A 461,373-nucleotide genomic window follows, 5' to 3' on the forward strand; every position below is an offset into this window, starting at 1 on the left:
TCCGGCTGTCCCCCAATGGCGATCTGGCGCTCAAAGGCGATGATTGGATGACGACTCCGTTCAATGTCGAATGTCTGCGTCCTCCGGGCATGGAAGCCATTTATGTCGATGGTCAGCCTTACACAGCATAATCGTGAAAGGCAGGGACGATGGCCAATCTGAGAGACATTGTTGTCAAAACTGAGACTGTCACGGTGGGCGATGCTGAGTTCAGCGTCGGTCCCCTGACAGCGGCGGACATTCTTGGGATTTATGGCGTTCATCGTGACGCCATCTCGGTAGTGTTCGAGCGCAACCAGGACGGATTGGAAGAGAGCGATCTTTTCCTTGATGTGATCGCCACTTTTCCTGAGATCGTGGCCGAGGTTATTGCTCGTGCTTCGGGTGATCTTAGCGAAGAGGCTATCAGCGTTGCGCGCCGTCTTGATGTCGGCGTTCAGCTTATGGCGCTTGAGAAGATCGGCAACCTCACCGTTGAGTCCGCAGGTGGTTTGGGAAACCTGGTGGCCCTGGTCCAACGCCTGATGGCAGGGTTGGGGCAAAAAACGGTCGAAGCAAAATCACACCTGAGCGCTTCATCCGCCGCATCCGAGAACAATGCTCCCTCCTAATTGAAGCCGGTCACGCCGGGGCGTGGGATTACCCTTTGTGGCTGGTTTACGAGGAAGCTGAAATCGTGGCGAACAGGAAGAACAGCCAAATCGCAAGTGAAGCACTGCTGTTGCAGTCTGCCGTCGCAACCCTCTTTTCAAAAGAGGGGTTTGACGACTTCAAGAAACTCGTGACCGGGTTGATGGGAGACCAGTAAACATGGCGAGGCGTGATGTCACACTAGCCATTAAAGCGCGTAATGAGGCAGATAGAGCGATTGACTCTATCTCGTCCTCGTTGCGGGCGCTCGCTGGCATACAGGATCAGGTTGGGGACACCGGGGAACGGACAGGTGATACCCTTGGTCGTTTGGGCCAGTTGTTTGCCACGCTTGATTCTGCCTACTCCCGGCTCGATCAATCGGTCAACGCCACGCAGGCCAGCATGTCGTCGCAAGAGGCGACTTTGGCCGAAAATGAAGCGCGCTACTCTGCATTGCGTCGGGAAATCGAAGCTGCTGAACAAGCCATCGTCACAACCCGTATCGCAATACAGAACGATGGTTCCGAGCAACTGGTTGGCCGTTTGGCGGGCGCGCAACAAGCCTATCGCCGGTTGGTCGGTGAAGCCGGTCGATTGGAAGCAAAGATTGAAGGTCAGCGATCCGATCTGGCTGCCACGGGCGTTGAATATGACGGCCTGAAAAACGCCGCGACCGCCGCGCAGATCGCTATGGGCGACATGGGTAACGCCGGTGAGCGTGAAGCAATGCGCGTTGCCGCAGCTTCTCGTGACGCGGCGGCAGCATTGCGCGACCAGGCACAAGCGGCGCGTGAAGAAGTCAACGCCAGAAACGCCCAATCAGCGATCAACGCCCAACTTGGTGTCAGGGATTTTGACTCCGGCGCTGCCCGGTCGTCGGCTGCTGTATTTGAAGAAGACGCCAGAGCCAAGCGAGAGGCGGCGGACGCCACTCGTGAACTTGAAACCGCTGCCGCCGCTCTCAGACAGCGCGCCCGCCCGCTTGCCGTCGAGCAGGAACGCATCAATCAAGAGATGACCCAGGCCCGTGACCTTTACAAAGCGGGCAAGATCAACATTCGTGATCTCACAGCAGAGTTGGACCGGCTTGAGCATGAGTTGAAGCAGGTCGATACGGCACAGAAAAGCGTCAATAGAAACGGCTCTGCTGAAATCCGGGGTGTTCTCGGCTTGCGTCCTTATGAGATGCAGAATCTCGCCTATCAGATCAATGACGTGTTCACTCAGATTGCGTCAGGTACACCAGTTTCGCAGACCTTTGCGCAACAAGGTGGCCAAATCATTCAGATTTTTCCCAAGCTGTTGACCGGCTTTTTGCGCTATGCGCGGGTACTAGGTCTTGCTGGTGTTGCGCTTGCCCCTGTCGTCATAGCCATGGGCCGCTTGAACGAGCAGGCGCAAATGCAGAGGCAGTTTGCCGCCTCCCTTGCATTGACCGGCCAAAACGCTCGCCAGAGTGCAGACGACCTGATGGAGCATGTAGCGGCTGTCGAGGCTTTGGGTGAAAGCAGCGAAGATGCGGCATCTGTTGTCGAAACCTTCATGCAGAACTCCATCAACCCTGAGATGATGGACGCCATGGCCGCCGCTGCCCAAAACGTCGCGGAAATCAGACGCCAAGACCTCACCGAAGCCGCCGAGGATGTCGCAAAAGCGTTCAGTGGCGGCTACAAGGAAATTGCTAAGTATGACGATGAGTTGAATTTCCTCACCTTGTCGGAACGCGAACAAATCCGCGCCATGTTTGAAAGTGGCCAGGAGAGCGATGCGCGTGATCTGGCTTTCCAGCGCTTCTTTCGGAACTCACAACAAAGGGCCGCTGAACTCGAAACATCGTGGGATCGCATGGTTGATGCCATGTCTGGTGCCTGGTTGGACTTCAAAAACTGGTTGGCTGATCTCGATGTATTTGGAACTCTCCGTGAGGAACTAGACAGCGCATGGGTCGGTGCAACATATCTCATAAACCGTATTCGCGGGATGAGTCATGAAGCAGCGGGTAATGCGGCGGTTGGAAATACGCAGGCATCACAAACCCCTTCCGGTGACACGCTAGATACTGACGACCCAAGAGTCCTAAAGCGAGAGAGCGATAAACGGCGCGAAGAAGAACTTGCCGAGCAACGGCGCCGTGGTCGTCGGCGTCGGCGCAGGGGCGGCAAGTCTCTGGCCCAAATGCAGGCAGAGTTTAACCGTGAGATTGCGCGGGAGAACGAAGAGCGGGAAATTCAAGCCGGTTTTGTCGAACGTACCAATGTTCTCGCCGGTGAAAACCTGATCCTTGAACAGCGCCGCCAAGCTATCGCAACGGCCATTCGGAAAGCCGAAGAACGCGCCAGCCGTGACAGCAAAAAACGGCTTACCCTAAGCGCCCAACAGCGCGAAGAAATTGCACGAACTGTTGGCCTGGAGTTTGATGCCAACAATCGACGTGCGATAGCCAATGCTCGACGTGAAGAGCATGAGCGGCGAGTAAACGAACTGCTCGGCCAACGCCAAAGCCTTGCGCAATCGCTTGAGTTCACATCACCGGACACATCTGAGTTTGATGCGATCCAAACTCGCTTGTTCAGAGTAACCAGCACTCTTGCTCAAGCACGGCAGGATTCCATCGCCGAATGGGAAAAGGTGTTGGGTGATCCGCAGCAATTGGCATTGTTGGAAATGACCGCCGCTGAGGTCAAGAACATCATCGGCGATCTGCGCAACGCAAGCAATGCCGAGCGCCGCGAAATGCTTGATGCGATGGTCCAAGCGAACGACCAGACTGTCAATGATCTGACCGCAATGCGCGACCTGTTGCAAGAGCAGATTTTCTTTGCTCAGGTACAGGGTCAACCGGGTCGAGTGGGCGAACTCGAAACACAATTGGCCCAGGTGAACGAAAGGCTGATTGACGCTTCGGTAAACGCCATCGAAATGTGGCGCTCGCTGAGAGGTTCGCCGGAAGACCTTGCGACCATGGGCCTCACAGCAGCCGAGGTCGATAACATCATTCTCGGTCTTGAAAACACCATTGCGGCAACAAAAGAACTACGGACTCAGTTTCTCCGGGCAGGGCAGGCGCTCAATCAGGAACTTTCTCAAGGCGGCGCAAACGCCATGGAAGAGTTCGCTCGATCTATCGTGGACGGCGAAAACGCCTTGCTCTCATTCGGGCGAGCCTTCCTACAATTTGCGTCCGACTTCCTTTTGAATATCGCTAGGATGATAGCGCAACAGGCGATCTTTAACGCACTGTCGAACGGCAGTCCGGGTGGTGTTGGTTCGGGTGGCGTCGGTGGCGCGATCTCTACTGCTATTGGCAGCTTGTTCCACGGCGGCGGTGTTGTTTCAAACGGCGGTCGGTCGCGGCGCGTTGCTGCCTCGGTGTTTGCCAATGCCGCTCGTTACCACAATGGCGGCATCGCCGGTCTTCAACCCGATGAAGTGCCCGCGATACTAAAACGTGGCGAAGAAACCATAACCCGCGATGATCCGCGCCACCGATTCAATCAAGGTGAAGGCGGCAAACAGGTTAGCCAAATTCTTGCTATTGGCGAAGAGCAAATCGCCCAAGCGATGAACAGCGCAGCGGGACGCGAAATGCTGCTTACGTTCATTCGCACCGAGCGCGCTACCGTCAGACAGGAACTCAACATATGATCGCCGATCATTTGCTTCCTGTATGGGGCTTGAATCCCAATTGGGCGCAGCCGGTGCTTGAGCGGCTGGAATGGCTCACAGACGTTCTTGTGTCCGTGTCGGGTGCTGAGCAGCGCATAGCGCATCGCCTAGCGCCCAGGCGCACTATAGAGGCGCGTTTCAACCCACTGGACAACGAAAGAACCTTTGTTGACCTTGCGCTACACCGCCTCGGCACGAGCGAATGGATGGTGCCGCTCTGGTTCGACATCGCACCCCTGACACAGCCGGCGGTAGCCGGTACGACGAGAATTGACTGTGAGACCGAGTTCCACGAGTTCTCGGCCGGCGGGATGGCATGGCTCGTGGGCGATGGGCAATTCTCCGGTGAAAGTGTCCGAATTGCGGCTGTCGATGCAAACGGTCTCGACCTGGTTGAGCCTCTGAACAACACATGGTCGGCGGGTAACGCCGTTCAACCTATGCGACGTGGGCGGTTTGACGATCCAAACTTGTCCGCGATTACCAGCCGGGTTGGCGAATTAGAAATCCGCTTCGAGATTATTCAAGGCAATGACCTGCAAAGCATCGGTAATTGGGAGCGCACCCATGAAGGTCTGCCGGTGTTTACGCGGGAGCCGGAGTGGAGCAACGAAAGCAGCATTGACCCCTCATGGCTGTCATCTCAGTTTGACCCAGGCTTCGGGTTGAAGTCTGTTGTCGATTCCGCAGGGCGGGCTTACCGAAATCAGGAACTCAACTTCATCCTGATAGGTGCTGCTGACCGTTATGCCTATCGTCAGATGCTTTATCGGCTGAACGGCCAGCAGACCGCAGTGTGGTTGCCGTCTTTCTCCGACGACATCACAGTCGCGACTGACGCGGCGAGCGGAGCAACCTCAATGTTAGCGGAACAATTCGGCCTCGCTTATGTGGGTGGCCCGACAAGCGGTAAAGAGCATGTCATTTTACCGGACGGTCAGATCACCCGCATTTCAAACGCGACCCTTGAGTCCGATGGGAATGAAAATCTCGCCCTGGTTGGCCCGATAACTGGTCCAGTTTCTTCGGGTGATCGTATCAGCTTCATTGAGCGTACACGCTTGGCACAAGATGCGGTTGAGATCGAACATTTGGGCGACAATGAGGGCGTGGCTCGGTCGGCACTCACCTTCAAAGGTGTTTCTGAAATTCGCACCGCAACAACCGCCGTGCAACCAATCCCCCAAGCTGAAATCGGTTTTGCAGAGTGCGGTTCACCGGAGGAAGGGAATCAGTGCGCGGTCTATGTTCCCCCGCCCGTTTTCACCGGCTGGTATGCGCGTGGAATCTTCCAAATCTTCAATGAAACAACACCGATCAATCAAGTGTTTATTCGCGTCAGAGGACCGCAGGTAACGACGAACGAACTGGATTTCGGCATAGTGCCTGGCTCAGACCAGAACTACCCGGATGGCACACCGAAGGTCCGCTACACACCAACGCGGGTTGAATTGTATTTCAATGACCCAAGGGCATTGAATCTCTCAGAGATCGAATTGCAAGTGCAGTTCCCATTTGGGTCTGTCGGTGTGGGCATGGTCGGTACGTTCAGTTGGCAACCCTGGAACGTCCAATTCGCGTCCGACCTGTTGCCACGAGTATCGCAGGTCATAAATCCCGGCCAGCAAAGCGAGGCGTATGGCAGCCCGTTCGAGCTGCGATCCCTCTTTCCAAACGACTTTTTCTTCGGGGTGTAAATCATGTCTTTTGACAGCCAGGAAATCTCCAATGCGTCCGGTCGCCCGATCTTTTTCTATGAGTTCTATTGGGGTCAATCTCGCTGGTTCTATAATTCCAGCGACCGCAATCTCCAACTCGACGGGATAAGTGACGAGTACGTTGCAGCACCGATAACCAACGACACTTTCACCTTTGGCGGTCAGGAGCAGGAAGACTTCAAGATTGACATGCAGGCCGATCTCCCTGTCCCGGCACTTTTTCGTGGCACACCACCAAGCGAGCCGGTGCGCGTGGTCGTGCTGCGAAAACATGCGGATGATCTTGAAACGACCGTTTTCTTCGCTGGCCGGGTCAACAACGTCAAGCGGGACGATGAAGGTAAAGCTACACTATTTTGCTCGGCTGGCCGTTCCGGTCGAGGTGGTTTGCGTCTCACCTGGTCACGAACCTGCCCGCATATGCTCTACGACTCCCAATGCAAAGTTGATCGGGAAGCCTTTGCTGTTCAAACAACCATAACGGCTCTGAGCGGAAACAGCTTCACCATTGCCGCCGAAGCCAATGCTGACATCACCTATTTCAACGGTGGGATCATTGCATGGGACGCGGACGGTAACGGAACGCTTGAGCAGCGCACCATTGAGCGCGGCATCTCGACCACCGAGTTTTTGATCTTCGGACGTTCCGATGGGCTGAGTGTCGGTCAAGCGATCACACTTTACCCCGGCTGCAACCGAAGGCCGGAAACCTGCAACGACAAATTCAACAACATGGCCAACTATGGCGGGATTGCCCAAATGCCCGGTGAATCTCCCTACGGTGTCAATCTGTTCTGAGGCGTAATATGGCACTTCCTTTTCTCACCAGTTTCGCACTATTCCTCGCACATTACGCGATCTCGTCACTGCTGACTCCGACGCAGCGAAATCGACCGGCCACGCTCGAAGAGTTCGATTTCCCGCAGGTTGAAGAGGGCACCGAACAAGCTGTGTTCTTCGGGGATTGTTGGACCGAAGATTGGCAAGTCCTTTGGTATGGGAATCTGCGCACCAAAAAGATCAAACAGGGAGGTAAAAAGTGACCGATCCTGTTGTTCGTGTTCGCCATATCCGGGCCGCTCGGCTTTGCACCGGGGGCGCTCGCCGCTGGTTCGCTTCTCGTGGGCTGGATTGGTCCGCATTTCTCTCGCAAGGGATACCTGCCTCCACACTAGGCCAGTTCGGCGATCCGTTAGCGGCTCGTGCGATCAAAGAAGCCGAGGAGGAGATGACCAATGGCCGGTAAGGGCGGACAGACAGTTGGCTACCATTATCTGATGACGATTGTGGCGGGCATCGGACGCGGGCCGGTGGACGAGCTGCACGAAATCGCTGTCGGCGAGAAGACGGTCATCAAAGACCATTTCTGCGACACCGGGCCATTCGTCATAAACGAGCCGGAGTTGTTCGGCGGTGAGGGGAAAGAGGGCGGTATTCAGGGTGGCTTTTACGTCAATATGGGCGCAGCCGAGCAGGTACTTCCACCGGCCCAAAATGTCGTCATCGGGTCGAAACCTGTTCGTTCTGTGACCGTTCCCGACATTAAGCAGGACATGGGGGGCCTCGTGTCCGAGTTCCGTGGGTTTGTATCAGTGGTTTTTGATGGCCTAGTCGCCTCAATGAATCCCTATCTCAAGGAATGGAAGTTCCGCGTTCGGCGCCATCGGGCAGGTTGGTTCAACAATAATTGCTGGTATGAAGCCAAAGCACCGATCTATCTGGCCAATGGTGAAATCCACGCCATGAATCCGGCCCATATCGTGTATGAGTGCCTGACAAATCCCGAATGGGGTAAGGGGGAAGACCCTGCATCGATCGATGAAAACAGTTTCATTTACGCCGCCAATCTGTTCTGCTCAGAGAGTTTTGGTCTTTGCATCAAATGGAACAGGCAAGGCGACGTTGACGACTTCATTGAGACTATCTGCGACCATGTTGGCGCGCTGGTTTATATGGATCGCGTTACTGGGAAATACGTGTTGAAGGTCTTGCGCGGCGACTATGACCCTCAGACAATACCGCACTTTGACCTTGATAGCGGCCTGCTTTCGATAGTCGAAGATGACTCAGGGTCATCGGAACAGGTCAACGAAATCATCGTCAAAGGGTTTGATCCGCGCACCCGTCAACAGTTTGAAGTCCGCGCTCAGAACATTGCTGCATGGCAGGCTCACGGTGGGCCGATTTCCCGCACAATTGAACACCCTGGGCTTTCAACTACGGACCTCGGTGGGAGGGTTGCCCAACGCGAATTGCTTGCACAATCCCCCGGTCTCAAAAAATTCCGCTTGGAGTTTGATCGGCGAGCGTGGCAACTCACTCCCGGCGCGGTTATTCGCATCTCGTCGTCACGCAACAATATCAGCAACTTGGTCGTTCGCCTCGGAAAGATAACCGAAGGCGCGACCGGCTCAGGTAAAATCATGGCCGGAGCGCTCGAAGATGTTTTCGCAATGCCGGAAACCAGTTTCAACGAAGTTGCAACCTCGACATGGACTCCTCCGATCACAGACCCATCGGTCGCGCCGGCCGAGCGACTGATCGAACTCGGTTATCGTGACCTTTATCGGATATTGGGGCCGGGTGATCTCGCTGCGGCTAACCCGGATGATACCAGCATTGGCGCGCTTGCGGTTTCTCCGGGGTCAGGCTCATTCCTTTATGATCTCGCCTCACAGGCCGATGGCGAAACCGATTTCGAGATCAACCAGAGTCTCGACTATACCGGGTCAGCAACTCTCGTCGATCCGGTTGGTGCGCTTGATACGGTTTTGAATCTCAACAACCTCTTTGCGATTGATGAAGAGAGTGTTGACCAGATGGTCATGGTCGATGACGAATTGATGTGGCTCTCAGCCTTCGATACTGTGACAGGGCTTGCGACGGTCGTGAGAGGCTGCGGTGATACAATACCCGCCCCTCATGCCGCATTATCGCGGCTTTGGGTTGTTGATGACGATATAGGCACTGACGGGCGCACCTATCTGAACGGAGAACGGGTGAACGCCAGAGTCCTACCGCGCACATCATCGCGTGTCCTACCACTGGCCGACGCAGCGCTTTTGACCGCCGATATGATTGGCCGACAAGCCCGACCATATCCGCCTGCTGATGTTCGAGTATCGGGCACCAGCATTTACACTCTCACCGGAGAGCATGTTGAGCCGGTCCTAAGCTGGTCGCACCGTGATCGTATAATTCAGGAAGACCAACCAGTCGGTCATCTCGACGCATCCATTGGACCAGAGCAGGGGGTCTCTTACACAGTGCGCGTGTTCGATCTCAGCGGAAACCTAGTCCGCCAAGAGACCGATATATTGGGAACAAGTTGGACCTACACCAACGCTATGCAGACGACCGACAGCCCGCCATCGGTCGTTCGGATGGAACTTGATGCGGCCCGTGACGGTATTTCTTCCTGGCAACGCTACTCTTTCCCCGTTTTCCTGCGTTCTGGCTACGGTTTTGGCTACGGCCTGAACTATGGCGGGGCTTGATCGGGAGCGTTCCGGCAGATATTATTCAAGAAAACTTGAATAGGATTTTTCCTCATGCCTGCCCGCACTCTCCCCAATCTCGGTCTCAATGGATTCTTCGATCTAGGAGAGGACAATTGGAACGACGAGATGGACACCAATTTGCTCAAGCTGTCGGTGCTATCGCAGGGTAACGTCCTGTCAAAACTATCTGCTGAGCCGGGGACACCTGCTGATGGTGATGTCCATATTCTTGACGAGACGAACGCCACAAATCCGAACGCGGTGATAATCCGCGATAACGGCGCTTGGGTCTATGTGACGCCGCAACCGGGCTGGTTGCTTTTCAACCGGGCGCAAGGTTATCACGAACGCTTCAACGGCACTGTATGGGCCGAACTGCTTACTGGTGGCGGTGGTGGAGCGAACTTTCCTCCTTTCGCTGGTCATGCCGGAAGGCCGCTTGTGGTCAATCAGGGTGAAAATGGCGTGGAATGGTCAAATCAACCGCCACTACCCCGCTCTCTTGCTCTGTTGAGGCAATCCACATCTCAAAATTTTCCAGCAAACACCAGTGGCGTCATTACTTTTGGTGCTTCTGACTCTGTGCAGGATCAGGGTGGATTTTGGGATTCCGCCAATCCATCGCTGTTTACAGTTCCGGCAGGCGTCACGACTGTATTGGTGACAGCCTCATTCCAGGTTGCCGCATCATCAGGAAACAGCAATTATGAGTTCTTCATTCGCAAAAATGGGGCGATAACACATCTTCAACGGACGGAAGTTTCGGGTTGGGGTGGGCAAACCATATCAACCATTCTTGACGTGAACCAAGGCGATCTTATCGACTGTGTATTGTGGTCTGAGGACGCTTTTGACACGTTCCCTGAACGCACAACTTTGGCCATCGCGGACATAGGCAGCCTGGGTGTATCACCTGCCCAAATGGAAGGTGTTTTTTGCAGAGTTGAACAAAACGCATCCCAAATTCTCCCTCATAATACCACAACGAGAATTGAATTTCAGAACGTGGTTGAGGACAACCATAATGGGTGGGATTCTGTGAATGATGAGTTCATTGTTCCCCAAGAAGCCGATAACCAAATTGCGGTTATCACGGTAAGTTTCGGCAGAAACAGCGAAGAGGGAACGGATTCCGGTTTCTTGCGACACTCCACCGATGGGGGTGCAAATTTCAGTGTTATCGGGAATACGAGAACGGAAGAAAACTTCTTCGGGAACAATTCTATAACTGCAATTGTTAGAGTCCGAGCGGGAGATATAATACACTTCAACAGTTTCTTCTTTGACAATGTTGGTTCATCTAACAGTTCGACGTTGGGCAATGAACGTGTCAGCTTTTCGTTCATGACCTTCGGCACCACATTGCCGCAAAACACACCATTAGCTTCTGTGAATACCCAAATTGGGACGATCTATACGCCTGTCATTAGCGACGCGAATGGAGTGATTGAAATGGACCAGGCATCCGCAAACACAGTATCACTGCCGTTGAACTCATCTGTCCCGTTTGCCGTTGGTACGACCCTCACAATGACCCAATTGGGCGCGGGACAAACAACCGTTGATGCTCCGGCTGGTGTAATACTCAATGGTGTTGATGGCGGGAATGTGAACCTTAATGGCCAATATGGTATGGCTACCGCCTACAAAAGAGACCTCGATGAGTGGGTCATATCGGGCGCTCTGGTGTGATTGTCCCCGGCCTGATCGCGGCATCTGCAACAACCATTGCGCCGCCTACCCGTCTTCTTCCGGGCCTCAACAGTCGATTCATGGCGGCGTATAACAGCAACCGCGATCATTTGCTGTACAACAACAGGGCGGACGAAAGTTGGGACTTTCCGGCTAGTGTCATCAAAATGGTCACAGTCCTGCTTATTGAGGAATTGAAAGCTGGTGTGATTGATTCTGAAACAATCACCTGGTTGACCCAGGATGAGGAAGACGAGGGGCCGTTCAATTCGAGCGATCTCCCTTTCCAAAGCGGCGATGTCGTCACATGGCGCAACGCTCTCAAAGCTATCATCCTGGATTCGGCTGGTGACGGAACACGCATGGTCGGGCGTATTATCGGTAACGAAGCCTTGGGGCAGCCGATAGAGTCGACTCTTGGTTTGCCGCATTTTGTCACACTGATGAACCAGCGGTGCCGATCCATTCCCGGCTATGGGCGAAGCGTATTTACCGAGACACAAGGCACGGCAAAATATGGGCCGTTGACCGACAACAATCCAAATATGACTGCGCGTGATCTGGCTCTGATCGGGGCTGAGGTATTCCGCAACCCGATTGCGCGAGCCATTGGTTCAATTGCGAGTGACTCCGTTGTAATAGCAGGCCCCAACGCCCGAACCATCTCAACCAGCAACCCCCATGCTGGTGTTGGTATTAGTGGTTTTGCTGGTGGTAAGAACGGCGGCTTCAACTTCAACGGTAATCCACCAGAAGGGCCGACCACGCGGTCACAGATTATGCTGTGGTTGGCACCAAATGGGGATCAGATTTCAATAGCGACCATGGACTGTGCCAGTTCGGCGGAACGATCCGCAGATGTCACCGCCATTTTGAACGCCCTACCAAGCGATTTTCCGTACCTAGCGGCATAGTCGATTCACCCTATGGCGGGGGGTAATATTGCGGTATTATTCAAGAGAACTTGAATAACGATATATTGGTCTCCCCCATGAAGCGAATTGCCCAATTCCTTGAGCAAACACTTGCGCCTTATTGGTACTACTGGTTGCATTGGTGGTCACACCATTTTGGTCTTGTGGTCCGCTTTCTTGATGAAAAGCTGGTCCCCGACTGGCGTGACTGGTGGCAGTGGTGGTCATACCGCTTCGGTGTAATCGCAGGTTTCTTCATGCAATTCGTTCTCTGGCCGCCAGAAGCAACGCTCGTCTTTTGGAATATGGTTCCAACGGACGTTCAATATTTGCTCCCCGGCAACCTTCATCTCTACTTGGGCATGGCTTTCAGCGCGGCGGCATTGCTTGCCCGCCTCGTAAAACAACATCCGAAGAAAGGGCAAGCAGATGAGCAATGATAAGAAACCTGGTATATCGCGTGGCCGCAAAGCGGCGGCTGGATCACTAGCTGCAATTGTGGGTTTCAGCGCGGCAGCTTCCTTGTTTGTGCTGGTCCCCAAGGACGAGAGCGGGCGCACGGTTGAGGTCGAGTTGGCCGATGACGGCAAACCTACCGTAACACACATTCGCGGCAAACAGTATCTCAAAGCCTATCTTGATGTCGCCGGGATTCCGACCGCATGTGACGGGATCATCAAAAATATAAAGATGGGTCAGACGTTCACCGAAGAGCAGTGCGCCGCCAAACTCGAACGAGAACTGGTCATTCATGCCCGTGGCGTCATGCGCTGCACACCTGCTTTCCGAAACCACCCTGACAAGGAAGCCATCGGCGACACCATCGCAGCCACGGTTTCTTTGACCTATAACATCGGCATCGGCGGCTATTGTGGTTCCTCGGCAGCACGGGCCTTCAACCGTGGTGATTGGCGTCATGCCTGTGACCGTTTCCTGCCATGGAACAAAGCTAGGGTGAGAGGTCGCCTGCGGGTGGTTCGTGGCCTCAAACTGCGCCGTGAACGCGAACGCAAACTTTGTCTCAAGAGCATCGCCTGATGTTCGACTTCTCCGACAAGTTCGCAACCATCGGCCTCGCTGCCGCTCTGGCCGTCGCGGTGATCGGCAATGTCGGCCAATGGCTTCATACCCAACGTCTGAACAGCCAGATCGCAACGCTCGACCGGCAGATTAACGATCCGAATACAGGCTTTGTCGCCAAGCTGACCACCTGCAAGGCCAATACCCAGGAACTACAGAGCGCAATCGACACGCAGAACGCCTCGACCGCCATTAACGCGGCCAAAGAAGCGGCTACGCTCGCCGAAGCGACCGCTACCGTGGCCGAGGCCAATACGGCCAGTGATAAGGCTCAGGAACGAGCAGAGGGCATCATGGCACCGATTGGGGAGGGTGATGTCTGTTCACAAATCCTCACGCTTGATGAGCGATTGATGGAGAGTGTTCAATGACCCGTATAGCCATCCTTGCCGCACCGTTGCTTTTGACCGGCTGTTTCTTTGGGGCCACCCCTGAGCCGGAGATCAGAACGCAGACGGTTTATGTTGATCGGCTGATGTCCTGCGTACCAGAGAATCTAAGAGCAGCGCCCGAATACCCCGACACAGACGAGCAGATCGCGGCCAGCGACGGACCAGCAGATCGCTATGCGCGTGTTGTGGCCGGTCGCCTGCTGCGTATTGCACGGTTGAACGAGATCGAGCCTGTAATTGAGGCTTGCCGCGAGGTCAAACAATGACCGAAGAAAAGGCGACGATCCAATTACTCGAAAACATAAACAAGAACCTAACCCAACTCAACGAACGGATGCAGTCGTTCGAGGATCGTCAGGCTGATTCCCTGCAACGCCTGGTCGTTCTCGAAGAGCGTAGTTCCAATACGTCGCGGCTCGAAGACAGGATCGACAAGGTTGAAGAAGCCCTGACAAATCGGGCCAACAATCACAGCGACCGCCTCACAAAAGTCGAGGCTCTAGGGCATCGCTTGGACGGCGCGACCAGCGTGGTCGAATGGGCCAACAAACTCTGGCCTCTCTTCGCTGCTGTGATCGGTCTGGTGGGCGTTTACATGGGTTTTATGGCCAAGTGAGGACAGTTTATGCCAGCCTCCCAACACTCACAAGATGAGTTCCTATCCGTATGGAATGACGCTGAGCAGTTTCCGTCAGTTCAAGATGTGGCCGACAAACTCGGCGTGACAATCAGCACAGTGCGACAGCGGGCATCCCGAATCCGGAGAAACGAAATTGGCGTCACCGTCCTCGATCGAGGAAAGCACTATCGCTCGAAGTCCAATGCGGAAGCCCGCAGCCGCAGTTCACGAACTCACGGGGGCAATATACGCCCCGTGGTCGAAGCACCGAGCCAGGTGAGACGTTGGTTGGTCACAGCCGCTCAAGACGATACCCCGGTCTCAGAGCCATTCTGGTCGAACCTCATGGCCTATAGCCGCCATCTCGGTGCCGAGGTTAAGGTTGGTGGCTTCACCTATCAGAAAGGTCTCTTTGAGGACCACGCCAGCCGGAGTGCTGTGTTTGCTGAGAAGGTTCGGCCATACCTTATCCACGAGAATGAAATGCTCGGCCCCCTGCTGTTCGCGGCTAAGATGAACATTCTGCCGACCGCCGTGCGGCCACTGTCAGGGCTTGAGACGTATAGCCGAGGCGCGTGGTGCATTTTTCCTCACGCCAAAACGCAGCTCGCAAGCGTTCCGGCTATCGCAGGTCAACACCCGGCCATGGTGATGACGAGCGGGGCTTGCACTGTTCCCAACTACATTGAGAAAAAGGCCGGCCTGAAAGCTGAATTTCATCACAGCATCGGCGCGGTGATCGTCGAAGTTGACGACGCCGGCCGATGCTTTACGCGACAGATCGGCACGAGCCGAGACGGCTCATTCCAAGACCTCGACATTATCGTTCGCAACGGCCAGATTCTCACTGGTCAGCGTGTTGAACAGATCACCTGGGGCGACATTCACCGCGAGAAGCTGGACCCAACTGTCGCTATGGCGTGTTGGGGTTTTGATATGGAGTCCGGTGAGATCGTCGATCCGGCCAACTCCATGTTCCATACTCTACGCCCGCGCCACCAGGCTTTTCATGACCTGCTCGACTTTCAGGCGCGCAATCATCACCGTAAGGGCGATCACCACTTCATGTTTCAGATGATCGCCGGTGGCACTGATCGCGTGGAAGACGGTCTCAAGGCATGTGCCCAATTTCTCCGGGCGACCGAGGCTGAATGGTGCAAGAGCGTCAATGTCGCATCGAACCATAACGACGCCCTTAGACGCTGGTTGCGGGAAGCTGACCCACGGGCCGACCCAACCAATCTGCCGATCTGGTGCCATCTCAATGACCAGCTATACAGCGCCATAGCGCGTGGTGAAGACGACTTTGACATCTTCCGCTACGCGCTCTCACGCTATGACGAGCAAGGGCTTGAGGACATCGCCTTTGTGCCGCGCAACGGGTCATATGTCATTTGTCAGGAGCATGGCGGTATCGAGATCGGGATGCACGGCGATCAGGGGCCGAACGGGGCACGAGGCACGGCCAACAATCTCATCAAAGTCGCCACCCGAATGAACATCGGCCACTCGCACAGCGCGGCTATCATCGATGGGGTTTATGTTGCGGGCCTTTGTGGGCTTCTCGACCAGGGATACAATGAAGGGCCGAGCGGCTGGTCTCATACGCAGATCGTCACCAACGCCGATGGTAAACGGACACTGGTGACGATCATTGATGGTAAATGGCGGGCCTAGATTGCGATATTGTCGGCGATCCGCTTGATAAAGCCCTTCTCGACATGGCCGAAACGACCGGAAGCAAACTGCTGCCCGACTATCCAACTTAAGGTATTACCGATCTCATCCTCTTCGACATTGGCAAGGAAATGCTCTGCATAACTCTTGCCGGTCCTGAGATCGGTTTCTCTGTCGCCGGTGCGCTCAGGGCACCAATAGTCTTTGTACTCTTCACCGTTGCGCTCGACGACCTGAACGAACGGGGGATTTTTCGTGAAATAGGTCAATGCGGTTTCCTTGGTCTCTACAGTAAATCGTCAATCGAAATGTGTTGCCTCTCCCCGATGGCCACCACGCTAAATCGCTGCTCCATGTCGCGCACATAGTCTTCGTCGCGCTCTATCAGGATGCACTCATGACCCTCCTGTTTTGCAGCCTCACCCGTAGTCCCACTGCCACCGAAGGGATCGAGAATGACTCCCCCCGGTGGCACATATTGGCGGACCAGGTAACGCAGCAAAGCTACAGGTTTGACTGATGGATGTGCGGACCCGGCACGGTCGGTTTTGGTGGCTTTGGGGTTAAGAATCAGTGTTGATGATGGCTTAATTTCAAACGAATGGAAGAACTTGGAGGCATCACCCAATTCGTTCATTACACTATCGGAACCATCATGAACGAGATTGGCCGGGTGGTAGGTCTTCCCGTCTGACCCAATGACACGATTGTTGCCAATGTTGATTGCCCCGGTACTGTGCAACCGGACATTCTCAACGCCGTTCTTCTCTGAGAACGGTTTTTGGGCAACATAAATTGGTTCAAGCGCCGGTTTTTCTGTTTGGGCACCATAGGCCCATCCTTCCCATTTGGCCGCTTCTTCCTCGCTACCACCGGCGCGCATGATTGCCTTATCCATTGGGTGCTGCTTAGGCATCCCGGTCGTATAGGCCCAACCCTTGAACGGATGGATGACAAAACCCGCATCTTCAATGGCCGTTGCCTGCCGGTGGCCGGTGCGCGGGCTGGCGAAAGCCAGCAAATAGGCTCCGGGCTTCATGATCTCGAAGACCAAGCGCCAAAACTCAGGATCAAAACTGATCCGTTTGCCGTCCGCGTCCGCCTGGTCCCATGTCTTGCCAACGAAGCGGCTTCCGGCGCGCCGGAAAGCCCCGTCCGTGCCAAACTTGGCCGGGGCGGCACCAGCTTTGCCGAAACGCTTACCGATGGACTCCAGAAAATATGGAGGATCACAAATCACGCAATGCACCTTTACTCCCTTATCGATCAGCGACCGCAGAACGCGGTACGAACAGCCTTCATGGAGTGTTATGGGAAGCATGACTCAAGACAAACAAGCGAACGAGCAAAAAAATTTCACAGCTTCCCGATCAACCACCGGGCGGCTTGTACTGCTTTTCTTGCGTGTAGGAAAACGAACAGAGAACAAAGCTATAGTTCTCCAATTGTATCAAGACCTTGCTCAACATCGTCTTTGAGCGTGTCAAGAACGCGAGCCGCATAGTCGAAAGGCTCGGAGTCGGCGACTCGCTTGCTATGCTTACGTAGCGTTTGGGCTTTGGCGTCGATCAATCCCATGATTGATTTGCGCTCGTCCGAGATAGCGGGGCCGCTCATAGGTCAACCGCCATGGACATACCAAGGGCCTCTTTATAGACCTCCAAAACGGCTTCCATTTCCTTACGATCATTGGACTCCATCTTGCGCAGGCGAATGACCTGACGCATGATTTTCGGATCATACCCCGACGCCTTGGCCTCAGAGTAAACGTCACGAATATCGTCCGCGATTCCCTTCTTCTCTTCCTCTAGGCGCTCAATGCGCTCCACGAAGAGACGCAAACCGTCGCGTTCTGAATCCTGTTCCATTGAAGTGTCTCCTGAATTGTGTCCGATCATGGGTTTGTCTCCTGTTTGGCTCTTCGACTGCGCCAAGCGTAACCGAACTGCTTGTCGAGGACATGCAGCAACACGCTCCCGACTTCCTCGACCGGCCCCTTGTTCATAATGATGATGCAGCCTGCGTCCTTTTCTCTTGGGAAGACGTAGTTGCGGCTGTCCTTCGACCAGTCGCACCCCTCACGTTCGAGCTGCACAACGATAACCCGCTCCGGGTCAGTCCGGCTTTGCAGATATTCGAGTTCGACCGGGAAACCGAGATCGGTGAAAATCACGATCTGGTTGTCGGCAAGATCACCAAGGGCGTGATATGCTGCCTTGGGCCAGACATCATCGCCAAATTTGGGCTTCATGAACTGTTCTGAGAAGTCGATCATGAACTGCCGCAAGGTGGTATGCCATTCAGGCAAAAACTCGTCCTTGCGGGCCTCATAATCTTCTGGCTGTATGCCAAGAATATAGAGCGCAACATGGCGGATATGCTCTTTGAACTCGGCAATTATCGGATCAGCACCAGTGCGTAGCAGATAACCGAATAATTGGTGCCCTAGTGTGTCTTTACCGGAGCGGGGTGGGCCGTTGAAGAGGATGAAGTACGGCTTTTTGGATTCATCGGTCACAGTAAATCTCCTGTTTCTCCGGTTTCCCCGGCAGCCTTTCGGAACTGAAAAAATAGCGCCCAACAACCAGGCGACACATCGACACCACTGGCCGTTATTGCCCGCTCAAGGGCGTCGAAGCGCATTAGTGCTTTGGTCGTGGCGAGTACGATTTCCTTGAGGGGTTTTGTGAGGTCGTTGGTGTAGGTCCAGGCAATGCAGACCCAATCATCAACAGGTGTGTGGAACCAGCGGAAGAACAGCCGGTGCTTGACCTGCATGGCTACAAAGAACGCACTCCATCCGGGAAGCACAACAAGATCGCGGTTATCGGTCATTGAAAGGCACCAAGCCTCCCGCAAGCAGCGCGACCGGCTGGCGTCATCACGAAGAAGGAATGACCCAACCATTCGTTTTTCAGGCGTATCAGGCGCAGCAATCGCAAGGCCCGCACATCGGCTCCCCGCAGGTGTTGGCTAGGGTACATCGTGTGACCCTCGGCGATAGCGAGCAGCGCCTTTCGAGCGCCGGGTTTCATACCCAAACACAAGGTTATCTCGGTTTCCGTTGGCACCTGGCCATCGAGCCGAACGGAGCCAAAGCGGGGCAGTAACGGAAGTGCAGACGAGCCGCACGGCTGGCTCAGCATTTCTTACCGCCTGCCTTTCTGCGGTTTTCCAGCTTGTGATCTTCCCGCTTGCGATTGAAGGCCCGCTTCTCATCCATGATAGCGAAAAGCGGAATCTCCCATTCGTTTGCGACCGCGATTGTCCGCATAAGGGTCACGGTGAGCCAGTACCGGGCGAGGCGGTGTTTGCCTTTACGGAATCCCTCATCGAACGCCTTGAGGATCGGAGATGCGATAAACGGCAGGCATTGGATTTTGTCGGTGACAGGTACGTGATCCTGCTCACGCATTACGGACGTATGGCCGTGGGTCAGATGGAAGGTGATGAGCGGCTGTTGGCCGCCGATGCGCTGCTCAGCGCCAATAAGGTCGAGCAGACGAATGGTGAAGTCGGCAAGTTCGACATCAAAGCCTGCCCGATCAATCAGTTTGTCGTCGAACTCTTTGTCTTCCGAGGCTTCCTGCAACTCGGTAAGGCAAAGGGATACCATCTCGCCCCGGTTGCGTTCGTGCAGCAGGTCTTTGGGTGGATCGTCCAATGATGACCACCAACCCGCTTTCACGTTTTCTTCGTGAATATCGACCGCCAAACGGTCGAGACCTTTGACCAGATCAACAGGGTTTTTAACGACATCGGCAGTCACGATCTCGCCATCAAACTGCGTCGGCCCTTCATAGATAAGATTGCTCATTGTTCACCTATTCAAGTTTTCTTGAATTAATACTCTAATTTGAAGTGGCCGGAGCGCGGTATTTTGTACCGACGCGGAATTGCATAGAGATAAAATCTCCCGTTCTCACGGCGAGTCGCCATCTCTATTATGCCTTTTTCGTAATCTTTGCGGGCCTTTGCGATGGCTACGGCCTCTTGTCCGCTGCACGGCCATCCGCCTTGGGTTGGACGGCTGGCAACGACATATTGGGGAAGGTGGTTCGTCATAGTTATTCAAGAATACTTGAATAAGTCAAACCGAGCAACCGGGCTGACAGACTTTTTTGCAGTTAATGTTCCGCAATTGTTCTGCATGTGCTAATGCACACAAAATGCCAATCCGACTCTCACCAGATCAGCTTCAATTGCTTGTTCACACAGCGCTCGGCAAAGTGCCGATCAGCTTGCGCCAGGAGTATCATGAGGGTGACCGGGAAGCCGCCGAAGAGAAGATCGCCGCTTTTGTGGTCAGCGAGTTAGACGAATGTGAGTTCTATCACCGAGGATTTCGCAGTGGCCTAGAGCGGGAGTTGCGGCCGGCCTATTTGGAAAAATGACGAATTACCGACAACACTGAATTAGGCTGATTGGTCTCATCTAAATTGACATTCAATTGATGACATGCTTTGCGTGAGTCATCGCACTCCAACACAGTTTTTGCGATCTCGTAATCTCTGTCTTCGTCGGCTGGTAGTCCGTACTTCTCCATCAATAGCGAAACGCCCACGGACGCCCGACCGGCGCGATATTCAATGGATGGGTTTTTCATTTGCCTTTCCTGTCAGCCAGATCGAACAAAATCTCGGTCAACTGCTTACGGTCGCCGGTCCTATCGAACGCCTGTATCTTAGCGATCAATCGCTCATGCAAGATTTCAGCCTTGGCGTCTTGCAAGCCTATTCCCTTATGTTCACGCCGGTCGCGTATCTCTTTGGTCGTCATTGGAGGGATGTTCGGAAACACGGCTGTATTTCCCCGGACACCTGCTGCGCGCATAGGTGGATTATAGGGGTCAAACCGAGTGTCGTTGCCGCTAAGGGTAATAAGACCTCCTTGGGGCCTAAACCACCGAGCGAACGTATTTTTGATGGACTTGAGCATCTGGCTTTCCCTCACCTTAATCTAAGAGTATCGGCGTCTGGTCCACCGACTCCTTGGTTCAACGCCACATTATCAGCGGCAGCTACACCGCGTCCATAGTCAGGCTCATAGTCGCGACTGGATCGGGCCGAGCCTTGTTTGATATTCAACCCTTCATCCTCCATTGCCGCTTCGATCAGGCTGTCACGCAGCACCACGAGTCCCTTGCCGGTTGGTTGTTTCGGTTTCAGATCACGGATGCGCCGACGCAATCTGTCAGCCATGCCGTCGAGAAAGGCATGTGTTTTGCGCCGACGCAGGGAAGGGCGCATCAACCTCAGTTCGTGTGCCAGTTGGTCGCTATAGTGCAGCATCGCAGCGCGGCAGATGTCGAGCATGTAACCAGCAATCTCAACCTCATGGTCAAAACCGAAGAACGATACAGACGGCTTCTCGCCTGGCCGCGATGACCAGTATTTGACGCCGATCATATAGGCGATGCCATCGGCCACCTTCCACAACCGCTCGCCGACAGGATCGTCGAACACCTGCTCGCTCCGGCTGAACTCGTTTTCTCTGAGATCACATTCCTCGACCGACAGATTATACTTAGCGAGCAGATCGGCCACCATAACGGCGGCGGTCGCGGCCTCTTCTTCGGTGCACCCGTTCTCGACGGTCTTCTGCCGGAGCGCCCGGATGCGGGCTGCTATCTTGCTCTTATCGGTCATCGGCTTTGTTCCGGCACCAGACGATGCTTCATGTATTTCTCTTCAAGTGTTGTCGGTCGATAACAACCGCCGTTAAGCCACTTTGCGATTTCCTTTTTTGATTTCCCTCTGGTGTAAATCTGACCATCCGCCATGGAGATAATGCAAAACCTAGTGTCGCTCTCATTATCCCATTTTTCGGATTGTTCTGGTGATAGGTCGCGTGGCTGAAACCCTTTTCTGTCGGCCTCACAGTAACCGATCAGAGCCTCACCGTTGCTGGCCATTGAAGCGCACCAAACTCGACGCCCCGGTCGAATATCATGAATTTCCCATGTGAACTGCATAGTGTTACCGCCTTATCAACCTTTCTAACGCCAACCTCGACCGTTCGTATTCTCGATCGATGCGCTCATGTTCCTCAATGGCTTCATCTGAATCCCAAGGAACAGTGCCTTCAAACGCTTTGTCTTCGACCGCCCGCTCGAAACGGTTGATCGTCCGGGTAATCACGGCGTCGGTTTTGCGTGGATGGCTCATCGCGCCTGCCGATGTTTCGTGTAGGCCGTAAATGCCAGCATGAAGGCGACCGAGCCGAAGGTGATCTCAATGCCGAGCAGCCAAAGTGCGGCCAAGATGAACATGACCATTACCCAACCGTCGATCAGTTGAAGAAAGACCTCAAAAGCCAAGGATTTGATGCGGTCAATCATCGCGGGCTTCTCCCCATTGCTGACACACCTTGACGATTTCGTCGTAATCCTCGGCTTTGGCCATTTCTTCGATCTCGCACATTTGTTGCAACACAACCGAGCGCGAGTGCTGAATATGCCGCTCAACTTCTTCTATGCGGCGTTCGAGCATGGCCGATTTAAGGTCGTCACTACGGCTCTCCTTATTCCAAAGAGCGAGGTCTTCCATACGGATCAGGCGATACCGATTGGGCTGCGTGGGCCGACTGTTGAAGCGTCCGTTCTCCTCCATTGCTTTTATGAAATGTTCAAGAGCGCCTTCGTAATTATGGCGAGCTTCTTGATATTGCTCGTCAACCACGGGAACGCAGTCGTGATGCTCTTTGGCCTTAATCAAAGCAGTAAGGGCATCAAACTCGGCATTTTGCAAATGAAGTTTGCCCAATATTTCCGAAACCTGACTCATCCTAGAAACCCTCCTAAGTTTCGACAAACCCGTATAAATCGTCAAGTTCTGCAACAATCTCGCACATCTGTTGTAAGACGACTGAGCGAGAATGTTGGATATAGCGCTCAAGTTCTTCGATGCGGCGTTCGAGCATGGCCGATTTAAGACTGTCATTACGGTATGCTCCTCATCTCGGCCTCGGCGACTTCATCGACGTTCCGTTCGGCGATGACAAAGCCGAGCAATTCGTCGGGTGTTGCCTCAATCTCGTATGTGGTGAATCGGTGGCCGCAGTTTTCGCACTGGCGGCGTCGCCAAACATGACTGATCGGATCATTTCTCAACCGGACATCAAGCGTCTTGGACTTCTTGTGCCCGCACTGTTTGCAAACGCAGGCCGACATTACGCTATCTCCGCTGTTTCGATGGTTGCGACAAACTGATCCCGGTCAGCTTCTTTGCAGAAGATGAAGGTGCGGCATCCGCGATCCGTGACAGCCGAGACGCACCGACCTATCTGATGCCCGCTCATGGGCGCGACAGAAGTGCAGGAGACAGCTTTGAACGGATAAGTGTCCGCCTGTGCCGCCAGTTGCGCACGGGCCTTGTTATAGCGGCTCATGCCGTGTTCTCCTGCTCACCGCAGCCGCGACCGACGCTATCCTTGTTGCCGGGGTCACAGAACATCTGCCACGGCACCCAACCGTCATGGCAGGCAAAGCCCCATTCGCGAACCTTCTGCCCGGTGGTGAACAGGGAGATGCACGGCTCCCCGTTCACCAGTTCGAGCCGGTGCAACGCCTCTGCCGGACGCTCAACATAGTCACCTGCGACCCGAAGGAACTGGCCCTGCGGAGTGTGTTCGATTAGCCGACCGGCAATGATGTAGCTGGCGTTCGGCCATGGGTGATCGTGCATTGCTCGTTCGTCATCGCTCTTGCGAATCTCATGGAGATAGACGTTGCAAAACCTGTTGCGCGGCACCACGAACCAACGTCGAAGGTAATCATCCCCGATGACGAAATCAGGCTCATTCAGCATTATCATGCCAGCCCATCCGATCATATCGCTGAGCGTGGCGTATTCCGGGTTGACGTTCATTGGCCATCCTCCTGCGGCACCTTGATCGGCTTGCATGAGATGATCGGTGTCGGCAGCATGACAACCTCCTCCGGCACCTTGACGGTGGCGTGAATGAAGTTGTCCTGAAAGGCGCTCTCAGGGAAATCGAAGTGCAACTCTAGCGGTATTTCTCCGGGGCGAACTTCCGGCTGGCGCTTGGTAGTTTTGACCAGGCCGTGCTTGTTGAATACGGCAAAGAATGAAAATGGCTCACGGTCCCTCATGCGACCTTCTCCTGTTTCTTTGGGGTGTTTCGCTTGCTGTCGGCCCAAGTGCGCCCGTCAGCCCGTTTAAGGGGCCAAGCGGCATCGCTGCTTTGGCGGGTCGTCTTGCCGGTCGGCGCGATCTGAGCGACGTTCATGACACAGCCTCGTTGATATGCTTCACGGCTTCGAGAGTGGAGAAGTTGCGTTCGACAAGGACACCTTGCGCGTAACCAAGCCAGCGGTGGGCCTTACGGCCTGTCACTCGGCCGGCGGCGATCTCGGCGAGCATCCACATGGCATGTTTCGTTCCACGCCCTTCTTTGCTGCGCTCAATCCGACATCTTGGGTGCCATCTGCGTACTCGGTCGAAGGTTAGTGCGGCGGCTCTTCGGACGTTCATGACGCTTCCCCCGCTTGATCGCCCATCTGGCGACGTGGTTTGTCGATGTAAGCGATATGCTCAATCGCCTCGAACGTGACCGGGAATTGCAGTTTGAGAAGGGCATAGATTGCCGCTGCGATCCGGTAGTGTTCGAGCTGCGCCCATGGCCGGTTGTCCTTCGGATTCAATCTCAACCGCTCCGCGAGATAGTGAATCCACGACCGCAGAGTGCCGTTCATGTACATCCGGGTTGGGGTGTAGCCTTCGGGTAAGATCGACCGGGCGCACTCAGGTGCAACACCGGCATGGATCAGGCGATCATAGTTTTGGAAGGCGCGTATCACCGCTTCGGCCATCGTCACTTCGAGCATCTGGTCACGCTCACCACCGGAGCCTTGGCGGTTGGACTTACTGCCCTTCAATCGCATTTCCCTGTGAGGGGCGCTCTGATGCGCTGACACCGTGGCATAACGCTGCGAGAACTCCTGAAATGAGAACGAGCGGTGGCGAAGAATCTGCCGCCCGATGTCGCGGGTCGTATTGACCTCAATGCAAGCGCCGACCATCTCGAAAGGCGACCAATGGCCTTGCTTGATGAGCCATGAGATCAGGCCGGGATCAGTGTTTTCCTGGTTGCTGGAAACGCGGGCGATATAGAGGATGTGGTCTTCATCGCTGCAATGGACTAGTTGTGCGGGGATCATTGGGTGGCCTCCGATCCCGCTTCCTCTTTAGCGACGAGCAACTTCATCACCGCTTTTGCACTGACCTCATCCTCGGCGTAAGCCATGACTTCGGCACCCCGAAATACGGCCCATGAAGAGCCTGACTCATTGCTGTGGATGGACCAGGTTTCCCTGTCGGGTGCGCCAATGTTCCGCGCTTCGCTGTTCATCCGGCGCTGAGCGTTTATGAGTTCGTAATAGTCGCCTATCACTTCGTCATCGCGCATCACGCGGAAATTCACACCCACCTTCTTGATATAGAAGAGTGGGGATGGACCGGGATGCTCGGTCAACGGTTTGCCGTCTAGTTTACGAACGGCGCTACGGGGAGGGGTAGAATCCACCCCCGGCCCCCTGTCCATTTCACCCCCGGCCCCCTCGGAAATTTCGGGCTTTTGGTCCTCTTTGTTGTATTGTCTCAGGTCGTAATCGGCTGGTAGTCCGAGACCTGCCAGGAGGGTTGCTTGCGTTCTGCGCTGTGCGGTAATTTGGGTGGATACGTCGAACAACCCAAGCGGATAACTGGTCAAGCCCGCACTCTCTAACGTCGAGTGATGGCCTGCCTCAGCGGCAACATCAAAATCGAAGTTCCGCAGCACCTTACGCACTTCGGCTGGTGTCAACTTGTCGCCGTCATCCTGTTCGATTTTACCGTTCCGGGTCGTCTGTCCCGGTACAATCGTCAAGCGGTCATATGTCCGAACGACCCCTCCGGCCCCAATCTCTTTAGCAACCACATCGACAACCTCATTGGATGACGTGATACCGGGCAAGCCGTCCAATAGCTGATCCAGCCATCTTTGGCGGAGAAGGCCGTTAGAGCCGTTGACAGTGACTTCGACGTGCATTGAGTGATCCTTCCTCACTTTTCAAAACTTGAATAGAAACTTTCACAGTCTCCCCAACACGTCAAGCTAAACTTGAATTTGTCTATTTCTCTGGACCTCTAATTTCCCTGAGCCTCTAATTTCTCCGGGGCACTTATTTCTCCGGGGCACTTATTTCTCTGAGGCAACTAAAACTAATAAAAACAGTGTTATATAGCGCATAAAGGCGGCGGATCGGTGGCAATTTTGTGGATAGGCGGACGGTGATTCTTGACCAGGTGAGGCGCATCATAAAACTTGAATAATTATTGCTTTTTTAACGAATCACGGGCATTTTCCGAATCAACAAAACTTGAATAAGGAATCGGAAATGCACAATTTTGAATATATGAAAGGCGCAAGCGCGATTGTGAATCGCTTCACTGAATCAGAGCGCGGCAACGCCAGCCGCTCTTATGTGTGGCATCGCGCTAACGGCGAATTGCCATGCGATGCGATTATGCGCGCCATGCAAGACACAATGAATGGCAAGCGCCGCTATCCTGAATTGCGCGGCGCTCTTATCGGTGGCGATGCGTCAAATGAAACGCGATGGATCGAATACCCTGAGCGCGGCGGATTCCGCTTTGTCGGTTTTGCCGATGAAGTGATTGAGGGCAGGGCAATAGATCATTTCGGCTGGTACACAGACGAATTTGACGGCGAAACATTGCGCGGCGCTGTCTATCAGTTACCAGCTAATAATGGGCAGCCGCGATTCATTGCTGCTTATCGCCACGGCTCCTATTCCCGGCAAAAGAAGCGGTGGACAGACGTTAGCGGCAATCCAGCCGCGCTGTTGGATGTTAGGGGCATTTATGAAACTGCCCGTGATGCCGCATTTCCGGCAAATTCACTGGCAGAACATGCAGCGGAAAAAGAGCGCGAATATCAGGCAGCATGGCAGGCGGGAGGCCGTTATCGTGAATTGCTCGACAGTGCAAAAGCCATGCACAATCTGGCGCGGGAACTGATTGGCGAATTGCGTGATTATGCGAGCCATAATGAGGGCATCGCTTACCCCAAAATCTGCAAAATGATCCGCGCCAATATCCGCAAATCTCTTGAACAATGGCGTGACGATAACCGGGCAGCCGGTGACTTGCGGGACGAATGGGAAGCGCCAGCACCTAAAGCAGCATCTAACCAATGGCAGGCCCGTAAGCGCCAACTTTGGGAAGCATTTGCCGATGGTGCGGACATAACGACATGACCAGGCTCGAAACGATAGCAGAGCGCCGGGAGCGCCTAATGCGGGAACACGCAAGAGCCAATGCGACCCGCCAACGTCATGAATTTTGGAAACAGAAACAGGCCGATGAACGGCTGGAAACACAAGGAATCTGAACAATGCCCGCATATTTGCGTTATTACCAATCGACAGGAACGGGCGCCCCATTCATGGATAAGCTGATAGACGGCCATCTCGCATCGCAGGCAGCCGAATGGGCGCGCCAGTATCCACAAAGGCAACCTTTGCCCGATTGCGCCATGGGCGATGAAGATGATGAGTTTACCCAGGAAGCGCAAGAATGGGAAGACGCGGCCCTAGATGATGAAGCGATCTATGCCACAATCGACATTTACCATTCACAAGGGACGGTGACTATCGAGGCGTCTTTTACCGATGAAATCAATACGCTGGTTAGCGCCGAATATCACCGGGATATTGAGGCGCAGGAATTTGCCGCGATGACCGACAAGGCGCTGGACTCGCTAATAGAGGAAGTCGCCGAAGCGCCCTATAAAGAGATCGAAAGCGAGGTAGCGTGATGCGCGTTTTGCTTCCCCTTTTCGCGATCATCCTAGTCATGCTGTTGCCTTACAAATGGCTGGCATGGGCGCGTTACGTCATCGCCGCCTATCTGTTGTCGGTATGGTTCAAAATATCGCCCTGGATCATCTGATTTTTACCCTAATTTAATCGTTCAATTATACTTGAATAACATAGCAAAAAGAAAAAGGAATCGAACATGACTTACATTGTATTTTTGACCATCTCAATTCTTGCGATCCGCGCTATTGCTGGGTTGCGCTCCATTCAGAAAATGCCGGAAAACATGGATAAAAGTCCCGCAATCTCGGTTTATCGCGGCCCGTTTTACAACGCCCATGGTCGCGAAATTACCACCAGCCGTGCCGCGCTTTCTTGCGCATAAGTTTTCTTGAATAAGGAGTCGAAAAGATGGACAATCAGTTTGATAAACTACGCGACAAACTACGTGAAGCCGGTGGCAAGAATCTGTCGTGCATTTCCCAGGTCAAAGACGAATACGGGAACACTGTCGAAAGGTGGCAAATCACCAGACCCGACTACTTTGGGGTTATCTTCATTGTGGTGATTTTTCCTGATGGTGGATATGATCTGTTTACCCATAACAAAGGCATCACATTTGACAGGGATATTGAAGCAATTCTTGGCGACAGCCGGGAGTCGGTTCAATGACTAACCGATATTTTGCGCAACCCTACAGCGATCATGAGGGATTCTATTTCAGCGACCTAGAAGAGTATCGCGAAAAGGCAGCCCAATTACTGAAAAGCCACGGCGTCGAGGAATACGAAATTCAGTATATCGACGGCGATAAAGCCGAACTGTTTGAGGCGGTGAGACCGACGCAAGGGGACTTGTCAAAATGGTTCGAGACGTTTGAGCCGATGGACGAGGATGACACTATTAAAGCGGTCTATATGGCTGAATATGGCGGTTGGAAAATGGCCGATATTCCTGACGAACTGGAGAATGTGAGTCTCTTTGAAGGGACCAAATTGGACTATGCTTATTCGCTGGTCGATGATTGCGGGATGCTATCAGATGTGCCGGATACCGTTGCGCGCTATTTCGACTATGACTCCTACGCCCGCGATCTGGTGCTTGGCGGTGACATTTCCGAATACCGATATGGAGAGCAAGATTATGTCATCTCCTAAATTCCAATATGTGCTTTGGGCTGCAACTTCATGGACAAAGCCTAGTATTGGTCTTGTAATGAAGGTTCGGTCAGATGGTTCACTGGTTATACATTTTCCGCGCCCAGTGCCGACGCTATTGGGGCCGTTAAGTGCTGTTAGGCTCGCTCCTGACTGGCCTGTTGCCGATTGGCCAAACATTGTACCACTCTTAACCTATGATGGACAGGAGTCAGTCCAATGACCGTTGATCTAACCCCATGGGAAAGAGGCAAGTTGCACCACCACGCAGCTATCAGCGCTCTAACGTATATCCAGCATCACGCTAATGGGTCTTTGCGACCCGACGAAATAGAGGAAATGAATCGCTGGAAAATGCTTGCTGATAAACTAGACGGTAAAGAGCCGTCACCGATAATGGAGAATGGATGATGCCGGGAAGCCGTAAAGTAAGTGTTAGTCGTAAAGCTGCCAAATACAAAAGACTCGCTTATGAATTGGAATATGATGCGGCAGCTTTGCGTGAGTCCGGTTATATGGATCAGGCACATTCCGTTAGCGATATAGCAAGCAATCTAGGCAAGCTGTCTCGGCATCTCGAACAAACGAAATAAACGGCCATCCTAAAGCCCAATACAAAAGGGCCGCTGTCCTTTTACACGGATAACGGCCCTTTTGCGTTTCCTGGCCATTCTCAGGCCGTGTAGGGACCATTCACCCTATGATTGCCTTACCGTCTGTCCAGGCAGGCAGACCGAACGCCAGAGCGGAACATGCCAGCGCCAGCGTCTTAGGCGCGCCATCTATCAGATACTTGTCCAGGCTGGCGCGTGTAATGCCCAATTCACGGGCCGTCTTTGCTTTGGTCCAGCGCATATGTGCCATGAAGGCTGCCATATCCTTACCAGTCATTGCACTTTAACCCTTTCGCTATTATAGGGGAAGCGAGACGACCATAAGGTCGCCTCGCCGTCTTGGTTAGCGTCTCTTGCCTATAGTGAACACCAGTGCTGTCACACTGACTATCAGGCTTGAGACGCCAACAAGAGCAAAAAGCAATTCCACATTGGTCATTGCCTATTCCCCTTGCTTGCTAGGGCCGCACCATTGCGCCCCTTTCAGCCATTTGGTTATGGCCGTTAGGCGTTAAGATTCTCTTACTTTCTGTCTATATTTGAACATGCCCGCAATTGCCCGCGCTGGTGGCATCATGGCCGGCCGATTGTGGGTGGTTGGCGCATTGCGCTCGCTAGTGTGTTGCGTGACTCAATCACCGAACTATCGGGCCACGCTCGCTGCATCCTAAGTGTGCGGTATCCGTATTAATCGCTTTTTTCGATTAATGGGCATCCGCGCCGATCCTGGGTGCAGCTCGCAATTTGGGCATCCGATTCGCTTGGGCATTTGGACGTTTGAAAGTCTGTAAGTCTCAATGCGTCTCATGAAGTTGCATATTTTCTCATTTTGTTAGTCAGGGGGTCAGGGTCCTTCCGGCGTTTGGGCGGGGTTGCGGGGGTGGCGCTGAGCGCGGATTCCGACTATTTTCAAAGTGTCCCATATAGACACAGGTTTAATCGGTTTTTTCGATAAGTGACCCCATCAATCACAGGGCTACTCGGAGATCGTTCATTGCTAATGTCCCAAAATGGCACAAAAGCAGAGGTTGTCCCGGCTGGTCAATACGCTGTCCCGGTGTTTTTCCTTTGTTTTCATAGCTTTGGACAAGTGTAACAGGTGGGACAGCGTTTACTATAAGGAGTCGTAAAAGAGAAAAGGGGTATACCCTAAAAACAGTGGAAGTAAGAAAACACGAGAGAAATAAAAAAGGGCAAATACGAGAGCGATATAGGGTTTTGGCTGACCTAGCTGTCCACCTGTCCAAAGCGTTGATCTATAAGGGTTTTTTCGGGACAGGTCCAAAATAGGCTGTCCCGGCCTTTGTTTTCAATGACTTAGGTGCATTTGATACCTTATGAGACGAACCGAAAAATCAAAGCCGAAAGGCCCCGGACCAAATGGGTGAAACGTGAGACGATCTGAGACACCAAAAAACGAGAAACCGAAAATCCGAAAGTCGGAAATTTGGATGGGTATTTTTTCCGTCCTGTTTTTGTGTCTCATAATTTTCGGATATTGGGTCATTTTGATTTCCTAATCCGAGCGACATTTTTGCGTTTTCGGTTACACTTCATTAGCGAATTGCCTATAGACCAATCATCACTGAGCGCGTTTTTCGATTCCTTGCGTTCAGGTTATACTAGGGCGGCCTTGCGATCATTGATTGCGGCTGCCCTTTTTTCTATGTGAGGTTATATGCTTTTTCTCACCGCAGCCGTTGCAGCAGGACAGTTGTTCACCTGTACACCAACTCACGTTTGGGACGGGGACGGGCCTATCTGGTGCGAGGAAGGGCCGCGAGTTCGTCTGTCGGGCATCGCAGCTCGTGAGATCGACAATCACTGTCGTCCCGGCCACCCGTGCCCTGACATGAACGGAGAACAGGCCAGAGACGTGCTGGTTTCGCTCATCGGTGAGCCTGTCGGAACAGGGCGTCACGGTCATGTTCTTGTGAGGGCCGCGCCGCTGCGTTGCATATCGACTGGATCGGCTGGCGGGAAGCGGACAGGTGCATGGTGCCTAACGCAGCAAGGCGTTGACGTGAGTTGCGCTATGGTGAGCGCCGGTGCTGCCGCAATATGGCAAAAATACTGGCGCGGACATCAATGCCGACCGAGATCAAGGTAGGTTGTCAAGGTAAAGCTGAGAGGCATGATAACCCTCTCGTGTGTATGCGCGCTGCCGACCGTATTTTTCAAATGGCACTCGCCCTGTTGAACGATTGGACCACCCTTTGACGCTATTCATCGCTCGTCCGACCAGTTGGGCGGATTGTGAGTTATAGGAGCGGGGATCATTACCTAGCGCTTCGATCCATAGTTGTTTTAGGCATGTCACGTTGCGCTTTTTCGGCTCACCCTTCTCAAACCCGTCACCTGGAATGAAAGGGGTGTCCAACCAGGCAATCAATTGACCAGCCATTGCATCTTCGGCGGTTTCGATACGACGCGATTCCTGCAACTCTGCGGCTAGATATGCGGCGTTGCTGTCGGACAGGTATAGCGGAAGGATGCCGTGAGGTTTTGCTTCGCGCATTTTCCGATAGGCTCGCACCGCTTCGGCCCATAGTTGGTCAACTTCTCGGCCTAACGCTTCGGTGTCGATAGTGTCCCCTTCGGGTAGCAAACACTCGACAGGCCAGAAGCGTCGGCCACCTGTTTCGTCACGCAGGTACTTGCGGTCGTTGGTCGAGCCGATGAAGATGCACTGGCGCGGGAAATCTTGGACTCTTCGGGCATACGCCAATCTCGTATGGTCAACTCGCCGGGAAATGAACGCTTTGATTTGCTGGTTGTCGTGCCGTGAGAAGCCGGAGAGTTCGGGTATCTCCATCAACCAGGCGTTTTGCATCGACTCTACCATCTTGTTCGTGTTGTCGAAGTCTGATGCCAGTTCTCCGAACCAGCCTTTTGATAGCGTTTCGATGAATGTGGACTTGCGGCGACCTTGCATACCTTCAAGGATGACAGCATAGTCGAACTTGTGACCAGGCTCGTAAATCCGGGTTACGGCAGCGATCATCATATTGCGGGCTACGCCGCGAGAATATGCGTTGTCTGGTGCGTTGAAGTATCGAACGAACAGGGTTTCGATCCGATCCTCGCCGTCCCATTCTAGTTTCTCAAGATATTCGCGTACAGGGTGAAAGCCGTTTGCCTCTGCTACGTTGGTGATTGCGTCGTTTAGGTCTTGCTTGGGCACTTTGAAGCCGTATCCGCCCTGTGTCGTTGGCGTTTCAATCAGATCGCGCACCGTGCTGTCGTGAACGTCGCGCCATAGGTCGCCGTTGACCAAATCCTTGCGATCCCAAATTTTCCCGGTGAGTTGTTTGACACCCTTTGGCCCTTCTCGAAATTTCACCAGCTTTGCCGGTTTGCCAATGCGCACTATCATGTCCGAGAACTCATTATAGGCAACGATACCTTTGATCCGAATGTCGTTCGCAATGATGAGTCCGACATTGGGCAGAGTGGGCCTGATCGCCCCTTTGTCATTGAGATGGAACTTGCTCATCCACTCAGCTTTGCCTGGTTGGGTCGGCAGTTTCTCACCGAGATCGTCAAGTGCTGCGAACGCATCTGATTTGGTGCCCAAAAGGTCGTCGATAGACTGATTTCCTTCGTTTTCGGCGCCGTCTGAAAATCCATCATGGCCGTCGATTATAGCGTCGAATTTTTGCTCGAACCTAGCCAGTTTCGCGGCCTGGATAATTGTCGCCATCCGAATGTTTCTGGTTTTATTGTCCTTGAAGCTAAGCCACACTCGGCGCGCATCGTTGATGTCGAACTTCTCAGATTGGCCTGAGAAATCGCACCATAGCGCGAAAGCATCACCCTCAAGGCCACGGCCCGCAAACTCATGGTGGAGCGCCATACCGACCTGAAACCAACCGTCCCGATCTTCGCACCATTCATCAACAGGTAGTGCAAAAACATGCCCCTTGGCCTCTGCGATGGAGAGACCGAGGGGAGGTCGGTCGTCCGCATCGCCATCAATTGCGCCTGAAACACCTGGTAAGCCGGAAACAATAGCGGCTGCTATTGATGGTGCTATGCCGAGTGCGAGTTCGTCGAAGTCGAACGGTCGTTCCCATGTGTATTCTGCGCCGGTGTCGGGATGGACTGATGGTGGCATGGCCACTTGTTTGCCGGTGCCGAACAATTCGATCTCCCAATCGAACTTCTTGACCGGGCGCTGCTTCTGCGGGTCCATGACCATTGAGAAGCCTTCTGATCGTGCAATTTTCTTCGAGCGGAACGCCTCGCTTGTGATGAAGTAATAGTGCCTTGATTCACCACCTGAGCCGGACAGTACGACCGGGAGAGCCTTATACCCTGGTATCAGGCCGCCGAGTATCTCGTGTGCCTCGTCCGCAAGTTCCTCATTCCTTATGTCGAGATCAATGACGTGCAGAAATCCACCGGCGACTTTTGACGGATCGCCGAGCCGAACGCCAACATTGTAACCGTCCCGATAGAGTGCTGCCAATTCATCGCGGGTTTTGCGCGGCACACTGCTCCAAGAACGCTCAACAGGAGCCTTGGACTGTTCGTGTAACCAATGAATTGAGAAGCCACTGTCAATGAACGGCCCCAATATATTGAGGAGTGACATAAGACCTCGCTTGAATAAGAGCAGCGCTGGTAGCGCGTCAGATGAACAGGTTGAGTTCGCTCTTTGTCAGCGGGTTGGTGCCACCGGCCTCTAGCAGATCGAGATTATCCTTCGTTGCAGCGACCTTGAGAAGAGTATCGCGACCCTTGGTTGACAGCTTGTTTTTGCGCAACCAGCGATAGATGTTTTCATAGCTGTAACCCGCCAATTCCGCCAGTTTTACGATGTTCAAGGCACCGCGATCATTGTGCGCAATTGGGAACTTTTCAGTCAGCAGATTTAGCAGCGGCCCCTGCACGTTGGGGGACCGTTTTTTCCTCGGAACCATTAGAACCTCCATATTCACTTTCAGCATACCCGAAAAGATTTTCTGCTCAACCAAAACTTGAATAAGGAATTTTCTTGAGGCATATAGACAATCGTTCGGCGCGTTTCTCTGACGCCGATGGATTGTGAAAGGGACGACGAAATGACGTTAGAATCTGCGCTGGCGGAAAACACCGCCGCACTCAAGGAAGTTGCTGAATTACTTAAGCAAAGTAATGAAGCTCGGGCGAAAATTATGGCTGATGCGAACATCGGCGGCATGAAAACCCCGACCCCATCTTCGGCTGGTTCTGACACCGATATGTCGGTTGCAGACATAAAAACAAACTTGAATAACGCTGATTTGGCGACCATGAAGGCAATGCTTGAGGCCGAGGAAAACGGCAAGAAGCGTTCAACGGCCATCAAGGCCATCACCGAAGCGATTGCGGCAGCCGAGGGAAACGCTGGCCCTACTGCGGATGCGACCCCGACCCCGGCAGAAACAACCACGTCTGCCCCGGAACAGCAGACGGCCCAGGCTGCATCCCCTTCTGACAAGAACGCCGAGCCGGTGCCAGCCGGTGTAACCGGCGAGTTGGCCGCCAAGACCTTTGGTGCCTATTTTGCTGAGACCGACGACGAGCAGGAACGCGCCAATCGTCGCGAGTTCACCAAGAATGTGATCGAAACACTTGGTTCCAAGATTGGCGAACTGTCCGGCGATGATGCGCGTAAGGCTGTGTTCTTCCTGCGCCGTCAGCGCGGCGGTCTGCCTGTTGATTTCAGTGCCGCATATGACTTCGACGGCTCGCCGATGCAGGAGTTGGGGGCGGCTCCTGCTGCCTCCGTTGAGGACGAACTTCTGTAATCCGGCTGCGGTCGGTAGTCGGTGCCTGCTCGGCGTGTTCCCCTTGCGTCGAGCAGGTTTCAGACGAGCGGCGGTGTCCGGTCATGAGCGCCGCTGCTCATCTGAAACCTGAATAGGAGACCACCAATGGACCATACCCATAAGACCCATCGCAAGCTGAATGAAGCTGAGGTCAATGCGATCAATTACTTCAAGGATTGTGCCAATCAGATGATCGAATATGCCGATAAAATCATCGCCAACAACCCGGACTGTGACGCTCTCACCCGGCCAATGAACGAGGCGAAAACGCGCTTCGAGGAAGGCGTAATGTTTGCCACCAAAGCGATCTCCTCTCCTGAATGAGTCAACACGCTCGCCTTTCCCCCTCGGCTGCTGAAAGTTGGATGACCTGCGCTGGTTATCCAAATGCTGTCGCTGGTCTGCCTAACCTGTCGTCTGAGTACGCAGCGGAAGGTACGGCGGCGCATGAGGTAGCCGACGATTGCCTGTCTCTCGGCATGGATGCGTATGACTTTATTGGGTCGCGCATCAAGGTTGAGGATACGGACGCCGAGGGAGAGGTTGTTCAGCCTTGGGAGTTTGATTGGACCTATGAGGATGCGGTCGCCCTGCAACCAGGCATTGACGAAATCCGGTCATTTGGTGGTGTCTTTTTCGGTGAGCATCGGGTCGATCTGTCCGAAGTGATGAAGGTCGATAATCAGTTCGGTACGCTCGACCGAGGGGTTGTGCTTGATGACCTGATTATTGTCGGCGATCTGAAATGGGGCAGGGGGATTCCTGTTTCCCCGATCCGCAACAAGCAGTTGATGATCTACGCGCTCGGCTTCTGGCAAAATGTCGCTCGTCACCACACCAATGCGACCGATTTTCTCTTCATCATCGACCAACCGCGCTGCCAAGGTGGCGGCGGTCATTGGCGTTGCACCCTTGATGAACTTCTGGCCTTTCGAGACGAGGTTCGGGTCGCGGCGCGCAATACGCTTGATGCCGACGCCCCAAGGAAGGCGTCAGCGAAAGGATGCTATTGGTGTGACCGCCGCAAGCAGCCGCCGACCGAGGACGGGGCAGTATCAGGCTGCAAGACTTATGACGATTTTGCCCTTGATGTGATCGGCACATCATTCGACGGGATAGACAGTGGTGAGGATCATGAGTTGCCTCAGATTACCGCTCTGTCGGCCCAACGCCGAAGCTGGATCGTAAGGCATAAAAGTGTGATCGAGAAGTGGCTTGAGAGCATCCATACCCAGGTTATCCAAGACGGTCTGAACGGCCTTCCTACACCTGGCCATAAGGTCGTCGATGGGCGCCGAGGTCGCAAGGCTTGGGTTGATGAGGATATGGCCGAAATTTGGCTCGCTTACAAACTCGATGCGCTTCCTTACGAACAAAAGATGCTGTCTCCGGCAAAGGCCCTCGAAGCGTTGCACAAAGCTGAGCGCGAGGCACTGGCCAATTTGGACCTGTTCAAAGAGGGCCAACCGAAACCCATCCTAGTCGATGAGAATGACGAGCGACCGGCTCGTGCATCCGTCGATGACAAGTTTTCCGAAGTGGAAAGTTCCGAAGTTCAAGTTACCGAAGAGGAGTTGTAAAAATGGCTGCTAATATTGAGTTGACGTTGAAAGATGTAATGCTTTCATTCCCCTCTCTTTTTTCTCCCAAGAAGAGTGAATTTAAGGATGCCCAGGGTAATGTCACACACACCTTTAGCTATGAATGTAACCTTATCATTGATCGCGATGACCCGCAGGTTGAAACTGTAAAAAAGGCGATCCGAACTGTACTTTCAGAAGAATGGCCAAACAGTCCACCAACCATTCCGGCTGATCGCCGTTGCTTGCGGTCGGGCATGGTCGAAGACCCTGATACCGGAGAGCAGAAAGCGCGTTGGGACGGTTACGACGGCAAGGTCTTCGTTTCTTGCCGTCGTAAAGTACAATCTCCGCACGAGCCTAATCCTGTGCAGATTATTGACGGTATTCGTGGTCCGGTCGATCCCGAAACAGGCAAGCGCCCATATCCGCGATTGAAGGAGTCTGACGGCAAAATCTACGCCGGTGCCAAGGTGAACGCCATTATCCGCATTTATGCCTATAACGGCGCGAAAGACGGCAACCCACACCGCATCAATGCTTCGATTGAGGCTGTGCAATTTGCCGGTCACGGGGAGAAGTTCGGCGCCAAACCTGTCGATGTTGATAGTGCTTTCGACGAGGTTGAAGGTCTCATGGAAGACGGTTTCTCCGATGGCTCTGGCGCGCAGCAGGGCCAGTCCAATTCAGCAATTGACGACGAGTTGCTGTAACGGAGAGGGTCGCGCTGTGCTTGGGATTTGAAGGTTTCCTTCAAGTACGGCGCGGCCCATTGGTCTTATGAAGCGCCAAGTCGCAAACGACATTGAAATCTATGAGAACTATCTTCTGATTGCCTTCCAGGATGTAGCGGACGGCGAGATAGTGACGTTCGAGAAGCGCGTCTGTCCGCAGACAAGCGACGTTACCGGTAATTTCGATGATGAGCGGATTCATCGGATCATTTCGTCATGCCAGATCATCACCTTCAACGGCATGGCCTTCGACGTTCCTCTGATCTATTACGCGCTAGGCGGCGCGACCGTTGGTAGCATCAAACGGGCGGCTAATCGGATCATCCACGAAGGTCTCAAGTGGTGGAATGTTGCCAAAGAACTCAACATCTATATTCCGCAGATAGACCATATTGACCTGATCGAACCAAACCCTGCGGTGATGCAAGGTCTCAAGGTTCTCAACGGTCGGCTGCATGGCCCGAAGATGCAGGATTTACCTTATCCACCTGATGCCGTCTTGACGGACGAGCAGATGGATAAGGTTCGAGACTATTGCGGCAATGATCTCGACGCCACGGTCAGGCTTTTCCGAGCGCTCGAAGAGCCGATCAAAATGCGCGAAGAGATCGCAGCTCGTTACGGTTTGCCGGACATGCGCTCGAAGAGTGATGCGCAGATGGGCGAGGCGATCATCAAGAACAGGGTTGAAGATACCCTCGGTCGTCGGGTGCAGAAAGATGCTGTCACGTCGGGAACGACTTTCAGCTATCAGGTGCCGGACTTCATTCGATTTGAAACACCCCTGATGCAGAAGTTGTTGGACGATGTTCGGCACACTGTTTTTAGAGTGAACGCTAATGGCCGCGTTATAATGCCGAAGTCGCTTGACGGTCGATACATCGAACTTGGGGCCAGTACCTATAAGATGGGCATAGGTGGGCTTCATTCGACGGAGGCCAATCGGGCAGTTCATTCCACCGAAGATCATGTCCTGATCGACGCCGATGTGGCCAGTCAGTATCCTTCGATCATCCTTAAGCTAGGCTTGGCACCCAAGGCGCTCGGAAACGCCTTCCTCGACGCCTATAAAGCCATTTATGACGAACGCCGTGCCGCTAAGAAGGCGGGTGATAAGGTTCGCGACAAAGGCGGCAAGATCGCGCTCAATGGCTGCTATGGTAAACTCGGCTCCAAATACTCTGTGCTTCATGCGCCCCATTTGATGATTGCTGTCACCCTCACGGGTCAGTTGTCGCTACTCATGTTGATCGAAAAGGCCGAGCAGGCCGGTATTACGGTCGTTTCAGGCAATACAGACGGTGTTGTGTTCAGGCTGGCGCGGTCGGATCACGAAGGGTTGGATCACGACCGGCTGATCGGCGGTAAGCTGAAAGAGATAACCGACTGGTGGGAGAATCTGACCGGCTTTGATCTTGAGTTTGCCGAATACAAAGCGATCTATAACCTGTCGGTCAACACCTATTTTGCGATCAAAGCCGATGGCGGTGTCAAACGCAAAGGGACGCTCTCTAACCCATGGGAAGAGGGTGATCTGCGCGCTCAGATGATGAAGAATCCGAACATGACGATCTGTTCGGACGCAGCTCTTAAATTCATCACCGATGGGGTTGATCCGGCTGAGACCATAAGAACGTCAGATGACGTGCGTGGCTTCGTCACGGTGGTCAACGTCAAAGGGGGCGGCAAATGGCGCGAAGAGCCGATAGGGAAGGTCGTTAGGTATGCCTGGTGCCTTGACGGCGACCCCATCTATTATTGCGACCCGCACCCAACAACAGGCAATTTCAAGAAAGTCAGCCGGACGGATAGCAGCCGCCCGTTAATGAATCTCCCCGACCGGGTGCCGGATGACATCGATTATGAGCGCTATATCGCCGAGGCTTGGGATATTCTTGAATCCGTTGGTGCCGTTCACCGTTTTGGTCAGACTATGCCGCAACTCGGCTTTTTGCTTGCTGGTTGGGATTTACCATGAGCGCCGAACTCGAAGCAGAAATCGAGGACGATGTAACGATCTTCGCAACCAACCGAGGGTGGTTGGTCCGCAAGATGGTCTATCCCGGCCGGCGCGGTTGCCCTGATCGATGGTTTTTCAAACGCGGTCGATTGGTAATCATAGAGTTTAAGCGTCCGGGGGAGCCGCCCACCGGAAACCAAGAGCGCGAGCATGTGCGTTTCTTTGAGCAGGGCTTTCATGTCCATGTGCTGAGTGACCGCGACAAAGCCTGCCTGCTTCTCGAAGGCACACCATATGTCAAAGACTGAATTGCGCCCACGTTCCGCTCTCCGCGTTCAGCAGCGCATGATCTCGAACATCATCAAGACCACACCATATGTGATGATAATATCACATATGGCCTCTGGTAAGACCGGCGCAACGCTCGACGGCACACGCGACTTGCTCGACTATCAGGTCGTTGATCGCGTACTTGTCGTTGGCCCCAAACTGGTCGCAGAGCAGGGGTGGAAAGATGAGATCAAGACATGGGAGCATACCGCCTGTCTGTCGGTCGCCGTCTGCGTCGGCACCCCGAAGCAACGCCGCGCAGCTCTTGAGAGTGATGCTGAGATCACCTGTATTAATAAAGAGAACCTTCCCTGGCTTTGGCGCGAGATCGGCGGCCTAGAGGGCTGGAAATGGCCAATGGTCGTCATTGACGAGTCCAGTATGTTTAAAGCTGGCAAGAAGCGCATAGCCCGGACGAGGGTGCGCGATAAGAAGAGCGGGGTGATGCGGGTACGAAAAGGCGGTCGTATGACGCGCTTTGGCGTTCTTGCGCAGGCGCGGTCAAAGATTGAACGGATAGTCGAGTTGACCGGCACCCCCGGCCAGTTGATCGACCTATGGGGGCAGATTTATCTGCTCGATCAGGGTGAACGGCTAGGGCACGACAAAGAGGCGTTTGAGGGCCGCTGGTTTTCAAAGAACAAATATACCCACAAGATCACACCACACCCGCACTCCGAAAAAGAGATTATGAGTCGCGCAAGTGATCTTATGATCTCCATGCCGAAGCTAGATGTGGTTCCGCCACCAGTGTATTCACAAATAAAACTTGAATTGCCACCGGACATATTGAAAGAATATCACCGTTTTCGACGTTCTTTGGTGTCAGAGTTATACGATGTGGAGGCGGTCAATTCAGGTGTTCTCGCTGGTAAATTACTGCAATTCGCTAACGGCTCAATGTATAACGAGGACGGTGAGGTAGTACACGTTCACGACGAGAAGCTGAAAGCGCTTGATGAGTTCATTGATCGAGCGAACGGCGAGAACGTCATGATCTTCTATGGTTTCCGTTTCGACCTGGCGGCCATTCGCAAGCGATACCCCGATGCGGTCGTTCTCAATGAGTGCGATGACGCTGTATCTTTATGGAATCAAGGGAAAATCAACAAACTACTTGCGCACCCGGCATCCTGCGCCCACGGCCTAAATCTGCAATATGGCGGACATCTTGCGGTATGGTATGGGCTGACCCGAAGCCGTGAATTATGGCTCCAAGCTAACATGCGATTACCGCGCCCTGGTCAAGATAAACTGGTCGGGATTTATTCGATATTGTCGCAAGGCACATTAGACGAGCGGATTATCCAAGACCTCGACGACCAGATACGATCTGAGCAACGGATCATCGATTCCGTTCGTGCCGAAATCCTCGCTTAATCTCCGTATTGGATAATTTTTGCCATTCAAGTTTTATTGAATAGTAACCTCTTTCCCGGTAACTGTGCCTCTCGTTAAGCATTAATAGGCGGTAAAGAGGAGTGACCAGAGAGCATGGGGAAACGTCATGACGGGGATAAGGCCGAGTTCGCAAAGCGGCTTGATAAACTGCTGTTAGGGCATCCTGACGCTCCAATAGGCAGAGGTCGATTTAAGTGGTTGCAGGAACAACTCGCTGAGCGAGGCATCAACGTAACCATAGAAGCTATATCCGGTTGGGTTGATGGGCGCTATATGCCTTATTATCGCAGAATGGTGGTTATTGCCGATGTGTTCGATGTTTCGGTCGAAGAACTGGCCGAGGGTAACGATGTGCCCAAGCGCGATGTAAGTCTTCGTGGGTATCAGAAGCGTCAGATGTTCCTGGTCAGAGCCATTGAGAAGATGATCGAAGAATCGAACGAGAGTTCGGTCAAAGATATAGGCAAAGACGCCTTGGGGCGCTTGTGATTTGTTGGCTCTTTTGTTGGCTTATTTCTTTGCCATGCAACCTAAGCTATTCATATAGAGATATTAATTAGAATATCTGAATCCAGCCCTGTCCACCAGATTTTGTCTGGTTCTTACAATTTTTGTCTCTCTTAAGCGCTATGGTGCGCCTTCTGGACCAAATCCGGGGAGGGCAGAGTGAAATTCCGTCATTGTATCGCCGCGTTGGTGCTGACTGCCATGGTTGTGCCAAGCACAGCCGAAGCGAAGATCAAATCGTCCGACGTCCGCAAGGCCTATCTCAAGGGCAAGAAGAACAGCCATTATGGCCGATCAGATATTAACAGCGACATTCGCTGCATGATTCTCTACACCGTCTGGGCGACCATGAATTCAGGCAGCTATGATATCAATCTGGCCTATGCCCATGGCGAGTTGGGATATGGCTATACCCAATATCAGTTCCACCATTATGGCAACAAGTTCGTCACCGACTATGCCAACGGCAATGCATGGCGGCAGATATTTTTGTCGGTTTCCCAAGATTATGCCAGCCGCGACATGGAAAAGGACCGGGAAGTCAAAAACATGGTTGAGGAAATTGGCAAATGCGCGGTGCCGCATGGCAAGGTCGTGATGCACCCGGGAGGACTGGTCCGTGCCGAGCATTTTCTCAATGCGATCAGCAGCCAACCTTATGAGCAGAGCTATCCTGAATGGGCCAAAGACCGCAAAGCCTGGGACAGTTATGCGACTGCGATGATGAACGGCCAGTTTGTCCGTGCGGTGGATATTGTATCGCGCTCGCTTGATGGTGGCGACAGCTCTACCTTTGACGATCAGGAATATATGGTCGCTATTGATGCAGCGGTGACGACAGGGAAGGCCAACCAGATACCGCAAGCACAATTTGTGCGCGCCGCGGGCCGTGTGCCCGAGCGCTATGCCGGTTATGCCGGACAGAATGCCGCAGATTATCGTCCACAGGTAGAATTGATCAAGGCATCGGCAACATCGGGTCTGATGCCCAGTGCATCCGCGGCCAGCAATCAGGCGCGCGGTAGTGCGGAGAGAATTGCGCGTGACCGCTGCCGCGATGCGGGCGGCAAGGTATTGCGGGTCAACAGCGTCCCAACCAATTCGCGCAAGGCGACTGACACCACCTGGCGCTCAACCTATCAGGCGACGGCGCAATGCCAGTTTCCAGCGAGGCGGTGAGATAAGAAGAGCGGTTATAGGGCTCGAAAAAGACCTGTTTGTCTCAGGATTATGAGTGTCCGGTTAGGCACCAAACTGAAAATCGGGCAGGGCATCGAACGCCAGTTTCAGCGCCTCGCCCCAGCCGCTGGAGATTTGCGCGAAATAGGGGTCGTCTTTTTCGATGCGTTTCTCCTGGCCGATTTTCAGGCTGTCGGCATCATAGGCCATGATATCGAAGGGCAGGTCGACGGCAACATTGGCGCGGATGGTAGAGTCGAAGGAGACCAGCAACAGCTTGATCGCATTCTCGAACGACATTTCCTTGTCATAGGCGCGCAGCAATATCGGGCGGCCATATTTGGCCTCGCCAATCTGAAAAAAGGGATTGTCGGCGCTGGCTTCGATAAAATTGCCTTCCGGGTAGATCAGGAAAAGCTTGGGTTCGCTGCCCTTGATTTGGCCGCCGAGAATAAGCGTCGCGCCGAAGGTGGAAGCAGATTCCTGCCCCTCATCGCTATGGGTGCGGACCACTTCGCGCAAGGTTGCGCCGACGCGGCGGGCGACCTCGAACATGCTGGGGTCGCTGAGGATCGATGGATCACGTTCCTGCGGTGCCTTGGATCGCTCATCGAGTAGGCTGACCACCGATTGCGTCGTGCCGAGATTACCTGCGGAAAGCAGGGTTATCACCCGCTCGCCCGGCTCTTCCCAGATCTTCATCTTGCGCACCTGGGAGATATTGTCGACGCCGGCATTGGTCCGCGTGTCGGAGATAAACACCAGCCCGCGATCAAGCTTCATACCCACGCAATATGTCATATATTTGAGACCCTTAGCGGCAATGATTCGTGCTATCGCCGAAGACGATAACAGAAAATCCAATTGAGAGCGCTATTGCTGGACCTGCAATTCCACCGATAATGTTTCCATGCCATGGCCATAGCGCATGCCCGATATAGGGGCCGCTTCGCGATAGTCGAGTCCGGTGGCGACACGAACATAGCGTTCGTCGGGGGAGTAGCCGTTGGAGATATCAAAACCGACCCAGCCCAGCCCGTCAATATGCGCCTCGGCCCAGCCATGGGTGGCATCCTGCTCCACCCGGTCATCCATCATCAAATAGCCCGAAACATAACGCGCCGGAAAGCCGAGCAGACGGGCGGCGCTGACAAAGATGTGACTATGGTCCTGACACACACCTTCGCCGAGCTTCAGTGCTTCCTCGGCGCTGGTCTCGGCATGGGTTTCGCCGGTGGAATAGGTAACGGCATCGCGGATCATTTGTGAGAGCGTATGCGCCTGCTCCAGCGCGGGCAATTCCTGTTTGCGTAATTCACTGACCAGCCTGCGGATTTCGCGGCCCGGGCGTGTAAGCTCGGTGGCATTCTGGAAATACCATAAGGGGGCATGGCCACCATGCTTTCCGATCACACCACTGCTATCGGTAAGCTCAACCTCGCCGGTGCAGGTGATGATGATCTCATGCTCGCCGCGGCCAATGCTGATCAGGTCAACACTGTTGCTGTGCTGATCCTCAAAGCGCAGCTCTTTCTTGCCGCCTTCCACCGCTATCGACCAGGTAATGACATTCTGCCCCTTGCGCCGCTTCGGCGTCAGGCGCAATTGCTGCAAAGCATAATGGACCGGCGTGTCATAATGGTAGCGGCTGACATGGTTGATATGGAGGTGCATGGTCTGGCCGGTCCTTCAACTCTGCTGAAAGCGATAATCCTGCTCAATCTGCATCGCCAGCCGGTTATTGGCGGCGAGAAATTCGAGCAGATATTCATGCAGGCCATTGTCGAAAATGGTTTCGATGGGCTGGCTCATATATTCTTCGCAGATATCGTCGGCCATCTGACTGGCGGTCGTGCGCTCGCCATAATTGCCTTCCAGATGGCCAAGATTATCGTCGATCTTGTTGTAGCAAAAGGCGAGGGCACGCGGCATTTGCCGGTTGATGATAAGATATTCGGCGACCTGCACCGGATTTGTGTCCGGCCCGTTCAGCCAGCGATAGCTGCGTTGCGCCGAAACGGAGCGCAGGATTGTTTCCCATTGGACGTTGTCGAGTGAGGAGCCGACATTGGCGATAGTTGGCAGCAGCAAATAGTACTTCACATCGAGGATACGCGCGGTGTTGTCGGCGCGCTCGATAAAGGTACCCAGTCGCGAAAAGTTGAACCCGTCATTGCGGATCATCGTGCCCATCACCGCGCCGCGCACCAGGGCGCTTTGCTGGCGGATGGTGTTGAGCACATCGGGCAGATCCTGCTCGCGCACCTTGCGGCGGAACAGGTCTTTCAATGTCATCCAGCTTTCATTGGTCGCTTCCCAGACCTCGCGGGTGATGGCAGTGCGCACCAAACGCGCATTGTCGCGCGCCAATTTGGTAATCGACAGAACGCTGCCCGGATTGCTGGTATCGCGCAGCAGAAAGTCGATCACCTGGGTTGAGCTGAAATCGTCATATTTTTCGCAATAGGCGGTGCGCGCTCCGACAGTGGTCAGCACCGACTCCCATTCATCAGCGGCGGATTTGGAGCGGGTAAGGGCGATGCGGAAACCGGCATCGATAAGGCGTGCGCTGTTTTCGCTGCGCTCTAGATAACGCGACATCCAGAACAGGCCGCCTGCGGTTTTGCCCAGCATCGCCTATTCCTCCAAGACCCAGGTATCTTTGGTGCCGCCACCCTGGCTGGAATTGACCACCAGTGAGCCCTTTTTCATCGCCACCCGTGTCAGGCCGCCGGGTGTAATGCTGATGCCTTTGGGCGAGACCAGAACAAAGGGGCGCAGATCAACATGCCGCGGCGCCAGTTCGGCGTTGGTGAAGATCGGGACGGTGGAGAGCGCCAGCGTTGGCTGGGCGATATAATTGCCCGGATTATTCTCCAGCTTCTTGCGAAACTCCTCAATGTCCTTCTTGGTCGCCGCCGGGCCGACCAGCATGCCATAACCGCCTGAGCCATGCACCTCCTTAACCACCAGCTCGGGCAGATTGTCGAGGACATAGGCGAGTTGATCCTTCTCGCTGCAGCGCCAGGTCGGCACATTTTCCAGCATTGGTTTCTCGCCGGTATAGAATTCGACGATCTGCGGCATGTAGGAATAGAGTGCCTTGTCATCGGCGATGCCGGTGCCGGGCGCATTGGCGATTGTAATGCCGCCGGCGCGATAGACATCCATTATTCCGGGGACACCGAGCATGGATTCCGGTTTGAAGTTCAGCGGATCAAGATAATCATCATCAATGCGGCGGTAGAGCACATCAATCGGCTGATAACCGCGCGTTGTCCGCATCGCGATACGGCCACCCTGTACGCTGAGGTCATGGCCTTCGACCAGCTCTGCGCCCATCTGATCCGCAAGAAAACTATGCTCAAAATAGGCGCTGTTATGAATACCCGGTGTTAGCACCGCTACGGTAGGCTTGCCGCTGCATGCTGGCGGTGCGCATGCGGCGAGTGAGCGGCGCAAATCTTGCGGATAGCGCCCGACTTCCTGCACCGCGATTTGCGAGAACAGTTCGGGGAACATCTGGATCATCGTTTCGCGATTTTCCAGCATGTAGGAGACGCCTGAGGGTGTGCGGGCATTGTCCTCCAGCACATAAAACTGGTCATCGCCGGTGCGGACAATATCGGTGCCGATAATATGGGTGTAGATGCCGCCGGGCGGATTCACCCCGATCATCTGCGGCAGAAACGCCTCATTCTGCGCGATCAGCTCAACCGGAACGCGCCCGGCGCGCAATATCTCCTGGCGGTGATAGATATCGTAGAGAAACGCATTGATTGCACGCACGCGCTGCTCAATGCCGCGCGACAGCTTGCGCCATTCGCGCGCGGTGATGATGCGCGGCACAATATCAAACGGGATCAGCCGTTCATCGGCTTCCTCCTCGCCATAAACATTGAAGGTGATCCCGGTTTTGCGGAAAAAGGCCTCGGCCTCACGGGTTTTGCGCTTCAGGCGGTCGGCCTTTTCACCGTCCAGCCATTTCTGATAGGCAGCATAGGGTGCGCGTAGCGTATCGTCCGTTCCGAACATTTCGTCATACACGCCGCAATCCCCCCTGCCAGTGCCGGGTAATTTTATTCCCGGAATGGATGATATATTGGAATTTGGCTATTACTACAGGCTGATGACAGGCTGTAAAGGTTTCAATTATTGCGGTGCAATATGATACAGATGTGATGGTGGTTTACGTTCCGCTACACATTCCTATGCGGCAATACGGCTGAGCATTCCCATCGGCACCATGCAATTCCCTTTGACACCCGCCGTGCGTCCGATGCAGGGATAGGTTATGACTGACAATTTCCTGTTTCAAACCGTTCCGCATTGTGTTTTTGGTGAGGGTGCTGTCGCTGAACTGGCGGCGCATCTAAAAGGTGAGGGGCTAACGCGCATCGCCGTGGTTACCGATAAAGGGCTGGTGGCCACTGGTGTTGTCGCGACAGTAGGGGCTGCGCTTCGTAGCGCGGGGCTTGAGCCATTGGTATTTGACAGCATAGTCGCTGATCCGCCGGAAGAGATTGTCATCACCATGGCCGAAGCCGTGCGCGATTTTGGTGCTGATGCGGTTGTCGGGCTAGGCGGCGGCAGCCCGATGGACAGCGCCAAGGTGATTGCGGTGCTGGCTGGACCCAAGCCGCAGCCGCTCGCGGAAATGTATGGTGTTGGCAATGTGACCGCGCCGCGCCTGCCACTGTATATGGTGCCGACCACGGCGGGTACCGGATCAGAGGTAACGCCGATTGCCATCCTGACCACGGGCGAAACCACCAAGGCAGGGATTGTGTCACCCCGGCTCTACGCAGATGGTGCGTTTCTTGATCCGGCACTCACAATTGGCTTGCCTGCCCATATCACCGCGTCGACCGGGCTTGATGCCATGGTGCATGCGATTGAGTCCTATACCGGCCGTCTGAAGAAAAATCCGATGTCCGACATGCTGGCGAAAGAGGCGCTGCGGTTGCTCACCGGCAATCTGGTGCGCGCCTGTCATCATGGCGATGACATGGTTGCCCGTGAGGCGATGCTGCGCGGATCGATGATTGCCGGACAGGCCTTTGCCAATTCGCCGGTCGGTGCGGTGCATGCGCTGGCCTATCCGCTGGGCGGGATTTTTCATGTCCCTCATGGTCTTTCCAATGCCTTGGTGATGCCGCATGTGCTGCGCTTCAATCTCGATGCTGCTGCGCCATTATATGCTGAACTGGCCGACGCATTGCATCTGAATGCACCCGATGGGGAGATTGCTAAGGCGGAGGCGTTTATTGGCTATCTGGAACAGCTCTCCATCGATAGCGGCGCGCCGCAGCGGTTGCGCGATATTGATATTCCCGAGGACTCTCTCGACAGGCTGGCCGATGATGCGATGCTGCAGGAGCGGCTGCTGATCAACAATCCGCGCGAGATGACCCGCGATGCAGCGCGGGAGGTGTATGATGCCGCCTGGTAAGGCCGAAAAATCAAAAGACCGCCCACAACCGCCGCAGCGCAGAGATTATGCCGAATTTGTTGCGATCACCTCGCGCTGGTCAGACAATGATATTTATGGCCATATCAATAACGCCATATCCTATTTCTATTTTGACACCGCCGTGAACGAGTTGCTGATCAGCCATGATGTCCTCGATATTCATGGCGGCGAGACCATCGGGCTGGTTGTGGAAACGCGCTGTTCCTATCACAAGCCCATGGCCTTTCCCGATCGCATCCATGCCGGGGTTCGGGTTGAGCATATCGGCAACAGCGCGGTGCGCTATGGCGTGGCGTTATTCACCAATGAAGATGACAGCGCCTCGGCAAATGGCGTGTTCACCCATGTCTATGTTGACCGCGAGAACCGTCGCCCGGTGCCGCTGCCGACCGACTTGCGCGGGGTTTTGGAGAAGCTGCAAATCAGAGGTGATGCATGAGCGATATGGTATTGATCGAGAATAACGGCGGCGTTCTGACACTTACGCTGAATCGCCCCGATGCACTCAATGCCTTTCGTCCCGAAATGCTCGAAGCCATGCGCGATGCCATTGCTGGCGCTGGACCTGATGTGCGCGTAGCCGTGATTGCCGGCTCGGGCAGGGCGTTTTCGGCAGGTGTCGATCTGAAGGTCTTGCAGGGCATTGAGCCCAAGGCAGGCAAAATTGGTGATGTATTCGATAAACCCAGCGCCGAATTTGGTGCAGCGGTGAGGGCTGCGCCTTTTCCTGTCATCGCTAAAGTGCATGGTTTTTGCTTCACCGGCGCGCTGGAGATCGCGCTGCATTGCGATATGATCTTTACCACCGTCAAAACCAAATTCGGCGATACACATGTCAAATTCGGCATTCGCCCGACCTGGGGCATGACCCAAAACTTACCACGTGCGATCGGCATCAGACGCTCCCGCGAACTATCGTTTACCGCACGTACTTTATTGGGCGAAGAAGCCGCCGCGATTGGTCTCGCCAATGCAGCGGTTGAAGATGAAGCGGCTCTTAATGCGCTGGTAACAGAGCGTTGCGAGCAAATTGTCGCCAATTCTCAGACGGCTATTGCCGCGATGAAAGACCTTTATCGGCTTGCTGAAGAGGGCCAGGGTATAGAGCCATCACTGACCGCGGAATTAGCCCGCGAATATCCCGATATTGACGATACAGTGGAGCGGCTGGCGGGCTTTTGAAGCCCCGGCATAGAGCCATTTGTTGCAGTTTATCCGCACATGACAGTTTTTCGTCGGAAACGTAAAATTTGTTCTTGATATGGTATATCATTAACAATAGACGCAGCGGTCAACTCAACAACAGATAATAAACGTAAAGGCTCTTCGCTATGCGCCGCAAATATGCTGCACTTTTCACCGCGCTTCTGACCACCACAATGGCAACCCCGGCTCTGGCTGATGACCAGAGTGCTTCTGCCACTGCTCCGGCTGACGACCAGTTGCAGCAGGACCGTGAACGCAACATCAATACCGAGGATTATCACACCTTGCCCGGTATTGTTGTCACGGCAGACTATGTTGATGATCTCAACCTCGTCGCCAACAAGTCGATCCTGGAAGGCGATGAACTTACCCAGGAACTTGAACCGCAAATAGGCGAAATGCTGACCAAGCTGCCCGGTGTTTCTGCAACCAGCTTTACTCCAGGCGCTTCGCGTCCGGTTCTGCGTGGTTTCCAGGGTCGCCGTATTCTTGTTTTGAACGACGGCTTGGGTACCATTGATGTTTCGACCAGCTCTGCGGACCATGCTGTGACGGTCGAGCCGCTGCTGCTTGAGCGCATTGAGGTTCTGCAGGGGCCGACGACACTGCTGTTTGGCGGTAATGCTTTGGGCGGTGCGGTGAACAGCATCGACAAACGTATTCCGCGCAATCGACTGGAAGACGAACCTTTCCACCTCGACGTATTGGGCAGCTTCGCCTCGGCGGCCAATGAACGCAGCGTTGGTGCCAGCCTTGATTTCGCGCTGGGCGACAATCTCGTTTTCCATGTCGATGGCAATTATCGCAATACCGATGACCTTGAGGTTGGCGGATTTGTTCTGTCGCCGGAATTGCGCGCGGAACAGCTTGAGATTGCGGCTGAGGAAACCGAAGAAGGCAATTTTGAAGAAGCGGAAGAGGCTCAAGAATTGGCCGAACTGCGCAACCGCATTCCCAATACCGCGACCGAGACCTACAGCTTTGGCGGCGGCCTGAGCTGGTTCGGTGATGGCGGCATGTTCGGTGTCTCTGTCAGCTACTTTGATAGCGATTATGGTGTGCCCGCTCGTCCGGGTGCCGAGCATGCTCATGGCGATGAAGACCATGATGACGATCACGATCATGATGACGACCATGATCACGACGATCACGATGATGATCACGATCATGACCATGAGAATGTCACGATTGGCCTGGAACAGGTCAAGGTGGATTTCCGTGGCGAGATTGATCTGCAGGGTTTCTTCCAGAAACTGACCCTGCGCGGCTCCTATGCCGATTTCGAGCAAATCGAATTCGAGGGCGACGAGGTCGGAACGGTATTTACCAATCAGGGTATTGAAGCCCGCGCCGAGTTGGTACAGGCGGATCGTGGAGGCTGGCGCGGTGCTTCGGGTATCCAGTACAGCTTCAGCGATTTCTCCGCTGTCGGTGCAGAGGCCTTTGTACCGCCTAACGAAACCAGCCAGTTCGGTATCTTCACGGTGCAGGAATATACCACCGGCAATTTCGATATTGAAGGCGCGCTGCGCGTCGACTTCGTAAATAGCGATGTTCAGGACCGTGGCGATGATCCCCGTTTCGCCAATTTTGTCGACGTTTTGGGTATCAACCGCGACTTCACGAGTGTCTCTGGAGCTCTGGGCTTTGGCTATTTCTTTGATGAAGGAGCCAAGATTGGTATCAATTTAAGCCGTTCAGAACGTGCCCCGGCACCAGAAGAGCTATTCTCCAACGGTCCGCATATCGCGACCCAGGCATTTGAAGTCGGTAACCCTGATTTTGATACCGAGCGCAGCATGGGCGGTGAAATCTATCTGCAGATTGAGCGCCCAACCTGGCAGTTTGGCGTTACCGCTTACTATAATGACTTTGAGAACTTCCTGATCGACGTGCCAACAGGCGAAGAGGAAGATGGTCTGCCGGTATTCCAGTTCATTCAGAACGATGCCGAATTCTATGGCTTTGAAGCGCAGGGCTCGGTGCTGTTGGCGCGGGCAGGGGACTTCAATTTTACCGCTGATACTGTGGTTGACTATACCCGCGCCTCACTGGATGGCCTCGGTCCGGTGCCACGTATCCCGCCCCTGCGCGTTCTTGGAGGTCTGGAAGCTCAGAGCGACTCGATCACCGGCCGCGTTGAGGTTGAGTGGTTTGACGATCAGGAGCGCAACGCCAATTTCGAGACCGAAACCGAGGGCTTTACGTTGGTCAATGCACAGGTCGCCTGGAAGCCGATGGGGCCCAATGGCAATGTGACACTGCTGGCTTCTGCCAACAATATCTTTGATGTCGTGGGTCGCCGTGCGGCAAGCTTTACCAAAGACTTTGCGCCGCTGGCCGGTCGCGATTTCCGGGTATCGGCACGAATGAGCTTCTAAAACCATTGCCTTGACGGCCCTTTCCGTCCCGCAGCATTGGTGGCGGGAAGGGCCGATCTGCTTCGGGTGGTGGGTTTATCCAATCGACTGAGAGGCGGCGAAGGCGATGGACTATGATAATGACCTTGCATTTGCGGTTGAGTGCTATCGTAAGATGCAAAAGGCGTTACCAGGAGCGGATGCGCTCTATAGACTTGTGCTCGCGCAGCTTGAGCACTCTCTTGATGCACAAGCGCATATTCTCGTCGCCGGTGCAGGTGGCGGTCGAGAAATAGAGACACTCGGAGCGAGCAGCAGAGCATTTACAATCACTGGCTTTGATCCTTCCGAGGAAATGCTGCGCATTGCCCGACACTACCGGGAACTCAGCTCAGCGAAGAACCGTACCGGCCTGGTCAAGGGCACCATATCTGATCTTGAAGCGCCCGGGGCCGGGTTTGATGCGGCCACATCTCTCTTGGTGATGCACTTCTTCCCGGACGAACCTGGACCAGATGGCAAGCTGGCCTATCTGCGCGCCATTAGGCAGCGCATTAGGCCTGGTGCGGTTTTTCTGCTCGCCGATGTCAGTTATGAAGACGAAGCGGCTTTTGATGCGATGGAGCCGGTTTTCCTGCGTCATGCTGAACTTGCCGGGCTGCATCATGATGTTGTGGCCTCTGCTCCGGCGACAATAAAGGCTATGCCAACTATCTCAGGATCGCGAACAGCGGAGTTGTTTGGAGAGACAGGGTTCAGCCCGCCTAAACTGTTCTTCCAGACTCTATGGTATCGTGGATGGACGGCGACGGCGGTTTAGCGCCGCCAGTAATGCGTTGGGATTAGCGCTCCAGGGCGACTGACAGAAAATCCGGGACCGGCCCGTTCCAGCCGCCATCATCGCCATCCAGTTCCGGCCTTTCTGGATTAAGCGTTTGTTTGCGTGGCTTGCCGGTTTTCTTTTCCTTTTCGAGCTTGTCTTCTGCTGGCCGCTCGGTTTTGCCTTTGCCCTTGGGGTTGTCGCCGGGCGCGCGCATTGCGTTCTTCAGCGGATTGGCGATTTCCTCAATCGCTTGACCGGTTAGCGCCTCAATATTGGCAATGTTCTCGCTGTCATCTTCGGTAAAGAATGTGAATGCCTTTCCGGTGGCGCCAGCGCGGCCTGTTCGCCCGATGCGATGGACATAGTCATCCGGATGCCAGGGTGCGTCAAAGTTGAACACATGGCTGACGCCTTTGATATCAAGTCCGCGCGCCGCAACATCTGACGCCACCAAAATGTTGATGGTATCTGCTTTGAACCGGTCAAGCTCCGCCAGTCGGTTTGACTGATCCATATCGCCATGAATCTCGCCGGAATCAAAGCCATGGCGCTTGAGGCTTTTGTTGAGCTCACGCACCGTGGTCTTGCGATTGCAGAAGATGATTGCGGTGCGCATGTCATCGGCATCGAGCAAGTGCCGCAGCAATGCGCGCTTGCCGCGGGTTGTCACCGGAATCTTGGTCTGGCTGATCGCGGTATTGGCTGTTGCTGGACGCGCTACCTCTATATTCTTCGGGTTGCTGAGAAACTTGTCCGCCAGCTTCTTGATCGGCGGCGGCATGGTGGCCGAGAACAACATGGTCTGACGGGTCGTCGGCAGCTTGGAACAGATATGCTCAATATCGGGAATAAAGCCCATATCGAGCATTCTGTCGGCCTCATCGATCACCAGCAACTCACAGCCTGTGAGCAATATGTTACCGCGTTCAAACAGATCCATCAGGCGGCCGGGTGTGGCGATCAAAACGTCAACGCCTTTTTCCAGCGCCTTGACCTGATCGCCCATGGATACCCCGCCAATCAGCAGCGCCATGGAGAGTTTGTGATATTTGCCGTATTTCTCGAAATTCTCGGCAACCTGCGCCGCTAGCTCACGGGTCGGTTCCAGGATCAGCGAGCGCGGCATACGCGCACGCGCACGGCCCTGCGCCAATATGTCGATCATCGGCAGGACAAAGGACGCGGTCTTGCCGGTACCCGTCTGCGCGATGCCGATCAGATCGCGCATCATCAATACCGATGGGATGGCCTGCGCCTGGATCGGGGTCGGCTCGCTATAGCCGGCATCGTCCACGGCTTTTAACAATTCAGAAGAAAGGCCGAGATCGGCAAAATTCATAGTCTATCCGAGAAAAATGGCGCTGAGCGCCGGTTGTTGTTCAATCAGGGAACACAAAGCCGCGCTTTGCGGGCAAAATGCGCAAAAGTCAATCTATGCAAGAGGTTTGAGCGTGTCAGTCCTTTGGTACAAGCTGGCGGATGCGTTTCAACTCGCATTTATTACCAGACCGCGCATGCAAGACGTCGCGCTCGACGCACAGGCGCCCGTCATTGCTCTGTTCGAGATAGAAACCGGAATAAAAGTCGCGGGCACGACAAGCCTTTTCCAGTTGCGCGCGGATGATCCGGCGGTCACGCAGATAGAGCAGCATTTGGTCATTGCTGGCGATCTGAACCCCGGCGATGCTGTTCATCGTCAGGCATTTACCAATTTTGCGCTCTTCCCAGTTGCGGCTGAGCTGTCCGGTCCGGATATCGCTGAGCGGTTGCCTGCGGCTGGTGGTACGCGGGATGCGGATGACGACACGGCGCTGGATACGCATCTGCATGACGGTGTCATGGCCATTATGGTCGGCCATCCATTGCATCCAGGGATGATTGTCCGGCAATAATTGTTGTTCTTGCGCAGATACTGTTTCTGTCGGCGTTTGCGACACGCGGGCCAGCGGCTCGGCGTGGTCCACAGATTCGGTCTGCGGAACGACATCCGGTGCGGCATCCAGTGCAATAAAAAGCAGCAATGCTGCTGAAAACGCCATCTTGATGATCTACCTCAGCGCGAGTCCATGCCCCTGTGGTTTTGACCCCAACGCTCAAACCCAATATCGGGTTGCTTTACTATCGTGATTTGAACATGTCATTAACCCGAAAAGCCATAACCGTTTGCCAACTGTTGCAACGACGCAACTGTTCATCGCTACTGAATGGCCCAAGAGATTGTCCGGACAGGGATTACCGCCATGACTGACGAAAAACTGCATCGCTTTGTTGATCAACTGCGCAGCAGTGATCTGTCGCCACATATTGTCACCGATCAGGATGCAATCGCGCCATGGTTGACCGATTGGCGTGGCCGTTTTCATGGTCGTTCGCCCGTCATGGTTGAACCTCGCTCCACCGAAGAAACGGCGTTTCTGGTTAGGACCGTTGCAGAGCACAAGGTTGCGATCGTGCCTCAGGGTGGCAATAGCGGCATGGTTGGCGGGGCAACACCGGATCAGGCGGGCGATGCTGTGCTGCTTTCCATGCGTCGGATGAATGCCATTCGACAAGATTTGCCGGAAGAACACGCCATAATTGCCGAGGCGGGAGTCATTCTGCAAAATCTGCATGAGCACCTGGAAGGGGCAGGGCTGCGCTTCCCGCTCACTCTGGGTGGAAAAGGTTCTGCGACCATTGGCGGACTGGTCTCCACCAATGCGGGCGGCACCCAGGTGCTGCGCCATGGGACGATGCGGGCGCTGGTTGCAGGAGTGGAAGCCGTCTTGCCCAATGGTTCGGTATTTGATGGCCTGGCGGCGTTGAAGAAAGACAATCGTGGCTACGATCTCAACCAGTTGCTGGTCGGGGCGGAGGGTACCTTGGGCATCGTCACCGCCGCTCGTCTGCGCCTTTGCCCGGCCGTGGTCGATCGTTGCGTAATCTGGGCCGGGGTGGAAACGCCAAGTGCGGCCCGCAAATTGCTGCTGTTTCTCGAGCGTGAGGCTGGCTCTGCAATGGAGGGCTTTGAAATCATGCCGCAGCATTGCATCGATAATGTTCTGCAGCACATTCCAGGCACTCGCGCGCCGCTAGCGGGGAACCATGACTGGCATTGCCTTGTCGAGATCGTCCGCGATGATGCTGGAGATATGGGGTCTGCGCAGCGGGCGGAATCCATCATGGCGCGCGCTATGGAACGGGGTCTTATCAATGACGCCGCCATGTCCGCGAGCGAGGCCCAGGCAGAGGCATTTTGGAAGATTCGCGATTCCATAGCAGAGGCTGAACGTGCGGAAGGTCCTGCGGTTCAGCATGATATCAGTGTGCCGGTGGCGGATATGGCCCGGTTTATTGAAACAGTCGCCCCTGAGACCGAGAAACGCTTTCCCGGGAGCCGCGCCGTCGCCTTCGGCCATATGGGGGATGGCAATGTCCATTATCATGTGACGGCTCCTACAAATAGTGATGCCGATCAATGGTATGCGGGTGCCGCCAAAGACATCAGCCAATGGGTCTATGATCAGGTCGCCGCCTGGAATGGATCGCTGTCGGCGGAGCATGGCATTGGCCAACTTAAGCGTGATGAGTTGGAGCGTCTGGGCGATCCAGCACGCCTATTTGCTTTACGCGCGGTTAAAAAAGCCTTTGATCCGGATCAGATTATGAACCCCGGAAAACTCATTAACCTTGCGTCACCGGGCGACAGCACCTAAGGCGCGGGCAATAATTTTGTTACTTGTATTGAATTTCGGAGACTGACCAATGGCGAGCCAGCCACAAACCACTAACTTGCCGCTCTTCTTCAAAGAGCTTGTTCCACTGAACAGCAATGACCACGCCAAGTGGAAAGTGCGCGGCCTTGATAATGCCGAGTTCCTTAAAGACGTCCATGCTATCCCGCTGACCGTTGAGGAATTCCCTCAGGCGCAGCGTAACTATCCGATCATCTTCACGGTTGGCGACAATCCCGTTCCGTTGGCGCTGATGGGCCTGAATGAAGGCGTTAACGTCTATATGAACGATGACGGCAAGATGAAGAATCCAGTCTATGTTCCGGCTTACATTCGTCGCTATCCGTTCCTGCTCGCCAAACTGCGTCCAGACTCACAGGAACTCTCGCTGTGCTTTGATCCATCAAGCGGTGCTGTTGGCGACTTCAAGGACGGTGATGATCTGTTCGACAAGGACGGCAAGGTAACCGAGACCACCCAGAATATCCTGAAATTCTGTGAGCAGTTTGAGGAAGCCGGTGCGCGTACCGGGGCCTTTATGACGGAACTGAAGAAGCTTGATCTTCTTATGGACGGCGAAGTGTCGATCACTCAGTCGGGTAATGACAAGCCGTTTCTGTATCGCGGTTTCCAGATGGTCAATGAAGAGAAGCTGCGCGATCTGCGCGGCGATGAACTGCGTAAGCTGGCCCAGAATGGCATGCTGCCGCTGATCCATGCGCACCTCTTCTCGCTTCAGGTTATGCGCGAAGTCTTCGCCCAGCAGGTTGCCGAGGGCAAGGTACCGCAGGTAACCAATGCACCGACGGTCGACAATGCAGCGGCTCCGGCCCCCGCATCTGCACCTTCCAAGGAGAAGGCCAAGCCGGCAGCGAAGAAAAGCCCGGCCAAAAAGGCTTCCGGCAAGGACGCGCAGATCAGCTAATCCGCGCTGACAATCAGATTGAAAAGGCGTTGCTACCATAGTAGCAGCGCCTTTTTTGTATCCAGACTACAAAACGGACTGCAGCGCAGCAAAGCCGGTGGCGCGGGTAACCCACCAGAAGTCGGTTATCTCTTGCCGTGTAAACATCGGGTGCAGCGTTTGATTGAAAGCCGCACGATCATTGGCCATGGCGCTACGCAACATATCCGCCACCAGCTTTTCATCTGGCGTCATCCGCTGGCAGCAGGGCGGGGAGATCATAAATGGCCCCTCCCAGCGCTCCGCCAGCCGTTTGACCATGCGGCTGAGCTGCACTGCGGTCTCAAGCGACCCGGTTCGGGTGCGCAGCGCGCTGACGACATCCTGATTGCGCTTGCCCGCCATTACGCTGAACCGGAAGGCCAGCATGATCCGACGCTCCAATGGTGAGAGGGCACCGAGCATCAGCCCCTTTGTATAATAATCCAGATGAGTCGCATTGCTGATGGTGTGTTGGTGTACGCTCTTGTCTGTATTTTGCGCGTTATCCGTTTCTTGGCCCGCCATTATGCAATCTCCTCATGATCTCAATAGTCACGGGATTGCATAAATGATAATGATTATCAATAGTAAAATATTATTCGGCAGCTTCAATCCGTCGCATTCCATAAGCATAGTCCGCTGCGACATTGGCGAGCGCAGCAATGAGCCTGCGGACAGCCTCTATTGCGCGTCCTGGAACGCCCTGGCGATCAAGATATAATGCCCTGTCAACCTCGACCTGTACCGCATAGATCGGCCCGTCAGGCCGGTTGTGCCGATCCAGAATATAGCCGCCAGCATAAGGCCGATTGCGCCCGGTGCGGAAGCCATGGTCTCGGGTCAGGCGCTCCATCTGGCTGATCAGTCCGTCCGGCGCGCTGGCACCAAAGCGGTCGCCAAACAGGATCTGCACCGGGGTCTCAGGCTTGCCCGCTTCGTTGGGCAGGCTTGGCATGGAGTGGATGTCGAGCAAAATCGCGCAACCAAAGAGCGACAGCCTTTGGTCCAGCCTCTCAGCTATTGCCTGATGATAGGGCGCATGGACTTGCTCAATGCGCTGCGCAATGTCGGCCATGGCCCAACGGTCACGCCATAGGTCGCCATAGCTGTTAAGCCGAGTGGGAACTAAGCCAAGGCCAACACTCGCACGATAGGGGCTGCCTTTTTGCCCGGCGCGTTCATGCCATTTGACTTTTGGCAGGGGTTGCAGGGCAGAGCTTGCCGCAATCCCGGTTATCGCGCACCGATCAAGGTCATCCAAATGGCGGTTAAGATCAATCCATGCACGCGGTGCCAAGGCGGACAGCGCTTCATGATTATCCTTAACCGCTTCGCTGATCAGCAGATCAGCATAGCGATCTTCGAGCTTCTGCAAAGCGTGTGATGGAACGCGCAAATTGTTGAGCAAGGCATCGGGATAGTTGCGCCCGGAATGCGGCACCGAGAGCAAGACGGGGGTTTGACCAATAGCGAATCCAGCATCGCCTGATCGCCAAAAGCTGTTATCGCCAGTAAGATCCAACGCCATGACCGACGACATGGCCCAGTTATCAGGCTTTGTCAAAACGCATCTGGCGCGATTGAGCTGGTCAGGATGCCGTGAAAAATTCTACCATAGAAAAAATCAATCAGTATTGACGTGCAATGTGTAGTAGCCTGACTTTGGCACGATAAATTAACCAGTTGCTGATAATCAATAATAATGAGCGGTGAGCCGCTCGGGTTGCGAAAGAGTCTGGGATTGCCATGGAAAGAATTCTTCTTGCCGAAGATGAAGATGCCATGCGTGCTTATCTGAAGCGCGCATTGGAAAAGGCCGATTATGAAGTCGTAGATGTTGATCGTGGTACATCAGCAGCCCCATTGTTGGAGGAAGAAGAGTTCCATCTGCTGCTGACGGATATCGTCATGCCGGAGATGGATGGCATCGAACTGGCCCAGCATTGCGCCAAAGTGTCCCCGAAAACCAAGGTCATGTTCATTACCGGCTTTGCTGCCGTCAGCCTCAAGGCAGGGCAGGCGGCCCCCAGTGCACGGGTGCTTTCCAAACCATTTCACCTCAAGGATTTGGTGCTCGAGGTCGACCGCGTATTGGATAAGGTTGACCCCAGCGGGCTTTGATACCTTCCAGCGAAGCGGAACAAAAAGACGCTTGCAAAGCGCACAGGCGATAGCTAGATGATCGCCCCTGCCTCGGCGCATAGTTGTCCCGAGTGCAAATGATGATCCAAGTGGGCGTATAGCTCAGTGGTAGAGCACTGTGTTGACATCGCAGGGGTCGGAAGTTCAACTCTTCCTACGCCCACCATCATCTTTCCTGATCCCCTGATGAATCCAAGCGCGGACTAGTAACGCACAATAGCGCGTCCGGCGGTTTTGTCAGGATAGTTTGCCAGATCATATAAGCGATCCTTGGCGTCGAAATAGGCGCGCGGGAATGCCAGCAGCGGATGATCTGCAGGAATACCGGCATGTTTCGCAATGCCCAGCAGGCTGGATGTTTTGCCGTTTGAGGCAAGATGTCCTTCGGGCCATTCTACAATCTGTATGAATATCGATCGCGCCGCATCTTCAATGCCGGTTGTGCCGGTCGCTTCTGTAAGCGCCTTGAAGATTGCCTGATGGCATTGGGACTTGCGCTCCTGATCCATCGAGCCTTCGGGCACGTTTAATTCAACCAGGAATTTGCCTGCTGCGCCTTCAAAGGCGGTGCCATTATCGCCGCCGATGTACCAGTCATGGCTCTCAATCTCGTTGAACTTCACCCATGCGATTGAGCGGCCTTCGGGTGTATCCGCTCCGCCTTCAATCTGCAGGATGATCCGGGTCATAGCCTCGGCGAGCTCGTCGCGTTGTTCTGGCGAAAATTTTCCGTTGGGATAGTCGACAGTGATTAGGGGCATAGTGAGTCTCCTTCAGTTTAGTATCTTTAACATACTTATATTTTAGGTAGTGTAAAGATACTAAATTGAAGGGGTGAGTTTCCAATGCTGCGCGATTACTATTATAAATCGGCGCTTGAAAATGAGAGTTGATGTGATAAATTGGTATCTTAGAAAAACAATATTTTGAAAGAGGCCGTATGACCCGCACATCCCTGGAGCACTTTAACTGCTCATTGGCGCGCACCGCCGACATTATCGGCGACAAATGGATGCTGTTGATCATTCGCGACGCCTTTTACGGCGTTCAGTCCTTCTCCGAATTTCAGGAGCGGTTGGGACTTGCAAAAACCGTTCTGTCATCGCGGCTGCAGGCGCTGGTTGATGGTGATATTCTGGACAAATTACAGACCAGACCTGGGGTTGATCGCCATATCTACAAATTGACGCCGCGCGGTCGTGATCTGTTTCCGGTGATTGTTTCCTTGGTGCAATGGGGCGACAAATGGATATTCGGCGCTGGTAAGGAGCCGGTGAGTATCATGGATAAGGACCAGAAGGCGCCGATTCAGGCCGTTGGCGTGCAGGCGCGTAATGGCAATTTCCTGCAGCCAGGGGATATTGCATTTGCCCCCGGGGCAGGCGCGGATGACAGCACGCATGCGCTCTTTGCGTCCTATCATGCCAAACGCGCAGCCGGTGAAGAGAGCTGACGTTACGGCCTGCTAGGATCGTCAAAATGCGTTTAAAAAGCCATGGCCAAAGCCGCAAAACTGCGCTTTAACGGCGGGCATGCAACTCTCCGATCTTCTCGCGTCTGTTAATGTCAGCGATGGCAGCGCGACCATATCCATCCCCTCGACATGGAGGCAGGGGCGCACCACCTATGGCGGGCTGTCTTCGGCGCTGGCGCACCATGTTGCGCAAAAGGCTTTCCCTGATGTGCCGCCGCTGCGCTCTGGCCAGATCGCCTTTGTCGGGCCGATAGCGGGGGAATGTACGGTCAGCGTCGAACTGCTGCGCCGGGGCAAAAACACCGCATTTGTCAGCGCGCGGACCACCTCCGAGGCCGGGGTCGGCCTGATGTGCACCTTCATCTTTATGAACCCGCGCGACAGCCATGTAACCGAGCATGGGCTTGATCGCAACGAAGCGCCGCCAATTCCCGGCGAGGGCGAGACCCGCAACGGCCCGCCCGAATTCTTTACCTATCATTTTGACTATCCGGAAAAGCGGCTGGACCTCAGCCAGCGCAACAACAGGCTTGAGGCGTGGCACCGGCTGCGCGATGATGGCGAACATGATGTGATGACCGAATTGCTGTGCATCGGCGATGCGCTGCCGCCATCGGCTATGGGTCTGATGAGCGAGTCTGGCCCGGTCAGCTCGATGAACTGGCAGGTCAATATGCTTACCGACAAGCCCGAGACCGAAGGCGGCTGGTGGCTGTTAAGCTCGGAAACCCATCACGCCGAGAATGGCGCGAGCAGCCAATATATGACCGTGCGCAACAGCCGGTTGGAGCCGGTCATGACCGCCATGCAATCGGTGGCATTATTTGTTTAGAATAGAAGAGCGACAAGAGAGGAAAGCCCCATGAAAACACGTATTACCGAGATGTTCGGCATCCAGCATCCCATCATTCAGGGCGGCATGCACTATGTCGGTTTCGCCGAAATGGCGGCCGCTGTGTCTAATGCCGGTGGCCTGGGCATCATCACCGGCCTGACCCAGAAATCGGCGGCTGATCTCGCCAATGAGATCGCCAAATGCAGGGACATGACCGACAAGCCGTTCGGCGTGAACCTGACCTTCCTGCCGGTGGTCAATGCGCCTGATTATGAAGGCATGGTCCGTGCGATTATCGAAGGCGGCGTCAAGGTGGTCGAGACCGCCGGTAATAACCCTTCTCAGGTGCTGCCGCCGCTGCAAGGCGCGGGCATCAAGGTCATCCACAAATGCACCAGCGTGCGCCATGCGCTCAAGGCGCAGAATATCGGCTGTGATGCGGTGAGCGTTGATGGCTTTGAGTGTGGCGGTCACCCCGGCGAGGATGATGTGCCCAATATGATCCTGCTGCCGCGCGCGGCGGATGAGCTGGAAATCCCGTTCGTCTCCTCCGGCGGTCAGGCCGATGGCCGCAGCCTTGTCGCCTCGCTCGCCATGGGTGCCGACGGTATGAATATGGGCACGCGTTTCATTGCCACCAAGGAAGCGCCGGTGCACCAGAATGTGAAGGATGCGATTGTTGCTGCTTCCGAGCTTGATACCCGCCTTGTCATGCGCCCGCTGCGCAACACCGAGCGCGTGCTCAACAATGCCGCTGTCGAGCAGCTGTTGGAGATCGAGAAAGAGAAGGGCAGTGACCTGCAATTCACCGATATTATTGAGCAGGTGGCGGGGGTTTACCCCTCGATCATGCTGGAAGGCGAGATGGACAAGGGCGCCTGGTCCTGCGGCATGGTCGCCGGCCTGATCAACGATATCCCGACCTGTCAGGAGCTGATCGACCGGATCATGTCCGAGGCGGAAGAGATCATCAACCAGCGTCTCGGCGGCTTCCAGAACGCGGCGTGAGCCTCGACAAAAGAGAGAGCATCCGCCCATGACCATGACCGTCCACCATCTGCAATATTCGCAGTCCTTCCGCCTGATATGGCTGATGGAGGCGCTGGGTGCGGACTATGATCTAAAAATCTATGCCCGCGACTCGGAGACCAATTTGGCCCCGGCTGAATATAAGGCACTGTCGCCGCTGGGCACCGCGCCGGTACTTGTGGATGGCGATACGGTGGTGGCGGAGAGCAATGCCAGCATCGACTATGTGCTCGACCGCCACCCGGAAAGTCCGTTGCGCCCCGGCCCTGGCGATCCCACGCGTGAGCGCTATCTCTTCTGGTACCATTCGGCTCAGGGCAGCATGATGCCGATGCTGTTCGTCAACACCATCTTCGGCATGGTGCAGAAGAACGCGCCCTTCTTCCTGCGCCCATTGCTGCGATCCGTGGCGGCCAATGTCGGCGAGCGGTTGATCAAGCCGCGCATGACCGCGATCCTGAAGGTCGCGGAAGAGCATCTGGCCGAGCATAAATGGCTGGCGGGCGAAGAGCTGACCGCCGCTGACATTACCATGAGCTATGCCATGGCGGGTGCTCGCAAGGCCGGTCTGGTGACAGAGGCGCATCCGGGCTGCCTGCGCTGGCTGAAACAGATGGAAGCAGACCCCGCCTTTCAGCGCGCCAAGGCCAAGGATGACGGCCGCGATATGCTGTTCAGTTTCTAGAGTCGATTTCGTTTACATTGATCGTCATTGCGAGGAGCGAAGCGACGCGGCAATCCAGAGCCGCACGAGACGCTCTGGATTGCGTCGCTGCGCTCGCAATGACGATTATTGAAGACCTCGCTGTTGGAAACTGTCAACCTGACTTGACGAAGGTTACGAAAGTTGCGCTCACACGCCGCAGTTTTGCGTGACAGCCCCCTGCGTCTCCGCGTCACTCATAGTCACAATAATTGCGCCAATCACCCGGGTCGTTGCGATAGGCTTCGGGGTCATAGTCGGCTTCCGGGTCGGGCAATTTGTCACCATAGGTGTAATATTCGGCCTTATCATCGGGCTGGATCGGAATCAGCCGGTCCAGCGCTTCGGCAATATCCAGTCCGCCGCGCTCATCGGCAGGCGTCACCGCATGGCGGTCGCCATAGACTTGCGGGTGATGCGCTTTGAGCAGGAACATCAGCAGCCGGTCACTGGGCTTGTATTTGGTGTAGATATGCACACCATCCTTTCTGATGATGCGGTCCTCCGCACCCAAAATCGCACGGTCCATGGCAATATCGGTCAGCTTGCGCATCGCATGGCCAATCGCCGCATCCCAGGCGGCGGCAAATTGCTTGCCGCGCGGTTCGCGGCGCAGGCGATAGGCGCTTTGCGTCGTCATATGGACCATCCGCGCCGCATCGGTGACCGATCCGCTATCGGCGAGATATTCGATAAATTCCCGCTGCCGCTCGGGCGACCAGCCATCATGCCGCGCTGAAGGACGGGAAATGGGTATCCAGAAATACTCATCCGGATCATGCCCATGCGCATCCAGCGCACGGCTGTCATCCGGGGACGCCACCAGAGACTGGCGCGCCTCGGCAATCTCTGAATGGATATCGAGAGGATTTGCGCTGTCGGTTGAGGTTTCAGAGGGCGGGGTGTTGGGTTTGTGGGTTTTGCTCATACTCTGGTATAGCGTAGATGATGTTGTGTAGGACAGGGGGTGGTTCATTGGTAAGGAGTTACAGTCTGGATACCTGCTTGCGACCCAATTGGAGACATTGGGGATTGGCTAATACTTCTTGTGATAATGGCGTAACGAACTAATCATATCAAAGTGCCTGAATTTCCATTAACACCGCGACTTGCAGCCAAGCTCTCTGAAGTGTTCGCCGCTAGTGATCAGCAATTCGCCCATGAGTGGTTAGTGACTGAGTGTGGTCCAAACATTCCTGGCGGCCACCAGGATCTACATGGGATCGAGCGAGTTCGTGCTGCCGCGCTCAAGGTCAGTGATGGGTCGCTCGAACAACTCGCTAGGGCAACCGCGCTTGGCCAGATAGATTGGCGCGACCTTCTTATGGCAGCCGGCTTCGGCAGCCTGGATGCCCATGAAACTTGGTTAGACAAAAGAATCTCGGACTAAAGCTCTATCGGCGATGGAAATCGTTTTCTTCGCATCCAATGATCATGTCCACCTCCACTCCCAATCTCTGAAATAGAGCAACGGCTCGGAAAGACCATATGTCACCCCTTCGCGCCCTCCGTTGCCATCGGGTGCCGTTGGACCAGCGACGCCAACCGAAGCATAGGCTTCCTATGCCACTCGCGCGGAGATTGACCTGCAGAGGATAACCCGTTTATTCCCGGGCGCAAAACTTCATTATTCGGCAACAAGCTCACGATTTCGCTTGTTTCTCCGAGCACGTCGGCGCACCCATTCCTCATTATCAGTGATGAGCACATCAAGCGTTTGCGTTGGAGTTTTGGGGTTCATGGCGACACTCCAGCGCACTGATTCCTCTTCATCAAGCGCTAGCTTTTGCAGAAGCTCCACGGGCGAATTTTCATTCCTAGCCACACCCATTCGCACATCCGCCTCTGTGTCTTTTGCGAACATCTCCAAAATTGATAAGACGGCCATGCTTGGGTTACCAGCAACGCCGCCCCGCACCCAACTATTTTCGTCATACGCGAGTTGCGCCAGAACACCTGGTGGTGTCTTGGTATGTATCGCAACTTTCCATCTCACTCCATAATTCCCATCAGTAGCGAGATAGGTAAGACATTTAACTGGAATAGAAGGGCTACGCGCAGCGCTTGCTCTTACAATAGCATCCCCATCCTCTGACATTTTGGCGAGCAGTTCGATGGGAGTGTTTGGATTTGCTGCTACGGCGGACCTTACATAAGCGCTTTCTTCTTTGGCCAAAGCACGTAGTTTATGTTCAGGAGTGTTGCGGTTTCTTGCTCCGCCCGCCCTTACTTGAGGCGCTTTGTCTTCCAGCAGCTGCATCAGTGTTTCGACAGGGGTCTTAGGATTGCGCGCAACTTTTTCTCTCACATAGGGATCTTCGTGTCTCGCGAGCTCTTCAAGACGCATGGCTGACGTAGAAAAAGAGCTAGCCTCCTTTTCCGCGTCATCAGACATTATGCGAACGTTCATCATTCCTTCATTGGTTTGAGAAACAAATTTCGATGTCCCGTTGCAATAACTCTCCACACCCGCCGGCTCAGTATTTGCGGCGAGCGCCATGGCCAATACTAGTCCGCTCAGCATCTCTGGTCTCCGCTATAATAGCTGTTTTGTCGCGCTGTGATTAATACGTTTGTTGGACTGAATCAACGGAACGTCGGCTCTCCCCCATATTGGCAACTCAGACAAAGGCATCATCTAAGGACACCAGCATTCCCCCAAACAACAGAGCCTGCACGTTTTGTAACGGTGTCCCTAAACATACCCCTGCGACGTAATATAGGACTGCATTGTCGCGATGCGGCTTTGGTCTGAGGGGTGGGTGGACATAAATTCCATCGGTTTCTGGCTTGAGCGCTGGGTCATGCCGTCCCAGAAGCGCACCGCTTCATTGGCGCGGTAATTGGCGTCGACCATGAAGTCCGCGCCCAGCCTGTCGGCTTCATATTCATGCTTGCGCGAATAGGGCAGGATGACGCCAAAGGTCACGCCCGCGCCCAATATTCCGGCGATCAGGCCGCGATTCTCATTGTCGGCCAGCGCCACATTGGCGAGCGCCAGGCCGCTGCTCGCGGCCATTTGCTGCGAATAGCGCTCGGCGGCGTGACGGCCGACGACATGGCCGACCTCATGCCCCATCACCGTCGCGATCTGATCGTCATTCTGCGTCACGTCGAGCAGCCCGGTGTGAAACCCGACCTTGCCGCCGGGCATCACCCATGCGTTGACCGTCGGGTCGTCAAAAACGGCAAACTCCCAGTTTCTTTGGGTCAGGCCGAAGTCGGGCAGACGCTGATCGGCGCCGCGCACGATACGATCGCCAACCGCAGCCACCTGGCGTCGCAGCGCGGGATCATTGGTCTGGCGATTCTGGGTCAGCAACTGGTTCCAAGAGGCGGCGGAGAGCTGTTCTAGCTCGGCATCGGACACCAGCAGAAACTGCTTGCGCCCAAGCGCCGAGTTGGTGACGCATCCGGAAAGCGCCGCGCCGCTAAAGGCCACGACCGTGCCCGTTGCCAGCCCGGAGATTATCTCACGCCGTGACATTGTGACCGTCGGGCGGTTGTCAAAATCCTCTACGGTGATGTTGCCATTCTCGCTCATGCTACACTCTCCATCTTGTAGGTTTTGCTGTCGGCACTTTGTGATAAAGTTACATCATGGGCGATGTTTCAGCAAGCGTTACCCCACGCACTTATGCGGCGGATTATCAGTGGTTGGTCCGGCGATTTTGCCAAGCCTGTCTCAATAGCGCAGCAAGCCAAATTCCAGCGCCCGGATCACCGCGCTGACCTTGTCGGTGACTTCCAGCTTGGCGAATATCCGGCGGATATAGGTGCCGACCGTGGCTTCGCTGACCTTGACGATTTTTGCGATATAGGGCGCGGAGAAGCCGCGGGCGATCAGGCCCAGTACTTCGCTTTCGCGTGCCGAGAGGGTTACCTTGTTCTCCAGCGGTTCTTCCAGAATATTGCACACCTGCAAATGCGCCAGCGGTGCCACCGCCATCAAATGGGCCATAAGCTGCTCATCTTCCAATGGGGCGGCATCGGTAAAGCCGAACGATACATAGGCATTGCGTAAGTTGCGCCCGAATAGGGGGATGCCGACAGCGTGCATCAGCCCGGCCTTCTCCATCCCCTCGACAAAGGCATATTCCTCTGGCGTGAGTTTGCGAACATTGATCGCATCGCGAAAGGTCATGGGTTGCCCATGCTGCATCACGATATCGGGAATCGGGTCGTTTTTGCGAAATTCGGGATCCTTGTATCGCTCAATCATATCGTGCGGAAAGCCAAAGCTCAAAAGCTGGACATCGGCCGATATGGGCGAACGAATTTTCCCCGCCAGATGATAGGTCGCACGCACAATGCCCATTTCAAGATAACAGTCCTTGGCCCGGTCCAGAACCTCCTGAGTGTGCGTCGTTGATCTGATGATCAGCAGGTGTTTTTGGAGGTCAAATCCGGGTTGTATGGCCATATCTCTGTTCCTGATAACTATAGTTACATTCGTTTACATAGTGTCCTTATTTCGTGTGACAATAAAGAAGGGCATTGTTTGCTAAGAGTATTTCCATTGATCGAGATACAAATGGAATTTGGCTATGGCGTATATAGATACCCTTTCATCCAATGACTCACCGTTGTTCGAGCAACTGGGCAGAGCAACTCTTTTTGGCTGCTTGGACGATATTGATATCGCCAGCTATATTCGCTTTTTGCGCCGCAAACGCGACGAGTCTTTTGCCGAGGGCTATTTCTCTGATCCCTGTTGGGATATCCTCCTCGAGCTTTATATCAGCCATGCGTCAGGCCAGGAACTGTCGACAAGCTATATCGGCTATCCCGCAAAAATACCGCTGACCACCGGGCTGCGCCAATTGGACATACTACAATCTGATGAACTTATCTATCGCCGAAAAGACAGCGAGGATGCGCGACGCACCATTGTCGGACTGACCGCGAAGGGCATGTCGAAGTTGCGGGCCCTGTTTGAAAGCTATCGCGTGGCGCTGATGCACTTGCAGCAGTCGCGCGTTATCACGATGCTCAACCAGCCACAGGATGAACGTCAACCGGAGAATTCGGCTTTATAGTCAGGCAATTGCTATCGCCCCATATGCGAACGGTCGATTACTTCCCCTGCCAATTGGGCTTGCGCTTTTCGGCAAAGGCCAGGCTGCCTTCCTTGGCGTCCTGAGAGGTGAAGACCGGCGCAGTGATTTCAGCCTGTTTCTTCCACGCCTCTTCCTCGGCCCAGTCATAGCTTTCATTGATGATCCGCTTGGTGGCTTTGAGCGCCAGCGGGCCATTGGCGGCGACTGTAGCGGCGAGTTCCATCGCGGCATCAAGCGCCGGGCCATCGGTGACACGGTTGACAAAACCCATCTCATAGGCGCGCTGGGCGGTGTAGAAATCGCCGGTCAGCGCCATTTCCATGGCGAGACGCTTGCCGACAACATGCTGCAGCTTGAGCACACCACCGGCTGCCGCCACGAGCGAACGCTTGACTTCGGGGATGCCGAATTTGGCCTTGTCATTGGCGACGCACAGGTCACAGGCCAGGGCCAGTTCTAGGCCGCCAGCAAGGGCATAGCCTTCAACAGCAGCGATCAGCGGCTTTTCCGGTCCCTTCTCGGTGATGCCGCCAAAGCCATAGCCGGGGACCATCGGAGATTCGCCGCGCAGAAAGCCTTTAAGGTCCATGCCCGAACAGAAAGTGCCGCCTGCGCCGGTGAGGATGCCGGCATTGAGGCTGTTGTCATTATCAAGCTGCTCCATCGCCGCGCGGATGCCTTCGGCGGCTGCCTTGGTCATCGCGTTCTTGGCATCGGGTCGGTTGATGGTGACGACGATAAAACCGTCCTGAATATCGGTAAGTACTTCAGACATTGGGGGTCTCCTTTTTATGTTCCCCTCCCCTTTAGGGGAGGGGCTAGGGGAGGGGGCTGTCATTCAGCCGAAGCGCCTGTGGAACGCCCCCTCTCCCAACCCTCTCCCCTGAAGGGGAGAGGGCTATTTTAGAACAACAAATCCGCCAGCTTGGCGCGGTGCCAGGCGCCGTCGCCATGTTGCGAGGCGTGCCAGATGGCTGCACGGCGATAGAGCTGGGCATCGCAATCATGGGTGAAGCCAAAGCCGCCATGGAACTGGATCGCCCGGTCGGCGGCAAAGCCATAGACCTTGTCGCATGCCGCCTTGGCCATGCGGGTGGCAATCTCGCCCATGCCCTGATCGTTGAAGCAATGCGCCGCCGAATAGACATGGCTGCGCGCCTTTTCGTAATCGACATAGGCATTGGTGATGGGGTGTTTCAGCGCCTGATATTCGCCAATGATCTTGCCGAACTGTTTGCGGGTTTTGAGATAATCCAAGGTGTAATCAATCACCGCCTGGGTACCGCCGGCCATCTCTGCCGCTTGCAGCAGCACGGCGGTAAGGTGGATATGCTCAAATGCGGCCTTGGTCTTGGCCTCATCAAGCAGAGCAGAAGCGGGCAGGGTGATACCGTCCAGCTTTAGCGCATAGGTGCGGCGTGTCTCATCGATAATCTGCTCGCGGCGCAGCGCGCTATCGCCAAAGGCATCGCGCGGGATGATCACCAGACGCGGCGCGCCATCCAGCGAGACAGAAGCAATAATGATCTCAGCCTGTTCGGCATAGGGCACCAGCAGCTTTTCGCCGTTGAGGGTAATGTTGTCCCCGTCCGCTTTGGCGGTGGCGGTGATATTGTGCAGGTCCCAATCGCCATGCGCTTCGGCCAGCGCCAATGTCGCCACCGCGCCCTCGGCGATTTTGGGCAGATACTCTTCCTGCTGCGCCTCAGTGCCGCCTGCGACCAGGGCCTGTGCCGCCAAGGTGGTATCGGCAAAGGGCGTGGTCATCAACCGGCGGCCCATTTGCTCGACAATCGGCACTACTTCGCCCAGCGACAGGCCCACGCCGCCCTGCGCTTCGGGGATGGCGATGGCGAGCCAGCCCAGCTCGGCAATCTCTTTCCACACATCCGCATCATAGCCCTGCGCATCCTCCAACAGGGTACGCACTTTTTCGATCGGGGATTTCTCGGCGCAGAAACTGGCTGCGACATTCATCAGCTCGATCTGTTCTTCGGAATATCCGATAGACCCTAGATTTTCCATGATTAAACCTTATCAAAATACCGTTAGCACTGAGCTTGTCGAAGTGCGTTTCTCAGCATCGCACATTCTTGATAGGCGTCCTTCGACAGGCTCAGGACTAACGGTTGTTGTCCTTGTTCTTACCGCCCTTTGGGCAGGCCCAGCACATGCTCAGCGACAATATTGCGCTGAATCTCCGAGGTGCCGCCGCCAATGGTTGCGGAGAAGCTGTTCAAATAGCTGCGATGCCAATAGCCGTCATCGACAGCATTCTCGTCTCCGACATAATAACCGGCTCTTGTCCCCTGAAAGGCAAGCGAAAATTCGGTGAGATCACGGATCATCTCGGTGCGTGCCAGCTTGTTCATCATCGCCAGACCCATGGGCCGGTCCTGATTGAGCGGGGCCATGCGGCGGCGTTGGTTGTTGAGGTTGAGCGCCTGAATTTCCATCATCTGCTCGACCATCTTGTCGCGCATCACCGGGTCATCGAGCAGCTTCTTGCCACCGCGTTCTGAGTTGCGCGCAAGGTCGACAACCCCCATCGCGTCAAGCTCTTTGATATAATAGCCGCCGGCCGGATTGACCTTGGCGCCGCGCTCATATTCGAGCGTCTTCATCGCCACCATCCAGCCATCGCCTTCCTTACCGACCAGTCCCTCAGCGGGCACACGGGCATCGGTAAAGAAGGTCTGGACAAAGCCATATTCGCCGGTGAGCTTCTTGATCCGCCGGGTTTCAATGCCTGGAATTTTCATCGGGATCAGGAAGAAGCTGAGGCCGGCATATTTATTCGGGCCGTCATTGCTGGTGCGCGCCAGCAGGATCATATATTTGGCGCGGTCGCCCAGCGAGGTCCAGATTTTCGAGCCGTTGAGGACATATTCATCCCCATCGCGCACCGCTTTCAACTGCGCGCTACCAAGGTCAGAGCCATGTTCGGGCTCAGAGAAACCCTGACACCAAATATCCTCTGCGCTCAGCATCCCTTTGATATATTTCTTTTTGTCTTCCTCACTGCCGATGTCCATAAGCAGCGGTCCGGCCCAGCCAATGCCGATGGCGTTAAGGATGATCGGGCCGTCATATTTCTTCATCGCTCGCGTGGCGACGCGCTGAAATTCCGGGTGCATGCCATGGCCGCCATATTCAGATGGCCAGCTGGTGCCGAGATAACCCGCCTCATAGACCTTGCGCTGCCAGTCGCAGAGAAAGTCAAACTGCTCATCGGTGCTGACCTCCATAAAGGTCAGCGGCAGCATGAAACCGGGATCGGTGACGGTGTTTTCCTTGAACCAGGCATCGGCCTGGGCTTCAAAGTCCTTGAGTTCTGCCTCGCTCGGCTTGGACATCCTCATCTCCTGCATGATTCTTTTTTAATCGTTCGATTAAACTGAGAATGCGGGAGCCAAGTGGCAATGTCCAGTGGGGATTTTGTTTACAGCTTTCGCAATCCCCAAAAGCCCCGCGCAAGCGGAATGAATGATTTGGCTCGCGCAAAGGCGCAAAGACGCGAAGAGGCTGCACCAAGGATAAATCTCTTTGTGCCTTTGCGCCTTTGCGCGAGAATAAACCATAGCAACGGTTCCGCTTGCGCGGGGGCCAGTGGGATAGGCTTAGCCGTTGATCCACCAGCGGATAAGATAGGCGACAATGCCGATCACGCCAACGCTCGCGCCCCAGATCAGCGCCATCCAGCCGAGGCGTTTGCATAGCGGCGTATCGGCAGCAGGGTCCGGGGGCAGGGGACGGTTAGTCTCGGCCATTAATGGTAGCCCGCATCGCTCACCTTGCCTCGGAAGACCCAATAGGCCCAGCCGGTATAGCCAAGGATCACCGGCGCGATGATCACTGTACCGACCAGCATGAAAAGCTGGCTGCTGGGATCTGTGGCGGCGTCCCAGATGGTGATGCTTTCCGGCACGATATATGGGAACATCGAGATGCCCAGCCCGATCATGCCCATCAGGAACAGTGCGAGTGTGAGCAGGAAGGGCGCATATTCCTGGCGTTTTTTCAGTCCGCGGAACAACAGCACCGTGATAATCAGCGTCAGCAATGGCACTTGGGCGGTGAAGATGATGTTCGGGAAATCAAACCAGTGCCGCCAATACTCCGCATCGAGAAATGGCGTTGCAAGGCTGACCAGTCCGAGCAATATCAGCGTCGCCGGGAACAGCCGCCAGCTCAGCCAATAGGCGCGTTCCTGTATCGGGCCGTCGGTCTTCATGATCAGCCAGGTGCTGCCGAGCAGGGCATAGCCGACCGTCGTGCCGACACCTGTAAGAATGCTATAGGGTGAGAGCCAGTCAAGCCAGCCACCGGCATAGTTGCGGCCTTCGACCTCAATGCCCTGGAGCAGCGCGCCCAGCGTAATGCCCTGACACAGCGCTGCCACCAGCGATCCGGCGGTAAAGGCAAAGTCCCAGAATTTCTCATGCCCCGGATCGCGCCAGCGGCCTTCAAAGGCGACCCCGCGTAGCACCAGCCCAAGCAGCATCGCAGTAATCGGCGGATAAACGGCGGGCAGGATCACCGCATAGGCCAGCGGAAAGGCAGCAAACAGCCCGCCAGCGCCCAGCACCAGCCATGTCTCATTGCCATCCCATACCGGCGCGACCGAGTTCATCGCCTTGTCGCGCTGGGCCTTGTCCTTCAGCGTCGGGAATATGATACCGATGCCGAGGTCAAAACCGTCCAGCACGACATAGAGGAACACCGCAAAGGCGATAATAAACGCCCATATTAGCGAGAGATCAGCACTCATGCCGGTTGCCCCGTCAGGTTGTTGCCGGGGCGCATACCAGCGGTGCGGATCGGGCCGTTTTCAGCCACTTCTTCCTTACCCGTCACCGGCTTGTGCATGAGGCGTAATATATACCAGGTGCCCGCGCCGAACATGATGAAATAGGTCACCACGAAAGCCAGCAGCGAGGCACCGACAGCGGGTGCATCCAGCGGCGAGACGCTTTCCGCCGTGGTGAGCGCACCGTAGATGGTATAAGGCTGGCGACCGACCTCGGTGGTCACCCATCCGGCAATCACCGCGACAAAACCGCTTGGCCCCATCAGCAGTGCCCATTTGTGCAGCCATGGCCAGTCATAGAGCTTTTTGCGCCAGCGCGCGAACAGGCTGACCGCGCCGATCAGCATCATCAGCATGCCGATACCGACCATGATACGGAACGACCAGAAGACAATCCCCACTGGCGGCTGCTCGTCATCTGCTATGGTGTCGAGACCATCCAGCGGTGCGTTGAGATCATGCTTGAGGATCAGCGAGGACAGTTTGGGGATGCCCAAGGCCCAGTCGAGCTTTTGCTCTTTATCATTAGGGATGCCGAACAGATAAAGCGGCGCGCCTTCGGGATGGCTTTCATAATGGCCTTCCATCGCCATCACCTTTTGCGGTTGATGCTCCAGCGTGTTGAGGCCGTGCATATCGCCCGCGAAAATCTGGACCGGGGCGACGAGGGCCGCCATCCACATCGCCATGGAGAACATTTTGCGCGCATGCGGTTCGGTCTTGTCGCGCAGCAAATGCCAGGCACCAACCGCGCCGACAACAAAAGCGGTGGTGAGATAGGCAGCGAGCACTGTATGCACCAGCCGATAAGGGAAGCTAGGGCTGAAGATGATCGCCCACCAGCTTTCACCGGGCACGAACTGGCCGTTCTCGGCGATTTCATAGCCTACTGGTGTCTGCATCCAGCTATTGACCGAGAGAATCCAGAAGGCGGAGATACAGGTGCCGATGGCGACCATCAGCGTCGCGGTGAAGTGCAGCTTGCGCCCGACCTTGTCCATACCGAACAGCATGACGCCGAGAAAACCCGCCTCAAGGAAGAAAGCGGTGAGCACCTCATAGGCCATAAGTGGGCCGATCACCGGTCCAGCCTTGTCCGAGAACACCGACCAGTTGGTGCCGAACTGGTACGACATGACGATGCCCGAGACCACGCCCATGGCAAAGGCGATGGCGAAAATCTTGCGCCAATATTTGAACAGGTCGAGATAAAGCGTCTTGCCGGTTTTCAGCCAAAGCCCCTCCAGCACCGCCAAAAAGCTGGCGAGGCCAATCGAGAAGGCTGGGAAAATAAAATGGAAACTGACGGTAAAAGCGAACTGTATCCGCGCGAGCAACAGGGCGTCGAGAGTGTCGAACATGCAGTATCTCCGTTGCACGCCTATATGGCGCGGCATTACGGCAATTACGAGGCAGAGCTGTCTTGGTTCCCTTGCTAAAGGGATAGACTGAGTTGCATGATGTGCAACTCAGTCTATCCCTCATTGGACGCGATTGTCTTCGCATATTTCGTCATTGCGAGCGTAGCGAAGCAATCCAGGGCAACACGCACCTGCTCTGGATTGCCGCGTCGCCTCGCTGCTCGCAATGACGTGTTTCAACCGAGCTAAAACCGATGGGATTATTTAGCCTCATACCCGGCAATAATCGCGCTGCGCTGCTCATCGACAATGGAACGCGCGGCGTCATCGGGGATGCCGATGCTGTTCAGCACCAGCTCGCACAGCTCCAAACTGGCCTCTACCGTTTCCGGCACCGCGCTGATTGCGCCGGTATCGATCAGATGCCGCGCATGTTCTGCATCGCGGGCGCGCGACATGATCGGCACATGCGGCCAGGTTTCCTTCACCGCCTTGATCAGCGGCGCGACCGCGCCCGGCTGGTCCATAGTGGTGGCAAAGGCGGCGGCATTCTCAATACCGAGATGCACCAGCAATTCCGGCTGGCTGGCATCGCCATAATAGACATTGGCACCCTGATTGCGCTCACGCTCCACCAGCGCCGGGTCGCTGTCAATCGCGATATAGGGGATGCGCTGGGCGTCGAGCAATTGCGCCAGCATTTTCCCGACTCGGCCAAAGCCGCCAATGACCACCGGGTTTTCGTCATCGAGTGACTCTCCGGTATCGGGCGTATCGGCGCTGCGCTTGCGGATCGTCTCGCCCAACTGCCGCGCCGCAATGGCAAGGAACGGGGTGAGGAACATGGTGACGACTACCACCAACAGGACAAATTGCGCCGTTGCCGGTTCCAGCAGCGCCAGTGACAGCGCGGCGGTGATGACGACAAAGGCAAACTCACCGCCCTGACACATCAGCACCGCTGTCTCTGCGGATACGTCCTTGGGCAGACGGAAAGCGCGGGCAAGGGCATAGAGAATGGTGCCTTTAAGGACCATCAGGCCGAGCACCGACATCAGCACCAGCCCGATATCGGCCCATAGCGCGACGACATCGAGGCTCATGCCGACCGAGATAAAGAACAGCCCGAGCAACAGGCCCTTAAACGGTTCAATATCGGCGGCGATCTGGTGGCGATATTCTGTACCCGCGAACAGCAACCCGGCGAGAAATGCGCCCAAGGCCATGGAGAGCCCGGCCTGTGCAGTGACAGCAGAGGTGCCTAACACCAGCAGGACAACGGCGGCCATAAACACCTCGCGGCTGCCGGTGCTGCCGACAAAGCGCAGGAATGGCCGCACGATAATGCGCCCGGCGAGGAAGATCGCGGCGATGACCAGCACCGCCTGACCAATGGCCCAACTCGCGGCCAGCGCCATTGAGCCTTCGACCTTGGCCCCTGCAACACCGACAAAGAACAGGATCGGCACCACGGCCAAATCCTGCAAGAGCAAGACGCCAAAACTGGAGCGGCCCGCTGGTGTGCTGAGACGGCGACTTTCGGTGAGTAACTGCATCACCAGCGCAGTTGAGGAGAGGGCGAGGCACAGGCCGAATGTGGTGGCGGAGACAAGGTCATTGCCGAACCAGTAAGCAATCGCGCCGATGGCGATGGCACTGACCACCACCTGCGCGCCGCCAAAGCCGAAGACCAGCCGCCGCATGCCCCATAGCTGCGCCACGGAAAGTTCAAGTCCGATGGTGAACAGCAGGAATACCACGCCCAGCTCGGCAAAAGCGCGCACGCCTTCGAGATCGCTGAACACGATATATTGCAGGAATGAGGTGTCGTCTGCCAGCCGCCCGACACCAAAAGGCCCGATTACCAGCCCGACAAACAGAAAGCCCAGAACCGGGCTGACACCAAAGCGCCGCACCAGCGGCACGACAAGACCGGCAGCGACCAGAAAAACAATGATTTCCCGAAGATAGGGAATTTCGGGATGCACGGGGGGCCTTCCTTTTCTTAAGTGATAAACCTGCAATTCGTCATTCCGGAAGCCGGTTTTCTCCAAATCATTGATTTGGTAAGAAAAGCGAGCTGTCCGGAATCCAGAGCCACAAGCATCATCTCTTGCGGCTCTAGATTCCGGATCAAGCATTGCCAACGGAAAACTATTGTTTTCCGGGCAAAGCTAAGTCCGGAATAACGAAGTACTAACTGAATCATCTGCCAAATACGTCATTGCGAGCGCAGCGAAGCAATCCAGAGCATCTTGCGCTTGCTCTGGATTGCCGCGTCGCTTCGCTCCTCGCAATGACGTAGTCACCCCTCTATCGTCCGCATCAGATAGCACAGGCAATCCTGGCGTATCGCATCGAGGCTGAAGGTGATCATCGAAGGCGTGCTGTCGCAATTCAGCGCAATCACGCCGTCATCATAGCGGAAAAACTCGCCGGTCAAATCCCGGCCATGTTCGTCGAGAACCTGCAACGGCGAATGCGCACGCTGGCTCCGGCCCCAGATATGCCCCTCGTGCATCGGTATGAAATTGCTTGTCGCCAGTTCCGGCGTCAGGCTGAGCTCGGCGGCGCTTCCATCAAAGGAGATCGCGCATTCCGGGTCGATAACCACCCGGCCAATGGTTTCGAACAAACGCACCGGCTCTTCCGGCGGCTTGGTGGTGAACGCATCCAGCGCCAGCACCTTCTCGATCAGTGCGATTGCCGCATCGCGCCCGTCAATGTCGCCGCTCTGGCCACATTCCAGCGTGATCGCCGGACACAGCTCGGCGAAGGCGATGGACTGGGTGGTGCTGGGATTGCGGTAGAAGACGCTTAGCGGGCCGAACAGCGAAGCCAGCTGCAGATCTGCCGGGCGCAGCGTGTTGACGCAGCCATAATGCGGGTTGTTGCCGGTGTTGTTGTGAATATCGATGCTGGCAAAGAGGTTGCTATGCCGCGCAATCTCGATCACCGATTGCGCCAAAGCATGATACTCGCTGGCATCGTGCGGCCCCGTATGTGCCCAGATGCGGTTGAAATCCTGCTGGTGCGGCAGATAGCGCTTGCCTGCTGCGGTGGCATCAACATTGCCGATAAAGATCATCAGATTGCGGCTGGGTGTGGCATCGCGATAGCGTTGTTCGAGATATTGCAGCACCTCAAAGCTGGTGGTCTCATTGCCGTGGAGCAGGGTGGAGATAAACAGCGTCTCATCGCGCTCGCCTTCAAGCACCACCAGAGTCGGATTCGGGAAAAGACTCTTAATCTCCTGCGGCGCGATGTTGGCGAGTTCGGCAGGGAGGTAATTAACGAGATCAGGCTGCATATAGGGCTTTACGGCTGGCGGGTCAGATAGTCCATTCATGCACCGGCTTGCCCGTCCGCTGCATCTCGACATAGCGCTGCGTCAGTGCCTGATAATTGGTGCCATGGCAATTGACAAAACTGCGCTGCCACGCCGCGCCAGTCTGGCCATTGCGAAGCCGGTCCTCCAGGATGTCGTTGAAATAGATATTGAGGTCACCCGCATCGACCCCGGCTTTTTTCAGCGCATCGCAGGCCATGGGAATAAGCTTCTCGAGCAACAGCACCTGCACATTGACTGTCTTCCCCGCCCAACGGACATCGGCATGCAGACCATGACGGGCACAGGCATAGAAATTCGCGCGGGCATCCTCAAATGGCGTCTCGCTTTCGGGCGGCGTTTCGGCATCAGCCAGAGCCAGCATAAGTCCGTGACACAGCGCCAGATTGGCGACGGTATCGACCATACTCGGGCCAGCGGGCATCACCCGGTGTTCGATGCGTAGATGCGGTGAAAGATTGCCATCAAAGCCCAATATCGGCCTCACCCAGCGCCATATCGTGCCGTTCTGTAGCCTGAGATGCGGCAGCTTGCGGCCATCATCAGAAAGGGCGGGGAGCAGATCACCATAATGCATATTGAGCAGGAAAAGCTCGAGGAAGGACTCTTTCAGATAACCCGTCCCCAGCGTTACCCGCTGCGCATTGCGACCGCTGGGCTCGCGGAAGTTGTCCATGCTGGTTGCCTGTTCAAAGGCCGGAATGCGGGTCTCATCCCAGAGCGACTTGCTGAACAGAAAGGGCGAATTGGCGGTGGCGGCGACCAAGGGGGCGGAAGCGATAACACCGGCATTATACAGCCGCACCGCATCATCCTGATTGACCTTGAGATGCGATTGCAGCGAGGTGCATGCCGCCTCCAGCATCAGGTCCTCGGCGATATAGTCGAGCTTGTCATAGCCCTCGATGGAAATATGCAGCGGCTGGTGATCGCGGCGTCGGAAGACCTCACGGTTGAGCGCACGATAGCGTTCTGAATCCGACATCCAGTCAGGCTTGAGCATTTCATTCCGGACGGTCGGCAATATCCCGATCATCACCGGCGACAGATCATGCGGCCGCCCGGCACGTTCGCATTTCTGCCAGCTTAGCGTGAGGTCATTTTGCGTCTGGAACAGCACGTCCTTGTTCAGGGTACGGATCGGCGCATTCAACTCAAAATTGAACTTGGAAAGCTCGGTAACAATGTCGGGATCATCGGCGGTCTCGATAAACTCGGCATTTTGTGGCGCAGGCAGGCAATCGGTATCGGTCAGCCAGCCTTCCAGCTCCAGCCCGACCGTAGGCACGTCATCCTCATCAAAGGCGCGCTCATCAAACCATTGTTTGAGCGTCGCCGTCTCGCGCCGCAGCCGATTGCGAAATTCCTCGCGATCCTCCGCGCTGAAATCACCACCCTCAATTTCCTGCCCCATAGGCACTCCCCGTACTTTTATTGCGGTAAGTGAAGCCGATTTAAGACAATGTTGCAATGGGGAAGGCGGTGGGGAGACGGTTGGACACACAAGATACAGGCTTTTGACTTCACCTCGTTCAGGAAAACCGTGCGCTTGTAATGGAAATACACTCTATCAAACATGATAATACGAGTGTAAAGAAATGCGACGTTCTCTGTGACCAACCGACACAGTACAACACGGAATGAAAAACGGGAGAAAGCTTCATGAAAAGACTATCATTGACCATAGCGACGGTCGCCGCTTTGAGTGTGTCGGCCTGTGCCCCGGCAGGCGAGTCAGGGGACGCGGAAGCCGATTCAGATACCGAAACCGCTGCAGATGATGATATGGAGCGCCCTGACGAGACTCCGGCGATTACGGCTTCCGACGATACTATGGCGCTGACCTGCGCCGATTTTCTCGAGACCGCGGCCATTGCCACCGCCGAGGAGCAGGATGAGGCTGCTATCGCGGCCCAGGATGAGCTTTCCAATGGCCTGATCTGGCTGCACGGCTATCTCTACGCCGCCAATGACGGCGAAGTCGGTGTCCTCAGCCAGGAGTGGATGGAGACCAATGTGAAGCGGGTTTATGAAACCTGTAATGCCGCTGAAGACCCGGCCAAGGTCAATCTGTTTGAGGTGGCAAAATCATGAAGCTGTTGCACCTGATGACCGCCGCTGCTGTTGCAGCTGTTAGCCTCACCGTCGTCGCTGATGTCGCTGAGGCGCGCAAACGCCACCATCACCACCATCACCATGACTGGGACAATCGCCGCGATGCCCGCCGTGCCGGGATCATCGCCGGAACAGCCGCTGCCGGAATCTCGCGCGCCGTAGCAAATGACAATGCCCGCGATCATTATCGCGAATGCATGGATTATTACGGTTTCAACAATCGCTATGAGCGCTATTGCCGCGAGGAATATTATCGCGACCAATATCGCGGCCGCCGCGCCGCCAGACGCGCGGGCGTGGTTGTTGGCCTTGGTGTTCGGGAAATCGTCCGCGATTGATCGCGGGTTTGGAGAATAGCGAAATTGGATATGGTGGACGCACTAGGGTTCGAACCTAGGACCCGCTGATTAAGAGTCAGCTGCTCTACCAACTGAGCTATGCGTCCATGCCGGGGTAACCGGGCTGCCGATTCGTGAGGCAGAGCGGGGTAAATAGGGATTTTTGCGCGGATGAAAAGGGTTTTCTTCTGCACTTGCGCTGATTTAGGCCAATATTCCGCTGCTCAGGCTGGTTTGGGGTTGTCTTCGTGTCTGGCGGTCTATGGCCATCAGCATGCCGACACAGATCATCACCGTCAGCATAGATGAGCCGCCATGGCTTAAAAAGGGCAGGGGGATGCCGACCACCGGGGCGAGGCCCATGACCATCATCATGTTGATCGCGGCATAGAGGAAGATGGTCATGGTAAGGCCGCCCGCGAGCAGCTTGGAAAAGCGGCTGGGTGCATCGATGGAAAGCCGCCAGCCCCAGCGGAGCAGCAGGAAATAGGCGATGATGACGGCGATGCCGCCGATCAGCCCCCATTCCTCGGCCATGGTGGCAAAGACGAAATCGGTATGGCCTTCGGGCAGATAGTCGAGATGGCTTTGTGAGCCATTGAGAAAGCCCTTGCCGTCAATGCCGCCCGAACCGATAGCGATTTTTGACTGGGTGATATGATAGCCCGAGCCCAGCGGGTCATTTTCCGGATTGAGGAAGGTTGCGACCCTGCGCTGTTGATAAGGCTCGAGCAGGAACAGATAGGCAAGCGGAATCGCGATGGCCGCGACGACGCCTGCGCCGACAAACAGGCGCATTGGGAGACCGGCGAGAAAGGCGACGGTGACTGCGCCGACGCAGATGGTGATGGTGGTGCCAAGATCAGGCTGCAGCAGCACCAATGCCGCTGGCAGCCCCATCATGATCAGCAGCGGCCAGATCGCGCTCCAGCTGCGGATCATGGTGGGCGGCAAGGCGCTGTAGAAACGGGCGACCATCAGCACGATGGCGGGTTTCATCAGTTCTGACGGCTGGATCCGCATAAAGCCCAGTTCCAGCCAACGCTGGCTGCCGCCTCTGACCTGGCCGAGAATTTCGACGCCAAGCAGCATCAGCAGGATGATCACAAACACCGGCAAGGCCGCGAATTTGAACAGCTCTTCGGGCATATAGCTGATCACCAGCGCCATCACGAGAAACACCATGAAACGCGCCGCATGCAGCCCGGCCCAGGGGCTGAACGAACCACCGGCGGCGGAATAGAGAATGGCGACGCCAAAACCGGTAAACACCAGCAGCAGCAGGATTATCCCCCATGGCTGGTTGCGAAGGGGTTGAGGGACGAGCGCAATCTGCATTGATCAGCCCGCCTCGGCCTCATCATCGGCGCTGTCGTCGCTTTCATTACCAGCAGAAGCGGCGGCCTTATTGGCCTGAAACGCGGCGAATTTGGTTGCGGCGCGCTCTTCTATGGTGCCGCCCCATCCTGCTTCGAGCGCGGCGATGTCATTAAGGGCGCGGTCACGGTCAAACAGGAAGGTCAGCACATCACGCGCCACCGGATAGGCGGCGCCCGATCCGCCGCCATGTTCAATCACCACCGAGCAGGCATAGCGCGGATTGTCATAGGGCGCGAAACAGACGAACAGGCCATGGTCACGGAAACGCCAGGGCACATTGCGGCCATCGCCGCGCGACAGGCTAACCACTTGCGCAGTGCCGGTCTTGCCCGCAACCTCGACATTCTCGACCGGCAGGCGCGCGCGGCGGGCGGTGCCGGCACCATGGACCACATGCAGCATGCCCTTGCGAATGGTCTCCAGATGCTCCGGGCTGATCTGCATTGCCGGATGTTTGGTCTTGCGCGTCTTGACCAGCAGATTGGGCTCCAGCTTCTGACCGCTCGCCATGCGCGCGGTCATCACCGCCAGTTGCAGCGGGTTGGTCAGCACATAGCCCTGGCCGATAGAGGAGTTGGCGGTGTCCGCGCCGGTCCACCGCCGATCATATTTGCGCTCGAGCCACACCGGGTCAGGCACGGTGCCATAAAACTGGTTCTGCACCGGCAGGTCATATTCCTCGCCCAGACCATGCCGTCGCATCATCGCAGCCACCGGGTCCATGCCAATGCGCTGCGCCATCTTGTAGAAATAGGTGTCACAGCTCTGGGCGATGGCCTTGTCCATATTCACCGTGCCATGGTTGCTGTGGCAGCGGAAAAAGCGGTTGCCGACACGGGTGCCGCCGCCGCAGGTCACCGTTTCTTCCGGGTCGATCCCGGCTTCGAGAAAGGCGAGGCAATTCATCGGCTTGATGGTGGAGCCCGGCGGGTAAAGACCAACCAGCGACTTGTTGCGCAGCGGCACATGGTCGTCCTCGCGCAGCATGGCATATTCGTCGAAGCCAATGCCGTCGGAAAAGCTGTTGGGGTCAAAGCTGGGCATCGAGGCGAGGCACAATATGTCGCCATTTTTGCAGTCCATGACGATGACCGAGCCCGATTCTTCGCCGAGGCGGCGCGCGGCATAGCGTTGCAGCTCGGCATCGATGGTCAGCTTGACCGGATCGCCGGGAACATCATCGCGCTTTTCCAGATCGCGCACCACGCGCCCGCGCGCGGTGACTTCCACCCGACGCGCACCCGGCTCACCGCGCAGTTCCTGCTCAAACTTCTTTTCCAGTCCGTCCTTGCCGATCTTGAAGCCCGGCGTGATCAGCAGCGGATTGGGTTCGGCATCATATTCCTCGGCATTGGCAACGCCGACATAGCCGACCAGATGGCCAACTGCTGCACCAGCGGGATATTGCCTGCTAAAGCCCTGTATAGGCGCGACGCCGGGCAGATCGGGCAGGCGGACGCTGACTGCAGCATAATCCTCCCAGCGCAGGCCGGAGGCGACCTGTACCGGCTGAAACCCGCGTGATTGATCGAGATCGCGACGGATGCGCTCTATTTCATCATCGGGCAGGTTGAGCAGCAGCGCCAGCTCATCGAGCGTCTGTTCCGGGTTCACCAGGCGGTCCGGGATGATATCGACACGAAAATCGGCGCGGTTGCTGGCAATCGGTTTGCCATTGCGGTCAATGATCCAGCCCCGGCGCGGCGGCACCAGCGTCAGATTGACGCGGTTGCTTTCCGAGAGCATCTCATAGCGCTCATTTTCAGCGACAGCGATATAGGTCATGCGCCCGGCGAGCAGCAGCCCGACGCCTGCCTGCGCGCCGCCGATCAACAGTGAGCGACGGTTAAAGGTGATGTTTTGAGATGCTGCAGAGATGATCTTCTTTTTGCCCTTGCCCAATATGCTCATGGCCGCAGTCTCCGCGCATCAATCCAGGCGGTAAAGCGCAAGATGAGGGGAAAGAGAACCATGGACAGCGCTATCTGTGGCAAAAGAGCTAAAGGTACGATCGAAGCATCATGGGCAATATTTATAGCATATCCCGCAACAATCGCGAACAGGATGAATAGGCTGGCCACCACCCATTCCTGTCGAAAGCCGCGAAACGCAAAGCGTTGATCCGCCAGATCGAGCAAAATCAGTGTCACCGACCAGATGAGCATAGCAGAACCCAATGGCTGACCGCTGAACAGATCATCCACCAGGCCCAGCGGCGCGCCGACCCAGATCGGCCAGAATTGCGGCCGCAAAAGCCGCCATGCCAGCAGCACCATAAAGCCCAAAGGTGGCAACAAGGGCATGGTGGCGATGATCGGCAGCAACAGCGGCAGGGCGCTGGCAATAACCACCGAGACTATGGGATAGAGCCGCAGCTTCAGCCCCGATTTTTGTTGATTGATACGCGGTTGATAACGGCGCGCCATTATTCGGCTCCATCGCCGCTATCGGCCTCTTCACCGCTTTCCGCTGCTTGATCGCCTGCATTTGGCCGACTGCCTTCTCCTCCCGACTCTTGGGAAACAAGGTCGGGCTGATAGACTTTTTGCACCATGACAAAATCGGTAGCGGCGGGATCGCTCAGCAAGGTCGCCAATGCACCATCGCTGGTGATCTCGCGGATGACCGCCACCGGGATATTGGGGCGATATAGCCCGCCACTGCCCGATGTGACCATGATATCGCCTTCCTTGAACGGATTGACGCCGACATTGATCAGCCGGATGGCCACATCACCATTGCCCAGCCCTTCGGTAAAGGCGACCACGCCATCGCTTGCGCGCTTGACTGGAATGACATTACGCGGGTCAGTGAGCAGCAGCACGCGCGCGGTGTTGGGCGTGGTTTCAACCACACGTCCGATCAGGCCCTTTGGCGCGCGGACCGGTTGGCCACGCTCCACCCCTTGGCGCGAGCCCGCACCCATGGTGGCAAAACGTCGGGTGCTGGATGCCGAGGAGCTGATCAGCCGGGCAATGGTTACCGGGTCGGCCTCGGTCTGGCGCAGCTCCAGCAATCGCCGCAATCGCTGGTTCTCTTGTTTCAGCGCGCGGGCTTCCACCAATTGAGTACGGCTGTCATCGAGCTCGCGCTGCAATTCGGCGTTTTTGGAACCGGCGTCGAAATAGGCTGCGATCTCCTGCCAGCCATTTTGTGCACCGGAGCGGGCGCGGGCCAGTGTGCCGGACACTGGTGCCGCCGCTTCAGAAGCGGCACCGCGCAAAACCGAGAATCCGGCGGGATCAATCCAGGACAGAGCAAGCAGGAACAGCCCGACAAAGCCGCCCAGTATGGCGAGCACATAGCCGGTAAAGGCACGGTAATGGGCCTTGCGACTGAAGCCGAGACGCCGTTTGTCTGGCGTCGCCATCCTGCTTTCCTTTCTAAACGAATGCGTCGGCGATTATGCCGTCTGCAAAATCGTCCGATAGACCGGTTCTTCCATGGCGCGGCCGGTGCCGATGGCAACACAGCTTAGCGGGTCTTCGGCGACGGTGACGGGCAGGCCGGTCTCATCGCGCATATGGGCGTCCAGCCCTTCAACCATGGCGCCGCCGCCTGTAAGCACAATGCCCTGATCGACAATGTCAGCCGCGAGTTCCGGCGCGGTGTTTTCCAGAGCGATGCGGACGCCTTCGACGATGGTGCTGATTGGTTCGGCCATCGCCTCGGCAATCTGCGCCTGATTGATCGAGATTTCCTTGGGCACGCCGTTCACAAGGTCACGGCCCTTGATCTGTATCGTCTGGCCGACGCCGTCCGCGGGCGGGCGGGCGACACCAAAGTCTTTCTTGATGCGCTCTGCCGTGGTTTCCCCGATCAGCAGATTATGGTGACGGCGGACATAGGAGACCAGAGCCTCGTCCATCTTGTCGCCGCCGGTGCGCACCGAAGTGGTATAGGCGAGACCGCGCAGCGACAGCACCGCAACCTCGGTTGTGCCACCACCAATATCAACCACCATCGAGCCAATAGGCTCGGTCACCGGCATACCTGCGCCGATCGCTGCGGCCATCGGCTCGACGATCAGATACACCTGGCTGGCACCGGCATTGGAGGCGGCATCACGAATGGCGCGGCGCTCGACCGATGTTGCGCCAGAGGGCACACAGATGGTGATCTCGGGCGGGTTGAACATGCTCTTCTTGCCGTTCACCTTGGTGATGAAATATTTGATCATCTGCTCGGCGACTTCGATATCAGCAATCACGCCATCACGCAGCGGGCGGATAGCCTCGATACTGTCGGGCGTTTTACCCATCATCATCTTGGCATCATCGCCAACCGCCTTGACCTTTTTAACGCCGTTAATGGTCTCGATCGCGACAACCGATGGCTCATTCAGCACCACGCCCTGACCCTCGACATAGACGAGCGTATTGGCGGTACCGAGATCAATGGCGATGTTTTGCGAACCAAATTTGAACAGGCTGGAAAAAAGCGACATGAGTAAAGATGTTCCGTTAGCTAGATTCGGATAAGAGAAAACACACGGCCAAAGCGCATGGCTTGCCGATGGTTGAAATGCCCATAGACGGATTACAATATAATGCCAAAGAAAACTGGTGGATGAAAGGCTTTTTGACCCTCGTCACTGGCGCTTCACCGTCTTAAATAGGCTGTCATGCCCATTCGCAAACTTCCTGATGCCCTGATCAATCGTATCGCCGCTGGTGAGGTGGTCGAGCGTCCGGCGAGCGCGCTTAAGGAAATTATCGAAAATGCGATTGATGCAGGCGCGCAGAATATAGCGATTCGCTTGTCGGGCGGCGGGCTGGAGAGCTTTGCCGTGCGTGATGATGGTTGCGGTATGGAGCGTGACGAGATGGTGCTGGCACTGGAACGACATGCCACCTCAAAGCTTCCCGATGACGCGATTGAGCAGGTAGCCACGCTGGGCTTTCGCGGTGAAGCGCTGCCCTCCATTGCCAGTGTCGCCCGAATGCAGCTCACCAGCCGGACAACAGAGGGTGATGGCTGGTCGATGACCTTGGACCATGGCCAGAAGATTGCCGATGGGCCGGCTGCAACGATGAAGGGCACCGAGATTATCGTGTCGGATATGTTCGCCAAGGTCCCGGCACGGCGCAAATTCCTGCGCACGCCGCGCAGCGAATATGCTGCGTGCACCGATGTGGTGAAGCGGCTGGCGATGGCGCGGCCCGATATCGGCTTCCGGTTGGAGCATGATGGCCGCACCGCGATCAATGTGCAGCCAGGACAGGACAAGCTGGCGCGGGTCGCGGCGCTGACCGCGCGCGGACTGGCGGAAAACAGCATTGCCATCCATCTCGAGCGCGAAGGCGTCACGCTGAGCGGTGTCGCAGGTCTGCCGACGTTTAACCGGGGTGTCGCCGATCATCAGTTCCTGTTCGTCAATGATCGTCCGGTAAAGGACCGGATGCTCACCGGCGCGGTGCGCGCGGCCTATGCCGAGATGTTGGCGCGTGACCGCCATCCAGTGGTGGCGCTCTATCTCAGCGTTCCGGCGAGCGAGGTGGATGTGAATGTCCACCCGGCCAAGACTGAGGTGCGCTTTCGCAATGCGGCGATGATCCGTGGGATGATTGTTTCCGGCTTGCGGCGGGCATTGGATGAAAATGGCTTCCGCGCGGTGCAACGGCCATCGGAAAGTGCGCTGGAGCGGTGGCAGGCGGAGCCGGTCAAGGGCGATCCGTCCTTCTTCTCCCCCGCCCCTTTAGGGAAGGGGGCCGGGGGGTGGGGGCGTCTCGCAGGCGCGGCGCTGATGGATAACCCCCACCCCAACCCCTCCCCTGAGCCGGAGGCCACCGGAGGTGAACGGGAGGGGCTAAGCTTGCGCGAAACTCCCGACAGTTATGTCTACGCCGAACCACTAGGCCGCGCCGAGCCTGCCATCGAATCCGTTCCCGATCCCGTGCAGCATCCGCTCGGCGTAGCGCGTGGGCAGGTGGACAAGACCTATATTGTCGCCGAGGCCGAGGACGGACTGGTGATTGTCGATCAGCACGCAGCGCATGAGCGGCTGGTGCTGGAGCGGATGCGCGCGGCGAAACAGGGGGGGACCATCCCGTCACAAGGGTTGCTGGTGCCGGAGATCGTCGAACTGGAAGAAACCGCCTGCGACCGGCTCGAAGCGCGTCTTGAAGACATGGCGGCGCTGGGGCTGGAGGCTGAGCGTTTTGGTCCCACCGCTATGGCGGTGCGCTCCGTCCCGGCGATGCTCAAGAAAGTCGATATTGCTAAGCTTATGCAGGATCTGGCGGATGAGCTGGCGGGTCTAGGCGATATGCTCAGCCTTAATGAACGCATCGAGCATGTCGCCGCAACCATGGCCTGTCACGGCTCGGTGCGCGCAGGGCGGGTGCTTAATGTTGCGGAAATGAATGCGCTCTTGCGCGAGATGGAGCAGACCCCACATTCAGGCCAGTGCAATCATGGCCGACCAACATGGGTCAAGCTGGCGCATGAGGACATAGAAAAACTGTTCGGGAGAAAGTGAATATGCGGAAATCTGTTATCGCTCTGGCGCTGTGTGGCACAATATTGGCCAGTGGCTGCGCACGGCAGGAGCCGATCACCGAGGAAGAACTGCAACGCACTCCCGAAACACCGGTTGTCGCCGATGACACTGCTGTTGTTGAGGAAACAGAGGTCGCCTCTGAAACAGAAGAGACCGGTGCCGAAGCTGGCCCGGCGCTGCAAGCCATGGCCTTTACGGAAGCCGAAGGCGTGGTTGAATCGGGTCTGGGCTGTGCCTTTATCAGCGCCGATGATGAAGCTTTGTTCTTTGTCGATGACACCGCCAATGCCGCGGTCAAGCTGAATGATACTGTGGTCGCACTCAAGACCGAGGGCGAGGCCAATTACGAAGCGGTAGAGCAGGGCGGCACCTATGCCACCGAAGCGCTCAGCATCACCATTGATCGTGCCGAGGGCGAGGGTGAAACATCAGCGCTGGAAACCATCGAATGGTCAGCAACGCTGAACGTGACTCAGGATGAAGGCGGCAGCCGCAGCTATGAAGGCGGCCGCTATAGCTGCGGGGCTTAAGCTTCTGGTTCAACCTGTTGGTAGCACGTCATTGCGAGCGTAGCGAAGCAATCCATGGCAACACGCACCTGCTCTGGAATGCCGCGTCGCTTCGCTCCTCGCAATGACGAAATCAAAAGAACTGAGCAGCCCCTATTCGCTATCCCCAATCGGTGCATCCGGGTCGCGTACCGAAATCAGACCGATGGATTTCATCCGCATCACCGGCTCGTCATTCTGATTAAATACCGTCAGTTCGCCCTGCATGCTGCCCATTTCCGGGCGGCTGCGCGAGCGGCGCTTGGATAAGGTGGTGCTTTCACAGCGCAGCGTATCGCCGGGATAGACCGGTTTTAGCCAGCGTATCTCGTCAACCCCTGGGGACCCGAGCCCCGCCTGCCGATTGACCTTCATATTCTCCACCATCATCCGCATCGCCATCGAGCAAGTGTGCCAGCCACTGGCGGAAACCCGGCCGAAATGCGTTTTTGCCGCCGCATCATCGTCGAGATGAAAGGGCTGAGGATCATATTTCCCGGCAAATTCGAGGACTTCCTCGCGCGTGACCTCATAATGGCCAAAGCTATGTTTCGCGCCAACTTCTATGTCCTCAAAATAGAGCATGCGTGTCCCTCTCGATCCTAGACGTTAAACTTGAACAGCATCACATCGCCGTCCTGCACCACATAGTCCTTGCCTTCCTGGCGCAGTTTTCCGGCCTCGCGGGCGCCGCTTTCACCGCTGAGCGCGATATAGTCGTCAAAGGCGATGGTTTCGGCGCGGATAAAGCCGCGTTCGAAATCGGTGTGGATTTTGCCTGCTGCCTGCGGGGCTTTGGCGTCGCGTTCGACGGTCCAGGCGCGGGCCTCATTGGGGCCGGCGGTGAAGAAGGTCTGCAGGTTGAGCAGGTCATATCCGGCGCGGATGACCCGCGCGAGGCCGGTTTCATTAAGGCCCATTTCCTCGAGGAACATCTGCTTTTCGTCGGGCTCCATGCCAACCAGTTCGGATTCGATTGCGGCTGAGACGACGACGGCTTCGGCGCCTTCGGCCTTGGCCTTTTCAAACACTTTGGCGCTGTAATCATTGCCGTTGGCGGCGCTTTCTTCCTCGACATTACAGACATAGAGCACCGGCTTGGAGGTCAGCAGCTGCGCTTGTGCCAGATGCCGGGCTTCCTCATCATCGCCCGGTTCGGTCAGCCGTGCGGGTTTGCCTTCGCGCAGCAGGTCGAGCGCCTTGCCCAGTACCGATGCGGCGATCTTGGCTTCCTTGTCCTGCCCAGTGGCGCGCTTCTGCAGATTGGGGACGCGCTTTTCGAGGCTCTCCAGATCGGCCAGCAGCAGCTCGGTTTCCACCACTTCGGCATCGGCGAGCGGATCGACATGATTGGAGACATGCTGGATATCGTCATCCTCAAAGCAGCGCAGCACATGGACAATGGCGTCCACCTCGCGGATATTGCCGAGAAACTGATTGCCCAGACCTTCGCCCTTGCTCGCGCCTTTGACCAGCCCGGCAATATCAACAAAGGTCAGCTGCGTCGCGATTACCTTGGCGCTTTCAGCGATAGTGGCGATCCTGTCGAGGCGGTCATCGGGCACCGCGACCACGCCTTCATTCGGCTCAATGGTGCAGAAAGGATAGTTGGCTGCCTGCGCCGCCTGTGTCTCGGTCAGTGCATTGAACAGCGTCGACTTGCCGACATTGGGCAGGCCGACAATACCGCATTTGAAACCCATAATAACTCCTGATGGCAATCCTCTCTGCCATGAGAGAGGAGGGCTATGGAGCGCGCTCTAGACGCTGTTGGGGGAAGTTTCAATCACTGGCGCGCAGCATGTAATTGGCAACCGCCGCTGCCGAACCATCGCCGGTCATCGCGGCGCTGACGATGCGCTGGCGCTTGATGTCATAGCCGACCCAGGCATTGACCCCTGGGGCATCGCCGCCATGACCGAGCATGACCAGGCGCCCGCCGGCAATCGGTGTATCGACCAGCATAACACCGAGACCATAATAGGTGGTGATATCGGCCATCGGCACCATGGTATTGAACATCGCGTCACGCATGCTGCTGCTGACCAGCCGGTCGCTGAGCAAGGCGGCCCAGAACCGCGCCATATCACCTGCGCTGGCTGCTACCGGCCCGGCGGCGCCCGGTCCGGTGATATCCAGCACCGCTTCATCGCCATCGGTTTCCAGCGGCACGACGCGGCTGACATTTTCAGGCGTAACGACAATCGTTTCCTTAAGACCCAGCTTGTCGATCACCCGCGCCTGCAGAACATCTGCAAAGGGCTTGCCTTCGACCCGCTCAATTATGCGACCAAGCAGGGTGTAGCCAGAGTTGGAATAGCGCCAGAACTGGCCGGGACAGAACATTGCGCCGCGTTTTTTCAGGATATCGTCATGCTGTTTGGGTGTCATCTGGCGACGGCCTTTTTCGCGCCAGTCCGGGTCTTCATTGGCGCTGAACAGACCGCTGGTATGCGCCAGAAGATCACGGATAGTGATGTGATCAGCATTGGGCAGGCTGGGTTCCCAGCGAGAGAGCCGGTCGGCGAGTGACAGCTTGCCTTCGTCAACCAGCTGCAGCACGGCTACTGCAGTATAGGTCTTGGTCGCGCTGGCCCAATAGAAGAGTTGGCCTTTCTGGGCGCTGCTTTCTTCCCATAATGTCCCGCCGGGATAGGCCAGTGCGACGTTGAGATTCTTCGCCTTCGATATGTCTTTGGCTTCGGCAAAGGCCTTGGACAATGGCGCACTGTTAGCGAGCCGATTGCTGAACATCGGATCAAACTGTGCCTTTGAGCTGAATGGCAGCGAATAGGCCGGGCGACCCTGATAGACTTTGCGTTCATCACATTTGACAGGGCGGTAAAGCTGTGGAGGGTTAGCTGCGCCAAGGCGCGATTGGGTCGGCGATTGCGCCACTGCGCTGGTTGTAGGGAGCGATAGGCCAACAGCCATCAGGCCTGCCAGCAGGGTTTTTATAGTCATTTGATGCATAGGGGAATTACGCCTTGTGTACTGCCTTGATCCATGGGCCATAGGGGGTATTGCCCAGCCAATCCACCTGAGTCTTGGCGGATATTTCGTTGATTGCCAGTTGTGGTTTGTTGCCGGGATGGACGGCGCGGCGGGCGGGCCGTTCAGAAACCGGCATCTCGATAATCTCGGCCATGGCGCGGGGGATATCCATCGGGTCAGCGGTTCGGCCCGACCCATCCTCATTGCCCATGCGCGCCACCAGAGCGGGATAACCCGCCTTGCGTTCCTCAGAGACACGATCGCGCAGCGCCTTGGTATAGACATTGCGCTTCTTCCAGATATCGGTGGGGTAACCGCCGGGCTGAATCACGGTAACGCCGATATTGTGCGGCACCAGCTCATACGCCATTTGCTCGGCCATCGCCTCGACCGCGAATTTGGTCGGCGAGTAGTGGCCCGCACCCGGCACAATCACCCGGCCCAACTGCGATGATATTGCGAAGATATGCCCCGATTTCTGCGCCCGCATTCCGGGCAAGACTGCGCGTGCAAGACGGTGATAGCCATAGACATTGGTGTCAAATATCAGCTTGGTTGCTGCCATATCCTGCAGCTCAATCGGCCCGGTAATGCCAATGCCGGCATTGTTGATCAGAATATCGATCGGCCCGCCGGTCAGGCGTTCGGCTTCGGCAACGCCCTTGGTAACCGAGTCATCGGAAAGCACATCAATTTCGACGATATCCACCTTAAGCTTGCCGGCCTGCGCTTCCTCGGCGAGGCTTTCGGCCTCAGGTCGGGGCAGATTGCGCATGGTGGCGATCACATGCGCACCGAGAGATGCGAAGTGCATTGCGCTCAGCCGACCAAATCCCGAGGAACAGCCGGTAATCAATACCGACTTGCCAGCCAGAGCAGGGGGCATTCTGTCCGTCGATTGCGCGGTGGCAGCAGCCAGCCCATAGCCACCGGCAGCCAGCGCACCGACAGTAGCGGTTCCGGAAAGCAATGTTCTGCGGCTTATTGCGCTATCATCATCGGCCATACTGCTCTCCTCTATCGCTGTCAGCGACGGCTATATTGTGTTGCGCTTTTGCGCGCATCGCTCAGCCCGCGTGACGGCGGGATGCGCCAGCTATGGCTGAACCGATACACGCCGGTTATGGGGCGTTTCTCGTCATCAAGCGCGGGTTTGAACCTGGCTCTGCGCACCAGCAATTTGCACGTCTTGCTGTCGAGCAGCGCATCGCCCGAACTGCTGATGATCACGCACTCACTGACGCGGCCATCTTCCGCCACCGTCAATTCGGTTTCGACATCCGCTTCCAGCCCGTCCAGCGCGGCGTGCATTGGATAATCGGTGACGGTAATCCACAATTCCGGCGCGATAAGCGGTACCGGCTCACGCCGCTCATCCGGCACTTTGCGCGGCATAGCGCCATAGGTTGCGGCAACCAGCGGATTGCCAATGCTCTGATGGGCGGGCTCGCTCGCCTGGCCGGGGGCACTTAATAATATCGCCAGCGCGCACAACGGCATCATGCACTGTCCTGAGGACATAGTTTCTCTCCTGCAGGTCAGCTTTATTGTTTTTGAGATTAATCGGTGCTGACCCTTATCAGCAGCTTATCACTCCTGCATCCGCAAGGCCACATTGCTCATAAAGCGGGCGTCATCATCCTCAGCCAGCCAATGCGCTTCTGCGGCTATGGCGCCGAGCATATCGGTGAGGCTGTCCATCTCGGCCTTGGCATAGTTACCAAGCACATGGCCATGCACCCGAGCCTTGCTGCCGGGATGGCCAATGCCGATGCGCACGCGGCGGAAATCCGGGCCGATATGCTGGTCGGTGGAGCGCAGGCCATTATGCCCGGCGGTGCCGCCGCCGCGCTTTACCTTGATCTTGAACGGCACGAGATCCAGCTCGTCATGGAAGATGGTCACATCGTCAGGCGTCAGCTTGTAAAAACGCATCGCCTCGCCAATCGACTGGCCCGACTTGTTCATAAAAGTTGCTGGCTTGAGCAGCAGCAGCTTTTCCGAGCCACCATGTGAAAGGCTGAGCCGCCCTTCGGCGACCCAGCCTTGAAATTTCACTTTTGGCGCGGAGAAATCATGCACTTCGGCCAAAGCGTCCAGCACCATGAAGCCGACATTATGCCGGTTCAGGGCATATTCCGGCCCCGGATTGCCAAGGCCGACCCAAAGTTGCACGACCGTTAGGCGTTACTGCTGTTGCTGGCCAGAGATAGCCTGCGCTGCTTGCGCGCGGGCTTCTGTCATGCTCTGGCGCACATTCAGGTAAAAGTTGGTGCAGCGCTGCATCTCTGCATCAAGCGCGGCTTGTTCCATCGCCAACAACTGCCGGGTGGTGCCTTGCAACGCACTGCTAACCTGATTGGCATTATATTGGCTTGACCGGCCGTTATAAAATGCAGTCAGAACATTCAGCTCAATCAAGCGTCCGGCTTTTTGCTCGGCATCAACATCGGTGCGATTAAGCAGAAGGTCGCGTTGCGCGCCCATCAAGGCGAAGCAGCGAAAATCATTGGCGGCAAGTTCTGATAGACCCTGCTGCTGTTGCTGTGCGATGGCGGGCGCAGTGCCCAATGCCATCGACAATGCGATAATGATGCTGCTTAACCTTGTGGACATAATACGCTCCCTTGGAATTTAGCTTTCCTCAGAATCCGCCTCTTCACCCGAAGCTTCTTCTGCATCTGCGCCTTCACCTTCGCTCTCGGCTTCTGCTTCACTGTCCGAACGCTTGAGCGCGGACGGTGCGACAACAGTTGCCACTGTGAAGTCACGATCGGTGATTGCCGATTCGCTGCCTTCTGGCAGATTGACGGCGGAGATATGGACCGAGTCGCCGACTTCGAGGCCGGTAACATCGATTTCGATCTGGTCCGGAATACGCGCCGCATCACAGACAAGGTCGAGCTCGTGGCGAACAACATTGAGAACGCCACCGCGTTTCAGGCCAGGCGAATCTTCTTCATTGATGAAGAGAACCGGAACAGCCACTTCAACCGTGGCATCCTTGGCAAGACGCAAAAAGTCTACGTGAATCGGGCGGTCAGTAACCGGATGAAAAGCAACATCTTTTGGCAGGGTGCGGACGGCGTTGCCGCCAACTTCGACCATGACCAAAGAGTTCATGAAGTGACCGGTGCCCAGCATCTTGTTGAGCGCACGCTCTTCGAGATGGATCGGGGTCGGGTCTTCATTATTGCCATAAATAACGGCGGGAACGCGGCCTTCACGACGCAGCGCACGAGAGGCTCCCTTGCCTGCTTTTTCGCGCTGTTCGGCCGACAGGGTTAGCTGATCGCTCATATTCTGTCTCCAATTGGTGTTTGCAAAACCCCGCTATTCATCTCGCCTCCAGGGATGACCAAGATGACGGGGATGCGCGCGCTTAGGCGAAAAGCCGCAGCAATGCAAGCATTCGTCGTTCGTTGTTTCGCCATGTCACTAAACCGCAATGGCTGTGCGAGCGACCTTATTTGCCTCCGATATGGAGTTAAGGGCACCGCAGCCCGTCGCGTTGGGTTAGCGATGCGTCGCCATCTGATTGCTGACCATCAGCAATTGCCCATCAGCCGACCATGCTTCGACCCGCTGATCATATTGGCTGTTGGCAATGCTGGCGCTGTCAGCGCGGAGCAATATCGGGTCCGATCCGCAAGCCGCAATCTGCTCTGCGGTGGCGGTCACATGGTTCTGCATTTGGATGGTCGAGCCCATCAGCAGTTCATTCGCGACAAAGAATGTCCGCGGCATGGGCGCATCGACCATAGCGACCAGCCCAAGGATATCGAGAGGACGGTCGTCACTTTCGGCAATCCACAGCCAGCTTTCCGGTGACGGGTTAACACTGAATGGCTGTCCCTTGGCGAGGGCCTGGCGATATTGCCCCAGCCATAAAGGTGTCAGCGGCGGGGCAGGGACGAGTGGTTGTGAGTCTTCAATCGGCGGGGCATCAGGCTTTTCGATCTGGATGGTAAGATCGCTGTCGCGCGGCAGGCCACTGACCAGATTGACGGTGACCATCACCGCACCCTCTTGCACCATATCCACCCGCCAGAAATCGGTGCGTGCGCGCTTTGCCAAATGGCTGACGGTCAGGACGACATCGCCTTCCGCCACGCCGCCCATAAAGCTGGTCTGCATGGTCTGTAGAGTGCCGCGAAAATCGGCGTGTTGCATCACGGCATGTACCGCCAGTGCGTTGATCCAGCCACCAAAGGCCGCTTTGGGCGTGTTGCAATAATCTGTGGTAACCCGGGCGCGCCATGTTGGACTATCGCCATCGCTCATTGGCTCCAGCGCCAGAGCCTTGTCCAGCGCATAGCCGGTTTTGTCTTGGGTCATTATTGCAGCCGCTCCACGGTAAAGCCCTGTTCCGCCAGCATCGCTTGCACACTGTCTTCACCGGCAACATGCGCGGCCCCGACAGCGACAAAGGGGCGCTTATTGCTGTCGATTAGCTCGGCTATCGGCTCGGTCCAGGCCCGGTTGCGCGCCACCAGCAGGGCCTCGCGCACGGGTCCGGTGGCGAGCATGCCTGATTGAGCGGTTTCGGCCAAAGCCGCAACATCACCCGTCAGCCAATGGGCCAGCAATTCGCGATAGCTTTCCTTGGCCTCATCAGCATCGGCAATCACCGCCTCCAGCATCAGGGTCTGATGCTTTTCAGACAGATTATCAAAATAGCTGAACTGCTCTTCCGCGCTCTCCAGCGCTACGATGGGCAGGTTGCGTTCGCGCGCTTCTGCGGTCAGTATCGCCTCGACGCCATTGTCCTTGCTCACACCCAAGCCTGTTGTTGCAAGCCCAGCGAGCGACAAGGCGGTTGCCCAGCTTTCCTGCGCGGTGAAGGCATTGTCCGGTAAATCCGCCTCTTCGGCGATCTCTTCATATTCATCATGCAGCTGCGCCGAAATACGATCCGGCACCTTGGGCAGGCCAGGCGTATAGCCCATATCGCGGAAGGTGTCGGGGATGGGCTGATCTTCTTGCCGCGCATCAATCTCCAAAACCAGCGTCGCACTGTCCTGCAGCGATCCCGGAACCGCATTGTCATACCATTGCAGGCCATCGGGAAGCGCATGCACGCCGCCGAACAGATAGCCATAACGGCCATTGCGGCTGACTTTCCATAGAGCGGGCTGATGCTCTTTCGGCATCGCGGCCCATTCATCGGTGATATCCGGCTCCTGCTGGCAGGCGGAGATCAAAAGGGCAATCAGTAGGACGAACAAGGAGGCGGGGAACCTGAGCATGGTCATGCCATAAGCGCCCCGCCTCTCTCAGGCAATCGCGATTACGCGATCAATATTCGATACGGGTGGTTACAATTTCGCGTTCAGCAAGCTTCGCCTGCACGCTGGTTTCTCCAGCAAGATGACCCGCACCAACGGCTATAAACACTGTACCTGGTTGCTCCATACGGGCGTCAATCCACGCAGCCCAGTTTGCGTTTCTCTTGGTCAGCAGCGTATCGTACAAGACCTTATCGGTGAAACCTGCGTTCATCATCTCACCAAGCTGTTCGATGTCCGCGTCTCCCCAACTGGTGACCATAGAGTCGATTTGTTCGGGTATTTCATCGATGGACTGCGCGGTGACCAACAGATAGTTGATCTGGCTTTCCTTGGGCAGAGTATCAAAGAATGACAGTTGCTGTTCCGGCGTTTCTAGCTGAATGACGGTTTTTTCTGCGGCTGTTGCTTCTTCCGCCAGCACTTTTTCGGCGCCGCTATTCACATCATAACCGGCTTGCAGCAGCGGCAGCAGGCCCAGGTTAATAGCAGCAAACCACGGCTCGAACTGATCAAAAGCTGCGACCGGCAGCCCGATTGATTTCATCGCCGTGTCATAGGTTGCCTTTTGTTCTTCACTAAGCTGATCGCGCAACGGATTGCCAGGATCGACTGCCTTGGTCATCACCAAAGTCTGCATAGAGGCCGGATCGGGCTCGATGATTTCCAATACCAATTCATCCGATGCATTAAAGGCGTCCTTCACCGCTTCATCAAACCAGCTTAGGCCCGGTTTAAGAATATGGATGGTGCCAAAGAGATAAATAGTGGTGTCTTCGTCCTTCACGACCCACAGGGCGGGATCGACATCCACAGTTTCCGCCATTGCTTCGGGCGCTGCGGCTTCTTCCTGCGCCTGCGCCGGGACAGCGGCGGTTATCGCCAGCGAAAGGGCCATGAGAGAGGCGGCGATAAGGGAGTTCTTCATTACAATCCTTCAGTCATGATACTTTTCGCAAATTGCACTCGTGTTTGATTTGTCTATTGAAGTTTAGAGATTAGCGTATCCGCTCGGTTTTCAAGCCGCGCTTATCCAGCATCACCTGAACTGAATCTGGACCGGCCAAATGCCCCGCGCCGACCGCTACCAAAACCGTGCCCGGCTTATCCATGCGATCGTCCAGCCATTCGGCCCAGGCGCGGTTTCTGTCAGCGAGCAGGACATTGTAAAAGGCATCGCCCAGTTCCTCGCGGGTAAGGCCTGCCTCCATCGCGCTGGTATCGCCTTTGGCCCAGCCATGATCATCGGCATAATAAGCTGCCGGATCGCGTATCTGTTCAGCCTCGCCAAATAACGGGCCGCGCCCGCTCCATTTGCTGAGCGCGGTGTTCAGTTCGGCGATCATCTCGGTTTCGTCGAGCGAGTTCATCGCCGCCATCACCGCCTCGCCATCCTCTATCGCGCTGATCGGCTTGCCCGCCCGTTTGAACAAGCGGGTCAGCACCGTCTCGACGCCATATTCGTTGACCGAACCGAAATCCTCGGCGGTCTCGTAAAAGGTGAAAAAGGTCAGCAGCCATACCGGCATATGCTCGACCACCGGGACCGGCAGGCCGATCTGCCCCGCCAGCTTGGCCAGCTTTGGCCGGTTGTCCTTGTCGAGCTTCGCGCTCAATACACCGCGCTCGGCAGTGGCCTCAAACATGCTGGTGAACAGATCGACGTTGAGCATCTCTTGTTCTTGTTCCTCGGTGGTTTCCAGCACCAGGGAATCGGCCTCGGCGATGACCGCATCCACCGCATCGGAACGCCATTTGAAATCGCGGTGCAGCACATGCACCGTGCCGAACAGATAGATGGTGGTGTCCTCATCAGCCATTCGCCAGATCGCCGGATTGGGCTCATAATCCTGCCGCAGAGCCGCAATAATGCGCGCGCGCTCAATCGGCGCTGTCAGCTTGGGATAGGGCTTGTTCTTCTCGCTTTTGGCTGCCTGGCCCTTGGGTGCGGACCTCTGGGCATAGTCAGTGCTTTGCGCGCTATCGGCTTGCGCAAGCGGCACCAGCAACAGCGCCGACATGGCGACAAGGCCTGTCATTGCTGAACGTAGCTGATGCACCCTAAACATGCGGTTGCGACCTTTACCTTTCGCGTTCAAACAGCGCGGATAGTTTAGAAAACAGCGCTTTGGGGCCTAAGGTCAAGCAATTTTCTTAAAAAACCGGGTGCAACCCGGCTCTGGCCGTCTTGACCCTGTGCCGCGCATCCGCCAAAGCCCCATAGCTTTTTTGATATTACCGCAAGTCAGTTGAAGGACATAAAGTGGCCGATCCTACGCCGCTCAGTTTTCAGGAAATCATCCTCACCCTCCACGCCTATTGGGCCAAGCAGGGCTGTGTCATCCTGCAGCCCTATGATATGGAGATGGGCGCAGGGACGTTCCACCCGGCAACGACTTTGCGCGCGCTGGGGCCGGAGCCCTGGAATGCCGCTTTTGTGCAACCCTGTCGCCGCCCGACCGATGGCCGCTATGGCGAGAACCCCAACCGGTTGCAGCATTATTATCAATATCAGGTGATATTGAAGCCGTCGCCTTCGGACATCCAGCAGCTTTATCTCGATAGCCTCACCGCCATCGGTATTGATCCGCTGCTGCACGATATCCGCTTTGTCGAGGATGACTGGGAAAGTCCGACACTCGGTGCGTGGGGGCTGGGCTGGGAGGTCTGGTGCGACGGCATGGAGGTGACGCAATTCACCTATTTCCAGCAAATGGGCGGCTATGATTGCAAGCCGGTTGCAGGCGAGCTGACTTACGGCCTGGAGCGGCTGGCGATGTATATTCAGGGCGTCGACAGCGTTTATGACCTGACCTTCAACGACGCCACCGCCGAGCATAAACCGACCAGCTATGGCGATGTCTTCCTCGAAAACGAACGCCAGATGAGCACCTGGAATTTTGAGGTGGCGGAGACCGAGGCGCTGTTTGACCTGTTCAAGAAAGCCACCGCTGAATGCGAGAATTGTCTGGAGAAACAACTGCCACTTCCGGCTTATGAGCAAGCGATCAAGGCCAGCCACATCTTCAACCTGTTGCAGGCGCGTGGGGTGATTTCGGTCGCTGAACGCCAAGCCTATATGGGCCGCGTCCGCGATCTCGCCCGCGGTTCGTGCGAGGCGCATATGGCCAAGGAGAAGGACCGCTGGGCCGAGCAATATCCGGGGTGGTCGGTGTGATGATACTCAGCGCAGCCTCTAAAAATTGTGTCACCCCCGCGCAAGCCGGGGTCCAGAGCGGAAAAGCACGGTCTTTGCGTGTTGCTCTGGATTCCCGCCTTCGCGGGAATGACAAGGTAAGAGAGCAAAACACGTGACCGATTTCCTCCTCGAACTGCTCTCCGAAGAAATCCCGGCGCGGATGCAGGCCAAGGCGCGGGCGGATCTTGAGCGGCTGTTCACCGCGCAACTCGCCGAGGCCGGGCTTAAGTCCGAGAGCATCACCACCTATTCGACACCGCGACGGCTGGCATTGATAGCGCATGGCCTGCCTGATCAAACCCAAGCGGTGCATGATGAGGTGAAGGGCCCACCCGAAGGTGCGCCGGATCAGGCGGTGGATGGTTTTTGCCGCAAGAACGGCGTTTCCCGCGATCAGTTGGAAGTACGCGAGGTAAAGGGGCGTGCGACCTATTTCGCCGTCATCAACACCCCGGGCCGTGCCACCAGCGATGTGCTGGCCGAGGCGATCCCGGCGATCATCCACGCTTTCCCATGGCCGAAATCGATGCGCTGGGGCAAGGCCAGCATCAGCACCGAAAGCCTGCGCTGGGTGCGGCCATTGCAGGGCATTATCGCACTGTTCGGCAGCGATGTGGTCGCGTGTGAAGTCGATGGCATCAAGGCAGACCGTGTGACCGTCGGCCACCGCTTCCATTATGGCGCGTCCCCGGCAAGCCTTGTCGAGGGTTTGGCCGATATGATCCCGCTGGAGCGCATCGCGGCGAGCAGTTCGACGCATAGCGATATCCCGCTGATCACCATCAACAGCGCCGATGATTATGCCGAAAGCCTGCGCGGCGGGCATGTGATTGTCGATCATGAAGAGCGGCAGAATATCATCCGCGACGGCGCGGCCAAAGCGGCGGCGGATGCCGGTCTGGTGCTGGTCGAGGATGAGGGGCTGGTGATCGAGAATGCCGGCCTCACCGAATGGCCGGTGCCGCTGCTCGGGCGCTATGATGAGGCGTTCCTCGATGTGCCCGAAGAGGTGATCCAGCTGACGGCGCGGGTGAACCAGAAATATTTTATCTGCCGCTATACTCCCCGGAACGGGGCGGGGGACCATGCGCAGCATGGTGGAGGGGCACAGGCCGCAAACACAGCGCCTGAAAACAATCCTTCCCCTAACCCCTCCCGCAAGCGGGAGGGCAAGCTGGCCCCGGCCTTTGTCTGCACCGCCAATATCGACGCCAGCGATGGCGGCAAGGCGGTGGTCGCGGGCAATGAAAAGGTGCTTGCGGCGCGGCTCGCCGATGCGAAATTCTTCTGGGAACTCGACCAGAAAACGCCGCTGGCGGTTCATGCCGAGAAGCTGAAAGATATCGTCTTCCACGAAAAGCTGGGCACCGTCGCCGACAAGGTGGAACGCGTCGCCAAGCTGGCGCGCTGGTTGTGTGAGGAGGGTATCGTATCTTCACCCCTCCCCTTCAGGGGAGGGGCCGGGGGTGGGGGCGTTCCACAAGCGCAGCGCCCAGAAGACAGCCCCCACCCCAACCCCTCCCCTGAAGGGGAGGGGCTAAGTAGCGCGCAACTCGCCACCCTCGCCGAACAGGCGGCCAGGCTGTGCAAGGCCGATCTGGTTACCGAGATGGTCGGCGAATTCCCGGAATTACAGGGCCTTATGGGCGGTTATTATGCCGAGAAGGAAGGTCTCGACCCGCAAGTCGCCGCCGCCATCCGCGATCATTACAAGCCGGTCGGGCAGGGTGATGACGTGCCGACTGCACCGGTGACGGTGGCGGTGAGTTTGGCGGATAAGTTGGATACGCTTGTTACGTTCTTCGCCATTGATGAGAAGCCAACAGGATCAAAGGATCCGTTCGCGCTTCGACGAGCATCGCTAGGGGTATTGCGACTGCTGGAATCAGGCGGACTTAGAATTTCTTTGTCTCCTCTAATTGAACGAGTCTTTGGCGGCCTTTGCGAATGGCCAGACAACTATCGTGAGCTATCATATACAACCTTTGATGTTGACGATGGAAGCGTCACTAACTTCTCATCGAAATCAATTACTCTTGAACAGCTCCCGGAGCATAAGTCTGTTATATTAGAGTTGCGCTATGGGGCGGAGGAGACCGGACGCAGGGCTATGGAAGGACTATCCACTAGCCAGCGCGCAAAAATTTTACCTTTGATAACCGTGCAAAGCGAAACCGTGGAGTTCCTCGCCGATCGCCTCAAAGTCCAGCAACGCGAGGCCGGTGTTCGTCATGATCTGATCGACGCCGTGTTTGCGCTTGGCCAAGAAACTAATGAACGCGAGGATGATCTGGTCCGCCTGCTCGCTCGGGTGAAGGCATTGCAGGGCTTTGTCGAAACCGAAGACGGGGCCAATTTGCTCGCTGGCTATAAGCGCGCGGCGAATATTTTGAAGAAAGAAACCCCCAATGATGTCACCCCCGCGAAGGCGGGGGTCCAGGGCGACAAAGAACCAGTGGCGCAAGATGCTCTGGATTCCCGCCTTCGCGGGAATGACAGTGATATGGGTTTGGATGCTCTGTCCTACACCCCCGAACCCGCCGAAGCCGCGCTTATCTCCGCACTCACCGAAGCCAAGCCCGCTGCGGCTAAGGCCGTCGAAGAAGAACGCTTTGAAGACGCCATGACCGCACTGGCATCGCTCCGCGCGCCGATCGACGCATTTTTCGATACCGTTACCGTCAATGACGAGAATGCGGATAAACGCGCTGCACGGCTGGCTTTGCTGGCGGATATTCGCAATACCATTCACACTGTTGCCGATTTCTCGAAGATTGAAGGATAAAAGTGGCCAGTTATCCCATCGTCATTGCGAGCATAGCGAAGCAATCCAGAGCATCTTGCGCGGCTCTGGATTGCTTCGTCGCTTCGCTCCTCGCAATGACGGGGTAAAGTCTATGGAAACCAACTCATGACCCAATATGTTTACAAATTTGGCGGCGGCGTGGCCGAGGGGAGTGCGGATGATCGCAATCTGCTTGGTGGCAAGGGCGCGAATCTCGCGGAAATGGCGGCGATTGGCCTGCCGGTGCCGCCGGGCTTCACCATCTCGACCGAGATGTGCACCCGCTATTATGATGATGGCGAGCGCTTCCCCGAAAGCCTGAAGGCCGATGTCGCCGCGGGCGTCAAACATATCGAGGCGATTACCGGCAAAAGCTTTGGCGGCGCCGATGATCCGCTGCTGGTCTCGGTGCGCTCGGGCGCGCGGGTGTCGATGCCGGGGATGATGGACACGGTGCTCAATCTTGGCCTGAATGACGCCACCGTTGCCGGGCTGGCGAGCATTTCTGGCGATGAGCGTTTCGCCTGGGACAGCTATCGCCGCTTCATCCAGATGTATTCCGATGTGGTGCTCGGTCTGGAGCATGACCTGTTTGAGGAAGCGCTGGAAATCATCAAGGAAGACAATGGCTTCTTCCTCGATACCGAGATGGAATCGAGCCACTGGCAGGCGCTGGTCGGCGAGTATAAAGAGATTGTCGAGCGCGAATGGGGCAAGCCTTTCCCGCAGGATGCCGAGGAACAGCTTTGGGGGGCGATCTCGGCGGTGTTCGGGTCATGGCAGTCGGAGCGGGCCAAGGTCTATCGCCGGTTGAATGATATTCCCGCCGACTGGGGCACCGCGGTTAATGTGCAGGCGATGGTGTTCGGCAATATGGGCGAAACCTCGGCCACCGGCGTGGCCTTTACCCGCAACCCGTCTGATGGCACGCATGCCTATTATGGCGAATGGCTAGTCAATGCGCAGGGCGAGGATGTCGTCGCCGGTATCCGCACGCCGCAATATCTGACCAAAGCCGCGCGCGAAGAGGCGGGGGCCAAGCCGCTCTCCATGGAAGAGGCGATGCCCGAAACCTATGCCGAGCTTGCGCGGGTGTTTGATCTGCTTGAAGCGCATTATCGCGATATGCAGGATATTGAGTTCACCGTGGAGCGCGGCCAGCTATGGATGCTGCAGACCCGCAGCGGCAAGCGCACCGCCAAGGCAGCGCTGAAGATCGCGGTCGATATGGCAGGCGAGGGCCTGATCAGCGAGCAGGAAGCCGTGCTGCGCGTCGATCCGATGGCGCTCGATCAGCTGCTGCACCCGACGCTCGACCCGGATGCCGCGCGCGATGTACTGACCAACGGCCTGCCGGCATCGCCCGGCGCGGCGTCTGGTGTGATCGTGTTCGATGCCGATACCGCCGAGCGCCGCAACGAGATGGGCGACAGCGTGATATTGGTGCGCGTTGAGACATCGCCGGAAGATATTCACGGCATGCATGCGGCCAAGGGCATTTTGACTGCGCGCGGCGGCATGACCAGCCACGCCGCCGTGGTAGCGCGCGGCATGGGGCGGCCCTGTGTCTCGGGTGCGGGTGGTCTCACCATCGATGCCAAGGCGGGGACGCTGACGATTACAGGGCGTGAATTCCGCGAGGGCGATGTGCTGACCATTGACGGCTCGACCGGCGAAGTGATGGCGGGCGAAGTGCCGACGATCCAACCCGAGCTGGTCGGCGATTTTGGCACGTTGATGGGCTGGGCCGACAAGGTGCGCCGTCTCGCGGTGCGCACCAATGCCGAGACGCCGCTCGATTGCCAGACCGCGCGCGATTTCGGTGCGGAGGGCATTGGCCTGTGCCGCACCGAGCATATGTTCTTTGACAGTGCCCGGATTACCGCAGTGCGCCAGATGATCCTGGCCGAGAATGAAGAGGGCCGCCGCGCGGCGCTGGCGAAATTGCTGCCCGAACAGCGCGCCGATTTTGCCCGGATTTTCGAGATCATGGTCGGCCTGCCGGTGACGATCCGCCTGCTCGATCCGCCGCTGCATGAATTCCTGCCGCATGGTGAGGCGGAATTCGCCGAAGTGGCCGAAGCGGCTGACGTGGGCGTCGAAACACTCAAGCGCCGGGTTGCCGAGTTGCATGAATTCAACCCGATGCTTGGCCATCGCGGCTGTCGTCTCGGCGTGACCTATCCGGAAATATACGAGATGCAGGCGCGGGCGATCTTTGAAGCGGCGTGCGATGTTGCCGAGGCCAGCGGCGAAGCGCCGATCCCCGAGGTGATGATCCCGCTGGTCGCCACCCGCAAGGAACTGGCGCTGATGCGCGATGTTGTCGACAGCACCGCCAAGGCCGTCTTCGCCGAAAAGGGCCGTGAGATTGCCTATCTGGTCGGCACCATGATCGAACTGCCACGCGCCGCGCTGATGGCCGACCATATCGCCAATGAGGGCGAGTTTTTCAGCTTTGGAACCAATGACTTGACGCAGACAGCTCTGGGCGTTTCCCGCGATGATGCGGCGCGTTTCCTCGGCCAATATGTCGATAAAGGCATTTATCCGCGTGATCCGTTTGTCAGCCTGGATATTGAGGGTGTCGGCCAGTTGATCGAGATTGCGGTTGAGAAAGGCCGCGCCACCCGGCCCGATATCAAGCTCGGCATTTGCGGCGAGCATGGCGGCGATCCGGCGAGTATCGCGTTCTGCGATCATGTCGGCCTCGACTATGTCAGCGCCTCGCCCTATCGTGTGCCGATTGCGCGGCTGGCGGCGGCGCAGGCAGCGCTCAAAAGCTAATCGCCAGCAGGAGCATTGATGCTGCGTTTTCTCGGCTATCTGTTGTGCATCCTTCTCGGCCTTGGTGCCGGTGGTGGTCTGGCGGCATGGCAGTTGCGCAATGACAGTACGACAATGGGCATCGCCAACGGCCCATGGAAAACCGCGGAGAATATCGGCAGCCGCTATGCCGATATGCGCACCCGTGCGGTTGTTGCGCTGCGTGGGCTGCTGGCGCTGCCCGATAGCGAGGCGGTCTATTACAATGCGGCGGTCGATAGCGAAGGCGAGGCGCTGAGCGGCAATTGTCACTATCGCGTCAGCGGCGGCGCGCTGCCCGCGCGCTGGTGGAGCGTCACCGCCTATGATCTTGACGGCTATCTGCTTCCCAATGATAGCGGTCATTACTCGGTGGGCAGCGGCGCATTGCCAGCGGAGGAGCAAGGGAATTGGTCGTTCGTCGTTGGCCCTGACAACACGGTCGCATCGGGTGGCAAGTGGATAGAAGTCGTGGCGGATGCACCGTTTGAATTGACGCTGCGCACCTATCACCCGTCAAAAACGTTGCTTGAGGGCAAGGACAGCGTAACCTTGCCGACCGTCACCCGGCTGGCATGCGCCCAATGAGGCCGCAAAGCATAGTCTTCGGCGTCATGCTGCTGCTGGCTTCGGGCATCGGCGGCTATTTTGGCGTATTCAGCCAGGCACCAAGCTACATCATGGGCCGAGCCTGGGACAGCATTACCGAACGCGTGGGCGAGCCCAATGTCATGTCGCATGTGCCGCTGGTTGATGCCTCATCACGTGATGTCGTGCGGCCCAGTCCCGATCTGCTCTATTCCATCTGCCCCTTTGATCTGCACAAGGCGCCTTTGCGGGTTCATGCCGAGGCTGTGCCCGATCATTATTGGTCACTGACGGTGTTCGATGAGGAAACCAATGCCGTCTATGTCCGCAGCGACCGCGATACGGGCGGCGAATCGATAGATGTTGTCGTTGGCCGCTTTGATCAGCTGGTCAACAAGACCGGCGAGAAGGTGCAGGTGCCCGGCAATAAGGGCATCGCGCTGGTGCGGGTGCTGATGAAGGATCGCAGCGAATTTGATGCGATTGACCCGATCCGCAGCAAATCGACGTGCGAGCCGATTGTGCTGCGCTAAAGGTTCCGTTCGCCTCGAGCGAAGTCGAGAGGCTATTGCAAGCAGAGAACGGTGTCTCGACTTCGCTCGACACGAACGGGTAGAGGTTACAGGGCGATCTGCCTGCCACCCTTGAATAGCGCGGTTACCCGGCCCTGAACCGGCATCTTGTCAAATGGCGTATTCCCCGCCGCTGCTTCCATTTTTGCTGAATCGACGACCCATGGCCGGTCCATGTCGAACACCATGATATCGGCTTCCATGCCCTCGGCGAGTTGCCCGGCATCGACGCTAAGAATAGCAGCAGGATTTGAAGTCAGCTTGGCGATAGCATCAGAGAGGCTCAGCACCTTGTCGCGCACCAGATTCAGGGTGAGGGCGAGCAATGTCTCCGCGCCCGCCATACCTGGTTCGGCATCGGCAAAGGGCAGGCGTTTATCTTCAGGGCCGCGCGGATCATGGCCGGAGGCGATGACATCAATCGTGCCATCGGCCAGCGCCTCGAGACAGGCCTGACGGTCATCCTCACTGCGCAACGGTGGCGACAGGCGGGTAAAGGTGCGGAAACCGCCAAGCGCCACATCCGAGAGCATAAAATGCGCCGGGGTAATGCCGCAGGTGACGGATAGCCCCTCGGCCTTGGCAGCGCGGATCAGGTCGAGACCGGCGCGCGTCGTCACTTGCCGGAAATGCAGATGCGCGCCGCTCAGGCGCACCAGCGCGATATCGCGGGCGATGGATATCGCTTCGGCTTCGGCCGGGGCGGATGGAAGACCAAGGCGCAGTGCCATTTCGCCATCGGTCGCAACCGCTTTCCCGGTCAGCCCTTCGTCTTCGCTATGGACAAACAGCGGTAGATCGAGCGCGGCGCAATATTGCATCAGCCGCAACATCGTGCCGCTATCGGCGATCCAGCCGCGTCCGGTTGCGACACCGCGCGCCCCGGCATCCTGCATCAGCGCCAGTTCGGCCATTTCGCTGCCCGCCAGTTCGCGTGTGGCGCCGCCCAGTGGATGCACCCAGAAATCCGGCTTTCCCGATTGTGCGACAAAGCGCACCCGCGCTGGATGGTCGAGCGGCGGGTTCTGGTCGGGCATCACCGCAGCCCGGGTGATGCCGCCGAAGTGAAAGGCGGGTTTATCGACCGCGAACACGCCGAGATCGATAATGCCGGGCGCGACATATTGGCCTTTTGCGTCCAGAGCATCGCTTGGGGCAGTGTCGGGATTGATCGCGCTGATCTCGTCACCCGCCATGCTGAGTGAGCCGTTTTCGGATATGCTACCATCGGGCAGGATCAGACGGCCATTGGTGATGCTGGTGGAATTGCTCATGACCAGCCCTCCACCTTGCGCGCTCTGCGGGTCAGCACATCGAGACAGGCCATGCGCATCGCTACGCCCATCTCCACCTGTTCGGTGACGCTGGAGCGGCTGGGGTCATCGGCGACATTACTGTCAATCTCGACGCCGCGATTCATCGGGCCGGGGTGCATCACCAGCGCATCAGGAGCGGCGCGCGTCAGGCGTTCTTCGGTAAGGCCATAAAGCCGCCGATATTCGCGGGTGGAGGGGATAAACTGCCCCTGCATCCGCTCATTTTGCAGCCGCAGCATCATCACCACATCGACGCCGTCCAGCGCTGCATCAAAATCGGTAAAGGCGGTGACCTGCATCGCCTCAATCGCGTTCGGCATTAACGAGGGCGGGCCGACCACGCGCACCTCCGCGCCCAATGTGGTGAGACAGATGATATTCGATCTTGCCACACGGCTGTGCAAAATGTCGCCGCAAATGGCGATTTTGAGGCCACCAATCTCACCCTTGCGGCGGCGGATGGTGAGCGCATCGAGCAGCGCCTGAGTCGGATGCTCATGGCTGCCATCGCCGGCATTGAGCACCGGGCAATCAACCTTGTCGGCAATCAGCTGGACTGCACCCGAACTGCCATGGCGAATGACAATCGCATCAGCGCGCATGGCGTTGAGCGTCATCGCGGTGTCGATCAGCGTTTCGCCCTTTTTGATGCTCGACTGCGCTGCATGCATATTCACCACGTCGGCACCGAGGCGTTTACCGGCAATCTCGAACGACAGCAGCGTACGGGTGGAATTCTCGAAAAAGGCGTTGATAACGGTGAGGCCAGCGAGCCGGTCATCATGTTTGGACGATTGCTGATTGAGCGCGACCCATTGCTCGGCCTCGGCCAGAAGATACTGGATTTCCCAGGGCTGCAAGCCAGCTATGCCCAGCAAATTGCGGTGCGGAAAGGCATCCGAACCTTCAGGGAAGGACGGATAGGCGGGAGAATCTGTCGCTGTCATTAAAATGGGAGCATTAGGCTCAGTGGCCTCTAACCGCAAGGGCTAACGCGGCTCGCTTTGTCCCGCTGTTGTTGTGAAGGCGGCAGCAAGAAAAAGCAGCGCACCCGCCCCCATGACGACAACGGGTATCCATTCATTGAGTAATAGCGCCAGAGCGCCACAGCTGAATACGGCAACTGACAGGATCAAACAGATCGGCTTTCGCATGGCGGGCATGGCAAGGGCCAACATGCCGAAAATAGCCAGAGCGCACAGGTATAGGCTCGGCATGATGTAGAGGATCGGGAACATGTCCTTCAGAAAATCAGAAGCATTGCTCGCATTCATCTGGCTGGTGAACTCTCCAAATCCTGAAATATGCAAGGCGGCTATGGCGAGGACGAAGACTATTCCGAGCGCACAGGAAATTGCAGACATATCAATCCTCTTGATTCGGTGAGTCCGGAATCACGCTTTGCACCAGCGCATCAATCGCGCCTTGCAGGATATATTCCGCTGCCTTGGCATCGACCTGCGCGGCGCGTTTGGCGCGGCTGACATCGGCGGCGATCATCGCGCGTTCAACTGCCATGGTGGACCATCGCTCATCCCATAGCAGTATCGGCAACTCCAATATGGCAAGGTTGCGGGCAAAGGCGCGGGTGGACTGCGTTTGCGGCGTATCGCGGCCATCGAGCGAGAGCGGCAGGCCGATGACCAAGCCGACAATATTCTGCTCAGCTATAATCACACGTAGCTTGTCCGCATCCTTGCTGAACTTGCCCCGTGGTAGGGTTTTGTCAGCCGAGGCAATGCTCCACCCGGCATCACAAAAGGCAACACCGATGGTCTTGCTGCCCACATCCAGCCCCATCAACCGCCCGCCTTCTGGCAGAGCCTCGCGAAATTGGGCGGGATCGGTCGTGAGCATTAAATCCTCCCCGGCACGGGGAGGGGGACCAGCGAAGCTGGTGGAGGGGCACCTGCCGCTTGTACTATATGTGGTCCACGCGGAGGCGCGGAGACGCGGAGTAAATACTGGCCAATATCTCCGCGTCTCCGCGCCTCCGCGTGAGAATAAGAGGATCTGGAAATTGCCTCGATCACTCGCTGTCATCTCCAGTGCTATCCTCGCCCAGAAATGCCGCCACCCTCCGTTCTGCATCAGCACGGATATTGGCCCAGAACAGCGGATAGTCATAGACATGGTAATTATTGCCCGGCAGCACATAATTGCCCAGCTCGGGCGGATCACCGATTTTCAGAAACCCGCGTTCATCGCAGCGTGCCGGGACTTCTCCGGCGACAATCTCGCCATCGGTCAGCTTTTCATTCGGAACCAGCGTGCCGATATTCTCTTCTTTCGTCGTCTCGTCATTGACCACACCGCTCACCGGATTGACGCAGAGCGCAGGCTGTCCCGCGCGTGATTGGCCATCAAAGCCGGTGGTTGAATCATAGGCGGAGAGAATCAGATCAGTTTCCGCCGGTTCGGCAAAGCTCTGCCAGCTAAGGATACAGCCGGTCTGATCCGGCGCTTCGCATCCGGCCATGCCCATGGCGGGCAGGTCATTCACCACCGATATCGGCCAGCCGACAATATAGGCCGCGACGATACGATCCGCGACCGGCTTTCCGGCAATCCGGTTCTGCAGCAAATAGGTGAGGTGCAGCGCCCCCTGGCTATGCCCGCCAAGAATGATCGGCGCGTCTTCGGGAATATCGCGGAGAAACTCTGCAAAGGCGGTATCGACATCCTTATAGGCCGCATCCAGCGCTTTGCCCGCTTCAGGCTTGTCGGTCATAAAGGCACCTATTGCGGCCTGACGATAGCGCGGTGCCCAGATATGGCTGATGCCGTTGAACACGCTCGCCTGACTGCGCAGGAAAATTCGTGCGCGGTCCTGGGATTCCTTGTCATCCAGCGGCGCATTCCAGTTATCGGCGGCAAGATAGGACGTGGGATGCACATAAAAGGTATGGACCTTCGGGTCTTTTGCAGCCTCATAACCCTCGGGCGTCCACAGCACCTGATTATTCTCGCTAATCTCCGGCCGCGAGAACCACATATCGACCGGCGCATAAGCGGTTTCCGCCATCAGCTCCTGCTCGACATATTCTACGGTCGGAACAAAATAGAATTGCGACAGCTCTTTCGGAAACAGGCGCAACACGGTGAGCCCGGCGATCACCAGAACGATCATAAAGGCAAAGACATAGAGAAATTTACGAGCCAAATGCTTGCTCCGACAAAAGGTTATGACCGATAGGTGGGTCGCGACAGGATTGTGCTTCCCTGCCATATAGTCAGGGTCTTTCAGGCACGCAAAGGGTGAAACGCAATGAACACAGCGGATAGCATGTCCGGCACAGCCGCAAGCAGTGCGGTTGCAGACACTGGCGATGGCGGCTGGCCGTTGCGGCCTTGGCTGCTCTCACTATTGCTCGGAATTTGCGGATTGCTGGTCCATATCTTTTGGCAGCAGGACATGCGCGCCTATGACGATCCCTTGCCGCAATGGCGCGCTGCCGGGGCAGCATTTTTCTTCTTTGGCGGCCTGGGTGCAGCCTTTGCACTGGAACAGCGTCGCATTTTGTGGAGCGTGATCTTTGCACTTATAGCGGGCGCGATCATTGCGGCGATTGCATGGTGGGTCAGCGGCTATTGGGAATATGGCTATTATTGGAACTGGAGCTTTGCCGCTGGTGTTGCCGCATTGCTGATTTCTGTACCGCTGTTTCAGACGATACGAGATAATCCTGAAGATACGCCGCGTGCACTGCCTTATGATCGGCTGCATTTCTATAGCTGGTCCGATGTGGTTGTCGGTGCCGCCTCCATGGCGTTTCTCGGCGCAAGCTGGCTGTTGCTGACCCTTATCAGTGTGCTGTTTCAGCTGATCAATATCGATTTCATTCAAGAGTTGATGCGCGAGGACTGGTTCGGCTGGGTGTTTAGCGGGCTAAGCTTTGGCGCAGCTTTGGGCGTATTGCGCGAAAATGCCGGGCTGCTTGGCGTGTTGCAGCGGGTGGCGTTGATTGTGCTTTCCATCCTCGCGCCATTTTTGGCGGCTGCGCTGGCGCTGTTCCTGATCTCACTGCTGTTTACCGGCCTTGATGAACTATGGGCCGCGACCAAGAATACGACGCCAATTCTGATAAGCTGCGCCGTTGCTGCGGTTATTCTCGCCAACGCAGTGATCCGCAACAGCCCCGAAGAGGCGAGCCAGTCGCGCCTTCTGAAGATAAGCGCCATGATATTGGCGCTAACCATATTGCCGCTGGCCGTAATTTCCGCGGTGTCCATTGGCCTGCGCATTGATCAGCATGGCTTTACGCCCGAGCGCTTTTGGGTGCTGCTGATTGTTGCCATCGCCAGCGCTTATGGTCTGGCCTATCTCGCCTGTGTCGCTTTGGGGCGGAGCGGATGGAGCGAGCGCCTGCGCCCGGCCAATGTGCGGCTGTCGGTCGCGCTGTGCGTGATTGCGCTGTTGCTGGCTATGCCGTTTGTCGACTTTGGCGCATGGTCGGCGCGCGATCAGCTGGCGCGGCTGGAAAGCGGCGCGGTTAGCGAAGAGGATTTCGACTATTATGCGCTGGCACGGCAATTTGGCCCCACTGGCCGCGCAAAGGCGGAAGAGATGGCCAAAGGTGAGGGCGAGCGCGCAAAGCAGGCGCAATTGGCGCTCGATGCGGACAATCGTTGGGAATATGACGACGACATCAAGCTGGAGCAGGAACGCGAAATCTACCTGGTCCAGCCGGACCGGCCGCTGCCAGAGGCATTACGCGAAAAACTGTTGGGATCACAGCAATGCAAGTTCAGCGCCTGTAAGGTCATCTGGGACGGCGAAAGCCGGGTCTTTGTGGTTGGGCAACAATGCGATGGATGCCCGGTCTCGCGGCGCTCTTTTGCGCTGGAAGACGGTCAATGGCGCTCCATACATACGGCTTACACCAATAGCGACAAAGTCGAGACGGTGACCGAAGAGACCAAAGTTGAAATCCGCACGATTGAGCGGCGTCAGGTCTTTGTGGATGGCAAAGCGGTCGGCGACAGCTTCGAATAATGACTTTTCCGCAGCGCAGTTTCGCAAAGCGCTTGAAGCGGTGAATAGGCGGTGCTAGCGGCAAAATCATGTCTGTAAACGAAGATGATGTCCGCAAAATGGCTGTGTTGGCGCGGATTGCCATGCCCGACGAGGAAATCGCCGGGCTGGTGCCGGAGCTCAATAATATTCTCCACTGGGTCGAGCAGCTGGGCGAAGTTGATGTCACTGGCGTCGAGCCAATGGCCTCTGTGATTCACAATAAGCAACGTCTGCGTGACGATGTGATCAATGCTGATCCGCAAACTGCAGGCGGCGTGCGCGACAAGGTGCTGGCCAACGCACCGATGGCCGAGCATGGCTTCTTTGGTGTGCCAAAGGTGATTGAATAGTGTGTTTTGTTAAAGACACCGTCAGGGCTGAGCTTGTCGAAGCCCGTTTCTCAGCATGGCACCAAGTCGATAAGCGCCCTTCGACAGGCTCAGGGCTAACGGAATGTATAAATGAGCAATTTAACTGATCTTGGTATTAAGGAAATCCGCGACGGCGTGCGCGCCGGAAGCTTCAGCGCGCGCGAAGTGGCCGAGGCGCATATTGAGCAGGTGTCCAAGGCCAAGGCGCTCAATGCGTTTCTGATCGAGACGCCGGATCACGCGCTCGCTGCAGCCGATGCTGCCGACAAAGCGAAAGCCGCAGGCGAAGAGCTGGCACCTTTGGCTGGCGTGCCCATCGGCATGAAAGACCTGTTCTGCACCGAGGGCGTGGAGGCACGGGCTGCCAGCGCGATTCTTGATGGCTTTACGCCAACCTATGAATCCACTGTTTCGGGCAAGCTGTTCGCCGCGGGCGCGGGGATGCTGGGCAAGCTGAACATGGACCAGTTTGCCATGGGTTCGTCGAATGAGACCAGCGCCTTTGGCAACGTCGTTTCGCCCTGGCGGCGCAATGATGGTGGCAATACCGATATGTCACCTGGAGGCTCTTCGGGCGGTTCGTCCGCAGCGGTTGCGGCGCGGCTGTGTCCGGGCGCGACCGGCACCGATACCGGCGGCTCGATCCGACAGCCTGCGGCGTTTACCGGCATTAGCGGCATCAAGCCGACCTATGGCCGCTGCTCACGCTGGGGCATTATTGCCTTTGCCAGCTCGCTCGATCAGGCGGGCTCGATGGCGCGCGATGTCACCGATTGCGCGATCATGCTCGAGGCTATGGCGGGCTATGACCCGAAAGATTCCACCTCGCTCAATGCGCCGGTGCCTAACTGGGAAGCGGGTCTCAATGCCGATCTGAAAGGCAAGCGTGTCGGCATCCCGAAAGAGTACCGCATTGACGGCACGCCAGCCGAAATCAATGCGCTTTGGGATCAGGGCGCGGCATGGCTCAAAGATGCGGGCGCGGAGATTGTCGAGGTCTCGCTGCCGCACACCAAATATGCGCTGCCCGCCTATTATATCATCGCGCCGGCCGAGGCGTCATCCAATCTCGCGCGCTATGATGGCGTGCGTTATGGTCATCGCGAGCTGCCTGATGGTGCAGGCCTGCAGGATATGTATGCCGAGACACGCGAGGCGGGGTTTGGCGCAGAGGTGAAGCGCCGCATCATGATCGGCACCTATGTGCTGTCAGCGGGCTTTTATGATGCCTATTACACCCAGGCGCAAAAGGTTCGCACGTTGATTGCACGCGATTTTGAGCAGGTATGGCAGCAATGCGATGTGCTGCTGACCCCGACTGCACCGAGTGCGTCCTTCGGCCTGGGCGAGAAAAGCAACGATCCGATTGCGATGTATCTCAACGACGTTTTTGCTGTGCCGGCTTCTATGGCGGGGCTTCCGGCCATGTCCGTACCCGGCGGGCTGGACAGTCAGGGTCTGCCCTTGGGCTTGCAGATTATCGGCAAAGAGCTCGACGAGCAGGGCGTTCTCAACGCGGGCCTCGCCATTGAACAGCGTGCAGGCTTTGCCGCCCGTCCAGAGGCGTGGTGGTGATAGCCTTTCGCTTAGCCTCGGTCGCTCTGGCAGCGGTTGCTCTGACCAGTTGCTCATTGGTTGAACCGCCCATCCACCGCGGCACCATGGCAGGAAGCGCGGAGACCGAGCAATATTATGGCCCGGTGCTGACCGTTGCTGAGGATACCCCCGCAGAATCGGCCACCGCTTTGCAGCAGATCGCCGATGAGACGCTGCAGGTGATGACCTCGAACCGGTTTCTGGAAAATGCTATCGCGATGAGCGGGCAATATCCGGAACTCTTCATCAACGGCAAACTCGGCTATCGCTCCGCTGCATGGACCGCGAGCAATTTTCAGGATCCGGTCGGCGATTATCGCTTTAATGCAACGCCGATCACACTGGGCGAGAAGCGCGCCTTTACCGGCTATGATCGGCTCGGCTGGCGGATGCAGGTGCCGCAGGAAACGCTGACACTCTGGGCATCGGAAGATGTGGTTGAGCGCAGCTGCGCAATACGGATTATCGCGCATGAGACGGCGCACACGCTGGTTGATATGGATGGCAGCATTGTGATGGTCGATGATGGCGCCGATGCCTTCAACTCGCGCCGCACCGGCACCACCGGCAGCTATGTCATGGCCGGTCTGGCGCAATGCACCTGGCTGCAAAATCAGGGCCGTATCGGCGAGAAGGAAGTCCCGGCCTGTGTCGCGGAATTCTATAAGGCCCCGGTTTTCCCATGGGAACGCGGCCAGTTTGCGGACAATAAATGCGATGAATTTCCGGGCGATACGCCGATTGGTAAGGTAGGACCTTAGAGGACTGAATAATACACTATCGTCACCCTGAACTTGTTTCAGGGTCTCAGGCCAAAAGCGCTTCGCTTGCCAGCCAGATGCTGAAACAAGTTCAGCATGACGAATTTGGGAATGAGATATGACAGAATCAACCTATAGAGTGCAGGGCGCAACCGGTGAGTGGGAGGTCGTGATCGGCCTTGAGGTGCATGCCCAGATCACCAGCCAGTCCAAGCTGTTCTCCGGCGCGGCGACCGAATTTGGCGCTGAGCCCAATACCCAGGTGTCGCTGGTCGATGCCGCGATGCCCGGCATGCTCCCAGTACCGAACAAGGAGTGCATCCGCCAGGCGGTACGCACCGGTATGGCGCTGAATGCGCAGATCAATCCCTGGTCGCGGTTCGACCGGAAGAATTATTTCTATGCCGATCTGCCGCAGGGCTATCAGATCAGCCAGCTCTTCCACCCGATTGTGGGTGAGGGCGAGATTGAGGTTTCGCTCGACGAGAAGAACCCCGATGCACCGGGCAAATCGATCGGCATTGAGCGCATCCATGTCGAGCAGGATGCCGGCAAGCTGATGCATGATCAGCATCCGACCATGTCCTATGTTGACCTCAATCGCTCTGGCGTGGCGCTGATGGAAATCGTCTCGCGCCCCGATATGCGCAGCCCGCAAGAAGCCGGTGCCTATGTCCGCAAGCTGCGTTCGATCCTGCGCTATGTCGGCTCGTGCGACGGCAATATGGAACAGGGTTCGATGCGCGCCGATGTCAATGTTTCGGTGCGCAAGCCGGGTGAGGAATTCGGCACTCGAACCGAGACCAAAAACGTCAATTCGGTCCGCTTCCTGCAGCAGGTTATTGAATTTGAAGCCAATCGTCAGGTCGATGTTCTGGAAAGCGGCGGTCGCGTGGTACAGGAAACCCGCCTGTTCGATCCGGATAAGGGCGAAACCCGTTCTATGCGCTCCAAAGAGGACGCGCATGACTATCGCTATTTCCCCGATCCCGATCTGCTGCCGGTCGAGCTGGATGATGAGTTTCTCGAGGAATGCAAAGCTTCGCTCCCCGAACTGCCCGACGCCAAGCGGGCGCGTTATGAAGGCGAGCTGGGCCTTACCGCTTATAACGCCGCTGTCCTGACCGCCGAAGTAGAAACGGCGCAGCGTTTCGAGGAACTGCTCGCGGAAGCCGCCACCGCTATCGGCAAGCCCGAACCCAAGGTCGCCACACAGGTCGCCAACTGGATCCTCTCGGTCGCGCCCGGCGTGATCAAATCGCTGGGCGAAGAGGCTAATCTCGAGCACAATAGCGCCAGCGCCAATGCCGCCATTCTGGCGATGGTCGACAAGGGCAGCAGCTCAGGCGGGCAGGCGAAGGAAATCTACGAAATCCTGCTCAAAACCGGCCGCGACCCTGCCGAAATCGCCGAGACCGAAGGGCTGCAACAAACCTCTGATACCGGCGCAATCGAAGCCGCGATCAGCGACATCCTCGCCAATAATGCCGACAAGGTCGAACAATATAAGGGCGGCAAGGACAAGCTGTTCGGTTTCTTTGTCGGCCAGACGATGAAAGCGATGCAGGGCAAGGCCAATCCGCAGATTGTCAATGAGCTGCTGAAAAAGGCTTTGAACAGCTAGGTCGACCCTGAGCGTCACATATTGCATTACCTCTGTAATTTCTCGTATAGCGCTCCAGATTGATTTGACTCAACCTGAATATTTGATGAATCTTCCCTGTTAGTTGGTTGTTTGTCTGGCAGGGGGTGAGACATGAAAGAGGTTGCGCTTAAAGTTACAGCGATATTACTGTTGCTATTTGCCCATACGGCTCATGCGCAAGAAAAATCCGCTGTAAAAGAAGACTTTGCGTTTCCATCTGATGGCAGCGCAATAATTTTGGTGTTTCGGCCGGACATCTCGGTAGGGCGCCAATCTACAGGCGGGGTCAATGAGCCGAGTGTTGAGTGGACAGAAACAGCACGCCGATTGCTGACAAATGAGCTGATCAATGCTGATGTTACCAAGCAGCATCAATTTGTCTTTCTGCCTGAGTATCAGGGGGCGGAAGGGGAACTGATCAATGATTACCAGAATCTGTTCCAGGCGGTCACATTTTCGGTCGTTCAGCACAAATTGTTCTCGGGTAACAGGCTGCCTACTAAGAAGCGGATGAGCTCACTTGACTGGAGCCTGGGCGAGGGAACCCAGCAACTCGCCGATCTAGGCGGCGGCGATTATGCTCTCTTCTTCTATACCTATGACAGCTATGGTTCTGCAGGCCGCAAGGCCGCCCAGGCTGTTGGCATGTTGGGCTGCATCATCGGTGTGTGCGTCCCCATCAGCGCGGGCGTGCATACTGGCTATGCCGGTTTGGTCGATCTGAAGACCGGAGACCTTGTCTGGGTCAATGCCGACCTTGAAATGGGTGGTGATGTTCGTGAGCTGGAAGGTGCGCAAAAACGCGTTGCGCAGTTGCTTGAGGACTTTCCGCTTCCGGCTCCCGGCACGGAAGGCGACGTAACGGTTATTGACCCGATTACCGGACAGCGCGTCCCCTATGATCCTGCGGTGCATGATTCCATGATTGGTATTGACCCTGTCAAGGGAGGTGATTCGGTGGGCTCCGAAGATGCGACTGAGAAGCTGGAAGATGCAACCGTGTCAGATATCGAGGAGCCGATTGCGACTCCTGCGCCTGAAAGTGCAGCGGAGCCGGCAGGTGAGATCGGTAGCGATGGGACCAATGACAACTGAGCTGCCTTCCCGTTTCGGCATGATTGTCGCACGCTGCTGCATGCTTGCGGCCAGCGCTGCGCTTGCATGTGCTGTACCGGTGCAGTCAGCCTATGCGCTCGGCAACAATGACAAGGTGGATTTCTCCAACTCCATTGGCCCTGGCTACCAGCCGATAGACGATGACGAAAAAGGGCTTTGGATGCGGGTGAATGAGGTTGAACGCGACTTCAAACACTCGAAGTTCATAATCAAAGACCCTGCGCTGAATGAATATGTCCGCAATGTTCTGTGCCGCACAGTGGGCGAAGCGGAATGCGCGGATATCCGACTCTACATCATGCGTACGCCACATTTTAACGCCAGCATGGCCCCCAATGGTATGATGCAGATATGGTCCGGCTTGCTGCTCCGGGTCCAAAATGAGGCTCAATTGGCGGCGATTCTGGCGCATGAATATGCCCATTACACCCGCAGGCATTCCTTGCAGTCCTTTCGCAATATTCGCCGCAATACCGGGCGTGGATTGTTCTTTTCCATGATCATCCCATTTGCTGGTCTGTTGACGGTTGATTCTATCTTCTCATTCAGCAGGGAAATGGAGCGCGAAGCGGATCGCCTCTCTCTTGGATATCTTGAGCGTGCCGGATATTCAGCGATAGAGGCATCTCGCATATGGGAGCAATTGCGCGCCGAACAGGATGCGACCGCAGCCGAACGACAGATCAAAAGCCGCAAAGACAAAACCGGTGGTCTGTTTGCAACCCATCCGAATAGCCGCGAGCGTATGGAGATTCTAAGGGATCTGGTCGAGCAGGCCCCCGAAGCCGGGCAGGGAGACATTAACCGGTCGGAATATCTTGCTGCTGTGGCGGACTGGTGGCCGCGCTTCATTGATGACCAGATCAAGCGCAATGATTTTGGTGGAACCGAGTTCTTGCTCAACCAGCTTGCAGAAACTGAGAATACCCCTCAGCTGCACTATGCCAAGGCCGAGCTCTACCGGGCGCGCGGTGCGGAGGGGGACTTCGCGATAGCTGTTTCAGAGTATGAGTTGGCCTTGCAGAGCGAACCCGGTTTCGCAGCAGCGATGCGGGGCATGGGCCTGGCGTTGTTGCGCATGGGCCAGCGCGGTGATGGGCAGGCCTTTTTGCGACAATATATTGAAGCCGCGCCCGATGCGCCGGATATTGCAATGATGAAGATGATGGGAGGAATGTAATGCGTCCTGTTCTTTCAACCTTGGCGGCAACATTGTTGCTGACATCCTTTCCGACTGCACCGGCATTTGCTGGCTGGAAGCTAATCGAATCTGGTTCGGAGAATATGCTCAAGAAGGGCGGCATGACGGTAACGGCCAACGGTGACTGGAACCGTCAGACCAGCCGCCCCGGCAAGAAAGCGGAAGAGTGGACCATGGATGGTTTCTCTCTCAATCGCGTTGCCTTTTATGGTGAGATCGTCACCGGTGACACGCTGTACAAGGACCGGAATAAGAAAGAGCGGCCTTTGCCGACCTTCGACTCCAGTATGTTGCCGCCCGATATTATCAACTGGTTTGAGGCGACAATACGCATCGTTCGGGAAACCGCCATTTTTGAAGTTGACAATGTCCAACCCTTTGAGTTCAGCGGCAATCCGGGCTTCCGGTTTACCTATAGCTATGTCGATGGAGACGAATTGAAGCGCCGTGGTGATGCGGCCGGAGCGATGATTGACGGTAAATTCTATATGATGGATTATTCTGCCGCCGATATTCACTATTTCGACAAGGATCATGACAAGTTTGAAGCGATGCTCCAGTCCTTGCGTGTCACAAGCTGAGCGTTGGTACTTTGCTGATCAAAACCGAGGGTATGGAAATAGTCCACCGCCCCCTTGCCCTTTGGCGCGGCTTTGTATAGACGCACGCGCTTGACCGGCAGTGTGCGGGCGTGGCGGAACTGGTAGACGCGCCAGATTTAGGTTCTGGTATCGAAAGGTGTGGGGGTTCGAGTCCCTTCGCCCGCACCAATTGCCCCAGGCAATGACACTGTCGCACCCTTATATTCTGGCATGCAGGGCTCCGATGTGCGGGCCGTGCTCGCCAAAGTGCGGATTGAACACAGAAAGCGTAACGAGAAACCCATGCAGATTGTTGAAAAGACCAATGAGGGCCTGAAGCGCGCCTATAGCATCACCATCACCGCCAAGGACATTGACAAGCGCGTTGACAGCGAAGTCAAAAAGCTGGCGCCGCAGGTGAAAATGCCGGGTTTCCGCCCGGGCAAGGTGCCGCCCAATCTGATCCGCAAAATGCATGGTGAGGCGCTGATGCAGGACGCGCTGAGCAATGCTGTTCGTGAGAGCGTGGATGCTGCGATTGCCGAGAACAAGCTGCGCCCGGCAATCCAGCCTGCGGTCAATCTCAATGAGGATTATGAGCCCGGCAAAGATGCCGAAGTTTCGGTTGAGCTGGAAGTGTTGCCGGAAATCACCGTGCCTGCGCTTGATGATCTGAAACTGGAGCGTCTGGTGGTGGAGCCGGGCGATGCCGCGATTGATGAGTCGCTGTCAAAGCTGGCCGAGAGCCAGAAGCGTTATGATACCGCCGCGAAGACCTATAAGGCCAAAGACGGCGACCAGATCATCATCGATTTTGAAGGCAAGATTGACGGCGTGCCATTTGATGGCGGCAAGGGTGAGGCGATGGCTGTGGTCATCGGTTCAGGTCAGTTGATCCCGGGCTTTGAGGACCAGCTGATTGGCCTGAAAGCCAATGACGAGACGGTTATCAACGTAACCTTCCCGGAAGATTACAATGCCGAGAATCTCAAGGGCAAAGACGCGACCTTCGACATTGTTGTCGGCGAGGTGAAGAAGCCCGGCGAGAGCAAGATTGATGACGAGTTCGCCCAGTCCCTCGGTCTGGAAGACCTGGACAAGCTGCGCGAGCTGATGAAGGGTCAGTTGGAGCAGGAGCTGAACGGCCTGACCCGCACCCATATGAAGCGCAAGCTGCTCGACCAGCTGGCCGAAGCGCATGACTTCGAGGTTCCTGAAACCATGGTTGAAGCCGAGTTTAACCAGATCTGGCAGCAGCTAGAGCAGGAAGCGGCCAAGGAAGAAGACGCTGAAGCAGCCAAGGCCGAGATGGAAAAGGATCGCGACGAATATCGCGACATCGCCGTCCGCCGCGTGCGTCTGGGGCTGTTGCTGTCCGAGATCGGTCAGGTCAATGGCGTCGAGGTCAGTCAGCAGGAAATGCAGATGCTGATGAGCCAGGCGGCGCAGCAATATCGCCCGGAAGACCGCGAAAAGTTCATCCAGTATATCCAGCAGGACCAGATGGCTGCCGCACAGCTGCGCGCGCCGCTTTATGAGGACAAGGTTGTCGACTTCCTGTTCGACAAGGCGGACATTGCCGAGAAGACAGTAACCCGCGAGGAGCTGGAAGCGGCGATCGAAGCGGACGAAGAGGCGGAAGAAGCCAAAGCGGCGGCCAAGAAGAAACCCGCAGCGAAAAAGACTGCGGCGAAGAAACCAGCGGCTAAAAAGGCTCCGGCGAAGAAGCCTGCTGCTGCCAAGACGACGGCTGCGGCGAAAAAGGCACCAGCCAAAAAAGCGCCTGCGAAAAAGCCAGCCGCCAAGACCACGGCTGCAAAAACAACAACGGCTGCGAAAAAGGCTCCGGCCAAGAAACCTGCAGCCCGCAAGGCTCCAGCGAAAAAGCCTGCTGCTAAATCCAGCTAAGGCTAGCCAGTAAGAGCATTAAAAAAGGGGGCTTCGCGGCCCCCTTTTTTATATTCGTCATCCCGGACTTGATCCGGGACCTCAGGCCACATGTTCAGTGCTTGTAGCTCTAGAGTAGATTTCATTCACATTGAATCGTCATTGCGAGGAGCGAAGCGACGCGGCAATCCAGAGCAAGAGCGTGTTGCCCTGGATTGCTTCGCTACGCTCGCAATGACGTGTTTCAGGCTAAGTGAAAAGCAGCTTAGATGCTGAAACGAGTTCAGCATGACGACTTTTGTGGAGGCGCTACTTAAACTTCACTTCCTTCGCGCTCGAAATCACCGTGCCGAGAATACCATATTCCTCGGCTTCCTCGGTCGACATCCAATAGTCGCGGTCGATATCCTTGATCACCCGGTCATAGGGCTGACCCGTTGCATCGGCGATCTTGTGCGCAATACGCTCGCGCATTTTCACGATTTCCTGCGCCTGAATCGCGATATCGGAAGCACGACCACCGGCACCACCAGAGGGCTGGTGGATCAAAAAGCGCGTATTGGGCAGACAGAAGCGGCGCTCCTTTGGCACGGAAAGGAAAATATGCGTGCCGATGCTGGCTACCCAGCCAGTGCCGATCACCGCGACGGGCGAGCTGATAAACGCCACCAGATCGTGGATCGTATCGCCCGATTCGACATGACCGCCGGGCGAATTGATGATCAGCCGGATCGGGTCATTATTGACATGGTCGAGATAGAGCAGTTGCGAGGAAACACGCTCGGCCAGCTTCTGATCAACCCCGCCGAAAATCATCACGGTGCGGGTGTCGAGGAATTTGGTCATCATAGCGCCGGGCAGGCTGGTGTCCTTTTCCTCTTCTTCTTCGGCGCGGAAGTGGGGCGGGGATGACGGCAATTCGGTCATAAAGGAAATGTCCTTGTGCAAAAATGGTTTCCCTTCATCTATGCGTCGCATCGGGCCGGGGCAATAGCTCGTCTAATGAGAATCCTTTTTTTGCACGTCATTGCGAGCGAAGCGAAGCAATCCAGGGCGGCTTGCGCGGCTCTGGATTGCCGCGTCGCTGCGCTCCTCGCAATGACGATTTATTCAGTCTCAAACCAAGGATTTATGCACGCAACGCAATCAGGTCTTGATACCATCGGCGATACACCAGATATAAGCAGCCAAAGACAAAAAGGACCTTCTATGAATCCCTTCGATAATGGCGACTTTATGGACCCGATCCGCGATGCTCTGGTGCCGATGGTTGTCGAGCAGTCCAATCGTGGCGAACGCTCGTTCGACATTTTCTCACGCCTTCTGCGCGAGCGTATCATCTTCGTCACCGGCGGTGTTGAGGACAATATGGCCTCGCTGGTGGTGGCGCAGTTGTTGTTCCTCGAGTCGGAAAACCCGAAGAAGGACATCTTCATGTATATCAACTCGCCCGGCGGCGTGGTGACGGCGGGCATGGCGATTCATGATACCATGCAATATATCCGTCCGCGCGTCGGCACCGTCTGTGTCGGCCAGGCGGCGAGCATGGGCAGCTTCCTGCTGGCAGCGGGTGAGCCGGGCATGCGCGTGGCGCTCTCCAATGCCCGCATCATGGTGCACCAGCCTTCGGGCGGCGCGCGCGGCATGGCCTCGGATATCGAGATTCAAGCGCAGGAAATATTGCGTATTCGCAAGCGGATGAACGATCTGTACGCGCAATATACCGGCAAGCCGCTCAAAGAGATCGAAGAGGCAATGGACCGCGATACTTTCCTTGAGGCGGATGAAGCCAAGGCCTTTGGTATTGTCGATGAGGTCTTCGACAAGCGGCCAAAGCCGGCAGATGATGATAGCTGATCATCATTGCGTTTGGTTCGGTTGCGGAAATGCTATGGCATTTGATCATCTGCGATTAAGATTGTTTTGCTAGGCCTGTGTCTGGCGTGAGGGAACACTTAATCCTGTTGAATTATCCTGACAGTGTTTTACGGTATCCAATGGCGTTCCAGTCTATCGGGACTTTAGGAAGACTATAAATGACCAAATTAAGCGGATCGGACTCCAAGAGTACCTTATATTGCTCCTTCTGCGGCAAGTCGCAGCATGAAGTCCGTAAATTGATTGCCGGCCCGACCGTATTCATCTGTGATGAATGCGTTGAGCTGTGCAACGATATTATCCGCGAAGAAACCAAGGCGGGTGCTGTAGGCCGCAAAGATGGCGGCGTGCCCAGCCCGCAGGAGATCTGCGATACGCTCGACAATTATGTCATTGGTCAGGACCGCGCCAAGCGCGTGCTCTCGGTCGCGGTGCATAACCATTATAAGCGCCTTAACCATGCCGCCAAAGCGGATGATGTGGAACTGGCCAAGTCGAACATCCTGCTGGTCGGCCCCACCGGGTGCGGCAAGACGCTTCTCGCGCAGACTTTGGCGCGCACCTTTGATGTGCCCTTCACCATGGCCGATGCCACTACATTGACCGAGGCGGGCTATGTCGGTGAGGATGTCGAGAATATCATCCTCAAGCTTCTGCAGGCGTCCGACTATAATGTCGAAAAAGCGCAGCGCGGCATTGTCTATATTGACGAGATCGACAAGATCACCCGCAAGGCGGAAAACCCGTCGATCACCCGCGATGTCTCTGGCGAGGGCGTGCAGCAGGCACTGCTCAAGCTGATGGAAGGCACCACCGCCAGCGTTCCGCCCCAGGGTGGCCGCAAGCATCCGCAGCAGGAATTCCTGCAGGTCGACACCACCAACATATTGTTCATCTGTGGAGGTGCTTTTGCCGGTCTGGAAAAGATCATTGCTGATCGCCTCGAAGGCAAGTCCATCGGCTTTGGCGCGCATGTCGCCTCGCCGGACGAGCGCAAGGTTGGCGAGCTTCTGAAAGAAGGCGAGCCGGAAGACCTGCTCAAATTCGGCCTGATCCCGGAATTTGTCGGCCGTCTGCCAGTCATCGCGACTCTGGAAGACCTGGATATCGACGCATTGGTCAAGATTCTGCGTGATCCGAAAAACGCACTGGTCAAGCAATATGCCAAGCTGTTCGATCTGGAGAATATCGCACTGACCTTTACCGAGGATGCGCTCGAAGCGATTGCCAAAAAGGCCATCGAGCGCAAAACCGGCGCGCGTGGGCTGCGCTCCATTGTTGAAGGCATTTTGCTCGACACGATGTTCGACCTGCCAGAGATGGAAAGCGTGGACGAAATTGTTATCGACAAGGATGTCGTCGAAGGCCGCAAGGCGCCGGTGCAGGTGTTCGCCGCCAAGGACAAGGTTGAAGCCGGCGACGCGGCCTGAGCCGCGCATCGGTCGACTAGCCCAACAGCCTTACTGATGCTCGCTTAGTCGCTAGCGCGACTTGGCTTTGCCTTATCAGTTACAGCATAATTGCGCTGTGATGCACTCTAAACCCCGTTATTCGGGGCTGAGATCTGCGCCAGTCCCGATACGTGATATTTATGTCACGCAGCACAGCAAAAACTTGCTGCAGTGCAAAAAAGAGCTCAGTTCAAGTGACAATATTACATCCATATTGCGCTATAAAACTCCTATAATATAGGGTTTTAGCGGCTTTTCACACAACTGGCTTCTGTGTGTCACAATTCATCTCGCAACTGCAATAAAACTGTCATGTAATCGCATCACTTTTGTCTTTTTCCATCCCTAGGAGCGCTCTGACTCAAAGATGAGTGGGTTTCATTGTGCCGGTGCGGTGGGCAGCGGCCAATCATGGGGAAACAACAATGCAATTACGCTATTATCTGGCGGCCAGTGCCGCTTCGCTGTCCTTGGCCTGCGGCCTTGCGACTCCTGCTGCGGCGCAGCAAATTGTGTCGGGTATAGAAGGCTCTGTCACGGATGCTGACGGCAATGCTCTTCCGGGTGCTACCGTTGTTGTCACCGACACACGTACCAATACAGAGCGTACGACCAACGCAGGTAATAATGGTACCTTCCGTATCGGCCAACTCCCTCCAGGCGGCCCCTATACGGTTACCGTCACGGCACCTGGCTATGCGGGTCAGTCAGTTGAAAGCGTTTTTACCAACATCTCGGGTAACACCTCGTTCAACTTTAGGCTAGATGCGGCTGCTGCTGACGTCGTTACTGATGTGATTGTGGTGACCGCTGCACGCGCAGGCGTGACTCAAGTTGCTGTTGGTCCGGGCACCGCATTTGGTACAGACGTGCTGGAAAACTTCCCGTCGGTCACACGTGATATTCGCGACATCATCCGTATCGATCCGCGTGTTAGCCTCGAGCAGAACAACGATGTTGACCGTATCTCCTGCCTTGGCGGTAATGACCGCTCTAACACCTTTACGGTTGACGGGATCGTCCAATCGGACGTTTTTGGCCTTAACGGCACGCCGTTCGCTGCCCGTAACGCGCAGCCCATTCCCTTCGACGTGATCGAACAGACCTCAGTCGAATTTGCTCCGTTCGACGTGGAATATACTGACTTCACTGGCTGTCTCGTCAATGTCGTAACCAAGGCTGGCCAGAACGACTTTCACGGCTCGGCTTTCATCACCTATTTTGACGAAGGCTTGCAGAATGACACTGTGATCGATGCAGAAGGTGATGCGGAAGGTGTCAATGCGGGCCGCGAGCTGCGTTGGGGCGCGACGCTGTCTGGTCCCATCATCAAAGACACTCTGTTTTTCTCGTTTGGCTATGAAGAAGTCGACATTGACGATGGTTTTAACCGTGGTCCGTTTGGTTCAAGCTCTCCAGATCCTGAGGACTTTGTAACCCAGCAACAGTTTGATGAATTCGCACGTATCGCGCGCGATGTTTATGGTCAGGACATCGGTGGCCTGCCGGGCCAGCTTCCTGAAGGAAACACCCGTTATTTCGGACGTCTTGACTGGAATATTGCTCCGGGGCACCGCGCGGAAGCGACATATCAGCGTCTCGAAGAGACAAATGTTGAGTTTGACGGCGGCGGCAATACTTTCACTGGCTTTAATTCGTTCGAGGATGAAGGTACGGTTTCCGACAAATACTCGCTCCGTCTCTATTCGGAATGGAGCGATAGAGTTTCGACAGAACTTCGTATTAGCCGTGCAGAAGTCGGCGATGTCCAGGGACCGGTGGGTTTTGGCGAAGCGCAATCGGCCAACCCGACCCCCCGTCTCGTGGTTGGCTTACCTAATGACGATAATGCGGATATTATTGCCGGCCTGGGTGGAGCAGACAATGGTGGTCTTGCAACTGGTCCAGGTATTTTCCGCTCGGCAAACCAGCTTGACACCAAGATTGACCAGGCACGCTTCATCCTCAACTATGATGCGGGCAACGGTCACTTCCTGAAATTTGGTGCCGAACTCAACGACCTAGAGGTTTTCAACCTGTTTGCCATTAACGCAACTGGTACCTTGTTCTTCAACGGCCTTGACGATTTCGAGCAGGGCCTTCTGGCGCTCGGAGACAGTTCCTCATTCGATGGACCTGAAGATTTGTTCGAACGTGATGATATGGATCAGTTGGTTCGTTCCGATGTTGGTGGCGCCGTTATCCGCACAGGTATTAATGGCGATATCAACAACGCTGCTGCAGAGTTTAGCCGCCGGATTTACTCCTTCTTCGTGCAGGATGATTGGCAAGCTACCGATCAGCTCAGCATTACGGCGGGTATTCGCGCGCAGCTTTATGATGGCGATGCACCGCGTTTTAACCAAACCTATCTGGACCGCTTCGGTATTAACAATGCCGTCTCTTTTAGTCAGATTGATCCCATCTTCCTCCCGCGCCTCTCAGCGACCTATGAGTTCTTCAATGAGGGCTTCTTGTCGAACAGCCGATTGACTGGTGGTGTAGGTATTTTCTCTGGCGGTGATCCGGTTGTGTTCTTCTCCAACGCATTCTCAAATGACGGTTTTGCTTCGGCAGAAGCGAGTACAGGAGATTGCGCGGCTGGCGATCTGAATATCGATCCGGCGACCGGACAAATCTCGGTTCTAAACAACGGACAGTTTACTGGCATGCCGCAATGTGCGGTTGATGCTGCGGCGCAGCTTGCGGAAACGGGACAGGCCGGTGTTCAAACAATCGCGCCTGATCTTGAGATTCCAACGGCACTTCGCGCCAATATCGGTTTCAACACTGATATCGGAACGGATTCGGGTTTCTTCTCGAACTGGAACCTCCAGCTTGATTATATCTACACCCGTTTCAACAATACGCTGAATGTGACTGACCTATCGCAAGCCGTGAACCCTGATCTCGGCAATAACGGATTTACGGTGGATGGCCGTGAAATCCGTCGCGCAGTCAACACGCTGCTGCCTGGTTGTAATGCGACACTCGTAAATACCACGCCGCCAACATATGAAAATCTGACTGCAGCTTGCTTTGACGGATCAAACGGCCGTAATGAGTTTATTCAGCTCAACAATGGCCCGGACCTTGAAAGCCACAATTTCTCGTTCATTTTGAGCAAGCAATTTGACCGTGGTGTGTTTACCGAAGGTGGACGTGTTAATGTCAACTTCGGTTATGCCTTCAGTGATGCCGAGCAAACGAACAATTTCCGTTCCTCGACAGCAACATCCACGATTGACAATTTCCCGGCATTCAATCGTCAGGATCCTGCAGTTTCACAGTCAGGCTTTGAAACGCGGCACAACTTTACGTTTACGGTAAACTGGGCTGAGCAGTTCTTTGATGACTATGATACGCGTTTCGGCTTGTTCTTCCGCGCTTCGGAAGGCCGTCCGTATAGCCTTGTCTTCGACGATGGTCGTCCCTTCTTCGATGATGGCAGCACTCGCGAACAGAATGCTCTGCTCTATGTGCCAACCGGTTTGGATGACCCCAACCTGTCACCGCTTAGCGATCCGGATGCTGTGACTGCGTTGCTTGGTGCGCTGAACAACGGTGATGGCGTAGTAAGTGATCTGAATTGTAACTTCACGCCAGGACAGACAGTACGGCGTAACCAGTGTCGGAACGAATGGTTCTTCGATATGGATATTCGGATTAGTCAGGAAATTCCTGGCCCAGGAAGTCTTTTCGGTGTTGATGACCGGATCGAAGTCTTTGCCGACTTCTTCAACTTCCTGAACCTGATTGACAGCGACTGGAATGCGCGCCGCCAACTTGGTGGTTTCCAGGGTCGTGTCGATCTGGTCGACGGGGCGTTTGATGACGACGGTCGCTATATAATTCGCAACTTCAATCCGGCTGCTGGCCGTGCAGACACCCTTATCAACAACAGCATCTGGCGTATCCAGTTTGGCGCGCGCTACGAATTCTGATCTTTGTAACCGAACCTAGCCAATATAAAAGGCGCGGAAGGGAAACCTTCCGCGCCTTTTCTTATCTCGGTTTCACGGCTATACGTAGCGGTTTATGCAAGCATAGAAAAAGGCGCCGCCCCACAGGGAGCAGCGCCTTTTCTGGAGTATTGCTTTGTTTTGCTAGGGGCTTAACCCGCTGTCAGCGTCGCCATATTGCGTTCGCTGGTGATGCGCAGCATCGCTTTTTGCAGCTTTTCAAAGGCGCGCACCTCAATCTGGCGGACGCGTTCGCGGCTGACATTATAGACCTGGCTGAGCTCTTCCAGCGTCTTGGGATTATCGCTCAGCCGGCGCTCGGTCAGGATGTGCTTTTCCCGGTCATTGAGCGATTCCATCGCCTCGCCCAGCATTTCATGGCGCACATCGGCTTCCTGTGCATCGGCGACGACCTCATCCTGAAGCGGGCCTTCATCGGTGAGCCAGTCCATCCACTGGCCTTCGCCATCTTCGCGCATTGGCACGTTGAGCGAGGCGTCTCCACCCATGGACATGCGGCGGTTCATATTGACCACTTCGGTCTCTGACACGCCCAGCTTGGTGGCAATGGCATCGACATCATCAGGATGCAGATCGCCTTCCTCAAAGGCCTGAAGCTGGTTTTTCATCCGGCGCAGGTTGAAGAACAGCTTCTTCTGCGCTGCAGTGGTGCCCATTTTCACAAGGCTCCAGCTGCGCAGGATATATTCCTGTATCGAAGCCTTGATCCACCACATGGCATAGGTGGCGAGGCGGAAACCGCGATCGGGCTCAAATTTCTTCACGCCTTGCATCAGGCCAATATTGCCTTCCGAAATCAGCTCGGAAACAGGCAGGCCATAGCCGCGATAGCCCATGGCGATTTTCGACACGAGACGCAGATGCGAAGTGACCAATTGCGCCGCCGCTTCGGGGTCTTCATGCTCGGAATAGCGCTTGGCCAGCATATATTCCTGTTCTGCGGTGAGAACCGGGAATTTGCGGATTTCCGATAGATATCGGTTCAGGCTGTTTTCCCCGCCCAGAGCAGGGATGGTTGCAGGTACGTTTGTCATATTCATCCTCTTTTGTCAGGCGCTCGGGCGAACCTCATCAAGCATTCGGCTAAGAGTGCCTACGTTTCGATCAATTATCTATTTAACGGATAATTGCGTCAAAAGTTCCTTAAAATCGGCGGGATATTCGCTCGAAAACTGCGCGGATTTTTGACTTACGGGGTGTATAAAACCCAGCGTTTCCGCGTGCAATGCCTGTCGGGTAAAGTTTATGTTTTTCAGCAGCGTGTTTATCTTTCCGCCAATGCGGCCATAAACAGGATCGCCGAGCAGAGGGTGGCCTTTCGAGGCCATATGCACGCGAATTTGGTGCGTGCGGCCGGTATCAAGCGTGCAGCGGAGCAGCGATGCGCCCTTTAACGGGCGTAAAAGTTCATAATGCGTGACCGCGTGTTTGCCTTTTCCCTCACCGACAATCGCCATTTTCTTGCGGTCATGCGGCGAGCGGCCGATATTGCCGGTGACGGTTCCTTTTGGCGGTATGGGCTGGCCGACAACGATAGCGGCATAGTTGCGGCTGATCGAATGATCGGCAAATTGCTCGGCAAGTGCCTGATGCGCCGCATCGGTTTTCGCGATGACCAACAGCCCTGAGGTATCCTTATCAATCCGGTGGACAATACCCGGCCGCGCTACGCCGCCAATGCCGGAAAGCGAGCCTTTGCAATGGTGCAGCAGCGCATTGACCAATGTGCCGCTTTCATGCCCGGCCGCCGGGTGAACGACCATACCGGCGGGCTTGTCTATGACGATCAGCGCATCATCTTCATGGACAATAGTGAGCGGGATATCTTCGGGTGCAACGTTGAGGGGAGCGGCCTCGGGGATGGTGAGGGCGTAATCCTGCTCGCTGCGGATGACATGCGATACCTGTGTCACCGGTTTGCCCGCCACCAGCAAATGCCCGGCCTGGATTAGCTTTTGAGCGCGTGCGCGTGACAGTTCCGGGTGCAGCAATGGCAGCAACTGGTCAACGCGCTGGCCAAAATGCGCCTCGGTAAATCTTCCGTGATGCTTGGATTGCTCTTGCTCCATCGCTAGGCTCATGGCCGATGGCTGTGGCAATAACAAGCACACTATGCGCCGAGATGGTACGCGCAGCGGAAGAGGCGGCGCCGCTGGAATGTTGTGGGCTGCTGCTGGGGCAGGGCGATACCGTGACCGCCATTCTGCCCGCAGCCAATATCAGCGATACGCCAGACAACGCCTTTCTGATTGATCCGGTAGTGCTGGTACAGGCGCAACGTGCGGCAAGGCAGGGTGGCCCGGATATTCTCGGCCATTATCATTCGCACCCCAATGGTCGGAGCGAACCGTCAGAGCGAGATCAGGCGCAAGCGCTTCCCGATGGCCGGCTATGGGCGATCATTGCGTCGGGTAAGGTGCGGTTCTGGCGCGCGCTACCGGATCAAAGCGGTAAGGGCGGGGCTGTTTTTGTCCCAGAGGAGCGGGTGGCACCATAAGGCCCCTTGCTTCCATCCTCAGAAATGGCCAATGACCGACATAGCGCAATAATATCTCCGTTTCGGACTGGATGTCAGGAAGCCGCTTATGAGTGTTTCGCAAACCCATCTCGCCAGCCTGTTATGCTCGCGCCTTTGCCATGACCTTTTGAGTCCGGTGGGGGCGATGAACAATGGGTTGGAGCTGCTGGCAGAAGAAACCGATCCCGAGATGCGACGCCGCTGCCTCGATCTGTTGAGCGACAGCGCCCGTGCAACGGCGCAAAAGTTGAAATATTACCGCCTCGCCTTTGGTGCGGCAGGCGGATTTGACGATGCGGTTGATGTGACCGAGGCAAAGACGCTGGTGCAGGGGCTGATGGGAGACAAGGCGAGTAATGATCTGCAATGGTCGGTCGATGCGGCCACATTGCCCAAGGCGGCGGTCAAGCTTCTGCTCAATCTGGCATTGATCGGGCAGGAAGCACTGGTGCGCGGCGGGACCCTGGCTGTGGCGGCGGAGGAACGCGCTGGACAGGTTGAAATCGCGGTGAGCGCAACGGGCCCGAAAATTGCCATGGATGCTGCGATCCTCGATATGCTGGCTGGCAAAGGCGGTGACCTTCTGGAGAACCTGACCGCCAGAACCGCCGCTGCCTATCTGGCGCATGCCATTGCCCTTGAAGGCGAAGGGGCTATTCAAGTTGCGGCTTCGGCGGAGCAATTGGTTCTCGGGGCTACTGTCAACGCAGCCGCCTAGAGCGCATCCTGCGGTCTGAAGCGGCTCTCTAATCACTGCGATTTAGCGAAATATTAACCATGGCCTGAGCAAATGGCGCGAAGCCAATTGCCGGACAGGACCATGGACGATCTGCAGCAGGAATTTATCGCGGAGACCCACGAGACGCTGGAAGCGTTGAGCGGCGAGTTGGTGGCTTGGGAAGCCGAGCCCGATCATGGCGAGCATCTCGACTCGATTTTTCGCTTTTTCCATACGGTTAAGGGTAGCGCGGGTTTCCTGTCTTTGCCGCGCTTTGAAAAACTGGCGCATGAAGCAGAGGATGTGCTGGCCCGATTGCGCGAGAGCGAACGGCCGATCACCTCGCAGCTGGTTTCGGCGATCCTGGCACTGGTGGACCATATTGCGGAGCTGACGGCGGCGCTGGAAAGTGGTGCCGGGGTGGATCATGCCCAAGACGGCCTGTTGATTGAAGCGCTGACCAAGGCCTGGGAGGCAACTTTGGAGCTGACTGATGATGCGGCAATGGACAAGGTTGCGAGCGCCTATGGTGCTCCTGCCGATGATCAGAATCGCGATCAACCGACGCTTCCAGAGTCCGGCTCTGACCAGAAGGCGCGTACTGTACGCTTGCCGCTCGCATTGCTCGACCAGATGATGAACAGCGTGTCGGATATGGTGCTGGCGCGCAATGAGGTGGCGCGGCAACTTCGGGAGCTGCAGGGTACTGGCGAACTGGATGCGGCGTTTGAGCGGCTTTCAACCTGTGTCGGTGATCTGCGCGACAGCATCGGCCGGACCCGGATGCAGCGCATGGAGGGCGTGTTCGCGCCATTGCCGCGTATCGTGCGTGATCTGGCCGCTGATCTTGGCAAGAAGGTAGACATCGTCTGCACCGGGCAGGATGTCGAGCTTGACCGTGAGATGATCGAGATGATCCGCGATCCGCTGGTGCACATCATCCGCAATGCGCTCGATCATGGGATTGAAACCCCGAGCGAGCGCGAAAGAGCTGGGAAAGTTGCAACCGGCAAGCTGGAGATCAACGCCTCTCAATCGGGCAATCAAATCTTGATCACCATAGAGGATGACGGTGCCGGTATCGATACCGCCCATCTTGGTGAAAAGGCGGTTGCGGCGCGGATCCATAGCCGTTCGCAAATCCATGCGATGAGCGAGGCGGCGTTGGTCAATCTGATCTTTGCGCCGGGCATCAGCACCGCCGATCAGGTCACGGCCATTTCCGGGCGCGGTGTCGGTATGGATGTGGTGCGCGCCAATATTGAACGCGTCGGTGGCGCGATTGATCTGCATAATTCGCCGGGCAAGGGCCTGAAGATTGTTATCCGGGTGCCACTGACGCTGACAATCATTGCCTGCCTGATACTCCAATGTGGTGGTCACCAATTTGCCCTGCCGCAATCCGCTGTGCGGGAAATCACCTCTGCAGCCAATGACCAGATACGCATCGACCCTATTGGCGATGGCTGTATTGCGGCTCTGCGTGACGACTATCTGCCTGTAGTTAGGCTGGGCGACGTTCTCCATATCGAAGCCTCAGGGGCGCAATCCGGGGCAGGCGATGATCTTGGCAACAAGGTAATCATCGTCATTGATGTTCATGGCGGCGCGCGCTTTGCGCTGATGGTTGACGGCGTCACCGATCATGAAGATCTGGTCATCCGCCCCGGCGCACCTGCATTGATAGCGAGCGGGCTTTATGCCGGGACAACACTGCCCGACAATGGCCGTCCGATGCTGCTCATTGATCCTGCTGGTGTGGCGAGGAGTGCAGGCATAGAGGCCTTGACCAAGCCTATAAAGGCTCCAATTGCTGAAGCAACTGAGCAGTCTGAACAGCGCAACGCCGTTGAGACGCCCATATCACTGCTCGTCTTCCATGATTGCGAGCAACGCAAACGTGCGCTGGTGCTTGACTGTATTGAGCGGGTTGAGGATTTTCCGGTTGATGCGCTGGCCTTTTCTGCCGGCCAATTGCGTCTCACAAGGGGCGACAGGACCTATCCCGTCTTGGGCATTGACCGGCCGCCCGAGGGGCAACAGATCAAGCTCTTGCAGCTCACTGATGGCAGCGCAACACTGTTCTACGCCATCGGTGACATTGCCGATATCCATCATACCACCAAAGAAGCGTTGTCGGCTGGCGCTCTGCCGCAAGATAGCCAAAATCCGGTTTCGGCCATCAGTATCGCGGGCGGTGCACAAGTCGAAGTCTTGGATAGCCACTGGCTGTTCAGCGAAGTCAGCGATTATGCCATGCCAATCAATGAGGGTGCACGACCGCTTTGCTTGCTGGCCGATGCGGATGATGGCTGGTCGCGGCGCATGCTTGAACCCTTGCTTACAAGCGCAGGCTATGCGGTCAGCTATGATGCGCAGGCGGCAGATAGGGCCGATGTCATCATCAGCAATGTTGGCGGCCCGGCCTTTGGTGATGCGCGCAATGTCATTCACCTGCGCCAGAACCCGGAAGCCGAACCGGGCCGTGACAGCATCTATCGCTATGATCGGGTCGGTCTGATCGGTGCGCTACAGGCAAAACGCCAGGAGAGACGACATGGCTAGCCTCTATCTTCTGGCACGTCTTGCCGGGCGTGATATTGCCATTCCGGCCGAGCATGTCGAGAGCGTGGTTCGGGTAAGTCATGTGGTGCCGGTTCCAGCGGTATCGCCGCATATCAGCGGTCTGTTCGCATTACGCAGCCGCGTGCTGACCTTGGTGGATTGCCATTGGCTTGTTGAGGGCAGAAAGCGGCAGATCGAGTCTGAACAGCTTGCCATTGTCGTCACCATTGATGGGCATCTTTACGGCCTGTTGGTGGATGCCGTGCAGGATATTATTGCTATTGAGGACAAACCCTTGCCGGTTACCGGCAATATTGGCTCTGGTTGGGACGCCATCGGAAATCAAATGGTCTCTATTGCTGACACCCAGCTGACGCTGGTGCTGGATGCGGCCAGAGTGGTCAACCCGGCGCTCGCCAATGCTGCGTAACCGAACAGTCTGATTTGTTAAGGCGATCCTTACACTTGTTGATTATCGCTGAGTGAAAATCGCTTGGTCGCAGCAACAAGGAACCCGTTATGAAAAACTGTCTGGTGGTCGATGACAGCAAGGTCATCCGCAAGGTTGCGCGGCACATATTGGAAACGCTCGACTATCAGGTTGCAGAAGCCGAAGATGGCCAGGTTGCGCTTGATCACTGTCAAAAGACCATGCCCGATGTGATCCTGCTCGACTGGAACATGCCAGTCATGTCTGGCATGGATTTCCTCCGCGCGCTGCGCCGTTCTGAAGGTGGAGACGTGCCGAAAGTTGTATTCTGCACCACCGAAAATGGCCGCAGCCATATTGAGGCGGCTTTGGGGGCGGGGGCCGACGAATATGTGATGAAGCCCTTTGACCGGGAAACACTTGAGTCCAAACTGCAACTGGCAAGTTACGCCGGTTAGGGCGAACAGCGTGAAGCACCAACCGATTGAAGCGCGGGCGGGGCAGGGCAATGGTGCGCCTGACCAGGGCTGTTCGCCAGCTACGCCAATCCGGGTGATGCTGGTTGATGACAGCATGGTGGTGCGTTCCATTGTTGAGCGGCTGGTATCTGCGCACCCGCAATTTGAGGTGGTGGCCTCGCTTTCCGGAGCGCAGTTGGCGCTGGAGGTTTTGAAAACACAATCGGTGGATATCATCATTCTCGATATCGAGATGCCCTGCGGCAATGGTCTGGATGCCATGCCAGAGATGTTGGCCCTGTCCGATGCACGGATATTGGTGTTGTCGTCAATTGCTGAACCCGGTGGCGAGGCGGCTGTTCGCGCGCTTGGCATGGGGGCCTGTGATACTTTGGCCAAGCCGGGCCGCAGCAGTTTTGCCGGTCAATTTGGTGATATTTTGCTGGACAAGCTGACGGCACTTGGTCGCTCACATGCGGGCGAAGCGGTGCTGGCCAAACCTCTGGTTACGCGCGCGCATTGCGATGGCGTTTCCTCACCGGAATGTATCGCCATTGGCTCGTCCACCGGTGGCATCCCGGCCATGCTGGAGTTTGTGCAGGCGCTGGATGACAATATTCGTGCACCGATCTTCTTAACCCAGCATTTGCCGGGTGCATTTTTGCCATATCTTGTGCGCCAGCTTGCGGAAAAGACCGACCGCAAGGTGCAGCTAGCAGAAACGGGAGAGCGGGTCGCACCCAAAACCATCTACATAGCACCCGGTCACGGGCATATCATGTTGGTGCCGGCAGGAGAGGGGAGGTGCATTGCCGTCGATACCGCTGGCGGCGAGCGCTATGTGCCGGCCGTTGACCCGATGCTGGATGCCGTTGCCGAGCATTATGGTGATAGAGCGGTGGCTATCATATTGAGCGGAATGGGACGCGATGGCTTTTTAGGCGCAAAAAAAGTCGCCGATGCCGGTGGCCGCGTTTATGCGCAAGACCCGGCAACCAGCACTGTTTGGGGTATGCCGGGTGCAGTGGCACGCGAAGGCATAGCCTCGGCGATACTGCCCCCGGCACAGATTGCCGCTGATATAGCCCGCAGCTACCGCGCCGACTGGCCAGAAGGCGCGCGTCATGATTGACAGGCTCCATGGTGTTGAACCGCATCCGATTGCGCGGATTCTGGCGGCGCTGCTCGAAGCGCGCACCGGGCAGATCATGGCCCCCAATCGCTTCTGGCGTATCGAAACCTCGCTAAAGCCGGTCTTGCGCCACCATAACATTCCTGATCTTGATGCGCTCGCCGCCGTGATCAGCAAAGTTGAATGTGAGCCATTGGTACAGGATGTGGTTGAAGCGATGCTCAACAATGAAAGCAGCTTCTTCCGAGATGCCGCGCTGTTTGTTACCCTGCAAAGAGAGGTCATTGACCATATTGCCAAACAGAAGGCAAAAACGCGCCACCTGCGTATCTGGTCTGCCGGTTGTGCGACAGGGCAGGAGCCCTATTCGCTGGCGATGCTGTTCGCCGAGGAACCCGAGCGATGGCATGGCTGGACGATCGAGATCGTGGCGAGCGACATCTCGCAAAGCGCGATAGGGAAGGCCGAGAGCGGTGTTTACAGCCAGTTCGAGATACAACGCGGGCTCTCGGCCCAACGGATGCTGCGCCATTTTCAGCAAACGGGCAGCGATTGGGAATTGCGGCCAGATATCCGCGAGCGTGTAGCCTTTTCGCGATCCAATCTTTTGAAGCATGCGCCGCATCGCGCACCTTTCGATCTGCTTCTTTGTCGCAATGTGCTGATGTATTTCTCACCCGAAGCACGTCATCGCGCCTATGCCCGGTTGGCATCGAGCATCAGCGATGACGGGGTGCTGGTATTGGGCGCAGCCGAGACGGTTATTGGTCATGACACGCAATTTCGCGTCAGCGCGCGGTTTCGCGGTTGCTATCGTCGCTTGCCCAGGGAAAAGCGCGATCATAATCAGCCGCTTGCCATGCTGGGCTGATCACCATAGAGCATAGGCTTGTTTTGTTTACCAGGGTAGCCGACTGCAGTGACCAGTCTGAAAGCAATAGACACGCCATCGCCCAATTTCGATGAGCGCACGCTGCCGATCTCGATGATTGTGCTGCACTATACCGGTATGGAAGATGGTCCGTCAGCGATTAACTGGCTGGCCAATCCAGAGTCCAAGGTTTCCTCGCACTATGTTGTGGAAGAAGATGGTCAGCTAATAGCTATGGTTGATGAGGACAACCGTGCCTGGCATGCGGGCAGGGCGTTATGGCGTGGCATCACCAATGTGAACAGCGCCAGTATCGGCATTGAGATCGTCAATCCCGGTCATGAATTTGGCTATCGCCCATTCCCCGAAGCGCAGATGCAGACGGTGACCGAGCTGGTCGCCGATATTGTGCGGCGGCATCATATCAAGCCGATCAATGTCGTCGGCCATAGCGATGTCGCGCCCGAGCGTAAGGAAGATCCCGGCGAACTGTTCGATTGGGACCGGCTGGCGCGATTGAAACTGGCGGTGGCCAAGCCCGGCGCTCGGCTGGTCGATCCCTATTGGAGTGACGGCGCGTTTCTGTTGGCGCTTGAGCGGTTTGGCTATTCCATTTCAGACGGTCCGGCAGCCGTGCGCGCCTTTCAACGGCGGTTCCGGCAGGATAGTGTTGACGGCGTGATCGACGGCGAATGCCGCGCCCTGCTGTTTGCGCTTCTGATTGAGGAGTATTGAGGACGGGAATATGCGAACGGCATTCTATGCGCGTTCTGCCGCGTGCTCGGCTATCCACGCATTGATCCGCTGCTTTCTTTCAGCTGTCGCTGTTTCCGCCGCACCGGCAACAATGTCAGTGAGCGGAACCGACGCCAATATCTGCCGATAGCCCTGTTCCGCTTTTTGAAAAGCCGCCGCGATTTCGCAGGGGCGGGGGCATTCGGCTGGCGATGCGCCGCAAGGGCCATTGCGGCGGACTTCTGTGCAGCGGAAGCTGGGTGCGGTGCCTTCCAAAGCGGCGGTGATATCCCATAATGATATGGCACCCGGCTCTTTGGCCAGCCGATATCCGCCCGCCGCGCCCCTTTGCGCCTTGACTATCCCCGCCCGGCTCAGCGCCTGGAGCTGCTTGGCGAGATAGGGTTGCGGCACGTCAAGAAAATCGGCCAGCGCCTCTCCGGGCAGCGCTGCGTCCGGAGGCAGCAGCGCAAGGATGGCACAGACATGGGCGCCCCATTCGACGCCCTTGCCAATCTTCACTGCGCCGCTCCCAGAGCTTCCAGTGTCGCTCTGATCTCGTCCACGCGCGCTTTGTTGACGCCCATATCCGAATGGCCGACGCGGGATGCGGAGCGGATGTGCACTGCATCGCCGTCCAGTCGGAACTCAACATCATCCACAAAGCGGAAGATGCTCTCGGTGAACTCTGCCGCAACATAGCTGTCATTCTGCTCGGTAATGGTTCCGCCCATATCGGTGATCGCGGTTGGCAGTTTCTCCCAACTGCCCATTGGCAGCGTATCGACCGCTTTTTCCTGCGCTGTGCCCTGTTCACTGGAAACGCAATTTGGCGAGTCGGGACAGGGGGAAAGTTGTCCGGCAACCAGCCCCGGTGCATCGCCATCCTGCGACGCATGTCCCAGATAAAAGAACCCTGCCACACCGACCAAAACCAGCGCGACAAGCACATAAAAACCATATTTCAGGATCGCCATATCTTTCCTCTTTCCATTTTCCCTAATTACGGATATAAAATATCCATAATATGTTTCCCGGTAAAGCCCTTTGGTTCGCAACACAGGAAAAAACCATGCTGACAGAAGATCGTCTCCCGCGTCATAACAGCCTCACCATATGTGCACGCCTGCTTTTCACGTCGCTGTTCTTTCTGTCAGGCATAACGCATTTTACCAACATTCCCTATTATGTCTCGCTTATGCCTGATTGGGCGCCGTTTCCGGTTTTCTGGATCCTGATCTCGGGTGTCGTCGAACTTGCTGGCGCGGCTATGATCCTGTTTAACTGGAGGCCAAGGCTGGGTGGCTGGCTGCTTATCCTGTTTCTGCTGCCAGTGACGATTGTGGTGCATGGCTCGGAGATGGTCACCGCGACCGACGAGGTTATCCGCGCGTTGCAGCAGGCGCATTTCTTCAAAGGCTTTGCGCTTATTGGTGCCGCGCTTTTGATCACGCAATTGGGCGTTAGTCAGAGGTCGGCTCAGCCAGTAACCTAAAGCCCGAACGGTCAAGAAAGCTCAGGGCAAGACCGCGCTTTTCGCCGGGTCGCCGGAGCGGAATATCAGTGTGTTGACGTCGGTGCCTGCGCCCAGATTGACCCGGTTTTCCTGCCGCGACCATATGTCCGAGAGAATTTGCGAGCGCACCAGCAGCTCCGTGCCGGGGCCGGGCGAGGGAGCCTCTTGCAACACAATCAGATTACCGCCTTCAATCTCTGTGCCCAATAGCGTGAGGGCAATCACTTCGCCTTTGGCGCTGATCGAAAAATTCTCGCCGACATAATTCGCAAAGGCGCGGCGACTTTCTATGTCCGTCACCACATCGGGCGCTCTGATTCCTTGTGCTTTCAATGCATGTTCCGCGTCGTGCAGCGGCACGCGATGCACCACCTCAAGCATCTCCGTACGCGGATTATGCGATACCGTTGAAATGGTAATCTTCTGCTTATGCGCGACCGCGGGCACAGCCAGCAGCAGCGCAGAAAGGACAATAAGAAATCGCGTCATTTTTTCGAGCTCTTTTTCGATCCCTGCGCCTCGCCCATCAGGTCACGGCCGGTGCGCGATTTGGGATCGGGCGACTTGAAGGCTTCCACCCGGCTTGGGATGATCCGGCGCGGATAGTGGTTGTTTTCAATATTCGCGTCTGCCGTTTCCCAATTGGGATCGACAACGACCTGCGACAGCTCCTTCCCTTTGGGGAAGACCAGCAGCTTCTTGACGCGCCGCGAATTGCGCCGCCAGATTTCTGCCGGGATCATCATCTTCTCGGTGCTGCCATCATCAAAGGTCAGGCCTAGAATGATCGGCATCACCAGCCCGCCTTTGTTGGAAAAGCTCAGCACATAATAATTGGCATCTTCCTCGACCGCGCGGTCAAAGGCGGTGCGCATCCACTCTTCGTCGAGCGATTCCAGAAACTCGGTATAGCTTTTGCGATCCTTGGGGGTGACGGTGAACTGGTCATTATCGTCATAGAAATCGGTCACGCCGGGATTTTCCAGCACCCAGATCGGCAGGCGCTGTTCGCGGTTCTGGCGGACGCCGACTTTCTCCGGCTCGTCCGCCAACTCCTGACGACGGCGCGGCAGGTCGATATCCGGGTCTTCGGTGTCGATGCGCAGCTTGTGGATGGTATCGAGCGAAATATCGACATGATCGGTGGTGTAGAACCAGCCGCGCCAGAACCAGTCGAGATCAGTGCCCGAGGCTTCTTCCATGGTGCGGAAGAAATCGGCGGGCGTAGGTCGCTTATGTTTCCAGCGGCGGGCATATTCGCGCAGCGCAAAATCAAACCGCTCGCGCCCGATGATCGTGTCGCGCAATATGTGATAGGCAGCCGATGGCTTGCCATAGGCATTGGGGCCAAGGTTCAGCACGCTGTCCGATTGAGTCATGATCGGCACCTGCTGGCTTGAGGTCATATAAGGGATCAGGTCGCGCGCAATGCTGCGGCCCCAGGGCATGTCCGGGTCCCATTCATAGCCGGCGACGGAATCGAGGAAGGAGTTCAAGCCTTCATCCATCCATGTCCATTGCCGCTCGTCCGAATTGACCGTCATCGGGAAATAGATATGGCCAATCTCGTGGATCACCACGCCGACCAGAAAGACCTTTTCTGACAGCGAATAGGTGCGGGTACCGTCCTTGTTCAACGTCGTGCGCGGGCCGTTAAAGGTGATCATCGGATATTCCATGCCGCCAACCGGGCCATTCACCGATTGCGCCGTGGGATAGGGATAATCAAAGCTGAAACGCGAATAGACCTTCATCGTATGGACCACGGCGGCGGTCGAATATTTGCGCCATAGCTCGCCACCTTCTTTGGGCCAGAAGGACATCGCCATCACGGTTTCATTCTCCGCGCCGGGCTGTTGATGGCCCTGTGCGTCCCACATGAATTTGCGGCTCGAGGCCCAGGCAAAATCGCGGACATTCTCGGCAGAGAAACGCCATGTCTTGGTGCCGGATGGGCCGGTGCGTTCATTGGCGGCGGCTTCCTGCGGCGTGACGATAAACATCGGTTCGTCAGCGCTGCGGGCAGCTGCAAGCCGCTGGCGCTGGGTAGCGGTTAGAACCTCTTCGGGATTGCTCAACATACCGGTCGATGCGACGATATGATCGTCAGGGACGGTCATCGTCACATCATAATTGCCAAATTCCAGGGTAAACTCGCCGCGGCCAAGAAACTCCTTATTGTGCCAGCCTTCATAGTCGGAATAGGCGACCAGACGCGGGAACCATTGGGCGAGCAGGAAGATATCATTGCCGCCGGGGCGCGGATCATCGGGGAAATGCTCATAGCCTGAACGGGCCGAAACCGCATTTTCCTCAACGATATTATACGCCCATTCAATCTCGAACTCGACGCTTTGTTCAGGCGCGAGCACAGTCGGCAGGTCAATGCGCATCAGCGTGCCGACAATGGTGTGATCGAGCGCGGTTCCATCGAGCAGGCGCACGGCACCAATATCATAGCCGAAATCATTATCGGCCATGGATTGCTGGCGGCGCAGTTCGCCGATGGAGAGCTTTGCAGGCTTGTCGCCGCTGGCTGCCGAAACGCTGGGGCCGCGGCGACCGGGGCCGCCAAAAGTGTTGGTCAACTCCGCCATGGAATCCTTGCGGAAAATATTCTGGTCGAGCTGCATCCAGATCCAGGGCAGGGCATCGGGAGAGTTGTTGGTGTAACGAATGGTCGCTCTTGCGGTCAGGCGGCGCTTCTTCTCATCCAGCTCGGCGGTGATGCGATAATCGGCCTGTTGCTGCCAATATTCATGGCCCGGAGCACCCGAAGCATTGCGATAGACATTGGGGTCGGGAAGAACCTCGTCAAGCTGACGAAACTTGTCCTCAAAGCTGCCCTTGGTCTGTTCAATCCCCTGCGCCAGCGCGGGCGTGGCGATGATCAATGCGGCGATAAAGGCGATAAACCTCAAAATGCTCTCCCAATGTCAGCAGAAAGTTTGGTGCGAATGTGATTTTGTATCTTGGCCGCATTGCTTAGTCGGATTTGCTGCCAATCGCAAATGCTCTGAAGCGTGCATTATCAGTGCGGTGTCGTCCGGTGATACACGGCTTATACAATTGTCACGAGATATGGTTGTGTGTTCGGATGCAATCGTTATACGCTCTGCCCCATGACAGACACACATATCGAAACCCCAATCGTCGCCGTTGCTCCGGGCGATGGAATCGGCCCTGAAATCACTGATGCAGCATTGCGCGTTATAGAGGCTGCAGGCGCTCGTTTTGAAACGCTGCCGATCAAGCTGGGTGAGGAGCTTTACAAGAGCGGACACACTTCGGGCATTGGCCCCGATACGTGGAACGACTTGGCGCGCAGCCATGCGCTGTTCAAGGGGCCGATCACCACGCCGCTCGGCTCTGGCTATAAAAGTCTCAACGTTACCTTGCGCAAGACGCTGGGCCTGTTCGCCAATGTCCGGCCCTGCCGCTCGCTGCACCCTGCGGTCGCCACGCTGCATCCCGAGCTCGATATCGTCATCGTGCGCGAGAATGAGGAAGATCTCTATGCCGGCATCGAGCACCGCCAGACGCATGAAGTGTTCCAGACGCTGAAACTGGTCAGCCGTCCGGGAACCGAACGCATCATCCGCTACGCCTTTGACTATTGCCGCGCCAATGGCCGCAAAAAGCTGACATGCTTCACCAAATCGAACATCATGAAGCTGACCGATGGGTTGATGCAGAGCGTGTTTGAGGAGATCGGCAAAGACTATCCCGATATCGAGCAGGATCACATGATCATCGACATCGCCTCGGCGCGCCTTGCCGCGCGGCCGCAGGATTTCGACGTGATTGTCACCAGCAACCTGTATGGCGATATCGTCTCCGACATTGCCGCCGAATTGACCGGCTCAGTTGGCCTTGGCGCATCGGCGAATATCGGCGCAACACTCTCCATGTTCGAGGCGATCCATGGCTCTGCGCCGGATATTGCCGGGCAGAAGATCGCCAATCCTTCAGGCCTGATTCTGGCAGGGGTGATGATGATGAACCATCTCGGCCAGGGCGATGTTGCGAGCAAGGTGCATAATGCCTGGCTGCGCACTATCGAGGATGGACTGCACACCGGCGACATCTACAAGGAAGAAACCTCCAAGGCTCGTCTCGGCACACAGGAATTTGCCGATGCGGTGATTGAACGGCTGGGTTCTGCGCCGGAGCATTTTGCTGCGGTCGCCTATGGCGATGACAGCGCGGTGCAGATCACACCCTATGAGCGCCCCGCAGCGGAAGCGCTTGCCGAGCGCAAGCTGATCGGCGTTGATGTCTTTGTGATGAGCACGCAAATCCCGGAAGACCTGGCAGGCATGCTGCGCGGCGCGATCACCGGAGCGGAAACGCTGACCATGTTGACCAATCGCGGTATCAAGGTCTGGCCGGCGCACAATCCGGCAACCTTCTGCACCGATCACTGGCGCTGCCGTTTTCAGTTTGCCGGCGATGCTCCGGTGACCCTGCGCGCTATTGTTGATCTGCTCAGCCGCCTGGTCGACCATGGCGTTGAAGTGATCAAGACCGAGAATCTCTACGAATTTGATGGTGAGCCGGGCTATTCGCTGGGTCAAGGTCAGTAAGATATCCGGCCCGTTCAGCGATCGCTGGACGCGCATGGCCATGATCTGCTAGAGCGCGCTCAGCCAGAGGGCTGGACAGTCGCGTCAGGTGAAAATCTGCCGAGGAAAGTCCGGGCTCCACGAAACAAAGATGCCGGATAACGTCCGGCGGTCGTGCTTATGTGCGATCAGGGACAGTGCAACAGAAAGCAGGTCGCGCAGGCTTCGGTCCCGTGACAGTGAAAGGGTGCGGTAAGAGCGCACCGCGCGCGCCAGCAATGGCCGCGGCACGGTAAACCCCATCTGGAGCAAGACCAAATAGGGATGGCGCAGGCAGCGCATGCTGCCGGACGGTTTCGGGTCCATGCCATCCGGGTTGGTTGCTGGAGCGTATCAGCAATGATGCGCCAAGAGGAATGGCTGTCGAACCTGGTAACAGGGGAACAGAACCCGGCTTACAGGCCCTCTGGCTTTATTCATCGTCATTGCGAGGAGCGAAGCGACGCGGCAATCCAGTGCAGCAAGCGCAAGTGGCTCTGGATTGGTTGACCTTCGGTCGCCTGCGGCCCGCTTCGCTCGCAATGACGCTGCTTTTTCAATATCCGGAAGTGACGGAGATCAAGGAACCGCCGCCGCCGGAAGCCGCCAGCGCGCCGGGTGCGGGCTCTTGTGCAAGCACAAAGCCCAGCATCATCAGGCTGGAAAGCACCACAGAAAGGGTCAATTGGCGGCTCATTGGGTCACATATTCCTTATTGCTGCACTGCAATATATGTGTGCTGGTGCGGCAAACAATGGGTGTTCGACCAAGAACGCTGGCTGGCGACAAACGGCATTTGCAGTTTGATCCGCTTCTTGGGGTGGATATTCGCATCATCAGGGCTTAAATTGGGGCGATGGCAAGAACAGGCAGATCGGTTGACTGGGGCTTTCCCCGCTGGCGCGGCTATGGCGCTGCGCGCGAGGCAGAGTCCGTGCGGATCTGCGATCGCCATGGCTGTGAAGAGCCCGGAACATGCCCCGCGCCGAAATCGCCCAACAGCCCCGACCGCTGGTATTTCTGTGAGAAACATGCGGCGGAGTATAATCGCGGCTGGAACTATTTTGAGGGGCTGAACAAGGAAGAGGCCGCTGCCCGCGCCAAGGATGAGGCGCGTGATGCGGGCGGTTATTCGCAAGCCTCGCATTATGGCTGGGCCGGGTCAGGCGATGGCAGCCGCTCCGCCGATGAAATGCGCGCGCTGGAAGTGTTGGGCCTTGACCCGGACGCGGATTTTGCGGCGGTAAAGAAAGCCTATCGCCTGCTCGCCAAACAGAACCATCCCGACACCAATCCCGATGACAAGCAAGCGGCCGAGCGGTTTCAGGCGATCCAGCTGAGCTATCAGGTGTTGAAGTCCGCTGAAGAAAGGCGCGAATGGAAGCCGGAGTAGAGCGCCTAGGTTCCTCTCCCCGGCGGGGAGAGGTTAGGTGAGGGGGAGCGAGGCGAAGTCGAGCGTCCAAGCTATCAACATCGTGCACCCCCATCCAACCTTCCCCCTCAAGGGGGAAGGCTATGAAGCTTAACTTTTCGAAAACGTTCTAGCTCTAAACTCGAACCGGATTTACCCTGTCCTACAGGGTGCACTATTGGTATGATGGCTGCGATGCTTTTGTATTAGCATGAGATAGCATCGCTGCCTTTTCCAACATGATATCCAACAGCATCACGCATTTCTGCGCCTCGCGAGCGGAACTTTCGTAACCTTCGTCAAGCAAGGCTGACACTTTCCAACAGCGGTTGCGATCAAGTCCAACCCGCAATGGCGGGTATCAGGATCACTAGCACCAGCGCATTGCCCACGCCATGGATGACAATGCCGATCCAGATATTGCGATAGCGCTGTACCAGAAAGGGTATGATCAGGCTGACCGGCATCAGCGTCAGGACATTCCAGCGCATAAAGGCATGGACCAACAGGTTCCAGCACAGGCCATTGACCAGCCAGGCCCATTTGCCGAGATAGCGCTCTTGCAAGGGCAGGGCATAGCCTCTCCAAAGCAGCTCCTCGCCGCCGATATTGACCAGCAGCCAGCCCAGCCAGAACAGCACCAGCCACCAATTGCCCCGCACAGGGATGCCGAAAAAGGTGCTTAATCCTGTTTCGGGGGTGAAGCTGGGGTCAAACAGTTCGGGAATGATTTCGGGTGGCGCGAAAAGCGGGAATTGGGTCAAATAGGCACCTGTCGGCGAGAGCAGTATCTCGCTGGATTGGACGATGAACAGGCCAATGATGATCGCTATCCAATGCTTGCCTTCTATCGAATTCAGCCAGAACCGGTCACGAAAGGACTGCCTTAGCCCCTCGCGCTGGTGCCGCCAGACCGTCCAACCGAGCATCGCGACTATTGGCAGCCATAATGCGGCGCTCCAACTTACGATCAGGGTAATGCCACGAGCGCTTGCTGCGGGAACCCCGAACCATATTCCCAAGAGTATCGCGAGGCCCGGAATACCGAAGAACAGCAATGAGCGTGTAAGGCTCATTTATCCGGAGACATTCGCCAGAGAGGTAAAAGGCCGCAGGGAAGTGCGGGGCTCAAGGCTCAGCTTTCGTGGTAGCGCTGCGCCGTTTCGCGGATCAGTGCGATCATATTGGGGATGCCCTGGGTGCGGTTGGAGGAGAGCTGGTTTTTGAGATCAAACGGCTCGAGCGCCGCCGGAATATCGGTGTCGAGTATCTGTTGCGGCGAACCATCCTGCACCGTGGTCAGCACCAGCGCGATAATGCCCTTGGTGATCGCGGCGTTGCTGTCGGCCAGGAAGTGCAGATCGCCAGCATCGGTTCGGGTGGGATAGACCCAGACTGAGGCCGAACAGCCGCGCACCAGCGTCGCATCGGTTTTGAGCGCATCGGGCATAGGCTCGAGCGCGCGGCCCAGTTCGATCAACAGGCGATAGCGTTCATCACCATCGAGAAACGCATATTCTTCGACAATATCATCAAGGCTTGGCATAGCCGCGCGCTTAGCAATGTCTGAGAGTGTGGGGAAGGGGGTTAAAACATCCTCCCCATACATGGGGAGGGGGACCAGCCGGAGTCTTGGCGGAGGCTGGTGGAGGGGGCTATCAATCCGGCACTGCGCAAGTGGAAATCCCCCTCCGTCAGCGCTATGCGCTGCCACCTCCCCGTGAACGGGGAGGATTTTATGATCTACAGCTCCACGCCCGCCGCAATCGCTTCCAGCTTGCGCAGCCGCTCGCGCAGGTCGGCCAGTTCGATCCGGGCATTGGTATTGTGCGGGTCAAACTCCTCTGTCTCCTGCACTGGGCCTTGGCGCAATTCCATGCGCTTAAGCGCAATCCAGTCATTCCAGGCGCGCAGCGCGGAGGCCGCGAGAATGGTGATACCCAGCAGCGCGGCTGCGGTGACAATCAAGATGGTGTTAGGGTCCTGCATGGCGTTAATCCTTGGCGTTGCCTCTCATCAGTCCTTGCGTAAATCTTCAATTTCGCGCGCAAGCTCGCGCGATCCGCGGTCATCGGTAATCACCCGTTCGAGCACGGCGATGCGCTCTTTCAACTGCTTCACTTCCGTCTGCAGGGCTTTCGCCTCGCCACTGTCGGCGCGAAACTGATTGCCGTCCTCGTCTTCCAAAATGCCGTTCTGGGCGCGATAGCGTGCGCGCAATACCCCGGCGATCGAGACGATCAGAACAATACCAATCACCATTTCAAACGGATTCATCTGTCTTCCCTCATTCCTGTTATTCTTGCTTCGGCGATGCCGTTTAGTTCGGCGTCTGATCGCGCAACGCTTCGATATCCTGAGTCAGCCGGTGGCTGCTGTCGGTGACGATGCGCTCGACATTGGCGAGACGATCCTTGACCGAACCCAGCTCGGCGCGCAGTTCGGCATGTTCCTGAGTCAGCAGTTTGACGCGCTCGGCGGCTTGCTGGTCATTTTTCGGATAGACCGCCTGTCCCCAGGCACCATCCAGAGGATAGCCATTCTTAATCCGCAGCCACGTGGTAGCCACCCAACCGGCGACGCCAACGCTGACGAATATCGCGATAAAGGGGAAAATAGTCTGAATAACTTCGAGTTTATCGGCTTCCATGATTGGTTCTCCTCAGCGCAACTTGTCGATTTCATCGGACAGGCGGGCGGCACTGCTTTCCTTGTCAGTAGCAATACGTTCGAGGACGGAAATGCGCTCCTCCAACCGCGAGATTTTGCCGGTGAGCTGCTCATTTTCAGAAGTCAGCAATTCAACTTTGCGTTGAGAATCTAGGTCGGCCTTTTCGCTCTTGCCACCCCATTCATCCTCCAGCGGATAGCCATGGCGTGCGCGGATCCAGTTATTGACCAGCCAGCCAACGGTCATCACCGCTATAATTAACACAACAAATGATGGTCCACCCCATGACATGCTTGCTGTTCTCCCTTCTGATATTTTGCGTGCTCTACGGCCTTAGCGTAGCTGTTCGATTTCTTCTGAAAGGCGCCCGGTAGTGCCTTCGCGCTCGGTCGAGATACGCTCGACAACGCTGATCCGTTCTTCCAGGCGCATCATCGCCGAGAGCATCTTGTCCTGTTGGTTGATCAGATATGTGCGCTCCTGCTTTTCCGGAGCGCCGCCATTTTCCTCAACTGCGGCTCGCGCTTTTCTGCGGCCATAGAATTGGATGGCCAATGTGCCGAGAGTACCGATAAACGCACCCATGATCATGCCTACCAATACAAAGGGTTCGGGGTCCATTATAGTTATCCTTCTGCGATGCAGTTATTAACGTAGCCGCTCTATTTCTTCGGAGAGCTGGCGGTTATTGCTGGTGTAATACATTTCGACATCGGCGAGCCGACGGTCGATTTCGCGAAAGCGCGAGCGGACATCGCGGGCGGTGCGGGCCGGTGACTGGCGCACGCCCTGCCAGAATTTCTGTTCTTCATGGTCGACATAGAGCGCGCTCGGCTTTTTCTCGGTCACCATCGCCGCGACGATGTAAGCGACGATCAATGGCTGGAAAACGAACAGGGTGATACAGACAGCCGCGATACGAACCCAGGCCACGTCGATCCCGGTATAGTCGGCGATCCCGGCGCAAACGCCCGCCAGCTTGCCATTTTGCTTGTCGCGATAGAATTTCGTGCGGCGGCTCATTTGCGTGCCCTTTCCTCAAGGATTTGTTCAATACGACTGACGGAAGAATCTGCGTCCCGGCCTTTGGTCAGGTCTTCGAGGCGCTCATCCGGTCCGGTCAGGCGTTCCGGCTTCCAGTTAGGATTGTCGGCGCTGATGATACGCTCGACTGTGTCCATCCGATCATCAAGGCGGCGGGCCATGATGTGCAGTTCATCAAGCAGACCTTCATCCTCATTGGTGAGCGTCGCTGCGGTCTTCCACTTGGTAATATAATGGAAGATGATCCAGGGCAGGCCGATAAACAGCATGCCCACGACCATGATTGGTACCAAAATGTCTTCCATTATTTATTCCCCTTTGTCTTCAATTTCTCCGGCTGGTTTGCCCAGCGCCTTTTTCATCGCTTCAAGTTCCTCATCGACCTTGTCGCTTGATTCCAGTGCGGTGATCTGATCTTCCAGTGTTGGCGGTCCGCCATGGCCAAGAGCCAGTGCATCGGCTTCACCTTCGGCAACATCGGCGCGGCGCTCGAGCAGGTCGAAGCGTGAGAAGGCTTCCTGCACCTTGTCACCATTATACATGGTCTTCAGCTTGATGCGGTTCTCTGCACTTTCCAGACGCGACATGATCGTGGTCTGGCGGCTGCGGGCTTCGCGCAGCTTGTTCTGCAGATTGGCGATATCCTGTTCCGAAGCGCGCAGCGCGTCATCCAGAACCTTGATCTCGTGGCTCAGCTGTTCGGACATATCGCTGGCTTTCTTCTTCTCGACCAGCGCCGCACGGGCCAGATCCTCACGTCCCTTTGACAGTGCAAGCTGTGCTTTGTCGGCCCAATCGGCCTGCAACCTTTCCAGCTTGTCGATATGCCGGCGCATTTCCTTCTGGTCGGCAATGGTGCGCGCGGCTGACGCGCGGACTTCCACCAGTGTCTCCTCCATTTCGAGGATGATCATGCGGATCATCTTCGCCGGGTCTTCGGCGCGGTCCAGCATGTCGGTGACATTGGCGGCGATAATGTCGCGGGTTCGTGAAAAAATTCCCATATGTGCTACCTCCTGGGGTATAGAACAATTAAGCGGCCGGGACGGGGCAAGGGGTTAAACGTCCCGGCCGCCCTATTTCGTCAGGAAAAATACCTGACAGAAAAGACCTGACTGACATTAGTGCCAGTATCGGCGGCATCGTCAACCACAACCATCGGGCCGACGCTGCTGAGATACAGAGTGGCGAACAACAAAGCGGGTGCGACCATCCAACCCAATACAGTTGCCTTATTGGCGGGCTGGCTATCATCCATCTGGAAGTTCTGATCCTGTGCCATGTTCGTGTCTCCGTTCCCTCAAATTCTGTGTATCGAATTTGTGTTTCATTAAGCAGACAGCGTGCCAGTTTTTCTAAACTACTGATTTATATAGGATAAAGGAAATATCCGCGCATTCCCCATTGAAGAAGATGCGGTATATTGGCAAAATACACTAGAAGTTAGGAAAATATGCTGTATTACTAATATGCATCACATTGTCTGAGGGTAAAACATGGAGCGCGCAAACCAGTTTATCGGCGAGTCCGGAGCGTTTCTCGACGCGGTCGAGCGAGCGAGCCGTGCGGCTGCGCTCGATCGGCCGGTGCTTGTTATTGGCGAGCGTGGTACTGGTAAGGAGCTTATCGCCGAGCGTCTGCATCGCTTGAGTATGCGTTGGGACGGGCCGCTGGTGACGATGAACTGCGCGGCATTGCCTGAGACCCTTATTGAAGCAGAGCTGTTCGGCCATGAGGCAGGCGCGTTTACCGGCGCAACCAAGGCTAGGGTAGGGCGGTTTGAAGAGGCGGACAGCGGTACGCTGTTTCTTGATGAGCTCGGTACGCTCTCCATGGGCGCGCAGGAGCGGTTGTTGCGTGCGGTGGAATATGGCGAGGTGACGCGTATTGGTTCGTCTCGCCCGGTGACGGTCGATGTGCGTATTGTCGCGGCGACTAATGAAAACCTGCCCAAGCTGGTCGAAGAGCATCGTTTCCGTGCTGACTTGTTAGACCGGCTGTCTTTTGAAGTTGTGACCTTGCCACCGCTACGCGCGCGGGAAGGCGATATTCCCATTCTCGCCGATTATTTTGGCCGCCGCATGGGAACAGAGCTGGGCTGGGATATGTGGCCCGGCTTTGGCGATTTAGCATTGGAAGCAATGCAACGTTATGGCTGGCCCGGCAATGTGCGTGAGCTGCGCAATGTCGTCGAGCGCGCGGTCTATCGCTGGGACGATGCGACGCGGCCGGTCGACCATATTGTCTTCGATCCGTTTGAATCGCCATGGAAGCCACGAGGCGAGGCGGCGGCATCGCAAAATGGCGACCCGATTGTTTCCCCAGCGCCCACGCCCGCCCCGGCACCGCAGCCGCAAAGCGAAGCACTACCGGCACCCAATGGCGAGGCGCAGGCAATGCAGCCGGTGTTGCAGATGGACAATGTCGGTAATCTCAAAACCGCCGTGGAAGATTATGAGCGGACGATACTCCAGCATGCGCTGGCGCGTCACCGCTATAACCAGCGCCAGACGGCCAAAGCGCTGGACCTGAGTTACGACCAACTGCGCCATGCGCTGAAAAAGCATGATTTATTGGGGTGATGTCGCTTATCGTCATTGCGAGGAGCGCAGCGACGCGGCAATCCAGAGCAGGTGCGTGTGGCCCTGGATTGCTTCGCTGCGCTCGCAATGACGAAGGAAGAGTATTTCGAGATACCCCATTGTCAGACCGCACCATAGCGTCTATATACTAGGCAATTCCGACATCGTAAGCGATTGGGACGTTGGCGCCGCAAGGGGCCGACCTTCATCGCTTATGGGCATATATTTGAGGGTATTTTGGCGCAGCAGATCGCTGACATTGCAGAGCTGACAAAGCTGATCGAGCCGGAGGTGCAAGCCTTGGGTTTCGAGCTGGTGCGCATCAAATTCATCGGCGCGGATGAGGAATTCAGCCTGCAGATCATGGCCGAGCGCCCCGAAACCGGGCAGCTGGTTATTGAGGATTGCGCTGATCTCTCCCGCCGCATCTCGGACAAGTTTGATGCGCTGGAAGAGGCAGGCGAAGACCCGATTGGCGTGCCCTATCGGCTGGAAATCAGCTCTCCGGGTATTGATCGCCCGCTAACGCGCCTTGCCGATTTTGACAAATGGGCCGGGCATGAAGCGCGCGTCCGCGTGATCGATCCGGTACAGGGCCGCAAACAGATGAAGGGCGTGCTTGTCGGGCTGATCGATGACGAGATTGCCGTCAATGATCACAAATTCGGACGGCTCAGCACGCCGTTTGAAAATGTGGACAACGCAAAATTGCTGTTGACCGATGCGCTTATTGCGGCCACCGCGCCGCTGGACATCAGTGACGCAGAAATTGAAACCGAAGCTTACACCGAAACTGAAACTGACACAGAAGAACAGGAAGACTGATCATGGCTGATGCCATTTCCGCCAACAAGGCCGAGCTGCTTGCGATTGCCAATTCCGTTTCATCGGAGAAGATGATCGACAAGACCATCGTCATCGAGGCGATTGAGGAAGCGATCCAGCGCGCGGCACGTGCCCGCTATGGTGCCGAGAATGACATTCGCGCCAAGCTCGACCCCAATACCGGCGATCTGCGCCTATGGCGTGTCGTCGAGGTGGTCGAAGAGGTTGATGACTATTTCAAGCAGGTCGACCTGAAAGGCGCACAGAAGCTTGAAAAGGACGCCAAGCTGGGCGACTTTATTGTCGATCCGCTGCCCGCCGTTGATCTCGGCCGTATCGATGCGCAGCAGGCCAAGCAGGTGATCTTCCAGAAGGTCCGCGATGCCGAGCGCGAGCGTCAGTTTGAGGAATTCAAGGATCGCGCAGGTGAGATTATCACCGGCGTCGTCAAGTCGGTCGAATTTGGCCATGTCATCGTTAATCTGGGCCGTGCCGATGGTGTGATCCGCCGTGACCAGCAAATCCCGCGCGAAGTTGTCCGCGTTGGCGACCGGGTTCGCGCGCTGATTATGAAAGTGGTGCGCGAAAATCGTGGCCATCAGATTTATCTCAGCCGCTCGCACCCCGATTTCATGCGCCGCCTGTTCGCGCAGGAAGTGCCGGAGATTTATGACGGCATCATCGAGATCAAGGCCGCTGCACGTGACCCGGGTAGCCGCGCCAAGATCGGCGTGATCAGCCATGACGGTTCGATTGATCCGGTCGGTGCCTGTGTCGGCATGAAGGGCAGCCGGGTGCAGGCGGTTGTGCAGGAGATGCAGGGCGAAAAGATCGACATCATCCCCTGGTCTGAAGATACCGCAACCTTCATCGTCAACGCCTTGCAGCCGGCGACCGTCAGCCGTGTGGTGATTGACGAAGAAGAGGGCCGCATCGAGGTGGTTGTTCCCGATGATCAGCTGTCGCTCGCCATTGGCCGTCGCGGTCAGAATGTGCGTCTCGCCTCGCAGCTCACCGATGCCGCGATCGACATTATGACCGAGGAAGAGTCGAGCGAGAAGCGCCAGAAGGAATTCACCGAGCGCTCTGCCATGTTCGAAGCCGAACTCGACGTTGATGAAACGCTGTCACAACTGCTGGTGGCCGAAGGCTTTAGCGAGCTGGAAGAAGTCGCCTATGTTGCACCGGAAGAGCTTTCGGGCATTGAAGGGTTTGACGAGGAACTGGCCGCCGAATTGCAGAGCCGCGCCGCCGAGGCGCTGGAGCGCAAGGAAGCAGCAGCCCGCGACAAGCGGCGCGAATTGGGCGTTGAAGATGCGCTCGCCGAGATCGTCCATCTCAACGAGCAGATGCTGGTGACGCTGGGCGAAGGTGGCATCAAGACGCTCGATGATCTGGCTGATCTCGCCACCGATGAACTCATCGCCAAGAAGCGCGCGGACAATCGCCGCCGCGACAATCGTCGCGGTGAAGAGGTTGTCGGTGTTCTCGGCGAATATGGCCTGACTGAAGAGCAGGGCAATGAGATCATCATGGCCGCACGTGCGCACTGGTTCGATGACGAAGACGCACCGGCTGCTGAATCGGCTCAGGCCGAAGGGGAGGTCGCTGATGCGGAAACTCCCCAATGAGACGGCGCAAGCTCCTGTAAGGCGGTGCATTTTAACGGGTGAGCGTGCTGAAAACAGCGCGCTGATCCGTCTTGCTCTCGGCCCGGACAACCAGGTTGCTCCGGATGTCCATGCCCGTGCCCCCGGTCGCGGTGCCTGGGTGATGCCTTCTGCCACGCTGATTGACAACGCGGTGCAGGGCAATCGGCTGGTTCCGGCTCTGAAGCGTGCCTATAAGGTCGGCGAGGTCGATATCGGCGACAATCTGGTGCAGCGCATCGACGATGCCTTGAGCCGCGCTTTGCTCGACCGGTTGGGTCTGGAAGCGCGCGGTGGCAGCCTGCTCACCGGCGCGCAAAAGGTCGAAACCGCAGCGCGCAGTGGCGAGGTTGTCCTGCTGCTCCATGCCAGCGATGCGCGCGACAATGGCCGCGCTTCGCTCGATCAGGCATGGCGCGTAGGCACGGGACAGGAAGGCAGCGGAAAAGCGGGCATTATCTTGCCACTGGACCGCGACGCCTTATCTGTGGCATTGGGGCGCGAAAATGTGGTGCATATCGCGCTGACCGATGATCGTGCCGCGGATCGGGTGCGCACCATAGTTTTCCGTCTGTTGCAGTTTCGCGGAATGGCCGTTCCGGCAGAAGGAACTGCTTCCGGCGGCGATGCTTCCCATGACCGGAAGCATGAAGACATAGTGATGAAGGGTTAAGTCTGTTCCATGAGTGATAATCAAGAAAACAAGCCAAAGCTGGGCCGCAAACCGCTGGGACTGAAGCGGTCGGTCGAGTCTGGCGAAGTGAAGCAGACGTTCAGCCATGGCCGCACCAACAAGGTTGTGGTTGAGGTCAAGCGCAAGAAGCTGGTCGGCAAGCCGGGTGCCAAGCCCGAGCCTGCGCCCGCACCCGCGCCTGCACCGGCTGAAGCCGAGAAACCTGCGCCCAAGCCAGCGCCTGCGAAAAAGGCCAAGCCTGCCGCCGATGAGGTGATGAGCCGCAAGGAAAAGCAGGAAAAACTGCTGCGTGAGGCGGAAGAAGCGCGTCTGGCAGCGCTCGAAGATGCGCGCCGTCGTGAAGCAGATGAAAAGGCCAAACAGGCCGAAGACGAAAAGCAGCGTGCCGAGCAGAACCGCAAGGCCGAAGCCGAGGCTGCCAAAGCCAAGCAGGCCGAAGCTGAGGCTGCGGCACAAGAAAGTGCTGAACCTGCCGCCGAAGAGGCTGCGCCAACCGAGGCGAAATCTTCCGGTCCTGCACCGCGCAAATTCACTCCGGTGACGCCCGCCAAGCGGCCTGAGCCGAAAAAGCCTGCGCCCAAACCGAGCCGTGACCGTAAGGAACGGCGCCAGTCGGGCAAGCTCACCGTCAATCGCGCATTGAGCGATGGCGATGGCGGCGCGCGTGCGCGTTCGCTGGCTGCGCTGAAACGTGCGCGTGAAAAAGAAAAGCGTGCGCAAATGTCGGGCCAGCCGCGCGAGGCACAGCCAAAACAGTCGCGCGAAGTGGTGGTTCCTGAAGCCATCACGGTGCAGGAACTGGCCAACCGTATGGCCGAAAAAGGCGCGGATCTGGTCAAGTCGCTGTTCAAAATGGGCTCTATGGTCACGGTCAACCAGACCATCGATCAAGACACCGCCGAATTGCTGGTCGAGGAATTCGGCCACAAGATCAAACGCGTCAGCGAGTCCGATGTCGAGATCGACACCGAGGCTGATGTCGATCCCGATGAGTCGCTGAAGCCCCGTGCGCCGGTGGTCACCATTATGGGGCATGTCGATCACGGCAAGACCTCGCTGCTCGACGCGCTGCGCGGCACCGATGTCGTGGCCGGAGAGGCTGGCGGCATTACCCAGCATATCGGCGCCTATCAGGTGAAGGTGAAGTCGGGTGAGAAAATCACCTTCCTCGACACGCCGGGCCACGCCGCCTTCTCGGAAATGCGGGCGCGTGGTGCCAATGTCACCGATATTGTGATCATCGTGGTCGCCGCCGATGACGGCCTGATGCCGCAGACGATCGAGGCGATCAACCACACCAAGGCATCGGGCGCGCCGATGATCATTGCGATCAACAAGATCGACAAAAATGGCGCAGAGCCAGACAATGTCCGCAACCGCCTGCTTGAGCATGAGGTGATTGTCGAGAAGCTTTCCGGCGATGTGCAGGATATCGAGGTTTCGGCGCTTAAAGGCACCAATCTCGACAAGCTGATCGAGGCGATCAACCTGCAGGCGGAACTGCTGGAACTCAAAGCCAACCCCGATCGCGCCGCTGAAGGCGTGGTAATCGAAGCGAAACTCGACAAGGGCCGTGGTCCGGTTGCGACGGTTTTGGTTGAGCGTGGTACGCTGAAGCGTGGCGATACCTTTGTGGTCGGCGAGCATGCGGGCAAGGTCCGCGCGCTGATCGACGATAAGGGCAAGCAGGTGAAAGAAGCTGGTCCGTCACTGCCGGTTGAGGTTCTCGGCCTGTCCGGCGTTCCGGGTGCGGGTGACAAGCTCACCGTGGTCGAAAATGACGCACGTGCGCGCGAAGTCGCCGAATATCGTAAGCAAAAAGCGCTGGAACAACGCACCGCCATGGCGCCGGCCTCGCTCGACAATATGTTCTCCGCAATGAGCGACAAGGCGGTGGAATATCCGGTTGTTGTCAAAGCCGATGTGCAGGGCTCTGTCGAAGCGATTATCGGCAGCCTCAACAATATCTCGACCGATGACATCAAGGCACGGGTGCTGCACTCGGGCGTCGGTGGTATCACTGAGTCTGATGTGACGCTGGCCAAGGCTTCGAACGCGCCGATTATCGGTTTCAATGTCCGCGCCAATGCCAAGGCGCGCGAAATCGCGCAGCGTGATGGCGTACGCTTCAAATATTTCGATGTGATCTATGATCTGATCGAGGATATCAAAGGCGAGATGGCCGGCGAGCTTGGCCCCGAGCGGATCGAGACGATTGTCGGTCAGGCAGAAGTCAAAGAGGTCTTCCCTGCAGGCAAGAAGGACAAGGCCGCCGGTCTTTTGGTCCTCGATGGCGTTATCAAAAAGGGCCATCACGCCCGTCTTACCCGCGACGATGTTATCGTCTCGGCCACCACCATCGCCTCGCTGCGTCGCTTCAAGGACAATGTCGACGAGGTCCGTTCGGGTCTCGAATGCGGTGTGGTTCTGGAAGACACCAACGATATCAAGCCGGGCGACACGCTGGAGGTATTCGACGTCGAGATGAAGGAACGGGTGCTCTGATAGGGGGCGGTAATGGCTGAACAGCGGATACTGACTTCGCCCTCATCAGAGTTGATGGGGGTGCAGTCGACCAAGTTTGACCGCGAGAGCGGCGTTGCGACCATGCATTTCGATGTGCCGCAAGTCTTTGCCAGCCCGCGTGGCTTTGTCCAGGGCGGCCTGATTGGCGGCTTTCTCGACGAGGTGATGGGCGCGGCGGTGTTCGGTGAGAGCGAGGGCAAGCGGCTGCCGCTCAATCTCGATATGAATATGAGCTATCTGAAACCTGTTCCTATCGGCCCGCTGGTGGCCAAGGGGAAAGTGGTCAAAATGGGCCGCAATGTCGCGTTTATCGAGGGCGAATTGCTCGATGCAGAAGGCAACAAACTCACCCGCGCGACGACCACGGCGATGCTGACGGAAATACCCGATGGCCAAATTTAACGACAGCTCGCCTGAAGGCCGTTCAGTCCGTGTTTTGCGCGTCGGCGAGCAGGTGCGGCATGTGCTGTCCGAATTGCTGATGTGTGGTGAGGTGCATGATGAACTGCTCACGGCGACACATATCGCGATTACCGAAGTGCGGATGACGCCCGACCTGCGCAACGCCACAGTCTATGTCAAACCGCTGCTCGGCAAGGATGAGGACGCGATCCTCAAAGCCTTGCGCACCAATACTGCCTTTTTCCAGCGCGAGGTCGCATCGCGGGTGCGAACCAAATATGCGGCGAAGCTGAAATTCGTTGCTGATGACAGCTTTGATGAAGCGAGCCGGGTTGAGGAATTGCTCAATGATCCCAAGGTTGCGCGGGATTTGGGTGGGGAAGACTGAGGCCCAAGGCTGGAAAGCGGGCATTTATTGTCTATCGTCATGCTGAACTTGTTTCAGTATCTCAGGCAACAGGCTCCGCATTTTGTGGCATAAGACCCTGAAACTAGTTCAGGGTGACGAACATTCAGGGTCCAGTCCATGGCCAAACTCTACTTCTACTATTCCTCAATGAATGCCGGCAAGTCGACCACTTTGTTGCAGGCGGCGTTCAACTATGAGGAGCGCGGCATGGAGACGATGTTGTGGACCGCCGGGCTGGATAATCGCAGCGGCAAAGGGATTATCGGCTCGCGCATCGGCCTTGAACGCGAAGCGCACTGTTTTGAGGACGATACCGATTTGCTCGCCGCCATTGGTGACGAACACGCCGACCGTCCGCTGAACTGTGTGCTGATCGATGAAGCGCAATTTCTTTCCAAGGCGCAGGTGTTTCAACTGGCGCGGGTTTGTGATGAGCTGAAAATCCCGGTTCTCGCCTATGGCCTGCGCACCGATTTTCAGGCCGAGCTGTTCCCGGGCAGCGCGCAATTGCTTGCGATTGCGGATGCGTTGGTGGAATTGAAGGCCATCTGCTTTTGCGGTGCCAAGGCGACGATGAACATGCGGGTTGATGCCGACGGCAACCCGGTGCGCGCAGGCGCGCAGACAGAGATAGGCGGCAATGACCGCTATATCGCGCTGTGCCGCAAGCATTATATGGAGTTTATGGCTGATGGCTGAAGCCAGTCCGCATGGCTGGATCATCCTCGACAAGCCGCTGGAACTGGGCTCGACCCAGGCGGTGGGTGCGGTGAAGCGCAATTTTCGCGAGGCCGGGATCAAGGTCTCCGGCAAGGGCGGCGGCGTCACCAAGGTGGGGCATGGCGGCACACTCGACCCGCTGGCCACCGGGGTCTTGCCGATTGCGCTGGGCGAGGCGACCAAGCTCAGCGGGCGGATGCTCGATGCGGCGAAGATGTATGACTTTACCATTTGCTTTGGTACCGAGACCGATACACTGGATGCGGAAGGTGCGGTGGTGGCGGAGAGTGATGTCCGTCCGACCTTGGCAGACGTTGAGGCGGTGCTGCAGCGCTTTACCGGGCCGATAGAGCAGGTGCCGCCCACCTATTCGGCGCTCAAAGTCGATGGCCAGCGGGCCTATGATCGTGCACGGGCTGGCGAGCAGGTCCAGATGAAGGCGCGGGCCGTGACTATTCATGCCTTAACTCCCCTCCCCTTCAGGGGAGGGGAGTTGGCCGGTGAGGTTGGGTCGAAACACCCCCCGGGTGTTTCTAAATCATCCTGGGAGGATGATTTACCCAACAGCACTGGCCAACTGGGTGGGGGCGTTCCACAAGCGCTGCATCCGATTGATAGCCCCCACCCCAACCCCTCCCCTGAAGGGGAGGGGCTTAATGAAATCACCCTTACCGCCCATGTGTCCAAGGGCACTTATATCCGCTCGCTTGCCCGCGATATTGCGCGCGCCGTGAACACCGTAGGCCATGTCACCATGCTCAGACGGACAAAGGCAGGGCCTTTTACGCTGGAACATGCGATTTCGCTGGACAAGCTCAATGAAATCGGTAAAGGCGCGCCACTTGAAGACATAATCTTGCCATTTGAGGCAGGGCTGGACGGCATCCCGGCTCTTTCCCTCACCCCCGATCAGGCAAGGCGGGTCCAGCAGGGCCAGGTCGTGACCGGGATTGCCAGTGATGACGGCGAATATTGGGTGCATGGCGGCGATTTGGTCCCGCTGGCGCTGGTTTCGCTGGAAGCCTCAGAGCTTCGTGTCATCCGTGGCTTTAATATCAATGCATGATGCTCGAGGAATGAAACATGTCGATTACTGCGGAACGCAAACAGGAACTGATCAAGGAACATGCCCGTGAAGACGGCGATACCGGTTCTCCCGAAGTCCAGATCGCAATCCTGACCGAGCGTATCAACACGCTCACCGAACATTTCAAATCGCACCATAAGGATAATCACTCGCGTCGCGGCCTGCTGATGATGGTCAACAAGCGTCGCTCGCTGCTCGATTATCTGCGCGGCAAGGATGCGCAACGCTATACCGACCTGATTGGGAAATTGGGTCTTCGTAAATGACGCAAATGTTCGGCCCGCCACTGGCGGGCCGATTTATATTTGCGTCATCCCTGCGAAAGCAGGGATCCAGAGCCACAAGCACAGTTCTTTGTAGCTCTGGGCTCCTGCCTTCGCAGGAGCACATGAAATAAGGACCAGTCCCGCAATTCGGTGGGGTGGTCAGGGGTAATCAGAAACACACCCCAAACCGCGCGGTGCCGGACAGCATCGCAACCAAAGAGGCCCCGCCGACATTAGGGTCGCGCGGGTTTAGAAGGAAAATCTATGTTTGATGTGAAAACTGTATCTCTGGAATGGGGCGGAAAAACCCTCACTCTGGAAACGGGCCGTATTGCCCGTCAGGCCGATGGTGCCGTGCTGGCGACCTATGGCGAAACCGTTGTTCTGTGTGCAGTAACGGCTGCACAATCGGTCAAGGAAGGGCAGGACTTCTTCCCGCTGACCGTCCACTATCAGGAAAAATTCTCTGCTGCCGGCCGTATCCCCGGTGGCTTTTTCAAGCGTGAGCGCGGTGCGACCGAGAAGGAAACGCTGACCAGCCGGTTGATCGACCGTCCGATCCGTCCGCTCTTCCCTGAAGGTTTCTACAACGAAATCAACTGTATCTGCCAGGTGCTCAGCTTCGACGGTGAGACCGAGGCCGATATCGTGGCGATGATCGCAGCGTCTGCGGCGCTGACCATTTCCGGTGTGCCGTTTATGGGCCCGATCGGTGCAGCGCGTGTTGGCTTTATCGATGGCGAATATGTCCTCAATCCGAAGCAGGAAACCGCTCTGGAAGACGGTCGTCTCGATCTGGTTGTTGCCGCTACGCAAGACGCGGTGATGATGGTCGAGTCCGAAGCCAAGGAACTGACCGAAGACGAGATGCTCGGCGCGGTTCTGTTTGCGCATAACGAAATCAAGACCGTTGTCGGCGCGATCATCGATCTGGCTGAACAGGCTGCCAAAGAGCCTTGGGAACTGGATCAGGTTGAAGATAAGGCCGCTCGCATGGACGAGCTGCGTGGTCTGATCGGCGATGATCTGGCTGCGGCTTACAAGATCACCGACAAGCAGGCGCGTCAGGATGCGATCAACGTCGCGCGTGAGAAAGCGCGTGAGCATTTTGAAGCGCTGAAGGAAGAAGACCCGGCGGAATATCTCGGTGTCCTCAAGCTGGTGAAGAAGCTCGAAGCCAGCATCGTTCGCGGCGCTATCCTGAAAGACGGTCAGCGTATTGATGGTCGTAAGACCAACGAAGTGCGTCCGATTGATTCCATGGTCGGCTTCCTGCCGCGTACCCATGGTTCCGCGCTGTTCACCCGTGGCGAGACGCAGGCAATCTGCACCACGACTTTGGGCACCAAGGATGCCGAGCAGATGATCGACGGTCTCGATGGTCTCACCTATAGCAATTTCATGCTGCACTATAACTTCCCGCCTTACTCGGTCGGTGAAGTCGGTCGCTTCGGCGCGCCGGGCCGTCGTGAGATCGGTCATGGCAAGCTGGCATGGCGGGCGCTGCATCCGGTTCTGCCCGATGCTGAGGAATTCCCGTACACCATCCGCATCTTGTCAGACATTACCGAGTCCAACGGTTCGTCCTCGATGGCAACCATTTGTGGCGGCTGTCTGTCGATGATGGATGCCGGTGTTCCGATCGAGCGTCCGGTTTCCGGCATCGCCATGGGTCTGATCCTTGAAGGCGATGAATTTGCGGTTCTTTCCGATATTCTCGGTGATGAAGATCATCTCGGCGATATGGACTTCAAGGTGGCCGGTACCGAAAACGGCATCACCACCATGCAGATGGATATCAAGATTGCCGGTATCACCGAGGAAATCTTCAAGACCGCGCTCAACCAGGCCAAGGAAGGCCGGGCGCACATTCTGGGTGAGATGACCAAAGCTCTTGGCGCCTCGCGCACCGAAATGTCGCAGCACGCACCGCGTATCGAAACGATGCAGATCGACAAATCGAAGATCCGCGACGTTATCGGCACCGGCGGCAAGGTGATCCGCGAGATCGTCGCCGAAACCGGCGCCAAGGTCGATATCGACGATGAAGGTCTGATCAAGATTTCCTCGTCCGACGGCGCACAGATCGATGCTGCCAAGGCATGGATTGAAGGCATTGTCGAGGAAGCCGAAGTCGGCAAAATCTACACCGGCAAGGTCGTCAATCTGGTTGATTTCGGCGCGTTCGTGAACTTCATGGGCGGCAAGGACGGGCTGGTGCACGTTTCCGAAATCAAGAATGAGCGTGTCGAGAAGGTCTCTGACGAGCTGTCCGAGGGGCAGGAAGTCAAGGTCAAGGTTCTCGAGATCGACCAGCGCGGCAAGGTCCGCCTGTCGATGCGCGTTGTTGATCAGGAAACCGGTGAAGAGCTGGAAGACACCCGCCCGCCCCGCGAAAACAAGCGCGGTGGTCGTGGCCCACGTCGCGACGGTGACGGCGGTGGTCGCGGACGTGGCCGAGGCCGTGGACGTGGTCGCGGCGGTGATAATGAAGGCGGTGACAAGGACGGCAGCGATGCGCCGCTGCCCGACTTCATCAAGGGTGATGAGGACTGATCCTCAAGGCCTTATAGAATATGCGAAAGGCCGCTGGAGCAATCCGGCGGCCTTTTTTATTTTGGCGCGATGCCGAAATATATTCAGCTTTGACTCATCCCGAAATTGCGACACTATGGCCATCGTCAGGGGGTGAGATGATGCATCGGATTCTTCGCAAAGGCACGGCTTTAACTTCGGCAATTCTGGCGCTTGCGGGTTTTGTGGCATCGCTCAGCGTGGAGGCGGTTTATCAACCGGCAAAAGCCAGTTCCGACAGCAGCTGCTATCCCGATTGGAGCCTGGCCAATCCCGGTCAGATATGTGCCAATAATGCGATTATCGCGCCGGGCAATGATACCCGGGTGAACCTTTTCCTGCTTTTGTCTGATCGCAACATCGCTGACGATGATCTCAGCAGCTATCCAGAGCCGCTCTGGTATCAGGAATTTGGCGAGGTCTATTTCAACTGGCGACAGATCAGGCGCATGGGAAAGCAGGATAGCCCGCAGCCGGATAACCCCTTTTGGGGCAGTCGCTGCGCCAGCTTTGTTGGCGGCACCGCCGATTTTCAGGCGGCGCTTGAGCAAGCGAAAAAGGTGAGCGCAGCGGATCGCGCGACGCTTTCAGAAGCACGCTTGTCCCTCTACGCGTTGTGCGAATTGCAAACCGGGTCCAGCCGACGCCGCTGGAATGATGCCAGCGGCCAGCCAAGCCCTGTTTTTGAGCCGATTGGTGCCAAACTATCCGGGCGCAGGGCCGGGGAGTATCTTGCCTATCTCAATGGTGCCGGGGCCTTTTACAGTGGCGCTTTTGACGAAGCGAAGCGGAGTTTTTCGCGGCTGGCGTCCGCCAAAGACCCGTGGGTGAAAGAGGCGTCGCGCTATATGCTGGGGCGTGTGCCGGTGAACAGCGCCCAGGCTAATGCGCTCGATAAATGGGGCTATTTCAATCCTGAAGCTGCCAATGTTGCCGATGCCCGTGCATCGGTGACAGCATTTCAATCCTATCTGCGCGATTATCCGCAAGGGCGCTATGCCGCATCGGCCAAAGGTCTGATCCGGCGCGGTTTCTGGCTCGCCGGTGATTTTGATGCGTTGGCGGGCCTTTATGGCGAATGGCTGCTGACCGCGCCCAATATGGACGAGCGCAGACGCGCGATTGAGGAGACTGATAATATGTTGCTGGCGCTGGATTATCGCGAAACCGAGGCACGCGGTGGCGATGGCTATTCACCGCTGCTGCAGGCCATCCATTTGCTGCGGCTGATGCGCTATCGCGAAGAGCGGCTGGAGCGCTCGGCGATTACCGGTAAGCGCGATGCATTTGAAGGCGCGCAGCCACTCTATGAATTTGTCCTCGCCAATTATGACTTTTATGTCGCCAGGGATTATCGCTCGGTGCTGGAGCTTATCCCCGATGCGGCGCGGCAACCGGATTTCTCTTATCTCGAATTCTCGCGCCAGGCCTTGCGCGGGCAGGCGCTGGCGATGCTCAAAGATCCCAATGAAGGTGGTTTCTGGCGCGATATGCTGGGTGGGAGCAAGGCCCGCTATCAGCGCGCTGCGGTCGAGCTGGGGCTGGCCAGTTTTTATGAACGTAATGGCCAACTGGACGCTGTGTTTGCCGCGGACTCGCCAATAACGAAGCCGCTGATCCGCAAGCGCTTGCTGGCCATGGTCGCAGGTGCGGATACATTGCGTGCCATTGCCGATAATGGCGAGCGTCCAAAAAATGAACGCGATCTGGCCTTGTTCACCTTGCTCTACAAGCAGTTAAGCCGTGGCTATTATGCTGCCTTTGCCCGCGATGTCGGCCGGGTTGGTGAGGATGCGGATAAGGAGATTTATGGTTTATGGGGTATGACCTATAGCGAAACCATCCCTGTCGGATTGTTTACCAAGGGCCGTAGCTCTGAAAATATTGACTGCCCGCAGCTGAAGCAGATCGCACAGACACTGGCCAATCGCCCGCGCGATTATCGGGCGCGGCTTTGCTTGGGTGATTTCTTCCGGCGCAATGGCTTTGATGATTTCTCGCTGTCGGGACCAAGCCATTGGCGCGCGCATAAGGATGCGGCTGACTATCCGGCTTTGGGGCAGTCCGCCAATCTGTTCCCGGGTGAGGCGAAAGGGCGGCAGGCGATCTATCAGGACATTATCGCCGACCGCGCCGCCCCGGCGCAGTGGCGCAGCTATGCGCTATATCGCGCCATTCGCTGCTACGCCCCGGCCAACAGCAACAGTTGCGGCGGGCAAGCCGTTCCCGAGAGCCAGCGCAAATCCTGGTTTCAGGAATTGAAACGCCGATATCCGCGCAGCAAATGGGCCAAAGATCTGCAATATTATTGGTGATGCGACGGTGGGCTGCGTCTTTAGTGCTGGCTATGGCCAGCGCGCTGCTATTACTGTCCTGCGAACAAGCTCCGCAGATAAATGTTGCGCCCCAAACAGTCGAAGCCGCAGACCATAAAGCCTTTTGGCTTTGGGCAGGCGTTGAGCCGCAACCGGTGCTGGATCAGGCGGAGACCGTCTACATTCTCGACAGCGAATTGCGTCGAGGCGACACCGCTCTGACGCAGTTACGCCCGGCGGTGCCTTCGATCCATGACGCCGATATCTGGATGGTGGTTCGGGTCGAGACGCTGGCTTGGAGTGAAGCGACGCATCAACAGCTACAACAACGTCTCAGCTTATGGGCGCGGCAGAATCGGCTGATTGGTTTGCAGATCGACTTTGATGCGGCGACTGATGGACTGGAAAACTATGCCCGTTTTCTAGCGGATTTGCGACAGCGCCTCCCCAATAATCTGCAACTCAGTATCACCGGGCTGATGGACTGGAGCGCACAGGGCGACCCGGCGGCATTGGCGGCTTTGGGCGAGAGCGTCGATGATATCGTGATCCAGACGTATCAGGGCCGTGAAACCATTGACGGCTATGAAAACTATCTCGCGCGGTTGGCCCGGCTCGATATGCCCTATCGCATCGGGCTGGTGCAGAATGGCGAGTGGCGCGAGCCAGCAGACTTGCGCGATGATCCCTTTTTTCAGGGTTATGTCGTGTTTCTGGTCAATCCAGAGCCATAGCCACAAATTCAGCCCCGGTTTAGCTGCGCTGCGCTAAGGCGCACCGATAATGGCCGCAATGCATCTGCCAAAGCACAATAAATTCTTGGCGGAGCGGCGATGAAGGGATATGGCGAGCTCATGAAGACGATGACAAAGATACTGGCCTCTGCCGCGCTGATTTCGGTTCTTTCGGCATGTGGCGGCGGCGGTGGTGGCCGTGATATTGATACCAGCTATGTCGCGCGCGATGTAAACACCCTGTACCTCGCGGCCAAAAACCGCATGGACCGCAACCAGTATCAGCTCTCTGCCGCTTTGTTTGACGAAGTGGAGCGCCAGCATCCCTATTCGCCATGGGCACGCCGCGCCAAGTTAATGGGGGCCTATGGCTATTATCTGGCGCAGGATTACAACAAGGCGATCCAGTCATCGCAAAGCTTCTTGTCGATCCATCCGGGTAACAAGGACGCGCCTTACGCCTATTATCTGATCGCCATGAGCTATTATGAGCAGATCAGCGACGTCACCCGTGACCAGCGAATCACCGAATTGGCGCTGGCGTCTTTGGGTGAGGTTATCCGCCGCTACCCCGACAGCAAATATGCCGCCGACGCGGTGCTCAAGGTCGATCTGGTGAATGACCATCTGGCCGGCAAGGAAATGGAAATCGGCCGCTTCTACCAACGCGACTCGCGCTGGCTGGCGGCGACATTGCGCTTCCAGACCGTGGTGGAGCGCTATCAGACTACCAGCCATACGCCCGAAGCGCTCTATCGCCTGACAGAGAGCTATTATGCGCTTGGTATTCCCGATGAGGCGAAGAAGTCTGCCGCCGTTTTGGGCGCCAATTATCCCGGCTCAAAATGGTATGAAAAAGCCTATAAAATGATCGACAAATATGGCGATGCCCGCAAGGATAAGAGCTAACGCCGTCAACCTGATTTTCGGAGTCTAGAGTCGATCTCATTTACATTGAGTCGTCATTGCGAGGAGCGAAGCGACGCGGCAATCCAGAGCAAGTGCGTGTTGCCCTGGATTGCTTCGCTACGCTCGCAATGACGTATTTCAAACTAAGTGAGAAACAGGCTAACCCGCGCAAGCGGAACCAAATCTCTTTCATTTAATCACGCAAAGACGCGAAGCCGCAAAGAAGGTTTGTCTTTGTGCAACCTCTTCGCGTCTTTGCGTGAGACCATTGCAATTTCTCCGCTTGCGCGGAGTTTCCGATTTACCTTTTATACGTTCAATAGCATCCGCAGACCGACTTGATATTTCTCCTTAGCAAGTGGCGCCTGACGCGCTAAGGCAGGGCCATGCTGGCAAGTCTGTCGATCCGTGATCTGGTGATTATCGAGGCACTGGAACTCAATTTCGCATCCGGTCTGGGTGTGCTCACCGGTGAGACGGGCGCGGGCAAATCGATATTGCTGGACGCATTGGGGCTGGTCCTCGGCGCGCGTGCCGATAGCGGGCTGGTGCGTGCGGGATCAGAAAAGGCAAGGGTAACAGCGGGTTTTGAGATCGCGCTCGATAAAGGCCCGTTGGCTGATCTGCTGGCCGATAATGATATCGAGGTGGAACCGGGCGAGCCGCTGATTATCCGCCGTCAGGTCAAGGCCGATGGCGGCAGCCGCGCGCATATCAATGATCAGCCGGTGTCCGCCGCACTGCTGCGCGAAGTGGCGGCACATTTGGTGGAAATCCATGGCCAGCATGATGATCGCGGCCTGATCAATCCCGCCGGGCATCGGCAGTTGCTCGACAGCTTTGCCAAAGCCGATACCGCATCGGTTGCGGCGGCCTATGCCGATTGGCGTGCAGCCGCGGCGGCTTTGAAACAGGCGCGTGCAGAGATGGCCGAGGCCGAACGCGACCGCGATTTTCTGCAGCATAGCCTCGAGGAATTGCGCCAGTTCGCGCCCGAAGCTGGCGAAGAGGAAGCGCTGGCGCTGGAACGCGCGACGATGCAGAAGGGCGAGAAGCTCTCAGAAAGCCTGTCCGAAATCACCGCCATGCTGGAAGGCTCGGACAGCCCTTTGGCGGCGTTGCGCAGCCTGACCCGCAAGCTCGACCGTATTGCGCCTGACCACGAAATGCTGGCCGAGGCGCTGTCCGCACTCGACCGCGCCTTAATTGAGGCAGTGGAAGGTGAGGAGAAGCTGGCAGCGGCACAGGATGCGTTACTATTCGATCCGGAGCGGCTCGACGATATCGAAACACGGCTGTTTGCACTGCGGGCACTGGCGCGTAAGCATGACGTTGCTGGTGATGATCTGCCCGCACTAATGCAAAAGATGGAAGCGCAATGGGCGGCGCTGGAAAGCGGCAGCGGCAATCTGGCAGTGCTGGAATCGGAATGCGCCAAGGCGCGTGAGGCCTATGTCACTGCAGCCAAGGCGCTGCATCAGGCGCGGATTGATGCGGGAGAAAGCCTCGACAGCGCCGTAGCCAATGAGCTTAAGCCCTTGAAGCTGGACGCTGCGCGCTTCCAAACCGCGATCAGCGAATTGCCCGAAGAACGCTGGGGGCCCAATGGCATCAGCGCGGTCGAGTTTCTGATCTCGACCAATCCCGGCAGCGATTTTGCGCCGCTGATGAAAATCGCCAGCGGCGGCGAGTTGTCACGCTTCATACTCGCGCTGAAAGTGGCGCTGGCCGAGCAGGGCGGCGCGGCGACGATGATCTTCGACGAAATAGACCGCGGCGTCGGCGGCGCGGTGGCCTCTGCGATTGGCGAGCGCCTGTCGCGTCTGTCGCGCCAGACACAATTGCTGGTCGTCACCCACAGTCCGCAAGTCGCCGCCAAGGGCGACCATCATCTGCTGATCAGTAAATCCTCTGACGGCACCGTGGCGCGCACCAATGTCCAGGCGCTGGATGCGGCGACCAGGCAGGAAGAGATAGCGCGCATGCTGTCCGGGGCTGAGGTCACTCAAGAGGCCAGGGCGCAGGCGGATCGGTTATTGGAGCGGGTGTGACATAATAAAGCCCCTCCTCTTCAGAGGAGGGGTTGGGGTGGTGGCGAGGCGAAGCTGAGCTCGCGCCAGCGAATTCTTGACTTGTGGCAACACCACCCCGCTGCGACTAAAGCTCGCTGCGCTCGCTAAGTCTCACTGCCCCTCCTCTAAAGAGGAGGGGAGTATGGAACGAGATAATGATTGACCGCAAAACCCTACTCAAACGCGCCAAGGAAATGCGGAATAACCCGACGGAGCCGGAAAAGCGGCTTTGGCGCAATCTTTCAAACTCTCAACTGAACGGCCATAAGTTTCGCAGACAGGCAATAATCGAAAACTCTATCGTTGATTTTCTCTGTCCATCCAAGAAGCTGGTGATTGAAGTCGATGGTGATACGCATGATCCAGCTAACGATGCGAAAAGAGATGCGCATCTAGCGACTATGGATTATCGCGTTGTCCGGTTCACCAATGCCGAGGTTATGCAGAATATGGATGGTGTGTTGGAAGATATTGTGTGCGTCTTGAGAGAGTCTCCTGATCGCTGGGGACTCCACCACCCCAACCCCTCCTCTAAAGAGGGGGGGCGATAATGACCGAACTTTCAACCCTCTCCGAAGCCGATGCCGCCAATGAACTGATGCGGCTGGCCAAGGCGATTGCGCATCACAACAAACTCTACCATGCTGAGGACTCACCGGAAATATCCGACGCTGAATATGATGCGCTGGTGAAGCGCAACACCGCGCTGGAAGAGGCATTTCCGCATCTGGTGCGTGAGGATAGCCCGAGCAAACAGGTCGGCGCTGCGGTGGCGACGTCGCCGCTGTCCAAAGTCACCCATGCCAAGCGCTTGTACAGTCTCGATAATGGCTTTTCCGATGAGGATATCGCCGACTGGCTGGCCCGGGTGCGGCGTTATCTCAATCTCGCCGAGGATGCGCCGGTAGCGGTGACGGCGGAGGACAAGATTGACGGCCTGTCCTGCTCGTTGCGCTATGAAAAGGGCGAGCTGGTGCTGGCGGCAACGCGTGGTGATGGCCTGGTGGGGGAGGATGTAACCGCCAATGTGCGGACGATAGCGGAGATACCGCAAACTCTCTCTCCCCTCCCCTTTAGGGGAGGGGTCGGGGGTGGGGGTGTTCAACAAGCGCCAGGCCAAGACGATAGCCCCCACCCCAACCCCTCCCCTAAAGGGGAGGGGCTTTATGAAATTCCCGACATCTTCGAGATCCGTGGTGAAATCTATATGGCGAAAGAGGATTTCACCGCGCTCAACGAGCGGCAGGAAGCGGCGGGCGAGAAGGTCTTTGCCAATCCTCGCAATGCTGCTGCTGGTTCATTACGCCAGAAAGACCCAAGCGTCACCGCATCGCGTCCGCTAAAATTCTGGGCCCATGGTTGGGGTGAGGCGAGCACCGTTCCCGGCGAGACCCAGATGCAGGTGATACAGGCAATCCAGAGCTGGGGCGTGCCGGTCTCGCCTTTGCTTAAACGCTTCGAAACCCTGAAAGACCTACTCGCGCATTATCGCAGCATTGAGACGCAACGCGCTGAATTGCCTTATGATATTGACGGTGTGGTCTACAAAGTGGACCGGCTCGACTGGCAGGAGCGGCTGGGTTTTGTCGCCAAGGCACCGCGCTGGGCGCTGGCGCATAAATTCCCTGCCGAGCGCGCCGAGACAACGCTGGAAGCCATCGATATTCAGGTCGGTCGCACCGGCAAGCTGACGCCGGTCGGGCGACTGACGCCGGTCACGGTCGGCGGTGTGGTCGTCTCCAATGTCACGCTGCATAATCGCGATGAGATTGCGCGGCTGGATCTCCGCCCCGGTGATCGCGTGGTGGTCCAACGCGCTGGCGATGTGATCCCGCAGGTGGTAGAGAACGCCACGCTAAGGGACGTGGATAGCAGTCAGAAGGACATGAATGGCAACCGAAAGGACGCCACTGACAGCTATATATTCCCCGATCGCTGCCCCGAATGTGGCTCGGAAGCGGTGGCTGAAGAAGGTGAAGTCGATGTTCGCTGCACCGGTGGTCTGATCTGCCCGGCCCAGCGTTTCCAGCGACTGGTGCATTTTGTGTCACGCGGCGCGCTCGATATTGATGGACTGGGCGAGAAGAGCATTGAGGAATTTATCGGCTATGGCTGGCTCGCCAGCCCGGCGGATATTTTTCGGCTGAAAACCCATCGCGAGGCGCTGCTGGCGAAAGATGGCTGGCAGGACAAGTCTGTGGATAATCTGTTGGCAGCGGTGGAAAACAAACGCGCGCCCGATGCGGCGCGGCTGCTGTTCGGCCTTGGCATCCGCCATATCGGCGCGACAACATCGCGTGACTTAATCCGTAATTTCAGAAACATGGGCGCGATAGCCGATATTGGTCATAAGATCGCTGAAGGCGATGAAGAGGCGATTGCCGAGGTTATGGCGATTGACGGCATCGGCCCGACAGTAGCGCGCGCCCTGGGCGATTTCTTCCATGAACCGCATAATGTTGCCGCCTGGGATGATCTGATGGATGAGGTGTCACCGCCCGACTTTGTCGATGATCGCAAGCAGACCGAATGGACCGGCAAAACGATCGTCTTTACCGGCAAGCTGGAAACCATGAGCCGCGATGAAGCCAAGGCCCAGGCCGAGCGTCTCGGCGCCAAGGCGGCGGGCAGTGTCTCGGCTAAGACCGATCTGCTGGTAGCGGGGCCGGGCGCCGGTTCCAAGCTCAAAAAAGCGCAGGAACTGGGAATAAAGACCACGGATGAAGCCGGCTGGGCGGAGATTGTTGCGGCGGCGGATTAAATAGCCCTCTCCCCTTCAGGGGAGAGGGAAGAGCCGCGCAGCGGCGAAGGAAGAGGGGGTGTTCCATCGGCGCAGTGCAAGCTGACAGTCCCCTCCCTTAATCCCTCCCCTGAAGGGGAGGGAGACTGGCGTTGGAAGTATCCAACTGATTACCCAACAAACTCAGCATTCCCTATGGCTCATAGGTGTGAACTTCGTGAACTTTGGCTACTCGCCTTCCTCAGGAAACCAGCGCATCACGCCGTTTTCCATTGGGGTCCATAGCCCCGCTGTAACACCGATCTTTGAGAGCGTGTCGCTGGTCCAGTTGTTGCAGCTATAGAGCAACGAGTAGCTGCCCATTGCCGGATAGAACAGGTCGGTCTGGCCATATCCCGCGATTGGCTCTGGCCGCTCGCTATCGATCAGGGCGAACTTGGCTTTCAGGAGCTCTATCAACTGCGCATATTGTTCCTCGGAGATGATCACGCTGCGGCTAAAGGGGCCGTCGCTGATCCGCTGATAATGATAGATATGCATCAGGGTCTCATCGCTGCCAAAGGCTGCGCCGAGCAGCGGGCCAAGCTTTACATCCTCCCAGCGTTCGGTCTCCAGATAGAAAGTCCGCTCGCCCCAACTGAACGAGAGATAGCGCCCCTGTCGCGATGGATCGGATAGGTCTGAAGGGGGCAGGAAATCGGCCCAGTCATGCGCTTCATGGACACGCGGCACGATGATCGCGGTGTGCACGCCATTGGTCTCGACGAAGATTTCGACGCCGCTTTCCGGCTCGCGCCATTGGGAGTTGGTACCGATCAGCCCGCCCATGGTCGCGGCGGCATAGAAGAGTCCACAGGCCAGCAGGAGCCAGGCAAGTGTCTTGGCCATTAGTCGGCCAAAGGTTGCAATCAGGCTCAGACCACCGGCCTTTTGCGCAGCCATAAGATGCTCCACTCGCCATCGACAATCTTGTGCGCCAGCCGCAGGCCCTGTCGGCGATAGGCGCGCAGCACGTCCTCTGCCTGATGGTTCATCAATCCGGCCAGGACCAGATTGCCTTGGGGCGACAGGCCTGCGGCAATATCTTCAGACAGCGCGATCAAGGGCGCGGCGAGGATATTGGCGACGATCAGTTGATAGGGCGCTCGCGCCTGAATCAGCAGATCATCCATGCCATCTGCGGCGATGGCGGCAATCTCGCCCTGCCGCATCCCGCTTTTCAGACCATTGGCGATGATATTCTCGCCCATCACCTCGACCGAAACCGGATCAATGTCCGTCGCAGTGATATAGGCGCGCGGCCAGAGATGTTCGGCGGCAAAGGCGAGCAGGCCGGTGCCGCTGCCGAGATCGAGAATGGTGTCGGCCCGCGCGCCGCTGCGGCGGATATGGTCGAGCATGGCGAGGCACCCGGCGGTGGTCTCATGATGGCCGGTGCCAAAGGCCTGACCGGCACCGATGCGGATATTGTAGACGCCCGGCTCGCTCGATGACGCATGATCGGGGGTATGCACATGAAAGCGACCGGCGCGTATTGGCTCAAGCCCCTGCTGGCTCACCGTCACCCAGTCTTCTTCGGGCAGCTCTTCCAGCTCTGGTTCCCCGTCGCTCTTCGGCACAAGCGTTGCGACCTGTTTCAGCATTGCCTTATCGGGCTTGTCATCGCAGTAAATCTCGATCAGCCATTGAGTATCATCATCACCATCGGCGCGGCGCGTCACCAGTGTCGGCGCGATGTCCTGTGCGCCGGGCAGGAAGTCTTCCATATCCAGCGCTTCGGCTTCGGCGCGGGTGCAGGGCAGGGTGATTTTCCAGCTATTGCTCATCATCCAATTCCAAATATACGTTGGGCATTGCCGCCGAGAAACAGCGCTTTTGCTTCATCATCCAGCCCCAGCGTATCCAGTCCGGCCAGCGCTTTTGCTGCGGTCATCATCGGATAGTTGGTGCCGAACATGATTTTATGCCGCCCATGGCCCTGCATATAACGCACCAACTCAGGCGGATAGCGGCTGGCGGTATAGGCTGAGGTGTCGATAAACACATTCTCATGCTTGGTGGCCACGGCAATGGCCTCTTCGGTCCACGGATAGCCGATATGCCCGGCGACGATCTTCAATTCGGGGAAATCCAGCGCCACCTGATCGAGATAAAGCGGTCGTCCCGGCTCTGACGGCATAAGCGGACCCGTATGCCCGATCTGGGTACAAAAGGGCACGCCCAGCTCGCAGCACAGCGCATAGATGGGATAGAAGCGCCGGTCGGTCGGCGGGACTTCCCAAAGCCAGGGGATGATACGCACGCCCTTAAAGCCCAGCTCGGTAACAGCGCGACTGATTTCGCGGATCGCGTCCATCGGCTTGGCATAGTCGCCTCCTGCAATGCCGAGCAGCTTGCCATTGGAAGCGGTGACAAATTCCGCGACCTCGTCATTGGAGATCAACACATTGTGCGGCGCATACCAGGCGTTGGTGAGCATCACATCGACTCCGGCCTGATCCAGACTGGCGAGGGTTGTTTCTATCGGAATTGCCTTTTCCGGCGCTGGCTCCTTAGTCCAGCGGCGCAGGGAATCAAAGACCGGATCCTGCGAGTGGCGCAGTGTCGGATGTTGGCCCCAGGCATCGATAATCATGCGGCTTTCCCTAGTTGAGTGGGAGCTCGGTACTTTTTGATATGCTCACCCTCTCCGTTCGTCTCGAGCGTAGTCGAGAGACCTCGCGGTTCGCTGGCCTGTGTCTCGACTTCGCTCGACACGAACGGGGTTTTTGGGACCTTCTCACTTTCCAAGAAGATCGTGTTGGCCTGAAGGGAATGACTAGCGCACATAGCTCGCTCCATTGGCATCAAGCACCGCGCCGGTCATGGAAGCTGGCGCGTCCAACGCGCAGAAAGTGGCGATCTTGGCAATCTCTTCGGGCTGGGCAACACGGCCGAGCGGGATATCATTAAGCAGCTTGTCGCCGCCGCGGCTGGCGAGATAATCCTCGGCCATGCCGGTCATGGTGAAGCCGGGGCAGATGGCGAAGGCGAGGATATCCTCGGCGGCATAGGCACGGGCAATGGTCTTGGTCATCGCCACCATGCCGCCCTTGGACGCGGCATAGTGCCAGTGCGCTGGGCTGTCGCCGCGATAGGCGGCGCGGCTGGCGATGTTGACGATGCGGCCGCCCCGTCGCTGTTCCTGCCAATGGCGCACAGCCAGGCGGCAGAGCTCGGCCGAGGCGGTGAGATTGATGGTCATGGTCTGCTGCCATTCGGCGAGCCAGTCCTGATGATCCTGATCGATTGGGCTGGCGGAGAACAATCCGGCATTGTTGATCAATACATCAACATGACCGTCTAGCCGTTGCAGCGCTTCCTGCCAAAGTGCTGGTGCGGCACCGGCTTGGGAAAAGTCAGCAGCAATCTGGTCTTCATCGGCGGACGTTGCTTGACCAATCATCTTATGCCCTGATTCGCGCAGTTGCGCAGCAATGGCAGCGCCAATGCCTCGGCTGCTGCCAGTTAGCAGGACATGCTTTCCCTCGCTCATGACTCAAGCTTATGCGCTTGAACTCACAAAGGAAAGTGGAGATACCTTTTAGGCCTCAGCCAATGCTGTCGGCAAAGCGGTCTGAGCGGGTGCGTAGCTGGTTCAGCTGACCATCCAGACGGGTAAAGCCGTCGCCAACCCGATCCATCTCTGCCGCCATATTCTCGGTATCGGTTCGGATGGTGGCAATGGTTCCAGACATAGAGTCGGCGGCCAATGCGGTCTCGTCCACGGCAGCGGTAATCATTGTCACGGTCTGTGCCTGCACCTCCATGGCTTCGCGGATGCGGTCGGCAGATTTCTGAACATCGCCGACGGTATCGCGGATCGCTGCGTTGGACTCCACTGTATCTTGCGTCGCCTCCTGAATGGCCGAAATTTTCGCGGCTATATCGTCGGTGGCGCGCGCCGTCTGATTGGCGAGTGTCTTCACCTCTTGCGCGACAACTGCAAATCCGCGACCGGCTTCTCCTGCGCGGGCAGCTTCAATCGTAGCGTTAAGCGCCAACAGGTTGGTCTGTCCGGCGACTTCGCGGATCAGTCCCAATATGGACTCAATCGATTGCGCATGGGTGGAGAGCTTTTCCGTGCTCGCCACCGCATCACTGGCACCATCTGCGGCGCGATTGGCGATATCGGCAGCGGTTTCCACTTCGAGCCGGGCATCCTCAATGGCCCGGATCAAGCCAGCAGCGGTCTGCGCCGCCTCGCGCATAGCGATGGCGGACTGCTCTGCTGCGGCCGCGACTTCAGATGACTTACTCAACATGCCACGCGCCGCATTGGAGGCATCGCTGACCTGACCATGCAAGCTTTCCCCCAATTGAGTCGTTGCCTGGATTTCGGCATCGACTTGCAGTTTGAACTCGTCCGAATGGCGCGCAATGCGGGTTCCGGCATCGCGTTTTTCCAGCATTGCGATGGCCGAGGACATAATTTCGGTTTCGATGATCTGGACCTTGTGCATTGCTCGGCTCAACCTCAGAAAGCGCTCAACGTCCTCGCGGATTTCTTCATGCAAAATGGCCTGTGCCTTGTCATAGGTTTCGGCGATGGAGGCGATCAACTGCCAGTGCGCAATGCCCATATCTTTGGCGACGACCGCGTTGTGAAACGCGGTGTGTACCCATTTCTGTGATTCCAGTGCGCCGAACTTCTCACGGGTAAAGATGCGGATATCTTCAACTCCCCGGCTGCGCGCCTGCGGATTATGGCCAAATCGCCGACCGAAAACGGTGGTTCGGCAATAATGGTCCCAAAATGTTTCTGCGACTTCCTGCTCGCGAGCGGTCAGCGTTTCCATAATCTCGTCGCTCAGTTCTGGAAGGCGCTGCTCGGGGTCAAAATGCCGTAAACGCTCCGCAACGGAAAGCTCACGGTCAATGGCTGCTCGGGAGATATGCCTGGAGGCGGACCGATTGGTGGAGTTATCTGATAACGGCATAATACCCTCAATGGCTTGGTGAGACTTCCATTTACAAGGCCATGGTTAACAGCCGGTTATTGGCAAGCGATGTGACCTATTATCGAGGCTTGATTGTCTGATTGCGGGGAAAACGTAGCTGCAGTGCACAAAAGCCGGGATGTGTGGCCAAAGTTCATTTGCAACTCGCCGTCAAATCGTTACATGAGGCGCAAATGCTTATCTGACAGGAAATGATGGAGCCATGACCCAGAAAGCCCCAAGACCCTTATCGCCGCATCTTTCCATATGGAAATGGGGTCCTGCCATGGCGGTGTCGATCCTGCACCGCATTACCGGCGACGGCATGGCGATTGTTGGCGGCGTGTTGTTCAGCTGGTGGCTCTTTGCCGCCGCCAGTGGTCCAGAATATTACGCCGTGTTTCAGACCGTGATGGGCAGCTGGTTCGGCTATGTCGTTCTGATCGGCCTTAGCTGGGCCTTCTTCCAGCATCTGCTCTCCGGCCTGCGCCACTTCGTGCTGGATATCGGTGCGGGCTATGAAGTGGACAGCAACAATATGTGGTCGAGCGTAATACCGCTGCTGGCATTGGTATTGACCGCCGGTTTCTGGGCATTGATCCTGCTCTAGGGCAGGCGAAGACAGGTCTGAAAGACAGGGAATTTCTTTATGAGTAGCGGAACGCAATTGGGCAAAGTGCGCGGACTGGGATCTGCGCGGCATGGCGGGCAGCATTGGATATTCCACCGCATTACCGCGATCAGCAATGTGCTGTTATTCGCCTGGTTTATCGGCTCGCTGCTGCAGCTTGAGAGCTATGATTATGTGACCGTGACCGCTTGGCTGTCTTCGCCGCTGGCTGCGGTAGCTATGATGCTTCTTGCTGTCTCGGTATTCTGGCATTTGCGGCTCGGCCTGCAGGTGTTGATCGAAGACTATATCCATAATCACGGAACCAAATTCGCGCTGCTAATGTTATTGAATATCTATGCCATTGGCGGCGCAGCGCTTGCCATTTTCTCGGTTGCCAAAATTGCCTTTACAGGAGCTCTCTGAGCATGACGGAACAGTCGACCCAGCCTGCTTACAAGATTATTGATCATACATATGACAGCGTTGTCGTTGGCGCTGGCGGTTCAGGCCTGCGCGCCACCATGGGCAGCGCCGAGGCGGGGCTGAAAACTGCTTGTATTACCAAGGTTTTCCCGACTCGCAGCCACACCGTGGCAGCGCAAGGCGGTATTGCGGCGTCGCTGGGCAACAACACGCCGGATCACTGGTCTTGGCATATGTATGACACGGTCAAGGGTTCGGACTGGTTGGGCGACCAGGACGCGATTGAATATCTCTGCCGTGAGGCACCAGCGGCTGTTTATGAGCTGGAACATGCCGGTGTGCCGTTCTCGCGCAATGATGATGGCACCATCTATCAGCGGCCCTTTGGCGGGCATATGCAGAATATGGGTGAAGGCCCGCCGGTACAGCGCACCTGTGCCGCTGCCGACCGGACCGGCCATGCGATGCTGCACGCGCTGTATCAGCAGAGCCTGAAATATGACGCGGATTTCTTTGTTGAGTATTTCGCCATCGATCTGATCATGGAAGATTCACCCGAAGGCAAAGTCTGCCGGGGCGTTATCGCCATCTGCCTGGAAGATGGCTCTATCCATCGTTTCCGCAGCCATGCGGTGACGCTGGCCACCGGCGGCTATGGTCGATGCTATTTCTCCGCCACCTCTGCGCATAGCTGTACTGGTGATGGCGGTGGCATGGTGCTGCGCGCCGGCCTGCCGCTGCAGGATATGGAATTTGTCCAATTCCATCCAACCGGCATTTATGGCGCGGGCGTGCTGATTACCGAAGGCGCGCGCGGTGAGGGTGGTTACCTCACCAATTCCGAAGGCGAGCGCTTTATGGAGCGTTATGCGCCATCGGCGAAAGACCTTGCCAGCCGCGACGTTGTCTCGCGCTGCATGGCAACGGAGATCCGTGAAGGCCGCGGCGTCGGCAAGGAAGGCGATCATATCTTCCTGCACCTTGATCATATAGATTCCAATGTGCTGGCGCAGCGCCTGCCGGGCATTACCGAAACCGGCAAGATATTCGCTGGTGTCGACCTGACCCGCGAGCCGCTGCCAGTGGTGCCGACCGTGCATTACAATATGGGTGGCATCCCGTGTAACTATCATGGTGAGGTAATCAATCCGACCAAGGATGATCCTGATGCGATTGTGCAGGGCCTCTTTGCCGTGGGTGAAGCGGCCTGTGTCTCTGTCCATGGCGCTAACCGCCTTGGCTCTAACTCATTGATTGACCTTGTCGTCTTTGGCCGTGCTACCGGTCATCGTCTGGCCGAAACCGTCACCGCGGGCAGCGCGCACAAGCCGCTTCCGGGCGGTTCGGAAGAGCAGTCGCTCAGCCGTCTCGACCATTTCCGCCACGCCAGCGGCGGTTCGCCGACAGCGGAAATCCGCACCGAGATGCAGAAGACGATGCAAAAGCACTGCGCCGTATTCCGCGACAATCAGCTGCTCGCCGAAGGTCAGGAAGCCATGGCCAAGGTCTGTCAGCGTATGGAAGATGTGCATGTCACCGACCGCTCACTGATCTGGAACACTGATCTCATCGAAACGCTCGAACTCGACAATCTGATGGCTCAAGCCGTCTGCACTATGGAAAGCGCCGCCAACCGCAAGGAAAGCCGCGGCGCGCATATGCATGAGGATTATAGCGAGCGTGATGACAAGAACTGGATGAAGCACAGCGTCATCACCTTTGAAGGCTGGGGCGGCAATGGCGGCAAGACCGAAATCGGCTATCGCCCGGTGCATGAATATACGCTGTCGGATGAGGCGACGTATATTGAGCCTAAGGCTAGGGTGTATTGATCTGGAGTTATTCAGCTAAGTTCTCGATTAATATCCATTCGCTCGTGAAGAATTCGAGAGACGAGCATTTCGTTACCAGACAAGCGATAATAGATGCGATGGGAACCGACTGACAATTTCCGATAGCTATATCGGAGGCCTTTTATCGGCGATCCTATTCCAGGAGCGTTTGAGGCATTTTCGATTTTTTCTATGATCAGTGTGACATAGTGATCAGCTTGTTCGATCCCCCAGCGGTCTGCTGTATAGGCCCAGATGCTTGACAAGTCTTTTCGTGCCGCAGGACGAAGCTGATATTTCACGTAGCGTTTTTGCTATAGTTTGCCCGCATCTCGGCGAGAAACGAATCCAGATCAAAATCTACCGCTGGTCCACTCTCTTCGCCCTCCATCAAAGCAGCGTCTAATGCCTTGATCCGCGCAGCGCGTTCTTCAGCTAGCCGCAATGCGTCGCGGACGACTTCGCTGGCTGAGCCATAACGACCGGAATCGACCATTTCCTGAATGAACTTCTGGTGATGTTCGCTTAAAGCGACCGAAGTGCTTCTCTTGGCCATGGTTGCTACCTACCAAATTTTGGTAATGGCAGCAACAAGACGTAAAATACTCATCACTCTCCACAGCTTAACCTCCAATTCAGAATCCCATCCATAGACGAAGCGTTTCATATGAGCGATGAATCGTTGGGAGTGAGAGACCATGGCAGAAGCCCATAATCGAGATGAGATAGAGGAAAAACCGGTACGCAAGGAACGCAGTCCGGGGTTTAAGCTGGCGGTGGCGGTGTTTATTGGCGCGTTGCTGATGGTGCCATTATTGCTGGTTTATGCGTTGGTCTATGACCGGCAGAGCCAGTCGGAGACGGCGCGCAATGCTATTGCCGAGGGTTGGGGCGATGCGCAGATCGTTGCCGCGCCGGTGATGGTTATTCCGTATGAGACGGAAAATATTGAGACATATGAAGAAGATGGGGTGAAGAAATCGCGCACCGTCCGGGTTTCGCGGACGCTGTATCTGTCGCCGCAAAGCAATGATATTGCTGTGGATGTCGCCGAAGAAGTGCGGCAGAAATCCATTTATCAGTCGGTGGTTTATGAAGCGGGGGTCAAGGGGCAAGCGCGTTTTTCTATCCCTGAAGATCTGGCGCGCTATGGCGTTGATCCCGAGACGCTGAAGCTCAATCAGGCCGAAGTCCGCTTTGCGATTGCCGATCCGCGCGGATTGGGATCGGGCAACACGCTGACGGTCAATGGCACCGCTGCTGACCTGCGTCCCGGCAAGGGCTTGGCAGTAAGCAATGGCGCGGGCTTCTTTGCCTTTCACGACTGGAGCGAAGGCGAACCGCTGGCGCTGGATTACAGCTATGGCATGCGCGGCAATGGCCGTTTGACTCTGGTACCGCGCGGCGGGACAAGCAATTTTGCGGTGAAGTCGAGCTGGCCACACCCCAGTTTTGGCGGCGATTTCCTGCCCGAGGACCGCGAGATCAGCGACGAAGGCTTTACCGCCAAATACAGCATCGACAATCTGGCGCTGGGTCAGTCGTTGGTGCAACTGGAGGATATCGCGCCGGAGCGTGACTATGAGTATGGCATGTTCGGTGGCCAGACGGCGGAAACGCTGCAGAACAGCCCGCTTATCTCGCTGGTCGAGCCGGTGAATATCTACAGCCAGGTCGACCGGGCGGTGAAATATGGTTTTCTGTTTATCGGCTTTACCTTCCTCACCTTTCTGCTGTTCGATATTATTGCAGGCGCCCGGGTCGCGGCGGCGGAGTATCTGCTCACCGGCTTCGGGTTGATCCTGTTCTTCGTGTTGCTGCTCGCCTTTGCCGAAGTGATTGGCTTTGCCTTTGCGTATTTCGGTGCATCGGCTGCGATGATCGGCCTGTTGAGCGCCTATAGTGCCGCTGTTCTGGGCGGGGTCAAGCGGGCGCTGTTTGTCGGCGGGATACTCACCGGCCTGTATGCGCTGCTTTATGTGCTGCTCAACATGGAAGCCTATGCACTGCTGGTTGGCTCGCTGCTGCTGTTCGTGGCACTGGCACTGGTGATGTACGTCACCCGCAAGGTCGACTGGTCGGGGCTTGGTCACAAGGCCGGGACACCGCCGGAGCAGAGCCAAGAGGCAGACGCTACGGCATAATTCGCCGCTGCATGATGGACAGCTAAAGCCGGGCAGGATAGTCTCTTAAGTGACAGACAGTTTCTCAGGAGAAAGGCCGAAAATGGCCACTATTCTGCCCGGCGACGGGTCCAGCAACAGGCAAAGCCCCCGCCAAAAGCCGAAGCGGATGAAGGGCGGGCATCTGCCGGTGATCGAATTCCGCTCGTCAACCGCTGCCTGGTTATTCAAATCAGGCAGCGGTTGGCAGATTCTCGCCGCCGCCGCGATCGGCTTCGGCATCGCTGCTTATTTTGAATATGCCGCCTATGCCGCGATCGTCATTGCAGCGCTGGCCATTCCTTATCTGGCATATAAATTTCTGCGCAATCGGACATCGATCTACTGGTTGGATGGCGATCGCCTGTTTATGCGCCGCGGCATTTTGATGCGCGCCGAGGAAGAGGTGGAGCTTTATCGCATCAAGGATGTGAAGGTCACTTTTTCGATCATTCAGCAGATGTTCGACAATGGCGATCTGGTGATGTCTTCCAGTGATCGCTCGAGCCTTTCCACCGATGGTCGCAATGCGATCATTGTGCGCAATGTGCCTGACGCGCGCTCTATCCGTGGTGAAATTCGTGACCGGGTGGAGATGGTCCGCCAGCAACGCGGTGTGCGGGAACTGGATATTGGCTAATATCATCCTCCCTGAGCTTGCTCGGGGAGGGGGACCGTCGAAGACGGTGGAGGGGGGCGAAGCCGAAGGCGAGCTTTGCGACGGTTACAGCCGATGTATCCTCGCCCTTCGGGCTGCGGCCCCTCCGTCAGCGCTTCGCGCTGCCACCTCCCCAAGACAAGCTTGGGGAGGACAAATGTTATCGCCAGCGCAGATTAGCTTCGCTGAGCTGATCAATGCGGGTCTTACCCATCAGCTTCATACCGCGTGCGATCTCTGCCTGCAGATTGCCCAGACTGCGCTCCACGCCTGCTTGTCCGGCGGCGGCCAGCGCATAGAGATAAAGGCGCCCGCCCGAACAGGCGGTAGCGCCGGCGCTTAGCGCTTTGAGCACATGGGTGCCACGCCGTATTCCGCCATCGCAGATAATCTCTATCTCGCCGCCCACGGTATCGACAATCTCGCGCAGCTGGTCAAAGGGCGAGCGGCTGCCGTCGAGTTGTCGTCCGCCATGGTTGCTGACCATTATCGCATCGGCACCTATTTCGACGGCGCGGCGGGCATCGGCTGCCGACATTATCCCCTTAAGACAAAAGGTTCCGCCCCATTGCTCACGGATGTTTGCAGCATCGGACCAGTTCATCGACTGGTCGAGCATGGTATTGAAATAGTCGGCGACCGAAATTGCGACATTGCTGCCCTCGGCGACATGGGTGTCGAGATTGGGAAGGTGAAACTTCTCGCGCAACAGATAGTTGAGCGTCCAGCCCGGATGTGAAGCAAAGCTGATGGCCGAACGCGGAGTCAGGCGCGGCGGCGAGGTAAAGCCGGTGCGCAGGCAACGCTCGCGATTACCCGCAACGATAGTGTCGACCGTCAGCGCCAGCGCATCGAATTTCGCCGCCTGACAGCGCTCAATCATCATCCGGTTCAGCCCCTTGTCCTTATGAATGTAGAGCTGAAACAGTTTCGGCGTAGTGATGCTCTCACCGATTTCCTCAATGCTGACCGTCGCCAGCGAGGAGATACCGAACCAGGTGTTGAACTTCTGTGCCGCCGCGGCGACTGCACGTTCGCCTTGCCAATGGAACAGCCGCTGCAAAGCCGTTGGTGATAGAAACAGGGGTAGGGCGATATCGTGCCCCATGACGCGGGTGGTGAGATCAATCTCTTCCACCCCTGCTAATACATCGGGGACAAGGTCGCATTGGTCATAGGCGCTGGTGTTGCGGTCCTTCGTCACCTCATCATCAGCGGCACCATCAATATAGTGAAACACCGGATAGGGCAGACGCGTTTTCGCCATGCGGCGGAAATCCGCGATATTGTGACAGTCTTGGAGTCGCATATTGGATAATCGCGTTAGCTCTTGGGAGAAGCGGGGAAGCGGCATCCGCGCTGCTTGCCAATGCCTTTGAGGAAGCTTCGCCGAACCACACCGGCATAGACCGCCTGATTATAGCGCCGCTCCTGTCCGGCAGCCCCGGTGATCTCGCGCACTAACCCGCGAAACGGGATCAAACCGCCGACCAGCGATTTGCCGAGTGAACCAGCAGTCTTGCGGCGTTTGTCAGCAGCGCTGTCTTCCTCGACAACATCCAGATCATCGCCCAGAACCTTATCGAGCCTTTTGACGGCATTTTGGATACTGCGGCAGTTGCTAATACCCTCCATGGAATAGGGTGCTTCTTCAATCTCCTGAAGTTCGTCGGGAATCTTGTGCTTTTTCAGGTTGAGGTCTTCCGCCGGTTGCGTTGCAACATCGACAGCAGTCTCTGTGTCGGTTTTTTCAGGGTCAGCAGTCTGCGCATAGGCAAAAGGGCTGATACTCAAGACTAGTGAGGCTGCTATAGAAAGGCTAACGGGTTTGAAAATGATCATCATGCGATTCCCTTTTTGCGAGTCCGCGCACAGACATTAGGTGATCGCGTGTAAAACGCCAAATATGGGTTAGGCAGCAACGGATTATGGCCACACAAGCAGCAAAATCGCCCAAGACCGTCGATGACCTTTTGGTCAAGAAACGCCGGGAGGTCCGCGAGAAAAAGCCCAAGGATCAAGCAATACCGCTGCCGGAGACAGTAGCTCTGGTGCTACAAGGAGGTGGTGCGCTCGGCTCCTATCAGGCCGGTGTCTATGAGGCGATGGTGGCGCAGGATATTCGTATCGACTGGGTCGCAGGAATATCCATCGGCGCGATTAACAGCGCGATTATTGCGGGTAATCCCTTTGCCAGCGCCTGGGAAAGACTGCGCGAGTTCTGGGAGCAGATTACCAGCGGCAGCCCAAATATGGTTTTTGCTGATAATCCCTTTTGGCGGCAGACCAACCATAGGCTTGGTGCCTTTGCTGCTGCGACAAGTGGCGTTCCGGGCTTCTATCGGCCGCATATGTCGGTACCCGGCTTCTCCATGCCCGGAACCGATAATGCTCTCAGCCTCTACAACACGGCTCCGCTGGAAGAGACTTTGAACAAATATGTCGACTGGGATCGGCTCAATGATGGCCCGATGCGGCTTTCGGTTGGCGCGGTTGATATTGAAAGCGGCAATTTCCAATATTTTGATACCCGCGATCCGGTCAATCCGACGCGCATTGATGCGCGGCATATTATGGCTTCGGGCGCGCTGCCGCCGGGCTTTCCGCCGATTGAGATTGACGGACGTTACTATTGGGATGGCGGTATTGTCAGCAATACGCCGCTGGCGCATGTGCTGGAAAACCAGACCACCGATATGCTGGTGTTTCAGGTCGATCTTTTCCCGGCACGCGGCAAGATGCCGCAGGATTTTGATGATGTTCTGAGCCGGATGAAAGATATCCGCTTTTCCAGCCGGACCCGCGCGGTGACCGACCAGTATCTCAGGATCCGCCGCGAGCATGAGGCAATCCGGTCGGTCTTGAACAAACTCCCACCCGAAGTCTGCGCCGATGAGGATGTAGAGCGGTTGCGTGCCATGGTTGATGAGAATGCGGTGAATATCGTGCATCTCATTTGTCAGGTCGAAGAGTGGGAAAGCGGCGCGCGCGATTTTGAATTCTCTCGTGCAACAATGGAACGGCATTGGGCACAGGGCCTTGATGCGGTACTCTCGGTTATCAAGAAACGCGGCTTGTTGGCGCAGAATATAATCGATGGCCGCACTGCGGCTATCGACATCGATTAAACCAAATCCCGTCTCAATTATCCTTATAGTAAAAAGGCATAAGGCATGTTTCTCAAAGGCAAGACAGCTTTGATTACCGGTTCTACATCGGGCATAGGCCTGAGCTGCGCCAAGGCACTCGCTGCTGAAGGTGCGAATATCATTATCAACGGCTTTGGCGATGTCGATGCGATTGAGCAGGAACGGATAGCGCTGGAGGAGCTGAGCGGTGCCAAGGCCGCCTATAGCGGTGCTGACCTCACCAACCCGCAAGCGATTGCCGAGATGTTCGCCATGGCCGAAGCCGACTTTGGCGGCGTCGATATATTGGTCAACAATGCCGGCACCCAATATGTATCCAAGATTGAGGAATTCCCGCCCGAGAAATGGGATTTGATCATGGCACTAAACCTCACCTCCAGCTTTCATACATCTCGTCTGGCGGTGCCGGGAATGAAGCACAAGGGGTGGGGCCGGATCATTGCTACGGCATCGGCGCACTCCAAAGTCGCCAGCCCCGGCAAATGCGCCTATGTCGCTGCCAAGCACGGTATTGACGGTTTTACCAAGACATTGGCGCTGGAAACCGCCGAGCATGGTATCACCGTCAACGCTATCAGCCCCGGCTATGTCTGGACACCGCTGGTGGAAGAGCAGATTCCGGATACGATGAAGACCCGCGGTCTGACCCGTGACGAAGTGATCAACGATGTGCTGCTAAAGGCGCAGCCGACCAAGGAATTTGTCACCAAGGAACAGGTGGCATCCTTTCTGGTCTATCTCTGCAGCGATGCCGCAAGCGCCATCACCGGGGCTAATCTCAGCATGGATGGTGGCTGGACGGTGCAATAGCCCATATCAATTAATCGCTGACAGTTGCGCTTTCAGGCGCTAGCTTTGGGTTCTGAGCAAAAAATTGCTGGGGAGCGCCTGAAAATGTCTATCAAAAATCTTCTCTCATACGCTGCAGCGCCGGTTGCGATGCTGGCGCTGGCCATGGCTACACCAGCTCAAGCCGATGATCTGCGCGATGCGGTGACGGCCGATATGCCATCGCTGCTGGAAATCTATCGCTACCTGCACGCCAATCCCGAACTGAGCTTTCAGGAATTCCGTACCGCCGCGAAACTGGCTGAAGAAGCGCGACGCCTAGGTTTTACCGTGACCGAGAAAGTGGGCCAGACGGGTGTTGTCGCCGTCATGGAAAATGGCCCCGGCCCGGTGGTGATGCTGCGCGCCGATATGGATGGCCTGCCAGTTGAGGAGCAGACAGGGCTGCCCTTCGCGTCCAAGGCAATCGCGACCACCTCCAAAGGGATTGAAAGCCCGGTGATGCATGCCTGTGGCCATGATACGCATATGACGGCATGGGTCGGCACGGCGCGGCAGTTGGTCGCGCGTAAGGATGAGTGGTCAGGTACGCTGGTAATGATTCTGCAACCGGCAGAAGAAATTGGATCGGGCGCCAAGGCGATGCTGGAAGATGGCTTGTATGAGCGTTTTCCCAAGCCGGAATATGTCATGGGGTTTCATGATGCGGCGCAGATTCCAGCAGGCATGATTGGCTATAAACCCGGCTATGCTTTGGCCAATGTCGATAGTGTCAGCATCAAGGTGAAAGGCATTGGCGGCCATGGTGCCTATCCCAGTACGGCGAAAGACCCGGTGGTTTTGGGTAGCCAGATAGTCATGGCTTTGCAGACACTGGTGAGCCGCGAGATCGATCCGCAGGACCCCGCTGTTGTAACGGTTGGCAGCTTTCGTGCTGGCGCGAAGCATAATATCATTTCCGATGAGGCCAGTCTGCTGATTACTGTGCGCAGCTATAGCGATGAAACGCGCCAGACGCTGATCGACGGTATAGCGCGCATCGCACGGGGGCAAGCGATTGCCGCCGGTTTGCCCGAAGAGCTTATGCCCGAAGTCACCATGGATGATGATTTTACCCCATCGGTTTATAACAGCCCGGAGTTTACCGAAGAGATGGCCACTCTCTTCAAAACACGCTTTGGCGATCAGCATGTACTGGAAACACCGGCGGTCATGGGCGGTGAGGATTTCAGTCGTTTTCGCCGTGCTGATCCGGACAATATCAAGAGCATGATCTTCTGGGTGGGCGGTGTACCTTTAGAGAAGTTTGATGCTGCTAATGGCGATGCCAGCAAACTTCCCTCGTTACACAGCCCCTTCTGGACTCCTGATGCGGAGAAAGTTGTGGCCACCGCGACCGAGGCGATGACGGCTGCTACACTTAAGCTGATGGCGAAATAGGCAAAGAGCTGAATATGAAGCTCAGCCTTTAGTGATTGATCTCGCTCTTTAGCGGAGGGGGAGATTCCCGCACAATTCTAGGCCGTGCAGCGCCTTTACTTGGGAGCGCGCTGCTTTCGGCTATTGCCTGATCGCTCTCGATGTCATGGTCAACGCTGTTTTCTTGGATGGAGGGGGTGGGGTCGACATCGACACTGTCATTGCCAAAGCTATCAATTGGCGCTGCACTGAACGGGTTGATATCATATTCGTCGGCAAAACCGGCCTCGTCATCCTGTTCTGAATCCGCTCCCGTGCCCTCTATATCTGTATCAACGGCGGGACTGGTAAATGGCTTGGGCTCTGGCTTAATGTCGGGCTCTGCGCTGTCTGCTGCCTCAGGTGCAGGGCTGTTATCGACCGGCAATTCGCTGGCCATCATCGCCACAATCAAGAGGAAGATAGCCGCGACAGCAGCAACCGGTTTCAGCATCGAACTTCTGTCCCAAATAGAAAGCTATGGCGATGAGCGTAATGCAGGACGGTAAAACAATGCTTAAAGCATGAATCAAAACCGCCGGAGCATCGCTGCTCCGGCGGGTGGGGCCAAGGTTAGAAACCTGAATCCCCGGACTTTCCTCCCCAGGAAAGTTGGTCAGGCGGTCCGGCCAAAGCAGCCGGGCGCCAATCTGGTTATGCGTGTTTAGGCAGCGTCTTTCTTGAACTGGTCTGCCTCGGTGCTTTCTGCCAATGCGGTGGTCGAGCTCTGGCCACCACCGATTGCGGTCGCAACCGCGTCGAAATAGCCGGTGCCCACTTCGCGCTGGTGGCGGGTGGCGGTGTAGCCATTTTCCTCGGCACCGAATTCGGCCTGTTGCAGCTCGGAATAGGCGGCCATGCCGCGATCCTTGTAGCCACGGGCCAGCTCGAACATGCCGTAATTGAGCTGGTGGAAGCCAGCCAGGGTAACGAACTGGAACTTATAGCCCATGGCACCCAGCTCACGCTGATATTTGGCGATGGTGTCCTTGTCGAGATTGGCTTCCCAGTTAAAGCTGGGTGAGCAATTATAGGCCATCATCTTGCCCGGATGCGCTTTTTGGATCGCTTCGGCAAAGCGCTTGGCGTCATCGAGGTTAGGCTTAGAGGTTTCCCACCACAGCAGGTCTGCATGTTCTGCAAAGGCGATGCCGCGCTTGATGCAATGCTCAACCCCGGTGCCTTCCTTGAGGCGGAAGAAGCCTTCCGGCGTACGCTCGCCGGTGAGGAACTCATGATCGCGCTCGTCCACGTCCGAGGTGATCAGCTTCGCGCTCTCAGCATCGGTACGGGCACAGATAACCGTCGGTACGCCGGAAATATCTGCCGCCATGCGTGCTGCATTAAGGTTGCGGATATGCGACTGGGTCGGGATCAAAACCTTGCCGCCCAGATGGCCGCATTTCTTTTCAGACGCGAGCTGGTCTTCAAAGTGAACGCCAGCCGCGCCCGCCGCGATATAGGCCTTCATAATCTCAAAGCAGTTGAGCGGGCCACCAAAGCCAGCCTCGGCATCAGCGACGATGGGCGCAAACCAGTCGCGGCTGACATTGCCTTCGCTATATTCAATCTGGTCAGCACGCTGTAGTGCGTTGTTGATCTTCTTGGCCAGTTCCGGGCCAGCATTGGCCGGATAGAGCGACTGGTCGGGATACATCGCGCCAGCGGTATTGGCATCGGCTGCCACCTGCCAGCCAGAGAGGTAAATTGCTTTCAGGCCAGCGCGCACCATCTGCATCGCCTGATTGCCCGAAAGCGCGCCGAGCGCGTTGACATAGTCTTCAGTCTTCAGAAGCTCCCAAAGTTTCTCCGCACCACGGCGGGCAAGTGTATGCTCTACCTGTACCGAGCCGCGCAGCTTGGCGACATCATCTGCGGTGTAATTGCGGTTAATGCCATCAAAGCGGCCCGGCGCTGCGGGGACGAGATCGTTAAAGTCGGTCATAATATATGCCTTTCTGCAGGGAGGTAGTCGCCCTCGCGGCGACGTCTTGGGAAGGCTATTAGGGGATAGAGGCAGTGCGAGTCTCAAAAATTGACACAAATTTTCTGTCACAATGGTGCCGAGGGCAGAGTTTGCTTGTAATTTTGTAAATATCGTTACAAAGAGCTTTGGCGCAGTTGCCTTATTCTCCATCGTCATTGCGAGGAGCCGAAGGCGACGCGGCAATCCAGAGCCACATGTAACTGCCCTGGATTGCTTCGCTGCGCTCGCAATGACGCTTAAGTAATGGTGCTCTTATGTCTCAGGATAAAGTCTTTGCCGGTGCTGCGCTGCGGCGATTGCGGGTCTCGCGCAAACTTAGTCAGGTAGCCATGGCGGAAGCGCTCAGCATTTCTGCGAGCTATCTTAATCTGCTCGAACGCAACCAGCGGCCATTAACGGCGCGGCTGATGTTGGCGCTGAGCGAGCGCTTTGACTTTGATCCGCGTCTGCTGCTTGCTGACGAACCAGGCGGTGGCGTCGAGGCAATGATGCGCCGGTTTAATGATCCGCAATTTGCTGATCTGAGCGTTGACCGCCAGCGACTTGCCGAATGGGCGGTGAGCGCTCCAGAACTGATGCAGGCCTTTGCCAGATTGCATGACAATTGGGCAGGGCAGGGCAGCGAACAGGTAGCAGCGACGGCGGTGCATCCGGCTATAGGTCTGGTCCGGCGCGAGATTGAGAAATGGCGTAACTATTTTGGCGACCTGGATGTTGCGGCCGAAGAAATGGCGGATGAGTTACGGCTTGCCAATAGTGATCTCTATGCGGCGCTGACAGAGAGGCTGCGCAGCAAGCATCAAATCATGGTGCGGGTTCTCCCTGTCGAGATATTGCCGGACCATCTTTACCGCCTCGATATGCATGCAAGGCAGCTGCAGATGTCGGAAATGCTTGATACGTCCTCGCGTACCTTCCGCACCGCTTATATGATTGCGCAACTGGAAATGCGCGAACAGGTGCAGGCATTGGCAGCGGGTGCAGCCTTCGATAATCGCGGTGCCGAAAGGCTGTTTCAGCGGCATCTCTATGGCTATATCGCGGCGGCGATCATCATGCCTTATGGTCGGTTCCTCAGGGCTTGCGAGCAGACGGGCTATGATATCGCTATTCTGCAGCGGCGCTTTGGAGCCGGGCTGGAGGAGATTGCGCATCGGCTGACAACACTGCAACGCGTTGGCGAGCGCGGCTTACCTTTCTTCATGGTGCGGGTGGATCGGGCCGGGCAGTTTTCCAAACGCTATAGCGGTGCCAGTGGCGCCGGATTTGTCGAGAGCGGGAGTGGCTGCCCCTTATGGTCGCTGCATCACAGCTTTGCGCAACCTTCAATCATGCAGGTGCAACTGGTCGAGAGCGAAGATGGTAAGCAATGGCTTACATTGTCGCGCACAGTCAAAGGCAATAGCAGCCCATCCGGCGCTGATGCACCTGCGATGGCGGGCGAGGGTCCTGCCTATGCTATCGGTATAGGCGTCGCAGCGGAACACGCTCCGCGATTATGCGCCCATTATGCCGATGTCGCGCAGAATAGCCGTGCCATGCGGATCGGGCCGGGGTGCCGCTCCTGTCACCGCACAGATTGTACCCAAAGAGCAACGCCGCCCGCAGGCAAGACGCTCACCTTTGACGATCGTGCGCGGCGGGCGGCACCATTCTCCTTTCAGGCGGGGTAAAGTCGCTCAAACCGCTGTAAATTTAGCCTAAGGGCGTAAAAACACCGAAAATGGATGGTGACTAATCCATTATGGATGTTCTAGGTGTTGGTGTGTAAACTTAACCGACACTTTACCTCTGTTCGCTATGCGTAGTGACAGTGAGATTGTCTGCGATGACACCATAAGAGACCCGCCCGCCCCATGTTTCGACTCTTCAAACATTATGTGCCGCATGCCGTGGTTCTTATGGGTCTTATCGATTTCGTTTTGCTGTGCATTGCGGCGGAGACAGCTTGGCAGCTCAGGGTCATGCAGATCGGCAGTGATGATGGTCCTTTTGCAGATCGTATCGTTGCGGTCTTGAGCTTTGCAATATTGCTGCAAATCGCGATGATCGCGGTCGGTGTTTACGGCACTGATGCCTTGTTGCGCTTGCGTTTTGCCATCGCGCGGCTTGCGGTTGCGGTATCGCTCGGGATTATCTTTCTTTCGCTGATGTTCTTTCTGCTGCCGGGCAGCACATTATGGCGGTCGATCTTGCTCTACGCCATGTTCCTTTCGATCGCGATGCTGATTGGCAATCGGATCATATTGGGCGGGATATTGGGAACGGGGGCGTTTCGCCGCCGTTTGTTGGTTCTGGGAGCAGGGCGCAGGGCGCAACGTATTCAGGAACTGGGGGAACGCCCGGATAGCGGGTTTGTCGTTGTCGGCTTTATTGGCATGGGCGATGGCCAGCATGTGATAGACGAGGCGATTAACCGCTCCGCCATCCGCAATCTCTCCAACTATGTCGAGAAATTGAATGTCAGCGAGGTGGTGCTGGCCTTGGAAGAACGGCGCAACGCGCTGCCGCTGCAAGACCTGTTGCGGATCAAGACCACAGGCGTGCATGTCAACGATATATCCAGCTTCTTTGAGCGCGAGACAGGACGTGTTGATCTCGATTCGGTTAACCCTAGCTGGTTGATCTTCTCTGATGGTTTTTCCTCAGGGCGCTGGCTGTCCAGCATTGCCAAAAGACTGTTTGATGTCCTTGCTAGCCTATCGCTGCTGATCATTTTCCTGCCGATAATCCTGCTCTTTGCTTTGCTGGTGAAGCTTGACAGCAAGGGCCCGGCCTTTTTCCGCCAGCAACGCGTCGGGCTTTTCGGTCAGCCATTCAGCATCATCAAATTACGCTCGATGAAGAGCGATGCCGAGGGTGATGGCAAGGCTGTCTGGGCCGAGGAGAATGACCCGCGTATCACTCGCATTGGTCGCTTCATTCGGCGCACAAGGATTGATGAGCTGCCCCAAGCATGGAGCGTGTTGAAAGGCGAGATGAGCTTTGTCGGCCCGCGGCCTGAGCGGCCGGAATTTGTCGCCGATCTGGAGACCAAGATGCGCTTTTATGCCGAGCGCCATATGGTGAAACCGGGTATTACCGGCTGGGCACAGATCAACTATCCCTATGGCGCATCAACTGAAGATGCCCGGCACAAGCTGGAATATGATCTCTATTATGCCAAAAACTATACTCCATTTCTCGACATATTGATCCTGTTGCAGACGCTGCGTGTGGTGCTCTGGGCGGACGGGGCGCGCTGATGGATTTGGCGTCATTTCTCGGACTTGCCGGCTTTCTGGGGCATCTGCTAGCGGCGCTGCTGCACGGCGGACTGGCCATCTGGTTGAGCCGGAACTTGCGGATACAACGCTCGGCGCAAGTGCCGCTGATTATTGCGCTGGGACTTTTGAGCTTCTGGGCTCTGGCCGTAGCCTGGGAAGGGCCGCAAGCATCGATATCGTTGTTCGTTGAGACTGTGCGTAATGGCGCTTTGCTGTTCCTGATGTTTCAACTGCTGCGCTCTGATGACAGTCTGCGCCAGCCGCCGACTGTGCATGCATTATACGCGGTGTTGGCCGGTGTTCTGGCATTGCAACCAGTTTTTGATGGCATTGTTCTCAGCTTTGGAGCCGAGCTTGCTCCACCTTTGCTGTTCTATGCATCCACCATATTGCGGATGATCTTTGCCGTTGGCGCGCTGGTGTTGGTACATAATCTCTATTCGATTTCCGCACCGCAAACGCGTTTTGCCATCCGTCTACCCATGGCTGGGCTGGCGGTGCTGTGGTTCTTTGATCTTAACCTCTATGCCGTTGCTTATCTGCTCTATGAATTGCCGGTCGAGCTGCTGGCGCTGCGAGGGGTCATTGTTGCCTGCCTGATGCCGGTTTTCGCGCTTGCGGCCAAGCGCAATGGCGAATGGAAGATTCAGCTTTCTCGCACAGTTGCCTTCCACTCCTTCTCGCTGATCGCAATCGGCCTCTACTTGCTGGCTATGGCGTTGGTGGTGCAGCTACTTTCCTATTTCGTCGCTGATTATGCGCGTCTTACCCAGGTCGGTCTGGTTTTCGGGGCATCGCTGGCGGCTTTGGTGCTGTTGCCGTCAAACAGCTTCCGTGCCTGGTTCAAGGTCAAGATCGCCAAGCACTTCTTCCAGCATCGCTATGATTATCGCTCCGAATGGATGCGCTTTGCCGACACCATGAGCGCGCGCGAACAGGACGCCTCCTCGCTGCATAGCCGTATCATCCAGGCTGTTGCCGATATCACCGACAGTAATGCCGGCCTGTTGCTTACGCCTGATGAGAGCGGACGCTTCATGCTGCAAGAACGCTGGAACTGGCCGATGCTGGAGGTTCCGGCCCCGGCCTGCACCGGCACCACGGCCAATTTCTTCGCGACATCCGGCTTTATCGTTGAATTGGACAATGTACGCGGTGACGACGCGGATGACGTACAAAAGGCGGCGATTGCCGACTGGATGGTCGAGGACAAGCGCATCTGGGTCATCGTTCCGCTTATTCACTTTGAGAAACTTGAAGGCCTGGTCATTCTTGGGCGGCCAACACTGAACCGCACCTTGGACTGGGAAGATCTCGATATGCTGCGCGTTGTTGGGCGACAGGCGGCAAGCTATGTCGCTGAGCAGCGCGGCCAGAATGCGTTGCTGGAATCGCGTCAGTTTGAGGATTTCAACCGTCGCTTTGCCTTTGTTGTGCACGACATCAAGAATATCGTCAGCCAGCTCGCATTGCTATCTCGCAATGCCGAGAAGCACGCCGATAAGCCGGAATTCCGCGAAGATATGGTCGAGACATTGCAGGGTACCGTCGCAAAGCTCAACGCGACCCTGACGCGGCTGACCAATTATCGCAAATCGCAGGACACCATCATTGCACCGTTTGATGTCAAGGCATTGGTGAAAAGCGTCGCGAAACAAAAATCGGCACCGGGACATAAGGTGCAGGTGCTTATGGGCGATGTGATGACCATATCCGGTGACAAAGCCGCGCTGGAGCAGGTGTTGTTGCATCTGGTGCAAAATGCGCTCGACGCAAGTCGCGACAATGCGCAGCCAGTCATGCTCAAATGGTCGCCCAGCGGGATTTATGGCTATATCGAGATTGTCGACCACGGCACCGGCATGAGCGCCGAGTTTATCCGCACCAGCCTCTTCAAACCCTTTGTTTCCACCAAAGATGGCGGCTTTGGCATTGGCGCCTTTGAGGCGAAATCCCTGATTGAAGCCATGGGCGGCCATCTCAATGTCGAAAGCCGTGAGGGCATGGGCACGCGCATGATCATCCGTCTGCCATTGGCGCTGGATCAGCATGATGACCTGATCAAGGTCGACAATAGCCGCAAATCCAAAACCAAAGACCATAACCCGGATCGCAAGAAAATAGGAGCAGGTCGATGAGCCAAGCCGCCCGTCAGCCAGAACAGCTAATCCGTCCCAAATTGCTTATCGTCGAGGATGACGAGGGTCTGCAGACCCAGCTCAAATGGGCTTATGATGATTATGAGGTGCTGCAAGCCTTTAACCGCGAGGAAGCGATCACCCTGCTCCGTGCGGAGGAACCTGCAGTGGTCACGCTTGACCTTGGCCTGCCGCCTGATCCCGATGGCACAAGTGAAGGCTTTGCCACGCTGGAAGAGATTATCGCACTCAAGCCGGATACCAAGGTGATCGTTGCATCTGGCCATGGCGCTCGCCAAAGCGCGCTGGATGCCATAGCCAAGGGGGCTTATGATTTTTACCAGAAGCCGGTCGATATTGACGAGTTGGGACATATTGTCAGCCGCGCCTTCCATCTGCATGAAATCGAGCAAGAAAATGCACGCCTCGCCGATGCTCGCGGTGGCAGCGAGAAGGTGCTTGGACGCATCATCACGGCTGCGCCGGAAATGCTCAAAGTCGCCCGCACTGTTGAGCGCGTTGCGCCGACCAATGCCTCGGTAATGCTATTGGGTGCCAGCGGTACCGGCAAGGAATTGCTGGCGCGAGGCCTCCATGACCATAGCGATCGCAAGGCCAATGCCTTCATCGCTATCAACTGCGCTGCCATTCCGGAAAACCTGCTCGAAGCGGAACTGTTTGGCCATGAAAAGGGTGCCTTTACCGGCGCGATCAAGACCACAGAGGGCAAGATTGAGCAGGCACATGGCGGCACGCTGTTTCTTGATGAGGTGGGCGATATCCCGCTGCCGCTTCAGGTCAAGCTGCTGCGCTTTTTGCAGGAGCGGGTGATTGAACGCATTGGCGGACGCAAACCGATTGCGGTGGATACCCGCATCGTCTGTGCCACGCATCAGGATGTCGATCAGATGCAGCGAGATGGCACCTTCCGTGAGGATCTTTATTATCGTCTGGCCGAGATTGTTGTCACCATCCCGACATTGGCGCAAAGGCCCGGCGATACGGTCCTGCTCGCCAAACATTTCCTCAACCGCATGGCTGAGGAGTTTAATCCCAAAGTCAAAGGCTTTGCCGCCGATGCACTTCGCCGGATCGATGAATGGCCTTGGCCGGGCAATGTCCGCGAGCTGGAAAATCGCGTGAAACGTGCGGTCATTATGGCCGATGGCAAGTTGGTCCACGCCGAGGATCTTGACCTTGGCGGCGATGATGAGGCTGAGGCGGACAGCGACAGCTTGCTCAACATCAAGGCGGCGCGGGAAGAATCGGATCGCAAGGTGATCCGCCGGGCGCTGGCGCGCAGTGAAGGCAATATATCCAATACCGCGCGGTTGCTGGGGATCAGCCGTCCGACGCTTTACGATCTGCTCAAGCAATATGATCTGCAGCCCGGCGCGACGACGGTGTCGGCCAAGGACTGACCCTGCCATGCCGCGCCTTTCCCGGTTCAACGCTGCCTGCAAGCGGCATTGGCGCGCGGCCATGCTGTCCATCGCCATAGGCACGATGCTGAGCATCGGCCCGGTAGCGGGGCAGAGCGATGCCGCGCGCGATGCGGCAGCGCGAGCGGAACAGAGCATTGGCAAGGGCGATTATCGCGCCGCGCGGATCGAGATGCTCAATGCCATATCTGAGGCACCGGATTGGGCCGAAGCGCGGTTGCTTCAGGCAGAGATTTATCTGCGGCTGCGCGACCCGCTGGCGGCAGAGGCAGAGCTGCGCCGCGCCCGCGAATTCGGCACGCCGGACGAGCAATTGCGCCACTTAATGGGCCATGCGTTGCAGTTACAGGGCCAGCTGGATCGTGCCCGCAAATGGCTGACCGAGGGACCGGTAGCGCGCAAGCATCTTGCCTATGCACAGCGGATATTGGCCGAGGTATACCTTGCCGATGGCGATCGAGACCGTGCTCGTGCCGCCTATGATGCAGCCATTGCTGCGGATGGTAGCGACCCGATGCTCTGGGTCTCGATTGCGCGTTATCGCTATCTCGATGGCGATCAGAAAGGCGCGATAGATGCCGCCGACTTTGCCGTACAACTGGCTCCCCAGAGCATTGATGCGCTGCTTTATCGTGGCGAGCTGGCGCGCAGCCAATTTGGTTTGATCCCGGCGCTACCATGGTTTGAGCGCGCGCTGGAAATTAACCCCGACCATATCCCGACGCTGATCGCCTATGGTGAGACGCTTGGTGATGCCGGGCGCATGACCGATATGCTGGCAGTCGCGAGGAAGATCATCGCGCTGGAACCGGGCAATGACCGCGGCCTGTTCCTGCAAGCGGTGCTGGCGGCGCGGGCGCGGCAGTTTGATCTCGCCCGGTCCATCATGCTGAAGACCCAAAACCGGCTTGATGATCAGGCTGCACCGGCACTTTTGCGCTGTGCTCTCGAACTGGAGGTGGACAATCTGGCGCAGGCTGAGGAGCATTGCGCTACGGTGCTGCGGCGGCAACCGCATAATCTCTTTGCGGGCAATCTTGCTATGCGCGGCATGGCAGGTGGCAGTGATCGGGAGATGTTCTTTGCTCTGGTTGCTGAGCATGGGCTGCTGACCACGCCCAACAGCTTTCGCCTGTTGCTTGCCGCGCGTGCTTATGAGGCTGATGGAAATCGGCCTATGGCTGCCGACTTTATCAACCGCGCATCACGTGCGCCGCACAGGCCCTATATTCTGGTGCCAGAGCCTTCGGGGCTGAGCGAGTTGGAGGCTGCAATACAGGCATCCCCCGGCGATGCCGGCGCCGAGGTGCGGCTGATCCGTAAATTGCTGACATTGGACCGCTACGTCGAGGCATTGCGGCGCGCCAAATCGTTGCAGCGGCGTTTCCCCGGTGTCGCCGATGCCCATTTGCTGGTGGGCGATGTGCATATGCTGTCCAATCGGCCGGAAGAGGGGTTTTCGGCGTATCAGGAGGCAGGCAAGTTGCGCTTTACCTTTGATGTCATGGTGCGGCTGCATGATGCATTGGCGGATCTGGGGCGCGATGAGGACAAGGCGGCAACATTGCGCAGTTTTCTTGCCAATAACCCGGCGCACCTCAGGGCGAAACATATGCTTGGGACCGCCTATCTCGATGCTGAACGTTGGGAATTGGCGCGGGTCACGCTGAGCGAAGTAAGCGCCCGGCTTGGCGGTAATGTACCGTTATTGCTGGCGGACCTGGCTTGGGCTGAGCTGAATGCAGGTGCACCGGAAAAGGCACAACGCACCGCGGCGCAAGCCTATCGCACATTGCCGATGAACCCGGTGGTTACGTATGTCTATGGTCAGGTGCTGGCAGAAGACGACACGCGACTGCGCGATGCGATTGATCTGTTTGAAAAGGCGGTTCAGCTGGCACCGCAGGATCAGCGTTTTCGGGCAAGCTTGCGCGATGCCAAGCGGCGTTATGCTGCGCTCGACAAAGCATGATCTTAGGATTAGGACAGTGCTGGTTAAAAGTCTGAACTCCATCGGCACTGAGGGAAACGGGCGCAACCTATAAAGTTATGCTCACCATCTCGAGTCGTGTAAGTTGTCGTAGAACTACCGCAACTCGGGCAGGTACGTTTGCCAGGCGGTGGTGGTGGAGGAGACGGATTCAAAAGCTCATCCTCAGCTAATCTAGCACAATTTATACAAAGACTGGTTCCGTTCTGGGCGCTTAGGCGAGGCAGTATTATCGGTTCGCCACATTCCTGGCAGCCAATATTTACGCTTGGGTCAAAAAGTAGGGCACCGGTATCATCCCAGACTTCTGTTTTCTTTGCCCCGCACTTACTACATTTTAACCTAGGATAAATTGCGCCAACATTTTCAAGAGTTGGTTGTTCGTCAAGATTCGACTGCATTTTTTGTGCATCTAACCGCCCTTTATGACCGCAAACACAAGAGCATATGATAAATTTCAGTACACGCGTCATGATTCAGTGTTCGCTAAGTCGTAACGATAATTATGTCTAATTTCTGATTTTTTATTAAGTCAAGTAAAAATTGCTGATCATATCAGACCAGCTTCCCGTCACGTTTGGACGTATTGTGAGTAATTTCTGAAAGTCATGTATGTCGGTAATACTGGTGAAATGTTCTTTACCGATCCAAAGATAGGCATCTTTCCGCTTATCAGTGTTAAGTGCCTTCCCTTTGTCAATTGCTATATCCGAGTTAAGAAAATTCCAGTTTTTGCCATCATCTGTATCTTTATCCATAACGGCAAACCATAAATGGATGCCGAATAGTCGCTCAAACTCTGCTGCTTTTGCAATTTCCTCTACAATGTTAAGATTGAAGCCTGAGTAACTATCGGAAAGGTTCTTAACATCTACAGCAATGATACCAAAATATGGTATTAATAAGAAGAAATCTGGTCGCTTGGCCTTACCTTTAAGCTGCTTGGAAAATGTCTCTTTCTCCTGATCGATAGCGACATAGATAAAGTCGTTGTCATCGAGCCAATTACGAAACAGTCGTTCTCCTCTGTTACCCTGCTTCTTTTTTCCTGATATTCTCTGTGAGACCATTAGTGAGCGTTGAACCTAGTCATCGACCTTTTCGAGCAATTCACCCGGCGTAATCCCGATGCGCTTCATCTGCTCGACAACCGGTGGCCAGACATTTTCAAAGAAGTTCTTGCGCTCATCGGAACGCAGCCGGGAAATGGCACCTTCGGCAACAAACATGCCGACACCGCGTTGCACCTCGACCAGACCGCTATTCTGGAACCCCTGATACGCCTTGGCGACGGTCAGCGGATTGGCCCCTTCCTTTGCCGCGAGTGCGCGGACAGAGGGGAGCATCTCGCCTTCCTTATAGGTACCATCAAGAATAGCCGCCGCGATCACGTCGCGCAGCTTGAGATATACGGGTCTTGTCTCTGCCATAGTGCATCACTGGCATAACACAGCGGGTCAGGTCAAGGGCTAATGGGCAAATGGCGTCTAGTTTTCGTCCGGCGTCCATTGGCTGAACACTGCATCGGCATCGGGGCGGGGCCGTTCTTCGAGCGGTTTTGCCGGGCTGCCGATATAGACAAATCCGGCGATTTTTTCATGGTTCTGGCCGAACAGGTTGCGCACATTGTTGTTAAAAGCTGGCCAGCCGGTAATCCAGCCGCCGACAAATCCTTCGGCGTGAATGGCGTGGAGCAGGTTCATGGTGAAGGCACCCACAGAAAGCTGCTGCTCCCAATCGGGGATTTTGCTAGACTCTTTAGGGCTGTAGAGCACCACCAGCATTTCCGGCGCATGCGCGGCAAACAGGTCCATTGCCTCCAGCTCCAGCCGACCAGCCTCGGGTTTCTCCTGACGATAGGCTTCACGCAATTTCGCTGCCAATAGATCGCGCTGATCCGCGGCAATATGTACCACACGCCAGGGCGAGAGCTTGCCATGATCGGGCGTGCGCATCGCGGTTGCAACAATGGCTTTCAGCCTAGCCGCATCAGGGCCGGGCGCAACCATATCACGCGGCCGACAGGACCGGCGCGAGGCGAGATAGGCGGGGAGGGAGGAAGTGTTATTGAGCATAAAGCCCATATTGCGGCGCAGCGGGCCAATTGCAATGCGCCTGTGAGGATTTACGTCATTCCCCTTCACAGCATGACATTTTTGTTTAAGGTGCGGCGCAAAATTGCATGACCCCGGCTTTTTCGGGCGCGGCGATAATCATAATCTGGAGGTGGGCTTTGGCCGGAACTTACGAGCAAGACGGCGATGCAGCCGGAACATTTTTAGGACATCCCAAGGGGCTGTTTATATTGTTTTTTGTCGAGATGTGGGAGCGTTTCTCTTATTACGGTATGAGAGGGCTTCTGATTTTCTATCTGACCAAGCACTTCCTTTTTGACAGAGAGTTTGCGCTGGGGATTTTGGGCGCTTATGTCACGTTGGTTTACATTACGCCCATCATCGGAGGGGCGCTTGCTGATCGGTATATGGGCGCGAGACGGGCCGTACTTCTGGGCGGAATACTGCTGGTTATAGGACATGCCGGAATGGCGATCGAAGGCTCACCTGTTCAGCAAGGCGAGCAGGCCGACCCGCTTATTCTGAATATCTTCTACCTTTCCTTAGCCTTCATTATTGCTGGAGTTGGTTTTCTTAAGGCCAACATATCAACAATGGTCGGGTTTCTTTATCCGAAAACCGATGGCCGACGCGATAGTGCCTTCACTATTTTCTACATGGGTATCAATCTGGGGGCTTTTCTGGGTTCGCTTCTTTGTGGTTTTCTGGGAGAGACTTTTGGATGGGCTTATGGTTTTGGCGCCGCAGGAGTAGGTATGCTTCTGGGCCTCGTTGTGTTTGTTCTTGGTAGGCCGCAATTGCGAGGCGCAGGCGAAGCACCCGATGAGGTCAAACTGACCTCACCGGCTTTTATGGGTTTGAGCCCACAGATTCTTATCTATCTCGGCACCGCTCTAATGATCCTGATCGCTTGGCAGCTTGTGCGATATCAGGACACCGTAAACATTCTTCTCGCGATTACGGGCGGCGTAGCTCTCACTTTCATCATTGCGAAGTCAGTTATCCAACTCGATCCGCATGAAAGAGACCGCATCTTTGCGGCTATTCTTCTCATCTTGTTCCAGATTATGTTTTGGGCGTTGTTTGAACAAGCTTCATCTTCTCTCAACCTCTTCACTGATGAGCATGTAAATCGCGACCTCTTTGGCTGGGAGGTTCCCGCATCGATGTTCCAGTCACTGAATGCGGGTTTTATCATCCTGTTTGCGCCGGTACTGGCAGCTTTGTGGGTTCGACTTAGCAACAAAGGTCGCGACCCATCTGCTGGGATGAAGTTTGGATTGGGTCTTGTCCAACTAGGATTGGGCTACGTTGTTTTGGCTTGGGGAGCGGAGTTAGACAATGGCCTCGTCCCGATGATCTTCATCGTATTGATCTACTTGCTCCACACAACCGGCGAGCTTTGCTTGTCTCCGGTCGGCTTATCCGCGATGACCAGGCTATCTGTTCCATCGATGGTTGGCTTGATGATGGGCACATGGTTTCTCGGCTCGGCAGGAGGCAATGCCCTCTCGGCAATTATCGCGCAGGAAGCGGCTGCTGATGGAGCCAAAGGCGGATATGTAAGCGCGTATTGGGATATGGGCTATTATGCGGTTGGCTTTGGGTTGTTCGTCATGGTCATATCACCCCTGATCACTAAGCTAATGCACCTTGATACTCTCAAGGATGACAATGTAGGTGACGACCTTGTCGGCCAGAGAGGCGTTGGCGAGCCACAAGCAGGTGGTATGCATCCGGAGACGCGTCTGGCCGAATAGTCCTTTTCTCATCGAATTGATTGATTGTCGTTGCAGCAAGGATCGGTTAACAGGCGGAGCATAATAATATCCACGGCGAACAGGGAGAGGGTCGCATGGATTATGGGTTGCAGCTGATTATCGGTTCGGTGGGCTTTGTTGCGACGCATCTGCTGCTTTCGCATCTGCTGAGAGAGCGATTGCTTGGGATGCTGGGGGCGATTGGCTATCAGATCGTCTATTCCATCATCGCTTTTGCCACGCTCGGGCTTGCGATTTATGCCTATCGCGCCTTGCCAGCCACATCGAACCTCTGGCCGGTGGCACCATGGATGCAGGTGGTTACGGCTTTCCTGATGTTCTGTGCCAGCGTGCTGTTTGTCGGCTCGGTGCAGAAGAACCCGGCCATGCCCGCACCACAGGCGGGTGAATATGCCGAATTGCCGCCGCATGGTGTGTTCAAGATCACCCGTCACCCGATGATGTGGGCCTTTGCGCTATGGGCCGTGGCGCATATCCTGGCACGCCCGACCGAGGCCAATTTATGGCTGATGGGCAGCGTCGGGGTTTTGGCGCTGGTCGGTGCCGCCGGGCAGGACAAGCGCAAGGCGAAGGAGATGGGCCTGCACTGGCAGCATTGGCAGGCCAAAACCAGCTTCCTGCCCTTCGGCAAGGGCCTCGCAACGCCGGGCTCGGGGATCATTCTGCTCGGTATCGTGGTCTGGCTGCTCGCCAGCTGGGCGCATCATGGCCTTGGCTATTCCATGGTGTCACCCTGGACCAACATATGGGGCGTCGCTGCACCCTGACTGTTTGCCAGCCAATGCTGCGCCTGTGTTGGAAAGTGTCAAGCGGAATTGACGAAGGTTACGAAAGTTGCGCTTGCGCGGCGCGGAAAAGCTGATCTTTGTTGGAAATCACATTCTTCACAGAATGTCTAAGGCGAAGACTATTCAATCCGTGAATGCGCATTCCCATTATAGTCCCTTTTATCTCGTCGGCCCCGCGCAAACGGGGCCAGAGCTATAGTTTCACGCAAAGACGCAAAGACACGAAGAGATCGTGCAGAAATGAGCCTTCTTTGTGCCTTAGCGTCTTTGCGTGAGTCAATAAAAGCCTAGGCCCCGCCTGCGCGGGGCCGACGAAAAAAGATCGAACAATGTAATAGGAGATTGTAGCATCTGCAGTATGTGTAGGACAGGCGGCTCTGGCAAATCTATGTCATTCGACATCGAAGAAATGAAAAGGCGGGCAGGGACGGTTGGTAACCCGTCTTTCCTCCCCGTTCCGGGGAGGGGAACCGCCAAAGGCGGTGGAGGGGCACCCTCGACATGATGCAGACTTTAAGAAACGCGCTGCTGGCCTATGATTGTGGGCGCGAGGTCACTCAAAAAATATCGCACTCAGCGGCCTGTGCCCCTCCACCAGCTTTCGCCAAGGCTACAGCTGGTCCCCCTCCCCGTTCCGGGGAGGATTTACAACCGCGTCATCTTCAGCATGGCCTCGCCATAGCGTGGGCCTGCTGTACCGCCTATCGGTGCGGCTGCGTCCAGGCGTTCCATATCGTCTCCGGTCAATACCAGATCCGCCGCTGCCATGCTGTCTTCCAGTGTCGCGCGGCGTTTGCTTCCCGGTATGGGAACAATATCCTCGCCTTTGTGCAGCAGCCACGCCAGTGCCACTTGCGCAGCGGAGCGGTTGTGGGTGTTGGCGATGTCTTTGACGACATCAACCAGTTTGAGGTTCTGGTCGAAATTCTCTTCCGAATAGCGCGGGTCGCGGCGGCGATAATCGTCTTCGGGCAGGTCATCGCGCGAGGTGATCTGGCCGGTCAGGAAACCACGCCCCAATGGGCTATACGGGACAAAGCCAATGCCGAGCTCGCGGCAGAGAGGCAGAATTTCCTCCTCCACTTCGCGCTCCCACAATGAATACTCTGACTGCAGCGCGGCAATCGGATGAGTGTCGTGCGCGCGGCGTATGGTGTCGGGACCGGCTTCGGACAGGCCGACAAAGCGGACCTTGCCTTCTTCCACCAGCCGCGCCATTTCGCCGACGGTGTCCTCAATTGGCACATCGGGGTCTACACGGTGCTGATAAAATAGATCAATCTCGTCAATGCCGAGGCGTTGTAGCGAACCTTCACAGGCGCGGCGGACATTGGCGGGGGTAGAGTCAACACCCTGAAAACCATCTTCATTGAATTTGAAGCCAAATTTGGTGGCGATCACCAGCCGGTCGCGCCGCCCGGCTATGCCGCGCCCGACCAGCTCTTCGTTAAGATGCGGCCCATAAACCTCGGCGGTATCAAACAGCGTGACTCCCAGTTCAATCGCGCGGTCTATCGTTGCGAGGGACTCGGTAACATCCGCTTCACCGTACATATTCTGGCCGACACCCGCCATCGGCATACAGCCAAGACCCAGCGCCGAGACGGTGAGTTCATTACCCAGTTTGCGTTGCTGCATCCTTGCTCTCCTCTACCCTGTTTTCTGCGCGGGTGCGGTCGATAAAGCCCCAAATGTCGCGGCGCAGTTCCGGTGCGAAGAGATACAGTATCAGAACATTGGGCAAAGCCATCAGGAAAAATGCGCTGTCGACCAGATTGATCACCGCATCAATGCTGAGCAGCGCGCCTAGTGGCAGGATGAAGATATAAATTAGCTTGAACGTCAATTCGCGGCGGCGACCGCGCCCGAACAGATATTGAAACGCTTGCAGTCCATAAAAGCCCCAGGCGCATAGGGTGCTATAGCCGAAGAGAATAACCGCAGCCGTGAGCAACCAGGGGAACCAATAGCTGATTTGGCCAAAGGCTTCGGCAGTGATGCGGATATCCTGATGCTCGCCCGCCCATGTGCCCGCCAAAACAATGGCGACAGCGCCGAGCGAACAGACCACAACCGTGTCGAGAAAAGGCTCCAGCAGGGCCACCAGTCCTTCAGAGGCAGGTTCGTTGGTGCGAGCTTGGGCATGCGCAATGACCGCCGAACCGACCCCGGCCTCTGAGGAATAGACCGCCCGCTGCATCCCGACGATAAACGCGCCGATCATGCCGCCAGCAACCGCATCGCCGGAAAAGGCATCGGAGATAATCAGGCTGATCGCGGCGGGAAGGTCGGCGAGGTTAACGACGATAATCGTCAGCACACCAAGGATATAGACCCCGGCCATGATCGGCACCAGAATGGCTGTAACGCGGCCCAGCCATGTCACGCCGCCAATCACCACAAGCCCAACAAAAAAGGCCATAGTGAGACCATAGAGAAAGGCAAAGCTCTTGGGCTCGCCTGAGGCTGAAAAGGCTTGGAAACCCGTAACCTCGGAGAGGGTGGCAAGGCTCTGGTTGACCTGCACCAGCGGGATGGCGCCGATAAAGGCCATCACCGCATAAAACGCCCCCAGCGCGAAACCCAGACGCGGCAGTCCCTTCAGGGCAAAGCCGTTTTTAAGGTTGTACATCGGCCCGCCGCGCACGGTGCCGTCGCTGTCGACCTCGCGATATTTAAGGCCCATGGTGACCTCGACGCATTTCAGCGTCATCGCGAAGAAGCCGATGACAAACATCCAGAAGGCAGCACCCGGTCCGCCTGTTGCAATGGCAATGGCGACGCCAGCGATATTGCCAAGGCCAATGGTGCCTGAAAGAGCGGTGGTGAGCGCAGAGAATTGCGAGATCTGCCCCGGTGCATTGGGCTCGTCATAGTCCCCGCGCAATATCCTGAGCGAAAGCGGCAGGACGCGCAGGTTGAGAAAACCGAAATAGACGGTGAAGATCAGCATCGGCAGCGCCAGCCACAACACGATCCACGGTATCTCCGCGCCGAAAAACGGGATGCGTGAAAATACCGCAGCATTCAGACCATCAATGGCCCAGGTCAGGAAACTCAGAAATGGGTTGGCCATGAAAATCCGATTGTGACGAAAGAAGCTGTTACCCGCGGGACAGGTGAAAGAGCTTTATCCTAGGGCAGAAGCGGGCTAATCGGCAATGAGGTAAATGTATCAGGCTATAAGGGTAGCTGCAGTGAGTAGAGCGTTTTTCGGGACTGATGGCATTAGAGGCCGCACCAATGCGGGAGTGATGACCGCCGATACGGCAATGCGCATCGGCATGGCCGCAGGCAAGCATTTTCAGCGCGGCGACCATCGCCATCGGGTGATTATCGGCAAGGATACGAGGCTTTCGGGCTATATGATGGAGTCTGCGCTGGTCGCTGGTTTCACTAGCGTTGGCATGGATGTGATCCAGGTCGGCCCCTTGCCAACACCTGCTATTGCCTTGTTAACCCGGGAGATGCGGGCTGATCTAGGCGTAATGATTTCAGCGAGCCATAACCCTTATGAGGATAATGGGATCAAGCTATTTGGCCCGGACGGCTTCAAACTCTCTGATGATGATGAGGCGCGTATCGAGGCGTTGATGCTCGAAACACCGAAGCTGGCTGATGCGCCGGATATTGGCCGCGCCAGACGTATCGAGGATGCACGGGGGCGCTATATCCATGCGGTCAAGAAATCACTGCCCGATACCGTCCGGCTTGATGGCCTGAAGATTGTTGTCGATTGCGCCCATGGCGCGGCCTATCAGGTTGCACCTTCGGCCTTTTGGGAGCTGGGCGCGGATGTGATCGCGATGGGCGTTTCGCCCAATGGCACCAATATCAATGATCAGGTCGGTTCTACCCATATCGGCGCGTTGCAGGAGCGCGTGGTGGCGGAAAAGGCCGATATCGGCATCGCGCTGGATGGCGATGCGGACCGGCTGATCGTGGTCGATGAAAAGGGCGAGCAGGTTGATGGCGACCAGATCATGGCGCTGATCGCCACCGGCTGGGCGCGTGATGGCCGGTTAAAGAACAGTACGGTTGTTGCAACAGTCATGTCCAATCTTGGTCTCGAGCGCTATCTCGCCGAACAGGGTCTGCGCTTGAAACGCACCAAGGTGGGCGACCGTTATGTGCTGGAAGAAATGCGCCGTGGCGATTTCAATATTGGCGGCGAGCAATCGGGGCATATGATCCTGCTCGACCATGGCACTACCGGCGATGGCACAGCGGCGGCGCTACAGGTGCTGGCCGAGCTGGTGCAATCGGGCAAACCGGCGAGCGAATTGCTGCATGTTTTTGATCGCGTGCCGCAACTGCTCAAAAACGTCCGCTTTAGTGGTGGCAAACCGTTGGAAGATGCACGCGTAAAATCCGCTATCGTTCAGGCCGAAGCGGAGATGGGTGATAATGGCCGCTTCGTTATCCGCGCATCGGGCACCGAGCCGGTGATCCGGGTGATGGCTGAGGGCGATGATGCAGCCCAGGTGGAAAGCCTCGTCAATCGGCTGTGCGATGTGATTGCCGAGGTGGCCGCTTGATGCAGCCTGTGCGCGTGCTCAGCATCGCCGGATCAGATAGCGGCGGCGGTGCGGGGATACAGGCGGACATCAAAACCATCACCATGATGGGTGGACATGCGATGACCGCGATCACCGCATTGACGGCACAGAACTCTCAAGGTGTAGCCGCTGTGACATCGACCGATCCCGATATGGTCGCGGCGCAGATTGACGCGGTGGTTAACGACTTTGGTGTTGATGCAATCAAGATCGGCATGCTGGGCAGCGCGGCTATTGCTGAGGTTGTTGCGGATCGGCTGGAGAAGCTACCAAAAGTGCCGGTTGTGTTTGACCCGGTGATGGTAGCGACCAGTGGCGGCGCGCTGGCCGATGACGCTACCATCGCGGCTTTCGGACAATTAATGGCGCTGGCATCGCTGACCACGCCCAACCTGCCAGAACTGGACGCGCTTGGCGGCGAGGCGGAATTGGTGAAGCGCGACCTAACACTTTTGATCAAAGGCGGGCACGACGGAGCCGAAGAAGTCACGGATAGACTGGTCAACCGCGAGGGCGAGATTGCCCGCTGGTCCGATCCTCGCATTGATACACTGCATAGCCATGGTACCGGTTGCACCCTTTCCAGTGCAATAGCGGTCGGGCTGGGGCAGGGGCTTGATCTGCAGGCGGCGATCACACAGGCGCGCGATTTTGTTCGCTTGGCGCTGCGCAGTGCTCCTGATCTGGTCCCCAGCAACGGGCCTATGGGCCACCCTATGATGCGCAATGACGCGGTGATGCCCGGGCCGCTATTCAATCAGGTAACACTTGATTGCACCGATTTTGACGCCTCCATCGCCTTCTATACCCGGCTTGGCCTGACTCTTATCGTCTATGATCCCGATGAAGCGCCGCTTTATGCCCGGTTTGAGGCAAGCAATGGCGCGACACTGTCGCTGCATGAGGCCGATAGCGTCACCTCTTCGGCATCGATCTACTTCGAGTTTCCCGATGTGGACAAGGCTGTGGATAAGCTGCGCAATAACGGGTGGATATTCGATGGAAGCCCTGAGGATAAGTCATGGAATTGGTGCGAAGCTTGGACCACCGACCCGTCGGGTCATCGCATCTGTATATATCATGCCGGCGAAGATCGCCGCTATCCGCCGTGGAGGATATAGGGGGGCGGTAAAACTGGCGTCATTGCGAGCGTAGCGAAGCAATCCAGTGCAACACGCGCGTCTCTGGATTGCTTCGCTACGCTCGCAATGACGAATAAGGCAGGGTGTACCAATCAAAACCAAGACAATAGGGTTGGAGAGTTCCAATCTGCCGCTATATAGAGCGCATCAAGATTACCCCCCAAAGAAGATGGAGAAGAGAGATGGCCTTTACCCTACCTGACCTGCCGTTTGACAAGAACGCCTTTGGTGATGACGTAATGTCGGCCAAGACATTCGATTTCCACCATGGCAAGCATCATAATGCCTATATCGGCAAGACCAATGATGCGATTGCCGGCACCGATCATGACGGCAAGAAGCTGTCAGAGGTCATCATCGCCGCCAAGGAAAGCGGTAATCAGGGCCTGTTCAACAACAGCGCCCAGATCTGGAACCACACTTTCTTCTGGCACTGTCTGAGCCCGGAAAATGTTGCGATGCCGGCATCGCTGGCTGACCGTATTACCGCCGATTTCGGTTCGGTTGACGGTTTCAAGCAGGCGTTCAAGGCGGAAGCTGCTGGCCATTTCGGTTCCGGCTGGGGCTGGCTGGTGCTGAATGGCGACAAGCTGGAAATCACCTCGCTGCACGATGCCGATAGTCCGGTAGCGCATGAAGGCATGAAGCCGCTGCTGACCCTCGATGTGTGGGAGCATGCCTATTATATCGATTACCAGAATGCGCGCCCCAACTATCTCGACACGGTGATGGACAAGGCGATCAACTGGGAATTCGTTGCCCAGAACCTTGACGGCGAAGGCGTTTCTCGCGCTGATCAAGGCTGAGCGTAATTGCGATAGATTAGGAAAGGGCGGGGCCGCGAGGCTCCGCCTTTTTTGTGTGAGCGGCCAGACACTTCACAAGGAAAGAGCGTCCATGCCTGTTGAAATCTGCACCGCCGAAGCGCGGCATAAGGACTGGCTGATCGCCCATGACAATACGGTCGATCAGGCCTGGGTCGAGCGCTGTATCGCATTGGGCGAGTATCTTATCGCCGAGCGCGAGCACCAGCCTGTGGGGTTTTTGCGATGGAGCCGGTTCTGGGGCAAGATACCCTATATGGACATGATCCGTGTAGAGCCTTCACAGCAACGATGCGGCATTGGAATGCTGCTTCTTGGCGAATTGCAAAACATAGCGGTTTTGCATGGTGCGGAGATTGTGATGACATCGTGTGAAACCGGCGAGCAGGAGCCGCTTGCTTGGCATCTGAGACAAGGCTTTGCGAGGACTGGGGAGGTGAACTTCCCCACAGTGCAAGACGCGAGCGAAGTGTTTTTGGTAAAGCGGTTATAGTATCTACTGAAGCGCGAGGGATTTGTGCGAAGATATAAGCAAGAACAAATTGAGAGCTATGAGCGCGGCAGACTCGAATGGCTCAATCGTAGCGAGAAACTAAGAGACATTGTCTTATCCCGGTCATTCAACAGTGATCGTGCGGAACAGTTTTCACGGGAAGGTTTTGCCCGTCGGCTTGGCTATCTTGAGCATGCTATGCACCGTCTTGATGAGCTTTATCCACCAAATAGCATCGGAGCTTCGCGAGACACGGTGCGAGATGTTGAGTTGTTAATCCAAGCATTCGTAATGAATGTATTTGGTGCTCTCGACAATCTTGCCTGGATTTGGGCGCTGGAAAACAATGTCAAGCGACCTGATGGAAAAGATCTGCGTCGAACCGAAGTTGTATTCGATGGTCCGAAGGCCAAGACATTGGTTAAATCTCTTACCCCCGCGCTCTGTAATGTAATCGCCGATATGAAAGACTGGTTCGCGGCTCTTAGAATCTACCGGGATGGTGTCGCACACCAAATTCCTATCTATATTCCGTTTCTTTTCAATGAGAGTGAAGACATTGAGTCAAAGCGACTTAACGATGCAATTAGAGATGCAATTGCGGATGGAGATCATGGCTTGGTAGTTGAACTCTATAGCAAACGTAATGAACTTGGCGACTACGGAGCCTTAATGGCGCTAAGTGTCGAGCATTCAACAATGATGCTTCATCCACAAATGGTTTGTGATTTAGCAACTGTTGTAAACTTAGGAGAGCAGATGTTTACTGAGTTGGAACGCTTGTGATCTTAGTCTGCTTGCAACAAATAGAGACAGTCATCATCCCTATGTTTTTTGCTTCTCGATTGCCAACCCAAGCCACAAAGAAAGCCGAAACCTAAAACGCAGCTTACAGTTGCCTATACCAGCTCCATAACTCTAAAGAGAGTGCATCTTAGCGATGTAGCGCGATATTTGCGCCATCCACTATGGAGAAACACATATGAGCATGACGCTCCCGCAACTGACAGTCACCGGCACCGCCGAGGAGATGGGACGCCAATATGGTGCGCATTGGCGCGATATGATCCATGATTTTGTCGCCAATCGCGTGTCGGCGGTTGAGACCTATCTCGCTGAGCTTGGGTACGATACCAGCCGTTTGTTCGATGCCGGGGCGGCGTGTCTGGAGCAGCTGCGCGGTTTTGATGCGGATGGCCATGCCGAGCATCTGGGTATCGCCGCGGGCGCAGAGATCGACCCGGTGCTGCTCTACACCACCGCCAATATGACCGATGTCCGCGATATTATCGCCTTGCCTGTCGTCGACGATGAAGGCTGCACCGCGGCGCTGTTGCCGCCGGAAATCAGCGCCAATGGTCATAGCCTGCAGGGCCAGACCTGGGATCTGAACGGCCCGGACGTCAAATATGTTATCGCGCTACACCGGATGCCCGATGAAGGGCCGGAAACCTGGACCGTGACCTGCGCCGGATGCCAGACGCTGATGGGCATGAACCAGCATGGCGTTACTGTCGGTACAACAAACCTGAAAACCAAAGGGGCCAAAGTTGGTATTCCCTATCTCTCCTTGCTGCATCTTGCGTTGAAGCAGGAGACGCTGGAGGCTGCGAGCAAGATTGTCGAGCAGGCGCCGGTCGCGGGCAGCCATTCCTATTGGATTGGCGACAAGGACCGCGCGGTGGAGTGGGAACGCACGCCGCAAAAATCGACCTATCGCACCACAGAGAATGGCGCCTTTGTGCGCTCCAACCACTGTCTCGACCCGGAAAACATTGCGTTGGAATCAGGCCTGTCGGAGAGCACCCATGACCGCTTTGCGCGGATGCAGAAGCTGCTCGATCAATCCGATGCGCATACGGTGGAATCCTTGTCGATGCTGTTTGCCGATCGCTCGGATGGGCGGCTCAGCATCAACCGTTTTGAAGAGGATAACTCCGGCGCGACCACCAATGCGGTGATTGCCTGCAATCCGGCTGATCTGGAGTTTCTCGCTTGTCGCGGCCCCGCGGATCAGGGCGAATGGACAAAGCTGGAATTTGAACGCGCGCCGGTGGTAGCCTCGGCTTAGAGTCCTTTATGGCTCTGGCTGATCCACCTTTGCCGTTCGCCTCGAGCGAAGTCGAGAGGCCCCTTCAAGTGGAGAAATGTGTCTCGACTGCGCTCGACACGAACGGGGAATTTTATCGGATTCATTCAAAATTAGAACTGCTCTGAATCATGATCGCTTATTCCACGCTCGGCACCAACGATATGGACCGATCCATTCGGTTCTATGATGCCGTTTTCGGCGCCATAGGCGGGGTGCGCGAAGTTACCGGGGAAACATGGACACGCTATGGCCGCGAAGGCGAACGCGCCAAGGTCTGCCTGACCCCGCCCTATGATGGTCAGGCGGCGCAAAGCGGCAATGGCCCTATGCTAGCTTTTGAAACAACAGACCGCGCTTCGGTTGATGCCTTTCATGCCGCTGCCTTGGCGCAGGGCGGTGCCGATGCGGGGGAGCCGGGGATAAGAGAAGGCACGCACTATGTCGCCTATGTCCGCGATCCGGATGGCAATAAACTCTGCGTATTCGCGCCGAAATAGCGCTGGCCTTATCTGGCAGGGCAAGACCAGCTTGCGAGTGGGCACCATGGTTTGCGATTTCGCTTTGCCCTAGACTCTTTTTCATTTAGATTGAAGCATATCCTGAGTTTCTGAGATAGTTGGCGCATTCTTGCGGAGAGAAGGTATCGAGCAGTTTCCCGATGCGCTGCCATGTTGCTTCGACGGATCGCTCTTTGGCTTTACGCAACAGGGTTTTCAGCTTGGCAAAGGCCTGTTCGATAGGGTTGAGGTCTGGACTGTAGGGTGGGAGGAAGAACAGTCTGGCACCTACACTGCGGATTGCCCTGCGCACGGCCTGTCCCTTGTGGCTACCCAGATTGTCCATGATGACGATGTCACCAGGTGAGAGTGTAGGCACAAGGAACTGCTCGACATAAGCAGTAAAGAGTTGGCCGTTAATTGGCCCGTCAATGACGCATGGCGCATCGATGCGATCATGGCGCAGAGCGGCAAGGAATGTCAGTGTACGCCAACTGCCGAAGGGCGCACGAGGGATCAGCTTGCTGCCGCGCGGTGCCCAGCCGCGTAGCGGTGTCATGTTGGTCTTGGTCCAGGTCTCGTCGATGAAGACGAGGCGCTTGGGATCAAGTCGGCCTTGATATTTCTTCCATTGTGCCCGCCGCCGCGCCACTTTTGGCCGCAGTTGCTCGATGGCGAAGAGACTTTTTTTTGAAGCTGAGACCGGCCGAACGAACCATCCGCCAAACCGAAGCCGGGCTGGTGACGATGCCGCGCTCGGACAGTTCTGCCGTCAGTTGGTAAAGGGTCAGATCAGGCTGAGCCTGCAACCGCTCGATGATAAACGACCGGTGCGGCTCAAGCTGACGCTTGCGATAACCACCCATGCGCCGGGCAGCAGCGCTACCCTCCCGGCGACGGCGCTGTGACCACTTCACCACACTGGCCACACTCACACCAAACAAATCAGCAACCTCTCGGCAGCTGCGTCCCGAAACCACCGCAGCAGCTGCGCGCTCTCGTAGATCGTCAGAATAAGCTCGTGCCATAACTGCTGGCCTCCTTGCCCAGCCAGCAGCTTGAATCACAAATATCGAAAAAAGGGAATCCCCAGATTCAATCTAAATGAAAAAGACTCTAAAAGGCCGCGATGACCATTGCTCAACTCGATATCGCGATTCGCGCAGGCGCTATATCTTCGCTCCTGCTGCTCGCATGGCTGATGCTGGGTCGAAGGCGGGAGATTGGATTGCCTGCCTTATTGTTTCCACCATTGGCAGTGTGTGGCGCCAGTTTTGTAATGGGCAATACCCCTATAACGTCTTTGCGCCCAAGCGGTGTTATCGGCGATATTGCGCAGGCATTGAGTGGCTTTGCAGTCGTCTTCCTCTGGTGGTTTTGTCTTTCCTGCTTCGACAGGCGTTTCAGACCGCATGGCCTCGTTTTGGCTGGTGGTCTGACATGGGCGGTCCTGGCCGCCTGTGATCGCGGCCTGTTGGGCGAGGCGTTTGCAGACAAGGGCCTTTCGCGGCTTCTCGTCCTGTTGGGCTTTGTGATTATCGGGCATCTCGTCTGGCGCCTTATCGCCGAGCGACAGAGTGACATGATTCAACAACGCCATGATGCGCGGATGATGGTGGCAATCCTGCTCGGCGGCATATTGTTCATTGATCTGACGGCCGATGCGATTTTCGGGTTTTCTTGGCGTCCACTTGCCTTTGCCATCATTCAAAACGCAATGATGCTGGTCTTCGCACTATGGCTCGCGAACAAGCTGTTAGTCGTGAACCCGAGGGTACTCACTTTTCTCGGCGCGGACAGGAGTGGTGAGGGCCAGGCACCATTGCCCGTGAATGATGAACAGGAAGATCATCTGAAGCGCCGACTGACTGTGCTGATGGAGGAGGAGCAAGTCTTTCTCGATCCCGAACTCACCTTCACGGCATTTGTGGCCAGCATGAATGCCTCGGAACGCACTGTGCGCAGACTGATTAATCATGAACTGGGTTACGATCATTTCCGTGCATTCCTGAATCACTATCGGGTTGCAGAGGCGCGCAGGTTGCTGCGCGATCAGGGCGAGACCCGCAAGCTTGTCGCGGTTGCCCATGACAGCGGCTTTGCCTCGCTTGCCAGCTTCAATCGGGCTTTTCGTGCGATTGAGGGATGCACGCCAAGCGAATATCGCGCCGCTGGTCATCAGGGCGGCCGCAATAGCAAAGACTTGGCAAAAGCCGGGTTTTGAGGAACGAAATGCCGTGATCTGAGGAGACGGAAATCCTCCCATGCGTTAGCGCGCCGTCACAAATGTACCAAGGAGGCGGTTAGGTGAACGGAATGATTGGTTTGGCAGGGACGCTGGCGCTTCTCGTCATCCTGGGAACACTATTGGGCTTGTTTGATCGTCAGCACTTCTCGATGCGCTGGCTGCTGGTGGCGGTCGTGCTGGTTATGATCAACGATGCTGCCCTGACGCGCGTCTATGGCCTGTTGCCGGATATGATTGGCGGCGAGTGGAATTGGCAAGGTAAGCTGCTCGCGCTTGCCGCCACTCTGGCGATTGCGGCATTGCCAGTATTTGGCTGGCGCCGGATGGGCCTGACCCTGTTGCAGGAACCGGGCAGCCTCAAGGCCGCAATACCCGTCGCAGCTCTCTACTGCGCCTTCTTCGTTGTTCTCGCGTTGGTTTTCTCCGGAGGTCAGCCCAGCGGTGAAGAAATCGCTTTCCAGTTGACCATGCCGGGCCTGGAAGAGGAGCTGTTTTATCGCGGCACGCTGTTGTTTGCACTTGATCAGGCATTTACCGGCAGCAAGCGGTTCCTCGGTGTCGATTGGGGCTGGGGTGCGATACTGTCCTGCTTCCTTTTCGGCATGGGGCATGCGTTCGGTTTTGCGGATGGCAGCTTTTTTTTCGATCCTGTCATAATGGCACTGACCGCGATCCCGTCATTGATTGCCGTCTGGCTTCGTCTGCGCACAGGAAGTGTTTTGCTACCCGTGTTGCTGCACAACTTCGGTAACTCGTTTTCGCTATTGATCTAGGGGCCTGACCCTAGCTGCACTATCCCTTATTCTGCTGCCTGGGTTAGTGCGATCCGGTTGCCTTCGCTGTCTTCTATCTCTGCGACAAACCCGGCTTCGCCAAGATCCTTTTTCGGATAAAGGATGGCCGCGCCTTTTTTCGTGGCACGCACCAGAACTGCGTCGATATCGGGCACGTCAAAGTAGACAATCGCCCCGTTTTTTGACGGTATATAGACATCCCCCATTGCCAGCGCGCCGCTTGCTCCTGGTGCGTCGTCTGCACGCGGGAAGAAAGCCATTTCGTAGCCGTCCACTTGCTCTCGGCTGAGACTATATCCGAATATACTCTCGTAAAAGGCAATGGCGCGGTCCATATCTGTCACTGCTATCTCAAAATAGAGAACGGGGTTATGCACCGCTATCGTCTCCTGCTCGGTGCAATCAACTTTCGCTCTCAGCCTCGCCATCCTCAACAGAGAGCCCATGCCGCATCAGCATCGGCAATTGGGTGAAGGTGAAGACAAAGGACAGCGCGGTGACGCCCCAGACTTTCAGTGTCAGCCAGGTTTCAAAGTTGAGGCTGGCGCGCATTACCTCGTTGAGCACCGCCAGAAAAGTGAAGAACAGTGCCCAGTTGCGTGACAATTTGCGCCAGCCTTCATCGGACAGCCCTTCAAACGCGGCGTGGAGCAGATATTTGAGCAGCGCCTTGCCGCGCCACAGGCCGATAAACAATATCGCCGCCAGTGAGGCGTAGATGATGGTCGGTTTGACCTGAATAAAGGTCTCATCCTGAAAATAGATGGTGAGCGCGCCAAAGCCGAGGATCAGGATCGTCGAGAGCCAGAGCATCGGCGAGATTTTGCCGGTTTTCCATTGCGATATGCCAAGTGCCACCAGCACTGCGGCCATGAAGGCGCCGGTGCTGTAGGTGATTGCGGCAATCGTTCCTGTGACGGTGTTGGGCGCATCATCGGCGGGGGCGAAATAGCGATAGGTGAGGAAGAAGATCAGCAACGGGCCAAAATCGATGGCCAAGCTCAGCCAGCCGGGGGCCTTTTTTGCAGTCGCGGCTTTGGCGGCGTCGAGCTCGACCGTACCTTCGGCCTGTTCCACCGTTTCGGTATCGGGCGCATCGGCTTTGTGCTGGCTGTCCATCAGATTGTTCCTGCAAGTATCTTGGCGAGAAAGCCCGGATCAAAGGGCCGCAAATCGTCCATCTGCTCGCCAACGCCAATGGCATGGATGGGCAGTTGAAACTTTTCCGCCGCTGCCACCAATACCCCGCCGCGCGCGGTGCCGTCCAGCTTGGTCATGATCAGGCCGGAAACGCCCGCGACTTCCTTGAAGGTCTCGATCTGCGACAAGGCATTCTGGCCGTTGGTGGCATCGAGCACCAGCACCACATCATGCGGTGCCGCCGGGTTGAGACGGCCAAGCACGCGGCGCACCTTGGCGAGTTCGTCCATCAGTTCGCGCTTGTTTTGCAACCTGCCCGCAGTATCGACGATCAGCACATCAATGCCGGTTTCGGTCGCCTGTTTCACCGCATCAAAGACAATGCTTGCGGCATCGCCGCCCTCTGGCCCAGTGACAATCGGCACATTGAGACGCTCGGCCCAGATTTTGAGCTGACCGATAGCGGCTGCGCGGAAGGTATCGCCCGCTGCCAGCATCACGCCATAATCCTCTTCCTGAAACAGATGCGCCAGCTTGGCGATGGTGGTGGTCTTGCCCGAGCCATTGACGCCGATCACCAGGATCACCTGTGGCCGGGGGAAGGCGTCAATCTCCAGCGGTTCGGCCACTTCGCCGAGGATCGCGGCAATCTCGCGCTCGACCACGGCGCGGATATCCTCTTCGGTCACGTCGCGATCGAATTTCTCGGTCGCCAGCTTCTCGCGGATGCGCGCGGCGGTGCTGGGGCCGAGATCGGAGACGATCAGCGCGTCCTCAATATCGTCCAGCGCCGCATCGGTCAGCCGACCCGCGCCCAATATTCCGGCCAGATTGCCGGTCAGCCTGCTGCTGGTCTTGCTGAACCCGAGACGGAGCTTGTCGCTCCAGCTATTCGCACTCATAGAGGTGCCTGTCTTTCTTCTGTTGTTTCAAACAACCCCATAACCGCTAGCCCTGAGCCTGTCGAAGGGCGTTTCTCGGCCGGGTGCCATGCTGAGAAGCGGGCTTCGACAAGCTCAGCCCTAACGGTGTGTGGTTTGCTCTATTTCATCACTCTCAATTATCTTTGCATCCAACCGGCCATTGCTGATACCGGTGATTGTCACCCTCCTGATCTGGCCCGACGGGGCCGGGGTTGCAAGGCGTATCGGCGCGAAATTGGCGATATGGCCGGAGACACCATCCTTTTCGACCAGCAGACTGGCGGTGTTGCCGATCTGCGATTCCAGCCATTTGCTGCGCTGTGCAGCCGTTAACTCGCACAATTCTTTGGCGCGGGCTTTAATCGTGGCGCGGTCCACTTGCGGCATGCGGGCGGCGGGGGTGCCTTCACGCGGCGAATAGGGGAAGATATGGCCATGGACGATCTGGCATTCGCTGATGATCGTGCAATTATTAGTGTGCATCGCCTCGGTCTCGGTCGGAAAACCGGCGATAATGTCCGCGCCGATAGCAATTTCCGGACGGCGTGCTTTCAATCGCTGGACCAGATCAATCGCCTGTGCGCGGCTATGGCGGCGCTTCATGCGTTTGAGGATCATATCATCGCCTGATTGCAGCGAGATATGGACATGCGGCATCACGCGCTCGTTATTAGTGATCAGATCGAACAGCCGGTCATCGACCTCGACCCCATCGAGCGAGGACAGGCGCAAACGCGGCAGGGTAGGGACGTGTTTCAGGATGCGCTCGACCAGCATGCCGAGATTTGGCTTGCCCGGCAGATCATGGCCGTAGCTGGTGACATCGACGCCGGTGAGCACGACTTCCTGATAGCCCTTGTCGACCAGCTCTTGCACATGCTCGACCAGGCGACCTGCGGGCACTGAGCGGCTGTTGCCGCGACCATAGGGGATGATGCAGAAGGTGCAGCGATGGTCACAGCCATTTTGCACCTCGACAAAGGCGCGCGCATGGTCGGCAAAGGCGCTGGCCATGTGCGGCGCAGTTTCGCGCACCTGCATGATATCCTGCACCAGTGTCTCTGATTTTGGCGCGTCAAAAGACAACGCATCGGGTTGCATCTTCTCGATATTGCCCAGCACCCGGTCCACTTCGGGCATGGCGGCGAAACTGTCCGGATCAATTTGCGCGGCGCAGCCGGTGACGACCACCTTGGCATCCGGGTTGGCGCGCCGGGCTTTGCGGATCGCCTGCCGCGTCTGACGCACGGCTTCATTGGTGACAGCGCAGCTGTTTATCACCACCAACTGTTCGTCAATGTCTGGCATCTGCTCGCGCATCGTCTCGGTCTCGGCGATATTCAGCCGACAACCCATGGTGATAAAGGTCGCTTTTTCCTTTGTCTTTACCGCGCTCATAGCTCGACCTCGCCGGTAAAAGCAGAGGCGAAGGGACCGGTCATGCTGATGGTGCCGCCGGGTTGCCAGTCTATGGTCAACTTGCCGCCGGGCAGATGCACCGCAACCGGCCCGCTGACCAGTTTGCGCCGGATCGCAGCAACAGCAGTAGCACAGGCCCCGGTGCCGCAAGCCTCGGTCAGGCCCGCACCGCGTTCCCAGACGCGCAGGGTAATGGCGTTATCACTGACGCTGGCGACATTGACATTTACACCTTCGGGGAACAGCGGATCGGTCTCAATCTGCGGACCAAGCCGCGCCATATCGACGGCATAGGGATCATCAACAAAGGCAATCACATGCGGATTGCCGATATTGACCGCCATCGGTCTTTCCAGCATCTCCCAGCCGACCGGCATATCCATAGTGTCCATGGGCTGGGCCAGCGGGATCGCGTCCCAGTCGAAACGGGGTTCGCCCATATCAATCCGCACAGTATCGTCGAGCAGCTCGCCCTTGAGCAGACCCGCCCTGGTCTCAATCACCGCATCCTTGCCCAGCAGCGCAATGACACAGCGGGTCGCATTGCCACAGGCTTCGACTTCGCCGCCATTGGCATTGAAGATACGCATATGCACATCGGCTTTGTCGCTCTGTCCAAGCAGGATCAGCTGATCAAAGCCAATACCGCGTTGCCTGTCTGCCAACGCGCGGACTTGTGCTTCATGCAGGTGCACGGGCGCAACACGCGCATCAAAGATGGCGAAATCATTGCCCAGGCCATGCATTTTAGTGAAGGCGGTTGCAGTCATGGCCCGCGCTTTACGGCGCAGTGCGGTAGCTGTCCATATGCAACGCGTGAGAAACCGCCTAGCGGCTGGCGCTCTCTGCGGCTGGCTGCTGTTCTGCGCTATCGGATGCGCTGCCGCTATTCAAAGCGCCCTTTTCGTTGGGTAGCAAATTGGCGCGCGCGAGCATCCAGCGCGTCTGCTCGACAGAAAGCGGTTGGCCATAATGATAGCCCTGCACCTTGCCGCATCCTAAAGCACGCAGTCTGTTGACCACTTCGACACTCTCCGCGCCTTCTGCGGTGATCGGCAGACGTAGATTCTGACCCAATTGCGCAATTGCTTCAACAATCGCAGCGCTCTCGCTGTTCTCGTCCATGGTGGTAACAAAGCTGCGGTCAATCTTGATACGGTCAAAGGGCAGGGCGCGCAGATGCGACAAGGAACTATAGCCGGTGCCAAAGTCATCCAGCGCAATTTTGACGCCCTGGTTTTTCAGGCTGCCGATTATCGACTGCGCCAATGCGATATTCTCGAAAAGGGCGCTCTCGGTGATCTCAAGCTCCAGACGTTCTGCCGGATAGCCTGTCTCTGTCAGCAGCTTCAGGATTTTCTGTGACAGCCATGGGTCGCGCAGCTGGATCGGCGAGATGTTCACCGAAAGGATAAGCTCGCTGTCCCAATCCAGCGCATCGGTAAGCGCGCGGCGCATAATGCTTTCAGACAGGTCGCTGATCAGGCCACATTCCTCGGCAATCGGGATAAAGATATCTGGCGATACCAGACCAAGAGCAGAGGAATTCCAGCGCGCCAGGACTTCAAAGCCCACCAGCTTGCCGCTCTCCAGATCAATCTGCTGCTCATAATAGGGAATGAACTCGCCTGCAGGGATGCCGGTCCGCAGACCCTTTTCAATCATATTCTGTGTCTGGATTTCGGTCTGCATCGAGCTTTCAAACCATGCGAACTGGTTACGGCCCTGCTTCTTGCTGTGATACATGGCCATATCGGCACGACGCATCAGGCTTTCCGCAGTTTCTTCATAATGATTGGCGGCCGATATGCCTATGGACGTGCTGATCGCCAGCTCGCCAGCAGGGCCGTCAATCGGTTTGGCGACTTCCTCGATCACATCCTCGGCGACGCGTTCAACCGCGCTGCGGTTTTTGCCGTCAAAAATAAAGGCAATGGCGAATTCATCACCGCCCAGACGCGAGAGCAGGGCACGCGGCGGAATGACGGCACCCAGGCGGTTAGCCACGGTCTGAAGTACGAGATCGCCCGCCTGATGCCCGTGAATATCATTGATGGTTTTGAAATGGTCGAGATCGAGCATCAGGAAGGCAACAGCCATATCGCGTTTGTCCGCTTCGGCAATCAGATCGGCTGTGCGTTCATTGATGCTGCGTCGGTTGAGGCAGTTGGTCAGCGGATCGGTAATCGCCAGCGCCTTGGCTTCGGCTTCGGCTTTGCGATGCTCCAATATCTCTTTGCGCAGATCATTATAGCGCCGCCAGCCCAGCAGTATAATGGCGATATTGAGCAGGGTGGCGCTTGCGAGGATATTGTCCGGTCCATCGCCAATGCCATTAAGTGCCCGCGCCCAAGCCGACATGGCGGAACCGCCAGTGCCAACGAATTGCAAAATAGCTGCGGTTATGACTCCAGCCGCGACAAAATCAACATAAGCCCCTTTAAACAAGGATTTATGTACCCATTCACTCGCTGATTTTGTCCAGTTTCTGACCATTTTCACCATTTTCCCGATGGCTGATGCGGCGCATGGCGCGCCTCGTTCATCTGGTTTAGCGGGGGCATGTAAATAATCGGTTTACGATAAACCCGGTTTGGGGTGGTCGCAGAATACTGACTTTGGTTCTCGCTTAAGGGCTTGCCTTTTGCGCGCAATTGCGCCAATGGGCTGCCACAGCGTCAGGCGGAGTATCCGCGAAAAGCCGGTCAGCGAGGTTTCGCCCACCGGCTCTTTTTGCGTATATTGTGCCTGTGAGCGCGTTTTAACCACGGAAAGGCATGGCATGTTTGACAGCTTATCAGATCGCCTTGGCGGCATATTTGATCGCCTTAAAGGCCGTGGTGCGCTTAATGAGGACGATGTCCGCGCAGCGATGCGCGAGGTGCGGATTGCGCTGCTCGAAGCCGATGTTGCGCTGCCGGTAGTCCGCGGCTTTATCGACAAAGTGACCGACAAGGCGATCGGTCAGGAAGTGCTGAAATCGGTCACGCCAGGCCAGCAGGTGATCAAGATCGTCAATGACGCGCTGGTCGAGATGCTGGGCAGCGATGTCAGCGAGATTGATCTGGCGACCACGCCACCCGCCATCATCATGATGGTCGGCCTGCAGGGTTCGGGTAAAACCACCACCACCGCCAAAATCGCCAAGATGCTGACCGAGAAGGAACGTAAAAAGGTGATGATGGCGTCACTCGACGTCAATCGCCCGGCAGCGCAGGAGCAGTTGGCGACATTGGGTGAACAGACGTCGGTCGCGACGTTACCGATCATTGCCGGGCAGCAGCCGGTGGAAATCGCCAAGCGCGCTATTCAGGCGGCGAAGCTGCAAGCCTTTGACGTGCTGCTGCTCGATACCGCAGGCCGTCTGCATGTCGATCAGCAGTTGATGGACGAGATGCGCGCCGTCTCCGCCGAGGCGCAACCGAAAGAGACCCTGCTGGTGGTGGACTCGCTGACCGGTCAGGATGCGGTCAATGTGGCGCAGAATTTCTCCGAGCAGGTTGATCTCACCGGCGTTGTGCTCACCCGTATGGATGGTGATGCCCGTGGCGGTGCGGCGCTTTCGATGCGTGCGGTCACCGGTCGTCCGATCAAATTTGTCGGCACTGGCGAGAAGATGGACGCGCTCGAGCTGTTCCATCCTGATCGTGTCGCCAATCGTATTCTCGGTATGGGCGATGTCGTCAGCCTGGTTGAGCGCGCGGCGGAAACGGTCAAGGCCGAAGATGCCGAGAAGCTTGCCGAGCGCATGTCCAAGGGGCAGTTCGATATGAACGATCTGCGCACCCAGTTGCAGCAGATGACCAAGATGGGCGGTCTCGGCGTGCTGGCGGGCATGATGCCCGGCATGAAAAAGGCCAAGGCGGCGATGGAAGCCAGCGGCATGGACGACAAGGTGCTGGTCCATATGGATGCGATCATCGGCTCGATGACCATAGAGGAACGCGCCAAACCGGCTCTGCTCAACGCCAAGCGCAAGCGTCGCGTCGCCATGGGCTCGGGCACCACGGTGCAGGACGTCAACAAACTCATCAAAATGCACAAGGAAATGGCCGGAGCGATGAAGAAGATCCGCAAAATGGGCGGGCTTAAAGGTCTGGCCGCGATGTTTGGTGGTGGCGGTGCTGATCCTGCGGATTTACTCGGCGGGCCGGGCGGTCCGGGTGCGGGGCAATTGCCACCGGGCCTGCCCGGATTACCGGGCGGCATGCCGCCGGGGCCGTTCAAGAAATAGACTGAAATTTTATTATAAACCAATACTTTAAGATGATTTAGAAGGAAAAACTTATGCCAGTAGCAATGCGTCTTTCGCGCGGCGGTTCAAAGAAGCGCCCTTATTACCGTATCGTGGTGGCCGATGGCCGCGCACCGCGTGACGGCAAATATCTTGAGCAGATCGGCAGCTATAACCCGCTGCTCGCCAAGGATGACCCTGAGCGCGTCAAGCTCAACGAAGAGCGCGCCAAGCATTGGCTGTCCGTCGGCGCACAGCCTTCGGACCGCGTGATGCGCTTCCTTGATGCGGCTGGCCTGAAAGAACGCAAGGCGCGCAACAACCCGCAAAAGGCGGAGCCGGGCGAGAAGGCCAAGGAACGTCTGGAAGAAAAGGCCGCCAAGGAAGCCGAAGCCGCTGAAGCTGCCAAGGCTGCGGAAGAAGAAGCCAAGGCTGCAGAAGCTGCTGCAGAGGAAACTCCGGCAGAAGAGCCTGCTGCAGAAGAAGCACCTGCCGAGGAAGCGGCTGCTGAAGAAGCTCCAGCCGAAGAGGCCAAAGCCGAAGAAGCACCTGCTGAAGACGCAGCCGAAGAAAAGGCTGAAGGCTGATCATGAAAAGCCCCTCCTCTTCAGAGGAGGGGTTGGGGTGGTGGCGAGGCGAAGCCGAGCAATGCAAAAGTCTAAAAGGGCATCGAGCCCTTTCAGACTTATCCCACCCCAACCCCTCCCTTAAAAGGGAGGGGCTTTTGTTATGAATATCTCCGAAAAACCCGTCACTCTCGCCGTCATTATCGGCGCGCATGGAGTGGCGGGCGAAGTCCGCCTGAAGCTGTTTAGCGACAGCGTGGACAGCCTGAAGCAGCACAAAGCCTATAATCAGGGCGCTTTGACCCTGGAAGCGGTCCGCCCCAATAAGGCAGGCGCGATTGCCCGCTTCGCCGAAGTCACCGACCGCAACGCCGCCGAAGCCGCACGCGGCACCGAACTGACCGTGCCCCGCTCCGCCCTGCCACCGCTGGAAGAGGGCGAATATTATTATGCAGATCTGATCGACCTGCCGGTGGTTACCGACGCGGGCGAGGCCGTGGGCCATGTGATCGCGGTGGAGAATTTCGGTGCCGGCGATGTGGTCGAGATCAAAAAGCCCAATGGCAAAGCGTTTATGGTGCCGATTGGGGTCTGTGATATAACAGATACATCACTTTCACTGCCGGTAGATTTTGTTGGATGATTGGCTCGGTTGTAATCATTCTTTTAAGTTTCATAGTCGCATACAGCGGATGCGTTTTGGCACGATGGATGAATTGGGCGCCATGGACATTGGCCTTCATTCCATTTGGCGGACTGCCATTACTTTGGGGGCTAGGCTCGGGCTACATATTCTCGCCCCTATGCCCAGACGTCGATACGTGTGATTCTGGTGGCTGGTTTGCCTTTTCTGCGGGCATGTTTGTGATCTGGGTACTGGCCTGTATTGGGAACGGGATTGGCATATGGCTATTTTTGAATCGCGAATATGACTGATATTGGATTTTGGATTGTCATTGGGATCAGCGTTTGGGTTCCACTACTAATGACGACAATGCTGATCGCTGTAATTCTGCTATTTGCTTGCGAGAAAAATGCTCTCAATAACTTCGTTATTCCCATCTCTGGTATTTTCCCTTTTTTATTTCTTATCCTTCTGTTTTTCATCGATTCTATGTTCGAAAATGGTATTCTTTACGACAGAAATAAGTTTGAATATCCGTCCTACGTAATCATCTACTGCAATATATTTGCGTGGGTTCCGAATTACTTCATCATCCGGCGTATTTTAATCGACAGGAAATCGCTGTGACCTTCCACGCACAAATCTTGACGCTGTACCCAGAGATGTTCCCCGGACTGCTTGGGGCTTCGCTCGCAGGCAAAGCACTGGAGCAGGGCCTATGGTCGTGTGAGGCGATCAACATGCGCGACTTTGCCACCGACAGGCATCGCAGCGTTGATGATACGCCCGCCGGTGGTGGCGCGGGCATGGTGTTGCGCGCGGATATATTGGGCAAGGCGGTCGATTTTGCGAGCGCGCGGATGGCGGAAAAACTCCCCTCCCCTTCAGGGGAGGGGCTGGGGGTGGGGGCGTTCAACAAGCGCGGCACCGAGACGACAGCCCCCACCCCAACCCCTCCCCTGAAGGGGAGGGGCTATAAGGCCCCCGTCATCGCTCTCACCCCCAGAGGCACACCACTCACCCAAGCCCGCGTCCGTGAAATCGCATCCGGTCCCGGCGTCACGCTGCTGTGCGGCCGTTTTGAAGGCTTTGACGAGCGTATCTTCGAGGCGCGCGATATCGAGGAAGTCTCTATCGGCGACTATATCCTCTCCGGCGGCGAAGTCGCAGCGACGGTGCTTCTTGATGCTTGCATTCGCCTGCTTCCCGGTGTAATGGGCGCGTCTTGCAGTGGCGATGATGAGTCTTTCGAGACCGGATTGCTGGAATATCCACATTATACCCGGCCCGTTGAGTGGGAAGGGCGCACGATCCCTGAAGTGCTGCGATCGGGGGATCATGCGAAAATCGCTGCCTGGCGAGAAGAACAGGCGGAAGCGATTACACGGCTAAGGCGGCCGGATCTTTGGGAGCGCCACGGGGGTGCTTCGGGTCAGTCGCCCTCTGGTGCGCAGCGACAAAAGAAGGAAAATGGGAAATGAATCTCATTCAGACACTCGAAGCGGAAGCGATCGAGGAATTTAACAGCAAGAAAACCGTCCCCGATTTCAAGGCCGGCGATACATTGCGTGTCGGCGTCCGCGTGGTCGAGGGTGAACGTACCCGTGTCCAGAATTTTGAAGGCGTGTGCATTGCCCGGTCAAACCGCGGCCTCGGCTCCAACTTCACCGTGCGCAAAATTTCGTTCGGTGAGGGCGTTGAGCGTGTATTCCCGCTTTATTCGCCGAATATCGACAGCATCACCGTGGTCCGCCGCGGCGTTGTGCGTCGTGCGAAGCTCTACTATCTGCGCGGCCGCACCGGTAAGCGTGCACGCATCGCGGAACGTCGCGACACCAAGGTTGCAGCCCAGGGCTGATAACCGGCGACAGGCTATAATGGAAAGGGCGGTCCCAAGGGCCGCCCTTTTTGTTTCAGGATACCGTCATTGCGAGGAGCGAAGCGACGTGGCAATCCAGAGCGGCACGAGACGCCCTGGATTGCTTCGCTACGCTCGCAATGACGAGTTAGATTGATCCGCTGAAAGCCGCCTCAAGCCCGCTGAGCATCCGGCAGATCCTCGCGCATGATGGTGCGCGTATAGAGATGCCATGTGGCATAGCCCAATGTCGGCAGCACAATTGCCAGACCCAGGAACAGCGGAGCGGCACCAATGGCCAGCAGAACCGCAACGGTAATGCCCCAGCGCAGCACTACAGCCCGGTTCTTGTTGAACGCCTTTACCGAAGTGCGAATGGCGCGGCCTGCGCCGACATTCTTGTCGACCAGCATCGGCAGCGAGACAAAGCTGACAGCCAGCACCGCAACGGCGAAGGCCAGCCCGACCAGATTGCCGACAATGATCATGGCCCAGCCTTCGCCAGTGGTGAAGACGCTGGTGAGGAATTCGCCCGGCGATTGCGGTACCATAGGGCCCATAAACACACTGTAGATAATAAAGGCTGACAACATCCAAAGCGCAAACACGGCGAGTAGGATCGAACCGACAAACATGATGTTGGAGAAGTTGCTGCTGGCGAACACATCGAAAAAATGCATCCAGCCGGAATCTTCCCCGGCCTCGCGGCGGCGGGCGAGTTCATAGAAACCGGCAGAGACCAATGGACCCATGAGCGACAGCCCGGCAGCCAATGGGAAGAGCAAAGGCAGGCTGGCGCCGCCCAGCACAAAAGTTGCCGCTACCAGCCCGATCAGCGGATAGAGCGCGCCGATAAAGATAAGATCGCCGCGTTTGGAGAGAAAATCCTGATAGCCCTTTTGCAACGCTGTGCTGATGTCATCACTGCTAATGCTGTTGATACGAACCGGGGGAAATTTCGCGGCCAATTCTGCCGCAATATCCTGTGCCATGCTTCTCTCTCCTTCTGTGTCGTAAAAACCTGTCCTGTTGTCTTTTGCTTTTGGGGTTTTGCCGGTGTGAACGTATATGACGTTACGTTTCCCTAGTCTTTAACCCTATCATGAACAAAGCGCGCTGCGAGCAAACGGTTCCAACTCAGGCGTAATTCGCATCTTTGTGAGACGCCTACGCAAGCACTGAAAAGGCCAGCGCACAGAAATTACGCGAACCCGAAAGTTTGCCTTTGCTCCCGGCAGCAATTGCTTTGCCCAGCCGCAGCGATATGGGCTTGTGCGATGCCACAGACTGCGCCATGGAACCCGGCGCGGGCGGCATGCCCGCTGATTGATTTTTGGAGACTGTTCTTGGCTTATCGCGTTGCTGTTGTCGGAGCGACCGGAAATGTTGGTCGCGAAATGCTTACGGTGTTGTCGGAGCGTGAATTTCCTGTCGCGGAAATCGCTGCCGTTGCATCGCCGCGCTCCACCGGGAGCGAGGTGGAATTTGGTGAAACCGGCACAATGCTCAAGGTAAAGAATATCGAGCATTTTGACTTTACCGGCTGGGATATCGCGCTGTTTGCCGCGGGTTCCGCTGTGGCCAAGGACTATGCGCTCAAGGCGGCAGCAGCGGGTTGTGTGGTGATCGATAACAGTTCGCTGTTCCGCATGGACCCGGATGTGCCGCTGATCGTGCCTGAGGTGAACCCGGATGCCATCACGGATTACACCAAGAAAAACATCATCGCCAATCCCAACTGTTCCACAGCGCAGCTGGTGGTAGCGCTTAAGCCGCTGCATGATGCGGCGACGATCAAGCGGGTGGTTGTTGCGACCTACCAATCGGTGTCCGGTGCGGGCAAGGGCGGCATGGACGAGCTGTTTGAACAGTCGCGCGCCATCTTTGTTGGCGACCCGGTCGAACCCAAGGGCTTTACCAAGCAGATCGCGTTTAACGTCATTCCGCATATCGATGTGTTTCTTGATGATGGCTCGACCAAGGAAGAGTGGAAAATGGTCGCCGAGACCAAGAAGATCCTCGACCCCAAGGTGAAAATGTCTGCGACCTGCGTCCGTGTTCCGGTGTTTGTCGGCCATAGCGAGGCGGTGAATATCGAGTTTGCGGATGAACTGTCTGCCGAAAAGGCTCAGGAAATCCTGCGCGAGGCACCGGGCATCATGCTGGTCGATAAGCGCGAGGATGGCGGCTATGTGACGCCGGTGGAGAGCGCAGGCGACAGCGCCACCTATATCAGCCGCGTCCGCGAAGACCCGACGGTGGATAGCGGCATTGCGCTATGGTGCGTCTCGGATAATCTACGCAAAGGCGCGGCGCTGAATGCGGTGCAGATTGCCGAACTGCTTGGGCGGAAGCATTTGCAGAAAGCGTAGCTTGCAGCGCTAGTCATTGGCGACCTATAGCGCTGTCATGTCGTCCTCTTTGATGCAGACCTACGAGCCGCTAAACCAGCTGAAGCCGCTGGCCGATAATCTGTGGATGGTCGATGGTCCGATCATCAGGATGGACTTCCCGCTGGGCTTCAAAATGCCGTTCCCGACGCGGATGGTGATTGTGCGTTTGCCCAATGGCGATTTGTGGGTGCATTCGCCGACGGAGCCGACCGATGAGCTGTTTGCCGAGATTGATGCGCTTGGCCGGGTGCGGCATCTGGTTGCGCCCAACAGTATCCATTACTGGTATTTGCCCCATTGGACCGAGCGTTATCCTGAGGCTCGCACCTACGGTGTTGCGGGACTGACCGACACTGCAAAGCGCGAAATCCGCATTGATGAAACCCTGTCCGAAAGCACTCCTGCGGATTGGCAGGATATGTTTGAGACAATCATTTTCAGCGGCAGCGTGATTTCTGAGGCGGTGTTCTTCCATCGGCCATCACGCACGCTCATCGTGACCGATCTGATCGAGAATTTTGAACCAGGCAAAATCCGCAGCGGTTGGTTGCGCTGGTTTCTCGGGCTGGTCGGGATCGTCGACCCCGATGGCAAAATGCCGCTCGACCTTAGAATGACCTTCTGGCGCAAGGGTGAGACGCTGAGGCGGCAGGTGCATCAAATGATCGGCTGGAAGCCGGACAGGGTGATCATGGCGCATGGCCGACCTTATCTCGAGAATGGCACTGCGGAGTTGCGGCGCGCCTTTCGATGGGTAAAAGGGGTGTCATGACACTTTCAGCAGACCTGTTTTTCAGCTTTCGTTCGCCCTATTCCTATCTTGCGGTCGGCCGATACCGTGCCATGACCGAGGAATATGATCTCGACATTACGCTCCGCACCGTATTGCCGATTGCCATTCGCGATCCTGATATCCTGTTTACCGGCAATCCGGCGGCACCGCGCTACATTGTCATGGACTCGATGCGGTCCGCGGCCTTTCTGGGCATACCGATAGCCTGGCCGCGGCCTGATCCTGTGGTGCAGAACCTGATGACGCGCGAGATCGCTGAGGAACAGCCCCATATTCATCGCATTGTCCGGTTGGGGCAGGCCGCCACGCGGCGGGGCAAGGGCCTTGCCTTTGCGCATGAGGCAGCGCAGCTGATCTGGGATGGCTCAATTGATGGATGGAATGAAGGTGATCATCTGGCAAAAGCGGCTGAACGTGCCGGTCTCGATTTTGCCGAGCTTGAAGCCGAAGCGGTAAGCGATGCCGAGGCGCTCGATGCCGAAGTCGCTGGTAATCAGGCGGCATTGGAAGAGGCAGGCCATTGGGGCGTTCCGACGCTGGTGTTCGATGGCGAACCGTTTTTCGGACAAGACCGGATTGATGTTGCGCTGTGGCGCATGGAACAGGCTGGGCTGAAAAAGCGGTGAGCGACGCAGTCGTGACGCACATTGCCATGCCTGATGGGGTGAAGCTGGCGGTGCATCAGATGGGGCCAGAAGATGGCGCGCCTGTGTTGATGCTGCATGGCCTGTTTTCCAATGCCGAGACCAATTGGATCAAATATGGTCATGCCGGACGGCTGGCCGAGGCCGGTTTTCGTGTTATCATGCCGGAGTTCCGGGTGCATGGGCAAAGTGATGCGCCGCATGATCCGGCGGCTTATCCCACCGATATCTTGGCCGATGATATTCTGCATCTGATCGAAATGCTGGCGCTTGAGAGTTTTGATCTTGTCGGCTTTTCACTCGGCGCCCGCACATCGGCCAAGCTGCTTACCATGGGTCTGCGTCCACGACGTACGGCGCTGTGCGGCATGGGTTGGCAGGGACTGCAGGAGTGGGACCGGCGACGGCAGTTCTTTATCGATGCGATAGACAAGCGCGAGACGGTAAAGCGCGGAGATGAGCATTTTTTCGCCGTCGCCTTTATGAAGACGCAGGGCATTGATCCGGTTGCGGCGCGGCTGTTGCTGAACAGCTTTGGCGATATTGATGTCGAGGCGCTGACCGATATCGACACGCCGATCATGGTTCTGTGCGGCAGCGAGGATCAGGATAATGGCTCCGCTCCAATGCTGGCCCAAAACCTGGCGCAGGCGCATTATGTCGAGATACCCGGCACCCATATGTCCAGCGTGACCGAAAAGGCGCTGGGCGCGGCGCTTGTCGCGTTTCTGGGAGAATAAACCCCTTGCTGCCATCGGCGACCAAGAAGAATTTCCTGATTTTCTGGCTTTCCGGCTGGGCGCTGTTTTGCTGCATAGTGGCGTTGGAACCGCCTCAACCTCCAGGGATTACCGGCTTTGATATGGAAGCGCATCGCATGGCGGGCAGCGCCGAGACGGTCAATACGATCCATGCCTATTGGCAGGGTGAGGGGGTCTATAATCGTGCGCTCTGGTCTCTTGTCGTCGATATGCTGTTTATCACCGCGATCTCCATTGGCGGCATATTGGGTGGGCGGCTGTTACAGCAAAATGAGGCGAAAACTGTGCGCTTCATCGGGTTGGTCGCCATTGCCGCGCATGCGGTTTTCTGGCTGGTGGATTATGGCGAAACGCTCAGTCAGCTGGTGCAGATGGTGCACGGGCAGGGCTATGATATACTGGCGGGGATCGCGGCCTTTATGCGGCCGATCAAACTGCTGGTTTTCCTGATCGGTTTTCTCGCTCTGGTCATCGGCTATGGCGCATCGCGCATTCTGTCCACTACAGGCCAGTCCAAGCCTTGACGCCATCGCCGCTGGGCCGCATCCTGCGCGCAATATTGAATATATAATTGGGGGACTTTTCGTGAAACGCCAAATGCTTACCATTTCCGCCTGTGCGCTGGCCATGGCCATGCCGCAAATGGTTCTCGCCGAGGAAACCGCGCCCCGAGAGGACGCGGGTACTGGCAGCGATCTGGAGCAGGCACGGGCGTTCTTGGAAGAGACCGAGCAGGAATTGCTGGCCTTCTCCAATGAGGCGAGCAAGATATACTGGATCAATTCGACCTATCTCACCCATGACACCAATGCACTGGCGGCTGCCGCAGGCGCAAAGGGCACCGAAATGTCGGTGCGTTTCGCGTTGGAAGCGGCCAAATTTGCCGATGTTGAGGGGCTGACCGCCGAAGAGAGGCGCAAGCTTGACAAGCTGCGCGGCGGCATCGTTTTGCCCGCGCCCACCCGCGAAGGCGCAGCAACGGAGCTTAGCACCATCGCCACCCGCTTGCAGTCGCAATATGGCCAGGGCCGCGGCACCAAGGGCGGCGAGGAGATTAACGGCTCGGATATAGAAGCCGCCATGGGCACCACACGCGATCCTGAGCTGCTCAAGGAAATGTGGTCAAGCTGGCACGACAATGTCGGCGCGCCGATGAAAGATGATTATGTCCGCATGGTTGATATCGCCAATCAGGGTGCGCGTGAGCTCGGTTTCAAGGATGTCGGCGCGATGTGGCGTTCCAACTATGACATGCCCGCCGATGAGTTCGGCAAGCTGACCGAAACTCTGTGGCAGCAGGTCAAGCCGCTCTATGATGAGTTGCATTGCTACACGCGTGGCAAATTGAACGAGGAATATGGCGATGACGTCCAGCCCGACAGCGGCCCTATCCGCGCCGATCTGCTGGGCAATATGTGGGCGCAGGAATGGGGCAATATCTACCCCATCGTTGCCCCTGAAGGCGCAGGCGATATTGGCTATGATGTCACCGAATTGCTCAAGTCCGAAGATTATGATGCGCTGAAAATGGTGCAGACCGGGGAGGCGTTTTTCTCCTCGCTTGGCTTTGAGCCGCTGCCCGAAACCTTTTATGAGCGCTCGCAATTTGTGAAACCCGCCGACCGCGAAGTGGTGTGCCATGCCAGTGCTTGGGACCTGGATAACAAGGACGATATCCGCATCAAAATGTGCATCAAGGTCAATGGCGATGACTTTGTCACCATCCACCATGAGCTGGGGCATAATTATTATCAGCGCGCCTATAAGGAGCAGAGCTATCTGCACCTTGACGGCGCCAATGATGGTTTTCATGAAGCGATTGGCGACATGATCGCGCTCGCGATTACGCCCGATTATCTGGTCGAGATCGGCCTGCTCCCCGCCGAGCAGGTACCAAGCGCCGATAAGGACCTGGGCCTGTTGCTGCGTCAGGCGATGGACAAGGTGGCGTTTCTGCCCTTTGGCCTGTTGGTTGACCGTTGGCGCTGGGGTGTGTTTGGCGGCACCATCAAGCCCGATGGTTATAACCCCGCATGGAATGCACTGCGCCTGCAATATCAGGGGATTACGCCACCAGTGGAGCGCCCCGACGAGGCTTTTGATCCGGGCGCGAAATATCACATTCCCGGCAACACGCCCTATACCCGCTATTTCCTGGCGCGGATTTTGCAGTTCCAGTTCTTCAAGGCCGCTTGCGACACGGCCGGATGGGAAGGGCCGCTGCACCGCTGTTCTTTTTATGGCAATGAAGAGGTTGGCGCGCGGCTGAACGCGATGCTGGAAATGGGCGCATCCAAGCCCTGGCCCGATGCGCTGGAGGCCTTTACCGGCACCCGCGAAATGGATGGCACAGCAATGGTCGAATATTTCGCGCCATTACAGGATTGGCTCAAAGAGCAGAATGCAGACAAACAATGCGGCTGGTAAATGGCAGCGCGTAACCAAAGGAATTGGATAATGAAAACAGCGATAAAAGCGGCATTGCTGGCCAGTGGTCTGGCATTGGCGACGTCTGCACAGGCGCAAATGGTGACTGCCGCCAATCCGCAAAGCATTGCCAGCGCGATGCAGGAGGCTGGCTATAAGGCGGAACTGACTACCGATGATGTCGGCGATCCGTTGATCAAATCTCGCATGGATGGCTGGAATGTCTCGGTGCTGTTCTATGATTGCACCAACAATGCCAATTGCAAGTCGCTGCAATTTTTCACTATCTTTGATCGACCGCAGCCGATGCCGGCTGAAATGGCTATAGCCTGGTCAACCCGCAACCGCTTTGGGGCGGTTGGGCTTGATAATGAAGGCGATCCATCACTGACTTGGGACGTGTTGACCGGAGAAGCCGGGATACCGCAATCGGTGTTTATTGACGCGCTGAACAGCTATGACACAACAATTGCACGGTTCAGCAATTACGTTTTTGAGTGATATGGTTAGGTTGAGGCCTGACCAAGCGCACATTTAATTGTCATTGCGAGGAGCGAAGCGACGCGGCAATCCAGAGCAGCATGAGACGCTCTGGATTGGTTGACCTTCGGTCGCCTTCGGCCCGCTACGCTCGCAATGACGAGTGTTATTGGCTTATTCTGACGACTCAGTTGACCGTTCGGCAATCTCTTCGTTGCTGACCGCGTCTTCCGCTTCATCTTCGCTCTCATCTTTACGCTTTTGCGAGGCGACAATGCCGACCGTTGCAGCGGTTGCCGCAATGCCGCCGATAATCGCGGCGGCTTTGCCCGGATGGCGCTTGGCGGCATCTACTGTTGCACGCGAGGCATCACCGGCCGCCTGAGCCGCCTTCTTGCCCGCATCGCTCGCCATATGCGCGGCGGCGGTCGCGCCTTTGCTCAGTTGCTCTCCCGCCTTTTGCGCGGTTTCGCGGGCGGTTTCTTTCATTGCCGGAAGATTCTCGACAAATTTGTCCTTGGCGTCGAGCGCCTGTTCCATCGCCTTTTCAGACAGAACCTTAGCCTGTTCCTTGGCGGTTTCTGCGGCGCTGCTGGCTTTTTCGGCCAACACCTTGCCGGTCTCGCTGGCTTTTTGGCCCAGCACTTCAGATGCGGCCTTGGCGGCTTCGCCTGCCTTGGCTTTCAAGTCGTCGGTGGATGCTGTTTCGGTTTCGGGTTTCTTCGCCATGATTCCTCCTCTTTGGCGCATGCATAGGCTATGCCCATGAACATAGGCTTGCGCGCCTGTAGTGCCACCCATTGTCTCACAGGCTTACAAGGTTTTGCGTTTAGCCCTCCAACGCTTGTAGCAGATCGGCGACAAGATCGGCAGGATTTTCCAGTCCGACCGAGAGGCGTAACAAACCGAGCGGCGAAGTAACATGCGGCTCCTCGACCGAAGCGCGATGTTCGATCAGGCTTTCGACCCCGCCCAGGCTGGTGGCGTTGGTGAAAAGTCTGACCTTGCTGGCCATGGCAATCGCTGCATCGCGCCCATCAGCCAGTTCGATGGAGACCATCCCGCCAAAGTCGTGCATCTGGCTGGCGGCGATGCTGTGTCCCGGATGGTCAGCAAGGCCGGGATAATGGACGTTAGATAGGCGCGGATGCCCTTCCAGCGCTTTGGCAACCGCATGGGCATGGGCGCAGTGCGTAGCGACACGACAATGCAGCGTCTGCAATCCGCGAGCGGCGAGCCAGGCGTTAAATGGCGAAAGCACCGCGCCCGAGAGCGAGCGACCGAGCGACAGTTCCTCTTGCAAAGCATCATTGGCTGCAATCAGTGCGCCACCCATAACATCACTATGACCGCCAATATATTTGGTCAGAGAATGGATGACATAATCCGCGCCCAGCGAAATCGGTTGCTGCAGGGCAGGGGTGGCAAAGGTGCCGTCGACAGCGAGTTTTGCACCGACGGCATGCGCCTTATCGGCAATGGCGGCGATATCGAGTATCTCAAGCGTCGGATTAGTCGGGCTTTCGAGCCACACCAAGGCAGGCTTTTGCGCCAGTTCCTTTTCCAGCGCCTCGCCATCATTCAGGTCGATAAATACCGGAACGATCCGGCCTTTGCTTTCCAGCAACCCCGCTAGCGCGCGAAAGCCATGATAGAGGCTGTTATGAAACACCACGCGTGCTCCGACCGGCAGCGTGTCGAGTAATGCCGCACCCGCCGCCATTCCCGAGGCGTAAGCCAGCCCAAAGCTGCCCCTTTCTAATGCGGTTAGTCTCGCTTCCAGATCGGCGACATTGGGATTGCTCGACCGGCTATAGTCAAAGCCGTGCAACGTCTCATAGGCCGGGCCATGCTCAAAGGTGGTGGCCATATGGATAGGCGGCGCCATAGCCCCGTCGCGCCGCACATGCGGCACATGAATGGCCGCGGTTTCGGGTTTCAGGGCTTTGGGATCATCCGCCATGGCTTAGCGGAAAGGCGGTTCGTTAAAGGCGCGCAGCTTGCGGCTGTGTAAACGGTCGCCTTGCTCGCGCAGCAATTCGCAGGTCAGCGTACCGATCTGCATATGCGCCGAAACCGCTTCATTGTAGAAACGATTGGCCTGGCCCGGTAGCTTCAACTCGCCATGCAAAGGCTTGTCCGAGACGCAAAGCATGGTGCCATAAGGGACGCGGAAGCGATAACCCTGCGCTGCAATGGTGGCTGATTCCATATCAATGCCAACCGCACGCGATTGCGAGAAGCGCAGCGCGCTGGCGCTGTAGCGCAGTTCCCAATTGCGATCATCGGTGGTGACCACGGTGCCTGTGCGCATCCGGCGCTTAAGGTCAGCGCCACTCGAGCCGGAGATTGTCTCCGCCGCTTCAGCCAGTGCCTGCTGCACTTCGGCAATGGGTGGGATGGGTATTTCCGGCGGCAGCACCGTATCGAGAATATGGTCATCGCGCAGATAGGCATGCGCGAGCACATAATCGCCAATGCGCTGCGTCGGACGCAGGCCGCCGCAATGGCCGACCATCAGGAACACTTCCGGACGCAGCACCGCGAGATGGTCGGTGATCGTTTTTGCATTGGACGGACCGACACCGATATTGACCAGCGTGATCCCGCTGCCATCGGGCGCCATCAGATGATAGGCGGGCATCTGGATACGCCGCCAGGCGCTGTCGGCGATAAGCTGGGTGTGATCATCGGTCGGCTCATCAATATACAGGCCGCCTGCACCGGAGAGCGCGGTATATCGGCCCTGGCCGACCTGCTTACAGGCCCAGCTCACAAATTCGTCGACATAGCGGTGATAGTTGGTGAACAGGATAAAGCGCTGTGTGTGCTCCGCAGGCGTACCGGTATAGTGCTTCAGCCGTGCCAGCGAGAAATCGGTCCGCAGCCCGTCAAATAGCGAGAGCGGTGCTGCGCCATCTTCGGTGCTGTGGATATTGCCATCGGCAATCTCGTCGCCAATGTCGGCCAGTTCGGTAGTCGGGAAATAGCGCGAAAGTTCCTGTGGCGTGATCTCGCCGAGGTCGAGGCCCTCGATACCGTCCAGCACATAAGGGAAGGGGATTTCCTGATTGCTGGTCGAGACCTCCATCTCGATATCATATTGTTCGGCGAGGATTTGCAGCTGTTCGCGCAGATAATCGGCGAAAATCTCCGGCCGGGTCACGGTTCCGGAATAGATACCCGGCGTCTCCAACCGACCAAAGGAAAGGCTCGGCTTGGCGCTGCGCTCATCGCCGGAATAGCGGATAGTGAGCTTGGGATAGGTAAAGGCACCATTGGTGCGCATTGCCGGGTCGGGCGTGGTTTTGTCTTCGCAATAGGCAAGAATGGCGCTTTGCAGCGCGCCGATGGCCGCGTCATAATGAGCGCGGAGCTGGTCAATAACCGTATCAATATTTTGCATGGGGGCGATGTATCGGGAAATGCCGATTCTGTCATCCGGCAAATGCCCTTTCGTCACCTCGGTTATGGTGTCTGTGCTGCGGCAATCAGGGTTAACCTATCCAAAACGGATATTGTTGCGATGGCGCTGCATAATGTGCCCCAGCTATTCTTTGTCTTTCCATGCAATTGAGGACAGGAAAATGAGGAGCTTCCTTACCGGCGCAGCCACAATATGTGCCATCGCTGTGTTGGCCGCCAATGGTGCCATGGCACAACAACAGGCCCGGTCGGATTCGTTCCAGCAAATGCGTTTCTTTGACGAGACCGCAATTCGCTTGGCGCTGGAGCCTCAAGGGGCGGAGGTAGAGACGCGCAGGACCGAGTCAGGGATGCCCTTCTTCTTCATCACTTTTAACAATATGAAGCTGGTCGCCGTGCCGCAAAGCTGCAATCAGCAGCGGGCCAATTGCGTCGGCCTGGTCATCTCTGCGCGCTATCGCCCACCGCAAAATGTCTCGCCGCAACAATTGCGTGACAGGGTGGATGCCTTCAACCGTAGCTATGACTATGCCAAGGCGGTGATCAGCTCGGAAGGCGTGCCCACAGTTTCGCGCTATGTCATCGCCGATTATGGCACCTCACTCGGCAATTTGCGCAGCGAATTTACCAACACGGCCAATCTGGCGCAGATATTTAACCGACAGGTATTGGGGAACTGACCGCTTTTGGCGCGTGACCAACGTCAGTTATCCATCCACATGCGTGACAGGTTGAACTGCACCGCCTGGATGCGGGTATAGTTTTCATCGCTCATGCCAAGGCCTTCCAGCGCAGCCACTTCATTGAGCTCGTAAAGCAGATTGCGCTTGGCGGTATCCGGGATACGGCTCTGGATAAAGCACAGGCCAACCAGCCGCTCGCCTTCTGTGACTTCCTCTACCTCGTGCAGGGTGGTGGACGGATAGACGACCGCCGAGCCCGCAGCGCCCTTGAAGCGCATCTGTGAGTCCCCCAGCAATATGCGCAGCGCGCCACCTTCATAACTGTCCGGATCATTGAGGAAGATGGTGCAGCTCAGGTCGCTGCGAAACGCTTTGCCTTCAACCATCATCATCGGGCTGTCGGGGTGCAAGCCATAGCGCATGCCGGCATCATATTTTGTGATCAGTGGCTTGGTGATACCTGATGGAAAGGCAAAATTACGGAAATCCTCATGCCGCATCAATGCAGTCTCCAGCATCGACGAGGATTTCTCCCATGCCTTTTCATCGTGCAGATGCAGATTGTTTTTGACCTTGGAATGGGGGTTACTGATCCGTCCATCGACAAAATTAGCCTTGGCTGCCAAGGCCTTGAGTGTCTTGACTTCTCGGCCACTCAGAAGGTCGGGTATCTGCTTGATCATTGGTTTATCCTAACCGGTTCTATATTTCCCATGCCTATGCCAGCCGCTCAAGTGCATTTGCGATAGGCGGATGCTCTTTCGCAGCCGCCTCAAGCCAGGCCGTGCCCTTGGCAATCTCTTCTGCCCAATTGTGCTCGGCCTGTGCGATGACATCGCGGCGCAGCTGGGGCGAATAGCCATGTTCGGGGGCCTTGGAATATTGCTGCATTATCGGACCGTTGAGCGTCTCATGCAGCGCCTGATCCTCAAAATGCAGGTCAAACACCGCCGCGATCTCTTCGAACTTGGCATGAGGCGCATCGAGAAACACATCAAAATCGCACCATAGGCTGTCGCCATCTTCACTATCTGCTCTGCTCAGCGCGACCATTTCACAGGCCCAACTCATCGCCACTTTCTCGCCGGGCGACATCTGCCACAGCGTCCAAGGCGTTGCGTCCAACATGCGGTGCAACCGGTTTAGTCGCGCTGCTGCCAGAGACAGTGTTTCCGCGCGGCCAGCATCCCCGGCAAAAATCGTTGCGAGATAGATATGCGGCTTTGTGGTCAGCAGCAGGGCGGGGCCGGTTGCAGCCATAATCTCCGGCGCAATCTCGGAGACAAAGCTGGAGGCTTTGATGATGGTGTTTTGTTCATCAGGGGCTCTGCCCAACCATAGAAGCAGCTGCTGGAGCCTTTGCTGCCACAGCTTTGGCTCCCAGGGCATATCCGGCGCGGCAACCTTGCCGCCCAGCTCTGCCATAGGTCGCAGAGCAAATGGCTCGCGCAGGGCATGCACCTGATCATGCGTGCCCAGCAGCCGCGACATCAGGGTTGAGCCGACATGGCCGATATGAAAAATGAAGCGTGGCTTGCGCGTCAGTGAAGCGCCTGCCTCGGCCAGTTGCTGCCATTCCAGCCATCCTTGCGGAGTATTGGCCTGCAGCACCCGTTGATCAAGGAAACTTGCCGACGCGATGGCATCCAGTGAAAGCCGTGCGATGTGCACCCGCTCACCGGTGACATCTATGTTAAAGGGGAAAAAGCCGGGATCGCTGAGAAACGTCGTTTGCAGGTCTTGAGACATGCCCGGAGCATTAGGCCGGGAAAGCGTTTGACGCAATCATACAAAAACGGGCCGGAAAATCCGGCCCGTTTTCATACATTTGGTCTTTGCCGAAAGACAGATAGGATCAAGCGGTTGCTTCGCTATCTTCCTCCGCCGGGGCTTCATCGGCTGCTGCTTCAGCGTCTTCGCTTGGTGCTTCCTCTGCGGTTGCTTCTTCAGCTTCCTCGGCATCTTCACCAGCAATCTCGCCAGGCTCCAGTGTGCGGTCGATTTTCTCGACAAAGCCGGTGGCTTCTTCGGTGTCGAACATCTGCGCCATCACGTCGACGCCGTCCTTCTGAAGCTCGGCTTCGTCTTCAGAACGCGCGACATTGACCTGAATCGTCACGGAAACTTCCGGGTGCAGCGCGATGCGGACATCGAACAGGCCGAGCGTCTTGATCGGACGCTCCAGGATGACCATCGACTTGTCGACGTCAGCACCGGTCTTGTTGAGCTCTTCAACAATGTCACGCACGGCGACCGAACCATAGAGCTGGCCGCTATTGGACGAAGCGCGGATCAGGACGATCTGGGTGCCGTCAACATTCTCGCCATGCTTGGCCGCGGCGGTGGCGCGTTCCTTGTTCTCGGCTTCAATACGCTCACGATTGGCCTCGAAAACCTTCTTATTGGTCTCATTGGCGCGCAGCGCTTTCTTGTTCGGCAGCAGGAAGTTACGGGCATAGCCGTCCTTCACGGTGACAACATCACCGATGGTGCCGAGCTTCTCGATCCGTTCGAGCAAAATGATATCCATGTCTCTTGCTCCTTACTTCACGATAAACGGCAACAGGCCGATCTGGCGCGAACGCTTGATCGCCTTGGACAGCTCGCGCTGCTTCTTGGCGGAAACCGCGGTGATGCGGCTGGGGACGATCTTGCCACGCTCGGACATAAAGCCCTGCAGCAAGCGAACGTCTTTATAGTCAATCTTTGGTGCATCCTTGCCGGAAAACGGGCAGGACTTGCGACGACGGAAAAATGGGCGTGCCATGGGTCTTGTCTCCTTCTAGTCCGGCTTATTCGCTGCGATCACGACGGCCGCGGCGATCGCGGTCGTTCTTGCGCATCATCACCGACGGGCCATTTTCATGCTCGTCAACGCGGATGGTCATATAGCGAACCACATCTTCGTTGATCGCGGTCTGGCGCTCCAGCTCGGCGACGACATTGGTCGGCGCGTCAATGTTGAGCAGCACATAATGCGCTTTGCGGTTCTTCTGAATTTTGTAGGCGAGGGTTCTGAGGCCCCAGGTTTCGGTCTTGGTGACCTTGCCTTCATTCTGTTCGACGATGTCCGTCGCGGTCTGGGCGAGTGCATCAACCTGAGCCTGGCTCAAGTCCTGACGCGCCAGAAAAACATGCTCATAAAGTGGCATGGGCGTTTCCTTCATTGTTGCCGATCGCTGACGCAGCACCATGCATACGCCCCTCCGGCTTTCGTAATTCCCGTTTTTTGCGAGAAGCGGGAGCTTAACGGGGTTTTGCCGGTTTGGCAAGGGGGATTAAAGGGGCCGATATCGCAATAGGGCTATGTTTATATTATCGCGACCTAATTGTGCGGAGGTGCGAAATCGGGTCGCTTCGTCGCTCCTAAAGAACGGCTTGTCGTGGCTAACTCTCTGATATACTCTCGCGTTCTATTGAAGAAGCGGAGTGCAATATGAGAGTATGTCTCGCGGCGGTATTGGGCGTAATCTGCATGCTTGCTTTGCTTCCCGTTGGCACCTTTGCACAGATGTCGCAATTGCAGCATGACTGTTCCAATCTGCCCCGTATCCCAGCCAACAGTGTTCGCTCTGCGAGAGACTTGCAGTTCGTTTCTGACATGTTCGGCAACAAGATGGTCGCGCTGCATAACCTTAGACTATTTGGTGAGGACCTTTCAGGGCTGAATCTGGCAAATCTGTGCTTTGAGGGCGGTGACTTCGAAAAAACGGTCTGGTCAAATACGCATGCGAGCAACCTCATCTTTCATGATGCCGACCTGAACCGTAGTCGGTGGAATGGGTTCAAAGGGGAAAACCTGTTCTTTCACGGATCACAGCTTGAGTGGGCAGATTTCTCCCATGGCCAGTTCCGAAGAGCACATTTTAGATACACAACCATTGAGGGATTAGATGCGCGGTATGCTGATCTTTCGTCAGGTAGCTTTGCAGGCAATTGGTTGAGCTCTCTTTCTCACGCGCGGTTTGATCATGCAGATTTATCAGGTTTTCACTTTGAGTGCGGGATGACAGGTGAAGACATCTGCGGCCAGTACAGTGAAAATATATCTTTTAGAGACACAAACCTGACCGGGGCCGTCTTGGATATGGCTTCAATGGCAGACCGCGATTTCGCAAGCGCTAGATTAAACTCAACATCAATGCCTCTATATGTGATCTCGGAAATGCGGCGAGCAGTGGTCGAAGGCCCTATAAACCTCATATCTCCTCCTTGGAGCGCGATTGATCGTCAAGGTGACTTGGCAAGCGTCAATCCAGACCAATTTGACCATCTACGAACCTATCTAAATCCACAATATGTCCACGAGACCGCCCCCTCATTCGACTGCTTGCTGGCCAAAACTGTCGCAGAATACTTTATCTGCAAACCGGATTACTCGGGATTTCCGCAGCTCGCTTATGAGGATGTCGAACTTGCTCGAGCTTATAAAGCCGCCAGTTATCGAAATCCTGCGATCTTAGGCACGCAAAAAGCTTGGCTAAAACTGCGCGATGAATGTCTTATACTATATACTCACGAGTCGGAGAGGCTTGGGTGCTTCAGAGAGCGCTATGAGGCCAGGACAGATCAGCTATGGCTTTCAGTTAAGGGTGAGCTGAACTTGCCGGTTGGCGAAAAGATGCTGTTTGTTGGTGTCGCAGAGGACTTTAACGACTCATTCCTTGAGAGGGATCTGTTCTCCAGCCTTGCCGTGATGATAGCACGAAACTCGGAAAGCTATGTGGTATTGGAAGCACTTCCCAATGGGAGGTTGATTGCCAGGGGTCTTACTGTTGGGGGCAACGCTCATATGGGTAGCATTAGCTCGCCGGAAGAAGGTTTGATGTATCATAGCGAAAGCGGGTGCTATGTCGCACAGACCGGCCATTCTGGAGGCAAAGGTCAAACTCTCTATCCTATTATTCGCATAACTGGGGACGCACTCACTCCACAACCACGGTGTGAAGGCATCTCGAAGCCTGAACATAATGATTGGATCATGACTGGCGCGCGCGCCAGTTTTCGCCGCATGCGGCAATTGCCCCTCTCAACGCAGCAGATTGATGATTTATTGGATGGGCAATTTCCGGGCTAGCTAGAGGTATATCCTTAAAACAGAAAATGCAGGTCCAGTATCGGCGCATGGCCGACAGTGTCCGTTTCGCGCTGTTCCAGCCTGTCGGCAGCAGCCCAATTGCTCTGCGACACCATCCGCGCCGCACGCCAGCATAACCGGCTTCATACGGTACCGCCCGAAGTGTAGGCAGCGCGGTCGCTTTCGAGACCGCGCCGTCCTGTATTATGCGATGTTTGCGAGGTTATTCGGCTTTTTTGGCTACTGCATCCAGGCCTTCGACATATTCGGCACCGGCCAGGATTTCTGCCGAACTGCCCTCGAAGCTGTCCCCGATAGGCTGTACCCGACCGCCGAGACAGGTGCCCAGGAAACCTTCCATCGCGGCGAAGAAGCTCATGCGGTTTTCCGGCTTCTGGAAGCCATGGCCTTCATCCGGATAGTTGATGTAGGTAACGGGAAGCCCCTTGTCCTGCATCGCCTTGACCAGATTATCAGCCTCTTGCTTGGTCACGCGCGGATCATTCCCGCCCTGACCAACCAGCAGAGGCACCTTGATATCATCGATCCGGCTGATAGCTGAACGTGAGAGCAGGTCTTCGCGCTGCTCTGGATCGGCAGGGTCCCCTGCATAGCGGTACCATGTGCCGGCGAGGAACGGTTTCCAATAAGGCGGGAAGCTCTCAATCAGCGTAACCAGACTTGAAGGCCCGACAATATCAACGCCGCAGGCGAAGGTGTCGGGGGTAAAGGTGACTCCGGTAAGGGTTGCATAGCCGCCATAGCTGCCGCCACCTATTGCGACCTTGTCCTCTATCGCGATGCCTTCCTTGACCGCCCAGCCGACGGCGTCGATCAGGTCATCATGCATTTTGCCGGAAAACTCGCCGACCGCAGCATTAGTGAACTCCTTGCCAAAACCGGTAGAACCGCGATAATTGACGCTCAGTACGGCATAGCCGCGATTGGCCATCCACTGATGGATGGTGTTATAGCCATAACTGTCGCGTGACCATGGGCCACCATGCACCCATAACAGCATTGGCAGCGCCTTTTCGGGGCGGCCATCGCCATCGGCATCGCTGCCCGGCGGCAATGTCAGATAGGAGACCATAGTCAGCCCGTCAGAAGATTTAAGCTCCAACGGGTGCATCTTCTGCAGTGGGGCCTCGGCCAGATCAGGACGGGTTGAGAACCATGGGGTTAGCGTGTCAGCATCACGATCATAGACATAATATTGGCCGGGTGCCTTTGCTGAGCCATCATAGACGATCCATGTTTTGTCATCATGCGTTCGTGAAGTAACCGAAAACTCGCCTGCGAGATTTTCCCTTAGAAACTTCAATTCCGCTGCTGCCTCTTCATTCAAGGCAAACCATTCATCCTTCAGGTAATTAACCGAATAGGCAATTGGCTCATAGGTTTCATTGTCTCTCAGAACGCCACCCAGATCCGCTTTTTCGGGCTCGACAATGACGCTGCGTTCGCCGGTTTCAAGGTTGACTTCGATACCTGCTGCGAGGTTGCGTTCGCGGCTGTCGATGAAAAACGCCTTCTTGTTGTCGCGCGAGAAGCCAGCAATGTTGGTGCTGAGCATGTCCTCACTCGGAATATCCGCGAACGTCTCCCCAGGGGTGAAATCGTCATTGAGATAGACGGCTTTCATGCCACCGGTAGGTTGAGGTATCATCGCCATGCGCGGCTTGTAAGCATTGTCGGTAATCCAGGATGCGTAACCCGGGTTTTCGGCTATCAGAGTGCGCTCAGCCGTTTCGATATTGACCTCGTAGAGGTCCGTGAGCTGTGGATTGCGTTCGTTGAAGCCGACCAGGATAACGCCCGGACGGTCGCGGCTGACACCGAGGATCTGCGCCCGTGCCCCATCGGCAACCGGGGTTAGGTCGCGGGTGGATGCGTCGCTTGGGTTTGTCGCATAAACGTGGAAGTTCTCGTCTCCGTCATTGTCTTTCACGAACATCACATATTTGCTGTCCGTCGACCAGAAATGGTTCGAGATACCGCGATGACGATCATCAGTAATGACCTTGCCCGCGCTTGGATCGGAAGCTGGCGCAACCCAAACATTCATCACGCCCTCATCGGGTGCGATCCAGCTGACCCATTGCCCATCCGGGCTGATGCGGCCCTGAGAGGCCACGGGGTTGCCAAAAAGGTCGTCGCGATCAATCAACTCATAGTTTGCAAGCGTTTCCGGTTGCGCGTGCGCCACGCCTGTCATCAGCGCCGATCCTGCTAATGCGGCCGCAATGATCGAAAGTCGTTTCATAGCATCTATCTCCTGGTCACTTAAGCTCGGCGAAGTCTCTATAGACTGCTGGCCTGCCTTGCAATGATCCTATGGAACTATGTTACATGACCCTCTCAGGGCATGCCCGTGAGTAATGACAAAGCCTTGGTAACGATCAGGCCTCCAGCTTGATCATAAGCGCTCTGGCAAAGCCGCTAAGCGTGTCGTCACGTGCGCCCATGATAAGGATGCTGTCGCCTGATTGTGCCAATCCGACAATATGCTCGCCACATTTGGTGCGGTCCGGGATATGGGTGGCGGTTGGACCGCTGTTTATCGCGGCGATGATATCCGCGCTACCTACGGAGCGATCCACGGTACCGCCGAAATAGACCGGGTCGCAGAAGATGAGATGGTCGTCTGCGCCCAGTTCCTCCATGAACATCTGCGCCAATTCTTGCCCCATGACCCTTAACGGACCGAACCCGTGCGGTTGGAAAAAGGCGATGACGCGGCCGGGAAAGGCTTTGACTGTGCGCAGAGTGGCGGCGATTTTTTCCGGATTGTGGCCGAAATCGTCGATCACGGTAATGCCATTGGCGGTGCCGACAATGTCGAAGCGGCGGCCCAGGCCGGAAAATGTCGTTATGGCCTGCACGGCGGTTTCCAGATCCACACCCGCGCAATGTGCTGCTGCGATGGCGGCGAGGGCATTGGCGATATTGTGGCGGCCCGGGACTTGTAGGGTGATGGGTAGGGTGGTGTCTGTAGTTTTCAGGGTAAAGCGTGCGGAGAGCGGTTCTTCAACAACATCGACCGCCTGAAAACCTGCACCATCTTCAAAGCCGAAACTGACCGCGCCCTTATGGTCGCGGCTGGCCATCAGCGCACGACTTTCGGTATCATCATGGTTCCACACCACATGGCTAGCCTTGTCGGCAAAATCACCGAATAGTGCGTGCAGTTCATCCAGCGTCTTATGGTCGAGACTGATATTGGTCAGCACCGCAATATCGGGCTCGAACAGCGCAATGGAGCCGTCGCTTTCATCCACCTCGCTGACAAAAGGCGCGCCTTTGCCGACGCGGGCGCTGGCGAACAGCGCATCATCGCTGGCAAAATTCTTCATCACCGCGCCGTTCATAATCGTCGGATCGGTGCCTGCCTGTTGCATGATCCAGCCGGCCATGCCGGTGACGGTGGATTTGCCGCTGGTGCCGCCAATGGCGATGCGTTGGCCCGCGGCGTTGAACAACTCCGCCAGCAATTCGGCGCGGGTGATGCGGCGACAACCCAGCGCATTGGCGGCTTTGACGTCGGGCACGGTATCTTCCACTGCGGCAGAGGCGACCAGTATCTGTTCGCCGCTATGCAAGCCGCTGCCATCCTGAGGAAACAGTTCCATGCCCTGTTGCTCCAGCCAGGCGAATTTCGCTTTGCTGCGGCCCTGATCGCGGGCGCGGTCTGATCCGGCGACAGTGCCGCCATGCGCGGCGATAATGCTGGCCAGCGGCAACATGCCCGATCCGCCAATGCCACAGAAAAAATAGGATTTGGTGTTCGTCACTTTGCTGTTCATGATGGCGGCGCTATTGCCTTTGCGGTAAGTTGGCAATGGGGAAGCGGGGGACGCTGTGGAGAAGATGACAATCGGCATATGCGCGCCGTCGCGTGCTATTGACCGCTCAACTGCCGATCATGTGCTGGCGATTTCCGGAACGAGCCATCCCGAGGCGGAGCTGGTGTTTCATGAACAGTGCTTTGCTGGCCATGGCCATTTTGCCGGTCCCGACATCCAGCGCCGTGATGCGTTCGTCGAACTGGCCAATGATCCCGAGGTTGACGCCATCTGGTTTGCCCGTGGCGGCTATGGCGCCTGCCGCATTGCCGGAGAGTCGGTTGCCATGCTCGGGGACGCGGCGTGCAGCAAAAGCTATATGGGCTATAGCGATGGCGGCAATATGCTCGCGGCGCTCTATCGCGCGGGGATAGGGCAGGTGGCGCATGGGCCGATGGTCGCAGATATTGGTCGCACTGGCGGCGATACGGCGATTGCGCGGGCATTGGATTGGCTATTGGACCGTGATCCACAGTCGCTCGCGGCAGGACTGGAGCCAGACACCCCCTACGCCGCGTTTAATCTGATGACCTTTGCGATGCTGGTCGGTAGCGATTTGCTGCCCGATCTGGCGGGCCATGTTCTGGTACTCGAAGAGGTTGACGAGCATCTCTACGCGATTGATCGCGCATTTTTTGCCGTTACCAATGCGCTTGCAGGGAAGGGCCTCAAGGGCATCGCACTCGGACGGGTCAGCGGTGTTCCAGAGAATGATATCGATTTCGTCATGACCGCAGAAGAGATAGCGCAAAGCTGGTGCGCCCGGTCAGGCATAGCCTATGCCGGACGCATGGATATCGGCCATGATGCCGACAATAAGGTGGTGCCTTTCGGCAGCCGATAATCCGGCTGATTATTCTGACTGCGGTTGTGCCATCCAGGCCGCAATAGCGACGAAAAGCGTTGCAATGGTCCCGGCTGCGCCTGCGGGGAAGACCAGTGCCATTCCTTGCGGTAAGGCCAGAATGTTGACCGCAGCGGCAGCGATACCGGTTATTATGGCAAGCAGCCCGACAGCTTTTGCCGCACCGCCTTTGCTCCACAGGGACAGTCCCAAGCCAATACCGGCCATGCCGATCAATGCTTTTGCTACAAAGAAGAACAGAAAGGCTCCGACCAAAACGGTCTGCATCAATGGCCCAAACTCCGGTCCCGCTTCGGTGGCAGGCAAGAACATTGAGAGGCCAATGCCGGCTTGAAGGGTATTGAAAAGGGCTGAGACCGCCAGCGCTGCCCAGATGATGCGACGTGCAGAATCCTGCACCATGGCGCCGAGCGCCGCGACAGCCATGACCGTGAAAGCCACCGTTTCAATCGTCCAGATGGTTGAGCGCAATGGCCAACCTTCGACAATGCCAACTTCGGTCAATGTGGCGACATATAGCAGCTGGGTCGCAACTGTGATGAACAGTGTAAGCGCCACTATGCGGTTGTTTGAAATAAGCGTATTCAACGGAGTTCCCCTGATCTTTTGGCTGCATTTTGTGCGAAGGTTCGCATAGTTGCACATCGCATTTGAGGATGCGTATGACATACTGGGTTCGAGGGGCAGGCGTGTCTGGTTACAGTAATGTAATGGTCAGAGGTTTAATTGGTTAAATCTTTGATTACCTTACGCGCTGTCTGCGCATAGATACCACGATAAAAGCGATGGGTTCCAACAAAATGGAGCAGTTGCGCATTGGCCGGATTGATATCCGGGTCATAATTGGCATAGGCCGGATGCGGCAGGATCAAAGGGTCTGTAGTATTGGCGATCAACATGTTGGAAGATATCTGCTCTGATCCCCATTCATGCCAGACAGAGCCGATTTTTGTCTCAACCTGTTCGGAAAACGTAATTAGCGTTTCCGGCTTGATGCTGTTTTGCGCGAAACCGGCAAAACCGGAGCAACCGCGCACATAATAGCGCTGGTCTGCATGGGGAAGCTCCTTGAAGATTCGCTCTGATAGAGTTTGCACATGCTTGCTGTTTAGCACCGAAGCGTGCTTTGATGTTGTAGTAAATGTTTCAATGCTCTGCCCCATGCGGCTGCCTAGAGTGAAGCACCGATCAGACTGATAAGCAGCAACGGTTTCCGGCATTGGTCCTAGGCCGATCAGATCGGCGTCAACCTGAATGACATAGGCTATGCGAGACATTTCCATAATCGCCCATAGCCGCTCCCAAGTGCCGCCACGCGGGCAGCCATGGGTATCTACCTCGGCAATCGGTCTAATGACGACTTCGGGGATATGCTCTGCCAATATCGCCTTGTCCTCATCGGTCAGACTGCCGTCGTCCATGATGATGACACGGCCTTGCTTGAAAGCGCGATGGATGGATTTGAGAGCCACCAGATATGCCAGAACATCGCGATGGCAGAGCTGGGAGAGGAAGATTAGCGGGTCATTGGTGACGGGAATGGGCGGTGTTTGCAAAATCCCCTTAGCAGCGGCATTCAGCTTTTTCAGGCCCAGCGATGCTTTTAAACGGTAGAACATGCTTGCTCCCGGTCGCGCTGTTCCGCGTCTAGCCGATACAGGTTGCAAACATGTTAACCAGCCTTGCCGATAAACCCAAACATATGCCCAGCCACCTTGCGCATCTGGATTTCTTCTGAGCCCTCGGTGATGCGATAGCGGCGATGGTGGCGGTAGATATGCTCAAACGGCTTGTGGCGCGAATAGCCGATGCCGCCATGGACCTGCATCGCGCGGTCAGCCGCGTCGCAGCACAGGCGGTTGGCGCGGTAGTTACACATGGAAATGCGGTCGGAGAGGCGCTTGGCGACTTCCGTTTTGGGCATGGTGTCCATCGCCGCCGCCGTCTGGTGGATCAGTGCGCGGAGCATCGCGGCTTCGCTGTGCAGTTCGACCAGCGGGAACTGGATCGCCTGATTGGCCGCGAGTGGTTTGCCAAATGGTGTCCGCTCCCGTGCATAAGCCACTGACTGATCGATACAATATTGCGCTGCACCGAGCGATGATGCGGCCTGGCGGATACGGTTTTCGTGCACGAAATGCTGGGCGCAGGCGAGGCCCATATCGAGATCACCCAGCACCGCATCGCCCGGAATCCAGACATCGGTGAATTTCACCTTGGGGTGATCGGTAGGCATGTTGAAGGTCCAGAGATACTCGCCAATCTCCACCCCCGGCGTATCATAAGGCACCAGAAAACAGCCAATACCGCGCGCGTCGCCATCCTTGCCGCCATGCCGGGCAAAGACCATGCAATGGGTGGCGATATGGCTGCCCGTGGTCCACATTTTGTTACCGTTGATCAGCCAGCCATCCACACCATCGCGTGTCTGCGGCACCGCTTTGGTATCCATCCAGGTCGCGTCTGAGCCATGATGTTCTTCGGTCAGACCAAAGGTCCACAGCATCCGGCCCTCGAGCATCGCGGGGATGAATTCTTGCCTTTGCTGGTCGGTGCCAAAATCGCGCACCATGAGCGGCTGAACCAGATTGCCGACGATAGAGCTTTCATTTTGCAGGTCATTGTGCAGGCCCAGGCCCTTGGCGGCGAGATGCTCGCGGATGCAGGCCATGGCGAGATGCGAGCCGTTTTTGCCGCCAAATTCTTCCGGCAGGGCAAAGCGATAATGCCCGGCCGCATCGGCGCGACGTCGCATTTCACCAAGCAGCGCCTCCCATTCCTCCCGCGGCAGGCCGTTATTGTCCCAATCGGTGCGCGCATGTTCGCGGCGATGATCGAAAAAGCGGATATTGTCGTCCGCCTGCTCCAGCGGCTTGATTTCGGCCTCGATAAATGCATCGAGTTCTGCAAGATAATCGGTGATGTCCTGGGGAATGGTGAAGCTCATGTCCTGCTCCATGTTTTAAGGGCGCTCTCCCGGCCCGGATATTTGGGTTGGTCAATGGTCAGCCTCTCCAGTGCCGAGAGACGCAAATGGGTGAGTATTTTGGGTTGGTTGAGGGCAATTGTACCGTCGCTCAGTCCTGCGCGAAGCGCCTCAAAAGACAGGTCGAGCGTGTCGAACCTTTGCTGCTGGCTTTCGGCAAAGCGCGCGCCGTACAATGCATCGCGCTTGAGGATGCCCAGTGCATTGCGCGCAACGCGGGCCTCGAACAGCGCGCGGCCTTTCGCTGTGTCAATAACACCCTCGCTGGCCCATCCGACAAGCGCTTCCAGCAGTTCCGCATTGTCGGTTTCGCCTGCAAAATCAGGCGTTTCCGGTTCCTGCCACTCAAACTGCGTCTTGGCGACATCGCCCAAGAGCGGATCAAAAAGCAGCAACAGATCAATCTCGACCTCGCTGGTGCGCCGACCGATGACTGTGCGCTCAAGGCTGCGATCCATGCCGGAGCGCCAGATATCAGTCATATTCAGGCAGACATTGCCCCACCACAGCGTCGAATAGATCAGCCAGTAATCAAAGCGCGCAAGATCAACCGGCGCGCTGCTCGCGGCTTCATAGGCGCTGATCAGATCGTCAATCGCGCCAAATCCCCCTGCGCCGCGATCATGGCGGGTGAAGCGCCAGCTCGGAGTGCAGAGATAGGCGAGGTCCTGCACCGGATCGCCGATATGCGCCAACTCCCAGTCAAGGATGGCAGTGATGCCCTTCCTGTCGATCAACAGATTGCCCATGCGGAAATCGCCATGGAGAAGGCATGGATCGGCTGTTGCCGGGAGATTATCCTGCAGCCAGCGAAAGGCATAATCAAACACCGGAATAGCCGCGCCATAATCCTTGTAGCGCTGGTGCATTTCGCTGAGCAAAGTGGCTGCATCGGCCTTGGGCATATCATCGGGCAGGGTATCGAGCGGGATCGTATGTATTCGCGCCAGTTCCTCGGCGCACTGCCGGGGTAAGGCCTTCTCAGCTTCGGCAAATGCAGGATTACCAAGAATTTTGTGCGGCAGCGCTTCGCCTTCAATACGCTGCATCAAAAAGCCTTCGCCCAAGCCATCTTCGGGCTGCAGCACGCCGAGCATGGGCGGCGCGGTTACGCCATGGCTCTCGGCGAGTGCAATCAGCTTGGCCTCGCTGGCAATGGAGAGGCGGGGGACAGTGTCGTCACTCTCGCCATTACCCGGCATCCGGCGCAGCACCAGCGGCAGATCGCCATAGTCAAAGCCCCAGCTTTCCATATTGGCGCCGCCGGACAGGCGCTGCAAATTGGCGATGCTCGCCTCGCCACCAAAATGGCGGGCGCATAGTCTGCCCAATGCCTCTCCCAATGCGTTTTTATCCATTTCGGGCGAGGTTAAGCGATCGATTAAATCAGGGCAAGCGAAACAGCAGGCAAAGCAAAAGCCGGGGTATCAATCGCCATTCTATATTGCCTAATCCCGACAGTGCCGTTACCCCGCCGCCAGTTTTTGAGAAGAGGGTCATTTATGAAGCGGGCATTTCTTTTCCCCGGGCAGGGCAGCCAGAAAGTCGGCATGGGTGTCGAACTGGCGGCGGCACATCCGATTGCGACACAGGTTTTCGACGAGGTTGACGATGCCTTGGGCATGAAGCTGTCTGAGATTATGGCAGAGGGGCCGCAAGATGCGCTGACCCTGACAGAAAATGCCCAGCCTGCGATTATGGCCAATGCCATTGCAACGCTGCGTATCTGGCTCGATCAGCAGGGTGGGGTACTGGCCGATCATGCGGCCTGTGTCGCCGGGCATAGTCTGGGCGAATACAGTGCGCTTTGTGCCGCTGGGTCATTTGATCTGGCCACCACGGCAAAACTGCTCAAGCTTCGCGGCGCGGCGATGCAAGCGGCGGTGCCGGTGGGTGAGGGCGCAATGGCGGCCTTGCTGGGTATCGGCTTTGATGAAGCGGATGCGGTGACCAAACAGGCCAGCACGAATGACGAAATCTGTGTTGCCGCCAACCATAATGCGCCGGGACAGGTGGTGATTTCCGGGCACAAGGGTGCGGTTGAACGCGCCTTGCCATTGGCGAAAGAGGCCGGCGCGCGCAAGGCTATGGCGTTGCCGGTATCCGCGCCGTTTCACTGCCCTTTGATGCAACCTGCCGCAGAAAAAATGGCTGAGGCTCTGGCTGATGTTGCCATCAGCGCGCCAAGCGTTCCGCTCTACGCCAATGTCACCGCCACGCTGGTCGAAGAAGGCGACATCATTCGCAAACTGCTGGTGGAACAGGTGACCGGTATGGTGCGCTGGCGTGAGTCTGTTACCGTGATGCATGAGTCGGGCATTGGCCATTTTGTGGAGTTTGGCAGCAAGGTGCTGACACCTATGGTCAAACGCATTTCGCCCGAGGCTGAGACGACCAGCCTGGTATCGGTGGATGATATTGCCGGTTTCACTGCCACGCAATAAACACGACTGTTATTCAATCATATTCTCACGCGGAGGCGCGGAGACGCGGAGATAATTGGAGTAAAATGCAGGACTTGGATGCCATTTCGGGCGATGTTGTTGATGCGGCGTTAAAAATCCACAGGGATTTGGGGCCGGGTCTGCTCGAGAGCGTCTATGAAATGTTGTTGGCAGCAGAACTTGAACGGCGCGGGCACAGCGTCTCGCGACAACAGGCAATCGATGTAGATTATGATGGATTGCATTTTCCTGCCGCTTTCAGAATAGACCTGATTGTAGATAACTGTCTGTTGGTAGAGATAAAGTTGGTTGAGAAGCTGAGCCAAGCTCATGCCAAGCAGTTACTCACCTATCTGAAACTGACCCAGCAGCCCGTTGGGCTGCTGATAAATTTTGGTGGCGCTACGCTCAAGGAAGGCCTTAAGCGTATAGTCAATGACCTTAACCCCTCCGCGTCTTCGCGTCTCCGCGTGAATCAAAACACTCCTAAACATTGAGGCATATATGTTCGATCTTACAGGAAAAACCGCACTGGTAACCGGCGCATCGGGTGGCATTGGCAGCGCCATCAGCAAAGCCTTGGCGGCGCAGGGCGCGCGGTTGGCGCTCTCGGGTTCCAATGCGGAAAAGCTCAATGCGTTTCGCGACGAGCTGGGCGGCGATCATATCGCGCTGCCGTGCAATCTCTCTGATTCGGAAGCCGTGGACGCCCTGGTGCCGAGCGCGGCGGAGGCGCTCGGCGGGTTGTCCATTCTCGTCAACAACGCCGGTATCACCCGCGATAATCTGGCGATGCGGATGAAGGACGAGGAATGGGCTGATGTCATCCGCGTCAATCTGGAAGCCGCGTTCCGCCTGATGCGCGCTGCGGCCAAGCCGATGATGAAGGCGCGGCATGGCCGGATTATCTCGATCAGCTCGGTTGTTGGCGCCACCGGCAATCCGGGACAAGCCAATTATGCCGCGTCCAAGGCGGGGCTGGTCGGCATGTCCAAGGCCTTGGCGCAGGAGCTGGCTTCGCGCGGTGTCACGGTAAATTGTATTGCACCGGGTTTTATCCGGTCAGCGATGACCGATGCACTCCCTGATGCACAGAAAGAGGCGCTGATGCAGAAAATCCCTGCCGGAAAACTCGGTGCGGGTAATGATATCGGTGCCGCCACCGCCTTCCTCGCCAGCGATGAGGCAGGCTATATCACCGGCGAAACGCTGCACATAAACGGCGGCATGGCGATGCTTTGAGCCATTCTATAGCTTGACTTAGAACTACTAATCTCCGCGCAAGCGGAAACATCTCGCACATATATTTTCGCGCAAAGGCGCAAAGGCACAAAGAAGGATATTCTTGATCACCAACCTCTTCGTGCCTTTGCGCCTTTGCGCGAGTCAATACTCTAACCCGCTTGCGCGGGCATGTGCGCCAACGTGCTAACGGTTAAAAGAAAGCACCTCTATTATCCCGAGAACACTCGCCAATAGTATTTGATCATAAAGCCGGGACTTGCCAGAGGCCGCGCATGGCTTTAGGGCAGCATGTAAATCAACAAAGCCAGAAGGAACCCCGATGAGTGATACAGCTGATCGCGTAAAGAAAATTGTTGTCGAGCATCTCGGCGTAGAAGCGGACAAGGTATCAACCGATGCCAGCTTCATTGATGATCTGGGCGCAGACAGCCTCGACATTGTCGAGCTGGTCATGGCGTTTGAAGAAGAATTCGGCGTTGAAATCCCCGACGATGCTGCTGAGAAAATCAGCACCGTCAACGACGCTATCGAATATATCGATAATAATCAGGGCTGATCGCCATAGCCGGTCGCCCGGAATAGCGGGGACACTGGGCTAAGCGAAAAGACATGAGATATTTTACGGGTCTTCCGTTTCGGTCTATGGCATCGGGCGGAAGGCCCTTTTTTATCGGCTCATCACGTAAATGTGATGCACCTATCTGAAGTGGCAGGAACGAAAAAGCCGAAGCGTTTTTGGAGAATATGCAATGCGTCGTGTGGTGGTAACCGGATTGGGTTTGGTGACGCCTTTGGGCGGTGACGTTGAAACCAGCTGGGCAAATCTGATCGCCGGGAAATCCGGTGCCGGGCCGATTACGCGTTTTGATCCGGCGGACCAGAAGTGCAAAATCGCCTGTGAGGTAAAACCTGCCGATCATGACTGGGGTTTTGACCCGGACAAGCGGGTTGATGGCAAGATCCAGCGTCAGGTGGATCCGTTTATCGTCTATGGTATTGATGCGGCCGGGCAGGCTCTAGAAGATGCCGGTCTGACCGAGATGAGCGATGAAGAAAAGCGCCGCACCGGCTGTTCTATCGGCGCGGGTATTGGCGGTCTGCCTGGCATTGAGAAGGAATCGATCGTTCTGCATGAGCGCGGCCCCGGACGGGTCAGCCCGCATTTTGTCCATGGCCGTTTGATCAATCTGGTCACCGGCCAGGTGCAGATCAAATATGGCTTTATGGGCCCCAATCATGCGGTGGTGACCGCCTGCTCCACCGGTGCGCACTCCATTGGTGATGCAGCGCGGATGATTGCGCTGGATGACGCTGATGTGATGCTTGCTGGCGGTGCGGAAAGCACCATCAATCCGCTGGGTGTTGCCGGATTTGCGCAGGCGCGGGCGCTTAACACCAGCTACAACGACCGCCCTGAGCAGGCAAGCCGCCCTTATGACAAGGACCGCGAGGGCTTCGTTATGGGCGAGGGCGCCGGTATCGTGGTGCTGGAAGAATATGAGCGGGCCAAGGTGCGCGGCGCGACCATCTATGCCGAGGTCGTCGGCTATGGCCTGTCGGGCGATGCCTATCACGTCACCGCGCCGCATCCTGATGGTGCCGGTGCGCAGCTGGCGATGGAAATGGCGCTGACAAAGGCGGGTCTCAGTGCGGGCGATATCGATTATGTCAACGCTCACGGCACCTCGACCATGGCTGACACCATCGAACTGGCGGCGGTTAAGCGGGTGCTTGGCAATGATCTCGGCGGTGCCTCCATGAGCAGCACCAAGTCCGCCATTGGCCATCTGCTCGGCGGCGCGGGCGCGGTGGAAGCGATTTTCTGTATCCTCGCCATGCGCGATCAGATTGTCCCGCCAACGCTCAATCTGGATAACCCTGATGAGGGCACCGAGGGCGTCGATCTGGTGCCACATGCGGCCAAGAAACGCGAAGTCCGCGCAGTGCTGAATAACAGCTTCGGCTTTGGCGGCACCAATGCGTCGCTGATTATGAAGGCACTCTAACCACCATGGCGCGGCGTCTCGGCTGTGCGATCCTGTTGATCGCCTTTCTCGGTGTCGCTATTTTGGGTGGCAATTTTATCTGGGGCTGGACCGGCGAAGGGCCTGCTGAAGAGGAAATCAGCTTCATCCTGCCCGAGGGCAGCAGCCTCGCCAAAGCGGCGGAATTGCTCGAAGAAGCAGGTGCGGTGCGTTCTGCCGACGCTTTTCTCAATCGCGCAAAACTGTTGGGCAGCAACGACCCTATCAAAGCGGGGGAATTTGTTATTCCCGCCGGGGCGAGCAACTCTGACATATTGGCGATTTTGCAGGGCAATGATTTTGTCCTGCGGCTGGTGGCCATCCCGGAAGGTATGCCGAGCATAGTGGTGCATGAGACGCTGATGGCGGAACCGTTGCTGACGGGCGAGATAGAGGTGCCCGAAGAGGGTTCGGTGCTGCCTGAAAGCTATAGCTTTGAACGTGGTGAGAGCCGCGCCGCTGTTTTGAAGCGGATGCAGGATGCGATGGACAAGACGCTGGCCGATCTGTGGAAGGAGCGCGCGAGCAATATCGCCGTTTCTACACCGCAGGAAGCGATCATATTGGCATCCATTGTCGAGAAGGAAACGGGTGTGCCTAAAGAGCGGCGCACGGTGGCAGGTCTGTATTCCAACCGGCTGAAGCGCGATATGATGCTGCAGGCTGACCCGACCGTGATCTATCCGGTGACCAAGGGCAAACCGCTGGGCCGCCGCATATTGCGCTCTGAACTCAATGCGGTGAATGATTACAACACCTATACCAGCTTGGGCCTGCCGATTGGCCCGATCACCAATCCGGGGCAGGCGAGCATCGCCGCGGTGCTCAACCCGGCCAATACCAGCGCCATCTATATGGTCGCCGATGGCAGCGGTGGACATGTTTTCGCGGATACGCTGGAAGAGCATAACCGCAATGTCGAGCGCTGGTTCGCGATCCGTCGGCAGCGTGGTGAGATGTAGCATTATGGTCCTCCCCGTTTACGGGGAGGGGACCAGCGAAGCTGGTGGAGGGGGCTGGCCATCCGGACCAGCGCAAGTGGAAATCCCCCTCCGTCTCACCTCCGCTAAAGCTACGGTGAGCCACCTCCCCGTAAACGGGGAGGACCAATAAATCTCTGGAAAAGCCGAAGCTTAGGCTTGATAGCGCACTGCACAATAATCATATGTGCGCCGCAACATTATTCCGCCAACGTATCAAATAAGAAAGGACGATCATGCTTGGTCGCAATGTACCCAATGTCTGTCTGAAAACCCGTGTCCGCGATGAGAGCATCGGCGGCGACAACCCCTTCCGCTGGGAAGATGTGATGAGCGGCGACTTGTTCTCTGGTAAGCGCGTCGTCCTGTTCTCGCTGCCCGGCGCTTTCACTCCGACCTGTAGCACCTTCCAGCTGCCGAATTTCGAAAAGCTCTACCCTGAATTTCAGGCCGAGGGTGTTGATGACATTTATTGCATGTCGGTCAATGATGCCTTTGTGATGTACCAATGGGGCAAGCAACAGGGCGTTGATAAGGTCAAGCTGCTGCCGGATGGCTCGGGCTATTTCACCCGGCATATGGGCATGCTGATCCGCAAGGACCATGTCGGCTTTGGTGAGCGTAGCTGGCGCTATGCCATGATTGTCGATAACGGCGTTATCACTCACTGGTTTGAAGAACCGGGCATCAATGATGATGGTTCGGATGAAGACCCTTATGGCGAAACCGCTCCAGAGCATATTCTGGACACGCTGCGCGCAGGCGATGTCGCCAAAGCGGCCTAAAATCTAGCTTTGCAGTAAGGAAGGGCGCGATGTGCATGGGAGCACGTCGCGCCCTTTTGGCTTTAGCGCATCCAACCTTTCGCCGAAGCCCGGCGGCACATCCATATCCCGACAATGATCGAGACAAGGATAGTTAGCTGTAATCCGGGAAAGGCAGGCGGCAACAATGACCGTGTCGTCTCGCTGCCGAAAAACCAGATATTCTGGGTCAAAAAGCCGAGCAGCGAGATGCCAAAAAAGAGAACCGCCAGCTTATTGCGCGCCAACATCATGAGACAGGCGAGTACGCCGGCGATGACAGATGATGCCGATCCTATCAGCGCCCATATGGGGCGGATATCCAGCAGTTTCTGTTGTTCCGGTTCAACCTGGCCATAGCCCAGCAGTTGCGGGTCGCCGAATACGGCAAACAGGCCGAAGCCGTTCCAAAGTGTCAGGATGACGGCCACGACCCAATATGTGATTGATGGTTTTTGCATTTTCTTCTCCCCCAGCCAAGCTATAGCAATGCAATATGTCGTTTATCAAATTCACGGCCAGCAGAACGCTATGATTGATCGCCGCCCGATCATCATGACGGCGCGCATGGGACTCGACGATTTTGCCTGGGCGAATGGCCTCAGACGGCGATATTTCCCCCCCGAGCGCAATCATATCGCGGCGCATATTACTTTGTTTCATCATCTGCCGGGGCATTATGCCGATCAGGTTGTGCAATGCGCTAAAGCGATGGCGGGTCAATATGCCGCACCGTCGGCGATTCTCAGCGACCTCATGAAGCTCGGCGGTGGTGTAGCCTATCGTATTGAAAGTCCAGCATTACAGACGATGCGTGCCGAGATTGCCGAGCAATTTCACGGGCTCTTAACGGCGCAGGATCAGGGTCGGCCAAGATTGCACATCACAGTCCAGAACAAAGTGGCTGCCGCGATTGCCAAAGAGACCTATGCCGAACTGGCAACGCATTTTATGCCGCGCCCGCTGAGCATTACTGGCCTTGCGCTCCATCGCTATGACGGCGGGCCATGGGAGGATATGGGTGAATATGGCTTTCGTGGGAAGACGGTCGCCGCGGGTTAAGCCCGACCTACCTCTTTCAGCGGTATTTCGGTATCGGCAAGCTGGGCCTTGTCCAGTTCCTGACCATCCTCAACCGCCGCTTCCACCAGCGCGCGGCCTTGGACATAGTCTTTGGTCTTGTTGACACAATCAAGCGCGACCACCTTGTCGTCGCGCAAATAGATCACGGAAAAACTGCCGCTTTCCGGATCACCGCGCAAAATCTCTTCATCATGGCCCAGCGTCATGCCCACGGTCTGCAGCCGGGCATCATATTGGTTAGACCAGAACCATGGCACCACGCGGTAGGGCTTACCTTTGCCGATAATATCCTGCGCCACTGTCTTTGCCTGATCATTGGCATTTTGCACCGATTCCAGCCGGATGTGCGCGCCATGGGCATAGGCATTGGCATGATTGGCGCAATCGCCAATGGCGTAGATATCGCTGAGGCTGGTGCGGCACAGGCCATCGACATCGACACCATTGCCGCCCATTGCGCCATCTGCCACCAGCGGTCCTGTCTCCGGTATGATTCCGATGCCAAACACCACCAGATCGCAGGGCAGGGCAGAGCCATCATCGAGGAGGATCGAGGTTGCCTTGCCCTCATCATTGGTGACGAATTTCTCTGCCTTGGTATGGAGGCGTATATGGACGCCGTGAGAGACATGTAGCTTGTGATAATAGTCGGCGATGATCTGCCCGCTGACCCGCGACAGCAATCGATCCTGAACCTCAATAATCGTCACTTTTTTGCCCGCTTTGGCGGCGACAGCAGCGACCTCCAGTCCGATAAAGCCGCCGCCGATAATCACCACATTGGTCGCATCGGGCAGGGCTGTGCGGATGGCATCACTGTCGCTCTTGCGCCGCACGCCAAACACATTGCGGCTATGGCTGCCCGGGCAATCGAGCATGCGCGGTGCGCCGCCTGCGGCCCAGACCAGCTTGCCGTAGCGCAGCACTGTATCATCCGATAGCGTGATCTCCTGCAGGCCGGAGCTAACCTGTGACACCCGTTTGCCGAGGAACAGGGTGATGGCCTTTTCCTGCCAGAACGCTTCCGGCCGCAGTGCCATGCGGGCAAATTCCTTGTCGCCGCTCAAATACTCTTTGGAAAGCGGCGGGCGCTCATAGGGCAGATCGGGCTCATCGCCGACCAGCGCAACGCTGCCTTCAAAGCCATGCTGGCGCAGCGCAATCGCGGTCTGCGCCCCGGCATGACCCGCCCCGACAATGATCACATCATAGCTTTCCATGCTGTCTCGCCCCGTTTGCACCGTTGTTGCTTAATTAATGAGTGTTTTTCTGCACACCAGTTACCGCCAAGCGTCAAGCAAGAAAAAATCGTGCCGGAGCCTTGTGCCATATTGACCATGATGGTCATGGCAACTATAGCCCGCGCTCTGCGATCCCGCTATGCCGGGATACAGCCGGTTCGGCGGAGTAGCTCAGGTGGTTAGAGCAGCGGAATCATAATCCGCGTGTCGGGGGTTCAAGTCCCTCCTCCGCTACCATTTTTACACCAAAAGTCATTTTCGAGATCAGACGCGCTTCGCCATCAACGATTGAGAACGAAGGTGATTGAGATATCGGTTGTCGCAGTGTCATTGGCGTAGTTGGCCGGGAGTGGGTCTAGCTGGGTCACTGTCTCTGCAACGCGTTCAATCTCGCGATCAAGATTGCGGTGGCCTGTTGATGTGATGAGCTGCGCGTTGAGTACCTTGCCTGATCGGGCAATGGTCACCTGCAAAACGCCCTTGCCCTCCTCACCGATTCGTCTTGACGCGGTGGGATAGCGTATCCGATTGCGATATTGCGCATGGGAGATACGGACGAAATCGGTCGGCAGCTCGGTAACCTTGGGTGGAGGTTCCGGGGGCGGCGGTGGCAGCGGTTTTGGCGGCGCAGGTTTTGCGCCGGTTCCCGATGCCATTGATCCGTCGAGCGATGATGCAGCGACGGCGCGCGGCTCTTCCGGTGCTGCCGGTGGCGGCGCATCTTCGGCGCGCTCTGTGGGTATTTCCGGCTCGTCTGTGGTCTCGACCCCGGGCGGTGGCGGTTCCAGACGGCGGGCAGGGGCGCCAAGCGTTACTACCATTTCGTCGATCATTTCCCCCGTCTCAGGGATGGCATTGCGTGAATATTGCCATACACCCGTCCCCAGGATCATCACCGAGACCAGCGCACCGAGCGACCAGTGCCAGCCACGCGGAACCGGCGGGCGTTCCGGGCTTAAGGCGCTGGTCCATTGATCGGCATAGACCATCGGCTATCCTCCACCCGGTCGCTGGACCGTCAGCAGCGTTATCTTGGCCCTTTTGCACAGGATGCTCATGTGACAGCGCTCGGCATTTTTGCATCTTGCGGTCGGTTTTCCGGCTCGTTTTCATAAAGCGGGATGGTGAACACCTGTGTGGCGGCATCTTCCATATGCTGTGCTTCGACATCGACCGAACGCTGCAGCCAGGTGAACAGCACCGCTGCGGGAATGGCGACCGCAAGGCCCGCCGCCGTGGTCAGCAGCGCCTCCCATATCCCGCCAGCGAGAACTGCAGGCTCGATGCTGTCGCCTACGGTCTCCATCTGCTGGAACGCCTCGATCATACCCAGAACCGTGCCGAGCAGGCCGAGCAGCGGGGCTATGGTGGCAATCAGACTGATCACCGCCAGCCCGCGCTCCAGCCCGTCAAGCTGGGCCTGGGCGATGCGGGTGGTTTCCTCGCGCACTATGGTGTCATCCATCTGCGGGTCGGCATTGCCGCGCACCGCCGCCATCATCACCCGCGCCACCGGGCTTTTGCGCGGCTCCAGATCAGCCAGCGCATCGGCATGACGCCCCTCGCGGATAGCGGTGACGACATCACCGACAAAGTTGGACCGACCGACGCTCAGCAGATAGAATTGCACAAATTTGACCAGAGCCACCGCCAGCGCCAGTACCGCCAGCACAGCCAGGATGACTATGATCGGCCCGCCAGCGTCAAACAGCTGCTCAACCGGTGACATGGTGGACGGGGCTTCCGCTGCGGATGCAGCAGAGAGCGGCAACAGCATCGCAACGCAAAGGCCAGCCTTTACAGATAGTTTGCGACAGATACTCGGTTGCTCTGACATAGTGCCCATCCATCCTTTCCCCACAAAGGATTGCATTCAGGGGGCTTGCTCAATGTCTTCATTACCATTTTATGACGCGGATGGAAACATGATCTACATATTTCTGTCATTGTGGCGTCATAAATGCTTTTCGGCAGCTTTGACGCTATGGGCTATCAACGCATAGCGAGCGCGCTATAGCCAGTTCGCCGTCGCTAACCGAGCCAGAGGAACTATACCCCTATGAAGAACCGATTTTTGCTTCCCCAAATCTTGCTCACCATCTCGGCCTTCGAGTTTTTCGGCCCCGCCATTCGCGACAGCGGCACATCGCATCTGCTCAATGCAGAATGGGTCGGCCATGCGCGGGTGCATCTGGTCTGGGCGCTGGGCTTTATGGTCACATCGGGGTTGGTCAACCTCTATCTGATCTGGCGCCGCCATGAGAACAAGTTGCGCGATCTCTATCTGTCCTGTGTCTGGCAGGGCTGCAATATTATCGGCTTCTGGATTTCGGTGCTGTTCGTCGACCATTATCACGGTGCGATCATCGATCCGAAACAGCATATGCTGATCCTCGGCATTGATGAGAATATTGTCGCCTTTGCGTTTCTGACCGTGGTGCTGGTTTCGGCGCTGCTGGTGCTGAAGTTCCGGGTAGAGACCGAGATAGGCAAGACCGGCATTTGACCGCCGCCGATCCGGGCGCAACAGAATTTCCAACAAAAGGTGACACAGGGTGACACAGTGTCACCTTGGTGTTTTGGGTATGTTTACTCTGCTATCACATTGCAAAATAGAGATTTATGATACTATGCTTCGCGATAAAGACTGGGTGACAGTCTCTATGGGATTGCGAGAAAATGCCCGTGCAGGTTCAGCAAATGAGAAAGAGCCGCAGCCAGTTTAGCAGCGATGCAGGGTGTAGGACATAAACGCTGCTGCCTCATTCCGACGTATGAAAGAGGTAATTCCTTGCCCCTTTCAAAACGAAAAGCCTGATGTTGGGATATCATGGGCTTTGCACAGATTTTCCACCTTTGACAGCGCTCGGGCGTCGTCGGCAAATGTTTCGCCTATCAGTGCAAGAGCGAACAAACCAAGTTTGTCTTTGGGAATGGTGAGGGAGCGCTCATAATCACGGTTGCCCCATGTATTCTCGGCCGTTTTGCCTATGTCATGGAAGAAGATTTCTATGGCCCCGTCTTCTTTCAAAGTCGCATCGACAATCAAAGTGCCTTCTTGGTTGGTTTTTCGGAATAGCTCGATGCGTTTTGCATCCATAATATGCTCCTGCATGTGGTCGCTTTGAGCGTTTCTGGGACTACGGTTCACGCGGCTGTGTCGGCATTAGGTGCTCTATTGCAAGAATTCAGAGAGTGTGCGCGCCGCCTTGCATCCCTTCACTGTTCCCGATCTTTGTCAATAAAGCGCACGAAATCATGTGTTCGATCTGCATCATCATCATCAACTATTCGGTGAACCAGATTTTGCGAATAGCAGTGCGTTAATGCCTCGGATAGCAGATTACGGCTTTTCTCACGGGTGCTGATAAAGGTGATCCATATCCCCTTTGCCGTCTTGTCAATTTGGATATCGACCTGGTTTGATGCCATGTCGTCATCATGCGTGATGTATATCGGGCCTTCAGAGCTGTCGCCTATATTGGAAGCTGGCATCAGATAATGCGCTAGCCCGATCCAGGCCTTGTCTGGATAATCGCTCTCTATCCGATATTCGAAGCCCACAAATACATACTCTTGCTGCGGTCAGATGATGGCGAAATTGCTAAGCATGTTTGAATTACGTAATTAGGCATACTGACCCTAGAGCTCGTCACACTCCAATTCTTTCCATTCAGGGTCTTCCAAGTGCTTTGTCGTTCTCATATCGCCGGTTTCACTTTTCGCCTTGAGCTCGATTAGTCGGCACTTGCGCTGCGCATTGCGCTTCTGAGTTCGCTCCCGCCGCAATTTTTGCCCTGCTTGAAAAGCATTAACGCAATCCTGATCGTAATCATTGTACGATAATGGCCCGGTTTGGCACTCAGCAACTTTCGCTTCTCTGGCCTCTTTGTTCTCCGCATAGAAATCCACAGTTTCGGCCTGTTCACAACCAGCCAGCGCCACAAGTGCAATGGCAAGTAAACCGTTACGTATCATGCTGAATCTCTCCATCGATCGATCATCCCAGCAATAGTGCCGGCCAATTATCGCTCTGGAGCTATCACATATCGGGTTCGGGCCTTTGTAAACTCTGCGCAGCCAAAACGAAAACGCCGTGGGGCCATCAGGGTCGCCATGGCTGAAAACGCCACTGCCCGTAACATGGTGACAGGATAAGAGAGATTGAGATAGAGCAGAACAACCAGAGAAATTGGTAAACTGCGACCTTAATTCCGCTCTAGCCCGTCAGTGCTCGCCTCACGGCTTCCGGCTCTTTGGCAATCACCTTCAGCAGCGCGGCGGCCGGGCCGCTGACGGCGCGGCGGCCCTGTTCCCATTTGCGATAACCGGAAAGGCTCATGCCAAGCAGAGGGGCCATTTGTGCCTGTGTCAGTTTGATCTGCTTGCGCACCTTGGCCGGTTCTATGGGTTCGTGCACAAGGGCAGGGCCTTCGCCTTTGGCATGGGCAAGGGCCTCGCCCAGAGACTGAATAAGATCATCGCCCAACTCTGTCATTTTCTGTCCTTCCATGCCGCCTTTAAGGCTGTGGTTAGTTGTTTGACGGTGCGTTTTTCGCCGACTGTCATATCTGCCTTTGCGGCCTTTGCATAAGCCAGCAGGGCATAGAGAGGCATCCTATCATCAAGGTAATAATAGATGATCCGCGCACCGCCTCGCTTTCCCCTTCCCGATGCCGCAAACCGCACTTTGCGGACACCGCCTGTGCCCGGTATTTCATCACCTGCCAGAGGGTTTTCGGCCAAGAAGGTCATAAGCTCGTCTTTCTCATCTTCGCTAAACAGTTTTTCACTCTGGCGGATAAAAGTTGGCGTCTCGGCAACTGTTTGCATATGGCATGCATAACCCAATGGGTTACTTAAAGCAAGAGGTATGATAGGGTAATCTGAGGTTATGATGACAATTCACTGAATCCGTAAATTCGAGCCATAATGAAGTGCAATTAGTAAACCGTCACCGTATTTCCTGTCACCGTATTTCCGGCTAACTGTAGCAATGTCACAAAGAGTTGCGCGGCATATTCATAACAGTTATGAATATATATGAAGGAGCGCATGATGAACAGACTGACAATTTCGGTGCCGGAGCAGATGAACGCCTATGTTGAAGCCCAGATCAATGGTGGGCGCTATGGCAATGTGAGCGAGTATTTCCGCGATCTTGTCCGCCGCGATCAGGAGCGCCGGGAAAGCGCCATTCAGGAGTTGCGCGCCATGCTCGATAAGGCAGAGGCGAGCGGTGTAAGTTCGCGCAGCTTGCCGGAAATCATGAAAGCCGCTCGTGAGGAAGCCCGCGCTCAGGGCTTGCTGGATGACTGAACGGCTCAGGCTTACCGAAGAAGCCGACCGTGATCTGATCGATATTTACCTTTACAGCCTGAAAGAATTTGGTGTGCAGCAGGCAGATCGCTACTCTGACACCCTGATGCAAAAGCTTGAAACTGTTGCTGAAAATCCGAGTTTTGGCAGCGATTACAGCTATATCCGAGCCGGATTGCGGCGCTATACAAGCGTATCTCATGCAATTTACTACCAATCTCTAGATAGTGGTATTTTGGTGCTGCGCATCCTGCATGGCAGCATGGACCCGGCACGACATTTATAGTGCCCAAGTTAGGCTTTGGGCATTGGGCCGCCCGCAATACCCTCTCGCATTCTTTATCTGGGTGAGGATTGTTTTGGCTGATTATGCAGGCGCTTGGGCGGACTATAATGGCAATTGACTGAATCGGTAAATTCCACTCACAATTAAGTGCAATCAGTAAACTGCCGCCGTAATTCAACCGTAGTACTGGATATCTGAGACGGTGATGGCAATTCGGGTTAATTCGGGGACAGTTTTTGGTAGCCTCGGTCACGCTTGAGCGCATTGTCCATGAAACTGTCCCCGAATTACCCCTGCGCCTTGCTTTCGATGATTTAGGGATTTAGTAAACTGTCACCGTAATTCCAACGCCAGAGGAAGAAGAAGCCTATAGCCGCACGGTGCAGAATGTCATCGGCGGCCTGGCAGCCCTTGTCGGGACCGATGGATCAGAACTCGCCAATGTTTTCGCATCGGCTCAGGCCGAGGTGGAGAATAATCAGCTGGTGACAGATCAGGCCAGATATAGTGAAGAAAGTCCTCCAGGAGCGTTAAGTCTCAAAGATGCTTTACGAGACCCAGAATTTGCCGCTTTGGTAGAAAAAGACGGCGTTGAAGCCTTTAAGGCATTGCTGAGAACCTGCGTTCAGACCAGCAATGATAGTTGCGCTTCTGCGGGCACACAGCAGCAACTGGATGCACTGGATCGTTATGCCGCGCTGAACCAACAATATGAGGCTGAGCAGCTAGAGTTTTTCAGAACGGAAATTTTTAGCCTGATAGCCGTTGGTTCCGGTGGTTTGTCGAATGAAGACTTTATTCGACTTGCCACAGCAACCAGTCAGGAAGAGATAGCGGCCATCGCTTGGGATTATACGCAGGCCAATAATCCGCCTGCGACCTATGCCAGCGAGGCAGCAACCGGATTTGAAGGCTGGTGGGCGCAAATCTATGGAACAGCGCTTTATCGTGGTGGAGAAGCGGGAGATAGAGCGCAATCCGATATTCTCAATACTCTGTTGACAGGCGGTCCGTCTGGTGCGGGTGCTGCTGTAGTTGGCGGAGCATTGGATATCTTCGGAAGCTTCGCAGCAGGCGGCGTTGAAGGCCAGATTGACCAGATATTCCCGTCACAGAGCGATATGTTCGCCGATGCCCAGCGACAGGAAAACAATGCAGAACTCCCATTCTATCAGCAGGTCTGGTCACAGGAAGAATTGAATGAGCTGGCCAGTGAAGAAATCATAAGCAGCCTTAGTCTCAGGCCTGGCACTGGTCTTTTGAGACGGGCTGGTTTGCTACGACCCGCACCGAGATTACAGGATCTGAGTCCTGATGAACTGTCATATCAGCGTTTAATTGACGGATTAAATGACCTTGATGTTTCTACGGGTCCTAACCAAGCTGTTTTTTATTCAGGACGTGGTGCGCGAGATGCTGCCGAAGACTTTGCATCCTCAAATGGTCTTAATACTTTGGAACAGACAACTGGGGGGCGCTATTTGGATGACCTTCAACTTTACGAAAATACTGTTAATAACGTGCGTCAAAGTCAGGCAGATACAATATGGGGTCGTATTTCACAGACATATGCCTCGTTAGCATCAGGGAAGGTGAATGCAATTATTAGTAACCCGCGCAGCAACAGTGTTTTTCTCACGCAGGAATTACCAACATTGCTCCAAAATCGTAATGTGACACAAGTTACTGTGCGTTCGCTCAACGGCAAACAAGTTACAATACCGGGTGGGACACCAATAGATGAAGCGCTTAAAATGTTGAAAGGATTCTAATTTGGAGAAGTGGGTTATATCGAGACCACATAGACATACCGTCAAGTACGAATGCAATGAATCTGTGGTTCTTTATGAAGTAGAGTCCCTGATAGACGGCGCAATTGCACTTTATTCTGACTCCCCTAAAGTTACTTCAGGGACGCTTGCGCCCGGAATCACAGAATTAGAGAGGGTGAAAGCCTGGCTGCAAAGTAAGGGTTACATAGTAGAGGTTGACGACACCCCTTTACCATAGGGATATAGCGGTGTCTCCTCCAATATTCTGCTGGAGATTGGCGGCGAGCGTGTTGCTGCGGATGACGAGCGCTATATTGACACTGCCAATGCCACCAATGGCCTGACCCGGGAATTTGATCAGGACCAGCAGGATGATTTTAATCGCGGGGTTGCTGCGACCCGGTCGCTGTTTAGCGAGGGTGGTACTACACTCAACATTCTGGCGGAAAACGCTGAAGAGAAGGAGGGTGAAGACGGCACCCGTTCCTGGGGTCCGGGCTCGCTGGAGCGGCAGATCTTTACCGGGCTGCGGGCGGCGGCCTCGGGTGATCTGAGTGGTTCGCTCACCGATATGCTGCAGGATGCTGTGGTCAATGTGGCACAGCAGAATCTCGCTGAGCTGGTGGGCCGCGAGGTGCATGATCCTGATGGCGCGATTAATGAGGGCTCGGTTGAGCAGGTGCTGCTGCACACGCTGATCGGCTGTGCCGCCGGGGAAGCTTCGTCCTCCGGCTCATGCGGCAGCGGTGCAGCAGGACAGGGCGGCTCTGCGGCGCTGACCTCGCTGTTCAGCCTGCCCGAAGATGCAGCGCCAGAGGAAGAAGAAGCCTATAGCCGCACGGTGCAGAATGTCATCGGCGGCCTGGCAGCGCTTGTTGGCACCGATGGATCAGAACTCGCCAATGTTTTTGCATCCGCGCAGGCCGAGGTGGAGAATAATGCGACTGCTTCTGGCAGCCATTTTGCAGACTGCACGCCAGGTGCGGATGGTTGCCTGTCGTGGGACGATTATCTAAAATCGGAAAAGGGTCAGTATGACCTCAGCGTTCATGGCAGCAGGGAGCGAGTCGAAGAGTGCTTGCAAACAAATTCCTCAGCATGCCAGCTGGAGCAAAAAGGGGTTAAGACAACCAATCTTACCGATGCTGAAGTAGAGCAAGGCCTTGCCCAGATTGAGGAATCGGAAACGACACTTAACACGCTCTATGGCGACGACGAGGCGGCAAAAGCCGAAGCAAGGCAAGCGATAGCCGAAGGCCGGTTGAGCCCATCTGCGCTTGCGCAGCAGGCAGAGACCAAATACCAGGAAGATGTTGCCTATTTGCAAAGTCTTGGCATTGAAGTGGGCAGTGACAATGGCGGGGAGGAGATGACGCCCGAGGAGGTTTCCGCTTTGGCTGACGCGAGGCGATCAGATGCCGCTCGCTTTAAGGCGGCGCTGGATTATGCCGCCGAGCAAAAGGAAGAAAGGCGCCAGGCCTATGATGCTATTCATGGCGCAGGTGCCTATGATGCCTTGCAACTGGAAAGAGCATTGGCCAGCGAGGCGCGCAGGCGGGAAATTGACGCGAAGGTGGATGCCGAGACATATAAACTGGTCTGTTATTTATATTGTACAGCCATAGGGAGTGCCGGGATTGCGGTCGCAGCGCCGGCTGTGGGAGCGGGTTTGGCCGGGGGCACCGCGCTGGAAGGCACGGTGACCTTCATTGCTGGTGGCCTGTTCTCGACTGGGCTAAACGAGGTGCAAACGGGCATTAACAAGTCAAAGGTTGAAAATGGCGAGATCGTGTGGGGCACACCAACAACCGGCGAGCGCGTTGATAGCGCCTTGACTGGCGGTCTGGGCGTGACACGCTTTGGTGTACTGAGAGACTGGAGCCCTGCTGCACGAGGCGCTGCGACTGGGTTTGTGTCTGGCGCAACCGGGAATACGGCAGGGCAATTAGTTGACATCGTAAACCCCCGCGAAAAGAAGACTGGCTTCGATTTTGGCGACTTGGGCCGAGATACGTTGTACGGCACTGTAACCGGGGCGGGCGTCGGCAGATTTACCCCGACGGCCCCGGTGCGGACGCAATATTTTTATCCCAACTATCGCGGGCAGAGCGATGGCACTGTTATTGGTCCGCGCGGCGGGCTCTATACGCCCCTCTATCCTGTCGGCAGCCGACCACAACAAATCTATACCAATAGCGGGAACTACGTTATTTTTGGTGGCAATAATGGTGATGTTCGTATCCGCATTCCCTCGCCAAACCGGCCACCGCAGCAACCGGGTAATAACGGTAACAACACGAACACTTCTGGCCAGAGCAGCACTGCTGATCAGGCAGATTCTGAATAACCATGGAGAGGCATAGCTTGAACCTGAGGCTCACTCCACCCTTTGGTGAGAGCCGCTGGCTGTCTTTTCGTATGCATCCGGTCAATTGGATAACTATTATTGTCGGCGCTTTTGTTATAGGCTTAGCTCTATATGCACTCTTGTACGTTGATCTGCATCCACAAGATTACACGAATATTCCTATGGCAATACTCGTTGTAGCCTTTGCCAATTTCATCGCAGTTTATCCCTATTGCGTTTATCGCATCGGCTACGATGACGATGCGATCTATATGCGCCCGCCGCAAGTGAACTGGAAGCTACGACCTCTACCTTTTGTCCGTCTGCCCTTTGATCATATCGGCTTGGTGACCGGAGAGCGTGCGCCGATTAATCAACTATTGCATGGCAGCAATCGCTTCACCCCCTTCCAATACGCCGCCGTCTATCCCCATATCTGCGATTACGGTGACAGTTTATTAATTACACTTAATTATCGCCCGAATTTGGGGATTCAGTAAACTGTCACCGTAATTCCAACAATGTTTAATCGAGACAAAAGTTGGCCAATGCAATGAACTTGCCATCACGTTTATACTTTCAGATTTTTGAGTCCAACGTGCTTGATGCCGCTGATCTTGTGGACACTTTGCTCGGGACGTCTTCTGGGCGGGCAAGAGGATCATCTCATGGAGGATGGTACGCTAGCTATTCTGGATACGATTATTCCTTTAAGATTTGGAAGAATGCCCATGATACGGGAGCAGGTCATGGTACCGAGTACCATCGGCCAGAGTATCCTGACTACGATATTATGCTGTGGTTGACGTCGAAAACAGAAGCTAATTTTAATTGGCTTCAAAATAAGCTAGAGCATCGGAAGGTAAAACTGTTTTTGACCGGCTTCGAGAAGAACTGGCCTAGCTCGTTTTGGGGAGTTGATTGCTCCAATCACGATCCAGGTCTGATTGAATAGTAAGTTACTGTAACAGATATCATGACTGAAGACTTTTGCGGACGAGCGTCCTCAGGCGTCCGGGGCATAATTAGCATACGAGGATTACGGTGACAGTTTACTAATTACACTTAATTATCGCCCGAATTTGAGGCTTCAGCAAGCTGTCACGGAAAACCTGAAGGCGGACAGACCCCCGAAAACCAGAAAACCCCGACCTCAGCCCGCGGCTTTGCCAGCTTTAACAGCTCCAGCAGCAGCTATGACAGCGAGGATATCAGCAACATAGAAACCGTGGTGCGCGCTGGCGGCACGGCGACAGTCAGCACGCAAGAGGCGTTTACCATGGACGGGGCACGGGTTGAGGCCGATCGCGTGGTTGTCGATGCAAAAACGCTGGAGATTACCAGCCCGCAGGACTCCTCCACCTTTACCAGCGATGCCCGTTCAACCGGTGTGAATGTCGGTTATGACTTTGCCGACAAGACGCTGAGCGTCGGCGGCAGCTACTCGAAGACCGATATTGATGGTGACTTTGTCTCGGTCAACGAACAGTCGGGCATCTTCGCCGGAGAGGGCGGCTTTGATATCAATATCGAGGAAAAGGCGACGCTGAACGGCGCGGTTGTCGCCTCTGAAGCCTCGCCCGATCTCAACAGCTTCCGGTCTGCCGAGCTGGAGATGAACGACCTTGCCAATCGGGAGACGTTCGATGCCAGCCAGATGAACGTCTCGGCCAGCCTGTCGGGCGGGATCAACAGTCTTGGCAAAGCCACCACCGGGCAGGACCGGCTGCCGGGCACCCAGCGCCCGGGCCTCAATGCCGGTCTGCCGACCTTCTTCACCGCCGGGGATGAACAAAGCGGCACAACCTACAGCGCCATTGCCAATGGCACGATCATTATCGGCGGTGAGGACCGCTCCGATGATCCGGGCATCAATAACGATACCGATGGGGCCAATGATGGCGCTCTGGATCAGCAGTTTACCGACGAGACCAGAACGGAGATCAACGACAGCTTCGCCGCGGCAAGGATATTGGCGGCGGAAGGCAATACCGCCTTTCAAAATATTGCGAGTAAGGAGAAGGAAAAGGACGCCGAGGCGAAACGGAAAGAAGATGAGGCCGAGAGGAATCGCAAAGAGGCTGAAAACCCTGAGAACTCGGCTGAAGACCGAGAGAAGTATCGCAAGGCGGCTGCAGAGGCGACTGCGCAAGCCAAGAAACTGCGCGGCGAAGCGCAGGACTTGCGCGATACCTTTGGCCCGGGCAGTCTGACGCGTCTGGTCTTTACCGCGATCAACGGCGCGGCGGGTGGTGATGTGACCAATGGCCTTTCGGGTATGGGTCAGTCGGCTGTGGTCAATGTGCTGCAGGGCCTGGGGGCACAGCAGATCAAGGCACTGGCCGATGGTCTGGGTAAGGAGACCATCACCGAAAACGAAGACGGCACCACCACCACAACCTTCACCCCGACCACCGAGAGCGAGCTGCTGCGCTCTGCATTGCAGGGCATTGCCGGCTGTGCGGCAGGGGCTGCGGGTGGCTCAGGCGATTGTGGCTCTGCCGCCATGGGTGCAGCAGGCAGTGTCGCGGTCAACCTGCTGATCAACAGCCTGACCGATGAGCAGGACGAAGCAACCTTCGACAAGGATGACAACCAGACCGATGCCGATACCGAAGGCGACCTGCAACGCAGCAAGAACGTCACCGCGCTGATCGGTCTCATCGCAGAGGGCCTTGGCCTCGATGCCAATGCCGCCAGCACAGCGGGGCAGATTGAGACCGAGAATAATCAGTTAGGACAAGAAAATAAGGGCAACCTGATTCAAACCAGTCTATGTCCACCAGGGCAAGAAGCTGTTTGCAACACCAATAATGTTATATTTCTCACCACAACGACATTGGGGCAACTCGCACTACAGGCGGCCGGTGGCGATAAGGAACTCGCTATAAAATGTGCTGGAGCGGATACTAGCTCTGAATGTGGCGTTGTGCGCCAGCGATACAATGAGCTGAGTGCGGCCTTAGGTGCTGGCTGGCAGCAGTTAGACGCAGATACTATTGTTCAGCGCATTGCGCAAATTGATGCAGCCGAAAGCACATTGGATCAGCTTTTTGGCGATGATGAAGTCCGTAAACAACTGACAAGGGAGTTCCTTGCCGATGGCAGTATAACCTCGGCAGGTCTGGAGGCAAAGCTAGCGGAACTTAAACAGCGAGAATGGGATGAGAGCACTATAGGCCAGCTCTATAACTCAGTTGTCAGCCTGTTCTCGTCGGGTGATGAAGTTCAACCTGACTTTGAAACCGAAACAACGCCATCAGGCGACCCCAATGATCCAAAGGATAAACAGAACGCCATAATTATGGGGATGGTTCTCGCCGTTTATGCTGCGGCACAGGGCGCAGATGTTGATCTGGGCAATCCGCCTCCGTTTATGCCTGATCAGGTAGGGTACACTGCCGATGACCAACCGCTGTTCCAGGACCCGGGAACGGACGAGTATTATGTCTTGGATGAACAAGGCAATCGTCAGGATGTTCCGTTACAAAGCAATGTTGTTAAAGACTATTTGGCCGCGAAAGCTCGACTAGAGCAAAGCCCGACGCCCGAGAAAGAAATCGGTATTACGCGTGACGGAAAAACGATTTATAGAGATCAATCGGGTAATGAATATGTCAAGAACGAAGATGGTCGGCAGATTTCGCTCCAGGAGTATCAAGGAGAAGGATTAGCGAATGGAAAGCCTACATTTAAGATTGGTGAGTCCGATGGCGGACCAGGCGCTTGGGTGCCTGCAAACGAAAACATGTCTAATGCTCAAAGATTATATCAACAGAAGGTAACTGGCGCTCCCCAGGGAACAGCTTACAATGTACCTGATCCGAATGTTCCATCTGGCCGCACAAGTTTCGATGGCTTTGATCCAGCAACGAACACATTGATTGATGCAAAGTGCTGGACCTGTTGGCCAAGAAATGATCTTAGTTTCTCGAACCAGTCAGTTGTGAATCAGGCTTTCAGGCAGCAAAGGATTGCACAGCAAACTGGGAGAACGGTGGAATGGCACGTCCCAGACGAAGCAGCAGCAACCCGTGTGCGAAACGCTTTCACCACTGCACCAGATGAACTACGTATTGATCCAAAGGTTGTTCGCATTGTCGTTACGCCTAAGTAGGAATCCAGAGTATGCAAGATAACTTGGTTTTTAGTGCCGTTTGGAAAGGCAAGCCGATGACGGCCCAAGAGGTGGTCAACGTTATGCGCGAGTTTCTGATCGGGCTTGAGCGCATTTCTCCATGGGAGGTTCCCTTCGATGTTTCAGGGAATTCGAAGAAGCAAGCTCATATGCCAATAGCTGAAGATTTGTCAGATTTTGAAGATGTTGTACTTAAAGCCATGGATGACAAAGAGGTTCGGTTCTTTAGTGAAACCGAGCCAAAAACGATGCGCATCCGGCATGATTCGAAATCAGTTTTTGGTATGCGCGCAATGTTTAGCGACTACCCACTTAAGAAAGTGAAGAAGTCTATAGTTACTGTGAATATGGGCATGGGATCTTCCGATGGATCTTGCAACAGCGGGGTAAATATCCGGGTTCCATTTTACACACCATATGTAGAAGAAAATGGGATTTGGGCAATGTCGAAGGAACTTGAGCAGCCTGAAGCTGTCTTCGACTACCTGATCGAGTTTTTTGATCCCTATTTTTGCTCAGTGTATTCGTCGGCCTTCACTTCTGAGGTGACTGAATGGGGAGTGGATATCAATAGCCCAATTGGTTGGCGTTCGTATGTACGCAGCCCGAAAGTTATCGAAGCTTTAGCAGGCGATTCTCGGGTATCTGACTATTGCAAAGGCGCATTGATCCAGATTGGCGACACGCCACTAGTGTTTAAGGATAATCAAGCCCGGAACAAGTCATTGTCATCGGCTATTGAAGTGCGCGATAAATTAAGAGCCGCTGGGGCTACCGACTGGATGGAGTAGATTACGGTGCCAGTTTACCCAATCCCCAAACGCAGCCCACGCACAACAGCCATGTCCTACAAGCAGAGCAGTTGCTATAATCGCGGCAGGCTGATCCAAACCACCGCAACCACCCAGCGCCAATGCCTGTTGGGCATCTCCTACGCAAACGCGCATTTCTGCGGCTTGCGAGCGGAACCTTCATAACCTTCGTCAAGCGCGCTTGACACTCGGGCGGCACGGCCACGGTCAGCACGCAAGAGGCGTTTACCATGGACGGGGCACGGGTTGAGGCCGATCGCGTGGTTGTCGATGCAAAAACGCTGGAGATTACCAGCCCGCAGGACTCCTCCACCTTTACCAGCGATGCCCGTTCGACCGGTGTGAATGTCGGTTATGACTTTGCCGACAAGACGCTGAGCGTCGGCGGCAGCTACTCGAAGACCGATATTGATGGTGACTTTGTCTCGGTGAACGAGCAGTCGGGCATCTTTGCCGGAGAGGGCGGTTTTGATATCAATATCGAGGAAAAGGCGACGCTGAACGGCGCGGTTGTCGCCTCTGAAGCCTCGCCCGATCTCAACAGCTTCCGGTCTGCCGAGCTGGAGATGAACGACCTTGCCAATCGGGAGACGTTCGATGCCAGCCAGATGAACGTCTCGGCCAGCCTGTCGGGCGGGATCAACAGTCTCGGCAAAGCCACCACCGGGCAGGACCAGCTGCCGGGCACCCAGCGCCCGGGCCTCAATGCCGGCCTGCCGACCTTCTTCACCGCCGGGGACGAACAAAGCGGCACAACCTACAGCGCCATTGCCAATGGCACGATCATTATCGGCGGAGTGGACCGCTCCGATGATCCAGCCTCAATCCCCGCTCCCCGCATCATCATCCATCAACCGCTGCATCAGATACACATATTGCAGCGCCTGCAGTTTCGCGCGTTGTTCATTGTCTACGCCGCCGGAATGGCCGCCGACGGTATCCTCGAAATAATAATAGGGCTGGCCGAGTTCTTTCAGCTTGGCCGCGCCTTTGCGGGCGTGGGCCGGGTGGGTGCGGTCATCGGCGGTGGAGGCCCAGAGGAAGGGGGTGGGATAGTCGACGCCCTTAACAATCTTCTGATAGGGCGAATAGCCTTCAATCCAGGCGCGCTGTTCGGGGATGCGCGGATCGCCATATTCGCCGATCCATGATGCGCCGCGGCCGATCAGGTGGAAACGCAGCATATCGAACAGCGGTATCTGCACAATCGCCGCGCCGAACAGGTCAGGGCGCTGGGTGAAGGCGGTGCCGACCAGCAATCCGCCTTGGCTGCCGCCCTGAATGCCGAGATGCTCGGGGCTGGTAAAGCCCTTGTCCACCAGGTCCTGGCCGACGGCGATAAAGTCATCCCAGGTGCGTTGCTTGTTCTCGCGGATCGCGCTCTGGTGCCAGCCCGGGCCAAATTCGCCGCCGCCGCGCAGATTGGCGAGCACATAGGCGCCGCCTTTTTCCAGCCACATCTTGCCGGTGGTGGCGAGATAGGCGGGCAGGCGCGGCACCTGAAAACCGCCATAGCCAGTCATCAGCGTCGCGGTCTCGCCGTTCATTTCCATGCCCTTGGGCTTGACGATGAAATAGGGAATTTTTGTCCCGTCCTTGCTGGTCGCTTCATGCTGTTCGACGTCCATCCCGGCAGGGTCAAAACGGCTGGGCGAGGTCTTGATGATCTCAGGCTCGCCGCTGCCATCGCTATAGTAAAGCGTTGTCGGATTGAGGAAATCGGTGACCGTGAACATGATCTGATCGGTCTCGTCCGAGCTGGTGGCGATGCCGACGGTGGCATTGTCGGGCAGGGCGACTTCCTCGCTCACCCATGCACCATCCTTGAAATTGAACTGCAGGATTTTGCCGACGACATTGTCGAGCATGGCGACGAACAGCGCATTGCCGGTGATCGCGCCGCCGCGCTTGGTCTGGCGCTCTGCCGGAGCCCAGACCAGCGTCTTTTTGGCGCCATTGGGATCGGCTTTCCATTCTTCCAGATTGACAGCAATCAGGCTGTCCGCCGGGAATGTCTGGCCATCCACTTCCCAATCGACGTCGGTGGAATAGAGCAAATGCTCATCGACAATGCCATAAGGCGAGGCTTTTTTCGGGATGTCGAGCTTTACCCATTCATAGTTTTCAGGGTTGAGCCAGAAATACTCGCTCTCATGAAAGCTGACGCCGCGAAAGGCCGTGGTGGCGTGGATGGTACCTTCATTATCGCGCAACAGGCTGGCGCCGGCCCAGACATCATTGGACTCGCCGCGGAAGATTTCTTTTGCATCGGCAATATCGGTGCCGCGTTTCCATACGCGGGTGGTGAAGGGATATTCGCTGTCGGTCAGCGTGCCTTCGCCAAAATCGCGGCCCACCATTAATGTGTCTTCATCGACCCATTGAATACCGCCCTGGCTCTTTTCAGGCAGCTCAAAACCGCCTTCGACAAAGCTTTTGGTTGTCATGTCGAATTCGCGCATGATGGTCGCATCCTCGCCGCCATCGGAAAGCGCGATCATGCATTTTTGCAGCGCCGGGGGCAGGCAGGTTGAGCCTTTATAGACCCATTCCTTGCCTTCTTCCTTGGCCAGCGCATCGACATCGAGAATGGTCTCCCATTCGGGATTTTCGGTCTTGTAGCTTTCAATCGTTGTGCGCCGTAACAGGCCCTTTGGATTCTGCTTGTCCTGCCAGAAATTATACAGACCATCGGGGCGGAAGCTGACATAAGGGATGCGGTCCTCGCTATCGAAAATGGCAAGCGCTTCGTTCTTCAGCGCTTCAAAACGCGGATCAGCTTCGAGCACGGCCAATGTGCGCGTGTTCTCTGCCTCGACCCATTCCAGCGCCTTTTCGCTACGCGCTTCCTCGAGCCAGATATAGGGGTCCTGTTCTGGTCCGGGTATGCCGTCATCGGCCTGTGCTTCTGCCTGTGCAGCGGCGGTGTTGTCATCGTTCATGGTTTCAGTGGCAGTGGCCATAGGGGATATACTCATCAGGGCGATAGCGATTGCTGTGGTGGAAATGGTTTTCAACGGTCCATCCTCTCGAAATGGGGGTTGATGGTCTGTCTTTTGTAGCTGTTATGCACAAGACGATGCAGGATTTTCGCCCGTGCTGCAATTGATAAAACCGTGTTCGATTTCGGCTATATGCCAGGCGAATAAAGCGCTCCCGATCCGGCGAAAAAAGGCTTAATATGGGTGCCTCGATCCCGAGACTATCCGGCAAGAGGTGAGGACAAGATCATGACAATCCAATATGAGACACGGGACACTATTGCGGTGGTAACGATCGACCGTCCCGAGCGACGCAATGCGGTCGATATGCCGACTTCGCAGGCATTGTACGATGCGTTCAAGCAATTTGACGCGGATGAGGCGCTATCGGTTGCGGTGTTGACCGGGGCGGGGGATGCCTTTTGTGCGGGCGCTGATCTGCGTGCCATTTCCGAAGGTGAGAAGAAGCCTGTGCGCGAGGAAGGCGATTTTGCGCCGATGGGGCCGACGCGCTTGCGATTGTCCAAACCGGTGATTGCGGCGGTGGAAGGGCCTGCGGTTGCGGGTGGGTTGGAGCTGGCGTTATGGGCTGACTTGAGGGTTGCGGCGCAATCTTCGGTTTTTGGTGTTTATTGTCGTCGCTTTGGCGTGCCTTTGATTGATCTTGGCACCATCCGCCTGCCGAGACTGATCGGCCAATCGCGCGCCAGCGACATGATCTTGACCGGCCGCGGTGTCGGCGCAGAGGAGGCGCATGCCATGGGGCTGGCTAACCGCGTGGTTGCTGACGGAGAGGCACTGGATGCGGCGATAAAGCTGGCATCCGAGATTGCCGCCTTTCCGCAGCTTTGCATGCGCAATGACAGGCTGTCGATGTTTGAGCAGTGGGATATGCGCGAAGAGGAAGCGCTCAAGAACGAGATACGCCGCGGTCTCGAAACGATTGAATCAGGCGAAACACTGTCCGGCGCTACCGCCTTTGCCGGTGGCAAGGGACGCCATGGGGAATTCGGCTAATCGCTATTCCTGATTCTCGTTTTCATCCGGCCCTTGCCCAGCATTCTCACCGGCCACCGTATTCGCGGGCGGTTCCTCGAAAGTGCCATCGCCAAAATCGATTACGAAGTTGATCGGAATATCAGCAATCGCCTTGCTTCCTGAATAGTTGGCGGGTAGCGGTTCGAGTTGCTTCACCATCTTGGCGACGCGGCGGATTTCAAAGTCGAGGCGGCGATGGCCGGTGGATTTGACAATCTCGGCACTCAGCACCTTGCCCGACCGCGCCACGGTGACGCGCAATATCCCGGTGCCCTGGCGCTTATTGGCGATGGCGCTCGGCGGATAGCGCAGATTGCGCATATATTGCTGTTGTGAGATGCGGATAAAGCTCTGGTTGAGGCGAGTGACCTTTTTCGGCTTGGCAGGCGGCGGTGGCGGCGGTTTTGGCGCTGGTGGGGGCGGCGCGACCGTAGCACCGGTGCCCGATGAAAAGGAACCACCATCTGTAGAGGATGCTGCCACAGCGCGGGGCTGTTCCGGCGGTGCAGGCGGCGGTGCATCATCGGCACGCTCGGTGGGGACAACCGGCTCGTCAGTGGTTTCAACGCCCGGTGGCGGCGGTTCCAGCCGCCGTGCCGGTGCGCCCAGTGCAACCACGGTTTCATCAAGCATCTCGCCAATTTCCGGGATCGCATTGCGCGAATATTGCCAGATAGCGACCGAGAGCATCACGGCTGCACAGGCCATGCCAACACCCCAGTGCCAGTTGCGCGGCACCGGCGGGCGTTCGGGGCTGATCGCACTGGTCCATTGATCGGCATACATGATGCTGTCCCCCGGTTTCTCTGCCTATTCCTCGCGCGGCCTGCCCACTGTGAGCAGCACGATATATTCCGCGCCTGCGAGGCGGATATCTTCCATGATCGAGATGACTTCGGCGGCCTCTGCCTCGGAATCCGGTTTAAGCTGGATCAGGCCATCGGGCTTTTCCGTCAGTGCCTGACGCATGCGTGCGGTCAACTGGTCGCGCTCCAGACGCTCATCGCCAAGGGCAATTTGACCATCCTCGCCGACAAGGACGACAAAGTCCTTTACGTCACCGCGTTTGTCGATCGCCGATGCGGCAGGGGACACGGCAAAGGCGTCCTCTTTTTCAATCGTTCCGGCGAGCATGAAGAACACCAGCAGGATGAACACCACATCGATCAGCGGCGTAATGTTGATCAATTCCTTTTTGGGGCGATAGCGTTCTATTCTCATTGCGCCGCCTCATCTTCCGGTGGCGAGAAGGTGACGGCAAAGGCACCCGAGTCACGGGTTAGCTGATAAATGTCTATTGCTTCCTGCATGGTGACATCGGGCATTGGGCGGACAAGGAAGGTGCGCCCCGGATCAGCTTCGGTCAGCACCGCGACTTCTTCGGCCATTTCCTCGCGGCTCATCGGGTCGCCATCATATTCCAGCTTGCCATCCTCCTTAACACGGATGACGATGGCAGCGGTCGGGTCTTGCGTGACCTCCAGATCCTGCGGCGTATCAATGCCAATCAGCCGGAAACGCGCAAAGTTGGTGGTCAGCATGAAAAAGACCAGCAGAATGAAGACGACGTCGATCAACGGCGTCACATTCAGCAACGTAATGTCGCGCCGTCTGCGGCGAAGGTTCATGCGGCTGCGCTCGCGGCCACTTTGTCGGCGCTTTTGGCGCTGTTCGGCGAGCCAGTGACGACATTTTGCGGCGCCGCTTCATAAAGCGGGATGGTGAAAACCTGAGTCGCGGCATCCTCCATATGCTGTGCCTCGACATCGACCGAGCGTTGCAGCCAGGTAAACAGCACCGCCGCAGGGATGGCGACGGCAAGGCCGGCAGCAGTGGTCAGCAGTGCCTCCCAGATACCGCCAGCAAGAACCGCAGGCTCAATACTATCGCCTACGGTTTCCATCTGCTGAAACGCTTCAATCATGCCGAGTACTGTACCTAACAGACCAAGCAGCGGGGCGATAGTGGCGATCAGGCTGATCACCGCCAGACCACGCTCCAGCCCGTCTAGCTGGGCCTGGGCAATGCGGGTGGTTTCCTCGCGCACGACAGTATCATTCATATCGGGATTGGCATTGCCGCGCACCGCCGCCGCCATCACCTTGGCCACCGGGCTTTTGCGCGGTTCCAGATCGGCCAGCGCGTCGGCATGTTTGCCCTGCCGAATGATGCTGACAATATCCGCGACAAAGCCCGAACGGCCGACGCTCAAGCGGGCAAATTGCACAAATTTGACCAGCGAAACGCCGAGCGCAATCAGTGCCAATATCGCCAATATGACAATGATCGGGCCGCCAGCGTCAAAAAGCTGCGCTACGGGGGAGAGTTCCGCTTCGGCCGTTGCCGCGCTGGCTTGCGCAGGCGCAATTAGCAATAAAGGCAGAATAGCCGCCGGACAGAAGGGGTGCTTCCTGATTCGTGCATATGGCATTTGCAGCGGACTCCCTGAATTATTGCTAATGATATGGATTAGTAAGTGACGATAACGCTCCTGATTTGCGGTAACCCTAGGCCCGCATTGAGACGCTTTTGTTACATAATGAAAAGAGTTTTGCATCGCACAAAACTTCATATTTCTGTCATGTGATCGTGAGAACAGTCTAGTGCATGACTGTCCAATCGCCCTCGCAAAATGTCCATCAGGGTTCGGCTCCGCTGAGCAACTCGCGTTTTGTGATGATTTTAGGGGTGACGGCAGTACTCTTCTTTCTGGGTCTTGTGCCGTTTGAGGCGATTCCGGAAATCCCCGTCGATATTGATAGCAAGCCTTTTTTCATCCCGCTGGTGCTGACTGCACTGCTCCCCGCAGGGCGTCCCGGTATCGCAGTGGCACTTGGGACTGCGCTGGGCGAAGGTCTGCGCGATATGATGGAGGGCTATGAGCTCGACGATCCCATTGGTTTTATTGGCTATGCGGTGGGCTTTGCCATTGCCAGCTATGTCATTGGCGAACGCGCACGCAGCCCGTTCTTTCTGGTGCTGGGCGCGATTGTCGCGGCATTTGTACAAGCGGCGTTTGAGGCGTCGTCCTTCTTGTTCTTTGGCACCGAGAGCATGGGTATTGTCATCCAGAGCACCATTGGCAACACCATTACGCACGGCGTGATCTGGGGCGCGATACCGATAGTGTTTCTGGTTCCTGCGCTGCATGGACGGTTTGAGCGTTTTCTCGGCTTTGCGCCCAAGGGGGTGGCAGACCAGAAGACGCCGCTGGCGCCATTATTCTCGGATGAGCCTGCCAATCCTGATGCTCTGTTGAGCGCAAGGGCGCTGCAATTTCGCTATCCGGCGCAGGATGACAGCGTGCTGGCCGGCGCTGATATTGATTTGCTGCCGTTCAAGGTCACCGGGCTGATCGGCCATAGCGAAGCGGGTAAATCGACCTTGTGCAAGGTTCTCGCAGGGTTGGCGCCCAAGGTTACCGGTGGCGAGCTGACCGGCGAGATCATACAACCGGCAACCGGGCCGGATGCGCTGCGTATTGGCTATGTCGCCGATGATGCCGCAGCGATGATGACCCAGACCCGCGCCTATATGGAAGTTGCATCGGCTTTGGGCGGATCATCTTTGTCGGCGGAAGAAATGGAGAAACGGGCTCTCGATGCTCTAGCGGCAGTCGGAGTGAATGCGAAAGAAGCGCGCAAATATATCTGGGAATTGCCGGCACAGAAACAGTCGCTGGTGTCGCTGGTCGCGGCGACGGTAAATAATCCGAATATCCTGATCCTTGATGAGTTACCCGCGCAACTCGACAAGACGGGCAAGATGTTGCTCCGCAAACAGATCAGCCGCATTACCGGCAAAGGCGGTGCAGTGCTGCTGGTCGATAATGATGTCGACCGGCAATTGGCGATTTGCGATTATCTGGCGATCTTGGACCAGGGCAAGATTGTCGCGACGGGCCATGCGGCGGAGATATTGTCCGATGCGGACGGGCTCTCCGAATTTGGCATCGCGTCGCCACTGCAACTTACAGAACCGGACAAAACAACCAGCGCTGCCGCGCCAGTGCAAAACAGCATGGGCACAGGGCGCAAACCCATGCTGGAATTACAGCAGATACATCTGGATGATGAGGATGGAAATCCGGTGCTGCGCGATGCCAGTCTGGTGGTGCGTAGCGGCAGCATTGCCGGTATTGCGGGCGCTTATAACTCAGGCAAATCTGAACTGGCACGGATGATCGCCGGACTGGCGCAGCCTGAGAGCGGTCAGATCAAAGTAGCAGGCGACAGCCTTACCGACTGGTCGGTGGTCGACAGGTTGGATCACGTTGCAACGGTTATCCATTCACCCTTTGCCTTTTTCAGCGAGCCGACGGTGAAGCAGGAGATCGGTCGATCCTTGCGGGGTGGCAAGATGGATGAGGCCTATATCGCCTCGCATGTCGCCGAATATGCCGCGATGCTGGGGCTTGGCGAGGTTCTGACGCAAGACCCGCTGACCTTGCCATTTGGCACCGCCAAGCGGGTCCAGATTGCTGCCATGCTGCCGCGCCAGGCGCCGCTGCTGGTTCTCGACAAGGCATTGGGCAATCTCGACAGCGAGGGACTGGCGCTGATGCACAAGGCGCTGCGCAGCTTTATCGATAATGGCGGCACTGTGCTGCTGCTCGACCATGATATGGACATATTGAGCGAATGGACGGATCAGCTGGTTTTCCTGTCCGATGGCGTTTTACATACCGCAGAAGAGGATTATGAGGCGCGCCTGAGCCAGATATCGCGGTTCGGGCTGGATTGGCCTCACGCCGCCGATATCGCCATGCAACGCGGGCAACAGGCGATGACGCGTGCTGAACTGTTGGGCGCATCATCATGAAGGTGCCGACGCTGCATACGGGCAAGGACAATTTCTGGCGCCGTCGTGATCCGCGCGTCAAATGGGCGCTGTTCTTTATCTTCATTCTGCTGATTTATCTCGCGCCCGACTGGCGCTGGATGGCGGCGGCCTCGCTGGCCGGTTTCTTTATCGCGCTGACGGCGCAGGCCCCGGTGGGCTGGCTGCTGCTGATGCTGATGATCCAGATACCGAATGTCACCGGGCTGGTGATTATACCGATGCTGGGGAGTGAATTCACCTTTAACGACGAATTCCGTTTCGGCCTGCATATGGGCTTTGGCTGGATCGCGGCGATACTGATAGGGATCAGCCTGTTCTCTACCATGGATGTCGATGAACTGGTCTCCGGCCTTCGCGGCATTGGCCTGCCAAAGCAACTGGCCTTTGTCGTCGGCTATGCCTTTGTGCTGGTCTATTTAAGCTTCACCGATTTGAGCCGCATCTATGATTCCATGCGGCTTAAGGGGCTGGAGCTCAGCTGGCGGCAACCGATAGTGTCGGGGCGCAATCTGCTCACCATGTTCATCCCGGCGCTGATCACCATAGTCCGCCGCGGCGGCACCATGGCGACCGCGCTGGAGGCGCGCGGGTCAAGCGCGCAGAACAGCATTCAGCGCCCGGCAAAAAGGCTCGATATTGCCGATATCTTGGTCCTTGGCTGCGGCTTGGCCAGCCTGATCGCCGCGATCATCCTGTGACCGCTGCGTTTCGGCCAGCCTATCGCGGCCGGGTCAGGGTGAGAATATAGGAGCCGCCATCGCCGCCCACCGCACCAGCCTTGATGCGCAGTCGGTTGAGCATTTCCGGGTCTTCGGCCAGACCTGAAAGATCGGTCTCGATGCGCGAATTAACGCCTTCACCGCCATCATCATCGGCCTCAATAACCGCAAAGCCTGTGCCATAATCAAAGCCCAGTTCCAGCTTGGGATCGATAGAGCTGTCGGAGCTGGCCTTGTTCATGGTGATGGTTATTCTACCCGGATTGCGCCGCAGCTCGTTTATCGTCGCGTCTGACAAGCGATAGACAACGGGCATATTGGCGCTGACCAGGCGACCTTGGACAGCATCGCCAAAGTTCAGCAACACCGGCTTGGGAAGAGCTTCGCGGCCCTGCTTATTGGCGTCCAGCCGATAGGCACCATTGCTGCTGCTATGCCCTTTGGCGAGCAGTGTATAGGTACCTGAGCTTGGCGCGATAAATTCCAGCAACGCATTGCGTCCCTCGCCGCTGTCATCGTCTTGAGCAAGTGGATCGCCTGATACAGCGGTGCCGCGATAGATAGCGGCAATCGGGTCCAGACTGCTATTTCGTGGTGCCATCAATGAAAACACCCAGCGGTCGCCGCGCTCGGCGATGAAGCGGAATTCATGGCCTTCCTTGGACAGAACTTCGCCGGTAAAGCTGCCGCCATTGCCGATATTGCGCGGCGGTTGTGGGCGGTATCGGCTGGGGCGCAGGGCGACCTCAAAGGCGGGTTTACCCGAATAGGATGACGCTGCAGAAACCAGCAGCAGCAGATTTTGGCCCTGTTCTGAATAGATATGGACCTCCGCCGCCAAACCTTCGCCGCTGTCATCATCCTGTTTGAGCAAACGGTTGGTGTCGCGGTCATAGACTTTGAGAACCGGGTCCATACGGGTGCCGGGCTCGGCGCTGACTGTGATGCGCACCGCTTCGCCGGCATTGAGGCGCACGGCAAAGCGCTCGCGTTCGCTTTGCAAGGTTCCACGATAGACGCGCACATCAGCCGGAGCGCCATCGAGATTGCGCACCGGACCCTGAACAGGCCGCATGCTGCTGTCGCCGGTGTCCACGCGCTCGCGCACAGGCGGTGCCATTGGCGTTGGTCTTTGCGGACTTTCTGCACGCTCCACATCCAGTTGTGGCTCAGGCTGAGCAGCCAAGGGTGACAGACCCGTCGCGGCCAATGCCAGTGTCAGGACGGTGCAGAGATGGCGGTGACTGGTCATGAATTTCCCCTTTGGATGCTGTGTTACAGCCCTAGGGCAAATTGTCGGTGAACAAAGTAAATTGGTGTAATGGCTTTGGCTTAGCCCGCTTGTCGCTCGGTCAATATGTCGGCCTCAATGCGGATGCGGACGAACAGGATCGCGGCGTTGAGCAGCGAGAAGATCACACTGATCCAGACATGGCCGAAAATCAGCGGGATGGTGGCGATTTCGAGCGTGACAACGAGGTAATTGGGATGCGGGATAAAACGAAACGGGCCGCTGCTGATCCGCGGGAAATCGGGCGATGAGATAATCCGCGTCGTCCAATATGGGCCGAGCGTAGCAAGCACCCAGAGCCGCATTGCCTGTAGCACCAAAAACAGGATCGCCAATGGCCAGATAATCGGCCAATTTGGTAGGGTTTCGTAGACCAAAGCCGCGAGGAAAGCGGTGTGGATCGCCACCATTAGCGGATAATGCGAGCGGCCATATTCCTGTGCCCCGCGTGCCAGCAGGGCCTTGGTATTGCGCTTGGCATAGACGAGCTCGCCAAGCCGCTGCGCGATGAGCAGGCCGATGATAATAGCGGCGACGGGCCATTGTGGTTCCCAGATCAGCGATGGCGGCATCGCGTCAATAAGGTTGTACTGCATCATGGATGCACCAGCCCGACCGCACCGGTAAATCCCGGACCCAAAGCGGTCAGCAATATCGGGCGGTTATCGCGTTCGTTTTCGAGCAACTGTTTGAGCACGAAATGCACTGTCGGCGAGGACATATTGCCATAACCGCGCAGCACTTCCCGAGTGGCGGGTAAGCCTTCGGGTAAATGATCGAAATACCGCTCCAGCGCCTCGATCACCTTGCGTCCGCCGGGATGACAGGCAGGCTGGCGCAGCGCGGACTTTTCCAAACCCTCACGTTCCAGAAAACCATCCAGTACCGGCGCAAATTCGCGGGTGACAAAGGAGGGAATATCGCGCGCCAGAATGAGGCCAAGGCCTGCCTCGTCAATATCCCAGCCCATCATATCGCGGGTATCCGGCCAGGTCTTCTGAGCCGAGGCACCGATTCGCGGGCCATCTCCCTTGGCGCTGATCACCATCGCACTGCCGCCATCGGCAAACAGCGCGGTGGAGACAATGCCCTTTTTGGTGAAATCGCCCATGCGGAAGGTGAGTGAACACAATTCTACGCAGAACAGCAAGATGGTCGCCTCGGGCCGCGCACAGGCCAGATCGCGCGCCACTTGAAGTCCCAAGACACCACCCGCACAGCCATAACCGAATAGCGGCACCGTCTCGACATCCTCGCGAAAGCCCTGGCTTTTCAGCATCTGCGTCGGGATGGAAGGCGTGGCAATGCCGGTGGACGAAATGCAGACGATGATATCCACGGTATCGGCGTTATGGCCAGAAGCGGCGAGAGCATCCTCGGCCAACCGCGCCATCAAGCGCTCGGCTTCCTCCAGATAAATCGCATTGCGCTCCGGCCATTGCGCAGGTTCCATGTAGCTATCGGCAGGCTGGGCTATATGGCGGTTGTCAATTCCGGCGCTGGCATAAACCCCGGCCAGTTTGTCCGGCATTCCATTTGGCATCCGCGCCGAAAGCCGCGACACCACCTCATCCTGAGAAATCCGATATTCCGGCACTGCTGTGGCGATCGAATGGATATACGCGGACACCGACATTATGAGTAGATGCGTTGTGCACTGCGCAAAAACAAGGAGTGTTACGCATAAAGCCGCTCATGACGTGCTGAAAGAATATGTTGAAGGGCATCGGCTTGCACCTTGCCCATGCCATCGCCACTCTTTACCCAAAGCACAAATCTCAAAATATGGAACAGGCAATGAGCACAGTTCATAAAACACGCATGCTGATATTGGGATCGGGTCCGGCTGGCCTCTCTGCCGCCATTTATGGCGCGCGCGCCGGTCTGGAGCCGATTGTGGTGCAGGGCTTGCAGCCTGGTGGTCAGCTGACCATCACCACCGATGTCGAGAATTATCCAGGTTTCCGCGATGTCATTCAGGGGCCTTGGCTGATGGAAGAGATGACCGCCCAAGCCGAACATGTCGGCACCCGCACCATTTTTGACACGATTGTCGATGTCGATCTGTCGCGCCGCCCCTTCCGCATGACCGGAGATAGTGGCGATATCTATGAAGGCGATACGCTGGTCATCGCCACCGGCGCGCAGGCCAAATGGCTGGGCGTTGAGGGCGAGGAAGCGCTGGGCGGCAAGGGCGTTTCTGCCTGCGCCACCTGTGACGGCTTTTTCTATCGCGGCAAAAAGGTTGTCGTCATCGGCGGCGGCAATACCGCGGTCGAGGAAGCGCTATATATGACCAATCATAGCGACGATGTGACCCTGATCCACCGCCGCGATTCCCTGCGTGCTGAAAAGATTTTGCAGGATAGGCTGTTCGCCAATCCTAAGATTACAGTGCTGTGGAACAAGACCGTTGAACGCTTTGTCGGCGGGGGTGATCCAGAAGGGCTGGTCGGCGTGGATCTGAAAGACACCGTAACGGGCGCAACCTCTCATGAGCCAGCAGATGGCGCTTTTGTCGCTATCGGCCATGCCCCGGCGACCGAGCTGTTCAAAGGTCATCTGGAGCTTGACGGCGGCGGTTATATTCCGGTCGAGGCAGGTACGCCGAAAACGGTTATTCCGGGCGTCTTTGCCTGTGGCGATGTGATGGATCATGTCTATCGCCAAGCGGTCACCGCAGCCGGCACCGGCTGTATGGCGGCGCTGGATGCCGAGCGGTTCCTGGCGGAAGAGGATTTTGCCAAAGCGGCGGCTTGAGGCAAACCGCCGCAGTTTAATCGTCATTGCGAGGAGCGAAGCGACGCGGCAATCCAGAGCCAGCGCAAGACGCACTGGATTGCTTCGCTACGCTCGCAATGACGAGTGGAGGGGAATTGCGCTCAGGAAACTGCGCGCAAACACTCAAGAATGCGTCGTTCCAGCCAAGCCTTCGCAGCCACATCTGCAAAGCTATGCGACCCACTGGCCAGCCCCTCCATACAAATATCCGGATGATCGTGACAGGCCGCAAAAGCCGCGCCCTGCCATTCGGCGATAAATTGCTGTGCTGTGCGATCCTGTTCGGCCAGCAAGATCGTAACCGGGATAGCGCTGGCGGCGAGCGCTGCGCCTAGACGTTGCGCAAAGGGCGCGGGCAGGTTCGGGTCGCCTTTGCTGGCGCGTTTCAGGCCTTTGGCGAGTTTGCCGAGGTCAACATCGCCCGTTACCAGCCGCTTAAGCGCTTTCGGGTCTTTCAGCCGATCAAGATAGCGCGACCGGATCGCCTGTGGCGGTGGCAGATCATCCTCGGCTTGCTCATTTTCAAAAGTCCACGGATTGGCAAGGATCAGGGCATCCAATCCCAATCGCTGATGGAACAGCGTTAGCGCCGTGGCGGCATCGCAATTGCCAAAGCCTGCGATCTTGGCCAGTGAGGGCACCTGTTCGCGAAAGCAGTGCAACGCGGCGGCCATATCGGGTTCGCTCGATAAAAAACCCTGATTATCGCCACTGCTGTCACCTACGCCGCGCCGATCATAGCGGAACACCGCATAGCCTGCCTTGGTCAATGCTGCCGCGAGTTGCGCTTGTCCGGCATGGGCGCCGCTGCGGATTTCATTGCCGCCGCTGACCAGCAACAAGCCGGTCGTTGCCTCTCCGCTATCGGGCAGGTCCAGCGTTGCGTAGAGCGTTGCGCCTTTGCAGGGAAAGGAAAGCTGGCGGCGCATTATCCGGCCATCCAGCGGGCAATATCATCGGCGATAGCGACCGCCAGTTCAGGATCATCGCCCGGTTCGGCACGCAGCCAGAGCGGCGGGCCTTGCAGCACTGCATCAGCGTCACCATCGTCTTCGGAAAGACTGATGGTGCGGTCCGCATGAGCTAAGTCGCTATGGTCCATCGGTGCCGCGACCATATCCGCCGACAGTGCATAACCGGCCAGCATCACGCCATCTTTGCGTGCTGTCTCCAACATCTCTGTAAGTGCAGGCACAGCTTCGCCCTTCTCGCGCAAGGCAGCGATTTCGGTGCGTGCCAGCATCCGCAGTTGTTTCGCGGCAGGGATGGGCGATAGCCGCCAGCTTGTTACATGGGGCAGGGTGCTATCCAGCACTGCACCGGCACGAAAAGCGGCGCTATGGCTGATCGGACCGTGCTGCTGACAAGCAGCGGTCAGCGCCTGTTGCCAATCGGTTAGGGTCGTTTCCGTTAAAGGGGCCTCACTCTCAAGAGTCCCCGGCAAATCGGGCATAATCGATGCAATGCCGTGTGACGTTGCCAGATGCCGCATCACCGACACCAGCGTCCGCCGCATCCGGTTGGCCTCGGCAAAAAACGGTGGGATTAGACAGAGCTTTTGCGCGCTATCCGCCCCATGCGCAGGCTGCATCGCAAGGCACGGCTCCTGCCTGCCCTGATAGTCATAACTCGCAATATGTGGATCAGCGGCCATAGGACCGCCGTTCAGCCTGCGACTTTCTGAACCGAAAAATCGAGCAGATTGCCGTAAATCTCAAAGACTTCGCCATCGACATCCTCATCCTCTATGACGATATCAAAACGGTCTTCCATCTCGGTTAACAGGCCAGCAACCGCCATGGAATCAAGCTCAGGCAGCGCGCCGAACAGCTCGGTATCACGGTCAAACGCGTTAACGCGATCCTGCTCCAGCCCCAAAATATCGCGCAAAATGGCGCGCAGAACCTTGTCGGTTTCTGCCTCGGGCTGGCTGGAAACTGTTTCGGCGACACTGGCCATATAATCCCCCGAAATTGCGAGTTCGCGCTCGTCCGGCGCTGGCTAGGGGCCTCTCCCTAGTCTTTCCGGCGCTTGGCGGCAAGATCGGAAATGGTGCGCTTTCCGGCGCGGGCGATCAGATCGGGCCAGGATAAGGGCGAATGCGGCCAATAGAAATCCTGCGCATAGCGCGGGCGCTGTTGTTCCATCCAGTCCGCCTTATAGCGATCATCGCCGGTGCCGAAGTCGATGGTCACCACTTTGTCGATATCTATCACATGCTGGAACATCGCGGCGCTCAAAACCGTTCCCGGCGACGCTTTTTCCGCCTCTTTGACATAAGCCAGCTTGTGGATCAGCGCGATGCCATGATCTACCGTCCACAGCTGCGCCGCCACCGGCGCGCCGTCCATAAAGGCAAAACCCAGCCGCAACGCGCCATGGGCTGCCTCGCTCTCGGCGAGATGACGGATAAAGGCGGGGCTGCCTTCCTCGGGCTTCCAGCTTTTGGCGTATATAGCCTCATAATCGGCCCAGTTATCCGGGGTAACGTCATGGTCTATCCGCACCGATATCGCATGGCTTTTGGCCTTGCGCTTGACGGTAGAACGCATTTGACCGGGGCGGGATTGCCAATATGCATCAAAGCTGCGGCCATTGATGTGAAGATAATGGTTCATATCGCATGGTGCGCTGCTGGCCAGCCAGCCCTCTTGCTGGAATGCGCGGCGCAGTGATGTCGCTTCGCCTCGATCATCGGGTATCTGCGTCAGCGATATCTTGTGGGCCTTGCGCCGCGCCATGCGCGCAATGCTACGCAGCAGCGACATGCGCGTGACTTCATCATAATGCTCCCCGAAAATCGGTCCACCGGTAAAGCTGTACCAGTTGGTGAGGCCTTTCAATCGCCAGGGCAGGGTATTTTGCATCAGGAAAAGCCAGGCAAAGGCTGGATTATCCGGGTCATCATTGCTGGCACGGAATATCGCCGGGCGCTGATCAGCCAGACAATGGCTGTGCAGAGCCTCCAGCCATTCCAGCCGATTGAACAGGTTTGCCATGGCGTCACGCGACAGCTCGCGGCGGGCCAAATCTTGAACAGCAGCAAAACTATCGTGATATTCACCTTTTATCGGCATATCATGGGCATAACCTGCCGAGAGATCATCAGAAAGGCCTTTGCTGCGCAGCATGGAAATCCCTGACTCTAAACCCATTGATCATTTGGCCTTTTGCGGCGCGGGAGAGGTTCCGGCGCTGGTGGTTCGTAAACAGGCTATTAGTTATGAAGCGTTAAATTGGCGTATCGCTGCTCTGGCGGAATGGTTGCGCGGTCAGGATTTGGTGCCGGGCGACCGGGTGGCGACATGGCTGGGCAAGACGGATATTGCCTGCATTATGCCCTTGGCGGCGGCGCGGGCCGAGTTGGTGCATGTACCGATCAATCCACTGCTCAAGGCGCCTCAGGCGCAGCATATCATGGCCGATAGCGGCGCAAAACTGCTGATCGCCAATCGCCAGCGGCTGGGTCTGCTGAATGATGTGACGACGGATTTTGTTCGCCATGAGGACAAGGCGCTGGCTGCAATTTGGGAGGAGGGCGGCGATATCGCTGCCGATTGGCTTACCGGTTCAGACCAATCGCCAGATGCCCTTGCAGCCATTCTTTATACCAGCGGTTCCACCGGGCGGCCGAAGGGTGTGATGCTGAGCCATGCCAATTTGTGGCTCGGCGCGGTTTCGGTGGCGCGCTATCTGGGTCTGTGGCCCGATGACCGCACCCTGTGCGTCCTGCCGCTCAGCTTTGATTATGGCCAGAATCAGCTGTTTTCTACCTGGTATGCCGGGGGATGCTGCTATCCGCTCGACTATCTGATGCCGCGCGATGTTCTCAAAGCCATGGCACGGGACGAGATAACCACGCTGGCTGCTGTGCCGCCGCTCTGGTTGCAACTGGCCGAATTGGACTGGCCGGAGCAGGCGACGGCGCATCTGCGGCGGATGACCAATAGCGGCGGCGCGCTTACCGAGCCTTTGGTGCGCCGATTGCGCGGCCTTGCTGCCAATGCCGATCTGGTTGCGATGTATGGTTTGACCGAAGCCTTCCGCTCGACTTTTCTTGATCCGGCGTTGATTGATAGTCACCCGACCTCCATGGGCCGCGCCATCCCTTTTGCCGAGATTTTGCTGGTGGATCAGGATGATGCGGTGATCAGCGGAGAAGGCGAGGGCGAACTGGTGCATTGCGGTCCGCTGGTGGCACAAGGCTATTGGCAGGATGCAGTACCCACCGCAAAGCGCTTCCGCCCAGCGCCGAAAGGGTCGCATTACGGCGGAATGGCGGTCTGGTCAGGCGATACGGTGCGGCGCGAGAGTGACGGGCTACTCTATTTTGTCGGCCGTGATGATGCGATGATCAAAACCAGCGGCAATCGGGTTTCTCCCAATGAGATTGAGGAGGCGGTAATAGCCACCGGTTTGGTCGCCGAAGCTGTGGCCTTTGGCGTCGCGGATGACGCTTTGGGGCAGGCGATTATCGTGATTGCGCGACCCTCTGATGATGCCGATAGCGAAACGATTCTCCATATGATGAAACCGTTGGTGCCGAACTATATGCTGCCACAGCAGATCGTGTTGCACGACGCATTACCGCGCAATGCCAATGGCAAGATTGATCGGGTGCGGCTAAAGGCTGAGTTTGTTGCCGCCGGAGAACCCGTATCATGACCCGCAAAGCCAAGCCCTTTGGACTGATTCCTGAAGGTTTCGCCAATGGCGGCGAGGATGTCCTTATCGGTGGCCAGACTGTTCAAGATTGGGCCGAAGAAATCGGCACGACACCGTTCTTCCTCTACAGCGCCGATCTGCTGCGCCAACGCATGGCGGATCTGCGCGCGGCGATGCCCAACCGGTTGGCGATTCACTATGCGATGAAGGCCAATCCTTTTGCGCCTCTGCTCAAATTGATGACCGAGATCAGCGATGGCATCGATATCGCCTCGGCGGGCGAATTGGCGATGGCGATGGCGGCGGGGGCAACCACGGACCGTATCAGCTTTGCTGGCCCTGCCAAGCGCAATGCCGATCTGGAAGCGGCGATTTCTCAAGGTGTTACGCTAAACCTCGAGTCTGAAGGTGAGGCGGAACGCGCACTCACGATCGCCGAAAGGCTGGGCAAAACCCCGCGTCTCGCTGTTCGCGTGAATCCCGATTTTGAACTTAAAGGCTCGGGCATGCGCATGGGTGGCGGCGCAAAGGCATTCGGTGTTGATCAGGCGCGAGTACCTGCCTTGATCCGCCGCATAATTGATGCCGGAGCCGAGTATCGCGGCCTGCATATCTATGCCGGATCGCAGGCGCTGGATGCGCAAGCCCTGATTGACGCGCAGGCGAATACGTTAAGGCTGGCAGCCGAACTGTCCGATGCTGTCGGGATTGCACTGCCGCATTGCAATCTCGGTGGCGGCTTTGGAATTCCCTATTTCCCCAAAGAGATACCACTCGATATTCAGTCCATTGGTGAAGCCTTGGACGAGCAATTTGCCAAGCTGCCTGACAGTCTGAAGACATGCGATTTCGCCATCGAACTAGGCCGCTATCTGGTGGGAGAGGCGGGGATTTATGTCACCCGCATTATCGATCGCAAGGAAAGCCATGGCGAGATATTCCTGACCTGTGATGGCGGCCTGCACCACCAGCTCGCCGCGAGCGGCAATTTCGGCACGGTCGTCCGCCGCAACTATCCGGTCGCTATGGCGGCCAATCGGGATCGGGGGGAAGAGATTGTCTCGGTCGTTGGGTGCCTGTGCACACCCCTGGACCGACTAGCTGATTCTGTCTCGCTGCCGCGCGCAGAATCGGGTGATCTGGTCGTGATTTTCTGCGCTGGAGCCTATGGTGCGAGTGCGAGTCCTGTAAATTTTCTCGGCCATGGCGCTGCACAAGAACGGTTGGTCTGATCCTGTTTTACACAAGAATAATCGCAGTATTGCGAATTAACCGTCACATTTAACACAATATTTCTCTCTGCAAACGCATATTGCGGCAATGCAAAATCATCGTTTCTGAACTGTAAAGACTCGCGACACCTGCAACTCTTCTGCTAATCAGCCCATATGCGATGTAATATGGCCCATTATGGCACAATCATTGGTTAGCCGGGCTTTTCAACGCAATCCTAACGCTATGTTCACCCTTTTCGAGCATAGGTAGCATGATCCGCATTGGACCGTTTCTGACCATTGGTCGAGATTGTCATAGCGCGTGATGACCAGAGTGAGAGTAATGTTTGATGCAGAAAAATGTGATGGCGAGGGTTTCTCAGGCGGCCAATGCCTTGGTGCGCGCGTTCCTTTTGGGCTTTGCGGCATTAGCGGTGGCGAGCTGTGGCGGTGGTGCCCTTGATGGCGAACTGCCAACCGCATCATCGGTTGCCGTGACCGAGGGACCGGGTGAAGATTATGTTATCGGCCCGCTGGATGAACTGACGATCTTTGTCTGGCGTAACCCGGAGCTGGGCGCGACGGTCCAGGTCCGCCCTGATGGCCGCATCACCACTCCACTGATCACCGATATGGCGGCCGTTGGCAAAACACCGACCATGTTGTCGCAGGATATTCGCCTCGCTTTGTCCGAATATATTCAAGATCCGATTGTCTCGGTCACAGTCAATAATTTCTCCGGCACCTTCTCTCAGCAGGTGCGGATTGTCGGTGCGATCGAGAAGCCGGCCTCCATTCCCTACCGTGCCAATATGACGCTGCTTGACGCTATGATCGCAGTGGGCGGGCTGTCCGAATTCGCTGCGGGCAACCGTGCCAAATTGCTGCGCGTCGATCCAGAAACGGGTCTTCAGAAGGAATATGGTGTGCGTCTCGGGGACTTGCTGAAACGCGGCGACAGCCGGGCCAATGCTTTGTTGCAGCCGGGTGATGTCATCATCATTCCGCAAAGCGCATTTTGACCGGCCGAGATTAAAGGGACACCATGAACGGCTTATATGACGAGTTCAGGATAGCAGTGCACAGCGTCTGGCAAAGGCGCTGGCTGGCGCTGGCTGTCGCCTGGGTCTTGTGTGTTCTCGGCTGGCTGGCGGTGGCGATGATCCCCAACAGCTATCAATCGCGTGCGCGGGTTCTTGTGCAGATGAAATCGATTTTGCCCGACCAGTCGCAAAACGATGCACTGGAGCGCCAGCGCCAGATTGATCAGGTCGAGCAGACGCTGACATCTGCGGTCAATCTGGAAAAGGTCATCCGCGCCACCGATCTTGGGCAGAATATTTCCAGCTCGCGTCAGATGGAAGGCATGGTCGGTTCGCTGCGCGGCAAGATTCAGGTGGTGTCCGAGGAGGACAGCTTTTTCGAGATTACCGCTACCTCATCCGATTCGAGCCGCTCGGATGGTGAAAATGCCAAACTTGCGCATGATATTGTGCAGAAGCTGATTGATATCTTTATCGAGGAAAATCTTGCCGGTGGTCGCGGCGAGACACGCAAATCGCTGCAATTCTATGATGATCAACTGGCACTGCGGCAGAAAGAGCTAGAGCAGGCAGAAGCGCGCCGGGTTGCTTTTGAGACGGAGAATCTTGGTTTGCTGCCCGGTGTTGGTTCGGTTAGCCAGAGGCTGGAAAATGCGCGTTCCGAACTCAAAGAGATCGATATTCAACTGTCCTCGGCGCAAAGCGCATTGGCGGCCATCAATGCGCAATTGGGTGGTACGCCGGCCACGATCGCAGCGCCGGGCGTGCCGGGATCGGGTGGCACACGCGGCCTGCTGGCACAGGCACAAAGCCAGCTCACGGCCTTGCGTTCACGGGGGCTCACCGACTCTCATCCGGACATTGTCGCATTAAAGCGTCGTATATCGGATTTGGAAACCCGCGCCGCAAGTGAACCTGCCGGGTCCAGCGGCGTTCAAACGCCCAATCCTGCCTATAGCTCGTTGCAAAGCATTCAGGCTGAGCGGCAGGCTAATGTTCAGGCGCTGACTGCACGCAAACGCTCGCTGGAAGCCGATTTGACGGCGATGCGCTCAAAACAGGCCTCTGAACCGGGTGTCGCGGCGGAACAAGCGCGGATCAATCGCGATTATGAAGTGCTGAAGGCGCAATATGACCGCCTGTTGGAGGAGCGCGAGGAATTGCGGCTGCGCGGTCAGGTGGAGACCGAGACTGACGCGCTGCGCTTCAGCGTCCCCGACCCGCCAACCAACCCGACATCGCCGGTGGCCCCCAACAGGCCGCTATTGCTGTTGATGGTGCTTGCTGCCGGACTGGCAGGGGGTGTTGGCGTTGCCTTTGCCCATGCACAAATCAATGCCAGCTTCTCGACAGTTGGCAAGCTGGAAAAGATATCCGGCTTGCCGGTCCTGGGATCGATTTCACAAACACTGACCAACAAGCAACGGGTTTTGCGCAAGCGCAAGATGCGCTGGTTCTATGGCGCGACAGCGGGCCTTGGGATGATCTTTGGCGTGTTGCTGATTGTTGAATTCATTCAGCGCGGTTCAGTGGTTTGAGGGGTAAGCAGATGACCAGATACTCACCTCTACCATCGACCTCAAAAGACAGCGAGTCGCTGCTCGAACGGGCGTCGAAAAAATATGATCTGGGCGATATCCGCCGTACCAGTGCGGTCAAGGCGGCGTCCAAGGATGGCAATCAGCACACCGCATCGGGCTCTGATCCAATGCAAGCCCTGCCGTCTGATACGCCAGAGTCCCATGCAGCGGTACAGCAATCGCATCGCCCTGATCTCGGCGACGCGCCAACGCAAGCTGCGCGTAAGCTGCGTCATATTGATCGCACCGCGCTGCGCGAGGCGAACTTCATTATTCCTGATGGTCCGGTTAGTGGGCTCTCCGAAGAGTTTCGCATCGTCAAGCGGCAGCTATTGCAAAATGCCGAGGAAGATACCGGCCCTGATGGTGGTTTGGCGCGGCGGATATTGATTTGTTCGGCCAAATCGGGCGATGGCAAGACATTCTGCGCCGTCAATCTGGCGTTGTCGATTGCTGCCGAGCGCGATTATCGCGTGATCCTTGTCGATGCCGACTTCGCCAAGCCCGGCGTTAGCCGGATATTCGGCCTGGATCGCGAACAGGGCCTGATGGATGCGCTGAGCAACCCGGATATAGCTATAAATAATTGCATCGTAGATACCGATATACCCGGTTTCTCTGTGTTACCGGCAGGAAAGCAGACCAATAATGACACTGAGTATCTGGCGTCCTCTCGCACCAGCGCATTGCTGGCGCAACTGGCGCTGGATGATCCGCACCGGATACTGATTTTCGATTCTCCGCCTGCCTTGTCGGCGTCCCCAGCATCAGAACTGGCCAATCATGTCGGCCAGGCATTGATGGTGGTCCGCGCCGACAAAACCAGCGAATCCGCGTTGAGCGATGCGCTTACGCTGGTGGCGCGATGCCCGAATATTCAGCTTTTGCTCAACGGTGCCAAATTCTCCCCAACGGGCCGCAGCTTCGGCTCCTATTATGGATATGGAGAGCAATAATGTCTGTTTTCTCCCCAGAAAGACGCTTTAAACCGCGCCTTGCAGCAGCCATCGCCACTGTTTCCGCAACTTTGGCCATCACAATCACTCCCGCCGCCGCGCAGCAATTGCCCGCTGGTGGAGGTGGTATCGGCCTTGGCGATGATGGCGTTACCACTGCTGAAGGCCGACGCACCCAGGTCACCCCCTATATAGAGGTGGGACAGGTGCTGCTGGCGGACCTTAATAACGATAATGTCGTGACCTTCAGCGTTGTTGCCGCTGGTGTTGATGCCGGGATCCGTGGGCAGCGCGCCGAAGGGCAGGTCAGCGTGCGCTATGAGCGCCGTATTGAATGGGGCGATGAGATCGGCGATCAGGATATATTGAGCGGTATTGCCCGTGGCAGTGTCCAGCTGATCCCCAACGCGCTTAGTTTTGAAGCTGGTGGCCTGGCTACCCGCAGCAGCATCGATGTTCGCGGTGCACAGCCGACCAATGTTGTCGGCGATAATGACAATATCGCGCAGCTCTACTCGGTATTTGCTGGCCCGTCGGTCAACACAAACATTGGAAGCGCCTTCCTCAATGCCAATTACCGCTTTGGCTATGCCTCGCTCGAAACAGATAACAACATCGCGATTGCGCCGGGCCAGCCGCAGCTTGACGTGTTTGATGAAAGCACCAGTCATTTTGCCAATGCGACTATTGGCCAATTGGCGACCAATAGCATCTTGCCATTTGGCTGGACGATAAGCGGCGGCTATCGCCGTGAGGACACTACGCAGTTGGATCAGCGTTTCGAGGACGCCTTTGTCCGTGGTGACATCACTGTTCCCCTGTCACCGACTTTCGCGCTTGTCGGCGGCGCTGGCTATGAAGATGTAGAGGTTAGCGAGCGCGATGCCTTACGTGACGATGATGGAACGCCGCTTGTCGGCGCCGATGGACGCATCATCACCGATCCGGACTCGCCGCGTCTGCTTTCCTTTGATGCGTCCGGCCTTATCTGGGATGTCGGCGTATTGTGGCGCCCCAGCAGCAGAACCTCGCTCGAGGCGCGCTATGGCCGTCGTTACCAGAGCGAGACCTATTATGGCAATTTCAACTGGCAGGCCAATCGGAACACCGTTTTCAGCGTAAATGTGTTTGATACGGTCGCCGGTTTCGGCGCACGGATTATTGACAATGTTGCGTTGCTGCCGACGCAATTTACCAGTTTCCGCAATCCCATTTCGGGTGACCTTAATGGCTGTGTCATTGGCGGCGAGAATAACCTCTGTCTCAATGACGGCTTGCAATCGGCGGCCTCGTCGCTGTTCCGTTTGCGCGGCGTGAATGCGGTTGTTTCAACCCAATTGAACGGATGGCAGACTGGCCTTGCGCTTGGTTATAACCGCCGCCGCTTCCTCAACTCCGATATTGGGGTATTGGCGGATATTGCGGGCGGGTTGGACGAGAACTATTTCGCCAATTTCTTCGCTACCACCCAGATTGATGCGTCTTCAGCCTTTAGCGCCAATGTCTATGCCAACTATTTTGACAGCGCTTTTGAAGGGGCAGACGATGTTTTTGCGGTCGGTGCCAATGCCGCCTATTTGCGCAACCTGACACGACGATTACGCGCGACTGCTGCGGTGGGCCTCGATACTTTTGATGTGGATGGCATTGAGAACCCGCTTACTGCCTCGGCTTTGCTCGGCCTTCGCTATTCATTCTGACACCGGTACGACCGGCACTGGAGGAGACAGGAAATGTATGAGAGCTATTATGGACTGGACGCGCGTCCGTTCCAGCTAACGCCTGATCCACAATATTATTTTGACAGCCGCACCCATCGCAAAGCCTTGTCCTATCTTGGCTATGGTCTGGCGCAAGGTGAGGGTTTTATCGTCATCACTGGCGAAGTCGGTGCAGGCAAGACGACTTTGGTCGGCCATTTGATGGAAACCATTGACCGCGACCGGTTGCACGCAGCGCAGATTGTCACCAGCCAACTTTCGAGCGAAGATCTGCTGCGTCTGACGGCGGAACAGTTTGGTGTGCCGAGCCAGGGTATTGAGAAAGCCGCTTTGCTGCGCGCGCTGGAGAGCCATTTTCAGGCTGAGGCGCGTGCTGGCCGACGCTGTCTGTTGATCGTTGATGAAGCGCAAAATTTGGACCGGACCGCGCTTGAGCAATTGCGGATGCTGTCTAATTTTCAGCTTGGTAGTCAGGCTCTGTTGCAGATTTTTCTGCTCGGCCAGCCCGAGTTTCGCGATATGTTGCGTAGCGACCCTTCCGTCGAACAGCTGCGCCAGAGGATCATTGCCACGCATCATTTAGAAGGCATGCATGCCGATGAAGTGCGGCCCTATATCGCACACCGTCTCGCACGTGCCGGTGGAGACGGTCGCCCGACATTCAGCGATGCCGCGATAGCCGAGATTGCCAAAGCCACTGAGGGTATTCCGCGTTCACTTAACCGGCTTATGAGCCGCATATTGCTTATGGGAGCCATTGAGCAGGTGGATCATATTGATGCGGCGCTGGTCGAGCAGGTGTTGGCCGACCTGGCCGAGGATCTGCCGGTGACTATGACCGAACCGATCGAAGCGCTGCAGCAGCCTGAGGTGAGCGAAGCCGATGCCGATGAGCAGGCGGAGCCGATGCAGGTTGCCCAGTCAGTGCTTCAGGCAGCATCCTATGCGCCGGAGGAGGCGCTGGCTGCCAATGATGCTACAGATGCGGACACCGCAACATTGGAGCAACAAGAGGTAGAAGCCGAGTCAGAATTGGAGCAACAACAGATAGAAGCCGAGTCAGAGCCGGAACAAGAAGCGCCCGAGCCGGTGATTGATCCCGCTCAGTATCGCGCGGCGCTTGATCGTGTGGCAGCCTTGGAGGCGCGTATGGTGGAGCAGGAACGATCACTGCGCGATCTGCTTATCCGTCTTGTCCGCTGGGTTGAGAGCGAACAGCCAGATAATCGCCGCGACGCCGCCTGATCAGGAAAGACCTTTATGCTCCACCAACCGGAAATTGTGCCCAAGCCGAAGGACAGGGGCCATATTCCCAATGGCCTGTCCGTCGATATTGAGGACTGGTTTCAGGTCGGTGCGTTTGAGAATGTGATTGATCCGGCCGATTGGGATAGTTTTCAGCATCGGGTTGAGGGCAATACCGATGCGGTGATCGCGCTGTTTGCCGAGGCTGATGTCAAGGCGACATTCTTCATTCTCGGTTGGGTGGCCGAGCGCTATCCTGCGCTGATCCGGCGTATCGCCGATGCCGGGCATGAAGTGGCCAGCCATGGCTGGGCGCATGGCCGGGTGTTCAACATGGATGCCAAGGCTTTTGCTGCCGATATCAGTAAGACCCGCGCGGTTTTGCAGGATGCCAGCGGTCAGCAAGTCACCGGCTATCGCGCGCCGAGCTTTTCTATCGATCAGCGCACACCCTTTGCGCATCAGATACTTGCCGAGCATGGCTATGACTATTCCTCAAGCGTGGCTCCGGTGGTGCATGACCATTATGGCTGGGCCGAAGCGCCGCGCTTTGCCTATCGCCCGATTGCGGACTCGCCGTTGATCGAGCTGCCGGTGACCACAGTCCGGCTCAATGGCCGCAACTTTGCTGCTGGCGGTGGCGGGTTTTTCCGGGTGTTCCCTTATGCGCTGTCGCGCTGGGCGATTAATCGTGTGAATAGTGTCGATCAGGAACCGGCGATCTTCTACTTTCACCCCTGGGAAATTGACCCCGATCAGCCACGGGTCAAGGCCGCGCCGCTGAAGTCACGCTTGCGGCACTATAGCCGCCTAGAGGCGATGGCGGGCAAACTGCGCCGTTTGACAAATGACTTTAGCTGGGACCGTATCGATACATTGGCCGCACTGCGTGTGCCGCAATGAATATGGCCTTTGACCACAGCCTGAATGCGACCTCGCCTTGCTCCGTGGAAACGGTGCGCGCTGATGATGCAAAGGCCCGCGAACCATGGGTGGACTATGTCAACCGCCATGATGCTGCCACGGCATTTCACCGGCTTGAATGGATTGACGCGATTAGCGAAGCCACCGGCCATGAAAGTGTTTTGCTGATAGCGCGCGATACGGCAGGTGCTGCTGTCCGCGGTATATTGCCTTGCCATCTTATCCATTCCTCACTTTTTGGCCGCGCTCTGGTGTCTTGCGGTTTTGCAGTGGATGGCGGCGTTTTGGCGGATGATGCCATTGCTGGGGAGGCGTTGACCGATGCCATGTGGCAGATCGCGGAACAACGCAGTTGCCCCACGGTGGAGTTGCGCGGTGGAATGATGCCTGTGCAGCCGGAGTGGCATTGCAATAGTGAGAGCTATCTTGGCTTTGCCCGCGATCTTGCCGCTGATGATGAAGCTGAACTGCTCGCCATTCCGCGTAAACAACGTGCCGAAGTGCGCAAGGCGCTCAAACTGCAAGAGACAGGCGATCTAAGCGTCGAAACCGGCTCTTCCGAACGTGACCGTGACTGGCATTATCGTGTCTATAGCGAGAGTGTACGCAATCTCGGCACGCCGGTATTCCCGCGCGCGCTGTTTTCCTGGGTGCTCGATCATTTTGGTGAAGATGCCGATATCCTCACGGTGCTGCACCAGGGCGAACCGGTTGCTTCGGTGCTCAGCCTTTATCATCGCGGCACGGTCATGCCCTATTGGGGCGGCGGGGTATGGCAGGCGCGGCAACTGCGCGCCAATGATCTGATGTATTATGCGTTGATGAACCATGCGCGGGAGCGGGGTTGCAGCCGTTTCGACTTTGGCCGTTCCAAGACTGGAACCGGCGCTGCTGCATTCAAAAAGAATTGGGGCTTTGAAGGCCAGCCGCTGCATTATGCAACCCGCACCGCCGATGGCGCGGCGCCTCGCGATGTCAATCCGCTAAGCCCGAAATATCAGGCGCGGATCGGGCTGTGGCAGAAGCTGCCGCTCTCTGTCGCCAATCGGCTCGGTCCGTTGATCGCCAAGGGTCTGGGGTAGGGCAAGACATGGCGGCCATTCTCTATCTTGCCCATCGCATCCCCTTTCCGCCGGATCGCGGTGACAAAATTCGTTCCTTCCATATGCTGCAAGCCCTGGCGCGGCTTGCTCCGGTGCATGTCGCCTGTTTTGCCGATAATCTTGATGAGTTGGCGCATCAGAACGAACTCGCCGCCTTGGCACAAACGCATTGCGTGGTGCAGCGGACCAAGTCGATGGCGCTGGCGGGTGTAGAAGCGATACTAAAGGGTAAGCCCGTTTCGCTCACCGCCTTCCATCATCAGGCACTGGCCGACTATGTCGCGCGCACAATCGATGCGCAGGATATCAGCACAATCTTCTGTTTCTCCGGCCAGATGGGGCAATATATCCCGGCAGACTTTCAGGGCCGTATCGTTCTCGATCTGGTCGATGTCGATTCGATGAAATTTGAAAGCTATGCCGAAACCAGCAGTAGCGCGATGGCCTATATTTATCGCCGAGAAGGGCGCATGCTATCGCAGTTTGAACACCGTATGGCGGACCGCGCCGATGTGGTTTCTCTGGTTAGCGAGAATGAGGCCAATCTATTCCGCCGGCGTATGGCGGCGGATGGCCATGCCGCGGCTGATCATATCCGCAGCATTGCCAATGGTATTGATTGCGTCCGCTATGACCCGCACCATGATGACCTGACCAAAGCTGTCAGTGCGACCGTTGCGGAGCATGATATCATCTTCACCGGGCAAATGGATTATCCACCCAATGTCGACGCGGTGACGCATTTTGCCGCGCATGTGATGCCTGCTGTTGTTACCGCCGTTCCTGGCGCGCGCTTTATCATCGCCGGACGCAGCCCGACCGATGCGGTGCGGGCCTTGCATAATGCAAAAAATATCATCGTCACTGGCGAGGTGGAAGATATCCGCACCTGGCTCAATCAGGCGGCGATAGCGGTGGCACCGCTGATGATCGCGCGCGGTGTACAGAATAAGGTGCTGGAAGCGATGGCGATGGAAAAGTCGGTTGTTGTTTCGCCCGAAGCAGCCACCGGAATTGATGCTGTCAATGGCACGCATTTTGTCGTTGCCGAGGATAATGCCAGCTTTGTTGCCGTGTGCGTTGATCTGTTGAGAGACAAAGGCAAAGCCAGAGCTATGGGCACTGCCGCACGCCGCTATGTGCAGGATACGATGAGTTGGCAGGCGCAGTTGGAGGGGCTGGACACAATCGTCTTTGGCGAAGACGTCAGCATAAGTGATGCCGCATGAGTGCGCTCTCTCATCCTGATAGTGGCTCTGCGGCAAAGGGCCGAGCCGATCCATCCGAAGCTGATGCAAAGGCGGCAAGTTGGTCGCCACCATGGCGGATCGCCTTTCAGCAGCTTGGCCTGTTAGCGCTGTTGCTGGTGGTGCTGTTCTGGCGCGACCTGAGCGATATGGCGCTGATCTGGTGGGATGTTTCGACCTATAACCATATCCTGTTGATCCCGCTCATTCTCGGCTGGCTGGTGTGGCAGCGCTCGGATGCCTTGCGCCAGACAGCACCCGGTTATGCACCGCTGGCTTTGCTTTGGGTCGGGCTGAGCGCGCTGGTCTGGCTGCTTGGCGAGGCATCAGGCACCGCGCTGCTGCGCCATGGCGCGCTGGTGGTGATGGTACAGGGCGCAGTCGTCGCGCTGCTCGGCTGGCGCGCGGGCAAGATATTGTGGTTCCCGCTCTTCTACGGCTTCTTTCTCGTGCCGGTTGGCGAAGAAATTGTCCCGTTTTTGCAGACGATTACTGCCGATATGTCGATGGTGCTGTTAAGCTGGGTCGGAATCCCGGCTTTCCGCGAAGGCGTGTTTATCTCCACACCCACCGGCTATTTTGAGGTCGCCGAAGCCTGCTCCGGCGTCAAATTCCTGATCGCGATGATCGCTTATGGGGTTTTGGTCGCGCATCTGTGCTTTGAACGCTGGAGCCGCCGCATCATCTTCCTCGCCGCCTGTGTCATCCTGCCGATCATCGCCAATGGCATCCGCGCCTGGGGCACGATTGCCATCGCGCATTATTATGGCCTGGATTTCGCGGTCGGCTTTGACCATGTGTTCTATGGCTGGTTCTTCTTCGCGCTGGTGATGATCATCATCATGGGCGTGGCATGGCCGTTTTTCGATCGCGCCATCGATGCGCCTTTTGTGACTGGTCAGGACAAGGCTGCTACGGCTGATACTGCGCGCCGTTGGATGGCTCCCGCCGTTTTGATACTGACCGTATTGCTGGTCGCGCCTGTGGGCTGGTCTCTGGTGATGGCTAATGCCCGAGCAGAGATTGCCGAAAGCATTACCCTGCCGAAAATCCCAGAATGGCAGCAGGTTGAATATGCCCCGCGCGCTGATTGGTCGCCGCAGCAAAAGGGTGCAGCGCACATATTGCTGGGCAGCTATAGTGATACCGAAGGCACCAAGGTTGATCTGTTCTTCGCGCTCTATGACCGCCAGGCCGAGGGCGAAGAACTGATCGGCTATGGCCAGGGCGCGCATGATCCGGCGAGTGACTGGGCCTGGACCGCCAACGGCGAAACGACACAAGGCCTTGCCAGCCAGCGACTGGTTGCGCCCGGCCCGATGGTGCGCGATGCGGTGACGCTCTATGTCTATGGCGATCTGACAACGCAAAGCGCCAGCGGCATCAAGCTGGCCATGCTGGGAGACCGCCTGCTCGGCAGCCAGAAGCGAGCCGGGGTACTGATTGTTTCAGCAGAAGCGGTGGAAGAAGCCGATGCTGCCCAAGCGGTGGAGCGCTTTATAACCGAGGCGGGCCCGCTTGACAGTCTGGCACTCACCATTGCATCGGGCGAATAATCTTTTGCTCCGAGATCCCTTAGCCCAGAGACCTTTATCATGTGCGGCATAGCCGGTCTGTTCTATCCCGAAACGCCCAAGCCGGTTGATCCTGGGCGGGTCCAGCGGATGAGCGACGCCCTGGCGCATCGCGGGCCGGATGGCAGTGGCGTCTGGGTGGATCGCGGCATCGGGCTGGGGCACCGGCGGCTGGCGATTATCGATCTGGAGGGCGGCGCGCAGCCCATGGCGACGCCCGAGGGGCGCTATCATATCAGCTTCAATGGCGAGATTTATAACTTTGCCGAGGTCCGCAAAGAGCTGGAAGCGGCGGGCGATGTTTTTGAGACTGACAGCGATACCGAGGTCATTTTGCTGGCTTGGCGGCGCTGGGGTAGGGCGGCGATTGATCGGCTCAACGGCATGTTCGCCTTCGCCCTTTATGACCGCGAGGAACACAGCCTGACGCTGGTGCGCGACCGACTGGGGGTCAAGCCGCTCTTCTACACGCGCCTACCAGATGGCGCGATTGCCTTTGCCTCGGAGCTGAAAGGTCTGCTCGCCAATCCGGCGCTGCGGCGCGTGCCCGATGAGCAAGTGATCGAATCCTATATGACCTGGGGCTATGTCCCCGACGACCAGTGCATTGTGCGTGGGGTACAGAAGCTTCCCGCCGGGCACAGCATCCGCTTTTCCGCGAGCCAGCCCGATGGTGCGCTGCACCGCTATTGGGATGTCAGCTTTGCCGAGCGCAGCAGCGCCAAACCCGCCGTGCTTGAGGAGGAACTGCTCGAATTGATGCGCGATGCGGTGCGGTTGCGCATGATCTCTGACGTGCCGCTCGGCGCGTTTCTCTCCGGCGGTGTCGACAGCTCCAGCGTCGTCGCGCTGATGGCCGAGCGTTCCAAAAGCGCCGTCACCAGTTGCAGCATCGGTTTTGATGAAGCCTCGCTCGACGAGACCAGCCATGCCCGTGCGGTCGCCAAACGCTTCGCCACCGATCACCATGAGGAAATCGTCACCGCTGGCGACTTCGCGCTGATCGACAGGCTGGTGGATCAGTTTGACGAACCCTTTGCCGATGGCTCGGCGCTGCCCACGGCGCAGGTCTGCGCGCTGGCACGGCGGCACGTCACCGTGGCGCTGTCGGGCGATGGCGCGGATGAAGCCCTGGCCGGTTACCGTCGCCATGTATTCCACCATGGCGAGGAGAGGGTGCGCAGCCTGTTGCCATTGGGTTTCCGGCAGAGTGTATTCGGCACGCTAGGGCGACTGTATCCCAAGGCCGATTGGGCACCGCGTCCCTTGCGCGCCAAGACGACCTTGCTCGCGCTCGCCAATGACGGTGATGCGGCCTATGCCGATGCGCTCTCGGTAACAGGCGCGGCGCATCGGCAGGCGCTTTACAGTCCAGAGCTGGGCAGGGCATTGCAGGGCCATCGCGCCGAGCAGGATATGATCAGCCTGATGCGCCAAGCCCCAGCGCGATCCGGTCTTGATAGGGCGCAATATGCCGATCTGAAAGTCTGGCTTCCCGGCGATATCCTGACCAAGGTTGACCGCAGCAGCATGGCCGTCAGCCTTGAGGCGCGCGAGCCGCTGTTGGATTATCGCCTGATTGAATTCGCGGCGCGCTTGCCGGAGAAATACCGCATCCAGAGCGGGCAAGGGAAATGGCTGCTGAAGAAAAGCATGGAGCGTTATCTGCCCGAGGATATTCTCTATCGCCCGAAAATGGGCTTTGTAACGCCGATCAGCCAATGGTTTCGCGGGCCTCTGGCCGATACGGCCCGCGGCATTGCCGATGGCGATGGACTGGCGCGGACTGGATGGTTTAACGGCAAAGCAATGACCGATATGGCCGAAGCGCATATATCTGGCCGCAGCGATTATGGCCGCACTTTATGGCAATTGGTGATGCTCGATAAAGCAATGAAAAAGCTGTTTGCGCTTTAAAACACCTAACCCCGCGCAAGCGGGAGTATTTTTTGTTCACACAAAGCCACAAAGACACAAAGCAGGCATAGAGAGAACACCTTCCTTTGTGCCTTCGTGTCTTTGTGTGAGAATGAAAATAGTCTGGCTTCGCCAAACCCTGATTAAGAGTTATGGATAGACCGCCTCGACAAAATATAGCCCATCGGGCGGTGCATTGAGGCCCAATGCCTGCCGGTCCTTGGCCTCCAGCGCCGCCTGCAGATCATCCGCACTCCATTGCCCGCGCCCGACCAGCGACAAGCAACCGACCATCGAGCGTACCTGATGATGCAGGAAAGAGCGGGCTGCGACATGCACTGAAATTCGTTCACTTTGGCGCACAACATCAATGCGATCCAGCGTCTTGACTGGACTCTGCGCTTGACAATGCGCGGACCGGAACGTGGTGAAATCATGCTGGCCAACTAGGTATTCCGCCGCTTCGTGCATCGCCTCGGCATCCAGTTCTACCGCCACTCGCCAGGCCAGCCCCTTTTGCCAGGTCAGCGGCGCACGGCGGTTGATAATGTCATAGCGATAGCGTCGACCGATACAGGAAAAGCGGGCATGCCATTCCTCATCGACCGCGTTACACTGGCTGACCGCAATCGGGGCAGGACGCAGATGGGCATTGACCGCTTCCATCAGGCGAAAGGCATCAAAATCGCGCTCTACATCGACATGCACCCGCATCGCCTCGGCATGGACGCCGGCATCGGTGCGCCCGGCGGCATAGAGTGTCACGGGCAGGCCAATCGTGGCCTCAACCGCTTCCTCCACTGCCTGTTGCACGCTGGGGCCATGTTTCTGCCGCTGCAGCCCCATAAAGGGCCGCCCATCATATTCCAGCGTCATGGCAAAGCGGGTCATGCGATCTGTGCGCCTTTGGGCAGGCTGTTGCCGCGCAGAAAATCATCCAGCGCCATGGCCGGCTTGCCAGCTTTTTGAATTATAGTCGGACAAATTGCGCTCTGATCAGCGCATGCAATGGTAATCCGGTCATCCAGGATCGTTCCGGGTTCAGCTTGCTCTGCATCAAGAATGATATCCGCCTGATGCACCCGATAACGCTGTCCCTCAAATTCAAAAAACGCGCCGGGCCAGGGGGTAAAAGCACGTATCTGCCGCTCGACCTGAATCGCAATCTGCGTGAAATCCAGCCGCCCTTCAGCCTTCTCAATCTTGTGCGCATAGGTCACGCCATTATCGGGCTGCACTTCGGGCGGATAGCTGTCGAGATCGGCCAGCACTTCGACCATCAACTCCGCGCCCATAGTGGCTATCTCGTCAGTCAGTTCCCCGGCATTCTTGCCAGCAACCGGCGTTTCCGCTTTCGCCAGCATCGGGCCCGTGTCGAGGCCTGCCTCCATCTGCATGATGGTCACCCCGGTCATGGCATCGCCCGCCAATATCGCCCGTTGCACAGGCGCCGCGCCGCGCCAGCGGGGGAGCAGCGAGCCATGGACATTGAGGCAGCCATGCGCGGGCGCATCGAGGATCGCCTGTGGCAGGATCAGGCCATAGGCCGCAACCACTGCAATATCGGCGTTAAACGCTGCAAATTCCGCTTGCGCCACGTCCTTTTTCAGCGACACTGGCGTCCGCACCTCCAGACCCAGTTCCTCAGCGCGCTTCTGCACCACCGAGGGACGCGGTTTCTTGCCGCGTCCGGCGGGGCGGGGTGGCTGGCAATAGACCGCGACAATCTCATGCCCTGCGTCATACAGCGCATTCAGCGTCGGCACCGCAAAATCGGGTGTGCCCATATAGATGATGCGCATATCTGTCCCCATTTCCTGTTCTGCGGTTGCGATTGGCTTGCCTTGTTGCCGCCAATCCCCCTAATGATGCGGCCATGGCATCGCAAGAGATAGAGGAATTGGCCGGGCAACTGGCCAAGCTGCCGGGGCTGGGCCCGCGTTCGGCACGGCGGGCGGTGTTGCACCTGATCAAGAAGCGCGAAAGCGCGCTGGCACCGCTGATTGCCTCGATGGAGGAGGTGCGCGAAAAGCTCTCGGTCTGCAGCATTTGCGGCAATATCGATACCACCAACCCTTGCGGCGTCTGCACCGATCCGCGCCGTGACTCCAAGTCCATCTGCGTCGTCGAGGAGGTCGCCGATCTCTGGGCGCTGGACCGGGCGCGATTATTTGCCGGGCGCTATCATGTGCTGGGCGGCACGCTGTCGGCGCTCGATGGCATCGGGCCGGATGATCTCAGCATTGACAAGCTGGTCAGCCGCATATCCGATGGCGGCGTGGATGAGGTGGTGCTGGGCCTGAATGCGACCTTGGAGGGGCAGACCACGGCGCATTATATCGCCGAGCGTCTTGAAGGCATGCCGGTGCGGATTACCCAGTTGGCGCACGGCCTGCCGGTGGGCGGGGAGTTGGATTATCTTGATGAGGGTACATTGGCGCAGGCCCTCAGAGCGCGACGGCCTTTGGGGTAGAGCGCCAAAAAATGACCGTTAGCCCTGAGCTTGTCGAAGGGCGTTTCTCAACTTGAGACGCGGGCTTCGACAGGCTCAGCCCTGACGGTGATTGTTTGCGAAGGCTTGAACAATTCCCCCACCACAGCTATTTTGCACCCATGGCCATAAGACCGATTGTAGAAGTGCCCGACGCGCGGCTCAAAACTGTATCGAAGCCGGTTGAGGTTTTCGATGATGAGCTGAAAACGCTAGTCGAGGATATGTTTGACACCATGTATGACGCGCCCGGCATCGGTCTGGCGGCGATACAGGTGGGTGTGCCGTTGCGCGTGCTCGTTATCGATCTGCAGGAGCCGGATGAGAATGATGAGCCGGTGAAAGACCCGCGCATCTTTATCAATCCGGAAATTCTCGATCCGTCCGAAGACGTGTCGACCTATCAGGAAGGCTGCCTCTCGGTTCCTGATCAATATGCCGATGTCGATCGCCCAGCGACCTGCACCGCGCGCTGGCAGGATTTGGATGGCAATGTGCATGAAGAGCGCATGGAGGGCCTGCTCGCCACCTGTCTGCAGCATGAGATGGACCATCTTGAGGGTATTCTCTTTATCGACCATCTCTCGCGCCTGAAGCGGCAGATGGTGCTGCGCAAGCTGAGCAAGGCGCGCAAAGCCGCAGCCTGATTATCCGCGGGATAAGTTTCTGATACGCTTGCCAGAGTGCTTTTGGCGTTCTATGTTCCCTGTATGTTTCGCGATATGCGAAGGCTAATTGGGCAGGACTATAGGTTTGAGCGAGCAACTGCTTCCGGTCATCATTGGCATCGTTACGCTGATTATCGGTGTGATTCTGGGTTGGTTTTTCGGTGGGCGTCCGGCTGCGGCAGCTAGGGCCGAGAAAGAGGCTTTGGATGCCGAACTGAAAGCGCTGAACGAGAAGTTTCAGAGCGCGATCAGTGATCTGGCAACAGAATCAGAAAAAGCGCGAAAGGCGGAAGAGCTCTCCCGCCAATGTGATACGCTGCGTTCCGAGCGCGAGGGGCTGAGCACCGAGAATGCCCGCTTGAAAGCCGATGCCGCCAATCATGATCGACAGCTGAAACAGCTGCGCGAGGCGCGCGAGGAATTGAGCAGTCAATTTGGCGAGGTGGGCAACAAGCTGCTCGGCGAGGCGCAAAAACAGTTTCTCGAACGCGCCGATCAGCGCTTCGCCCAATCGGAAGAAAAGAATGAGGCCCGGATCAAGGCGTTGCTCAACCCGGTGGGTGAGAAGTTGCACTCCTATGAGCAGCAGATTGAACGCATCGAGAAGCAGCGCAGCGAGGCCTATGGTGATCTCAAAGGCCTGATGGACCAGATGCGCTCCGGCCAGCAGCAGGTACGCGATGAGACCGCGCGGCTGGTCAATTCGCTGCGTAATGCGCCCAAGGCGCGCGGGCGCTGGGGCGAGCAGCAGCTGAAGAACGTGCTCGAAAGCTGCGGGTTGGCTGAGTATACCGATTTCGTCATGGAGCACAGCATCGAGACCGAAGAAGGGCGGTTGCGCCCTGACGCGGTGGTGCGGGTCCCGGGCGGGCGTTCCTTAGTGATCGATGCCAAGGTTTCGCTCAACGCCTATCAGGATGCGTTTGAAGCCGACGACGATGAGGCGCGCAGTGTTGCCCTGGCGGCGCATGGCCAGTCGATGCGCACCCATATCGATGGCCTGTCGCGCAAAGCTTATTGGGATCAGTTTGAGGACGCACCCGATTATGTCATCATGTTTGTACCCGGCGAGCATTTCCTCTCCGCCGCGCTGGAGCATGATGCTGGCCTTTGGGACTTTGCCTTTGAGAAGAAGGTCTTGCTGGCGACGCCGACCAATCTGGTCGCGATAGCGCGCACTGTAGCCGGGGTCTGGCGGCAGGAAGGATTGGCGCGCGAGGCCAAGCAGATCGGGGCTTTGGGCAAGGAAATGTACGACCGGCTTGCGGTATCCGCTGAGCATCTGAAACGCGTAGGGGCGGGGCTCAACAGTGCGGTGGGTAATTACAACAAGTTCGTTGGCAGTTTTGAACGCAATGTGCTCTCCACCGGGCGCAAATTCCAGCAGCTCAATATCGAGACCGGCAAGCGCGATCTGGAGGAATTGCCCGAGATTGAGGCGCTGCCGCGTTACGGCAATGATGAGCAAGATGAGGCGGCTGAGTAGTTTGTCTCACGCGGAGGCGCGGAGCCGCGGAGACTAACTCTCCCCCTCCACCTTCAGGGGAGGGGCAGTGAGACTTAGTGAGCGCAGCGAGCTTAGTCGCAGCGGGGTGGGGATTCTTCACGTGCGCTGTGCCTGTGGACCGCCCGCTCTCCCCTAGACTGTTTTCCACTTAGCTTGAAACACGTCATTGCGAGCGTAGCGAAGCAATCTAGGGCAACACGCACCTGCTCTGGATTGCCGCGTCGCTTCGCTCCTCGCAATGACGATTCAATGTAAATGAAATCAACTCTAAAGGCAGAGGACATAAACTCCGCGTCACCGCGCCTCCGCGTGAACTGATTACCCCTTACGCCGCAACACCGCCTTATGCTCGGCGCCGGTCAGAACCAGCTGACCCTGTCCATCCATGCTGACCGATAGCGGACCGCTGAACATTTCCATCATCGTCCGTTCTTGCTGATCAACCGCGCCCATACAGGCCATGCGCGTGAGGGCGAGGGGTTGGTTGGCGGTCAGTTGGCCATCTGACAGACTATAACTGCCGCTAAAGCGGTTGCAGCCGGTTGATCCGGCAATGCGATCGCCTTCAAACACCAGTTCGCTGCGCTCTGCCTGGACTGCGGGTTGGCCGTTCAGGCTGACAAACTGCCATTGGCTGTTTTGGAGACTGTCCATAGGGCTGGTGGAAGAGACGCTTTCGGTGGGTTGGCAAGCGCCGAGCGCTATGGCGAGAAACGGGATGGCGAGGGCGGTAAGGCGCATAAGACTCACTCCTGTGATGATGCGCTATTTCTGCCTTATGCCCGGCGCTGGTTCAACACCTCATAGGCCATAACCGCCGTGGCCACCGCAGCGTTGAGGCTGTCTGCCTTGCCCATCATCGGCATTTTTACCAGCACATCACATTCCGCTTCATAATCGGCGGGCAGGCCCTGCGCTTCATTGCCGGTGAGCAGAAAAGTCGGGGCGGTATAGCGCTCTGCCTGATAGTCGGTATCGGTGTTGAGACTGGTGCCGACCAATTGCCCCGGCCCGGAGCGCAGCCATTGCAGGAAATCGCCCCAAGGGGCCTGCACCACCTTCTGGGTGAAAACCGCGCCCATGCTGGCGCGCACCGCTTCTACCGAAAAGGGATCAACACAGTGATCAATCAGGATCAGTCCGCCAGCACCGACCGCATCGCCGGTGCGCAACATGGTGCCCAGATTGCCGGGATCGCGCATATCCTGTGCCACCAGCCAGATATCGCTTGTGGTGCGGTCAAGCTGGGCGAGCGGCACATCGAAATCGCGAAAGACGCCGACAATGGATTGCGGATTATCCTTTCCGGATATCTTGGAGAGGATGTCCTTACTGGTAGTGATGATGTCGCCGCCCTGGCTCTCTACGGCTGCTTCCAGCGTATCAATCAGCGGATGTGAGTCGCGCCCCTCGGCGACCACCATCATCTGCGGGATATGACCGGCCTCGCGCGCTTCTGTGACCAGCCTTAGCCCTTCGGCGAGAAACATTCCTTCGCGTTTGCGGTGCTTTTTCTCGCGCAGCGAGCGCAGATATTTGACTGTAGGATTGGAAAATCCGGTGATGTGTTTGCGCGGCATGCCGTGCGTCTAATCTTCGCCAAAGCCGTCTGCAACCAGCCCTACCAGTTTGGAAAGCGCCTTGTCGGCGGCATCCGCGTCGCAACCTTCAACACTGATATCGATACTGTGTCCCTTGGCCGCGCCCAGCATCATCAGGCCCATAATGCTCTCGCCATTGGCGGAGTTACTGTCCTTGGAAACGCTGACGGTCAGGCCTTCGGGCAGTGCAGCAACCGTATTGACGAATTTCGCGCTCGCCCGGGCGTGCAGGCCCTTGCGGTTGATAATCGTCACTTGTTCCTGCGGCATTATCCCGCGCTTCCCGATTGGCGGCGCTCGTCATCGTCAAGCAATTCCGAGGCGACCGAAATATATTTCTGTCCCGCTTCTCGCGCAGCCGCAACAGCATCCGCCACCGACATGGCTTTGCGTGCACCCTCAAGACGAATAAGCATCGGCAGGTTAACCCCGGCAATGACCTCAATCCGGCCGCGCTCCATAAGAGAAATGGCAAGGTTAGACGGCGTGCCACCAAACAGATCGGTGAGGATAATCACACCTTTACCGGTATCTGTCTCGCTGACCGCCTTGGCAATATCCTCGCGCCGCGCTTCCATATCGTCATGCGGGCCAATGCAGACTGTGGCGATATTCTTCTGGCGACCGACAACATGTTCCATCGCCGAAACAAACTCTTCGGCGAGTTTGCCGTGCGTTACGAGAACCATGCCTATCATTTTGGTAAACAATCACTTTTTGGGATGGTGTAGAGCGTTACCATAGCGTTACCCCGTATTTTTCTCCAGCGCATCAATGGGCCTTGATGTCAGGTTGCGATGCGCGACACTGGGGGAAAAACCTGCCTCGTGCAAGCCCTTGGCAATGCGCTCGGCAGTATAGACCGAGCGGTGCCTCCCCCCAGTACAGCCAAAGGCGATATGGACATAGGCTTTACCCTGCGCAACATAGCGCGGCAGCAGCATCAGCAGCAGGTCCAATATACGGTCATAGGCTTCGGCAAAATGCGGGTCCTGGCTGATATAGTCGCCCACTGGGGCGTCCTGTCCGGTTTGTTCGCGCAGCCCCTCTATCCAGTGCGGGTTGTTGAGGAAACGCATATCGAACACCAGATCAGCCACCGGCGGCATTCCGCGGGCAAAACCGAAACTTGATATGGTGATAACGCTGCCGGAGATAACCTCATTGGGGAAGCGTTCGCGCATATGGTTGCTGAGCGCATTGGCGTTGAGCGACGAGGTATCGATAATTTGATCGGCCCAGCGCTTCAGTGGCGCGAGCAATTCACGTTCTTCCTGTATCCCGCTGATCGCTGGCCTATCGAGCGCCAAAGGATGCGGCCGGCGCGTCTCATTATAGCGTCGTTCCAGCTCATGATCGGTGCAGTCCAGAAACAGCGTGGTGACGATGTAATTGTCGCCGTCGATGAGTTTCTTGATCGACTTTATAACCGAAGCCGGGTTGAAACCTCGCGTGCGGGTGTCAAAACCAATGGCAATACGGTCAGATCCGGCTTCCTGTCCTGCGCCAGAAGGGGTCGCCAAAAGGCGTTCGAGCAGGCGGATGGGGAAGTTGTCGATCATCTCCCAGCCCATATCCTCCAGCGTTTTCAACGCGGTCGTCTTGCCGGCACCGGACATACCTGTGATCAGCATGATCTGCACTGGCGGGCGCGTGATTTCCGAGGGAGCTGTTTGATCCATTACCGCTGTGATTAATCCCTTTTGCCATGGAGTCGCAACGCATATTCTACCTTGATCGGTGCGGTTGCCATATCGGGCCAGATGGCAATGCTGGGGACGTCATGGCCGAGCAGGGTTTTCTGATATGGCTGCTCGATAAAGCGCGGGGCATCAGGATCGAGTCTGATATACAGCGCGATGGGTATATCTGTCGCACAAGCAGGCGACTCGACAATGCCAAGATTGCGTATCTCGATCAGGCCTGCAATGTTCGGTGCGGGGATCGCCTCAAGGCGGTTGTGCCTGATTTGCAACTGTGTCTGATCATCGCTGACAAGCTTGAAACCACGATCCATCAGCAACAGGCATAGTGAGGATTTACCGGCGCCCGATGGCCCTGATATCAGAACGCCATGGCCGTCAGGGCTGGCGACGCAACTGGCGGGGTAGACTATATTGTCATCGTTCATCCTTTAGCCCCGAGCCGATTATCGGTTTAGGCGCCAGCATGGCGGGCAGGCTGATGCAGAAATGTGCGCCGCGCGCGCCATCGGGGCGGTCGGTGGCGATTAGCTGGCCTTCATGCGCCTCGATGATTGACCGCGCAATGGCCAAGCCGAGGCCGCTATGCTGGCCAAATTCCTCTTGTTCATCGCGATAGCTGTGAAAGCGATGGAAAATCGCTTCGCGTTGCGACTCAGGAACCCCGGGGCCATTGTCCATGATGCGGATCAGAACCTGATTGCGGTCGCGGGTCGCGACAATCTCGACCAGGCCTTTTTCTGGTGAAAAGGAAACCGCATTGTCGAGCAGATTGTCGATCACCCGCGCCAGACGCGTCCCTTCTCCCATGACAACAGCAACGCCTTTGCGCGGGCGGGCGAAAGCGATTTCGCGGCCATGGTTGAGATCACGTTCTTCGCGCGTTTTGAGCAACTGATCGATCACCTCGCCCATATCGATCGGCTCAAAACGGGTGCGGGCGAGTTGCGCGTCGACTCGGGACGCTTCTGAGATATCGGTGATCAGCCGGTCCAGCCGCAGGACATCGGAGCAGGCAATATCGTGCAGTTGTTTGCGCAGCTTGGGGTCTTCGACGCGTTCCAATCCTTCAAGTGCTGATCGCAAAGAGGCGAGGGGGTTTTTGATCTCGTGGCTGACATCGGCGGCAAAGCTCTCGGTGGCATCGATCCGTTTGCGCAGAGCCTCGGTCATATCTGAAAGCGCGCGTGCCAACTGGCCGATCTCATCGCCACGTTCAGGCAAGCGAGGGACCTCGACATCGCGCTCGCGACCCAGCCGCACGCGATTGGCTGCGCCGGCGAGCAGGGCCAGCGGTTTGACGATGGTGCGGGCAAGGAAGAGCGACAGCAACACTGAAACGATCAATACACAGGCGATAATGATGCCCAGAGCCAGCCTCTGATCGCGCACAATTGCGGTAATGGTACGCGCATTGCGGGTAATCAGCATAACATGACCGCTTTGCGGCGCTTTCGCGGCGGCGCTCAACATAAAGGTGCGATCAGGGGCATAACGTGCGCGGGTGACGGGTTCGCCAGTCTCTGCAGCGATGACCACTTCGTCCCAAGCGGATAGACGATCATTATCCGGCTCGACAAAGCGTTCACGGCGTGGCGCACGCACGATGGTATCAATACTGCGGTCAAGGAAACGCGCGACATGGCGTTTCAATGGCTCTTTGTCCGGGTCTCGTAGCTCGTAGGTTGGCTCGTTAAACGAGAAGGTGTCGATCAGTTTGATGCCGTTTTCGGCATAGACCCGCACCCGGAAATTGTTGAGCTGCGCTACTTCCGTCATCAAATCGGCGCGCATCGGTTCAGGTACCAAATCATAGGCGCGCACTGCTGCCGCCACCTGCCGCTCATCATCGGCCTGACGCGATATCAGTAGCGTGTTGCGATAATTGTCGAGGTAGAAAAAGCTGCCTGCCAGAACCGCGATGGCAAAGACATTGACCGCAAGAATGCGGGCACGCAGAGATATGCGCGCCGTCCAGAACAGCTCTGCCTCTTCTGCAGCGAGAGGCAGGCCATCGCCCTGAGCTATCTGGCTCTCAGGCGTCTTCGAAGAAACGGTATCCAGCACCGTATAGGGTATCTATCGCCGCGAAGCTGTCGTCAACCTCACGGAACTTGCGCCGCAGTCTTTTGATATGGCTGTCAATCGTCCGGTCATCGACATAAACATCGTCCTGATAGGCCGCATCCATCAACTGATTACGGCTTTTGACCACGCCGGGGCGATTGGCGAGTGTCTCCAATATCAGAAACTCGGTAACGGTGAGTGTGACCCGCTCGCCTTTCCAGCGCACACTGTGCCGTGCCGGATCAAGCTCAAGATTGCCGCGCACAATAGGTTCGGCTGTAACCGCCTCATCGCCATTGTCAGCACTGGCAGCGATAAGCTCGGTGCGCCGCAATATCGCTTTGATGCGGGCGATCAGCAGCCGCTGCGAAAACGGTTTGGCGATATAATCATCGGCACCCATGGCCAAGCCCAGCGCTTCATCGAGCTCATCATCCTTTGAGGTCAGGAAAATCACCGGCATTGTCAGCTTCTCACGCACCCGTCGCAGCAGTTCCAGGCCATCCATTTGCGGCATTTTGATATCGAATATGCCAAGATCAGCCGGGTTCTCAAGCAATGCGTCGAGCGCTGCCTGGCCGCTATTATAGAGTCGCGTGGTATAACCCTCTGCCTGGAGCGCGATGGACACGGACGTCAGAATATTGCGGTCATCATCGACCAGGGCAATGGTAGTCATCAAAATTTCCGCTTCGCCTCGGGCTTCGCAATGCTGCGCAGCAAATCGCACGGACTCAAAGGCTTGTAAAGTTCAACTGGCTCCATTTAGCCTATAAGCCTTGCAGGACAGGCACAATTGTCTCGCACTCTTCTTTGACCTTATCGGCCAGAGCATCTATGCGAAAGACCTGCATTGGCCGAACCGTGTTCGGCATCATCATTACATCATTTACGCAAGGGATGCTTCATGACCCAGAATGCTGATATTACCGTTTCAAACCAGGCTATTAATACGAATGCACAACTGCATTGGAATTATGAAACGGCGGCTCTGGTGGAAGAATCACTTCAGCGTGAAGAAGGGCAGCTGACTCGCCACGGGGCGCTTCTGGTGGAGACGGGCGCGCATACAGGGCGATCGGCAAAGGACAAATTTATCGTTCGCGATGCGGAGACCGAGAACACCGTGTGGTGGGGCAAAACCAATGCTGCGATGACGCCCGAGCACTTCGCTGCACTCAAGGAAGACTTCTTCGCCGCGCTTGGCGAGAAGGATACGCTGTTTGTGCAACAGCTCTATGGCGGTTCACAGCCAGAGCATCGCGTCAATGTGCAAGTGATCAACGAGCTTGCCTGGCATAACCTTTTTATCCGCACCATGCTGGTGCGTCCGACCCGCGATGAACTGAGCGGGTTCACTGCTGATTACACAATTATTGATCTGCCGAGCTTCCGCGCTGACCCGGAGCGTCATGGTACGCGCAGCGAGACGGTGATCGCCGTCAATCTGTCGGAAAAACTGATCCTGATTGGCGGCACCAAATATGCCGGCGAGATGAAGAAATCGGTTTTTGGCCTGCTCAACTATCTGCTGCCCAAAGATGGCATTATGCCGATGCATTGCTCGGCCAATATCGGCGCGGAGGGCGATACCGCGATCTTCTTTGGCCTGTCTGGCACGGGCAAGACGACGCTGAGCGCTGATGCCAGCCGCACCTTGATTGGCGATGACGAGCATGGCTGGTCTGACACGGCGGTCTTCAATTTTGAGGGCGGCTGCTACGCCAAGATGATCCGTCTCGATCCCGAGGCTGAGCCGGAAATCTATGCCACCACACGGCGTTTTGGCACGGTGTTGGAAAATGTCGTGATGGACCCGGAAACCCGCGAACTGGATTTTGACGATAACAGCAAGGCAGAAAATACCCGCGGTGCCTATCCGATCGACTTTATCCCCAATACCTCGGAAAAGAATATGGGTCCGGTGCCGAAGAATATCATCATGCTGACCGCTGATGCCTTTGGTGTCCTTCCTCCGATCGCGCGGCTCACGCCCGATCAGGCAATGTATCACTTCCTTTCTGGCTATACCGCCAAGGTTGCTGGCACCGAGATTGGTGTGACCGAGCCGGAAGCCACTTTCTCTACTTGCTTCGGTGCGCCGTTTATGCCGCGCCATCCTTCGGTTTATGGCAATTTGCTGAAAGAGCGTATCGCCAAGGGCGGCGTGACCTGCTGGCTGGTCAATACTGGCTGGACCGGTGGCAAATATGGTGAAGGGCATCGCATGCCGATCAAGGCAACCCGAGCGCTCCTCAACGCGGCACTGGATGGTAGTCTGAATGACGCCGAATTCCGCACCGATCCGAATTTCGGTTTTGCGGTTCCGGTGGCCGTGCCGGGCGTCGATACGGCAATCCTTGACCCGCGCACAACTTGGTCTGATCCGGAAGCATATGATGCTATGGCGCAGCAGCTAGTGAGCCTGTTTGTTGACAATTTCGCGCAATTTGAAAGCGATGTCGATGAAGGTGTGCGTCAGGCTGCCCCCAAAGCGGCTTGATCCGTTACGGTTCAGCAAACAGCTTTTACATATATCTGTCGCCAATCGCTGTTATGCGGAACGCCCAGGATTCGTAATCAATAGGAGAGTGTAATGAGTGGTTTGGACAGCATTTTGAACAGCATCCCTGTGGGTGCCAATAGCATCGGCGAAATCGCCGAGAAACTGGGCATCGATTCTGCTCTGGTGGAAAAAGGTGTTGCCGCTCTCGGCAAATCTCACCCGGAAACCGGTGACACGGTAACGCTGGCATCGCAGCAAACCAGCCTCGACACCAGCACCCTCTCCAGCATCGTCAGCCAGCTCGGCGGCGAGGGCGGTCTTGGTCAGATTTCCGAGCTGCTGAACAGCGATGAAGGCATGATGGGCAAGATCACCAGCTTCCTCGATCAGGATGGTGATGGCAATCCGCTCGACGACATCGCCGGAATGGCGAGCAAGCTGTTCGGCAAGAAGTAACTATCGACCGACAGAGAAAACAAAAAAGCCCGCCATTTTGGCGGGCTTTTCTTTTGTGCGATTGTGCTCGGCTTTAGAGCAGGTCAGCCGGAACCTTGCCGCCATTGGCAGACAGTTCCTGCAGCACTTTCTTGTGCAGCCAGATATTGTCTTCAGCCGAACCGCCATAGTCAGCGCGGCCCATCTCGCCGGCCAGCTCCTTGCGGTTGTCAAAGCTGGGGTCGAGGCCGACCAGCTTCATCAGATCAACAATCGATGTGCGCCAGTTCAGTGCGTCGGCGCCGGGCTTGGCGTCGAGCACAGCTTCAACATCAACCGAACTTTGTGCTGCAGCACCAGCGGCTGCAGCAGCAGCGGCCACTGCAGCGGTGACCGCGCCTTCCTGTGGCTTTTCTGGTGTCTTTTCTTCTTCAGAACCCCAGATTGCGTTTTTGATGGATGAGAAAATCCCCATATTGTCCTCCCTGAAATGATAAAAATGATAGCAAAATTGCGTCTAGCTTAGAATAGAGCCGAAAAAGGTAAACTCCATGACCGCGATGTAAAATCTGCCTCCACCCTGCATTTCAATAGTCTGCACCAGACAAATGGCGCTAATGTCCGTTTACAAATTCGTAGATGGAGACTCGAAATGAACTTCGCACATATTCTGCAGCAGAGCGGCGCGATTGACAACATTGCTGGCCAGCTCGGTATCGACAAAACCATTGCCCATGCAGGCGCAAGTGCTTTGCTCCCCGCAATCCTTGGTGGCTTTAAGAAAACCACAGAGCAAGGCGGTGGTGTTGATGGTCTGGGTGGCATCCTGTCGCAATTGGGTGGCAGCGGCCTGCTGGAGTCAGTCCTCGGTCCCCAGGAAACGCCGATTGAGCAGGGCAATAATGTTCTCGGCCAGATATTTGGCTCCAAGGACGTCAGTCGCTCGGTTGCCGGTCATGCCTCACAGCAGACCGGTGTCGATTCCTCGATCCTGAAGAAAATGCTGCCAATGCTAGCCATGGTTGTTGGCGGTTATATGGCGAACCAGCAGGGTGGGGCGCAGGCGCAACAGCAAAGTGGCGGTGGTCTTGGCGGTCTGCTCGGCGGCTTGCTTGGCGGCAGTGGCGGCTCATCGGCTTCGGGTATTGCCTCGATGCTTGACCTTGATGGCGATGGCAACCCGCTGGATGACATTATCGGCATTGCCAGCAAATTTGCCCGCTAAGCGACGCGGCTAATCCTGTATCTGATGATCGGCCCGGATTGAACGGGGCCGATCATCAAGCGTCGCGCAAGCACGCGCTTGCAAAAGTCCCTAAATCTTGTCAGCACGCTCTGCATGAAGTTATATGCAATATGGACCGTTCCAGCAGCTTTGGGCCTTTTGCAGTGCCCTGTAGTTGCGCAAAATACGCCTGTTGACCTCGAGCCAACGACCGAAGCCGATGTGCGCGAGCATATCGCCATATTGGCCAGCGATGACTTTGCCGGACGCGATCCCGGCACCATTGGCGAGATCAAGACGCTCACCTATTTGTCGCAACAATGGGCGACAGCGGGCATGGTCTCTGGGACCAATGACGCGGACAAACCATGGTTTCAGCCAGTGCCTTTGGTGCAAAGCAAGCCTGTCAGCAGCTCCGTCCGAATCCTGCAAGACGGCAAATCGCTGAAGCTGAATGAAAACGATATTCTGATTATCGGCACCGCCCCTGATGCAGCCGTTGAGGGACCAATTGTCTTCGTCGGCTATGGCACCGATGGCGAAGGCAAGGTTCTGGGCGATGTCGCTGGCAAGATCACCCTCATGCTATACGCCACGCCGGAAGGGACGGAGAAATATCCTTCACGCGATGAACGGCGTGCGGCTCTGGCCGATGCCGGTGCCGCTGCCGTCCTGACAGTTGTTCCCGACAGCTTCCCATGGCGCGCGGTAAAACGCAGCATCAAGCGCGGCTCCTATGAGCGCGCCAGCGATGACCGCCAGCCGATGATTACCGGCGCAGTCCGCTATGACTTTGCCGAAGACCTTCTGCGCCTTGGCGACAGTAGCCTCAAAGCAGAGAGCGAGGCTGCGCAGAATGCGGTCGTCTATGTCGGCTATGATACCGGCCTTACTGCGGACCTCTCCGCAACTACCGCTATACGCCGCTTCACCAGTCATAATGTGATCGGCAAGTTTCCCGGTAATAGGCCCGGCTCGGGCGCGGTGATGCTGATGGGCCATTGGGACCATTTTGGCAGCGAATGTCGCCCACCCGAGGCAGAGGATCGCATTTGCAATGGCGCGGTGGATAATGCCTCTGGCATGGCCGTACTTACCGAAGTTGCCGAAGAGCTGGGCCGGTTGGGTCCATTTGATCGCGATATCTATTTTATGGGCACCACTGCCGAAGAGCGTGGGCTTTTGGGTGCATATCATTATGCCGATTATCCGGCTTTCCCACTCGATGATATCGTTGCGGCGTTCAACCTGGACACCACGGCTATTGCTCCACGCGGGACACCTGTGGCGACTATCGGACGCGGTGAGACCGATCTGGATGACGAGATTGATGCCATCAGCCGCAGCCTTGGTCGAGAGGTGGATGAGTCATTGGACGCAAATGAATTCATCAAGCGACAGGATGGCTGGGCTTTCGCCGCCAAAGGTGTCCCAGCCTTTATGATCGGCGGTTCCTTTGCTGATGATGCTTTGCTGCAGAAATTTCTGCGCGGCAATTACCATAGTCCCGATGACGAGACCGAGAATATCCTCGATTTAGGCGGTGCGGCAGAAGATGCTGATCTGCATATCGCTTTGGTGCGCTATTTCGCCGATACGGAGAAATATTCCAAAGAATAGTCCAAAGGCAGCGCCGCCCACTGGTCATACGGGCAATCAAAAGCTAGAGGGTTGCCGCAACCGATTCACTTATCGGCCGTTTCCACATCGGAGGCGGCCTTTTTGCTAAGGCTGCAATAACAGCTGAGGGACAGGCACCATGGACATACCTTTGGCACTCACTTTCGACGATGTTCTGCTGCAACCGGCGGCCTCAACGGTTTTGCCAAGCACCGCAGACAGCCGCACCCGGCTGACGCGCGATATTGATCTCAATATTCCGGTGCTGTCCTCGGCGATGGATACCGTCACCGAAGCCGATATGGCCATCGTCATGGCGCAACTGGGCGGCATTGGTGTGCTGCACCGCAATCTGACGATTGAGGAACAGGTTGCTGCGGTGCGTCAGGTCAAGCGCTTTGAATCGGGCATGGTCGTCAATCCGATCACCATTGCCCCTGATGCGACTTTGTCCGAGGCGCAGGACATCATGGCGCGCAACCGTATCTCCGGCATTCCGGTTGTTGAAGCGTCGGGCCGCTTGGTCGGCATCCTCACCAATCGCGATGTGCGCTTTGCCGAGAATCCTGCCCAGCCTGTGCGCGAACTTATGACCAGCGAAGACCTTGCGACGGTCAAAGCTGGTGTAAGCCAGGACGAGGCCATGCGCCTACTGCACCAGCGCCGGATCGAGAAGCTGCTGGTGGTCGATGACGAATATCATTGCGTTGGCCTGATCACGGTAAAGGATATCGAAAAGGCGGTCACCTATCCCGATGCCACCAAGGATGCCGCAGGCAGGCTCCGCGTCGCGGCGGCTTCCACGGTCGGTGAAAAAGGCATGGAGCGCGCACTGGCTCTGTTTGATGCCGAATGCGATGTGGTGGTTGTCGATACCGCCCATGGCCATAGCAAGATGGTCGCCGACAGTGTTGCAGCGCTGAAAAATGCACATCCTGACGGCCAGGTGATTGCCGGCAATGTTGCTACCGCCGAAGCGACGCGCGCACTGATCGATGCCGGTGCCGATGCGGTTAAGGTCGGTATAGGCCCCGGCTCCATCTGCACCACGCGCGTCGTTGCAGGCGTCGGCGTGCCGCAGCTGACAGCGGTGATGGATTCTGCAGAAGAAGCGAATAAGTCCAATGTTCCGGTGATTGCCGATGGTGGCTTGAGAACCTCAGGCGATGCAGCCAAGGCACTGGCGGCGGGCGCGTCGACAGTGATGATCGGCTCCATGCTGGCGGGAACAGCCGAAGCACCGGGCGAGACATTTCTCTATCAGGGCCGCTCATACAAAAGCTATCGCGGCATGGGATCAGTCGGTGCCATGGCGCGCGGTTCGGCGGACCGCTATTTCCAGCAGGACATCAAGGACCAGATGAAACTGGTGCCCGAGGGTATTGAGGGTCAGGTGCCGTTCAAAGGCCCGGCGAGCGATGTCATTCATCAGCTCGTTGGCGGCATCAAGGCAGCGATGGGGTACACTGGCTCTGCGACGATCGAGGATCTGCGCACGCAAGCAAAGTTCGTCCGCATCACCAATGCCGGCCTTGCTGAAAGCCATGTCCATGATGTCGCGATTACGCGTGAAGCGCCCAATTATCCGACGCGGTAAAAACCGGACTTAATAGGAAACCGATATGGTCGAAGCAAAATTTATTCTGCTGATGTTTATCTGGTTCCCGTCTCCTGTGCCAAAAAGCCTGCCGATCTGGACAAGTGAGCCGCATATCAGCCTGAACGCATGTGAAAAGGCTGCAAGAGAAATGACGGCGCGAATAAAACAACAGAATGGCCGGGATGTTCGGGTGGAGCATCAGTGCGTCAACAAGGATGACTTTACCCCTCCCAATGATCCGCTGTTGCAATGACACCATCGGCGCGGGTGCAAGCCGCGATTGAATTGCTGGATGCGGTTATTGTTGCAGCCCGCGATGGCGGAGCAAGTGCCGATGTCGTCACCGCGCGTTTCCTGAAAGAACGCCGCTATATGGGCAGCAAGGACCGGCGCGCAGTGCGTGATCTTGTCTATGATGCTATCCGGCTGATCGGTGAGCGTCCAGACAATGGTCGTGCCGCCATGGCGATGCTGGCGGCGCATAATCCTGAAATGCAGGTGCTTTTCGATGGCTCGAAATACGGGCCTGAGCCACTAGAACCTGCTGAACTCGCTATTGATAAGCCGGGACCGATACCGCAATGGCTTATGCCATTATTACCTGATTACATCGATGTTGATGAGATAGCGGCATTGCTGTCTCGTGCGCCGTTGGATCTGGGCATAAAGCCCGGCGCGCAGGCTGATGTGCAACAGGCCTTTCCCGATATCACTGTGTCTGAGCATCTGCCTCAAGCGGGCAGGCTGCCTGCAGGGACACAGGTAAAGAACAGCGCTGTCTGGCGTGAAGGGCTGATCGATATTCAGGACTGGGGCAGTCAGGCGATCTGTGCGCTATGCGATGCTGCGCAGCATAAAGCCATCATCGATCTATGCGCCGGGGCAGGGGGCAAGACACTGGCTCTGGCGCAACAGGCTGATGATGATGCCGTGATATTGGCAACGGATACCTCGCGTGCCCGGCTGGCCGAGCTAGCACCGCGCGCCGAGCGTCTGGGCATTCCCAATATAGCGACCCGCTTGCTCAACCCGGCCCAGGAAAGCGCTATGCTCTCCGATTGGAAAAGACGCGCCGATTGCGTGCTGGTCGATGCGCCATGCAGTGGCACCGGCGTATGGCGGCGCAATCCGGAAGCGCGTTGGCGGCTGGATGCGAAACGTCTGGATCGACTATGCGAAACCCAGTCACGCCTGCTCGACATCGCGGCGGATATGGTGCGGCCCGGTGGCATATTGGTCTATGCGGTATGCTCCATCCTGCCGCGTGAAGGCGTTATGCAACTGGCGGCCTTTCTTGACCGGAAACCGGAACTTTCCGTCCAGTTGCCCGATTATCCATTAGGACGGTGTGTCGGCAGTAAAGGCGTTCAGCATCGCGAAAGCGCATTGGGAATAGCCCTGACACCGGCCCATGACGAGACAGACGGATTTTTTCTGACACGTCTTGTGAAATCATGATAGGCTGATTGGTAATGCCACTATTGGAGCTCATAATGCGTTTTTCCCCGCCCGTAATGGCCATTGCCGCCATTTTTGCCCTGTCATCCAGCGCGACGTTTAGCCAGGAGGAGGAGTATCAGCCTGATCCGCGTTCGGTGGTTCTGGTGGATGATGCCAAGGCGGCGTTGAATATCGGGGAGACCGAAAAAGCGATTGATCTGTTCGAGGCGGCTCTGGCCATCGACCCCGCCAATCGCGCTGCCTATCTCGGCCTTGCCGAGACTGCGCGTGCCAATGGATTGCCGGGCAAGGCTATCGGTCTGTATCGCCGGATTTTGGAACTGGAGCCCAATAATATCGCAGCACTGTCCGGTCAGGGTCGTGCCTTTGTGCAACGCGGCGCGATGGAAAAGGCCAAGATCAATCTCACGCGTCTGAAAGACCTGTGCGAAGGTGATTGTATCGAAACCACCTTGCTGTCGGCTGCAGTTGAAGAGGGCGCACCTGAAGAAGTGCTTTCTGCAGAAGCGGTTACCCCTGCGCCTACCGTCAGCGATGAAGGCGAAACGCAGGAGCCTTAAGCCCCCGCTTATCTATACCGCCGTTCGCCTCGAGCGAAGTCGAGCGGCATATGCCTGATGCAATGTGTGTCGACAGCGCTCGACACGAACGGTGCGTGAGCCGGTTCTTCGTTCTTTGTCTGTTGGTCAAGATGATTGAACTTAGAAGCCGTAAATCAGCGTGAAACGCGTCAGCGTGTCGGTCGCGACCGATCCGACTGGCGGGTCGGTCTCATGTTCGACAGTATAGGAAACCCGGGCCGTAAGGGCTGAGCTCAGCGCGGCCTCAAGACCGGTGATTGAACGCAGCGTAGAGTTGCCCGAGGCGATGTAAGCCTCTGCATCCTGAGTCAGTTTGATATTGTCGACGACCTGCCAATCAAAATCGAGCGCCGCCAATGCAGCCAATTGGCTGTTGGAGCCACCACCGACAAGTTCGACCTGGCGATAGGCCGGGCCGCCTTTGACATCCAGCGTCATTCGTTCGCCAGTCAGGAAGCGATAGCCCAGACCGCCGGAAAGCGTATAACGTGCGGAAAAGCCCTGAAAACGGTCACGCTCATATTGCGCCAGTCCATAGCCATAAAGCCGGTCGGTAAACTGGACATTGGGCTCATAGGCGAACAGGAATTGCTCGCGCGTGCTGACGCCCTCGGTGCGTTGGAAGTCGACCAGAGCGGTAAGGTTATGCCGCCAGCGCTTGCCTTGCTTCTGTAGCTTCAAACTGCCGGTGATACCGGTGTTGCTGGTGTTGCCGGTCGAGCGGAAACCACCAATTTCACCCTGACCGCTCCAATTGTCGAACAGGCCGTTATTGGCGAGGCGTTCGGCCTCAGCAGCGGCTTCTTCGGCTTCTTTCTCGGCGAGACGGACAGACTGATATTCACTCAACATGGCGTCAAGCGCGGCGCTGTCTTCAGGATTGGTCTTCTTGGCCAGGCCAATAACGGTCTCAACCGCGCTGTCATCCTTGTCAGCAATTGCCTGATCAATCAGTGCTTTAACCGATTCCGGTACCTCGGCATAGGCCATTTGCGGCGTTACAAGAGCCGTGGACGCGATGAGCGCTGCGCAAAGCGCACCTTTTGAACTTTTCTGAAACATGCGGGCCTGTAACAGATTGTCTAAAGGTGTGACGTAAATTCTTTCAACACATCGCGGTAAAGCTGGCGTTTAAAGGGTACGATCATATCGGGAAGCTGCATCGGGTCCGCCCATTTCCAGCGCGAGAATTCGGCATGGTCGGTCGCGATGTTGATGTCGCTGTCCTGACCCAGAAAGCGCATGAGAAACCATATCTGACGCTGCCCGCGCCATTTGCCTTTCCAGATTTTGCCAATCAATTCATCAGGAAGGTCATAAAACAGCTCGTCGCGTGTACGTGTGACAATGTCCACCTTGTCAGAGGATATGCCGGTTTCTTCGCCCAATTCGCGCAACGCTGCGCTTTCGGGGTCTTCACCCTTGTCTATGCCGCCCTGCGGCATTTGCCATGCCGGGCTGCCTGGATTGTCGAGCCTCTGGCCGGCGAATACCAGACCCTTGGCGTTCAGCAGCATAATGCCTGCACAAGGACGATAGGGCAGGGTATCGACATCTATGCCGTTGACAATTCGTCCGCTCATTCGGCCGGGACTCCGCTATTCGGCAAACCTTCAAGGCCCTTCAAGATACCGTTCAACCGCCCGATCATCGCATTGCAGTCATGCACCGAGCTGGGGATCAGTTTTCTGAGCGCGATAAAGTCATGCACATTGCCCTCGGCTTCATAAAAACTTGTGGTAATACCCGCCTGCAACAACGCCGCGCCATAGGCCCGGCCTTGGTCGCGCAGCGGGTCGAGACTTGTGGTTATCAATACCGTTGGCGGGGTCTGGCTATGGTCCTGATCCAGCACATTATAATGCGCGCTCTCGCTATCGGGCTGATAGGCCGCGTCAAACCATTCCATCGCCTCTTTGGTCAGCACATAGCCATCGGCAAAATCCTGCATTGACGGCCAGTCGCGATCGGTGCTGACCACCGGATAGATGGGCATTTGCGCAGTCACTGGCACTTCGGCAGGCGATTGGGTGAGCGCCTGGGTGATAACGATCGCCAAATTGCCACCGGCACTATCGCCGACGGGAATAAGCCCGGTAACATCCAACCCCAACGCCTCGGGTGATCCGGCAATCCAGCGCGCCGCGGCAATCGCGTCTTCGGCAGCCGCAGGGAACGGATTTTCCGGTGCCAGGCGATAGTCGACAGCAATCAGCGGCAGATCGAGTTGATCTGCCAATAGGGTGCAAAAGCTGTGATGCGTCGCAAGATCACCAATCACAAACCCGCCGCCATGGACAAAAACAATCGCCGGACCAGCCTTATCGCGCTCGGCTTGCTTGTCGTAAAATCGAAGCGGAATATCGCCTACAGGTCCCGGGCAGGTGAGGTCGCGCGTAACCGCCAGTTCGATCGGCTCTGCATCGGCCAGCATATGCATGGCAAGATAGGCCTGACGTGCGTCTTCCGGTGTCATCTCGTTCATCGCTGGCCCCTCCATCGCCGCCATCATTGTCAGGCAAGCCTGCACATCGGGGCGGACAAAGGGGGTGTTCTGATCAGTTGTGTCGGGTTGGGTGGCCATATCTCTCTCCTGCTTTTGCTATTTTGCTAATTGCTCGCATGGTTTCGGTCCATAGACAACGACAGATATTGTCCATTCGGATATAGATGACTCTCGCGCAAAGGCGCTAAGAGCCTGATCCGAAAGTTATTGAACAATACCAGCCATTTGTGATTCACACCTGCTTTGCGAAGAGTAGGAGTGAAGCATGGCATGGACTGGTATTGCCCGGGCTGAGCATAGCCGGGAAGGTTTGCGATATCCATCGGATATGACGGATAGGGAGTGGATGTTGCTGGAGCCGTTCATTCCCCCGGCGAGGCGTGGTGGTCGGCCGCGGACGGCGGATATGCGCGAGGTGGTCAATGCGCTGCTCTATATTGCCTCTGCCGGATGTGCATGGAGGTTGCTGCCCAAGTGTTTTCCGCCAGTGTCGACGGTACGGCGCTATTTCTACGCATGGCGGGACACTGGCCTGTTCGATACGCTCAACATGGTGCTGGTGATGAACCTGCGCGAGATCGAGGGGCGCGAAGCCTCGCCCAGTGCTGGCGTGATCGACAGCCAGAGCGTGAAAACCACCGAGAGCGGTGGAATATCGGGTTATGACGCGGGCAAGAAGGTGAAAGGCAGGAAGCGGCACATCATAACCGACACATGCGGGTTCCTGATCTTCGTCCTCGTCCACAGTGCCGATATTCAAGACCGTGACGGGGCTGTCGATGTGCTGGCGGCAACTCGCCACCGCTTCCCCTGGTTGCGACACGTCTTTGCTGACGGAGGATATGCAGGGCAAAAACTGGGGGTTACGTTGGCTGGCATGGGGGCGTGGACCATGGAAATCATCAAGCGCTCCGATCACACCAAGGGCTTTCAAGCCCTGCCACGCCGATGGGTCGTCGAACGCACCTTCGCATGGCTAGGGCGATGCCGACGCCTCGCCAAAGACTGGGAAACATCCATCGAAAGCTCAACCGCATGGGCGCTCATCGCTTCCATCCGTATGATTATACGAAGAACCGCAAAATACTGTTATGCTTGAGATACTTTCGAATCAGGCTCTAAGGCACAAAGAAAGCGTTTCGGGGGGCTTGCTTTGGAAAACGATCTCGAAGATTTAGCTCGTATTGCAGTTGATTGCGGTTTCAAATTGCACCGAGAGACCGGGCCGGGGCTGTTAGAACATGTGTATGAAGTATTGCTTTTTGAATCGCTTAAAGAACAGGGCCTTTTTGTCGAAAGACAAAAAGCAATACCAATCCGCTTCAAAGGACGCACATTGGAAGAAGGCTTTCGTGCCGATCTGCTTGTTGAAGGCCAACTTTTAATAGAACTCAAGTCAACAGAGAAATATAGCCCGCTTCATGCCAAGCAAGTGCTGACCTACCTCCGATTGATGGACCTACCATTGGGATTGCTGATGAATTTCGGCATGGAAACCTTCAGAGATGGCATTAAAAGACTGGTCAACAATTACCGTGGTTAGCGTAATACCCTGACTTCTTTGTGCCTTAGCGCCTTTGCGCGAGAAAAATATGACGAAATCCCAAATTCTCTGGCTCCGTCGCGATTTGCGGCTTGCTGATCAGGCGGCCTTGATCGCTGCGGCTAAGGCAGGCCCGGTTATCCCGGTCTATGTGCTCGACGATGAAATGCCAAAGCACCGCAAGATGGGCGGGGCTTCGCGCTGGTGGCTGCATCATTCTCTGACCAGTCTTGGCACGGCATTGGCGGATAAGGGATCACGGTTGATCCTGCGGCGCGGTAATAGCGCTGAGATTATTGCCGATATTGCCAAGGAAGCGGGTGCTGCGGCGGTGCACGCGCTGCATCATTATGAGCCATGGTGGCGCAATGCGGAAAAGGCGTTGCGCAAGGCTTTGCCGGGAGACGTTGCGCTGGACCTGCATCACGGCAATTATCTGATGCCGCCCGGCAGCGTGACCGCGGGCAGCGGCGGGCCGTACAAGATTTACACCCCGTTCTGGCGCGCGCTCGATCAGCATATGCCGCCTGCCGTGCCACAGCCTGCGCCTGACAGCATCGATGCACCTGATAGCTGGCCCGCCAGCGATCATCTGGATGACTGGCAATTGCTGCCCGCCCGACCCAATTGGGCAACGGGCTTTGCCGAGATGTGGACGCCGGGTGAAGCAGGAGCCGAGGCTAATCTCGAAGCCTTTGCCAGCAAAGCTGTGCGTTATGATGAGCGGCGCAATTTTCCGTCAGAAGTCGGCACATCATTGCTCAGCCCGCATCTGCATTTTGGCGAGATTTCGCCCGCCACCGTTTGGCATCGCATCATTGCCGAGCATGGTGCTGAAGCAGCGGAAACCTATCTCAAGGAACTAGTCTGGCGCGATTATTCGCAAAATGTGATCTGCCAATATCCGGTTTATGGCAGTGAAAATGCGCGTGACCGGTTCGATGCATTTCCATGGCGCGATATGTCTGATCCCACAGTGCAGGCAGATTATCGGGCATGGACAAAAGGCCGGACTGGCTATCCGATTGTCGATGCCGGGATGCGCGAGCTTTGGGCCACCGGCTGGATGCACAATCGGGTGCGGATGATCACCGCGTCCTTTCTGATCAAGCACCTGCTGATCGACTGGCGCGAGGGAGAGAAATGGTTTTGGGATACACTGGTGGATGCTGATTATGGCTCGAACAGCACCAACTGGCAGTGGACCGCTGGCACCGGTGTTGACAGCAATATGTTCGTGCGGATCATGGCGCCGCTGACTCAATCAGAGAAATTCGATACGGCGGGCTATATCCGCCAATGGGTGCCAGAGCTGGCTGATCTTGACGCACCCTATATCCATGACCCGGAAGAACATGGCTTTCGGCCCAAAAATTATCCCCGCAAGATCATCGCGCACAAGCAAGCGCGTCAGCGGGCGCTTGATGCCTATGCTGCGATCAAGGAATGATCTATAGCGGCACGGGTTTGCCAAGAAAGTATTGAATATGAAGAGATTACAAGGAAAGACTTGCCTCATTACCGGGGCAGCGCGCGGTATTGGTGCGGGTATCGCCAAGGCTTTTTCTGATGAAGGTGCCAAAGTTATCGTTACCGATATCAATGATGACGAAGGCCGCGAGACAGCATCGCAAATCGGCGCTGGCTATCACCATCTTGATGTTGCCGAGGAGGGCGATTGGGCTGCCATTGCGGAGGCGGTGCCAGCGATTGATGTGCTGGTGAATAATGCCGGGATAACCGGCTTTGAAGATAGTCCGGCACCGCAGGACCCGGAAAATGCTTCGCTCGATGATTGGCATCGGGTGCATCGGGTGAACACCGACGGCACATTTCTTGGCTGTCGCTATGCCATTGGCGCGATGAAGCAGAAGGGTGAAGGCGCGATCATCAATATCTCGTCACGCTCCGGGCTGGTCGGTATCCCCGGTGCCGCGGCCTATGCCGCATCCAAGGCTGCGATCCGCAACCATACCAAAAGCGTCGCGCTTTACTGCGCGCAGCAGGGCTGGAATATCCGCTGCAACTCGATCCATCCGGCGGCGATATTGACGCCGATGTGGGAGCCGATGTTGGGTGAGGGCGAAGAACGCGAGGCCAATATGGCGGCAATGGTCAGCGATACACCCATGCGGCGCTTTGGCACGGTGGATGAGGTGGCTGCCCTGGCACTGCTGCTGGCTAGTGATGAGGCGGCCTATATCACCGGCAGCGAGTTGAACATCGATGGCGGCTTGTTGGCGGGTAGCGCGGCGAGTCCGGGGTAAGTAATCAAGCATTCACCAGCCTGAGCACCTACTCTCGTCGGCCCCGCGCAGGCGGGGCCAGGGCTTTCTTATTGACTCACGCAAAGACGCGAAGGCGCAAAGAGGGTTCCTATTTGCACGATCTCTTCGTGTCTTTGCGTCTTTGCGTGAAAATAAGCCTGGGCCCCGCCTGCGCGGGGCCGACGACAGTGGATAGCTTTGTCACTAAATCGCCAATTGAATGGATGATCATATTTCAGTCGAAGACCATTAGGGCGTTGCTTGACGATTTGAGTTTCGGCATAAGCGCCAGCGATGAATGCGCCACAGCAACAGTTTGAACCTGCCGGGGAGGGTTCTGATCGCGGTCGCCATCTGACAGCCGCTGACAGGAGCTTTGTCACCGGCTGGGGACCGTTTAGCGGCCTGATCGAGGGCCTGATCGGCAAAGGCTTGCGAAAGGCTCTCGACCGGATTGATGCGGGGTTGGAGGCGGGTTCCCTTGAAGCGCATTTGCCTGATGGCACACATCGTGTTCTGGGGAGACGCGGTGAAGGGCCGAAAGCGGAGATTGCCCTCACAAGCTGGCGCGCTTTGCTGCGGTTGGGGCAGAGCGGTTCGGTTGGCTGGTACAAAGCGTGGGAACTGGGCGAATGGCACAGCCCCGATCCGGTACCGATCTTTGATCTGTTTACCCGAAATCGAGTAGCGCTGGGCAACGCAGCGCGCGCTTCCGGACTGGCGCATCTGGCCAATCGTATTGCCCATCTGTTCCGCAGCAACAGCAAGAGCGGCGCGCAGAAGAACATCGCTTTCCATTATGATCTCGGCAATGATTTCTATGCCGCCTGGCTCGATGACAGCATGACCTATTCGAGTGCGCTGTTTGCCGAGAGTATCGCCGATACCGAGCCGCTGGAACAAGCGCAGCAACGCAAGATCCAGGCGATAAGTGATCGCTTGCAGGTTGGTGCTGGCGACAAAGTCTGGGAGATTGGATGCGGTTGGGGTGCCTTGTCGCGGCATATCGCAGCGGAAACCCGAGCGCAGGTCACCGGTATCACCCTGTCTCAGCAGCAGCTGGAAGCGGCGAGGGTAGCCGCCAGCATCAGCGCGGATAACGATCGTCTCGACTACCAGCTAATCGACTATCGCGATGTGGAAGGTCAATTTGATGCCATCGCCAGTGTTGAAATGGTCGAAGCGGTCGGCATGGAATATTGGCCTGCCTTTCTCGACCAGATCGTCGCACGTCTGAAACCCGGCGGTCGCGCAGCTTTGCAATACATCACCATTGCAGACGACATATTCGAGAAATATGCTTCCAGCGCGGACTTCATTCAGACCTATATCTTTCCCGGCGGGCATTTGCTGTCGGAAAACCGCTTCCGAGCGCTGGCGGAAGAACGCGGCCTGATATGGACCGACCAGCACAATTTCGGACTTCACTATGCCGAGACGCTACGGCGCTGGCGTCTGCGCTTTGACAGCGCCTTTGCCGAAGGGCGATTGCCCTCGGGATTTGACAAGCGCTTCATCAACTTATGGCGCTATTATCTGATGTATTGTGAAGGCGGTTTTCGCGGTGGCGGCATTGATGTCGCGCAGGTTACGCTGGTCAAGCCAGGATAAATCGGCCACAAGGCCGCGATAAAAAATCGGAGGATGCAATATGAAAAAACTCGGGTTGCTCTTGGGGGCAGTGGCGATGCTGGGCGGGTTGTCCGCATGCGAACAGGTGCAAAAGGTGGCGGCGGACGCTGCCGGTCTGCCGACGGATGAAAATGTCCTGTTCTGGACGCAGGACCAGCGCGATAATGCTTTTCGCCAGATGGAAGTGCTGACCGAAACGCGAACCATTTCCGCTGGTGAAGATAGTTTTGATATGGCCGCCGGTGATCCGCTGAAGCTGGACAAATGGGCTGGCGAGAATGACAAGGAATGGACGCTGACCCAATATATGCAGGATCAGCGCGCCGCCGGTATATTGGTGCTGCACAAGGGCAAAATCCGGCTTGAGGAGTACACGCTCGACCATAGCGCGGATGCACGTTGGACCAGCTTTTCTGTTGCAAAATCCTTTGTCTCGACCCTTGTGGGCGCGGCGATCAAGGATGGCTATATCAAGTCGCTTGATGACCCGCTGACGCAATATATCCCGGAGCTGAAAGGCAGCGGCTATGATGGCGTGAGCGTCGAGCAGCTGCTGACCATGACCTCGGGTGTGCAATGGAATGAGGACTATACAGACGCCGAGTCTGATGTTGCCAAGTTCAACCAGACCAAATCGAAGGATGGTGACAACCCGATCCTGACCTATATGGCCACGCTTAAGCGCGAGGCTGAACCGGGCACGCGCTGGCAGTATAATACCGGTGAAACCAATCTGATTGGCGTGCTGGTGTCCAAGGCGACCGGCAAGACACTGGCCGAATATCTCTCGGAGAAAGTCTGGGGCCCCTTTGGCATGCAGATGGATGCCGAGTGGATATTGAATGATGGCGGATTTGAGATTGGCGGATGCTGCATCTCCGCTTCGCTGCGCGACTATGCGTTGATCGGGCATTTCGCCGCGACGGGCGGTGTTGTTGACGGTAAGTCTGTCGTACCAGAAGGCTGGTTTGACAGCGCGGGCACGAAACAGGCCGATATCGGAATTCCGGGCCAAGGCTATGGCTATCAATGGTGGACCTATGATGACGGTGCCTATGCTGCACGCGGCATTTTTGGCCAGAGCATCTTTATCGACCCCAAGCGCGAACTGGTGATCGCCACCAGCGGCAATTGGCCGACGGCACAGGATCAACGCCTGTCGCTCGAGCGCAACAATTTCTTCCGTGCGGTGCAAAAGTCCATTGATCGCGAAAGCATGATGGACAATGCGATTATGGAAGAGGAATAAATCCTCCCCGTTCACGGGGAGGGGCCCCATCCGGAGGATGGGGGAGGGGCAACCTCCACAGGTCATTCACGTTGCGGTGGTACGCAACCTTTGATTGCAGATATTGACTATTATTGCGCTGTCGCAACAGGTGGCATGTGCCCCTCCACCACCTTCGGTGGTTCCCCTCCCCCTAGGGGGAGGATTTAATCAATCTCGAGCCGGTGGTTGGTGTCGAAATCCGTCACCAGCATATCGGCAATCTTTCCCGCAACCACATCAGCGGTTTTCAGCGTCATCGGGTCTTCCCCCGGATAGGCCTCGGCGCGCATCTTGGTCCGGGTGCGGCCCGGATCGACGATAGCGGTGCGCACATTGCTGAGGTTGCGCATTTCCTCGCCATAGCTGGCGATCATGGTTTCCAGCGCCGCCTTGGTCGCGCCATAGCCGCCCCAAAACGGGCGGGGCTTGCGGCCGACCGAGCTGGTAAGGGCAACAACACGTCCGGCCTCGCTCTTGCGCAGCAACGGATCAAACGCCGCGATCAGCGCATGCTGGGCCAGCACATTGAGGGTGAATAGCTGGTTGAGCTCCTTGCCCTGTAGGGTCGGCACTGGCCCCAATGAGCCAAGCATGGCGGCATTGAGCACCAGATAATCCAGCGCTTCCCAGCGCCCGCCGACTGCGGTCGCAAGCCGCGCCACGGAATCTCCGTCACTGAGGTCCAGCGGCGCTATTGTCGCCTGACCGCCGGCATCGAAAATCTCCGCCTCGACATCTTCGAGATCCTTGGCATTGCGCGCGGTGAGGATGATATGCGCACCGCGTTTCGCCAGTTCCTTGGCGATTTCCGCGCCAATGCCACGGCTGGCGCCGGTCACAAGGGCCAGTTTGCCGTCCAGCGGCTTATCGTTCGTCTCGCTCATGGGGGTCTTTCTATGCTTTATGTCATCCGACGCGCTCGGCCAACAGGCTGAACTGGTCAGGGCTTTCGCGTTCTTCCAGATCGGTCAGCCGCGTCGGGTAGCAGCCGGTGAAGCAGGCATCGCAATAGCTGGGATTGCTGTCATCGCGCTCGGCCTCGCCAACGGCGCGATACAGGCCTTCAATCGACAGGAAGGCGAGGCTGTCAGCGCGGATATATTGCCGCATTTCCTCAACACTACGCTGCGCTGCGAGCAGTTTTTCCCGCTCCGGCGTATCAACACCGTAGAAACAGCTATGCATAGTCGGCGGGCTGGCAATGCGCATATGCACTTCGGCAGCGCCGGCCTCGCGCATCATCTCGACGATTTTCGAGCTGGTGGTACCGCGCACGATTGAGTCATCGATAAGGACCACTTTTTTGCCATCGACGAGCGGCTTATTGGCATTGTGCTTCAGCTTGACGCCCAGATGGCGGACACCATCGCTCGGCTGAATGAAGGTGCGCCCAACATAGTGCGAGCGGATTATACCAAGCTCAAAGGGCAGGCCCGATGCTTGGGCATAGCCGATCGCCGCCGGTGTGCCGCTATCGGGCACCGGGATCACCAGATCGGCTTCGACCGGATTTTCCGATGCCAGTTCCGCGCCAATCGCCTTCCGCACGGTATAGACCGAAGAGCCATCGACGATGGAGTCAGGCCGCGAGAAATAGACATGTTCAAAGATGCAGGGACGCGGGGCCATTTTGACGAAAGGATGGTGTGAGCGCAGAACCCCGCCGGTAACCACCACCAGCTCCCCCGGCTCGACACTGCGAATATATTCCGCGCCGACAACATCGAGAGCCACGGTTTCTGACGCAAAAATATAGCTGTCGCCCAGACGCCCGATCACCAATGGCCGGATACCCAGCGGGTCACGACAGGCTATCATGCCTTCGCTGGTCATGCAGATCAGCGAATAAGCACCTTCGACCTTTTTCAGTGCGTCAATAAAGCGGTCGATCAGGCTGCGATATTGTGAGGTTGCCACCAGATGGATGATCGTCTCGGTATCCGATGTCGACTGGAAGATGGAGCCTTCACGCACCAATTCTCGGCGCAGTTTTACCGCATTGGAAATGTTGCCATTATGCGCCACCGAAAAGCCGCCCGACGCCAGATCGGCATAGAGCGGCTGAACATTGCGCAAAGCGGTTTCGCCTGTGGTGGAGTATCGCACATGGCCGATGGCCATGCTGCCCTTGAGCGGTTCCATGGTCTGCGGATTATCGAAATTCCCGGCAACCCGGCCCAGCGCTCTATGGGTATGAAAATGCTCGCCATCAAAGCTGGTGATGCCAGCCGCTTCCTGCCCGCGATGCTGCAGCGCGTGCAGGCCCAGCGCCGTCATCGCGGCGGCATCTTCTGCGCCTGCAACGCCGAAAATCCCGCACTCCTCGCGCAGCTTGTCATCATCAAATGGGTGTGTAGTGAGCATGGCCGCCGAATCCTTCTGCCCGTGTTGGCTGTCTTATAGAAAGCTGCGCGCTCTTTGTCTCGCACAGTTTGTCATCAAACTGTCAATTACGCTGATAGTCTCTTTCAATTTATGGTACTCGGCTTTAAATCTCGCGCGGCTACAGGATTGCTGTCTGCAAAAGCTGCGATCCATGTTATATTATCACCTTTGTTTTGCTCTGTTTGCAGCAAACCAGGCAAGGATGAGGCATCTATAGATGAACCAAGGCTGCAACTGTACGGCCCAGGACCGCGAGCAGGGCACGGCATTTATGCCCAAATTTGATGCCAACGGATTGGTGTCTGCGGTTGTTACCGATGCCGATAACGGCATGGTGCTGGTCATCGCTTATATGAACGAAGAGGCGATTACCAAGACACGTGAAACTGGCCGTGCGCATTTCTGGTCGCGTTCACGGCAGAAACTGTGGCTGAAAGGCGAGACTTCTGGCCATTTCCTCAATGTCGAAGAAATGCGGATCGATTGCGATCAGGATGCGATCTGGATGATAGCAAAGCCTGATGGCCCCACCTGTCATACCGGTGTGCCTTCCTGTTTCTATCGCCGCTTTACCGATGACGGCAGCCTTGAGCGTGTATGAGACTGGCACGAATATCGGCTCTTAGTCTGACAGTGGTTCTAATTGTCAGCGCGTGCGGGGTTGAGTTTAACAGCGATGAAGGCGGCGCAGCCGATAGTGGCAAAAGCCTTGACGAAGCCGCCATCGCTGCAGGGATTATCGTGGATCCTGAGGCGCTTGATCTGCAAGGGCTCTATGAGCGCGACAGCGGCTATGGCAAAGACCGCTTCTGCGCTATTCGTCAGGAGTCCGGCCGCTATGATGTGGGTGTGCTCGCGGTTTTCGGCGAGAGCATTCAATGCGAAGGGCGCGGTGTCGCGAGCCTTGATGCAGGCAATGTGAGAATGACATTGCGCCGCGATAAAGAAGAGACCTGCGAGCTAACCGCAACTTTCGACGGTGCCATGCTCAAGATTGCAGGCGAAGTTGCTGACAGCTGCGCAGCCTTATGCTCGCCACGCGCCAGTCTGGCCGGGGTGGAGATACCGCTGATCGATAATAGCAAGGATGCCGCAACAAAAGCCAAAGGGCGCGACATAGATCGGCTTTGTGAGGACGAGAGCGACCAATAACCGTGACAGGTTTCGCGCGAATAAATCCCATTTGAGTTGACTCACAAACTTGACGCTTACGTTAAGGTAATGTATGGGAGTCGTTATGTCAGCCAACGATCATGCCCGCATCGAGACGCCCGATATTCACAATCGGGATCATTTTTCCATTTCCGATCTGTCAGCAGAATTTGGCGTCACCGCCAGAGCGCTGCGCTTCTATGAAGATGAAGGCCTGATCGCGCCGGAGCGTAACGGTCTGACCCGCGTCTATGACAAGCGCGACAGGGCACGTCTGGCCTGGATCATGCGCGCGAAGAATGTTGGTTTTAGCCTGGCTGAAATTCGCGAGATGATCGACCTTTACGATCTGGACGACGGCCGCACGGTGCAGCGCCGGGTGACCATTGAGAAATGCCAGGAGCGGATTGATCTGCTGAAGAAGCAGAAAAAGGATATTGAGAGCTCGATCAAGGAACTTGCTTCGTTTGTGGAGATGGTCAGGGCCGTCGACCGCGAACAGGAAACAGCCGAGGCCAGCGCCTGAACCGGAACACGTTCAGGCAATATCCGTTTTGTGATACAGAACAACATATTCGGCGAAGCCATCGCCACTCATCAGTAAACAGACAGCAAACACGCAGGACTTGAGAAACTATGCCAACATATAATGCCCCCGTTCGTGACACCAAGTTCATCCTCGACGAAGTGCTTGGTCTGGAGAAATATTCAAACCTGCCCGGTTTTGAGAGCGCTGCGCCAGACATGGTTGAGGCGGTGCTGACCGAGGGCGGCAAGTTCGTTGAGGAAGTGATCTTCCCGATCAACCAGATTGGCGACCAGCAGGGCTGCACCCGGCATGATGATGGTTCGGTGACCACACCGGAAGGCTTCAAAGCCGCTTATGACCAATATTGTGAAGCAGGCTGGGGTACATTGACGTCGCCGGAAGAATTTGGCGGGCAAGGTATGCCGCATGTTATCGGTTTTGCTTTTGAGGAATATATGACCTCGGCCAATATGGCGTTCGGCATGTATCCGGGTCTGACTCATGGTGCGGTGTCTGCTATCCTCGCCAAAGGCTCTGAAGAGCAGAAGCAGAAATACACGCCGAATATGATTTCGGGTAAATGGGGCGGCACGATGAACCTGACCGAGCCGCATTGCGGCACCGATCTCGGTCTTATTCGCACCAAAGCTGAACCGCAGGCGGATGGCAGCCACAAAATCACCGGCACCAAGATTTTTATCTCTTCCGGTGAGCATGACCTGACCGAGAACATCATCCATCTGGTGCTGGCCAAGACGCCTGATGCGCCCGACAGCGTAAAGGGTATTTCGCTGTTCATCGTGCCCAAGTTCATGGTCAATGATGACGGCTCGCTGGGTGAGCGCAATGCGGTTGGCTGCGGCTCGATCGAGCACAAAATGGGCATTCACGGCAACTCGACCTGCGTCATGAACTATGACGGTGCTACCGGCTATATGGTCGGTGAAGAGAATAAGGGCCTTGCTGCCATGTTCATCATGATGAACGCGGCGCGTCTCGGCGTTGGCCTTCAAGGTCTCGGCGTGGGCGAAGTCTCCTATCAGAACGCGGTGCAATATGCCGGTGATCGCCGTCAGGGCCGCGCGCTCGATGGTGCCAAGGACAAGGACGAGAAAGCCGATACGCTGTTCGTTCACCCGGATGTCCGCCGCATGCTGATGGAAGCCAAATCGATTAACGAAGGCCTGCGCGCCCTTATCCTCTGGGGCGGCCTGCAGGTTGACCTTACGCACAAGGCGCAGACCGAGGAAGAGCGTCAGATTGCAGACGATCTGATCAGCCTGCTGACCCCGGTTATCAAAGGCTATGGCACCGATAAGGGCTATGAAATCGCAACCAATATGCAGCAGGTTTATGGCGGACATGGCTACATCGCCGAATGGGGCATGGAACAATATGTTCGCGATGCGCGGATTGCGATGATCTATGAAGGCACCAATGGCGTGCAGGCAATGGACCTTGTCGGTCGTAAGCTGGCGCAAAATGGTGGTCGCGCAATCCAGGCGTTCTTCAAGATTGTTGATGAGGAATGTGAAGCGGCGAAGAGCGACGAAAAGCTTGCCGATTTTGCTACTCGCCTTGAAAAAGCCTGTGGCGAACTCAAAGCCGCGACCATGTGGTTTATGCAGAACGGCATGCAAAACCCCAACCATGTTGGCGCGGGTGCGCACAGCTATATGCATATCATGGGCATCGTCTCGCTCGGTCTGATGTGGCTGCGCATGAGCCAGGCGGCTCAGGCAGCTTTGGCGGTCGGCACTGACAACCCGACCTACTATGAGACCAAGCTGGCAACGGCGCGCTATTTTGCCGAACGGATCATGCCCGATGCTGGCGCGCTGCGTCGCAAGGTTGAGGCTGGCGGCGATGCGATCATGGCGCTGGAGCCGGAGATGTTCGTCGCGGCCTGATCGGCTTGTGTTAAGGCTCATATAAACTGGAATGCATTGGGATTGGCGCATTGCTCGTCAATTCCGGTGCATATTATTAAGTATATTCACCCCGGCTTTTTTAATTTCTTTCGCTTATCGCACTCCCATGGCCTTGTTCTAGGTCCTATATTTTCGCGGTCGCGCGAGCGGCCATTTGATGGGAGTATGATATGCGTAAATTGATTGCAGCAAGCGCGCTGGTTCTCGCCGGATCACTGGCAGCAACCCCCGCAATGGCTGATGAACAAGGGCCAACAATCGATACCAATGGCGACGGCGTAGCCGATGCGTGGGACCGTAATAATGACGGCGTTGCCGATGCTTGGGATACAGATGGCGACGGTGTCGCTGATCTGTTTGCCGACAGTGTTTCGGAAGGCGATGACGATTAATCGTTGACGTAAAGCCGCCTAGATTTGACGGTAAAGGGCCGGAGGCGAAAGCCTTCGGCCCTTTGTCTGCGCGCTTAGAGACCAAACAACTCAGTCGTTGTGTTTCCCTCAGCGTTGATAACATTTCTGCTGATCATCTCGCCAATGACGGAGCTGTTGCCGAGAAGAATATCCCGGAATTGAGAGCCTGTCATGTCGCCTGAATAGGTGCCGAAATTATCAATAACGCCAATATCATGGCGCATAAGAATGCGCTCTTCAGGCTTTAGCAGTTGGGTCTGATACACAAAGCTGGCGCCGGTGTCGCTATACGGTGCAACGAGGGTGGCACCGGGTCTATCCTCCATACGATAGACAGCATAGCCAAATCCCTCAATTTCATAACGGTCAGCTACACACCATTGGTCAAATGTGGGCCGAAGACGCCGGGTATTCTTTGCCTGGGTCTTACCATCTGGATTGTCCCGCGCTTCATCAACGATCTCTTCAAGCGATGCAAGGCCAAGCGCCATACCGATAATGGATGCCTGCATCCGCTGGTCATCATCCATTTCTATGCGCTTTGCCTTGCTTTTTAGTTTGGTTTGACACGTTTGCGGTAAATCAAGAGATAGCGCCTGCGGTGTTGTTTCAGGGCTAAGCCGCACCGCAGCCATGCCTTCTTGCAGCGCCGCCATGACTTCTTCGGCCCGTTTCTCCGGTCCACTCGTACGCATTTTGAGTATCCAATCGCCGATTTTTGCAAAACCGGCCGCAGTCGCCATGCCATTGGCTGTGCTGTTATAACCGTAAATGATGGCTGATCGTTCTTGCCCGCCTAAGGCAACCAGCGAGCGCATATCATGTGCTCCAGACGGCCGGAACCGACTCTTGATCGCGGAGTCGGTCAGGACAGCGTTCATAGCCGCATCCGCCAGAGCAGGTTTGTAAATGTAGAAGGTGGCGAAGATTTTGCCGTCTTCGCTGGTATATTGAATGAAATTGTCGAGCCCTTCATTGCGGCTTCCGGCGGGCTCTTTGTCATTATAGCGCACAGTGGCAAAGGCCATCGGCACATGGATGCCGCTATGGTGCACGGACAGGCCATGGTCGCTGGAGAACCAGCCGGTCTCAATTTCTTCCTGTTCGACCACTGCCGGGTTTTCTGCTGTCTCAGCCTGCTCTTGTGCAGTGGCGGAAGGTGCCAATATCAGCGCTAAAGCCGTGGCTGAGAACAATAAGCTTGGGCCTTGGAACATGCGCATAACTATCTCCTCAACCTGTGAGCCTACGCCTTACTCATCGGGGCGGCAATGACGATGTCGGTAAATTGTCGTGCAAATGCACATCTGTCAGCCGCATCCGCGAATTATGATCTCAATATAGCCAACACATAGGAATACTATTATAGCGCCGTTTCAGTTTCCATGGAGAGAAGCATGGCATCAAGCCTTCACGTCACCGCAAAGCCCGGATTTGCAACCGTCTGGACAGAGGCAGGTCCCCGAAAATCTGCTTATGACCATCTGATGACTATCGGCACGTATTTTTCGGATCGCGGGGCATCGGTTCCCGACGACACTGACTATCTGACCTTGGGATCAGACACCATTCCGATCACCCGAGAGAACATAGTGCATGTAGAGGATATCCGTCCCTTTCTCGGCAAGTTCTTGCTCAGCGTAAAGGATAGAGAGGTTTTTCCAACGCACACTATCTTCATTCTCTATGACCATGCAGTAACAGGTGAAGACCTGTCTGATGATATAGTCAATTATATCGGCGTGTTTCCGTATGAATGGTGAGCGGTTTTAGCAATTCACCGACGCTCAACTTAGGTCCAGACGAAGGCCTCTCTTGTCTCGCCAAACGGTTTTCCAGATTTGTCGTAACGCCTTTCAATGATCTTGCCCTCGCCATGGGCGTTGACCATGACCACGGTGCTGCAGCGCGTGCCATAGGCGGGGTTCAGGATGAAGATAGGGCTTTGCTCTGCCCGGTCCGGCGTGACTTGCGGACTGTCATCGCTGCGCAGATCATCAAGCAATGCGCCGGGATCATGAGCTGGTGACCCGAGCCAGTCGGCAAGGCGCTGTTTGATCCGCAGAGTTTTGGGCCATGGCTCGTCCAGATCACCATTGGCGAGGCCGTATAGCCCCGGGTCAAGGGCCAGTTTGCGTGCTTTGGGCTGATTCACGGTAAGCCAGGCGCTGTCCTGATCAACGGAGAGCAGACTGAAACCATTATAGTTTTTGGTAAGTGCCGGTTCGGTTTTTAAGGATGATATGCCCTTCGTCAGCGCATCGGTGACAATTGCCCCGCGTGACAGCTTGTCGGGATCAGGGCCATTGGGGTTACGCCGGTTGGTGATGACCGCAAGGCGGCGGCGCTCGGTAACGCCAAGCCAAGTACCGCCGGATTGCTCGTCACGTCCGGCGATGATGCCGCTACCATCAGGCCAAACGGCTAAAGGCGTAGACGGGCGCGCATGAAACTCATCGCGATTCCCGATTAACACCAATGGCCAATCAGCATGCGCCTTCCATGCAAGAGCGACGACACACATATTATGCTGTCAGCAGTCTTATCGTATCACTCAGGCAGAAAGTCCGGCACGGAGAGATACCGCTCGCCGGTATCATAATTAAAACCGAGTACTTTGGCGCTTGCACCCAGATCAGGCAGCTTCTGGGCAATTGCGGCGAGCGTCGCGCCGGATGACAGGCCGACAAGCATACCTTCCTCACGTGCGGCGCGGCGGGCCATCTCCTTGGCATCGTCAGGCGCGACCTGAATCGCGCCGTCAATGGTGTCGGTATGAAGATTGCCCGGGATAAAGCCAGCGCCGATGCCCTGAAGCGGGTGAGGGCCCGGCTGACCGCCGCTGATCACCGGAGAAAGCGTTGGCTCGACCGCATAGACCTTGAGGTCGGGCCAATGGTCTTTCAGCACTTTGGCGGTGCCGGTGATGTGGCCACCAGTGCCGACACCGGTGATGACTGCATCGAGCGGTGCGTCCTTGAAGTCGGCGAGGATTTCCTCGGCTGTTGTGCGCACATGCACATCGACATTGGCCGGGTTCTCAAATTGCTGTGGCATCCACGCGCCGGGGGTCTGATCAACCAGCTCCTGCGCGCGCTCAATCGCGCCTTTCATGCCCTTTTCCTTGGGCGTCAGGTCAAAGGTTGCGCCATAGGCCAGCATCAGGCGTCGCCGTTCAATCGACATGGATTCGGGCATGACCAGCACCAGCGTATAGCCCTTGACCGCCGCCACCATGGCAAGGCCGACACCGGTATTGCCCGAGGTAGGTTCGATTATCGTGCCGCCGGGCTTGAGCGCGCCGGACTTCTCCGCATCCTCGATCATCGCCAGCGCGATGCGATCCTTGATCGACCCGCCGGGATTGGCCCGCTCCGACTTGATCCAGACTTCCGTCCCTTTTGGCGCGTCGCGGAACAGGCGGTTCATTTTGATATGCGGGGTATTGCCGATGGTTTCGAGGATATTGGCGGCTATCATATGGGGTTCTCCTGTAATCAATTGCAGTGTCAATCGCCGGCAGCGACTGCAGTGTTTTCTTGTGTTGCCTGCTTATTTCGCGATTCTGCCTCGGCTTGCAAGACTTCTCTCGGCGGATCGAAAGTTCGGGCGGCGCCAAGCTGCGGAAACAGGCGGGACCATAGCGCGGTAATTGCGATCGCGCCCGCGCCACCGCCGACAATTGCCGCGACCGGTCCGACCAGAAAGGCCAATCCACCGGTAAAGGCATCACCCAACTCATTCGACGCGCTGATCGTCATCTGACTCACCGCGCTCACTCGGCCGCGCTTGTCATCAGGCGTATGGATCTGGATCAGCGAACTGCGGACGTAGACGCCAAACATATCTGCTGCACCGCATATCGCCAGACAGAGGACAGAGAACGGCAACGAGGTGCTTAGACCAAAGCCGATAGTGGCGAGGCCGAAAACGACCATCGCAATCATCATCACATTGCCGACATTGCGCTTCAAAGGAACGAAGGAGAAGATACCCGCGACGATCACCGCGCCTATGGCCGGGGCAGGGGCGAGCAGCGACAGCGCGACTTCCTCCGATCCCAATATGTCCTTGGCATAGACCGGGATCATCGCCTGCGCGCCAGCAAGAAACATCACCATCAGATCGAGCGTGATTGCGCCGAGCACGAGCTTGTTGGTGCCGACATAGCTCAGCCCATCGAGCAACTGGCGCAACGGCCCGCGGGTGCGGTCCATGGCGGGACGCGCCACCGATCCGATGAGGAACATCGCCATTGTCGACAATGCATACAGTCCGGCACAGACGAAATAGGGCAGGGAGGGTGAGACTTGATAGAGAGGCCCCGCCATGCTGGGCCCGGCGATGACACCGACCTGCCAGGCGATGGTGGAAAGCGCGATCGCTTGTGGCAGGGACTGTTTGGGCACCAGATTGGGAGCCAATGCGCTGATGGCAGGGCCAAGAAAGGCCCGGCAGATACCGAGCAACACCGAGATGCCATAAATCCAGGCAATGCTGATCGCTTCGCCATAAGTGAGCAGCGCCAGCAGCAGCGCGATGCCGGCCTGAACTGCCAATACCGCGCGGACAATCCAGCGCCGGTCCATCCGGTCGGCGACCCAGCCGACAATCGGCGTCAGGATAAACAGTGGCACAAATTGCAGCAGGCCCAATATACCCAATATGCCGGCTGAAGCAGCGATACCCAAATCCTCACGTGCCAGATTATAGGCCTGCCAGCCCAGAATTAGCATCATCGCATACAGCGCAAACATCGCCGCCAGCCGCGAGAACCAGAGATAGCGATAATTTGCGATCCGAAACGGATGCACGGGCTTTGTATCGGCTATCTGGTCAGTCATGCGGCCTAGCTAGGGCTAAGCAGACTGATGCGCAATGGCTGTCGGCTTTGTTGCCCTAAAGCACCGTTATTTTTCTGTCATAAAACTAGTTTGCAACTGTCACATTAGCTTCACCCGGCTGCCATCTGCCGCTGTTAGGGCCTGCGACAAAGCGGGGGTGCTACGTCAGCAATTCCTTTTTTCCTCCGGTTTTTCGTAATGTTAGGCGCATGCCGCGCCAGCAGGGAGTGCATGAAAACAATGGCTTATTTTCCTAAAACTTCGACAGAATTGCCCTCTTACGGAGACAATCTCCAAACTCTGAAAACAGCAGCGAGCGCTTTTGCGTTGGCCACCGGCTGCCTCTTGGCGGTCCCTGCGGCAGCACAGACCACAGTTGATGGAGAAGAAGAAGAGACGGTTGTTGTCGCTGCAGGCGAGACACTGACCGTCACTGACACTGGGAGTATCAACGTCGCTGACGATGACGGCGTGGATGTAGACGGCGATGGTGTCACGATCAACAATGCCGGAACGATCCGTTCCGATGATGACGAAGCGATCGAAGGGTCAAACCGCAACAATCTGACCGTCAACAACACCGGCACCATTATCGCCGACGAAAACGGCGACAAAGGTATTGAAGCAGAAGAAAACCTGACGGTCATCAATTCAGGCCGCATCGAATCCGTCACCAGTGAAGCGATTGAAGCTGACGGTGCAGGCCTGGTTCTTGAGAATAGTGGGGAAATCATCTCTACTGTTGATGATGCGGTTGATGGCTCTGCCAATGTAATGATCACTAACTCCGGACTGATTCAGGGCGGAGAAAACGATGCCATCGAACTGGACAGCGGCACGATTGTTAACTCCGGCACCATCATTTCATTGTCGAGTGATCCCGAAGGTACACCTGCCTTCCCTGGTGGTCCGCCGGAGCTGGATGCAGCAATCGACTTTGACGCTGGCGACGGCAGCGAAGACGGTGGCACTATCACCAATATGGAAGGTGGCTTGATCGAGGGCGATATTGGCATTGTTGCCAGCCCCGGCAATGTCGAGGCGACCGAGATCAATATGGGAGCACAGACCATTGTCAACTTCGGCACGATTACCGGCCGCGAAGGCGATGCCGTGTTGCTTGGCGCGGGTGATGATACCTTTCAGCAATGGCAAAGCGGTGTCACCAATGGCCGCGTAGATGGCGGCGACGGTGAAGACACGCTCATTTTTGGTAACAACTCGGGTGAGAACGCCAATCGCGATCTGGCGAATGTCTCGAATGAAGACCTTTACTCAGGCTTTGAAACCATAGGGTTTCTGGCCCAAGATGGCAGCCTGACCCTGACCGGCGAAAGCGATCTGGAACTGACGGCGCTTGGCGGCGATGTGATTCTTGATGGCACCGTCACCAATACATTCACTGTCGCAGAAAACGGGATGCTGACGGTTACAGAAAATGGCAGCATCAATGTCGAGGATGCCGATGGCATTGATATTGATGGCGATGGTGTGACCATCACCAATGCCGGCCTTATCCGCTCCAATGATGATGAAGCGATTGAAGGCTCTGGCCGCAACAACCTGACCGTTAACAACACCGGCACCATCATTGCCGATGAAGGCGGCGACAAAGGCATTGAGGCCGAAGAAAACCTCACCATCGTCAACAGCGGTCGGATTGAATCGGTCACCAGCGAGGCAATCGAAGCCGATGGTGCAGGCCTGAATCTCACCAATAGTGGCGAGATCATCTCGACCGTCGATGATGGCGTTGACGGTGATGACAATGTTACGATCGTTAATAGCGGCCTGATCCAGGGCGGTGAGAATGACGCGATTGAACTCAATAGCGGCACTATCACAAATTCGGGCACCATCATCTCACTGAGCAGTGACCCGGAGGGTGCGCTGACCGGCATCGGCGGCGACCCTGAGCTGGACGCGGCGATTGATTTTGATGCCGGTACGCCCGGCAATGAAGATGGTACCGTCATCAATGAAGCCGGTGGCCTGATCGAGGGCGATATCGGTATTGTCGCCAGCCCCGGCAATGTTGAGAACTCGATACCAAATCAGGGTTCTCAGACAGTCATCAATAACGGCACCATTCGCGGTCGTGAAGGCACCGCCGTATCTCTGGGCGTTGGCGATGACGTATTTGAGCTGCAATCGCAGGGCGTTGTCGATGGCATTGTCGATGGTGGCGCAGGTAATGACATTGCCCGTATTGGCGGCGTCTATAACTCGGACTTCCTGTTCGGCTTTGAACAGATTGTCCTCAATGGCGCGATCATGCAGGGCAATCGTACATTGAACGGTGATGTCACCGTAGACGGTCCGCTGACGCTGAACCTCACCACCGACTTCCTGTTCATCAATGGCGACCTGACATTGGAAGATACCGCCGTAGTCAATATCACCACCGACTTTGATATCACGACGGTTGTTACCGGGCAGCCCATTACGGTGGTCGATGAAAGCGGCACCTTTACCGACAATGGCGCCACGGTGACAGTAATCGATGATGACTTGCTTCTCGATTATGAAGTGGCGGTTGGTTCAATCGTTGTGACACCGACTGCGGCGAATCCGGGTGCTGGGTCCAGCGACGGCAATGTGCTGTTGCTCGGCAATACCCTGCAGGCGGCATTGGTTCTACAGTCACTCGATCCGGCCTTTGCTAACCAGATCAACGATCTGGGCAGCACCGAGGCCTTTGAAGTTGCCGCCAATGGCCTGTTGCCATCGCTCAGCACCGGTATCTCGCGCGAGATTTTCGAAAGCTCTAACATGGCCAGCCGTTTCCTAGAGCGGCGTTTCTCCGAAGGGGGCAATGGCGTTTGGGCACAGGCCGGTTATCGCGCATCTGATCGCGATACCCGTTCAGCAACAGTTTCCGGCTATGACGCGGACAACATCACCTTCGCCGCCGGTATCGATACCCATATTGGCGATGATGTGCTGATCGGCTTCTCGGGCAGCTATAGCAGCATCGAGATTGATGAAACCAATGGCAGCGGCGAGAATATCGACATTGATAGCTACACCCTGTCGCTTTACGGCAGCGTCCATTCTGACCAGTTCTTCCTGAACGGTGAGATTGGCTATAGCTTCAGCGATATTCAGACAGACCGTAATGCCATTACCGGGCAGGTGCTCGGTGACTTCAACGCCGACGGCTTCCTCGGACGGGTAACCGCAGGCTATGTCATCGAAGCTTCGGAGACCTTCAACCTGATCCCGACCCTCGGCATCAATTACATGCAGCTGGACTTTGACGAGTACACCGAATTTGGTGGCCTTGGTCTTGGCGTAACCCGCGATGAAGTGACCTTCTTTGAAGGCCGCGCAGGCTTGACTGCGAACGCCAATTTCAGCGGATTGGACCTGATGCTGCGCGGTACCTATGCCTATGACTTTGATGCCGATGCGCGGGTGGTTCAACTCACCTTCTTCAACGCGCCGTCCATGGTCGCATCTTCGGATGAACCCGCTGAAGGCCGTTTCGAGGTCGATCTTGGTCTCGGCTATGATCTGTCCGAAACCGCTCGTCTTGATGTCGCCTATAATGGTGAATTTGCCGATGAATACACCTCGCATGGCGGCTTCATCCGCTTCCGGGTCAACTTCTAAAAGCATTCTGCCCAAGGCAAAACTCGGGGAAGGGGCCGCACATGGTGTGGCCCTTTTCTTTTGGGGTAACGATGGTCGCCGAAAACCGGAGGACGTGACTGGGCTTTACATCTGCGCACCTGCCAGCATCTATCCAGCTGAGCTGTTCATATGTTAGACGTGGCCTGATTGAGGAGACGCGTGTGAAAGTTCATGTAAAGGATTTCTTTGAGGCGGCGCGGAATAGAAGTCCGCGCATTGTCGAGAATCGCATCAAGCTTGGTGTCGATGTAAATCAGGTGGACCGCATGGGTCATACCGCGATGACCATGGCGCTTTATGGCAAGAATACGCCTGTAGTCGAACTGCTTCTCAAAAATGGTTATGATCTGGCTCAAGATGGTAAGTCGCTTCGACAGGCTGTGTTTGGCGGGCAAACAGCAGCCGTCAAATTGCTGCTGCAACATGGCGCTGATCCCAATTTCTATACCGCCGATATGGTGTTCCCCTACAATCCCAGCCCGTTGGCAGAGGCGGTAGAGAAGGGGCAAATGGCCGTAGTCGATCTGCTGCTTGCGCATGGGGCCGATGCTACAAAAGCGGATGGCTATGGCAAGCGCCCTTGGCAGAGAGCCCACAAAGAGGGCCATCAGGAACTTGCAGAAAAGCTGCGCTTGCTGGAACCTGACGAGTGGCATGATGAGCGCTGGTTGCGTCAGCGTTTGGAGCAGCTGGGCGTTCCCGAGGAGCTTCTTCAGATCATGGCCAGCGATGATCGCAAGCTGATGCTACCTGACTGCAAAGAGGTGGGGTATATAATGTTCAATTCGCTTGCAGATGCCAGCATTATCGAGAATTCAGAATATTTTCCCGGTAAGACGCTGGTTGACCTTCTATTTGATATTGATGGCCATGAAGAACTTGTCATGATCCTGTGGTATCCGAAGCGCAAATGCCTGGCATATTATGATGTTGATCATGACCACTTCAATACATTGGGTTCAGCCGAGACGTTTCTTAAAAGCCCGGGCAAAGTGATAGACTCGATCTGGCAGTAGGGTGTAAGCTCTTGGACAGAGCGTATAGCGCTGCGTCTGGGGGGCGGAGGCGGACCCTAGGTGTTGATTACAACCCGATCACCCAGCTTGGCGATTTTGAATAGCTGTGCAGCAAATTCATCCGGCACGCCAATACAGCCATGGGTGGCATAGCCAAATTCCACCTGGCTGCCATGGATCGCAATACCATCATTGGTCAGCCGCAGCATATAAGGCATCGGCGCGAAATAGAGATTAGAGACGTGGTCAATGTCTTTCTGGGTAATCTTGAACTTGCCCGTCGGCGTTGGTTTCTCATCCGCACCGTAGAGGATGACGGCGGTACCAATCTCATAGCCATCGCGAAATACTGACAGGACCTGATCTTCCAGATTGACGGTAATTAGCAACTCGCCCTTTTTGGGCGCGGCGCTTTCATCCCATACCCAGTCACCATGCTCAAACGGTCCTTTGACTTCCAGCATATGGCGGATCGGATAAGCGCCGACCATTGCGATATTTTCGCTGTTGGGACGAGCAATCTCTGTGCTGGGGCTACTATCGGCAACCACGCCATTGTCGCGGCTTATCTCGGCTGTGGCCGCAGCGGCAGTGGCCTGGCCCGCGCCGTCCATATCGCTGACGGGCGCGAGGCTATGCCGGGCATCCTCACCCTTGTCAGCGCCATTAATGATTGGTTCTCCGGCATCATCAAATACCGCCGGATCGACAAAAAGCTCAAACTCTTCAGCATTTTGCTGTGTCGGCTGTTCGGGCAATTCTGCAGCATCAGATGGGCCCAATATAGCGAGCACAGGCAGCACAAGGCCTGAGGCCAGCATGCAGCCCATGCCGATCCTTTTCGCCAAAGCATTCTGGTTTTTGCGCCTTTTCCTTGCCATCCGGGCCTTCGTCCATCGTCAATGGACTGAATATATATCCAAAATGGATATTTGCCAATGGCACTGGCTAGACTGTGTCAGGATAAGACGGTGTGAGCGGGAATTCTTACCAATCAGCCCAAGCTTACAAAGCTGTCGAGCACCCGTTTGCGGCCGGATGTCTCGAAATCGATCTCCAGTTTGTTGCCTTCCTTCTCGGCGACAGTGCCATAGCCGAACTTCTGATGGAAAACGCGGGCGCCGATCTGGATATCATCGCGGCCCTTATTGCCCAGACTGACCGCGCTGCGGCGGTTTTCCTTTACCCGGTTCGGCGTGCTGTCAAACCCGCCTTTAAGGTGCGCCGCGCGTTGCCAGCCGGGGCCGCGGCGTGAGGCACGATCGGGGTCTTTTGCGAGATGCGCGAACGGGTCTTCACGCTCCGACCAGTTGGCGCGCCACAGGCTTTCGCCGCCAGTCATGCTGTCTTCGCTCTCTACTGCATCGGCAGGAATTTCGCCGATAAAGCGCGACGGGATTGAGCTGGTCCACTGGCCATAGATGCGGCGATTGGCGGCGTGCAAAATGCTGCAACGAGTGCGTGCGCGGGTGATAGCGACATAGCCAAGGCGGCGCTCTTCTTCGAGTGAGGCTGTGCCGCCTTCATCAAGTGCGCGTTGTGATGGAAACACGCCTTCCTCCCAGCCGACCAGAAACACATTGTGAAATTCCAGCCCTTTGGCCGCGTGGATGGTCATGATCGTCGCGGTGTCGCCCTGATCGGCAGCATCATTGTCCATCACCAGACTGACATGCTCGAGAAAATCGCCCAGCGTTTCATATTCTTCCATGGCACGGGCCAGCTCGGAGAGGTTCTCCAACCGACCTGATGCTTCAACGCTTTTTTCTGCCTGCAAAGCCGCCGTATAGCCGCTTTCATCGAGCACCTGCCGCACCAGATCGGCCGGGGTCATATTGTTCATCTCATCGCGCCAGCGGGCGACATATTTCATCAATCCAGCCAAGGCATTACGCGCTCTTGGTGGCAGTTCATCACTGTCGAGAATATCAAAAGCCGCGCGGGATAACGGCGTGCCCGAAGCGCGCGCCAGCCGGTGGATTTTCTCGACCGACTTGTCTCCAAGCCCGCGCTTAGGCGTGTTGACGATGCGCTCAAACGCCAGATCGTCGGCAGGCTGGTTGATTACCCGCAAATAGGCGAGGGCATCGCGGATTTCGGCGCGTTCATAAAAGCGGAAGCCGCCGATAATGCGGTAAGGCATGCCGATGGCGATAAACCGGTCCTCAAACTCGCGCGTCTGAAACTGCGCGCGCACCAATATCGCGCAATCGTTGAGAGATACCCCACCGCGTTGCAGCGCTTCCAGTTCCTCACCGACACGCCGTGCTTCTTCCGGGCCATCCCAGACGCCGAGGACGCGGACTTTGTCGCCGGGGTCCAACTCGGTCCACAGCGTTTTACCCAGCCGCCCACTATTCGCCTGAATCAGCCCCGATGCCGCTGCCAATATCTGCGGCGTAGAACGATAATTCTGTTCCAGCCGCACGATAGTGGCTTCGGGAAAATCCTTTTCAAAGCGCAATATGTTGCCGACCTCGGCCCCGCGCCAGCTATAGATCGACTGGTCATCATCGCCGACACAACAGATATTGTGATGCGATTGGGCGAGCAGTCGCAGCCACAGATACTGGCTAGCATTGGTGTCCTGATACTCGTCGACCAATATATATTTGAACCGCTGCTGATATTGCTCCAGCACTGCGCGATCGGTTTTGAGCAGGGTCAGCATATGCAGCAACAGATCGCCGAAATCGCAGGCATTGAGCGCCTTTAAGCGATCCTGATAAAGCTGATAGATTTCCTGCCCGCGCCCCTGGGCATAGGCCTCGCTATCCGCGGCGCTCAGGTCTTTGGGGTTAAGCCCGCGATTTTTCCAGCCGTCAATCTGCGCCGCCAATTGCCGTGCCGGAAAGCGCTTGTCGTCAATATCATTGGCTTGGATGAGTTGCTTGAGCAGGCGAAGCTGGTCATCAGTGTCGATGATGGTGAAATTGCTCTGCAGCCCCACCAGTTCGGCATGACGCCGCAGCATCTTGGCGCCGATGGAATGGAAAGTGCCAAGCCATGGCATGCCTTCCACCGCCTCGCCGACATGGCCACCGACCCGCTCACGCATCTCGCGCGCGGCTTTATTGGTGAAGGTGACAGCGAGAATTTCCGAGGGCCATGCGCGGCGGGTAGCGAGAATATGCGCCAATCGCGCCGTCAGCGCTGCCGTCTTGCCGGTGCCCGCACCCGCCAGCATCAGCACCGGGCCGTCCAGCGCGGTGACGGCTTTGTGCTGCTCCGGGTTTAACCCGCGCAGATAAGCAGGCTCAGCCCGGGGCACGGGCGGCGCATCATCGAAACCGCTATCATCAGGGAAGGTACTGGTCATGCCCTGAACACTTAGGGAACGATGAGATTCCCGACAAGGGTTGGAATAGGGTTAGGAACAGGGCTGATGATTTTGTTTTACGCGACTTAACATCACCGCGTCGGCCCCGCGCAGGCGGGGCCAAGGCTTTGAATAGAATCACGCAAAGACGCGAAGGCGCAAAGAGGGAGCTTCTTGACGCTATCTCTTCGTGTCTTTGCGTCTTTGCGCAAAAATAAGCCTAGGCCCCGCCTGCGCGGGGCCGACACTATATGTGAGCATTTGCTAAAAGTTGTTTATGCACCGCTCTCCGGTCGCATAAGGTGCAGGCTGGCACGTCCCACTTTGCGTGGGTCTTCCTGATCAAAACCCTTTATGATCAATTCTTCACCATGGCCGGTTTCTGCTGCGATCAGTGTAGACGGCGCAAACCAGCCCAAGCGGTTCAGCTTGTCAATGGCGACAGCAGCCGCATTCTGGGCATAAGGCGGGTCGAGCAGCACCAGATCAAAACTGCGCCGTGCCGGGCCGAGATCAAAGACCGAGCTACTCTGCACCTGGCAGCGATCCTCGGCATCGAGCATCGCAATATTGCTTTTCAGCGCGTTGAGCGCGTCGCGGTCCTGTTCGACAAACAGGCATGACGCTGCGCCGCGTGACAGCGCCTCCAGTCCGAGCGCGCCCGATCCGGCAAACAGATCGAGCACCGCCAGATCCTCAAAATTGCCCAAGCGGCTCATCAGCATGGAAAACAGCGTATCGCGGGTGCGATCAGCACTGGGCCGCGTGGTCATGCCTTTGGGTGCCTTCAGATTGCGCCCGCGCCATTGTCCGGCGATGATCCTCATGCCTTTAGCCCCTCCTCTTCAGAGGAGGGGTTGGGGTGGTGGCGAGCGCTATAGCGCGAGCAAAAGCACAAAAGGGCATCGAACCCTTTTGTGCTTATCCCACCCAGTTGGCCAATGCTGCAGGGTAAATCATCCCCCCGGGATGATTTAGAAATACTCGGGGAGTGTTTCGACCCAGCAGCCTTGACCAACTCCCCTCCCTTGAAAGGGAGGGGTTTAATATTGGCCAAGCAGGTCATCTATTCAGCTTTTCCAGAGTCTGGCGAAACTTCACCAGCTCGACCTTGCGCACTGCCGACACATCGCCCGGTTGCAGATCGCCGATGGTGAAGGGGCCATAGGAGGTGCGGATCAGACGCGAGACTTCTAGTCCCAAGTGCTTGAGCACGTTGCGCACCTCGCGGTTTTTGCCTTCGCGCAGGGTGATTTCGATCCACTGATTGCGCCCGGTGCGGCGTTCCAGATTGGCGTCAATCCGACCATAGCGCATGCCATCGACGACCACGCCGTCGATCAGTTCTTCCAGCTGGTCCTGGCTGACATCGCCAAAAGTGCGGGCGCGATAGGTGCGTTTGACGCCGGTGGCGGGCAATTCCATTTCGCGCTTAAAGCCACCATCATTGGTGAGCAGCAACAGCCCCTCAGTGTTGAGGTCCAGCCTGCCAATCGGCACGACCCGTGGCAGATCGGGCGCAGTTTCTTTCAGCGTATCGTAAATCGTCTTGCGCCCGGAAAAATCGCGCTCGGCGGTCAGTGTGCCGACCGGCTTGTGAAAGCACCACAGCTTTGTCGGTTCGGGCTGTTTGATCGCTTTTCCATCCACGGTGACGCCATGCAGGCTGGTGAGCAGCGTGGCCGGCGTCGTCACTATTTCACCATGCAGGGCGATGCGGTTATCGGCAATCATCCGCTCAATCTCACGCCGTGAGGCGACACCCGCGCGCGCCAGCAGCTTGGCGATACGGTCACCCTTTTTCTCACCGCTATCCGTTTTTGCCCGAGGAGCAGCGGGCTTTTTCGGACGCGGCTTTGATTTTTTTGGCGCTTCGGAGGGCTCCTCCGCCGGGCCGTCATCAAAGGGCGACCAGCCGGTTTCGCGCGGAATATGTCCGGCATCACGCGCTTGTGGCTTGGCGCTTTTGCGGCGCTTATCGGGTGTGCGCGAAGAGGGGCGTCGGGATGTCATGCTCGCGCTATAGCTATTCACCTGGCGATTGACAGCGACAATTTATTGCCCACATGGTTGCCGAGGGAAGGGCAAAGGACCGCATCATGGCTTTTTTCAAGCGATTCAAACGCTCTATCAACACCGTCCTGATCGTCGAGGACGAGCCTCTGGTGGCGTTCGACAATGAACTGCATCTGGGTGATGCGGGCTATAGCGTTGTCGCCACGGTGGATAGCGCTGCCGAAGCGCTGGCCTCTATTGCGCGTGACAAGCCCGATATGGTGGTCACCGATGTGCGACTGAGCGGCGAGGGCGATGGCGTCGATGTTGCCCGCGCTGCGCATGATGCGCATATCCCGGTCATTTTCGTCACCGGTGCATGTCCGCTGGAAGCACAGAAACTTGCCGCCGGGTGTCTGGTCAAGCCCTATGGCCCGCGCGATCTGGTGCGCGCGGTGGAGACCGTGGACCGCATCATTCGCGGTGAAACTCCGGCAAAAATCCCGCAGACGCTGACGCTGTATCATCCGCATTAAGTTCAGAACGACTAGTGTTTCTAAAGAGGCAAGTTCTGTTTACGTCGGCCCCGCGCAGGCGGGGCCAGGGCTTTCTTATTGACTCACGCAAAGACGCGAAGGCGCAAAGAGGATTCGTATCTGCACGATCCCTTCGCGTCTTTGCGTCTTTGCGTGAAAATAAGCCTAGGCCCCGCCTGCGCGGGGCCGACGAGGTGGGGCGTTGAGTCCAATAGATATGTAACCGCACACGCCATTCCCACGAAAAGTAGAGTGAAACACGGTCACGCCGCTATCGGCAAAAGGTCATATATGATGCGATTATTGGGTTTTTCTTTATTGGCCACGGCCACCATGGTCGCGGGTGTCGCTGGCCTGCAGGTCATGGACAGCAAGGCCGATGTCGGCGACATGGATATGGAGCGCACGGTGGTGGCGGAGCTGTTCACCAGCCAGGGGTGTTCCTCTTGCCCGCCGGCGGATGCTGTCGCCGCTGATCTTGCGAAAAATGACGATATTGTCGTGATCAGTCGCCCGGTAACCTATTGGGACAGGCTGGGCTGGAAAGACACGCTGGCGAAAGAAAGCAACACTGAACTGCAACGCGCCTATGCTGCACGCGGCTTTGCCCGCGCCGGGGTCTATACGCCGCAAATGGTGATCAATGGTCGCTCCGCCGCCATCGGCTCACGCGGCTATGCTGTGCGCGACCTGATCATGGCTGAACAGAAGCGCAAAGCCCCGGCGAGCCTGACCAGCATTGCCGAGGATAATGGCGATATCCGTGTGACCGTCAGCGGCAAAAGCGATGCCACTGCCCATGTGACCCTGTTGGCGCTGGACAGCAGCGAGACCGTATCGGTCGGTCGCGGCGAAAATGGCGGGCGGAGGCTGACCTATACCAATGTGCTGGTCGATGAAGAGACCATCGGCAAATGGCGCGGCGGCAGCAAAAGCTTCCTTATCGATGCGGATGCGCTGAGGGTTTCCGGCGCGGATCGCTATGCCGTGATGGTGCAACAGCCGCATGGCGGCGAGATATTGGCGGCAAGCTATATCGGTTGAACTCGTAAACTATGAGTGTGGCTATTCGGTTTATCCCCATATCTTAACAAGATAATATTGCGCTGATCTCTTACGGCTGTCATCACGACCGCCCATGAGAGATACATTATGACGCAAACACTGATATTTTTCGGCATTGTTCTGGCTGTTCTGGCTGTCGCGTTCGCGGTCCCGGCCTTCAGACCATATCTACGGCCAATGCCTTTCGTGGCATTCCTTTTGGGCATCTCGTCAGGGTTTCCATTGACGCTGTTGCTGGCGACCATGACTTTCTGGCTGGCGCGGGTGGGAATTGACAAGTCGACTATCGGTTTCGCTATCGGTCTCACTACCCCGTATACGCTCAAATTTCTCTGGGCACCGCTTATCGACAAGCTTCCTCTGCCCATATTGACGCGGGTTTTCGGGCAAAGGCGTGGCTGGCTTTTCTTTATTCAGGCATTGCTGTTTGCTGCTTTATGGCAATTGGGAGGGAGCGACCCGGCCAATAATCTCGGATTGTTTGCAATCTGGGCTCTGGCAGTCGCTTTTCTTTCCGCGACACAGGACATCGTTATTGATGCCTATCGCATTGAAATCCTCTCTGATGAGGAATTGCCGCATGGCACCGCGATGAACCAGTTTGGCTATCGTACCGGCAATCTGATTGCCGGGGCAGGCACGATTTATCTGGCGTCTGTGGAAGGTGCTGGTCTTGGTTGGGCTGCCGCTTATGGCTTTACCGGTTTTTGTGTTCTGCCGGCAGTGCTTGGCGCGCTTTATGCCGGGCCTGGGCAGTTTGTGGAACATTCTGCACGTGCTGCCGGACAGTCCTTTGCGACATGGTTGCAGGAAACGGTCATCAATCCATTCATTGAGTTTTTCAGCAGGCAGGGTGCGGTGCTGATCCTGCTTTTTGTTCTGATTTACAAAATTGGTGACGCCATGGGGCAAGTCATGCTGGCGCCGATGATCGTTGATCTTGGCTTCTCTGACACAGAATATGTGACCGTGAACAAGTTTGTCGGTTTTGCCGCTTTGATTGTTGGGTCTGCATTAGGGGCACCTTTTATTGCTTGGTTAGGAATGGCACGTGCCTTGGTCTTCTCAGGCTTGCTTATGATGTTCTCTAACTTCCTGTTCGCTTTGCTCGCCATTAGCGGCGATTCAAACATCATGCTGGCCATTGCTGTTGGGACCGAGAACCTGACAAGTGGCATAGGGCTTACGGTCTTTGTGACCTATCTTTCCGGCCTCACCAGCCTGGCATATACCGCAACCCAGTTTGCGCTTTTGTCTTCCTTTGCGGCAGTTGGCCGGACATGGCTATCGACACCTTCCGGCTTTCTTGCAGAAGCGCTTGGCTGGGTTGGTTTCTGGTTCAGCACTGTGGCCATTGCCGCACCGGGTATGTTGCTGTTGTGGATGCTGTGGCGAAAGGGTTTTGTTGTTGAGACAGTACGTCAGCCCAGCACTGAAGACGACTAGAGAACTGCATCAATGCTCTGGGCAATCCTCCCCATCATTCTGCAGATACTCTGCGTGATTCATCTGTTTCGCGGCAGTGCCAACCGCTTATGGCTGCTGGCGATTATCGCATTGCCCATGGTGGGATGCCTTGCCTATTTCCTGTTGGAAGTTCTTCCTGACCTCCAAGGCAACAAGCATGTGCGCAAGGCGCGCAGGCAGGCGGCGCGGAAGATAAATCCTGAAGGTGCTGTGCGTGAGGCACGGGAACGTTTGGCGATTACTGACTCCGCCGCAAACAGGCTGGTGCTTGCTGATGCTCTGGCAGAAGCGGGCCGACCCGACGAAGCGGTGTCGGCCTATCGTGATGCTATGGCGGCGATGCCATTCGCAGACAGAGAAACACAATATAAGCTGGTTGATGCCTTGCTGCTCAGCAATGAGGCATCAGAAGCAGAGCAGGCCTTGAATGCCGTTGATGAGCCTTCCTCTGACAGGGACAGCATGACGCATTATCTGTTGCAGGGCCGGATAGCCGAAGCGCGAGGGGATCAGCAGGCGGCTATTGCAGCTTTCTCCAATGCGCAGCAAATCAGGGAAAGTGACGAGGCGGGTTGTCGACTGGCGGCGCTGTATATTGCCGCAGGTCAAGCGGATCGCGCGCTTCCGTTATTGCGCGATGTTAAGCAGAATTATGATCTGCGTGACAAGGCGCTGATCGATACCGAGCAGCAAATGTATGATTGGGCTCTGACGGAGTTGGCGCGGCTCGAAAAAGCATGATCGCAGCGGTCAGGCAGGCACTTCCTCATTCTGCTTCAGAACTTTCCCCGCAAGATAGAGCGACCCGGCGATAAGCACCAATTGCTGGCCAACGCCTTCCAACGCCTCGGTAACGTCCTGCGCAGCGCCTGCTTTGCCAATGTGAGCATCCTCAGCCATCGCTACCAGCGCGTCGGGTGCGTGACATTCATGTCCCTGTACCGGTATTGCAGTGAAACGGTCGATATGCGGCGCCAGGCTCTCGACCATCACTGTCGCGTCCTTATTGGCCAGCATGCCGAGGATAAGATGGATTTCCCGGTCCGGTGCCTTTTCGCGCTGTTGCTTTAGCCAGACGGCCAATTGCTGCGCCGCCAGCGGGTTGTGGCCGCCGTCGATCCAGATTTCCGCTTGCACAGCATTGCGGGTGAGAGGACCATTGCCGAGGCGGTGCAGGCGCGCCGGCCAATGGGCCCAGTCCATCGCTGCTGCCAATGCGGGCTCGGAAATGGTGAGTGCTTTTTGATGGCGCAATATCGCCACGGCCAGCGCGGCGTTTTCCTGTTGGTGCGCGCCGGTCAGCTTGGGGAGGGGCAGGGTGAGTTTGCCCGCCGCATCGCGATAATGCAGCTGGCCATCATAGCTGGTGGCGCCCCAATCCTTGCCGCGCGCCAGCAGCGATGCACCCGCGCGCTCCGCCTGCGCTGTGACTGCGCCGTCAGCGGGTTCGCCAAAGGCCTGCACCACCAGCGGAACGCCTTGCTTGGCGATGCCTGCTTTCTCGAACCCGATGCGTGCCATGGGTTCGGTTGGAACATTGTCCTCCGGCGCAAGCAAAAACGCCTCATGATCCAGTCCCAAATGGGTGATCGCGGTTATCAGCGGCGCGGTGAGGACATTGGTGGCGTCGAGCCGTCCGCCGAGACCGACCTCGATAATTGCAGCATCGGCCGGATGGCGGGCAAAGGCGAGAAAGGCGACGGCGGTCGTTACCTCAAAAAAGCTGGCATCCAGTCCCTCGGCAATATCAATCACCTCTTCGAGCAGCGCCGCGAGCAGATCATCCTCGATCAGCCGTCCGGCAATGCGGATGCGTTCGTTGAAGCGCACCAGATGCGGGCTGGTATAGACATGGGTGGTCAGCCCCGCCGCCTCAATCGCGGCGCGCAAAAAGGCGCAGGTTGAGCCTTTGCCATTGGTCCCGGCAATATGCAGCGCGGGCGGCAACTGCTTCTGCGGATTGTCGAGGCGATCGAGCAACTGGCTGATCCGCCCCAGCCCCAACACATCGCGGCCCGGTGAGAGCAGGCTCAGCCGGTCAAGCTGGCGCTGGACGGCGGGATCATCGGATATCGCGTGGTCGGGCATCAGTTCCCCTCCCGCTTAGGGGAGGGGCCGGGGGTGGGGGTGTTCAACAGGTGCATCACCTTGACGATAGCCCCCACCCCAACCCATCCCCTAAAGGGGAGGGGCTCTTCATCGTCCATCACGCCGCCTCATTCGCGGTCATATAGCCGATCAGCCTGGACAGCGTGTCGCGCATCTGGTGGCGGTGGACAACCATGTCGATCATGCCATGGTCGAGCAGATATTCCGCGCGTTGAAAGCCTTCGGGCAGCTTCTCGCGGATGGTGTTTTCGATCACCCGCTGCCCGGCAAAACCGATCAGCGCGCCGGGCTCGGCAATTTGAATATCACCGAGCATGGCATAGCTGGCGGTGACGCCGCCGGTGGTCGGGTCGGTAAGCACAACAATATAGGGCAGGCCCTCGCTCTTCAGCCGGTCAATCGCCAACGTCGCGCGCGGCATCTGCATCAATGAGAGTATCCCCTCCTGCATCCGTGCGCCGCCGGCAGCGGTGAAGATGATATAGGGCGCATGCGCCTGAATCGCGGCGTTGATCCCGGCGAGAAACGCGCTGCCCACGGCCATGCCCATAGAGCCGCCCATAAAGGCGAAATCCTGCACGCCGACAACCGCGCGCTGGCCGTCAATATCGCCCTTGGCATTGGTCAGTGCGTCGGCGAACTCGCTATTGGCGCGGGCGGTTTTCAGGCGCTCTGTATATTTCTTGCTATCACGGAATTTGAGTGGGTCTTCGGCCACTTCGGGGCTTTCCAGCACATCATAAAGCCCCTCATCAAACAGCGCATCAAAGCGCGCCCGCGCGCCGATCCGCCCATGATGGCCGCAATGCGGGCAGATATGCTCATTCTCTTCATATTCCTTGCTGAAGACCATCTCGCCGCAATTCTTGCATTTGTGCCAGAGATTATCGGGAGTATCGCGCTTGGCGCCGAAAGGCAGATTATTGCGGACGCGGCTGAACCAGCTCATATTTTACCAAACCTTATTCTGTCCGTTCGCCTCGAGCGAAGTCGAGAGGCATATATGCGAGGCTCTGTGTCTCGACTGCGCTCGACACGAACGGGGTGGGTTATGTGTTTCTCGCTGCCCGGATAGCATCGGAAAGCGATTTAACATAGTCCCGGACATGCGGCGCAGCATTAGCGCCATGTTCGCCGACCAGTTCAACAATCGCCGAACCGACAACCACGCCATCTGCAAGCTGCGCCACAGCAGCGGCCTGTTCCGGCGTGCGGATGCCGAAACCGACGGCGACCGGCAGGTCTGTCTGGCTTTTGATGCGCTCCATAGCCGCAGCGATGGAGGCGGTTGCGGCCTGTTGCTTGCCGGTGATCCCGGCGACCGAGACATAATAGAGAAAGCCCGATGCCTGATCGAGAACGGCGGGGAGACGAGCATCATCGGTGGTCGGGGTTGCAAGGCAGATATTGGCAACGGCCTTCTCCGCCAGCGCTGGAGTGAGCGCATCCTGCTCCTCGGCGGGGATATCGACGCAGATAACACCATCCACGCCTGCCTCGGCGCATTGCCCGGCAAACCACTCCGCCCCGCGCCGGAGCATCGGGTTGGCATAGCCCATCAGTACCAGAGGAACCTGCGGGTGACGCTGGCGGAAGTCTTTGGCGATCTGGAAGATATGGGCGGTTTTGGTGCCTGCTTCTAGGCTGCGGATATTGGCAAGCTGGATCGAAGGCCCATCAGCCATCGGGTCGGTAAACGGCATGCCCAGCTCGATAATATCCGCGCCGCCCTCGACCAGCGCATCGAGAATGGCAGGGGTGGCTTCGGGGGTTGGATCGCCAGCGGTGACAAAGGCAACCAGCGCCGCGCGGTTGGCGGGGAAGGATGAGGAGAGGCGTGTAGAGCTAATTCTCATTTGTTGCTTCTTAAAAGTGTTGAAAAATGGGTAGCAGTTTTGAGAGCTGCTAACATGAAAAGGATTAGTATGGGCCAAATGACCAAATACTCTATCCCATAACCGGATATTGGATCGCAAAGTGTGTAGAATTGTGTTCCGTCTGGTAGGGGTTCGGAAGGCCCCGCGTCACGACATTGATACAACGCGGTAACGCCAGAAACAACTATGACAGAACCGATTAAGGCAATTATTGTTACGCTAATGAAGGCACTATAAGACACTAGGAAAGCTAAAATAGAGAACTGTGTTTTTATATTCTCGAAGTGATCAACTAAATGCCACCAAAGCGACGGGGCAAGGAATAGAACCGCCAGCAAAATCTGATCTAAAAATATGCCGTATTTTATATCAGCAAGGACCTCGTCACTTAAGTGATTTCCAAGGGGAGTGAAAGCGTCTTGGGTTAGTATCACCAAAGCTATCCCCACTGAGAATATCGCCATGGTACAAAAGAATCTTGATCGCGATGTCATATTGTAACCGATCAAGACTTCAAATCTCCACTCCCAGCGCCTCAGCCACGGTAAAAATATCCTTGTCGCCGCGACCGCAAAGATTGGCGAGAATAATCTTTTCCTGATCCATCGCCCTGGCACGCTCGACCACCTTGGCGATGGCGTGGCTCGGCTCAAGCGCCGGGATAATCCCCTCGGTGCGGCACAATAGCTGGAAACCCTGCAGCGCCTCATCATCGGTGCAGCTGTCATATTCGACGCGGCCATTTTCCTTCAGCCAGGCATGTTCCGGGCCGATGCCGGGATAGTCGAGGCCGGCGCTGATCGAATGGCCTTCGGTGATTTGGCCGTCCTCATCCTGCAGCAAATAGGTCTTGTTGCCATGCAAGATACCCGGCGCGCCGCCGGTCAGGCTGGCGGCATGGTCATCGCCGTCGAGCCCGAGACCCGCCGCCTCAACGCCAAGCATCTTTACGTCGGGGTCATCGAGGAACGGATGGAACAGGCCAAGCGCATTGGAGCCGCCGCCGATACAGGCGACCAGCAGGTCGGGCAGGCGATTGACCCGCTCGAGCATCTGCGCCCGTGCCTCATGGCCGATCACGCTCTGAAAATCGCGCACCAGTTCGGGATAGGGATGCGGCCCGGCGGCGGTGCCGATAATGTAGAATGTGTCATGCACATTGGCGACCCAGTCGCGCAGGCCCTCATTCATTGCGTCTTTCAGCGTCGCGCCGCCGCTGGTGACCGGCACCACCTCGGCACCGAGCAGCTTCATGCGGAAGACATTGGGTTGCTGCCGTTCAACATCCTTGGCCCCCATATAGATGACGCAGGGCAGGCCGAAACGCGCGCAGACAGTAGCGGTGGCAACGCCATGCTGACCCGCGCCGGTCTCGGCGATGATCCGTGTCTTGCCCATGCGCTTGGCGAGCAGGATCTGGCCGATGCAATTATTGATCTTGTGCGCGCCGGTATGGTTGAGCTCATCGCGCTTGAACCAGATTTGCGCGCCGCGTTTCTCTCCTTTTGGCCCTTCCGGCGCGTCCTTGCGGACTTCCTCAGTCAGCCGCTCGGCATAGTAAAGCGGGCTGGGCCGGCCGACATAATGTTCGAGCAGATCGTCAAACTCTTCGGCAAAGGCGGGATCATCCTGCGCCGCGCGATATTCCTTTTCCAGATCAAGGATCAGCGGCATCAGCGTCTCGGCGACATAGCGACCGCCATAATCGCCAAAATGCCCGCGATCATCGGGCTGGTTGGTAAAGCTGTTCGGGGCAGGGGTTTTGTTCATCATTTTCTCTTAAGGGTCAGATTTCGTTAAACCGGCTATAGTGCCCCAGACTATACTTTTTCCACGTCAGCCCCGCGTAGGCGGGGCTAAGGCTACTGTTTCACACTAAGCCACAAAGTCACGAAGCAATTAAGGCAAAAGAATAATGCTTTGTGCCTTAGTGGCTTTGTGTGCACTAAAAAACGCCCTGGCCCCGCCTGCGCGGGGCCGACGAAATTTTGAACCAGGGGCTAATGGCGATCAAACTCCCGCACCGCTTGGCAAAAGGCGCGGATTTTGTCCATATCTTTCACGCCCGGCGCGCTTTCAACGCCGGAGGAGACATCCACCAGAGACGCATTGGTCGCGGCCAATGCTTCGCCTACTGTGTCAGGCGTCAGACCACCGGCCAGCCCCCAATCCACCTTATGCTGATGATCGGCCAGCAGTGACCAGTCAAAGCTGGCGCCGGTGCCACCGGGCAGGGCCTTTGCGGGCGCATCGAACAGCAACAGGTCCGCCGCATCATGATAGCGCGCCGAGCGCTCCAATGTCCCGGCATCGCGCAGCCCCACCGCTTTCCAGACGCCGAGCCGCGTCTTGTCTCTTATGGCGCGCAGCCATGCGGGCGTCTCGCTGCCATGAAACTGGATGATATCGGGCTTCACCTTGGTGATGGCTAGTCCAGTCAAATGTGCATCGGCATTGACCAGCAAAAGCACGGTCTTGATCCGGTCGGCAGCATAGCGCCGTAATTCCGCCGCGCGTTCGAGCGAGACATGGCGCGGGCTTTTGGGGAAATGGACCAGGCCAATATGGGTTGCGCCTGCGTCTATCGCGGTGTCGATAGCAGCCTCGGTGGAAAGGCCGCAGATTTTGATATTCTTCATCAAGCACTTCGATTCTGATGACTAAGGCTACCTTGAGCTTGGTTCTATGTAGTATTGTGATTTAAGACTTTTCTATCGCCTTGCTACCGCAAGGGCGTAAGCAGCGACCACGCAGAGCATCCAAATGACCTGGAAAACAACTAGGAACTCAACGGCAATTATATAGAGCGGGAAACACCCTTCATTGTAGGTATCGGATGAAGAGCAACCGTTCTTTATGTAGCTCAAAAGAAGCAGTATGGAGGGAAGGAAAGCCAGAAGTGAGAGAGTTACACCAACCACCCACGGGTTCTTTATTCGTGGCACAAACTTAAAATACAATAGCAACATCAGTGCCATGCCGGTAAGAAATGCTATCTGCGCCATACAAGCTGCAACCTACCTAACTAAAGCGTCCCCTCAATCGCCCGTGCCGCCGCTGCCGGGTCGTCGGCGCGGCTGATCGGGCGGCCTATCACCAGCACCGATGCGCCGTCATCGCGGGCTTGTCGCGGGGTTACGGCGCGTTTCTGGTCGCCCATTTCGCTGCCTGCCGGGCGCAGGCCGGGGACGACGAAAAAGCCGCGTTTCCATTGCTGGTGCACCGCTTTTACTTCCTGGCCGGAGCAGACAATGCCATCGACCCCGGCGCGTTCGGCGAGTTCGGCAAGTCGCATCACCTGATCATGCGCCTGCCCCTGATAGCCGATCTGGCCAAGATCATTATCGTCGAGACTGGTGAGCACCGTGACCGCGACAACCTTGGTATTGGCGCCCGCAGCGGCCTTGGCATCTTCCAGCATAGCGCGACCGCCCGAGGCATGGACGGTGACAATCGCGGGTTCGAGCACATGGATCGCCTGCATCGCCGAGGCGACGGTGTTGGGAATATCGTGCAGTTTCAGGTCGAGAAAAATCGGCAGGCCGATATGCGCCAGCTCATGCACGCCATGATGGCCATGGGCGCAGAAGAATTCGAGGCCCAGCTTGATCCCGCCAATATGCCCCTTGACCGCATTGGCCAGCGCTACCGCGCGGTCCAGCTCGGGGACATCCATGGCGAGATAAATCGGGTTGCTCATAAATATCGACTTTAGCTGGAAGGATCGGATTGCAGAGGGGAGGCGGGTTCGGCATCGCTGCTGGCTGGCGTGCTGACTACCGATTGCTGCGAGGTCAGACGGCTTTCCAGCGAGGCAATACGGCGCTTGTTACGCCATACCGAACCGCGATAGAGCAACCACATCGGCAGAAAGCCGAGAATGAACGAGCCGATAATCAGCATCGGCAATTTGGTATCGAGCAGCGTGTCACTCCAAATGGTGATCGACACATCATTCCAGTTATTGATCGAGAAAACGGCCAGCAATAGCACCAGCAATACCCAGAATAACGTCTTGATAAATTGCATGTTGTTTCGTCCTTTATGACCCTTGTGAGCGGTCATGCACCACAATACCCCGTGCCGCAACAATTGGCGAGTCCATGCTGGGCACTATTGTAGGGGCTTTGCATAATTATCTCGTCGGCCCCGCGAAGGCGGGGCCAGGGCTTATTTCACACTAAGCCACAAAGTCACGAAGCCGCTATGCCAAGCAGAATCCACGTTTTGTGTCTTCGTGTCTTTGTGTGAAACTTAAGAAAAGCCTTAGCCCCGCCTGCGCGGGGCTGACGAAAGTGGATTCACCCAAAAACCCGCGCAAAAATCGTGTCGACATACTTGAAATGATATTCGAGCGTGAATTTCTCGCGCAGATCGTCTTCGCTGATTTTTGCCGTGACATCCTCATCCCCCAGCAGCAGATCGAGCAACGAGAGCTGGCCATCGCTCTCCCATACCTGCATCGCATTGCGCTGGACGATGCGATAGGCGTCCTCACGGCTGATTCCCGCTTGCGTCAATGCCAACAGGACTCGCTGCGAGTGGACCAGCCCGCCCATGCGGTCGAGATTCTTCTGCATCCGTTCGGGATAGATAAGCAGCTTGTCGACTACGCCGGTCAGGCGGCGCAGGGCGAAGTCCAGCGTGATGGTTGCATCGGGGCCGATAAAGCGTTCAACCGAGCTGTGCGAGATATCGCGCTCATGCCATAGCGCGACATTCTCCATTGCGGGCAGGGCATGGCTGCGCACCATGCGGGCGAGGCCGGTGAGATTCTCGGTCAGCACCGGATTGCGCTTGTGCGGCATCGCGCTGGAGCCTTTCTGGCCGGGGGAGAAATATTCCTCGGCTTCCAAGACCTCGGTGCGCTGTAAATGGCGGATTTCGGTAGCCAGCCGCTCGATGGACGAGGCAATCACCGCGAGAGTGGCGAAATATTGCGCATGGCGGTCGCGCGGGATGACCTGTGTCGAAACCGGCTCCAGCTCGAGCCCCATTTTCTCGGCGACATGCGCTTCGACTTTCGGGTCGATATTAGCAAAGGTTCCGACCGCGCCGCTGATCGCACAGGTGGCAATCTCCTTGCGCGCGGCCACCAGCCGCTCCCGACCGCGATCAAATTCGGCATAGGCTTGCGCGAGTTTCAGGCCGAAGGTGGTCGGTTCGGCATGAATGCCATGGCTGCGACCGATTGTGGCGGTATAGCGATGCTCCTCGGCGCGGCGTTTCAGCGCGGCGAGCAGCGCGTCCATATCGGCAAGCAAGATATCACTGGCGCGGGCCAGCTGCACCGAAAGACAGGTGTCGAGCACGTCCGAACTGGTCATGCCCTGATGCATAAACCGCGCTTCATCGCCGACATTTTCCGCAACATTGGTGAGGAAGGCGATGACGTCATGCTTGACCTCGGCCTCAATCGCATCGATCCGCGCGACATCAAAGGCACCGCGCTCCCATATCGCCTTGGCCGCCTCTTTCGGCACCACACCTAGCTCTGCCAGCGCATCGGTGGCATGTGCCTCAATCTCGAACCAGATGCGGAATTTCGCTTCCGGCTCCCAGATGGCGGTCATATCGGGATGGGCATAGCGTGGAACCATGGCGGGTGACTTTCTGGCTTGATGATGAGATTCGGGCAGTTGGCCGCTGGCTAGCAGCATGGCGTATCCATCGCAATTGAAGCTTCAGATAAGTCCCTCGGCTTTCATGCTGAAATGCCCGTCGCGGCCAATGATGATATGGTCATGCACCGAGATATTCAGCCGCCGTCCGGCCTCGGATATATCGCGGGTAATGGCAATATCCTGACGACTGGGTGATGGATTGCCGCTGGGGTGGTTATGCACCATGATTAGCGATACCGCGCCGAGCTCCAACGCGCGCTGGATCACTTGCCGGGTGTAGATCGCAGCCTCATCCACCGAGCCATCGCTCATTTTTTCATCGCTGATCACCATATTGCGGCTGTTAAGATAGAGTATCCGCACCCGCTCTACGGTAAGATGCGCCATATCGGCGCGAAGATAGTCGAGAAGTGCCTGCCAGCTACCTATGACCGGCAGATTGACAACCGGTTCGCGCAACAGGCGCAATGCCGAAACTTGCGCGATTTTGAGTGCCGCAACGCTTGTTTCACCAAGGCCGGGAACCTGCATCAAAGTGCGGCTGTCGGCGGTCAGAACCGCGGCCAATGTACCGAAACGGGCGATAAGCGCTTTGGCCAGCGGTTTGGTGTCGCGCCGGGGGATTGCCAACGCCAGCAGATATTCGATCACCTCATGATCGAGCAGCGCGGTATCATCCTGATCGAGCAGCCTTTGTCGCAACCGGGCGCGATGGCCTGCGCCATCTGTGGCTTTATCTTGCTTGTCATCAGGAAAAAGCGGTGTGGAAGCTGTCGCCTTGTCCGTCATGATCGCTCCCTCCACCGATGCTGTACCGTAACTATAGCCGATATTCGGCCCCGGTTCATTGTCGATTGCACATGATTGGCTTTTTGCGCAATAGGGTGAGCATGACAGCGAGCGAACAGGAAGCGGATATGCCATCGTCCCGTGCCGCGTCGCTTGTGCCCGAATCATTATGGGTTCGGCTGTTATTGGCGGGCATTTTTATAGTGTTTGCGGGCGGCTTTCTGGCCTGGACGCAGCGGGTAGAGCTGGCCGACAGCTATGCCGCCGATTATCTCGCGACACAGGGCATAGAAGCGCATTATGACGTCGTCGATGTCGGTGTCCGGCGGCAACATCTGCGTAATGTCATCATAGGATCACCCAAAGCACCTGATCTGGTGATCGAAGAGGTGATCGCGACAACCCGCCCCGGTTTCGGGACGCTGGTGCTTGAAGATGTCCGCGTCAGAGGTATGCGGCTGTTTGGGCGTTATGATGATAGCAATACGGACAGGCCATTAAGCTTCGGCGCGCTGGACAAGCTGATTTTCACCGATAGCGATGCGCCATTTGAGCTGCCTGATTTTACCGTGGATGTCGATGATGCCCGCATTCGCATGGATACGCCCTATGGTGATGTCGGTGTGGCGCTGAGTGGCTATGGCCATCTGAAAGACGGCTTTGAGGGCGAATTGGCAGCGACGGCGGAAGCTCTCGACTTCGGCAGTTGCACTATCGACCAACCGAGCCTGTTCGGAACCATCCGGGTTGCATCGCTCGAACCGATTTTCTCCGGGCCCTTGCGGGGCACAAATCTGAATTGTCCGGATGCTGCCGCCAAACTGGAATCCTTTGCCTTTACCGCCGATGCCCGCGCCAATCGCACGCTGGAAGAGCTGCATCTCGGTCTGAGCGGTGCCGCAGAGTCGCCGGTCTATGCCGGGCTGGATCAGGGGCAGATCGTCGCGGAAACACTGCTGGTCGATATGGAAGCGGGCATAGATGCGAAAGTGCTTGATATGCAGGGTGAGGTGTCGCTCGCAGACATGCGCTCGCCCTGGCTTGATGGCGAAGAGGTTGCGTTCAGTGTGAATAGCGAGCCTCTGGCTTTCGCCGATATGGCGCAAAGCGGTGCAATACTGGAAAGGCTGGAGGCCAGCGCCGCACTCAATGCCAAGGGGTTAACCGTTGATGACGCCTGGAATAGTGTCGCGACGGAGGCGGTGGCAGAGACGCCGCTGGAGCCTTTATGGCGCCATATCGCGCCATTGCTCAATGCGCATATGAGCAATGCCGGTTTCGCGCTTAGTGGTTCTGTCGCCGATGGTGTGCTTGCACTCGATCCCTCGGTGATCAAACGCGACAATGGCGCAGCACTAGCGCGCTTTTCCGGCGCTGATATTGCTCTCAACGGCACCGGAGCGGCTGACGATATCCCATTCAGCGCGCGCATTGTTGACCGCAGCCTGCCGCAACTCTCAGCCGATATTCTCTGGGGCGGAGGTCTGGCTAATGGCGGTTTGAAACAGATTGACCTCTCCTTGCGGCGCTATGCCGCCAATGGTGCCGCACTGGCGATTGAGGATTTACGCATACGCCAGCAGGGCAGGGCGGATTATGCGCTGGCGGGCACCATTGGGCTGACCGGACCTTTGCCCGATGGCCGTGTTGATAATCTGGTGCTGCCGCTCAATGGCCAGTTGCGCGATGGTAGCAGCTATTATGCACGCGGCGGTTGTCAGAAAGTCGCGTTTAACAGCCTGAAAATGGCGACGACCAGCATCGCCAGGAACGGTCTGTCTTTATGCCCGGTAGATGGCAAGCCGCTGCTTGCCTTTGATGATCAGGGTGTTCGTTTCAACGCCAATAGTGGCGCGGTATCGCTGAAGGGCGATCTGTCGGGCACGTCATGGGCGGTCGCTTCAGAGCAGCTGATATTGCGTTACCCCGGCATGACCGAATTGCGCGACATAACCGCGCAAATCGGGGAGGCAGAGAGTGCAACGCGCATTGCCGCGCAGTCGCTCACGCTGGACAGCAATGGCGGCGAACTGGGCGGGGAATTTTCCGAGGCGGTTGCGACCATCGGCGAAATCCCGTTGCTTATTGATGAAGGGCAGGGGCAATGGTCCTGGGGTGATGAAGGGCTGTTGCTCGCTTCGGATCATATCCGCGTCAGCGATCGTGAACCGGAATATCGCTTCAACCCGCTTTTTGGCCGCGATGTCACACTGAAGCTGGTCGATGGACGCGTTACGGCTGACGGTTATCTGCACGAGAGGGAAACCGAAACCCGGGTCAGCACTGTCAATATTGTCCATGATCTGGAAAGCGCAACGGGCAATGCTGTTCTGAAAGTCGATGCGCTGCGCTTTGGTCCTGAATTCCAGCCGGAACTGATTACGCCACTCACCTTGGGACTGGTCGCGAATGTTAATGGCCAAGTCGACGGCGCGGGAGAGATTCGCTGGAATCCTGACGGGATAGAAAGCGATGGCCGTTTCTATACCGAATATGCCGATCTCGCCGCCGCTTTCGGTCCGGTTAAGGGCATAGCCGGCGAGATTGTCTTTTCCGATCTGCTCGCCATTGAAACACCGCCGGGGCAGGTGGTGCGGCTGGGTGAGGTCAATCCCGGTGTCGCCGCTTATGACGGCGTGATCCGCTACCAGCTCCTGCCGAATCAACGGATTGCACTGGAAGGTGGGGAATGGCCCTTTGCCAATGGCCGCCTGATCATGGAGCCCGCAGTCTTTGATATGGCGGGCGAAGAGGACCGCAGGCTGGGCTTTGAGGTCATCGGCATGGATGCGGCGCTTTTTCTGGCGCAATATGATTTTGAGAATATCACCGCCACCGGAGTTTTTGATGGCAAGCTACCGATTATCTTCAATCAGGATGGTGGCCGGATTGAGGGTGGTCATTTGACCGTGCGCGAAGGTGGCGGCACCGTCGCCTATGTCGGCCAGCTTACCTATGAGGATATGGGCACGGTTGCCAATTTCGCGTTTAACAGCCTGCGCTCGCTCAAATACCAGTCGTTGGAAATCGATATGAACGGCCCGCTGGATGGCGAGATGGTGACACAGATCAACTTCGCCGGCCTCAGCCAGGGCGATGAAGCCTCGCGCAATTTTATCACCAAGCAAATCGCCAAACTGCCGATCCAGTTCAATGTCACCGTGCGCGCGCCATTTTTTCAGCTGATCACATCGGCACGGTCATTTTACGACACGCAATATTTGCCTGATATCCGATCGGTCACTATTCCGTCGCAAGAACCAGAAGCGGCAGGAGCCAATACAGGTGACTGAAAACCGAATTTACAATGCTATTCAGCCATCTGAAAGCGAGCATATGCCATGAAACATGATAATAAGATGGCTGGACAATATGTTAGCGCGTCCTGGCTTATCGCCCTGTTTGCCGTGTTGCCGGTGAGTGGCTGCATCAGTCTGGAAGCGCCGAATGAGCCGATTGTCATCGAATTGAATATTAATATCAGTCAGGAAGTGGTGTATCGTCTGGATAATGATGCCAAAGCCCTGATTGACGAGAATGAGGATATTTTCTGATGGTTGATCTGAGTACCAAAGTTTCAGCCGCCCTGGTCCCCGTTGCCGCCGTGGCGCTGTTTTTCTCGCCTGCGGTCGTATCAGCGCAGAGCATGACCTATAAATCTGCGAAAGCCTCCGGTGTTATCGGCGAAAAGCCCGATGGCTATCTCGCTGTGGTCAATGGCGGCAATGCTGAGGCTCGTCGCGTGGTCGACAGCGTCAATATCAAGCGCAAGGCAAAATATACCGAACTGGCATCGCAAAAAGGTGTGACGGTGCAGGAAGTGGCACTGTCCACCGGCTGCAACCTGATCACCAAATTGCAGCCGGGCCAAAAATATATGACTCCATCGGGCCAGTGGAAAACCCGCGATGGTTCTCCGCCCGAGCGCGATGCTCGCTGTCCGTAAACCTTAATTTCCCCCCTCCACCTTTAGGGGAGTGGCAGTGAGACTTAGTGAACCGAAGGTGAGCTTAGTCGCAGCGGGGCGGGGGATATCCACTTGCGCTGCGCTAGTTGAACGCCCCCACCCCAACCCCTCCCCTGAAGGGGAGGGGCTTTGTTTCTGATATATTTTCCCACTTTCCGTTTACGGAAATGTGTGCATTGCCGCTATGGCCATTGACTTGCGCCAAACGGCTCACTAAACGGGCCGCGCCTAGGCGGGTTGCCTCGTTCTTCGGCGCTTTACCGGGTGGTTTTGACAATCTGGACAAGCGATGGCGGACGAACGACCTCAAAAGAAACCTGATACGCAAAACAACCGGCTGGATTCGCTTGATGACAGGCTCGACCGGCTCGAAGCGGAGCGTAGCAACAGGAACGGCAAAAAGTCTGTCGAAGCCGATCCCAATTATCGGATGGGCACGCGGGTTTTGGCCGATCTGATTGCAGGGGTTGCCGGGGGTCTTTTATTTGGCTGGCTGTTCGACAGCTGGCTGGGGACTTCGCCTTGGTTGATGCTGGTGTTCCTGTTCCTCGGGATCATCGTGGCATTCAGGAATATAATGCGGCTGACCGGCACCAGTTCGGGCGGCCCGCAAGACGAAGAATAGGGTAAAAGCGTGGCCGGCGAATCATCAGGTAAAATCGACCCGATGCACCAGTTCCAGATTGAAAGTTTTTTCGATCTGTTCAGCATTGGTGGTCAGCAGATTGCCTTTACCAATAGCGCGCTGTGGATGATCCTCACCGTTGTCGCCCTTTGGGTGTTTATGCAGGGCGGTATGAAACGCGAGCTGGTCCCCGGTCGCTGGCAGGTGATGGTTGAGGGCTTTACCGGCTTTATCGACAATATGATGCTCGCCAATATCGGCGAAGAGGGCAAGAAATATACGCCCTATGTCTTCTCGCTGTTCATGTTCATTCTGTTCGCTAATATCCTCGGCCTGATGCCGATCGGACTGGTGGGCGGCCATCCTTTCACCGTGACCAGCCACCTGACCGTGACCGGCATTCTCGCCATTGTCAGCTTCTCGATCGTCCTGATCGTGGGCTTCTGGCGTCATGGCTTCCACTTTTTCTCGCTGTTCGTTCCGCATGGCACGCCGCTGCCGATGATTCCGTTCATCTTCCTGGTTGAGCTGCTGTCCTTCCTGGTGCGCCCGTTCAGCCTCGGCCTGCGTCTCTTCGTCGCCATGACCGCAGGACACATCCTGCTCAAGGTTCTGGCGGGCTTCGTCATTAACTCGACCAAGGCCGGTGTCGGCTATGGCCTGATGGTCGGCATCCCAAGCCTCACGCTGATGGTCGGCATCAGCGCGCTGGAGATATTGGTGGCCGTGGTTCAGGCCTATGTTTTCGCTCTGTTGACCTCGCTCTACATCAACGATGCGGTCAACCTTCACTGATTTAACCCTTTCATTCACAACCGTTTTCAACACGATTTTTTCCAAGGAGTAATATAATGGACGCAGAAGCAGCAAAGCTGGTCGGTGCAGGTCTGGCAGCTATCGGTGCCGGCATGGCCGCTATCGGTGTGGGTAATGTTTTCGGCTCGTTTCTGGAAAGCGCGCTGCGCAATCCTGCCGCTGCGGATGGCCAGCAGGGCCGTCTGTTCATCGGTTTCGCCGCTGCCGAGCTTCTCGGCCTGCTGGCTTTCGTTGTCGCGATGATCCTGATCTTCGTCGCCTAAACGAACATGCTATACCCCTCCGGCGCCTTGGTGCCGGAGGACTTTCTTTCCGGTTATCTGACTGACGGACACCCGAAATGCCACAAATAGACCAGCTTATGACAACCTATGGATCCCAGTTCTTCTGGCTGGTGATCACCTTTGGCATTGTCTATCTGGTGATTGGTCGTGGCATGCTGCCCAAAATTCAGGGCACGGTGGAAATGCGCGAAAAGCGTATCTCTGACGATGTCGAGGCCGCGCGTCTGGCGCATAAAAAGGCGGATGAGCTGGAAGAGGAATATAAGACAAAACAGGCGGATGCGCGTTCCGAAGCGCAGGCCGTGATCGCGGCGGCCAAGGACAAGGCCGCCAAGAACGCCGAAAAGCGGCTGCGTGACGCTGACAAGCGGGTCGCCAGCAAGCTGGAAGAAGCCGAAAAAGACATAGAAGAGCAGCGCGTTGCCGCCATGGCCGAGCTGCAGGATGTTGCGGCGGAAGCCACCCAGTCGATTTTCGCCAAGCTGACCGGCTCCAAGGTCACCAAGGCCGAAGCCCGCAGCGCGGTGAAGGGAGCGATGACCGATGCTTGATCTGTTGCTGATTGCTGCCGAAGGCGCGCATGGCGAGGAATATGTCGAGCTCTCCGTATTCGGCATTACCGCGACCGCCTGGGTTTCCATCGCCATGGCGATCCTGATCGGGATCATATTGTGGCGCAAAGTGCCGGCGATGATCGCGTCGTCGCTCGACAAGCAGATTGAGGACATCAAGCGGCACCTCGACGAAGCCAAGTCGCTGCGTGAAGAAGCCGAGGCACTGCGCTCGGAATATGAATCGAAGATCGCGAGCGCGGTCACCGAAGCTGAAGATATGAAAGAGCGCGCGGAGCAGGAATCCGAGCTTATCATCGCCGAAGCCAAGGAAAATGCCACCGCCTTGATTGCACGCCGCAAAAATCTGGCCGAGCAGAAGATCGCCGCCGCCGAACGCGCGGCGATCACGGAAATCCGTGAGAAGGTAACCACGGTTTCGGCACAGGCCTCGCAGGCACTGGTGCAGAAAAAGCATGATGCCGAAGCGGATGCTGCTCTGGTGGATTCGACAATCGCGACACTGCGCAAGGCGATTCACTAGGTGATCCTCCCCGGAACGGGGAGGGGACCCATCCAACGGATGGGGGAGGGGCACCTTCGGCTCTGTCCCTAGTTCAAAGCTTCCAAGACCTTTCTTATATCCTTATTGCACCTTGGGTGCACTTGATCCTTATTGGCTATGCGGCCTGTGCCCCTCCACCATGCTGCGCATGGTCCCCCTCCCCGTTCCGGAGAGGATTTATAGGACCAACTTTAAAATCCCCATAAAAACGCCCATAACATGGGCATGACCAGCAGCGGCGATAGTCCTTCCGATCACAGCCTTCCCGATGCGCCCGACCGGTTCCGCGAGGAAAAGGCGACCTATGCGGTGCGCGGTGCGGAGACACCTGATCTGGATCGCGGCGTTGAAGCCATTCGCGCGACGCTGAAAACGCTCAAGGCGGAACCCGGTGTCTATCGCATGCTCGATGCCCGCGGCGATGTGCTCTATGTTGGCAAGGCAAGGGCGCTGCGCAATCGGGTAACCAACTATACTCAGGTGACTCGCCTGCCGCGTCGATTACAGCGCATGGTGGCGCAGACCCGCAGCATGACCATCGTCACCACCAATAGCGAGGCCGAAGCGCTGTTGATGGAGGCGCAGTTTATCAAGCGCTATCGCCCGCCCTATAATGTGCTGCTGCGCGACGATAAGAGCTTTCCCTATATCCTGTTGCGCGAGGATCATGATTTTCCGCGCATGTATAAATATCGCGGTGCGCGCAAATATAAGGGCGAATATTTCGGCCCCTTTGCCAGCGCCGGATCAGTGACCGCAACGCTCAATGCGTTGCAGAAGATGTTCCTGCTGCGCTCCTGCAGCGACAGCTTTTACGCCAATCGCTCGCGGCCCTGTCTGCTCTATCAAATCAAGCGCTGTTCCGCCCCCTGTGTCGATCGGATCAGCAAGGAGGATTATGCCGGGCTGGTCGATGATGCGCGTAACTTCCTGCATGGCAAATCCACCGATGTGCAGCAGCGACTTGCCGCATCGATGGAAGAGGCCGCCGAGCAGCTCGATTTCGAGACCGCCGCACGTTACCGCGACCGTCTGCGCGCGCTGACCTTTATTCAGGGTAGCCAAGCGGTGCAGGCCAAGGGCGTCGCCGATGCCGATGTCTTCGCTATGGCGCAACAGGGCGGCACCGTCTGCATACAAGCGTTCTTTATCCGCGCTAGCCAGAATTGGGGGCACCGCAGTTTCTTCCCGGCGCATGTCTCGGGCGTAGAGCCGGAAGAGATTTTGGCCAGCTTTCTGGCGCAATTCTATCAGGAAGTACCGCCGCCCAAGCTGGTGCTGCTCGACCGCGAGCCACAAGAGGCGGAATTGCTCGCCGAGGCGCTGCAGGTGCGGATGAACACCAAGCTCGATATGGCAGTGCCGCAGCGTGGCGAGCGCCGCAAGCTGGTGCAACAGGCCGAACGCAACGCCAAGGAAGCACTGCTGCGCCGCGTCGCCGAGTCGAGCAGTCAGGCGAAGAACCTCGATGCTCTGGGCGAATTTGCCGCGCTCGACAGCCGCCCCGAGCGTATCGAAGTCTACGACAACAGCCATATTCAGGGCAGCCATGCGCTTGGCGCAATGATTGTTGCCGGGCCTGAGGGCTTCCGCAAAAACGCTTATCGCAAATTCAATATCAAGGATGAGGAAACCGTCCCCGGTGATGATTTTGCGATGATGCGCGAGATGATCCGGCGTCGCTTTGCCCGGGCGCAACAGGAAGACCCTGACCGGACATCGGGTGACTGGCCCGATCTGTTGCTAATCGATGGCGGCAAGGGGCAGGTGTCTTCGGTGCAGGAGGTTTTGGAAGAGCTGGGCATTGATGATGTGCCGTTTTTCGGCGTCGCCAAAGGGCCGGACCGCAATGCCGGTCGCGAGGTTTTCTACTTCCCCGATGGCAGCGACAAGACGCTGCCGGTGAATGACCCGCTGATGTTCTTCATCCAACGCCTGCGTGATGAGTCGCACCGTTTTGCTATCGGTGCACACCGCAAGAAGCGAGCTGCGGCGATTGGTGTCAGTCCGCTGGACGAGGTGCCGGGTATCGGCCCGGTGCGCAAAAAGGCGCTGCTGATGCACTTCGGCACCGCCAAGGCAGTGCGCAACGCCTCCCGCGAAGACCTCGCCCGCGCGCCCGGTGTCTCACAAGCCATGGCCGATGCGGTCTATGATTATTTTCACGGCTAGGCACAATGGCGACGCTCGACTTCGACCGCGCGATATTGTGCATCAACCGCCGTCATGGCGAGTATGGTGCGGTGGTGCGGGTTTTGACGCCCGATAACGGCCTGCTCGCAGGCTATGTGCAGGGTGCCAAGTCACGCGAGCGGCGGCCTTTGCTGCAGCCGGGCAATGTGGTTTCAGGGCAGATACGGGGGAGGGTGGCGACCCAGCTTCCGGCGATGACGCTTGAACTGGTGCACTCCCGCGCGCCGCATTATGCCGAGCCGCTCAGCGCTGCCGGGATCGAATGGGCCTGTCTGGCGGTGGGCACGCTGTTGCCCGAAGGACAGAGCTATCCCGCCATCTATAACGGCTTTGATGCGCTGCTGAACGCCATTACCGGGGCACCATCGGCGCGGGGTTGGGCCGAGGCGCTGATCCGCTTTGAGCTGCTGCTGCTGTCCGAATTGGGGTTCGGGCTTGATCTGGAAACATGCGCTGTCACCGGCGGTCATGAGAATCTCACCTATGTCAGCCCGCGCACCGGGCGGGCTGTCAGTGATGAAGGCGCTGTTGGCTATCGCAAGCAATTGCTAACCTTGCCGCCTTTTCTCATCAGCGCCATCTCAGCCGATAGACAGGGCTTACGCGATGGTCTGGCGCTGACCGGCCATTTTCTCGAACGGTATTTTTTTGCCGATGCGCGAAAAACTCCTATGCAAAGCCGCGAACGTCTGGTGGAACGTCTTGAAGCGGCGTTCGCCTAAACAGATACAGGACAGAATATGCATATAGCGGTGCTTGCCGGGGACGGCATCGGTCAGGAAATCATGGTGGAGGCGGTGCGGGTGCTGGAGGCGCTCGATCTGCCGGGTCTCAGGCTCGATCATGCCGATGTTGGTGGCGTGGCCTATCGTAAGCATGGCCATCCTTTGCCACCGGAGACGCTGGACCTCGCCAAGACCGCCGATGCGGTGCTGTTCGGTGCGGTCGGCGACCCCGAACTGGACGGCCTTCGCCGCGAGTTGCGCGTCGAAAGCGCGATTCTGGGTCTGCGCAAGGAACTACAGCTTTTCGCCAATTTGCGGCCTGCCAATGCTTTTGCCGGGCTGGAAAATCTCTCCGGCCTGAAACCCGAAATCGCTAGCGCCATTGATCTGCTGATCGTGCGCGAGCTGACCGGTGATGTCTATTTCGGCGAGAAAGGCCAGCGTCAGACGGAGGATGGCCTGCGTCAGGGTTATGACGTGATGGCCTATGACGAGAGCGAGATCGCCCGCATTGCCCATGTTGCCTTCAAGGCTGCACAGGGGCGCAAGGGCAAGCTTTGCTCGGTCGACAAGGCCAATGTGCTGCAGACATCGGTGCTGTGGCGCGCTGTGGTCGAAGAGGTCGCGGCGGAGTATCCCGATGTCGAGCTCAGCCATATGTATGTCGACAATGCGGCGATGCAGCTGGTGCGGAATCCGGGGCAGTTTGATGTGATTGTCACCGGCAATCTCTTCGGTGATATCCTCTCCGATCAGGCGAGCATGTGCGTCGGCTCAATCGGCCTGCTGGCCTCCGCATCGCTGGGTGAGGGAACGAAAGGCCAGTATGAACCCATCCATGGCAGCGCCCCCGATATTGCCGGGCAGGGCATTGCCAACCCCATGGCGATGATCCTGTCGGCGGCGATGATGCTGCGCCACAGCTTTGCTGACGAGACCAATGCACAGCGGATCGAGAAAGCGGTATCGACCGTGCTTGCAGACGGGGTTTTGGGCCATGATCTTGGCGGCTCGGCCTCGACAAGCGCTATCGGCGATGCGGTCGTAGCGGCAGTGCAGAAGTAGGAAGACTAAGCGGCATGAAACGCAATAGCGGGCAAGACCCCGAAATTACCAAGAACTGGCGCCCGGCCACGCAAGCTATCCGGGGCGGCACGGCGCGTAGCGAATATGGCGAGACCTCTGAAGCGCTGTTTCTGACCTCGGGCTATGCCTATGACTGTGCCGAGGATGCAGCGGCACGCTTTGCCGGTGAGCAGCAGGGCATGACCTATAGCCGGCTGCAGAACCCGACGGTCGAGATGCTCGAGCAGCGGATTGCGCTGATGGAAGGCGCAGAAGCGGCCCGCTGCACCGCCAGTGGCATGGCGGCGATGACGGCCTCGCTGCTCTGTCAGTTGCAGGCCGGTGATCATGTTGTGGCAAGCCGGGCGCTATTCGGCTCCTGCCGCTGGCTCACCGATAACCTGCTGCCCAAATTCGGCATCGAAACCACAGTGATTGATGGTCGCGATATCGCCAATTGGGAGGCGGCGACCCGTCCTGAAACCAAGGTGTTCTTCTTTGAGACGCCAGCCAATCCGACGATGGATATCATTGATCTAAAAGCGGTGTGCGATCTGGCCAAGCAGCACGGTATAACAACCGTGGTTGATAACGCCTTCGCCACCAATGTGCTGCAGCGGCCGATGGAATTTGGTGCCGATGTTGTTGCCTATAGCGCTACCAAGATGATGGACGGGCAGGGCCGTGTACTCGCCGGGGCGATCTGTGGCACGCGCGAATTTGTCGATGACACGCTATTGCCGTTTCTGCGCAACACAGGGCCGACGCTGAGCGCTTTTAATGCCTGGGTTGTTCTCAAGGGACTGGAAACGCTGTCATTGCGTATTCACAAGCAGAGCGAAAATGCTGTGAAAGTCGCCAAGTTTCTCGAAAGCCGGGTAGAACGGGTCAATTATCCTGGTCTTGAAGGTCATCCACAGCACAATCTGGCGATGGCGCAAATGGACGCGGTCGGGCCGATTTTCTCGCTTTATGTCGGCGGTGGGCGTGAGCGTGCGCATGGTGTGCTCAACGCGCTTAATCTTATCGATATTTCCAACAATATCGGCGACAGTAGGTCCTTAATGACCCATCCGGCATCGACCACACATAGCAGCATGGGCGAGGATGCCCGGCTCGAGGTCGGCATTAGCGAGGACATGCTGCGGATCAATGTCGGGCTGGAAGATGTTGAGGATATTCTTGAAGATTTGGATCAGGCCCTTTCCAGCGCCGGACTTTAGCGCCATATTGATGGGCGAACCGAGTCTGTTGGAGCCAAAATGCTGAATCTGTTTGATCATGAAGCTGAAACCGAAGGTGTGGTTGTCCGCGTCGCCGTCAGCTTTTTGCCCGAACAGTCACGTAGCGAGGCCTCACGCTGGTTCTGGGCCTATCATATCCGTATCGAGAATCATGGCAGCCAACCGGTGAAATTGCTGACTCGCCACTGGCTGATTACCGATGGTCGTGGCGGCCAGCATCATGTCGATGGCGAGGGTGTTGTCGGCGAGCAACCCTATCTTAAACCCGGTGAGTCGCATGATTATGTCTCGGGCTGTCCGCTCAATACACCGACCGGGCGGATGGAAGGCGTTTTCCGCATGATCCGCGACGATCAAACGATCATCAATGCGGAAATCCCGCGTTTTCCTCTGGTGGCTCCTGCGGTTGCGCGATGAAACGGACGCATTTGCCGCTCAACGGCCTGCGCGTTTTTGACGCGGCTGCCCGTCATCTCAGCTTTACCCGCGCCGCCGATGAACTGGCGGTAACCCCTGCCGCTGTCGGCCAGCAGATCCGTGCGCTTGAGGATATGCTGGGCGTTGTGCTGTTCCGCCGCACGCCCAAGGGCCTCGAACTCACCAATGAGGCGGAAGCCGGTCTGGATTCGCTGCGCGGCGGCTTTCTACAGTTCGAGGAATCAGTCCGCGCCATGCAGGCGGGCCAGTCCAGCTATCGCCTGACCATCGCTGTACCTCGTGATTTTGCCGAGAAATGGCTACAGGAGAGGCTTGTGGCGTTTGCCCAGGCTAATCCTGATATCCGCTATGCGCTGGTCTCGGAGGAGCAGGGGGCGGATTTCACAGAGGCCAATCTCGATGTCGCTATCCGGCTTTGCGATGGTCCGGGTGAGCATGAGGGCGTGCAATTGGGCGATGCGCAGTTCGTCTGCGTTGCTGCGCCGGATTATAAGGGCGATGCCAAGATAAGCTGGCCTGGCGCGCAGCGCGAAGGCAGCCAAACCAAGGCAGATGAGGAGGGAGAGAATATCCCGTTCCTCAAAGTCGCTGATGCCGGTCTTGCGCTGGAAATGGCGGCGGCGGGGCTGGGTTACGCCACCGTGCCGGTGTTGCTGGCAGATAAGGATCTCGCGGCCGGACGTATCGAGGTTTACGCCAAAGCCCGCCCATCACGCCGTGCCTATTGGCTGATCGCGCCCCTGCCACAATGGCGGCAGAAGAAGGTGAAAGCGCTGGTAAAGGCGCTGACGGCCAATTCTTAACCCCTCCTCTGAAGAGGAGGGGCTTTACTAGCGCTCGGCCAGAAGATTGATCAATCGTGTCATCAGCGCGATAAATTCGCCTTCATTGACCGGGGTGTTTTTGTCATTCCAGTGTGCTGCCACCGCATAGTGCTCGCCTGATCGGGACGTCAGAAGGAAGTTCATTGACATGATCCCGGTCTGCGAACCACCCTTATAGCCAAGATAGCGCCAGTTCGCGGCATTCTCCTTACCGATACCCGGATTAAGTGCGAGGATTGTCTTGGTCTCATCGCTGGCCTCACGGCGTAGATAATCCAGCAGCCGCGCAATATCGGCGGCGCTGGCAAACCAGCCAATGCTGTCGATAGAATAGGGCCTTGCCGTCAGCGCGGCAAAATCGATCCGCTCCAGTGCCAGCGCATCTTTGTTCAGCTTCAAAAGGCGTTCGCGCCTTGCTGGGTCGCCTGCCAGATATTTTGCCAACAAGGCGGCATTGGCGGGTGTTTTTAGAGCCGAAACTTCACGCGTCATCAGAAAGGGTCGCAGCACATATGGATTGCGATGGCCGGTGCGCTGAACCATCGCTGCCAGTCGCTCCTGTCCGATCACCCTGACAAGCGTATCCGTGGCCGTATTGTCGCTGATAGCGATCATTTGTGTCGCCAGCGTGTGCAAGGTGACCGGGCTGTTTTCAGGCCAATCCTGCATCACGCCTGATGGATGCGATTTCGGTCCAAGCGTTACAACATCGCTCCAGCGGCGCTCCCCGGCGCGAATAGCGCGGTCAAGTTCGGCGAGGATATAGAGCTTCGCGGTTGAGGCGATGGAATAGAGCCCATCCGGATCAATAGCTGCCAGCGGAGCGGCGTTGCGTTGATCAAGCCGCTGGATGATCAGGCCCTGCTTCCCGGGCAGCGCATCTATCGCAGCTATGACCTCATTTATGCTCCCAGCGGCGGCCTCAAATCCGGTGATCCGCAGACCAGAGATGCGATAGGGGTAGTTGTCCTCAATATTCAATATGCCGGTCGCGGTAGTCTCGGAATAGGCAATTTTCAGCGTCGCCGTGGTGCGATTGAGTGTGGTTATCGATAGGATTTGCTGCGGCGGCCCATATTGATCGGTCATTTGTTTGGTAAAGGCGCGAAACTGCACCGGCGGGATAGCATTGAGGAAATTGGCGTTGAATACCTGCTCCTCAATCGGTTCGCCGCGCAGCAGACGCAGCACATCATTGGCGCGCTGGGTCAGGGCATTGACAGAGGCCGCATCCTGCCCCCTTTGCTGCGCCAGAGCCGGGGAAGTGAATGATAGGGCGAATGTGGCCATCAGCACCAGGCCGATGCGCCATAAATGTGTGACGCGATCAGGCGTCGATGGTATCACGGTCCACCTGCGCCGCATGGTCCTGAATAAACTGAAAGCGGTGTTCCGGATTGCGGCCCATCAGCCGGTCAATCAGGTCTTTGGTGCTGGCACGATCCTCATATTCGCGCGGCAGTTCGATGCGCAACAGGGTGCGCGTCGCCGGGTCCATGGTGGTTTCGCGCAGCTGCGCCGGGTTCATCTCGCCCAGACCTTTGAAGCGGCTGACCTCGACCTTTTTGCCTTTGAACAATGTTGCTTCCAGCTCCTCACGCTGCGCCTCATCCTTGGCATAGGCGCTGGTGCTGCCCGATGAGAGCCGGAAGAGCGGCGGTTGTGCGAGAAACACATGGCCGTTCTTCACCACGTCGGTCATTTCCTGGAAGAACAGCGTCATCAGCAAGGTCGCGATATGCGCGCCGTCGACATCGGCATCGGTCATGATGATGATCCGGTCATAACGCAGATCAGCAGCGTTGCAGTCCTTGCCGGTGCCACATCCCAGTGCCTGTATAAGGTCTGCAATCTCCTGATTGGCAAGGATTTTCGCCTTGGTCGCCGAGGCGACGTTGAGGATCTTGCCGCGGATCGGCAGGATCGCCTGCGTATCGCGATTGCGGGCCTGTTTGCCCGAGCCGCTGGCGCTGTCGCCCTCGACGATAAACAATTCGGTCGGCTCGTCGCCCTTGCCGGTGCAGTCGATCAGCTTGCCCGGCAGGCGCAGCTTGCGTGAGGAAGTTGCGGTTTTGCGCTTGATATCGCGTTCCGCCTTGCGCTTGAGCCGCTCCTCCATCCGCTCCATGACCAGACCGAGCAGCGCCTTGCCGCGGTCCATATTGTCGGAAAGGAAATGGTCAAAATGGTCGCGCACGGCGTTCTCGACCAGCTTGGCCGCATTGGCTGAGGTCAGCCGGTCCTTGGTCTGGCTCTGAAACTGCGGATCGCGGATAAATACAGAGAGCATCAGCTCCGCGCCCGACATCATATCATCGGCGACCAGTCCGCTGGCCTTTTTGATGCCCACCAGCTCGCCAAAACTGCGCATGCCTTTGAGCAGAGCCGCACGCAGGCCATTTTCATGCGTGCCGCCATCGGGCGTCGGGATGGTGTTGCAATACCAGCTATGGCTGCCATCGCTGTAGAGCGGCCAGCCCACCGCCCATTCAACCCGACCTTCGCCATCGGGAAAGTCCTGTCGGCCATGGAAAAACTCTGCCGTGGCACATTCGCGGCTGCCCAGTTGCTCGCGCAGATGATCAGCCAGACCACCGGGGAAGCGGAATGTCGCTTCTTCGGGCACATCCTCGCCAGCCAGCGCAGATGCGCATTTCCAACGAATTTCGACACCAGCAAAGAGATAGGCCTTGGACCGGGCCAGTTTGAACAGTCGCCTTGGCTTGAACAGCGCCTTTTCGCCAAAAATCTCGGTATCGGGCACAAAGCTGATAGTCGTGCCGCGACGGTTGGGCGCGCCGCCGGCTTTTGCCAGAGCGTTTACCGGTTTCCCGCGCGAATAGTCCTGCGCATGCAGCACCTTGTCGCGCGCGACCTCGACCCGCATTTCGGACGACAGAGCATTCACCACCGACACGCCGACGCCATGCAAGCCGCCGCTCGTAGCATAGGCCTTGTCGCTGAATTTGCCGCCCGAGTGCAGCGTAGTCAGGATAACCTCCAGCGCTGACTTGTCGGGGAATTTCGGGTGCGGATCGACCGGGATACCGCGACCATTATCGGCGATGGTCAGCTTATTGCCTTCATCCAGCGTAATCTCGATGCGGGTAGCATGGCCGGCCACCGCCTCGTCCATGCTGTTGTCGATAACCTCGGCGGCAAGATGGTGAAGCGCGCGCTCGTCAATGCCGCCAATATACATGCCGGGCCGCTTGCGCACGGGCTCCAGCCCCTCCAGCACCTCAATCGCGGAAGCATCATAATCGCTGGACTTGGATTGCGGCGGTTCTGCGCCTTCAAAGAGATCATCGCTCATGCGATAATCCTTACCCTGCATAGCGCGCTAGGCAAGGCAATAGGCTGGTATTCTCCACAGCTAGCCCGGCTATTGCCACCGTCATCCCCGCGAAGGCGGGGATAGGGCTTTTGTTTTTGACTCACGCGGAGACGCGGAGGCGCGGAGTTAGGGGCGCTTGACGCAATATCTCCGCGCCTCCGCGTGAAATAGTATGAAGTTAAGCCCTGTCCCCGCCTTCGCGGGGACGACAATGAAATAGCTTACCGTACCCGTGGGCCACCAAAAGGCAGTGGCGGTGGCGGGCGGCGGGTGCCGCGCGGTAGCTGTGCCTGATAGGCGCGACCGCAATGCTCGACGCAATAGGGGAAGCCGGGATTGACCGGGGCACCGCAGAAGTGGAAATCCGGCTCGCCCGGGTGCCCGATCGGCCAACGGCAAATCTTGTCGCTCAGGTCGAGCAGGCTGGTCTTGTCGGCAATTTCCGGGCTCGGCTTAGCCGGAACCAGACGGCGAGGCGGTGCAGGGGGGATCGGCGCCTGCTGGTCACCCGGACCCTGACGCAAAAATCCGCCGGGGCCGACCGATACGATTTTCGGTGTGCTGGGTACAGCTTCAGAAGGTAGCGGTTGCGATGGCGTTGCTTGGGATGGCGCAGGCGGCTGCTGTGCTGCGGCCACTGTTTTAGGGGCTGCTGGCTTCGCTGTGGCTGCCTTTGCGGGTTTTGGCGCCTTTGCCTTGGCAGCTGCCGGTTTCGCTGCGGTCTTGGTTTTCGGTTTGGCAGCTTTTTTCTTGCCCGACTTCACCGGAGACGGTCGCGATTTCAGCCCGAGACGATGCGCCTTGCCGATAACCGCGTTGCGGCTGACACCGCCAAGCTCTTCGGCAATCTGGCTGGCCGTATTGCCCTTTTCCCAAAGCGCCTTGAGCTTATCAATCCGTTCGTCCGTCCACGCCATAAACAAATATGCTTTCTAACTATAAACTCTTGCACCTGTGCCGCGCCGCCGATAGGCGATGCGGACATGGCGCATCAACAAGAAATATTATCCGATCGTCCGGCAGGAGAAGGTCCGCCCCCGTCCGATGCCGGTTCCATCCGCATCGCACCGCCGGGAGAGGCGCGTATCCGTTCGGTTAACTGGCAAGGATTGTCAGCCCTTTATATGAAGGAGGTGCGGCGCTTCTTCAAGGTCAAGTTGCAGACGATCTGGGCACCGGCGATCACAACCCTGCTTTTTCTGGTAATCTTCACCGTTGCGCTGGGCCGGGAAGGGCGAATGGTGCTGGGCGTGCCTTTTGCCAGCTTTATAGCGCCGGGCCTGATTGTGATGGCGATGATGCAAAATGCGTTCGCCAATGCCAGCTTTTCGCTACTCGGAGGCAAGTTGCAGGGCACGATTATAGATTATCTGATGCCGCCGCTCTCGGTTGGCGAGGTGTTGGCCGCTTTGGTCGGCGGGGCGATGACCCGCGCTGTGTTGGTGGGTTCTACTGTATGGCTGGCGATGTTCCTGTGGCCGACGGTTACGGTCTCGGTACAGCATCCCTGGGCCTTGCTGTTTTTCGGCCTGATGGGGGCGCTGATGCTCTCGTTTATGGGGGTGATGACCTCGATCTGGGCCGAGAAATTTGACCATAGCGCGGCGATCACCAATTTCGTCGTTGCGCCGCTATCGCTGCTTTCGGGCACCTTCTACGTCATCGACAATCTTGCCCCCGCGTTTCAGGCAGTGAGCAAAGCCAATCCGTTCTTCTACGTGATTTCCGGCTTCCGCTATAGCTTTATCGGCGAAAGCGATGCCTCGGTGACTGGAGGTATATTTTTGCTATTGGCGGTCAATATCGCGCTCGGCAGTATATGTTATATGCTGTTGCGTTCAGGCTGGAAAATCAAAAGCTGACAGCGTATCAGTGGCGCGTTCGCAGCGTGTAGCGGCCATTTTCCAGTTTTGAGAACAATGCGGCAATCTCCGGATGATCAACCGGTTCGTCATCGTCATCGGCTAGCAGATTTTGCTGGCTCACATAGGCAGTATAGCTGCCTTCCTGATTTTCGGCAAACAGATGGTAAAAGGGTTGGTCCTTGGCCGGGCGGATTTCCTGCGGGATCGCTTGATACCATTCTTCGCTATTGGCGAAGACCGGATCGACATCAAAAATTACACCGCGAAAATCAAATACGCGATGGCGCACCACATCGCCAATGGCGAATTTGGCCGAGCGAACAGCAGGCATCGCGATGATAGTATCGCGATTAAGGTGAGTCTCGTTTTCTGTGGACATAAACCTAATTTAGGCCTTTTGCGCCTGGGTGCAAGTATTGGCGCTAAGGCATAAACAGTGATTTCAGCGTTGAGAGTTTATCGGGCGTCGTGGCTTTGGCCCCTTGGCAAGCCGGGATGTATCGGCTAATGCGCCGCTTCGCCGGGCCAAATGACCACAGTTTAGCGGCCCGAAAGCGATATGCGGAGAGGTGCCGGAGTGGTCGAACGGGGCGGTCTCGAAAACCGTTGTGGGCGCAAGCCTACCCAGGGTTCGAATCCCTGTCTCTCCGCCACTTCATGCTAGCTACTCAGACGCTTGATTACTGCGAACCTGCCACGCCTTCCAGCCGGTCGACCAATGTTTCAAGGCGATCTAAAAATGCGTCGCTATTGGCAATGGTCTGCGGTGGTTCTGCGTTCAGTGCCCGATGCCTTTGCTCGATTACCATTATCAGATTTTCTACCACCAGTTTCGCGGAGCGTTCAGGGTGAAACTTGATGGTGCGAGCGGAATACTCCAAGGTGCCGAAGAAGATATCGCGTACAAGCCATAAGGGCGTTTCACTCTCGAAGATGCATCTGTCGACGCCTCTGCGCCAGATATCATCAAACACTTGCACATAGGTCCGCATATATTCGCGGTTTTGCTGCGATGTTTTGGGGTGCACTGGCTCGGACTGTGTGAGTTGAACAATATCAAAGCGCTCAATCAGCGTCTCGATATGAAACGTCGCCAGCGCCGACAAAGCCGCGAGCGGCGCATCAATCCCTTCAACGGCTATTATGGCATGCTCGGTCAGATCGGCCCAGAAACCCGCAATAAATGCGCGCATAAGATCATTCTTGGTCCGAAAATAGAGATAGACTGTGCCTTCGGCAATACCGGCACGGCGGGCAATATCGGCCATGCGCGTACCGTCATAGCCATTTTCCAAGAAGGCATCGCGCGCTGCCTCCATGATGGCCTGTTCCTTCAATTCTACTTTTTGACGCCTTGTAGGCGCGGCTTCAGCCAGTTTCATTTTGCCTCCAATCTCGCCTTACAAACCCGCTCGCGATGGCCGGTCAATCGCCAAAAATGAGCTTGACTTATATATTCTGAGTATCAATCATTCAAGCATAAGGAAAGCGGAGTCGGCAAGACTTTTTGCGCGAATGTCAGAAACAGGTTTGAGGGAAGCGCATTGACAGGCAAAACCATCCGGATCGGCGGTGCTAGTGGCTTCTGGGGCGAGTCTGATATGGCTCTGCCGCAATTTCTGGCGGCTGGCGGGCTTGATTATATTGTGTTCGATTATCTCGCCGAGGTGACGCTCTCTATTATGGCGCGTGCGCGCGCCAGTGATCCGCAAAAAGGTTATGCCACCGATTTTGTCTCTGCGGTGATGAAGCCCAATCTTGCCGAAATCGCGCGGCAGGGGGTGAAGATTGTTGCCAATGCCGGCGGTATGAACCCGCTTGCTTGTGCCGCAGCGATTGAGGCGCTGATCAGCGAAGCAGGTCTTGATCTCAAGGTTGCGGTAATCACTGGCGATGACCTGATTGATCGCGCGGATGAATTTTCTGGGGCAGAGCATGGCGATATGTTCTCCGGCGAGGCTTTCCCGGATGTCGAGAAGGTGGCCTCGATCAATGCCTATCTCGGTGCCGCGCCGGTTGCCGAGGCGCTTCGGCAAGGTGCCGATATTGTCATTACCGGGCGCGGTGTTGATAGCGCGGTAACCTTGGGTGCCTGCATGCATGCTTTTGACTGGGCGCTGGATGATTGGGACAAGCTCGCTACTGCCAGTCTGGCCGGGCATATTATCGAATGTGGTCCACAGGCGACGGGCGGCAATTTCACCGACTGGGAAGATGTTGCCGATACCCTGGATGTGATCGGTTACCCCATTGCAGAAATTGCGTCGGACGGTGGTTGCACCATTACCAAGCCGGACGGCACGGGTGGTCAGGTGACGACGGCTACGGTCGGTGAGCAGATGCTTTATGAGATTGGCGATCCGAAAAGCTATATCCTTCCCGACGTGGTGTGCGACTTTTCTGGAGTCAAACTTACACAAATTGCGTCGGATAAGGTGGCTATTGCTGGAGCGGTCGGTCGCTCGGCTCCGGATACGCTTAAGGTCAGCGTGACCTATGCCGATGGCTGGCGGGCGGGCACCAGTTTTTTCTTTATCGGTCAGGATGCGCCGAAAAAGGCGCAGACCTTTGCCGAGATGTCGCTCAAGCGCGCGCGGCGCAAACTGAAGCGGATGAATGCGCCCGACTTTACCGTGACACTGATCGAGATGGTTGGCGATGGCAGTGCCTTTGGTGACGATCAGCGCGACAGTGCGGCGCGCGATGTCACGGTAAAGCTGGCAGTAAAACACGAAGACCCACGCGCTGCCGGTTTGATCCTTAAGGAAGCCACCGGACTGGCGCTGGCCTCGCCGCCGGGCCTGACGCTATTTGGCGGCAACCGCGCCAAGCCGTCACCGGTTGTGCGGCTATTCTCGCTATTGCTGCCGCGTGAGCAGGTTACGCCAATGCTGCATTATCAGGGAAGCGAAACGGAAGTCCCCATGAATCCGGGTCAGCCTGTGGGGCCATCCGATCAGCCCGCTCCATCGGTCCCTGAAGGCGATGCCGATAGCAGAGTTCCGTTGCGTACTCTCGCTTGGGCGCGGTCGGGAGATAAGGGCGATAAGGCCAATATCGGCGTACTGCCGCGCGATCCGGCCTTTGCGCCATGGATATGGGCGGCGCTGGATGAGGACACCATCCGCCAGCGTTTCGAGCATTTCCTCAATGGCGATGTCGAGCGCTTCTATCTACCCGGCACCGGCGCCATGAACATATTGTTGCATGAAGTGCTGGGCGGCGGTGGCATGGCCAGCTTGCGCAATGACCCGCAGGGCAAGGCCTATGCCCAGATATTGCTCGAAACACCGATTGCTATTCCCACCAACCTTGCCCGGAGCCTGACATGAGCATCATTCAGTCCCGCATTTCCAAGTCATCTCAGGCGTTCCAACAAAACCGCGCCGATATGATGGCGCTGATTGAAAAGCTCAACGAACTCAACGCTCGTGCCGGTCTGATTTCGGAAAAGCGCAAACCACGTTTTGAAGAGCGAGGACAGCTTACCCCGAGAGAGCGGCTTTCGCGGATATTGGACCCCGGCATGCCATGGTTCTCGCTGGGCAATGTCACTGGCTATCTCTCCGATACCAAGGATGAGGCGAAATCGCTTCCGGGGTCGACACAGATTTCCGGTATCGGATTTGTGCGCGGCGTCCGTTCGATGGTGGTTGTCGATGATAGCGGCATCAAGGGCGGCGCCCTGACCGACGCGACCGCCTATAAGTTACAGCGTGCCGAGCATATTGCGCTCGAACAGAAGCTACCCTTTATCCATCTCGTCGAGAGCGGCGGTGCTGATCTTTATAACTATACCGTCGGCGGATTTGTAGAAGGCGGTGGTCTTTTCGCGCGGCAGGCCAAGCTCTCGAAGGCCGGTATTCCGGTGATCACCATCTTGCATGGCTCCTCCACCGCGGGCGGTGCCTATATGCCGGGCATGAGCGACTATGTCGTCGCGGTAAAGGATAATGGAAAAGCGTTTCTTGCCGGGCCGCCCTTGCTCAAAGCCGCAACCGGTGAGATTGCCAAAGCCTCAGAATTGGGCGGCGCGGAAATGCATGCCACCGTATCGGGGCTGGTCGAATATCTCGCCGATGATGATGGCGATGCCATGCTGATGGCGCGCGATGTTGTCGAGCGGCTGCAATGGAACCGGCGCTGTCCTGCGCCGCCGCCCTATGCTTCGCGATTGCCGCTTTATGATCCGGATGAGATTGCCGGTGTTGTTCCTGTCGATTACCGCATTCCCTATGACGTGCGCGAGGTGATTGCGCGCACCGTGGATGGTTCTGACTTTGTCGATTTCAAACCCGGCTATGGCGTTTCGACAGTATGCGGTCAGGCTGAAGTGATGGGCTTTGGTTGCGGCTTTATCGGCAATAATGGCCCGATTGACCCCGATGGCGCGACCAAGGCGGCGCAATTTATGCAGCTGATGGATCAGTCCGATCTGCCGGTTATCTTCCTCTCCAATACCACTGGCTATATGGTCGGCACCCAATATGAGCAGGCGGGTATGATCAAGCATGGATCGAAGATGATCCAGGCGGTCACCAATATCGAGGTTCCGCGCCTGACCTTACAGATTGGCGCGAGCTATGGCGCCGGTAATTATGGCATGTGCGGCCGCGCTTTTGAACCGGATTTCCTGTATCTCTGGCCCAATGCTGCGACCGGCGTGATGGGTGGCGAACAGGCGGCGACGGTGATGGCGATTGTCGCCGAAGGGCAGGCCAAAGCGGCGGGTAAAGAGCCTGACCGGGATGCTCTGGAAAAGCAGTCAGCGGGCTTGAAAGCGCTGTTCGATGGCCAATCGAGCGCCTTCTATACTTCTGGCCACCATCTTGACGATGGCATTATTGATCCGCGTGACACCCGCAAGGCGTTGGGCTTTCTGCTCGCCACCGTATGGGAGGCGCGGCACCGCGATGTGCGCAAAAACTCCTTTGGCATTGCACGGATGTGAGGCGGCATATGACGGAACTTCCCAAGACCGAGGCACTGGAGCTGGAGCAGGATGGCGGCTGGCTGACAATCTGGTTTAATCAGCCAGAAAAGCGCAATCCACTGACGGGCGAAATGACCCGCGAACTGCAGACTGTGCTTGATGCAGTGCGCGATGATCGGAATGTTCGCGGTATTACCCTCAGGGGGCGTGGCGGCATATTTTGCGCCGGTGGTGACCTGAAAGCTTTTAAGAGCATGGCCGGTGCGGAAGGCGAGGATGCACATGCAGATATTATCGCAATGTCAAAGTCGGGGGCAGCCATCTTTCAGTCGGTCAATTCGATGCCGCAAGTGGTGATCGCACTTGTCGAAGGCGCGGCGATGGCGGGTGGCTTGGGTCTGGCATGCTGCGCTGATGTGATGATTGTCGAGAAAGGCGCGAAATTTGCCTTCACCGAAACCGCTATCGGGCTGACACCAGCGCAGATTGCGCCTTATGTGCTGCAGAAAGTCGGCTATGCCACAGGCCGCAGGCTTATGCTGACAGCAGCACGGCTCAATGGCGCAACAGCTGCGGAAATCGGTCTGGCAGATCAGTGTGTCGATGATGCTGCGGGCTTGAGGGAGGCGGAACATGCTATTCGCAAACAGGTCCTGCAATGTGCGCCGGGCGCGGTTGCCGATATCAAGCACCTGATCCTCGCACTGCCGCAGCTTGAAGGCGAAGAGCGTGTGAAGGCAGCAGCGGAGAATTTCGCAGGACGCGTGCTAAGCGATGAAGGCCGTGAAGGCCTCGCATCATTCCTGGAAAAGCGGAAACCTGAATGGGCGCAGGGAGCAGGCGCATGAGACAGATCAAGACACTGCTGATCGCCAATCGCGGAGAAATCGCGCTGCGTGTGATGCACACCGCCAAAGCCATGGGTATCCGCACCGTTGCGGTCTATTCGGATGCCGATGCCACTGCACCGCATGTGGCGTTTGCCGATGCTGCGGTGCGGCTTGGTCCGGCTCCGGTTGCGGAGAGCTATCTCAATATGGCTGCAGTGCTCGATGCGGCCAAGCGCTCAGGCGCTGATGCCATCCATCCCGGCTATGGCTTTCTGTCCGAGAACTCCGCCTTCGCCGATGCGGTGGCAGAGGCGGGGATGGTCTTTGTCGGCCCCTCCGCTCATGCGATTGAGGCGATGGGCGACAAGGCCCGCGCCAAACGCGCCATGATCGAGGCCAAAGTTCCCTGTATTCCGGGCTATGAAGGCGAGGATCAGGACAGCGCCCAATTCATTACTGCGGCGGATGAGATCGGTTTCCCCGTGATGGTCAAGGCGGCTGCTGGTGGCGGCGGGCGCGGTATGCGTCTGGTGCATGATGCCAAAAACCTGCCCGAAGCCCTGCAACTGGCCCGCTCCGAAGCAGAAAACGCTTTTGGCTCAGGCGATCTGATCCTTGAAAAAGCGATTATTGAACCACGCCATGTCGAGATACAGGTATTTGCCGATGCGCATGGCAATACTATCCATCTTGGGGAACGCGACTGTTCGGTGCAGCGTCGCCACCAGAAGGTATTGGAGGAATCCCCCTGTCCGGTGATGACGCCTGAGCTCAGAGCCGCCATGGGGGAAGCCGCCGTTGCTGCCGCACAAGCCGTCGATTATCGCGGCGCGGGGACGGTTGAGTTTCTGCTAGATAAAGACCGGAATTTCTATTTTCTGGAGATGAATACCCGTTTGCAGGTTGAGCATCCGGTTACTGAATTGGTGACGGGGCTTGATCTGGTGGCGTTGCAGATCCGCGCTGCACAAGGCGAAGAATTGGGCATTGCGCAGGACGATGTTGCCCTTAAAGGCCATGCCATAGAAGCCCGGCTTTATGCTGAAGACCCGGCGCTCGATTTTCAGCCTGCGACGGGAAAGATTGCTTTATGGCAAGCGCCTGAAGGCGAGGGAATACGCTGCGATGATGGTATCACAACAGGCGGCGAGGTCTCGCCATTTTATGACGCGATGGTCGCCAAAATCATGGCCTGGGGCGAAACCCGAAAGGTGGCTCTCAGCCGACTGGCGCAGGCGCTGGACAAGACAACCCTATTCGGTGTGCGGACCAATCAGGCCTTTCTGGCCAGCGCGATAGAAAAGTCCGGTTTTGCCAATGGGGAGGCGACAACCGCCTTTATTGCGGAAGAATTCGGTGAGGAAGGCTTTGCCGATCCGGAGCCGACGCTGGAAGATATGGCCGTGGCAGCAGCCTTGCTGCATCGGAAGGAGAGGGCAGGGGCGCTGGGTTCTGCTCTGCATGTGCCGGAAGAGTTGCTCGAATGGTCAAGCTCTCTGCCGCGGCCATCTACGGCTGTGTTTGATGATCAGACTTTCCAGACCTCTGCGTCAGGTGGGGATAGATATGCTGTTCGTTCTGGCGAGGGCGAAACCGAGATCATCGTTCGTGATCTTGGCCCTTCGCATGCAAAGCTGCACGTCAATGGCGTTCCGCAGGATTATACATGGGCAGTGACGGGTCAGGGTGAAATCTATCTCAGACGCAGCAGTGCCACCTTCGATTTCCAGGACACATCTGCGGTGCTGAGCGCAAATGATGCTGCCGCGGGTGGCGGCAATCTGGTTGCCAATATGCATGGCTCGCTGATCGAAGTCTTCGTAAAACCAGGAGACAAGGTGAAAGCGGGCGACAGGCTGGCGGTATTGGAAGCGATGAAGATGCAACATCAGCTTGAAGCGGAAATAGACGGCACGGTCGAAGAGGTGCTGGCCGAAGCGGGTGCGCAACTGGCTTCGGGTGATTTGATACTGACGATCACGGAGGATGAGGATGCAGGAAGCTGAAGATTTCAGGCAGGAGTCCCGTGCGCTTTATGCATTGCTGAAACCGGTTGATAATAGCCGCTTCGCCGAAAAGACCCAGTTCAACAATTGGGCGATAAATGACGTTCTGCAGCATCTGCATTTCTGGAACGATATGGCACGTTTCCAGATCGAGGATGAGGCATTGCTTCAGACCCGGCTCAAGGAGCTGATGGAGTCCGGCAGCAAACTGCGTCAGTTTGAGAGCGCTACGCTTGGCGATCTTGGGGGGAATGCCTTGCTCGATGCCTGGGAGGTCGGGTTTGAGCGTATGGCAGACCTGTTTGCCCAGGCAGACCCGAAACGACGCCTTATTTGGGCGGGACCAAGCATGAGCGCACGCTCATCAGTCACCGCGCGTCTGATGGAAACATGGGCCCATGGGCAGGAAATCTATGATCATCTTGGCGTTGAACGCGAAAATACAGATCGCATTCGCGGCATAGTTGTGCTTGGCGTCAACACCTTTGGCTGGATATACAAAGCACGCAAGGAAGAGCCGCCCGAAAAAATGCCTAAGCTAGAATTGACCGCTCCATCAGGTGAGGTGTGGCGCTTCGGAGAAGACTATGCAGGCGGCTTGATAGTAGGTAGCGCAGCAGAATTCTGCCAAGTGGTTACTCAGACGCGCAATATCGCTGATACTCGACTAATGGTACGCGGCGATATCGCCAAAGATTGGATGTCCAAAGCACAATGCTTTGCCGGTCCACCGATCACACCTCCAAAACCCGGGGCTAGGTTTCGTCAAACCGCATAGTTAGTCGTAAGCTGCTCGGCACCCATGGATTTCGGGCTGATTGGCTAGGACTGATGCGAACAGCGATCTAAATCGGCCGCGCTTGTTTCATGCGGTAGAATATGCCGCTTTCATCATAGCCGGTCAGTTCCAAGACCCCGGACACGACAAAGGACGTCCGCTCATTGGTGCGGAACGGGCGATCGGCATAAACTTCGATAAACTGGTTCGGCATGGCGTGGAAATGGAAAGGGCAGCCAGGAGGATAGGCAAGCAGGACAAAATGGTTCTGCTGCGCGCCATTCTCCAGCGGCATCATCCAGCCGGCCACGCGGATACGCTTGCCTTCCAAGGCGCGCACCCTTTGGGTGAATTTCGGCTTTGACAGGATATAGCCCTCTGCATCGCGGCGGGTCTCCTCGCCAGTTGCCTCCAGCGTTTTCCAGGAAATCCCACCTTTGGGCGTCGCGGCAGGCTTCCAGATATCTTCTACCGGAGCAGGTGCCTGTCCGCCATCCTTGTAAGAGGGAACCGTGGATGCCACCGACGACGGCAGGCAGAGCGCAGCGGTTGCAGCGGCAAGCATCCATGCCTTTCTCATCATCATATTGTGTCTCCTGATAGCATTGGTTGAAGTATAGGGATTTTATTGCGCTCTTGCGAGTACCGATGACGGATCAACCCGCATCACCCGCCAAGCAGGGATGGCTGCGGCGACCAGACCGATGAGCAGTACAGCACCAACGATCAGGCCTTCTTGCCATACCGGCTGCCCTGCGGTGAGTCCTAAATCCTGCATGGCTGGAAAGCTCTGTCGGGCAAGGCTGAGCAGAGCATGTGCTGTTATCCAGCCGAGGAGCGCGCCAATGGCGGCGGTGACCAAACCTTCCAGCATGATCGTTCCGAACAGTTGGCCACGGGTAGCGCCCATGACCCGCAACAGCGCCAGGTCACTCTCTCTGGATCGCGCCATCGAAAACAGCGCGACAAAAATAGCCAAGCCGCCAACCCCCGCCAGCAGCCAGCCGAACAGCCTTGCACCGGCAAAACTGACGCCAAGCAGGTCGAGCAGGCGCGCGGTCTCGGTTGCGGGGACGGCGGCCTGTAGCTGGGTCTGACGATTGACCATGGCGGGGATACGGATGGCGCCGGAAGCATTGCTATAGGTGACCAGAAGCGCGGTCAATTCCGGCTCCAGTTCAGTGCGCTCATCCTGCAATATGCCACCGCCCCTTGGTATCTCTGATGCTGTTTCTGCACCAGCTGTGTTGGCACTGGTGACCTCATCTTCATCATCATGCTCGTGCTCGTGACCCTCATGGTCATGTCCGTCATCATGATCATGTCCTTCATGGTCATGGTCATGGCCTTTGTCATCATGATCATGGTCAATACCATGCACATCCCAGACGCTCTCTACCGAGGTCAAAATCAGGCGATCAACCACTGACCCAGTCGGTGCCAAAATGCCTACTGTTTCAAAAGGTGCGTGATCATGCGCGCTGGTGCCATCCTCTTCTTCCGCCAGACCATGGCTGCCAATGAATTTTTGCCCAAGCTGCGCTCCGGTATCAGCAGCAACCTGTGATCCCATGACCGCCTGTGCCGCCCCGTCGAACATCTTGCCCTGCGCAATTTCTGCCTGATAGAGGTCAAGGAACCTGTCATCAGTTCCGACGATGCGATAGCCGTTGAAATTGTCCCCAAGCGCGAGCGGCACCACCCGGGCAACCGCGGGATCGCGTTCAAAACGCTCTATGCTCTCCAGCGGAATATTGCCTGTCGGCTGGTCAACATGAAAGACACTGGAAAGAATGAGCTGCAATGGCGATCCCTTGGCTCCGACCACAAGATCCACGCCGCGGGCATCACGTTCAAAGCGTTCCGCCGACTGGTTGGCAAACTGCAACAATAACACCAGCATCGCCACCGAAATCGCCAGCAACAGGATATTGAGCGCACTGGTCAGCGGGCGATCACGCAGATAGGCGAGGGCCAGTGTCAGCATGGCGACACCTTTCCTTCGGCCAGCCTGAAATTGCTGGGGAAGAAGCTCTGCAACCGCTCATCATGGGTGGCGATTAACAGGCTGGCATCGATGCTCTCGGCCATATCGAGCAGCAATTGTGCCACGCGTTCCGCATTGTTGCCATCCAGCGCCGATGTCGGTTCATCCGCAATGAGCAGGCGCGGTTTGACAACCACCGCGCGGGCAATGGCTGCTCGCTGGGCCTCACCCTGGCTAAGCTGATGCGGTTTGGCATCGGCACGATGGGCAATGTCAAGCCGTTCAAGGCTTTCATCAATCGCTGCACTATCAACCGATCCGCATTGCAAGCGCTGCGCAAGTTCCAGATTGGCACGCAGGCTGAGCGCGGAAACCAGCCGTAATGTCTGAAAAACAATCCCTAGAGACTTGCGGCGTACTGCATCGGCGCTGGTTGCGCCTCCGGCATCGGCAATAGTGTCGCCATCAATATAGACTACGCCCTTGTCCGGCTGTTGCAGGCCGCAAATGATATTGAGCAGAGTTGACTTGCCCGAGCCCGAAGGACCAAGAAGCAAAGCATGATCACCCTGTTCAAGCGACAGGGAAAGATCATCCAATATACGACTATCATTATAGGATTTGCTTATCCCATTGACTGCAAGCAGCATGTTCAGGACTGACCAGTACCTTTTTTGGCCGCACTTTCGGCCTCTTTCTTCGCGTCGTCCGGATTGCTTACCGCGTTATTCCTGTCCGCAGCCTGAACTTCTTGCGCATCGGTGTCAGGGCGGGTCACAGTCTCGCGATCACTGTCTTCCTCAGTCAGCGCCGAGTCATCAAGATTGGGAATGGGTGTTTCCATTGCGCGATGCCGCATCGCGAGGAACGGATTGAGGCGATTAAAGCCGAAATCTCCGTGCATATCGCAAGCGATTGCAGGCTGCGAAACAGCAAATTGCGCCAGCGCGGCAAGCACCGCTACACAAGCGCCAATTTTTCTGGCCTGGAACTGCATGTATCGACTCCGTGATATATATCGTAATAATATATCAGTTCGTCGCAATTTGTCCAGCAAGCCACCTGTTGATCAGTGCATGCTGTGGAGTCCTACTATCCCAAAGCGCGCGTCCGAAGGTTCATAATGTGGGCGAGTATCAGCGTCACTGTTCCCAAGGTTGTGACGATGGTCTCCATCATCTCGTCGGGCATAAGCAAGGCAATGCACAAAAGCGCGATTCCCGTGCCGCCCATATAGCCAATGCGAATATCGCGTTTGGCACCTCGCAACAGGACCGAGCCGCTGACAAGAAAAATTGGGCCCAGCATAGCGATGTGGAACCATTCATTCTCGCTCAACCAGCCCAGAGTAGACGAATGGCTGAGCATCGGTAGCAAAGCCAGAGCTATAGGGAGGACAAGGCAATGTACCAGGCATAGAGCCGACAAGGTAATGCCAAAGCCATCCATTGAGCCGCGCATATCATAATCTGTACTTTTCACACTTGTCCTCAAGACCCTGAAAAACTATATCTGGTTGATGATATAATGTAACATTTATCGCAGCTTTCAAGAAGGTTCCGGGACAAATGTCAATAGCTGTCAAAACTATAAGCGCCAAAACCCACGTTGCCGTTTCAGGCCATGCGCATGTTTTGTTCGATATACAAGAGCAGGGTTGCAACCTGGCAATCTGGAAGAGATCGCTTCCCTTCAATCCTGAGCCGCTTCTGGCGGATGAGACACGCGGCGTCCGTTGCAGCGTTGCAGCCAATAACCCGGCACCCATTTTAACTCAGGAGTTGCAGGCAGCCGGCTTCACTGCCAGCGAGTCCCTTGATCGGCTGATCACCGACATCTGTCGGCTGTGCGATATGTTCCAGCCCGTTGCCGATACGCCGAATATCGAGGTGCGTGTGGAGGTTGTGACAAACAATGCCTGTCGTAAATTCCACGGCGATTATGTCTCGGCACGGCTGATCACCACCTATACCGGACCCGGGACGGAATGGCTGGATAATGACGACGCTATGCGGGTGGACCAAGGGCATGAGCCACATATGATCAATCAAATGGCGGCGGGTGATGTCGGCATCTTCAAGGGCAGGCTGGTAACCGAATGGCCAGCCATCCATCGCTCCCCGCCCATAGAAGGCACAGGCGCGGCTCGCCTGATTGTGGTATTGAACCCGGAATCAGACCAAGAAAGTTAAGACTCATGGACGTAAAACGTATCCCGGTAACGCTGCTTACCGGCTTTCTGGGCGCGGGCAAGACCACGGTGCTGAACCAGCTGTTCCAGCTTCCGGAAATGTCGAAAGCGCTGGTGATTATCAACGAATTCGGTTCGGTCGGCATTGATCATGATCTGGTGACCCAGAGCAATGAGAATGACTCGGTGGTCGAGATGGCCAATGGTTGTCTGTGCTGCACCATCAAGGGGGATTTGCAGAAGACGCTGAAAGAAGCACCGTGGCGCTTTTCGCGTGAAGGGCAATGCTGGTTTGATCGGGTGGTGATTGAAACCACCGGCCTCGCCGATCCAGCGCCGATCATCCACACGGTAATGGCCGATGATGATCTGAAGACCCGCTATAAATTGGCCAATGTGCTGACGCTGGTGGACGCGGTAAATGGTGCGGCGACGCTGGATGCGCAGCCTGAAGCGGTGAAGCAGGCTGCGGTCGCGGACAGATTGCTTATCTCTAAAACCGATCTTGCCGACGAAGCGACGATAAAGACCCTCTCTGCGCGGCTTAAGCGCCTCAATCCAGCCGCACCGTTGCAGATGCTGCCCTGCTCCGATGGCGAATTGGCCAGCGTATTTGATAACAGCGACTTTAACCCCGAACTCAAAAGCGAAGATGTCCGCAAATGGCTGGCGGAAGAGGCCTATGGTGATGAGGGACATCATCACCATCACGGGCATGGACATGATCATCACCACCACGGACATGACCACCACCATGATGTAAACCGCCATGATGACCGCATCCGCTCGGTGTGCATTACACTTGACGATCCGATCCCTGCAGAGATCTTTGACAGTTGGCTGGAAATGCTGGTGACGTTTAACGGTGTCAATGTGTTGCGCGTCAAAGGCTTGCTCAATCTGGTCGAGCTGGACAAGCCGCTTGTTATTCATGGCGTACAGCATATCTGGCACCCGCCGGTGACGCTGGATGATTGGCCCAGTGATGATCGCCGCTCGCGGATCGTGTTTATTTTACGTGATCTGGAAGAAAGAGACTTGCGTGATATGCTGGCATTCGTCACTGACAGGCTAGAAAGCAGCCATATCATGGGGCTTGAAGATACGGCGGAGCTGGCTGACGCTCCTGCTGGCTAAACGGAGCAGCGACGATGGACACGAACCGCAGGGTTTTTCTCTCTAGCACAGGAACCGCCTTTGCAGCGCTGGTCGCCAGCGGCTGTGCTGGACGTTCTTCTGCGCCATTTGCTGGTGCTGCGACCAGTGCAGTCTCCACCCCTGCCTATGGTTCGCTACAGCCCGACCCAGCGGGCCTGCTTGATCTTGCGCAAGGCTATTCCTATCGCGTGATCTCGTCTCTGGGCGAGGATATGGCGGATGGTATGACCGTCCCTGATCGCGCCGATGGCATGGGCTGTTTCGCCTTGGCCGATGGCAAATGGGCGCTGGTGCGCAACCATGAGCTTAAAGCGCATAATGAGTCCGGTGGCGCGTTGCCGCTTGGCTATGACAGCAAGAGTGATGGCGATGTTCTACCGGGCGGAACGACAACGCTGATCGTTGACCCTGCAACGCTGACAGTGGAACGCCAATATCGCTCGCTCGCCGGTACCATCCGCAACTGTGCTGGTGGTACAACGCCATGGGGCAGCTGGCTCAGCTGTGAAGAAGATGTGACCCGTGCTGGCGATGGCGTGGGACAGGATCATGGCTGGGTATTTGAGGTTCCTGCTGCAGCCAATTCCATGGCTCAACCGGTGCCGCTCAAAGCCATGGGCCGGTTCAATCATGAGGCCGCTGCTGTCGATCCGCTGACCGGCATTGTCTATCTTACTGAAGACCGGGATAATGGTCTGCTCTATCGTTTCCTGCCCAATGTGCCGGGCGATTTGAAGCAGGGCGGTAGGCTGCAGGCGCTGTCGCTCGGTGAAACTGCCGATACACGCAATTGGGGCAGGCAGGGGATTGTTGTCGGTAATCCGCAATGGGTGCGCTGGATTGATCTCGACAATGTCGAAAGCCCTGAAGATGATCTGCGCATACGCGGCGCGCAATTGGGTGCAACGCTCTTTGCCCGGGGCGAGGGCATCCATATGGGGCAGGGCGAACTCTATTTCTGTTGCACGTCCGGCGGCGCGGCCAAGCTTGGCCAGATTTTCCGTTTGACCCCGGCGAAGAAGAGCCGCGAGAAGAAGCCTGCGGACAGTCTGGAGCTGTTTTTCGAGAGCACCTCGCCGGACCAGTTCAACTATGGCGACAACCTCACCGTTGGTCCCCAAGGCCATCTGATTGTGTGCGAAGATCAGTACACCGATGTCGTCGACAACCATTTGCGGGCCATCACCTCCGACGGCACCGCTTATGCATTCGGCCGCCTGCGTATCCAGACCGAGCTTGCGGGGGCCTGTTTCTCCCCTGATGGCAAGGTGTTGTTCGTAAACGCCTACAGCCCGACCAAGACCTTCGCCATCACCGGGCCGTGGATGGGATAAGGCTTTCCCAGCAGATTGGCTTTGCGATCTGACTAGGGTCAGGACTCATTAAGCACATGGTCGAGACTTGGTCAGAAAAGGCCAGATATAGGAGCGAGTGAGGAGCATAGTGGTACTATTTGACGATCGAGCGACGACGAGCTGGCCTTTTCTGACCAAGCCGCTGCGCGGTGGCGTGCTGCGGGCGATCTGCTACGTCGATGCGATTGCAGGCAGAATAGCTGCCTGCTGCACGCCTCTCCTTGCAGCTCATCCCGCAGCCCGCCATCTCGATCCATGCGGTTGATGGGTCCTGACCCTAGCGGTATTTATGAATAGACTGTCAAATAATACCGAAAGCTTATTTAGTGACAGCGTAATTACTGCATAGCTATGCATTCTTACTGACATTGATGTCAGGGAGAGTGAACTATGAAACCAATCGAAACATTACAGTGCGATAGTTTTTCGATTCATTTAAATGATTCGGCTGTCAATCGGGCCATGTAATCGGTCTTGGGAGGCGGCAGGAACGCTGCCTTTGCGCTGATGTTACATCATATAATCACAATAAACCAATGCCTTAAGGCCATTTAATCCAAAGTGGACTAGCACTCACCAGTATTCGTTTCGCGAACTCAATAGAGGCGCATCTTCGTTAGCCATAGGTCCGCTCTATGGCCGAAGTGTATTCTGTGTTCCTTTTTGTGTTCGGAGACGATCAACATGTCAGTGCTATCGCAATTCACCAGCCGTGAATTCGGATCGCGTTTCTGGTTACGCTGGGCGATGCTGTCCAGCTTGCTGCTCGTTCTGCTGAACGCTGCACCAGCTGCGGCGCAGGATGAGACTCTGATCGTCAATAAAAGTATTGCCGATACAGAGATCCTCGCGAGTGAAACGACCGAGATGACGATCGTGTTGTTCAACACTGACACGAACAACGCTCAGACCGATGTTACGATGATTGACCCGTTCCCGGCGGGCCTTGAGTTGGTCAATATTGTCAACAACACATGTGGCGGCACCGTCACGAGCGATGGTGCTTCACCTGAAACCGTTACGCTGAACAACGGCACAATCCCCGCGGCTGGCGCAGGTGGTAATGAATCTTGTGAAATCGTTCTGGAAGTCACGGCGACCGCTTCCGGCAACTACACAAACACAATTCCGGCTGGAAACGTCACCGGTACTGCCGGAGGTAATGCAACGGTCAATGGGTCGGCGGCTTCGGCTTCTGTCACCGTTGAGGAAACGCTCCCGCTGACGGTTCGTAAAGCGTTTGTGCGCGGCACGATCGGAGTGGGTGTGCCAACCTATTTTAACATCACCATTAACAACCCGAACAGCACACTTCTCAATGATGTGACGTTTACCGACATCTTGCCTGACAATATGCGGTTTGTAGACAACCCGACCGCACTTCGGTTCAACGATTGTGGTCCGAATGTTGTAGCGCCAGCAGCGGGCGCAACCAGCACGACGCAATCAGACCTCACAGTTCCTGCTTTGGGTAGTTGTACAGTTTCGTTCTGGGTGGAGGCGACACTACCGGGTCCTTACACAAATGATATCCCTGCCGGGGGTGTCACTTCGGCTCAACTTGGCGCGGATGGCGACAGTGTGGCGCCAGCTTCGGCTACGACCAATGCGCAGGGCGAATTTGAAGTTCAGAAGACTTACCTACGTAACTCACTTGAGATCGGGCAAGTCACGACGCTGCGGGTAACTTTGACCAATCCGGGTCTCGGTCCGATTGAAAATGCTGCCTTCACCGATGTGTTTCCTGATTCAGGTAATGGCGTTCCTGATCTGATCGTGGCGGCTGCTGGCGTTGTCCGCAACACTTGCGGAGGAACGACTACCGCCGATCAGGGCGATGCTCAATTCAGCCTGACGGGCGGCACTGTTCCGGGAGCGAGCACCGTTGGTGCGCCAGGGGTCTGCGAAATCGATGTCCGGGTGCAGGCCAATGACGTTGCCACGCCTTCAGTTAACGAGATCCCCATCGGCGAGGTAACCGGGACGCAGGCAGGCAATGCAGTTGGAAACTCGAATGTTGGCCGGGCTGAAATCAATACGCTTGCCAATGGCGGTGTGGTGCGTGTCGGCGTCGCAAAAGCATATTCTGCTAATGGGGCAGCGTTCAGTACCACCGGGACCCAGACGACGGCTGGCACTGTTCTGAGGACGAATGTTGTCATTACTAACCCATCCGCGTTTGGCCTCATAAACGTGGAAGGCACGGATACATTCCAGCCACTAACGATCGATGGTTCGACCAGTGATATTCAGATCACCGATCCCTCCAATGTGACCTTTGCGAACTGTGGTGAAGACCCGACGCTGTTTACAGATGCCAACGGATTTCCCTCAGGTCCCTCGACTCCGTCGTTTACGCCGCTTGCCGGGCGCAATGGGTTTACAGTTTCGGGAATTAGCTTGCTGCCCCAGACCGGTACAGAAACCGGCGATACACGCGGTTTTCCTAATCCTGCTTGCGTAATCTCCTTTGATGTCGTCGGTCAGGTGCCGGGTATTCACCGGAATCTCATCAATGTTGGCGACGTCACTGGAGGCTCCGCGCCAACTCGGTCTGAGATTACAGGCGTTACAGGGGACGCTGCTGATGCGCGCTTCACCTATGTGAGCCCGCTGTCGGTTGTTAAGCAATATACGCCCAATGTTGTTACCGCGAATACGGGTATCGCCGGTTTGCGCATCACGCTTTCCAACAGCAACGCCACTGCTCCGATTACCGGTGTCGAGTTTACCGACATCTTGCCGGGCGCTGATGGCGCTGATCGTAACCGTGTTGCTGCAGTGCCAAATATTCAAAATAGTTGTGGCGGCACCGTAACTGCTGATCCGGGTACCAATAGTGTGTCGCTGGTAGGCGGCACGATACCGGTAGCTGTTGCAGGAACTCCCGGCGTTTGTGTCATCGAAGTCGACACCAATGTTCTCGATAGCGTTGATGGCATCGCCAATCTCTTGAACCGCATTGATACCGCAGCGGTAAGCGGTGAGATCGACATCGGTGGCAACCCGACGATTGTCCGCAACCTTGCGCGTTCGGATGCTCGCGTTTTTGCCAATTCGCTCGACGTTTCGGTCGATAAGGTCTTCTCACCGGGCACGATTGACGGTGGCGATACGTCCGAAGTGACGATCACGCTGTTCAACCCCAATGCCAATGATTTCGACATCTTTGACTTGGCGCTGACTGACGATCTGCCTACGGGAATGATCGTTGCCGACCCGGCTAATGCCAGCACCACCTGTACCGTGAATGGCTTGGATACAGGAACTGCAGCTACAGTGACGGCTGTACCGGGTGCGGACAGTTTCACGATTGAAGGGTTTGATCTGTTTGCAGACTCGAGCCGTCAACCGGGCGAATTGAGCCGTTGTTCGGTCACCGTCGCCGTAACCACCCTGCAGACGGGCTCGATTGTCAATACGATACCTGCTGGTGCGGTTACATCGCAAAATGATGCGACCAATGGGCTGCCGTTCAGCGCAACGCTGACGGTTCTGCCCAACACTGCGGTCTCCAAGGAATTTGTGGACGATACCATTCAGGTCGGCGGCACCACCGAGCTGGAAATCCGCATTCTCAATGCCAATGGTGCGCCTGCTACCAATATCAGCGTCACCGATACGATGCCGCCTGAACTGCTTGTGGCGGATGGTCCGGTCATCACGACCGAGGTTAACGGCACGACCTGTCCTGGTTTGAACGTCAACGCGCCAGCTGGTGGCAGCACGATCACCGCAACCGGTCTTACTCTGCCCGCCTTTAGCGAATGTCGTTTCCGCGTGGCGGTAACCTCCGACACGCCCAGCGACTTGACGGGCTGGGAGAACATTATTCTCCCGACCCAGGTGAACAGCACGGAAGGTGGCATCCGCACCGAGGACGCTAATGACAATCTTGTCGTTGTAAATGCGCCTGTCGTTGAAAAATCATTCGATCAAACCGATGCGCCAGTAGGCGAGGTGGTCACTCTGACCGCACGTGTCAGCAACCCCAACACGGTTGCCGGTGGCGACGCACTTACCAATGTGAACTTTGTCGACGCATTGCCGACAACGCCGGGCAACATGATTGTTGCACCGACGCCGAACTTTGTTGCCAGCGCGGGCTGTGGAAGCGGCACCTTTGTCGGCAACACCGCAGGTTCGAGCCGCATTGAATGGAATGGCGGTACGCTGGCATCCAATGCCTTCTGTGAATTCTCGGTTGATGTGCTCGTCGATGCGCCGGGCACCTACACCAACGAACTGCAAGCGTGTGACCTGACCAATCCTAATCCGGTGGCGGGGACCGATGCAGCCGCAACGGCTCAATCGGGCGGAGCGAACGTCTGTAACGTCCAGGGTGACGAAGCTATTGTTAACTTCAGCGATCTGGAGCTGAGCTTTGTGAAGGTTCTGTCTGCTGAAGATGGCGCGGTTGCCGATGTTGCCGAAGCTGGTGAGACGCTGACCTACGAAATCCAGATCACCAATGCTTCTGATACGGCCACCGCGACTGGCGTTGCTGTCGTCGATATCGTTCCTGACAACACGACTTATGTTGATGGCTCGGCCAGCGATGGCGGTGCGCTGAATGGTGCGCAGGTTGAGTGGACCGTCGATGTTCCACCTGAAGGTCTGACGCTGACCGTCTCTTTCCTGGTGGATGATCCGATCCCCGATGGGGTCACCAGCATTGACAATAATGTCACTGTTGATGGCGAGGCATGTGCGACCCTGCCTTGTGTAAGCACACCGGTACAAGAGCCTGCGCTGACGATCGTTAAGGAGCTGACCGGTGAGAATGGCACGGCAGCAGGCGTCGCCGAGGCTGGCGAAGAGCTGACCTACACCATCACAGTTGAGAACACGACCGGTACCAATGCTGTCGATGCGGCGATTGTCGATCTTGTTCCGGCCAACACCACCTTTGTATCTGCCAGCGATGGCGGCGCTCTGAACGGTGCGCAGATCGAATGGACGGCGGATGTAGCTGGCAACAGCACGATCACCCGCACGGTTACTTTCCGTGTCGATGATCCGATCCCCGATGGCGTCACCGAAATCACGAACAATGCTACCGTTAATGGCGATGGCTGCGCGACCGATCCGTGCGTTACTACGCCGGTTCAGGAGCCTGAGCTGACAATCAGCAAGCAGTTGACTGCTGAAAGCGGCGCGCTTGCTGGCTTTGCCGAGGCTTCGGAAGAACTGACCTATACGATCACCGTGAGCAACGGCACCGGAACCCCGGCGGCTGATGCTTTGATCGCAGACGTCATTCCGGCGAATACAACTTTTGTCTCTGCCAGTGATGGCGGCGCGTTGAACGGCGCGCAGGCTGAATGGACGGTTGATGTTCCTGCCAATGGTAGCGTCACCCGGACTCTGACTGTGCGCGTGGCCGACGAAATTCCGGCAGGAACACAGTTCATCGAGAACAGCGCGACAGTCGATGGTGTTGAATGTGCAACCCTGCCTTGTGTCAGTACGCCGGTTCAGGACCCTGAACTTGCGGTAAGCAAACAGCTTACCGGTGAAGATGGCGCCGTTGCAGGTTCTGCGGAAGCGGGTGAGCAACTTACCTACACCATCACTGTTGCAAATGCTTCGGGCACTGCAGCTACCGGTTCGCAACTCGTCGACATCATTCCGGCCAACACCACCTTCGTATCTGCCAGCGATGGCGGCACTCTGAACGGTGCGCAGGTCGAATGGACAGTTGACGTGCCGGCGAATGGCAACATCACCCGCACCCTAACGGTGCAGGTCGATGATCCGATCCCTGCGGGTGTTACCGAAATCACCAACACCGTTACGATTGACGGTGAAGGCTGCGCGACCGACCCTTGTGTCACCACTCCGGTCGAGCCGCTGACTCTCGAAATCGAGAAGGCGCTCACAGGAGAAAATGGTCCGACACCAGGCTTTGCCGAGGAAGGCGAAGAGCTGACCTATACCATCACCGTGCGCAACACGAGCGGCATCAATGCGGCTGCTGCGCTGATCTCTGACCCGGTCCCTGCCAACACCAGCTTCGTCTCTGCCAGCGATGGTGGCGCTCTGAGCAATGGTGTCGTCACCTGGACAACGGATATAGGCGCCGGTCAGACGCTGACCCGCACCGTTACCTTCCGGGTGGATGATGTGGTTCCGACTGATGTCCTGACCATCGCCAACAGCGCAACGGTCAATGATGAAGGGTGTACCGCACAGCCTTGTGTGGAAACACCGGTAGGCCGTCCGGTCCTCAACTTTACCAAGGTTCTGGCCGCCGAAAGCGGTACCTTTGCAAACATCGTCGAACCGGGCGAATTGCTGACCTATGAAATCGCTATCGAGAACAGCGGTACGGCCAATGCGGTCAATGTCGCCGTCATCGATAACCTCGATCCGGTTGTTACCTTTATCTCTGCCAGCAATGGCGGTGCGCTGAATGGTGGACAGGTTGAGTGGAACCTGACTGTACCAGTGGGTCAGACTGTCACGCTGACGGTTGTCACCCAGGCGCCGCAGCCGCTGCCTGCCGGTATCCAGAGCATCATCAACGATGCCACGGTCAATGGTGAGGTCTGTGAGAGCGCACCGTGTGTGATCACGCCTGCTGCCCAGCCACCGGTCGCGGTGGACGATGATGGTGGTGAAAACCAGGTTGGTGTCGCGGTTACGCTGGATACGCCGGCGAATGATATCGCCACCACAGCACCGCTGGATGTAACCACGGTTCAGATTGTTGGCACCGATGCTCCGCTGCAGCCGCTGGTTGTCCCGGGTGAAGGTACCTGGAGCGTGGATCCGACCACCGGTCAGATCACCTTCACGCCAGAGCCAGGTTTTGCGGAAGACCCAACGCCGATCAATTACACGATCCGCGACACTTTGGGTCAGCTGTCAAACGAAGCTGTCGAGACGCTGGAATATACTGATGATCTGCTGGTCCGTCTGACCAAGGCAGCGTCGGTCCGCACCGTTCGGATCGGTGATCAGGTACTCTACACCCTGACGGTTGAGAATATCAGCAACATCGATCTGGTTGACGCGACCATCTTCGATACGCCGCCTTCTGGCTTCCGTCTGGTTCCAGGTTCGCTGACCGTCGCGGATGCGGATGGTGCCGGAACATTGGTGACCAGCGCCCCGATCCGGATCGACAATATTGATATCGCCGCCGGTGAGATCGCAACGATCAGTTATCTGGCCGCTGTTGGCGCGGGTACCCTGCCGGGCACCCATATCAACACCGCTGTGACGCTCTCGAACGAGGTTCCGATCTCCAACGAGGCGACAGCGACGGTCGTCAGCGGCAGTGATCCACTGCTTGAGGAATCGCTCATTCTCGGCACCGTCTGGGAAGATCGTGACGGCGATGCGTGGCAGGATCCTGCCAAGGCAACAGGCGTCAGCATCTCGGGCGGCATTGACGAGAGCGTTTATGTTGCGAACTCGACCACCATTGACTTTGGTGAGGGGCCTCAACCTCTGGCCGATGCCAGCGCGCCGCTGAACCATGGTGTGGATATCGGCACCATTCTTGGCCGCAACAGTGTAGCCGAGCCGGCCAGTGCCAAGCAGGTTGTCATCTCGATGATGCTTACCGAGCCGCGCTTTGCCGATGGCCTTGAACTGGTCAGCCGTGAAGGCACGCGCCTGATGATGAACGCAGCCGGTACTCTATCGACCGCGCATAAGGGCAGTGTTGAAGATGGCCTGACCGCTCAGGACCTGCAGATTGACCGTCAGGTAACGCAGGTGGGCGATCGCTATCGCGCTGACTTTGTCATCACCAACAACGGTATTGATGAGCGCGGCATTGCCGGGGTCCGGATTGGCACCGTCGAAGGTCTGCTGGTCGAAACCGATGGCTATGGTCGCTTCTTCCTGATCGGAATTGAGCCCTCGCGGGTCGCACGCGGATCGAACTTCATCATGAAGGTCGATATGGCTACGCTGCCTGATGGCAGTGTCATGACCACGGAGAATCCGCGCATTCGACGGATTACTCCGGGTCTACCGGTCCGCTTCGACTTTGGTGTCCAGATTCCCGAGATGGTAATCGAGGGTGCGACCAATGCGGTGGCTATGGACCTGGGTGAGTTTGTCTTTGATGCAAACTCGGCCACGCTGAAGCCGGAATATGCCGCGATCATCGATCGCATGGCTGATGAGGTTCGTCGCTATGAAGGCGGCGCGATCAACATCAGCGGCCTTGGCGGCACTCCGGAACTGGCAATGGCGCGGGCTCAGGCCGTGCGGGATGCTCTGAAGGGACAACTCTCGCCGGAACTGCTGGCGCGGACCGATATCCGGGTCACCGGTGCGGTCGATGGTCCTGAAGTACTGACCTATGGCCAGCGCACCATTATCGGCGATGTATTCTTCGACACCGACAAGACGGCTATCCGTAGCGAGTATCGCCCGGTCATCCGCCGCATTGTCGATGCGATCAATGCCGGTGAAGTCCGCTCGCTGATTATCACCGGCCATGCCGATAAGCGCGGCTCAGATGCCTACAATATCGATCTGGGCAAGCGCCGCGCGGAATCGGTCTTCCAGTCAATCGTCTCACAGCTGCCTCCTGACAGGCGCGATGGGTTCACTGTGCGGTACTTACCGCCCTCGACGCCTGCATCGCCCTTTGAGTCAGAGAAGGGGGAGTAAGGGCCATGAAAAAGATCAAAATGACACCCGACATGCGCGCTTCTTCTGCAACGAAGCTTTCCGCTAAAGCGCTTCTTCTGGCCGGTGTGGTGCTGCATACAGCACCCGCCTACGCCCAGAGTGACAATGCTACCACGGAATGTGCCGAAGGCATTTGCAGCGAAGATGGTAATGTGCTGGTGCGCATCCGCACCGAAGGTGAGCGCGTTCCACGTGAGATGGGAGACAGTCCCGCAGCACTTCAGGCGAACCGCCGCGTAGACATTGCGACCCCGCCACAGCGTGGCAAGCAAAGCTCTCAGCGCGTTGCCCGTGCAGCAGGTCAGTTCTCGATCGATCTGCCCGGTGGCGGTCGCATCTGGACCGTGGAAGACCCGGCCTTTGTTGAGCCTGTGCTCAGCGTCGGGGCAGGGGCTACTGCCCCGGTTGTTGGCGGTCGCATTGTCGAGCCGGTTCAGTTCAGCATCTCCAGCAACTATGCGCAGATGTTTGAGCGTATGGAAGTCAGCATCTATCGCGCTTCTGATACCGACTATATCGCGCCGCTCGCCGTGCTGACGCCGGAAGCCGCGAATAATGTCTCCATCGAGTGGGATGGCACCATTACCAGCGGTGATCGCATTCGCCCGGGCGAAGACCTGATCTACATCTTGCGCGTTTTCGACAAGGAAGGCCGTTTCGATGAAACGCTTCCCGGCACGCTCACGCTGCTAACGCCGCAAGACCATCAGGCTGGCCTCAATCAAATCCGCGCGCGAACTTCGCTTGATGGCAATCAGTTGCTGAACGGGCGTGCCGCCGAGAACCGATTGATCGAGGAGACGATCTTCGGTGCCAATCAGCTACGTCGTCGCAACATCGTACTCAGCGGTTCGCGGGTGCGTGTGATTGGTCAGGACATTCCTGAAGGGATGCAACTGACCATTGATGGCTCGCCAGTTCCGATCGATCTCCAGCGTCGTTTCGCTGCCGAGATGCTGCTGCCTGTTGGCACCCATGATCTGGACCTTGAGCTGTCCACCGGCGCGGGCGATCCGATCAACTATCCGCTGACGGTTGATGTCTCGGGCGACTATTTCTTCGCTGTTGGTATTGCCGACGTCACGCTCTCTGACACCAATGTGAATGGCAGCATTTCTGCCGATGCGCTGGGTGACGAGGTCGTAACCGAGGACATTCTCGCCGATGGTCGCGTCGCGTTCTACCTCAAGGCCAAGACCGAGAGCGATATCATCCTGACCGCGCATGCCGATACGCGTGAGCGCCGTTTGGAGAATCTGTTCGACAACTTCTTCGATGAAGACCCAACGGACATTTTCCGTCGCCTTGATCCGGATGATTACTATCCGACCTATGGTGATGATTCACGTACCTATCGCGACATTGATACCCAGGGTAAATTCTATCTGCGTGCAGACTGGAAACAGAATTCCGCATTATGGGGCAACTACAATACTGCCCTGGAAGGCACGGAATTTGCTCAGTATAACCGTGCGCTATACGGTGGTGCTCTGGCCTATCGTAGCGATGGCACCAATAAATATGGTGAAGCCAATACGGTGTTGCGGGCCTTTGGTTCGGAAACCCAGACAGCCCCCGGCCATGTCGAGTTGATCGGTACCGGCGGCAGTATCTATTATCTGCGCCATACCGATGTGCTGCCCGGTTCCGAGCGCGTAATTCTTGAATTGCGCGATCCGACAACTGGTCGCCCGGAGGCCGTGGTTACGCTGACCAGCGGCGTCGACTATGAAATGGATGATATGCAGGGCCGTCTGGTTCTGACCCGTCCATTGATGCAGGTCGCCCAGCAGTCACTACCGACGATCATTCGCGATCAGCCGCTCATCGGTTTTGAGCAGCGCCTGATTGTCGACTATGAATATGTGCCGCAGGGCTTTGACCCGGATAACCTGACCTTTGGTCTGCGCGGTAAGCAGGGCATTGGTGACGTTGTTCAGATCGGCGGTACCTATGTCGAAGAAAACCGCAGCGGTGAGGACTATCGCCTCTATGGTGCAGACGTTGTGCTGCGCGCAGGGCAGGGCACCTATGCCAAGTTCGAATATGCCCGCACCGAGAATAGCCAGGCTCCGACCTTCTTCTCGGACAATGGCGGTCTGACCTTTACCCAGACCAATGCAGCGGCGTTGGCGAGCCAGGAAGGCGATGCCTATAGCGTCGAACTGCGCGCCAATCTGCGCGAGTTGGGCCTGACCAAGCGCGATGCGGTGGTCAGTGGCTGGTATCGTGACCGCGATGCAGGCTATTCGACCGCCTATCGTGACAGCAACGGCCTCGATGTGCGGGAAATCGGTATCGATTTCTCGGCTGACCTGACCAATCGCCTGTCGGTCTTTGGCCGAGCCAGCGAATTGGAGCGGGGTACGGACAGCTTGCGTCAGATTCAGGCGTTGGCGGATTGGGACATCTCCAATAACGATACCGTGATTGCCGAAATCCGGTCCGTGCGCGAGAGTGTTGGCGGCGCCAATGCCGATGGACTTATTGGTGCTTTGCAATATCGCCGTCGCTTGACCAATTCACTCGATATCTATGGTACCATCCAGCAGACCATTGATGATGATGGCGGTGCCTATGCCGAGAACGATGCCTATACCATTGGTGCTGACTGGATCGTTGGCCAGCAAACTTCGCTATCGGCTGCGCATACCTGGGGTGATCGTGGTGACAGCACCATGGTTCAGGCCAATTATCAGGTAAGCCCGGAATATAGCGTTTACGGCAGCTATGCTGTGTCAAACGACCGCATTGACCGTCTGTTCCAGGGACAGACAAACAATCCGGGTCTGGTGCTAGGTCATCGTTGGCAGCCGACCAACCAGCTGACTCTCTATAATGAGAATCAGTGGGTTCGCGAGACCGATCGCTCAGGCATCGCCAATACCTATGGTCTGGACTTTGTCATTGGCCGTGGCTGGAATATCGGCGTGACGTTCCAGGATGCTGGACTGGATGCCGTGTCTGGCCGGGTTAACCGGACCGCCATTAGTGTGCAGACGGGCTATCGCAATGAAGACCTCGACCTGTCGAGCCGTCTGGAATATCGCGAGGACGATGGTGCTGAGCAGCGCACGCAATGGGTGAGCAGCAGCCGTCTGGAATGGCGTGTCAATGAGGATCTGCGCGTCGCCGGTCGCTTGAATTACGCCAATACCGATGACGAATTGCTCGACGCGGCTGATGCGAAATTTGTCGAGGGCAACCTCGGCTTTGCATTCCGTCCGCACGACACCACAAAATGGGCCTGGCTGGGTCGCTATACCTATCTCTTCGATCTTCAATCGCTGGGACAGGAGAATGCCAATTTCGACCAGCGTTCGCACGTGATCTCGACCGAAGGTATCTTCAAGCCCAATGCCAATTGGGAATTTGCGCTGAAAGCGGCGCATCGTGAAGGTTCGGCGCGTATCCGGCGGGGACAGGGTGAGTGGTTTGACAGTGCTGCAACATTGGGAGCGGTGCAGGTGCGCTATACTCTGCCATTCCAGTGGGAAGCATTGGCCGAATATCGTATCCTGCACACCGATGTTGATGAAGGCACACGCCAGGGCTTCCTGGTTGGTCTTGACCGCCGGGTTAGCGACAATTTCCGCATTGGCGTCGGCTATAACTTCACCGATTTCTCCGGTGATCTGACCGACCTTGACTATCGCTATCGCGGTTGGTTCCTCAACCTGGTCGGTAGCTATTGATCCGATTTTGTCCCCGGCGATGCTCCTGCAAGCATTGCCGGGGAGTATCGCGACAATGTGATACATGATTGCGGCTTGCCTAGGCCGATCACACCTGCTGTCAGTTTATACACTTGGCTTTGCCGGATGTGCGAAAGGTTCCCCCTTTCCCATGTTCGCTGCGAAGTCTATTTGTAGTATGCGTTATAGTTGCTATAGCGGTGTAAAATTGACGTAACTTACTGAACGATATTGCTAAAAACCGTACAGTATTACTGTATTTCGGGTCTTTCGGTCCCGTTTAGGAGGCAGTTCGTAGAAGCATAGTTGTGGTAATCAGGTGCAAGGGTTCGAAACAGCGTTCATGGCGTCCTTCCTTAACAGAACCCGCCTTGGGCTGACTCTCGGGTCCATCATGTTGTTGCCATCCTGCATCTCGCTGGCGCCTGATAAGGCGCTGCCGGATACGGTTACCGAGATACCTGACAGCTATGGCAATGGAACCACCGACCGTGCCTATGAGCCGAAAGCCTGGTGGTCGGCTTTTGAGGACCCGATGCTTGATGCGCTGGTCGAAGAGGCGATGCGCGACAATCTCGATATTGCGGCATCGGCAGCACGTCTGGAGCAGGTGCGCGCGCAGGCGCGTGTGGCGCGCGCTGCGCTCTACCCGACACTGGATGCCTCGGGAGCGAGCAGCTATTCCGACAGTCCGCTCGCTGGCACCGGCTTTGATGGCTTTGGTCCGGGTGATGGCGGGGCTGCCGGTTTTCCTGCTCTCGACCGACTGGTCATCGAGAATTACACGCTGAGTCTGGCCGCAGGCTATGAGATTGATCTGTTCGGCCGTATCCGCAACGATGCGGCGGCAGCGCTGCGCGATACCTTGGCGGCGCGTTATGATTATCGCGCGATCCAGCTTTCAACCGCTGCGGAAGTAATCTCCGCCTATTTCGATATTGTCGATGCGCGGCGACAGATTGCCCTGTCTGAAAGCACCATTGACGTGCTGGCCGAGCGCACGGTGCAGACCGAGGACCGCTTTAATCAGGGACTGGTCGACTCTTTAGAACTTTACCAGATACGCCAGGATTTCCGTAATGTGCAGTCGGCTCTACCGCAGCGACAGGCACTGCTTACGTCGAATGAGGGACGGCTTGCACTGCTGCTGCGCGATTATCCTGCCGCGATGCATGAACGGCTCGATCAGCCATTGACGCCGAGGCTGGTGTTTGCGCCGGTGCCTATGGGAATGCCGATGGAATTGCTGTCACAGCGGCCCGATGTCGCATCGGCATGGTTCCGCATGGAGGCTGCGCGCCTGCGTGTCGGCGCGCGCAAGGCAGAGCGCTTTCCCCGGCTCAGCCTGAGTGGATCGGTTGGTACGCAAGGTGGTAACATTTCCGGTGCTTTTGACGTGATTGACAATTGGGTGCTTTCACTGGGCGCTAATCTGACTGCACCAATTTTTCAGGGCGGGCGTATCAAGGCCAATATTGCAGCGGCGGAAGCCAGCTATGCCGAGGCGACGGCAAATTATGCGCAGAGCGTTCTTAACGCCTTTCGCGAAGTCGTGGCGGCGCTGGAAACCTATGAGAAGAACCGCGAGCGTTACGCACTGATCGTCTCGCAGCGTGCCGAGGCAGAGGCATCACTCGCGGTACAACAGCGCCGTTTCAGCGCCGGCATCGGCAATTATGTCAGCTATCTTGATGCGTTGCGCGGACTGTATCAGGTCGATACCAGCCTCTCGACCGCAGCGCGCGACGTCGCCATTGCGCGATTGGATGTGCATCGGGCGCTGGGTGGAGACTGGGTGATGGATAATGAAGTAGAGCCAGTTCCTCTGGTCGAGATTGAGAAAGATCCGGTGCGCGATGATGTTGCCGATAGGGATGTCATCGGAGACCATGAAGCAAAGCCTAAACGGTCAGGGGATAAGGCCCAATGAACAAACAATTGCGTCTTGTGCTGATCATATTGGTTGTAGCCGCCGCCATTGCCGCGCTGATGGTCCTGCTCCGTCCGCAACCTAAAGAAAAGCCCGAAGAGACGCGTGCGCCGCTGGTACAGACCGAGGAACTGGTGATTGAGTCCGGACCCTTGCAGGTGCTTGGATCGGGCACGGTGCAAGCCCGCGAAGAGGTTTTTATCGCTGCCGAAATTCAGGGCAAGCTGGTCTATGTCAATCCAGCTTTCCGTGAAGGACGGCGGGTGAACAAGGGCACTTTGCTCTTCCGCATCAACAGTGCCGACTATGAGAATGCTGTCGAGAGCGCGCGCGCCGATGTTGCCGCGCAGGATGTTGCGGTGCTGCAGGCGCGTGAAGAAGTTGCGATTGCCAAGTCCGAGCTGGAAAACTTCGCCCGGCGCAACCAGCAGTTGCAACAGGTGCCGCAAGGCAATGCCAGTGACAGCCAGATTCTGCCGCCGCGCACCATGGCCAATAATTCCACACCTCAGGCCACTGCGTCAGGCACACCCAACCGTCTCGCAACACGCGAACCGCAGCTACGTTCTGCGCGTGCCGCGCGCCAGCGTGCCGGGGCACAGCTTGCTGATGCGCGCCTTGCACTAAGCCGCACAGCCGTGCGAGCGCCATTCTCAGGTATTGTACGGACAGAAACCGCTGCAGTCGGCACATTGGTCGCGCCCGGGCAGCAGCTTGGATCACTGGTGGCAACCGATGCCTATGAGGTAAGGGTGTCGCTGACTGAAGAGGAAGCGGCTCTGGTTCCCGGTCTGTGGCAAGGTGGGGGTGCCGGAATACCAGCGGCGATCACCTTTGCTTATGGCGGTGCGCGCTATCGCTGGCAGGCCTATGTCGATCGGGCGAATACGCTGCTCGATGCCAATACCCGCACGATTGATATCTTCCTGCGTGTACCCAATCCGGTCAGCGGCGGCGCGCTTGATGCAGAGCAGACAGATTCCGCAGGCGAGGGCAATCCCTCTGCGGCGGCACCGCCATTGCTCTTGGGCAGTTTTGTTGATGCCGAGATTCAGGGGATCGCGCTGGAAAACTATGCTGCCATTCCGGTAAGCCATTTGCGGACTGGCAATCAGATCTGGCTGGCGCGTGATGGCAAGCTCAAAATCGTGCCGGTGAAGGTAATTCAACGCAGTGACAATATCGCCTATGTCGAGGCTGCGGAATTGCTGAAAGGCGGATCGCTCATCACCAGCAATTTACGTGCACCAGTAGACGGCATGGCTGTCCGCGTTGAGAATAGCGGTAAGAAGCCAAAGCCTAAGAAAACAACCAGTCAGTCGGCAACAAAAACCGAAAAAGGTGACGAGTGAGCGCTGCTGACGACAACACTCCGCCACATGAAGGCAATGATGCGGAGTCCGCATCCGGCGTCGTCGACCGCCATGGCGAGATAGTCACCGAACGCGCGCGCGATCGTGGCGGTGCTGTCGCCTTTATGGCGCGCAATGGTGTGGCTGCCAATCTGCTGATGATGTTCCTGTTTGTTACTGGCATCATCGCCTATGGCACAATCGTGCAGGAGGTCACCGCAGAGGCCAGCCTCGACACCATTCAGGTGCGCGTGGTGTATCCCGGAGCTACGCCGCAGGAGGTCGAGGAATCGATCATCCAGAAGGCCGAGGAAGCGGTAGAGGCGATTGAAAATGTTAAGTCGGTAACCTCAACTGCCAATGAAGGCGTTGGCTCAGTGCTGGTGGAGCTGGAGCTTGGCGCCAATCTTCCGCGCGCACTGGATGATGTTAAAAGCGAGATCGACCAGATCCAGACCTTCCCGGCAGAGGCAGAAGAACCGGAAGTCAGCGAACTGACGACACGTCAGAGCGTAATGCGCATCGCCATTTACGGCGAAACCTCTGAGCGCACGCTGAAAGAGATAGCCTATGGTCTGGAGGACTCCATAGCGGCGCTGGATGAGGTCAGCTATGTCCAGACCAGCGCGGTGCGTGACTATGAAATCCTGATTGATGTGCCGCAAAATACGCTGCGCTCGCTGGGCCTCTCGCTAACCGATATTTCCCGCACGGTCGGGGCTAGCAGCCTCGATACGCCAGCAGGTGCGATCGAGACGACCGACAAAGAGGTACGGGTGCGCACCGTCGGGCAGAATTACAATCAGCAGAACTTCGAAGATATTGTCCTGCTCGCCACGCGCGAGGGAACCAAGATACGGCTAGGCGATGTCGCGACGATTGAGGATGGCTTTGAGGATAATGACCTCATCACGCGCTATAATGGCCAGCCTGTCGCCTTTGTCGATGTTTATCGCACAAGCGATGAGCGTGTGCTCGACGTTGCCGAAGCGGTGCGGTTTCATCTTGAGGAAGAATTTGCTCCGTCACTGCCCGATGGCATTTCCTATGCCATCTGGGAGGACAATTCCGAGCTGCTCAATGACCGGCTTGGCCTGTTGCTCGACAATGCGACGCTTGGTCTGATCCTTGTGCTCGTTGCGCTTACGCTTTTCCTCGACAGCCGCCTTGCGCTCTGGACGGCGGTGGGCATTGCCGCGACTTTTGTCGGTGCGATCTTCGTTCTCGAATTTGTCGGATCGAGCATCAACATGTTCTCGCTCTTTGGGTTCATCCTGGCATTGGGGCTGGTTGTCGATGACGCAGTTGTGGTGGGCGAGAATATCTACGCCGAACGCGAGCGCGGACGAACCGGGATGGGCGCAGCCATCGCCGGGGCACAACGTGTCACCATGCCGGTTATCTTTGCTGTCGCGACGACGATTGCGGCCTTCTCGCCGCTCTTTGCAGTAGAAGGTGTCATCGGCAAGATTCTCTCCGACATTCCCGTTGTTATTATGGCCGTGCTCAGCCTGTCGCTGATCGAAGCGCTTCTGGTATTGCCGCACCATCTCAGCCATTTGCCGCCACCCGGCGCGCCTCCGGGCAATCCGGTGCGGGGCTTTTTGCTTTCGGTACAGGAGAAGGTCGACACCCAGTTTCAGCGGTTCGTCAATGGCCCGCTTGACAAGGCACTGCGCTTTTCTGTGACCATGCCTTATGTCGTCCTCGCCGGAGCCATGGCGCTGCTTATTGTCGCTGTGGCGCTTATCCCTGCGGGCATAATCAAATTTCAGTTCTTCCCTGATCTCGAAGCTGACCGGGTCACGGCAACGCTCGAGCTGCCTGCGGGCGCTACGACCGAACAGACCGAGCGTGTGGTGCAAAGAATAGAGGCTGCAGGCGCTCGTGCATTGAAACGTCTCGATGAAGAAGCTGGTCTGGAGGATGGAGAATCGATAGTGCGCGGCCTGTATACCACGGTCGGTCTGGTGGCGAACCAGGGCGGGCCTACCGGTGTTGAGCAGCAGATCGCATCCAATATTGCGCGCGTGGAATATAGCCTTTTGCCGGGCGATCTTCGCGAGATTTCAGCCGCCAGCTTTGAGGAAGCCTGGCGCGAGGAACTGGGGCCAGTTCCTGAGGCGCAGTCCTTTACGATCACATCTGCACTGTTCTCGATCGGCGAACCGGTCAATGTACAACTCACCCACCCGGATACGGAGGATCTGGAACGCGCTACGAACGAACTGATGAGCGAACTGGGTCGTTTCTCTGGCGTTTTCAATATTGAAAGCGATCAGGATGAGGGCATGCAGGAGATTGAACTGCGCCTGAAGCCTTCTGCGCGTACCTTGGGCGTGACGCTGCAGGATGTTGCCAGTCAGGTCCGCGCAGCCTTTTTTGGCAGCGAGGCGGTGCGGGTACAGCGTGGGCGTGAAGATGTACGGGTCTATGTAAGACTGCCTGAAGACGAACGTGATTCCATAGCCGATGTCCAGCGCTTCCGTGTGCGCGTTCCGGGTGGCGATGTAGCTCTCGGCTCATTGGCAGATGTTTCCTTCTCGCAAGCACCATCGGTGATCCGCCGCGAGGATGGCCGCCGGATTACCACGGTTACAGCCGATGTCGATGTCGATGTCATCACAGGGCAAGAAGTGGCGCGCCAGCTGGAGCGCGAGATCGTGCCGCGCCTGCAGAATGATTATCCGGGGCTGACCTATGCCTTTGGCGGCGAGCAGGAAGAACAGCAATCATCCTTCGATGCGTTATTGGGCGCTTTCGGTATCGCGATGATCGTTGTCTACGCGTTGCTGGCGATACCGTTCCGTTCCTATGTCCAGCCGCTGATCATCATGGCTGCCATTCCCTTCGGTATGATCGGCGCGCTGATCGGGCATCTGGTACTGGGTCTCTCGCTCGGTATTCTCAGTATGTTCGGTCTGATCGCGCTGTCCGGTGTGATCATCAACGGTTCTCTGGTGATGATTGATTTCACCAACGAGAATCTGGAGCGCGGGATGAAACCGGCGGAAGCAGTGGTCGCAGCAGCCAAATCGCGTTTTCGGCCGATCTTTTTGACAGCACTAACGACCTTTTTGGGCGTTGCTCCGATCACTTTTGAAACAAGCATCCAGGCACAATTCCTGATCCCGATGTCGGCAAGCTTGGGCTTTGGTGTGCTGTTTGGAACACTGATCCTGCAGGTACTTGTTCCTGCTCTGGTGGTGGTTCAGGATCAGGCGGTAAATGGCTTTAAAAGATGGTTCCGTTCATTGCGTGACGTAGAGACAGCTCCAGCAGAGTGATGGCCTATGTGCCATTTGCCTCGTGAGAAATTCAAACCTGTTGGGCTGAGTCCGGCAGGCTCTCGCTCCAGATGCGTAGCTCTTCCAGAAAGCCCAACGCGGTGCGTCCCAAAGACGTAATCGAATATTGCACCGATACCGGCGATGTTGCGACGACTTCGCGCTGCACCAGTCCGCGCTGTTCTAATTGGCGAAGCCGTTCGGTGATCATCTTCTTGCTGGCACCGCCAATCATGCGCGCCAGATCGTTAAAACGGACAGGTTCATCTTTCAGGTGCCATAATATCGATCCGGTCCATTTGCCGCCGATAATGCGCATGCCACGCTCAATGGCGCAGGGCTCCAGACAGGCATTTTCCGCCTGTCGTCGGCCATGGCTATCTTCGATTATCCGTCCGCTGCCCATGATGTTTCCAAGGTTACAAAAAGTATACTGGTTGTAATTCTATCTCTAGGGCGCAAATAGGCGCGAAAGACGAATCCGTCAAGCAATCGCCAATTCAGAAAGTGCATATTCCATGAGCAAAATCTTTATCATCAATGGCCATCAGCCTTATCCATTTTCCAAGGGCGAGCTCAATGCCGCGTTTATCGATAGGGCCGAGACATTCTTTGCTGATCAAGGGCATGAGGTTCGCATGACCCATGTCGCAGAAGATTATAATGCCGAGCAGGAGGTCGCCAATCATCAATGGGCTGATATTGTCCTGATGCAGTTTCCGGTCAATTGGATGGGCGTTTCCTGGTCGTTCAAAAAATATATGGATGATGTCTATTCCGCTGGCATGGATGGCCGCTTGTGCGCCGGCGATGGCCGCACCACCGAGGCACCCAAGGCCAATTATGGCATGGGCGGTACATTGACCGGTACGAGTTATATGATCTCGGCAACGCTGAATGCCCCTGCAGAGGCGTTTAATGATCCTTCAGAACCGTTTTTTGAAGGCATGTCACTCGATGACCTGCTGCGTCCAGTACATCTCAACGCCAAGTTTTTCGGGATGAAGCCGTTGCCAAGTTTTGCCGCTTTCGATGTCATGAAAAACCCGGAAATCGAGAATGATTTCAAGCGCTTTGACGCACATCTGGCTGATGTTTTTGCAAAGGAACCTGCCCATGTCTGAAGCCGATATCCATCTCTATACTGCCGCGACAATGAACGGCTATAAGCCGGTTATCTTCCTCGAAGAAGCGGGCATTCCCTATGATCTGACCTTTATCGACTTCGCCAAGAAGGAGCAGAAGGCCCCGGATTATATGCAGCTCAACCCCAATGGCCGCATCCCGACGATAGTTGATCGCTCAAATGGTGATTTTGCGGTTTTTGAAAGCGGTGCCATCCTTTGGTATCTGGCCGAGAAATATGGCAAATTCCTGCCCGAAGAAGCCAATGCCAAATCGGAAGCCCTGCAATGGCTGATGTTCCAGATGGGCGGCATTGGCCCGATGATGGGGCAGGCGATGTATTTTCAGCGGATTGCTGCGCCCAATGGCCATGAGGAGCCGTTCTCGATCAAACGCTATGTCGATGAGACACGGCGCCTGCTTGAGGTGCTGGATACGCGCCTGGCAGGACGCGAATGGCTGGCCGCTGATCAATACACCATTGCAGATATGGCGACCTATCCCTGGGCGCGCGCCTATGTCTGGGCCAAGGTAGAGATTGACGGTCTCGACAATCTCAAAGCCTGGTTTGGCCGCATTGACGCCCGACCCAAGGTGCAGAAAGCACTGACTATCCCCAAAGCGCAGCCAGCTTTTTGGGGCCAGGCCGATGAGAGCGAATTCCTCAAGGAAAACGCCGCGCGTTTCGCCTCGGATGTGAAAAAGGACTGACCCTCAATCTTGGGATACTGGCTGATAAGGCCAGTCAGTTGCGGCCAGAATCAGGCGTTTTCAAGCGCCTGATTCTGGCTTTTTCATTTGGCGTGCAAAGGCCTTGCAGTCGGTTTTGCTTTCTCAGGGCCAGCCATGTGATAGGATAGGATCAATTATCTGCTGCAGCTTACGGGAACAGGCATTGGGCAACAGACTGAAAAAGGCAGGGCTGGTCTGCACCGCCGCTATAGTGCTGGGCGCGATCATCTATGGGGTTGTCGGTGCAACCATTGTCGGTGCGGCGCCCCGGCCATCGCGAATTTCGCCGGAAATGCTCAATACTGACCGCACCTCGACCGTGCGTATTCCGGTGAGTGGCAGCCTTAGCTATCTGGCAGAGATACTCAACGCCGAGGTGCCGCAGCGGCTGACCACCATCAACCAGCCGAAACAGATTTGCCTCAAGACCAAGTCAAAGTTGCTGCCGGATATATCCTGTCGCCTCAAAGGCTTTGTTGATCGCGGGCGCATCACGCTTTCCGGCTCCGGCAAGACCATGACCATCGCTATTCCGGTCAATCTGCGTGTCGAGGTGCTGGATATTGGCGATATAATCAAGCGTGAGACGGTTACCGGAGCGATGCAGGTGCTGATGCGGGTACAGCCGCAATTGTCGCGCGATTGGCGGACCACGGCCACGGTCGATATTGAATATCGCTGGACCGATGAAATTGGCATCGATGCGCTGGGCCAGCGCATCACCTTTGGATCGCGGATAGAGCCGGAAATCCGCAAGGTCGCCAAGAAGATAGAACAGCGCTTGCCGCAGCTTATCCAAAGCCTCAATGCGCGGCAAAAGGTGGAGAGCATCTGGCATGCGGGCTTTACCGTGGAGCGGGCCAAGTCTGACCCGGAAATCTGGGTGCGGTTTACGCCGCAGGAGATTGGCATGGCGGACTATGTGTTTCGCGATGGCCAGCTGATTGTTGATCTGGCGGTGCAGGCGCAGACCGAGACCATCTTTGGTCCCGAGCCGGAAAAGCCGGAAAAAACACCGCTTCCTGATCTGATGGAGCAGCCACCGGCAAGGGGCATCAATGTGCAGGTGCCGGTCTATATTCCCTATGATGTGTTTGAAAAACCGCTGACCGATATTGTCGGCATGGGGGAGTATCGCCAAGTGACGCTGGAGGATGGCACCACCACCGAGGCGCGGTTCAATTCTATCGAGATTTTCGGCACAGAAGGCGGCAGGCTGGCGATTGGGTTGGACGTTTCGATAAAGTCCCCGGTGCCGCTGATCAATGAGGTGGAAGGCGAGATTTGGGTGGTGGCCAAGCCGAAGCTGGACGTGGCGGCCAAAACCATCGGTATCAGTGATCTGGAAGTCATCAGCCAGACCGACAGCACCGCGTTCAATCTGCTTGCCGGAGCAATCAGCGCCGCAGAGATTGACGAGGAACTGATTGCCCAGATCCGCTATGATTTCAGCGATCATTATCAGGAGGGGCTGGTCAAGGCCGATGAATGGCTGGCAGCAGAACCGTTGGAAGGCTTTGTGTTCAACGGCAGTTTAGAAGGCGCCGATCTTAAAGAACTGCATGTTGCGCCCGATGGTATGGTGATTGAGGTCTGGGCGCGCGGGAAAGGGCGGTTGCACTATGCTCCGGCAGAGGCGGATGGATTGGTCGCGGCGCGCCGGGCGCGCAGGGTGAAGCGGGAAGCGGAAAAGGCTGCGGCGGCCAATGCGGCTGATTAGGGACAAGGCGCCGGTGCGTTAATCGTCATCCGCATCATATCCTCGCTGATAATCCAGATGCAGGCGCGAGATAAACTCAATCAGAAACGCCGTGGTCAGGCTGAACATAATCAGGCCATTGGCTGCAGAGAAGCCAGACAAGAGTCGCCATTTCTGGCCAATGATGATGTCGCCAAAGCCCAGCGTCGTGAAGGATACAATGGAGAAATAAAGCGATTTCTCAAGTGTTTGGAAGATATCGAGAAACAGAAAGGTGAGGGCCCATAGCCACATGCCGATCACCAGTGAAATCAGCAACCAGAACACCACCGCCACCAGTTCCACCATAAACCGCCAAATGCGGTGCCCGTCTTTGAGCCAGGCGGCATTTCTGGTGACAAATTGCGTTGCCATGCCAATAAAAAACACCTCAACGATAACGGTCAGGCAGATGAGCAGTGATCCGATAAGAAACTGAATCAGCATGTGCCGCTGTCTTTCCTCTACTTAAAATGACGATGCCAAGGGTTGCCGCAACTTGATCAGTAAAGCAATGACGCGCTTGGGTGGTGCTTGCCAAGCTGTTGCCACCATTCGTGTTTTTTCCCTTTGGCTAATAGGGCCACTATACAACCGCCAAATCCTGCACCGGTAATCCTTGCGCCATAGGCGCCCACGGTTACTGCGTCCGCGACAAGCTGATCGATCTCGGGCGTCGAGGCCTCAAAATCCCGCGCCATGGACATATGTCCTTGTTGCATCAAAGCGCCGAAACTCTCTGTAGACGCCGTTTCTATTGCGTCCACCGCCAGCAAAACACGGCTTTGTTCGCTGGCAATATGGCGGACGCGGCGCGTCAATGTCGCGCTGTCTAGCTTTGGTAGCGGATCGCGTCCCGCAAGGTCGGTAAGATATTGAATTTTCAGCGCTTGGCGGGCCGCTTCGGTTTCTTCCACACGCTGATGATAACGCCCATCTGCCAATTCGCGATGCTGTCCGGAATGTACCACCGCTACCTCCCAGCCCTGTGGTAAAGGTAATGGCGTAAAGTCCAGCGACCGGCAGTTGAGCAGCAGAATCTCGCCTGGGGCGGGCGCGGCTATTGCCATCTGATCCATAATCCCGCAAGGTACACCAATATACTGATTTTCAACTGTTTGTGCCAATTTGGCCAGCTCGGTTACTGGCAAGCCTTTGGGTGCGAATGCCTTGAGTGTGGCAATGATAGTCGCAGCCGATGACGACAAGCCTGCTCCTACTGGAATAGCGCTATCACAGTATATTGCAGCAGCCCCCTTCAGCCAGCCTTGCGCGCGTGCCGCTTCGAGTGCGCCTGCTACATAGTCGCTCCAGTGACTGGCCTTGGGTGCGCCGCAGCTATGCCTGGCAATATCTTCAAACTGAGCAGACTTTATGCGATCTTCTCCGCCTCTAATGGACGCAGCTGCAAGGCAAATTCCAAAGGGAAGGGCCATGGGCAGAACGTGGCCGCCATGCAGATCAATATGCTCCCCGAGCAGATTGACGCGGCCGGGGGCAAAAGTGGTTACGTCGGGTGACCGGCCAAAGCTTTCTGCGAATTGCCGTGGAATATCTTTTCGCTCAACGGTCATGCAAAGACCGCGCGTAGATGTTCTGCTGCTTCTTCCGGGGCGATATCGACAGTGAAGATGCCCGTCGCCTGCTCGACCGATGCGAGATATTTGACTCGCTTTGCATCGCGTAACATCGGATAGAATTGCGCGGTGAAGTGATAGGGTGCGTCATGCTCTGTGGGCGCGGCATGCAGACTCATCATATACGGCATGGGTCGGGTAAATAGAGCGTCATAGGCGGCCTGCATCCGGCCTAACAAATCAGCAAAATCAGAGACTTGTTGCGCAGAAAATGTCCATGGGCCGGGCAATGCGGTTTTCGGGATTATCCAACACTCATAAGGGAAGCGGGCAAAGGGCGGGACCATGGCAATCATGGTCCCATTGGCGGCGACTTGCTGGGCTTCTCCCCAGCTATCCATGGCGCTGACCAGGTCGAAGCCATTGGCAAACACTTTGGCGGCCTGTTCTTGTGGCTTGGGTACAATCGGGAACCCGTAGATTTGGCCATGCGGGTGATGCAGTGTTGCGCCAATCTCTGTGCCGCGATTTTCGAAGGGAAGGATATAGGCAAGGCCCATTTCACGCATCGCGGTATAGCGATCAATCCATGCTTCGACCAGCAGGATGCGTTGCTCCATTGTCAGATTGGAGAGGCGGGTTTCGCTGTCGGCGCTGTATACGATAACTTCGCATTTGCCCTTCGCCGCCAATCTCTGATGTGTCTCGTCAGCGGTCGGCGGATCAGCCGCATCCCGGTGCAGGCTGGGGAAGCGATTGTCGAATACAGCCAGCTCAAAATCGGTAAAGGGTATCTCGGTCTCGCCGCCGCCTTTGCGCATCGGGGCGAGGGGGTTATCTGCTGGATTGGGCAGATGCGTGCGGTTTTGCCGGTGGCCAGCATACACCGCATATTCCCCGCGCAAGGGATGCCAGCGCAATTCACCGCCGGGCGCAATCTTGCCTGAACTCTCCGGGAAAGGCGGGAGGTTGTGAGGTTTGTGACCGTAAAGATAGAGGCTGCGGCCATCGGCCTTCTGGTGATGGCGGCGAAAGACCGGGCCGGCCGCACCGGGGCTGCTGATGATTTTAGCGGTGTCGGACATGGCTTGCATGCAAAGCCGATCCGGCTAAGGCTGACAAGCAATAATCACGCCGCATCAGAGGTTTCTTATGGCAAACACCCAAAATCCGGTCTCTATGGCGCTGGGCGTTTGCTATTATCCCGAGCATTGGCCGGAGGAGATGTGGCCTACCGACTTTGCCCGAATGAAGGCGCTGGGTATTTCCCAAGTGCGGATCGGCGAGTTTGCCTGGAGCAGGCTCGAGCCTGATCCGGGTCGTTTTGATTGGGGTTGGCTTGATCGGGTCATGGATATTGCAGGTGACCATGATCTTGGCATCATTCTCGGACCCCCCACTGCAACGCCGCCCAAATGGCTGATTGACAGCGTGCCTGATATTTTGGCGCATGATCGCCATGGTCAACCACGGCGTTTTGGCTCGCGCCGGCATTATTGTTTCTCTTCAGAGAATTACCGTGTGCACTCTCGCCGCATCACCCATGCTTTGGCCGAGCGATATGCGCAGCACCCAGCGCTTGTAATGTGGCAGACCGATAATGAATATGGCTGTCATGATACGGTTTTGAGCTACTCGCCAATGGCGGCGCAAGCGTTCAGGGGGTGGCTGGCGCAGCGCTATGGCTCGGTCGCAGCGCTCAATGCCGCATGGGGCAATGTCTTTTGGAGCATGGAGTATCGCAGTTTTGCCGAGATTGATCTGCCCAATTCTACAGTGACCGAACCCAATCCCTCCCATGTCATGGATTTTCGGCGCTTCTCCTCAGATCAAGTCCGCAGCTTCAATGCCGAGCAATGCGCGATTTTGCGCGAACATGCCCCTGATATCCCGATAAGCCATAACTTTATGGGGCATTTCGCCGACTTTGATCATCATGCCCTTGGCCGCGATCTGGATATGGCGACATGGGATAGCTATCCGCTTGGCTTTCTCGATCAGGAAGCGCTCTATAGTGCTGAGGATAAGGCGCGCTATCGCCGCCGGGGACACCCTGACTTCGCCGCTTTCCATCACGATCTTTATCGCGGATGTGCACCCAAATGGGGCGTGATGGAGCAACAGCCCGGCCCGGTAAACTGGGCACCACATAATGCTATGCCGGACAAGGGAATGGTGCGGTTATGGAGCTGGGAAGCCTTTGCTCAAGGGGCTTCTCTGTTAAGCTGGTTTCGCTGGCGACAAGCCCCATTTGCCCAAGAGCAAATGCATGCCGGATTGCGCTTGCCCGATGATACGCCCGCACCGGTCTGGGAAGAGCTGGAAGGCATTGCTGATGACCTGGAACGGATCGGCCCGACACATCCGCAACAAGCCGAAGTCGCGATCCTGTTTGATTATGCTGCGCAGTGGATGATTGAAACCCAGCCACAGGGCAGAGGCTTCTCCTATAGCGCTCAGGCATTTGCGCTCTATTCCGCGCTGCGACAGCTAGGGCAATCAATCGACATTATCGGACCCGATGCCGCCTTGACAGGTTACAAGGCGGTGTTTGTGCCCAGCCTGCCTCACATTCCCGAGGCGTTGCGGCAACGCCTTGCCGCCTTTGACGGCATGCTCTGCCTATTCCCGCGCTGTGGCAGCAAAACAGAGGCGTTGACTGTTGTGGAGCATCTGCCGCCGGGTCCGCTGAAAGACATTATCCCGATCCGGGTTGAACAGGTGGAATCCTTGCCAGCGGATATGGTGATTGCGGTGCGGCATGAGACGGGGTGCTATAATGCCCATCATTGGCGCGAACAGATTGTCAGCGATCTGACGCCTTTGGCACATTTCCAGGATGGCGGCGGAGCATGGTATGCTTCGGGCAATGTGCACTATGTTGCTTGCTGGCCGGGACCGGATTTTATGCAGCTGGTGGTGCAGGACGTGCTGCAACATGCCGGTACAGAATGCGTCCTATTGCCCGAAGGCGTCAGGCTGCGGCGGCACGGAGATCTGCGGATATTGGTAAACTATGCGGATGCTCCGGTAGATTGCGCCAGATATGGCGGGCCAAAAGCCAATGCGGACTATCTTTTAGGTGCTGCACGGACGCCACCCTGTGATCTATCGATCTGGCGCGGCTGATTCACAGCTAACCAAGGCGATAGAGCAACACTATCAGCTATTAGTGTTGCCAATTGGCAATTCCTCATCTGTAAAATCGCCTTTCAGCGTGTACCGTAATGACACAGGCGTGCTGCCTTGAGCAGAGGTGCGCTGCATCAATACCATGCAATGTCACGGCCACCTTTCACAGTTTTTCAGTCGTTTACAGAGCTGATTTTTTTAAACTCGCCCTCTTTATAATTCTAACATCCAAAACGGTTTTACAATAATTGTTTTGGTCCGAACCCAATCTTGTTCGGTTTGTTCCTCTTTGTTCACCCTTCTATTTGGCACGATGAACAAGAACTCTATGGTCTGCAAATACAGCCCCTCCAATATGCGGCGTTTTTGCAAGGCCAGGTAACCAAATTACATGCACAGGGGACCACCATGCGAAACAACATCGAAGCTAATGCAGCTGCAGAAAGCCACATTCCGTATAATCAGGATCGCGGCGGCCGCGTTGTAAAGACCAACTGGGGTGCGGGCAGCTATGCGCCGACGATGCGCTTCTTTGGCGGCCTGATGTCTGGTGCCAGTGCGACGTCAATGGCGCTGGCGGCGATGTTTGCCGGTACGATGATGGTGGTGCCCACCGATACCGCAATCGCCGGCGATCGCTGTGTGCTTCAGGACCGTGGGACGGGCGGTAGCACCACCGGTGGCCCTGATTTTGGTGGTCGGGCGAACGGGCTTGATGCGCTGGCCTGCGGAAACGAGGCGCGCACTGATGGTAATCGCGCGGTGGCTGTAGGCTTTGATGCCAATGCGCTTGAAGCCAATGCGATTGCTATCGGCGCCCGCGCCACGGTTGTGGCCGGGTCAGCAAGTGCAATCGCCATCGGTCGGGACACAAGGGTCAATGCCAGCGCGAGCCGCGCTGTTCTTATGGGAGCCGGGTCAACAATCGGAAACGGGGCCGGCACCTCTTCTGTCGATTCGGTAGTTATTGGGTCGAACTCTACCCTTGTTGGCGCGTCTTCGACCATCATTGGTACCGAAAACACGTTAACCGGCAACTTCTCATTTGCAGTAGGTGACAATCTCAACCTTACTGGTGATTCATCGGTGGCGGTTGGTTCCAATGCTGACATGGTTGGCAACTTCTCTGTGGGCGTTGGTGCCTCAACCGATGTCGATGGTGACCTTGCGACTGGCGTCGGGAGTGGCGCGACCGCTCAAGGAACTGAGGCCACTGCGCTGGGCTTCCGTTCCAACGCGACGGGGCTTTATGCGACATCATTGGGTTCGCGCGCCAACGCTTTAGCCCAAGGGGCGATTGCCATTGGTGGCGATGGTGATGATAGCGCTTTTGCCGGGGGCACCACCTCGATAGGTGCAGAGGCTTTAGGCCTCAACGCAATCGCTATTGGTGTCGATAGCTATTCCAGCAGCCAGAATTCGGTTGCGCTGGGAACGAATAGTCAGGCCACGAACCTTAACGGTATCGCCATCGGCACAAGTGCCGCGGCGAATAACACCAATGCGATCGCCATCGGTGATGACTCGGACGCTGAGTTTTTCGGGGTGGCTGTGGGTTCCATCTCGCAGGCAACTGGTCAGTCTTCGCTTGCGCTCGGTCGCGATGCCCAAGCCAGTCAGTTGGAGGCCGTAGCGGCGGGTTTTGAATCGCGGGCCAGTGGCCAGCGTGCTATAGCTGTTGGCGGGCAAAGTCAGGCGACGGCTGATGATGCCATTGCTGTAGGTTCTGACAGCATAGCCAGCGGTGTAGATGCCATCGCTATTGGCCGCAACGCCGTCTCGCTTGGCTCCGTGGCTTTGGGTGCCGGTGCGCAGGCATCGGGTGGTTCAGCCTTTGGTGACGGCGCAATTGCGGGAACCGACGGTGCGGGTAACGCGCAGTCAACCGGCAACACCGCTATTGGTGAAGGTGCGACAGCCAATGTGGTAAACAACACCACCGCGCTGGGTGATGGTGCAATTGCCAATGTCACGGCAGGCGATGTCGCTCTGGGTGCAGGCAGCATTACCGCCGCCCCCAATTTGGTTGGGAGCACCACCATTGGCGGCCTTACGCTGGATGCTACCCAGTATGCCGGCTCGGCTTCAAGTGTCGTTTCCGTTGGTTCTGCCGGTGCTGAGCGCCAGATCACCAATGTCGCGCCCGGTCGTGTGACTGCGACCAGCACCGATGCGATCAATGGTTCGCAGCTGTTTGAGCTGGCAGAGCAAGTATCCACGATTTCCAGCGGTGGCGGCGGCGCGATTGACTATGTGAACGTCAATGGCACCGCCACCGGCGCAGGCTCTAACACCGCCGCCAATTCCGGCGCGCTCGGTGTTGAATCGATTGCAATTGGTGACAGCACAAGTGCGGCCAATAACGGTGATATCGCGATTGGTCGCGACGCCAGCGCGGCCGGTGCCAACACGGTTGCCTTGGGCGTGGCCAGTGAGACACTGGGTCAGGAATCGGTTTCCATCGGTCTGCTTGCCGGTGCAAATGGTGTTGCAGGTAGTTCTTTCAATACCGCCATTGGTGGGCGCAGTGGTCAGAATGTGGATGGCACGGGAAATGCCGCTATTGGCACCAACGCGGGCAACAATGTCTCTGGTGACCAGAACTTTGCAGGCGGTTTGGGGGCCGGAACGGGCGTTCAGGGAGTCGACAATGTGTCGCTTGGCACGGATGCTGGCGATTTTGTTACAGGCAATCGCAACATTGCTCTTGGTGTGAGATCGCTCGCGGGAACAAATGCTGCTGCGGTCACCGGGGAACAAAATGTCGCCATTGGTTTTGGCGCGCTGAGCGGAACTTCGGGCAACAATAATGTCGCCATCGGCCGCGAGGTGAACAATATTGGTGGCGAGATCAACAGCACAACCGCGATCGGCGACGATGCAGAAACGCGGCGGGACAATGCGACCGCAATTGGCCTCGCTTCACGGGCCAATGCTACAGAGGGTGATGTCGCACTGGGTTGGGGATCATCCACGAGCGCGTCCACGGGCGCAGCCTATTTCACGCAAGATGCCAATGGCACGCGCGGCATTGTCTCCGTTGGTGATCGCCGCATTCAGGGCGTTCTTGCCGGTTCTGCTCCGACGGAAGCAGTCAATGTTTCACAGCTAAGCGGCGTTGCCGAGGCGATTGACGGCTTCGTGTCGCCAACCAACAGTCTTTTCGATGAAACCGCCAATGGCGCGCCAACGACCGGCCCTGTCCTGACCGTCGATGTTGATGGCGATGGCACTGCCGAGAATTTCAACACCATTGAGGAAGCGGTGCAAAATGTCGCCGCCAATGCGGGTGGTGAATCCCAGTTTGTTACCGAGGATTTCGATAATAGCGCCCGGCCAACTGCAACCGGCAACGACTCATCTGCGGGCGGTAATGCTGCGCGTGCATTGGGTGATCGTTCGGTTGCAATCGGTAATGCCAGCAGCGCGCTGCGAGTCGCAGGAGTTGCGATCGGCAGCGGTGCCACAACTAACGGTGCGCACAGTGTTGCCATTGGTGGTGATTATTCCGGTGACTCTGCGAGCACGAATGGGGACTTAACCACCGCCGTCGGTGCCGGTTCTACTGCTAACGGATTTGGTACGTCCGCTTTCGGCACAAATGCTGAGGCGCGAAATACCCTTGCGCTGGCCGTCGGTTTTAATTCCACTGCCGAGGGCGTTGCAAGTATCGCCATTGCCGGCGCCCAAGCTGGACCTAACGGTCAGGGCACGATCGGGATCGGCCCGACGCTAGTTGATAACTCAAGCATCGGTATAGGTGAAGCCTCAATTTCTGGTGTGCAGCGATTTACAACCCCGTTTGATCCTATCGATCCGAATGCAGTTGGTAGCTACAATATTGCAATTGGTTTTACTTCAACTGCAAATACAGGCGATAATAATGTCGCTTTGGGTAGAGATGCTCTTTCGCAAGGAGGTAATGCAACCGCTCTCGGTTTCGGCGCACAGGCCACTGCCGCAGGCGCATTTGCGGGCGGGTCCGGGGCGCAGGCTAGCGGTGTCGACGCGATTGCTATCGGCACGGGTGCGATTTCGCTCGGCTCGCAAGCCATTGGCGCAGGTGCACAAGCTTCAGGTGGCGGTGCGGCCTTTGGTGATGGCGCGATTGCCGGTACTGACGGCGCAGGCAATGCACAGTCCGCTGGAAACACAGCGATCGGTGAGGGTGCTACGGCCAATGTCGTCGGCAACACCACCGCGCTCGGCTTTGGGGCTACCGCAGCTGTAACCGCAGGCGATGTGGCTCTGGGTGCGAATAGTGTCACCACCGCAGCTGCCGGTACGTCTTATGTCACCGGCGTAGCTGATCTGGGTGGCGGTGTCGTTTCCGTTGGCTCAACGGGTGCAGAACGCCGCATTCAGAATGTCGCTGCCGGTGCGGCGGCGACCGATGCGGTCAATGTCAGCCAGTTGCAACAACAGACCGAGAATATCGACGCGATCATTTCGCCGACGAACAATATCTTTGATGATACCACTGGCCAGCTTGCTGGCGGAGATGTCGTCACGGTTGATGGCACTGGCTATGGTTCGGTTGAGGAGGCTGTGCAGGCTGTCGCCGACGGGGCTGAGATTGATTATGTCAATGTCAACGGCACCACCACCGGCGCAGGCTCGAACGATGCTGACAATTCCGGCGCGCTTGGGGCCAATGCGATCGCCATTGGTGACAGTGCACTTGCTCAGGATGCAAGCTCTACTGCTATCGGTACGGGCGCAAACAGCGGGGCGGTTAACTCCATCGCTATGGGTACCGGTGCGAATACCGCAACCGACGCGAATGCCAGTGTCGCAATCGGCCTGAATGCCGAAACCCTTGCCGGGGCTGGTTCAGGCGTTGCAATCGGCAACGGCTCATCCTCAGGTGCTGTTGGTGCTGTTGCGATTGGTAGTCAGGCAAATGGAGAAGGCGCTAACAGCTTTGCGGGTGGTACAAATGCCCGTGCTCTGGGCGGTACTTCGGTTGCGCTGGGTAACCAGACGCTTGCTGACGGTACAAGCAGTGTGGCCGTTGGTACCAACGCGCAAGCCAATCAGATCGGAACGGTTGCCGTTGGTCAATTGTCGACTGCATCACAATCGCGCGCAGTTGCGGTTGGTCGTGAAAGTCTCGCCGATCAGACTGGTGCGACCGCTATCGGTACGTTGACCGATGCTACCGGCACAAACGCAACCGCTATCGGTTCGGGCGCACAGGCGACCGCCAATGGCGCATTCGCGGGTGGCTTCGGTGCAGAGGCCAGTGGCGCTGACGCGATTGCTATCGGCACGGGTGCCATCTCGCTCGGCTCGCAGGCTATCGGTGCCGGTGCGCAGGCGTCCGGCGGCGGCGTAGCGCTTGGTGATAATGCGATTGCGGGCACCGATGGTGGTGCGACCCCGGTTGCTCTCACCGCACGTAACGTCGCTCTGGGTGAAGGCGCGATTGCCAGCACCATCGATGACAGTGTAGCGCTGGGTGCGAATAGTGTGGACGGCGGGATTAACCTAGTCGGAGATACGACGGTTGGTGGCGTTACCCTTACCGCAACAGATTATGCCGGCTCAGCGGCCAGCGTTGTTTCAGTTGGTGACGCTGCCAACAATATCGAGCGTCAGATCACCAATGTTGCGCCGGGTCGCGTCACCGATACCAGCACCGACGCGATCAACGGTTCGCAGCTCTTCGCGCTGACCGAACAGGTCGCAAATGGCGCGGGCAGCCAGTTTATCACACAAGGTTTCGCACCTGCCAATGCACCCGTCGCATCAGGTGGACGAGCGTCTGCCGGTGGTCAGGATGCGGTTGCTGCTGGTGCCAATAGTGTCGCTCTCGGCGCGGATTCAGGTACTGATGCGGCAAGCTCTGGCTCGGTCGCTTTGGGCTTTGACAGCAGCGTGACCAATGCCTTTGGCGGCGTCGCGATCGGCGGTGCCTCTGAAGCCACCCAGGAAATGGGTGTTAGTGTCGGTGCTTTCTCGGAGGCTTCCGGCCGCGGCGCAATCGCTATTGGTGGCTCGACAGCCGTGTCTGATCCCAATGGCGCAACTGGTTCGGGCGCGGATTCCATTGCTATCGGTGTGACCAGCAGCGCAAGCCAGGCAGAGGCGATCGCTATCGGTCGTGAGGCTTCGGCTTCTGTGGCTGGATCGGTCGCGCTTGGCGCGCGCAGCACCACGGGCGCGGCAGTGGCCGTGACCGATGCGACGGTCGGCGGCACGACATTCGGTACAAACACGACTGCGGGTACCTTCGCAGGCTCCGCACCGACGAGCGTTGTTTCGGTTGGTTCCGCTGGTAATGAGCGCCAGATCACCAATGTCGCTGCCGGTCAGATCACCGAGACTTCGACCGATGCAATCAACGGTTCGCAGCTTTGGGCTGTTGCCGATGTGGTTGATAACATCGCAACCGGTGAGACTGGTCCGTTCGTATCCGAGAATGCGGCAGGTGATCCTGCGCCTTCGAATACTGGCACTGACGCGGTTGCTGGCGGCTTTGGCGCACAGGCCAATGCAGCGCAGGCAACGGCTATCGGTAATGATAGTCAGGCAAATGTCGACCGCGCAACCGCGCTGGGCTTTGGGGCCCAGGCTAACGCTGCTGCGGCAACTGCCCTTGGTACTGCCTCTGTTGCCGCGACGGATGACGCAACGGCGGTTGGCTTTTCGGCTGACGCGCTTGGTGCTGACTCCACGGCAGTCGGCGCAACCGCTCTTGCGGGCGGCAATGTTTCGGCAGTCGTTGGCTTTGAAGCCACGGATAATTCTGTGGCCAACTCGACCGTCCTGGGTAGCAATGCAAGCATTGCTGCGGGCGTGACGCAGCGCAGCGTTGCGCTGGGTCAGGGCTCGACGGTTGCCGCTGATGTTAACGGAACCGCTGATGTTACCATCACCAATACCGATGGCAGCACCACCTTTGGCGGCTTTGCCGGAACCGCGCCTGTTGGTGCGGTGTCGGTTGGCTCTGCTGGTAATGAGCGTGTGATCACCAATGTTGCGGCGGGCGCGGTCACCGCGACCTCGACCGATGCGATCAACGGTTCGCAACTGTTCTCGGTCGCGACCGAGGTGAACAACAATGCGCAGGATATTGCCAATATCGTCAATAATGGCGCAGGCAGCCAGTTTGTCACAGAAGACTTTGCTGGTTCGACAGCTCCTAATGCGAGCGGAACCAACGCTTCGGCAGGTGGTGATGGTGCTGTTGCCAGCGCCGAATCCGCCTTGGCCTTGGGTGTCGGAGCGACCGCCAGTGATGGCACCAGCAACATCGCCATTGGTGATGGTGCATTGGCAGACGGCAATATTGCAGGAACGGGTAACGCGCTTGCTATTGGTACAAATGCCGATGCCGGTGAGACCGGTTCCATTGCCTTGGGTGCGGACAGCTCGGTTGGAGATGTCGCAAGCAATGGTGTTGCTATTGGTACCAATGCGTCAGTTGGAACCGATTCTGACGGTTCGGTCGTGCTGGGTGCCGGCGCAACCGCGCTTGCAGCTGGCGATGCGAATCTCGATCCTGCTGTGACCAGCACTGCTGGATCTACCGTAATCGGCGCGGGAGCGGAATCACGCAGCACTGGAACCGTTGCTCTTGGTGATCGCGCTTTGGCTGAAGGTATTGCCGCGATCGCTTCAGGTTCTCGTGCAGTTGCTAACGGGGCAGGCGCCATTGCTACCGGTAATCGTGCACAAGCGACCGCTGATCGTTCAATCGCCATGGGTGTTGATGGCACAGACGGTAACGCTTTGGGTGCCATTGCAGGCGGAGTAGACTCCGTCGCAATAGGTACCGACGCGACTACGCTTAATGCCAACGATGTAGCTCTGGGTTCCAACAGCGTGACCGCTGCCGCTGTCCAGGTGGACACTGCGACGGTTGGAGGTACGACTTTTGGCGACAACACGACTGCGGGAACCTTTGCGGGTAATACGCCGAGCAGCGTTGTCTCGGTCGGTTCTGTTGGTAATGAGCGTCAGATCACTAACGTGGCTGCCGGTCAGATCACCGAGACTTCAACCGATGCGATCAACGGTTCGCAGCTTTGGGCTGTTGCCGATGTGGTTGATGACCTGGCAACCGGTGAGGCTGGTCCGTTTGTATCGGACAATACTGCCGGTGCGGCTGATCCAACGGCAGCGGGTGCAGATGCCTCTGCTGGTGGCTTTGGCGCGGTTGCCGATGGTGCGGCTTCGACCGTAATCGGTAACAGCGCGCTCGACAATGGCGTGGCCAACTCCACTGTACTGGGTAATGGCGCAAGCATTACTGCCGGTGTTACGCAGAGCAGTGTTGCTCTGGGTCAGGGTTCGACTGTTGCCGCTGATGTCGTTGGAACCACCGATGTCACCATCGGTGCCGTGGGCAGCAGCACAACCTTTGGCGGTTTTGCCGGAACTACGCCTGCTGGCGCGGTATCGGTTGGCACTGCTGGTGGTGAGCGGGTGATCACCAATGTTGCTGCCGGTGCAGTGACCGCGACTTCGACCGATGCGATCAACGGTTCGCAACTGTTCTCGGTCGCGACCGAGGTGAACAACAATACGCAGGATATTGCCAATATCACCAATGGCACAACGCAGCTGCCTTACTTCAAGGCGAACTCGACGCTGCCAGGTGATCCGGATGCGCAGGCTAATGGCGATGATGCGATTGCTATTGGTACAAGTTCGGTTGCTGATGGCAATTTTTCAGTTGCGATTGGTGCGGGCTCTGAAGTCACTACTGGCCAAGGAATAGCTATAGGTCAGTCAGCATCATCTCTCGACGCACATGCGATATCAATCGGACTTAGCAGCCGTGCGAATGGTGATGGAGCCGTGTCGCTGGGTAGACGGGCCAACTCTTTCGGATCATCTGCTGTCGCGTTAGGCTCTGAAACCGCAGCCCTTGCTGAGACTGCTACTGCAATAGGTTTCGCTTCGCGAGCGAACGACCTAAGCTCTACGGCGATTGGTTACCTCGCCGACAGCTTCGGAGACAACTCCATCGCGATGGGTACCCGCGCCACTACGGCAATGGGGGCCAATGATGCGGTTGCCATCGGCACGAGCGCACAGGGCGGCGCGGTCAACGCCATCGCAATCGGCAACGCGGCGAACGCCACTGCCGTTGGCGATGTTGCTCTGGGTTCAGGCAGCGTAACCGCAGCGGCGGTTGATACGCCGAATGTCACGATCGCGGGTACGACCTATGACTTTGCTGGCAGCTCTGCAGCTGGCGGTACGGCACCGGCAAGCGTGGTTTCGGTTGGTGATGCAGGCGCTGAGCGTCAGATCACTAACGTGGCTGCTGGTCAGATCACGGCAACTTCAACCGATGCCGTCAACGGCTCGCAACTGTTCGCCACCAATCAGGCGGTCGAACAGCTTGCAACGGGTCAAGTTGGTCCTTTCGTATCGGAGAATGCAGGTGGTGATCCTGCCCCGTCCAATATCGGGCCAAACTCTGTAGCGGGTGGCTTTGGCGCTGTGGCAAATGGTGCTGGAGCGACGGCAGTTGGTAACGACTCCACTGCAACGGGCGATGATGCGACAGCATTCGGCTTTGCAGCAGACGCGCTGGGTGTGGACTCAACGGCAATCGGTGCGACCGCAGTTGCTGGCGGCAACGGGTCGGTCGTCGTGGGCTTCCAGGCCGTAGACAACGCTGTGGCTAACTCGACTGTGCTTGGCAATGGCGCAAGCATTGCTGCGGGCGTGACGCAGAACAGCGTTGCTCTGGGTCAGGGCTCGACGGTTGCGGCTGACGTGACCGGAACCACCGATGTTACCATCACCAACACCGATGGCAGCACGACCTTTGGCGGCTTTGCCGGAACCACGCCTGCTGGCGCGGTCTCTGTTGGCTCTGTAGGCAATGAGCGTGTGATCACCAATGTTGCTGCCGGTGCGGTGACCGCGACTTCGACCGATGCGATCAACGGTTCGCAACTCTTCTCGGTCGCGACAGAGGTGAACAACAACGCGCAGGCCATCGCCAATGGCGCTGGCAGCCAGTTCATCACGGAGGACTTCCCCAATAGCGTTGTACCAACCGCAACCGGGTTAGATGCCTCTGCGGGCGGTAACAATGCCCGTGCGCTGGGAAATCAGTCGGTTGCTATCGGTGATCAGGCTCTCGCACAGGAGCAGACTTCAATCGCTATTGGTGGCGAATCGAGTGTTACCAGTGGCCCGAGCGGTATTGCTATCGGCTTTAGAGCAAGCGCCGTTGGCGACGGCGTCGGCGGTGGTGGTGTTGTTATTGGTGATAACGCTTCGGCTATTGGCTCCAGCACAGTCGCTGTGGGCCGCGGTAACCAGGCCTTGTCCAATGGGTCGACCGTAGTAGGTAACGGCAGCTCGGTTGGTACTGGTTCGGACAGCGGTATCGCTATCGGTAACAATGCTGCTGTAGCCGATAACGCACTTCGCGGTGTGGCGATTGGTGACGGCGCGGGTGCAGACGCTGAAGACTCGATGGCCTTCGGGTCACGCGCCAGCGCGCAATATGCGGGCAGCGTTGCCATTGGTGCAGACAGTGACACCGGCGCTGCGGCACCGATGGGCACCGGCTATGTCACGGGCGATGCGGCCCCGGCATCGGTGGTCAGCTTCGGCTCTGCAGGTAATGAGCGTCGTCTGACCAATGTAGCCGCTGGTTCGGATGCGACCGATGCGGTCAATGTCAGCCAGCTGCAGCAGCAGACGGAGAATATCGACAACATCATCTCGCCGACCAACGACATCTTTGATGATACCACTGGTCAGCTGGTGGGCGGCGATGTCGTGACGGTTGATGGCACTGGCTATGGTTCGGTCGAAGAAGCCGTTCAGGCTGTTGCAGGTAACACCGGCCAGTTTGTCACCAACAACTTTGCGGGCACCACCGCTCCGGTGGCAAGTGCGGCCGGTGCTTCTGCCGGTGGCGATGGCGCTGAGGCGACAGGAATCGACGCTGTTGCCATTGGTCGTATTGCCAATGCTTCGGGCGAAGCCGCGACTGCAGTTGGCTCTGAAACCATAGCATCCGGCACGGGCGCATCTGCCTTTGGTGACGATGCCAACGCTCTGGCTGATTTCTCGACGGCCTTGGGTGACGGTGCGGATGTTAACGGTGTACTGAGCGCGGGCGGTGTGGCTGTTGGTGCCGACGCTGAAGTGAACAACGCTCAAGGCGGTGTCGCTATTGGTAGTGGGGCACGTGTCGGTGATCCGGCGACGCCTACGACTGTTGCGGCCGGAGGTGTTGCTATTGGTGGCTTGGCGCGCGCCAATAATGCCACCACCACAGCAGTGGGTACGGGCGCGATTGCCAACAATGTTGGTGATGTTGCTCTGGGTTCAGGCAGCGTGAGCGCGGCGGCTAACCCGACCGCGAATGCAACAATCGCAGGCACGACCTACAACTTTGCCGGGGATGCCCCGACCAGTGTTGTCTCCGTTGGTGCGGTTGGCGCTGAGCGTCAAATCACCAACGTCGCTGCCGGTCAGATCACGGCAACGTCAACTGATGCCGTCAACGGCTCGCAACTGTTCGCCACCAATCAGGCGGTTGAACAGATTGCAACGGGTCAGGTAGGTCCGTTCGTATCGGAGAATGCCGCAGGCGATCCTGATCCATCCAATGCCGGCATTGATGCGGTTGCAGGTGGCTTTGGTGCGCAGGCTAATGCCGCTCAGGCGACCGCTGTTGGTAATGACAGTCAGGCGAATGCAGCCAATGCGGCAGCCTTTGGTTATGATGCTCAGGCGAACGTCGCCAATGCTGTTGCGTTGGGCTCCGGCGCGCGTGCACTGGGTGTTGGTGATGTGGCCATCGGCGCAGGTACGGTTACCGCCGCCTCCGCTGGTGCGGCCTATGGCACTGCTGCGACGAACCCCGGCAACGGTGTGGTCAGTGTAGGTGACCGCCGTATTCAGGGCGTTGCTGATGGCTCTGCCGATGATGAGGCAGTCAATGTCGCTCAGCTGCGTAACCAGGCTGACGAGATTGATGCTCTGCTCGGCAGCAATGACCTGCTGGATGCCAATGGCGATCCAACCGGCAATACGCTGGCGACAATCGGTACTGCTCCACAGACAACCGTTCAGGGTGCGCTCGAAGCGCAGGATGTGATTGTTACCGAACAGGGCAACAGTACAGCATCTTCGTTCAGCACGGCTTCGACCTATGACGAAACCACAGGTACGGTGACGGCAAGCCTCGATTATGATGGCACCACCTACAACAATGTTCAGGAGGTGGTGAACAACATCGAAGGTGACATCACCAATATCACCAATGGTGATGTTGGCCTGGTACAGCAAGCGGGTGTTCCGGGTGCGGGCAACGCCAACCCGATTACGGTTGGTGCGGCTACTGGCGGCACGGTCGTTGACTTTACCGGCACGGACGGTGAGCGGACGCTTAGCGGTGTGGCTGCTGGTACTGCTGGAACCGATGCGGTGAACATCGATCAGGCGCAGGCTGCGGCTGATGCGGGTGCGGCAACCTTTGGCGGCGGTGCTGCCTTTGACGTTGCAACCGGAGTTGCAACCGCACCAACCTTCACCGTGGGTAATGTCGACTCCGACAATGTCGCCGATGCGATTACCGCAGCGGACGACAAGGCAGACCAAACCGGTGGCGACACCGCGACGGCCTTTGGCGGCGCATCGACCTATGACCCCAATACGGGCGAATTGGTTGCAAGCCTCGATTACGATGGTGGCACGTTCGACAATGTTCAGGATGTCGTGAACAACATCGAAGGCGACATCACCAATATCACCAACGGTACTGATGGTCCGTTCCGCTCCGAAAACGCAGCTATGGATGCTGATCCGTCGAATGTCGGTGAAAATGCTGTAGCGGGTGGCTTCGGTGCTGTCGCAGATGCCGATGGCGCGACCGCGGTTGGTAATGACTCTGTGGCTGCGGGAGACGATGCAACAGCACTGGGCTTCTCTGCTCAGGCAAATGGTCTGGAATCGACGGCCCTCGGCGCGACATCGTCTGCACAGGGTGCGGGCTCCGTAGCCATTGGCTATGGTGCAGATGCAACCGCTGACGGTGATATCGCGCTTGGCGCTGGCACGGTCACTGCCGCTTCCACCGATGCCTCATATGGCACCGCGGAAGCTGCTCCGACCACGGGCGTTGCCTCGGTTGGTGGTCGTCGTATCCAGGGTGTCGCTGCTGGTGCCGCAGATGATGAGGCGGTCAACGTCGCTCAGTTGCGTAACCAAGCGGATGCGATCAATGATGTGATCGGTCAGGATGTCATCAACCCGGATGGTACCAACAATACCACCAATATCGTGTTCAACACACCTGATGGCACCACCGCTGGTGATGTCACCACGGCGATCGAGAACATCACAACCTCGGTTGACGATAACAGCACAGAGATCAACAATATCATCAACGGTAATGTCGGTCTGGTGCAGCAGGACGGTGATATTGATCCGACCAATACCAACCCGATTACGGTTGGTGCGGAAACCGGTGGCACGGAAGTGGACTTCGCCAATGCCAATGATGAAGATCGTGTTCTGACCAGTGTTGCTGACGGTGCGATTGATGCGACATCGACCGATGCCATTAACGGTTCGCAGCTGTTCGGCGTTGGTGACAACGTCAACAACTTCTTCGGTTCCGGTGATGTCTTTGCCGGCGTCGATCCGGTGTTCGTAACGCCCAATGGCGGCACTGCGAACAATGTGGCGGATGCCTTCCAGGAGGTCTCTACACAGGTTGATGGCAACACCACCAATATCACCAACAACACCACGGCGATTGAGAACATCACCAACGGCACCGCTGGCCTGGTTCAGCAGGAAGGTGGCGCTCCGGGTGATGGCCTGATCACGGTAGGTGCGGAAACCCAGGGTACGGAAGTATCTCTGGCCAATTCCGATGGTGCCGATCGCACGCTTTCGGGCGTTGCCGATGGCGAGGTCAGCGATACATCGAATGAGGCGGTCAATGGCTCGCAGCTGTTCGCAACCAATGAGTTGGTTGAGGGCAACACAACGGCCATCGAAAACCTCGATAATCGGGTGACGACCAATGAGACCAATATCGCCGGTAACACCACCGCGATTGAGAACCTCGACAACCGCGTCACGACCAACGAGACCAATATTGCGGGCAACACGACCGCGATTGAAAATCTTGATGGTCGGGTCACGAATAACGAGACCAATATCGCGGGCAACACCACGGCGATTGAGAATATCGATGGTCGGGTAACCAACAACCGCACCGATATTGACAATCTGATCAATGGTACTGCCGGTCTGGTGCAGCAGGATCCAACCACTCGTGAAATAACCGTGGGTGCGGATACTGATGGTGACCGTATTATTCTCAACAATAATGCCGGAGAAACCCGGACGGTTGCAGGCGTTACCGATGGTCTGATCTCTGCAGACTCAACCGAGGCAGTGAATGGCTCACAGCTATTCGCCACCAATGAGAAGGTCACGCAGAACATGATGGACATTGCCGCCAATCATGTGAAGATCCAGAACAATACCAATGCGATCAATGATCTGAACAACACCGCGGTGCGCTATGACACTGATATGAACGGTGCTCCGATCAACCAGATCACTCTGGGTCAGAGCGCTGGACTTGATGGCCCGGTCATCATCCGCAATGTCGCCAATGGCGTTGCCGATAATGATGCGGTCAATGTCGGTCAGCTGCGTGATGCGGTGCGTGAAGCCAATGACTATACCGATGCACGGGTCATGGAATTGGCGACACAGGTTGATGGTCGTTTGAACGATCTTGAGTTCAACCTGGCTGACTACCGTCAGGAAGCACAGGCCGGTATCGCGTCGGTCATGGCGAGCTCGCAAATTCGCTATGATGACCGTCCGGGCAAATTGTCCATCGGTGCCGGTGTTGGTGGCTTCCTGGGTCAGATTTCGGTCGCCTCGGGTATCGGTTACACCAATGAAGATCAGGACGTCCGCATCAATGCTGGCTTCGGTTACAACCCGGCCCGCAACGAAGCGACCTGGGGCGCAGGTGCAACCTTCACCCTGAACTGATCCTTCACGTCATTACCCCTTCGCTCTTTCTCCTAGGGGAGCGAAAAGATGGGGCGGTGCCAGAGATGGCGCCGCCCCATTTCTTTTGTCTCATGGTTTTGGACGCTTGGCGGAACAACATTCCGCGCATGGCATTGTCCAGCATATATGTTATGACCCATGGATCAGGTTGTGATGGAGGGTAGTGTGATGCTGAAACGCGGAATTGCCATATGCATATGTGCCATACTGGCAGCCTGTAGCGCTCCGCAGAGCGAACCACAGCCCTTAACGGGCGATTGGACGCTGGTTCCGGAAAGCTCTCAGATCGCGTTCGTGTCTATCAAGGCGGGCAATGTCGGCGAGGCGCATAGCTTCAAGACCGAAAGCGGCGTGGTTGATGGCACAGGCAAGGCCGAAATCAGCATTGACCTCAGCAGTGTCGATACCGCCGTTGACATACGCGATGAACGGATGCGCGAGTTTCTGTTTCAGGTTGATCAGTTTCCCAGCGCGACGATAACTGCGCAAATTGACCCGGAAACCATGAAGACGCTCGATATTGGTGAGCAGCAGATTGCGAGCACCGAGCTATCGCTTTCACTGCATGGCATCGAGGCGGATTTTGACAGCGATCTTGCGGTGACCCGGATTTCGGAAAACCGCGTATTGGTAGAGACTACAAAGCCGGTGATCATCGATGCAACCCAATTTGCGCTCGGCGACGGCCTGGAAAAGCTGCGCGAGCTTGCTGAATTGCCTTCGATCAGCCCGGCTGTGCCGGTGACGGCGACATTGATATTTGCCCGTAACGACAAATAGGCGCTTGCCTGTTAATCCGAGCCTCGCCACAAATGAGGTGAACTACTGAGCAGCTAATGAGACAGCATATGCCCAGGCTTTTCCGGTTATCACTGTCATTTGTCGCCTTGCTAGGGATATTCAGCACCGATTTGGTGGTCGCTCAAGAAACCTTTGGCACTTGGCGTAACCCGTCAGGCAGTGTCCATATCGAAATCTACACCTGCGGCGATTTTCGCTGCGGCCGCGTGGTTTGGGCCAGCGAAAAGGCGATTAAGGACGCGAAAAAGGGTACAGATGATCCGCTGATCGGCATGACGATATTGCGCAATTTCGCGGAAGATCGCAAAGGCATTTGGCGGGGCAGGGCCTTTGTTGCCGATAAGGGACGTGAAGTATCCGGTAGTGCTGAAATACTGGATGCCGACCGGCTCAAGATCAAAGGTTGTCTGCTAGGGCGTGTAGGCTGTCGGTCTCAAGTCTGGACCAGATTGTCTGCAGAGTAATGGTCGGGGAGAGAGGATTCGAACCTCCGGCCCCTGCCTCCCGAAGACAGTGCTCTACCAGGCTGAGCTACTCCCCGACGGTTCTTTGTCGCGTAAGGCGACAGAAGGCAGGCGAGCGATATAGGCAAGGGATTTGGCGGATGCAAGAGGGCAATGCAGACCAGAACGTCGTTGGATAAAGAGCCTGTATCTCTGGTGCGATTTCCGGTTTTATCCTAGACACTGGCGAAGCCCATTTTCGAGTCCCGATGCAAAGAAAGCCGCTATTGCCACATGCATTATGAAGACCAGTATCTTGATCTGATGCGCACCATCTGGCGCGATGGCGTTCGGCGCGGTGACCGTACTGGAACGGGAACACGCGCTGTCTTCGGCGCGACTATGCGCTTCTCCTTGGCGGATGGCGCGATTCCTCTGCTGACCACCAAGCGGGTGTACTGGAAAACTGCGGCGCGCGAGATGCTATGGTTTCTGTCTGGTGATACCAATATCCGGCCTCTGGTTGCGCAGAAGGTGCATATCTGGACCGACTGGCCGCTCGCCAAGTATCGCGAGGCGACTGGCGAGGATATCAGTCGCGACGATTTTGAGGCGAAGATCATCGAAGATGATGCATTCGCTGCTGAATGGGGCGATTTGGGCCCGGTCTATGGCAAGCAATGGGTGGACTGGCCGGTTTATGATGCCGCGCCCGAAGCCGGTGAGGGGCTATATCGTCGCCGCGCAAAGGGCATCAACCAGATCGCCGAATTGGTCAGCAGCCTGCGCGATAATCCTGGTTCACGCCGTCATATCTTTGAAGGCTGGAACGTTGCCGAGCTCGATCAGATGGCGCTTCCGCCTTGCCACAAAACCTATCAGTTTTTTGTCGCTGATGGACGTCTGACCTGCCTGCTCTATCAGCGCTCATGCGACGTCGCGTTGGGCGTGCCGTTCAATATCTTCTCTGCTGCTCTGCTGACCTATATGCTGGCGCAGCAAACCGATCTCGCGCCCGGGGAATTGATCTGGAATGGCGGCGATGTGCATCTCTACGAAAATCACGAATCGCTGGTGACGGAACAGCTTTCACGGACACCTTCAGGCGATCCAACACTGGAAATTGTCCGCAAGCCTTCGGACATATTCAGTTACCGGATTGAGGATTTTGTGGTGCATGATTACGCGCCGCAATCCCATATCGCTGCACCTGTTGCGGTTTAGAGGTTATTGGGGCAGAACTATTGCCCTAAATTCGCATTTATAATATTATGACGCCAATGCGTAATTAATGCGCAGCGATATTCCTATGCAGCTGTACTGGGCGCAGAAGATGCCAGGCAGTCTTTTCACGGGGAGAGGACATGGCTGACCAAGACGACAAACCCATGGCAGGGGCTAAGCCCAATTTGCCACCCTTGTCATTGCATGTACCCGAGCCGCAATTCCGCCCCGGCGATGACGTGGATTACAGCAATGTCGACATCCCGCCCGCTGGTAAACAGCCACGCCCGGATATTGGCGCGACACCCTATGACATGCGCGAAATGGTCTATGATCTGGTGCGTGTCTTGGATGATGATGGCAAAGCGGTTGGCCCTTGGGACCCCAAGCTAAAGCCTGACGTCCTTATCAAAATGCTGGAAAATATGGCGCTGGTCCGTGCTTTTGACGAGCGCCTCTTCCGTGCGCAGCGCCAAGGTAAGACCAGCTTCTATATGAAATGCCGCGGCGAAGAGGCGACCTCTGTATGCGCGGCTTTTGCGCTCGCCTCGGATGATATGGTCTTCCCCAGTTACCGCCAGCAAGGGGTATTGATCGCACGCGGTTATCCGCTGGTGGAGATGGTCAACCAGATCTACTCCAATAAGGGCGACAAGCTGAAAGGTCGGCAGTTGCCGATCATGTATTGCTCGCGCGAGCACAGCTTTTTCACAATTTCGGGCAATCTGGCGACACAATATCCGCAGGCCGTGGGTTGGGCGATGGCGAGCGCGATCAAAGGTGACACCCGCATCGCGGCGACATGGTGTGGCGAGGGCTCTACTGCTGAGGGCGATTTTCACAGCGCGGCGACTTTTGCAGCCGTCTATAATGCGCCGGTGATCCTCAATGTGATCAATAACCAATGGGCGATTTCCAGCTTTTCCGGCTTTGCCGGGGCTGAGCGGACAACCTTTGCCGCGCGCGCCACTGGCTATGGCATGGCGGGTCTTCGCGTCGATGGCAATGACGCGCTGGCGGTCTATGCGGCGACACAATGGGCCGCCGAACGCGCGCGCACTAACCAGGGGCCGACGCTGATTGAGTATTTCACCTATCGCGCTGAGGGGCACAGCACGTCCGATGATCCCTCCGCCTATCGCAGCGCCGATGAGAGCAAGGAATGGCCGCTAGGTGACCCGATCAACCGTTTGAAACAGCATCTGATTCAATTGGGCGAATGGGACGAAGATCGTCATGCCGCGATGGATGAGCGGCTCGCCAATGACGTGAAGGCCGCGACCAAGGAAGCCGAGAAGAACGGCATTCTCGGCCATGGTCTGCATCAGCCATTTGAAACTATGTTCCAGGATGTGTTCGAGGAACTGCCCTGGCATCTCAAAGAACAGAGCGAACAGGCCGCGCGCGAACGGGCCAAGAAATGGCCGGAGTAGGGGATATGGACGCATCGCAGGATATGACCCAAACGGCCGACACCGACACCGCGCAAGACACAGCCGCGGACACGGCCAAGCGCATGAATATGATCGAGGCGATCAACAGCGCTCTGGATATCATGCTCGAGCGTGACCCGAATGTGATCCTGATGGGCGAGGATATCGGCTATTTTGGCGGCGTATTCCGCTGCACTGCTGGCCTACAGGAAAAGCACGGCAAGACCCGTGTATTCGATACTCCGATCAGCGAATGCGGCATTATCGGCGCTGCGGTGGGGATGGGGGCCTATGGCCTGCGCCCGGTGCCGGAGATTCAGTTTGCCGATTATATCTATCCCGGCATTGACCAGCTGATTTCCGAGGCAGCGCGGTTGCGTTACCGTTCGGCAGCTGAGTTTATCTCGCCGATGACGGTGCGTTCGCCCTTTGGTGGCGGCATTTTTGGTGGCCAGACGCACAGCCAGTCGCCGGAAAGCCTTTTCACCCATGTCGCGGGCCTGAAAACCGTCATTCCTTCAACACCTTATGACGCCAAAGGGCTACTGATCGCGTCGATTGAAGACAATGATCCGGTGATCTTTTTCGAGCCGAAGCGTATCTATAATGGCCCGTTTGACGGCTTTTATGATCAGCCGGTGCAGCCATGGTCCAAGCATCCGGACTCGGTCGTGCCTGAAGACTATTACCGCATTGATCTTGGTAAGGCGAAGATTGTGCGTGAAGGGGAGGCGTTCACGGTCCTTGCTTATGGCACCATGGTGCATGTCGCCAAGGCGGTGGTGGAGCATCATGGCGTCGATGCCGAGATTATAGATCTGCGCACATTGCTGCCGCTCGATATCGAGACGATTGAAGAGTCGGTGAAAAAGACAGGTCGCTGCCTGATTGTGCATGAGGCAACACGCACCAGCGGTTTTGGCGCAGAACTCTCGGCACTGGTGCAGGAGCGCTGCTTCTATCACTTGGAAGCGCCGATTGAGCGCGTCACCGGCTTTGACACGCCTTATCCGCATTCGCTCGAATGGGCCTATTTCCCTGGCCCGATCCGTATCGGCGAAGCGATTGAGACACTGCTAAAGGACTGATCCCCATGGCAAAATTCATCTATAACCTGCCGGATATTGGCGAAGGCATTGCCGAGGCTGAGATTGTCGCCTGGCATGTGAGCATTGGCGATACCGTGTCCGAGGACGACCAGATTGCCGATATGATGACCGACAAGGCGACGGTGGAGATTGAATCACCTGTCACCGGCAAGGTTGTTGCGACCGCTGGCGAGGTCGGTGATGTGATCGCTATTGGCGGCATGCTGGTGGAGATTGAGGTCGAAGGCGATGTGCCTTCAGATGCTCCTGAAACAGCCGAGCCTGCCGCAGATACGCCGCCACCAGCGCCAGAAACTGCCCCTGAACCAACACCAGCGCCTGCTCCGGTAGCTGCACCGACACCCGCACCAGCGCCACCACCCGCTCCGGTGGTTGTTGCGCATTCGCAGGAAGACGCGAAGGTGCTTGCTTCACCCGCTGTGCGCCAGCGAGCGCGTGAACTGGGAATCAATCTCGCCCGGGTTAAACCCCAGGCTGATGGCCGTATCCGCCATTCCGATCTCGATGCATTTCTCAGCTATGGCGGCGGCGCAGCCCATGGCGGTCGTGCGCCAGATGAGGCGCTGAAAGTCATCGGTATGCGCAAGCGGATTGCGCAGAATATGGCGGAATCCAAGCGCAATATCCCGCATTTCACCTATGTCGAGGAAATTGACGTTACCGCCATGGAAACCATGCGCGCCGATATGAATGCGGGCCGCGGCGACCGTCCAAAACTGACCGCACTGCCATTGCTGATCAAGGCGATGTGCCGCACTTTGCGCGACTATCCGATGCTCAATGCACGCTATGATGATGAAGCCAATGTCGTCACCCGCTCGGGCGCGGTGCATCTTGGCATTGCGACGCAGACCGATGCTGGCCTGATGGTGCCCGTTATGCGCGGCGCAGAAAGCATGACCGTCTGGGATATGGCGAGCGAGATTGCCCGCCTCGCCGAAGCGGCACGCACCGGCAAGGCGCGCAGCGATGAGCTTTCCGGCGGCACGCTAACCTTGACCTCGCTCGGACCGTTGGGCGGTATCAGTACAACGCCGGTGATCAATCGCCCGGAAGTCGCGATTATCGGGCCGAACAAGATTGTTGAACGCCCGATGGTTGTTGATGGCGAAGTTGTCATCCGCAAGATGATGAATCTCTCTATCTCCTGCGACCATCGCGTGGTGGATGGCTATGATGCGGCCAGCTTTGTGCAGGATTTGAAACGGCGAATTGAAACGCCGGTGTTTATCTTTGCGGACTAATAGCTTCTAATTAGACAAGCTAGACATCCGTTCGCCTCGAGCGAAGTCGAGAGGCCAGAGCGTGCCGAGAGCAGTGTCTCGACTACGCTCGACACGAACGTATTCTAGCCAATGCATACCTTTATCGCCCTAACAGATTCGCAATGCTCTGCTGATCAAACTTCAGGCGGAAGGTCACAAATGGCCCGCTTCGGGTGTAGCGGCTTTCTTCAAAGTCACGGTCTTCAAAACCGACAAAGTTGTAACCCACTGAGATATAGCCATTTTGGAACGGGGTGACGCCAATGGTCGGGCCACCGGCCCAGGCGATGCTGTCGGCATTGGTGCCGATGCGCACTGTGCCTGCAGCGCCGGCATCGATGGTGTCGCTCAGGTCAAAGCGGAAATCCGCGCCGACGACATTGCTCCAACCCTCGACATCATCCGGGCCAAAGCGGTCGAACACATATCGCGTGCCCCAGAAGATGCTGTATTCGCCGCGTTCGACAAAGCTGCGGTCGCGACTGCCTAATGTCCCATCGCGCTCATCGATAGGCGTGTAGTTGATGCTGACACTGTTGATCAGGCGGCGCGAAGTCACATCGCCATCAACGGTAAGCAGCGCGCCGCCAATCGGCCCGGCTTCCCCGGCGACAGCATTGCGTACACTGTCCTCGCGGAACTCAAGACGCTGTAACCATGACCAGCGGCTATTGTCCGGGCGATGCGCCCAGCTCAATTCACCTTCAATCGTGTCGGTGCGGGGACCACCATCCTGTTCGGCGCGGAAATAGCTGAACAGGCCGCCCAGATTGCTGCCATTGCCAATCTGCTTCAGCGCGGCGCTGGTAAAGCCATAGCGGTCACCCAGGCCACCGGCGCGATATTCAGCACGGCTTGCCCAGCTCCAGTTTTTGTGGCGATAGGTCGCGCCCGCGGTGACGGCGACAAAGTCCTCTGTAAGGCCGCCGGTCTGCGGCAGGAAACCGCCACTGGCGACTGGCTGGAGCGGGTTGATCACATTGGCTTCGTCGATAGCGCCATTGAGTGTCTGGTTGCCATCAAGTGAGAAATCGACCGACCATTTTTCGCTCAGCTTTAATGATTGCGAGAAACCATAAGCGGCGAAGCTGCGCGGGCCGAATTCGGAGATATCCTGCTGATTGGCTGTGGCGAGGAAGCGACCACCGGCCCACGGGGTAACCTCAAAGCCGATTTGCGCGTTCTGCGCATCAAAATTCTCACCATCGGTAATCTCATAGCTGCCCAAAATCCGGACATCTTTGGTAATCGCATAGCGCGCTCCCAGGCGGTGGCGCGCCGGGAAGTCGGTGCTCTCATCCTGTCCGCCAATGGCGAAAGAGGTCTGTGCATCGAGCTCAAGCTTATTATCGAGCAGCCGCTGCGATCCGCCAAAGGTGGCGATCGTCGAGCGGTTGATTCGGCCATCGGCAAAGCGATCCTCGGCATGGGTCACGCCTCCGCGCAGTGATGTCTTGTCCGCACGATATTCCAGTTCGGCACTGGCGGCACGGCGACGTGCGTCGGTAATCAGGAAATCCTCCTGATAACCGGTGACCGCAAGGTTGACCTTGTCGGTGAACCGGTAACGGGTATCAACGCCGAACTTGCGGGTACCGCTCTCAACGGCGTTCTGCTGGCCCAGGCCAAAATTGTTCGACTGACGGCGGACATAGGCGAGTATGTCAAAATCAGCACCATGATGCTCAGCCTCAACCAGCCATGCGGTCGCGGTTCCTGCGTCAGGCTGGCCGGTGGCGGTATCGCTTTCGCCATCAGTCACGGCGAACTCTGCGCGCACTTCGGTTTTCAGGTCCGGGCGATAGCGCAGATCGACGCCGCCCAAATTGGTGCTGGTATCGGCGGTTTCGTCATGAATTGCGGTGGCGGCGACCTGGAGCTTCTGGTCCTTGCTGCGCCAGCTGACCCGGCCACCGGCATTGGTGGCGCGCTGGCCAACGCCATCCACCTCATATTCGGCGATGATGAATTGCGGGTCGAGATTGATCCGGCTCAGCACCGGCTCACGGAAGCGCAGCGTACCGGCGATATAGTCGATATCATAATCTATATGGCGGGTCAGCTGGGTCTCGTTGACGATCCGCTCCGAGCGGAAACGGTCGCGCACCTGCAGCACGATGCGCTCGGAATTGATGATGATATCACGCGCAGAAAGCGCATAGGGACCGGTGAGGCCATTGCCTTGAATTTCCTCACGACGGAAACGGAAGGGCGTATCGGCGCCGAAAACGGTCGCAGATACCTGGTCCGAACGATATTCGGCTTTGATCCCGTTAAACGCGCGCTGATAGCGTGAGAGCTGCGATTCGCCCAGGCCGGTCTCATAATCGCCAAAGAGGGCATAAAATTGCGGACGCTCAAGGCGGATATAGAGGCGGCGAAGGCTGGCCGCGTCAAAGCGCTGCTCTGAGCGGTCGGCATAGATGGTGTAATAGCTGCGTGGATCGATGACGCCGCCAAAATCGGTCTCATCGCGTTCCTTGTCGCTGTCATAGGCCATGGTCAGCAGCCATTTGCCGAGGATCTTACCCTTTGCGTAAAGCGCTACGCGGCCATCCAGGTTTATGCTGTCATCATCATCGGCCAGCGCCTCAAGGCGGCTGTCTAACGTATTGAAGCCAACAGTGCCGGCGGCAAAACCGACCACTGTCCATGGACGATCACCCGGTTCCAACCAGGTCTCTACCCGCTGCGGTCGGCTGACTTCGCCATCCTGGAAATTGAAATCTACCGAGACGGTGCCCGATGCTGTGGTCGGAGCGAGTTCGATATAGGCGATGCCTTCATCACCCTGAACCCGCCAAACCGGGCGCGCACGCTCAAGGCCGGAGAGCTGCTCTGCCTGTTGCGCATCAACCTCGATAGCGGGCGTATAGGGCGCAGGGACCGCAAAATCGCCTACCGCACCGTTGCGCACGGGTTTACCATCACGATCGGTCAGGCGCACCGCAATGACAGGGCGGGTGATGCCGTCCGCGATGAGCACCGATTCCTGCTTGAGGAATTCCGCATTGAGCGGGCTGGCGGAATAGTGGACGTCACGCGTAAGTTCCTCGACCACATTGCCGCCGCGATTGAGGACGCGCGCGCGCAGTGTGTTGGTGCGATCGCGCAGTCCGATGCCGCGCCACAGGCTAACGACCCAGCGGCCATCGGGGCTTTTGCGGACACCTTCATAGGTGAGGGCATCGACCATCTCACCATTGATAGTGAGGTCAACCGATTGGCCCGGCATATGCTTGATTGCGACGCGAATAGCTTTGGAGCGCGGGTTATGATCAGGTGTTGGGAACAGCCAGCCAATGCCCGCCTGTTCACCTGCAAACCAGTCACGATCACTGCCTGCAGCTTCCTGATCGGTCAGCACCTTGGGACGCACCTTTACCGGCGCAGATGATTCAGGTGCTTCGCGGGCTGTGGTTTTGCGTGCGCGGAAGTCAGCGCGCTTCAACATACCGCCCTGACCCTCGACAAAGCGTGAGATATTGCTGCCTGCGCTGCGCGTATTCTGCGCGCAGTTGACTGGTTCCATGTCGAGCGGGAAGGTAGAAGGATCAACCTGCACCACATGCAAGCCGGGCAATACGCCCTCGAAATGATAGCGGCCATCCTGATCCGTGATGGCAAAGCGGCCATCCTGCATCATCACGCGCACACCGGCTATGCCATTGGCACCGCGAGGATCGACAGTGCACGCACCATCGGTGATACGGCCCGTGATGGTAAAGCGGTCGCTGATCGCGTCGCGCGCGATGCGGGTAAAGGCTTCGGCGATATTGCTCTGCGTTCCGCGAGAGCCGCGCGCAGTCGCCTGGTTTACGATATCGCCGGGCAGGGCATCGGGCCGCACCTCGGTAAGATAGGTCAATAAGCCAGCACCGCCCGGTCCCAGCGCAGGCACGATCACGGTGAACCGGCGGCCATCCGGAGTTATATCCGCGGCGATGCGTTCGCCATTATAGCGAATGGTATCAGCCCGCAACCGCAGTGCAATCGGCAGCTCGTCGGTAATGGTTACTGTACCCGTGTTGAGCAGCGGGTCATTGTTACTGACTGTAATGCGATATTGCAGCACATCGCCCGGTATCGCCAGATTGGCGGATACTGTCTTTTCAAGTGAGATCGCTGCGCCGGGTTGATCCAGTGGAATGTCCAGTTGAACCGGTTCCGGGTCGGAAAGGTTGAAAATGCCGCCATAGGAGCCATCATCAATGATGAATGGCTCGCCGTCAGGGCGGCGCAATGGGGCCAGTTCCTGCGCCGTGCGCTCAGAGGCCCATGTGTACGGTTCTGGCGGCTCTACGACAACACGATAATCGCCCGGACGCGCAAATGGGAAGCGATAATGGCCGGGGTCAAATTCATAGGTTGCACCGCTGCTGTCTGTTACCGTCGATCCACTGATTATGGTGGACGGGAATGCCGAAACGCCATCATTGCCGAACACTTCTGCCGGGCGTCCGGTGGCATTGTCGATCAGCGTGACACGTGCGCCTGAAACGGGCGCACCATCATAGCTGTCAAAGACGACTCCAAAAGGATCGATCAGCACTTCGACATCCAATGTGCTGAGCAAGTTACCGCCAACATCGTCGAGGATGTCAATCTGTAGGGCACTTCCGGGCGCCACGGATAGCACGCAATTGCGTTCAACCGCTGCGGGCGGAACTGCTATCGTATTGATATATCCAACAAATTCACCGCTATTGGCTGCCGTCTCGGTGACGGTAATCACCTCGCGGTCGCCTGCTTTGGTGACCAGCTCGATATCAAAACGTTCGACCAGGCTCGCATCAGTGTTACGCGCCTGCGCATTGAGTAAGATAACCAGCGGTTCATTTGGGGTTATTGCCGTGCGCGGAGCAAGTGAAGCCGGGCTGGTCTGTATCCCGGAAAAAACGCCGGAAAACTCGACCGGTATAGACCCGTCATTGGTTCGGCATTGTGTCGGCGGAAGGTCCATCTGGACCGCGCCAGGGGGATCATCAAACTGAAATGTTGTGATCGTAATCGGGTCTTCAGGGGGTTCTTCTATGGCAAAGTCTACCTGGTTCGACGGTCGCGATATGCGTCCGCCGATTCCATCCCATTCGATTGTCGCAGTATTGCTGATGGTCTGGGCCGTCGCTTCACCTATTGGCAAAGCGAGGCCCAGGCCAGCAATCGCGAGCGCGATGGGCTTAACAAAGGTAGCCAGGGCTTTCATCAGAACAGGAGAGGGTGGTCAGTCGGCTTTCTCCTTATGACCACCCGAACCAGAAGCTCTATTAGTCGACCGTTACCCGGAAGATCAGAGTTTCCGTATCTCCTGCTGCGACATTGCCGAGATTGCCCGAAACAACCCCACCGGCTTCGCCGAGGGCCGAAGCATCGCCATTAGTACCTGTGCCATCGCATGCCGTAGCTGAAATCACACCGTTAGGCGCCGGAGGCGTATCGGTGGTGCCATTTGCAGGTGGCGTTGGGGCGGTGGTGTAGAAGGTTACATTGCCGGTATTGTTCAGATCATCGCTGATGCTGACCGCTGCGGCATCCGCGCCGCCAGCGGCGTTGGATACGGCGATACAATATTCTACAATAGCACCCGGAATGGCTTTCGGATTGGTCGTGCCGTTAATCGGGTCCCAAAGAACCTGGCTGGTCTTGGCAACGGTGATGTCAGCAGCCAACACGGTGTAATCGTCGGTTGCGCTGAATGCAGC

Annotated in this window: 428 protein-coding genes, 6 tRNA genes and 1 other RNA gene (2 of these 435 running past the window's edge); 238 read left to right on the forward strand and 197 right to left on the reverse strand. The window is 56.7% G+C overall.

Going from position 1 to position 461,373, the window contains the following annotated elements:
- From RB602_RS06310 to RB602_RS06380, 15 genes are all read left to right on the forward strand, one after another.
- Window positions 1-131 carry the 3' portion of a phage tail tube protein gene (locus tag RB602_RS06310; RefSeq protein WP_317083951.1) on the forward strand. It extends 649 nt beyond the left edge of the window, so 131 of the gene's 780 nt are visible here — the last part of the coding sequence; its start codon lies off the left edge, out of view; the stop codon is at window positions 129-131.
- Window positions 132-149: 18 nt separating this feature from the next.
- Window positions 150-611, forward strand: coding sequence for a phage pre-tape measure protein (locus tag RB602_RS06315; protein ID WP_317083954.1), 462 nt, complete (start codon window positions 150-152; stop codon window positions 609-611).
- A gap of 199 nt (window positions 612-810) precedes the next feature.
- Window positions 811-4,278, forward strand: a complete 3,468-nt coding sequence (locus RB602_RS06320) for a phage tail length tape measure family protein (RefSeq protein WP_317083956.1) — start codon at window positions 811-813, stop codon at window positions 4,276-4,278.
- Window positions 4,275-5,996 carry a hypothetical protein gene (locus RB602_RS06325; protein ID WP_317083958.1) on the forward strand — a complete coding sequence of 574 codons (1,722 nt, stop codon included), beginning with the start codon at window positions 4,275-4,277 and terminating at the stop codon, window positions 5,994-5,996. The genes RB602_RS06320 and RB602_RS06325 overlap by 4 nt, the downstream gene beginning before the upstream one ends.
- 3 nt (window positions 5,997-5,999) lie before the next feature.
- Window positions 6,000-6,815 carry a phage BR0599 family protein gene (locus tag RB602_RS06330; protein ID WP_317083959.1) on the forward strand — a complete coding sequence of 272 codons (816 nt, stop codon included), beginning with the start codon at window positions 6,000-6,002 and terminating at the stop codon, window positions 6,813-6,815.
- Window positions 6,816-6,823: 8 nt separating this feature from the next.
- Window positions 6,824-7,060, forward strand: coding sequence for a hypothetical protein (locus tag RB602_RS06335; RefSeq protein ID WP_317083961.1), 237 nt, complete (start codon window positions 6,824-6,826; stop codon window positions 7,058-7,060).
- Between the two features lie 192 nt (window positions 7,061-7,252).
- Window positions 7,253-9,514, forward strand: a complete 2,262-nt coding sequence (locus RB602_RS06340) for a phage tail protein (protein WP_317083963.1) — start codon at window positions 7,253-7,255, stop codon at window positions 9,512-9,514.
- Window positions 9,515-9,568: 54 nt separating this feature from the next.
- On the forward strand, window positions 9,569-11,209 hold the full coding sequence (locus RB602_RS06345; RefSeq protein WP_317083965.1) for a DUF2793 domain-containing protein: 1,641 nt from the start codon (window positions 9,569-9,571) through the stop codon (window positions 11,207-11,209).
- On the forward strand, window positions 11,182-12,123 hold the full coding sequence (locus RB602_RS06350) for a D-alanyl-D-alanine carboxypeptidase family protein (protein WP_317083967.1): 942 nt from the start codon (window positions 11,182-11,184) through the stop codon (window positions 12,121-12,123). Before RB602_RS06345 ends, RB602_RS06350 begins: the two co-directional genes overlap by 28 nt.
- Window positions 12,124-12,200: 77 nt before the next feature.
- Window positions 12,201-12,563 carry a DUF7940 domain-containing protein gene (locus RB602_RS06355; protein WP_317083969.1) on the forward strand — a complete coding sequence of 121 codons (363 nt, stop codon included), beginning with the start codon at window positions 12,201-12,203 and terminating at the stop codon, window positions 12,561-12,563.
- Window positions 12,553-13,161, forward strand: a complete 609-nt coding sequence (locus RB602_RS06360) for a glycoside hydrolase family protein (RefSeq protein ID WP_317083971.1) — start codon at window positions 12,553-12,555, stop codon at window positions 13,159-13,161. The genes RB602_RS06355 and RB602_RS06360 overlap by 11 nt, the downstream gene beginning before the upstream one ends.
- Window positions 13,161-13,574: a hypothetical protein gene (locus RB602_RS06365; RefSeq protein ID WP_317083973.1), complete on the forward strand. Its 414-nt coding sequence runs from the start codon at window positions 13,161-13,163 to the stop codon at window positions 13,572-13,574. The genes RB602_RS06360 and RB602_RS06365 overlap by 1 nt, the downstream gene beginning before the upstream one ends.
- Window positions 13,571-13,861 carry a hypothetical protein gene (locus RB602_RS06370; protein WP_317083975.1) on the forward strand — a complete coding sequence of 97 codons (291 nt, stop codon included), beginning with the start codon at window positions 13,571-13,573 and terminating at the stop codon, window positions 13,859-13,861. The genes RB602_RS06365 and RB602_RS06370 overlap by 4 nt, the downstream gene beginning before the upstream one ends.
- Window positions 13,858-14,211, forward strand: coding sequence for a hypothetical protein (locus RB602_RS06375; RefSeq protein ID WP_317083977.1), 354 nt, complete (start codon window positions 13,858-13,860; stop codon window positions 14,209-14,211). The genes RB602_RS06370 and RB602_RS06375 overlap by 4 nt, the downstream gene beginning before the upstream one ends.
- 9 nt (window positions 14,212-14,220) lie before the next feature.
- Entirely contained in the window at window positions 14,221-15,891 is a 1,671-nt protein-coding gene (locus tag RB602_RS06380; protein ID WP_317083979.1) for an RNA polymerase sigma factor sigma-70 region 4 domain-containing protein, read from the forward strand.
- Here the strand turns inward: RB602_RS06380 and RB602_RS06385 are convergent.
- The 5 genes from RB602_RS06385 to RB602_RS06405 all read right to left on the reverse strand — a co-directional run bounded on the left by RB602_RS06385 (window position 15,888) and on the right by RB602_RS06405 (window position 18,726).
- The gene (locus tag RB602_RS06385) at window positions 15,888-16,160 is read right to left on the reverse strand and encodes a hypothetical protein (RefSeq protein WP_317083981.1); all 273 of its coding nucleotides are present in this window, start codon (window positions 16,158-16,160) and stop codon (window positions 15,888-15,890) included. The two genes, RB602_RS06380 and RB602_RS06385, sit on opposite strands and share 4 nt — an antisense overlap.
- A 17-nt stretch (window positions 16,161-16,177) precedes the next feature.
- Complete coding sequence (locus tag RB602_RS06390; protein ID WP_317083983.1) at window positions 16,178-17,140, reverse strand: DNA-methyltransferase; 963 nt, start codon at window positions 17,138-17,140, stop codon at window positions 16,178-16,180.
- A 364-nt stretch (window positions 17,141-17,504) separates the two neighbouring features.
- Complete coding sequence (locus tag RB602_RS06395) at window positions 17,505-17,759, reverse strand: DUF2312 domain-containing protein (protein WP_317083984.1); 255 nt, start codon at window positions 17,757-17,759, stop codon at window positions 17,505-17,507.
- Window positions 17,760-17,785: 26 nt separating this feature from the next.
- Window positions 17,786-18,409 (reverse strand): hypothetical protein, encoded by a 624-nt coding sequence (locus RB602_RS06400; protein ID WP_317083986.1) that lies wholly within the window; start codon window positions 18,407-18,409, stop codon window positions 17,786-17,788.
- Window positions 18,406-18,726 (reverse strand): hypothetical protein, encoded by a 321-nt coding sequence (locus RB602_RS06405; RefSeq protein WP_317083988.1) that lies wholly within the window; start codon window positions 18,724-18,726, stop codon window positions 18,406-18,408. Before RB602_RS06405 ends, RB602_RS06400 begins: the two co-directional genes overlap by 4 nt.
- A gap of 59 nt (window positions 18,727-18,785) precedes the next feature.
- On the opposite strand from RB602_RS06405, the gene RB602_RS06410 reads away from it, so the two are divergent.
- Complete coding sequence (locus RB602_RS06410; RefSeq protein WP_317083989.1) at window positions 18,786-19,001, forward strand: hypothetical protein; 216 nt, start codon at window positions 18,786-18,788, stop codon at window positions 18,999-19,001.
- A 29-nt stretch (window positions 19,002-19,030) separates the two neighbouring features.
- On the opposite strand, the gene RB602_RS06415 is transcribed toward RB602_RS06410, so the two are convergent.
- Window positions 19,031-19,708, reverse strand: coding sequence for a nucleoside triphosphate pyrophosphohydrolase family protein (locus RB602_RS06415; RefSeq protein WP_317083991.1), 678 nt, complete (start codon window positions 19,706-19,708; stop codon window positions 19,031-19,033).
- Between the two features lie 352 nt (window positions 19,709-20,060).
- Here RB602_RS06415 and RB602_RS06420 point away from each other — a divergent pair, with 352 nt between their 5' ends.
- A complete protein-coding gene (locus tag RB602_RS06420; protein ID WP_317083993.1) occupies window positions 20,061-20,285 on the forward strand; it encodes a hypothetical protein in 225 nt (74 codons plus the stop codon).
- On the opposite strand, the gene RB602_RS06425 is transcribed toward RB602_RS06420, so the two are convergent.
- From RB602_RS06425 to RB602_RS06480, 13 genes are all read right to left on the reverse strand, one after another.
- The gene (locus RB602_RS06425; protein WP_317083995.1) at window positions 20,270-20,497 is read right to left on the reverse strand and encodes a hypothetical protein; all 228 of its coding nucleotides are present in this window, start codon (window positions 20,495-20,497) and stop codon (window positions 20,270-20,272) included. The two genes, RB602_RS06420 and RB602_RS06425, sit on opposite strands and share 16 nt — an antisense overlap.
- Complete coding sequence (locus RB602_RS06430) at window positions 20,494-20,670, reverse strand: hypothetical protein (protein WP_317083996.1); 177 nt, start codon at window positions 20,668-20,670, stop codon at window positions 20,494-20,496. Before RB602_RS06430 ends, RB602_RS06425 begins: the two co-directional genes overlap by 4 nt.
- A gap of 170 nt (window positions 20,671-20,840) precedes the next feature.
- Window positions 20,841-21,539, reverse strand: coding sequence for a DUF2786 domain-containing protein (locus tag RB602_RS06435; protein ID WP_317083997.1), 699 nt, complete (start codon window positions 21,537-21,539; stop codon window positions 20,841-20,843).
- Window positions 21,536-21,805 carry a hypothetical protein gene (locus RB602_RS06440; protein ID WP_317083999.1) on the reverse strand — a complete coding sequence of 90 codons (270 nt, stop codon included), beginning with the start codon at window positions 21,803-21,805 and terminating at the stop codon, window positions 21,536-21,538. Before RB602_RS06440 ends, RB602_RS06435 begins: the two co-directional genes overlap by 4 nt.
- A gap of 64 nt (window positions 21,806-21,869) precedes the next feature.
- Window positions 21,870-22,058: a hypothetical protein gene (locus RB602_RS06445; protein ID WP_317084001.1), complete on the reverse strand. Its 189-nt coding sequence runs from the start codon at window positions 22,056-22,058 to the stop codon at window positions 21,870-21,872.
- Window positions 22,055-22,231: a hypothetical protein gene (locus RB602_RS06450; RefSeq protein ID WP_317084002.1), complete on the reverse strand. Its 177-nt coding sequence runs from the start codon at window positions 22,229-22,231 to the stop codon at window positions 22,055-22,057. Before RB602_RS06450 ends, RB602_RS06445 begins: the two co-directional genes overlap by 4 nt.
- Entirely contained in the window at window positions 22,224-22,676 is a 453-nt protein-coding gene (locus RB602_RS06455; protein WP_317084004.1) for a hypothetical protein, read from the reverse strand. Before RB602_RS06455 ends, RB602_RS06450 begins: the two co-directional genes overlap by 8 nt.
- Window positions 22,677-22,831: 155 nt before the next feature.
- On the reverse strand, window positions 22,832-23,062 hold the full coding sequence (locus RB602_RS15395; protein ID WP_406568396.1) for an NrdR family transcriptional regulator: 231 nt from the start codon (window positions 23,060-23,062) through the stop codon (window positions 22,832-22,834).
- Complete coding sequence (locus RB602_RS06460; protein ID WP_317084006.1) at window positions 23,062-23,280, reverse strand: hypothetical protein; 219 nt, start codon at window positions 23,278-23,280, stop codon at window positions 23,062-23,064. The genes RB602_RS15395 and RB602_RS06460 overlap by 1 nt, the downstream gene beginning before the upstream one ends.
- The gene (locus RB602_RS06465; protein WP_317084008.1) at window positions 23,277-23,759 is read right to left on the reverse strand and encodes a hypothetical protein; all 483 of its coding nucleotides are present in this window, start codon (window positions 23,757-23,759) and stop codon (window positions 23,277-23,279) included. The genes RB602_RS06460 and RB602_RS06465 overlap by 4 nt, the downstream gene beginning before the upstream one ends.
- Window positions 23,756-24,004 (reverse strand): hypothetical protein, encoded by a 249-nt coding sequence (locus tag RB602_RS06470; RefSeq protein WP_317084010.1) that lies wholly within the window; start codon window positions 24,002-24,004, stop codon window positions 23,756-23,758. Before RB602_RS06470 ends, RB602_RS06465 begins: the two co-directional genes overlap by 4 nt.
- 378 nt (window positions 24,005-24,382) lie before the next feature.
- Window positions 24,383-25,072, reverse strand: a complete 690-nt coding sequence (gene thyX / locus RB602_RS06475; protein WP_317084011.1) for an FAD-dependent thymidylate synthase — start codon at window positions 25,070-25,072, stop codon at window positions 24,383-24,385.
- The gene (locus tag RB602_RS06480; protein WP_317084014.1) at window positions 25,069-25,941 is read right to left on the reverse strand and encodes a hypothetical protein; all 873 of its coding nucleotides are present in this window, start codon (window positions 25,939-25,941) and stop codon (window positions 25,069-25,071) included. Before RB602_RS06480 ends, thyX begins: the two co-directional genes overlap by 4 nt.
- Before the next feature lie 349 nt (window positions 25,942-26,290).
- Here RB602_RS06480 and RB602_RS06485 point away from each other — a divergent pair, with 349 nt between their 5' ends.
- The 5 genes from RB602_RS06485 to RB602_RS06505 all read left to right on the forward strand — a co-directional run bounded on the left by RB602_RS06485 (window position 26,291) and on the right by RB602_RS06505 (window position 28,890).
- Window positions 26,291-27,172, forward strand: a complete 882-nt coding sequence (locus RB602_RS06485; RefSeq protein ID WP_317084016.1) for a hypothetical protein — start codon at window positions 26,291-26,293, stop codon at window positions 27,170-27,172.
- A gap of 188 nt (window positions 27,173-27,360) precedes the next feature.
- The gene (locus RB602_RS06490; protein WP_317084017.1) at window positions 27,361-27,732 is read left to right on the forward strand and encodes a hypothetical protein; all 372 of its coding nucleotides are present in this window, start codon (window positions 27,361-27,363) and stop codon (window positions 27,730-27,732) included.
- Complete coding sequence (locus RB602_RS06495; protein WP_317084019.1) at window positions 27,729-27,866, forward strand: hypothetical protein; 138 nt, start codon at window positions 27,729-27,731, stop codon at window positions 27,864-27,866. Before RB602_RS06490 ends, RB602_RS06495 begins: the two co-directional genes overlap by 4 nt.
- A gap of 278 nt (window positions 27,867-28,144) precedes the next feature.
- Window positions 28,145-28,405, forward strand: coding sequence for a hypothetical protein (locus RB602_RS06500; protein WP_317084021.1), 261 nt, complete (start codon window positions 28,145-28,147; stop codon window positions 28,403-28,405).
- Window positions 28,402-28,890, forward strand: coding sequence for an antirestriction protein ArdA (locus RB602_RS06505; RefSeq protein WP_317084024.1), 489 nt, complete (start codon window positions 28,402-28,404; stop codon window positions 28,888-28,890). The genes RB602_RS06500 and RB602_RS06505 overlap by 4 nt, the downstream gene beginning before the upstream one ends.
- A gap of 693 nt (window positions 28,891-29,583) precedes the next feature.
- Here RB602_RS06505 and RB602_RS06510 read toward each other — a convergent pair.
- From RB602_RS06510 to RB602_RS06520, 3 genes are all read right to left on the reverse strand, one after another.
- The gene (locus RB602_RS06510) at window positions 29,584-29,781 is read right to left on the reverse strand and encodes a helix-turn-helix domain-containing protein (RefSeq protein ID WP_317084026.1); all 198 of its coding nucleotides are present in this window, start codon (window positions 29,779-29,781) and stop codon (window positions 29,584-29,586) included.
- A 1,824-nt stretch (window positions 29,782-31,605) separates the two neighbouring features.
- Window positions 31,606-34,101, reverse strand: coding sequence for a VapE domain-containing protein (locus RB602_RS06515; protein ID WP_317084028.1), 2,496 nt, complete (start codon window positions 34,099-34,101; stop codon window positions 31,606-31,608).
- Between the two features lie 37 nt (window positions 34,102-34,138).
- Complete coding sequence (locus RB602_RS06520; RefSeq protein ID WP_317084030.1) at window positions 34,139-34,456, reverse strand: hypothetical protein; 318 nt, start codon at window positions 34,454-34,456, stop codon at window positions 34,139-34,141.
- Window positions 34,457-34,570: 114 nt separating this feature from the next.
- Here RB602_RS06520 and RB602_RS06525 point away from each other — a divergent pair, with 114 nt between their 5' ends.
- From RB602_RS06525 to RB602_RS06565, 9 genes are all read left to right on the forward strand, one after another.
- A complete protein-coding gene (locus RB602_RS06525) occupies window positions 34,571-35,278 on the forward strand; it encodes a hypothetical protein (RefSeq protein WP_317084032.1) in 708 nt (235 codons plus the stop codon).
- 126 nt (window positions 35,279-35,404) lie between these two features.
- Entirely contained in the window at window positions 35,405-35,623 is a 219-nt protein-coding gene (locus tag RB602_RS06530; protein ID WP_317084034.1) for an Acb2/Tad1 domain-containing protein, read from the forward strand.
- Window positions 35,620-36,879: a DUF2800 domain-containing protein gene (locus RB602_RS06535; protein ID WP_317084036.1), complete on the forward strand. Its 1,260-nt coding sequence runs from the start codon at window positions 35,620-35,622 to the stop codon at window positions 36,877-36,879. Before RB602_RS06530 ends, RB602_RS06535 begins: the two co-directional genes overlap by 4 nt.
- A 2-nt stretch (window positions 36,880-36,881) precedes the next feature.
- Entirely contained in the window at window positions 36,882-37,592 is a 711-nt protein-coding gene (locus tag RB602_RS06540; protein WP_317084038.1) for an ssDNA-binding protein, read from the forward strand.
- 67 nt (window positions 37,593-37,659) lie between these two features.
- On the forward strand, window positions 37,660-39,591 hold the full coding sequence (locus tag RB602_RS06545; RefSeq protein WP_317084040.1) for a hypothetical protein: 1,932 nt from the start codon (window positions 37,660-37,662) through the stop codon (window positions 39,589-39,591).
- On the forward strand, window positions 39,588-39,881 hold the full coding sequence (locus RB602_RS06550; protein WP_317084042.1) for a PDDEXK family nuclease: 294 nt from the start codon (window positions 39,588-39,590) through the stop codon (window positions 39,879-39,881). The genes RB602_RS06545 and RB602_RS06550 overlap by 4 nt, the downstream gene beginning before the upstream one ends.
- On the forward strand, window positions 39,868-41,283 hold the full coding sequence (locus tag RB602_RS06555; protein WP_317084044.1) for an SNF2-related protein: 1,416 nt from the start codon (window positions 39,868-39,870) through the stop codon (window positions 41,281-41,283). Before RB602_RS06550 ends, RB602_RS06555 begins: the two co-directional genes overlap by 14 nt.
- Window positions 41,284-41,397: 114 nt before the next feature.
- Window positions 41,398-41,793 carry a helix-turn-helix transcriptional regulator gene (locus tag RB602_RS06560; protein ID WP_317084046.1) on the forward strand — a complete coding sequence of 132 codons (396 nt, stop codon included), beginning with the start codon at window positions 41,398-41,400 and terminating at the stop codon, window positions 41,791-41,793.
- Window positions 41,794-41,970: 177 nt separating this feature from the next.
- A complete protein-coding gene (locus RB602_RS06565; protein WP_317084048.1) occupies window positions 41,971-42,990 on the forward strand; it encodes a hypothetical protein in 1,020 nt (339 codons plus the stop codon).
- 63 nt (window positions 42,991-43,053) lie between these two features.
- On the opposite strand, the gene RB602_RS06570 is transcribed toward RB602_RS06565, so the two are convergent.
- The 4 genes from RB602_RS06570 to RB602_RS06585 form a co-directional block, all read right to left on the reverse strand.
- Window positions 43,054-43,791, reverse strand: a complete 738-nt coding sequence (locus RB602_RS06570; RefSeq protein WP_317084049.1) for a proteasome-type protease — start codon at window positions 43,789-43,791, stop codon at window positions 43,054-43,056.
- Between the two features lie 72 nt (window positions 43,792-43,863).
- Window positions 43,864-44,664, reverse strand: coding sequence for a transglutaminase family protein (locus tag RB602_RS06575; protein WP_317084051.1), 801 nt, complete (start codon window positions 44,662-44,664; stop codon window positions 43,864-43,866).
- Window positions 44,665-44,679: 15 nt separating this feature from the next.
- Window positions 44,680-45,624, reverse strand: a complete 945-nt coding sequence (locus RB602_RS06580; protein ID WP_317084053.1) for an alpha-E domain-containing protein — start codon at window positions 45,622-45,624, stop codon at window positions 44,680-44,682.
- A gap of 3 nt (window positions 45,625-45,627) precedes the next feature.
- Window positions 45,628-47,025 carry a circularly permuted type 2 ATP-grasp protein gene (locus tag RB602_RS06585; RefSeq protein ID WP_317084446.1) on the reverse strand — a complete coding sequence of 466 codons (1,398 nt, stop codon included), beginning with the start codon at window positions 47,023-47,025 and terminating at the stop codon, window positions 45,628-45,630.
- A gap of 259 nt (window positions 47,026-47,284) precedes the next feature.
- Here RB602_RS06585 and RB602_RS06590 point away from each other — a divergent pair, with 259 nt between their 5' ends.
- The 5 genes from RB602_RS06590 (at window position 47,285) to RB602_RS06610 (ending at window position 52,849) form a co-directional block, all read left to right on the forward strand.
- The gene (locus RB602_RS06590; protein WP_317084055.1) at window positions 47,285-48,442 is read left to right on the forward strand and encodes an iron-containing alcohol dehydrogenase; all 1,158 of its coding nucleotides are present in this window, start codon (window positions 47,285-47,287) and stop codon (window positions 48,440-48,442) included.
- Window positions 48,426-48,902 (forward strand): acyl-CoA thioesterase, encoded by a 477-nt coding sequence (locus RB602_RS06595; protein ID WP_317084057.1) that lies wholly within the window; start codon window positions 48,426-48,428, stop codon window positions 48,900-48,902. The genes RB602_RS06590 and RB602_RS06595 overlap by 17 nt, the downstream gene beginning before the upstream one ends.
- The gene (locus RB602_RS06600) at window positions 48,899-49,645 is read left to right on the forward strand and encodes an enoyl-CoA hydratase/isomerase family protein (RefSeq protein WP_317084059.1); all 747 of its coding nucleotides are present in this window, start codon (window positions 48,899-48,901) and stop codon (window positions 49,643-49,645) included. Before RB602_RS06595 ends, RB602_RS06600 begins: the two co-directional genes overlap by 4 nt.
- Before the next feature lie 149 nt (window positions 49,646-49,794).
- On the forward strand, window positions 49,795-52,050 hold the full coding sequence (locus RB602_RS06605) for a TonB-dependent receptor (protein WP_317084060.1): 2,256 nt from the start codon (window positions 49,795-49,797) through the stop codon (window positions 52,048-52,050).
- Window positions 52,051-52,156: 106 nt separating this feature from the next.
- Window positions 52,157-52,849, forward strand: a complete 693-nt coding sequence (locus RB602_RS06610; protein ID WP_317084062.1) for a class I SAM-dependent methyltransferase — start codon at window positions 52,157-52,159, stop codon at window positions 52,847-52,849.
- A 22-nt stretch (window positions 52,850-52,871) separates the two neighbouring features.
- Here the strand turns inward: RB602_RS06610 and RB602_RS06615 are convergent, their stop codons facing one another.
- Both RB602_RS06615 and RB602_RS06620 read right to left on the reverse strand, forming a co-directional pair.
- A complete protein-coding gene (locus RB602_RS06615; protein ID WP_317084063.1) occupies window positions 52,872-54,191 on the reverse strand; it encodes a DEAD/DEAH box helicase in 1,320 nt (439 codons plus the stop codon).
- Between the two features lie 115 nt (window positions 54,192-54,306).
- Window positions 54,307-54,891: a hypothetical protein gene (locus RB602_RS06620; RefSeq protein ID WP_317084064.1), complete on the reverse strand. Its 585-nt coding sequence runs from the start codon at window positions 54,889-54,891 to the stop codon at window positions 54,307-54,309.
- 201 nt (window positions 54,892-55,092) lie between these two features.
- Between RB602_RS06620 and RB602_RS06625 the strand changes: the two genes are divergently transcribed.
- The gene (locus tag RB602_RS06625) at window positions 55,093-56,547 is read left to right on the forward strand and encodes an FAD-binding oxidoreductase (RefSeq protein ID WP_317084065.1); all 1,455 of its coding nucleotides are present in this window, start codon (window positions 55,093-55,095) and stop codon (window positions 56,545-56,547) included.
- A 49-nt stretch (window positions 56,548-56,596) separates the two neighbouring features.
- Window positions 56,597-57,490, forward strand: a complete 894-nt coding sequence (locus RB602_RS06630) for a SapC family protein (RefSeq protein WP_317084066.1) — start codon at window positions 56,597-56,599, stop codon at window positions 57,488-57,490.
- A gap of 66 nt (window positions 57,491-57,556) precedes the next feature.
- On the opposite strand, the gene RB602_RS06635 is transcribed toward RB602_RS06630, so the two are convergent.
- Both RB602_RS06635 and RB602_RS06640 read right to left on the reverse strand, forming a co-directional pair.
- The gene (locus RB602_RS06635; protein ID WP_317084067.1) at window positions 57,557-58,036 is read right to left on the reverse strand and encodes a hypothetical protein; all 480 of its coding nucleotides are present in this window, start codon (window positions 58,034-58,036) and stop codon (window positions 57,557-57,559) included.
- A gap of 70 nt (window positions 58,037-58,106) precedes the next feature.
- Window positions 58,107-59,039, reverse strand: a complete 933-nt coding sequence (locus RB602_RS06640) for an N-formylglutamate amidohydrolase (protein ID WP_317084068.1) — start codon at window positions 59,037-59,039, stop codon at window positions 58,107-58,109.
- Window positions 59,040-59,257: 218 nt separating this feature from the next.
- On the opposite strand from RB602_RS06640, the gene cpdR reads away from it, so the two are divergent.
- Window positions 59,258-59,632, forward strand: a complete 375-nt coding sequence (gene cpdR, locus RB602_RS06645) for a cell cycle two-component system response regulator CpdR (RefSeq protein ID WP_317084069.1) — start codon at window positions 59,258-59,260, stop codon at window positions 59,630-59,632.
- A gap of 112 nt (window positions 59,633-59,744) precedes the next feature.
- Window positions 59,745-59,819 (forward strand) — tRNA-Val (locus RB602_RS06650).
- Window positions 59,820-59,856: 37 nt separating this feature from the next.
- Here the strand turns inward: RB602_RS06650 and RB602_RS06655 are convergent.
- Entirely contained in the window at window positions 59,857-60,414 is a 558-nt protein-coding gene (locus RB602_RS06655; RefSeq protein ID WP_317084070.1) for a tautomerase family protein, read from the reverse strand.
- 179 nt (window positions 60,415-60,593) lie between these two features.
- On the opposite strand from RB602_RS06655, the gene RB602_RS06660 reads away from it, so the two are divergent.
- The 4 genes from RB602_RS06660 to RB602_RS06675 all read left to right on the forward strand — a co-directional run bounded on the left by RB602_RS06660 (window position 60,594) and on the right by RB602_RS06675 (window position 63,676).
- Window positions 60,594-61,106 (forward strand): winged helix-turn-helix transcriptional regulator, encoded by a 513-nt coding sequence (locus tag RB602_RS06660; protein ID WP_317084071.1) that lies wholly within the window; start codon window positions 60,594-60,596, stop codon window positions 61,104-61,106.
- 79 nt (window positions 61,107-61,185) lie between these two features.
- Window positions 61,186-61,959: a thioesterase family protein gene (locus tag RB602_RS06665; protein WP_317084072.1), complete on the forward strand. Its 774-nt coding sequence runs from the start codon at window positions 61,186-61,188 to the stop codon at window positions 61,957-61,959.
- A 30-nt stretch (window positions 61,960-61,989) separates the two neighbouring features.
- A complete protein-coding gene (locus RB602_RS06670; RefSeq protein WP_317084073.1) occupies window positions 61,990-62,970 on the forward strand; it encodes an NAD(P)H-dependent flavin oxidoreductase in 981 nt (326 codons plus the stop codon).
- 28 nt (window positions 62,971-62,998) lie between these two features.
- Complete coding sequence (locus RB602_RS06675; RefSeq protein ID WP_317084074.1) at window positions 62,999-63,676, forward strand: glutathione S-transferase family protein; 678 nt, start codon at window positions 62,999-63,001, stop codon at window positions 63,674-63,676.
- Window positions 63,677-63,887: 211 nt separating this feature from the next.
- Here the strand turns inward: RB602_RS06675 and RB602_RS06680 are convergent, their stop codons facing one another.
- On the reverse strand, window positions 63,888-64,622 hold the full coding sequence (locus RB602_RS06680) for a hypothetical protein (protein WP_317084075.1): 735 nt from the start codon (window positions 64,620-64,622) through the stop codon (window positions 63,888-63,890).
- A gap of 153 nt (window positions 64,623-64,775) precedes the next feature.
- Between RB602_RS06680 and RB602_RS06685 the strand changes: the two genes are divergently transcribed.
- Entirely contained in the window at window positions 64,776-65,084 is a 309-nt protein-coding gene (locus tag RB602_RS06685) for a hypothetical protein (RefSeq protein ID WP_317084076.1), read from the forward strand.
- A 237-nt stretch (window positions 65,085-65,321) separates the two neighbouring features.
- Here RB602_RS06685 and RB602_RS06690 read toward each other — a convergent pair whose 3' ends face one another.
- The 3 genes from RB602_RS06690 to RB602_RS06700 all read right to left on the reverse strand — a co-directional run bounded on the left by RB602_RS06690 (window position 65,322) and on the right by RB602_RS06700 (window position 68,117).
- Entirely contained in the window at window positions 65,322-66,194 is an 873-nt protein-coding gene (locus RB602_RS06690) for a HEAT repeat domain-containing protein (protein WP_317084077.1), read from the reverse strand.
- Window positions 66,195-66,389: 195 nt separating this feature from the next.
- Window positions 66,390-67,238, reverse strand: a complete 849-nt coding sequence (locus tag RB602_RS06695; RefSeq protein ID WP_317084078.1) for a M48 family metallopeptidase — start codon at window positions 67,236-67,238, stop codon at window positions 66,390-66,392.
- Window positions 67,239-67,379: 141 nt separating this feature from the next.
- On the reverse strand, window positions 67,380-68,117 hold the full coding sequence (locus RB602_RS06700; RefSeq protein ID WP_317084079.1) for a helix-turn-helix transcriptional regulator: 738 nt from the start codon (window positions 68,115-68,117) through the stop codon (window positions 67,380-67,382).
- A gap of 124 nt (window positions 68,118-68,241) precedes the next feature.
- Here RB602_RS06700 and RB602_RS06705 point away from each other — a divergent pair, with 124 nt between their 5' ends.
- Entirely contained in the window at window positions 68,242-68,733 is a 492-nt protein-coding gene (locus RB602_RS06705) for a hypothetical protein (RefSeq protein WP_317084080.1), read from the forward strand.
- Window positions 68,734-68,770: 37 nt separating this feature from the next.
- Here the strand turns inward: RB602_RS06705 and RB602_RS06710 are convergent, their stop codons facing one another.
- The 9 genes from RB602_RS06710 to RB602_RS06750 all read right to left on the reverse strand — a co-directional run bounded on the left by RB602_RS06710 (window position 68,771) and on the right by RB602_RS06750 (window position 79,688).
- Window positions 68,771-69,529 carry a crotonase/enoyl-CoA hydratase family protein gene (locus RB602_RS06710; protein ID WP_317084081.1) on the reverse strand — a complete coding sequence of 253 codons (759 nt, stop codon included), beginning with the start codon at window positions 69,527-69,529 and terminating at the stop codon, window positions 68,771-68,773.
- 128 nt (window positions 69,530-69,657) lie between these two features.
- Entirely contained in the window at window positions 69,658-70,779 is a 1,122-nt protein-coding gene (locus tag RB602_RS06715; RefSeq protein WP_317084082.1) for an acyl-CoA dehydrogenase family protein, read from the reverse strand.
- 119 nt (window positions 70,780-70,898) lie between these two features.
- Window positions 70,899-72,110, reverse strand: a complete 1,212-nt coding sequence (locus RB602_RS06720; protein WP_317084083.1) for an acyl-CoA dehydrogenase family protein — start codon at window positions 72,108-72,110, stop codon at window positions 70,899-70,901.
- A gap of 264 nt (window positions 72,111-72,374) precedes the next feature.
- A complete protein-coding gene (locus RB602_RS06725; RefSeq protein ID WP_317084084.1) occupies window positions 72,375-72,524 on the reverse strand; it encodes a DUF2474 domain-containing protein in 150 nt (49 codons plus the stop codon).
- Window positions 72,524-73,525, reverse strand: a complete 1,002-nt coding sequence (gene cydB, locus RB602_RS06730; protein WP_317084085.1) for a cytochrome d ubiquinol oxidase subunit II — start codon at window positions 73,523-73,525, stop codon at window positions 72,524-72,526. Before cydB ends, RB602_RS06725 begins: the two co-directional genes overlap by 1 nt.
- Window positions 73,522-74,925: a cytochrome ubiquinol oxidase subunit I gene (locus tag RB602_RS06735; protein WP_317084086.1), complete on the reverse strand. Its 1,404-nt coding sequence runs from the start codon at window positions 74,923-74,925 to the stop codon at window positions 73,522-73,524. The genes cydB and RB602_RS06735 overlap by 4 nt, the downstream gene beginning before the upstream one ends.
- Before the next feature lie 260 nt (window positions 74,926-75,185).
- Window positions 75,186-76,913 (reverse strand): cation:proton antiporter domain-containing protein, encoded by a 1,728-nt coding sequence (locus RB602_RS06740; RefSeq protein ID WP_317084087.1) that lies wholly within the window; start codon window positions 76,911-76,913, stop codon window positions 75,186-75,188.
- A 317-nt stretch (window positions 76,914-77,230) separates the two neighbouring features.
- The gene (locus RB602_RS06745) at window positions 77,231-78,274 is read right to left on the reverse strand and encodes a M14 family metallopeptidase (protein WP_317084088.1); all 1,044 of its coding nucleotides are present in this window, start codon (window positions 78,272-78,274) and stop codon (window positions 77,231-77,233) included.
- A complete protein-coding gene (locus RB602_RS06750; RefSeq protein WP_317084089.1) occupies window positions 78,258-79,688 on the reverse strand; it encodes a glutamate-cysteine ligase family protein in 1,431 nt (476 codons plus the stop codon). The genes RB602_RS06745 and RB602_RS06750 overlap by 17 nt, the downstream gene beginning before the upstream one ends.
- Before the next feature lie 248 nt (window positions 79,689-79,936).
- Here RB602_RS06750 and RB602_RS06755 point away from each other — a divergent pair, with 248 nt between their 5' ends.
- A complete protein-coding gene (locus RB602_RS06755) occupies window positions 79,937-80,368 on the forward strand; it encodes a hypothetical protein (protein ID WP_317084090.1) in 432 nt (143 codons plus the stop codon).
- A complete protein-coding gene (locus RB602_RS06760) occupies window positions 80,365-80,727 on the forward strand; it encodes a hypothetical protein (protein WP_317084091.1) in 363 nt (120 codons plus the stop codon). The genes RB602_RS06755 and RB602_RS06760 overlap by 4 nt, the downstream gene beginning before the upstream one ends.
- 31 nt (window positions 80,728-80,758) lie before the next feature.
- On the opposite strand, the gene RB602_RS06765 is transcribed toward RB602_RS06760, so the two are convergent.
- The 6 genes from RB602_RS06765 to RB602_RS06790 all read right to left on the reverse strand — a co-directional run bounded on the left by RB602_RS06765 (window position 80,759) and on the right by RB602_RS06790 (window position 86,554).
- A tRNA-Lys gene (locus RB602_RS06765) sits at window positions 80,759-80,834 on the reverse strand.
- A gap of 97 nt (window positions 80,835-80,931) precedes the next feature.
- A complete protein-coding gene (gene rodA / locus RB602_RS06770; protein WP_317084447.1) occupies window positions 80,932-82,059 on the reverse strand; it encodes a rod shape-determining protein RodA in 1,128 nt (375 codons plus the stop codon).
- A 9-nt stretch (window positions 82,060-82,068) separates the two neighbouring features.
- The gene (gene mrdA / locus RB602_RS06775) at window positions 82,069-84,018 is read right to left on the reverse strand and encodes a penicillin-binding protein 2 (RefSeq protein WP_317084092.1); all 1,950 of its coding nucleotides are present in this window, start codon (window positions 84,016-84,018) and stop codon (window positions 82,069-82,071) included.
- On the reverse strand, window positions 84,015-84,533 hold the full coding sequence (mreD, locus tag RB602_RS06780) for a rod shape-determining protein MreD (protein ID WP_317084093.1): 519 nt from the start codon (window positions 84,531-84,533) through the stop codon (window positions 84,015-84,017). The genes mrdA and mreD overlap by 4 nt, the downstream gene beginning before the upstream one ends.
- Window positions 84,533-85,477 (reverse strand): rod shape-determining protein MreC, encoded by a 945-nt coding sequence (gene mreC / locus RB602_RS06785; protein WP_317084095.1) that lies wholly within the window; start codon window positions 85,475-85,477, stop codon window positions 84,533-84,535. Before mreC ends, mreD begins: the two co-directional genes overlap by 1 nt.
- Window positions 85,478-85,510: 33 nt before the next feature.
- Window positions 85,511-86,554, reverse strand: coding sequence for a rod shape-determining protein (locus RB602_RS06790; protein ID WP_317084097.1), 1,044 nt, complete (start codon window positions 86,552-86,554; stop codon window positions 85,511-85,513).
- 177 nt (window positions 86,555-86,731) lie between these two features.
- Between RB602_RS06790 and mutL the strand changes: the two genes are divergently transcribed.
- A complete protein-coding gene (gene mutL, locus RB602_RS06795; RefSeq protein WP_317084099.1) occupies window positions 86,732-88,588 on the forward strand; it encodes a DNA mismatch repair endonuclease MutL in 1,857 nt (618 codons plus the stop codon).
- 2 nt (window positions 88,589-88,590) lie between these two features.
- Window positions 88,591-89,139 carry a hypothetical protein gene (locus RB602_RS06800; protein ID WP_317084100.1) on the forward strand — a complete coding sequence of 183 codons (549 nt, stop codon included), beginning with the start codon at window positions 88,591-88,593 and terminating at the stop codon, window positions 89,137-89,139.
- A 132-nt stretch (window positions 89,140-89,271) separates the two neighbouring features.
- Here RB602_RS06800 and RB602_RS06805 read toward each other — a convergent pair whose 3' ends face one another.
- From RB602_RS06805 to RB602_RS06860, 12 genes are all read right to left on the reverse strand, one after another.
- Entirely contained in the window at window positions 89,272-89,742 is a 471-nt protein-coding gene (locus RB602_RS06805) for a MaoC family dehydratase (RefSeq protein ID WP_317084101.1), read from the reverse strand.
- Window positions 89,743-89,759: 17 nt separating this feature from the next.
- Complete coding sequence (gene ychF / locus RB602_RS06810) at window positions 89,760-90,860, reverse strand: redox-regulated ATPase YchF (RefSeq protein WP_317084102.1); 1,101 nt, start codon at window positions 90,858-90,860, stop codon at window positions 89,760-89,762.
- A 79-nt stretch (window positions 90,861-90,939) separates the two neighbouring features.
- A complete protein-coding gene (locus RB602_RS06815; protein ID WP_317084103.1) occupies window positions 90,940-92,121 on the reverse strand; it encodes a serine hydrolase domain-containing protein in 1,182 nt (393 codons plus the stop codon).
- Window positions 92,122-92,137: 16 nt separating this feature from the next.
- Complete coding sequence (locus RB602_RS06820) at window positions 92,138-93,157, reverse strand: SDR family oxidoreductase (protein WP_317084104.1); 1,020 nt, start codon at window positions 93,155-93,157, stop codon at window positions 92,138-92,140.
- A gap of 20 nt (window positions 93,158-93,177) precedes the next feature.
- The gene (locus RB602_RS06825; protein WP_317084106.1) at window positions 93,178-93,672 is read right to left on the reverse strand and encodes an energy transducer TonB; all 495 of its coding nucleotides are present in this window, start codon (window positions 93,670-93,672) and stop codon (window positions 93,178-93,180) included.
- A gap of 69 nt (window positions 93,673-93,741) precedes the next feature.
- The gene (pth, locus tag RB602_RS06830; protein ID WP_317084107.1) at window positions 93,742-94,326 is read right to left on the reverse strand and encodes an aminoacyl-tRNA hydrolase; all 585 of its coding nucleotides are present in this window, start codon (window positions 94,324-94,326) and stop codon (window positions 93,742-93,744) included.
- Window positions 94,327-94,338: 12 nt separating this feature from the next.
- A complete protein-coding gene (locus RB602_RS06835; protein ID WP_317084108.1) occupies window positions 94,339-94,767 on the reverse strand; it encodes a hypothetical protein in 429 nt (142 codons plus the stop codon).
- A gap of 18 nt (window positions 94,768-94,785) precedes the next feature.
- Window positions 94,786-95,451 carry a 50S ribosomal protein L25/general stress protein Ctc gene (locus tag RB602_RS06840; RefSeq protein ID WP_317084110.1) on the reverse strand — a complete coding sequence of 222 codons (666 nt, stop codon included), beginning with the start codon at window positions 95,449-95,451 and terminating at the stop codon, window positions 94,786-94,788.
- A 216-nt stretch (window positions 95,452-95,667) separates the two neighbouring features.
- Entirely contained in the window at window positions 95,668-96,489 is an 822-nt protein-coding gene (locus RB602_RS06845) for a thioesterase family protein (RefSeq protein ID WP_317084111.1), read from the reverse strand.
- Entirely contained in the window at window positions 96,489-97,406 is a 918-nt protein-coding gene (locus RB602_RS06850) for a TraB/GumN family protein (protein ID WP_317084112.1), read from the reverse strand. The genes RB602_RS06845 and RB602_RS06850 overlap by 1 nt, the downstream gene beginning before the upstream one ends.
- 43 nt (window positions 97,407-97,449) lie before the next feature.
- Window positions 97,450-98,367: a TraB/GumN family protein gene (locus RB602_RS06855; protein ID WP_317084114.1), complete on the reverse strand. Its 918-nt coding sequence runs from the start codon at window positions 98,365-98,367 to the stop codon at window positions 97,450-97,452.
- Window positions 98,368-98,437: 70 nt separating this feature from the next.
- Window positions 98,438-99,508 (reverse strand): TraB/GumN family protein, encoded by a 1,071-nt coding sequence (locus tag RB602_RS06860; RefSeq protein ID WP_317084116.1) that lies wholly within the window; start codon window positions 99,506-99,508, stop codon window positions 98,438-98,440.
- A gap of 194 nt (window positions 99,509-99,702) precedes the next feature.
- Here RB602_RS06860 and RB602_RS06865 point away from each other — a divergent pair, with 194 nt between their 5' ends.
- From RB602_RS06865 to RB602_RS06885, 5 genes are all read left to right on the forward strand, one after another.
- Complete coding sequence (locus RB602_RS06865) at window positions 99,703-100,617, forward strand: glycine--tRNA ligase subunit alpha (RefSeq protein ID WP_317084118.1); 915 nt, start codon at window positions 99,703-99,705, stop codon at window positions 100,615-100,617.
- 133 nt (window positions 100,618-100,750) lie between these two features.
- Entirely contained in the window at window positions 100,751-103,423 is a 2,673-nt protein-coding gene (locus RB602_RS06870; RefSeq protein WP_317084119.1) for a glycine--tRNA ligase subunit beta, read from the forward strand.
- 126 nt (window positions 103,424-103,549) lie between these two features.
- Entirely contained in the window at window positions 103,550-106,210 is a 2,661-nt protein-coding gene (gene ppdK / locus RB602_RS06875) for a pyruvate, phosphate dikinase (RefSeq protein ID WP_317084121.1), read from the forward strand.
- 18 nt (window positions 106,211-106,228) lie between these two features.
- On the forward strand, window positions 106,229-106,816 hold the full coding sequence (locus tag RB602_RS06880; protein ID WP_317084122.1) for a DUF1214 domain-containing protein: 588 nt from the start codon (window positions 106,229-106,231) through the stop codon (window positions 106,814-106,816).
- Window positions 106,813-107,349 (forward strand): DUF1254 domain-containing protein, encoded by a 537-nt coding sequence (locus tag RB602_RS06885; protein WP_317084123.1) that lies wholly within the window; start codon window positions 106,813-106,815, stop codon window positions 107,347-107,349. Before RB602_RS06880 ends, RB602_RS06885 begins: the two co-directional genes overlap by 4 nt.
- A gap of 86 nt (window positions 107,350-107,435) precedes the next feature.
- On the opposite strand, the gene RB602_RS06890 is transcribed toward RB602_RS06885, so the two are convergent.
- The 5 genes from RB602_RS06890 to RB602_RS06910 form a co-directional block, all read right to left on the reverse strand.
- Window positions 107,436-108,662 carry a dihydroorotase gene (locus tag RB602_RS06890; protein WP_317084125.1) on the reverse strand — a complete coding sequence of 409 codons (1,227 nt, stop codon included), beginning with the start codon at window positions 108,660-108,662 and terminating at the stop codon, window positions 107,436-107,438.
- Complete coding sequence (locus tag RB602_RS06895) at window positions 108,659-109,651, reverse strand: aspartate carbamoyltransferase catalytic subunit (protein WP_317084126.1); 993 nt, start codon at window positions 109,649-109,651, stop codon at window positions 108,659-108,661. Before RB602_RS06895 ends, RB602_RS06890 begins: the two co-directional genes overlap by 4 nt.
- A 42-nt stretch (window positions 109,652-109,693) precedes the next feature.
- On the reverse strand, window positions 109,694-110,068 hold the full coding sequence (locus tag RB602_RS06900; protein WP_317084128.1) for a hypothetical protein: 375 nt from the start codon (window positions 110,066-110,068) through the stop codon (window positions 109,694-109,696).
- 1 nt (window position 110,069) lies between these two features.
- The gene (ruvX, locus tag RB602_RS06905) at window positions 110,070-110,561 is read right to left on the reverse strand and encodes a Holliday junction resolvase RuvX (RefSeq protein WP_317084129.1); all 492 of its coding nucleotides are present in this window, start codon (window positions 110,559-110,561) and stop codon (window positions 110,070-110,072) included.
- A 172-nt stretch (window positions 110,562-110,733) separates the two neighbouring features.
- Complete coding sequence (locus tag RB602_RS06910; RefSeq protein ID WP_317084131.1) at window positions 110,734-111,867, reverse strand: DUF3089 domain-containing protein; 1,134 nt, start codon at window positions 111,865-111,867, stop codon at window positions 110,734-110,736.
- Window positions 111,868-111,972: 105 nt separating this feature from the next.
- Between RB602_RS06910 and RB602_RS06915 the strand changes: the two genes are divergently transcribed.
- From RB602_RS06915 to tig, 10 genes are all read left to right on the forward strand, one after another.
- Window positions 111,973-113,700, forward strand: a complete 1,728-nt coding sequence (locus tag RB602_RS06915) for a DUF4153 domain-containing protein (RefSeq protein ID WP_317084134.1) — start codon at window positions 111,973-111,975, stop codon at window positions 113,698-113,700.
- 68 nt (window positions 113,701-113,768) lie between these two features.
- The gene (gene gatC, locus RB602_RS06920; protein WP_317084136.1) at window positions 113,769-114,071 is read left to right on the forward strand and encodes an Asp-tRNA(Asn)/Glu-tRNA(Gln) amidotransferase subunit GatC; all 303 of its coding nucleotides are present in this window, start codon (window positions 113,769-113,771) and stop codon (window positions 114,069-114,071) included.
- Window positions 114,072-114,182: 111 nt separating this feature from the next.
- The gene (gene gatA / locus RB602_RS06925) at window positions 114,183-115,667 is read left to right on the forward strand and encodes an Asp-tRNA(Asn)/Glu-tRNA(Gln) amidotransferase subunit GatA (protein ID WP_317084138.1); all 1,485 of its coding nucleotides are present in this window, start codon (window positions 114,183-114,185) and stop codon (window positions 115,665-115,667) included.
- Window positions 115,664-116,449: a hypothetical protein gene (locus tag RB602_RS06930; protein ID WP_317084140.1), complete on the forward strand. Its 786-nt coding sequence runs from the start codon at window positions 115,664-115,666 to the stop codon at window positions 116,447-116,449. Before gatA ends, RB602_RS06930 begins: the two co-directional genes overlap by 4 nt.
- A 118-nt stretch (window positions 116,450-116,567) precedes the next feature.
- Window positions 116,568-118,073: an Asp-tRNA(Asn)/Glu-tRNA(Gln) amidotransferase subunit GatB gene (gene gatB / locus RB602_RS06935; RefSeq protein ID WP_317084142.1), complete on the forward strand. Its 1,506-nt coding sequence runs from the start codon at window positions 116,568-116,570 to the stop codon at window positions 118,071-118,073.
- A gap of 132 nt (window positions 118,074-118,205) precedes the next feature.
- Complete coding sequence (locus RB602_RS06940; RefSeq protein WP_317084144.1) at window positions 118,206-119,189, forward strand: hypothetical protein; 984 nt, start codon at window positions 118,206-118,208, stop codon at window positions 119,187-119,189.
- Window positions 119,179-120,390 (forward strand): M48 family metalloprotease, encoded by a 1,212-nt coding sequence (locus RB602_RS06945; protein ID WP_317084147.1) that lies wholly within the window; start codon window positions 119,179-119,181, stop codon window positions 120,388-120,390. The genes RB602_RS06940 and RB602_RS06945 overlap by 11 nt, the downstream gene beginning before the upstream one ends.
- Complete coding sequence (locus RB602_RS06950; protein WP_317084149.1) at window positions 120,390-120,992, forward strand: hypothetical protein; 603 nt, start codon at window positions 120,390-120,392, stop codon at window positions 120,990-120,992. Before RB602_RS06945 ends, RB602_RS06950 begins: the two co-directional genes overlap by 1 nt.
- A 104-nt stretch (window positions 120,993-121,096) precedes the next feature.
- A tRNA-Leu gene (locus tag RB602_RS06955) sits at window positions 121,097-121,181 on the forward strand.
- A gap of 114 nt (window positions 121,182-121,295) precedes the next feature.
- Complete coding sequence (gene tig, locus RB602_RS06960; RefSeq protein ID WP_317084151.1) at window positions 121,296-122,900, forward strand: trigger factor; 1,605 nt, start codon at window positions 121,296-121,298, stop codon at window positions 122,898-122,900.
- A 288-nt stretch (window positions 122,901-123,188) separates the two neighbouring features.
- Here the strand turns inward: tig and RB602_RS06965 are convergent, their stop codons facing one another.
- A complete protein-coding gene (locus RB602_RS06965) occupies window positions 123,189-123,806 on the reverse strand; it encodes an ATP-dependent Clp protease proteolytic subunit (protein WP_317084153.1) in 618 nt (205 codons plus the stop codon).
- Window positions 123,807-124,088: 282 nt separating this feature from the next.
- Here RB602_RS06965 and RB602_RS06970 point away from each other — a divergent pair, with 282 nt between their 5' ends.
- The 3 genes from RB602_RS06970 to RB602_RS06980 all read left to right on the forward strand — a co-directional run bounded on the left by RB602_RS06970 (window position 124,089) and on the right by RB602_RS06980 (window position 130,152).
- Entirely contained in the window at window positions 124,089-124,736 is a 648-nt protein-coding gene (locus RB602_RS06970) for an ATP-dependent Clp protease proteolytic subunit (RefSeq protein WP_317084155.1), read from the forward strand.
- Window positions 124,737-124,915: 179 nt separating this feature from the next.
- Complete coding sequence (gene clpX / locus RB602_RS06975; protein WP_317084156.1) at window positions 124,916-126,187, forward strand: ATP-dependent Clp protease ATP-binding subunit ClpX; 1,272 nt, start codon at window positions 124,916-124,918, stop codon at window positions 126,185-126,187.
- Window positions 126,188-126,633: 446 nt separating this feature from the next.
- The gene (locus RB602_RS06980; protein WP_317084158.1) at window positions 126,634-130,152 is read left to right on the forward strand and encodes a TonB-dependent receptor; all 3,519 of its coding nucleotides are present in this window, start codon (window positions 126,634-126,636) and stop codon (window positions 130,150-130,152) included.
- 170 nt (window positions 130,153-130,322) lie between these two features.
- Here the strand turns inward: RB602_RS06980 and rpoH are convergent, their stop codons facing one another.
- Both rpoH and RB602_RS06990 read right to left on the reverse strand, forming a co-directional pair.
- Window positions 130,323-131,231: an RNA polymerase sigma factor RpoH gene (gene rpoH / locus RB602_RS06985; protein WP_317084160.1), complete on the reverse strand. Its 909-nt coding sequence runs from the start codon at window positions 131,229-131,231 to the stop codon at window positions 130,323-130,325.
- 72 nt (window positions 131,232-131,303) lie between these two features.
- Window positions 131,304-132,272 carry an RluA family pseudouridine synthase gene (locus RB602_RS06990; RefSeq protein WP_317084162.1) on the reverse strand — a complete coding sequence of 323 codons (969 nt, stop codon included), beginning with the start codon at window positions 132,270-132,272 and terminating at the stop codon, window positions 131,304-131,306.
- Window positions 132,273-132,277: 5 nt separating this feature from the next.
- Here RB602_RS06990 and RB602_RS06995 point away from each other — a divergent pair, with 5 nt between their 5' ends.
- The 8 genes from RB602_RS06995 (at window position 132,278) to RB602_RS07030 (ending at window position 139,618) form a co-directional block, all read left to right on the forward strand.
- Window positions 132,278-132,688 (forward strand): M67 family metallopeptidase, encoded by a 411-nt coding sequence (locus tag RB602_RS06995; protein ID WP_317084164.1) that lies wholly within the window; start codon window positions 132,278-132,280, stop codon window positions 132,686-132,688.
- 88 nt (window positions 132,689-132,776) lie between these two features.
- A complete protein-coding gene (locus RB602_RS07000; RefSeq protein ID WP_317084166.1) occupies window positions 132,777-133,427 on the forward strand; it encodes a histidine phosphotransferase family protein in 651 nt (216 codons plus the stop codon).
- A gap of 72 nt (window positions 133,428-133,499) precedes the next feature.
- Window positions 133,500-135,992 (forward strand): chemotaxis protein CheA, encoded by a 2,493-nt coding sequence (locus RB602_RS07005; RefSeq protein WP_317084168.1) that lies wholly within the window; start codon window positions 133,500-133,502, stop codon window positions 135,990-135,992.
- Window positions 135,985-136,422: a chemotaxis protein CheW gene (locus tag RB602_RS07010; protein WP_317084170.1), complete on the forward strand. Its 438-nt coding sequence runs from the start codon at window positions 135,985-135,987 to the stop codon at window positions 136,420-136,422. The genes RB602_RS07005 and RB602_RS07010 overlap by 8 nt, the downstream gene beginning before the upstream one ends.
- Window positions 136,423-136,511: 89 nt before the next feature.
- Window positions 136,512-136,880 (forward strand): response regulator, encoded by a 369-nt coding sequence (locus RB602_RS07015; protein ID WP_317084172.1) that lies wholly within the window; start codon window positions 136,512-136,514, stop codon window positions 136,878-136,880.
- A 10-nt stretch (window positions 136,881-136,890) separates the two neighbouring features.
- Entirely contained in the window at window positions 136,891-138,012 is a 1,122-nt protein-coding gene (locus RB602_RS07020) for a chemotaxis protein CheB (RefSeq protein ID WP_317084173.1), read from the forward strand.
- Window positions 138,005-138,883, forward strand: coding sequence for a CheR family methyltransferase (locus RB602_RS07025; protein WP_317084175.1), 879 nt, complete (start codon window positions 138,005-138,007; stop codon window positions 138,881-138,883). Before RB602_RS07020 ends, RB602_RS07025 begins: the two co-directional genes overlap by 8 nt.
- 114 nt (window positions 138,884-138,997) lie before the next feature.
- Window positions 138,998-139,618 (forward strand): N-acetylmuramoyl-L-alanine amidase, encoded by a 621-nt coding sequence (locus RB602_RS07030; protein ID WP_406568411.1) that lies wholly within the window; start codon window positions 138,998-139,000, stop codon window positions 139,616-139,618.
- Window positions 139,619-139,642: 24 nt separating this feature from the next.
- On the opposite strand, the gene RB602_RS07035 is transcribed toward RB602_RS07030, so the two are convergent.
- Together RB602_RS07035 and RB602_RS07040 are read right to left on the reverse strand one after the other, a co-directional pair.
- On the reverse strand, window positions 139,643-140,140 hold the full coding sequence (locus RB602_RS07035) for an Rrf2 family transcriptional regulator (protein WP_317084179.1): 498 nt from the start codon (window positions 140,138-140,140) through the stop codon (window positions 139,643-139,645).
- On the reverse strand, window positions 140,137-140,595 hold the full coding sequence (locus RB602_RS07040; RefSeq protein WP_317084181.1) for a DUF1499 domain-containing protein: 459 nt from the start codon (window positions 140,593-140,595) through the stop codon (window positions 140,137-140,139). Before RB602_RS07040 ends, RB602_RS07035 begins: the two co-directional genes overlap by 4 nt.
- A 95-nt stretch (window positions 140,596-140,690) precedes the next feature.
- On the opposite strand from RB602_RS07040, the gene RB602_RS07045 reads away from it, so the two are divergent.
- On the forward strand, window positions 140,691-141,113 hold the full coding sequence (locus RB602_RS07045; protein ID WP_317084183.1) for a DoxX family protein: 423 nt from the start codon (window positions 140,691-140,693) through the stop codon (window positions 141,111-141,113).
- A 21-nt stretch (window positions 141,114-141,134) separates the two neighbouring features.
- On the opposite strand, the gene RB602_RS07050 is transcribed toward RB602_RS07045, so the two are convergent.
- Complete coding sequence (locus RB602_RS07050) at window positions 141,135-141,623, reverse strand: DUF6702 family protein (protein WP_317084184.1); 489 nt, start codon at window positions 141,621-141,623, stop codon at window positions 141,135-141,137.
- Window positions 141,620-144,055: a M1 family metallopeptidase gene (locus tag RB602_RS07055; protein WP_317084185.1), complete on the reverse strand. Its 2,436-nt coding sequence runs from the start codon at window positions 144,053-144,055 to the stop codon at window positions 141,620-141,622. Before RB602_RS07055 ends, RB602_RS07050 begins: the two co-directional genes overlap by 4 nt.
- A 201-nt stretch (window positions 144,056-144,256) precedes the next feature.
- On the opposite strand from RB602_RS07055, the gene RB602_RS07060 reads away from it, so the two are divergent.
- Window positions 144,257-145,720: an NADP-dependent isocitrate dehydrogenase gene (locus RB602_RS07060; protein ID WP_317084186.1), complete on the forward strand. Its 1,464-nt coding sequence runs from the start codon at window positions 144,257-144,259 to the stop codon at window positions 145,718-145,720.
- Between the two features lie 63 nt (window positions 145,721-145,783).
- Window positions 145,784-146,173, forward strand: an RNA gene (gene rnpB, locus RB602_RS07065) — RNase P RNA component class A.
- A 121-nt stretch (window positions 146,174-146,294) separates the two neighbouring features.
- On the opposite strand, the gene RB602_RS07070 is transcribed toward rnpB, so the two are convergent.
- Complete coding sequence (locus tag RB602_RS07070; protein ID WP_317084187.1) at window positions 146,295-146,435, reverse strand: hypothetical protein; 141 nt, start codon at window positions 146,433-146,435, stop codon at window positions 146,295-146,297.
- 159 nt (window positions 146,436-146,594) lie between these two features.
- Here RB602_RS07070 and RB602_RS07075 point away from each other — a divergent pair, with 159 nt between their 5' ends.
- Window positions 146,595-147,131: a J domain-containing protein gene (locus RB602_RS07075; RefSeq protein ID WP_317084188.1), complete on the forward strand. Its 537-nt coding sequence runs from the start codon at window positions 146,595-146,597 to the stop codon at window positions 147,129-147,131.
- 353 nt (window positions 147,132-147,484) lie between these two features.
- On the opposite strand, the gene RB602_RS07080 is transcribed toward RB602_RS07075, so the two are convergent.
- From RB602_RS07080 to RB602_RS07130, 11 genes are all read right to left on the reverse strand, one after another.
- Window positions 147,485-148,225, reverse strand: coding sequence for a CPBP family intramembrane glutamic endopeptidase (locus RB602_RS07080; protein WP_317084190.1), 741 nt, complete (start codon window positions 148,223-148,225; stop codon window positions 147,485-147,487).
- Window positions 148,226-148,284: 59 nt separating this feature from the next.
- On the reverse strand, window positions 148,285-148,695 hold the full coding sequence (locus RB602_RS07085; RefSeq protein WP_317084191.1) for a SufE family protein: 411 nt from the start codon (window positions 148,693-148,695) through the stop codon (window positions 148,285-148,287).
- A gap of 197 nt (window positions 148,696-148,892) precedes the next feature.
- A complete protein-coding gene (locus RB602_RS07090) occupies window positions 148,893-149,138 on the reverse strand; it encodes a hypothetical protein (protein ID WP_317084192.1) in 246 nt (81 codons plus the stop codon).
- Window positions 149,139-149,165: 27 nt separating this feature from the next.
- Window positions 149,166-149,426 carry a hypothetical protein gene (locus tag RB602_RS07095; RefSeq protein ID WP_317084194.1) on the reverse strand — a complete coding sequence of 87 codons (261 nt, stop codon included), beginning with the start codon at window positions 149,424-149,426 and terminating at the stop codon, window positions 149,166-149,168.
- Window positions 149,427-149,469: 43 nt separating this feature from the next.
- Window positions 149,470-149,799: a hypothetical protein gene (locus RB602_RS07100; RefSeq protein ID WP_317084195.1), complete on the reverse strand. Its 330-nt coding sequence runs from the start codon at window positions 149,797-149,799 to the stop codon at window positions 149,470-149,472.
- A 12-nt stretch (window positions 149,800-149,811) separates the two neighbouring features.
- Entirely contained in the window at window positions 149,812-150,111 is a 300-nt protein-coding gene (locus RB602_RS07105) for a hypothetical protein (RefSeq protein WP_317084197.1), read from the reverse strand.
- A 42-nt stretch (window positions 150,112-150,153) separates the two neighbouring features.
- Window positions 150,154-150,441: a hypothetical protein gene (locus tag RB602_RS07110; protein ID WP_317084200.1), complete on the reverse strand. Its 288-nt coding sequence runs from the start codon at window positions 150,439-150,441 to the stop codon at window positions 150,154-150,156.
- Window positions 150,442-150,468: 27 nt separating this feature from the next.
- Window positions 150,469-150,843, reverse strand: a complete 375-nt coding sequence (gene pspC, locus RB602_RS07115; RefSeq protein ID WP_317084202.1) for an envelope stress response membrane protein PspC — start codon at window positions 150,841-150,843, stop codon at window positions 150,469-150,471.
- Window positions 150,840-151,169, reverse strand: a complete 330-nt coding sequence (pspB, locus tag RB602_RS07120) for an envelope stress response membrane protein PspB (RefSeq protein WP_317084205.1) — start codon at window positions 151,167-151,169, stop codon at window positions 150,840-150,842. The genes pspC and pspB overlap by 4 nt, the downstream gene beginning before the upstream one ends.
- Before the next feature lie 3 nt (window positions 151,170-151,172).
- Window positions 151,173-151,868, reverse strand: coding sequence for a phage shock protein PspA (gene pspA / locus RB602_RS07125; RefSeq protein WP_317084207.1), 696 nt, complete (start codon window positions 151,866-151,868; stop codon window positions 151,173-151,175).
- Between the two features lie 80 nt (window positions 151,869-151,948).
- The gene (locus RB602_RS07130; RefSeq protein WP_317084210.1) at window positions 151,949-152,146 is read right to left on the reverse strand and encodes a hypothetical protein; all 198 of its coding nucleotides are present in this window, start codon (window positions 152,144-152,146) and stop codon (window positions 151,949-151,951) included.
- A 214-nt stretch (window positions 152,147-152,360) separates the two neighbouring features.
- Between RB602_RS07130 and pspF the strand changes: the two genes are divergently transcribed.
- From pspF to ligA, 17 genes are all read left to right on the forward strand, one after another.
- Entirely contained in the window at window positions 152,361-153,446 is a 1,086-nt protein-coding gene (gene pspF / locus RB602_RS07135) for a phage shock protein operon transcriptional activator (RefSeq protein ID WP_317084211.1), read from the forward strand.
- Between the two features lie 249 nt (window positions 153,447-153,695).
- Complete coding sequence (gene rimP, locus RB602_RS07140) at window positions 153,696-154,271, forward strand: ribosome maturation protein RimP (protein ID WP_317084449.1); 576 nt, start codon at window positions 153,696-153,698, stop codon at window positions 154,269-154,271.
- Between the two features lie 2 nt (window positions 154,272-154,273).
- Window positions 154,274-155,902, forward strand: coding sequence for a transcription termination factor NusA (gene nusA, locus RB602_RS07145; RefSeq protein ID WP_317084212.1), 1,629 nt, complete (start codon window positions 154,274-154,276; stop codon window positions 155,900-155,902).
- Window positions 155,883-156,593, forward strand: a complete 711-nt coding sequence (locus RB602_RS07150; protein WP_317084214.1) for a DUF448 domain-containing protein — start codon at window positions 155,883-155,885, stop codon at window positions 156,591-156,593. Before nusA ends, RB602_RS07150 begins: the two co-directional genes overlap by 20 nt.
- Before the next feature lie 9 nt (window positions 156,594-156,602).
- The gene (gene infB, locus RB602_RS07155) at window positions 156,603-159,119 is read left to right on the forward strand and encodes a translation initiation factor IF-2 (RefSeq protein WP_317084216.1); all 2,517 of its coding nucleotides are present in this window, start codon (window positions 156,603-156,605) and stop codon (window positions 159,117-159,119) included.
- Window positions 159,120-159,131: 12 nt separating this feature from the next.
- A complete protein-coding gene (locus RB602_RS07160) occupies window positions 159,132-159,542 on the forward strand; it encodes a PaaI family thioesterase (protein WP_317084217.1) in 411 nt (136 codons plus the stop codon).
- Window positions 159,529-159,930: a 30S ribosome-binding factor RbfA gene (gene rbfA / locus RB602_RS07165; protein WP_317084219.1), complete on the forward strand. Its 402-nt coding sequence runs from the start codon at window positions 159,529-159,531 to the stop codon at window positions 159,928-159,930. The genes RB602_RS07160 and rbfA overlap by 14 nt, the downstream gene beginning before the upstream one ends.
- Before the next feature lie 138 nt (window positions 159,931-160,068).
- Window positions 160,069-160,650 carry a thymidine kinase gene (locus tag RB602_RS07170; protein WP_317084221.1) on the forward strand — a complete coding sequence of 194 codons (582 nt, stop codon included), beginning with the start codon at window positions 160,069-160,071 and terminating at the stop codon, window positions 160,648-160,650.
- Window positions 160,643-161,737, forward strand: coding sequence for a tRNA pseudouridine(55) synthase TruB (gene truB / locus RB602_RS07175; RefSeq protein WP_317084223.1), 1,095 nt, complete (start codon window positions 160,643-160,645; stop codon window positions 161,735-161,737). The genes RB602_RS07170 and truB overlap by 8 nt, the downstream gene beginning before the upstream one ends.
- A gap of 17 nt (window positions 161,738-161,754) precedes the next feature.
- Complete coding sequence (gene rpsO, locus RB602_RS07180; RefSeq protein WP_317084225.1) at window positions 161,755-162,024, forward strand: 30S ribosomal protein S15; 270 nt, start codon at window positions 161,755-161,757, stop codon at window positions 162,022-162,024.
- Window positions 162,025-162,288: 264 nt separating this feature from the next.
- Complete coding sequence (pnp, locus tag RB602_RS07185) at window positions 162,289-164,580, forward strand: polyribonucleotide nucleotidyltransferase (RefSeq protein ID WP_317084227.1); 2,292 nt, start codon at window positions 162,289-162,291, stop codon at window positions 164,578-164,580.
- 137 nt (window positions 164,581-164,717) lie between these two features.
- Complete coding sequence (locus tag RB602_RS07190; RefSeq protein WP_317084229.1) at window positions 164,718-166,913, forward strand: PA5441 family protein; 2,196 nt, start codon at window positions 164,718-164,720, stop codon at window positions 166,911-166,913.
- Between the two features lie 32 nt (window positions 166,914-166,945).
- On the forward strand, window positions 166,946-167,647 hold the full coding sequence (locus RB602_RS07195) for a DUF3142 domain-containing protein (protein ID WP_317084231.1): 702 nt from the start codon (window positions 166,946-166,948) through the stop codon (window positions 167,645-167,647).
- Window positions 167,648-167,767: 120 nt separating this feature from the next.
- Complete coding sequence (locus RB602_RS07200) at window positions 167,768-168,556, forward strand: outer membrane protein assembly factor BamD (protein ID WP_317084233.1); 789 nt, start codon at window positions 167,768-167,770, stop codon at window positions 168,554-168,556.
- A gap of 386 nt (window positions 168,557-168,942) precedes the next feature.
- Window positions 168,943-170,607, forward strand: a complete 1,665-nt coding sequence (gene recN / locus RB602_RS07205) for a DNA repair protein RecN (RefSeq protein ID WP_317084235.1) — start codon at window positions 168,943-168,945, stop codon at window positions 170,605-170,607.
- Window positions 170,608-170,783: 176 nt separating this feature from the next.
- Window positions 170,784-171,179: an endonuclease domain-containing protein gene (locus RB602_RS07210; RefSeq protein WP_317084236.1), complete on the forward strand. Its 396-nt coding sequence runs from the start codon at window positions 170,784-170,786 to the stop codon at window positions 171,177-171,179.
- The gene (ligA, locus tag RB602_RS07215) at window positions 171,179-173,389 is read left to right on the forward strand and encodes an NAD-dependent DNA ligase LigA (RefSeq protein ID WP_317084238.1); all 2,211 of its coding nucleotides are present in this window, start codon (window positions 171,179-171,181) and stop codon (window positions 173,387-173,389) included. Before RB602_RS07210 ends, ligA begins: the two co-directional genes overlap by 1 nt.
- Window positions 173,390-173,596: 207 nt before the next feature.
- Here ligA and RB602_RS07220 read toward each other — a convergent pair whose 3' ends face one another.
- The 5 genes from RB602_RS07220 to RB602_RS07240 form a co-directional block, all read right to left on the reverse strand.
- The gene (locus tag RB602_RS07220) at window positions 173,597-174,310 is read right to left on the reverse strand and encodes a TIGR02117 family protein (RefSeq protein WP_317084240.1); all 714 of its coding nucleotides are present in this window, start codon (window positions 174,308-174,310) and stop codon (window positions 173,597-173,599) included.
- On the reverse strand, window positions 174,283-175,197 hold the full coding sequence (locus RB602_RS07225; protein WP_317084242.1) for a 50S ribosomal protein L11 methyltransferase: 915 nt from the start codon (window positions 175,195-175,197) through the stop codon (window positions 174,283-174,285). Before RB602_RS07225 ends, RB602_RS07220 begins: the two co-directional genes overlap by 28 nt.
- Entirely contained in the window at window positions 175,194-176,003 is an 810-nt protein-coding gene (locus tag RB602_RS07230; RefSeq protein ID WP_317084243.1) for an amidohydrolase family protein, read from the reverse strand. The genes RB602_RS07225 and RB602_RS07230 overlap by 4 nt, the downstream gene beginning before the upstream one ends.
- A gap of 183 nt (window positions 176,004-176,186) precedes the next feature.
- Window positions 176,187-176,903 carry an SDR family NAD(P)-dependent oxidoreductase gene (locus RB602_RS07235; protein ID WP_317084244.1) on the reverse strand — a complete coding sequence of 239 codons (717 nt, stop codon included), beginning with the start codon at window positions 176,901-176,903 and terminating at the stop codon, window positions 176,187-176,189.
- Between the two features lie 55 nt (window positions 176,904-176,958).
- The gene (locus RB602_RS07240; RefSeq protein WP_317084246.1) at window positions 176,959-178,347 is read right to left on the reverse strand and encodes a methyl-accepting chemotaxis protein; all 1,389 of its coding nucleotides are present in this window, start codon (window positions 178,345-178,347) and stop codon (window positions 176,959-176,961) included.
- Window positions 178,348-178,570: 223 nt separating this feature from the next.
- On the opposite strand from RB602_RS07240, the gene sdhC reads away from it, so the two are divergent.
- From sdhC to sdhA, 3 genes are read left to right on the forward strand one after another with little or no spacing between them, the layout of a single operon-like run.
- Window positions 178,571-178,957 carry a succinate dehydrogenase, cytochrome b556 subunit gene (sdhC, locus tag RB602_RS07245; protein WP_317084248.1) on the forward strand — a complete coding sequence of 129 codons (387 nt, stop codon included), beginning with the start codon at window positions 178,571-178,573 and terminating at the stop codon, window positions 178,955-178,957.
- 39 nt (window positions 178,958-178,996) lie between these two features.
- The gene (sdhD, locus tag RB602_RS07250) at window positions 178,997-179,383 is read left to right on the forward strand and encodes a succinate dehydrogenase, hydrophobic membrane anchor protein (RefSeq protein WP_317084250.1); all 387 of its coding nucleotides are present in this window, start codon (window positions 178,997-178,999) and stop codon (window positions 179,381-179,383) included.
- A gap of 2 nt (window positions 179,384-179,385) precedes the next feature.
- Complete coding sequence (gene sdhA, locus RB602_RS07255) at window positions 179,386-181,215, forward strand: succinate dehydrogenase flavoprotein subunit (RefSeq protein ID WP_317084252.1); 1,830 nt, start codon at window positions 179,386-179,388, stop codon at window positions 181,213-181,215.
- Between the two features lie 11 nt (window positions 181,216-181,226).
- Here sdhA and RB602_RS15400 read toward each other — a convergent pair whose 3' ends face one another.
- Window positions 181,227-181,517, reverse strand: a complete 291-nt coding sequence (locus tag RB602_RS15400; RefSeq protein WP_406568397.1) for a type II toxin-antitoxin system RelE/ParE family toxin — start codon at window positions 181,515-181,517, stop codon at window positions 181,227-181,229.
- Entirely contained in the window at window positions 181,514-181,771 is a 258-nt protein-coding gene (locus RB602_RS07260) for a type II toxin-antitoxin system ParD family antitoxin (RefSeq protein ID WP_317084253.1), read from the reverse strand. Before RB602_RS07260 ends, RB602_RS15400 begins: the two co-directional genes overlap by 4 nt.
- A gap of 142 nt (window positions 181,772-181,913) precedes the next feature.
- On the opposite strand from RB602_RS07260, the gene creD reads away from it, so the two are divergent.
- Together creD and RB602_RS07270 are read left to right on the forward strand one after the other, a co-directional pair.
- Complete coding sequence (creD, locus tag RB602_RS07265) at window positions 181,914-183,359, forward strand: cell envelope integrity protein CreD (protein ID WP_317084255.1); 1,446 nt, start codon at window positions 181,914-181,916, stop codon at window positions 183,357-183,359.
- Window positions 183,360-183,441: 82 nt separating this feature from the next.
- Complete coding sequence (locus RB602_RS07270) at window positions 183,442-184,017, forward strand: PH domain-containing protein (protein ID WP_317084257.1); 576 nt, start codon at window positions 183,442-183,444, stop codon at window positions 184,015-184,017.
- Window positions 184,018-184,195: 178 nt separating this feature from the next.
- On the opposite strand, the gene RB602_RS07275 is transcribed toward RB602_RS07270, so the two are convergent.
- Both RB602_RS07275 and RB602_RS07280 read right to left on the reverse strand, forming a co-directional pair.
- Window positions 184,196-185,344 (reverse strand): alpha-hydroxy acid oxidase, encoded by a 1,149-nt coding sequence (locus RB602_RS07275; RefSeq protein ID WP_317084259.1) that lies wholly within the window; start codon window positions 185,342-185,344, stop codon window positions 184,196-184,198.
- 14 nt (window positions 185,345-185,358) lie between these two features.
- Window positions 185,359-185,880, reverse strand: coding sequence for a hypothetical protein (locus RB602_RS07280; RefSeq protein WP_317084261.1), 522 nt, complete (start codon window positions 185,878-185,880; stop codon window positions 185,359-185,361).
- Between the two features lie 83 nt (window positions 185,881-185,963).
- Here RB602_RS07280 and RB602_RS07285 point away from each other — a divergent pair, with 83 nt between their 5' ends.
- The 3 genes from RB602_RS07285 to RB602_RS07295 all read left to right on the forward strand — a co-directional run bounded on the left by RB602_RS07285 (window position 185,964) and on the right by RB602_RS07295 (window position 189,413).
- On the forward strand, window positions 185,964-187,163 hold the full coding sequence (locus tag RB602_RS07285; protein ID WP_317084263.1) for a patatin-like phospholipase family protein: 1,200 nt from the start codon (window positions 185,964-185,966) through the stop codon (window positions 187,161-187,163).
- Between the two features lie 45 nt (window positions 187,164-187,208).
- Window positions 187,209-187,994, forward strand: coding sequence for a 3-hydroxybutyrate dehydrogenase (locus tag RB602_RS07290; protein WP_317084264.1), 786 nt, complete (start codon window positions 187,209-187,211; stop codon window positions 187,992-187,994).
- 84 nt (window positions 187,995-188,078) lie between these two features.
- Entirely contained in the window at window positions 188,079-189,413 is a 1,335-nt protein-coding gene (locus RB602_RS07295; RefSeq protein ID WP_317084266.1) for an amidohydrolase, read from the forward strand.
- 28 nt (window positions 189,414-189,441) lie between these two features.
- On the opposite strand, the gene RB602_RS07300 is transcribed toward RB602_RS07295, so the two are convergent.
- Window positions 189,442-189,885, reverse strand: coding sequence for a hypothetical protein (locus RB602_RS07300; RefSeq protein WP_317084268.1), 444 nt, complete (start codon window positions 189,883-189,885; stop codon window positions 189,442-189,444).
- A gap of 210 nt (window positions 189,886-190,095) precedes the next feature.
- Window positions 190,096-191,376, reverse strand: a complete 1,281-nt coding sequence (gene aceA, locus RB602_RS07305) for an isocitrate lyase (RefSeq protein WP_317084271.1) — start codon at window positions 191,374-191,376, stop codon at window positions 190,096-190,098.
- Window positions 191,377-191,672: 296 nt separating this feature from the next.
- On the opposite strand from aceA, the gene RB602_RS07310 reads away from it, so the two are divergent.
- The 5 genes from RB602_RS07310 (at window position 191,673) to RB602_RS07330 (ending at window position 200,236) form a co-directional block, all read left to right on the forward strand.
- Window positions 191,673-193,091 carry a helix-turn-helix domain-containing protein gene (locus RB602_RS07310; protein WP_317084273.1) on the forward strand — a complete coding sequence of 473 codons (1,419 nt, stop codon included), beginning with the start codon at window positions 191,673-191,675 and terminating at the stop codon, window positions 193,089-193,091.
- A gap of 183 nt (window positions 193,092-193,274) precedes the next feature.
- Window positions 193,275-194,663 carry a TIGR03013 family XrtA/PEP-CTERM system glycosyltransferase gene (locus RB602_RS07315; protein ID WP_317084275.1) on the forward strand — a complete coding sequence of 463 codons (1,389 nt, stop codon included), beginning with the start codon at window positions 193,275-193,277 and terminating at the stop codon, window positions 194,661-194,663.
- Entirely contained in the window at window positions 194,663-196,822 is a 2,160-nt protein-coding gene (gene prsK / locus RB602_RS07320) for an XrtA/PEP-CTERM system histidine kinase PrsK (RefSeq protein WP_317084277.1), read from the forward strand. The genes RB602_RS07315 and prsK overlap by 1 nt, the downstream gene beginning before the upstream one ends.
- Window positions 196,819-198,243 (forward strand): PEP-CTERM-box response regulator transcription factor, encoded by a 1,425-nt coding sequence (gene prsR / locus RB602_RS07325; RefSeq protein ID WP_317084278.1) that lies wholly within the window; start codon window positions 196,819-196,821, stop codon window positions 198,241-198,243. Before prsK ends, prsR begins: the two co-directional genes overlap by 4 nt.
- 7 nt (window positions 198,244-198,250) lie before the next feature.
- The gene (locus RB602_RS07330; RefSeq protein WP_317084280.1) at window positions 198,251-200,236 is read left to right on the forward strand and encodes a tetratricopeptide repeat protein; all 1,986 of its coding nucleotides are present in this window, start codon (window positions 198,251-198,253) and stop codon (window positions 200,234-200,236) included.
- 23 nt (window positions 200,237-200,259) lie between these two features.
- On the opposite strand, the gene RB602_RS15405 is transcribed toward RB602_RS07330, so the two are convergent.
- From RB602_RS15405 to RB602_RS07345, 4 genes are read right to left on the reverse strand one after another with little or no spacing between them, the layout of a single operon-like run.
- Entirely contained in the window at window positions 200,260-200,727 is a 468-nt protein-coding gene (locus tag RB602_RS15405; protein ID WP_406568398.1) for a TraR/DksA C4-type zinc finger protein, read from the reverse strand.
- A gap of 54 nt (window positions 200,728-200,781) precedes the next feature.
- The gene (locus tag RB602_RS07335; protein ID WP_317084282.1) at window positions 200,782-201,324 is read right to left on the reverse strand and encodes a hypothetical protein; all 543 of its coding nucleotides are present in this window, start codon (window positions 201,322-201,324) and stop codon (window positions 200,782-200,784) included.
- Between the two features lie 15 nt (window positions 201,325-201,339).
- Window positions 201,340-201,684 carry a GntR family transcriptional regulator gene (locus tag RB602_RS07340; RefSeq protein WP_317084284.1) on the reverse strand — a complete coding sequence of 115 codons (345 nt, stop codon included), beginning with the start codon at window positions 201,682-201,684 and terminating at the stop codon, window positions 201,340-201,342.
- A gap of 57 nt (window positions 201,685-201,741) precedes the next feature.
- On the reverse strand, window positions 201,742-202,329 hold the full coding sequence (locus tag RB602_RS07345) for a nitroreductase family protein (RefSeq protein ID WP_317084286.1): 588 nt from the start codon (window positions 202,327-202,329) through the stop codon (window positions 201,742-201,744).
- 158 nt (window positions 202,330-202,487) lie between these two features.
- Between RB602_RS07345 and RB602_RS07350 the strand changes: the two genes are divergently transcribed.
- Together RB602_RS07350 and RB602_RS07355 are read left to right on the forward strand one after the other, a co-directional pair.
- Window positions 202,488-204,089 (forward strand): peptide MFS transporter, encoded by a 1,602-nt coding sequence (locus RB602_RS07350; RefSeq protein WP_317084287.1) that lies wholly within the window; start codon window positions 202,488-202,490, stop codon window positions 204,087-204,089.
- A 95-nt stretch (window positions 204,090-204,184) separates the two neighbouring features.
- Entirely contained in the window at window positions 204,185-204,877 is a 693-nt protein-coding gene (locus RB602_RS07355) for an NnrU family protein (protein WP_317084289.1), read from the forward strand.
- Between the two features lie 666 nt (window positions 204,878-205,543).
- Here RB602_RS07355 and RB602_RS07360 read toward each other — a convergent pair.
- Both RB602_RS07360 and RB602_RS07365 read right to left on the reverse strand, forming a co-directional pair.
- Complete coding sequence (locus RB602_RS07360; RefSeq protein WP_317084291.1) at window positions 205,544-206,536, reverse strand: aldo/keto reductase; 993 nt, start codon at window positions 206,534-206,536, stop codon at window positions 205,544-205,546.
- On the reverse strand, window positions 206,514-207,974 hold the full coding sequence (locus RB602_RS07365; RefSeq protein ID WP_317084292.1) for an alanine/glycine:cation symporter family protein: 1,461 nt from the start codon (window positions 207,972-207,974) through the stop codon (window positions 206,514-206,516). Before RB602_RS07365 ends, RB602_RS07360 begins: the two co-directional genes overlap by 23 nt.
- Window positions 207,975-208,095: 121 nt before the next feature.
- Between RB602_RS07365 and glmM the strand changes: the two genes are divergently transcribed.
- The 7 genes from glmM to RB602_RS07400 all read left to right on the forward strand — a co-directional run bounded on the left by glmM (window position 208,096) and on the right by RB602_RS07400 (window position 214,505).
- A complete protein-coding gene (glmM, locus tag RB602_RS07370) occupies window positions 208,096-209,436 on the forward strand; it encodes a phosphoglucosamine mutase (protein ID WP_317084294.1) in 1,341 nt (446 codons plus the stop codon).
- Window positions 209,436-210,578 (forward strand): bifunctional hydroxymethylpyrimidine kinase/phosphomethylpyrimidine kinase, encoded by a 1,143-nt coding sequence (gene thiD, locus RB602_RS07375; protein WP_317084296.1) that lies wholly within the window; start codon window positions 209,436-209,438, stop codon window positions 210,576-210,578. The genes glmM and thiD overlap by 1 nt, the downstream gene beginning before the upstream one ends.
- A gap of 203 nt (window positions 210,579-210,781) precedes the next feature.
- Window positions 210,782-211,405, forward strand: coding sequence for a superoxide dismutase (locus RB602_RS07380; protein WP_317084298.1), 624 nt, complete (start codon window positions 210,782-210,784; stop codon window positions 211,403-211,405).
- A 91-nt stretch (window positions 211,406-211,496) separates the two neighbouring features.
- Complete coding sequence (locus tag RB602_RS07385) at window positions 211,497-211,916, forward strand: GNAT family N-acetyltransferase (RefSeq protein ID WP_317084300.1); 420 nt, start codon at window positions 211,497-211,499, stop codon at window positions 211,914-211,916.
- A 24-nt stretch (window positions 211,917-211,940) separates the two neighbouring features.
- Window positions 211,941-212,702 carry a hypothetical protein gene (locus tag RB602_RS07390; protein ID WP_317084302.1) on the forward strand — a complete coding sequence of 254 codons (762 nt, stop codon included), beginning with the start codon at window positions 211,941-211,943 and terminating at the stop codon, window positions 212,700-212,702.
- 196 nt (window positions 212,703-212,898) lie between these two features.
- Entirely contained in the window at window positions 212,899-213,987 is a 1,089-nt protein-coding gene (locus RB602_RS07395) for a C45 family autoproteolytic acyltransferase/hydrolase (RefSeq protein ID WP_317084304.1), read from the forward strand.
- Window positions 213,988-214,136: 149 nt separating this feature from the next.
- Window positions 214,137-214,505, forward strand: coding sequence for a VOC family protein (locus tag RB602_RS07400; RefSeq protein ID WP_317084306.1), 369 nt, complete (start codon window positions 214,137-214,139; stop codon window positions 214,503-214,505).
- Between the two features lie 85 nt (window positions 214,506-214,590).
- Here RB602_RS07400 and RB602_RS07405 read toward each other — a convergent pair.
- A protein-coding gene (locus RB602_RS07405) for an IS630 family transposase (protein ID WP_317080531.1) occupies window positions 214,591-215,533 on the reverse strand; the annotation gives its coding sequence in 2 pieces (ribosomal slippage) (window positions 214,591-215,196 and window positions 215,198-215,533; 942 coding nt in all).
- A gap of 251 nt (window positions 215,534-215,784) precedes the next feature.
- On the opposite strand from RB602_RS07405, the gene RB602_RS07410 reads away from it, so the two are divergent.
- Both RB602_RS07410 and RB602_RS07415 read left to right on the forward strand, forming a co-directional pair.
- Window positions 215,785-216,729, forward strand: a complete 945-nt coding sequence (locus tag RB602_RS07410; protein WP_317084309.1) for a helix-turn-helix domain-containing protein — start codon at window positions 215,785-215,787, stop codon at window positions 216,727-216,729.
- 92 nt (window positions 216,730-216,821) lie between these two features.
- On the forward strand, window positions 216,822-217,526 hold the full coding sequence (locus tag RB602_RS07415) for a CPBP family intramembrane glutamic endopeptidase, BDIM_20840 family (protein WP_317084451.1): 705 nt from the start codon (window positions 216,822-216,824) through the stop codon (window positions 217,524-217,526).
- A gap of 26 nt (window positions 217,527-217,552) precedes the next feature.
- Here the strand turns inward: RB602_RS07415 and RB602_RS07420 are convergent, their stop codons facing one another.
- The 6 genes from RB602_RS07420 to RB602_RS07445 all read right to left on the reverse strand — a co-directional run bounded on the left by RB602_RS07420 (window position 217,553) and on the right by RB602_RS07445 (window position 223,525).
- Window positions 217,553-217,993, reverse strand: a complete 441-nt coding sequence (locus tag RB602_RS07420) for a VOC family protein (protein ID WP_317084311.1) — start codon at window positions 217,991-217,993, stop codon at window positions 217,553-217,555.
- On the reverse strand, window positions 217,950-218,666 hold the full coding sequence (locus RB602_RS07425) for an inner membrane-spanning protein YciB (RefSeq protein ID WP_317084313.1): 717 nt from the start codon (window positions 218,664-218,666) through the stop codon (window positions 217,950-217,952). Before RB602_RS07425 ends, RB602_RS07420 begins: the two co-directional genes overlap by 44 nt.
- On the reverse strand, window positions 218,666-219,589 hold the full coding sequence (ftsY, locus tag RB602_RS07430) for a signal recognition particle-docking protein FtsY (RefSeq protein WP_317084315.1): 924 nt from the start codon (window positions 219,587-219,589) through the stop codon (window positions 218,666-218,668). The genes RB602_RS07425 and ftsY overlap by 1 nt, the downstream gene beginning before the upstream one ends.
- A gap of 120 nt (window positions 219,590-219,709) precedes the next feature.
- Entirely contained in the window at window positions 219,710-221,008 is a 1,299-nt protein-coding gene (gene mtaB, locus RB602_RS07435; protein ID WP_317084317.1) for a tRNA (N(6)-L-threonylcarbamoyladenosine(37)-C(2))-methylthiotransferase MtaB, read from the reverse strand.
- Window positions 221,005-221,799 carry a diaminopimelate epimerase gene (dapF, locus tag RB602_RS07440; protein ID WP_317084319.1) on the reverse strand — a complete coding sequence of 265 codons (795 nt, stop codon included), beginning with the start codon at window positions 221,797-221,799 and terminating at the stop codon, window positions 221,005-221,007. The genes mtaB and dapF overlap by 4 nt, the downstream gene beginning before the upstream one ends.
- A gap of 58 nt (window positions 221,800-221,857) precedes the next feature.
- Window positions 221,858-223,525 (reverse strand): putative bifunctional diguanylate cyclase/phosphodiesterase, encoded by a 1,668-nt coding sequence (locus RB602_RS07445; RefSeq protein ID WP_317084322.1) that lies wholly within the window; start codon window positions 223,523-223,525, stop codon window positions 221,858-221,860.
- 286 nt (window positions 223,526-223,811) lie between these two features.
- Between RB602_RS07445 and ffh the strand changes: the two genes are divergently transcribed.
- The 5 genes from ffh to rplS all read left to right on the forward strand — a co-directional run bounded on the left by ffh (window position 223,812) and on the right by rplS (window position 228,312).
- Window positions 223,812-225,263, forward strand: a complete 1,452-nt coding sequence (gene ffh, locus RB602_RS07450) for a signal recognition particle protein (protein WP_317084325.1) — start codon at window positions 223,812-223,814, stop codon at window positions 225,261-225,263.
- A gap of 53 nt (window positions 225,264-225,316) precedes the next feature.
- A complete protein-coding gene (rpsP, locus tag RB602_RS07455; RefSeq protein ID WP_317084328.1) occupies window positions 225,317-225,850 on the forward strand; it encodes a 30S ribosomal protein S16 in 534 nt (177 codons plus the stop codon).
- Between the two features lie 148 nt (window positions 225,851-225,998).
- Window positions 225,999-226,472, forward strand: coding sequence for a ribosome maturation factor RimM (gene rimM / locus RB602_RS07460; protein WP_317084452.1), 474 nt, complete (start codon window positions 225,999-226,001; stop codon window positions 226,470-226,472).
- Window positions 226,473-227,077: 605 nt separating this feature from the next.
- Complete coding sequence (gene trmD / locus RB602_RS07465; protein WP_317084331.1) at window positions 227,078-227,935, forward strand: tRNA (guanosine(37)-N1)-methyltransferase TrmD; 858 nt, start codon at window positions 227,078-227,080, stop codon at window positions 227,933-227,935.
- Window positions 227,932-228,312 (forward strand): 50S ribosomal protein L19, encoded by a 381-nt coding sequence (gene rplS, locus RB602_RS07470; RefSeq protein WP_317084332.1) that lies wholly within the window; start codon window positions 227,932-227,934, stop codon window positions 228,310-228,312. The genes trmD and rplS overlap by 4 nt, the downstream gene beginning before the upstream one ends.
- A 173-nt stretch (window positions 228,313-228,485) precedes the next feature.
- On the opposite strand, the gene RB602_RS07475 is transcribed toward rplS, so the two are convergent.
- Window positions 228,486-229,304 carry a DUF2189 domain-containing protein gene (locus RB602_RS07475; protein WP_317084334.1) on the reverse strand — a complete coding sequence of 273 codons (819 nt, stop codon included), beginning with the start codon at window positions 229,302-229,304 and terminating at the stop codon, window positions 228,486-228,488.
- Between the two features lie 354 nt (window positions 229,305-229,658).
- On the opposite strand from RB602_RS07475, the gene RB602_RS07480 reads away from it, so the two are divergent.
- The 7 genes from RB602_RS07480 (at window position 229,659) to RB602_RS07510 (ending at window position 235,831) form a co-directional block, all read left to right on the forward strand.
- Entirely contained in the window at window positions 229,659-230,684 is a 1,026-nt protein-coding gene (locus tag RB602_RS07480) for an aspartate-semialdehyde dehydrogenase (protein ID WP_317084453.1), read from the forward strand.
- A gap of 16 nt (window positions 230,685-230,700) precedes the next feature.
- A complete protein-coding gene (locus RB602_RS07485) occupies window positions 230,701-231,477 on the forward strand; it encodes a DUF4336 domain-containing protein (RefSeq protein ID WP_317084336.1) in 777 nt (258 codons plus the stop codon).
- The gene (locus RB602_RS07490; RefSeq protein WP_317084338.1) at window positions 231,474-232,124 is read left to right on the forward strand and encodes a 2-hydroxychromene-2-carboxylate isomerase; all 651 of its coding nucleotides are present in this window, start codon (window positions 231,474-231,476) and stop codon (window positions 232,122-232,124) included. Before RB602_RS07485 ends, RB602_RS07490 begins: the two co-directional genes overlap by 4 nt.
- Complete coding sequence (locus tag RB602_RS07495) at window positions 232,121-232,882, forward strand: alpha/beta fold hydrolase (RefSeq protein ID WP_317084340.1); 762 nt, start codon at window positions 232,121-232,123, stop codon at window positions 232,880-232,882. The genes RB602_RS07490 and RB602_RS07495 overlap by 4 nt, the downstream gene beginning before the upstream one ends.
- A gap of 5 nt (window positions 232,883-232,887) precedes the next feature.
- Entirely contained in the window at window positions 232,888-233,427 is a 540-nt protein-coding gene (locus RB602_RS07500) for a hypothetical protein (protein ID WP_317084341.1), read from the forward strand.
- Between the two features lie 73 nt (window positions 233,428-233,500).
- Window positions 233,501-235,330: a M2 family metallopeptidase gene (locus RB602_RS07505; RefSeq protein ID WP_406568412.1), complete on the forward strand. Its 1,830-nt coding sequence runs from the start codon at window positions 233,501-233,503 to the stop codon at window positions 235,328-235,330.
- 30 nt (window positions 235,331-235,360) lie between these two features.
- The gene (locus tag RB602_RS07510) at window positions 235,361-235,831 is read left to right on the forward strand and encodes a YbjN domain-containing protein (protein WP_317084344.1); all 471 of its coding nucleotides are present in this window, start codon (window positions 235,361-235,363) and stop codon (window positions 235,829-235,831) included.
- 153 nt (window positions 235,832-235,984) lie between these two features.
- On the opposite strand, the gene RB602_RS07515 is transcribed toward RB602_RS07510, so the two are convergent.
- The 3 genes from RB602_RS07515 to RB602_RS07525 all read right to left on the reverse strand — a co-directional run bounded on the left by RB602_RS07515 (window position 235,985) and on the right by RB602_RS07525 (window position 239,216).
- The gene (locus tag RB602_RS07515) at window positions 235,985-236,539 is read right to left on the reverse strand and encodes a hypothetical protein (protein WP_317084345.1); all 555 of its coding nucleotides are present in this window, start codon (window positions 236,537-236,539) and stop codon (window positions 235,985-235,987) included.
- Between the two features lie 100 nt (window positions 236,540-236,639).
- A complete protein-coding gene (locus RB602_RS07520) occupies window positions 236,640-237,773 on the reverse strand; it encodes a trans-sulfuration enzyme family protein (RefSeq protein ID WP_317084346.1) in 1,134 nt (377 codons plus the stop codon).
- A 3-nt stretch (window positions 237,774-237,776) separates the two neighbouring features.
- The gene (locus RB602_RS07525; RefSeq protein WP_317084348.1) at window positions 237,777-239,216 is read right to left on the reverse strand and encodes an AMP nucleosidase; all 1,440 of its coding nucleotides are present in this window, start codon (window positions 239,214-239,216) and stop codon (window positions 237,777-237,779) included.
- 181 nt (window positions 239,217-239,397) lie between these two features.
- Between RB602_RS07525 and RB602_RS07530 the strand changes: the two genes are divergently transcribed.
- Window positions 239,398-239,916 (forward strand): type III secretion system chaperone family protein, encoded by a 519-nt coding sequence (locus tag RB602_RS07530; protein WP_317084350.1) that lies wholly within the window; start codon window positions 239,398-239,400, stop codon window positions 239,914-239,916.
- A 23-nt stretch (window positions 239,917-239,939) separates the two neighbouring features.
- On the opposite strand, the gene RB602_RS07535 is transcribed toward RB602_RS07530, so the two are convergent.
- From RB602_RS07535 to rpsF, 5 genes are all read right to left on the reverse strand, one after another.
- Window positions 239,940-240,602, reverse strand: coding sequence for a Fe2+-dependent dioxygenase (locus RB602_RS07535; RefSeq protein ID WP_317084352.1), 663 nt, complete (start codon window positions 240,600-240,602; stop codon window positions 239,940-239,942).
- A 34-nt stretch (window positions 240,603-240,636) separates the two neighbouring features.
- The gene (locus RB602_RS07540) at window positions 240,637-241,668 is read right to left on the reverse strand and encodes a hypothetical protein (RefSeq protein WP_317084354.1); all 1,032 of its coding nucleotides are present in this window, start codon (window positions 241,666-241,668) and stop codon (window positions 240,637-240,639) included.
- 106 nt (window positions 241,669-241,774) lie between these two features.
- Window positions 241,775-242,449 (reverse strand): 50S ribosomal protein L9, encoded by a 675-nt coding sequence (rplI, locus tag RB602_RS07545; RefSeq protein WP_317084356.1) that lies wholly within the window; start codon window positions 242,447-242,449, stop codon window positions 241,775-241,777.
- 12 nt (window positions 242,450-242,461) lie between these two features.
- On the reverse strand, window positions 242,462-242,686 hold the full coding sequence (gene rpsR, locus RB602_RS07550; protein WP_317084358.1) for a 30S ribosomal protein S18: 225 nt from the start codon (window positions 242,684-242,686) through the stop codon (window positions 242,462-242,464).
- Between the two features lie 25 nt (window positions 242,687-242,711).
- Window positions 242,712-243,071: a 30S ribosomal protein S6 gene (rpsF, locus tag RB602_RS07555; protein WP_317084360.1), complete on the reverse strand. Its 360-nt coding sequence runs from the start codon at window positions 243,069-243,071 to the stop codon at window positions 242,712-242,714.
- Between the two features lie 323 nt (window positions 243,072-243,394).
- Between rpsF and RB602_RS07560 the strand changes: the two genes are divergently transcribed.
- Window positions 243,395-244,996, forward strand: coding sequence for a pentapeptide repeat-containing protein (locus RB602_RS07560; RefSeq protein ID WP_317084361.1), 1,602 nt, complete (start codon window positions 243,395-243,397; stop codon window positions 244,994-244,996).
- 223 nt (window positions 244,997-245,219) lie between these two features.
- On the opposite strand, the gene RB602_RS07565 is transcribed toward RB602_RS07560, so the two are convergent.
- Window positions 245,220-247,262 carry a S9 family peptidase gene (locus tag RB602_RS07565; RefSeq protein WP_317084363.1) on the reverse strand — a complete coding sequence of 681 codons (2,043 nt, stop codon included), beginning with the start codon at window positions 247,260-247,262 and terminating at the stop codon, window positions 245,220-245,222.
- A 136-nt stretch (window positions 247,263-247,398) separates the two neighbouring features.
- On the reverse strand, window positions 247,399-248,802 hold the full coding sequence (locus RB602_RS07570) for a glutamate ligase domain-containing protein (RefSeq protein ID WP_317084365.1): 1,404 nt from the start codon (window positions 248,800-248,802) through the stop codon (window positions 247,399-247,401).
- A 64-nt stretch (window positions 248,803-248,866) separates the two neighbouring features.
- Between RB602_RS07570 and RB602_RS07575 the strand changes: the two genes are divergently transcribed.
- Window positions 248,867-249,685, forward strand: a complete 819-nt coding sequence (locus RB602_RS07575; RefSeq protein WP_317084455.1) for an LD-carboxypeptidase — start codon at window positions 248,867-248,869, stop codon at window positions 249,683-249,685.
- A gap of 9 nt (window positions 249,686-249,694) precedes the next feature.
- Here RB602_RS07575 and RB602_RS07580 read toward each other — a convergent pair whose 3' ends face one another.
- The 4 genes from RB602_RS07580 to RB602_RS07595 form a co-directional block, all read right to left on the reverse strand.
- Window positions 249,695-250,294 carry a hypothetical protein gene (locus RB602_RS07580; protein ID WP_317084367.1) on the reverse strand — a complete coding sequence of 200 codons (600 nt, stop codon included), beginning with the start codon at window positions 250,292-250,294 and terminating at the stop codon, window positions 249,695-249,697.
- A gap of 134 nt (window positions 250,295-250,428) precedes the next feature.
- A complete protein-coding gene (locus RB602_RS07585) occupies window positions 250,429-251,325 on the reverse strand; it encodes a glycosyltransferase family A protein (protein WP_317084368.1) in 897 nt (298 codons plus the stop codon).
- 53 nt (window positions 251,326-251,378) lie between these two features.
- On the reverse strand, window positions 251,379-252,653 hold the full coding sequence (locus RB602_RS07590; protein WP_317084370.1) for an acyl-CoA dehydrogenase family protein: 1,275 nt from the start codon (window positions 252,651-252,653) through the stop codon (window positions 251,379-251,381).
- The gene (locus RB602_RS07595) at window positions 252,650-254,050 is read right to left on the reverse strand and encodes a phosphotransferase family protein (RefSeq protein WP_317084371.1); all 1,401 of its coding nucleotides are present in this window, start codon (window positions 254,048-254,050) and stop codon (window positions 252,650-252,652) included. Before RB602_RS07595 ends, RB602_RS07590 begins: the two co-directional genes overlap by 4 nt.
- A gap of 144 nt (window positions 254,051-254,194) precedes the next feature.
- On the opposite strand from RB602_RS07595, the gene fabD reads away from it, so the two are divergent.
- The 7 genes from fabD to RB602_RS07630 all read left to right on the forward strand — a co-directional run bounded on the left by fabD (window position 254,195) and on the right by RB602_RS07630 (window position 260,170).
- A complete protein-coding gene (gene fabD, locus RB602_RS07600; protein WP_317084372.1) occupies window positions 254,195-255,136 on the forward strand; it encodes an ACP S-malonyltransferase in 942 nt (313 codons plus the stop codon).
- A gap of 65 nt (window positions 255,137-255,201) precedes the next feature.
- A complete protein-coding gene (locus RB602_RS07605) occupies window positions 255,202-255,633 on the forward strand; it encodes a GxxExxY protein (RefSeq protein WP_317084374.1) in 432 nt (143 codons plus the stop codon).
- A gap of 7 nt (window positions 255,634-255,640) precedes the next feature.
- Complete coding sequence (gene fabG, locus RB602_RS07610) at window positions 255,641-256,378, forward strand: 3-oxoacyl-[acyl-carrier-protein] reductase (protein WP_317084376.1); 738 nt, start codon at window positions 255,641-255,643, stop codon at window positions 256,376-256,378.
- Window positions 256,379-256,700: 322 nt separating this feature from the next.
- Window positions 256,701-256,937 (forward strand): acyl carrier protein, encoded by a 237-nt coding sequence (locus RB602_RS07615; protein ID WP_317084378.1) that lies wholly within the window; start codon window positions 256,701-256,703, stop codon window positions 256,935-256,937.
- Window positions 256,938-257,130: 193 nt separating this feature from the next.
- A complete protein-coding gene (fabF, locus tag RB602_RS07620) occupies window positions 257,131-258,387 on the forward strand; it encodes a beta-ketoacyl-ACP synthase II (RefSeq protein WP_317084380.1) in 1,257 nt (418 codons plus the stop codon).
- Window positions 258,388-258,392: 5 nt separating this feature from the next.
- The gene (gene mltG / locus RB602_RS07625; RefSeq protein ID WP_317084382.1) at window positions 258,393-259,367 is read left to right on the forward strand and encodes an endolytic transglycosylase MltG; all 975 of its coding nucleotides are present in this window, start codon (window positions 258,393-258,395) and stop codon (window positions 259,365-259,367) included.
- A gap of 254 nt (window positions 259,368-259,621) precedes the next feature.
- Window positions 259,622-260,170 carry a peroxiredoxin gene (locus tag RB602_RS07630; RefSeq protein ID WP_317084383.1) on the forward strand — a complete coding sequence of 183 codons (549 nt, stop codon included), beginning with the start codon at window positions 259,622-259,624 and terminating at the stop codon, window positions 260,168-260,170.
- A 62-nt stretch (window positions 260,171-260,232) separates the two neighbouring features.
- Here the strand turns inward: RB602_RS07630 and RB602_RS07635 are convergent, their stop codons facing one another.
- Window positions 260,233-260,649 carry a hypothetical protein gene (locus RB602_RS07635; protein ID WP_317084385.1) on the reverse strand — a complete coding sequence of 139 codons (417 nt, stop codon included), beginning with the start codon at window positions 260,647-260,649 and terminating at the stop codon, window positions 260,233-260,235.
- A gap of 70 nt (window positions 260,650-260,719) precedes the next feature.
- Between RB602_RS07635 and RB602_RS07640 the strand changes: the two genes are divergently transcribed.
- Window positions 260,720-261,250 carry a 2'-5' RNA ligase family protein gene (locus tag RB602_RS07640; protein WP_317084387.1) on the forward strand — a complete coding sequence of 177 codons (531 nt, stop codon included), beginning with the start codon at window positions 260,720-260,722 and terminating at the stop codon, window positions 261,248-261,250.
- On the opposite strand, the gene RB602_RS07645 is transcribed toward RB602_RS07640, so the two are convergent.
- Window positions 261,247-262,491, reverse strand: coding sequence for an NAD(P)/FAD-dependent oxidoreductase (locus tag RB602_RS07645; protein WP_317084389.1), 1,245 nt, complete (start codon window positions 262,489-262,491; stop codon window positions 261,247-261,249). The two genes, RB602_RS07640 and RB602_RS07645, sit on opposite strands and share 4 nt — an antisense overlap.
- Window positions 262,492-262,672: 181 nt before the next feature.
- Between RB602_RS07645 and RB602_RS07650 the strand changes: the two genes are divergently transcribed.
- Window positions 262,673-262,749: transfer RNA gene (locus tag RB602_RS07650), tRNA-Met, on the forward strand.
- 44 nt (window positions 262,750-262,793) lie between these two features.
- On the opposite strand, the gene RB602_RS07655 is transcribed toward RB602_RS07650, so the two are convergent.
- Together RB602_RS07655 and RB602_RS07660 are read right to left on the reverse strand one after the other, a co-directional pair.
- Complete coding sequence (locus RB602_RS07655) at window positions 262,794-263,501, reverse strand: energy transducer TonB (RefSeq protein ID WP_317084390.1); 708 nt, start codon at window positions 263,499-263,501, stop codon at window positions 262,794-262,796.
- A gap of 65 nt (window positions 263,502-263,566) precedes the next feature.
- Window positions 263,567-264,349 carry a MotA/TolQ/ExbB proton channel family protein gene (locus tag RB602_RS07660; RefSeq protein WP_317084392.1) on the reverse strand — a complete coding sequence of 261 codons (783 nt, stop codon included), beginning with the start codon at window positions 264,347-264,349 and terminating at the stop codon, window positions 263,567-263,569.
- A 222-nt stretch (window positions 264,350-264,571) separates the two neighbouring features.
- Here RB602_RS07660 and RB602_RS07665 point away from each other — a divergent pair, with 222 nt between their 5' ends.
- Window positions 264,572-265,018 (forward strand): hypothetical protein, encoded by a 447-nt coding sequence (locus tag RB602_RS07665; protein ID WP_317084394.1) that lies wholly within the window; start codon window positions 264,572-264,574, stop codon window positions 265,016-265,018.
- A gap of 294 nt (window positions 265,019-265,312) precedes the next feature.
- Here the strand turns inward: RB602_RS07665 and RB602_RS07670 are convergent, their stop codons facing one another.
- From RB602_RS07670 to RB602_RS07690, 5 genes are all read right to left on the reverse strand, one after another.
- Entirely contained in the window at window positions 265,313-265,612 is a 300-nt protein-coding gene (locus RB602_RS07670; RefSeq protein WP_317084396.1) for a hypothetical protein, read from the reverse strand.
- 119 nt (window positions 265,613-265,731) lie between these two features.
- Entirely contained in the window at window positions 265,732-266,076 is a 345-nt protein-coding gene (locus RB602_RS07675) for a hypothetical protein (RefSeq protein WP_317084397.1), read from the reverse strand.
- Window positions 266,077-266,154: 78 nt separating this feature from the next.
- On the reverse strand, window positions 266,155-266,490 hold the full coding sequence (locus tag RB602_RS07680; RefSeq protein WP_317079975.1) for an EexN family lipoprotein: 336 nt from the start codon (window positions 266,488-266,490) through the stop codon (window positions 266,155-266,157).
- 241 nt (window positions 266,491-266,731) lie between these two features.
- Window positions 266,732-267,010, reverse strand: coding sequence for a helix-turn-helix domain-containing protein (locus tag RB602_RS07685; protein WP_317079976.1), 279 nt, complete (start codon window positions 267,008-267,010; stop codon window positions 266,732-266,734).
- Window positions 267,007-267,345, reverse strand: a complete 339-nt coding sequence (locus RB602_RS07690; protein ID WP_317079977.1) for a type II toxin-antitoxin system RelE/ParE family toxin — start codon at window positions 267,343-267,345, stop codon at window positions 267,007-267,009. The genes RB602_RS07685 and RB602_RS07690 overlap by 4 nt, the downstream gene beginning before the upstream one ends.
- A 222-nt stretch (window positions 267,346-267,567) precedes the next feature.
- Between RB602_RS07690 and RB602_RS07695 the strand changes: the two genes are divergently transcribed.
- The 7 genes from RB602_RS07695 (at window position 267,568) to RB602_RS07725 (ending at window position 277,165) form a co-directional block, all read left to right on the forward strand.
- The gene (locus RB602_RS07695; RefSeq protein WP_317079978.1) at window positions 267,568-267,831 is read left to right on the forward strand and encodes a type II toxin-antitoxin system ParD family antitoxin; all 264 of its coding nucleotides are present in this window, start codon (window positions 267,568-267,570) and stop codon (window positions 267,829-267,831) included.
- Window positions 267,824-268,117 (forward strand): type II toxin-antitoxin system RelE/ParE family toxin, encoded by a 294-nt coding sequence (locus tag RB602_RS07700; RefSeq protein ID WP_317079979.1) that lies wholly within the window; start codon window positions 267,824-267,826, stop codon window positions 268,115-268,117. Before RB602_RS07695 ends, RB602_RS07700 begins: the two co-directional genes overlap by 8 nt.
- A 380-nt stretch (window positions 268,118-268,497) precedes the next feature.
- Entirely contained in the window at window positions 268,498-269,889 is a 1,392-nt protein-coding gene (locus RB602_RS07705) for a hypothetical protein (protein WP_317079980.1), read from the forward strand.
- 571 nt (window positions 269,890-270,460) lie between these two features.
- Window positions 270,461-272,236, forward strand: a complete 1,776-nt coding sequence (locus tag RB602_RS07710) for a hypothetical protein (protein ID WP_317079981.1) — start codon at window positions 270,461-270,463, stop codon at window positions 272,234-272,236.
- Window positions 272,237-272,253: 17 nt separating this feature from the next.
- Window positions 272,254-272,736 (forward strand): hypothetical protein, encoded by a 483-nt coding sequence (locus RB602_RS07715; RefSeq protein ID WP_317079982.1) that lies wholly within the window; start codon window positions 272,254-272,256, stop codon window positions 272,734-272,736.
- Between the two features lie 710 nt (window positions 272,737-273,446).
- The gene (locus tag RB602_RS07720) at window positions 273,447-276,353 is read left to right on the forward strand and encodes a Tox-REase-5 domain-containing protein (RefSeq protein ID WP_317084457.1); all 2,907 of its coding nucleotides are present in this window, start codon (window positions 273,447-273,449) and stop codon (window positions 276,351-276,353) included.
- 11 nt (window positions 276,354-276,364) lie between these two features.
- Window positions 276,365-277,165, forward strand: coding sequence for a hypothetical protein (locus RB602_RS07725; RefSeq protein ID WP_317079983.1), 801 nt, complete (start codon window positions 276,365-276,367; stop codon window positions 277,163-277,165).
- An 842-nt stretch (window positions 277,166-278,007) separates the two neighbouring features.
- Here the strand turns inward: RB602_RS07725 and RB602_RS07730 are convergent.
- Window positions 278,008-280,203, reverse strand: coding sequence for a prolyl oligopeptidase family serine peptidase (locus RB602_RS07730; protein ID WP_317079984.1), 2,196 nt, complete (start codon window positions 280,201-280,203; stop codon window positions 278,008-278,010).
- Window positions 280,204-280,416: 213 nt separating this feature from the next.
- On the opposite strand from RB602_RS07730, the gene RB602_RS07735 reads away from it, so the two are divergent.
- Window positions 280,417-281,184 (forward strand): crotonase/enoyl-CoA hydratase family protein, encoded by a 768-nt coding sequence (locus RB602_RS07735; protein ID WP_317079985.1) that lies wholly within the window; start codon window positions 280,417-280,419, stop codon window positions 281,182-281,184.
- 3 nt (window positions 281,185-281,187) lie between these two features.
- Here RB602_RS07735 and RB602_RS07740 read toward each other — a convergent pair whose 3' ends face one another.
- The 4 genes from RB602_RS07740 to RB602_RS07755 are packed head-to-tail and all read right to left on the reverse strand — an operon-like array spanning window position 281,188 to window position 283,636.
- Window positions 281,188-281,991 (reverse strand): energy transducer TonB, encoded by an 804-nt coding sequence (locus RB602_RS07740; RefSeq protein ID WP_317079986.1) that lies wholly within the window; start codon window positions 281,989-281,991, stop codon window positions 281,188-281,190.
- Window positions 281,992-282,015: 24 nt separating this feature from the next.
- Window positions 282,016-282,426 (reverse strand): ExbD/TolR family protein, encoded by a 411-nt coding sequence (locus RB602_RS07745; RefSeq protein WP_317079987.1) that lies wholly within the window; start codon window positions 282,424-282,426, stop codon window positions 282,016-282,018.
- Window positions 282,423-282,833, reverse strand: a complete 411-nt coding sequence (locus RB602_RS07750; protein ID WP_317079988.1) for an ExbD/TolR family protein — start codon at window positions 282,831-282,833, stop codon at window positions 282,423-282,425. The genes RB602_RS07745 and RB602_RS07750 overlap by 4 nt, the downstream gene beginning before the upstream one ends.
- Complete coding sequence (locus tag RB602_RS07755; RefSeq protein WP_317079989.1) at window positions 282,830-283,636, reverse strand: MotA/TolQ/ExbB proton channel family protein; 807 nt, start codon at window positions 283,634-283,636, stop codon at window positions 282,830-282,832. The genes RB602_RS07750 and RB602_RS07755 overlap by 4 nt, the downstream gene beginning before the upstream one ends.
- A gap of 176 nt (window positions 283,637-283,812) precedes the next feature.
- On the opposite strand from RB602_RS07755, the gene RB602_RS07760 reads away from it, so the two are divergent.
- Both RB602_RS07760 and RB602_RS07765 read left to right on the forward strand, forming a co-directional pair.
- Window positions 283,813-286,026, forward strand: coding sequence for an ATP-binding cassette domain-containing protein (locus RB602_RS07760; RefSeq protein ID WP_317079990.1), 2,214 nt, complete (start codon window positions 283,813-283,815; stop codon window positions 286,024-286,026).
- Window positions 286,023-286,745 carry an energy-coupling factor transporter transmembrane component T family protein gene (locus tag RB602_RS07765; RefSeq protein WP_317079991.1) on the forward strand — a complete coding sequence of 241 codons (723 nt, stop codon included), beginning with the start codon at window positions 286,023-286,025 and terminating at the stop codon, window positions 286,743-286,745. Before RB602_RS07760 ends, RB602_RS07765 begins: the two co-directional genes overlap by 4 nt.
- Window positions 286,746-286,764: 19 nt before the next feature.
- Here the strand turns inward: RB602_RS07765 and RB602_RS07770 are convergent, their stop codons facing one another.
- The 3 genes from RB602_RS07770 to RB602_RS07780 form a co-directional block, all read right to left on the reverse strand.
- On the reverse strand, window positions 286,765-288,018 hold the full coding sequence (locus RB602_RS07770; protein WP_317079992.1) for a hypothetical protein: 1,254 nt from the start codon (window positions 288,016-288,018) through the stop codon (window positions 286,765-286,767).
- Window positions 288,019-288,098: 80 nt separating this feature from the next.
- The gene (locus tag RB602_RS07775; RefSeq protein WP_317079993.1) at window positions 288,099-288,656 is read right to left on the reverse strand and encodes an isoprenylcysteine carboxyl methyltransferase family protein; all 558 of its coding nucleotides are present in this window, start codon (window positions 288,654-288,656) and stop codon (window positions 288,099-288,101) included.
- Window positions 288,653-289,693, reverse strand: coding sequence for a type III polyketide synthase (locus tag RB602_RS07780; RefSeq protein ID WP_317079994.1), 1,041 nt, complete (start codon window positions 289,691-289,693; stop codon window positions 288,653-288,655). The genes RB602_RS07775 and RB602_RS07780 overlap by 4 nt, the downstream gene beginning before the upstream one ends.
- A 161-nt stretch (window positions 289,694-289,854) precedes the next feature.
- On the opposite strand from RB602_RS07780, the gene trxB reads away from it, so the two are divergent.
- Window positions 289,855-290,817: a thioredoxin-disulfide reductase gene (gene trxB, locus RB602_RS07785; RefSeq protein ID WP_317079995.1), complete on the forward strand. Its 963-nt coding sequence runs from the start codon at window positions 289,855-289,857 to the stop codon at window positions 290,815-290,817.
- Between the two features lie 122 nt (window positions 290,818-290,939).
- Here the strand turns inward: trxB and RB602_RS07790 are convergent, their stop codons facing one another.
- Genes RB602_RS07790 through RB602_RS07805 form a run of 4 tightly spaced genes read right to left on the reverse strand, consistent with a single transcriptional unit; the run spans window position 290,940 to window position 293,969 of the window.
- Complete coding sequence (locus RB602_RS07790) at window positions 290,940-291,767, reverse strand: hydrolase 1, exosortase A system-associated (RefSeq protein WP_317079996.1); 828 nt, start codon at window positions 291,765-291,767, stop codon at window positions 290,940-290,942.
- Complete coding sequence (locus RB602_RS07795) at window positions 291,767-292,492, reverse strand: alpha/beta hydrolase family protein (protein ID WP_317079997.1); 726 nt, start codon at window positions 292,490-292,492, stop codon at window positions 291,767-291,769. The genes RB602_RS07790 and RB602_RS07795 overlap by 1 nt, the downstream gene beginning before the upstream one ends.
- Window positions 292,493-292,503: 11 nt before the next feature.
- Window positions 292,504-292,797 carry an acyl carrier protein gene (locus RB602_RS07800; protein ID WP_317079998.1) on the reverse strand — a complete coding sequence of 98 codons (294 nt, stop codon included), beginning with the start codon at window positions 292,795-292,797 and terminating at the stop codon, window positions 292,504-292,506.
- Between the two features lie 56 nt (window positions 292,798-292,853).
- The gene (locus tag RB602_RS07805) at window positions 292,854-293,969 is read right to left on the reverse strand and encodes a GNAT family N-acetyltransferase (RefSeq protein WP_317079999.1); all 1,116 of its coding nucleotides are present in this window, start codon (window positions 293,967-293,969) and stop codon (window positions 292,854-292,856) included.
- Here RB602_RS07805 and RB602_RS07810 point away from each other — a divergent pair.
- The 12 genes from RB602_RS07810 to RB602_RS07865 all read left to right on the forward strand — a co-directional run bounded on the left by RB602_RS07810 (window position 293,968) and on the right by RB602_RS07865 (window position 310,027).
- On the forward strand, window positions 293,968-295,503 hold the full coding sequence (locus RB602_RS07810) for an acyl-CoA ligase (AMP-forming), exosortase A system-associated (RefSeq protein WP_317080000.1): 1,536 nt from the start codon (window positions 293,968-293,970) through the stop codon (window positions 295,501-295,503). The two genes, RB602_RS07805 and RB602_RS07810, sit on opposite strands and share 2 nt — an antisense overlap.
- A complete protein-coding gene (locus tag RB602_RS07815) occupies window positions 295,500-296,735 on the forward strand; it encodes a pyridoxal-dependent decarboxylase, exosortase A system-associated (RefSeq protein WP_317080001.1) in 1,236 nt (411 codons plus the stop codon). Before RB602_RS07810 ends, RB602_RS07815 begins: the two co-directional genes overlap by 4 nt.
- Window positions 296,736-297,082: 347 nt before the next feature.
- Window positions 297,083-297,739: an XrtA/PEP-CTERM system exopolysaccharide export protein gene (locus RB602_RS07820; protein WP_317080002.1), complete on the forward strand. Its 657-nt coding sequence runs from the start codon at window positions 297,083-297,085 to the stop codon at window positions 297,737-297,739.
- A 23-nt stretch (window positions 297,740-297,762) separates the two neighbouring features.
- Window positions 297,763-299,298 carry an XrtA system polysaccharide chain length determinant gene (locus RB602_RS07825; RefSeq protein ID WP_317080003.1) on the forward strand — a complete coding sequence of 512 codons (1,536 nt, stop codon included), beginning with the start codon at window positions 297,763-297,765 and terminating at the stop codon, window positions 299,296-299,298.
- 11 nt (window positions 299,299-299,309) lie between these two features.
- Window positions 299,310-300,296 carry an AAA family ATPase gene (locus RB602_RS07830; RefSeq protein ID WP_317080004.1) on the forward strand — a complete coding sequence of 329 codons (987 nt, stop codon included), beginning with the start codon at window positions 299,310-299,312 and terminating at the stop codon, window positions 300,294-300,296.
- Window positions 300,296-301,996 (forward strand): TonB-dependent receptor, encoded by a 1,701-nt coding sequence (locus RB602_RS07835; protein ID WP_317080005.1) that lies wholly within the window; start codon window positions 300,296-300,298, stop codon window positions 301,994-301,996. The genes RB602_RS07830 and RB602_RS07835 overlap by 1 nt, the downstream gene beginning before the upstream one ends.
- 33 nt (window positions 301,997-302,029) lie before the next feature.
- Entirely contained in the window at window positions 302,030-303,262 is a 1,233-nt protein-coding gene (locus tag RB602_RS07840) for an XrtA/PEP-CTERM system-associated ATPase (protein ID WP_317080006.1), read from the forward strand.
- 15 nt (window positions 303,263-303,277) lie between these two features.
- Window positions 303,278-304,165, forward strand: a complete 888-nt coding sequence (locus tag RB602_RS07845; RefSeq protein ID WP_317080007.1) for an XrtA system polysaccharide deacetylase — start codon at window positions 303,278-303,280, stop codon at window positions 304,163-304,165.
- A gap of 2 nt (window positions 304,166-304,167) precedes the next feature.
- Window positions 304,168-305,268 carry a FemAB family XrtA/PEP-CTERM system-associated protein gene (locus RB602_RS07850; RefSeq protein ID WP_317080008.1) on the forward strand — a complete coding sequence of 367 codons (1,101 nt, stop codon included), beginning with the start codon at window positions 304,168-304,170 and terminating at the stop codon, window positions 305,266-305,268.
- Between the two features lie 8 nt (window positions 305,269-305,276).
- Window positions 305,277-306,518, forward strand: coding sequence for a TIGR03087 family PEP-CTERM/XrtA system glycosyltransferase (locus tag RB602_RS07855; protein WP_317080009.1), 1,242 nt, complete (start codon window positions 305,277-305,279; stop codon window positions 306,516-306,518).
- Complete coding sequence (gene xrtA, locus RB602_RS07860) at window positions 306,515-308,092, forward strand: exosortase A (RefSeq protein WP_317080010.1); 1,578 nt, start codon at window positions 306,515-306,517, stop codon at window positions 308,090-308,092. Before RB602_RS07855 ends, xrtA begins: the two co-directional genes overlap by 4 nt.
- 39 nt (window positions 308,093-308,131) lie before the next feature.
- Window positions 308,132-310,027: an XrtA/PEP-CTERM system amidotransferase gene (locus RB602_RS07865; protein ID WP_317080011.1), complete on the forward strand. Its 1,896-nt coding sequence runs from the start codon at window positions 308,132-308,134 to the stop codon at window positions 310,025-310,027.
- A 150-nt stretch (window positions 310,028-310,177) separates the two neighbouring features.
- On the opposite strand, the gene truA is transcribed toward RB602_RS07865, so the two are convergent.
- Together truA and fmt are read right to left on the reverse strand one after the other, a co-directional pair.
- Window positions 310,178-310,918 carry a tRNA pseudouridine(38-40) synthase TruA gene (gene truA / locus RB602_RS07870; RefSeq protein WP_317080012.1) on the reverse strand — a complete coding sequence of 247 codons (741 nt, stop codon included), beginning with the start codon at window positions 310,916-310,918 and terminating at the stop codon, window positions 310,178-310,180.
- On the reverse strand, window positions 310,915-311,829 hold the full coding sequence (gene fmt, locus RB602_RS07875) for a methionyl-tRNA formyltransferase (protein WP_317080013.1): 915 nt from the start codon (window positions 311,827-311,829) through the stop codon (window positions 310,915-310,917). Before fmt ends, truA begins: the two co-directional genes overlap by 4 nt.
- Window positions 311,830-311,903: 74 nt before the next feature.
- Here fmt and recR point away from each other — a divergent pair, with 74 nt between their 5' ends.
- From recR to RB602_RS07890, 3 genes are all read left to right on the forward strand, one after another.
- The gene (recR, locus tag RB602_RS07880) at window positions 311,904-312,500 is read left to right on the forward strand and encodes a recombination mediator RecR (protein ID WP_317080014.1); all 597 of its coding nucleotides are present in this window, start codon (window positions 311,904-311,906) and stop codon (window positions 312,498-312,500) included.
- Window positions 312,501-312,640: 140 nt separating this feature from the next.
- Window positions 312,641-313,165 carry a peptide deformylase gene (def, locus tag RB602_RS07885; RefSeq protein ID WP_317080015.1) on the forward strand — a complete coding sequence of 175 codons (525 nt, stop codon included), beginning with the start codon at window positions 312,641-312,643 and terminating at the stop codon, window positions 313,163-313,165.
- A 106-nt stretch (window positions 313,166-313,271) separates the two neighbouring features.
- Complete coding sequence (locus RB602_RS07890) at window positions 313,272-314,672, forward strand: DNA recombination protein RmuC (RefSeq protein WP_317080016.1); 1,401 nt, start codon at window positions 313,272-313,274, stop codon at window positions 314,670-314,672.
- 339 nt (window positions 314,673-315,011) lie between these two features.
- On the opposite strand, the gene RB602_RS07895 is transcribed toward RB602_RS07890, so the two are convergent.
- The 8 genes from RB602_RS07895 to RB602_RS07930 are packed head-to-tail and all read right to left on the reverse strand — an operon-like array spanning window position 315,012 to window position 320,746.
- A complete protein-coding gene (locus RB602_RS07895; RefSeq protein ID WP_317080017.1) occupies window positions 315,012-315,434 on the reverse strand; it encodes an META domain-containing protein in 423 nt (140 codons plus the stop codon).
- A gap of 35 nt (window positions 315,435-315,469) precedes the next feature.
- Complete coding sequence (locus RB602_RS07900) at window positions 315,470-316,273, reverse strand: TrmH family RNA methyltransferase (protein ID WP_317080018.1); 804 nt, start codon at window positions 316,271-316,273, stop codon at window positions 315,470-315,472.
- Between the two features lie 9 nt (window positions 316,274-316,282).
- Window positions 316,283-316,564 carry an HPr family phosphocarrier protein gene (locus RB602_RS07905; protein ID WP_317080019.1) on the reverse strand — a complete coding sequence of 94 codons (282 nt, stop codon included), beginning with the start codon at window positions 316,562-316,564 and terminating at the stop codon, window positions 316,283-316,285.
- Window positions 316,564-316,992 (reverse strand): PTS sugar transporter subunit IIA, encoded by a 429-nt coding sequence (locus RB602_RS07910; protein ID WP_317080020.1) that lies wholly within the window; start codon window positions 316,990-316,992, stop codon window positions 316,564-316,566. Before RB602_RS07910 ends, RB602_RS07905 begins: the two co-directional genes overlap by 1 nt.
- A gap of 48 nt (window positions 316,993-317,040) precedes the next feature.
- On the reverse strand, window positions 317,041-317,976 hold the full coding sequence (gene rapZ / locus RB602_RS07915; RefSeq protein WP_317080021.1) for an RNase adapter RapZ: 936 nt from the start codon (window positions 317,974-317,976) through the stop codon (window positions 317,041-317,043).
- Between the two features lie 11 nt (window positions 317,977-317,987).
- The gene (locus RB602_RS07920) at window positions 317,988-318,425 is read right to left on the reverse strand and encodes an HPr kinase/phosphorylase (RefSeq protein WP_317080022.1); all 438 of its coding nucleotides are present in this window, start codon (window positions 318,423-318,425) and stop codon (window positions 317,988-317,990) included.
- Complete coding sequence (locus RB602_RS07925; protein ID WP_406568413.1) at window positions 318,415-320,025, reverse strand: sensor histidine kinase; 1,611 nt, start codon at window positions 320,023-320,025, stop codon at window positions 318,415-318,417. Before RB602_RS07925 ends, RB602_RS07920 begins: the two co-directional genes overlap by 11 nt.
- Window positions 320,026-320,032: 7 nt before the next feature.
- Entirely contained in the window at window positions 320,033-320,746 is a 714-nt protein-coding gene (locus RB602_RS07930) for a response regulator (RefSeq protein WP_317080024.1), read from the reverse strand.
- Window positions 320,747-320,971: 225 nt separating this feature from the next.
- Between RB602_RS07930 and RB602_RS07935 the strand changes: the two genes are divergently transcribed.
- Both RB602_RS07935 and RB602_RS07940 read left to right on the forward strand, forming a co-directional pair.
- Complete coding sequence (locus tag RB602_RS07935) at window positions 320,972-322,567, forward strand: phosphoenolpyruvate carboxykinase (protein WP_317080025.1); 1,596 nt, start codon at window positions 320,972-320,974, stop codon at window positions 322,565-322,567.
- Window positions 322,568-322,660: 93 nt separating this feature from the next.
- Window positions 322,661-323,026: a hypothetical protein gene (locus RB602_RS07940; protein WP_317080026.1), complete on the forward strand. Its 366-nt coding sequence runs from the start codon at window positions 322,661-322,663 to the stop codon at window positions 323,024-323,026.
- Window positions 323,027-323,099: 73 nt separating this feature from the next.
- On the opposite strand, the gene RB602_RS07945 is transcribed toward RB602_RS07940, so the two are convergent.
- On the reverse strand, window positions 323,100-323,480 hold the full coding sequence (locus tag RB602_RS07945) for a DUF3597 domain-containing protein (protein ID WP_317080027.1): 381 nt from the start codon (window positions 323,478-323,480) through the stop codon (window positions 323,100-323,102).
- Window positions 323,481-323,657: 177 nt separating this feature from the next.
- On the opposite strand from RB602_RS07945, the gene RB602_RS07950 reads away from it, so the two are divergent.
- The 6 genes from RB602_RS07950 (at window position 323,658) to RB602_RS07975 (ending at window position 329,471) form a co-directional block, all read left to right on the forward strand.
- Window positions 323,658-324,230: a DUF937 domain-containing protein gene (locus RB602_RS07950; RefSeq protein WP_317080028.1), complete on the forward strand. Its 573-nt coding sequence runs from the start codon at window positions 323,658-323,660 to the stop codon at window positions 324,228-324,230.
- A gap of 114 nt (window positions 324,231-324,344) precedes the next feature.
- Window positions 324,345-325,850, forward strand: coding sequence for a M28 family peptidase (locus RB602_RS07955; protein ID WP_317080029.1), 1,506 nt, complete (start codon window positions 324,345-324,347; stop codon window positions 325,848-325,850).
- Between the two features lie 139 nt (window positions 325,851-325,989).
- A complete protein-coding gene (gene guaB / locus RB602_RS07960; protein WP_317080030.1) occupies window positions 325,990-327,447 on the forward strand; it encodes an IMP dehydrogenase in 1,458 nt (485 codons plus the stop codon).
- 25 nt (window positions 327,448-327,472) lie between these two features.
- Window positions 327,473-327,703, forward strand: coding sequence for a hypothetical protein (locus RB602_RS07965; protein ID WP_317080031.1), 231 nt, complete (start codon window positions 327,473-327,475; stop codon window positions 327,701-327,703).
- Window positions 327,700-328,908, forward strand: a complete 1,209-nt coding sequence (locus tag RB602_RS07970) for an RsmB/NOP family class I SAM-dependent RNA methyltransferase (RefSeq protein ID WP_317080032.1) — start codon at window positions 327,700-327,702, stop codon at window positions 328,906-328,908. The genes RB602_RS07965 and RB602_RS07970 overlap by 4 nt, the downstream gene beginning before the upstream one ends.
- A 35-nt stretch (window positions 328,909-328,943) precedes the next feature.
- Complete coding sequence (locus RB602_RS07975; RefSeq protein ID WP_317080033.1) at window positions 328,944-329,471, forward strand: tetratricopeptide repeat protein; 528 nt, start codon at window positions 328,944-328,946, stop codon at window positions 329,469-329,471.
- A gap of 141 nt (window positions 329,472-329,612) precedes the next feature.
- Here RB602_RS07975 and RB602_RS07980 read toward each other — a convergent pair whose 3' ends face one another.
- From RB602_RS07980 to RB602_RS07990, 3 genes are read right to left on the reverse strand one after another with little or no spacing between them, the layout of a single operon-like run.
- Complete coding sequence (locus RB602_RS07980; RefSeq protein WP_317080034.1) at window positions 329,613-330,554, reverse strand: DUF481 domain-containing protein; 942 nt, start codon at window positions 330,552-330,554, stop codon at window positions 329,613-329,615.
- 20 nt (window positions 330,555-330,574) lie between these two features.
- The gene (locus tag RB602_RS07985; protein ID WP_317080035.1) at window positions 330,575-331,075 is read right to left on the reverse strand and encodes an RNA pyrophosphohydrolase; all 501 of its coding nucleotides are present in this window, start codon (window positions 331,073-331,075) and stop codon (window positions 330,575-330,577) included.
- The gene (locus tag RB602_RS07990) at window positions 331,072-332,076 is read right to left on the reverse strand and encodes an alpha/beta hydrolase (protein WP_317080036.1); all 1,005 of its coding nucleotides are present in this window, start codon (window positions 332,074-332,076) and stop codon (window positions 331,072-331,074) included. The genes RB602_RS07985 and RB602_RS07990 overlap by 4 nt, the downstream gene beginning before the upstream one ends.
- 187 nt (window positions 332,077-332,263) lie before the next feature.
- Here RB602_RS07990 and RB602_RS07995 point away from each other — a divergent pair, with 187 nt between their 5' ends.
- The 6 genes from RB602_RS07995 to RB602_RS08020 all read left to right on the forward strand — a co-directional run bounded on the left by RB602_RS07995 (window position 332,264) and on the right by RB602_RS08020 (window position 338,689).
- Window positions 332,264-333,097 (forward strand): IS5 family transposase, encoded by an 834-nt coding sequence (locus RB602_RS07995; RefSeq protein ID WP_317080037.1) that lies wholly within the window; start codon window positions 332,264-332,266, stop codon window positions 333,095-333,097.
- 54 nt (window positions 333,098-333,151) lie between these two features.
- Window positions 333,152-333,541, forward strand: a complete 390-nt coding sequence (locus tag RB602_RS08000; RefSeq protein ID WP_317080038.1) for a GxxExxY protein — start codon at window positions 333,152-333,154, stop codon at window positions 333,539-333,541.
- Window positions 333,542-333,590: 49 nt separating this feature from the next.
- Window positions 333,591-334,991 carry a cryptochrome/photolyase family protein gene (locus tag RB602_RS08005; RefSeq protein WP_317080039.1) on the forward strand — a complete coding sequence of 467 codons (1,401 nt, stop codon included), beginning with the start codon at window positions 333,591-333,593 and terminating at the stop codon, window positions 334,989-334,991.
- Window positions 334,992-335,028: 37 nt separating this feature from the next.
- Complete coding sequence (locus tag RB602_RS08010) at window positions 335,029-335,808, forward strand: SDR family oxidoreductase (protein ID WP_317080040.1); 780 nt, start codon at window positions 335,029-335,031, stop codon at window positions 335,806-335,808.
- 294 nt (window positions 335,809-336,102) lie between these two features.
- A complete protein-coding gene (locus tag RB602_RS08015; RefSeq protein WP_317080041.1) occupies window positions 336,103-337,419 on the forward strand; it encodes a class I SAM-dependent methyltransferase in 1,317 nt (438 codons plus the stop codon).
- Window positions 337,420-337,459: 40 nt separating this feature from the next.
- The gene (locus RB602_RS08020; RefSeq protein ID WP_317080042.1) at window positions 337,460-338,689 is read left to right on the forward strand and encodes a serine hydrolase domain-containing protein; all 1,230 of its coding nucleotides are present in this window, start codon (window positions 337,460-337,462) and stop codon (window positions 338,687-338,689) included.
- A gap of 185 nt (window positions 338,690-338,874) precedes the next feature.
- On the opposite strand, the gene RB602_RS08025 is transcribed toward RB602_RS08020, so the two are convergent.
- Both RB602_RS08025 and purF read right to left on the reverse strand, forming a co-directional pair.
- Window positions 338,875-339,594, reverse strand: coding sequence for an SDR family NAD(P)-dependent oxidoreductase (locus RB602_RS08025; protein WP_317080043.1), 720 nt, complete (start codon window positions 339,592-339,594; stop codon window positions 338,875-338,877).
- 22 nt (window positions 339,595-339,616) lie between these two features.
- The gene (gene purF / locus RB602_RS08030; protein WP_317080044.1) at window positions 339,617-341,074 is read right to left on the reverse strand and encodes an amidophosphoribosyltransferase; all 1,458 of its coding nucleotides are present in this window, start codon (window positions 341,072-341,074) and stop codon (window positions 339,617-339,619) included.
- A 292-nt stretch (window positions 341,075-341,366) separates the two neighbouring features.
- On the opposite strand from purF, the gene hisI reads away from it, so the two are divergent.
- The 5 genes from hisI (at window position 341,367) to RB602_RS08055 (ending at window position 345,099) form a co-directional block, all read left to right on the forward strand.
- Entirely contained in the window at window positions 341,367-341,696 is a 330-nt protein-coding gene (gene hisI, locus RB602_RS08035) for a phosphoribosyl-AMP cyclohydrolase (protein WP_317080045.1), read from the forward strand.
- Entirely contained in the window at window positions 341,693-342,247 is a 555-nt protein-coding gene (locus RB602_RS08040) for a hypothetical protein (protein ID WP_317080046.1), read from the forward strand. Before hisI ends, RB602_RS08040 begins: the two co-directional genes overlap by 4 nt.
- An 85-nt stretch (window positions 342,248-342,332) precedes the next feature.
- Window positions 342,333-342,773 (forward strand): MerR family transcriptional regulator, encoded by a 441-nt coding sequence (locus tag RB602_RS08045; RefSeq protein ID WP_317080047.1) that lies wholly within the window; start codon window positions 342,333-342,335, stop codon window positions 342,771-342,773.
- 110 nt (window positions 342,774-342,883) lie between these two features.
- Window positions 342,884-344,686, forward strand: coding sequence for an acyl-CoA dehydrogenase C-terminal domain-containing protein (locus tag RB602_RS08050; protein WP_317080048.1), 1,803 nt, complete (start codon window positions 342,884-342,886; stop codon window positions 344,684-344,686).
- A 191-nt stretch (window positions 344,687-344,877) separates the two neighbouring features.
- Window positions 344,878-345,099 (forward strand): hypothetical protein, encoded by a 222-nt coding sequence (locus RB602_RS08055; RefSeq protein ID WP_317080049.1) that lies wholly within the window; start codon window positions 344,878-344,880, stop codon window positions 345,097-345,099.
- 74 nt (window positions 345,100-345,173) lie between these two features.
- On the opposite strand, the gene RB602_RS08060 is transcribed toward RB602_RS08055, so the two are convergent.
- A complete protein-coding gene (locus RB602_RS08060; RefSeq protein WP_317080050.1) occupies window positions 345,174-346,154 on the reverse strand; it encodes a hypothetical protein in 981 nt (326 codons plus the stop codon).
- Window positions 346,155-346,517: 363 nt separating this feature from the next.
- Here RB602_RS08060 and RB602_RS08065 point away from each other — a divergent pair, with 363 nt between their 5' ends.
- Complete coding sequence (locus RB602_RS08065) at window positions 346,518-346,883, forward strand: hypothetical protein (RefSeq protein ID WP_317080051.1); 366 nt, start codon at window positions 346,518-346,520, stop codon at window positions 346,881-346,883.
- 29 nt (window positions 346,884-346,912) lie between these two features.
- On the opposite strand, the gene RB602_RS08070 is transcribed toward RB602_RS08065, so the two are convergent.
- From RB602_RS08070 to RB602_RS08080, 3 genes are read right to left on the reverse strand one after another with little or no spacing between them, the layout of a single operon-like run.
- The gene (locus RB602_RS08070; protein ID WP_317080052.1) at window positions 346,913-347,644 is read right to left on the reverse strand and encodes an NRDE family protein; all 732 of its coding nucleotides are present in this window, start codon (window positions 347,642-347,644) and stop codon (window positions 346,913-346,915) included.
- Between the two features lie 26 nt (window positions 347,645-347,670).
- Window positions 347,671-348,600 (reverse strand): cysteine synthase A, encoded by a 930-nt coding sequence (cysK, locus tag RB602_RS08075; RefSeq protein ID WP_317080053.1) that lies wholly within the window; start codon window positions 348,598-348,600, stop codon window positions 347,671-347,673.
- Window positions 348,601-348,629: 29 nt separating this feature from the next.
- Complete coding sequence (locus RB602_RS08080; protein ID WP_317080054.1) at window positions 348,630-349,964, reverse strand: MFS transporter; 1,335 nt, start codon at window positions 349,962-349,964, stop codon at window positions 348,630-348,632.
- A 327-nt stretch (window positions 349,965-350,291) separates the two neighbouring features.
- On the opposite strand from RB602_RS08080, the gene RB602_RS08085 reads away from it, so the two are divergent.
- Both RB602_RS08085 and RB602_RS08090 read left to right on the forward strand, forming a co-directional pair.
- Window positions 350,292-353,579, forward strand: a complete 3,288-nt coding sequence (locus RB602_RS08085; RefSeq protein ID WP_317080055.1) for an autotransporter domain-containing protein — start codon at window positions 350,292-350,294, stop codon at window positions 353,577-353,579.
- Between the two features lie 182 nt (window positions 353,580-353,761).
- Window positions 353,762-354,616: an ankyrin repeat domain-containing protein gene (locus RB602_RS08090; protein ID WP_317080056.1), complete on the forward strand. Its 855-nt coding sequence runs from the start codon at window positions 353,762-353,764 to the stop codon at window positions 354,614-354,616.
- 56 nt (window positions 354,617-354,672) lie between these two features.
- Here RB602_RS08090 and RB602_RS08095 read toward each other — a convergent pair whose 3' ends face one another.
- From RB602_RS08095 to RB602_RS08110, 4 genes are all read right to left on the reverse strand, one after another.
- Entirely contained in the window at window positions 354,673-355,446 is a 774-nt protein-coding gene (locus RB602_RS08095) for a L,D-transpeptidase family protein (RefSeq protein WP_317080057.1), read from the reverse strand.
- A gap of 164 nt (window positions 355,447-355,610) precedes the next feature.
- On the reverse strand, window positions 355,611-357,935 hold the full coding sequence (locus RB602_RS08100; protein ID WP_317080058.1) for an ATP-dependent helicase: 2,325 nt from the start codon (window positions 357,933-357,935) through the stop codon (window positions 355,611-355,613).
- 275 nt (window positions 357,936-358,210) lie between these two features.
- Window positions 358,211-358,762: a 16S rRNA (guanine(966)-N(2))-methyltransferase RsmD gene (gene rsmD, locus RB602_RS08105; RefSeq protein WP_317080059.1), complete on the reverse strand. Its 552-nt coding sequence runs from the start codon at window positions 358,760-358,762 to the stop codon at window positions 358,211-358,213.
- A 235-nt stretch (window positions 358,763-358,997) separates the two neighbouring features.
- Window positions 358,998-359,948 carry a pseudouridine synthase gene (locus RB602_RS08110; RefSeq protein WP_317080060.1) on the reverse strand — a complete coding sequence of 317 codons (951 nt, stop codon included), beginning with the start codon at window positions 359,946-359,948 and terminating at the stop codon, window positions 358,998-359,000.
- Window positions 359,949-360,034: 86 nt separating this feature from the next.
- On the opposite strand from RB602_RS08110, the gene RB602_RS08115 reads away from it, so the two are divergent.
- The 4 genes from RB602_RS08115 to RB602_RS08130 all read left to right on the forward strand — a co-directional run bounded on the left by RB602_RS08115 (window position 360,035) and on the right by RB602_RS08130 (window position 363,739).
- Window positions 360,035-360,466, forward strand: coding sequence for a response regulator (locus tag RB602_RS08115; RefSeq protein ID WP_317080061.1), 432 nt, complete (start codon window positions 360,035-360,037; stop codon window positions 360,464-360,466).
- A 291-nt stretch (window positions 360,467-360,757) separates the two neighbouring features.
- Window positions 360,758-361,510: a DUF1223 domain-containing protein gene (locus tag RB602_RS08120; RefSeq protein ID WP_317080062.1), complete on the forward strand. Its 753-nt coding sequence runs from the start codon at window positions 360,758-360,760 to the stop codon at window positions 361,508-361,510.
- Between the two features lie 108 nt (window positions 361,511-361,618).
- The gene (locus tag RB602_RS08125) at window positions 361,619-362,977 is read left to right on the forward strand and encodes an AmpG family muropeptide MFS transporter (RefSeq protein WP_317080063.1); all 1,359 of its coding nucleotides are present in this window, start codon (window positions 361,619-361,621) and stop codon (window positions 362,975-362,977) included.
- 12 nt (window positions 362,978-362,989) lie between these two features.
- Window positions 362,990-363,739, forward strand: a complete 750-nt coding sequence (locus RB602_RS08130) for a tetratricopeptide repeat protein (protein ID WP_317080064.1) — start codon at window positions 362,990-362,992, stop codon at window positions 363,737-363,739.
- 9 nt (window positions 363,740-363,748) lie between these two features.
- Here the strand turns inward: RB602_RS08130 and RB602_RS08135 are convergent, their stop codons facing one another.
- The 10 genes from RB602_RS08135 to radC all read right to left on the reverse strand — a co-directional run bounded on the left by RB602_RS08135 (window position 363,749) and on the right by radC (window position 373,397).
- Complete coding sequence (locus RB602_RS08135) at window positions 363,749-365,086, reverse strand: bifunctional folylpolyglutamate synthase/dihydrofolate synthase (protein ID WP_317080065.1); 1,338 nt, start codon at window positions 365,084-365,086, stop codon at window positions 363,749-363,751.
- A gap of 118 nt (window positions 365,087-365,204) precedes the next feature.
- Window positions 365,205-366,056: an acetyl-CoA carboxylase, carboxyltransferase subunit beta gene (gene accD / locus RB602_RS08140; protein WP_317080066.1), complete on the reverse strand. Its 852-nt coding sequence runs from the start codon at window positions 366,054-366,056 to the stop codon at window positions 365,205-365,207.
- Window positions 366,057-366,156: 100 nt separating this feature from the next.
- On the reverse strand, window positions 366,157-366,963 hold the full coding sequence (gene trpA / locus RB602_RS08145) for a tryptophan synthase subunit alpha (protein WP_317080067.1): 807 nt from the start codon (window positions 366,961-366,963) through the stop codon (window positions 366,157-366,159).
- Window positions 366,960-367,448, reverse strand: coding sequence for a hypothetical protein (locus tag RB602_RS08150; protein WP_317080068.1), 489 nt, complete (start codon window positions 367,446-367,448; stop codon window positions 366,960-366,962). The genes trpA and RB602_RS08150 overlap by 4 nt, the downstream gene beginning before the upstream one ends.
- A gap of 49 nt (window positions 367,449-367,497) precedes the next feature.
- Window positions 367,498-368,757, reverse strand: coding sequence for a tryptophan synthase subunit beta (trpB, locus tag RB602_RS08155; protein ID WP_406568339.1), 1,260 nt, complete (start codon window positions 368,755-368,757; stop codon window positions 367,498-367,500).
- Between the two features lie 227 nt (window positions 368,758-368,984).
- Window positions 368,985-369,623, reverse strand: coding sequence for a phosphoribosylanthranilate isomerase (locus tag RB602_RS08160; protein ID WP_317080069.1), 639 nt, complete (start codon window positions 369,621-369,623; stop codon window positions 368,985-368,987).
- Between the two features lie 386 nt (window positions 369,624-370,009).
- Window positions 370,010-370,684: an orotidine-5'-phosphate decarboxylase gene (pyrF, locus tag RB602_RS08165; protein ID WP_317080070.1), complete on the reverse strand. Its 675-nt coding sequence runs from the start codon at window positions 370,682-370,684 to the stop codon at window positions 370,010-370,012.
- An 11-nt stretch (window positions 370,685-370,695) separates the two neighbouring features.
- Window positions 370,696-371,013, reverse strand: a complete 318-nt coding sequence (locus RB602_RS08170; RefSeq protein ID WP_317080071.1) for a LapA family protein — start codon at window positions 371,011-371,013, stop codon at window positions 370,696-370,698.
- A gap of 272 nt (window positions 371,014-371,285) precedes the next feature.
- Window positions 371,286-372,584, reverse strand: a complete 1,299-nt coding sequence (gene purB, locus RB602_RS08175; protein ID WP_317084461.1) for an adenylosuccinate lyase — start codon at window positions 372,582-372,584, stop codon at window positions 371,286-371,288.
- 84 nt (window positions 372,585-372,668) lie between these two features.
- Window positions 372,669-373,397 carry a RadC family protein gene (gene radC / locus RB602_RS08180; protein ID WP_317080072.1) on the reverse strand — a complete coding sequence of 243 codons (729 nt, stop codon included), beginning with the start codon at window positions 373,395-373,397 and terminating at the stop codon, window positions 372,669-372,671.
- Window positions 373,398-373,525: 128 nt separating this feature from the next.
- Here radC and RB602_RS08185 point away from each other — a divergent pair, with 128 nt between their 5' ends.
- From RB602_RS08185 to RB602_RS08250, 14 genes are all read left to right on the forward strand, one after another.
- Window positions 373,526-376,690, forward strand: a complete 3,165-nt coding sequence (locus RB602_RS08185) for an intermembrane phospholipid transport YdbH family protein (RefSeq protein ID WP_317080073.1) — start codon at window positions 373,526-373,528, stop codon at window positions 376,688-376,690.
- Between the two features lie 48 nt (window positions 376,691-376,738).
- The gene (locus RB602_RS08190) at window positions 376,739-376,951 is read left to right on the forward strand and encodes a YnbE family lipoprotein (protein WP_317080074.1); all 213 of its coding nucleotides are present in this window, start codon (window positions 376,739-376,741) and stop codon (window positions 376,949-376,951) included.
- The gene (locus RB602_RS08195) at window positions 376,951-377,343 is read left to right on the forward strand and encodes a YdbL family probable chaperone protein (RefSeq protein ID WP_317080075.1); all 393 of its coding nucleotides are present in this window, start codon (window positions 376,951-376,953) and stop codon (window positions 377,341-377,343) included. The genes RB602_RS08190 and RB602_RS08195 overlap by 1 nt, the downstream gene beginning before the upstream one ends.
- A gap of 310 nt (window positions 377,344-377,653) precedes the next feature.
- Window positions 377,654-377,989, forward strand: a complete 336-nt coding sequence (locus RB602_RS08200) for an AtpZ/AtpI family protein (RefSeq protein WP_317080076.1) — start codon at window positions 377,654-377,656, stop codon at window positions 377,987-377,989.
- Window positions 377,990-378,031: 42 nt separating this feature from the next.
- Entirely contained in the window at window positions 378,032-378,784 is a 753-nt protein-coding gene (locus RB602_RS08205) for a F0F1 ATP synthase subunit A (protein ID WP_406568414.1), read from the forward strand.
- A gap of 56 nt (window positions 378,785-378,840) precedes the next feature.
- Window positions 378,841-379,068 carry a F0F1 ATP synthase subunit C gene (locus RB602_RS08210; RefSeq protein ID WP_023839593.1) on the forward strand — a complete coding sequence of 76 codons (228 nt, stop codon included), beginning with the start codon at window positions 378,841-378,843 and terminating at the stop codon, window positions 379,066-379,068.
- A 98-nt stretch (window positions 379,069-379,166) separates the two neighbouring features.
- Window positions 379,167-379,640, forward strand: a complete 474-nt coding sequence (locus RB602_RS08215) for a F0F1 ATP synthase subunit B family protein (RefSeq protein ID WP_317080078.1) — start codon at window positions 379,167-379,169, stop codon at window positions 379,638-379,640.
- Window positions 379,633-380,184 carry a F0F1 ATP synthase subunit B family protein gene (locus RB602_RS08220; RefSeq protein WP_317080079.1) on the forward strand — a complete coding sequence of 184 codons (552 nt, stop codon included), beginning with the start codon at window positions 379,633-379,635 and terminating at the stop codon, window positions 380,182-380,184. Before RB602_RS08215 ends, RB602_RS08220 begins: the two co-directional genes overlap by 8 nt.
- A gap of 246 nt (window positions 380,185-380,430) precedes the next feature.
- Window positions 380,431-382,377, forward strand: a complete 1,947-nt coding sequence (uvrC, locus tag RB602_RS08225; RefSeq protein ID WP_317080080.1) for an excinuclease ABC subunit UvrC — start codon at window positions 380,431-380,433, stop codon at window positions 382,375-382,377.
- A gap of 5 nt (window positions 382,378-382,382) precedes the next feature.
- Window positions 382,383-383,120 carry a DNA repair protein RecO gene (recO, locus tag RB602_RS08230; RefSeq protein ID WP_317080081.1) on the forward strand — a complete coding sequence of 246 codons (738 nt, stop codon included), beginning with the start codon at window positions 382,383-382,385 and terminating at the stop codon, window positions 383,118-383,120.
- Window positions 383,121-383,138: 18 nt separating this feature from the next.
- The gene (gene leuB / locus RB602_RS08235; RefSeq protein ID WP_317080082.1) at window positions 383,139-384,188 is read left to right on the forward strand and encodes a 3-isopropylmalate dehydrogenase; all 1,050 of its coding nucleotides are present in this window, start codon (window positions 383,139-383,141) and stop codon (window positions 384,186-384,188) included.
- Between the two features lie 14 nt (window positions 384,189-384,202).
- Window positions 384,203-385,411 carry an O-succinylhomoserine sulfhydrylase gene (gene metZ / locus RB602_RS08240; RefSeq protein WP_317080083.1) on the forward strand — a complete coding sequence of 403 codons (1,209 nt, stop codon included), beginning with the start codon at window positions 384,203-384,205 and terminating at the stop codon, window positions 385,409-385,411.
- A gap of 39 nt (window positions 385,412-385,450) precedes the next feature.
- A complete protein-coding gene (apaG, locus tag RB602_RS08245) occupies window positions 385,451-385,849 on the forward strand; it encodes a Co2+/Mg2+ efflux protein ApaG (RefSeq protein WP_317080084.1) in 399 nt (132 codons plus the stop codon).
- On the forward strand, window positions 385,846-386,673 hold the full coding sequence (locus tag RB602_RS08250; protein WP_317080085.1) for a LysR family transcriptional regulator: 828 nt from the start codon (window positions 385,846-385,848) through the stop codon (window positions 386,671-386,673). The genes apaG and RB602_RS08250 overlap by 4 nt, the downstream gene beginning before the upstream one ends.
- A 27-nt stretch (window positions 386,674-386,700) precedes the next feature.
- On the opposite strand, the gene RB602_RS08255 is transcribed toward RB602_RS08250, so the two are convergent.
- The 3 genes from RB602_RS08255 to RB602_RS08265 form a co-directional block, all read right to left on the reverse strand.
- Window positions 386,701-388,041, reverse strand: coding sequence for a serine hydrolase (locus RB602_RS08255; RefSeq protein ID WP_317080087.1), 1,341 nt, complete (start codon window positions 388,039-388,041; stop codon window positions 386,701-386,703).
- A complete protein-coding gene (parE, locus tag RB602_RS08260) occupies window positions 388,022-390,010 on the reverse strand; it encodes a DNA topoisomerase IV subunit B (RefSeq protein WP_317080088.1) in 1,989 nt (662 codons plus the stop codon). The genes RB602_RS08255 and parE overlap by 20 nt, the downstream gene beginning before the upstream one ends.
- 242 nt (window positions 390,011-390,252) lie before the next feature.
- A complete protein-coding gene (locus RB602_RS08265; RefSeq protein WP_317080089.1) occupies window positions 390,253-390,948 on the reverse strand; it encodes a GcrA family cell cycle regulator in 696 nt (231 codons plus the stop codon).
- 66 nt (window positions 390,949-391,014) lie between these two features.
- Here RB602_RS08265 and RB602_RS08270 point away from each other — a divergent pair, with 66 nt between their 5' ends.
- Window positions 391,015-391,893 (forward strand): ABC transporter permease, encoded by an 879-nt coding sequence (locus RB602_RS08270; protein ID WP_406568340.1) that lies wholly within the window; start codon window positions 391,015-391,017, stop codon window positions 391,891-391,893.
- 7 nt (window positions 391,894-391,900) lie between these two features.
- Here RB602_RS08270 and hspQ read toward each other — a convergent pair whose 3' ends face one another.
- Window positions 391,901-392,227, reverse strand: coding sequence for a heat shock protein HspQ (gene hspQ, locus RB602_RS08275; protein WP_317084464.1), 327 nt, complete (start codon window positions 392,225-392,227; stop codon window positions 391,901-391,903).
- A 232-nt stretch (window positions 392,228-392,459) separates the two neighbouring features.
- Here hspQ and RB602_RS08280 point away from each other — a divergent pair.
- Window positions 392,460-392,549, forward strand: a tRNA-Ser gene (locus RB602_RS08280).
- 27 nt (window positions 392,550-392,576) lie between these two features.
- On the opposite strand, the gene RB602_RS08285 is transcribed toward RB602_RS08280, so the two are convergent.
- Window positions 392,577-393,278, reverse strand: coding sequence for a TetR/AcrR family transcriptional regulator (locus RB602_RS08285; RefSeq protein ID WP_317080090.1), 702 nt, complete (start codon window positions 393,276-393,278; stop codon window positions 392,577-392,579).
- Window positions 393,279-393,440: 162 nt separating this feature from the next.
- On the opposite strand from RB602_RS08285, the gene RB602_RS08290 reads away from it, so the two are divergent.
- From RB602_RS08290 to RB602_RS08310, 5 genes are read left to right on the forward strand one after another with little or no spacing between them, the layout of a single operon-like run.
- Window positions 393,441-395,228: an acyclic terpene utilization AtuA family protein gene (locus tag RB602_RS08290; protein ID WP_317080091.1), complete on the forward strand. Its 1,788-nt coding sequence runs from the start codon at window positions 393,441-393,443 to the stop codon at window positions 395,226-395,228.
- Window positions 395,225-396,847: an acyl-CoA carboxylase subunit beta gene (locus RB602_RS08295; RefSeq protein WP_317080092.1), complete on the forward strand. Its 1,623-nt coding sequence runs from the start codon at window positions 395,225-395,227 to the stop codon at window positions 396,845-396,847. Before RB602_RS08290 ends, RB602_RS08295 begins: the two co-directional genes overlap by 4 nt.
- A gap of 8 nt (window positions 396,848-396,855) precedes the next feature.
- Window positions 396,856-397,677 (forward strand): enoyl-CoA hydratase/isomerase family protein, encoded by an 822-nt coding sequence (locus tag RB602_RS08300; RefSeq protein WP_317080093.1) that lies wholly within the window; start codon window positions 396,856-396,858, stop codon window positions 397,675-397,677.
- Entirely contained in the window at window positions 397,674-399,665 is a 1,992-nt protein-coding gene (locus RB602_RS08305; RefSeq protein WP_317080094.1) for an acetyl-CoA carboxylase biotin carboxylase subunit, read from the forward strand. The genes RB602_RS08300 and RB602_RS08305 overlap by 4 nt, the downstream gene beginning before the upstream one ends.
- A complete protein-coding gene (locus tag RB602_RS08310; protein ID WP_317080095.1) occupies window positions 399,652-400,443 on the forward strand; it encodes a TIGR03084 family metal-binding protein in 792 nt (263 codons plus the stop codon). Before RB602_RS08305 ends, RB602_RS08310 begins: the two co-directional genes overlap by 14 nt.
- A 67-nt stretch (window positions 400,444-400,510) precedes the next feature.
- On the opposite strand, the gene RB602_RS08315 is transcribed toward RB602_RS08310, so the two are convergent.
- The 5 genes from RB602_RS08315 to RB602_RS08335 all read right to left on the reverse strand — a co-directional run bounded on the left by RB602_RS08315 (window position 400,511) and on the right by RB602_RS08335 (window position 403,912).
- On the reverse strand, window positions 400,511-401,029 hold the full coding sequence (locus RB602_RS08315) for a DUF3299 domain-containing protein (RefSeq protein WP_317080096.1): 519 nt from the start codon (window positions 401,027-401,029) through the stop codon (window positions 400,511-400,513).
- Between the two features lie 39 nt (window positions 401,030-401,068).
- On the reverse strand, window positions 401,069-402,430 hold the full coding sequence (locus RB602_RS08320; protein WP_317080097.1) for an ABC transporter permease: 1,362 nt from the start codon (window positions 402,428-402,430) through the stop codon (window positions 401,069-401,071).
- The gene (locus RB602_RS08325; protein ID WP_317080098.1) at window positions 402,424-403,029 is read right to left on the reverse strand and encodes an ABC transporter ATP-binding protein; all 606 of its coding nucleotides are present in this window, start codon (window positions 403,027-403,029) and stop codon (window positions 402,424-402,426) included. Before RB602_RS08325 ends, RB602_RS08320 begins: the two co-directional genes overlap by 7 nt.
- Before the next feature lie 53 nt (window positions 403,030-403,082).
- Window positions 403,083-403,427, reverse strand: a complete 345-nt coding sequence (locus RB602_RS08330) for a hypothetical protein (RefSeq protein WP_317080100.1) — start codon at window positions 403,425-403,427, stop codon at window positions 403,083-403,085.
- 95 nt (window positions 403,428-403,522) lie between these two features.
- Window positions 403,523-403,912 carry a MerC domain-containing protein gene (locus RB602_RS08335; protein WP_317080102.1) on the reverse strand — a complete coding sequence of 130 codons (390 nt, stop codon included), beginning with the start codon at window positions 403,910-403,912 and terminating at the stop codon, window positions 403,523-403,525.
- Between the two features lie 152 nt (window positions 403,913-404,064).
- Between RB602_RS08335 and RB602_RS08340 the strand changes: the two genes are divergently transcribed.
- The 8 genes from RB602_RS08340 (at window position 404,065) to RB602_RS08375 (ending at window position 426,056) form a co-directional block, all read left to right on the forward strand.
- A complete protein-coding gene (locus tag RB602_RS08340; protein WP_317080103.1) occupies window positions 404,065-404,622 on the forward strand; it encodes a DUF1826 domain-containing protein in 558 nt (185 codons plus the stop codon).
- 5 nt (window positions 404,623-404,627) lie between these two features.
- On the forward strand, window positions 404,628-405,758 hold the full coding sequence (locus tag RB602_RS08345; RefSeq protein ID WP_317080104.1) for a CobW family GTP-binding protein: 1,131 nt from the start codon (window positions 404,628-404,630) through the stop codon (window positions 405,756-405,758).
- Window positions 405,759-405,772: 14 nt separating this feature from the next.
- On the forward strand, window positions 405,773-407,113 hold the full coding sequence (locus tag RB602_RS08350) for an alkaline phosphatase PhoX (RefSeq protein WP_317080106.1): 1,341 nt from the start codon (window positions 405,773-405,775) through the stop codon (window positions 407,111-407,113).
- Window positions 407,114-407,818: 705 nt separating this feature from the next.
- Window positions 407,819-415,771 (forward strand): DUF7933 domain-containing protein, encoded by a 7,953-nt coding sequence (locus RB602_RS08355; protein ID WP_317080107.1) that lies wholly within the window; start codon window positions 407,819-407,821, stop codon window positions 415,769-415,771.
- Between the two features lie 5 nt (window positions 415,772-415,776).
- Window positions 415,777-419,487 (forward strand): porin family protein, encoded by a 3,711-nt coding sequence (locus RB602_RS08360; protein ID WP_317080108.1) that lies wholly within the window; start codon window positions 415,777-415,779, stop codon window positions 419,485-419,487.
- Between the two features lie 394 nt (window positions 419,488-419,881).
- Window positions 419,882-421,417, forward strand: a complete 1,536-nt coding sequence (locus tag RB602_RS08365) for a TolC family protein (RefSeq protein ID WP_317080109.1) — start codon at window positions 419,882-419,884, stop codon at window positions 421,415-421,417.
- Window positions 421,414-422,769 (forward strand): efflux RND transporter periplasmic adaptor subunit, encoded by a 1,356-nt coding sequence (locus RB602_RS08370; RefSeq protein WP_317080110.1) that lies wholly within the window; start codon window positions 421,414-421,416, stop codon window positions 422,767-422,769. Before RB602_RS08365 ends, RB602_RS08370 begins: the two co-directional genes overlap by 4 nt.
- Window positions 422,766-426,056 carry an efflux RND transporter permease subunit gene (locus RB602_RS08375; RefSeq protein ID WP_317080111.1) on the forward strand — a complete coding sequence of 1,097 codons (3,291 nt, stop codon included), beginning with the start codon at window positions 422,766-422,768 and terminating at the stop codon, window positions 426,054-426,056. Before RB602_RS08370 ends, RB602_RS08375 begins: the two co-directional genes overlap by 4 nt.
- A gap of 31 nt (window positions 426,057-426,087) precedes the next feature.
- On the opposite strand, the gene RB602_RS08380 is transcribed toward RB602_RS08375, so the two are convergent.
- Complete coding sequence (locus tag RB602_RS08380) at window positions 426,088-426,462, reverse strand: winged helix-turn-helix transcriptional regulator (protein WP_317080112.1); 375 nt, start codon at window positions 426,460-426,462, stop codon at window positions 426,088-426,090.
- 112 nt (window positions 426,463-426,574) lie between these two features.
- On the opposite strand from RB602_RS08380, the gene RB602_RS08385 reads away from it, so the two are divergent.
- The 3 genes from RB602_RS08385 to RB602_RS08395 all read left to right on the forward strand — a co-directional run bounded on the left by RB602_RS08385 (window position 426,575) and on the right by RB602_RS08395 (window position 429,633).
- Window positions 426,575-427,180 carry an NAD(P)H-dependent oxidoreductase gene (locus tag RB602_RS08385; RefSeq protein ID WP_317080113.1) on the forward strand — a complete coding sequence of 202 codons (606 nt, stop codon included), beginning with the start codon at window positions 426,575-426,577 and terminating at the stop codon, window positions 427,178-427,180.
- The gene (locus RB602_RS08390) at window positions 427,173-427,892 is read left to right on the forward strand and encodes a glutathione S-transferase family protein (protein ID WP_317080114.1); all 720 of its coding nucleotides are present in this window, start codon (window positions 427,173-427,175) and stop codon (window positions 427,890-427,892) included. The genes RB602_RS08385 and RB602_RS08390 overlap by 8 nt, the downstream gene beginning before the upstream one ends.
- Window positions 427,893-428,076: 184 nt before the next feature.
- On the forward strand, window positions 428,077-429,633 hold the full coding sequence (locus RB602_RS08395) for a DUF4403 family protein (protein WP_317080115.1): 1,557 nt from the start codon (window positions 428,077-428,079) through the stop codon (window positions 429,631-429,633).
- 18 nt (window positions 429,634-429,651) lie between these two features.
- Here RB602_RS08395 and RB602_RS08400 read toward each other — a convergent pair whose 3' ends face one another.
- From RB602_RS08400 to galT, 3 genes are read right to left on the reverse strand one after another with little or no spacing between them, the layout of a single operon-like run.
- The gene (locus tag RB602_RS08400) at window positions 429,652-430,098 is read right to left on the reverse strand and encodes an ion channel (RefSeq protein ID WP_317080116.1); all 447 of its coding nucleotides are present in this window, start codon (window positions 430,096-430,098) and stop codon (window positions 429,652-429,654) included.
- 56 nt (window positions 430,099-430,154) lie between these two features.
- Window positions 430,155-431,225 carry a galactokinase gene (gene galK, locus RB602_RS08405; RefSeq protein ID WP_317080117.1) on the reverse strand — a complete coding sequence of 357 codons (1,071 nt, stop codon included), beginning with the start codon at window positions 431,223-431,225 and terminating at the stop codon, window positions 430,155-430,157.
- Window positions 431,222-432,313, reverse strand: a complete 1,092-nt coding sequence (galT, locus tag RB602_RS08410; RefSeq protein WP_317080118.1) for a galactose-1-phosphate uridylyltransferase — start codon at window positions 432,311-432,313, stop codon at window positions 431,222-431,224. Before galT ends, galK begins: the two co-directional genes overlap by 4 nt.
- A 67-nt stretch (window positions 432,314-432,380) precedes the next feature.
- On the opposite strand from galT, the gene RB602_RS08415 reads away from it, so the two are divergent.
- The 4 genes from RB602_RS08415 to RB602_RS08430 all read left to right on the forward strand — a co-directional run bounded on the left by RB602_RS08415 (window position 432,381) and on the right by RB602_RS08430 (window position 450,661).
- On the forward strand, window positions 432,381-434,357 hold the full coding sequence (locus RB602_RS08415) for a beta-galactosidase (RefSeq protein WP_317080119.1): 1,977 nt from the start codon (window positions 432,381-432,383) through the stop codon (window positions 434,355-434,357).
- 411 nt (window positions 434,358-434,768) lie between these two features.
- The gene (locus RB602_RS08420) at window positions 434,769-449,375 is read left to right on the forward strand and encodes a hypothetical protein (RefSeq protein ID WP_317080120.1); all 14,607 of its coding nucleotides are present in this window, start codon (window positions 434,769-434,771) and stop codon (window positions 449,373-449,375) included.
- Between the two features lie 159 nt (window positions 449,376-449,534).
- A complete protein-coding gene (locus RB602_RS08425; RefSeq protein ID WP_317080121.1) occupies window positions 449,535-450,176 on the forward strand; it encodes a YceI family protein in 642 nt (213 codons plus the stop codon).
- 68 nt (window positions 450,177-450,244) lie between these two features.
- The gene (locus RB602_RS08430) at window positions 450,245-450,661 is read left to right on the forward strand and encodes a DUF2147 domain-containing protein (RefSeq protein ID WP_317080122.1); all 417 of its coding nucleotides are present in this window, start codon (window positions 450,245-450,247) and stop codon (window positions 450,659-450,661) included.
- On the opposite strand, the gene RB602_RS08435 is transcribed toward RB602_RS08430, so the two are convergent.
- Window positions 450,662-450,738, reverse strand: a tRNA-Pro gene (locus tag RB602_RS08435).
- Between the two features lie 196 nt (window positions 450,739-450,934).
- Here RB602_RS08435 and thyA point away from each other — a divergent pair.
- From thyA to RB602_RS08455, 4 genes are all read left to right on the forward strand, one after another.
- On the forward strand, window positions 450,935-451,864 hold the full coding sequence (gene thyA / locus RB602_RS08440) for a thymidylate synthase (RefSeq protein WP_317080123.1): 930 nt from the start codon (window positions 450,935-450,937) through the stop codon (window positions 451,862-451,864).
- Window positions 451,865-452,004: 140 nt separating this feature from the next.
- Window positions 452,005-453,297: a 3-methyl-2-oxobutanoate dehydrogenase (2-methylpropanoyl-transferring) subunit alpha gene (locus RB602_RS08445; RefSeq protein WP_317080124.1), complete on the forward strand. Its 1,293-nt coding sequence runs from the start codon at window positions 452,005-452,007 to the stop codon at window positions 453,295-453,297.
- An 83-nt stretch (window positions 453,298-453,380) separates the two neighbouring features.
- The gene (locus RB602_RS08450) at window positions 453,381-454,385 is read left to right on the forward strand and encodes an alpha-ketoacid dehydrogenase subunit beta (RefSeq protein WP_317084466.1); all 1,005 of its coding nucleotides are present in this window, start codon (window positions 453,381-453,383) and stop codon (window positions 454,383-454,385) included.
- Window positions 454,386-454,390: 5 nt separating this feature from the next.
- Window positions 454,391-455,650, forward strand: a complete 1,260-nt coding sequence (locus RB602_RS08455; protein ID WP_317080125.1) for a dihydrolipoamide acetyltransferase family protein — start codon at window positions 454,391-454,393, stop codon at window positions 455,648-455,650.
- 121 nt (window positions 455,651-455,771) lie between these two features.
- Here the strand turns inward: RB602_RS08455 and RB602_RS08460 are convergent, their stop codons facing one another.
- Window positions 455,772-460,877: a hypothetical protein gene (locus RB602_RS08460; RefSeq protein ID WP_317080126.1), complete on the reverse strand. Its 5,106-nt coding sequence runs from the start codon at window positions 460,875-460,877 to the stop codon at window positions 455,772-455,774.
- Between the two features lie 61 nt (window positions 460,878-460,938).
- Window positions 460,939-461,373, reverse strand: the end of a protein-coding gene (locus RB602_RS08465; RefSeq protein WP_317080127.1) for a hypothetical protein. The gene runs 675 nt beyond the window's last position; 435 of the gene's 1,110 nt are visible here — the last part of the coding sequence; the start codon falls outside the window, past its right edge; it ends in the stop codon at window positions 460,939-460,941.

This window comes from Parasphingorhabdus sp. SCSIO 66989, assembly GCF_032852305.1.
In the GTDB taxonomy this organism is placed as follows: domain Bacteria; phylum Pseudomonadota; class Alphaproteobacteria; order Sphingomonadales; family Sphingomonadaceae; genus Alterisphingorhabdus; species Alterisphingorhabdus coralli.

Excerpts from the sequence above, each read along its gene's own strand:
- RB602_RS07490 (WP_317084338.1), top strand. The coding sequence starts at position 231,474 with ATGACACTTTCAGCAGACCTGTTTTTCAGCTTTCGTTCGCCCTATTCC.
- RB602_RS08055 (WP_317080049.1), top strand. The coding sequence starts at position 344,878 with ATGCGTAAATTGATTGCAGCAAGCGCGCTGGTTCTCGCCGGATCACTG.
- RB602_RS06425 (WP_317083995.1), bottom strand. The coding sequence starts at position 20,497 with ATGAAAAACCCATCCATTGAATATCGCGCCGGTCGGGCGTCCGTGGGC.
- RB602_RS06745 (WP_317084088.1), bottom strand. The coding sequence starts at position 78,274 with ATGAATGGACTATCTGACCCGCCAGCCGTAAAGCCCTATATGCAGCCT.
- pnp (WP_317084227.1), top strand. The coding sequence starts at position 162,289 with ATGTTTGATGTGAAAACTGTATCTCTGGAATGGGGCGGAAAAACCCTC.
- RB602_RS06630 (WP_317084066.1), top strand. The coding sequence starts at position 56,597 with ATGGCGAGCCAGCCACAAACCACTAACTTGCCGCTCTTCTTCAAAGAG.
- RB602_RS08455 (WP_317080125.1), top strand. The coding sequence starts at position 454,391 with ATGGCAAAATTCATCTATAACCTGCCGGATATTGGCGAAGGCATTGCC.
- RB602_RS08195 (WP_317080075.1), top strand. The coding sequence starts at position 376,951 with ATGGTTGATCTGAGTACCAAAGTTTCAGCCGCCCTGGTCCCCGTTGCC.
- RB602_RS07280 (WP_317084261.1), bottom strand. The coding sequence starts at position 185,880 with ATGATGATCATTTTCAAACCCGTTAGCCTTTCTATAGCAGCCTCACTA.
- RB602_RS07535 (WP_317084352.1), bottom strand. The coding sequence starts at position 240,602 with ATGATCAAGCAGATACCCGACCTTCTGAGTGGCCGAGAAGTCAAGACA.
- sdhD (WP_317084250.1), top strand. The coding sequence starts at position 178,997 with ATGAGTAGCGGAACGCAATTGGGCAAAGTGCGCGGACTGGGATCTGCG.
- RB602_RS07910 (WP_317080020.1), bottom strand. The coding sequence starts at position 316,992 with ATGATAGGCATGGTTCTCGTAACGCACGGCAAACTCGCCGAAGAGTTT.
- RB602_RS07695 (WP_317079978.1), top strand. The coding sequence starts at position 267,568 with ATGATGAACAGACTGACAATTTCGGTGCCGGAGCAGATGAACGCCTAT.
- RB602_RS06535 (WP_317084036.1), top strand. The coding sequence starts at position 35,620 with ATGAGTCAACACGCTCGCCTTTCCCCCTCGGCTGCTGAAAGTTGGATG.
- RB602_RS06605 (WP_317084060.1), top strand. The coding sequence starts at position 49,795 with ATGCGCCGCAAATATGCTGCACTTTTCACCGCGCTTCTGACCACCACA.
- RB602_RS06510 (WP_317084026.1), bottom strand. The coding sequence starts at position 29,781 with ATGACTGGTAAGGATATGGCAGCCTTCATGGCACATATGCGCTGGACC.
- RB602_RS06540 (WP_317084038.1), top strand. The coding sequence starts at position 36,882 with ATGGCTGCTAATATTGAGTTGACGTTGAAAGATGTAATGCTTTCATTC.
- RB602_RS07415 (WP_317084451.1), top strand. The coding sequence starts at position 216,822 with ATGATTGGTTTGGCAGGGACGCTGGCGCTTCTCGTCATCCTGGGAACA.
- RB602_RS07475 (WP_317084334.1), bottom strand. The coding sequence starts at position 229,304 with ATGGCACAGGATATTGCGGCAGAATTGGCCGCGAAATTTCCCCCGGTT.
- rplS (WP_317084332.1), top strand. The coding sequence starts at position 227,932 with ATGAATCTCATTCAGACACTCGAAGCGGAAGCGATCGAGGAATTTAAC.
- RB602_RS07395 (WP_317084304.1), top strand. The coding sequence starts at position 212,899 with ATGAGCATGACGCTCCCGCAACTGACAGTCACCGGCACCGCCGAGGAG.
- sdhC (WP_317084248.1), top strand. The coding sequence starts at position 178,571 with ATGACCCAGAAAGCCCCAAGACCCTTATCGCCGCATCTTTCCATATGG.
- RB602_RS07560 (WP_317084361.1), top strand. The coding sequence starts at position 243,395 with ATGCTTGCTTTGCTTCCCGTTGGCACCTTTGCACAGATGTCGCAATTG.
- thyX (WP_317084011.1), bottom strand. The coding sequence starts at position 25,072 with ATGATCCCCGCACAACTAGTCCATTGCAGCGATGAAGACCACATCCTC.
- hisI (WP_317080045.1), top strand. The coding sequence starts at position 341,367 with ATGCCCAAATTTGATGCCAACGGATTGGTGTCTGCGGTTGTTACCGAT.
- RB602_RS07710 (WP_317079981.1), top strand. The coding sequence starts at position 270,461 with ATGCTGCAGGATGCTGTGGTCAATGTGGCACAGCAGAATCTCGCTGAG.
- RB602_RS08020 (WP_317080042.1), top strand. The coding sequence starts at position 337,460 with ATGAAAAAACTCGGGTTGCTCTTGGGGGCAGTGGCGATGCTGGGCGGG.
- RB602_RS07380 (WP_317084298.1), top strand. The coding sequence starts at position 210,782 with ATGGCCTTTACCCTACCTGACCTGCCGTTTGACAAGAACGCCTTTGGT.
- RB602_RS08110 (WP_317080060.1), bottom strand. The coding sequence starts at position 359,948 with ATGACATCCCGACGCCCCTCTTCGCGCACACCCGATAAGCGCCGCAAA.
- RB602_RS08095 (WP_317080057.1), bottom strand. The coding sequence starts at position 355,446 with ATGGGCTGCATGCTGGCCTCAGGCCTTGTGCTGCCTGTGCTCGCTATA.
- RB602_RS07110 (WP_317084200.1), bottom strand. The coding sequence starts at position 150,441 with ATGGACCCCGAACCCTTTGTATTGGTAGGCATGATCATGGGTGCGTTT.
- RB602_RS07780 (WP_317079994.1), bottom strand. The coding sequence starts at position 289,693 with ATGTCGGTGTCCGCGTATATCCATTCGATCGCCACAGCAGTGCCGGAA.
- rplI (WP_317084356.1), bottom strand. The coding sequence starts at position 242,449 with ATGGATATCATTTTGCTCGAACGGATCGAGAAGCTCGGCACCATCGGT.
- RB602_RS08190 (WP_317080074.1), top strand. The coding sequence starts at position 376,739 with ATGAAACATGATAATAAGATGGCTGGACAATATGTTAGCGCGTCCTGG.
- RB602_RS07100 (WP_317084195.1), bottom strand. The coding sequence starts at position 149,799 with ATGGAAGCCGATAAACTCGAAGTTATTCAGACTATTTTCCCCTTTATC.
- RB602_RS15395 (WP_406568396.1), bottom strand. The coding sequence starts at position 23,062 with ATGTCGGCCTGCGTTTGCAAACAGTGCGGGCACAAGAAGTCCAAGACG.
- RB602_RS06345 (WP_317083965.1), top strand. The coding sequence starts at position 9,569 with ATGCCTGCCCGCACTCTCCCCAATCTCGGTCTCAATGGATTCTTCGAT.
- RB602_RS06500 (WP_317084021.1), top strand. The coding sequence starts at position 28,145 with ATGGACAATCAGTTTGATAAACTACGCGACAAACTACGTGAAGCCGGT.
- RB602_RS07075 (WP_317084188.1), top strand. The coding sequence starts at position 146,595 with ATGGCAAGAACAGGCAGATCGGTTGACTGGGGCTTTCCCCGCTGGCGC.
- RB602_RS07330 (WP_317084280.1), top strand. The coding sequence starts at position 198,251 with ATGCCGCGCCTTTCCCGGTTCAACGCTGCCTGCAAGCGGCATTGGCGC.
- prsK (WP_317084277.1), top strand. The coding sequence starts at position 194,663 with ATGGATTTGGCGTCATTTCTCGGACTTGCCGGCTTTCTGGGGCATCTG.
- RB602_RS07800 (WP_317079998.1), bottom strand. The coding sequence starts at position 292,797 with ATGGCCAGTGTCGCCGAAACAGTTTCCAGCCAGCCCGAGGCAGAAACC.
- fmt (WP_317080013.1), bottom strand. The coding sequence starts at position 311,829 with ATGCGCATCATCTATATGGGCACACCCGATTTTGCGGTGCCGACGCTG.
- rapZ (WP_317080021.1), bottom strand. The coding sequence starts at position 317,976 with ATGGATCAAACAGCTCCCTCGGAAATCACGCGCCCGCCAGTGCAGATC.
- RB602_RS06365 (WP_317083973.1), top strand. The coding sequence starts at position 13,161 with ATGTTCGACTTCTCCGACAAGTTCGCAACCATCGGCCTCGCTGCCGCT.
- xrtA (WP_317080010.1), top strand. The coding sequence starts at position 306,515 with ATGAGTGCGCTCTCTCATCCTGATAGTGGCTCTGCGGCAAAGGGCCGA.
- RB602_RS07270 (WP_317084257.1), top strand. The coding sequence starts at position 183,442 with ATGGCCACTATTCTGCCCGGCGACGGGTCCAGCAACAGGCAAAGCCCC.
- RB602_RS08270 (WP_406568340.1), top strand. The coding sequence starts at position 391,015 with ATGGCGCATCAACAAGAAATATTATCCGATCGTCCGGCAGGAGAAGGT.
- RB602_RS07000 (WP_317084166.1), top strand. The coding sequence starts at position 132,777 with ATGAGTGTTTCGCAAACCCATCTCGCCAGCCTGTTATGCTCGCGCCTT.
- purF (WP_317080044.1), bottom strand. The coding sequence starts at position 341,074 with ATGCTCACTACACACCCATTTGATGATGACAAGCTGCGCGAGGAGTGC.
- RB602_RS06550 (WP_317084042.1), top strand. The coding sequence starts at position 39,588 with ATGAGCGCCGAACTCGAAGCAGAAATCGAGGACGATGTAACGATCTTC.
- RB602_RS06455 (WP_317084004.1), bottom strand. The coding sequence starts at position 22,676 with ATGAGTCAGGTTTCGGAAATATTGGGCAAACTTCATTTGCAAAATGCC.
- RB602_RS07195 (WP_317084231.1), top strand. The coding sequence starts at position 166,946 with ATGGCCAGCGCGCTGCTATTACTGTCCTGCGAACAAGCTCCGCAGATA.
- RB602_RS08430 (WP_317080122.1), top strand. The coding sequence starts at position 450,245 with ATGCCCAGGCTTTTCCGGTTATCACTGTCATTTGTCGCCTTGCTAGGG.
- ftsY (WP_317084315.1), bottom strand. The coding sequence starts at position 219,589 with ATGAGTGCGAATAGCTGGAGCGACAAGCTCCGTCTCGGGTTCAGCAAG.
- creD (WP_317084255.1), top strand. The coding sequence starts at position 181,914 with ATGGCAGAAGCCCATAATCGAGATGAGATAGAGGAAAAACCGGTACGC.
- RB602_RS07315 (WP_317084275.1), top strand. The coding sequence starts at position 193,275 with ATGTTTCGACTCTTCAAACATTATGTGCCGCATGCCGTGGTTCTTATG.
- RB602_RS07300 (WP_317084268.1), bottom strand. The coding sequence starts at position 189,885 with ATGCTGAAACCGGTTGCTGCTGTCGCGGCTATCTTCCTCTTGATTGTG.
- RB602_RS08050 (WP_317080048.1), top strand. The coding sequence starts at position 342,884 with ATGCCAACATATAATGCCCCCGTTCGTGACACCAAGTTCATCCTCGAC.
- dapF (WP_317084319.1), bottom strand. The coding sequence starts at position 221,799 with ATGACTGCAACCGCCTTCACTAAAATGCATGGCCTGGGCAATGATTTC.
- RB602_RS07355 (WP_317084289.1), top strand. The coding sequence starts at position 204,185 with ATGGATTATGGGTTGCAGCTGATTATCGGTTCGGTGGGCTTTGTTGCG.
- RB602_RS07285 (WP_317084263.1), top strand. The coding sequence starts at position 185,964 with ATGGCCACACAAGCAGCAAAATCGCCCAAGACCGTCGATGACCTTTTG.
- RB602_RS06545 (WP_317084040.1), top strand. The coding sequence starts at position 37,660 with ATGAAGCGCCAAGTCGCAAACGACATTGAAATCTATGAGAACTATCTT.
- RB602_RS07570 (WP_317084365.1), bottom strand. The coding sequence starts at position 248,802 with ATGAACAGCAAAGTGACGAACACCAAATCCTATTTTTTCTGTGGCATT.
- metZ (WP_317080083.1), top strand. The coding sequence starts at position 384,203 with ATGAAACGCAATAGCGGGCAAGACCCCGAAATTACCAAGAACTGGCGC.
- aceA (WP_317084271.1), bottom strand. The coding sequence starts at position 191,376 with ATGACCGACTTTAACGATCTCGTCCCCGCAGCGCCGGGCCGCTTTGAT.
- RB602_RS06640 (WP_317084068.1), bottom strand. The coding sequence starts at position 59,039 with ATGGCGTTGGATCTTACTGGCGATAACAGCTTTTGGCGATCAGGCGAT.
- RB602_RS07150 (WP_317084214.1), top strand. The coding sequence starts at position 155,883 with ATGCGGAAACTCCCCAATGAGACGGCGCAAGCTCCTGTAAGGCGGTGC.
- RB602_RS07955 (WP_317080029.1), top strand. The coding sequence starts at position 324,345 with ATGAAGTTATATGCAATATGGACCGTTCCAGCAGCTTTGGGCCTTTTG.
- RB602_RS08210 (WP_023839593.1), top strand. The coding sequence starts at position 378,841 with ATGGACGCAGAAGCAGCAAAGCTGGTCGGTGCAGGTCTGGCAGCTATC.
- RB602_RS07990 (WP_317080036.1), bottom strand. The coding sequence starts at position 332,076 with ATGGCCACCCAACCCGACACAACTGATCAGAACACCCCCTTTGTCCGC.
- RB602_RS08285 (WP_317080090.1), bottom strand. The coding sequence starts at position 393,278 with ATGAAACTGGCTGAAGCCGCGCCTACAAGGCGTCAAAAAGTAGAATTG.
- RB602_RS06890 (WP_317084125.1), bottom strand. The coding sequence starts at position 108,662 with ATGAGCAATTCCACCAGCATCACCAATGGCCGTCTGATCCTGCCCGAT.
- RB602_RS08330 (WP_317080100.1), bottom strand. The coding sequence starts at position 403,427 with ATGCAGTTCCAGGCCAGAAAAATTGGCGCTTGTGTAGCGGTGCTTGCC.
- RB602_RS07095 (WP_317084194.1), bottom strand. The coding sequence starts at position 149,426 with ATGAATCCGTTTGAAATGGTGATTGGTATTGTTCTGATCGTCTCGATC.
- fabF (WP_317084380.1), top strand. The coding sequence starts at position 257,131 with ATGCGTCGTGTGGTGGTAACCGGATTGGGTTTGGTGACGCCTTTGGGC.
- RB602_RS06710 (WP_317084081.1), bottom strand. The coding sequence starts at position 69,529 with ATGTCTGAAGTACTTACCGATATTCAGGACGGTTTTATCGTCGTCACC.
- RB602_RS06950 (WP_317084149.1), top strand. The coding sequence starts at position 120,390 with ATGCGTCCTGTTCTTTCAACCTTGGCGGCAACATTGTTGCTGACATCC.
- RB602_RS06840 (WP_317084110.1), bottom strand. The coding sequence starts at position 95,451 with ATGAGCGATCAGCTAACCCTGTCGGCCGAACAGCGCGAAAAAGCAGGC.
- RB602_RS06615 (WP_317084063.1), bottom strand. The coding sequence starts at position 54,191 with ATGAATTTTGCCGATCTCGGCCTTTCTTCTGAATTGTTAAAAGCCGTG.
- rpsF (WP_317084360.1), bottom strand. The coding sequence starts at position 243,071 with ATGCCACTTTATGAGCATGTTTTTCTGGCGCGTCAGGACTTGAGCCAG.
- RB602_RS06850 (WP_317084112.1), bottom strand. The coding sequence starts at position 97,406 with ATGACCATGCTCAGGTTCCCCGCCTCCTTGTTCGTCCTACTGATTGCC.
- RB602_RS08080 (WP_317080054.1), bottom strand. The coding sequence starts at position 349,964 with ATGACTGACCAGATAGCCGATACAAAGCCCGTGCATCCGTTTCGGATC.
- RB602_RS08350 (WP_317080106.1), top strand. The coding sequence starts at position 405,773 with ATGGACACGAACCGCAGGGTTTTTCTCTCTAGCACAGGAACCGCCTTT.
- RB602_RS06760 (WP_317084091.1), top strand. The coding sequence starts at position 80,365 with ATGAAGCTGTTGCACCTGATGACCGCCGCTGCTGTTGCAGCTGTTAGC.
- RB602_RS08415 (WP_317080119.1), top strand. The coding sequence starts at position 432,381 with ATGGCAAACACCCAAAATCCGGTCTCTATGGCGCTGGGCGTTTGCTAT.
- RB602_RS06665 (WP_317084072.1), top strand. The coding sequence starts at position 61,186 with ATGCAACTCTCCGATCTTCTCGCGTCTGTTAATGTCAGCGATGGCAGC.
- RB602_RS07030 (WP_406568411.1), top strand. The coding sequence starts at position 138,998 with ATGATTGTGCTGCACTATACCGGTATGGAAGATGGTCCGTCAGCGATT.
- RB602_RS07230 (WP_317084243.1), bottom strand. The coding sequence starts at position 176,003 with ATGATTATCGATGCCTGGGGCCAACATCCGACACTGCGCCACTCGCAG.
- def (WP_317080015.1), top strand. The coding sequence starts at position 312,641 with ATGGCCATAAGACCGATTGTAGAAGTGCCCGACGCGCGGCTCAAAACT.
- RB602_RS08400 (WP_317080116.1), bottom strand. The coding sequence starts at position 430,098 with ATGCTGATTCAGTTTCTTATCGGATCACTGCTCATCTGCCTGACCGTT.
- RB602_RS07585 (WP_317084368.1), bottom strand. The coding sequence starts at position 251,325 with ATGTTCTACCGTTTAAAAGCATCGCTGGGCCTGAAAAAGCTGAATGCC.
- rpsO (WP_317084225.1), top strand. The coding sequence starts at position 161,755 with ATGTCGATTACTGCGGAACGCAAACAGGAACTGATCAAGGAACATGCC.
- RB602_RS06600 (WP_317084059.1), top strand. The coding sequence starts at position 48,899 with ATGAGCGATATGGTATTGATCGAGAATAACGGCGGCGTTCTGACACTT.
- sdhA (WP_317084252.1), top strand. The coding sequence starts at position 179,386 with ATGACGGAACAGTCGACCCAGCCTGCTTACAAGATTATTGATCATACA.
- RB602_RS07200 (WP_317084233.1), top strand. The coding sequence starts at position 167,768 with ATGAAGACGATGACAAAGATACTGGCCTCTGCCGCGCTGATTTCGGTT.
- pspC (WP_317084202.1), bottom strand. The coding sequence starts at position 150,843 with ATGAGCCGCCGCACGAAATTCTATCGCGACAAGCAAAATGGCAAGCTG.
- RB602_RS07595 (WP_317084371.1), bottom strand. The coding sequence starts at position 254,050 with ATGGATAAAAACGCATTGGGAGAGGCATTGGGCAGACTATGCGCCCGC.
- RB602_RS08170 (WP_317080071.1), bottom strand. The coding sequence starts at position 371,013 with ATGCAATTTATCAAGACGTTATTCTGGGTATTGCTGGTGCTATTGCTG.
- RB602_RS08160 (WP_317080069.1), bottom strand. The coding sequence starts at position 369,623 with ATGAAGAATATCAAAATCTGCGGCCTTTCCACCGAGGCTGCTATCGAC.
- RB602_RS07855 (WP_317080009.1), top strand. The coding sequence starts at position 305,277 with ATGGCGGCCATTCTCTATCTTGCCCATCGCATCCCCTTTCCGCCGGAT.
- RB602_RS07845 (WP_317080007.1), top strand. The coding sequence starts at position 303,278 with ATGCTCCACCAACCGGAAATTGTGCCCAAGCCGAAGGACAGGGGCCAT.
- RB602_RS07920 (WP_317080022.1), bottom strand. The coding sequence starts at position 318,425 with ATGAACGATGACAATATAGTCTACCCCGCCAGTTGCGTCGCCAGCCCT.
- RB602_RS06750 (WP_317084089.1), bottom strand. The coding sequence starts at position 79,688 with ATGGGGCAGGAAATTGAGGGTGGTGATTTCAGCGCGGAGGATCGCGAG.
- RB602_RS07670 (WP_317084396.1), bottom strand. The coding sequence starts at position 265,612 with ATGGATGCAAAACGCATCGAGCTATTCCGAAAAACCAACCAAGAAGGC.
- RB602_RS08185 (WP_317080073.1), top strand. The coding sequence starts at position 373,526 with ATGCCATCGTCCCGTGCCGCGTCGCTTGTGCCCGAATCATTATGGGTT.
- pspF (WP_317084211.1), top strand. The coding sequence starts at position 152,361 with ATGGAGCGCGCAAACCAGTTTATCGGCGAGTCCGGAGCGTTTCTCGAC.
- RB602_RS06410 (WP_317083989.1), top strand. The coding sequence starts at position 18,786 with ATGACCCAACCATTCGTTTTTCAGGCGTATCAGGCGCAGCAATCGCAA.
- ffh (WP_317084325.1), top strand. The coding sequence starts at position 223,812 with ATGTTTGACAGCTTATCAGATCGCCTTGGCGGCATATTTGATCGCCTT.
- RB602_RS07760 (WP_317079990.1), top strand. The coding sequence starts at position 283,813 with ATGACTGTCCAATCGCCCTCGCAAAATGTCCATCAGGGTTCGGCTCCG.
- pspB (WP_317084205.1), bottom strand. The coding sequence starts at position 151,169 with ATGGAAGACATTTTGGTACCAATCATGGTCGTGGGCATGCTGTTTATC.
- RB602_RS06330 (WP_317083959.1), top strand. The coding sequence starts at position 6,000 with ATGTCTTTTGACAGCCAGGAAATCTCCAATGCGTCCGGTCGCCCGATC.
- RB602_RS06395 (WP_317083984.1), bottom strand. The coding sequence starts at position 17,759 with ATGGAACAGGATTCAGAACGCGACGGTTTGCGTCTCTTCGTGGAGCGC.
- RB602_RS06885 (WP_317084123.1), top strand. The coding sequence starts at position 106,813 with ATGAGGCCGCAAAGCATAGTCTTCGGCGTCATGCTGCTGCTGGCTTCG.
- RB602_RS07070 (WP_317084187.1), bottom strand. The coding sequence starts at position 146,435 with ATGAGCCGCCAATTGACCCTTTCTGTGGTGCTTTCCAGCCTGATGATG.
- RB602_RS08420 (WP_317080120.1), top strand. The coding sequence starts at position 434,769 with ATGCGAAACAACATCGAAGCTAATGCAGCTGCAGAAAGCCACATTCCG.
- mreD (WP_317084093.1), bottom strand. The coding sequence starts at position 84,533 with ATGGCGCGCCGTTATCAACCGCGTATCAATCAACAAAAATCGGGGCTG.
- RB602_RS07385 (WP_317084300.1), top strand. The coding sequence starts at position 211,497 with ATGCCTGTTGAAATCTGCACCGCCGAAGCGCGGCATAAGGACTGGCTG.
- RB602_RS06680 (WP_317084075.1), bottom strand. The coding sequence starts at position 64,622 with ATGAGCAAAACCCACAAACCCAACACCCCGCCCTCTGAAACCTCAACC.
- RB602_RS06380 (WP_317083979.1), top strand. The coding sequence starts at position 14,221 with ATGCCAGCCTCCCAACACTCACAAGATGAGTTCCTATCCGTATGGAAT.
- fabD (WP_317084372.1), top strand. The coding sequence starts at position 254,195 with ATGAAGCGGGCATTTCTTTTCCCCGGGCAGGGCAGCCAGAAAGTCGGC.
- RB602_RS08370 (WP_317080110.1), top strand. The coding sequence starts at position 421,414 with ATGAACAAACAATTGCGTCTTGTGCTGATCATATTGGTTGTAGCCGCC.
- RB602_RS08265 (WP_317080089.1), bottom strand. The coding sequence starts at position 390,948 with ATGGCGTGGACGGACGAACGGATTGATAAGCTCAAGGCGCTTTGGGAA.
- RB602_RS07795 (WP_317079997.1), bottom strand. The coding sequence starts at position 292,492 with ATGGCCGCTGATCCACATATTGCGAGTTATGACTATCAGGGCAGGCAG.
- RB602_RS06370 (WP_317083975.1), top strand. The coding sequence starts at position 13,571 with ATGACCCGTATAGCCATCCTTGCCGCACCGTTGCTTTTGACCGGCTGT.
- RB602_RS07025 (WP_317084175.1), top strand. The coding sequence starts at position 138,005 with ATGATTGACAGGCTCCATGGTGTTGAACCGCATCCGATTGCGCGGATT.
- RB602_RS06655 (WP_317084070.1), bottom strand. The coding sequence starts at position 60,414 with ATGCCCCTAATCACTGTCGACTATCCCAACGGAAAATTTTCGCCAGAA.
- mreC (WP_317084095.1), bottom strand. The coding sequence starts at position 85,477 with ATGGCGACGCCAGACAAACGGCGTCTCGGCTTCAGTCGCAAGGCCCAT.
- RB602_RS07940 (WP_317080026.1), top strand. The coding sequence starts at position 322,661 with ATGAGTGGTTTGGACAGCATTTTGAACAGCATCCCTGTGGGTGCCAAT.
- RB602_RS06880 (WP_317084122.1), top strand. The coding sequence starts at position 106,229 with ATGCTGCGTTTTCTCGGCTATCTGTTGTGCATCCTTCTCGGCCTTGGT.
- RB602_RS06790 (WP_317084097.1), bottom strand. The coding sequence starts at position 86,554 with ATGTCGCTTTTTTCCAGCCTGTTCAAATTTGGTTCGCAAAACATCGCC.
- RB602_RS08380 (WP_317080112.1), bottom strand. The coding sequence starts at position 426,462 with ATGGGCAGCGGACGGATAATCGAAGATAGCCATGGCCGACGACAGGCG.
- RB602_RS07970 (WP_317080032.1), top strand. The coding sequence starts at position 327,700 with ATGACACCATCGGCGCGGGTGCAAGCCGCGATTGAATTGCTGGATGCG.
- RB602_RS08070 (WP_317080052.1), bottom strand. The coding sequence starts at position 347,644 with ATGTGTGTCGTCGCTCTTGCATGGAAGGCGCATGCTGATTGGCCATTG.
- RB602_RS08010 (WP_317080040.1), top strand. The coding sequence starts at position 335,029 with ATGAAGAGATTACAAGGAAAGACTTGCCTCATTACCGGGGCAGCGCGC.
- RB602_RS07445 (WP_317084322.1), bottom strand. The coding sequence starts at position 223,525 with ATGGTCAGAAACTGGACAAAATCAGCGAGTGAATGGGTACATAAATCC.
- RB602_RS06490 (WP_317084017.1), top strand. The coding sequence starts at position 27,361 with ATGGATAAGCTGATAGACGGCCATCTCGCATCGCAGGCAGCCGAATGG.
- RB602_RS07295 (WP_317084266.1), top strand. The coding sequence starts at position 188,079 with ATGTCTATCAAAAATCTTCTCTCATACGCTGCAGCGCCGGTTGCGATG.
- RB602_RS07360 (WP_317084291.1), bottom strand. The coding sequence starts at position 206,536 with ATGCAGCAACGCAAACTGGGTAATGAACTCACCGTCTCGGCGCTGGGT.
- RB602_RS06705 (WP_317084080.1), top strand. The coding sequence starts at position 68,242 with ATGGCGTATATAGATACCCTTTCATCCAATGACTCACCGTTGTTCGAG.
- RB602_RS06595 (WP_317084057.1), top strand. The coding sequence starts at position 48,426 with ATGATGCCGCCTGGTAAGGCCGAAAAATCAAAAGACCGCCCACAACCG.
- RB602_RS08300 (WP_317080093.1), top strand. The coding sequence starts at position 396,856 with ATGACGGAACTTCCCAAGACCGAGGCACTGGAGCTGGAGCAGGATGGC.
- RB602_RS07865 (WP_317080011.1), top strand. The coding sequence starts at position 308,132 with ATGTGCGGCATAGCCGGTCTGTTCTATCCCGAAACGCCCAAGCCGGTT.
- RB602_RS07900 (WP_317080018.1), bottom strand. The coding sequence starts at position 316,273 with ATGCCGCGCAAACACATCACCGGATTTTCCAATCCTACAGTCAAATAT.
- gatC (WP_317084136.1), top strand. The coding sequence starts at position 113,769 with ATGTCTGTAAACGAAGATGATGTCCGCAAAATGGCTGTGTTGGCGCGG.
- ligA (WP_317084238.1), top strand. The coding sequence starts at position 171,179 with ATGACCGAACTTTCAACCCTCTCCGAAGCCGATGCCGCCAATGAACTG.
- thiD (WP_317084296.1), top strand. The coding sequence starts at position 209,436 with ATGCAGCCTGTGCGCGTGCTCAGCATCGCCGGATCAGATAGCGGCGGC.
- RB602_RS08065 (WP_317080051.1), top strand. The coding sequence starts at position 346,518 with ATGGCATCAAGCCTTCACGTCACCGCAAAGCCCGGATTTGCAACCGTC.
- RB602_RS07225 (WP_317084242.1), bottom strand. The coding sequence starts at position 175,197 with ATGATGAGCAATAGCTGGAAAATCACCCTGCCCTGCACCCGCGCCGAA.
- RB602_RS08250 (WP_317080085.1), top strand. The coding sequence starts at position 385,846 with ATGAAACGGACGCATTTGCCGCTCAACGGCCTGCGCGTTTTTGACGCG.
- cysK (WP_317080053.1), bottom strand. The coding sequence starts at position 348,600 with ATGATAGCCGCCAATATCCTCGAAACCATCGGCAATACCCCGCATATC.
- RB602_RS07130 (WP_317084210.1), bottom strand. The coding sequence starts at position 152,146 with ATGGCACAGGATCAGAACTTCCAGATGGATGATAGCCAGCCCGCCAAT.
- RB602_RS08220 (WP_317080079.1), top strand. The coding sequence starts at position 379,633 with ATGCTTGATCTGTTGCTGATTGCTGCCGAAGGCGCGCATGGCGAGGAA.
- RB602_RS08365 (WP_317080109.1), top strand. The coding sequence starts at position 419,882 with ATGTTGTTGCCATCCTGCATCTCGCTGGCGCCTGATAAGGCGCTGCCG.
- RB602_RS08205 (WP_406568414.1), top strand. The coding sequence starts at position 378,032 with ATGCACCAGTTCCAGATTGAAAGTTTTTTCGATCTGTTCAGCATTGGT.
- RB602_RS07565 (WP_317084363.1), bottom strand. The coding sequence starts at position 247,262 with ATGAAACGACTTTCGATCATTGCGGCCGCATTAGCAGGATCGGCGCTG.
- RB602_RS07235 (WP_317084244.1), bottom strand. The coding sequence starts at position 176,903 with ATGAGCGAGGGAAAGCATGTCCTGCTAACTGGCAGCAGCCGAGGCATT.
- RB602_RS07410 (WP_317084309.1), top strand. The coding sequence starts at position 215,785 with ATGGGCAATACCCCTATAACGTCTTTGCGCCCAAGCGGTGTTATCGGC.
- RB602_RS07575 (WP_317084455.1), top strand. The coding sequence starts at position 248,867 with ATGACAATCGGCATATGCGCGCCGTCGCGTGCTATTGACCGCTCAACT.
- RB602_RS06470 (WP_317084010.1), bottom strand. The coding sequence starts at position 24,004 with ATGAGGGACCGTGAGCCATTTTCATTCTTTGCCGTATTCAACAAGCAC.
- mrdA (WP_317084092.1), bottom strand. The coding sequence starts at position 84,018 with ATGAGCATATTGGGCAAGGGCAAAAAGAAGATCATCTCTGCAGCATCT.
- RB602_RS07345 (WP_317084286.1), bottom strand. The coding sequence starts at position 202,329 with ATGCTCAATAACACTTCCTCCCTCCCCGCCTATCTCGCCTCGCGCCGG.
- RB602_RS07735 (WP_317079985.1), top strand. The coding sequence starts at position 280,417 with ATGACAATCCAATATGAGACACGGGACACTATTGCGGTGGTAACGATC.
- RB602_RS06915 (WP_317084134.1), top strand. The coding sequence starts at position 111,973 with ATGAACACAGCGGATAGCATGTCCGGCACAGCCGCAAGCAGTGCGGTT.
- RB602_RS07310 (WP_317084273.1), top strand. The coding sequence starts at position 191,673 with ATGTCTCAGGATAAAGTCTTTGCCGGTGCTGCGCTGCGGCGATTGCGG.
- gatA (WP_317084138.1), top strand. The coding sequence starts at position 114,183 with ATGAGCAATTTAACTGATCTTGGTATTAAGGAAATCCGCGACGGCGTG.
- RB602_RS07335 (WP_317084282.1), bottom strand. The coding sequence starts at position 201,324 with ATGGTCTCACAGAGAATATCAGGAAAAAAGAAGCAGGGTAACAGAGGA.
- RB602_RS06945 (WP_317084147.1), top strand. The coding sequence starts at position 119,179 with ATGACAACTGAGCTGCCTTCCCGTTTCGGCATGATTGTCGCACGCTGC.
- RB602_RS07220 (WP_317084240.1), bottom strand. The coding sequence starts at position 174,310 with ATGGCTGCGCAAAAGGCCGGTGGTCTGAGCCTGATTGCAACCTTTGGC.
- RB602_RS08100 (WP_317080058.1), bottom strand. The coding sequence starts at position 357,935 with ATGACCAGTACCTTCCCTGATGATAGCGGTTTCGATGATGCGCCGCCC.
- RB602_RS08120 (WP_317080062.1), top strand. The coding sequence starts at position 360,758 with ATGATGCGATTATTGGGTTTTTCTTTATTGGCCACGGCCACCATGGTC.
- RB602_RS07400 (WP_317084306.1), top strand. The coding sequence starts at position 214,137 with ATGATCGCTTATTCCACGCTCGGCACCAACGATATGGACCGATCCATT.
- mtaB (WP_317084317.1), bottom strand. The coding sequence starts at position 221,008 with ATGAGCGCGGTAAAGACAAAGGAAAAAGCGACCTTTATCACCATGGGT.
- RB602_RS08320 (WP_317080097.1), bottom strand. The coding sequence starts at position 402,430 with ATGCTGACACTGGCCCTCGCCTATCTGCGTGATCGCCCGCTGACCAGT.
- RB602_RS08305 (WP_317080094.1), top strand. The coding sequence starts at position 397,674 with ATGAGACAGATCAAGACACTGCTGATCGCCAATCGCGGAGAAATCGCG.
- RB602_RS06715 (WP_317084082.1), bottom strand. The coding sequence starts at position 70,779 with ATGGAAAATCTAGGGTCTATCGGATATTCCGAAGAACAGATCGAGCTG.
- RB602_RS06435 (WP_317083997.1), bottom strand. The coding sequence starts at position 21,539 with ATGACCGATAAGAGCAAGATAGCAGCCCGCATCCGGGCGCTCCGGCAG.
- RB602_RS07980 (WP_317080034.1), bottom strand. The coding sequence starts at position 330,554 with ATGTTTCAGAAAAGTTCAAAAGGTGCGCTTTGCGCAGCGCTCATCGCG.
- RB602_RS07745 (WP_317079987.1), bottom strand. The coding sequence starts at position 282,426 with ATGAGAATAGAACGCTATCGCCCCAAAAAGGAATTGATCAACATTACG.
- RB602_RS07010 (WP_317084170.1), top strand. The coding sequence starts at position 135,985 with ATGGCTAGCCTCTATCTTCTGGCACGTCTTGCCGGGCGTGATATTGCC.
- RB602_RS08460 (WP_317080126.1), bottom strand. The coding sequence starts at position 460,877 with ATGAAAGCCCTGGCTACCTTTGTTAAGCCCATCGCGCTCGCGATTGCT.
- RB602_RS07945 (WP_317080027.1), bottom strand. The coding sequence starts at position 323,480 with ATGGGGATTTTCTCATCCATCAAAAACGCAATCTGGGGTTCTGAAGAA.
- mltG (WP_317084382.1), top strand. The coding sequence starts at position 258,393 with ATGGCGCGGCGTCTCGGCTGTGCGATCCTGTTGATCGCCTTTCTCGGT.
- RB602_RS06430 (WP_317083996.1), bottom strand. The coding sequence starts at position 20,670 with ATGACGACCAAAGAGATACGCGACCGGCGTGAACATAAGGGAATAGGC.
- RB602_RS07965 (WP_317080031.1), top strand. The coding sequence starts at position 327,473 with ATGGTCGAAGCAAAATTTATTCTGCTGATGTTTATCTGGTTCCCGTCT.
- RB602_RS07995 (WP_317080037.1), top strand. The coding sequence starts at position 332,264 with ATGGCATGGACTGGTATTGCCCGGGCTGAGCATAGCCGGGAAGGTTTG.
- RB602_RS06620 (WP_317084064.1), bottom strand. The coding sequence starts at position 54,891 with ATGGCGTTTTCAGCAGCATTGCTGCTTTTTATTGCACTGGATGCCGCA.
- recR (WP_317080014.1), top strand. The coding sequence starts at position 311,904 with ATGGCATCGCAAGAGATAGAGGAATTGGCCGGGCAACTGGCCAAGCTG.
- RB602_RS06625 (WP_317084065.1), top strand. The coding sequence starts at position 55,093 with ATGACTGACGAAAAACTGCATCGCTTTGTTGATCAACTGCGCAGCAGT.
- RB602_RS07755 (WP_317079989.1), bottom strand. The coding sequence starts at position 283,636 with ATGCCATATGCACGAATCAGGAAGCACCCCTTCTGTCCGGCGGCTATT.
- accD (WP_317080066.1), bottom strand. The coding sequence starts at position 366,056 with ATGAGCTGGTTCAGCCGCGTCCGCAATAATCTGCCTTTCGGCGCCAAG.
- rsmD (WP_317080059.1), bottom strand. The coding sequence starts at position 358,762 with ATGAGGATCATCGCCGGACAATGGCGCGGGCGCAATCTGAAGGCACCC.
- cpdR (WP_317084069.1), top strand. The coding sequence starts at position 59,258 with ATGGAAAGAATTCTTCTTGCCGAAGATGAAGATGCCATGCGTGCTTAT.
- RB602_RS08150 (WP_317080068.1), bottom strand. The coding sequence starts at position 367,448 with ATGGCGATATTCTCAGTGGGGATAGCTTTGGTGATACTAACCCAAGAC.
- RB602_RS07190 (WP_317084229.1), top strand. The coding sequence starts at position 164,718 with ATGATGCATCGGATTCTTCGCAAAGGCACGGCTTTAACTTCGGCAATT.
- RB602_RS06820 (WP_317084104.1), bottom strand. The coding sequence starts at position 93,157 with ATGGCCGATGATGATAGCGCAATAAGCCGCAGAACATTGCTTTCCGGA.
- RB602_RS07660 (WP_317084392.1), bottom strand. The coding sequence starts at position 264,349 with ATGTCAGAGCAACCGAGTATCTGTCGCAAACTATCTGTAAAGGCTGGC.
- RB602_RS07290 (WP_317084264.1), top strand. The coding sequence starts at position 187,209 with ATGTTTCTCAAAGGCAAGACAGCTTTGATTACCGGTTCTACATCGGGC.
- RB602_RS07810 (WP_317080000.1), top strand. The coding sequence starts at position 293,968 with ATGGAAATCCCTGACTCTAAACCCATTGATCATTTGGCCTTTTGCGGC.
- RB602_RS06525 (WP_317084032.1), top strand. The coding sequence starts at position 34,571 with ATGACGTTAGAATCTGCGCTGGCGGAAAACACCGCCGCACTCAAGGAA.
- RB602_RS08445 (WP_317080124.1), top strand. The coding sequence starts at position 452,005 with ATGGCTGACCAAGACGACAAACCCATGGCAGGGGCTAAGCCCAATTTG.
- RB602_RS07170 (WP_317084221.1), top strand. The coding sequence starts at position 160,069 with ATGGCCAAACTCTACTTCTACTATTCCTCAATGAATGCCGGCAAGTCG.
- RB602_RS06670 (WP_317084073.1), top strand. The coding sequence starts at position 61,990 with ATGAAAACACGTATTACCGAGATGTTCGGCATCCAGCATCCCATCATT.
- RB602_RS07515 (WP_317084345.1), bottom strand. The coding sequence starts at position 236,539 with ATGGCGAAGAAACCCGAAACCGAAACAGCATCCACCGACGACTTGAAA.
- rbfA (WP_317084219.1), top strand. The coding sequence starts at position 159,529 with ATGGCCAAATTTAACGACAGCTCGCCTGAAGGCCGTTCAGTCCGTGTT.
- nusA (WP_317084212.1), top strand. The coding sequence starts at position 154,274 with ATGGCTGATGCCATTTCCGCCAACAAGGCCGAGCTGCTTGCGATTGCC.
- truA (WP_317080012.1), bottom strand. The coding sequence starts at position 310,918 with ATGACCCGCTTTGCCATGACGCTGGAATATGATGGGCGGCCCTTTATG.
- RB602_RS06660 (WP_317084071.1), top strand. The coding sequence starts at position 60,594 with ATGACCCGCACATCCCTGGAGCACTTTAACTGCTCATTGGCGCGCACC.
- RB602_RS07420 (WP_317084311.1), bottom strand. The coding sequence starts at position 217,993 with ATGGGCTCTCTGTTGAGGATGGCGAGGCTGAGAGCGAAAGTTGATTGC.
- RB602_RS06800 (WP_317084100.1), top strand. The coding sequence starts at position 88,591 with ATGCGGAAATCTGTTATCGCTCTGGCGCTGTGTGGCACAATATTGGCC.
- RB602_RS07725 (WP_317079983.1), top strand. The coding sequence starts at position 276,365 with ATGCAAGATAACTTGGTTTTTAGTGCCGTTTGGAAAGGCAAGCCGATG.
- RB602_RS08315 (WP_317080096.1), bottom strand. The coding sequence starts at position 401,029 with ATGATGATGAGAAAGGCATGGATGCTTGCCGCTGCAACCGCTGCGCTC.
- RB602_RS06990 (WP_317084162.1), bottom strand. The coding sequence starts at position 132,272 with ATGAGCCTAGCGATGGAGCAAGAGCAATCCAAGCATCACGGAAGATTT.
- pspA (WP_317084207.1), bottom strand. The coding sequence starts at position 151,868 with ATGGGAATTTTTTCACGAACCCGCGACATTATCGCCGCCAATGTCACC.
- RB602_RS06355 (WP_317083969.1), top strand. The coding sequence starts at position 12,201 with ATGAAGCGAATTGCCCAATTCCTTGAGCAAACACTTGCGCCTTATTGG.
- RB602_RS06325 (WP_317083958.1), top strand. The coding sequence starts at position 4,275 with ATGATCGCCGATCATTTGCTTCCTGTATGGGGCTTGAATCCCAATTGG.
- RB602_RS06585 (WP_317084446.1), bottom strand. The coding sequence starts at position 47,025 with ATGTTCGGAACGGACGATACGCTACGCGCACCCTATGCTGCCTATCAG.
- infB (WP_317084216.1), top strand. The coding sequence starts at position 156,603 with ATGAGTGATAATCAAGAAAACAAGCCAAAGCTGGGCCGCAAACCGCTG.
- RB602_RS07505 (WP_406568412.1), top strand. The coding sequence starts at position 233,501 with ATGCTTACCATTTCCGCCTGTGCGCTGGCCATGGCCATGCCGCAAATG.
- galT (WP_317080118.1), bottom strand. The coding sequence starts at position 432,313 with ATGTCCGACACCGCTAAAATCATCAGCAGCCCCGGTGCGGCCGGCCCG.
- RB602_RS07015 (WP_317084172.1), top strand. The coding sequence starts at position 136,512 with ATGAAAAACTGTCTGGTGGTCGATGACAGCAAGGTCATCCGCAAGGTT.
- RB602_RS06690 (WP_317084077.1), bottom strand. The coding sequence starts at position 66,194 with ATGGCGCTCGCCGCAAATACTGAGCCGGCGGGTGTGGAGAGTTATTGC.
- RB602_RS07895 (WP_317080017.1), bottom strand. The coding sequence starts at position 315,434 with ATGCGCCTTACCGCCCTCGCCATCCCGTTTCTCGCCATAGCGCTCGGC.
- pyrF (WP_317080070.1), bottom strand. The coding sequence starts at position 370,684 with ATGAGCAACCCGATTTATCTCGCCATGGATGTCCCCGAGCTGGACCGC.
- mutL (WP_317084099.1), top strand. The coding sequence starts at position 86,732 with ATGCCCATTCGCAAACTTCCTGATGCCCTGATCAATCGTATCGCCGCT.
- RB602_RS07835 (WP_317080005.1), top strand. The coding sequence starts at position 300,296 with ATGTCTGTTTTCTCCCCAGAAAGACGCTTTAAACCGCGCCTTGCAGCA.
- RB602_RS06695 (WP_317084078.1), bottom strand. The coding sequence starts at position 67,238 with ATGAGCGAGAATGGCAACATCACCGTAGAGGATTTTGACAACCGCCCG.
- RB602_RS06360 (WP_317083971.1), top strand. The coding sequence starts at position 12,553 with ATGAGCAATGATAAGAAACCTGGTATATCGCGTGGCCGCAAAGCGGCG.
- RB602_RS06415 (WP_317083991.1), bottom strand. The coding sequence starts at position 19,708 with ATGAGCAATCTTATCTATGAAGGGCCGACGCAGTTTGATGGCGAGATC.
- RB602_RS07935 (WP_317080025.1), top strand. The coding sequence starts at position 320,972 with ATGACCCAGAATGCTGATATTACCGTTTCAAACCAGGCTATTAATACG.
- RB602_RS07775 (WP_317079993.1), bottom strand. The coding sequence starts at position 288,656 with ATGATGCAGTACAACCTTATTGACGCGATGCCGCCATCGCTGATCTGG.
- RB602_RS06375 (WP_317083977.1), top strand. The coding sequence starts at position 13,858 with ATGACCGAAGAAAAGGCGACGATCCAATTACTCGAAAACATAAACAAG.
- ruvX (WP_317084129.1), bottom strand. The coding sequence starts at position 110,561 with ATGCTCACGACCGATCCCGCCCAATTTCGCGAGGCTCTGCCAGAAGGC.
- RB602_RS08215 (WP_317080078.1), top strand. The coding sequence starts at position 379,167 with ATGACAACCTATGGATCCCAGTTCTTCTGGCTGGTGATCACCTTTGGC.
- RB602_RS07645 (WP_317084389.1), bottom strand. The coding sequence starts at position 262,491 with ATGGAAAGCTATGATGTGATCATTGTCGGGGCGGGTCATGCCGGGGCG.
- RB602_RS06320 (WP_317083956.1), top strand. The coding sequence starts at position 811 with ATGGCGAGGCGTGATGTCACACTAGCCATTAAAGCGCGTAATGAGGCA.
- RB602_RS06675 (WP_317084074.1), top strand. The coding sequence starts at position 62,999 with ATGACCATGACCGTCCACCATCTGCAATATTCGCAGTCCTTCCGCCTG.
- RB602_RS07750 (WP_317079988.1), bottom strand. The coding sequence starts at position 282,833 with ATGAACCTTCGCCGCAGACGGCGCGACATTACGTTGCTGAATGTGACG.
- RB602_RS06480 (WP_317084014.1), bottom strand. The coding sequence starts at position 25,941 with ATGCACGTCGAAGTCACTGTCAACGGCTCTAACGGCCTTCTCCGCCAA.
- RB602_RS06860 (WP_317084116.1), bottom strand. The coding sequence starts at position 99,508 with ATGTTTAGGGTGCATCAGCTACGTTCAGCAATGACAGGCCTTGTCGCC.
- RB602_RS08045 (WP_317080047.1), top strand. The coding sequence starts at position 342,333 with ATGTCAGCCAACGATCATGCCCGCATCGAGACGCCCGATATTCACAAT.
- RB602_RS07425 (WP_317084313.1), bottom strand. The coding sequence starts at position 218,666 with ATGGACAGCCAGCACAAAGCCGATGCGCCCGATACCGAAACGGTGGAA.
- RB602_RS07985 (WP_317080035.1), bottom strand. The coding sequence starts at position 331,075 with ATGAGCGGACGAATTGTCAACGGCATAGATGTCGATACCCTGCCCTAT.
- RB602_RS08135 (WP_317080065.1), bottom strand. The coding sequence starts at position 365,086 with ATGCCCGACCACGCGATATCCGATGATCCCGCCGTCCAGCGCCAGCTT.
- RB602_RS06845 (WP_317084111.1), bottom strand. The coding sequence starts at position 96,489 with ATGACCCAAGACAAAACCGGCTATGCGCTGGACAAGGCTCTGGCGCTG.
- ychF (WP_317084102.1), bottom strand. The coding sequence starts at position 90,860 with ATGGGTTTCAAATGCGGTATTGTCGGCCTGCCCAATGTCGGCAAGTCG.
- RB602_RS07635 (WP_317084385.1), bottom strand. The coding sequence starts at position 260,649 with ATGCAAAAACCATCAATCACATATTGGGTCGTGGCCGTCATCCTGACA.
- guaB (WP_317080030.1), top strand. The coding sequence starts at position 325,990 with ATGGACATACCTTTGGCACTCACTTTCGACGATGTTCTGCTGCAACCG.
- truB (WP_317084223.1), top strand. The coding sequence starts at position 160,643 with ATGGCTGAAGCCAGTCCGCATGGCTGGATCATCCTCGACAAGCCGCTG.
- RB602_RS06610 (WP_317084062.1), top strand. The coding sequence starts at position 52,157 with ATGGACTATGATAATGACCTTGCATTTGCGGTTGAGTGCTATCGTAAG.
- RB602_RS07160 (WP_317084217.1), top strand. The coding sequence starts at position 159,132 with ATGGCTGAACAGCGGATACTGACTTCGCCCTCATCAGAGTTGATGGGG.
- prsR (WP_317084278.1), top strand. The coding sequence starts at position 196,819 with ATGAGCCAAGCCGCCCGTCAGCCAGAACAGCTAATCCGTCCCAAATTG.
- RB602_RS06340 (WP_317083963.1), top strand. The coding sequence starts at position 7,253 with ATGGCCGGTAAGGGCGGACAGACAGTTGGCTACCATTATCTGATGACG.
- RB602_RS06725 (WP_317084084.1), bottom strand. The coding sequence starts at position 72,524 with ATGGCCGAGACTAACCGTCCCCTGCCCCCGGACCCTGCTGCCGATACG.
- RB602_RS08025 (WP_317080043.1), bottom strand. The coding sequence starts at position 339,594 with ATGAGCGAGACGAACGATAAGCCGCTGGACGGCAAACTGGCCCTTGTG.
- galK (WP_317080117.1), bottom strand. The coding sequence starts at position 431,225 with ATGACCGTTGAGCGAAAAGATATTCCACGGCAATTCGCAGAAAGCTTT.
- RB602_RS06970 (WP_317084155.1), top strand. The coding sequence starts at position 124,089 with ATGAATCCCTTCGATAATGGCGACTTTATGGACCCGATCCGCGATGCT.
- RB602_RS07530 (WP_317084350.1), top strand. The coding sequence starts at position 239,398 with ATGAGGAGCTTCCTTACCGGCGCAGCCACAATATGTGCCATCGCTGTG.
- RB602_RS06440 (WP_317083999.1), bottom strand. The coding sequence starts at position 21,805 with ATGGCCAGCAACGGTGAGGCTCTGATCGGTTACTGTGAGGCCGACAGA.
- RB602_RS07340 (WP_317084284.1), bottom strand. The coding sequence starts at position 201,684 with ATGGCAGAGACAAGACCCGTATATCTCAAGCTGCGCGACGTGATCGCG.
- RB602_RS06815 (WP_317084103.1), bottom strand. The coding sequence starts at position 92,121 with ATGACTATAAAAACCCTGCTGGCAGGCCTGATGGCTGTTGGCCTATCG.
- RB602_RS07520 (WP_317084346.1), bottom strand. The coding sequence starts at position 237,773 with ATGGCGGATGATCCCAAAGCCCTGAAACCCGAAACCGCGGCCATTCAT.
- RB602_RS07080 (WP_317084190.1), bottom strand. The coding sequence starts at position 148,225 with ATGAGCCTTACACGCTCATTGCTGTTCTTCGGTATTCCGGGCCTCGCG.
- RB602_RS07105 (WP_317084197.1), bottom strand. The coding sequence starts at position 150,111 with ATGTCATGGGGTGGACCATCATTTGTTGTGTTAATTATAGCGGTGATG.
- RB602_RS08040 (WP_317080046.1), top strand. The coding sequence starts at position 341,693 with ATGAGACTGGCACGAATATCGGCTCTTAGTCTGACAGTGGTTCTAATT.
- RB602_RS06505 (WP_317084024.1), top strand. The coding sequence starts at position 28,402 with ATGACTAACCGATATTTTGCGCAACCCTACAGCGATCATGAGGGATTC.
- RB602_RS06635 (WP_317084067.1), bottom strand. The coding sequence starts at position 58,036 with ATGGCGGGCCAAGAAACGGATAACGCGCAAAATACAGACAAGAGCGTA.
- RB602_RS07740 (WP_317079986.1), bottom strand. The coding sequence starts at position 281,991 with ATGTATGCCGATCAATGGACCAGTGCGATCAGCCCCGAACGCCCGCCG.
- RB602_RS07090 (WP_317084192.1), bottom strand. The coding sequence starts at position 149,138 with ATGCAGGACCCTAACACCATCTTGATTGTCACCGCAGCCGCGCTGCTG.
- RB602_RS07630 (WP_317084383.1), top strand. The coding sequence starts at position 259,622 with ATGCTTGGTCGCAATGTACCCAATGTCTGTCTGAAAACCCGTGTCCGC.
- RB602_RS07815 (WP_317080001.1), top strand. The coding sequence starts at position 295,500 with ATGACCCGCAAAGCCAAGCCCTTTGGACTGATTCCTGAAGGTTTCGCC.
- RB602_RS07260 (WP_317084253.1), bottom strand. The coding sequence starts at position 181,771 with ATGGCCAAGAGAAGCACTTCGGTCGCTTTAAGCGAACATCACCAGAAG.
- RB602_RS08200 (WP_317080076.1), top strand. The coding sequence starts at position 377,654 with ATGGCGGACGAACGACCTCAAAAGAAACCTGATACGCAAAACAACCGG.
- RB602_RS07840 (WP_317080006.1), top strand. The coding sequence starts at position 302,030 with ATGTATGAGAGCTATTATGGACTGGACGCGCGTCCGTTCCAGCTAACG.
- RB602_RS06520 (WP_317084030.1), bottom strand. The coding sequence starts at position 34,456 with ATGCTGAAAGTGAATATGGAGGTTCTAATGGTTCCGAGGAAAAAACGG.
- RB602_RS07820 (WP_317080002.1), top strand. The coding sequence starts at position 297,083 with ATGGCGAGGGTTTCTCAGGCGGCCAATGCCTTGGTGCGCGCGTTCCTT.
- RB602_RS08310 (WP_317080095.1), top strand. The coding sequence starts at position 399,652 with ATGCAGGAAGCTGAAGATTTCAGGCAGGAGTCCCGTGCGCTTTATGCA.
- RB602_RS07210 (WP_317084236.1), top strand. The coding sequence starts at position 170,784 with ATGATTGACCGCAAAACCCTACTCAAACGCGCCAAGGAAATGCGGAAT.
- RB602_RS06590 (WP_317084055.1), top strand. The coding sequence starts at position 47,285 with ATGACTGACAATTTCCTGTTTCAAACCGTTCCGCATTGTGTTTTTGGT.
- RB602_RS07240 (WP_317084246.1), bottom strand. The coding sequence starts at position 178,347 with ATGCCGTTATCAGATAACTCCACCAATCGGTCCGCCTCCAGGCATATC.
- RB602_RS07060 (WP_317084186.1), top strand. The coding sequence starts at position 144,257 with ATGACAGACACACATATCGAAACCCCAATCGTCGCCGTTGCTCCGGGC.
- RB602_RS07950 (WP_317080028.1), top strand. The coding sequence starts at position 323,658 with ATGAACTTCGCACATATTCTGCAGCAGAGCGGCGCGATTGACAACATT.
- RB602_RS07690 (WP_317079977.1), bottom strand. The coding sequence starts at position 267,345 with ATGCAAACAGTTGCCGAGACGCCAACTTTTATCCGCCAGAGTGAAAAA.
- trpB (WP_406568339.1), bottom strand. The coding sequence starts at position 368,757 with ATGATGAACAAAACCCCTGCCCCGAACAGCTTTACCAACCAGCCCGAT.
- RB602_RS07085 (WP_317084191.1), bottom strand. The coding sequence starts at position 148,695 with ATGCCAAGCCTTGATGATATTGTCGAAGAATATGCGTTTCTCGATGGT.
- fabG (WP_317084376.1), top strand. The coding sequence starts at position 255,641 with ATGTTCGATCTTACAGGAAAAACCGCACTGGTAACCGGCGCATCGGGT.
- clpX (WP_317084156.1), top strand. The coding sequence starts at position 124,916 with ATGACCAAATTAAGCGGATCGGACTCCAAGAGTACCTTATATTGCTCC.
- RB602_RS08115 (WP_317080061.1), top strand. The coding sequence starts at position 360,035 with ATGGCTTTTTTCAAGCGATTCAAACGCTCTATCAACACCGTCCTGATC.
- recO (WP_317080081.1), top strand. The coding sequence starts at position 382,383 with ATGGCGACGCTCGACTTCGACCGCGCGATATTGTGCATCAACCGCCGT.
- RB602_RS06405 (WP_317083988.1), bottom strand. The coding sequence starts at position 18,726 with ATGACCGATAACCGCGATCTTGTTGTGCTTCCCGGATGGAGTGCGTTC.
- RB602_RS07275 (WP_317084259.1), bottom strand. The coding sequence starts at position 185,344 with ATGCGACTCCAAGACTGTCACAATATCGCGGATTTCCGCCGCATGGCG.
- RB602_RS07615 (WP_317084378.1), top strand. The coding sequence starts at position 256,701 with ATGAGTGATACAGCTGATCGCGTAAAGAAAATTGTTGTCGAGCATCTC.
- RB602_RS06855 (WP_317084114.1), bottom strand. The coding sequence starts at position 98,367 with ATGAAGAACTCCCTTATCGCCGCCTCTCTCATGGCCCTTTCGCTGGCG.
- RB602_RS06465 (WP_317084008.1), bottom strand. The coding sequence starts at position 23,759 with ATGAACGTCAACCCGGAATACGCCACGCTCAGCGATATGATCGGATGG.
- RB602_RS06485 (WP_317084016.1), top strand. The coding sequence starts at position 26,291 with ATGCACAATTTTGAATATATGAAAGGCGCAAGCGCGATTGTGAATCGC.
- RB602_RS07850 (WP_317080008.1), top strand. The coding sequence starts at position 304,168 with ATGGCCTTTGACCACAGCCTGAATGCGACCTCGCCTTGCTCCGTGGAA.
- RB602_RS06995 (WP_317084164.1), top strand. The coding sequence starts at position 132,278 with ATGGCTGTGGCAATAACAAGCACACTATGCGCCGAGATGGTACGCGCA.
- thyA (WP_317080123.1), top strand. The coding sequence starts at position 450,935 with ATGCATTATGAAGACCAGTATCTTGATCTGATGCGCACCATCTGGCGC.
- RB602_RS08005 (WP_317080039.1), top strand. The coding sequence starts at position 333,591 with ATGACGAAATCCCAAATTCTCTGGCTCCGTCGCGATTTGCGGCTTGCT.
- RB602_RS08015 (WP_317080041.1), top strand. The coding sequence starts at position 336,103 with ATGAATGCGCCACAGCAACAGTTTGAACCTGCCGGGGAGGGTTCTGAT.
- RB602_RS06965 (WP_317084153.1), bottom strand. The coding sequence starts at position 123,806 with ATGACCGAATTGCCGTCATCCCCGCCCCACTTCCGCGCCGAAGAAGAA.
- gatB (WP_317084142.1), top strand. The coding sequence starts at position 116,568 with ATGACAGAATCAACCTATAGAGTGCAGGGCGCAACCGGTGAGTGGGAG.
- RB602_RS06895 (WP_317084126.1), bottom strand. The coding sequence starts at position 109,651 with ATGACAGCGACAGATTCTCCCGCCTATCCGTCCTTCCCTGAAGGTTCG.
- RB602_RS06835 (WP_317084108.1), bottom strand. The coding sequence starts at position 94,767 with ATGTCCACAAGGTTAAGCAGCATCATTATCGCATTGTCGATGGCATTG.
- RB602_RS06515 (WP_317084028.1), bottom strand. The coding sequence starts at position 34,101 with ATGTCACTCCTCAATATATTGGGGCCGTTCATTGACAGTGGCTTCTCA.
- RB602_RS08450 (WP_317084466.1), top strand. The coding sequence starts at position 453,381 with ATGAATATGATCGAGGCGATCAACAGCGCTCTGGATATCATGCTCGAG.
- tig (WP_317084151.1), top strand. The coding sequence starts at position 121,296 with ATGCAGATTGTTGAAAAGACCAATGAGGGCCTGAAGCGCGCCTATAGC.
- RB602_RS06900 (WP_317084128.1), bottom strand. The coding sequence starts at position 110,068 with ATGTCTGCAATTTCCTGTGCGCTCGGAATAGTCTTCGTCCTCGCCATA.
- cydB (WP_317084085.1), bottom strand. The coding sequence starts at position 73,525 with ATGAGTGCTGATCTCTCGCTAATATGGGCGTTTATTATCGCCTTTGCG.
- RB602_RS07765 (WP_317079991.1), top strand. The coding sequence starts at position 286,023 with ATGAAGGTGCCGACGCTGCATACGGGCAAGGACAATTTCTGGCGCCGT.
- parE (WP_317080088.1), bottom strand. The coding sequence starts at position 390,010 with ATGAGCGATGATCTCTTTGAAGGCGCAGAACCGCCGCAATCCAAGTCC.
- RB602_RS08390 (WP_317080114.1), top strand. The coding sequence starts at position 427,173 with ATGTCTGAAGCCGATATCCATCTCTATACTGCCGCGACAATGAACGGC.
- apaG (WP_317080084.1), top strand. The coding sequence starts at position 385,451 with ATGCTGAATCTGTTTGATCATGAAGCTGAAACCGAAGGTGTGGTTGTC.
- RB602_RS06445 (WP_317084001.1), bottom strand. The coding sequence starts at position 22,058 with ATGAGCCATCCACGCAAAACCGACGCCGTGATTACCCGGACGATCAAC.
- RB602_RS07040 (WP_317084181.1), bottom strand. The coding sequence starts at position 140,595 with ATGGCGATCCTGAAATATGGTTTTTATGTGCTTGTCGCGCTGGTTTTG.
- RB602_RS06755 (WP_317084090.1), top strand. The coding sequence starts at position 79,937 with ATGAAAAGACTATCATTGACCATAGCGACGGTCGCCGCTTTGAGTGTG.
- rpsP (WP_317084328.1), top strand. The coding sequence starts at position 225,317 with ATGCCAGTAGCAATGCGTCTTTCGCGCGGCGGTTCAAAGAAGCGCCCT.
- RB602_RS15405 (WP_406568398.1), bottom strand. The coding sequence starts at position 200,727 with ATGACGCGTGTACTGAAATTTATCATATGCTCTTGTGTTTGCGGTCAT.
- RB602_RS07830 (WP_317080004.1), top strand. The coding sequence starts at position 299,310 with ATGACCAGATACTCACCTCTACCATCGACCTCAAAAGACAGCGAGTCG.
- RB602_RS08130 (WP_317080064.1), top strand. The coding sequence starts at position 362,990 with ATGCTCTGGGCAATCCTCCCCATCATTCTGCAGATACTCTGCGTGATT.
- RB602_RS08295 (WP_317080092.1), top strand. The coding sequence starts at position 395,225 with ATGAGCATCATTCAGTCCCGCATTTCCAAGTCATCTCAGGCGTTCCAA.
- RB602_RS07525 (WP_317084348.1), bottom strand. The coding sequence starts at position 239,216 with ATGCAAAATATTGATACGGTTATTGACCAGCTCCGCGCTCATTATGAC.
- radC (WP_317080072.1), bottom strand. The coding sequence starts at position 373,397 with ATGACGGACAAGGCGACAGCTTCCACACCGCTTTTTCCTGATGACAAG.
- uvrC (WP_317080080.1), top strand. The coding sequence starts at position 380,431 with ATGACCAGCAGCGGCGATAGTCCTTCCGATCACAGCCTTCCCGATGCG.
- RB602_RS07050 (WP_317084184.1), bottom strand. The coding sequence starts at position 141,623 with ATGACGCGATTTCTTATTGTCCTTTCTGCGCTGCTGCTGGCTGTGCCC.
- RB602_RS06335 (WP_317083961.1), top strand. The coding sequence starts at position 6,824 with ATGGCACTTCCTTTTCTCACCAGTTTCGCACTATTCCTCGCACATTAC.
- RB602_RS06720 (WP_317084083.1), bottom strand. The coding sequence starts at position 72,110 with ATGTCCAAGCCGAGCGAGGCAGAACTCAAGGACTTTGAAGCCCAGGCC.
- RB602_RS06555 (WP_317084044.1), top strand. The coding sequence starts at position 39,868 with ATGTCAAAGACTGAATTGCGCCCACGTTCCGCTCTCCGCGTTCAGCAG.
- RB602_RS07680 (WP_317079975.1), bottom strand. The coding sequence starts at position 266,490 with ATGATACGTAACGGTTTACTTGCCATTGCACTTGTGGCGCTGGCTGGT.
- trpA (WP_317080067.1), bottom strand. The coding sequence starts at position 366,963 with ATGAGAATTAGCTCTACACGCCTCTCCTCATCCTTCCCCGCCAACCGC.
- hspQ (WP_317084464.1), bottom strand. The coding sequence starts at position 392,227 with ATGCCTGCTGTTCGCTCGGCCAAATTCGCCATTGGCGATGTGGTGCGC.
- purB (WP_317084461.1), bottom strand. The coding sequence starts at position 372,584 with ATGGTTCCACGCTATGCCCATCCCGATATGACCGCCATCTGGGAGCCG.
- RB602_RS06575 (WP_317084051.1), bottom strand. The coding sequence starts at position 44,664 with ATGCACCTCCATATCAACCATGTCAGCCGCTACCATTATGACACGCCG.
- trxB (WP_317079995.1), top strand. The coding sequence starts at position 289,855 with ATGAGCACAGTTCATAAAACACGCATGCTGATATTGGGATCGGGTCCG.
- rpsR (WP_317084358.1), bottom strand. The coding sequence starts at position 242,686 with ATGGCACGCCCATTTTTCCGTCGTCGCAAGTCCTGCCCGTTTTCCGGC.
- RB602_RS08125 (WP_317080063.1), top strand. The coding sequence starts at position 361,619 with ATGACGCAAACACTGATATTTTTCGGCATTGTTCTGGCTGTTCTGGCT.
- RB602_RS07590 (WP_317084370.1), bottom strand. The coding sequence starts at position 252,653 with ATGAGCTTCACCATTCCCCAGGACATCACCGATTATCTTGCAGAACTC.
- RB602_RS07605 (WP_317084374.1), top strand. The coding sequence starts at position 255,202 with ATGCAGGACTTGGATGCCATTTCGGGCGATGTTGTTGATGCGGCGTTA.
- RB602_RS06315 (WP_317083954.1), top strand. The coding sequence starts at position 150 with ATGGCCAATCTGAGAGACATTGTTGTCAAAACTGAGACTGTCACGGTG.
- RB602_RS07805 (WP_317079999.1), bottom strand. The coding sequence starts at position 293,969 with ATGCTGCGCAGCAAAGGCCTTTCTGATGATCTCTCGGCAGGTTATGCC.
- RB602_RS06700 (WP_317084079.1), bottom strand. The coding sequence starts at position 68,117 with ATGGCCATACAACCCGGATTTGACCTCCAAAAACACCTGCTGATCATC.
- RB602_RS06450 (WP_317084002.1), bottom strand. The coding sequence starts at position 22,231 with ATGATTGACCGCATCAAATCCTTGGCTTTTGAGGTCTTTCTTCAACTG.
- RB602_RS07365 (WP_317084292.1), bottom strand. The coding sequence starts at position 207,974 with ATGGCCAACCCATTTCTGAGTTTCCTGACCTGGGCCATTGATGGTCTG.
- RB602_RS07905 (WP_317080019.1), bottom strand. The coding sequence starts at position 316,564 with ATGCCGCAGGAACAAGTGACGATTATCAACCGCAAGGGCCTGCACGCC.
- RB602_RS07685 (WP_317079976.1), bottom strand. The coding sequence starts at position 267,010 with ATGACAGAGTTGGGCGATGATCTTATTCAGTCTCTGGGCGAGGCCCTT.
- RB602_RS06460 (WP_317084006.1), bottom strand. The coding sequence starts at position 23,280 with ATGAGCCGCTATAACAAGGCCCGTGCGCAACTGGCGGCACAGGCGGAC.
- RB602_RS06580 (WP_317084053.1), bottom strand. The coding sequence starts at position 45,624 with ATGCTGGGCAAAACCGCAGGCGGCCTGTTCTGGATGTCGCGTTATCTA.
- RB602_RS07640 (WP_317084387.1), top strand. The coding sequence starts at position 260,720 with ATGATTGATCGCCGCCCGATCATCATGACGGCGCGCATGGGACTCGAC.
- RB602_RS07045 (WP_317084183.1), top strand. The coding sequence starts at position 140,691 with ATGCTGACAGAAGATCGTCTCCCGCGTCATAACAGCCTCACCATATGT.
- RB602_RS06825 (WP_317084106.1), bottom strand. The coding sequence starts at position 93,672 with ATGTCCTCAGGACAGTGCATGATGCCGTTGTGCGCGCTGGCGATATTA.
- RB602_RS07510 (WP_317084344.1), top strand. The coding sequence starts at position 235,361 with ATGAAAACAGCGATAAAAGCGGCATTGCTGGCCAGTGGTCTGGCATTG.
- recN (WP_317084235.1), top strand. The coding sequence starts at position 168,943 with ATGCTGGCAAGTCTGTCGATCCGTGATCTGGTGATTATCGAGGCACTG.
- RB602_RS06805 (WP_317084101.1), bottom strand. The coding sequence starts at position 89,742 with ATGCTCTATTTTGAGGACATAGAAGTTGGCGCGAAACATAGCTTTGGC.
- RB602_RS06980 (WP_317084158.1), top strand. The coding sequence starts at position 126,634 with ATGCAATTACGCTATTATCTGGCGGCCAGTGCCGCTTCGCTGTCCTTG.
- RB602_RS07975 (WP_317080033.1), top strand. The coding sequence starts at position 328,944 with ATGCGTTTTTCCCCGCCCGTAATGGCCATTGCCGCCATTTTTGCCCTG.
- RB602_RS07700 (WP_317079979.1), top strand. The coding sequence starts at position 267,824 with ATGACTGAACGGCTCAGGCTTACCGAAGAAGCCGACCGTGATCTGATC.
- RB602_RS06530 (WP_317084034.1), top strand. The coding sequence starts at position 35,405 with ATGGACCATACCCATAAGACCCATCGCAAGCTGAATGAAGCTGAGGTC.
- leuB (WP_317080082.1), top strand. The coding sequence starts at position 383,139 with ATGCATATAGCGGTGCTTGCCGGGGACGGCATCGGTCAGGAAATCATG.
- rpoH (WP_317084160.1), bottom strand. The coding sequence starts at position 131,231 with ATGAATATGACAAACGTACCTGCAACCATCCCTGCTCTGGGCGGGGAA.
- RB602_RS06735 (WP_317084086.1), bottom strand. The coding sequence starts at position 74,925 with ATGTTCGACACTCTCGACGCCCTGTTGCTCGCGCGGATACAGTTCGCT.
- RB602_RS08385 (WP_317080113.1), top strand. The coding sequence starts at position 426,575 with ATGAGCAAAATCTTTATCATCAATGGCCATCAGCCTTATCCATTTTCC.
- RB602_RS06570 (WP_317084049.1), bottom strand. The coding sequence starts at position 43,791 with ATGACATATTGCGTGGGTATGAAGCTTGATCGCGGGCTGGTGTTTATC.
- RB602_RS06420 (WP_317083993.1), top strand. The coding sequence starts at position 20,061 with ATGCCAATCCGACTCTCACCAGATCAGCTTCAATTGCTTGTTCACACA.
- RB602_RS07790 (WP_317079996.1), bottom strand. The coding sequence starts at position 291,767 with ATGCGCCGCCAGCTTTCCTTTCCCTGCAAAGGCGCAACGCTCTACGCA.
- ppdK (WP_317084121.1), top strand. The coding sequence starts at position 103,550 with ATGACCCAATATGTTTACAAATTTGGCGGCGGCGTGGCCGAGGGGAGT.
- RB602_RS08425 (WP_317080121.1), top strand. The coding sequence starts at position 449,535 with ATGGATCAGGTTGTGATGGAGGGTAGTGTGATGCTGAAACGCGGAATT.
- RB602_RS07655 (WP_317084390.1), bottom strand. The coding sequence starts at position 263,501 with ATGGTCTATGCCGATCAATGGACCAGCGCCTTAAGCCCGGAACGCCCG.
- RB602_RS06940 (WP_317084144.1), top strand. The coding sequence starts at position 118,206 with ATGAAAGAGGTTGCGCTTAAAGTTACAGCGATATTACTGTTGCTATTT.
- RB602_RS07005 (WP_317084168.1), top strand. The coding sequence starts at position 133,500 with ATGGCGCGAAGCCAATTGCCGGACAGGACCATGGACGATCTGCAGCAG.
- RB602_RS08355 (WP_317080107.1), top strand. The coding sequence starts at position 407,819 with ATGTCAGTGCTATCGCAATTCACCAGCCGTGAATTCGGATCGCGTTTC.
- RB602_RS08345 (WP_317080104.1), top strand. The coding sequence starts at position 404,628 with ATGGACGTAAAACGTATCCCGGTAACGCTGCTTACCGGCTTTCTGGGC.
- RB602_RS07540 (WP_317084354.1), bottom strand. The coding sequence starts at position 241,668 with ATGTCTCAAGACCTGCAAACGACGTTTCTCAGCGATCCCGGCTTTTTC.
- RB602_RS07825 (WP_317080003.1), top strand. The coding sequence starts at position 297,763 with ATGAACGGCTTATATGACGAGTTCAGGATAGCAGTGCACAGCGTCTGG.
- RB602_RS08360 (WP_317080108.1), top strand. The coding sequence starts at position 415,777 with ATGAAAAAGATCAAAATGACACCCGACATGCGCGCTTCTTCTGCAACG.
- RB602_RS07665 (WP_317084394.1), top strand. The coding sequence starts at position 264,572 with ATGAAGAACCGATTTTTGCTTCCCCAAATCTTGCTCACCATCTCGGCC.
- RB602_RS06560 (WP_317084046.1), top strand. The coding sequence starts at position 41,398 with ATGGGGAAACGTCATGACGGGGATAAGGCCGAGTTCGCAAAGCGGCTT.
- RB602_RS07770 (WP_317079992.1), bottom strand. The coding sequence starts at position 288,018 with ATGACCAGTCACCGCCATCTCTGCACCGTCCTGACACTGGCATTGGCC.